345 protein-coding genes, 2 tRNA genes and 4 pseudogenes (1 of these 351 running past the window's edge) are annotated in these 402,819 nt (G+C 64.1%); 207 read left to right on the plus strand and 144 right to left on the minus strand.

Annotated elements, in window-relative coordinates; translation table 11 throughout:
• From bglX to BT115_RS14575, 9 genes are all read left to right on the plus strand, one after another.
• Positions 1-512: the 3' portion of a beta-glucosidase BglX gene (bglX, locus tag BT115_RS14535; RefSeq protein ID WP_072323345.1), read on the plus strand. The gene continues 1,669 nt to the left of window position 1, outside the view; only the last 512 of its 2,181 coding nucleotides appear in the window; its start codon lies beyond the left edge, outside the window; the stop codon is at positions 510-512.
• Positions 513-790: 278 nt separating this feature from the next.
• Entirely contained in the window at positions 791-1,813 is a 1,023-nt protein-coding gene (locus BT115_RS14540) for a LacI family DNA-binding transcriptional regulator (RefSeq protein ID WP_072323346.1), read from the plus strand.
• A 231-nt stretch (positions 1,814-2,044) separates the two neighbouring features.
• Positions 2,045-5,080: a TonB-dependent receptor gene (locus BT115_RS14545; protein ID WP_072323347.1), complete on the plus strand. Its 3,036-nt coding sequence runs from the start codon at positions 2,045-2,047 to the stop codon at positions 5,078-5,080.
• 106 nt (positions 5,081-5,186) lie between these two features.
• Entirely contained in the window at positions 5,187-6,707 is a 1,521-nt protein-coding gene (locus tag BT115_RS14550) for a tryptophan halogenase family protein (RefSeq protein WP_072323348.1), read from the plus strand.
• Positions 6,708-6,895: 188 nt separating this feature from the next.
• A complete protein-coding gene (locus BT115_RS14555) occupies positions 6,896-8,380 on the plus strand; it encodes a glucoamylase family protein (RefSeq protein WP_072323349.1) in 1,485 nt (494 codons plus the stop codon).
• A gap of 23 nt (positions 8,381-8,403) precedes the next feature.
• Positions 8,404-9,666, plus strand: coding sequence for a sugar ABC transporter substrate-binding protein (locus tag BT115_RS14560; RefSeq protein WP_072323665.1), 1,263 nt, complete (start codon positions 8,404-8,406; stop codon positions 9,664-9,666).
• Positions 9,663-10,541 carry a carbohydrate ABC transporter permease gene (locus BT115_RS14565; RefSeq protein ID WP_072323350.1) on the plus strand — a complete coding sequence of 293 codons (879 nt, stop codon included), beginning with the start codon at positions 9,663-9,665 and terminating at the stop codon, positions 10,539-10,541. Before BT115_RS14560 ends, BT115_RS14565 begins: the two co-directional genes overlap by 4 nt.
• Positions 10,538-11,359, plus strand: coding sequence for a carbohydrate ABC transporter permease (locus BT115_RS14570; protein ID WP_072323351.1), 822 nt, complete (start codon positions 10,538-10,540; stop codon positions 11,357-11,359). Before BT115_RS14565 ends, BT115_RS14570 begins: the two co-directional genes overlap by 4 nt.
• 4 nt (positions 11,360-11,363) lie before the next feature.
• Positions 11,364-14,135 (plus strand): discoidin domain-containing protein, encoded by a 2,772-nt coding sequence (locus BT115_RS14575; RefSeq protein ID WP_072323352.1) that lies wholly within the window; start codon positions 11,364-11,366, stop codon positions 14,133-14,135.
• Positions 14,136-14,153: 18 nt separating this feature from the next.
• Here the strand turns inward: BT115_RS14575 and BT115_RS14580 are convergent, their stop codons facing one another.
• From BT115_RS14580 to aroE, 16 genes are all read right to left on the minus strand, one after another.
• Positions 14,154-14,510 (minus strand): hypothetical protein, encoded by a 357-nt coding sequence (locus tag BT115_RS14580; RefSeq protein WP_072323353.1) that lies wholly within the window; start codon positions 14,508-14,510, stop codon positions 14,154-14,156.
• Positions 14,511-14,603: 93 nt separating this feature from the next.
• The gene (locus BT115_RS14585; RefSeq protein ID WP_072323354.1) at positions 14,604-15,287 is read right to left on the minus strand and encodes an HAD family hydrolase; all 684 of its coding nucleotides are present in this window, start codon (positions 15,285-15,287) and stop codon (positions 14,604-14,606) included.
• Between the two features lie 65 nt (positions 15,288-15,352).
• Positions 15,353-16,186 (minus strand): pirin family protein, encoded by an 834-nt coding sequence (locus BT115_RS14590; protein WP_072323355.1) that lies wholly within the window; start codon positions 16,184-16,186, stop codon positions 15,353-15,355.
• Between the two features lie 133 nt (positions 16,187-16,319).
• Positions 16,320-16,994 (minus strand): YecA/YgfB family protein, encoded by a 675-nt coding sequence (locus BT115_RS14595; protein ID WP_072323356.1) that lies wholly within the window; start codon positions 16,992-16,994, stop codon positions 16,320-16,322.
• A complete protein-coding gene (xth, locus tag BT115_RS14600) occupies positions 16,991-17,758 on the minus strand; it encodes an exodeoxyribonuclease III (RefSeq protein WP_072323357.1) in 768 nt (255 codons plus the stop codon). The genes BT115_RS14595 and xth overlap by 4 nt, the downstream gene beginning before the upstream one ends.
• Positions 17,759-17,823: 65 nt before the next feature.
• Positions 17,824-19,869 (minus strand): M3 family metallopeptidase, encoded by a 2,046-nt coding sequence (locus tag BT115_RS14605; protein ID WP_072323358.1) that lies wholly within the window; start codon positions 19,867-19,869, stop codon positions 17,824-17,826.
• A 79-nt stretch (positions 19,870-19,948) separates the two neighbouring features.
• Entirely contained in the window at positions 19,949-20,482 is a 534-nt protein-coding gene (locus BT115_RS14610) for a gamma carbonic anhydrase family protein (protein WP_072323359.1), read from the minus strand.
• A 12-nt stretch (positions 20,483-20,494) separates the two neighbouring features.
• Positions 20,495-20,791 (minus strand): hypothetical protein, encoded by a 297-nt coding sequence (locus BT115_RS14615; protein WP_072323360.1) that lies wholly within the window; start codon positions 20,789-20,791, stop codon positions 20,495-20,497.
• 99 nt (positions 20,792-20,890) lie between these two features.
• Entirely contained in the window at positions 20,891-21,199 is a 309-nt protein-coding gene (locus BT115_RS14620) for a hypothetical protein (protein ID WP_083527501.1), read from the minus strand.
• 52 nt (positions 21,200-21,251) lie between these two features.
• Complete coding sequence (locus tag BT115_RS14625; protein ID WP_072323362.1) at positions 21,252-21,596, minus strand: hypothetical protein; 345 nt, start codon at positions 21,594-21,596, stop codon at positions 21,252-21,254.
• Between the two features lie 71 nt (positions 21,597-21,667).
• The gene (locus BT115_RS14630; RefSeq protein WP_255369445.1) at positions 21,668-22,432 is read right to left on the minus strand and encodes a hypothetical protein; all 765 of its coding nucleotides are present in this window, start codon (positions 22,430-22,432) and stop codon (positions 21,668-21,670) included.
• Positions 22,433-22,448: 16 nt separating this feature from the next.
• Positions 22,449-24,731, minus strand: coding sequence for a TonB-dependent receptor (locus tag BT115_RS14635; protein ID WP_072323364.1), 2,283 nt, complete (start codon positions 24,729-24,731; stop codon positions 22,449-22,451).
• 220 nt (positions 24,732-24,951) lie between these two features.
• Positions 24,952-25,440, minus strand: coding sequence for a glutathione peroxidase (locus BT115_RS14640; protein ID WP_072323365.1), 489 nt, complete (start codon positions 25,438-25,440; stop codon positions 24,952-24,954).
• 138 nt (positions 25,441-25,578) lie between these two features.
• A complete protein-coding gene (locus BT115_RS14645; RefSeq protein WP_072323366.1) occupies positions 25,579-27,642 on the minus strand; it encodes a hypothetical protein in 2,064 nt (687 codons plus the stop codon).
• Positions 27,643-27,685: 43 nt separating this feature from the next.
• Positions 27,686-27,946: a YkgJ family cysteine cluster protein gene (locus tag BT115_RS14650; protein WP_072323367.1), complete on the minus strand. Its 261-nt coding sequence runs from the start codon at positions 27,944-27,946 to the stop codon at positions 27,686-27,688.
• Positions 27,943-28,776: a shikimate dehydrogenase gene (aroE, locus tag BT115_RS14655; RefSeq protein WP_072323368.1), complete on the minus strand. Its 834-nt coding sequence runs from the start codon at positions 28,774-28,776 to the stop codon at positions 27,943-27,945. Before aroE ends, BT115_RS14650 begins: the two co-directional genes overlap by 4 nt.
• 128 nt (positions 28,777-28,904) lie before the next feature.
• Between aroE and BT115_RS14660 the strand changes: the two genes are divergently transcribed.
• Positions 28,905-29,123, plus strand: a complete 219-nt coding sequence (locus BT115_RS14660; protein WP_072323369.1) for a hypothetical protein — start codon at positions 28,905-28,907, stop codon at positions 29,121-29,123.
• 9 nt (positions 29,124-29,132) lie between these two features.
• Here BT115_RS14660 and BT115_RS14665 read toward each other — a convergent pair whose 3' ends face one another.
• Complete coding sequence (locus BT115_RS14665; RefSeq protein WP_072323370.1) at positions 29,133-30,617, minus strand: RimK family protein; 1,485 nt, start codon at positions 30,615-30,617, stop codon at positions 29,133-29,135.
• A 235-nt stretch (positions 30,618-30,852) separates the two neighbouring features.
• On the opposite strand from BT115_RS14665, the gene BT115_RS14670 reads away from it, so the two are divergent.
• From BT115_RS14670 to rbsB, 14 genes are all read left to right on the plus strand, one after another.
• Positions 30,853-31,323 carry a GNAT family N-acetyltransferase gene (locus tag BT115_RS14670; RefSeq protein WP_072323371.1) on the plus strand — a complete coding sequence of 157 codons (471 nt, stop codon included), beginning with the start codon at positions 30,853-30,855 and terminating at the stop codon, positions 31,321-31,323.
• Between the two features lie 40 nt (positions 31,324-31,363).
• Positions 31,364-31,579 carry an LPS translocon maturation chaperone LptM gene (locus BT115_RS14675; RefSeq protein WP_072323372.1) on the plus strand — a complete coding sequence of 72 codons (216 nt, stop codon included), beginning with the start codon at positions 31,364-31,366 and terminating at the stop codon, positions 31,577-31,579.
• Between the two features lie 6 nt (positions 31,580-31,585).
• Positions 31,586-32,413: a diaminopimelate epimerase gene (gene dapF / locus BT115_RS14680; RefSeq protein ID WP_072323373.1), complete on the plus strand. Its 828-nt coding sequence runs from the start codon at positions 31,586-31,588 to the stop codon at positions 32,411-32,413.
• A 65-nt stretch (positions 32,414-32,478) separates the two neighbouring features.
• Complete coding sequence (locus BT115_RS14685) at positions 32,479-33,165, plus strand: DUF484 family protein (RefSeq protein ID WP_072323666.1); 687 nt, start codon at positions 32,479-32,481, stop codon at positions 33,163-33,165.
• Complete coding sequence (locus BT115_RS14690) at positions 33,162-34,073, plus strand: tyrosine recombinase XerC (protein WP_072323374.1); 912 nt, start codon at positions 33,162-33,164, stop codon at positions 34,071-34,073. Before BT115_RS14685 ends, BT115_RS14690 begins: the two co-directional genes overlap by 4 nt.
• 112 nt (positions 34,074-34,185) lie before the next feature.
• A complete protein-coding gene (hslV, locus tag BT115_RS14695) occupies positions 34,186-34,719 on the plus strand; it encodes an ATP-dependent protease subunit HslV (protein ID WP_072323375.1) in 534 nt (177 codons plus the stop codon).
• Between the two features lie 4 nt (positions 34,720-34,723).
• The gene (gene hslU, locus BT115_RS14700; protein ID WP_072323376.1) at positions 34,724-36,061 is read left to right on the plus strand and encodes an ATP-dependent protease ATPase subunit HslU; all 1,338 of its coding nucleotides are present in this window, start codon (positions 34,724-34,726) and stop codon (positions 36,059-36,061) included.
• Between the two features lie 39 nt (positions 36,062-36,100).
• Positions 36,101-36,718 carry a hypothetical protein gene (locus tag BT115_RS14705; protein WP_072323377.1) on the plus strand — a complete coding sequence of 206 codons (618 nt, stop codon included), beginning with the start codon at positions 36,101-36,103 and terminating at the stop codon, positions 36,716-36,718.
• A gap of 200 nt (positions 36,719-36,918) precedes the next feature.
• Positions 36,919-37,272 carry a gamma-butyrobetaine hydroxylase-like domain-containing protein gene (locus BT115_RS14710; RefSeq protein WP_072323378.1) on the plus strand — a complete coding sequence of 118 codons (354 nt, stop codon included), beginning with the start codon at positions 36,919-36,921 and terminating at the stop codon, positions 37,270-37,272.
• 115 nt (positions 37,273-37,387) lie between these two features.
• Positions 37,388-38,284: a ribokinase gene (gene rbsK / locus BT115_RS14715; protein ID WP_072323379.1), complete on the plus strand. Its 897-nt coding sequence runs from the start codon at positions 37,388-37,390 to the stop codon at positions 38,282-38,284.
• The gene (rbsD, locus tag BT115_RS14720) at positions 38,281-38,679 is read left to right on the plus strand and encodes a D-ribose pyranase (protein ID WP_072323380.1); all 399 of its coding nucleotides are present in this window, start codon (positions 38,281-38,283) and stop codon (positions 38,677-38,679) included. Before rbsK ends, rbsD begins: the two co-directional genes overlap by 4 nt.
• On the plus strand, positions 38,679-40,163 hold the full coding sequence (locus BT115_RS14725) for a sugar ABC transporter ATP-binding protein (protein WP_072323381.1): 1,485 nt from the start codon (positions 38,679-38,681) through the stop codon (positions 40,161-40,163). Before rbsD ends, BT115_RS14725 begins: the two co-directional genes overlap by 1 nt.
• Before the next feature lies 1 nt (position 40,164).
• Complete coding sequence (locus BT115_RS14730) at positions 40,165-41,109, plus strand: ABC transporter permease subunit (protein ID WP_218184762.1); 945 nt, start codon at positions 40,165-40,167, stop codon at positions 41,107-41,109.
• A 19-nt stretch (positions 41,110-41,128) separates the two neighbouring features.
• Positions 41,129-42,064, plus strand: coding sequence for a ribose ABC transporter substrate-binding protein RbsB (gene rbsB / locus BT115_RS14735; protein WP_072323382.1), 936 nt, complete (start codon positions 41,129-41,131; stop codon positions 42,062-42,064).
• 76 nt (positions 42,065-42,140) lie between these two features.
• On the opposite strand, the gene BT115_RS14740 is transcribed toward rbsB, so the two are convergent.
• From BT115_RS14740 to BT115_RS14760, 5 genes and pseudogenes are all read right to left on the minus strand, one after another.
• Entirely contained in the window at positions 42,141-42,569 is a 429-nt protein-coding gene (locus BT115_RS14740) for a DUF4279 domain-containing protein (protein ID WP_177257425.1), read from the minus strand.
• A 1,045-nt stretch (positions 42,570-43,614) separates the two neighbouring features.
• Positions 43,615-44,631: an RHS repeat-associated core domain-containing protein gene (locus BT115_RS14750; protein WP_072323385.1), complete on the minus strand. Its 1,017-nt coding sequence runs from the start codon at positions 44,629-44,631 to the stop codon at positions 43,615-43,617.
• 297 nt (positions 44,632-44,928) lie between these two features.
• Positions 44,929-46,419 (minus strand): annotated as a pseudogene (locus BT115_RS18980) (DNA translocase FtsK); the annotation flags it as partial.
• 567 nt (positions 46,420-46,986) lie between these two features.
• A pseudogene (locus BT115_RS18985) lies at positions 46,987-47,331 on the minus strand (DNA translocase FtsK 4TM domain-containing protein); the annotation flags it as partial.
• 101 nt (positions 47,332-47,432) lie between these two features.
• Positions 47,433-48,233, minus strand: a complete 801-nt coding sequence (locus BT115_RS14760; RefSeq protein ID WP_072323387.1) for an SDR family NAD(P)-dependent oxidoreductase — start codon at positions 48,231-48,233, stop codon at positions 47,433-47,435.
• Between the two features lie 79 nt (positions 48,234-48,312).
• Between BT115_RS14760 and BT115_RS14765 the strand changes: the two genes are divergently transcribed.
• Positions 48,313-48,765 (plus strand): winged helix-turn-helix transcriptional regulator, encoded by a 453-nt coding sequence (locus BT115_RS14765; protein WP_072323388.1) that lies wholly within the window; start codon positions 48,313-48,315, stop codon positions 48,763-48,765.
• 115 nt (positions 48,766-48,880) lie between these two features.
• Here BT115_RS14765 and BT115_RS14770 read toward each other — a convergent pair whose 3' ends face one another.
• Positions 48,881-49,933 (minus strand): NAD(P)-dependent alcohol dehydrogenase, encoded by a 1,053-nt coding sequence (locus tag BT115_RS14770; RefSeq protein ID WP_072323389.1) that lies wholly within the window; start codon positions 49,931-49,933, stop codon positions 48,881-48,883.
• Positions 49,934-50,044: 111 nt separating this feature from the next.
• Between BT115_RS14770 and BT115_RS14775 the strand changes: the two genes are divergently transcribed.
• The 3 genes and pseudogenes from BT115_RS14775 to dinD all read left to right on the plus strand — a co-directional run bounded on the left by BT115_RS14775 (position 50,045) and on the right by dinD (position 53,320).
• On the plus strand, positions 50,045-50,959 hold the full coding sequence (locus BT115_RS14775; protein WP_072323390.1) for a LysR family transcriptional regulator: 915 nt from the start codon (positions 50,045-50,047) through the stop codon (positions 50,957-50,959).
• Between the two features lie 86 nt (positions 50,960-51,045).
• Entirely contained in the window at positions 51,046-52,266 is a 1,221-nt protein-coding gene (locus BT115_RS14780; protein ID WP_072323391.1) for an MFS transporter, read from the plus strand.
• A 203-nt stretch (positions 52,267-52,469) separates the two neighbouring features.
• Positions 52,470-53,320 (plus strand): annotated as a pseudogene (gene dinD, locus BT115_RS14785) (DNA damage-inducible protein D).
• Positions 53,321-53,400: 80 nt separating this feature from the next.
• Here the strand turns inward: dinD and mnmE are convergent.
• From mnmE to rpmH, 4 genes are all read right to left on the minus strand, one after another.
• A complete protein-coding gene (gene mnmE / locus BT115_RS14790) occupies positions 53,401-54,744 on the minus strand; it encodes a tRNA uridine-5-carboxymethylaminomethyl(34) synthesis GTPase MnmE (protein ID WP_072323392.1) in 1,344 nt (447 codons plus the stop codon).
• Positions 54,745-54,796: 52 nt separating this feature from the next.
• On the minus strand, positions 54,797-56,491 hold the full coding sequence (gene yidC / locus BT115_RS14795) for a membrane protein insertase YidC (protein ID WP_072323393.1): 1,695 nt from the start codon (positions 56,489-56,491) through the stop codon (positions 54,797-54,799).
• A gap of 64 nt (positions 56,492-56,555) precedes the next feature.
• Complete coding sequence (rnpA, locus tag BT115_RS14800) at positions 56,556-56,936, minus strand: ribonuclease P protein component (protein ID WP_072323394.1); 381 nt, start codon at positions 56,934-56,936, stop codon at positions 56,556-56,558.
• A 14-nt stretch (positions 56,937-56,950) separates the two neighbouring features.
• Positions 56,951-57,085, minus strand: coding sequence for a 50S ribosomal protein L34 (gene rpmH, locus BT115_RS14805; RefSeq protein ID WP_014404614.1), 135 nt, complete (start codon positions 57,083-57,085; stop codon positions 56,951-56,953).
• 190 nt (positions 57,086-57,275) lie between these two features.
• On the opposite strand from rpmH, the gene dnaA reads away from it, so the two are divergent.
• The 9 genes from dnaA to BT115_RS14850 all read left to right on the plus strand — a co-directional run bounded on the left by dnaA (position 57,276) and on the right by BT115_RS14850 (position 67,739).
• A complete protein-coding gene (gene dnaA, locus BT115_RS14810; protein WP_072323395.1) occupies positions 57,276-58,631 on the plus strand; it encodes a chromosomal replication initiator protein DnaA in 1,356 nt (451 codons plus the stop codon).
• Between the two features lie 212 nt (positions 58,632-58,843).
• Positions 58,844-59,944, plus strand: coding sequence for a DNA polymerase III subunit beta (dnaN, locus tag BT115_RS14815; protein ID WP_072323396.1), 1,101 nt, complete (start codon positions 58,844-58,846; stop codon positions 59,942-59,944).
• A 94-nt stretch (positions 59,945-60,038) separates the two neighbouring features.
• The gene (recF, locus tag BT115_RS14820; RefSeq protein WP_072323397.1) at positions 60,039-61,124 is read left to right on the plus strand and encodes a DNA replication/repair protein RecF; all 1,086 of its coding nucleotides are present in this window, start codon (positions 60,039-60,041) and stop codon (positions 61,122-61,124) included.
• Positions 61,125-61,194: 70 nt separating this feature from the next.
• Positions 61,195-63,636, plus strand: a complete 2,442-nt coding sequence (gene gyrB / locus BT115_RS14825) for a DNA topoisomerase (ATP-hydrolyzing) subunit B (protein WP_072323398.1) — start codon at positions 61,195-61,197, stop codon at positions 63,634-63,636.
• Between the two features lie 284 nt (positions 63,637-63,920).
• Positions 63,921-65,222: a tetratricopeptide repeat protein gene (locus tag BT115_RS14830; protein WP_072323399.1), complete on the plus strand. Its 1,302-nt coding sequence runs from the start codon at positions 63,921-63,923 to the stop codon at positions 65,220-65,222.
• Between the two features lie 197 nt (positions 65,223-65,419).
• Complete coding sequence (locus BT115_RS14835) at positions 65,420-66,082, plus strand: energy transducer TonB (protein WP_072323400.1); 663 nt, start codon at positions 65,420-65,422, stop codon at positions 66,080-66,082.
• Between the two features lie 51 nt (positions 66,083-66,133).
• Positions 66,134-66,901 (plus strand): MotA/TolQ/ExbB proton channel family protein, encoded by a 768-nt coding sequence (locus BT115_RS14840; protein WP_072323401.1) that lies wholly within the window; start codon positions 66,134-66,136, stop codon positions 66,899-66,901.
• Positions 66,902-66,912: 11 nt separating this feature from the next.
• Positions 66,913-67,326, plus strand: coding sequence for an ExbD/TolR family protein (locus BT115_RS14845; protein ID WP_072323402.1), 414 nt, complete (start codon positions 66,913-66,915; stop codon positions 67,324-67,326).
• Positions 67,327-67,331: 5 nt separating this feature from the next.
• Positions 67,332-67,739 carry an ExbD/TolR family protein gene (locus tag BT115_RS14850; RefSeq protein WP_072323403.1) on the plus strand — a complete coding sequence of 136 codons (408 nt, stop codon included), beginning with the start codon at positions 67,332-67,334 and terminating at the stop codon, positions 67,737-67,739.
• Positions 67,740-67,790: 51 nt separating this feature from the next.
• Here BT115_RS14850 and BT115_RS14855 read toward each other — a convergent pair whose 3' ends face one another.
• Positions 67,791-68,534, minus strand: coding sequence for a pyridoxine 5'-phosphate synthase (locus tag BT115_RS14855; protein ID WP_072323404.1), 744 nt, complete (start codon positions 68,532-68,534; stop codon positions 67,791-67,793).
• A 138-nt stretch (positions 68,535-68,672) separates the two neighbouring features.
• On the minus strand, positions 68,673-69,305 hold the full coding sequence (locus tag BT115_RS14860) for a 4'-phosphopantetheinyl transferase family protein (protein ID WP_072323405.1): 633 nt from the start codon (positions 69,303-69,305) through the stop codon (positions 68,673-68,675).
• A gap of 165 nt (positions 69,306-69,470) precedes the next feature.
• On the opposite strand from BT115_RS14860, the gene BT115_RS14865 reads away from it, so the two are divergent.
• Entirely contained in the window at positions 69,471-72,956 is a 3,486-nt protein-coding gene (locus BT115_RS14865) for a hybrid sensor histidine kinase/response regulator (RefSeq protein ID WP_072323406.1), read from the plus strand.
• A 36-nt stretch (positions 72,957-72,992) separates the two neighbouring features.
• Here BT115_RS14865 and BT115_RS14870 read toward each other — a convergent pair whose 3' ends face one another.
• A complete protein-coding gene (locus BT115_RS14870) occupies positions 72,993-73,658 on the minus strand; it encodes a response regulator transcription factor (protein WP_072323407.1) in 666 nt (221 codons plus the stop codon).
• A gap of 105 nt (positions 73,659-73,763) precedes the next feature.
• Entirely contained in the window at positions 73,764-75,704 is a 1,941-nt protein-coding gene (gene acs, locus BT115_RS14875; protein ID WP_072323408.1) for an acetate--CoA ligase, read from the minus strand.
• 188 nt (positions 75,705-75,892) lie between these two features.
• On the opposite strand from acs, the gene BT115_RS14880 reads away from it, so the two are divergent.
• The 3 genes from BT115_RS14880 (at position 75,893) to BT115_RS14890 (ending at position 79,613) form a co-directional block, all read left to right on the plus strand.
• Positions 75,893-77,368, plus strand: a complete 1,476-nt coding sequence (locus tag BT115_RS14880; RefSeq protein WP_343124055.1) for a hypothetical protein — start codon at positions 75,893-75,895, stop codon at positions 77,366-77,368.
• A gap of 12 nt (positions 77,369-77,380) precedes the next feature.
• Entirely contained in the window at positions 77,381-79,045 is a 1,665-nt protein-coding gene (locus BT115_RS14885; protein WP_072323409.1) for an MFS transporter, read from the plus strand.
• A 193-nt stretch (positions 79,046-79,238) separates the two neighbouring features.
• A complete protein-coding gene (locus tag BT115_RS14890) occupies positions 79,239-79,613 on the plus strand; it encodes a VOC family protein (RefSeq protein ID WP_072323410.1) in 375 nt (124 codons plus the stop codon).
• A gap of 49 nt (positions 79,614-79,662) precedes the next feature.
• Here the strand turns inward: BT115_RS14890 and BT115_RS14895 are convergent, their stop codons facing one another.
• The gene (locus BT115_RS14895) at positions 79,663-80,436 is read right to left on the minus strand and encodes an alpha/beta fold hydrolase (RefSeq protein ID WP_072323411.1); all 774 of its coding nucleotides are present in this window, start codon (positions 80,434-80,436) and stop codon (positions 79,663-79,665) included.
• Between the two features lie 237 nt (positions 80,437-80,673).
• Here BT115_RS14895 and BT115_RS14900 point away from each other — a divergent pair, with 237 nt between their 5' ends.
• The gene (locus BT115_RS14900) at positions 80,674-81,756 is read left to right on the plus strand and encodes a PA0069 family radical SAM protein (RefSeq protein ID WP_072323412.1); all 1,083 of its coding nucleotides are present in this window, start codon (positions 80,674-80,676) and stop codon (positions 81,754-81,756) included.
• A gap of 112 nt (positions 81,757-81,868) precedes the next feature.
• Here the strand turns inward: BT115_RS14900 and BT115_RS18495 are convergent, their stop codons facing one another.
• Positions 81,869-83,212 carry a pYEATS domain-containing protein gene (locus BT115_RS18495; protein ID WP_143144583.1) on the minus strand — a complete coding sequence of 448 codons (1,344 nt, stop codon included), beginning with the start codon at positions 83,210-83,212 and terminating at the stop codon, positions 81,869-81,871.
• Between the two features lie 64 nt (positions 83,213-83,276).
• On the opposite strand from BT115_RS18495, the gene BT115_RS14910 reads away from it, so the two are divergent.
• Positions 83,277-84,479: a DUF2235 domain-containing protein gene (locus BT115_RS14910; RefSeq protein ID WP_072323414.1), complete on the plus strand. Its 1,203-nt coding sequence runs from the start codon at positions 83,277-83,279 to the stop codon at positions 84,477-84,479.
• Positions 84,480-84,651: 172 nt separating this feature from the next.
• Here the strand turns inward: BT115_RS14910 and BT115_RS14915 are convergent, their stop codons facing one another.
• Positions 84,652-85,404 (minus strand): DNA/RNA non-specific endonuclease, encoded by a 753-nt coding sequence (locus BT115_RS14915; RefSeq protein WP_072323415.1) that lies wholly within the window; start codon positions 85,402-85,404, stop codon positions 84,652-84,654.
• Between the two features lie 271 nt (positions 85,405-85,675).
• On the opposite strand from BT115_RS14915, the gene BT115_RS14920 reads away from it, so the two are divergent.
• The 8 genes from BT115_RS14920 to BT115_RS14955 all read left to right on the plus strand — a co-directional run bounded on the left by BT115_RS14920 (position 85,676) and on the right by BT115_RS14955 (position 96,619).
• Positions 85,676-87,319, plus strand: coding sequence for a multicopper oxidase family protein (locus tag BT115_RS14920; protein ID WP_072323416.1), 1,644 nt, complete (start codon positions 85,676-85,678; stop codon positions 87,317-87,319).
• 205 nt (positions 87,320-87,524) lie between these two features.
• A complete protein-coding gene (locus tag BT115_RS14925) occupies positions 87,525-89,561 on the plus strand; it encodes an alkaline phosphatase family protein (RefSeq protein ID WP_083527502.1) in 2,037 nt (678 codons plus the stop codon).
• A gap of 115 nt (positions 89,562-89,676) precedes the next feature.
• Positions 89,677-90,105, plus strand: a complete 429-nt coding sequence (locus BT115_RS14930) for a DUF3617 domain-containing protein (RefSeq protein WP_072323417.1) — start codon at positions 89,677-89,679, stop codon at positions 90,103-90,105.
• Positions 90,106-90,182: 77 nt separating this feature from the next.
• Positions 90,183-90,626: a hypothetical protein gene (locus BT115_RS14935; RefSeq protein WP_072323418.1), complete on the plus strand. Its 444-nt coding sequence runs from the start codon at positions 90,183-90,185 to the stop codon at positions 90,624-90,626.
• 197 nt (positions 90,627-90,823) lie between these two features.
• Positions 90,824-91,054 carry a hypothetical protein gene (locus BT115_RS14940; RefSeq protein ID WP_072323419.1) on the plus strand — a complete coding sequence of 77 codons (231 nt, stop codon included), beginning with the start codon at positions 90,824-90,826 and terminating at the stop codon, positions 91,052-91,054.
• Positions 91,055-91,229: 175 nt separating this feature from the next.
• Positions 91,230-91,535, plus strand: coding sequence for a DUF6968 family protein (locus tag BT115_RS14945; RefSeq protein WP_143144585.1), 306 nt, complete (start codon positions 91,230-91,232; stop codon positions 91,533-91,535).
• A 144-nt stretch (positions 91,536-91,679) separates the two neighbouring features.
• Entirely contained in the window at positions 91,680-96,173 is a 4,494-nt protein-coding gene (locus tag BT115_RS14950; protein WP_143144586.1) for an RHS repeat-associated core domain-containing protein, read from the plus strand.
• Positions 96,174-96,247: 74 nt separating this feature from the next.
• Entirely contained in the window at positions 96,248-96,619 is a 372-nt protein-coding gene (locus tag BT115_RS14955; protein WP_072323422.1) for a DUF6869 domain-containing protein, read from the plus strand.
• A gap of 568 nt (positions 96,620-97,187) precedes the next feature.
• Here BT115_RS14955 and BT115_RS14960 read toward each other — a convergent pair.
• The 4 genes from BT115_RS14960 to BT115_RS14975 all read right to left on the minus strand — a co-directional run bounded on the left by BT115_RS14960 (position 97,188) and on the right by BT115_RS14975 (position 99,707).
• Complete coding sequence (locus BT115_RS14960) at positions 97,188-97,952, minus strand: 3-keto-disaccharide hydrolase (protein WP_083527503.1); 765 nt, start codon at positions 97,950-97,952, stop codon at positions 97,188-97,190.
• Positions 97,953-98,011: 59 nt separating this feature from the next.
• Complete coding sequence (locus tag BT115_RS14965; protein ID WP_072323423.1) at positions 98,012-98,509, minus strand: OsmC family protein; 498 nt, start codon at positions 98,507-98,509, stop codon at positions 98,012-98,014.
• 185 nt (positions 98,510-98,694) lie between these two features.
• On the minus strand, positions 98,695-99,114 hold the full coding sequence (locus BT115_RS14970; RefSeq protein ID WP_072323424.1) for a hypothetical protein: 420 nt from the start codon (positions 99,112-99,114) through the stop codon (positions 98,695-98,697).
• Positions 99,111-99,707 carry an RNA polymerase sigma factor gene (locus BT115_RS14975; protein WP_072323425.1) on the minus strand — a complete coding sequence of 199 codons (597 nt, stop codon included), beginning with the start codon at positions 99,705-99,707 and terminating at the stop codon, positions 99,111-99,113. The genes BT115_RS14970 and BT115_RS14975 overlap by 4 nt, the downstream gene beginning before the upstream one ends.
• A gap of 101 nt (positions 99,708-99,808) precedes the next feature.
• On the opposite strand from BT115_RS14975, the gene BT115_RS14980 reads away from it, so the two are divergent.
• From BT115_RS14980 to BT115_RS15010, 8 genes are all read left to right on the plus strand, one after another.
• Positions 99,809-100,138 (plus strand): hypothetical protein, encoded by a 330-nt coding sequence (locus BT115_RS14980; protein WP_072323426.1) that lies wholly within the window; start codon positions 99,809-99,811, stop codon positions 100,136-100,138.
• A 262-nt stretch (positions 100,139-100,400) separates the two neighbouring features.
• The gene (locus tag BT115_RS14985; protein ID WP_250339243.1) at positions 100,401-101,672 is read left to right on the plus strand and encodes a TolC family outer membrane protein; all 1,272 of its coding nucleotides are present in this window, start codon (positions 100,401-100,403) and stop codon (positions 101,670-101,672) included.
• Positions 101,673-101,748: 76 nt separating this feature from the next.
• A complete protein-coding gene (gene argS / locus BT115_RS14990; RefSeq protein WP_218184764.1) occupies positions 101,749-103,257 on the plus strand; it encodes an arginine--tRNA ligase in 1,509 nt (502 codons plus the stop codon).
• A gap of 9 nt (positions 103,258-103,266) precedes the next feature.
• Positions 103,267-103,485 carry a DALR anticodon-binding domain-containing protein gene (locus tag BT115_RS18775; protein ID WP_218184765.1) on the plus strand — a complete coding sequence of 73 codons (219 nt, stop codon included), beginning with the start codon at positions 103,267-103,269 and terminating at the stop codon, positions 103,483-103,485.
• Between the two features lie 95 nt (positions 103,486-103,580).
• The gene (gene paoA / locus BT115_RS14995; RefSeq protein ID WP_072323428.1) at positions 103,581-104,222 is read left to right on the plus strand and encodes an aldehyde dehydrogenase iron-sulfur subunit PaoA; all 642 of its coding nucleotides are present in this window, start codon (positions 103,581-103,583) and stop codon (positions 104,220-104,222) included.
• The gene (locus tag BT115_RS15000) at positions 104,219-105,178 is read left to right on the plus strand and encodes an FAD binding domain-containing protein (protein ID WP_072323429.1); all 960 of its coding nucleotides are present in this window, start codon (positions 104,219-104,221) and stop codon (positions 105,176-105,178) included. Before paoA ends, BT115_RS15000 begins: the two co-directional genes overlap by 4 nt.
• Positions 105,175-107,376, plus strand: coding sequence for an aldehyde oxidoreductase molybdenum-binding subunit PaoC (gene paoC, locus BT115_RS15005; protein ID WP_072323430.1), 2,202 nt, complete (start codon positions 105,175-105,177; stop codon positions 107,374-107,376). Before BT115_RS15000 ends, paoC begins: the two co-directional genes overlap by 4 nt.
• Positions 107,377-107,452: 76 nt before the next feature.
• Entirely contained in the window at positions 107,453-108,526 is a 1,074-nt protein-coding gene (locus BT115_RS15010; protein ID WP_072323431.1) for an NAD(P)H-dependent flavin oxidoreductase, read from the plus strand.
• Between the two features lie 4 nt (positions 108,527-108,530).
• Here BT115_RS15010 and BT115_RS15015 read toward each other — a convergent pair whose 3' ends face one another.
• Positions 108,531-109,340: a glycosyltransferase family 2 protein gene (locus BT115_RS15015; protein WP_255369447.1), complete on the minus strand. Its 810-nt coding sequence runs from the start codon at positions 109,338-109,340 to the stop codon at positions 108,531-108,533.
• A 47-nt stretch (positions 109,341-109,387) separates the two neighbouring features.
• On the opposite strand from BT115_RS15015, the gene BT115_RS15020 reads away from it, so the two are divergent.
• From BT115_RS15020 to BT115_RS15060, 10 genes are all read left to right on the plus strand, one after another.
• On the plus strand, positions 109,388-110,419 hold the full coding sequence (locus BT115_RS15020; RefSeq protein WP_177257435.1) for a CDP-glycerol glycerophosphotransferase family protein: 1,032 nt from the start codon (positions 109,388-109,390) through the stop codon (positions 110,417-110,419).
• A gap of 183 nt (positions 110,420-110,602) precedes the next feature.
• Positions 110,603-110,836 carry an acyl carrier protein gene (locus BT115_RS18675; RefSeq protein ID WP_072323433.1) on the plus strand — a complete coding sequence of 78 codons (234 nt, stop codon included), beginning with the start codon at positions 110,603-110,605 and terminating at the stop codon, positions 110,834-110,836.
• A 27-nt stretch (positions 110,837-110,863) separates the two neighbouring features.
• Entirely contained in the window at positions 110,864-111,019 is a 156-nt protein-coding gene (locus tag BT115_RS18680; protein WP_177257427.1) for a hypothetical protein, read from the plus strand.
• Complete coding sequence (locus BT115_RS15030; protein ID WP_072323434.1) at positions 111,000-111,662, plus strand: M24 family metallopeptidase; 663 nt, start codon at positions 111,000-111,002, stop codon at positions 111,660-111,662. Before BT115_RS18680 ends, BT115_RS15030 begins: the two co-directional genes overlap by 20 nt.
• 113 nt (positions 111,663-111,775) lie before the next feature.
• Complete coding sequence (locus BT115_RS15035) at positions 111,776-113,872, plus strand: TonB-dependent siderophore receptor (protein WP_072323435.1); 2,097 nt, start codon at positions 111,776-111,778, stop codon at positions 113,870-113,872.
• 76 nt (positions 113,873-113,948) lie between these two features.
• On the plus strand, positions 113,949-114,938 hold the full coding sequence (locus BT115_RS15040) for a glycoside hydrolase family 43 protein (RefSeq protein WP_083527505.1): 990 nt from the start codon (positions 113,949-113,951) through the stop codon (positions 114,936-114,938).
• A gap of 158 nt (positions 114,939-115,096) precedes the next feature.
• The gene (locus BT115_RS15045) at positions 115,097-115,591 is read left to right on the plus strand and encodes a (2Fe-2S)-binding protein (protein WP_072323436.1); all 495 of its coding nucleotides are present in this window, start codon (positions 115,097-115,099) and stop codon (positions 115,589-115,591) included.
• Positions 115,588-117,861, plus strand: a complete 2,274-nt coding sequence (locus BT115_RS15050) for a xanthine dehydrogenase family protein molybdopterin-binding subunit (protein ID WP_218184766.1) — start codon at positions 115,588-115,590, stop codon at positions 117,859-117,861. The genes BT115_RS15045 and BT115_RS15050 overlap by 4 nt, the downstream gene beginning before the upstream one ends.
• On the plus strand, positions 117,858-119,162 hold the full coding sequence (locus BT115_RS15055; protein ID WP_072323438.1) for a c-type cytochrome: 1,305 nt from the start codon (positions 117,858-117,860) through the stop codon (positions 119,160-119,162). The genes BT115_RS15050 and BT115_RS15055 overlap by 4 nt, the downstream gene beginning before the upstream one ends.
• A gap of 86 nt (positions 119,163-119,248) precedes the next feature.
• Positions 119,249-119,833 carry a TetR/AcrR family transcriptional regulator gene (locus tag BT115_RS15060; protein ID WP_072323439.1) on the plus strand — a complete coding sequence of 195 codons (585 nt, stop codon included), beginning with the start codon at positions 119,249-119,251 and terminating at the stop codon, positions 119,831-119,833.
• On the opposite strand, the gene BT115_RS15065 is transcribed toward BT115_RS15060, so the two are convergent.
• Positions 119,834-120,754 (minus strand): patatin-like phospholipase family protein, encoded by a 921-nt coding sequence (locus tag BT115_RS15065; protein WP_072323440.1) that lies wholly within the window; start codon positions 120,752-120,754, stop codon positions 119,834-119,836.
• Between the two features lie 100 nt (positions 120,755-120,854).
• A complete protein-coding gene (locus tag BT115_RS15070; RefSeq protein WP_177257428.1) occupies positions 120,855-121,880 on the minus strand; it encodes a class 1 fructose-bisphosphatase in 1,026 nt (341 codons plus the stop codon).
• Between the two features lie 135 nt (positions 121,881-122,015).
• Here BT115_RS15070 and BT115_RS15075 point away from each other — a divergent pair, with 135 nt between their 5' ends.
• The 7 genes from BT115_RS15075 to BT115_RS15105 all read left to right on the plus strand — a co-directional run bounded on the left by BT115_RS15075 (position 122,016) and on the right by BT115_RS15105 (position 127,346).
• Entirely contained in the window at positions 122,016-122,225 is a 210-nt protein-coding gene (locus tag BT115_RS15075; protein ID WP_072323442.1) for a hypothetical protein, read from the plus strand.
• Entirely contained in the window at positions 122,222-122,860 is a 639-nt protein-coding gene (locus BT115_RS15080) for a glutathione S-transferase family protein (RefSeq protein ID WP_072323443.1), read from the plus strand. The genes BT115_RS15075 and BT115_RS15080 overlap by 4 nt, the downstream gene beginning before the upstream one ends.
• Before the next feature lie 69 nt (positions 122,861-122,929).
• Entirely contained in the window at positions 122,930-123,631 is a 702-nt protein-coding gene (locus tag BT115_RS15085) for a helix-turn-helix transcriptional regulator (protein WP_072323444.1), read from the plus strand.
• A 77-nt stretch (positions 123,632-123,708) separates the two neighbouring features.
• Positions 123,709-125,436, plus strand: a complete 1,728-nt coding sequence (locus BT115_RS15090; RefSeq protein WP_255369448.1) for a DUF885 domain-containing protein — start codon at positions 123,709-123,711, stop codon at positions 125,434-125,436.
• Positions 125,437-125,517: 81 nt separating this feature from the next.
• A complete protein-coding gene (locus BT115_RS15095) occupies positions 125,518-125,919 on the plus strand; it encodes an MbcA/ParS/Xre antitoxin family protein (protein WP_072323446.1) in 402 nt (133 codons plus the stop codon).
• The gene (locus tag BT115_RS15100) at positions 125,916-126,620 is read left to right on the plus strand and encodes an RES family NAD+ phosphorylase (RefSeq protein ID WP_072323447.1); all 705 of its coding nucleotides are present in this window, start codon (positions 125,916-125,918) and stop codon (positions 126,618-126,620) included. Before BT115_RS15095 ends, BT115_RS15100 begins: the two co-directional genes overlap by 4 nt.
• Positions 126,621-126,638: 18 nt before the next feature.
• On the plus strand, positions 126,639-127,346 hold the full coding sequence (locus BT115_RS15105) for an SGNH/GDSL hydrolase family protein (protein ID WP_072323448.1): 708 nt from the start codon (positions 126,639-126,641) through the stop codon (positions 127,344-127,346).
• Between the two features lie 407 nt (positions 127,347-127,753).
• Here BT115_RS15105 and BT115_RS15110 read toward each other — a convergent pair whose 3' ends face one another.
• A complete protein-coding gene (locus BT115_RS15110; RefSeq protein ID WP_072323449.1) occupies positions 127,754-128,038 on the minus strand; it encodes a hypothetical protein in 285 nt (94 codons plus the stop codon).
• A gap of 34 nt (positions 128,039-128,072) precedes the next feature.
• Entirely contained in the window at positions 128,073-128,960 is an 888-nt protein-coding gene (phhA, locus tag BT115_RS15115) for a phenylalanine 4-monooxygenase (RefSeq protein ID WP_072323450.1), read from the minus strand.
• Positions 128,961-129,090: 130 nt separating this feature from the next.
• Here phhA and BT115_RS15120 point away from each other — a divergent pair, with 130 nt between their 5' ends.
• The 10 genes from BT115_RS15120 (at position 129,091) to BT115_RS15165 (ending at position 135,982) form a co-directional block, all read left to right on the plus strand.
• Positions 129,091-129,570, plus strand: coding sequence for an Lrp/AsnC family transcriptional regulator (locus tag BT115_RS15120; protein WP_072323451.1), 480 nt, complete (start codon positions 129,091-129,093; stop codon positions 129,568-129,570).
• 93 nt (positions 129,571-129,663) lie between these two features.
• A complete protein-coding gene (locus BT115_RS15125) occupies positions 129,664-130,464 on the plus strand; it encodes a lysophospholipid acyltransferase family protein (protein WP_072323452.1) in 801 nt (266 codons plus the stop codon).
• A complete protein-coding gene (locus tag BT115_RS15130; RefSeq protein ID WP_072323453.1) occupies positions 130,461-131,462 on the plus strand; it encodes a YheT family hydrolase in 1,002 nt (333 codons plus the stop codon). The genes BT115_RS15125 and BT115_RS15130 overlap by 4 nt, the downstream gene beginning before the upstream one ends.
• A gap of 52 nt (positions 131,463-131,514) precedes the next feature.
• Positions 131,515-132,606 carry a PQQ-dependent sugar dehydrogenase gene (locus BT115_RS15135; protein WP_072323454.1) on the plus strand — a complete coding sequence of 364 codons (1,092 nt, stop codon included), beginning with the start codon at positions 131,515-131,517 and terminating at the stop codon, positions 132,604-132,606.
• Between the two features lie 16 nt (positions 132,607-132,622).
• Positions 132,623-133,261, plus strand: coding sequence for a YbhB/YbcL family Raf kinase inhibitor-like protein (locus tag BT115_RS15140; protein ID WP_072323455.1), 639 nt, complete (start codon positions 132,623-132,625; stop codon positions 133,259-133,261).
• A gap of 114 nt (positions 133,262-133,375) precedes the next feature.
• Entirely contained in the window at positions 133,376-133,534 is a 159-nt protein-coding gene (locus BT115_RS15145) for a DUF1328 domain-containing protein (RefSeq protein WP_046965775.1), read from the plus strand.
• Positions 133,535-133,602: 68 nt separating this feature from the next.
• Positions 133,603-133,992 carry a DUF883 family protein gene (locus BT115_RS15150; RefSeq protein WP_083527506.1) on the plus strand — a complete coding sequence of 130 codons (390 nt, stop codon included), beginning with the start codon at positions 133,603-133,605 and terminating at the stop codon, positions 133,990-133,992.
• 26 nt (positions 133,993-134,018) lie between these two features.
• Positions 134,019-134,501, plus strand: a complete 483-nt coding sequence (locus BT115_RS15155; RefSeq protein WP_250339214.1) for a phage holin family protein — start codon at positions 134,019-134,021, stop codon at positions 134,499-134,501.
• A gap of 3 nt (positions 134,502-134,504) precedes the next feature.
• Positions 134,505-134,822, plus strand: a complete 318-nt coding sequence (locus BT115_RS15160) for a hypothetical protein (RefSeq protein WP_072323457.1) — start codon at positions 134,505-134,507, stop codon at positions 134,820-134,822.
• A 5-nt stretch (positions 134,823-134,827) separates the two neighbouring features.
• Complete coding sequence (locus tag BT115_RS15165; protein ID WP_255369449.1) at positions 134,828-135,982, plus strand: AI-2E family transporter; 1,155 nt, start codon at positions 134,828-134,830, stop codon at positions 135,980-135,982.
• Between the two features lie 55 nt (positions 135,983-136,037).
• On the opposite strand, the gene BT115_RS15170 is transcribed toward BT115_RS15165, so the two are convergent.
• The 5 genes from BT115_RS15170 to BT115_RS15190 form a co-directional block, all read right to left on the minus strand.
• Complete coding sequence (locus tag BT115_RS15170; RefSeq protein ID WP_143144588.1) at positions 136,038-136,613, minus strand: hypothetical protein; 576 nt, start codon at positions 136,611-136,613, stop codon at positions 136,038-136,040.
• A 153-nt stretch (positions 136,614-136,766) separates the two neighbouring features.
• Positions 136,767-137,540, minus strand: coding sequence for an SDR family NAD(P)-dependent oxidoreductase (locus BT115_RS15175; protein ID WP_072323460.1), 774 nt, complete (start codon positions 137,538-137,540; stop codon positions 136,767-136,769).
• On the minus strand, positions 137,537-138,970 hold the full coding sequence (locus tag BT115_RS15180) for an efflux transporter outer membrane subunit (RefSeq protein WP_072323461.1): 1,434 nt from the start codon (positions 138,968-138,970) through the stop codon (positions 137,537-137,539). Before BT115_RS15180 ends, BT115_RS15175 begins: the two co-directional genes overlap by 4 nt.
• 1 nt (position 138,971) lies before the next feature.
• Positions 138,972-142,163: an efflux RND transporter permease subunit gene (locus tag BT115_RS15185; protein WP_072323462.1), complete on the minus strand. Its 3,192-nt coding sequence runs from the start codon at positions 142,161-142,163 to the stop codon at positions 138,972-138,974.
• A 6-nt stretch (positions 142,164-142,169) separates the two neighbouring features.
• Positions 142,170-143,375 (minus strand): efflux RND transporter periplasmic adaptor subunit, encoded by a 1,206-nt coding sequence (locus BT115_RS15190; RefSeq protein WP_072323463.1) that lies wholly within the window; start codon positions 143,373-143,375, stop codon positions 142,170-142,172.
• A gap of 193 nt (positions 143,376-143,568) precedes the next feature.
• Here BT115_RS15190 and BT115_RS15195 point away from each other — a divergent pair, with 193 nt between their 5' ends.
• A complete protein-coding gene (locus tag BT115_RS15195; RefSeq protein WP_072323464.1) occupies positions 143,569-144,555 on the plus strand; it encodes a LysR family transcriptional regulator in 987 nt (328 codons plus the stop codon).
• A gap of 118 nt (positions 144,556-144,673) precedes the next feature.
• Positions 144,674-145,813 (plus strand): serine hydrolase domain-containing protein, encoded by a 1,140-nt coding sequence (locus BT115_RS15200; RefSeq protein WP_255369450.1) that lies wholly within the window; start codon positions 144,674-144,676, stop codon positions 145,811-145,813.
• 214 nt (positions 145,814-146,027) lie between these two features.
• On the opposite strand, the gene BT115_RS15205 is transcribed toward BT115_RS15200, so the two are convergent.
• Complete coding sequence (locus BT115_RS15205) at positions 146,028-147,599, minus strand: winged helix-turn-helix transcriptional regulator (protein WP_072323465.1); 1,572 nt, start codon at positions 147,597-147,599, stop codon at positions 146,028-146,030.
• 3 nt (positions 147,600-147,602) lie between these two features.
• Entirely contained in the window at positions 147,603-148,397 is a 795-nt protein-coding gene (locus BT115_RS15210; protein ID WP_218184767.1) for an undecaprenyl-diphosphate phosphatase, read from the minus strand.
• Positions 148,398-148,546: 149 nt separating this feature from the next.
• On the opposite strand from BT115_RS15210, the gene BT115_RS15215 reads away from it, so the two are divergent.
• Genes BT115_RS15215 through BT115_RS15225 form a run of 3 tightly spaced genes read left to right on the plus strand, consistent with a single transcriptional unit; the run spans position 148,547 to position 152,946 of the window.
• Entirely contained in the window at positions 148,547-150,064 is a 1,518-nt protein-coding gene (locus tag BT115_RS15215) for an efflux transporter outer membrane subunit (protein WP_072323467.1), read from the plus strand.
• Positions 150,061-151,392, plus strand: a complete 1,332-nt coding sequence (locus tag BT115_RS15220) for an HlyD family secretion protein (protein WP_083527508.1) — start codon at positions 150,061-150,063, stop codon at positions 151,390-151,392. The genes BT115_RS15215 and BT115_RS15220 overlap by 4 nt, the downstream gene beginning before the upstream one ends.
• A gap of 3 nt (positions 151,393-151,395) precedes the next feature.
• Positions 151,396-152,946, plus strand: a complete 1,551-nt coding sequence (locus BT115_RS15225; protein WP_072323468.1) for a DHA2 family efflux MFS transporter permease subunit — start codon at positions 151,396-151,398, stop codon at positions 152,944-152,946.
• Between the two features lie 186 nt (positions 152,947-153,132).
• Here the strand turns inward: BT115_RS15225 and acpA are convergent, their stop codons facing one another.
• Entirely contained in the window at positions 153,133-154,815 is a 1,683-nt protein-coding gene (gene acpA, locus BT115_RS15230) for an acid phosphatase (RefSeq protein WP_072323469.1), read from the minus strand.
• Positions 154,816-155,022: 207 nt separating this feature from the next.
• Positions 155,023-155,943: a LysR family transcriptional regulator gene (locus BT115_RS15235; RefSeq protein WP_072323470.1), complete on the minus strand. Its 921-nt coding sequence runs from the start codon at positions 155,941-155,943 to the stop codon at positions 155,023-155,025.
• Between the two features lie 99 nt (positions 155,944-156,042).
• Between BT115_RS15235 and BT115_RS15240 the strand changes: the two genes are divergently transcribed.
• From BT115_RS15240 to BT115_RS15255, 4 genes are all read left to right on the plus strand, one after another.
• Positions 156,043-156,300, plus strand: coding sequence for a DUF1427 family protein (locus BT115_RS15240; RefSeq protein WP_255369451.1), 258 nt, complete (start codon positions 156,043-156,045; stop codon positions 156,298-156,300).
• A 100-nt stretch (positions 156,301-156,400) separates the two neighbouring features.
• Positions 156,401-156,949 carry an NADPH-dependent FMN reductase gene (locus BT115_RS15245; RefSeq protein ID WP_072323471.1) on the plus strand — a complete coding sequence of 183 codons (549 nt, stop codon included), beginning with the start codon at positions 156,401-156,403 and terminating at the stop codon, positions 156,947-156,949.
• Between the two features lie 205 nt (positions 156,950-157,154).
• Complete coding sequence (glnA, locus tag BT115_RS15250; RefSeq protein ID WP_072323472.1) at positions 157,155-158,567, plus strand: type I glutamate--ammonia ligase; 1,413 nt, start codon at positions 157,155-157,157, stop codon at positions 158,565-158,567.
• Positions 158,568-158,843: 276 nt separating this feature from the next.
• Complete coding sequence (locus tag BT115_RS15255; RefSeq protein WP_083527538.1) at positions 158,844-159,998, plus strand: OprO/OprP family phosphate-selective porin; 1,155 nt, start codon at positions 158,844-158,846, stop codon at positions 159,996-159,998.
• 1 nt (position 159,999) lies between these two features.
• Here BT115_RS15255 and BT115_RS15260 read toward each other — a convergent pair whose 3' ends face one another.
• The 3 genes from BT115_RS15260 to BT115_RS15270 all read right to left on the minus strand — a co-directional run bounded on the left by BT115_RS15260 (position 160,000) and on the right by BT115_RS15270 (position 164,482).
• Positions 160,000-160,776 (minus strand): 3-hydroxybutyrate dehydrogenase, encoded by a 777-nt coding sequence (locus BT115_RS15260; protein WP_072323474.1) that lies wholly within the window; start codon positions 160,774-160,776, stop codon positions 160,000-160,002.
• A gap of 84 nt (positions 160,777-160,860) precedes the next feature.
• Complete coding sequence (locus tag BT115_RS15265; RefSeq protein WP_072323475.1) at positions 160,861-162,336, minus strand: alpha/beta fold hydrolase; 1,476 nt, start codon at positions 162,334-162,336, stop codon at positions 160,861-160,863.
• A gap of 424 nt (positions 162,337-162,760) precedes the next feature.
• Complete coding sequence (locus BT115_RS15270; protein WP_072323476.1) at positions 162,761-164,482, minus strand: alpha/beta fold hydrolase; 1,722 nt, start codon at positions 164,480-164,482, stop codon at positions 162,761-162,763.
• A gap of 372 nt (positions 164,483-164,854) precedes the next feature.
• Here BT115_RS15270 and BT115_RS15275 point away from each other — a divergent pair, with 372 nt between their 5' ends.
• The 6 genes from BT115_RS15275 (at position 164,855) to lanKC (ending at position 173,851) form a co-directional block, all read left to right on the plus strand.
• Positions 164,855-165,619 carry an ABC transporter ATP-binding protein gene (locus tag BT115_RS15275; RefSeq protein WP_072323477.1) on the plus strand — a complete coding sequence of 255 codons (765 nt, stop codon included), beginning with the start codon at positions 164,855-164,857 and terminating at the stop codon, positions 165,617-165,619.
• A gap of 5 nt (positions 165,620-165,624) precedes the next feature.
• Complete coding sequence (locus BT115_RS15280) at positions 165,625-167,997, plus strand: ABC transporter permease (RefSeq protein WP_072323478.1); 2,373 nt, start codon at positions 165,625-165,627, stop codon at positions 167,995-167,997.
• A gap of 33 nt (positions 167,998-168,030) precedes the next feature.
• Positions 168,031-169,407 (plus strand): sigma-54-dependent transcriptional regulator, encoded by a 1,377-nt coding sequence (locus tag BT115_RS15285; protein ID WP_072323479.1) that lies wholly within the window; start codon positions 168,031-168,033, stop codon positions 169,405-169,407.
• A gap of 31 nt (positions 169,408-169,438) precedes the next feature.
• Complete coding sequence (locus BT115_RS15290) at positions 169,439-170,764, plus strand: sensor histidine kinase (protein ID WP_072323480.1); 1,326 nt, start codon at positions 169,439-169,441, stop codon at positions 170,762-170,764.
• 202 nt (positions 170,765-170,966) lie between these two features.
• Positions 170,967-171,095 (plus strand): hypothetical protein, encoded by a 129-nt coding sequence (locus tag BT115_RS18990; protein WP_255369452.1) that lies wholly within the window; start codon positions 170,967-170,969, stop codon positions 171,093-171,095.
• 92 nt (positions 171,096-171,187) lie between these two features.
• The gene (gene lanKC / locus BT115_RS15295) at positions 171,188-173,851 is read left to right on the plus strand and encodes a class III lanthionine synthetase LanKC (protein ID WP_072323481.1); all 2,664 of its coding nucleotides are present in this window, start codon (positions 171,188-171,190) and stop codon (positions 173,849-173,851) included.
• A gap of 86 nt (positions 173,852-173,937) precedes the next feature.
• On the opposite strand, the gene BT115_RS15300 is transcribed toward lanKC, so the two are convergent.
• The 5 genes from BT115_RS15300 to BT115_RS15320 all read right to left on the minus strand — a co-directional run bounded on the left by BT115_RS15300 (position 173,938) and on the right by BT115_RS15320 (position 180,778).
• Positions 173,938-176,235 carry a TonB-dependent receptor gene (locus BT115_RS15300; protein WP_083527511.1) on the minus strand — a complete coding sequence of 766 codons (2,298 nt, stop codon included), beginning with the start codon at positions 176,233-176,235 and terminating at the stop codon, positions 173,938-173,940.
• 36 nt (positions 176,236-176,271) lie between these two features.
• Positions 176,272-176,655, minus strand: a complete 384-nt coding sequence (locus BT115_RS15305; protein ID WP_177257429.1) for a DUF2946 domain-containing protein — start codon at positions 176,653-176,655, stop codon at positions 176,272-176,274.
• A gap of 111 nt (positions 176,656-176,766) precedes the next feature.
• The gene (locus tag BT115_RS15310; protein ID WP_072323483.1) at positions 176,767-178,362 is read right to left on the minus strand and encodes an MFS transporter; all 1,596 of its coding nucleotides are present in this window, start codon (positions 178,360-178,362) and stop codon (positions 176,767-176,769) included.
• Positions 178,359-179,789 carry an efflux transporter outer membrane subunit gene (locus tag BT115_RS15315; protein ID WP_072323484.1) on the minus strand — a complete coding sequence of 477 codons (1,431 nt, stop codon included), beginning with the start codon at positions 179,787-179,789 and terminating at the stop codon, positions 178,359-178,361. The genes BT115_RS15310 and BT115_RS15315 overlap by 4 nt, the downstream gene beginning before the upstream one ends.
• Complete coding sequence (locus BT115_RS15320) at positions 179,786-180,778, minus strand: HlyD family secretion protein (protein ID WP_072323485.1); 993 nt, start codon at positions 180,776-180,778, stop codon at positions 179,786-179,788. The genes BT115_RS15315 and BT115_RS15320 overlap by 4 nt, the downstream gene beginning before the upstream one ends.
• A gap of 149 nt (positions 180,779-180,927) precedes the next feature.
• On the opposite strand from BT115_RS15320, the gene modA reads away from it, so the two are divergent.
• The 6 genes from modA (at position 180,928) to BT115_RS15350 (ending at position 185,705) form a co-directional block, all read left to right on the plus strand.
• Complete coding sequence (gene modA, locus BT115_RS15325) at positions 180,928-181,674, plus strand: molybdate ABC transporter substrate-binding protein (protein ID WP_218184768.1); 747 nt, start codon at positions 180,928-180,930, stop codon at positions 181,672-181,674.
• Positions 181,675-181,679: 5 nt separating this feature from the next.
• Positions 181,680-182,354: a molybdate ABC transporter permease subunit gene (gene modB / locus BT115_RS15330; protein WP_072323678.1), complete on the plus strand. Its 675-nt coding sequence runs from the start codon at positions 181,680-181,682 to the stop codon at positions 182,352-182,354.
• Positions 182,351-183,016 (plus strand): ABC transporter ATP-binding protein, encoded by a 666-nt coding sequence (locus tag BT115_RS15335; protein WP_072323487.1) that lies wholly within the window; start codon positions 182,351-182,353, stop codon positions 183,014-183,016. The genes modB and BT115_RS15335 overlap by 4 nt, the downstream gene beginning before the upstream one ends.
• A gap of 89 nt (positions 183,017-183,105) precedes the next feature.
• Entirely contained in the window at positions 183,106-184,050 is a 945-nt protein-coding gene (locus BT115_RS15340; RefSeq protein ID WP_143144589.1) for a lysylphosphatidylglycerol synthase transmembrane domain-containing protein, read from the plus strand.
• An 11-nt stretch (positions 184,051-184,061) separates the two neighbouring features.
• Positions 184,062-185,195: a serine hydrolase domain-containing protein gene (locus BT115_RS15345; protein ID WP_072323679.1), complete on the plus strand. Its 1,134-nt coding sequence runs from the start codon at positions 184,062-184,064 to the stop codon at positions 185,193-185,195.
• A gap of 33 nt (positions 185,196-185,228) precedes the next feature.
• On the plus strand, positions 185,229-185,705 hold the full coding sequence (locus tag BT115_RS15350; protein ID WP_072323489.1) for a T6SS immunity protein Tdi1 domain-containing protein: 477 nt from the start codon (positions 185,229-185,231) through the stop codon (positions 185,703-185,705).
• A 7-nt stretch (positions 185,706-185,712) separates the two neighbouring features.
• Here the strand turns inward: BT115_RS15350 and BT115_RS15355 are convergent, their stop codons facing one another.
• The 5 genes from BT115_RS15355 to BT115_RS15375 form a co-directional block, all read right to left on the minus strand.
• Positions 185,713-186,978 carry an RNA polymerase sigma factor gene (locus BT115_RS15355; protein ID WP_072323680.1) on the minus strand — a complete coding sequence of 422 codons (1,266 nt, stop codon included), beginning with the start codon at positions 186,976-186,978 and terminating at the stop codon, positions 185,713-185,715.
• A gap of 66 nt (positions 186,979-187,044) precedes the next feature.
• Positions 187,045-187,815, minus strand: a complete 771-nt coding sequence (locus BT115_RS15360) for a YciI family protein (protein ID WP_072323490.1) — start codon at positions 187,813-187,815, stop codon at positions 187,045-187,047.
• Between the two features lie 10 nt (positions 187,816-187,825).
• Positions 187,826-188,254 (minus strand): VOC family protein, encoded by a 429-nt coding sequence (locus BT115_RS15365; protein WP_072323491.1) that lies wholly within the window; start codon positions 188,252-188,254, stop codon positions 187,826-187,828.
• Positions 188,255-188,275: 21 nt separating this feature from the next.
• The gene (locus BT115_RS15370) at positions 188,276-188,704 is read right to left on the minus strand and encodes a YciI family protein (protein WP_072323492.1); all 429 of its coding nucleotides are present in this window, start codon (positions 188,702-188,704) and stop codon (positions 188,276-188,278) included.
• A gap of 115 nt (positions 188,705-188,819) precedes the next feature.
• Positions 188,820-189,467 carry a sensor histidine kinase gene (locus BT115_RS15375; RefSeq protein ID WP_072323493.1) on the minus strand — a complete coding sequence of 216 codons (648 nt, stop codon included), beginning with the start codon at positions 189,465-189,467 and terminating at the stop codon, positions 188,820-188,822.
• A 459-nt stretch (positions 189,468-189,926) separates the two neighbouring features.
• Between BT115_RS15375 and BT115_RS15380 the strand changes: the two genes are divergently transcribed.
• The 5 genes from BT115_RS15380 to BT115_RS15400 all read left to right on the plus strand — a co-directional run bounded on the left by BT115_RS15380 (position 189,927) and on the right by BT115_RS15400 (position 201,515).
• Entirely contained in the window at positions 189,927-195,950 is a 6,024-nt protein-coding gene (locus BT115_RS15380) for an alpha-2-macroglobulin (RefSeq protein WP_072323494.1), read from the plus strand.
• A gap of 118 nt (positions 195,951-196,068) precedes the next feature.
• Complete coding sequence (gene pbpC / locus BT115_RS15385; RefSeq protein WP_072323495.1) at positions 196,069-198,435, plus strand: penicillin-binding protein 1C; 2,367 nt, start codon at positions 196,069-196,071, stop codon at positions 198,433-198,435.
• A gap of 201 nt (positions 198,436-198,636) precedes the next feature.
• The gene (locus BT115_RS15390; RefSeq protein ID WP_072323496.1) at positions 198,637-200,031 is read left to right on the plus strand and encodes a sugar porter family MFS transporter; all 1,395 of its coding nucleotides are present in this window, start codon (positions 198,637-198,639) and stop codon (positions 200,029-200,031) included.
• Between the two features lie 273 nt (positions 200,032-200,304).
• Positions 200,305-200,856, plus strand: coding sequence for a fimbrial protein (locus tag BT115_RS15395; RefSeq protein WP_072323497.1), 552 nt, complete (start codon positions 200,305-200,307; stop codon positions 200,854-200,856).
• Between the two features lie 65 nt (positions 200,857-200,921).
• Positions 200,922-201,515: a hypothetical protein gene (locus tag BT115_RS15400; protein ID WP_072323498.1), complete on the plus strand. Its 594-nt coding sequence runs from the start codon at positions 200,922-200,924 to the stop codon at positions 201,513-201,515.
• A gap of 3 nt (positions 201,516-201,518) precedes the next feature.
• Here BT115_RS15400 and BT115_RS15405 read toward each other — a convergent pair whose 3' ends face one another.
• On the minus strand, positions 201,519-204,632 hold the full coding sequence (locus BT115_RS15405; RefSeq protein WP_072323499.1) for a discoidin domain-containing protein: 3,114 nt from the start codon (positions 204,630-204,632) through the stop codon (positions 201,519-201,521).
• Positions 204,633-204,736: 104 nt separating this feature from the next.
• Between BT115_RS15405 and BT115_RS15410 the strand changes: the two genes are divergently transcribed.
• Positions 204,737-205,282, plus strand: coding sequence for a DUF2058 domain-containing protein (locus BT115_RS15410; protein ID WP_072323500.1), 546 nt, complete (start codon positions 204,737-204,739; stop codon positions 205,280-205,282).
• Positions 205,283-205,293: 11 nt separating this feature from the next.
• Positions 205,294-206,280, plus strand: coding sequence for an NAD-dependent epimerase/dehydratase family protein (locus BT115_RS15415; protein WP_072323501.1), 987 nt, complete (start codon positions 205,294-205,296; stop codon positions 206,278-206,280).
• Positions 206,281-206,294: 14 nt separating this feature from the next.
• On the opposite strand, the gene BT115_RS15420 is transcribed toward BT115_RS15415, so the two are convergent.
• Entirely contained in the window at positions 206,295-207,347 is a 1,053-nt protein-coding gene (locus tag BT115_RS15420; RefSeq protein WP_072323502.1) for a bifunctional transcriptional activator/DNA repair enzyme AdaA, read from the minus strand.
• A gap of 112 nt (positions 207,348-207,459) precedes the next feature.
• Positions 207,460-208,806, minus strand: coding sequence for an MFS transporter (locus BT115_RS15425; RefSeq protein ID WP_072323503.1), 1,347 nt, complete (start codon positions 208,804-208,806; stop codon positions 207,460-207,462).
• A 154-nt stretch (positions 208,807-208,960) separates the two neighbouring features.
• Here BT115_RS15425 and cyoA point away from each other — a divergent pair, with 154 nt between their 5' ends.
• The 6 genes from cyoA (at position 208,961) to BT115_RS15455 (ending at position 214,858) form a co-directional block, all read left to right on the plus strand.
• Positions 208,961-210,025 carry a ubiquinol oxidase subunit II gene (gene cyoA / locus BT115_RS15430; RefSeq protein WP_218184769.1) on the plus strand — a complete coding sequence of 355 codons (1,065 nt, stop codon included), beginning with the start codon at positions 208,961-208,963 and terminating at the stop codon, positions 210,023-210,025.
• Positions 210,026-210,095: 70 nt separating this feature from the next.
• A complete protein-coding gene (gene cyoB / locus BT115_RS15435) occupies positions 210,096-212,069 on the plus strand; it encodes a cytochrome o ubiquinol oxidase subunit I (protein WP_218184778.1) in 1,974 nt (657 codons plus the stop codon).
• Between the two features lie 52 nt (positions 212,070-212,121).
• On the plus strand, positions 212,122-212,697 hold the full coding sequence (gene cyoC / locus BT115_RS15440) for a cytochrome o ubiquinol oxidase subunit III (RefSeq protein WP_250340796.1): 576 nt from the start codon (positions 212,122-212,124) through the stop codon (positions 212,695-212,697).
• Positions 212,694-213,095: a cytochrome o ubiquinol oxidase subunit IV gene (gene cyoD / locus BT115_RS15445; protein ID WP_072323505.1), complete on the plus strand. Its 402-nt coding sequence runs from the start codon at positions 212,694-212,696 to the stop codon at positions 213,093-213,095. The genes cyoC and cyoD overlap by 4 nt, the downstream gene beginning before the upstream one ends.
• On the plus strand, positions 213,092-213,886 hold the full coding sequence (locus BT115_RS15450) for an SURF1 family protein (protein ID WP_218184770.1): 795 nt from the start codon (positions 213,092-213,094) through the stop codon (positions 213,884-213,886). Before cyoD ends, BT115_RS15450 begins: the two co-directional genes overlap by 4 nt.
• 45 nt (positions 213,887-213,931) lie before the next feature.
• Positions 213,932-214,858, plus strand: a complete 927-nt coding sequence (locus BT115_RS15455; RefSeq protein WP_072323506.1) for a DUF535 family protein — start codon at positions 213,932-213,934, stop codon at positions 214,856-214,858.
• Between the two features lie 3 nt (positions 214,859-214,861).
• Here BT115_RS15455 and BT115_RS15460 read toward each other — a convergent pair whose 3' ends face one another.
• From BT115_RS15460 to BT115_RS15470, 3 genes are read right to left on the minus strand one after another with little or no spacing between them, the layout of a single operon-like run.
• Positions 214,862-217,327, minus strand: a complete 2,466-nt coding sequence (locus BT115_RS15460) for a TonB-dependent siderophore receptor (RefSeq protein WP_072323507.1) — start codon at positions 217,325-217,327, stop codon at positions 214,862-214,864.
• A 33-nt stretch (positions 217,328-217,360) separates the two neighbouring features.
• Positions 217,361-218,383 carry a FecR family protein gene (locus BT115_RS15465; RefSeq protein ID WP_072323508.1) on the minus strand — a complete coding sequence of 341 codons (1,023 nt, stop codon included), beginning with the start codon at positions 218,381-218,383 and terminating at the stop codon, positions 217,361-217,363.
• Positions 218,380-218,922, minus strand: a complete 543-nt coding sequence (locus BT115_RS15470; protein ID WP_072323509.1) for an RNA polymerase sigma factor — start codon at positions 218,920-218,922, stop codon at positions 218,380-218,382. Before BT115_RS15470 ends, BT115_RS15465 begins: the two co-directional genes overlap by 4 nt.
• Positions 218,923-219,145: 223 nt before the next feature.
• Between BT115_RS15470 and BT115_RS15475 the strand changes: the two genes are divergently transcribed.
• Positions 219,146-220,837 carry an ArnT family glycosyltransferase gene (locus BT115_RS15475; protein WP_072323510.1) on the plus strand — a complete coding sequence of 564 codons (1,692 nt, stop codon included), beginning with the start codon at positions 219,146-219,148 and terminating at the stop codon, positions 220,835-220,837.
• A gap of 15 nt (positions 220,838-220,852) precedes the next feature.
• On the opposite strand, the gene BT115_RS15480 is transcribed toward BT115_RS15475, so the two are convergent.
• Positions 220,853-221,497, minus strand: coding sequence for a YrbL family protein (locus BT115_RS15480; RefSeq protein ID WP_072323511.1), 645 nt, complete (start codon positions 221,495-221,497; stop codon positions 220,853-220,855).
• 129 nt (positions 221,498-221,626) lie between these two features.
• Between BT115_RS15480 and BT115_RS15485 the strand changes: the two genes are divergently transcribed.
• Together BT115_RS15485 and BT115_RS15490 are read left to right on the plus strand one after the other, a co-directional pair.
• Positions 221,627-223,540 (plus strand): LTA synthase family protein, encoded by a 1,914-nt coding sequence (locus tag BT115_RS15485; protein WP_072323512.1) that lies wholly within the window; start codon positions 221,627-221,629, stop codon positions 223,538-223,540.
• Between the two features lie 239 nt (positions 223,541-223,779).
• The gene (locus BT115_RS15490) at positions 223,780-224,265 is read left to right on the plus strand and encodes a hypothetical protein (RefSeq protein WP_143144590.1); all 486 of its coding nucleotides are present in this window, start codon (positions 223,780-223,782) and stop codon (positions 224,263-224,265) included.
• A gap of 66 nt (positions 224,266-224,331) precedes the next feature.
• Here BT115_RS15490 and BT115_RS15495 read toward each other — a convergent pair whose 3' ends face one another.
• From BT115_RS15495 to BT115_RS15515, 5 genes are all read right to left on the minus strand, one after another.
• Positions 224,332-225,945, minus strand: a complete 1,614-nt coding sequence (locus BT115_RS15495) for an ABC-F family ATP-binding cassette domain-containing protein (protein ID WP_072323514.1) — start codon at positions 225,943-225,945, stop codon at positions 224,332-224,334.
• 163 nt (positions 225,946-226,108) lie between these two features.
• Complete coding sequence (locus tag BT115_RS15500) at positions 226,109-228,370, minus strand: response regulator (RefSeq protein ID WP_072323515.1); 2,262 nt, start codon at positions 228,368-228,370, stop codon at positions 226,109-226,111.
• An 88-nt stretch (positions 228,371-228,458) separates the two neighbouring features.
• A complete protein-coding gene (locus tag BT115_RS15505) occupies positions 228,459-229,328 on the minus strand; it encodes a cobalamin-binding protein (protein ID WP_072323516.1) in 870 nt (289 codons plus the stop codon).
• Positions 229,329-229,344: 16 nt separating this feature from the next.
• Entirely contained in the window at positions 229,345-230,127 is a 783-nt protein-coding gene (locus BT115_RS15510) for an ABC transporter ATP-binding protein (RefSeq protein WP_072323517.1), read from the minus strand.
• Positions 230,124-231,149: a FecCD family ABC transporter permease gene (locus tag BT115_RS15515; protein ID WP_218184771.1), complete on the minus strand. Its 1,026-nt coding sequence runs from the start codon at positions 231,147-231,149 to the stop codon at positions 230,124-230,126. Before BT115_RS15515 ends, BT115_RS15510 begins: the two co-directional genes overlap by 4 nt.
• Positions 231,150-231,237: 88 nt before the next feature.
• On the opposite strand from BT115_RS15515, the gene mgrA reads away from it, so the two are divergent.
• The 3 genes from mgrA (at position 231,238) to BT115_RS15535 (ending at position 233,866) form a co-directional block, all read left to right on the plus strand.
• Complete coding sequence (gene mgrA / locus BT115_RS15520; protein WP_072323518.1) at positions 231,238-232,269, plus strand: L-glyceraldehyde 3-phosphate reductase; 1,032 nt, start codon at positions 231,238-231,240, stop codon at positions 232,267-232,269.
• Positions 232,270-232,460: 191 nt separating this feature from the next.
• Positions 232,461-232,907, plus strand: coding sequence for a hypothetical protein (locus BT115_RS15530; RefSeq protein ID WP_143144591.1), 447 nt, complete (start codon positions 232,461-232,463; stop codon positions 232,905-232,907).
• A gap of 23 nt (positions 232,908-232,930) precedes the next feature.
• Positions 232,931-233,866: a hypothetical protein gene (locus tag BT115_RS15535; RefSeq protein ID WP_072323521.1), complete on the plus strand. Its 936-nt coding sequence runs from the start codon at positions 232,931-232,933 to the stop codon at positions 233,864-233,866.
• Positions 233,867-234,007: 141 nt separating this feature from the next.
• Here BT115_RS15535 and BT115_RS15540 read toward each other — a convergent pair whose 3' ends face one another.
• Positions 234,008-234,670 (minus strand): TetR family transcriptional regulator, encoded by a 663-nt coding sequence (locus BT115_RS15540; RefSeq protein ID WP_072323522.1) that lies wholly within the window; start codon positions 234,668-234,670, stop codon positions 234,008-234,010.
• A 93-nt stretch (positions 234,671-234,763) separates the two neighbouring features.
• Between BT115_RS15540 and BT115_RS15545 the strand changes: the two genes are divergently transcribed.
• From BT115_RS15545 to BT115_RS15565, 5 genes are all read left to right on the plus strand, one after another.
• Positions 234,764-235,429 (plus strand): O-methyltransferase, encoded by a 666-nt coding sequence (locus BT115_RS15545; RefSeq protein WP_072323523.1) that lies wholly within the window; start codon positions 234,764-234,766, stop codon positions 235,427-235,429.
• A 153-nt stretch (positions 235,430-235,582) separates the two neighbouring features.
• Positions 235,583-236,269, plus strand: coding sequence for a DUF3348 domain-containing protein (locus BT115_RS15550; protein ID WP_072323524.1), 687 nt, complete (start codon positions 235,583-235,585; stop codon positions 236,267-236,269).
• Positions 236,270-236,279: 10 nt separating this feature from the next.
• Positions 236,280-238,382, plus strand: coding sequence for a hypothetical protein (locus BT115_RS15555; RefSeq protein WP_072323525.1), 2,103 nt, complete (start codon positions 236,280-236,282; stop codon positions 238,380-238,382).
• Entirely contained in the window at positions 238,379-239,029 is a 651-nt protein-coding gene (locus tag BT115_RS15560; RefSeq protein WP_072323526.1) for an OmpA family protein, read from the plus strand. The genes BT115_RS15555 and BT115_RS15560 overlap by 4 nt, the downstream gene beginning before the upstream one ends.
• Positions 239,019-239,558, plus strand: a complete 540-nt coding sequence (locus BT115_RS15565) for a DUF2894 domain-containing protein (RefSeq protein WP_083527517.1) — start codon at positions 239,019-239,021, stop codon at positions 239,556-239,558. The genes BT115_RS15560 and BT115_RS15565 overlap by 11 nt, the downstream gene beginning before the upstream one ends.
• 23 nt (positions 239,559-239,581) lie before the next feature.
• Here the strand turns inward: BT115_RS15565 and BT115_RS15570 are convergent, their stop codons facing one another.
• The gene (locus tag BT115_RS15570) at positions 239,582-240,475 is read right to left on the minus strand and encodes a LysR family transcriptional regulator (protein ID WP_072323527.1); all 894 of its coding nucleotides are present in this window, start codon (positions 240,473-240,475) and stop codon (positions 239,582-239,584) included.
• A gap of 90 nt (positions 240,476-240,565) precedes the next feature.
• On the opposite strand from BT115_RS15570, the gene BT115_RS15575 reads away from it, so the two are divergent.
• On the plus strand, positions 240,566-241,591 hold the full coding sequence (locus tag BT115_RS15575; protein ID WP_072323528.1) for an SDR family oxidoreductase: 1,026 nt from the start codon (positions 240,566-240,568) through the stop codon (positions 241,589-241,591).
• A 116-nt stretch (positions 241,592-241,707) separates the two neighbouring features.
• Complete coding sequence (locus BT115_RS15580) at positions 241,708-242,553, plus strand: hypothetical protein (RefSeq protein WP_072323529.1); 846 nt, start codon at positions 241,708-241,710, stop codon at positions 242,551-242,553.
• Positions 242,554-242,600: 47 nt separating this feature from the next.
• Here BT115_RS15580 and BT115_RS15585 read toward each other — a convergent pair whose 3' ends face one another.
• From BT115_RS15585 to BT115_RS15600, 4 genes are all read right to left on the minus strand, one after another.
• A complete protein-coding gene (locus BT115_RS15585; protein ID WP_072323530.1) occupies positions 242,601-246,896 on the minus strand; it encodes an RHS repeat-associated core domain-containing protein in 4,296 nt (1,431 codons plus the stop codon).
• Between the two features lie 535 nt (positions 246,897-247,431).
• Positions 247,432-248,934, minus strand: coding sequence for a serine hydrolase (locus tag BT115_RS15590; RefSeq protein ID WP_218184772.1), 1,503 nt, complete (start codon positions 248,932-248,934; stop codon positions 247,432-247,434).
• Positions 248,935-248,980: 46 nt separating this feature from the next.
• Positions 248,981-250,147: a M56 family metallopeptidase gene (locus tag BT115_RS15595; protein WP_072323531.1), complete on the minus strand. Its 1,167-nt coding sequence runs from the start codon at positions 250,145-250,147 to the stop codon at positions 248,981-248,983.
• Positions 250,144-250,509, minus strand: coding sequence for a BlaI/MecI/CopY family transcriptional regulator (locus tag BT115_RS15600; RefSeq protein WP_072323532.1), 366 nt, complete (start codon positions 250,507-250,509; stop codon positions 250,144-250,146). The genes BT115_RS15595 and BT115_RS15600 overlap by 4 nt, the downstream gene beginning before the upstream one ends.
• A gap of 353 nt (positions 250,510-250,862) precedes the next feature.
• Between BT115_RS15600 and kdpF the strand changes: the two genes are divergently transcribed.
• The 8 genes from kdpF (at position 250,863) to BT115_RS15640 (ending at position 260,164) form a co-directional block, all read left to right on the plus strand.
• A complete protein-coding gene (gene kdpF / locus BT115_RS15605) occupies positions 250,863-250,955 on the plus strand; it encodes a K(+)-transporting ATPase subunit F (protein WP_072323533.1) in 93 nt (30 codons plus the stop codon).
• A complete protein-coding gene (gene kdpA, locus BT115_RS15610; protein WP_072323534.1) occupies positions 250,952-252,760 on the plus strand; it encodes a potassium-transporting ATPase subunit KdpA in 1,809 nt (602 codons plus the stop codon). The genes kdpF and kdpA overlap by 4 nt, the downstream gene beginning before the upstream one ends.
• Before the next feature lie 3 nt (positions 252,761-252,763).
• Positions 252,764-254,836 carry a potassium-transporting ATPase subunit KdpB gene (gene kdpB, locus BT115_RS15615; protein ID WP_072323535.1) on the plus strand — a complete coding sequence of 691 codons (2,073 nt, stop codon included), beginning with the start codon at positions 252,764-252,766 and terminating at the stop codon, positions 254,834-254,836.
• Positions 254,837-254,851: 15 nt separating this feature from the next.
• The gene (locus BT115_RS15620; protein ID WP_072323536.1) at positions 254,852-255,037 is read left to right on the plus strand and encodes a hypothetical protein; all 186 of its coding nucleotides are present in this window, start codon (positions 254,852-254,854) and stop codon (positions 255,035-255,037) included.
• Between the two features lie 26 nt (positions 255,038-255,063).
• Complete coding sequence (locus BT115_RS15625; RefSeq protein ID WP_072323537.1) at positions 255,064-255,870, plus strand: TorF family putative porin; 807 nt, start codon at positions 255,064-255,066, stop codon at positions 255,868-255,870.
• 10 nt (positions 255,871-255,880) lie between these two features.
• Entirely contained in the window at positions 255,881-256,456 is a 576-nt protein-coding gene (kdpC, locus tag BT115_RS15630) for a potassium-transporting ATPase subunit KdpC (protein WP_072323538.1), read from the plus strand.
• Between the two features lie 142 nt (positions 256,457-256,598).
• Positions 256,599-258,191 carry a hypothetical protein gene (locus BT115_RS15635; protein WP_072323539.1) on the plus strand — a complete coding sequence of 531 codons (1,593 nt, stop codon included), beginning with the start codon at positions 256,599-256,601 and terminating at the stop codon, positions 258,189-258,191.
• Positions 258,192-258,589: 398 nt separating this feature from the next.
• A complete protein-coding gene (locus BT115_RS15640; RefSeq protein ID WP_083527518.1) occupies positions 258,590-260,164 on the plus strand; it encodes a hypothetical protein in 1,575 nt (524 codons plus the stop codon).
• 81 nt (positions 260,165-260,245) lie between these two features.
• Here the strand turns inward: BT115_RS15640 and BT115_RS15645 are convergent, their stop codons facing one another.
• From BT115_RS15645 to BT115_RS15680, 7 genes are all read right to left on the minus strand, one after another.
• On the minus strand, positions 260,246-260,758 hold the full coding sequence (locus tag BT115_RS15645; RefSeq protein ID WP_072323540.1) for a hypothetical protein: 513 nt from the start codon (positions 260,756-260,758) through the stop codon (positions 260,246-260,248).
• A gap of 65 nt (positions 260,759-260,823) precedes the next feature.
• Positions 260,824-262,317, minus strand: a complete 1,494-nt coding sequence (locus tag BT115_RS15650) for an efflux transporter outer membrane subunit (RefSeq protein WP_072323541.1) — start codon at positions 262,315-262,317, stop codon at positions 260,824-260,826.
• Positions 262,301-263,488 carry an efflux RND transporter periplasmic adaptor subunit gene (locus tag BT115_RS15655; protein ID WP_072323542.1) on the minus strand — a complete coding sequence of 396 codons (1,188 nt, stop codon included), beginning with the start codon at positions 263,486-263,488 and terminating at the stop codon, positions 262,301-262,303. The genes BT115_RS15650 and BT115_RS15655 overlap by 17 nt, the downstream gene beginning before the upstream one ends.
• Entirely contained in the window at positions 263,478-266,717 is a 3,240-nt protein-coding gene (locus tag BT115_RS15660; RefSeq protein WP_072323543.1) for an efflux RND transporter permease subunit, read from the minus strand. Before BT115_RS15660 ends, BT115_RS15655 begins: the two co-directional genes overlap by 11 nt.
• Positions 266,718-266,903: 186 nt before the next feature.
• The gene (locus BT115_RS15665) at positions 266,904-268,316 is read right to left on the minus strand and encodes a sensor histidine kinase (protein WP_072323544.1); all 1,413 of its coding nucleotides are present in this window, start codon (positions 268,314-268,316) and stop codon (positions 266,904-266,906) included.
• Positions 268,313-268,978 carry a response regulator gene (locus BT115_RS15670; protein ID WP_072323545.1) on the minus strand — a complete coding sequence of 222 codons (666 nt, stop codon included), beginning with the start codon at positions 268,976-268,978 and terminating at the stop codon, positions 268,313-268,315. Before BT115_RS15670 ends, BT115_RS15665 begins: the two co-directional genes overlap by 4 nt.
• Before the next feature lie 397 nt (positions 268,979-269,375).
• Entirely contained in the window at positions 269,376-270,509 is a 1,134-nt protein-coding gene (locus BT115_RS15680) for an FAD-dependent oxidoreductase (protein WP_072323547.1), read from the minus strand.
• A gap of 76 nt (positions 270,510-270,585) precedes the next feature.
• On the opposite strand from BT115_RS15680, the gene BT115_RS15685 reads away from it, so the two are divergent.
• Together BT115_RS15685 and BT115_RS15690 are read left to right on the plus strand one after the other, a co-directional pair.
• Positions 270,586-271,263, plus strand: a complete 678-nt coding sequence (locus BT115_RS15685) for a TetR/AcrR family transcriptional regulator (protein WP_072323548.1) — start codon at positions 270,586-270,588, stop codon at positions 271,261-271,263.
• Between the two features lie 97 nt (positions 271,264-271,360).
• Positions 271,361-272,545, plus strand: coding sequence for a GGDEF domain-containing protein (locus BT115_RS15690; protein ID WP_072323549.1), 1,185 nt, complete (start codon positions 271,361-271,363; stop codon positions 272,543-272,545).
• 43 nt (positions 272,546-272,588) lie between these two features.
• On the opposite strand, the gene BT115_RS15695 is transcribed toward BT115_RS15690, so the two are convergent.
• Positions 272,589-274,103 carry an acetyl-CoA hydrolase/transferase family protein gene (locus BT115_RS15695; protein WP_072323550.1) on the minus strand — a complete coding sequence of 505 codons (1,515 nt, stop codon included), beginning with the start codon at positions 274,101-274,103 and terminating at the stop codon, positions 272,589-272,591.
• A 572-nt stretch (positions 274,104-274,675) separates the two neighbouring features.
• Here BT115_RS15695 and BT115_RS15700 point away from each other — a divergent pair.
• Positions 274,676-276,166 (plus strand): hypothetical protein, encoded by a 1,491-nt coding sequence (locus BT115_RS15700; protein WP_143144593.1) that lies wholly within the window; start codon positions 274,676-274,678, stop codon positions 276,164-276,166.
• A gap of 235 nt (positions 276,167-276,401) precedes the next feature.
• On the opposite strand, the gene BT115_RS15705 is transcribed toward BT115_RS15700, so the two are convergent.
• A complete protein-coding gene (locus tag BT115_RS15705) occupies positions 276,402-276,890 on the minus strand; it encodes a hypothetical protein (protein ID WP_072323552.1) in 489 nt (162 codons plus the stop codon).
• Between the two features lie 631 nt (positions 276,891-277,521).
• On the opposite strand from BT115_RS15705, the gene BT115_RS18505 reads away from it, so the two are divergent.
• From BT115_RS18505 to BT115_RS15730, 5 genes are all read left to right on the plus strand, one after another.
• Positions 277,522-278,658 carry a hypothetical protein gene (locus BT115_RS18505; protein ID WP_143144594.1) on the plus strand — a complete coding sequence of 379 codons (1,137 nt, stop codon included), beginning with the start codon at positions 277,522-277,524 and terminating at the stop codon, positions 278,656-278,658.
• 742 nt (positions 278,659-279,400) lie between these two features.
• A complete protein-coding gene (locus BT115_RS15715; RefSeq protein WP_255369453.1) occupies positions 279,401-280,936 on the plus strand; it encodes an HsdM family class I SAM-dependent methyltransferase in 1,536 nt (511 codons plus the stop codon).
• A 533-nt stretch (positions 280,937-281,469) separates the two neighbouring features.
• Positions 281,470-283,698 (plus strand): hypothetical protein, encoded by a 2,229-nt coding sequence (locus BT115_RS15720; protein ID WP_177257430.1) that lies wholly within the window; start codon positions 281,470-281,472, stop codon positions 283,696-283,698.
• A complete protein-coding gene (locus BT115_RS15725) occupies positions 283,685-287,887 on the plus strand; it encodes a DEAD/DEAH box helicase (RefSeq protein ID WP_072323554.1) in 4,203 nt (1,400 codons plus the stop codon). The genes BT115_RS15720 and BT115_RS15725 overlap by 14 nt, the downstream gene beginning before the upstream one ends.
• A 14-nt stretch (positions 287,888-287,901) precedes the next feature.
• A complete protein-coding gene (locus tag BT115_RS15730) occupies positions 287,902-290,118 on the plus strand; it encodes a hypothetical protein (RefSeq protein WP_072323555.1) in 2,217 nt (738 codons plus the stop codon).
• 116 nt (positions 290,119-290,234) lie between these two features.
• On the opposite strand, the pseudogene BT115_RS15735 reads toward BT115_RS15730, so the two are convergent.
• The 3 genes and pseudogenes from BT115_RS15735 to BT115_RS15750 all read right to left on the minus strand — a co-directional run bounded on the left by BT115_RS15735 (position 290,235) and on the right by BT115_RS15750 (position 292,778).
• Positions 290,235-291,334: pseudogene (locus tag BT115_RS15735) on the minus strand (IS3 family transposase).
• 140 nt (positions 291,335-291,474) lie between these two features.
• Positions 291,475-291,550: transfer RNA gene (locus BT115_RS15745), tRNA-Ile, on the minus strand.
• 331 nt (positions 291,551-291,881) lie between these two features.
• Positions 291,882-292,778: an SDR family oxidoreductase gene (locus BT115_RS15750; RefSeq protein ID WP_072323557.1), complete on the minus strand. Its 897-nt coding sequence runs from the start codon at positions 292,776-292,778 to the stop codon at positions 291,882-291,884.
• A 96-nt stretch (positions 292,779-292,874) separates the two neighbouring features.
• Here BT115_RS15750 and BT115_RS15755 point away from each other — a divergent pair, with 96 nt between their 5' ends.
• Positions 292,875-293,717 (plus strand): helix-turn-helix transcriptional regulator, encoded by an 843-nt coding sequence (locus BT115_RS15755; protein WP_072323558.1) that lies wholly within the window; start codon positions 292,875-292,877, stop codon positions 293,715-293,717.
• Positions 293,710-295,305: a glycoside hydrolase family 30 protein gene (locus BT115_RS15760; protein WP_083527520.1), complete on the plus strand. Its 1,596-nt coding sequence runs from the start codon at positions 293,710-293,712 to the stop codon at positions 295,303-295,305. Before BT115_RS15755 ends, BT115_RS15760 begins: the two co-directional genes overlap by 8 nt.
• A gap of 77 nt (positions 295,306-295,382) precedes the next feature.
• On the opposite strand, the gene rpoD is transcribed toward BT115_RS15760, so the two are convergent.
• Both rpoD and dtd read right to left on the minus strand, forming a co-directional pair.
• Positions 295,383-297,242 carry an RNA polymerase sigma factor RpoD gene (gene rpoD / locus BT115_RS15765; RefSeq protein WP_072323559.1) on the minus strand — a complete coding sequence of 620 codons (1,860 nt, stop codon included), beginning with the start codon at positions 297,240-297,242 and terminating at the stop codon, positions 295,383-295,385.
• Between the two features lie 160 nt (positions 297,243-297,402).
• Positions 297,403-297,843 (minus strand): D-aminoacyl-tRNA deacylase, encoded by a 441-nt coding sequence (gene dtd / locus BT115_RS15770; RefSeq protein ID WP_072323560.1) that lies wholly within the window; start codon positions 297,841-297,843, stop codon positions 297,403-297,405.
• Positions 297,844-297,927: 84 nt separating this feature from the next.
• Here dtd and BT115_RS15775 point away from each other — a divergent pair, with 84 nt between their 5' ends.
• Positions 297,928-298,833, plus strand: coding sequence for an LpxL/LpxP family acyltransferase (locus BT115_RS15775; RefSeq protein ID WP_072323561.1), 906 nt, complete (start codon positions 297,928-297,930; stop codon positions 298,831-298,833).
• Here the strand turns inward: BT115_RS15775 and BT115_RS15780 are convergent.
• The 4 genes from BT115_RS15780 to BT115_RS15795 form a co-directional block, all read right to left on the minus strand.
• Entirely contained in the window at positions 298,808-299,131 is a 324-nt protein-coding gene (locus tag BT115_RS15780) for a tetratricopeptide repeat protein (RefSeq protein WP_072323562.1), read from the minus strand. The two genes, BT115_RS15775 and BT115_RS15780, sit on opposite strands and share 26 nt — an antisense overlap.
• Positions 299,128-301,071 (minus strand): ArnT family glycosyltransferase, encoded by a 1,944-nt coding sequence (locus tag BT115_RS15785; protein WP_083527543.1) that lies wholly within the window; start codon positions 301,069-301,071, stop codon positions 299,128-299,130. The genes BT115_RS15780 and BT115_RS15785 overlap by 4 nt, the downstream gene beginning before the upstream one ends.
• 148 nt (positions 301,072-301,219) lie before the next feature.
• Positions 301,220-302,215: a glycosyltransferase gene (locus BT115_RS15790; protein WP_072323564.1), complete on the minus strand. Its 996-nt coding sequence runs from the start codon at positions 302,213-302,215 to the stop codon at positions 301,220-301,222.
• Positions 302,216-302,217: 2 nt separating this feature from the next.
• Positions 302,218-303,474, minus strand: a complete 1,257-nt coding sequence (locus tag BT115_RS15795) for an O-antigen ligase family protein (RefSeq protein ID WP_255369454.1) — start codon at positions 303,472-303,474, stop codon at positions 302,218-302,220.
• 219 nt (positions 303,475-303,693) lie between these two features.
• On the opposite strand from BT115_RS15795, the gene BT115_RS15800 reads away from it, so the two are divergent.
• A complete protein-coding gene (locus tag BT115_RS15800) occupies positions 303,694-304,830 on the plus strand; it encodes a glycosyltransferase family 4 protein (RefSeq protein WP_072323565.1) in 1,137 nt (378 codons plus the stop codon).
• Here the strand turns inward: BT115_RS15800 and rsmB are convergent.
• Genes rsmB through def form a run of 3 tightly spaced genes read right to left on the minus strand, consistent with a single transcriptional unit; the run spans position 304,791 to position 307,557 of the window.
• On the minus strand, positions 304,791-306,098 hold the full coding sequence (rsmB, locus tag BT115_RS15805; protein ID WP_072323566.1) for a 16S rRNA (cytosine(967)-C(5))-methyltransferase RsmB: 1,308 nt from the start codon (positions 306,096-306,098) through the stop codon (positions 304,791-304,793). The two genes, BT115_RS15800 and rsmB, sit on opposite strands and share 40 nt — an antisense overlap.
• Before the next feature lie 8 nt (positions 306,099-306,106).
• A complete protein-coding gene (gene fmt / locus BT115_RS15810) occupies positions 306,107-307,051 on the minus strand; it encodes a methionyl-tRNA formyltransferase (protein WP_083527521.1) in 945 nt (314 codons plus the stop codon).
• A gap of 2 nt (positions 307,052-307,053) precedes the next feature.
• Positions 307,054-307,557 (minus strand): peptide deformylase, encoded by a 504-nt coding sequence (gene def / locus BT115_RS15815; protein WP_072323567.1) that lies wholly within the window; start codon positions 307,555-307,557, stop codon positions 307,054-307,056.
• A gap of 203 nt (positions 307,558-307,760) precedes the next feature.
• Here def and BT115_RS15820 point away from each other — a divergent pair, with 203 nt between their 5' ends.
• The 5 genes from BT115_RS15820 to BT115_RS15840 all read left to right on the plus strand — a co-directional run bounded on the left by BT115_RS15820 (position 307,761) and on the right by BT115_RS15840 (position 314,793).
• On the plus strand, positions 307,761-308,915 hold the full coding sequence (locus BT115_RS15820) for a LysM peptidoglycan-binding domain-containing protein (protein ID WP_072323568.1): 1,155 nt from the start codon (positions 307,761-307,763) through the stop codon (positions 308,913-308,915).
• A gap of 127 nt (positions 308,916-309,042) precedes the next feature.
• Positions 309,043-310,197, plus strand: coding sequence for a DNA-processing protein DprA (gene dprA / locus BT115_RS15825; protein ID WP_072323569.1), 1,155 nt, complete (start codon positions 309,043-309,045; stop codon positions 310,195-310,197).
• 100 nt (positions 310,198-310,297) lie between these two features.
• The gene (locus tag BT115_RS15830; RefSeq protein WP_072323570.1) at positions 310,298-312,835 is read left to right on the plus strand and encodes a DNA topoisomerase I; all 2,538 of its coding nucleotides are present in this window, start codon (positions 310,298-310,300) and stop codon (positions 312,833-312,835) included.
• Positions 312,836-312,840: 5 nt separating this feature from the next.
• Positions 312,841-313,410 carry an L-threonylcarbamoyladenylate synthase gene (locus BT115_RS15835; RefSeq protein WP_072323571.1) on the plus strand — a complete coding sequence of 190 codons (570 nt, stop codon included), beginning with the start codon at positions 312,841-312,843 and terminating at the stop codon, positions 313,408-313,410.
• A gap of 15 nt (positions 313,411-313,425) precedes the next feature.
• A complete protein-coding gene (locus tag BT115_RS15840) occupies positions 313,426-314,793 on the plus strand; it encodes an AMP-binding protein (RefSeq protein ID WP_072323572.1) in 1,368 nt (455 codons plus the stop codon).
• A 47-nt stretch (positions 314,794-314,840) separates the two neighbouring features.
• On the opposite strand, the gene blaOXA is transcribed toward BT115_RS15840, so the two are convergent.
• Positions 314,841-315,686, minus strand: a complete 846-nt coding sequence (blaOXA, locus tag BT115_RS15845; RefSeq protein ID WP_072323573.1) for a class D beta-lactamase — start codon at positions 315,684-315,686, stop codon at positions 314,841-314,843.
• Positions 315,687-315,821: 135 nt separating this feature from the next.
• On the opposite strand from blaOXA, the gene purD reads away from it, so the two are divergent.
• Entirely contained in the window at positions 315,822-317,105 is a 1,284-nt protein-coding gene (gene purD / locus BT115_RS15850; protein ID WP_072323574.1) for a phosphoribosylamine--glycine ligase, read from the plus strand.
• 41 nt (positions 317,106-317,146) lie between these two features.
• On the opposite strand, the gene BT115_RS15855 is transcribed toward purD, so the two are convergent.
• Positions 317,147-318,370, minus strand: coding sequence for an RICIN domain-containing protein (locus tag BT115_RS15855; protein ID WP_072323575.1), 1,224 nt, complete (start codon positions 318,368-318,370; stop codon positions 317,147-317,149).
• Positions 318,328-319,059, minus strand: coding sequence for a hypothetical protein (locus tag BT115_RS18685; RefSeq protein ID WP_072323576.1), 732 nt, complete (start codon positions 319,057-319,059; stop codon positions 318,328-318,330). The genes BT115_RS15855 and BT115_RS18685 overlap by 43 nt, the downstream gene beginning before the upstream one ends.
• 191 nt (positions 319,060-319,250) lie before the next feature.
• Between BT115_RS18685 and BT115_RS15865 the strand changes: the two genes are divergently transcribed.
• Positions 319,251-321,125 (plus strand): MFS transporter, encoded by a 1,875-nt coding sequence (locus BT115_RS15865; protein ID WP_072323577.1) that lies wholly within the window; start codon positions 319,251-319,253, stop codon positions 321,123-321,125.
• A 3-nt stretch (positions 321,126-321,128) separates the two neighbouring features.
• On the opposite strand, the gene BT115_RS15870 is transcribed toward BT115_RS15865, so the two are convergent.
• From BT115_RS15870 to BT115_RS15905, 8 genes are all read right to left on the minus strand, one after another.
• Positions 321,129-321,995, minus strand: coding sequence for a beta-lactamase induction protein (locus tag BT115_RS15870; protein ID WP_072323578.1), 867 nt, complete (start codon positions 321,993-321,995; stop codon positions 321,129-321,131).
• A gap of 98 nt (positions 321,996-322,093) precedes the next feature.
• Positions 322,094-323,083, minus strand: coding sequence for an NAD(+) diphosphatase (gene nudC / locus BT115_RS15875; RefSeq protein WP_255369455.1), 990 nt, complete (start codon positions 323,081-323,083; stop codon positions 322,094-322,096).
• 13 nt (positions 323,084-323,096) lie between these two features.
• A complete protein-coding gene (gene erpA / locus BT115_RS15880) occupies positions 323,097-323,480 on the minus strand; it encodes an iron-sulfur cluster insertion protein ErpA (protein WP_143144596.1) in 384 nt (127 codons plus the stop codon).
• Between the two features lie 31 nt (positions 323,481-323,511).
• A complete protein-coding gene (locus tag BT115_RS15885) occupies positions 323,512-323,946 on the minus strand; it encodes a bactofilin family protein (protein WP_072323580.1) in 435 nt (144 codons plus the stop codon).
• Positions 323,933-324,676: a DUF6776 family protein gene (locus BT115_RS15890; protein ID WP_072323581.1), complete on the minus strand. Its 744-nt coding sequence runs from the start codon at positions 324,674-324,676 to the stop codon at positions 323,933-323,935. Before BT115_RS15890 ends, BT115_RS15885 begins: the two co-directional genes overlap by 14 nt.
• 110 nt (positions 324,677-324,786) lie before the next feature.
• Positions 324,787-325,266: a bacterioferritin gene (gene bfr, locus BT115_RS15895; protein WP_072323582.1), complete on the minus strand. Its 480-nt coding sequence runs from the start codon at positions 325,264-325,266 to the stop codon at positions 324,787-324,789.
• A 105-nt stretch (positions 325,267-325,371) separates the two neighbouring features.
• Complete coding sequence (locus BT115_RS15900) at positions 325,372-325,575, minus strand: (2Fe-2S)-binding protein (RefSeq protein ID WP_072323583.1); 204 nt, start codon at positions 325,573-325,575, stop codon at positions 325,372-325,374.
• A gap of 88 nt (positions 325,576-325,663) precedes the next feature.
• Positions 325,664-326,197 (minus strand): RNA pyrophosphohydrolase, encoded by a 534-nt coding sequence (locus BT115_RS15905; protein ID WP_072323584.1) that lies wholly within the window; start codon positions 326,195-326,197, stop codon positions 325,664-325,666.
• Positions 326,198-326,368: 171 nt separating this feature from the next.
• On the opposite strand from BT115_RS15905, the gene BT115_RS15910 reads away from it, so the two are divergent.
• A tRNA-Met gene (locus BT115_RS15910) sits at positions 326,369-326,445 on the plus strand.
• Positions 326,446-326,618: 173 nt separating this feature from the next.
• Here BT115_RS15910 and BT115_RS19065 read toward each other — a convergent pair.
• Positions 326,619-327,224 (minus strand): LuxR C-terminal-related transcriptional regulator, encoded by a 606-nt coding sequence (locus BT115_RS19065; protein WP_072323585.1) that lies wholly within the window; start codon positions 327,222-327,224, stop codon positions 326,619-326,621.
• Between the two features lie 209 nt (positions 327,225-327,433).
• On the opposite strand from BT115_RS19065, the gene queD reads away from it, so the two are divergent.
• The 13 genes from queD to glmU all read left to right on the plus strand — a co-directional run bounded on the left by queD (position 327,434) and on the right by glmU (position 338,434).
• Positions 327,434-327,790 (plus strand): 6-carboxytetrahydropterin synthase QueD, encoded by a 357-nt coding sequence (gene queD, locus BT115_RS15920; protein ID WP_072323586.1) that lies wholly within the window; start codon positions 327,434-327,436, stop codon positions 327,788-327,790.
• A gap of 89 nt (positions 327,791-327,879) precedes the next feature.
• Positions 327,880-328,206 (plus strand): phasin family protein, encoded by a 327-nt coding sequence (locus BT115_RS15925; protein ID WP_072323587.1) that lies wholly within the window; start codon positions 327,880-327,882, stop codon positions 328,204-328,206.
• Positions 328,207-328,375: 169 nt separating this feature from the next.
• Positions 328,376-328,741 (plus strand): ATP synthase subunit I, encoded by a 366-nt coding sequence (locus tag BT115_RS19000; protein ID WP_250339075.1) that lies wholly within the window; start codon positions 328,376-328,378, stop codon positions 328,739-328,741.
• A 2-nt stretch (positions 328,742-328,743) separates the two neighbouring features.
• A complete protein-coding gene (gene atpB, locus BT115_RS15935; RefSeq protein ID WP_072323588.1) occupies positions 328,744-329,583 on the plus strand; it encodes a F0F1 ATP synthase subunit A in 840 nt (279 codons plus the stop codon).
• Positions 329,584-329,665: 82 nt separating this feature from the next.
• Positions 329,666-329,953: a F0F1 ATP synthase subunit C gene (gene atpE / locus BT115_RS15940; protein ID WP_072323589.1), complete on the plus strand. Its 288-nt coding sequence runs from the start codon at positions 329,666-329,668 to the stop codon at positions 329,951-329,953.
• A gap of 82 nt (positions 329,954-330,035) precedes the next feature.
• Complete coding sequence (locus BT115_RS15945; RefSeq protein ID WP_072323590.1) at positions 330,036-330,506, plus strand: F0F1 ATP synthase subunit B; 471 nt, start codon at positions 330,036-330,038, stop codon at positions 330,504-330,506.
• A 2-nt stretch (positions 330,507-330,508) separates the two neighbouring features.
• A complete protein-coding gene (locus BT115_RS15950) occupies positions 330,509-331,042 on the plus strand; it encodes a F0F1 ATP synthase subunit delta (RefSeq protein WP_072323591.1) in 534 nt (177 codons plus the stop codon).
• Positions 331,043-331,099: 57 nt separating this feature from the next.
• The gene (gene atpA / locus BT115_RS15955; RefSeq protein WP_072323592.1) at positions 331,100-332,650 is read left to right on the plus strand and encodes a F0F1 ATP synthase subunit alpha; all 1,551 of its coding nucleotides are present in this window, start codon (positions 331,100-331,102) and stop codon (positions 332,648-332,650) included.
• A gap of 123 nt (positions 332,651-332,773) precedes the next feature.
• Complete coding sequence (atpG, locus tag BT115_RS15960; RefSeq protein ID WP_072323593.1) at positions 332,774-333,682, plus strand: F0F1 ATP synthase subunit gamma; 909 nt, start codon at positions 332,774-332,776, stop codon at positions 333,680-333,682.
• Positions 333,683-333,752: 70 nt separating this feature from the next.
• The gene (atpD, locus tag BT115_RS15965) at positions 333,753-335,165 is read left to right on the plus strand and encodes a F0F1 ATP synthase subunit beta (protein WP_072323594.1); all 1,413 of its coding nucleotides are present in this window, start codon (positions 333,753-333,755) and stop codon (positions 335,163-335,165) included.
• 142 nt (positions 335,166-335,307) lie between these two features.
• The gene (locus BT115_RS15970) at positions 335,308-335,733 is read left to right on the plus strand and encodes a F0F1 ATP synthase subunit epsilon (RefSeq protein ID WP_072323595.1); all 426 of its coding nucleotides are present in this window, start codon (positions 335,308-335,310) and stop codon (positions 335,731-335,733) included.
• Between the two features lie 176 nt (positions 335,734-335,909).
• A complete protein-coding gene (locus tag BT115_RS15975; RefSeq protein WP_072323596.1) occupies positions 335,910-336,986 on the plus strand; it encodes a DUF748 domain-containing protein in 1,077 nt (358 codons plus the stop codon).
• A gap of 68 nt (positions 336,987-337,054) precedes the next feature.
• Complete coding sequence (gene glmU, locus BT115_RS15980; RefSeq protein WP_072323597.1) at positions 337,055-338,434, plus strand: bifunctional UDP-N-acetylglucosamine diphosphorylase/glucosamine-1-phosphate N-acetyltransferase GlmU; 1,380 nt, start codon at positions 337,055-337,057, stop codon at positions 338,432-338,434.
• Between the two features lie 21 nt (positions 338,435-338,455).
• Here glmU and BT115_RS15985 read toward each other — a convergent pair whose 3' ends face one another.
• On the minus strand, positions 338,456-339,424 hold the full coding sequence (locus tag BT115_RS15985; protein ID WP_255369456.1) for a chorismate transformation enzyme, FkbO/Hyg5 family: 969 nt from the start codon (positions 339,422-339,424) through the stop codon (positions 338,456-338,458).
• A 195-nt stretch (positions 339,425-339,619) separates the two neighbouring features.
• On the opposite strand from BT115_RS15985, the gene BT115_RS15990 reads away from it, so the two are divergent.
• From BT115_RS15990 to BT115_RS16015, 6 genes are all read left to right on the plus strand, one after another.
• Positions 339,620-339,892 (plus strand): phosphopantetheine-binding protein, encoded by a 273-nt coding sequence (locus tag BT115_RS15990; protein ID WP_072323599.1) that lies wholly within the window; start codon positions 339,620-339,622, stop codon positions 339,890-339,892.
• Positions 339,893-339,987: 95 nt separating this feature from the next.
• Positions 339,988-340,302, plus strand: a complete 315-nt coding sequence (locus BT115_RS15995) for a hydroxymyristoyl-ACP dehydratase (RefSeq protein WP_072323694.1) — start codon at positions 339,988-339,990, stop codon at positions 340,300-340,302.
• The gene (locus BT115_RS16000) at positions 340,299-341,243 is read left to right on the plus strand and encodes an LpxL/LpxP family acyltransferase (protein ID WP_072323600.1); all 945 of its coding nucleotides are present in this window, start codon (positions 340,299-340,301) and stop codon (positions 341,241-341,243) included. Before BT115_RS15995 ends, BT115_RS16000 begins: the two co-directional genes overlap by 4 nt.
• Complete coding sequence (locus BT115_RS16005) at positions 341,236-341,811, plus strand: LolA-related protein (RefSeq protein WP_083527526.1); 576 nt, start codon at positions 341,236-341,238, stop codon at positions 341,809-341,811. Before BT115_RS16000 ends, BT115_RS16005 begins: the two co-directional genes overlap by 8 nt.
• Positions 341,808-344,123, plus strand: coding sequence for an MMPL family transporter (locus tag BT115_RS16010; protein WP_255369457.1), 2,316 nt, complete (start codon positions 341,808-341,810; stop codon positions 344,121-344,123). Before BT115_RS16005 ends, BT115_RS16010 begins: the two co-directional genes overlap by 4 nt.
• Positions 344,107-344,541 carry an ApeP family dehydratase gene (locus BT115_RS16015; RefSeq protein ID WP_072323603.1) on the plus strand — a complete coding sequence of 145 codons (435 nt, stop codon included), beginning with the start codon at positions 344,107-344,109 and terminating at the stop codon, positions 344,539-344,541. The genes BT115_RS16010 and BT115_RS16015 overlap by 17 nt, the downstream gene beginning before the upstream one ends.
• 131 nt (positions 344,542-344,672) lie before the next feature.
• Here BT115_RS16015 and BT115_RS16020 read toward each other — a convergent pair whose 3' ends face one another.
• Genes BT115_RS16020 through BT115_RS16035 form a run of 4 tightly spaced genes read right to left on the minus strand, consistent with a single transcriptional unit; the run spans position 344,673 to position 349,036 of the window.
• Positions 344,673-346,259, minus strand: a complete 1,587-nt coding sequence (locus BT115_RS16020) for an NAD(P)/FAD-dependent oxidoreductase (protein WP_072323604.1) — start codon at positions 346,257-346,259, stop codon at positions 344,673-344,675.
• A gap of 19 nt (positions 346,260-346,278) precedes the next feature.
• Positions 346,279-347,052, minus strand: coding sequence for a glycosyltransferase family 2 protein (locus tag BT115_RS16025; RefSeq protein WP_072323605.1), 774 nt, complete (start codon positions 347,050-347,052; stop codon positions 346,279-346,281).
• Entirely contained in the window at positions 347,049-347,849 is an 801-nt protein-coding gene (locus BT115_RS16030; RefSeq protein ID WP_072323606.1) for a beta-ketoacyl synthase chain length factor, read from the minus strand. Before BT115_RS16030 ends, BT115_RS16025 begins: the two co-directional genes overlap by 4 nt.
• Positions 347,846-349,036, minus strand: coding sequence for a beta-ketoacyl-[acyl-carrier-protein] synthase family protein (locus BT115_RS16035; protein ID WP_072323695.1), 1,191 nt, complete (start codon positions 349,034-349,036; stop codon positions 347,846-347,848). The genes BT115_RS16030 and BT115_RS16035 overlap by 4 nt, the downstream gene beginning before the upstream one ends.
• Positions 349,037-349,163: 127 nt before the next feature.
• On the opposite strand from BT115_RS16035, the gene BT115_RS16040 reads away from it, so the two are divergent.
• Together BT115_RS16040 and hemF are read left to right on the plus strand one after the other, a co-directional pair.
• Entirely contained in the window at positions 349,164-349,874 is a 711-nt protein-coding gene (locus BT115_RS16040) for a YdcF family protein (RefSeq protein ID WP_072323607.1), read from the plus strand.
• A gap of 99 nt (positions 349,875-349,973) precedes the next feature.
• Positions 349,974-350,876: an oxygen-dependent coproporphyrinogen oxidase gene (hemF, locus tag BT115_RS16045; RefSeq protein WP_072323608.1), complete on the plus strand. Its 903-nt coding sequence runs from the start codon at positions 349,974-349,976 to the stop codon at positions 350,874-350,876.
• Positions 350,877-350,918: 42 nt separating this feature from the next.
• Here the strand turns inward: hemF and BT115_RS16050 are convergent, their stop codons facing one another.
• On the minus strand, positions 350,919-351,566 hold the full coding sequence (locus BT115_RS16050; RefSeq protein WP_072323609.1) for a hypothetical protein: 648 nt from the start codon (positions 351,564-351,566) through the stop codon (positions 350,919-350,921).
• A 187-nt stretch (positions 351,567-351,753) separates the two neighbouring features.
• On the opposite strand from BT115_RS16050, the gene gpmA reads away from it, so the two are divergent.
• Together gpmA and BT115_RS16060 are read left to right on the plus strand one after the other, a co-directional pair.
• Positions 351,754-352,488 carry a 2,3-diphosphoglycerate-dependent phosphoglycerate mutase gene (gene gpmA, locus BT115_RS16055; protein ID WP_072323610.1) on the plus strand — a complete coding sequence of 245 codons (735 nt, stop codon included), beginning with the start codon at positions 351,754-351,756 and terminating at the stop codon, positions 352,486-352,488.
• A gap of 141 nt (positions 352,489-352,629) precedes the next feature.
• Positions 352,630-353,154 (plus strand): DUF1453 domain-containing protein, encoded by a 525-nt coding sequence (locus tag BT115_RS16060; protein ID WP_072323611.1) that lies wholly within the window; start codon positions 352,630-352,632, stop codon positions 353,152-353,154.
• Positions 353,155-353,173: 19 nt separating this feature from the next.
• On the opposite strand, the gene glnK is transcribed toward BT115_RS16060, so the two are convergent.
• On the minus strand, positions 353,174-353,512 hold the full coding sequence (glnK, locus tag BT115_RS16065; RefSeq protein ID WP_072323612.1) for a P-II family nitrogen regulator: 339 nt from the start codon (positions 353,510-353,512) through the stop codon (positions 353,174-353,176).
• Between the two features lie 181 nt (positions 353,513-353,693).
• Here glnK and BT115_RS16070 point away from each other — a divergent pair, with 181 nt between their 5' ends.
• Both BT115_RS16070 and BT115_RS16075 read left to right on the plus strand, forming a co-directional pair.
• Positions 353,694-353,948: an accessory factor UbiK family protein gene (locus BT115_RS16070; RefSeq protein WP_072323613.1), complete on the plus strand. Its 255-nt coding sequence runs from the start codon at positions 353,694-353,696 to the stop codon at positions 353,946-353,948.
• Positions 353,949-354,122: 174 nt separating this feature from the next.
• Positions 354,123-355,622 (plus strand): YifB family Mg chelatase-like AAA ATPase, encoded by a 1,500-nt coding sequence (locus BT115_RS16075; protein ID WP_072323614.1) that lies wholly within the window; start codon positions 354,123-354,125, stop codon positions 355,620-355,622.
• Between the two features lie 75 nt (positions 355,623-355,697).
• On the opposite strand, the gene BT115_RS16080 is transcribed toward BT115_RS16075, so the two are convergent.
• Positions 355,698-356,477, minus strand: coding sequence for a YkgJ family cysteine cluster protein (locus tag BT115_RS16080; protein ID WP_072323615.1), 780 nt, complete (start codon positions 356,475-356,477; stop codon positions 355,698-355,700).
• Positions 356,478-356,778: 301 nt separating this feature from the next.
• Here BT115_RS16080 and BT115_RS16085 point away from each other — a divergent pair, with 301 nt between their 5' ends.
• Positions 356,779-358,323 carry an N-acetylmuramoyl-L-alanine amidase family protein gene (locus tag BT115_RS16085; protein ID WP_083527527.1) on the plus strand — a complete coding sequence of 515 codons (1,545 nt, stop codon included), beginning with the start codon at positions 356,779-356,781 and terminating at the stop codon, positions 358,321-358,323.
• Positions 358,324-358,616: 293 nt separating this feature from the next.
• Here the strand turns inward: BT115_RS16085 and aceA are convergent, their stop codons facing one another.
• Positions 358,617-359,906: an isocitrate lyase gene (gene aceA, locus BT115_RS16090; protein ID WP_072323617.1), complete on the minus strand. Its 1,290-nt coding sequence runs from the start codon at positions 359,904-359,906 to the stop codon at positions 358,617-358,619.
• Between the two features lie 22 nt (positions 359,907-359,928).
• On the minus strand, positions 359,929-361,527 hold the full coding sequence (gene aceB, locus BT115_RS16095; RefSeq protein ID WP_072323618.1) for a malate synthase A: 1,599 nt from the start codon (positions 361,525-361,527) through the stop codon (positions 359,929-359,931).
• A 132-nt stretch (positions 361,528-361,659) separates the two neighbouring features.
• On the opposite strand from aceB, the gene BT115_RS16100 reads away from it, so the two are divergent.
• The gene (locus BT115_RS16100) at positions 361,660-362,691 is read left to right on the plus strand and encodes a LysR family transcriptional regulator (protein ID WP_083527528.1); all 1,032 of its coding nucleotides are present in this window, start codon (positions 361,660-361,662) and stop codon (positions 362,689-362,691) included.
• Here BT115_RS16100 and BT115_RS18515 read toward each other — a convergent pair whose 3' ends face one another.
• Complete coding sequence (locus BT115_RS18515; RefSeq protein ID WP_143144597.1) at positions 362,692-363,195, minus strand: hypothetical protein; 504 nt, start codon at positions 363,193-363,195, stop codon at positions 362,692-362,694.
• Between the two features lie 184 nt (positions 363,196-363,379).
• On the opposite strand from BT115_RS18515, the gene BT115_RS16110 reads away from it, so the two are divergent.
• Entirely contained in the window at positions 363,380-363,778 is a 399-nt protein-coding gene (locus BT115_RS16110) for a hypothetical protein (RefSeq protein ID WP_072323620.1), read from the plus strand.
• Positions 363,779-363,817: 39 nt separating this feature from the next.
• On the opposite strand, the gene BT115_RS16115 is transcribed toward BT115_RS16110, so the two are convergent.
• From BT115_RS16115 to BT115_RS18690, 8 genes are all read right to left on the minus strand, one after another.
• Positions 363,818-364,405: a 1-acyl-sn-glycerol-3-phosphate acyltransferase gene (locus BT115_RS16115; protein WP_072323621.1), complete on the minus strand. Its 588-nt coding sequence runs from the start codon at positions 364,403-364,405 to the stop codon at positions 363,818-363,820.
• Positions 364,402-364,824, minus strand: a complete 423-nt coding sequence (arfB, locus tag BT115_RS16120) for an alternative ribosome rescue aminoacyl-tRNA hydrolase ArfB (protein WP_072323622.1) — start codon at positions 364,822-364,824, stop codon at positions 364,402-364,404. The genes BT115_RS16115 and arfB overlap by 4 nt, the downstream gene beginning before the upstream one ends.
• A 64-nt stretch (positions 364,825-364,888) precedes the next feature.
• Positions 364,889-365,611, minus strand: a complete 723-nt coding sequence (locus BT115_RS16125) for a pseudouridine synthase (RefSeq protein ID WP_083527529.1) — start codon at positions 365,609-365,611, stop codon at positions 364,889-364,891.
• A gap of 2 nt (positions 365,612-365,613) precedes the next feature.
• Positions 365,614-367,263, minus strand: coding sequence for a ubiquinone biosynthesis regulatory protein kinase UbiB (ubiB, locus tag BT115_RS16130; protein ID WP_072323623.1), 1,650 nt, complete (start codon positions 367,261-367,263; stop codon positions 365,614-365,616).
• A complete protein-coding gene (locus tag BT115_RS16135) occupies positions 367,260-367,928 on the minus strand; it encodes a ubiquinone biosynthesis accessory factor UbiJ (protein WP_072323624.1) in 669 nt (222 codons plus the stop codon). Before BT115_RS16135 ends, ubiB begins: the two co-directional genes overlap by 4 nt.
• A 51-nt stretch (positions 367,929-367,979) precedes the next feature.
• Entirely contained in the window at positions 367,980-368,447 is a 468-nt protein-coding gene (locus BT115_RS16140) for a tRNA (cytidine(34)-2'-O)-methyltransferase (protein WP_072323625.1), read from the minus strand.
• A gap of 7 nt (positions 368,448-368,454) precedes the next feature.
• Entirely contained in the window at positions 368,455-368,649 is a 195-nt protein-coding gene (locus BT115_RS16145) for a hypothetical protein (RefSeq protein WP_072323626.1), read from the minus strand.
• A gap of 31 nt (positions 368,650-368,680) precedes the next feature.
• A complete protein-coding gene (locus tag BT115_RS18690) occupies positions 368,681-368,854 on the minus strand; it encodes a hypothetical protein (RefSeq protein ID WP_177257432.1) in 174 nt (57 codons plus the stop codon).
• A gap of 177 nt (positions 368,855-369,031) precedes the next feature.
• Between BT115_RS18690 and BT115_RS16150 the strand changes: the two genes are divergently transcribed.
• From BT115_RS16150 to BT115_RS16160, 3 genes are all read left to right on the plus strand, one after another.
• Positions 369,032-371,935: a M16 family metallopeptidase gene (locus BT115_RS16150; protein WP_072323627.1), complete on the plus strand. Its 2,904-nt coding sequence runs from the start codon at positions 369,032-369,034 to the stop codon at positions 371,933-371,935.
• 80 nt (positions 371,936-372,015) lie between these two features.
• Positions 372,016-372,423 carry a DUF4156 domain-containing protein gene (locus tag BT115_RS16155; protein ID WP_072323628.1) on the plus strand — a complete coding sequence of 136 codons (408 nt, stop codon included), beginning with the start codon at positions 372,016-372,018 and terminating at the stop codon, positions 372,421-372,423.
• Positions 372,424-372,516: 93 nt separating this feature from the next.
• Positions 372,517-375,357 (plus strand): M16 family metallopeptidase, encoded by a 2,841-nt coding sequence (locus tag BT115_RS16160; protein WP_072323629.1) that lies wholly within the window; start codon positions 372,517-372,519, stop codon positions 375,355-375,357.
• 9 nt (positions 375,358-375,366) lie between these two features.
• Here the strand turns inward: BT115_RS16160 and BT115_RS16165 are convergent, their stop codons facing one another.
• Complete coding sequence (locus BT115_RS16165) at positions 375,367-376,284, minus strand: LysR family transcriptional regulator (protein WP_072323630.1); 918 nt, start codon at positions 376,282-376,284, stop codon at positions 375,367-375,369.
• A 108-nt stretch (positions 376,285-376,392) separates the two neighbouring features.
• Here BT115_RS16165 and BT115_RS16170 point away from each other — a divergent pair, with 108 nt between their 5' ends.
• The 6 genes from BT115_RS16170 (at position 376,393) to BT115_RS16195 (ending at position 383,516) form a co-directional block, all read left to right on the plus strand.
• Positions 376,393-377,136, plus strand: a complete 744-nt coding sequence (locus tag BT115_RS16170) for an SDR family oxidoreductase (protein ID WP_072323631.1) — start codon at positions 376,393-376,395, stop codon at positions 377,134-377,136.
• A 39-nt stretch (positions 377,137-377,175) separates the two neighbouring features.
• Positions 377,176-378,069, plus strand: a complete 894-nt coding sequence (locus BT115_RS16175) for an SDR family oxidoreductase (RefSeq protein WP_072323632.1) — start codon at positions 377,176-377,178, stop codon at positions 378,067-378,069.
• Positions 378,070-378,182: 113 nt separating this feature from the next.
• Positions 378,183-378,590, plus strand: a complete 408-nt coding sequence (locus tag BT115_RS16180; protein WP_072323633.1) for a GntR family transcriptional regulator — start codon at positions 378,183-378,185, stop codon at positions 378,588-378,590.
• A 19-nt stretch (positions 378,591-378,609) separates the two neighbouring features.
• Entirely contained in the window at positions 378,610-379,530 is a 921-nt protein-coding gene (locus BT115_RS16185; protein WP_072323634.1) for an ABC transporter ATP-binding protein, read from the plus strand.
• A gap of 26 nt (positions 379,531-379,556) precedes the next feature.
• A complete protein-coding gene (locus tag BT115_RS16190; RefSeq protein WP_072323635.1) occupies positions 379,557-381,401 on the plus strand; it encodes a hypothetical protein in 1,845 nt (614 codons plus the stop codon).
• Between the two features lie 18 nt (positions 381,402-381,419).
• Positions 381,420-383,516, plus strand: coding sequence for a S9 family peptidase (locus BT115_RS16195; protein ID WP_072323636.1), 2,097 nt, complete (start codon positions 381,420-381,422; stop codon positions 383,514-383,516).
• Between the two features lie 59 nt (positions 383,517-383,575).
• Here the strand turns inward: BT115_RS16195 and BT115_RS16200 are convergent, their stop codons facing one another.
• Both BT115_RS16200 and BT115_RS16205 read right to left on the minus strand, forming a co-directional pair.
• Positions 383,576-384,232, minus strand: coding sequence for a hypothetical protein (locus tag BT115_RS16200; protein ID WP_072323637.1), 657 nt, complete (start codon positions 384,230-384,232; stop codon positions 383,576-383,578).
• A 19-nt stretch (positions 384,233-384,251) separates the two neighbouring features.
• Entirely contained in the window at positions 384,252-384,776 is a 525-nt protein-coding gene (locus BT115_RS16205; RefSeq protein WP_083527531.1) for an RNA polymerase sigma factor, read from the minus strand.
• Between the two features lie 353 nt (positions 384,777-385,129).
• Between BT115_RS16205 and BT115_RS16210 the strand changes: the two genes are divergently transcribed.
• The 5 genes from BT115_RS16210 to BT115_RS16230 all read left to right on the plus strand — a co-directional run bounded on the left by BT115_RS16210 (position 385,130) and on the right by BT115_RS16230 (position 389,859).
• The gene (locus BT115_RS16210; RefSeq protein WP_177257433.1) at positions 385,130-385,939 is read left to right on the plus strand and encodes a TraB/GumN family protein; all 810 of its coding nucleotides are present in this window, start codon (positions 385,130-385,132) and stop codon (positions 385,937-385,939) included.
• Between the two features lie 70 nt (positions 385,940-386,009).
• Positions 386,010-386,501, plus strand: a complete 492-nt coding sequence (locus BT115_RS16215) for a MarR family winged helix-turn-helix transcriptional regulator (protein WP_072323639.1) — start codon at positions 386,010-386,012, stop codon at positions 386,499-386,501.
• A gap of 13 nt (positions 386,502-386,514) precedes the next feature.
• On the plus strand, positions 386,515-388,641 hold the full coding sequence (locus tag BT115_RS16220) for an FUSC family protein (protein ID WP_072323640.1): 2,127 nt from the start codon (positions 386,515-386,517) through the stop codon (positions 388,639-388,641).
• Complete coding sequence (locus tag BT115_RS16225; protein WP_072323641.1) at positions 388,631-388,828, plus strand: DUF1656 domain-containing protein; 198 nt, start codon at positions 388,631-388,633, stop codon at positions 388,826-388,828. The genes BT115_RS16220 and BT115_RS16225 overlap by 11 nt, the downstream gene beginning before the upstream one ends.
• Positions 388,829-388,839: 11 nt before the next feature.
• Positions 388,840-389,859 carry a biotin/lipoyl-binding protein gene (locus BT115_RS16230; protein WP_072323642.1) on the plus strand — a complete coding sequence of 340 codons (1,020 nt, stop codon included), beginning with the start codon at positions 388,840-388,842 and terminating at the stop codon, positions 389,857-389,859.
• Positions 389,860-389,895: 36 nt separating this feature from the next.
• Here BT115_RS16230 and BT115_RS16235 read toward each other — a convergent pair whose 3' ends face one another.
• Both BT115_RS16235 and BT115_RS16240 read right to left on the minus strand, forming a co-directional pair.
• Positions 389,896-390,486 (minus strand): GNAT family N-acetyltransferase, encoded by a 591-nt coding sequence (locus tag BT115_RS16235; RefSeq protein WP_072323643.1) that lies wholly within the window; start codon positions 390,484-390,486, stop codon positions 389,896-389,898.
• A 6-nt stretch (positions 390,487-390,492) separates the two neighbouring features.
• A complete protein-coding gene (locus tag BT115_RS16240) occupies positions 390,493-390,699 on the minus strand; it encodes a YdcH family protein (RefSeq protein WP_072323699.1) in 207 nt (68 codons plus the stop codon).
• Positions 390,700-390,802: 103 nt separating this feature from the next.
• Here BT115_RS16240 and ttcA point away from each other — a divergent pair, with 103 nt between their 5' ends.
• The 4 genes from ttcA (at position 390,803) to BT115_RS16260 (ending at position 394,721) form a co-directional block, all read left to right on the plus strand.
• On the plus strand, positions 390,803-391,675 hold the full coding sequence (gene ttcA / locus BT115_RS16245) for a tRNA 2-thiocytidine(32) synthetase TtcA (protein WP_072323644.1): 873 nt from the start codon (positions 390,803-390,805) through the stop codon (positions 391,673-391,675).
• 34 nt (positions 391,676-391,709) lie between these two features.
• A complete protein-coding gene (locus BT115_RS16250; RefSeq protein ID WP_072323645.1) occupies positions 391,710-392,897 on the plus strand; it encodes an amino acid aminotransferase in 1,188 nt (395 codons plus the stop codon).
• Positions 392,898-392,977: 80 nt separating this feature from the next.
• The gene (locus tag BT115_RS16255) at positions 392,978-393,886 is read left to right on the plus strand and encodes a recombination-associated protein RdgC (protein WP_072323646.1); all 909 of its coding nucleotides are present in this window, start codon (positions 392,978-392,980) and stop codon (positions 393,884-393,886) included.
• Positions 393,887-393,953: 67 nt separating this feature from the next.
• Positions 393,954-394,721, plus strand: a complete 768-nt coding sequence (locus BT115_RS16260; RefSeq protein ID WP_072323647.1) for a M48 family metallopeptidase — start codon at positions 393,954-393,956, stop codon at positions 394,719-394,721.
• 19 nt (positions 394,722-394,740) lie between these two features.
• On the opposite strand, the gene BT115_RS16265 is transcribed toward BT115_RS16260, so the two are convergent.
• The 4 genes from BT115_RS16265 to BT115_RS16280 form a co-directional block, all read right to left on the minus strand.
• Positions 394,741-395,739, minus strand: coding sequence for an alpha/beta fold hydrolase (locus tag BT115_RS16265; protein WP_083527533.1), 999 nt, complete (start codon positions 395,737-395,739; stop codon positions 394,741-394,743).
• Positions 395,740-395,834: 95 nt separating this feature from the next.
• Entirely contained in the window at positions 395,835-397,685 is a 1,851-nt protein-coding gene (locus BT115_RS16270; RefSeq protein WP_072323648.1) for a M1 family metallopeptidase, read from the minus strand.
• A 75-nt stretch (positions 397,686-397,760) separates the two neighbouring features.
• On the minus strand, positions 397,761-400,613 hold the full coding sequence (locus tag BT115_RS16275) for a dermonecrotic toxin domain-containing protein (protein ID WP_143144598.1): 2,853 nt from the start codon (positions 400,611-400,613) through the stop codon (positions 397,761-397,763).
• Positions 400,614-401,180: 567 nt separating this feature from the next.
• Positions 401,181-402,819, minus strand: a 1,639-nt coding sequence (locus tag BT115_RS16280) for a hypothetical protein (RefSeq protein ID WP_218184775.1), incomplete at its 5' end; no start/stop codon positions are given.

The raw sequence follows: 402,819 nt of genomic DNA on the forward strand, positions 1-402,819 counted from the left end.
TTCCGCGCGACGCCGGGCAGCAGCCGTTCTATTACAACCACCTCGCCTCCGGGCGACCGTACCGCGCGGGCGGCCCCGAAGCGTTCCGCACGCGCTGGCGCGAAACCCCCAACGAAGCGCGCTTCCCATTCGGCCATGGCCTGGGCTACGCCCCGATCCGCTACAGCACGCCGCGGATCGACACGGCGTCCATGCCCTGGGACGGCCAGGTGGTGGTCGAGGTGGACATCACCAACGAGGGCAGCGTCGCGGGCGAGGAAGTGGTGCAGCTCTACATCCGCGATCGGGTCGGAAGCCGCGTGCGCCCGATCCGTGAACTGAAAGGCTTTCAGAAGATCCGCCTCGATGCGGGAGAGTCGGCCAGGGTTTCGTTCCGGATCGACCGGGCCATGCTGGCGTTCTGCCGCGCCGACGGCGCGTTCGACGCCGAGCCGGGCTGGTTCGACGCGTGGATCGCGCCGTCCTCGACTGCCGGAGAGCCGGTGGCCTTCGCCCTGATGCCAGCCGGTTGATCGCGTTAAACCTTCACGATTGATCTGAAGAGGCGGCCGAAAGGCCGCCTCTTTGTTATGAGCCATGCGGACTGCGACGAACGATCGTTTGCGCAGTGCAGCATGACACCGCAGAAGCTTGCGACGCTGCAACAGCGGCTTTTTCCCGCATTTTCAGGGCGCAAATAATGCGGCAGTGCAGCGACGAAAGGCCTTAAGCGACCCTTTACAGCGTTTGATGAAAACGTTTACGTTTCGCCACCAGGGCGCCCTAGACGATCCAGAGGCAAAGCACACGCATGGCCGTAACCATCAAAGATGTTGCCCGCATGGCCAATGTCTCGGTAGCGTCGGTATCGCGCGCCTTGAACGGCAATGGCGGTGTCACGCCGGAGACCCAGGCACGCATTCGCGAGGCTGCCGCACGGCTGCATTACGTGCCGCACAATGCCGCGCGTAGCCTCATCACCCGGCGTACGAACACGATCGGCGCCTTGCTGCCCGATCTGCATGGCGCCTTCTTCTCCGAATTGATCCGCGGCATCGATCTCGCCGCCCGTTCGCGTGGCCTGTACCTGCTGGTCTCCAGCTCGCACGGCGACGCCACCGAGGCGGCGGTCGCCCTGCGCGCGATGCAGGGTCGCGTGGACGGCCTGCTGGTGATGTCGCCGCACGCCGACGAGGCCTTCCTCGACGAGAACCTGCCGACCTCCCTGCCCACGGTGCTGATCAACAGCCACGTGCGCTCCGATCGCCACGCCTCGCTCGACGTCGACGACTTCGGTGGTGCTCACGCCATGACCGAGCATCTGATCGGACTGGGCCGTAAGCGCATCGTCTTCATCGCCGGTCCGGAAGTGAACCACGACGTGCAGGAGCGCATCCGCGGCTATCGCGAGGCGCTCAACGCTGCGGGCATGGGCGACCGTGCCGCCGTACTGCCGGGCGACTTCACCGAGGAATCGGGCTACCAAGCGGGCAAGCAGGCGCTGGCGATGGTGCCGCGACCGGATGCGATCTTCGCCGCCAACGACATGATGGCCATCGGCTGCCTTTCGGCCTTGTCCGAAGCGCAGGTGCGTACGCCGCAGGACATCGCTGTGGTCGGTTTCGACGACATTCCGATGGCGCGCTACGTCACGCCGTCGCTCACCACCGTACGCATCCGCATCGCCGAACTGGGCGAGGCCGCGCTGGAACGGCTGGTCCAGATGATTGAAACCCCCGAGGACGAAGCGCCGCGACCGCGCGCCGTCGTCGGTACCGAACTCGTCGTCCGCGCCTCGTGCGGCGGTAGCGACATGGCACGACGACGAGCCTGACGCTTCGTCGTAGGACACGGCTTGCCGGGCCGTGGATGGGAATCCCAGGACGGCGTCACTTCAGGACACCGCTAGAAACATCGGTCCGCACCTGCGGAACGGGCAGATACACGGGGACATAACGCTTCCAAGAGTGGCTCGACCACCCGCGAATCGACGGCAACGCCGATCACCGTGCATCACGCCCACGGGCCGGAACACACACAGAAGACATTTCGGGAGAGGGGAACAATGAAAGCCTCGATGCAGTTGAAGAAAAAGATGCTAGCCGGCGTCATCACCGCGACGGTTGCCGCCGGCGTGATGGCACCTACCGCGTACGCGCAGTCGGCCATCGCCACCTTGCGCGGCAAGGCCAAGCCCGGCGCCACCGTTACTGCGTTCAATTCGCAGACCGGCCTGAGCCGCAAGGCCGTTGCCGGCGCCGACGGTAGCTACGTGATCAACGGCCTGCCGCCGGCCACCTACCAGGTGGATGCCGGCCCGGGCACGCAGCAGAGCGTGACGCTCACCGTGGCCTCGACCGCCACGCTGAACCTCGCGGCCCCTGCAGCCGCCGCACCGGCCGATGCCAGCGCCGCCACCTCGATGGAAGGCGTGACGGTGAATGCCACCACGCTGACCGAAGTGCGCACGCCGGAAGTCGCGAAGACGATCTCGCTGCGCCAGATCCAGACGATTCCGCAGGTCTCGCGCAACTTCCTCGAATTCGCCGACACCGTGCCCGGCATGGTCTTCAGCGTCGACGCGCAGGGCCACACGTCGCTGCGCGGCGGTGCGCAGAACGACAGCTCGGTCAACGTCTTCATCGACGGCGTGGGCCAGAAGAGCTACGTGAAGGCAGGCGGTGTCTCGGGCCAGGTGAACAGCCAAGGCAACCCGTTCCCGCAGCTCGCCATCGGCGAGTACAAGGTCATCACCTCGAACTACAAGGCCGAGTACGACCAGGTGTCGTCCGCCGCGATCACGGCGGAAACCAAGTCGGGTACCAACGAGTTCCACGGCGAGACCTTCTACACCTACACCTCGGACAAGTACCGCAGCCGCACGCCTTCGGAAGAAGACGGCGACAAGACGCGTTCGTTCGAGAAGGAATACGGCTTTGCGCTCGGCGGTCCGATCATCAAGGACCAGATGCACTTCTTCGTGACCTTCGAGCAGAAGAAGTTCGACACGCCGATCACGGTCACCCCCGGTTCCGACGTGCCCGCCAGCGCGATCGGCCTGCTGCCCGCCGCTGCCCAGGCCGAGCTTGGCCCGGCGAACCTGCCGTTCGATGAAAAGTTGTACTTCGGCAAGATCGACTGGGAATTCTCCGACCGCGATCGCATCGAGATCAGCACACAGGTCCGCCGCGAGACCCAGGCCGACAACATCGGTGCGGGCCAGTCGCGTTCGCAGTCCATCACCACGGAAAACCACGACACCCGCGGCACCTTCCGTTGGCAGCACAGCGGTGACTGGTACTTCAACGAGTTCAAGGCCTCGTACGAGAACTCGTCGAACGATCCGCTGCCGCTCAACTACGGCAACGGCTATAACTACACGTGGCGTCCGCTCAACGACGCAACGATCATCGGCACCGGTGCGGCCTCGGCGCTGGCGACGCAGATCAAGGGCCAGGAAGGTCCGATGATCTCGGACGACTTCACCTTCAACGACCTCACCTGGCACGGCGATCACATCGTCAAGGTCGGCTACAAGTACAAGGACGTGACGCTGCACGCCCAGGATGCGCAGAACACCAATCCGCAGTTCTTCTACAACGTCACGCCGGACGGCGGCACGGAAGCGGTGCCTTATCGCGCGCAGTTCTCCAATCCGGTGCCGGGCCTGAATCCGATCGCGGAAACGAACAGCAAGCAGTACGGCGCGTACATTCAGGACGACTGGTCGTTGAACGACCACCTCACGCTGAACCTCGGCGTGCGCTGGGACAAGGAAAAGACCCCGTCGTATCTCGACTATGTGACGCCGCAGAACGTGATCGACGGCTTCAACTCGCTGGACGAGAACGCGCAGGCCCAGTTCCCCGGCCAGACCTATGCGCAGACGCTGGCAAAGGGCGGCATCAACTACCAGGACTACATCAGCAACGGCCACAACCGCCACGCGCAGAACCAGTGGGCCCCGCGCCTCGGTTTTTCGTATGACTTGTTCGCGGACGAAGAGCACGTGATCCATGGTGGTGCCGGTCGTTCCTACGACCGCAATCTGTATGACTACCTGCAGCTGGAGCAGACCAAGTCGGCCCTGCCTTACCAGGAAATCCTGTTCAACCTTCCCGATCGACCCTGCACGGTCGGTCCGAACACGAACTGCGTGAACTGGGATCCGGCTTACTTGAACGGCCTTCAGAATCTGCAGGGGCTCGTCGCTGGCACCAATAAGGGCCAGGAAGTCGACATGCTCAACAACAATCTGAAAGCGCCGTACTCGGACCAGTTCAGCATTGGTATGTCGAACAAGCTCGGCGACTGGAACACGGACGCGACCATTACCCGCGTGCTGTCGTATGACGGCTTTGCCTTCACGCTGGGCAATCGCTATCCGGACGGTTCGTTCTTCCAGAACGGTTCGCAGCCGTGGGGCAACGGCATCCCGGGCTTCGGCTCGATGATCGTCGGCAACAACGGCATCCGCACGCGCACCACGCAGGTGCTGCTGTCGGCCGACAAGCCGTACTCGCGTGAGTCGGGCTGGAGCGCCAACTTCGCGTACACCTATACCCGCGCGAAGCAGAACCGCGATATCGGTGAGCATTACTCATTCGACGAGCCGACCATCGGTGCCTACCCGTTCATCACCTCGAACGCTGCGTCCAAGCATCGTTTCGTGGCAACCGGCTCGCTCGACGGTCCGTGGGGCTTCACCTTCTCGGCAAAGCTGACGCTGGCGACGCCGCTGCCCTGGAACGGTGCGGTGGGCTATGGCAACGGCTACATCTTCCCGACCGGCGAGAGCGCGCGTCCGATGGCCTATACGCCGCCGGGTTCCAAGTTCCTCGTGGGCGGCAAGATCTGGGGTTATCGCGACATCGACCTACAGGCCACCAAGGATTTCCCGATCAACGACAACGATCAGACGAAGTTCTACATCCGCTTCGATATCCTGAACGTGTTCAACTGGAAGAACCTCGTGGACTACAACACGAACTTCGTGGTGAACGGCGCACCTAACACGAACAACCCGGTCGTCTTCAACAAGAAGGGCAACATCCAGTTCGTGCCGCGCACTGCGCGCTTCACGGCGGGCTTCAAGTTCTAAGCGTTCCACCGGCGTATCCGGCGACCTCGCCGGATACGCCGTCATTTTTAGCGCCCGTGCGTCTCCCCGCGGGCGCCTTTTCTCTTTGATCCATGCGTGAGTTGCCATGAGCTACGGCATCACCCCAATCGTCATCGTCGGTGGCGGAACCGCGGGCTGGATGGCGGCCGCGGCGCTGGCACGCGTGCTGGGCAAGCGGGCTACCGTTCGTCTGGTGGAATCCGAGGACATCGGAACCGTCGGCGTCGGCGAAGCCACCGTCCCGCACATCAAGGCATTCAACAACCTGTTGGGCATCAACGAAGCGGACTTCGTGATGCGCACGCAGGGCACCTTCAAGCTCGGCATTCAGTTCAACGACTGGACGCGGCCGGGCGACTCGTACGTCCATGGCTTCGGCACGATGGGCCACGATCTTGGCCTGACGCCGTTTCATCAGTTCTGGATCAAAGGGCGGCTGGCGGGTCTCGCTGCCGACCTGCACGATTATTCCGTCAACACCGTCGCGGCGACCCGGGGCAAGTTTTTGCCCGCGCCGACCGACGTGCCCGCCAGCAATCCACTGAGCGGCATGGCTTATGCCTATCATTTCGACGCCTCGCTCTACGCCCGCTACCTGCGCGAGTACAGCGAAGCGCGCGGCGTGCAGCGCACTGAAGGCAAGGTACGTAACGTCGAACTGCATCCCGAGTCCGGCCACGTCGCTGCCATCGTGATGGAAGACGGCGAGCGCATCGAAGGCGCGCTCTTCGTCGATTGCTCCGGCTTTCGTGGCCTACTCATCGAGGGCGCGTTGCAGTCCGGCTACGAGGACTGGAGCCAGTGGCTTCCCTGCGACCGCGCGCTTGCCGTGCCGTGCGCCAAAGTGGCCGAGCCGACGCCGTATACGCGCTCCACAGCGCGACCGGCGGGATGGCAATGGCGCATTCCGTTGCAGCACCGCACCGGCAACGGCTACGTGTATTGCAGCCGCTACATCAGCGACGACGAGGCCGCCGCGACGTTGCTCGCGAATCTCGACGGCCCGGCGCTGGGCGATCCGCGCCCGCTGCGTTTCGTGACGGGCATGCGCAAGAAGGCGTGGAACAAGAACGTCGTGGCGCTCGGTCTTGCCAGCGGGTTCATGGAACCGCTCGAATCGACGAGCATCCACATGATCCAGGCCGGCATTTCGAAGCTGCTGCAGCTTTTCCCCGCCGATGGCGTGATGGACCCGCTGCTCATCGACCGCTACAACGCGCAGACGCGCTTCGAGTCCGAACGCATTCGCGATTTTCTCGTGCTGCACTATCACGCCACGGAGCGCGCGGATTCGCCGTTCTGGGACTACTGCCGCACCATGGCGATTCCGGCATCGTTGCAGGAGAACATCGATCTGTTCCGCCAGAGCGGTCGCTTCTTCCGCAACGGCGACGAGATGTTCGGTGTGGTGAGCTGGGTGCAAGTGATGATCGGCCAGGGCATCCTGCCCGCGGGTTACGATCCGCTCGCCGATCAACTGCCCGACGAGGAACTGCCGAAGTTCCTCGCCAGCATTCGCGACGTCGTCTCACGCAACGTGGACCTGCTGCCGACCCACCAGCAGTTCATCGATCGCGAGTGCCGCGCGCCCACGGTGGCCGTGTGATTGCCACGGCGATTGAAAGGGCGCCGCGTGCGCCGTATGGTTCCGGTCAGGCCCTTCGGGGCCTTTCTCCGGTCACTTCACGTAAACGTTTACTGGCCTGTCAGGAGCGGCGGGCGTCCCTTTCCACAGGCACGGCGAACGCATCCCCATCGTTCCGCCCGCCTCCGCAAGCCCGAAGGATCCGCCTCATGCACGTCAATACGATCAAGCGTCTCTCGCTCGCCGTCGGTCTCCTGCTCGGTCTGGCGGCTCCCCTCGCCATGGCCCAGCAAGGTGCGGCGAAGGCGAAGCACGCACCGGCCGCCGCATCGCTGAAGGATCTGCATCCAGTACCGCCGATGATCGCCGACCTCGAGAAGCGTACGTTCCAGTGGTTCTGGGACAGCGCCAATCCCAGCAACGGGCTGATCCCGGATCATTATCCGACGCAGTCGTTCGCCTCCATTGCCTCCGTCGGCTTCGGCCTGACCGCTTACGGCGTCGGCGTGGAGCGCGGCTACATCACGCGCGACCAGGCGGTGGAACGTACGCTCGCCACGCTGCGCTTCTTCCACGATGCGCCGCAGAACGATTCCGAGGACGACGCGACCGGCTACCACGGTTTCTTCTACCACTTCCTCAACATGCAGACCGGCAAGCGCGAAGCGCGTTGGGTCGAGGTCTCCACCGTGGATACCACGCTGCTACTTGGCGGCGTGCTGTTCGCGCAGAGTTACTACGACCGCGACGATGCAAAGGAAAAGGAGATCCGCCAGCTCGCCGACGATATCTACCGTCGTGTGGAATGGACCTGGGCGCAGAACCATGCGCCGCTCATCAGCATGGGCTGGACGCCGGGCGGCAAGCAGATTCCGCACGACTGGCAGGGCTATAACGAGGGCATGCTCGTCTACATCCTCGCGCTCGGCTCGCCCACGCACCCGGTCGGTGACGACGCCTGGCAGGCCTGGACGAAGACCTACGACAAGACCTGGGGCGAGTTCCACGGCCAGACGTTCCTCAATTTCGCACCGCTGTTCGGCCATCAGTACAGCCATACGTGGGTGGACTTCCGCGGCATCCACGATGCCTGGAACAAGAAGTCGGGCATCGATTATTTCGAGAACAGCCGCCGCGCCGCATATTCCCAGCAGGCTTACGCCGTCGCCAATCCGGGTGGCTGGAAGGGTTACGGAAAGAACATGTGGGGCCTCACGGCCAGCAACGGCCCCGGTGGCCTGATCATCAAGCAGGGCGACAAGGAACGTACGTACGCCGGCTACACGGCTCGCGGTGCGGGGCTCGACTACATCTCCGACGACGGCACCATCGTGCCGACGGCGGCGGGCGGTTCCATTGCGTTCGCGCCGGAGATCGTCATTCCCGCGCTGGAAGAAATGAAGAAGAAGTACGGCCAGTACATCTACACGAAGTACGGCTTCGTCGATGCCTTCAACCTTACCTTCGACACCAAGACCGACCTGCGCACCGGCCGCCTGATTCCGGGCTTCGGCTGGGCGGATACCGTGCACCTGGGCATTGACCAAGGGCCGATCGTGTTGATGATCGAGAACTACCGCAGCGAGTTCGTCTGGAACGTGATGAAGAAGAATCCGTACATCCGCAAGGGGCTGGAGCGCGCCGGCTTCTCGGGCGGCTGGCTCGACGCCGACACGGCGGCCAACCTGTGGTGAAGTGCGTGACCCATCCGCTTCGGATGACACTGGCGCTGATCGTGGCGCTCGTCGGCGTAGCCGGTTGCGCGAAGCGCGAGGAGGGTACGCGTACCCTCCAGTTCTGGACCATCGGTCGCGAGGGCGAAGCGGTAGAGAAGCTGCTGCCGGCGTTCGAGCGCGAGCACCCCGGCCTGCACGTGGAAGTGCAGCAACTGCCCCTGACGGCCGCACATCAGAAGCTGCTCACGGCCTATGCCGGTAACTCGTCGCCGGACATCACCCAGCTGGGCAACACGTGGATACCGGAGATGGTGGCGCTCGACGCCTTGGAACCGCTCGATGCGCGTGTCGCCGCGTCGTCGGTGATCAAGCGCGACGACTATTTCCCGGCCATCTGGTCCACCAATGTGGTGGACGGCGCGCTGTATGGCGTGCCCTGGTACGTGGATACGCGCCTGCTGTTCTATCGCAAGGATCTGCTGGCAAAGGCCGGCTACGACCATCCGCCGCGCGACTGGCAGGAATGGAAAGCGATGATGGCGAAGCTCGCGCAGCCGCAGGGCAAGGCGTACGGCGTGCTGCTGCCGACCAACGAGTTCGAGCAATTGCTGTCGCTGGCGTTGCAGCAGGACGATCCACTGCTGCGTGATGGCGGGCGCTACGGCAACTTCCGCAGTCCCGGCTTCAAGAAGGCACTCGCGTTCTACGTATCCCTGTTCAAGGACCAGCAGGCGCCGATGATGACCAACGTCGGCATCGGCAATCCCTGGGCCGCGTTCGGACAGGGCTTCTATGCGTTCTATCTGTCCGGTCCGTGGAACATCGGCGAGTTCCGCAAGCGTCTGCCTCCGGAACAGCAGGCGGACTGGGGCACGACGCCGTTGCCCGGCCCGAACGGTCCCGGCGCGTCGAATGCCGGCGGTTCTAGCCTTGTGATCTATCGCAGCTCCAAGCACAAGGACGACGCCTGGGCACTGATCGAATACCTTTCGCGTCCCGATATCCAAGCACGTTTCTACGAGATCCTGGGCGACATGCCGCCGCGCCGCTCGTCGTGGGAAGCACCCGCCCTGAAGAATGACGACAAGGCCACGGCGTTCCGCGAGCAACTGGAGCGCGTGAGACCCACGCCACCGGTGGCGGAGTGGGAACGCATCGTCACCGAGATGCAACTGGTCGCGGCGCAAGCCGCGCATGGCGATCTCACCATCGACCAGGCCGCCGCCGAAATCGATCGGCGCGCGGATCGTCTTCTGGAAAAACGCCGCTGGATGCTCGACCACGGCCACAAGGGTTCCCCATGACCACATCGCGCGCCGCCTGGCTGTTCATCACGCCTGCCATGATCATTCTTGGCTTGTTCTTTCTGTTGCCGGTCGTGGCGGCGCTGGTGCTTTCGGTCACCGACTATGACCTCTACGCGCTGGCGGACATCCGCAACCTGCGTTTCGTCGCGTTGGAGAATTATTGGTCGTTGCTGCAGCGGCCGCTGTTCTGGTCGGCGCTCGGGCACACGGTGTATTTCGTGGTGGTGGGTGTGCCGCTGTCGCTGATCACGTCGTTGGGCGCCGCGATGCTGCTCAACTCGCCGCTGGCCCGCTTCAAGCCGTTCTTCCGTACCGCACTGTTCGCGCCCGTCGTGACCACGGTGGTCGCGGTCGCGGTGATCTGGCGCTATCTGTTCAACACGAAATACGGCCTCATCAACTACGCCTTCGACGCCATCGGTATCCCGACGGTGGACTGGCTGGGCGATCCGCACTGGGCGATGCCGACGATCATTCTCTTCGCTGTGTGGAAGAACTTCGGCTACAACATGATCATCTTCATGGCTGGCCTGCAGGCCATTCCGGGAGATCTATACGAAGCCGCGCGCATCGACGGTGCATCCGCGATTGCGCAGTTCCGTCACATCACGCTGCCGATGCTGAAGCCGACGATGGTGATGGTGAGCATCCTCACGGTCTCGGGGTATTTCCAATTGTTCGCCGAGCCCTATGTGATGACCGAAGGCGGTCCGCTACAAAGCACGACGTCGGTGCTGTATCTGATGTACGAAGAAGGCTTCAAGTGGTGGAACCTCGGCTCGGCGTCGGCCGTGGCGTTCATCCTCTTCGTGATCATGTTCGCCGTGACCGCGACCATGCTTCGACTCTCGAAGCAGGGAGCGCCCGCATGAGCCCGCGCATCGCCAAGGCACTCATCAACGGCCTTCTCATCGGTGGCGCGGCCATTGCGATCGCGCCGCTCCTGTACATGGTCTCGGTGTCGTTCATGCCGCAGGGCCAGGCGAGCGCGTTGCCGCCACCCGTATTGCCGACGCATCCCACGCTCGACAACTACCGCCAGTTGTTCATGAATGCGGGCATGGGCCGCTATCTGTTCAACAGCCTGCTCATCTCCACTGCGATCACGCTCATCTCGCTCGCCTTCAACCTCATGGCCGGCTACGCGTTCGCGAAGCTGGAGTTCAAGGGGCGCCAGCGCCTCTTTCAGGTACTGCTGGGCGCGCTGGTGATACCGGCGCAGGTTGCCATGCTGCCGCTGTTCCTGCTGCTGAAATACATGGGCCTGGTGAACACGTACGGCGCAGTGATCGTGCCGGCGCTTGCGACGATCTTCGGCATCTTCCTCGTGCGGCAATACGCCAGCGGGATTCCCGACGATCTGATGGAAGCGGCACGCATCGACGGCGCTGGCGAATTCCGCATCTTCGCCACCATCGTGATGCCGCTGCTGAAACCGATCATGGTCACGCTGGCGATCTTTACCTTCCTCGCCGCGTGGAACGACTTCATGTGGCCGCTGATCGCATTGACGGGCCAGGAGCATTACACGCTGCCGATCGCTCTGGCGTCGCTCGCGCGCGAGCACGTGCAGGACAGCGAGCTGATGATGGCCGGCTCGGTGGTAACGATTCTTCCCGTGCTGGTGTTGTTCCTCGCCTTGCAGCGCTACTACCTCGAAGGCCTGCTGCTCGGCAGCGTGAAGGGTTGAACCCATGAATCGATTTCCCGTCGCGCGCTTGCGCGCTGCCTGCCTCGTGCTGCTCGGCATCGCCGGCCCCGCTTGCGCTACCGTGCTCGACACCTTCGACGCCTCCGAAGGCTGGCAGGCCACGCACACCGACGACGTGGTGGCCACGCTGCACATGGCGCCCGGCACCTCGGGTCAGGCCGTCTGCCTCCGCTACGACTTCAACGGCGTGTCCGGCGCGGCGGCCCTGCGTCGTACGCTGCCCATCGATTTTCCCGACGGCTTCGCGCTCAGCTTCGACGTGCGTGGCCACATGCCGCCGAATACGTTGCAGGTGAAATTGATCGACGACACGGGCGACAACGTGTGGTGGTACCAGCAGCCGTCGTTCGTACCGACCGACGCGTGGCGCACGATCGAAGCCACCAGCCGGCAAGTGGAATTCGCCTGGGGACCGACGCACGACCGCCACTTGCGCCATACGCGCGAGGTGGAGTTCGTGATCTACAAGGAAGCGCCGGCCGGTCGCTCCGCCGTCACGACGGCCGACCAGCCGATGCCCGCGAACCAGGGCGACGTGTGCTTCGACAATCTGCGTCTTGTGTCCCGCAAACCCGAGGCAGTGCCTACGCCACCGCCGACACCCAATGCCGTGTTCGAGACCCGAGCGAAACAAGTGCGACGCGGACTCTATCCGCGGGGTTTCTCAGGTGAGCAATCCTATTGGACGATTGTCGGCGTCGATGGCGGCAGCCGCGACTCCGCGCTCATCTCAGAGGACGGCGCCGTGGAGGTGTCGCGCGGCCAGTTCTCGATCGAGCCGTTCCTCATCGATCGCGGCAAACTGGTGACCTGGGCCGACGTCCGCACGACGCAGACCCTGCGCGAGCGTTACCTGCCGATACCTTCCGTGCAGTGGCGCACCGACGGGATCTCGCTGACATCGACTGCGTTCGCCGAAGGCTATCCGGGCAAGTCGCGTCTCGTAATCCGCTACCGCGTCGATAACGATAGCGATGCATCCCGCGACGTCACGCTTGCACTCGCGGCGCGTCCGTTCCAGGTGAATCCGCCCACGCAGTTCCTCAACGCGCCCGGGGGAACAAGCCGTATCGACGATCTTGCCTGGGACGGCAAGGCGCTGACGGTCAATGGCGCGCGGCAGATCATTCCCTTGCAACGCACCAGTGCCTTCGTCGCAAGCGCTGACCGTCCGACCGCCTTGGCCGAGCGACTGGATGCAGGCGAGCGTCCAACCGCGACGACGCTGCACGATGGCGCAGGCTACGCGCAGGGCGCGTTGCTTTACGACCTCCACGTACCGGCGCACGGGCACGTAGAGCTGGGGGTCGTGGTGCCCGTGGAGCGGACCGACGAGATCGCGATGCCGCCCAAGGCGGCCGCATGGCTTTCCGCGCACGAGGACGCCGTAGCCGCGGTCTGGCGCGACAAGCTCGATCGCGTGACGGTGCGCGTGCCCACCGTGGCGCAGCCCATCGTGGACACGATGAAGAGCGGCATCGCGCACATCCTCATCTCGCGTGACGGTCCGGCCTTGCAGCCAGGTACTCGCTCGTATTCGCGCACCTGGGTGCGCGACGGCGCGATGATGCTCGAGGGCTTGCTGCGTACCGGACACGAAGACGTCGCGGGCGACTTCATCCGCTGGTACGCGCCGCACCAGTTCTCCAACGGCAAGGTACCGTGCTGCGTGGATGCGCGCGGCTCCGATCCCGTGCCCGAAAACGACAGCCAAGGCGACCTCGTCTTCAGCGTGGCAGAGCTTTGGCGTTATACGCACGACCGCGCCACGCTCGCGTCGCTCTATCCACACGTGCGCAAGGCCGTGGCGTATATGGACACGTTGCGCGCAAGCGAGCGCCAGCCTTCGCGCTTGAGTGGACCGGATAGCGCGCTCTATGGCCTGATGCCGGCATCGATCAGCCACGAAGGCTATTCCGCGAAGCCGATGCATTCGTACTGGGACGATTTCTGGGCGCTCAAGGGCTACGACGATGCCGTGCTGCTCGCGCAAGCGCTCGAAGAGACCGACGACGCCACACGCTTCGCCGCATCGCGCGACACGTTCCGGCACGATCTGCACGCGTCCATCACCGCCGCGGTGAAGAACAAGGGCATCGATTTCATTCCGGGCTCGGCCGAGCTCGGCGACTTCGATGCCACGTCCACCACGATCGCATTGTCGCCGGGCGGCGAGCAGGCACGGCTGCCCAAGGCGCTGCTCGACCGCACGTTCGAGACGTATTGGAAAGGTTTCGTCGCACGCCGCGATGGCAAGACGGCGTGGAAGGACTACACGCCCTACGAGGTGCGGACCATCGCGAGCTTCATCCGCCTGGGCTGGCGCGACCGCCTCGGTCAGCTCGTGGAGTTCTTCTTCGCGGACCGGCGACCCGCCGCCTGGAACCAGTGGGCAGAAGTGGTGGGACGCGATCCTCGCGAGCCGCGTTTCGTCGGCGACATGCCGCACGCCTGGATCGCCTCCGACTACGTGCGTTCGGCGCTCGACATGTTTGCCTACGATCGCGCGGCGGATGGCGCCATGGTGCTGGCCGCTGGCGTGCAGCCCGAGTGGCTGGACGGCGACGGTATCGCGATTCGCGATCTGCGCACGCCGTACGGTCGCCTGGGTTACACGTTGAAGGCCCGAAACGGCGTGGCCACCCTCACCATCACCCAGCCGGTGTCGCCGCCGGGTGGACTCGTCCTGTCGCTACCCTCGGGCGAGATCAAGCTGGCGAAGGACCGTACCCAGATCAACGCACCGGTTAAGTAGGCGCGCGCGTCGCGATCGTCAGTGCGTCGCGACGCGTGTACGCAGCAGGGCGTCCACCGCCTGCTGCCATTCGGCCGAGCCGGGCGCCGCTTGCGGCGCCTCCTCGCCGAGCTTCCGATTCACGGCCTGATTCCACTCATCGGTACCCGGACGCGGGCCGTGCCCGTCGTCGCTGACCGCCAGCGTCTTGTCCACCCAGGCGAACCATTCGGGCGAACCGAGGGTGGGATTGGCGGGCGCCGTCTTGCCGGGCGCGGGGGAGGCTGCCGTCGAGGCGGCCGCGGGTTCGCTGGGCGGGGCGGACGGCTCAGAGTGAGTGCAGGCCGCGATGATGAAGGCCGTGGTCAGCGGGACAACAGTGAGCAGAAAGCGCATGGCAAGTGAAATCCTGGCGAAGCTTAGGGCACCGATCCTACGGACCCCGACCCGTCCGGCAGCTAAACGCCGACGGGAACTTGTTGAATCCGTTCAGCTTCGCGCCGCGACTTCGTCGATATGGCGGAGCAGGTCGGCCGGGTCCTCGAACACGCGATAGGCGCCCGCGCGTTCCAGCTCGTTTTCCCCATAGCCGCCTGACAGCAGGCCGATCCCGAGCGCACGGGCCCGCTGGGCAGCGAGCATGTCCCAGATCGCGTCGCCGATGACCATGGCATCGCGGATATCCGTGCCCAGCCGCTCCGCGGCGGTCACGAACAGGTCGGGATCGGGCTTGGCATGGCGTACCTGGTCGCGGGTGACCACGGGCACCTTGTTCGGGTCCACGCCGAGCGCGGCGATATTGTGCGACGCCGTTTCCATCCGCCCCGACGTGGCGATGGCCCAGGGAATCCGGGCATCGGTCAGCCAGGCGAGCAGTTCGACCGCACCGGGCAAGGGCTTCACCGCACCGGCCTGGGCCAGTCGACCGTAGGCCGCGGCGTGGTTCTGGCGCAGGCGATCGATCCGGTCCGGCGTGATCTCGGTCCCCGTCTCGCGCAGCAGGATGTCCGTAAACAACCCGCCGCTCATGCCGATCTTGCGATGGATGCGCCAGACGGAGAGGTCGATGCCCTCCATGTCGAGCGATTCTTTCCAGGCAAGGACGTGCTGATAGACGCTGTCGACGAGCGTGCCGTCGAGATCGAAGAGAAACGCATGCTTTTGTCGGGACATCCGTGGAGCCTACGGCGAGCGGGGAGGCACTGACAAGGCGCACCGCTCGCCTCAGCGTTCGAACGTCAGAACTTGCCGGCGCGGAAGTCGGCGATGGCTTCGTGGATCTGCGCGGGCGTGTTCATCACGAACGGGCCGTAGCGCGCCACCGGTTCGGACAACGGCCGACCTGCGACGACGAGGACACGGGCAGGCGTGTCTGCCGAAAGGCGCAGTGTCTCGCCTTTCGACAGCACGCCCAGTTCGCTGCGCGCCAGCGTTTCTCCGCCGACCGTAGCCGCTTCGCCGTCGAACACGTAGGCGAACGCGCTGTGGCCTTCCGGCAGGTCGAGTTCGACGCTGGCGCCCGCGTCCAAGGACACATCGAGATACACCGGCGCGGTGCTGATGCCGGCGACGGGGCCGGTTGCCCCGGCCAGCTCACCGGCGATGACACGCACCATGACGCCCTCGGCAGGCTGCACGACCGGGATGTCCGTCGGCGGAATGTCCTGGTAGCGCGGCGCGACCATCTTGTCGGCGGCGGGCAGGTTCACCCACAACTGGAAGCCCCACATGAGGCCGGCTTCCTGCTGCGGCATTTCCGAATGGAGAATGCCGCGGCCAGCGGTCATCCATTGCACGCTGCCTGGGCCCAGGTCGCCGCGATTGCCGTGGTTGTCGCCATGCTGCATGCGACCGGCGAGCATGTAGGTCACGGTCTCGAAGCCGCGATGCGGATGCTCGGGAAACCCTTCGATGTAATCGCCGGGCTGGTCGGAACGGAATTCATCCAACAGGAGGAACGGGTCCAGCATGTCCAATGCCGGCTGGCCGATGACGCGCTTGAGCTTCACCCCGGCGCCGTCGGCGGTGTCCATGCCGCGAACGCGGCGGGTGATGTGGCGTTGAGTGGTCATGGTGGGCTCCTTTGATGCCCACACGATGCCGTCTTGCCAGGCGCCAGCCAAGGCCCGCGGCGAGAACGATCTGTTTCGTTCGTGCGCTGGCGCCGCTGTCGGTGCGGCGTCGCCGCGCGACGCGCTTACCGAATCAATGCACCCAGTGGCCGGAACGCTGCCGCGGCGGCCCTTCCTCGCCTTCGCTGCGCGGGCGGCGGGCGAGCGCCTTCAGCTCGTCTTCCGTGGGCGGGTTTTCACGCCAGTAGTCGCCGACCGCATTGAGCACCTCGGGCAACTGGCCCAGGCATTCGTCGTATTCCTCATCGGTGAGCTTCTCGAACTCGGCATCCGCCTGGAGCACGCCTTCGTCGACCGCCAAGGCCATGATCGGGCCGAGCAACTGCATCAGCGTCGGATCTTCGGCGAGCCGGGTTTCCCAAAGCTGCGCGCGCATGTCGATGCCGCGGCTGAAGCCTTCGCACCAGCCCGCCGCCGAAAGCAGCGGGCCTTCCTCGGTGTCCACTTCGCCGAGGATCGGCTCGTAGGCGTCCACGTCGAGTTCGGCACTGATGGAATCGTTGAGCTTGGCGAGCAGCGCAAGGACGCGATTGCCCTCGTCTTCGTCGCCGAACGCGTCGTGAAGCACCTCGTGCAACCATTCCTCCGGCTTCACTTCGAGCGGCCCGATGGCCACGGCCGAGAGCAGGCCATGCACGCCATCGAGCATGAGGTCACCCTCGCCGCTGTGTGCGCGGAGATAGGTATCGAGTTCTTCGAGTTCCTTGTCGTCGAGGGAACTCGGCCATTCGGACTTGGGTGTATTCAAAGGTTCAACTCCAGCGCGACTGGCGCGTGGTCGGACGGCTGCTCCCACTTGCGCGGCGCCTTGTCGATGATCGACGAGGTTGCGACCGATTTGAGCGCATCGCTGATCAAGATGAGGTCGATCCGCAGGCCCATGTTGCGGCGGAACGCCGCCTGGCGGTAATCCCACCAGCTGAAATGGCCTGCATCTTCGGTGAAAAGACGAAAACTGTCGTGAAGCCCGAGATCCAGCATCGACTGCAGGGCCGCACGTTCAGGCGGCGAACAGAAGATGTCCTCGCCCCATCCGACGGGATCGTAGACATCGCGATCGTCACGGCAGATGTTGAAATCGCCGAGCACCACGAGCTTCGGATGCCGCGCCATCTCGTTCGCCAGGAAGTCGCGCACCTTCGACAGCCAATGCAGCTTATAGGCGTACTTCTCGTCGCCCAGCGCCTTGCCGTTGACGACGTAGAGATTCACCACACGCACGTCGCCGACCGTGGCGGCCAGAATGCGTCGCTGCGGATCGTCGAGGCCGTCGATGTCGGTCACCGTGTCTGCCGGCTGCTCGCGAGCGAGAATGGCAACGCCATTGTAGGTCTTCTGCCCGGAGAACACGGACCGGTAACCCATGGCGGCGATTTCGTCGACGGGGAACTTGTCGTCGGTGAGCTTGGTTTCCTGCAGCGCGAGGATGTCCGGCTGCGCCTCGCCCAGCCATTGCTGGAGGTGGGGCAGACGGACCTTGAGCGAATTGACGTTCCACGACGCGATCTTCATCGCGCCATTGTAAAGGACACTAAAGGACGCCGCGCGGCGTCCGTCGCCGCGCGGCCGGTCTCGTGTCAGGCGAGGCCGTAGCTCTTCAGCAAGGCATCCGGGCGCGGCTCACGGCCGCGGAACGCCTTGAACGACTCCAGCGCCGGGCGGGTCGCGCCCACGGCCAGCACTTCGCGCCGGAAACGCTCGCCCGTGGTGCGGTCGAGTACGCCGGCTTCCTCGAATGCCTCGAACGCGTCCGCCGACAGCACCTCGGCCCAGAGGTAGCTGTAGTAGCCCGCCGAGTAGCCGCCCGCGAAGATATGAGTGAATGCGTGCGGGAAGCGCTGCCATGCTGGCGGGTGGAGCACCGCGACCTCGTGGCGAACCCGTTCCAGCACATCCAGCGCACGGGCACCCTGCGCCGGGTCGTACTCGAGATGCAGCCGGAAATCGAACAGGGCGAATTCGAGCTGGCGTACGAGGAACAGCCCGGCATGGAAATGGCGGGCGTCGAGCATGCGCTGATAGAGCTCGTCGGGCAGGGGCTCGCCGGTCTCGTGATGACGGGCAAACGAGCGCAAGGCGTCGCGGTCCCAGGCGAAGTTCTCCATGAACTGGCTGGGCAGCTCCACTGCGTCCCATTCCACGCCATCGATCCCGCCGACGGACGGAATGTCCACCTCCGTCAGCATGTGGTGCAGGCCGTGGCCGAATTCGTGGAACAGGGTCAGTACGTCGTCATGGGTGAGCAACGCCGGCACGCCATCGGTCGGCGGCGGGAAATTGCAGGTCAGGAAAGCCACCGGGCGCTGCAGGTGGTCGCCATCGCGGAAACGGTCGGCGCACACGTCCATCCACGCGCCGCCGCGCTTGCCGGAACGGGCGTACAGGTCGAGGTAGGCGCCTGCGAAGACGGTGCCGTCGGCATTTTTCAGGTCGTAATAGGTGACGTCCTTGTGCCAGGTATCGACGTCGTCGCGCGGCGAGAAATGGATGCCGTAGAGGCGCTCCACAACCATGAACAGGCCATCGATGGCGGCGGACGCGGGGAAGTACGGCTTGATCTGCTCCTCGTCGATCGCATAGCGCTGCTGGCGCAGGCGCTCCGCGGCGAAGGCCACGTCCCACGGTTCCAGATTGTCGATTTTCAGTTCTTCCGTCGCGAACCGGCGCAGCTCCTCCAGTTCCTTGCGTGCGACCGGCTTGGCCCGAGAAGCGAGATCGCGCAGGAACGCCAGCACGGTATCGGGCGACCCCGCCATCTTCGTCGCCAGCGATTCCTCGGCCGCGTTGCGGAAACCGAGCAACTGCGCCGCCTCATGGCGCAGGGCCACGATCTTTTCGATGCGCTCGGAGTTGTCGAACTTGCCCTTGTCGGGGCCCTGGTCGGAGGCGCGGGTTTGATAGGCGTAGTACACGGCTTCGCGCAGATCGCGGTTCTCCGCATACGTGAGCACGGCCTGCACGCTGGGCTGCTTCAAGGTCACGAGGTAACCGTCGAGCTTTTCCTCGCGTGCGTATTCTCGCAGCACGGCGCGCCCCGACACGGGGATACCGACGAGATCGCGCTCGTCGGTGATGTGCTTGTGCCACGCCTCGGTGGCGTCGAGCACCGCGTTGGAAAATTCGGTGGTCAATCGGGACAGCTCGACGCCGATTTCGCGGAAGCGGCTCCGCGCCGGCTCCTCCAGCGCCACGCCGGAGAGGCGGAAGTCACGCAGCGCATGCTCCACGGCGGCACGGGCAGCGGCGGGCATGGCGGCGAAGTCCGGACGGTCGGCTACGGCCTGCACGGCGGCATAGAGGTCGCGGTTCTGGCCGATCTCGATGCCGAGATCCGTGAGCTTCTCTTCCGCATTGCCGTGCGCCTTGCGCAAGGCTTCCGAGTCGGCCACCGAATGCAGGTGGCTCACGGGCGACCAGCTCCGGGAGAGCGCCTGATCCAGTCGCTCCTGGGCAAGCATGACGTGCTCGAAGTCGCGCTCCGCGCCGGGCGCGGCGATCCGCGCAATGCCTTCCCGCTGGCTGGCGATCAGCGTGTCGATAGCCGGTTCGACGTGCTCGGGCCGGATTGCCGAGAACGCCGGCAGGTCGCCCGTGTCGAGAAGGGGGTTGGTCGTGGTGTCCATCGTCGATCTCCTGTCAGGCGATCAGCGTGGTGCCCCGGCGAGGGCAAATCAAGCCGGGGTGCAGCACGGGCGCTCGCCGTCAGGCGAGGTAGTCGCCCTTGAGCCGCACGTAGTTCGCGGCGGAGTAGAAAAGCTGCTCGACCTGTCGGTCGGACAGCGTACGCACCAGGGTCGCGGGATTGCCCAGCCACAGCTCCCGTTCACCCACGATCTTGCCTGGGGGCACGAGAGCGCCCGCGCCGACGAAGCCATGCTTCCGCACCACTGCGCCGTCCAGCACGGTGGCATGCATACCGATCAAGCAGGCGTCCTCGATCGTGCAGGCGTGGATCACTGCGCCGTGGCCGATGGTGACATCGGCACCGATGAGCGTGGGAAAGCCGCCGGGCGTGTACGGGCCGTCGTGGGTGACGTGGACGATGGCCCCATCCTGCACATTGCTGCGCGCCCCGATGCGAATGTGGTGAACGTCGCCGCGCAGCACCGCGCCGGGCCACACGGACACGTCGTCGCCCAGCTCGACGTCGCCGATCACGGTGGCGGCGGGATCGACATAGACGCGCGCACCGAGGCGCGGAACGATGCCCTTGAAGGGCCGGATGGGGTTGGACATGGCGGTGACGGCCTACATGAACGAGCCGCCGACGATACGGCCTTCGGCGTCGAACTTGGGAAAGTAACGGCTGTTGTTCTGGCGCATTTCCCTCGTGGTCATCATGTCAGGCGTGACCAGCATGACGTCGGGGTAGGTGGCGCGGAACTGCTCGGGCGTCGGCCTGGTCGCGATGAAGGCATCGAACGCCTTCATGTCGGTGACGAACCCGGCCACGGGCTTCGGCGCGGCGGGTGGCGCCGTCTGGCAGGCGCTTGCGAGCGCCGCGCCGAGGACGGCGACGAAGACGAGGGGATGGAAACGATTCATGGAAGGCTCCTTGCCTGGGACTGCGAACGGCATTATCGCCTATTCGCACCCCAGGCATGGCCTTGCGGAAAGAAGCGCCCTGCCCGGCGCTTCGTCGGTTTAGTGGAACGAGCCGCCGACGATCCGGCCGTATGCGTCGAGCTCGGCGAAGTAGCGGCTGTTGTCCGAACGCATCTCCCGGGTCGACACGTCGCCGGGCAGGACGAGCGCCACACAAGGGTAGACGTGGCGGAACATCGCGACGGTCGGCTTCAAGGCGATGAACACCTGGAATGCGAACAGATTGACGACACTGCAACTGGCGGTGGTGGACTGGGCGGAAGCGAACCCGTTGCCGGTAGTGGCGCTGGCAGCGAACGGCGTGGCGACGAGCAGGGTAAGAGCGAGCGTGCAAAGCGTCTTGCGCATGATCAATATCCTTTTGATGTTGACGCCGGCCTTCGTCGGCCGGCGATGGGGCTCAGCGGAACGAGCCACCCACGATGCGGCCGACGGAATCGAGCTCGGCGAAGTAGCGACTGTTGTCGAGGCGCATTTCCATGCTTGCCTTGTCGCCCGGCAGCACGAGCTGCACGCAGCTATACAGGGCACTGAAGTGAGCGGGCGTCGGCTTCGTTGCAATCACGGCCGCAAACGCAGGCATGTCGGTGATGCCGCAGCCACCGGCGGCACCGATGACCGTTCCCGACGAATCACCTGGCGGCGTCCATCCATTGTCGCCCTGGCGTCCGGTCTGGGCGCTGGCAGCAAGCGGTGCTGCCACGAGGAGGGTGAGAAGAACCGCGCTAATCCTTTTGTCCATCATCCATTACTCCTTGGGGGTCAGGCCCCGGCTGCGCGCCGCAGTCGGATGCCTGCTCGAAGGATCTACCGCAATCACCTACCGGTACGTGAATCCGAGCTTCCGTTTCGCTGACGCATCGCGTCAGCCTTCGCCTCGTCTTCCACCGTGACCACCTGTTGCTGCGCATCCAGCTTCGCGCCGAGGATGATCAGCGTGTAGTTCGTCGGGTCATAGTCGCGCAACAGTGCAATCTCGCGCCGCGCCTCTTCCAGATCGCGGCGGTTGATCAGGCGTTCGATCTCTTGCGAAGCGAACGGCAAGGTTTCGCGCAGCGCATCCTGTGCGGTCACATTGCTCGGGTCGAGCTGCATGACGCTGAGATAGTACTCATAGGCGTTATTGCCTTGAGGCGAGACCAATCGGCCCTCACGCGTCGCGTCGCGAGCGAGCCCGAGCAGGATATCCACGCCGCTCGACGCGCCGTCGTCAGCCGTGTGTGTGACGGAAGAGGTGCCTGACGGCGATGATTGCGCGTCGGCGTGATGGACGCGCAACGAGGCATAGGCGGTGAGTGCCGACGCAACGACAACGACGGCGGCAAGGGAAACGATCACGCGACGGGAGCGCGCGGTTAGAGCGAACTTGGACATGGGGATATCCGGGGGAGCGCCCGCGACCAGGCCGGCCCCCTGTCGGCGCGGCCCCGGCGGGCGCGCCATCTTGACGTTCGATTGTTGCAAGTCCGTGGCGGCGAAAATCAGAGCACTGGTGGGAGCCAGCCTGCTGGCGAAGAGCCAACGAAGCGGTGTAGCCGCGAAGCAAGCCCCTATCGCCAGCAGGCTGGCTCCCACCAGCAAGTTCCCACCGAGTTGCTCAGAACTTGGCGTTGAGGTTCACGAAATACTGCCGCGGGGCGCCGGCCATGAGCGTCTGGTTGTAGCCCAGCGGATCGGAGGCGACGTAGCCATTGGTGCCGGTCGAGGCGAAGTAGCGCTTGTCGAACAGATTGGTCACGTTGAAGCCGATGCTCACTCCCTTGAACCCGGACATGTCGCCGAAGTCGTAGGCGAGGCCGGCATCCACGACCCAATACGATGGCACCGACGAGTCGTTGGTATAGGTGATGTAGCGACGACCCGTGTACTTGCCTTCGAGGTTGGCGCGCCAACCATCCACCTCGTAGTTGAGCGAGCTGGAGAACATCGTCTTCGGCACGCCCACCACTTCCTTGTCCGCCGTGTGCACCGTACCGGCGTTCTGGTAATCGTCCTGGTACTGCGAACGATTGTACGAGAACGAGTTGAGCCAGCTGAAACCGCGTACCGGTTTCCAGATGAAGGCAAGATCGGCACCGCGACTCTTTACGTCGCCGACGTTGTTGAGCGACGACGCGCAGGTGACCACGGCGGGGCACGGCGTCGTCACGAGCAGGCGATTCTCGAAGCGCGTGTAGAACACGCCGACCGACGCCTCGAACGTTTCACCGTGCGCGCGATAGCCAGCCTGCCAGGTCTGCGATTCCTCCGGCTTCAGGCGGCTTTTCGCAGCATCGAAGGACGCCTGCGAGGTGCTGAACGGCGTGATGCCATAAGCGGCGATGTTCTTGGCGTACGAGACGTAGACGTCCTGATTGGCGTCGATGCGGTAATCGGCACCCGCCTGCGGCAGGAATCCCTTACTCGCCTTCATGCTGCCCTGCGCGAAGGCCGTCGTCGGCACCAGCGACGTGGCATCGGTGGTGACGCGAAGCGACTTCGCGCCGAAGTTGACGGTGAGCTGATCGTCGAGGAGATGGATCGTGTCCTCCGCATACGCCATGCGCGTCTTGGTTTCGTAGTGTTGCAGGAATGCGCGCAGGAACGGCGTCTGATCGTTATAGAACGTGTACAGCGAGGTGTACTGGCCGTCCAGAGTGAAGAAGTTACGCTCCTGGCGGTTGTTCGCATTCTCGCCCCACACGCCCACTTCCAGGTCATGGTTGCCGAGCTGGAATTTCAGGGCGGAGGTCAGGCCGTCACGATCCAGGCCATAGTCGGTGGTGCGCATCGACAGCGGCACCGTCGGCGACGACGCCTGGTACGGCGTGGCCCACTGACCTTCGCCGCGGTCACCATGGTAGTAACCAGTGGCATCGAGCGTCGCACCGCCGAGGTTGAACGAACCGGACAGACCCGCCAGTCCGTCACGACGAATGCCGCCGCCGGCGTAGTAGGTCGCGTCGCCCTTGCCGTAGTCGGCCGGCAGGGCGTTCAGTACCGCGGGATACGCACCGTTGCCGTTGAGCGCATTGGCGATGCCGACCGCCGTGTTCCAGTCCGGCTGCAGGTAATCCCAGTCCCAGCCCAGCGCGCGCTGGCTGGTCAGGGAGAGATCCATATAGTCGTATTCCTTGCGCTTGCTGCCATCCGCGAAGAGGCTGATGCGATTGCCGTCGCCCCACTGGTACACGGCCTTGAGGTTGGCCTGGTTCGACTTCTGGTCGCCGTAGCCTTTCCATTTGTCCGTATCGGCGTGGGCGAAGGACACGTACATGGAAAAGCCACCGTGGTCGCCCGTATCGGCACGCACGAAGGTGCGCTGCGTGGAGTCCGAACCGATGACCTGGTTGAAGCGCACGCCGGGCTTCATGTCCGGATCGGCAGAGTAGAACTGCACCGTGCCGCCGAGATTGGTATTCGACGCCGTGCCGAGCGCACCCGCGCCCTGCGCGAGTTCCACGGTCGCAATATTTTCCGAGGTGATGGCGCGGGTCACTTGCAGACCGTTGGTCACGCCATAACCCATCGTGCCGAGCGGAATGCCGTCGAGCGTGAAGCCCAGGCGCGACTGGTCGAAGCCGTGCAGCGTGATCTGCGTGGACCATTCATAGGCGCCCCACGGGTCGGCCGCCTGGAATTGCACGCCCGGCAGCTTGTCCAGCGCCTTCAGCGCGCTGCTGCCCGGCGTCTGCTGACGCGTGATCTCATCCACGCCGATGCTCTGAACCTGGCGCGTCTCGCCCGGAGCAATAACGGAAATGGCGTCGAGCTGTTTCGCGTCGCGGCCGTCCGCAGTGGCGGCCGGCGTGGCGGCAGCGATGTCTTCATCCGCCAGCGCATGGCCGGCATACAACGAAAGGGCAAGAGCGGTGGCGAGGGCGGTGCGAGCGAACGGCATCGGGTGGACCTTGCTGGAGGATTAGCCGCGTACGTTCGTCTATTCCCGTGTAACCGCCCTTACTTCCGCATGACATGCGTCTTACCGCCATCCTTTGCGTGATACGGTTCGCTAAATCCTGAGCGCGTACCAGCACACAGTCACCTCGTATCAATACAGAGTGGCTTATTCCTGCTCTTCGCATGCACCCGCTGACGCTGCATCATCCGCCCCGGATGCCTCACGCCATCACGGCTTGACCCGCGATGTCCCGCTCAATGAAGTCGGGCGTGAATGCCGGCGCGTAACGCTTCATTACCACGCCCGAGCGGTCGACGAGGAACTTGGTGAAGTTCCACTTGATGTCCTCGGCACCGAGCATCCCTGGCGCAGCATGCTTCAGAGCGGCGTACAGCGGATGCGTTCCTTCGCCGTTGACCTCGATTTTCGAGAACAGCGGAAAGGTCACGCCATAGGTGAGGTCGCAGAACGACTTGATCTCGGCCTCGGCACCCGGCTCCTGGTTGCCGAACTGGTCGCACGGAAAGCCGAGGATCTCCAGTCCCTGCCCGCGCATGCGCTGGTACATCGCTTCGAGTCCCTGGTACTGCGGGGTGAACTGGCAGCGCGAGGCGACGTTGACGATCAGCAGGGTCTTGCCGCGATAGGCATCCATCGAAAGGACATTGCCGTCGATGGTGCGAACCTGGTGGTCGTAGATGGATGACATGATGGATTCCTGTTCGTGATGCGAGCAGTGTCCACGTCACCGGAGGGAATGACAAATCGATTGATGCACCACGAGTGATAGTTTTTATCAATCAACTGAAGGAGTCGGCCCAAGCCAAAGGGCGTCTCGCTGTCTGTTCTAGAAATCCCGGTGTTTCCAGTTTCCTTGCCGGAAATATTCGTGAAGCTGGTTATCGCTACCTAAGTAGTCGATTCGCGCCACGCCGTCCGCGCCTACGTAGCCGATGGGGTCGGAGACGATCGGCACGGCTCCATCCAAGGCGTTCATGTCCTGCTGGCTCCATCGACCATCGGACCATGCCAGCACGTGCAGATGATGATCGATACCTTCGTAGAACACGTCCATTCCGCTGCCTACACCCAGTCCCATCGGCGAGCCCAATGCGGGTACCGCTCCCACCACGCTCGTCAGGTTGGTGTCCTGCCAGCCCGTTGTTTCCGTGCGTAACTGGTGAAGCGCTCCATTGATATCGCGGTAGAGCACCCTCGCCGCACCCTGCGGGTCCGTGAAGGCGCGTGGATCCGTCGCCGCCGGAACCGCGCCCGGCGTCGTCGTCATGTTCCACGCCTGCCAACGCCCATCCCAGAAGAAGAGCTCGACGAGCTGGTTGCCGACTCCGCGATACACCACCCGATCGGCATTGCCCGCCTGATACCCCACTGCGCTACCGATGGCCGGAGGAAGATTTTCCGCGCCCGCCAGCGCGGTGAGATCGGAAGCGATCCAACCCGAAGAACCTAGTCGCACTTCATGGACGTGACCGACGACGTCGCGGAAATACATTCGCACGGACCCATCGGAAGCGGTATATGCATGCGGTGGAGTGAATGCATCGGGTAAGCTAAGGCCCGTCGTCATGTCCCATGTCTGCCAAGCACCGCCCGCGCGAAAGGTCTCGTTGATGTGGTGCCCGGCATCGAGAAAGTAGACCCTTTGCGCGCCTTGTCCCACCGTCGCCGCCGGATCGTCCACGGTACGTTGCGTCCCTATCGAACCCCGCCAAGGGCCTGATGGCCCAAGATCCGTCGAAAGCCCGAACAGATCGCCGGCAGGGTGACGGAATACGAGTAAAGGCGACGGTCCGCCCATGGCGCTGGGCGTGCCCACCGCCTCGTGCGGTACGGTCGCCGTCGCCCTCAGGTTGCCGACAGTCATCCCAAGCTGGCTGGGGGATGATCCAGTACACGTGGGCACGCCCGCTTTACATGGGTCGTAGACTTCACCATTGACGTTGATGAGGGTGATCGCGTAGTCCAGCGGGTTCGTCGACAGTTGTCGGTAAACGTCGAATGTCCCGGCGACATCGTTACGCATCATGATCAATTGATCGGGCGATATGCGGAAATGCACGTGGTCCGGCGAGAAAGTACCTACCTGGAAATGGATCGAGTCAGGCATGCGGGTTACCCAGTCGGGTGCATCCAGGCCTGCGCCCGTCAGAGGTAAATTCGTAGTCCCGGTATCGTCAGGAATGGTAAGTTGGCGCGTCGCTCCATCCTTGTCCGGTCCGAAATACCCCACGGAAATGCTGAAGGCGCAGTTCTGGCCGCATCCGCCACTCGTATCACTCACGATCAATTGGAAGTAAGCCTGTGAATGGGCACCACCGCTCGCCGTGACGTAATGCACGCCGGTATCGAACGACACGTCCAATACCTGCGAAAGATTCGCAAAGAGCCTTGCATATGGCGGCCCCTGATACCAGCAACCGAGGTTGGTCGACAATGACCCATTCGCCAGAACGGTGTCGTCATTCTGCGTGTTCATCCACCAACCCGCCTGCCGGCCGATGATCTGCTCTCCCGATTTAGCGTAAAGATCGATATGACCCCGTTGACCGCCCTCGAGATCGTCCATGGCCAGTCCCGTGTATTCGGACATGCGCCAGTGTTTTATGGGGATGACGGGAGAGCCGGAAGGCGTGCGCCAGGAGTCGTGCAGCGTAAAGCTGTTGCTGATAGGAATCGGCGTATCGGTGACAACCTCATCGATGGTGTAGCTATCGACCGAGGGTTGATAGAACGGAAGCGTAAGGAACGAACCACTGGACGGGACGGAAGGGTCGTATTGCTCTCTCAGGCAGTCGATGCCGCCTGCCATGGGCACATGATCCCGAGCATGCCCAAGCGTCGCGAAAGACAGTCCCAGCCACAGGAATATCCAGAATCGCCAGACGAACATCGTCCACTCCCCTTGTAGTTCGTGTGTTCCTGGTCCACGCAGACTACGCGACCGTGGCTCGCTCCAATGCGGTGAGCCAGGCCAGTGCATGGTCGCGATCGTCGCCGCACATGGCCACCTCGGGTTTCAATCCGGTGCAGACCTTCGGCCGGTCTGGCCGGCCGAAGATCGCGCAGCGGTTGTCGTGCGTGAGTTGCACGCAGCGCACGCCGGCCGGTTTGCCGTGCGGCATGCCCGGGATCGGTGAACTGATCGATGGGGCGATACAGCAGGCACCGCAGCCGGCGCGGCAGTCGAGGGTCATCCGAGGCGCTGGCGCAGCGTCTGGTAGACGGGATCGGTGTCGGGACGCTGACCATGCCAATGCTCGAAGGCATCGGCCGCCTGCTCCACGAGCATGCCCAGGCCGTCACGGAAGTAACGCGTACCCGCCGCCGTCGCCCAACCCTTGAAGCTGGCCGCTGCCGCGCCGTAGGACAGGTCGTAGCAGGTGGAGTGGTCCTGCAGGAGCGACATCGGCAAATCGAACGTGCCGCCGTGGATGCCGATGGACGTGGCATTGACCACGAGATCGAAGCATTCCCCCTCGAGCCCGTCCCAGTAACGCGTATGGCAGCGCGCAGGCTCGCCGATGGCATCGGCCAGCGCATCTGCACGTTCCGGCGTGCGATTGACGATGGTCAGCGTCTGCACACCGGCATCGAGCAGCGCCCAGGCGACGGCCTTCGCGGCGCCGCCGGCACCCAGCAGCAAGGCGTCGTGACCGCGCAGGTCGAGCGAGTGACGCTCGGTGATGTCACGAACGAAGCCGCTGCCGTCGGTGTTGTGCGCCTGGATCTTTCCGCCGACCAGAGCGGTGAGCGTGTTGGCCGCGCCGGCTCGCTGTGCCGCTTCACTGCGTTCGTCGGCCATGGCGAAGGCCGCTTCCTTGTGCGGCAACGTCACGTTGGCGCCCAGGCCCCCCTCGGCGAAGAACCGGCGAACCGCTTCCTCGAACTCCCCCGGGGGCACGTCGATGGTCTCGTAACGCAAGTGGATACCCAGTTGCGCGGCGAAGGCCTGGTGGATCTCCGGGGACAGCGAATGCGCGATCGGGTGCCCGAACACGGCGTAACGGTGCGCTTCAGCGCTCATGGAATCTCCTGGCACGGTCCCGGGCACGCCGCCCGGCGCGTGGATTCTAGCAACCCGCGCCCCCGTCGCGATCCGTGAGACCCGCGCCACCTAGCCTCACCTCACCGCCACCCGATGCCGGATACGCCATGCACGACTCGCTCTCGCCACGCCGCCTTCGCGCCCTCATCGCCCTCGCCTGGCTGGCCGCCGGGGCGCTGCTGCTCCTGCTTACCCCGTTGTCGGGGCATAGCGAGACCTGGGGCTGGACGCCTGCGTTCTGGCTGCTGCTGGCGCCGGCCAGCGTATTGGTCGCCATGAAGCCGAGCCTGCCGATGTCGCTGCTGGCCGCCTTGCTGCGGCGCTGAACGCCAGCGTCAGCCCGAGATGCCCAGCCGCTTCAGTTCGAGCCGGCGCAGGAACTCCTGCATGATCCGCAGGTACAGGTCTTCGCCCAGGTAGGCATCCTCGACGCCTGCGTCGATGGATGGATTGTCGTTCACTTCGATGACCACCGGGCGGTCGCCGACCTGTTTCAAGTCGACGCCGTACAGGCCGTCGCCGATGGTCTGTGTGGCCTTGAGCGCCAGCTTCACCACCTCGGCTGGCGCGTCGCGCACCGGCACCGTGCGGAACCCGCCGGATTTCGCCGTGCCCTTGGCGCCGTGGTTGTAGATCTGCCAGTGGCCGCGCGACATGAAGTACTGGCAGGCATACAGCGCCTCGTGGTTGAGCACGCCGATGCGCCAGTCGAATTCCGTATAGAGGTACTCCTGCGCGATGAGCAAGGCGCTATGCGAGAAGAGCTCGGCGGCGGCCTTCTCCAGGGCCTCAGGTGTTTCCACCTTCACAACGCCGCGCGAGAACGATCCATCGGGAATCTTCAGCACGATCGGCAAGCCCAGGCGCTCGGGCAGGTCGCGCAGGCGCCGGGTGTCGTCGCGGTAGAGGATCTCCGTCGTCGGCGTGGCGAGCTTGCGCGCCACCATCAGGTCGTTCAGGAAGATCTTGTTCGTGCAGCGAAGGATGGACGTGGGATCGTCCATCACGACCATGCCTTCCTTTTCGGCGCGGTGAGCGAAGCGATAGGTGTGGTTGTCGCTGGCGGTGGTCTCGCGGATGAACAGGCCGTCGTACTCGGCGAGACGCTGGTAATCGTTTCGGCCGATGGGATCGACCTCGATGCCGAGGTGCTTGCCCGCTTCGATGAAGTGCTTAAGCGCCTTCTTGTTCGACGGCGGCATCTTCTCGTTGGGATCGACCAGCATCGCGATGTCGTAACGGAACCGCCGACGCGCGCGCGGCTTGCGCCAGATCTTGCGCGAGAACTTGTCCAGCGCCTGGGCGAAGGCGTCCTCCTGCGCATCGTCGAGCGTGTGCAGGCCTACGGCCTTGATCGACGCCACCTGCCACACACGATCGCGCTCGAACTCGATGCGCATGAGCGGGCAAGGGAACATGTCGAACAACTGCCTCGCAAGATCCTGCAGATCCGGATAGGCGGTCTCACCGAAATACACCAGCACGCCGAAATCGGTGGTATCGCGGCCACCGGCCGGCAGGAAGTTGGCGAGCTTCTGGTTGAGGTCGTCGACATCCAGACCGTAGAGGGAACGACGGCGCAGGTCGTTCACCGTGCGCACGGAAGGGATGACCTTGTGTCCGCGCGCCTCGGCCAGCAAGGAGACGTAGTAGCCCGTGCCGAGGTATTTGTAGCTGCGGCAGAGATTGATGACGTGCGTGCGTTCGTCGTCGCCGCCCACCGGCTGACGGAGGTAATCCATGGCGGTGACGACATCGGCGGACGGGTAATACGAGCCCCAGTCCGAGGCTTTCTCCACGACGATGACGAGCCGGCTCATGTGACCTCGACAGACGGCGAAAGGCACGCAGTCGACCCCGCCCGGGGTCGTTGGTTTCGCCAAGGCCGAAGTGTGTGCTTCCGATGGCGCGACGCACAAGCCACGGTGTCGCCGAAGTGCCCGCCGGGTTCATGAAAAAGTCATTGATCCGGGCCGGCGCGAGGTCTACAGTGCCGCGCTTGCCCAAGCCCGCTCGGCTTCCTTTCCTTCCCCCGCGCCGGAGTTCCCAAAGCGCATGCGTCCACCCCCGGTTACCGCTGCGGTGCGCGTTCGTCGCGCCGAAGTGAGCGATCTCGACGATCTCGTCGCGCTCGAGGAATCGAGCTTCGCCCAGGATCGACTGAGCCGCGCCCAGTACCGCAAGCATCTGGACAGCGAGAGCGCGCTGGTGCTCGTCGCCAGCGCCAACCATCGGCGGTTTCTCGGTACCGCGGTGGTGTTCTTCCGCAAGGGTACGACCGTCGCGCGGTTGTATTCGCTCGCGACGAAACCGCAGGCACAGGGAAAGGGCGTGGGCTCCGCGCTGATCGAAGCCTCCGAGGAAGCCGCGCGTGCGCGCGGATGCCACTCGCTGCGGCTCGAAGTGCGCAAGGACAATGCCGTTGCCATCCGGCTCTACGAGCGGCTCGGCTATGAACGGATCGGCGAATACGCCAAGTACTATGCCGACGGCTCGGACGCGTTCCGGTTCGAGAAACGGCTCTGACGACGAGGCTATACTGAGCTTCGTTTCCGGGAAGAAGCCCATGCGCCGACTCATCCTGCCGATCGCCCTTGCCACCGCCGTCGCCACGCTCTCCGGTTGCGGCAACAAGGGCCCGCTGTTCATGCCGCCGCCGCCCGCTGCGACGGCCACCGCCACGCCGCAAGCTGGCGCGCATCCGGCGCCCAGCGCCAGCTCGGTGGCGCCTGCGTCGGTCAGCACGTCGCGCTCGCCGTTCAATCCACTGATCCACCAGTAAGCCGCCATGCCCTCGCGTTTCACCAAGATGCATGGGATCGGCAACGATTTCGTGATCGTGGACTGGCGCGAGGACGCACCGCGCGTGCCGAACGCCGAACGCGTCGCTGCCCTGGCCGATCGCCACACCGGCATCGGCTTCGACCAGCTCATCAGCATCGAGCCGCCGCGCGATCCGTCCTGCGCCTTCTACTACGGCATCTGGAATGCCGACGGCTCGCCATCGGGTCAGTGCGGTAACGGCGTGCGCTGCGTGGCGGCATGGCTGTATCGGGACGGCGCGATCGAACGGGATACGGACGTGCGCCTCGAGAGCCCCTCGGGCCCCGTTACCGTGCGCGTACTCGGCGAGGGTAGGGTGGTCGTCGACATGGGCGAACCGGACTTCACGCCCGCCGCCATTCCGCTGGACCGTCCGCTGCACGCGATCTACACCGCGCCGGTGGGAGGCGAAGACGTGAGTTTCGGCGCCGTTTCCATGGGGAATCCGCATGCGGTCGTCTTCGTCGACGATCTTGCCGATCCGCGCGTCGATCGGCTCGGGCCGCTGCTCACGGTCCATCCCGTCTTCCCCGAAGGCGTCAACGTGGGCTTCGCCCAGCGGCTCGGCCCCCATCACATCCGTCTGCGTGTTCACGAACGTGGCAGCGGGTGGACGCGCGCCTGCGGTACCGGCGCATGCGCCGCCGCCGCGGTGGCCCACGCGCTCGGACTTGCCGCTTCCATCGTGGACGTCGAACTGCCCGGCGGCACCCTTACCATTGAATGGCAGGGTCCGGGGCACACGCTGTGGATGACCGGCCCCGCCGCCTTCGTCTTCGAAGGCGAGGTGTGACGTACGGCCGCGAACCCGGCACACTGCGTACACACCGCACACGCACCATCCCCGAGGACGTACGCATGACCGACACCGCGATCGACGGCGATATCAAGCCAGCCACGGTGGCGTCCTACCTGCGCCGGCACCCGGACTTCCTCACCGCGTACCCCGATCTGGCGAACGAACTCGTATTGCCAAGCGCCAACGGCCCGGCCGCGTCGCTCGCCGTGCATCAGCTTCGTGGCCTGCGCGAGAAGAACGCGGAACTGGAAGGCCGGCTCAAGGAGCTGACCGCCGTCGCGGCCGACAACGAGAAGCTGATGCGGCGCGTGCATGGCCTCATGCTGGCGCTGCTCGGCGCAGGCGGCATCGAAGACACGGTGCGCCAGGTGGTCCGCCGCCTCACCGACGACTTCCAGTCCGAACGCGTGCGCCTGGTCTTCTTCGGGGATCTCTCCGGGCTTCCCGACGAGCCGTGGCTGCTGCGCGAGCCGCAAGGCACGTCCGGGCTGCCGGAGTTCTCGTCGTTCCTGGCGCATGGCGACCCTGTGGCGGGACGATTGGCGGCAGATAAGCTTCACCGCCTGTTCGGTTCGGAAGCCCCCGAGGTCCGCTCCGCCGCCTTGATGCGCATCGGCAACGACGCACTGCTTGCCATCGGCAGTGCCGACCCCGACCGCTTCCACCCCGGCATGGGCACGCTGTTCCTGGACATGATCTCCACGACCGTCGGCTCCGCCATCGAACGAGCCCGGAAGGTGGCGTGACCCCGGCGCAGGCCGTCGACGCCTTTCTCGGCCACTTTGCCGCCGAGCGCGCGCCGTCCGCGCACACCCTCGCGGCGTACCGGCGCGACCTGGACAAGCTGCTCGCGTTCATGGAGGCGGAAGGCCTCGACAGCTTCGACCGGCTGACCCCGGAGCGCATGCGCACGATGATCGCCCGCCTGCACCGGCCGCCACCGTTCGGGCCCGGCAAGGGCACGCCCGGCCTGGAGCCCAACAGCATTCAGCGTTTGCTCTCCGCCTGCCGTACGTTGTTTCGCTATCTCAGCCGCGAAGGGCGTCTCGCCCACGACCCGGTCGCTGGCGTACGCGGCCCCAAGGTAAGGCGCAAACTGCCCCAGGTGCTGGACGTCGACGAGGCCAAGGCGCTGGTCGAGACCGATCTGGGCGGCACGCTCGCGCCGCGCGACACAGCCATGATGGAACTGTTCTATTCCAGCGGCCTGCGCCTTTCGGAGCTGTGCGGCCTGCACTGGGGCGACCTCGATCTCGACGACGGCCAGGTGCGCGTGCTCGGCAAGGGCAACAAGACGCGCATCCTGCCGGTGGGGCGCCATGCCATCGCGGCCTTGCGCGCGCTGGCGGCCCTCGGCGGGGCCACACCCGAAAAGCCGGTGTTCAAGGGCCGCGGGGGCGCGCCGCTCGGCCAAAGGGCGGTGCAGCAACGCCTCGCGAAGCTGTCCAGCGGCCAGTCCAAGCGCGTACACCCACACATGCTTCGGCACACGTTCGCCAGCCACATGCTGGAATCCTCCGGCGACTTACGCTCGGTGCAGGAGCTGCTGGGCCACGCGGACATCGCCACCACCCAGATCTATACGCACCTGGATTTCCAGCACCTCGCCAAGGTGTACGACGCGGCGCATCCGCGGGCGAAACGGAAGGGCTGAGCCCCGGCAGCCGGCGCCCAGGCGGGGGACGGACCGTCGGTGCGGCACGTCCCGAGGCTTGCGACCTCCCCTGGGGGCCCCCACCTCTCCGGTCTCCCCCAAGGAACGCACTATGGAACCGATGCATGCCACGACCATCGTCTGCGTCCGCCGCGACGGCAAGGTCGTCATCGGCAGTGACGGACAGGTCACCCTCGGCAATACCGTGATGAAGGCCAACGCGCGCAAGGTGCGCCGGTTGGGCAAGGGCGACGTGCTCGCCGGCTTCGCGGGCGCCACGGCCGATGCCTTCACCCTTTTCGAGCTGTTCGAGGAAAAGCTGGTGAAGCACGGCGGCAACCTCACCCGCTCCGCCGTGGAAATGGCCAAGGAATGGCGTACCGACCGCCGCCTGGGCCGCCTCGAAGCCATGCTGGCCGTGGCCGACAAGGAGGCCTCTCTGCTGATTTCGGGTAACGGCGACGTGCTCGAACCGGAGCATGGGCTCATCGCCATCGGCTCGGGTGGCCCGTACGCGCAGTCCGCGGCCTTGGCGCTGATGGAAAATACCGAGTTGGATGCACGCGCGATCGTCGAAAAAGCGCTCAAGATCGCCGGCGATATCTGCATCTACACCAATCACAACTATTCGATCGAAGAGCTCTGAGCCGATGTCCGAACTGACTCCCCGCGAGATCGTCAACGAACTCGACCGCTACATCATCGGCCAGCACGACGCCAAGCGCGCCGTCGCCATCGCGCTGCGTAATCGCTGGCGCCGCATGCAGCTGGACCCGAGCATGCGCGACGAGGTCACGCCAAAGAACATTCTGATGATCGGCCCGACCGGCGTCGGCAAGACAGAGATCGCCCGCCGCCTGGCGACGCTGGCCAACGCGCCTTTCGTGAAGGTGGAAGCCACCAAGTTCACCGAGGTCGGCTACGTGGGCAAGGACGTGGAATCGATCATCCGCGATCTTGCCGACGTGTCCTACAAGCTGGTGCGCGACCAGGCGAAGGGCCGCGTGCGCAGCCAGGCCGAAGATGCCGCCGAGGATCGGCTGCTCGACGCCTTGCTGCCGCGGCGCCAGCCCAGTGGCTGGGACGATACCGGCAGCGCGGCGCCCGCCATCGATAGCGACACCCGGCAGAAGCTGCGCAAGCAGCTCCGCGAAGGTGCCCTGGACGACCGTGAGATCGAGCTCGATATCGCCATGAACGTCGGCGTGGAAATCATGACCCCGCCGGGCATGGAGGAAATGAGCCAGCAGCTGGGCAAGATGTTCCAGAACCTCGGCGGCCAGAAGTCGCAGAAGCGCAAGATGACCATCCGCCAGGCCCGCCCGCTGCTCGTGGAGGAAGAGGCCGGTAAGCTGCTCAACGACGAGGAACTGCGCAGCCGCGCGGTGGATATCGCCGAGCAGAACGGCATCGTCTTCATCGACGAGATCGACAAGGTCGCTCAGCGCTCCGAGTGGGGCGGTGCCGGTGTGAGTCGTGAAGGCGTGCAGCGCGACCTGCTGCCACTGGTGGAGGGCTCCACCGTCTCCACCAAGTACGGCTCGATCAAGACGGACCACATCCTGTTCATCGCCTCGGGTGCGTTCTCCCTCGCCAAGCCTTCGGACCTGATTCCCGAACTGCAGGGCCGACTGCCGATTCGCGTCGAGCTGAGCGCCCTGTCGGTGGACGACTTCAAACGCATCCTGCGGGAGCCGAACAACGCGCTCACGAAGCAATATGTTGCGCTGCTCAATACGGAAGGCGTGACGCTGGACTTCACCGAGTCGGGCATCGACCGGCTTGCCGACGTGGCATTCCAGGTCAACGAGCGCACCGAAAACATCGGGGCTCGGCGCCTGCATACGGTGATGGAACGGCTTCTGGAGCGCATCTCCTTCGAAGCCGCGGACAAGTCCGGCGAAAAATATGAGATCGACGCCGAATATGTCGATAAAAACCTTGCTTCGCTCGTCAAGGACGAGGATTTGAGCCGTTACATCCTCTGAACACCGAGGGCCACCCCCTCTGCTAAACTATTGACGTATATGGGCAAGGTAATTCAACTCAAAACCAACGGTCAGCGGGCCACGCTGCGCGAAGCGCAGGACAGTGGCCAACTGGTACGTCTGTGGCGCGATGAACTCGAGCACGGCAGTTTCTGCGGCTACGTCGGCGGCGTCGGCCGCGAGTTCTTCCTGCTGTGGGTCATCGGCGACGGTGTCAGCTATGACGGCATGTACATCATGCGGCATCGCGACATCTCGGAATTCGAAGCGCCAGACAAGCACGCCGGCTTCCTAGAGAAGGCACTCGCGCTGAAGGGCATCCGCCCGACGCCGCCCGCGGACTTCCCGCTCGACGACATCACTCAGGTCGTCCAGGCCGCCGCGCTGCATGCGCCGGTCATCGGTGTGCACGTGGACAGCGAAGACGAGTCCGAGGTCTGCTACATCGGGCGCGTCGTCAGCGTGGAAGAAGACGGCTTCAACATGCAGGAGATCACGCCCGATGCGGAATGGCTGCGCGAGCCGTCGTTCTTCGCGTGGGATGAAGTCTCGACCGTGAGCATGGAAGACGCCTACGCTACCGCCCTGCTGGCCGTGGCGGGCGATCCGCCACCGCTCGAACAAGGCACCGGCGACGGCGTAGGTCGGGCCCACTGACCGCCCCATTGGTGTGATGTGGTGTGTTGTGGGAGCCGCCATGGCGGCGAGAAGCCCACGAAGCGGTGTAGCCGAACCACTCAGGCACGCGAAGATGGAGCGGTGAGGCAGGTTCCCCTCGCCGCTATAGCGGCTCCCACACGTAGACGAGTGGCTCCTACAGTAGAGACACTGGGGCGGCTCCCACAGAAAGACCTGCCATGTCGCATCCCCGTCCCGTCGAAATTACCCTGCATCAGGCCTCTCACCTTCTCGAGGTGGCGTTCGACAACGACGAGCGGTTCCGCCTTCCCTACGAATACCTGAGAGTGAATTCGCCCAGCGCCGAGGTGCAAGGCCACGGCCCGGGCCAGAAGGTGCTCGTGCATGGCAAGCGCGACGTCGGCATCGTGGCACTCGAACCGACCGGCCACTACGGCGTGCTGATCCGCTTCGACGATGGCCACGCAAGCGGCATCTTCGGTTGGGACACGCTCTACGATCTCGGCCGCGCCTACGACACCGCGTGGCCCGCCTATCTTGCGCAACTCGAGTCCCGCGGACTGTCTCGCTAGTCGAAAGCATGCGCATGAAAGCAACTTGCGCATGCAAAGGCGTATATTGCGCCGCTAGCTTGAACCCTACCCGTGAACATCGGATGTTCCGCGCACTGTCCCCGGAGCACTCGGCATGACGCGAATCGTCGTCGTCGGCAGCATCAATATGGACCTGGTCACTCTCGCACCGCGCTTCCCCGAGCCGGGCGAAACGCTGACGGGAGATCGCTTTCTCACCGTGCCGGGCGGCAAGGGCGCCAACCAGGCCGTCGCTGCCGCGCGCCTCGGTGCCCGCGTCAGCATGGTCGGCGCCGTCGGTGACGACGCGTTCGGCCGGCAGCTCTACGACGGCCTTGTGGCAGAGGGCGTCGACGTCACTCACGTGGCACGCCTCGAAGGCATCGGCAGCGGTACCGCGTCCATCACCGTGGCGGGTGGCGAGAACAACATCGTGGTGGTGCCCGCCGCCAATGGTCGCGTCACGCCCGCTCAGGTCGAGGCGGCTCGCGCCGTCATTCGCGGCGCCGATGCGCTGCTCGTCCAGTTGGAAATTCCACTCGATGCCGTGGAAGCCACGCTGCGTGTGGCGCGGGAAGAGGGCGTTCCGGTCATTCTCAATCCGGCGCCCGCGCAACGCCTCCCCGTGGAGTGGCTCGCGCACGTGCGCTTCCTTACGCCGAACCAACACGAACTTACGACGGTGCTCGGTGCGGAATCCACTTCCGACTTCCGCGAACTGATGCGGCGCGCCCCGTGTCCGGTGGTGCTGACGCGCGGCGAAGACGGCGCGTGGTTCCGCGACGGCGACGACGAGCCTCGCCATCAGAGTGGCTTCAAGGTCGAGGCCGTGGACAGCACGGGCGCAGGCGACACCTTCAACGCGGCACTCGCGGTGTATCTCCACGATGGCCTGGACGTTGCGGTGCGTAAAGCCTGTGCCGCCGCAGCGATCGCCGTCTCCCGGCTGGGCGCGCAGGCAGGCATGCCGCGGGCCGACGAGGTGAACGCGTTTCTGGAGGCTCACTCGTGAGGCGCGCCGGCCTGCTGCATGCCGAGCTGAATCGTGTGATCGCCGCCATGGGGCACACCGATACGCTGGTGATCGCCGACGTGGGCCTGCCGGTGCCCCCTGGCGTGCCCTGCATCGATCTCGCCGTGCTTCCCGGCACGCCGTCATTCTCCGTCGTGTTCGAGGCCGTCTTCGCGGAACTGGCGGTCGAGCGCGCGACCTTCGCCAGTGAGATTCACGAACGCAACAGCGCCTTGGTGGCGCTGGCCGCACGGCTGACGAAAGAGGGCGTGGCAGTCGATGACGTCGCGCATGAGGACTTCAAACGCGCGACCGCGCGCGCCGTTGCCGTCGTACGCACGGGCGAGACCTCAGCCTATGCGAACGTGATCCTGCACGCGGGCGTGACCTTCTGATGAGTGCCGCACCGCTCATCCGGATGCGAGGCATCCATAAGTCGTTCGGCCCTGTGAAAGTGCTGGAAGGTGTGGACTTCGAACTGCTTGCTGGAGAAGTGCACGCTCTGATGGGCGAGAACGGCGCCGGCAAATCCACGCTGATGAAGATCCTCACGGGGATCTACGCGCCCGATGCCGGCACCCTCGAAGTCGATGGTCAGCCGGCGTCGATCGCCACGCCTGCCGATGCCGAGAAGCACGGCATCGCCATCATCCATCAGGAACTGAACCTCATTCCCGCGCTCAGCGTGGCGGACAATCTCTTCCTCGGCCGCGAGATCCAGCGCTTCGGCCTGCTCGATCATCGCGCCATGACCCGGCGCGCGATGGAATGGCTTGCTCGCGTGGGCATGGAGCGCCTCGATCCCGCCACACTCGTCGAACGCCTCTCCGTGGGTCAGCAGCAGATGGTGGAGATCGCACGCGCGCTCGGCCAGAACGCGCGCGTGCTCATCATGGACGAGCCCACGGCGGCTTTGACCGAGCACGAGACCAACACGCTGTTCAAGCTCATCCGCGACCTGCGCGCGCAGGGCACCGGCATCGTCTACGTGTCCCACCGCATGGAAGAAATCTTTGCGCTGTGCGATCGCATCTCGGTGCTGCGCGACGGTCATTTCGTCGGCACCCGCCCGGTGCCGGGTCTCGCTTTCGACGAAGTCGTGAAGATGATGGTGGGCCGCACGCTCGATGCACGCTTCCCCACACGAACGCCGAACATCGGCGACGTGCGCCTCAAGGTGGAACACATCAGCGGCGGCATGGTGCGCGACGTGAGCTTCGACCTGCATGCGGGCGAAGTGCTCGGTGTGGCCGGGCTGCTTGGCGCGGGCCGTACCGAGCTGGCGCGCCTGTTGTTCGGCCTCGACAAGCCCAGTGAAGGCACGATCACCCTCGACGGCAAGGTCGTGACGCCCACGTCGCCGAACGATGCGATCCAGTCCGGCTTCGGCTTCGTCACGGAGGACCGCAAGGCGCAGGGACTCGTGCTCGACCTCAGCCTGCGCGAAAACGTGAGCCTGCCGCGCGTGCCCGCGCATGCAGGCCTCGTCGATCGCGCCAGCGAAAAGAAGCAGACGCGCGGCCTCATCGAGGCGTTGAAGATCCGCGCGCGCGACATGGAACTCAACGTACGTGCGCTATCCGGCGGGAACCAGCAGAAGGTCGTGCTGGCGAAATGGCTGGCCTTGAAGCCGCGCGTACTCATTCTCGACGAGCCCACACGCGGCGTCGACGTCGGCGGCAAGGCCGAGATCTACCACATCATCAACCAACTCGCGGAGCAGGGCGTGGCCATCCTCATGATTTCCTCGGAACTGCCGGAGGTGCTCGCGATGAGCGACCGCATCCTCGTCATGCACGAGGGTCGTGCAACAGCCCTGCTGGACGGACACGGTGCCACGCAGGAAGCCGTGATGACTGCCGCGACCGGAGGCAAGTGACATGACGCTGCAAATGACCTGGAGCCGCATGGCGCCGCTCCTCCAGCGCCTCGGCTCGGTGATCGGCCTGGTGCTTCTCTTCATCGTGCTCTCGATCATGAGCCCGGACTTCCTCACCACAGGGAATCTGCTCACGGTGCTTCGCCAGGTGTCGATCAACGCACTGATCGCGTTCGGCATGACCTTCGTGATCCTGGCGGGTGGTATCGATCTTTCGGTCGGCGCGATTCTCGCGCTCACCGGTGCAGTCACCGCAGGCCTGATGGCGGCGGGTCATGGGATGGTGCTTTCCGCAGGTGCCGGTCTGCTGCTGGGTCTCGTGCTCGGCATGGTCAACGGCGCGCTGGTGTCGTGGGGCAAGGTGGCGCCGTTCATCGCTACCCTCGGCACGATGACGCTTCTGCGCGGCGTCACGCTGTCGTACACGCAGGGCAGCCCCATTCCCGTGACGAATCCGAGCTTCGCCCTGCTGGGCGGCGGTTATGTCGCCAACCTGATCCCGCTGCCGGTGATCTGGATGTTCGTCGCCTTCGCGCTGTGTGCTTTCCTGTTGCGCGGCACCGTGTTCGGTCGTCACGTCGTGGCGATCGGTGGCAACGAGGAAGCGGCGCGACTGTCCGGCGTGCGCCTGTCGCCGATGAAGCTGGCGATCTACGGCTTGTCGGGTCTGCTCTCGGCGTTCGCGGGCATCGTGCTCACGTCGCGCCTCTACTCGGCGCAGGCCACGGCGGGTGCCGGCTACGAACTCGACGCGATCGCCGCCGTGGTGCTGGGTGGCACCAGTTTGTCGGGCGGCCGCGGTTGGCTGTTCGGCACGCTCGTCGGTGCGCTGCTCATCGGTTTTCTGAACAACGGTCTCAACCTGCTCAGCGTAAGCTCGTTCTACCAGCAGGTGGTGAAGGGCATCGTCATCCTGATCGCCGTCCTGCTCGACAGGCGGCAGTAATACCAACGAGGAACACACCATGCGCAAACTCACTTTCCTTGCCGCGGCCGCGGCGACGCTTCTCTCGGCTTGTTCGCAACAGGGTCCGGGCGAATCCGCTCCTGCCACCGCCGGCACGGCGGGCGGTAGCGCTGCCTCGGGCACGCCGGTCGTCGGCCTTGCTCTTTCCACTCAGAACAATCCGTTCTTCGTCGAGCTGAAGGACGGCGCGCAGAAGGCCGCGAAAGAGGCGGGCGTGCAGCTCGTCGTCGTCGATGCGCAGGACGATCCGGCGCGGCAGATCTCGAGCGTTGAGGATCTGATCCAGAAGCGTGTCTCGGTGATCCTGCTCAACCCGACCGATTCCTCTGCGCTCGCTGGCGCCGTGCAGTCCGCGCAGCGCGCGAACATTCCCGTCGTCACGCTCGACCGCGGCGTCGATGGCGCCGAGGTTGCGTCGCACATCGCTTCCGACAACGTGGCAGGCGGCAAGATGGCTGCCGATTATCTGGCCAAGGCGCTGGGCGGCAAGGGCAACATCATCGAACTGCAGGGCGTGGCCGGCACCTCGGCCGCTCGCGAGCGCGGCAAGGGCTTCGACGACGAGGTCGCCACCACCGGCATGAAGATCGTCGCCAGCCAGCCTGCCAACTTCGATCGCGCGCAAGGCCTCTCGGTGAGCGAGAACCTGCTGCAGGGCAATCCGGACGTGCAGGCGATCTTCGCGCAGAACGACGAAATGGCCCTCGGCGCCGTGCAGGCGCTGGCAGGCAAGAACAAGAAGGTATTGGTCGTCGGCTTCGACGGCACACCGGACGGCAAGAACGCCGTGCAGAGCGGCGCCATGGCCGCCACCGTCGCACAGCAGCCGGATGAGATCGGCAAGCTCGGCGTCGAAACGGCGAAGAAGCTCATCGACAAGCAGCCGGTCGAGAAGTCGATCGCAGTGCCGTTGAAGCTGCTGACCAAGGAATAAGAGCAACAAGCAGGTTGAATGAATGGACCCTCGGAGGTTGGATATCCATCCCATTTCCGAGGGTTTTTATGTCTTCCTAGGGTTCGACGTTACACACGGAGAAGCGCACGGATAGCCCAATGCGCTGTAGCGCGACCAGGGCCTCAGCGCTCAAGGTCCACTCGATCGACGAACCAAGCTCCCCCGGTTCTACGGTCTGCGCGAGGAACACATCGATGAACGCGTCGTCCACGCCTTCCATATCCATCGGTCGCGTTGTCATGTTGATACTATCGAGCAATTCGATGAGCGTGCCGTTGACGTCCCGCGATTCGGCCTTCCGTGAGAACTTCCATGTCGTCGTCGCGTAAGTCGGTGACTCCTGGGCGCGAACCTTGGGTTCGCCGCGCCGATTCACCTTGGTTGGCGTGACGCCCAGCCGACGCGAGACGCCCTCGACATCAAGCTCTGTACCCTTTAGGTACAACGACACTTCGAGCAGCGAATTCTTCTGCGGCATTGCCATCTCGATCTCGTTCGAGGTCGTGGACATCTCCAGCCGATGACCTAGCTACATCTACGATGTCACTCTGACTCGTCCGGTCTCGCACCCCCAGCCGCGGGACTTCACCTTGGGCTTCGACTTCCAAGCGAACCGCCCCTCGCAATGACGGTGTTTTTTTGTTTATTGCGAGTCCCACCCCGGCGGTTGCTTGTTGTCTTTGCCACGCAGAACCAGCACGTGTACCTTCCAGAAACTCCACCATGAACCCCTGAATCGATACTTTTCGAAGGCCCGCATAGCCGAAAGATTAAAGGCGAAGCTTCCCGAGGATTCGGGTGTCCTGATGTTCCATGGCGATCCATCCGGACTAAGTCGAAACTCGACTCTAATACACTCCGGAGTTCCTTCCGCAGTGGGGAACTCGCCGACCGTTGGCTCCACCGGCGCGGCTTTGAGCACCTTCGCTGCGGTGTCCGAGATCTGCTGGGCGAATCTCTTTTCTCCACAGTCAGGAGCGGCAGCCAGGGCGCTCTGCCAAGCGATGCCGATCAAGCAGCAAAGACCATACCATCGCTTATTCATCGCCAACCTCACGGGATTGCTACACCGCTATACGTGGTCCGTGCGGGGGATACCATAGAATCGCTCAAGAGACCGGAACCACCGGCATGTCACCTCCGGCTCGGACTCATGTCCATGACTTCGCTGAAAACCAGTGTTCTCGTTTTCAGAAATGAGAAAACGGAACCCCTGAACTGGTATCGGCGAAGTGCGCTGGCTGCGACAAACTCCAACGATGCGTCACCACTCGATTCCGCCACGGAAATGTCGTAAGGCTTGCCCCAGGGGCTGACGAAGAACGTGAAGCGCACGCACTGTCGCGTTCCTGTTGGGGTAGTGAACTCACTGACCGGAAGAACCACCGGAGATGCTTTCTGTACGAGTCCCCTTGTTTCCTCAATGGAACGGGCACTCGCTGCTGCTCCGCAGTCGGTGGCACACGCAGAACCGAAAGCGAGAATACTCAGCATCACGCCTGCTGTACCTTTTAATCCCGTGATCCATCTCATGGCAGCGGGATTCCACTATATGAAGATCGTTGAGGTACACCATAGTACGACCGGTATGGGTTCTCTACTTTTCGGACGTCCTCAAATTCATCTTCGTAAGTATGGGGTTGAGCCCCTATACCAAATGTTGTTCGTCCCAAGGACGTGTGCCCAATTTCATGCATGAGGATAACATCGAGGGTTTGGTCCTTAATCTCGGCATATCCAGGGCTGCCTGAAAATCGAGCCTTATAGTCAGCTAGATTCGTTGTATAGGCGACCATGTCGACATCCGCCATATACTGGAAATTTGGACCAAGTGGCGACGAAGTCATGTCGAGTAGTTTAATCGGATCGCCTTCTTTAAGTGCCGCACGCACGAGTCCCTTTCCTAAAGGAGACGCGATAATGTAGATAAGAGCAGTGCGTATCTCCGCTGGCATACTGGATGCGAGCACGGCTGTTCTATTAGGCGTTAATTGATAGTTCTGAAATACTCGATCTACTATTTTCTCGTATGGTCCTGAGATGTTTCCGTTTGTGCCGTAACTGATATTCAAATCGCACGGAACCGGTCCGTTGCAGATATCCATATCTTGCCCGCCTCTTGCCTGCCTCCCATCAGGGTCAGTCAGCATAGATGGGGCCGCGTGGGCGTAGACATAAAGGTTGGTCGAGAATGGATCGCCGGCCGACGCTTTGAACACGTCGACACTTAGAAACCTGCCTATATCCGGATCGTAGTAGCGCGCCTTCATATATACCAATCCTGTATCGGGATCAGTCATGTGGCCCGTGTACCCGGGTTTAGCCGATGTTGATGCTCCGATTATCTCTTGGCCATAAGGCTTGTAATCGCTCTGTCGAGTGAGATTTCCTTGAGCATCGGCCTCCGCAAGAACCGTGCCTTGAGCGTCGGTGTAATAGTACGTTACCTGCTCTTGCGCAGATGCCTCCACCCAATGCGACGTGACCGCCAACGATAAGAATGACAAAAAGCTTAGACGCGCGAGCCCACACCTAAAGAAAGTCATTCGATTTACCCCCTTCCTTGTCACTTGAAGCAACTGGCTGATCAGAGCACCGCTAAGAAACTAGGTCAAGGAGTGAACTTAACGGCCAGCGAGAACGGCGAGGGACGAAGCTGCGCACCTAGAATGCCGCCGAGCCAGCACTCCGGTATAGCATTTGGCGCCGAGAACGCCACGTTGATTAGCTTGGATGGAAACTCTCGACTCCCTTTAACCTGTCGGCAATGTGTAAGCGTGGAGCTCAAGCGCAATGCCATACACGGAGACTTTCAGTAGCAAGGTCGCGTGGCCTCAGAGGAATCAGTCCTGCGGCCCGGGTGCAATCACCTCGCGCTGGCCGTTGATGCCCATCGACGAGACGAGGCCAGCGGCTTCCATGGCTTCGACCAGGCGCGCCGCGCGGTTGTAGCCGATGCGGAATTGGCGTTGCACGAACGAGATCGATGCGCGGCGCGAGCGAAGCACGAATGCTGCCGCTTCGTCGTAGAGCGGGTCCAGTTCGGCGTCCATACCTTCTTCGCCTGGTTCGCCTTCGGTTGCGTCACTCGCGGGACCAGCGAGGATTTCTTCCTTGTAGTCGGGCTCGCCGAACTGTTTGAGCCACGCCACGATGCGATGCACTTCCTCGTCGGCAACGAACGCGCCATGGATGCGCTGCGGATAGCCCGTACCCGGAGGAAGGAACAACATGTCGCCCTGGCCCAGCAGGCTTTCAGCACCCATCTGATCGAGGATGGTGCGCGAGTCGATTTTCGACGAAACCTGGAACGCGACGCGGGTGGGAATATTCGCCTTGATGAGGCCGGTAATCACGTCGACCGAAGGACGCTGCGTCGCGAGGATCAAGTGGATACCTGCGGCGCGTGCCTTCTGCGCCAGTCGTGCGATCAGTTCCTCGATCTTCTTGCCGGCCACCATCATCAAATCGGCCAGCTCGTCGATCACCACGACGATCATCGGCAGCGTGTCGAGATGCTCCGGTACTTCGGGATGCGCGGGGAACGGGTTGAACAACGGTTTGCCCGCGGCACGCGCCTCGCGCACCTTCTGGTTGTAACCGGCGAGATTGCGCACGCGCAGATCCGACATGACCCTGTAGCGGTTTTCCATTTCCGCCACGCACCAGTTCAGCGCGTTCGCGGCGAGCTTCATGTCGGTCACCACGGGCGCCAGCAGGTGCGGGATTCCCTCGTAGACCGAGAGTTCCAGCATCTTCGGGTCGATCATGATCATGCGGACGTCTTCAGGCGTGGCCTTGTAGAGCATCGACAGGATCATCGCGTTCACCGCGACCGACTTGCCCGAGCCCGTCGTACCAGCGACGAGCATGTGTGGTGCCTTGGCGAGGTCGGCCACCACCGGCTCGCCGGTAATGCCTTTGCCCATCGCGAGCGTTAGCAGCGAATCGGAGTTTCTGTATTCGGCGGAATCGAGGATTTCCGAGAGCGCGATCATCTGCCGCTGTTCGTTCGGCAGTTCGAGACCCATGCAGGTCTTGCCCGGAATGGTTTCGACCACGCGGATCGATGTGCGACCGAGACCACGTGCCAGATCCTTCATCAGCGCGACGATCTGGTTGCCGCGCACGCCGACGGCGGGCTCGACTTCATAGCGCGTGATGACCGGCCCGGCTGAGGCGCCGACGACTTGCACAGGTACCTTGAACTCGCGCAGGCGCTGTTCGATCAGTTCACCGGTTTCGGCGAGTTCTGCGTCCGAGACGGCCCATGCATCGTGGCGCGGGGCAGCAAGCAACGTCAGCGGCGGAAGAGAAACGCTCGACGACGTAGTCGTGCGTAACGGGCGGGTCGGTGTGAGCGTGACGGCGCGCGGCGACGCCTCGGGCAACTCGTCGTTCGCGGCAATGGCGAAACGTGACACCGGCTTGACCGGCGGCGGAACGGGAATCGCGTCGACGATCGCGTTCGGCGCTGCTTCGACGACGGGCTCCGGTTCGACGAGGGGAAGCGGCTCGGGCGGTACGGGCGGTACAGGGCGCGAAAGCAGCGGGGCGGTCGTCTCGCTCTCGGCGGCCAGGGTCTTCGGCGCCAGCCAGGGTTCCCGGATCACGGTCTCAGCACGAGCATGGCGTCGCGGCGGCACGGGTGTGGTGACCGAGGGGCGAACCGATACGGGAGCAACGGTAGGCGCTGCCGTCGTCGTACGTGCGGGTGCCGTAGGACGTTGGCGCATTGGCTCCGGTCGCGACGTCCGGCGCGCGGGCGCTCGACCGGGGCGGCGTGTGGCGCCCGCGCTGCGGCGCTCGCTACGACGCGAGGCGCCGCGCGACATGAGGTGCCGTGCCGCGGCAATCGCGCCTACGCCCATCGGCTCCAACAAGGTGGTAGTGCGCGCAAGAAACGCCGACCACGGCACGCCGAGGTACCACGGCAGTGCGATAACCAGCGCGACGAGGCAGAGAACAACACTGGGGAACGCGCCCGGCACGCTGGTGGCGCCCGATGCGAGCCAGCGGCAAACCACGCCACCGGCGCTCGGATCGTCGGTGTAATGCGCCACCACCAGCCCTTCGAGCATGGCGCTGGCGAGCAACACCAGGACGAGGCCGGTCCAGAAGCGTATCGCGCCAGGACCCGTCGTCGGCGGGCGACGACGGCGCACCATCGCGGCGACGAATCGCCAGATCAGGGGAAGCAACCAGAGGGTGGACAGCCCGAAGGCGCCGAACACGAAGGAGAGCATGCCGAACCGCGAGAACCTAGCCAGTTCGATAGTTTAGCGCGCCTTCGTGCGGCGCTATACGAGAATAGGCGATAAAGCCCTGTTCTCGCTGGAAGTGAGGGTTAGGCGTGCTGGCGGTAGCGCGGCGCGACCTCTTTGCGCGACAGGTTCGGAGCCATAGCCATGCGTGCGGCTTCGAACGCCTTGTACTGCGCCTCGTCCTGCAGCGGCGGGATGGTGATCACTTCGCCACGGTCGAAGCCGACCAGCGCGGCGTCCACGAGGTCTGCGGTATCCATCACCATGCCGGGCATCATGGCATCCACGTCCTTGCCCGACTTCTCCCAGATCTCGGAACGGGTGGCGCCTGGCAGCACGGCCTGCACGCGGACCTGCGTGCCTTGGAGCTTAGCGGCCAGTCCCTGGGTAATGCCGACCAGATGCGCCTTCGTGCCGCTGTAGATGCCGTCCATCATTTCCGGCGCGAACGCGAGCACCGAGGCAATGTTGATGATGCCGCCCTTGTCGCGGGCAACGAAGGCCTGCGCCGCGGCAGCCGCCAGGAGCGTCGGCGCCAGCACGTTCACGGTGACGATCCGCTCGATGTTCTCGCTGCCGTTTTCCAGGATGCTGCCTTCGAGCGAGATACCGGCGTTGTTTACGAGCAGGGTGATGGAGGCGTCGTCCGCCAACCGGCGTTCGACGGCAGCAATGTCCTTGCGATCGCTGAGGTCGGCACGCAGCACTTCGACCTTGCGGCCGGTACGTGCCGTGATCTTCTGGGCAAGCGCCTCCAGGCGATCCACGCGGCGGGCGGCCAGGATCAGGTCGTAGCCGCGGTCGGCCAGACGCTCGGCATAGACCTCGCCAATGCCCGAGGAAGCGCCCGTGACCAGGGCCGTACCTTTGAAATCAGTGCTCATGTCGTTACTCCGTATGGGTGGGTTGCAAAGTGATAGTTAGTGCGTTGCCATACGATAGTGACGTTGCTATCATAATGCAATGGACACCGACAAACTTTCTTCCGGCACCTGCGCGATCTCGCGGAGCCTCGCTTTCGTCGGGGACGCGTGGAGTGCCTTGATCCTGCGCGATGCCAGCAGGGGCATGACTCAGTTCGATCAGTTCCGCACCAGTCTCGGCATTGCGCCGAACATCCTGTCGCGCCGACTGAAGGCGTTGACGGAAGCCGGCGTGCTGGAGAAGCGGCGCTACAGCGAGCGCCCGCCGCGAGACGAATACATGCTGACCCAGGCGGGCCGCGATTTCGTGCCGATTCTTGCCGCCATGGCGGAATGGGGTCGTCGTTACAACGGTGGGGGCTCGCCGCTATCGGAACTCGTCGATCGCGAGACCGGGAAACCCGTGCGAGCACTCGTCGTGGATGAGAACAGCGGGCGGCCCTTGCATGAAGTGGCGCTACAGCTGGTCATGCCCGAGGCGGCGCCAGGCTAAATACGCTTCCGGCGTTACACGAGCCGTAACGCAAACGGGCGCTCCTTTGGGAGCGCCCGTTTCGTTTTCGCCGATGGCCCTTCCCGTTCGACACGGGAAAGGCCTCGCGGAGCATTTAAGCCGCGGGCATCGTCGCCATATCGATGACGAAGCGATAGCGCACGTCGTTCTTCACCAGACGCTTGTACGTCTCGTTGATCGAAGCCATGTCGACCAGTTCGATGTCGGACACGATGCCGTGCTCGGCGCAGAAATCCATCATCTCCTGCGTCTCAGCCATGCCGCCGATGGCGGAACCGGCGATCGTGCGGCGGGGAAGCATCAGCGCACCACCGATCATGCCGTCGATCGGCGTGAGCACACCCACCAGCACCATCGTGCCGTCGAGCTTCAGCAGGTTGATGTACGGGTTCAGGTCATGCGACACCGGCACCGTGTTGAGCAGGAAGTCGAAGCTGGCCGCCTGCGCCTTCATCGCTTCCGCATCGGTGGAGAGCAGCACAGCGTCGGCACCGAGACGCTTGGCGTCCTCGCCCTTCGAGGCGGATGTGGTGATCATGGTGACGTGCGCGCCCATCGCCTTGGCGAACTTCACGCCCATGTGGCCGAGGCCGCCGAGGCCGATCACGCCAACCTTCTGACCCGGTCCCACGTTCCAGTGACGCAGCGGCGAGTAGGTGGTGATGCCGGCGCACAGCAGCGGCGCGGTGGCCTTGAGGTCGAGCTTGTCGGAAATCTTCACCGCGAAGCGCTCCTGCACCACGATGTCGGTCGAGTAGCCGCCATAGGTGGGCGTCGCCTTGTCCTGCTCCGTGCCGTTGTAGGTGAAGCTGGTGTGGGTGAGGCAGTACTGTTCCAGATCGCGCTTGCACGACTCGCACTCGCGGCAGGAGTCCACCATGCAGCCGACGCCGGCATAATCGCCGACCTTGAACTTCTTCACGGCCGAACCGACGGCCTTCACACGCCCGACGATTTCATGGCCGGGGACCATCGGGTAGATGGCGTTGCCCCAGTCGTTCTGGGCCTGGTGCAGGTCGGAATGGCAGACGCCGCTGTACAGGATCTCGATATGGATATCGTGCGCGCCAACATCGCGGCGGGGCACGGTGAAGGGGACGAGGGGCGTCGTGGCGTCATGGGCGGCGAATCCGCGGACTTCGAACATGGGAGCATCCTCTTCATGGGGGGCATTCGTTGGCCGGTAACGATAAGTGCTCAACAATTCGACGCGCCAGCGCGGATTATCTGATGAATCGTTGAGTTATTCTTGATAATCATGCGCCCCGACAACCTCTCCCATCTCGCCGCCTTCGCCGCGGTTGCACGGCACGCCAGCTTCCGCAAGGCGGGGGCGGAGCTGACCCTGACGACCTCGGCCATCAGCTACGCCATCCGCAACCTGGAAGAACGCCTCGGCGTGATGCTGTTCCACCGAACGACACGCAGCGTGTCGCTCACCGAAGCGGGGCAGCGACTGCTGGAGCGACTGGAACCGGCGTTGTTCGACGTCAGTGAAGCGCTGGAGGAAATGAACAACTTCCGCGCCACGCCCGCGGGTACGTTGCGCATCAACATGCCACGCGTCACCGCGCAGTTGCTGCTGCCGGCGTTGCTGCCCCAGTTCCTCGAGCGCTATCCCGACATCCAGTTCGAGGCGGTAGACAACGATGGTCTCATCGACATCGTCGCCTCGGGCTTCGACGCGGGTATCCGCTTCCTGGAGCAGGTACCCGAGGACATGATCGCTGTGCCGATCAGCGGACAACAACGCGGTGCCTGTGTCGCGTCACCCGAGTACGTGGCAAGACACGGCGTACCACTGCATCCGAACGATCTCTTCCAGCACGACTGCATCCGCTTTCGTTTTCCCAGCGGCCGGCTTTACAAGTGGGAGTTCGAGCAAGGCGCCAAGAAACTCGAACTCGATGTGCGCGGCCGGCTTACCCTGGGCGATCTTCGCCTGGCGCTCGATGCATCGCTCGCCGGCATGGGCTTCACGCTGGTGCTGGATGACCAGGTGCGCTCGCTCGTTGCAGAAGGGCGACTGGTGAAAGTGCTTGAAGACTGGTGTCCACCGTATCCGGGCTTCATGCTGTATTACCCGCGGCAACGACGGGTGACCTCGGCGCTGCGGGCCTTCGTCGAATTCGTGCGCGAGCACCGCTGGGTTGCCCCCGACGTGACCGGGTAGCTCGATGATCTGCCTGCGTCGTATGCTACCGGTTGCTGCGACGCAGCATGCCCGCATCCCCGCATCCCCGTTACCGAGCCAATCCCATGAGCCAGCCATCCCACGCGCGCGCGCCAGGCGCGCCGCCCCCTCGTTCTCGCCATGTGGGCCTGGTGATCCTCGCCCTCGCAGTGGGCGGCTTTGCCATTGGTACAACCGAGTTCGCCTCGATGAGCATGCTGCCCCTGTTTGCGCAGGGGCTGGGCATCGACGCACCGACGGCCGGGCACGTCATCAGCGCCTATGCGCTGGGTGTGGTCGTCGGTGCGCCGATCATGACGGTGCTGGGTGCGCGCGTGCCTCGTCGTCGCCTCCTGCTCATCCTCATGGCGATGTTCACGCTGTTCAACGGATTGACCGGCTTGTCGCCGAACTATCACTGGATGCTTGTGTTCCGGTTCCTTGCCGGACTGCCGCATGGTGCTTATTTCGGTGTCGCTGCATTGGTCGCCTCGTCGCTCGTACCGGCAGATCGCCGCACGCGCGCGGTCGGCCAGATGTTCCTCGGCCTGACCGTTGCTACCGTCGTGGGCGTGCCGTTGGCGAGCTGGCTGGGTCAGGCTGTGGGTTGGCGCTGGGCCTTCGCGCTCGTCGCGATGCTGGGAATCGCGACAATCTCGGCGATCGCCGTATTCGCGCCTGAAGTGGCCCCGGATCGCGATGCGAGCCCGCTGCGCGAACTGGGTGCGCTGAAGCGCCCGCAGGTCTGGCTCACGCTCGCCATCGGCGCTATCGGCTTTGGCGGTCTGTTTGCCGTCTATACCTATCTCGCGGACATTCTCGTCCAGGTCACGCAGATGCCGCTACACACGGTGCCTTGGATCATCGGCGTCTTCGGCATCGGGCTCACCGCCGGCAACATGATCGTGCCCGCATTCGCCGATCGCGCACTGATGCGCACGGCCGGCGGTCTGCTGGTGTGGAGCATCGTCATGCTCGCGCTCTTCCCGTTCGCTGCGGGCAACGTATGGACGCTCAGCATCGACGTGTTCTTCATCGGCATCGGTGGTGCGTTGGGCACGATCTTGCAAACGCGTTTGATGGACGTCGCGGGCGACGCCCAAGGTCTCGCCGCCGCACTGAATCACTCCGCCTTCAATACGGCGAACGCACTCGGCCCGTTTCTCGGAGGGCTAGCGATCGCGCATGGCTACGGCTGGACGTCGCCGGGGTGGGTCGGGAGCTTGCTTGCTCTGGCCGGACTGGCAATCTGGGCTACGTCAGTCGCTGGCGACCGCAGCAGGGTGGCCGCTGCAGAGGCCTGCTGATAGGAAAGCATTCTGCGGTGGCCTGGGGGCTGTTCGGCTACCTTCGCCATCTAACCCGCTCAAAGTGCCCCATCGCCTGAAAGCTCCGCTAACACACGCCCTTATTGGCTCACGGAAGAAATTGTGCGAGGTTGCTAGCGGCGCTACGCAATAGGTGCCAAAGACACCGTTGGCACGAGCATTCGCCCACAAGGAGACGTGACATGAGTGGAAGAAAGATCGAAGCACAGCACCACGCCACCTTCGAAGGTATCCGTCATCTCGACGAAGCGGGCAGCGAGTACTGGCTGGCGCGCGAACTATCGCCACTACTGGAGTACCCACAGTGGCGCAACTTTCTGACGGTGCTGGAAAGAGCCCGCTCGGCCTGCCGCGCCAGCGGTCAGTTGGTGGAAGACCATTTTGCGGACATGCGCAAAATGGTGGAGATTGGATCAGGAGCCCATCGCGAAGTGGAAGACGTGCGCATATCGCGCTACGCCTGTTACCTGATCGTGCAGAATGGTGATCCATCCAAGCCTGTTATTGCCAACGGTCAGACCTACTTTGCCCTCCAGACGCGCCGGCAAGAACTGGCTGACGACCATAACTTTGCTCGGCTATCTGAAGACGAGAAACGCCTCGCCATCCGCAACGAGCTAGCCGCACATAACAAATACCTTGCCGCTGCCGCAAAGGATTCAGGTGTGGACAGCCCTCAGGACTATGCCATCTTTCAAGACCATGGCTACAAGGGCCTGTATGGTGGGCTCGGCGCCAAGGATATTCACGCTCGCAAGAAACTGAAGAAGAGCCAGAAAATTCTCGACCACATGGGCAGCACTGAGTTAGCGGCCAACCTGTTCCGCGCCACCCAGGCGGAAGAAAAATTGCGCCGTGATCAGGTGCGCGGTAAAGCGCAGGCCAACAAGACGCACTTCGATGTGGGCAGAAAAGTCCGCCAGACTATTGAAGAGCGGGTGGAAACATGCCGGAAAGACTGCCTGTGCCAGACAGCAGCATCCGGCAACTTGAGTTGGCCAAGAAGAAGCAGTTGAAGAAAACGGATCAGTAGTGCTTGTGTTGTCCACGAACATGTAGCTCGCAGGTGATCTCTCAGCATAACTGTCCATGCTCGGACGCCATGATTCCGTCTCACTTCCCGATGCAAAACGACCCGAAGATCGCGCCGAGCAGATCGTCCGAGGAATAGGTGCCCGTAATTTCGCCGAGGGCATGCTGCGCGTGACGCAGTTCTTCCGCGGCGAGTTCGCCGGCTCGGCTGTCGCGTAATGCGGCGTCTGTGCGGGTCAGGTGATCGCGCACGGCTTCCAGCGCGATGACGTGACGACGACGCGCACTGAATGCGCCGTCGCCAGCGCCGGCTGTCGCGAGTTTGCGCAGCATCTCGCGCAGCGTATTCAGCCCTTCGCCCGTTTTCGCCGAGAGCCATAGCGTGTCATTGCCGTCGCGCCGTTCGCTGCGTGCGTCGGCATGCGATAGGTCGATCTTGTTGATGACGACGAGTCGCGTGGCATGCATTGGAGCGCCTTCGAAGAAGGCGAGATCGGCGTCGGCGTGGGTTTCATCGGTGACCAGGAGAGCGACGTCGCAGCGTTCGAGCTGCGCGCGCGCACGTCGGATGCCTTCGCGTTCGACCACGTCGTCGCTATCGCGCAATCCTGCGGTGTCGGCCAGTTCCAGGGTGGCGCCGTCGATGAGGACGGACTCGCGCAATACATCGCGTGTGGTGCCCGGAATGTCCGTGACGATGGCGCGCTCCTGACCGGCGAGCGCATTCAACAGGCTCGACTTGCCGGCGTTTGGACGGCCGACAATGGCGACGGAGATCCCATCGTTGAGGCGAACACCGCGCCGTGTTTCGATGAGCAATGCGTCGAGATGGGCGCGCAACGCCGTGAGCTGTTCACCGATGACCGGATCGGCGAGGAAGTCGATTTCTTCTTCCGGAAAATCGATCGCGGCTTCGATATGCACGCGCAGTGCGATCAGTTCAGCGAGCAGATCGTCGACGCGCGCGGAGAACACACCTTCCATCGAACGCAGCGCGGCTCGCGCACCGGCTTCCGACGTGGCGGCCACGACATCGGCAACGGCTTCGGCCTGCGCGAGATCGAGTTTGCCGTTGAGGAAGGCGCGCTCGGTGAATTCGCCAGGCCGCGCGAGCCGCGCACCGAGTGCGATACAGCGACGAAGCAAGGCATCGAGCAATACCGGACTACCGTGGCCTTGCAGCTCCAGCACATGTTCGCCGGTGTACGACGCAGGCCCAGGAAAGTAGAGCAGGATGCCGCGATCGATCAGATCGCCATGCGCGTCGCGGAATGCCGTGAAGTGCGCATGCCGGGGCGTCGGTTCGCGCCCAAGAACCGCACGCGCTATCTGTGGCGCCAGTGACCCGGAGACGCGAACGGCGCCGACGCCAGCTGCGCCGGCGCCGGTGGCGATGGCCGCGATGGTGTCGTCGCCGTGGGTCATGGTGAACCTGCTATGGCGAAGCGGCGCGTCGTTCGACGCGCCGCTTGGGGGTTTAAGCCGTCTTTGCCTTGATGTCGGCGCGATCGACGCTGCGGTTGATCCACCACTGCTGCAGCAGGCTGGTCGCACCGTTCACCGTCCAGTAGAGCACGAGGCCCGACGGGAAGAAGGCGAAGAAGACACCGAAGATCAGCGGCATCACCTTCATCATCTTGGCCTGGGTCGGATCCATACCTGCCGTAGGCATCATGCGCTGCGTGAGCAGCGTCACGAGGAAGTAGAGCACCGGCAGCACATAGAACGGATCGGGCGCCGACAGATCGTGGATCCAGCCGAAGAACGGCGCATGGCGCAGTTCGATCGATTCGGAGAGCACGCGAAGTAGGCCGATGAAGATGGGGAAGGTGATGAGGATGGGCAGGCAGCCCGCCATCGGATTCACCTTCTCCTTCTTGTACAGCTCCATCATCGCCTGCTGCATCTTCATGCGGTCGTCGCCGTAACGCTCCTTGAGCGCGGCGACCCGCGGCTGCAGCTTGCGCATGCGCGCACCCGAGCGGAACTGCGCATCGGTGAGCTTGAACAGAGCGGCCTTGATGAGCAGCACGAGCAGGATGATCGCCACACCCCAGTTACCACTGATCGCGTGCAACTGTGAAAGCAGCCAGTGCAGCGGCTGGGCGATGATCGTGAGCCAGCCGTAGTTGCTGGTGAGTTCGAGGCCAGGCGCGATGACGTCCAGTGTGCCTTGCAGCTTCGGACCGACGTAGAGTCGAGCAACGCTGTCGGCAGCCTGACCCGGCGCTACCTGGATCGCGGGACCGAACGCGCGCACGAGATAGCGCGGCGTCGCGGAGTTCGGATCGACGATGGTGCTGCTGTAAGTCACGCTCTGGTCGGCCGGCGGAATCCAGGCCACAAAGAAGTAATGCTGCAGCATGCTGATCCAGCCGCCGGTGATCTGGCGGTTCAGCGGCTTCTTCGCAAAGTCGAGGAAGGGCAGCGATTCGAACTTGTTTTCCGGGCTGTACCACGCGGCGCCGAAGAAACTGTGCTGCGCGGGGTCCGTGTAGGCCTTGAACCAGTTCACCTTGGCGGCGGGCACGCGCTGCAACTGCTGGTACGCGTTACCCGTCCACGGGGTGCCCGTGCCGTTCTCCACGCGCTGATCGAGCTCGACGACGTAGTCGGTGCGCTTCAACGTATAGCGCTTGACGACCTTGAGGCCCGAAGGATCGGTCCAGGTGAGATCCACGCTGACGGTCTTCTGGCCATCGGCGAGCTTGGCTTCCGAGGTCTCGCTGTGGAACAGCGCGCGGTGGTCGGGCGCCGGGCCATTGTTGCTGACCAGGCCATCCTGCGCGGCGAAGAAGTGCTCCGGCTGATCGTCGAGCAGACGTGCCGGCGGCGGACTCGGGTTCTTCTTGGTGACCGGCTCGTCCGGATATGCAAGCAGCTCCGAACGGACGATGCTGCCGCCACGCGTGTCGATGGTAAGACGCAGCACGTCGTTCGACAGCGTAATGAGCTGGCCCTTGCCATCGGCGGGCGCCGCGGCCTCGCTTGGCACATTGGCCGGGGCAGCTGCGCCAGGAATGCTGCCATCGGCGGCCGGCTTGCCGCTATCGGTCTGAGCCGCAGGCGTGGGAGCGACCGGGTGGGGACCATAGTCCTTTTCCCATTCCGTCCACAGCAGGTACGCCACGAACATGAGCGCGAAGAAGAGAAGCGTGCGCGTTTGATTCATTGCTTAGGCCAGATCCGAATGGCGCCACGGCCGACTGGCCGGAAGGGGCGGGGTGGACGTGAGGTCAACGCGCGATTGTGCCGTCGGCACCCTCAGGCTTCAACGGCCGGATACGGCGGAAGAGCCCGTCGAGTTCCGCCAGGAGGGTGGCGCCGGTCTCTTTAAGGGCGGTATCACGCGCCATGACCAGGATGTCGACCTGGGGGAGATCCGGACGCGCGCGACGAAACGCCTCGCGAGCGAGGCGCTTGATGCGGTTGCGATCGACGGCGCGTTTCGAACAACGCTTGGAAATGGCGAGCCCGAGGCGCGCCGTACCAGCGGTGTTGTTTCCGAAGCGCAAAAGAAAACAGCGGCCGCCGAGGCGACCGCTGACAGTTCGCAACGCTGCGAAGTCGGCGGCGCTGCGTAGCCGCGCATCGCGCGGCAGGGCGGCGGCACGCACGACAGGCGAACCGCTTACGGGATCAGGCGCTTACGACCCTTGGCGCGACGGGCGTTGATGATCTTGCGGCCGTCGGCCGTGGCCATGCGGGCACGGAAGCCGTGCGTGCGGGCACGCTTGAGCTTGCTGGGCTGGTAAGTACGCTTCATGGCGCTTACATCCGGGTGAAGATGGAAAAAGGCCTGAAAGTATGCGGGACATTCCGTAAGACTGTCAACCGCTTGGATGCAGGGCGACGGTGGTGGCCCGGTGACGCACAGGCCGAGGAGCAGGCGGAACGCTGTTAGACTTCGACGTCCACCCCGCGCGCATGCGCCCCTTCTGTGGCAAGAATACCCGATGAGTGAACTGTGGAGACGCTGCCTCGAGCGTCTTGAAGGCGAATTGACGTCAGAGGACGTCCATACCTGGCTTATGCCGTTGCAGGCCAGGGAGGACGGCCACGGCCTGTTCCTCTACGCGCCGAACCCGTATTCGCTGGATACGGTACGCGAGCAGTACCTGGACAAGATCCGCACGATCGTCGAGCACATCAGCGGCCGGGCCATGCCCGTGCGGCTGGAAGTCGGTTCCTCCGGCGGCCGTCCGGCGCCGGGCCGGCCTGCGTCGGCTCCGTCCAGCGCGCCAGCCCATGCGGCGCCGCGCGCACCGGAGCCCGCGCACGAGCCGCCGCACGTGCACAACCTCGATCCGCACTACACGTTCGAGACCTTCGTGGAAGGCAAATCGAACCAACTGGGCAAGGCGGCGGCCATGCAGGTCGCCATGAATCCCGGTCGGGCCTACAACCCGCTGCTGCTGTACGGCGGCACCGGCTTGGGCAAGACCCACTTGATGCATGCGGCCGGCAACCTTCTGATGCAGAACAACCCCGGCGCGAAGGTGCTCTACCTGCGCTCGGAGCAGTTCGTCAGCGGCATGGTGAAAGCCCTGCAGCAGAAGAACATGGACGACTTCAAGCGACGCTTCCGCTCGGTGGATGCGCTGCTGATCGACGACATCCAGTTCTTCGCCGGTAAGGACACGACCCAAGAAGAGTTCTTCCACACGTTCAATGCGCTGTTCGAGGCGAAGCAGCAGATCATCCTGACCTGCGACCGCTATCCGAAGGAACTGGACAAGCTCGAGCCGCGGCTGAAGTCGCGCCTGGGCTGGGGTCTCTCCGTGGCGATCGAGCCGCCGGACTTCGAGACACGCGCAGCGATCCTGCTGTCCAAAGCGGCCGAAAAGGACATGGAGGTGTCGGAGGATGTGGCGATGTTGCTTGCCAAGCGCATCCGCTCGAACGTCCGCGATCTCGAAGGAGCGCTCAATACGCTCGCAGCGCGCGCCAACTTCTACCGCAAGCCGATCACGACGGACTTCGCCGAGGAAACGCTGCGCGACCTGCTGAACACGCATGCGCAAGCGGTGACCGTGCCGAACATCCAGAAGACCGTGGCCGACTACTACCAGGTGCGCCTGTCCGACCTGCTCTCCAAGCGCCGCGTACGCTCGCTGGCGCGCCCCCGGCAGGTCGCCATGGCCCTGTCCAAGGAACTGACCGAGCACAGCCTTCCTGAGATCGGTGAGGCGTTCGGCGGCCGTGACCACACGACGGTGCTCCACGCCTGCCGCACCATCCGCGGTTTCTGCGAGAAAGACGTACGCATGCGCCAGGACTGGGAGCAGCTCATCCGCATATTGACGGGCTGAGAACCTGTGGATAATAGGTGGATGGATGGAGGACGGTTTCGACGCCTGAAGTTATCCACAAGGCACCCACACGAATCCGCATGTTCAAGCCAGTCGATATCTAGTTATAACTCGTTGAACAAATAAAAGTTTTCGGGCTTTTCAAGATATCCACCGGCCCAACAACTACCACTATAAAATCTTAAAAACTTAAAAGCAGGAGTAGGGGACGCATGCAATTCAGCATCCAGAGGGAAGTACTGCTCAAACCCCTGCAGCAGGTGGTGGGCGTCGTGGAACGCCGCCAGACGCTGCCCGTGCTGGCCAACCTCCTGGTTCGCGCCTCCGGTAGCGAGGTTTCGTTTACCGGTACCGATCTCGAAGTAGAGATGATCGCCACGACCGCCGCCGAGGGCGTGCAGGAAGGCGAGATCACGATTCCGGCGCGCAAACTGTTCGACATCGTTCGCGCGCTTCCCGATGGCGCACGCATCGACATCAAGTTGAACGGAGAGCGCATTGCGCTGAATGCCGGTCGCAGCCGTTTCACGCTTGCCACGCTCCCATCCAGTGAATTTCCGACCATCGACGAAATCGAGCTGGTCGAACGCGTCACGCTTCCCGAGGAAGTACTGCGCGACCTGATGGACCGCACGGCATTCGCCATGGCGAACCAGGACGTGCGCTACTACCTCAACGGCATGTTGCTGGATCTGCAGGAGCACACGCTCCGTTGCGTCGCTACTGACGGCCATCGCCTCGCGCTCAAGGAAACGAAGCTGGAAAGCTCGGTTTCCGCACGGCGGCAGATCATCATCCCGCGCAAGGGCGTCAACGAACTGATTGGCCTGTTCGAATCGGGCGAGGGCTCGGTCGAACTGGAATTCGGCCGTAATCACCTGCGCGTACGCCGCGGCGGTGTCGTATTCACGTCCAAGCTGATCGATGGCCGGTTCCCGGATTACGAGGCGGTCATTCCGCTCGGGGCGGACAAGTCGGCGACGATCGAGCGCGACGTGCTGCGCAGCGCGCTGCAGCGCGCCGCCATCCTGTCCAACGAGAAGTACCGCGGCGTAAAGCTCGAACTGACCCCGGGGCGGATCAAGATCGTGGCGCACAACCCGGAGCAGGAAGAAGCTCAAGAAGAAGTGGAAGCCGAGACGGTTGTCGATGATCTGGCGGTCGGCTTCAACGTGGGCTATCTGCTCGATGCGCTAGGTGCGCTTCGTGGCGACAAGGTGCGGATCAACCTGCGCGATGCGCAGTCGAGCTGCCTCTTGCAGGAAGAGGGCAACGACGAGGCGCGGCACGTGGTGATGCCGCTTCGTCTCTGACCGTTTTTACGCCAAGTCGCGTGGCGGTCGGCCAAGGCGCCGGGGATGTCTTCGACACCCCGGCGCTTTTCGTTTTGGAAGGGGATGGCGTGGGATGAAGTTCGAATCGTTGCGGATCGCCGGACTGCGCTGTCTGGACGGCGTCGCTGTTACCCCATCGCCGGGCATCAACGTTTTCGTCGGTTCCAATGGCGCTGGGAAAACCAGCGTGCTGGAAGCGGCATATCTGCTCTCCCACGGGCGATCGTTCCGAGCCGGATCGCGCGATGTCCTCTTGAAGCGCGGCGCTACGTCGCTTTCGGTGTTTGCCGAGGTCCGAACGGCAGATGGCCGCATGCGCCGGATCGGGCTGGGCCGCGATGGTTCGCGGTGGCAGGCCCGGATCGATGGCGATCAAGCCGCATCCTTGGGTGCTTTGGTACAGGAGTGCGCCGTCGTCTGCTTTGAGCCCGGATCGCATGATCTGATCGCCGGCGCGTCTGACGAGCGGCGGCGTTTCATCGATTGGGGTCTGTTCCACGTGGAACATGAGTTCATGGGGCGATGGCGTCGCTACCAGCGGGCTCTCAAGCAGCGGAACTCGCTGCTGCGTGCCGGCGGGGCAGCGGTGGATGATGCGTCTCTAGCGCCCTGGGAGGCCGAGCTAGCCAGCGCGGGTGAAGACATAACCGCGTACCGCCGGAACTACCTGGATCGACTACTTCCTCACGTGCGCAGTTTCATGAACAACGTGCTGCCGGAGCTAGGCGTGTTTTCCCTCCGCTACCGTCCAGGCTGGGACGAGACGGAGGATTTGGCGGCCACCTTGGTATCCCGGCGGCTGCGGGATATGGCACGTGGTCATACTACGGTAGGCCCACATCGTGCCGACTTTTCCATCGCCTTCGAGCATGCTCCGTTACGTGAGCATCTCTCCCGAGGCCAGGAGAAACTATGTGCTCTCGCGTGCCTGCTGGGGCAGGCCTCCCTGCACGCTGAGATCCGCGGCGAGTGGCCTGTCGTCTGCCTCGACGACCTTGCATCCGAGCTGGATCGCACCCATCAAGAGTGGGTCGTAGCCCAACTTCTGGGGCGCGACGTCCAGGTCTTCGTTACCGGCACCGAAATCCCCTCCGCCCTCGTGGAACGTCCTGTGACGGTGTTCCACGTGGAACAGGGTGCCGTCACGGCTTTGCTATAATCGACCGACTGTCCCGACGCCTTTACGCGCCGCCTCGGGACCGCATTCTGGCGCCATCACCGGGCATCGCATGAACGAACCTCTCGATCCGACGAACTCGAATACCTACGACTCGGGCAGCATCAAGGTCCTCAAGGGCCTGGAAGCCGTCCGCAAGCGTCCGGGCATGTACATCGGCGACACTGACGATGGTACGGGCCTGCACCACATGGTCTTCGAGGTTGTCGATAACGCCATCGACGAAGCCCTTGCCGGTTACTGCGACTACGTGACGGTCACCATCCATCAGGACGGTTCGGCCAGCGTGGCCGACAACGGCCGCGGCATTCCGGTAGATATCCACCCGGAGGAGGGCCGCTCCACGGCCGAAGTCGTGATGACGGTGCTCCATGCCGGCGGTAAGTTCGACGCCAATTCATACAAGGTGTCCGGCGGCCTGCACGGCGTGGGTGTGTCCGTGGTCAACGCCCTGAGCGAGAAGCTCTGGCTGACCATCTGGCGCGAAGGCAAGGAACACCGCCAGGAATACGCCCATGGCGAGCCTGTGGCGCCCATTGCCGTGACGGGAGACACCAACCGCCGCGGCACCATGGTGCGGTTCCTGCCCAGCCCGGCCACGTTCACCAACAACATCGATTTCCATTACGACATCCTGGCGAAGCGCCTGCGTGAGCTGGCCTTCCTGAATTCGGGCGTCACCATCGAACTGGTCGACGAGCGAAATGAGCGAAAGGACATCTTCGCTTACGAGGGCGGCATCAAGTCCTTCGTGCAGCACCTGGCCGAGTTGAAGACGGCGCTGCACCCCACGGTCATCAGCTTCAGCTCGCAGTCCGAGGGCATCACTGTCGAACTGGCCATGCAGTGGACGGATGCGTACCAGGAAACGATGTTCTGCTTCACCAACAACATTCCCCAGCGTGACGGCGGCACCCATCTCACGGGTTTCCGCGCGGCGCTGACGCGTACGCTGCAGAACTACATCGAGAAGGAAGGCCTGGCCAAGAACGCCAAGGTCGGGCTGTCGGGCGACGACATGCGCGAAGGCATGATCGCGGTCCTCTCGGTAAAGGTGCCGGATCCGAAGTTCTCGTCGCAGACCAAGGACAAGCTCGTTTCCAGCGAGGTGAAAACAGCGGTGGAGCAGGTCGTCAACGACAAGCTCGCCGAATTCCTGTTGGAGCATCCGGCGGAAAGCAAGGCCATCGCTTCCAAGGCCGTGGACGCCGCCCGTGCCCGCGAGGCCGCCCGTAAGGCCCGCGAAATGACCCGCCGCAAGGGCGCGCTCGATATCGCCGGGCTGCCGGGCAAGCTGGCGGACTGCCAGGAGAAGGATCCCGCGCTTTCCGAACTGTTCCTGGTCGAGGGTGACTCCGCAGGCGGCTCCGCCAAGCAGGGCCGCAATCGCCGTACCCAGGCAGTGCTGCCGTTGAAGGGCAAGATCCTCAACGTGGAGAAGGCCCGCTTCGACAAGATGATTTCCTCTGCCGAGGTTGGCACGCTGATTACCGCGCTGGGCACGGGCATCGGCAAGGAGGAATACAACCCGGACAAGCTGCGCTACCACCGCATCATCATCATGACCGACGCGGACGTGGACGGCTCGCACATCCGTACGCTGCTGCTGACCTTCTTCTACCGCCAGATGCCCGAGCTGATCGAGCGCGGGCACGTCTACATTGGCCTGCCGCCGCTGTACAAGGTGAAGCAGGGCAAGCAGGAGATGTACATCAAGGACGACAACGTCCTGAACGAGTACCTGATCGCCAGCGCCGTGGATAACGCGTCCTTGGTGCCGGAAGAGAGCGCACCCGCCATCGACGGCGTGGCACTGGAGAAGCTGCTGCGCGATTACCAGGTTGCCCTGGACCAGATCGAGCGCCTCAGCCACCGCTTCGACACGGCGGTGCTCACTGCGCTGATCGAACACACGCCGCTCGGCGAGGATCTCTGGACCGACGAAGCACGTATGCAGGCCTGGCTGGACGGCATCGCTACGCGCCTCACCGCCAGCGGCCTGGGCAAGCCGAGCTATACGCTGCGCTTCCGCCCGGCACTGAACGAGCAGGGCGCTGCGATCGAAGTGGAGCGCAAGCAGCACGGCCTCAGCCACACCTGGATCATGCCGCAGGCGTTCTTCGGCGGTCTGGAATTCCGCGCTATCCAGTCCATTTCGCAGCAGCTGGCGGAACTGGGCCTGCAGCCTGGGGCGGTGGTTCGTCGCGGTAACGCCTCGCGTGGCGTGCTCAACTTTGCCGATGTGCGCAACTGGTTGCTCGACGAAGCCAAGAAGGGTCGTACGATCCAGCGCTTCAAGGGCTTGGGCGAAATGAACCCCGAGCAGCTCTGGGAAACCACGGTGAACCCGGAGACCCGGCGCATGCTGCAGGTGGGTATCGAGGACGCCGTGGCGGCCGACCAGATGTTCTCGATGCTGATGGGCGAAGCGGTGGAACCGCGTCGTGAATTCATCGAATCCAACGCACTGAAGGTGGCCAATCTGGACGTGTGATCCATCGCCCCGACGGTTGAACCACGAAATAGACGCCCGGCTGGCGACGGCCGGGCGTTTTCGTGTTCCACGTCACAGCCCGAAGTGACGTGGATGAAAATGGCGTTTTCAAGGCAACCTTTGGCCTACAAATCGGTAAGCGCCAACATTCTTCTAACAAGTCATTGTTTTGACTCTGCTTTTTTCTTGCACTGCGACTTGTTCTTAGGAATCGAATCGGGTTAACCTCTGTAGTCCCCCGGAGAGCCGCCTTGTGCGCCGACTCCTTCAACAGAGGTCTGTCAATGAAACAGGGTTCCTTCATCAAGTTGGCGCTCGCTACCGCGATCGCACTTTCCCTGGCCAGCGGTGCCGCCGTCGCGCGCGACACGGCTCCCAAGGACAAGAAAGAAGCGCTGTATCCGAATGCCACTCGCACGGAACCCAAGCTCGATCTCAAGAGCGAGAAGGACCAGAAGGCGCTCAACGAAGGTCTCGATGCCGCGAACAACGGCGAGAAGGACAAGGCTCTGCAGCTTCTGCAGCCGCTGGCCGACGGTTCGGCCACCAGCAGCAAGTACGCTCAGGCGCTCGCCCTCCAGGGCATCGCGAACATGAAGTACAACGATGGCGACGTGAAGGGCGCCATCACCACGCTGAAGCAGGCGCTCGATATCGGTGTAATGCCGAACGACACCTACTTCCAGCTCAAGTACATGTACACGCAGTTCCTCGTCGCGGACGAGCAGTACGACGCCGCGCTGAAGTCGCTCCAGGAATGGCGCGCCGAGGGCAAGAAGGAAACCGCCGACTCCTACGGCCTCGAAGGCAACATCGACTATCGCCTGGGCAAGTTCCCGGAAGCGATCGCTGCCATCACCAAGGCGAAGTCGCTGCCGGACGCGAAGCCGCAGGGCTCGTGGGATCAGATCCTCGCCGCCAGCTACGCCGAGACCGGCCAGGGCGACAAGGCCGCCGAGCTCGCCGCCGCCGAACTGCAGAAGAATCCCAACGATCCGACCGCGCTCAACAACGCCGCGTCCGCCCTGATCCAGGCGCAGAAGTATCCGGACGCGATCGCGCTGATGGAGAAGGGCCGCGCGGCGGGTGCCTTCAAGGACGAGAAGCAGTACATCAACCTCGCCAAGGTCTACCTGATCGACGGCCAGGACCACACGGACCGCCAGGAAGCCAACGCGGCGAAGGCTGCGGCCGTGCTCGACGACGGTCTCGCGAAGGGCGTGGTCAAGCCCAGCGCGGAGGTCTACAAGCTCCAGGGCGACGCTGCCATCACCGCCGGCAAGGAAGACGCGGCGCTGGCTGCCTATCAGAAGGCTGCGCCGCTCGCGAAAGACGGCGAGGTCATGCTGAGCGTGGCGCGTCTCCAGCTCCAGAAGAATCAGTACGCCGCGGCCGAGAAGTCCGCGACGGATGCCATCAGCAAGGGTGTGCAGCATAAAGGCCAGGCCTATATGGTGCGTGCGGAAGCCAAGCGTGGTCAGAAGAACAAGCAGGGTGCTATCGCGGACATGAAGCTCGCGGCGCAGGACCCTGAAACGTCTGCCAAGGCCAACGCCTGGTTGAAAACCGCAGGTACCGGTAAGTAAGGCTTTGTAAAGGGCCGGAAGGGGGGCTTGTGGATGGTCATAAACCTTCCCTTCAGGAGCTATACAAACGCCATATGCTGGTGTAACTTGCATACCTTTCCGCTTGCAGAAACCTGCGTTTTCGGCAATGTCAACCCGCCGAGCGCCGGAAAGCAGTGCGGGCTCACTTCCGCTTGATTAGCTCTTGATAGTGACTGATGGCCTCAAGTAACGAATCAACCGGCCAAGCGCCGTTCAGTTGGGGGCGCACAAGTGCGTTGGCAGTAGCCATCGCGCTGCACTCGTTCGCTTTCCTGCTGCTGGTCGCGCCCATGGCGCCGCCCAAGACGCAGGAAAAGCAGAAAGAGAAGGTGGTACAGGTCGATTTCATCGAACCGCCGCCGCCGCCCCCGCCTCCTCCGCCGCCGCCGCCGGAACCCCCCAAGCAGCCGCCGCCGAAGATCATTCAGCAGGTGAAGCCGCCGCCGACACCGCCGCCGCCGGCCCCGCCGCCGCCGGCTGTCGAGGAGGCAAGCACGAATGCCGTTCCGGCACCGCCGCCGGCGCCTCCCGCGCCGCCTGCACCGCCGGCCGACATCGCGCCGAGCGAGAATCTGTCGTACCGTCAGCGCAACCCGCCAAAGTATCCGCCGCAGGCGGTTCGCCAGCGGCATGAAGGTACGGTGGTACTTCTGGTCCTCGTGGGTGTCGACGGTGCGCCGAAAGACATTCAGGTCGATCAGTCCAGCGGTTTCCGCGAACTGGACAAGGCAGCGCAGGATGCGGCAAGGAACTGGCGATTCAACCCGGGCAAGCGAGGCGGTCAGGCCGTCGAAGGCTATGCACGTGTCCCCGTTACGTTCAACCTAAACCAGCTGTAATTCCTCACTTACAGCTATTAAGTTCACGCTTGACTTCCCAAGGGTAGCGTTATGTTGCAAGACACCTCCGCTCAGCCTGCTAATCCAGGTCAAAACTCCAACGCCGACGCCCTCAAGCAGATGGGCTTCGACCACCTGATCCACAACTTCGACTTCCTCGGTTGGATCGTGTTCGTGGTGCTGGTCGCGATGTCCGTGCTCTCGTGGTACTTCATCGTCGCCAACTTCATCCGTAACAGCATGGTGCGTTCGCGCGCCGACAAGGTCATCCAGGGCTTCTGGAACACCTCGTCGACGCAGGAAGCCATTCGTATGCTCGAAGAGCAGCCGAAGGGCGAACCGTTCTCGAAGATCGCGCTCGACGCCGCTTCGGCCGTCGCTCACCACCAGCAGGCTGCTGGCGGTCGCCTCGCCGAGACGCTGTCGCGTTCGGAATTCATCGATCGCGCCCTGCGCCAGGCCGTCGCTCGTGAGAGCCTGCGTCTGGAAGGCGGCCTGACCCTGCTCGCCACGGTCGGTTCGTCGGCTCCGTTCATCGGTCTTCTCGGTACGGTGTGGGGTATCTACCACGCGCTGATCGGTATCGCCGCTTCGGGTTCCGCGTCGATGGACAAGGTGGCCGGCCCCGTCGGTGAGGCGCTGATCATGACCGCGTTCGGTCTGTTCACCGCTATCCCGGCCGTGCTCGCGTACAACTTCTTCATGCGCTCGAACCGCCTGACCTACGCCCAGTTCGACGAATTCGCGCATGACCTGCACGACTTCTTCGCCACCGGCGCTCGCGTCGAAGGTACGGCGCCGGTCGTCGTCAAGAAGTAAGGAGCTGACCCATGGCTATGTCCAGCGGTGGCAACAGCGGCGGTCCGATGTCGGAAATCAACGTCACGCCGCTCGTCGACGTGATGCTGGTTCTGCTGATCATCTTCATGATCACGGCGCCCCTGATGTCCCACAAGGTCCAGATCGATCTGCCGAAGGCGAATCCGAACGTTAAGGATGACACCCCGGTCGAGCCGATGGATCTCGCGGTCAAGCCGGACGGTACGTACTTCCTCAATGACGGTGAAGTCAGCGAGGCTGAACTGAAGGCTCAGTTTGCGGTTGCGGCGGCCAAGTCGCCGCAGCCGGAACTCCAGATCCGTGCGGACCGCACCACCGAATATAAGGTGGTCAAGAAGATCCTTGGCGATGCCAAGGACGCCGGCATGGTCCACGTCGGCTTCATGTCGACTGGCAAGGAGTAACGAACATGGCATTCAGTTCAGGCAACTCCGGTGGCCCGATGTCGGACATCAACGTCACGCCGCTCGTCGACGTGATGCTGGTGCTCCTGATCATCTTCATGATCACGGCTCCGATGCTGTCGCATAAGATCAAGATCGATCTGCCGCAGCCGAATCCGAACATCGTCAACCCAGAGAATCCGCCGGATCCCGTCCGGCTGCAGATTCGCCAGGATGGCTCGCTGTACTGGAACGACACGCCTGTCGATGAACTGGGTCTTCGTGCCCAGATCGCGGTGATTGCCCAGCAGTCGAACCAGCCGGAACTGCAGATCGACGCGGATGACGCGGTTCAGTACGAGGTCGTGGCACGCGTGCTTTCCGACGCTAAGGGCCAGGGCCTGACCAAGATCGGTTTCGTCAACGCGCAGTAATCGATCGATCGTCCGGTAATACCGAAAACCCCGCCTCACGGCGGGGTTTTTTTATTTCAGGATGTCCAGGTAAGCGCGGACGGTATTCGCCAAGCCTTGATACAACGCCTCGCCGATCAACGCGTGCCCAATCGATACTTCGGCCAGGCCAGGAATCGCGGCCTTGAACGTGCCAAGGTTCGCCTGGCTCAGATCATGCCCGGCATTCACCGCCAACCCTGCCTGCTGTGCGCGTCGCGCCGTGTCGGCAAACGATTCCAGTTCGGCTCGCGCGTCGCCCTCGTGGAACGCTTCCGCGTACGGGCCGGTGTAAAGCTCGATGCGCTGCACGCCAATGGCTTTCGCTTCTTCGAAACCCGCACCGCCCGCGTCGACAAAGACACTGACTCGGCAGCCGATCTCACGAAACGCCGCCACGATCGGCTTCAACGTCTCGATGTCCTTGGTCAGGTCGAAGCCGTGGTCAGAAGTGATCTGACCGTCGCCGTCGGGAACCAACGTCACCTGCGTCGGCTTCACTTCGCGGCAGAGCGCCAACAAACCGGGATACGCACCGCGTGGACCCGCGAACGGATTGCCTTCGATGTTGTATTCCACACGACCGCGCAACAATCCGGCCAACGTGCGTACGTCGTCGGGCGTGACATGTCGCATATCGGGACGAGGGTGAACGGTGAGCCCGCCGCAGCCCGCTTCAATGCAGGTATTGGCAGCGGTAGCGATGCTTGGCTCGGTGCCGCCGCGCGAATTGCGCAAAACGGCGATCTTGTTCAGGTTAACGCTGAGTAGGGTCATCGACGGTCCATAAAAAAACGCACGCCACCATTGCGACGTGCGTAATGACTGTCATCTCAGCATAACTCGCCACGTCCCTGTGGCGCACTCCACGGCTCACACACACATCAGGTAAGACACACCTCGATGCGGAAAGGTTCAAACCGAAGATGTGAAGACGCGAACGCGGCGCTCGCCACCGCGCCACGCCAGCGCCGCGACCCGTTCGTCGCCCAGGGCGACCGGTCTTACCTGCCATTCGGACGCCGGGCCAACGTCGCCTTCGAACTGCCACGGCACGGCACCCCCGGGAGCGAGCCTGAACGACACGCGGTGCAAGCCGTACGACAGCCCACCACCGTGCGCCTTGAGTACCGCTTCCTTGGCCGTCCATAGGGCCAGAAATCCGCCCAAGTGGTCGGCCTCGGGGAGCGTGTTCAGCTCGGCAGCCTCGTCCGGTGCAAAGAACCGCCGTGCCAGCTCCAGCGCCCTCGGCCGGGGCCGAACCACCTCCACGTCAACGCCGATAGCGAATCCTGACGGCCCCTTGCCGACAGCAAGAAGCGCGACGTCTCCGCTGTGCGACCAGTTGAAGCCGAGGGTGTCCAGTGGTGGCGGGAACGTAGGTTTTCCGTGCTCCCCACGGACGATGGCCGGTGACTCGGTCGCACCGGTATAAGCGCCCAACAAGCGCGCGAAGACGTCCTCGCCAGCACCGCCCGACCAGGCGGTTTGCCAGAGATGAATTTCGTCGTCGGCGAGGGGTGATACGTGGATGGCATCAAGGTCCATGCCGCGATGCTACCGTCTTGACCCGCACCATGGAGCCTGCATTCTCAGTGATGTGAGAACCTCTACGCTCAGCGCGGCGCCGGCAGGCGTCATCCGCTTGGGCCAACGGGTGTCGAGCGACCGCGCACGCCCTAGAATGGGGACGTTCGCAAGGGGAGCCCAATCGTGATGGCAGGCTGGCTGCTGCTTCTGGTGTCGTTGCTCTACGTAGGCTTGCTCTTTGGCATCGCCTACGTGGGCGATCGCCGGCCGCTTTATCCTCGTCAGCCCAAGCTGCGCCCGCTCGTGTACAGCCTTGCGCTGGCCGTGTACTGCTCGTCATGGACCTTCTATGGGGCGGTGGGCACAGCGGCCGTGTCCGGCCTCGCGTATCTGCCGATCTACCTCGGCCCCCTGCTGCTGTTCGTGCTCGGGTTCGGTCTGTTCGAGCGACTCGTGCTCGTGGCGCGCGAACGCAACATCACGTCCATCGCCGACTTCATCGCGGCGCGCTTCGGCAAATCGCACGGCCTCGCTGCGCTCGTTGCTGTTATTGCCGTCGTCGCTGTCATTCCGTACATCGCGCTGCAGTTCAAGGCCGTGGCTATGTCGTTCGCTGTACTCGGCGCCGACAACTCCGCCTGGTGGTTCGGTGATACGGCCTTGTGGTGCGCTGCCCTTCTTGCCGTGTTCGCCATCCTGTTCGGCACCCGTAATATCGACGCGACCGAACATCATCACGGCATGATGCTCGCTGTCGCCGTCGAGTCACTGGTGAAGCTACTCGCCTTCGTTGGCATCGGCGTCTATGCCTATATGCATGGCCCCGGCATCGCCGAGACGCTGCGTACGCCGCTGACGCAGGTCGAGAAAGGCAGCATGCCACCCGGCTTCGTTGCGCAGACGCTGCTCGCGTTCTGCGCCATGTTCTGCCTGCCGCGACAGTTCCAGATCGGCGTCGTGGAATGCGAAGACCCGCGCGATCTGCGCCGCGCGCGCTGGTTCTTTCCCGCGTACATGGTGCTCATATCCTTGGCCGTGCTGCCGATCGTCAGTGCGGGACTGCGTTTGCCCCAGGTCACGCAAGGACACGTTGACGCGTGGGTGCTGAATCTACCGCTCGCCCTTGGCGACAGCGGCGTTGCGTTGGTTGGCTTCGTCGGAGGATTCTCGGCGGCGACCGGTATGGTGATCGTCGCCGCCGTGGCGCTTGCCACGATGATAAGCAACGACTTGGTGATGCCGGCACTGCTGCGTGTGAAACGATTCGACCTGGAACGACGTGGCGATCTCTCGCACGTCGTCCTGCTCGTGCGTCGTGTGGCGATCGTGGTGCTCGCAGCGCTTGCGTATATCTATTACCGGATCATCGCCAACGCCGAAAACCTCGCAGCCACGGGTCTGCTCTCCTTCGCTGCCGTCGCGCAATTCGCCCCGGCCATCGTCTCCGCGCTGTACTGGCGAGGCGCCAGTCGCATCGGTGTGCAAGTGGGCTTGCTGGCAGGTTTTGTCGTCTGGGGATACACGCTGCTGTTGCCGGCGATGACCCGCGCGGGATGGCTGCAGAGCCAATGGGTCGAAGACGGTCCGTTCGGCATCGGCTGGTTGAAGCCGACTGAACTGTTTCACGTCACGGGGTGGGAGTCGGTCACGCACGGCACGTTCTGGTCGTTGCTGTTCAACGTCGGCTGCCTGGTCTTCATCTCCCTTCGCTTTAGACCCAGCGTCGCAGAGCGACTGCACGCGGCATTGTTCGTCGATCCGTTCGTGCGCAGTGCGACGGGTGCGGGCGACTGGCGCGGACGCGTGACGGTTCGCGATCTCGGTACCATTGCCGGACGCATCGTCGGTGACCGTGTGACCGCGCGCGCGTTCAACGAGTATGGCCAACGGCATGGCGTGACACTGGCACCGAGCGATGCCGCCGATCGCCCTCTCATCCAGTTCACCGAGCGGTTGCTTGCGAGCGCCGTCGGCGCCGCGAGCGCACGGCGCATTCTCATGGGCGCGCTGTCGGGAACCGGTCTGGACATCGCCGAGGCGATGGCGCTGATGGACGAAGCGTCGCAGGAGCTGCGCTTCAATCGTGAGCTGTTGTCCACGACACTGGAAAACGTATCGCAAGGCATCAGCGTGGTGGATGGTGAGATGCGACTGGTCGCGTGGAATCGCCGTTACCTCGAGTTGTTCGATTACCCCGACGGTATGGTCTATGTCGGCCTGCCCGTTGCCGACCTGATTCGCTGGAACGCGGAGCATGGCGAATGCGGGCCCGGTGAAGTCGATGAACACGTTGCGAAGCGCATTCGCTACATGCGCGCCGGCTCACCACACGTCTTCCAGCGCGTGCGTCCCGACGGCACGGTGATCGAAATGCGCGGACGCGCTCTGCCTGGCGGCGGCTTCGTTACTACATTCACGGATGTCACGGCCTACAAGCACGTGGAACAGGCGCTCATCGATGCCAACGAAACGCTGGAACAGCGTGTCGAAGATCGTACGGCCGAACTGTCCGAAGCATTGAACGCGACGGCGATTGCACGACGCGAAGCCGAAGCGGCAAATGCGTCAAAGACACGTTTCCTCGCGGCGGCCAGCCACGATCTGCTTCAACCGCTGAACGCAGCGAGACTCTTCACGTCCGCGCTGCGGCAGCATCCCGGTCTCGATGGCGAGGTGGCGCAACTGGCCGAGCGGATCGACGCGTCGTTCCGTGCCGCGGAAGACTTGCTTGACGCCTTGCTCGACGTATCCCGTCTTGACGCAGGCAGCTATCGGCCGGAGATCGCGCCGTTTGCATTGGCCGACCTGTTCGATTCGTTGAAGCAGCAATTCGCCGTGATCGCGGAGCAGCGCGGACTGACCTTGCACGTCGTACCGAGTTCGCTATCCGTGCGCTCGGATGCGCAGCTTCTTCGCCGCATCGTCGCCAACTTTCTTTCCAATGCCTTGCGCTACACCCGTGCCGGAGGCGTCGTACTTGGCGTGCGCCGCAAGGGCGATCAAGTACGCATCGAAGTATGGGATACCGGCCCCGGTATTGCCGACGAGCAACAGGCGCGCATCTTCGGCGAATTCCAACGTCTCGAACGTCCTTCGCCGTGGGGTGAGAAAGGCCTTGGGCTCGGACTATCCATCTGTGATCGACTGGCCGGCATTCTCTGCCACCCGCTGTCGTTGCGTTCGCGTATCGGCCGCGGCAGTTGTTTCAGCATCACGGTTCCACGAGCAGCCGCGGTGTCGCGCAAACGTCCGCCCGCCGTCGTGCGCCCCGGCGGCGGCGAACAGCTACCGCTGACGGTGCTGTGCCTCGACAACGACGAGACCATCCTCGATGGCATGCGCGCGCTCCTGGGTCGCTGGGGCGTGGACTGCCGAGTGGCTATCGATATCGACGCGGCTTGCGCTGTGCTGGCAGAAACGCATGTCGACCTGATCCTCGCGGACTATCACCTCGGTGAGGGCATGGACGGCCTCGAGGCCTTGCACCTCCTGGGCACGAAGATCGCGCCGATGCCTCCGGCGGCGATGGTCACGGCGGACGGCAGCACGGAGTTGAAGCAACGCGCGCGCGCACTGGGCTATCCGGTGTTGCACAAACCGGTACGGCCTGCTGCCTTGCGTGCTTTGCTCGTCGCGCTGGCGAAGCGGACCGGGACGAACGCCGCCTGACGTGTCACGACCGGCGACGCGAGCCGCCGGAAGGCCTCATCCCTCTTCGGGAACGCTCGGCAGGGCTTCCTGCTCCACATCGAGATGGCTCGCAGCGAGCGCCACCTGCGTTCGATTGGAAACGCCGAGCTTGCGCATGATCGCCGTCATATGCGCTTTCACCGTGGCCTCCGAGACACCGAGATCATAGGCAATCTGCTTGTTGAGCAGACCTTCCGCAATCATGGTCAACACGCGGAACTGCTGCGGCGTCAACGTCGCAACACGTGCTGCGACGTCGGCCTCGTCGGCTTTCAATTCGACGCTGCCGCCCACCAGTTGGTGTGGGAGCCACACGTCGCCATCGAGTACCGCGCGTACTGCTTCCACGATCTGTTCCACGGCCGCCGACTTGGGTATGTACGCCGATGCGCCATGTGCAAGCGCACGACGGGCTACCTGCGCCTCCTCGTGGCCGGAGACGACGATGGTCGGAAGGCCTGGATACTGGCCGCGGATATGCGCAAGCGCGGAATAGCCACGCGCACCAGGCATGTGCAGGTCCATCAACAGCAGGTCGGCGTCCGGCAACGATTCGATCAAGGCGAACAGCGCAGGCACGCTGTCCGCCGTGTGCACGGTGGCATCCGGCACGGCCGCCAACACCGCGCGCTGCAAGGCATCGCGGAACAGCGGATGGTCATCGGCGATCAAAACGTACATGGGGTAGACCGAGAGAGAGTGTTAACGGTGAACAGTGGACGGTGAAGCGTGAGTAGCGAGCAGTCTGGGGAAACCTACGGTTTACGCTTCACGGTTCACTCTTCACTACTTTATCAACCGCTCTTCAACGAGGTTCTTCACGACGCCGGGATCCGCCAGCGTGGACACGTCGCCGAGCTGATCGGGCTGGTTTTCCGCGATCTTGCGCAGGATGCGGCGCATGATCTTGCCCGAACGCGTCTTCGGCAGGCCGGGTGCCCACTGCAGATGATCGGGTGCCGCGATGGGACCGATCTCCTTGCGCACGCCCGCGATCAATTCCTTGCCTAGCGCATCGCTGCCGGATTCGCCGGCCACGAGGGTGACGAAGGCATAGATGCCCTGGCCCTTGATGTCGTGGGGACAGCCCACCACGGCCGCCTCGGCCACCTTCGGATGCGCGACCAGGGCGCTCTCCACTTCCGCGGTACCGATGCGGTGACCGGAGACGTTGATGACGTCGTCCACGCGACCGGTGATCCAGTAATAACCGTCTTCGTCGCGTCGCGCGCCGTCGCCGGTGAAGTAGTTGCCGGGGTAGGTCTTGAAATACGTGTCGACGAAGCGCTGGTGATCGCCATACACCGTGCGCATCTGGCCCGGCCACGAGTCGGTAATGATGAGGTTGCCGCTGCACGTGCCTTCCTGCTGCGCGCCGTTGGCGTCCACGATCGCCGGCTGGATGCCGAAGAACGGCAGCGTCGCCGATCCGGGCTTGAGATCCGTTGCACCAGGCAGCGGCGTGATCATGAAGCCACCCGTTTCGGTCTGCCACCAGGTGTCCACCACAGGGCAGCGCTCGTCGCCGACCACGCGCCAATACCAGTTCCATGCTTCCGGATTGATCGGCTCGCCGACGGTACCGAGCACGCGCAGGCTCTTGCGCGAGGTCTTCTTCACCGGACCCTCGCCTTCGCGCATGAGCGCACGGATGGCCGTGGGCGCCGTATAGAACAGCGTGACCTTGTGCTTGTCCACTACCTGCCAGAACCGGCTGAAGTCCGGGTAATTGGGCACGCCGTCGAACATGACCACCGTGGCCCCGTTTGCCAGCGGACCGTAGACGACGTAGCTATGACCGGTGATCCAGCCCACGTCGGCCGTGCACCAGTAGATGTCGTCTTCGCGCAGGTCGAAGGTCAGCTCGTGCGTGAGGCTGGTATAGACTAGGTAACCGCCGCTCGTGTGCAGCACGCCCTTGGGCTGGCCGGTCGAACCCGAGGTGTACAGCGTGAACAACGGGTCTTCCGCGCCCATCGGTTCGGGCTCGCAGGTGGTCGACTGCCCTTCCATCAACGTGTGATACCAGCGATCGCGCGGCGACTGGAACTGGATGGCGCCACCCGTGCGGCGAACCACGATCACCGTCTCCACACTGTTGGTGCGGGGACGGGTCAGCGACTCGTCCACGTTGGCCTTCAACGGAATCTTCTTACCGCCGCGGCAGCCTTCGTCGGCGGTGACGATCAGCTTCGCGCCCGAATCGGCGATGCGGCTGGCGAGCGAATCCGGCGAGAAACCGCCGAAGACCACGGAATGCACGGCGCCGATGCGCGCACACGCAAGCATCGCTACGGCGGCTTCCGGAATCATGGGCAGGTAGATCACCACGCGGTCGCCCTTGACCACACCGAGGTTCTTCAGCGTGTTGGCGAACTTGCACACTTCCGTGTGCAGTTCGCGATAGGTAAGGCTCCGCGTTTCGTTCGGGTCGTCGCCCTCGAAGATGATGGCGGTCTTGTCGCCGCGCGTTTCGAGATGCCGATCCAGGCAATTGGCCGAGACGTTGAGCTGCCCATCTTCGTACCAACGGATGTAGAGGTCGCTCGGGTCGAACGACACGTTCTTGATCTTCGTCGGCGGCACGATCCAGTCGATCCGTTCGGCCATCTCCTTCCAGAAGCCGTCGGGATCCTGGATGGAGCGCGCGTACATGCGCTGGTAGTCGTCCTTGCGGACGCGCGCCCTGGCGGCAAAGGCGGGATCGACCGGGTGTAGATCGGACATGCTGGCTCCTGCGATACGTGGGCTTCGGCGCTGCCGAAAGAGTGCGTGGGGCTTTGCGAGGAAGTTTATCTCTGCGGCGCAGCATAAAGCTGCGACCTCGCTACGACTTTGGTCGAGGTTCGACCTTTGGCGAATGGCACGGCTACGGGCCGTGTCACATGCTCGGCCTGCCAATGGTTGGGGAGACCATGATGAAGACGATCCGTTCCGGTGGCCGCAAGGCCATCGCCCTGAGTGTCGCCTGTGCGCTGATGTTGCCGATGGCCGTAGTGCCTGACTTGGCTCACGCCCAGTCGAAGTCGAAGAAGACGTCCAGCCGCGAGGCGGAACTGGAGTCCCGCGTCAATCAGCTTGAGCAACAGCTTGCCGAGCTGAAAGCGATGATCCAGGAGCAAAAGGCCGAGACCAGCCAGGCGACCGCCACGGCGCAGGCCGCCCAGACGCAGGCGCAGCAGACCGACGACAAGGTCGCCAAGGTGGAGAAGGTCGTGGCCTCCGCGCCCGCCAAGCCCACCTTCAGCTCGGCACCGGGCGTCTCGGTGGCGCTGCACGGTTTCATCAACGCCAACGCGTTCTCGCAAAGCAAGGGTTACACCTTCGGTAACGGTGCCAACGCCGAGTATCCGATCCCGGGCCAGGGCGGCCGGGTGAACGATTCGCTGAGCGGCGTGGATATTCGCAATACGCGTTTCTGGCTCGATTTCACCGGCGCGAAGTTCACCGAGAGCTGGGCCGGCAGCGGTCGCATCGAGATGGACTTCTTCGGCGGCTTCAATGGCACGGGCCCGTACAGCCAGCAGCAGCCCACGCCGCGCCTGCGTCAGGCCTATATGGACCTGACCAACGCCTCCACGGGCACCACGTTCCGCATCGGCCAGATGTGGGATCTCATGTTCCCGCTCGAATACATTCCTCAGTCGCTCTCGCACATCGCGTTCCCGCTGGGCTACGGCACCGGCGTGATCGGCTGGCGCTACCCGGGTGTGATGTGGATGCAGGAGCTCAACCACGGCTCCGAAGGCACCAAGTGGCGCTTCGACCTGGCCGCATTCGAGGGTAGCTGGAACGGCCCGGGTCAGACGACCAACTACCTCACCGCAGGCAATGCGGGCTTCAAGCCGCAGGTGGAAGCCAGGCTGACGGCAAAGGGCGGCAACTGGCAGGCTTTCGCTGCCGCGCACTACAGCAAGATGGACCTCCATGGCGTCGACGGCACGGTGATCACGCCGATCAAGAGCAACATCAAGAGCACGGCCGTGGAAGTGGGCGGCATGTGGACGCCCGGCAACTTCATCCTCAAGAGCGCCGTGTATACCGGCACGGCGATCGGGCAGCTCTTCGGCGACCTCTCGCAGTTCGGCGACATCAAGGACAAGGGCGGCTACCTGCAGGTGGGCTACAAGTTCACGCCGAACTGGAGCGTGTACGGCACCTACGCGGCAAGCAACCCGGATGACCGCGACGTGCTCCGCTGGCGCGCCGCCAATACCGCGGGTCTATTGAAGAACCGGCAGAACGCGCTGAGCCTGCAGTACACCGCGGGTGCCTACGACTTCAGCGTGGAATGGATCCACAGCAACCTCGACTCGAGCACCACCAACGGTCTCGGGCGCCAGAAAACCTCTGCCAACGAGTTCACGCTCAACGGCAACTACCGTTTCTGATCGGAGACCGACATGGCGACAACTGCAGGCGGCCTCCGTGCCGATGGCACCATCGGAACCAGCCACAAGCGCGTGATCTTCGCATCCAGCCTGGGCACCGTTTTCGAGTGGTACGACTTCTACCTTTATGGCTCGCTCGCCGCGATCATCGGCAAGCAGTTTTTCACCGGACTCAACGAGACCAGTCAGTTCATCTTCGCACTGCTCGCGTTTGCTGCCGGCTTCGCGGTGCGTCCGTTCGGCGCGATCGTGTTCGGTCGCATCGGTGACTTGATCGGCCGCAAGTACACGTTCCTGGTCACCATCGTCATCATGGGTACGTCCACGTTCCTCGTGGGTGTGCTGCCGGGGTATTCGACACTTGGTGTGGCAGCACCGGCCCTGCTGATTCTGCTTCGCCTGCTGCAAGGCCTTGCGCTCGGTGGCGAGTACGGTGGCGCGGCAACCTACGTGGCCGAGCATGCGCCGCAGGGCAAGCGTGGTTTGTACACCAGCTTCATCCAGATCACGGCGACGTTCGGACTGTTCCTCTCGCTGCTGGTGATTCTCGGCACGCGCCTCGGCCTCGGCACCGAAACCTTCGAGGCATGGGGCTGGCGCATTCCGTTCCTGATCTCGGCCGTGCTGGTCGGTGTGTCGGTCTATATCCGCATGCAGCTGCAGGAGTCGCCGGTGTTCCGCCAGATGAAGGCGGAAGGCAAGCACTCGAAGGCGCCGCTCACCGAAGCCTTCGGCCAATGGAAGAACCTGAAGCTGGTGATCCTCGCGTTGCTCGGCGCTACGGCGGGCCAAGCGGTGGTCTGGTACACCGGGCAGTTCTACGCGCTCTACTTCCTTACCCAGAGCCTCAAGATCGATGGCACCACGGCAAACCTGCTGATCGCTGCCGCATTGCTCATCGGCACGCCGTTCTTCGTCTTCTTCGGCTGGCTCTCGGATCGTATCGGTCGCAAGACGGTTGTCCTTGCCGGTTGCCTGATCGCCGCGCTGACGATGTTCCCGATCTTCAAGGGCCTCACGCATTTCGGCAATCCTGCCGTCGAAGCCGCGGCCGCTTCGGCACCGGTGGTCGTCACGGCGGACCCGAAGGCTTGTACGTTCCAGTTCGATCCGGTAGGCAAGAAGACCTTCACCAGTTCGTGCGACGTGGCGAAGAGCGTGTTGGCGAAGAAAGGCATTCCATACAGCAATGCCGCGGCACCCGCAGGCACCGTCGCCACGGTGAAGATCGGCGACGAGGTCATCGAGTCTTTCGAGGGCACTACACTCGACAAGGCCACGTTTACCGAGCAGAACAAGGCGTTCGTGGCAAAGGTCGGTGCGCAGGTGAAGGCAGCGGGCTATCCCGAGAAAGCCGACCCGTCACAATCGAACTACCCGATGCTTATCGTGCTGCTGGCGATCCTCGTGCTCTACGTAACGATGGTCTATGGCCCGATCGCAGCCTGGCTGGTGGAAATGTTCCCCACCCGCATCCGCTACACGTCGATGAGCCTGCCGTACCACATCGGCAACGGCTGGTTCGGTGGCTTCGTTCCGACCATTGGCTTCATGCTCGTGGCCTGGAAGGGCGACATCTACTACGGACTCTGGTATCCGGTGGCTGTGGCACTGATGACCTTCGTCATCGGCCTGTTCTTCGTGAAGGAGACGAAGGATCTGCCGCTGGAGCATTGATCCGAAGGAACATTGAAACCTCGGAAGCCGGCGACTCGAACGAGCGCCGGCTTTCGTGTTGTCAGTCGATGCGCATCACGCGATAGGCGCGCCATGCTCCCCGTCCTTGCACGACGTTGGCGTGGCGACTACGCTCCGTGCGCGAAGTGCGTCGCGTCGCGGCTGCACGGTCGCCTTACGGGGGCATGCACGCGTGACGCTAGAAACGGTGGAAATAAAGGCGTTTGTTCCGTCCCGGGACTTCGAGCTTTCGAAGGCCTTCTACGTCGATCTGGGCTTCGAAGTCGCATTCTCCGACGACAGCCTGGCGTACCTCAAGGCAGGCGAGTGCGCCTTTTTGCTCCAGCGCTTCTACGTCAAGGAGCACGCTGAAAACTTCATGATGCACATGCTCGTGGCAGACGTCGACGCCTGGTGGCGTCGTGTCGAAGAGGTTGGCCTTCCTGCGAAATACGCAGTCAAGGCGTCAGCCCCGGAAGACCGTCCCTGGGCCATTCGCGATTTCGTAATCACCGATCCCACCGGTGTGCTCTGGCGCATCGGCACGAACATCGAACGCAAAGGTTAGCCGCCGCGTCTCCCTACCGCGCGGGTAGGGAGACGGGCTGGACGGTACGTCAGTCGCCCTTCGCGGCGACCTCGATCAGGCTCGCCACTTCCTTTGGGTGCGAGATCATCACGAGGTGCGAAGCGCCCTTGATCACGACGGTCTTCTTTGACTTGGCGCGATCAGCCATGAACTTCAATGACTCAGGCGGAATGCCCTGGTCGGCGGTGCCGTAGATGTGCCACGAGGGAATGTGCTTCCAGGCCGCGGCCGTTTCGGCTTCGTCGAACGCAGCGGCGGCGATCGGGCGCTGCTCTGCCGCCATCACCGTGGCCCGCTTGAGCGGCACGTCAGGGAACAGAGCGGGGTACTTGTCCTGCTGTACGTAAAGATCCTTGTCGCCGTTCGATAACGTCACGGGCGGTGCGAGCGCGGGACCGAGCGTGCTGCCGGGAAACTTGCCTACCAACTGACCCGCCGTCTCACCCACATCAGGCGAGAGCGCAGAGACGTAGACGAGTGCCTTCACGTTGTCCCTGCCTTCGGCCGCTTCGGTGATCACCGAGCCGCCGTAAGAGTGACCGACAAGCACGACCGGCGCCTTGATGCTGGCCAAAAGGTCCGCGATATAGGCGGCATCGGTTTTCACGCTGCGCAAGGGATTGGCTGGGGCGACGACGGTGAAGCCGTCCTTGTGCAGTTGCTCGATCACGCCATTCCAGCTGGAGGCATCCGCAAAGGCGCCATGCACAAGAACGACCGTGGGTTTGTCCGCAGCGAAGGCCGCGGCTGTGCTTAGTGCAGCGGTGGCGAACAGGGCGGCGCGAAGTAGCGAACGACGCATGAGCAAGTCTCCCGATGGGCAGGTAAGGGCAGGGGTCTAACGAATGGGTCGGGCGCGAGGCAGCGGGGCCCCTGGGGCATCGCGCTCCTCGGGCGTCGCCAAGGTGGATCCGATTGGAGCACTCGATCACCTACGCTTCTTGTCGTTTGCTGCTTATTGGCTCAGCGCGGGGACAAGTCCGACAAGGACCGACGTAGGATCGCGGCGGCTGAGACTGCGACATCGTACATTTGTACGATGTCGCATCCCATCTCCCCCATCCGCCCGCACAAGGGCCGCGGCGCCCTTTCCAACCCGGAAGGGCGCTTCGAAACCACGCGCGCTACGGCCGAGGACGATGGCTGGTACCGGGAGGACGAGGTCATACGACCGCGTACGGAGATCCGGGAGGAGCTGGCCCGCTCGGTCATCAGCAAAAACGATTCCCCCGACGTCGGCTTCGACCGGGCGCTGAACCCCTTCCGCGGATGCGAGCACGGCTGCATCTACTGTTACGCACGTCCATCGCATGCATACCTCAACCTCTCCCCCGGCCTCGACTTCGAGACGAAGCTGTTCGCAAAGAGTAACCTCGAAGAAATTCTCCGCAGCGAGATCTCCAAGCGTAGCTACGTGTGCAAGCCGATCAACATCGGCAGCAACACCGATCCGTATCAACCGATCGAAAAGGAATGGCGTCTCACCCGCGCTGCGCTGGGGTTGCTCAACGCATGCAATCACCCCTGCACGATCGTCACCAAGAACGCGCTGATCGAGCGCGATCTCGATATCCTCGCACCGATGGCAGAGCGCAACCTGGTGCAGGTGTTCGTGTCCATCAACTCGCTGGACAACAAGCTCGCCGCGAAGCTCGAACCACGCGCGTCAGCACCGCATCGCCGCATGCAGGCCGTGCGCAATCTGCACGACGCAGGGGTACCCGTCGGCGTGCTCGTCGCGCCCATCATCCCAGCGCTCAACGAGAAAGACCTCGAAGGAATCATCGAACAGGCCGGTGTCAACGGCGCGAACGCGATTGGCTACACCTGCATACGCCTCCCGCATGAACTAAAGCAACTCTTCCGCGAATGGCTTGACCAACATTATCCCGACCGTGCCGCCCACATCATGAGCCTCATCCAGCAAATGAATGGCGGCAAAGACTACGACAGCAACTTCGCCACGCGCATGCGCGGGCAGGGTGTCTTCGCGGACATCATCCGCAAGCGGGTGCATGTGGCCGCTCGCAAAGCGGGGCTGCATCGCGCCTGGGATACGGTGTTGGATACGTCGCAGTTCGTGCCGCCACGGGTGCATTCGCCGCAGGGGCAGTTGTTTTGAATACCTTGACGCCGCCGCGCGGATTTAGCGCAAGAAGCATACAACCCGAACCCAGGTCGAAAGAGAAAGTGAGCGCCGCTGTTCCATCCGTGCTTTCCGAACATTTGGATGGCTAAGCAAGCTCGGACGGAAAGCCATCGATAACGGAGAGGTCCAGCTCCAGAACGGTGCGGCCGTCATCGCACTCGACGCCGACGACGAAGGCGTCGGCCGTGCGGATTTCTGTTTGCGCTTTTGAATTGACTGCTTCGACCTTGATAACTGGCTCAAAAAACGTTGGATGAAGGTAGAAAGTAACTTTCCCCTTCAAGGGGTCATTGAGTGGATCTGTGCTTCGTACGGCGAGGACCACATCAACGTATCGTTTCGATATTCTTTTAACGACGGCGGACAAGACTCTCGTTGCAGTGGTGCTGGCACCACCAAACTTCCCCTTATTGAAGTCTGTATCCCACACCTGGGCGGCAGTCATTCCTGCCATTTCGGTCAGCCAAGGCGCCTGACCAATCGGGCGGAATGTGGCGATATCAGCTAATCCTCTAGAGTTGAGTGGACGGTCCTGTGCCGGAACCTTTTGCGTGGGCGTGCCGTCGACTGGGGCATCGGTCCGAGGCCCATTAATTTGCTCTTTCGAATCGTCTGTGCCACCACCATTTTCAGCGTCGTTCAGAAGCTTCGGAAGCTCGGCGCGCGCCCAGAGGTACATAGATATGAAGCCTCCAACCAGCCCGGTGGCAGCTGCTCCAACGACTAAGCTCGCTCCGGCAGCTTGGTTGGTCTGACCAAAAGGAAGAAGGCTCTTTGCTAGATGCCACACTGCCCTGAGCGCGCCTTGCAAACCGACCAGCGTGGCACCGACGATGACCTTGGTGAGCCAATCGGAAATTTCCTCGAAGTTCGAGTTGCCGGCATAGGCCAACGAAGCACGGCCGGCTTCATTGGATCGCTGGGGATTTGGGCTGGGCTTTAGTTCTGCAACTACAACGCCCTTGCCTTCGCGATTCCTCTTAGGTACACCAAAGAGAAGACCAAGAAAGGCACCGCAGGCAACGCCGGACACTAGCCAGACAATTACCAAGCCGATGAAACGTGCGGGGTCTGTCACGAGCGCAAGCAGACCCCCTACAAACGCAACTCCAAGTGCGATCATGGAGATTCGATAAATAGGCTTGAGCTCTTTACGAATTTTTTCGACTTTTGCTTCGCCTGCCATAAAGACACCGAATCGTTTGGTGGACGATGCTGCCGCTAATACGATCTGGCATATACATCCATTTTGATCACGTGCATATCGGTGAAAATTCTTATGTAATGCATTTGTTACATAGACGAACAACCGGCGCAAAAGAGGCGTCCAACCTGACGAAACAAATGCCTCCGAGGTAAAGATGTGCGATTCCGGCAAGTCGTCAGAGGAGCGCCAGGCGAGAGCGCTTGCCCCCGTTTGAAGAAGCATCGAAGCGTTGACCGTCGACAGCTACCTCGCTATAAGTCGCTCACCTCCGCACGGAGTGACGCACATGACAGACCTTGGTCGGCCTCGCATCGCCCTATTTCTGGACGGCACTTGGAACACGCTTAACGACAATACGAATGTCTGGCGGTTGAAATCGCTTTGCGTTCAAGACAGTCATCAGCAGGTTTACTACAGTGCTGGCGTCGGAACTGCCAAGGGCGAGAAGATCACGGGCGGCGCATTCGGCATCGGCATCAACGAAGAAGTTGAAGCCGCGTATGAATGGCTAGTCGAGCACTACGTCGAAAACGCGCAAATTTTTATCTTCGGTTTCAGTCGCGGTGCATTCACGGCACGCAGCCTGGCTGGCTTCATCTCGAAGTGCGGCCTCTTAAAGCCAGGATCCCCTCTGTCTCTGAAGCAGCTTTATGAAAGGTATCGCAAAGGAACGGCCACATCCATTCTTTCGCTGCAGCACACTGATCAAGCACTCTCCAACGAAGATCGGTGGTTGAAGAAATATAGTCGTCCCGTGCCCATCTGGTTTCAGGGGGTTTGGGACACGGTCGGGAGTTTAGGCGTACCGCTTCCTTGCGTGCCACATGTAAGCAGGCATGACTTCGACTTCCTGGAAACCGACCTTCGAATCAACGATACCCACGCTTATCACGCATTGGCGATCGATGAGCATCGTGAGGCATTCACGCCAACCCTGTGGACCAAAACTGTGCCAAGCACGGGGAGCGCGCCAGGAGAGCGAGACTTCCCGCACGTGGAGCAGCGCTGGTTTGTAGGTGCGCACGCCAATGTTGGCGGTGGCTACGAGAATGACCTCTTGGCTCAAGCACCGCTAAAGTGGATGAAGCAAAAGGCCGAAGAGCACAACCTCTTATTTAAAGATACCGTCGATCTTGATGACGGAGCCAATAGTTGCCCCATTCATGATTCTCTTGCAGAAATGGCGCACGGAATTTATGAGATTCTGACGTTAGGCAAGCACTACTATCGGCCTATCGGCGCGGATCCTGTCGATGGCGATAATGGGCGAACGCATACAATCAACGAGTCGATTGATGCGACCGTGTTTGACCGCTGGCGCGCTGATGCAACGTATCGTCCCAAGAATCTCGTTGACTGGGCAAGTCGCAAGGGCGTAACTGATCCGGCGTCGATCGACACTTCGGTCAAGGCAAGTGACGCGACCGTTGTGAACGATTGCCCAGCACAGACTTCTCCTGACGCTGGCACGCCAGCAAAAAGCGACTGAACCGCCCTGCCGCAATGCCCAGGAGATTGCGGCCAGCCGTCAGCTCACCCGTGCTGAAGTTGGTCCATCGGCAGCGAGCGAGCTTCGAATGGCGGAATGACGGGTGGGAGCCAGCCTGCTGGCGATAAGCCAACGAAGTGGTGTAGCCGTGAGGCTGGCTCCCATCGACGGCTTACGGCAGCGGCAGGCTGATCGAATGCGACTTCATCGTGGCCGACAGGCTGGGGAATGGATCCACGCCCGACATGGTGGTGATGTCGCTCACCGACACCACCGTGCAGGTGTACTGCTGGAGGTTGGTGCAGAGGTAGGCGCCCGTGCCGACGCCCGGCTCGTAGATGGCCTTCCACGTATAGTCGGGCACCTTGACGTTATCGGCCCCGATGGTGGTGCTCGAACCCGGTTCGAACGCCGGACCGGTCACCACGTAGACTTCGCCCTGGTCCGTCGCCACCGAGCGCACGTAGTTTTCGATGCGCTCCCACTGGCCCGCATTGAGCGAATGGAACTGCGGCACCACGTTGGCCATCGAGAAGGTTTCCTTCTCGTTCGACAGCGTTGAGGCATCGCCGGCCGGAGACATGTGGCCGCGATCGTAGCCGCTGTTGGTGTAGTCGGACGACTGCGAGCGATCAGCGACCGGGATGCCGGTTTCCGCGTGCCACGTGCCGGTACGGCCGATGGATTCCGAGCCGGCGATCTGGCTGGCGGTGAGATGTTCGGCCGAGTACAGCGGGCCCTTGGTGACGCCCGAGGCCAGCAGCGCGTATTCGGTATGACACACCTCGGTGGTGCGCGCGGTCAACGACGTATCGATGGCCGGCTCTACGCCGCCGGTGAACAGATCCGGACACGCGGTACCCGCATAGCACGAGCCGGACACGACGAAGAACGCGACGAAAAGCCAACCGCTCAGACGATTCATGTGTTGTTTCCCCAGTGATGTTGTGCCGCGAGTCTAGGCGCGTCATGTTTCTGTCTTGCGCAAATCGATCGCATGAACCTGCGAAATTTTCGGTTTTGTGATCGCCAGCACGTCGATCGTGCTTCGTCCGAAATGGGGTATGGCGAAACGATGTTTTGTGTTTCGCGTGGTCGGTTGCCTCTCGTGCAACACGGCTGATACGCGTGAAACGTCTCTGTCATTCAGGCGACCTACGGTGATTTGCTCGACAGCCAATCGACGATGGTTTCCCATGGATACTTCCCGACGTCATTTCCTGAGCGTCGCTGGTGGCTTGGTCGGCGCGTCAGCGTTCATCGATGCATGGCGCGTGGCGCAGGCGATGGATTCGTCAATGCCCATGCCGATGACGCAGCGCATGGTCATGCCGGGGCTGGCCGCGCCGAATGTTCCATTGGTGAATCCGTTGACCATGGCGAGATTCGTCGATGCGCTACCGGTGCCGCCGATTGCCTCACCGATCGGCAAGCGCACACATCCCGCGTACGGCGGCCAGCAGCTGCCGCTCTATCGCATGCCGATGCGGGCGTTCCGTGCAAAGGTGCACCGGGATCTGCCTCCCACGCCGCAATGGGGTTATGCAGGCTCCACGCCAGGTCCCACGATCGTGACGCGCCGAGGCGAGCCGGTGCTGGTGGAATGGGTCAACGAGCTTCCTACCCGACACTTCCTTCCCATCGATCACGGCATTCACGGTGCGGAGAAATCCAAACCCGACGTCCGCACCGTCACTCACGTGCACGGTGCGCGTGTTTCCGCGCCGAACGATGGTTGGCCCGAAGACTGGTACGTGCCGGGCAAATCGTCGACCGCTCTTTATCCAGGGAACCAGGATGCCACCACCCTGTGGTACCACGATCACGCCATGGGCATTACGCGACTGAACATCTACGCGGGACTGTTCGGAAGCTTCCTTGTACACGACGACGACGAGCAAGCGCTGGGTTTGCCGTCGGGTGAATTCGACATACCGCTGATGCTCTACGATCGTCTACTCGCGAAGAGCGGCGAGCTCTACTACCCGGTGTCGGACGATCCCAACGCACCCTGGGTGTCCGAGTGCCACGGCGATGCCTTGCTATGCAACGGCAAGCTGTATCCCTATCTGGAAGTGGAGCCGCGCCGCTACCGCTTCCGGCTGATCAACGTTGCCAACACCAGCTTCTTCAATCTCTCGCTGTCGCATGGCAAACCGTTTCAACAGATCGGCAGCGATCAGGGTCTGCTGGCAGCGCCCGTTGATCGCCAGGCCATCGAACTCTATCCCGCCGAGCGTGCCGAGGTGATCGTCGACTTCAGTGCCTATGCGGGCCAGGCGGTGCAGCTACGCCACCAGGCCGATGGCATCGTCGAGTTCCGCGTTCGCGCCAAGGGACGCCGCGATACCTCGGTGGTGCCATCCACCTTGCGGCCGGTGCAGCGCATCGATCCGGCCACGGCGGTGCAGGATCGCGTGCTCGGCTTGGGCGAGCAGGACGACGCGGGCGGCAATCCGATGACGATGCTGCTCGATGGAAAGATGTGGAGCGATCCCATCAGCGAAAAGCCCAAGAAGGGCACGGTCGAAACCTGGACGTTCGTCAACGTGACGGGCGATGCGCATCCCATCCATTTGCATCTCGTGCGGTTCCAGGTACTGGAGCGCCGTCCCTTCGACCTCTACGCGTGGAACGCCCGCAGGGAACTGAAATTCACCGGACCAGCGGTAGCTCCACCCGCGCACGAGGCCGGATGGAAGGACACCGTGCGCTGCGATCCCGGCATGATCACCCGCATCATCGCGAGCTTCGACGGCGAACCAGGCAAGTACGTCTGGCATTGCCATTACCTAGAGCACGAGGACAACGAGATGATGCGTCCTTACGAAGTGGTGTGAAGCGCTGCCAAGTTCTTGCCGCAATAACAGCAATTGTTCGCAACATCTTGCGTTGACACGTGATTGCCATCACGACCTCACTCATTGTCGCGCGCATGCCAACGATCGGTCATATCCGAAGCCGATGCTCACCGCCGTCGACAGGTCACCCACCACCGCGCTCGACACCAATCAGGGGGAAGACTTCACGTAGGGAGAGTTCACCATGGTTACATGGCTGCGCCACACGCGGCTTCTGCCGCTGTTGATGGGCACGCTTTCCGCCGGCCTCGCCGGCGTCGTCAGTGCCCAGGACACCACGCCACCCGATCACGATGCGCCGTTTCGCCAGAATGTACCCGTGGCACCGTTCAAGAACCCGGGTGGCCTTCCCGGCGGTGTCGTGACGCTGCACAAGCCGCCCCGCAGCGAGGACAACAGCGATCGCACCGTCACCCCGATCAAGCACGTGATTCTGCTGATTGGCGAGAACCGAACCTTCGATCACGTGTATGGCACTTACACGCCGCCGAAGGGACAGTCGGTGGACAACCTGCTGTCGAAGGGCATCGTCAATGCCGATGGCACACCGGGTCCGAACGTGGAACGCGCTGCGCAGTACGTGGCCACGAGCACCGGCCCGTTCGACATGTCGCCGCGGAAAGTCGGCAAGTACAAGACGCTCCCGCAGATGAACACCGGTGGTGCGCCCACCGCGGCACCTTTTGCTTCTGCAACGCAGGCACAGGCGATCGAACCGGCATTGCCCGATGGCACCTACGACATGCTCGCGAGCGGCGGCACGGGCTTGCCAAAGCACGTGGTCGATACGCGGTTCCCGGCCAAGCTTCCCAACGCGCCGGTCGACATGCACGCATCCATCAGCTACGACGCTTACGCCAACAGCCCTGTACACCGCTTCTTCCAGATGTGGCAGCAGCTCGACTGCGACGCGAAGGCGTCCACGCCGGCCAACCCCAGCGGTTGTCGCAACGACCTGTTTCCCTGGGTGGAAACCACGATCGGCGCGGGCACCAACGGCAATCCGCTCCCGGCGAACTTCACCGACCAGAGCACCGGTGAAGGTGCCACCGCCATGCAGTTCCTCAATATGGCTCAAGGCGATGCGCCTTACTTCAAGGAGCTGGCGCAGACGTACGCGCTGAGTGACAACTTCCACCAGTCGGTGATGGGCGGAACGGGTGCCAACCACATCATGCTGGGCTACGGCAACTTGATCTACTACGCCGACGCCAACGGCCAGCCGGCTACCCCCCCGGAAAACCAGATCGAGAATCCGGATACGCAGTTCGGTACGGACAACTGGTGGAAGCAGGACGGATACTCCGGCGGTTCGTACGTCAATTGCTCCGACGAAAGCCAGCCCGGCGTGAAAGAGATCAGGAACTATCTGCACTCGCTTCCGTATGAGACGTTCAAGGGCTCGGATTGCAAACCGCACGCCTACTACCTCGTGAACAACTACAACCCGGGCTATCTGGGCGACGGCACGCCAGCGCCGTTGGGCGCCGATCAGTTCACGATCCCGCCAACCATGCAGGACAACCTGGCACTGCTGCTGGAGAAGCACCATGTGTCGTGGAAGTACTACGGCGAGGGTTTCGATGACGGCAAGGAAGACGGCGAGGGCGGTACGTTCTGCAATATCTGCAACCCGTTCCTGTACTCCACGCAGATCATGACCAACCCGGAACTGCGTGCGAAGAACCAGGATCTCAACGACCTGTACAACGACATCCAGAACGACACGCTGCCGGCTGTCTCCATCGCCAAGCCCGACGGCATCCTCGATGGCCACCCGGCCTCCTCGAAGCTGGATCTGTTCGAAGGCTACGTGCGCAAGATTGTAGAAATGGCAAAGGCCAACCCGAAGGTGTGGGACGACACCGTGATCATGGTGACCTTCGATGAAGGTGGCGGCTATTACGACTCGGGCTACATCCAACCGATCGACTTCTTCGGCGACGGCACGCGCATCCCGCTGCTGGTGGTGTCGAAGTTCTCCACGGGTGGCAAGGTCGTGCATACCTACTACGACCATGTCTCGTTCGACAAATTCGTGGAGGCCAATTGGATGCTCAAGGACCGCATCTCACCCCGCAGTCGCGACAACCTGCCGAATCCGGTGTCGTTCAGAGGGAACCCGTACGTACCGGTGAATGCGCCGGCCATCGGCAACCTCATGGACATGTTCAACTTCAACCGGAACGATGTCAGCGAGACCACTGCGATCGATGACTGATCGCCAAAGTTAAGCCTCGATACCGGCCCTGCCCGCGAAAGCGGGCAGGGTTCTCGTGTTTGCAAGGAGTCGGATGATGATGAAGTTCTTAGCGGCCACATGGCGGGCCAGGGCCATGAGCCCTAGCTCGCTGGTCGCGACCGCCCTATGTGCCGCCACCTTGACGGTTGCGCTGCCTGTTCACGCCGATGCCGGTGACTTCGGCGCCATGCCCGGACTGTGGAAGATTCAGGTGCGGCGCGTGATCCACGGCAAGGCAGGCGCACAGGAAGTGCAATGGCATTGCGTGGACGAAGGCGCCGATCCCTGGACCACCTTCGCCGCATGGACACCGGCAGACGGCGAATGCACCGCCACAGACCAGCAACGCCGCACCACCTCTCTGGCCTGGAAACTCACCTGCAAGGCGGCGCCGGCAGCTTCGGCGCACGTAGACTTCGACAACGCAAAGCACTACACCGGTAGCGTTACGGTCGAAGGCCGCGGCGAGATCACGAAGGCAGAAGGGGATCGCTACGCGGCTTGCACCAGTCCGGAGGATTGATACGGGAACGGGCATCGCGCGTGGTCGCCCCACCAACGCTGGTACCATGCCGTGCGATTCGCACAGGGAAGACATGCATGACCACGCCCATTCGCAACCCGTCGCCGCCAAAGCCGAGGCGCTGGCTTGTCCACGTCGGCTGGGCGCTGCTGGCGATGACCCTGTTCATGGCAGGGATACTGCTCGGCATGCGCTGGTCCGGTGGAACCTTGGGAACCGTGTCGATGACGAACCAACGGCAGGAAAACCTGGGCCGCATTCGCATCGCGCTGCGCGCCCTCGATAGCAACGACCCCGCCGAACTCCGCAAGGGAACGACGAAGCTGCTGTACAACGCTGTGCTCGGCTTGGCGGGTGTAGCGCGATATAGCGAGTGCACCCCTGAGGAAAGTGACCTGATCGCGCGTGCCAAGCTTCGCCTGAACGCAGATATGCCCCCGCGGTCCGACGGGGAGATGAAGCTGCGTGATATGGCGTACGCGTATTGCCAGAAGCGGCCTGGCAAGGCGGGAGCTCCGTGATGGCGGCTTCTGCAGAAGACGAGTCTTAAAGGCCGATCGAGCCGCTCGCCAACCTTGACGGGAATCCACGGGGAACGATGATGCTTCGCATGCTTCTCAGAACGGTACTCGGTGTAGCGGTAGGTGCCTTCTTCTCGCCCGTTGCGAGCGATGTGCGCTCGGGTCCGTCTGAATAGAGAATTTCCCGGTTTACATCGATGAGATACCCCGACGGTCAAATCAGCCAACTGGGCGACATCGTTTCGCTGGGTGGACAGCTCGGCACCGTAGTTAGCGACATCGATGGTGGCCACTACGGAACCGCGCCGGAGCATTCGGCGGAACAGTGGGCATACCTCGGCGAAGGCGTCATGATCGAATTTGAAAGCTACGGACTGATTCATTACATCGAACCCGAGCATGATCTGGTGTTGGTTAGGCGCGGGTAAGAACGCCAACGATCGGATAAAATCATTCGCTTGGCAGTACGCGAACGGTATCGTTGCCATCCTGACGACACGTGGCTTGTGCAGCAAATCGCCGCACCATGTAGCGCACGTATTGCAAGCATGCTTACGCGCCCGTCCGAATGAGAGCCATTCTCGCCATGCCGTGGACGTCAGCATGACCAATACCTTCAACAAAACGAGCATCGCATTCGAGTTCGATCATAAGTATGGAAAGAGCGCATGTCTTCTGATCGGGACGCCGATCCGCTTATGTGAAGACGAATGGCAATGCCCATATCAGTTTGTCGGCCTATCGAATACCAAGACTCGATGGATATCTGGCGCCGATGCATACCAATCGCTGGTGCTGGCCATCCGTGTAGCAGCAGCGGTTTTCTCGCAGCTTGAGGAAGTACAGGACGGAACGGTCACGTGGCTTGGGTCGAGCAACCTCGCCCTGTTCAAGACCTCGGAACCCTAGGTCAAGGCGCAGATGAGCACTGGTTGGCAATCCGTCGCTGTTAACCGGGGAAATCCGACTTGAGCGCACGGTATTCCAGCGACGTAACCGGCGCTCTTCAGAGCCAATGACGACTGATCGACAAAACATGACTCAATTCGCGCTTTGTCGGTTTTCCCCTACAGACTTAGCCGCCACCTTGGTTTAGGTTCCGGCAAGCAGCCGACTGAAGTCGGCAACAGGGGAAGTACGATGAAGTGGTTCTATGTCGGCGTCGTCAGCCTGGCGGTGTTTCTCTGCGCCGCTATTTTTCCGCCACTCGTAAAAGCTTACGTTTCGACGACACGGTCAGAGGCTCTCGCCTACTGTGAGTCAGGCATTGCTTGGGAAGAGGAAAATAAGAATGCCGACTGGGTGTTCTATGGGTCGTGCAAGGATGGACCGTATACGCAGCCATACCCCGATTACCTTGGTTGCTACACGTTATGGGGACACTACGACATACCCGATGAGGGGGTCTACGGAACGGACGCGGCAATCACCACCGCTTGCTACGGCATCGACGACGACCCCGCAGGAAAAAACCTGGGTTCCGCAGGCGGTTGCGATGGAGGCGAAGGCGGGTGCACCGCAGGTGGCGCCAGTTCCGGCGCGCCAACGGCGGGCGACCCCATCAACACGGCGACCGGAAACAAATATGTCGAGGAGACCGACTTCGGCGACATCGATTGGCTCACGTTTCGTCGTTTCTACAACAGCGATCCCAGCGCGTCATCGAGCAGCATGGGCCTGCGATGGAGCCATTCATTCAATCGGCGATTGGATCGGGCAACGCTGTGGAACGGCTCGTTTACCGTAACCGTGTACCGCCCCAACGGCTTACGCGAGCTGTTTCACAAAACAGGAAGTTCGGCCTGGACCACCTCGCCCGACAACCCGGATACGCTGACTGAAATCGACGATGCAGCCGGGAATGTCACGGGCTACTCACTGTGGCTTGCCGCTTTACGGCACACAGAAACCTATACCGTCGATGGACGCCTCCTCACCATCCAAGATGACACGGGCCAGACGGCTACCTTGTCTTACAGCGACAGCACGACGCCCTATGCGATCGCACCGCAGCCCAACCTATTGCTGTCGGTAACCGCGCCAAATGGCAGGTCGCTCACGTTTACGTACGACAACAGTTCCAAAGTTCACCAGATGACGGTGCCCGACGGTCACGTATTTACGTATGCCTACGACTCAACAGGTAACCTGATCTCAGTCACGTATCCCGACCAAAACAAGCGCCAATATCTTTATGGCGAGCAGGCCTTCACCGGCGGAGCGAATCTTCTCCATGCGATGACCGGCCTTGTCGACGAAAATGGCAGCCGTCTCGAGACGACGTATTACGACAGCTCCGCTCGATCCACGTCTACCGAGTCCGCCGGTGGTGCCGATAAGGTCTCCGTAGCGTACAACGCAGACGGAACGTCGGATGTAACGTTTTCTTTGGGCGCGGTATCCCACCAGAGTTATGCCAAGGTCCAGGGATTGGTGCGCATAGCTGCGCTCGATAAGCCCTGTGGTAGCTGTGGCCAATCCTTTGCATCGCGCACTTACGACGCCAACGCGCGACCGTCCGGTTACACCGATTTCAACGGAAACATTAGCCAAGTCACTTACGACGCCAACGGCCTATTGACCCAACAGGTCGAGGCATCGGGTACCACGGACCAGCGTCTCACGAAAACAACCTGGAACGTGCCTCTTAGAAAGCCACTCGTTCGGACCGTGAAGGACAGCAGCGGGAAGGTTGTAAGCCAGAAAGGGTGGGCATACAACGCGAATGGCCAAACGACGGCTTCATGCCTTATCGATCCTGGCCAAGCGTCCTCGTACGTCTGCTCGGCTACCGGAACGCCGCCCCCAGGAGTGCGCCGCACGGTAAACACCTATTGCTCATCGGTCGACGCCGTTGCTTGCCCATTGGTCGGGCTCTTGCTGGCGTCTGACGGCCCGCGTAGCGACGTGTCCGACATCGTGAATTACGCGTGGTACATGACGACGGATGAATCAGGATGCGCTTCGATAGGAGGCGTCTGCCATCGCCAAGGTGACCTCAAATCAGTCACGGATGCCAATGGCTTGGTGACCACCTATGTGAGCTACGACAAGGCAGGGCGGGTAACTCGTGTTCGCGCCCCGGACGGAACGCTCACTGATCTGTCCTACACCGGTCGTGGTTGGCTTAATCGCCGCACGACCCACAGCGAAACCGATGCCATCACCACGTTGAATTACAACGCGGACGGCACGGTCCACGAAGTGATTGACCCGGACGGTGTGACGACGACGTACACCTATGACGCGGCCCACAGATTGACCGACATCACGGACGGCGACGGCAATCGCCAACATTACACACTGGATGCTTCCGGCAACCAGACGAAACGGGAGATATACACAAGCGCCGGCACGCTTGTGACATCTGTGTCCAAGTTCTTCAATAACTTGGGACAGCTCACGTCGCTTACGGATGGTCTGGGTCGCACGGTGTTCTCTGCGGCGAGTACCGACAGCTATGACGGAAACGGCAATCTCGTATTCAGCCGCGATGGTCTCGGATACCAGAACAAACGGGTATTTGACGGACTCGATCGGCTGGTAAGCACCATTCAGAACTACCAGGGAACGGACCCCGGCACAAAAAATTCCCAATCGGTTACGTCACTCGACGCCTTGGATCGCGTTACAGGATTCAGCGATCCGGATGGCCTCAACACCTCATACGACATCGATGGCCTCGGAAACGGAAAAGCAACCGATAGCCCTGATACCGGGCTTACAGCACGAACGTTCGATGTCGCCGGCAATGTGTTGACCAGTACGGACGCGTTGAACAATACGCGCACGATGACTTATGACGCCAGCGACCGTTTGCTGACGGTGTCGTTTGCCAATCCCTCTTCTAACATCCAGTACAAGTACGACGAAGCGGACGCGGTGACGGGCTGCACAGGTAACCACGGAGCAGGGCATCGCACGCGGGTCGTGGAAGCCAGCGGAGGGATTACCTGGTGCTACGACGGACGCGGCAACGTACTGAGCAAGCGGCAGACCATCGGTGCCGATACCCGCACGACAATCTACAGCTGGACACCGGGGAATCGGCTCGCCTCAGTGACGACACCCAATGGCACGCATGTTGCCTACAGCCGTGACAATCGCGGCCATACCGCCAAGGTGACGGCCACGCCAGCCGGTGGCGTGGCAACGACGATGGCCAGCAACGTGAGCTATACGGCTTTCGGCCCTATAGCGTCGTTGACGCTCGGAGACGGCCAGACCGTAGCGTATACGTATGATTTAACCGGAGCGCTCACCGATATCGTGAGTGCAGCCTTTACGCTGCATATGAAGCGCGACGCGATGGGTAATCTCATAGCGATCGGCGACTCGGCGGGCGTACCCACAGCCAAGGAGTCGTACGCGTACGACCCGCTTTATCGCTTGGCGGCGGTCAATGACCCATCGGGCACTGCCGTCGAGGCCTACACCTATAACAAGACGGGCGACCGATTGAGTAAGACGGGCGCAGGAGTGCTTACAGGCACCTACGGCTACGCGTCAGGAACACATCATCTAACGACCGTTGGCACAACGTCTAGAACCATTGATGCCCGCGGTAGCACCACCAGCAGCGTTCTGGCGTCCGGAGCATGGACATACGTTTATGACCAGCGGAACCGGATGACGTCGGTACAAAAGGATGGAGCCACCGTTGCAAGCTATCTATTGAATGCGCTGGGTCAGCGAGTTCAGAAGGCTATCGGCGCATCTGCAACCCGCTTTGACTACGACGAAGCTAATACCTTGCTCAGTGAGGCCACAGGATCGACAACGCGCGATTACATATGGATGGACAATCTGCCGATAGGCGTGGTGGATCGAGCCGGCACAGCGTCGTCGATCGCATTTGTACATTCCGACTCACTTGGATCGCCACGGGCGGTAACTAACGCTGCGGGAAACCTGCTGTGGCAGTGGCCCTACCCGGGGAACCCGTTCGGAGAAGTGACACCAGTCTCGGCTGCGGGCTACGTGTTGAACATGCGGTTCCCTGGGCAGTACTTCGATGCCGAGATTGGGCTTAGCTACAACGTCAACCGGGACTATGAGCCGGCGACGGGGCGATACATGCAGAGTGACCCCATGGGTCTAGCTGCTGGTGTATCGACTTACGCGTACGTAAGCAATACTCCATTGATATATTCAGATTCTTTGGGCTTGTGCGACGAGGATCGGTGCGATCAACTGCGAGAAAAAATTACCCGGCTAAGAAACGAGCTAGCGAAGAGATACGGGGATCTGCAGGCCGATACCTTGGGCCTACCCCTTACCGGACCGATGTCTATCGGGGGGCATGAGCAGCAGTTTGCGAACAAACAAACACAGTTGCGCCGCCTCCTAAGCGAATTTGAGGCACTTGGCTGCAAGGGTGGAATACCGTCTGACTCTTGGGACTGGGCCACAAAGGATGCGCCTTCGCCATCGCGGGGACGCGGTCCCGCCCCTAAGTCTGACAACATTGCTCCGCTGACTGCAGCAGGTGTCGTGGCCGCGAGAGTCATATTTGTTATCGTAAACACGGCGTCAGAGCTACTTTGAATCCGGCCGTGCTTCGCAGAGTAAGTAAAGGTCTCCAAAAAAATAGGTGGCCAGAAAAATTAGAGAGAAGACCGATGAATGACTTCAAAGACGCTGATATCGCCAGAGGTTGGATTGAGATGCATCGCGCAGCCGAAGGCTCTGACGCCCAACACGCCAACTTCTGGGCGTACATGGCCCTCGACGAAGTTCGCGATCGTGACTTGGAAAGATATTGGGAAATTATCAATGCGATAAGGCGTATGGACGATTCGAACTATATGCTGTCAAATCTGGCGGCGGGTCCGCTTGAGGATCTGCTGTCCAGCTCGGGATCCGCATTCATCGATAGGTGCGAGTCGCTCGCTAAAACCGATGAGCGCTTCAAGTACATGCTAGGAATGGTGTGGAAGAACAACATTCCAGATGACATATGGGAACGAGTTAGGCTCGCATCTTCGCAGTGATGTTAAGCGCTGGACTCCACGCGGATGCGCGCGCATCTGGCGGTCAACAGGTTCAATGAGATGCACACGGGTGAACACACGGCGTTCAGACTGGAGCGCCTGCCTCCTCTGCAAGGACTGCTGTCCTGATGAACAGGGCTGGCAGCCGCCGAGTGCGAAACCAAGGCCGTGTGAAGCCTTCAGAACGATTTTTGCCAGGATACGCCGACCGCTCGTATGCGCGATGCTCGCCAAGGCGCACTGTATAGGCGCCAGGTGCCAATTTATATGATCAAGAAAGAGTTCCTCGCAAAGGCACGTTAGCGATTCGATGCTCGGAAAGAGACGTCTCGCTGTCACACTGATGCGCTGCGCCCCGCTGATCTAGAGCTGTTGTTTCTGTCTCGTTGGCTTCGCAGGTTGCCTGATGGTGCAATCATCTATGTCACCCTTTCGATGAATGGATCGCCGGTGATCGACGCGACCATCAGCTCGCTGTCCGTAAGGGTCCACATTAGTTCGCCACGCAGTTGTCATTGCAGGCAGCGCCAACGTCTACTTACGGACCAAGGGCTTTTATGCGGTCCCTTCAATCCAACCGCCTCACCCAGATATTGCGAAAGCTGATCGGCGCCGATCGATCGCCGTGGGCCTGTAGCTTGATGGGTGCGTCCGTGTACGGCGCATAAGAAGGTTTGCCGACGTGGAGTGTCTCACCGACGAGTTGCGTGTGGTTCTGCACCACGATGCCGTTGTGCAGGAGCGTCACGTAGGCGGGTGAGATGAGCTTGCCGTCGGTCGAGAAAACGGGTGCGGTCCAGAGGATGTCGTAGGTCTGCCATTCGCCGGGCGGACGCATGGCGTTCACCAAGGGGGCGGCCTGTTTGTACACGCTGGCCGCTTGCCCGTTGACGTAGGTGTCGTTCTTCCATGAATCCATGATCTGGATCTCGTAACCTTCGTCCCCAGGGCCCGTAGAGGCGAGGAACACGCCGCTGTTGCCGCGTTCCTGGCCTTCGCCTGTAATGTTCCTCGGCACGCGCCACTCCAGATGGAGCTGGTAGTTCCGGAAGTGTTCCTTCGTCTGGATGTTGCCCGCGGTCTTGTCCACGGTCACAACGCCGTCATGCACGTTCCATCGCGCGGGCGAGTGATCCTTAGACGATTCCCATGGGTCGAGATTGCGGCCGTCAAATAGGACGGTCGCGTCCGACGGCGGTGCATCGTTGGTGTGTCCCGGCGTGACGACCTTCGGCACCGGCTGCCATTGCTCAGTGGCTTTGGGGTCGCTCTGCGCCTGTGTCGTCGTTGACGCAGCCGCAGCCAACGCGGCGGCCATCAGGACATATCGCATTCGTGGTTCCACGCGTGGTCTCCCGCTTGGATGTTCGGCTGTCGGTAGCGATGTAACGATCAGCCTGTCTGGTCGAACTCGTCGCACACCTTCGCCATGGCAGGTTCATGGATGCGATCCCGCGGTGGTTCGTGTGCATGCCCCGGTATCGATGCCACGCGTTGCGTAGTGATCTCGGCGCCCGCGGCGAGCGTCTTGCCCACGGGGCAGCGATCGGCGATGGCCATCAAGCGCGCCCATTGGTCCGCATCGAGTGTGCCGTCCACATAGACCTGTCGATCGAAGCGATCTCGCCCCGTGCTTGCATCCCGGCTATGTGAAACGGCGACGTGGATTCCCGACACGGGCAACTTCTTTCTGCGTGCATACATCTGCATGGTCATCGCAGTGCATGCACCCAGGGCGCCACTCAGCAATTCATACGGCGTGGGTCCGCTTGCCGATCCACCGAGGTCGATCGGTTCATCGGCGAAGAAGCTCGGTCCCTGCGCGGCAATGCGCACCTGGTAGCCCTCGGTGCCGGTGGTTTCGACAAGGACAGGTTTGGAATCGGTCATGGCAGGGCCTCGTGTCGCGTACGTCGGTGACGTGCTTCATAGTCTCATAGCCGGCGCTGCTGACGGCAGCACGGCAGATGAGACATACCACCGATGCCTGGTCTAGTCGTCTTGTCGAAATTGGCTACCTTCTTTCGATGACGGAAATAGAGGGCCATCCTCTGCGACGCCACCGAGGTGCACCATCAACCGGGACGAGTGCGCTCCCACAGGCGTGCCATGGTCCAGGTAAGCGCGAGGCAGCTCAGGCCGGCCATGACCAGACCGGTCGCACCGCTACCCCACCGACCTGCCAGCAGATCGAGGCATTCCTCGCCGTAGATCGAGGCGACCACGACGAGTGCGCTGATGAATAGGCCTGCGAGCAAGCGCGATAGGCCCCGTTCGAAGCGCGCATCGTCATGAGCGATGCGCGCCGCCACGCTGGCAGCAAAGCCTGCGGGCGGCTCGGCGATGGGTGCAGACGCCAGGGCATCGGCAAGCGCGCGATAGCTCTCGCTGCTGGGATCCATGGCGTGATGCGTGCCGGTACGTGCGGCACGCAGGCCACGTTCCTGCGCGGCCCATTCGGTCTCGTCGATCGGTGGCTCGCGGCGGTGGTTCATGCCGGCACTCCCATGCGCGTTTCGAGGATGGCACGCAAACGCTTGCGGCTGCGGAAAAGATGGCTCTTGATAGTGCCTTCGGCAAGGCCCGTCACGTGGGCCATATCGCCGATCGGCATCTCTTCGAGATGATACAGCGTGAGCAACGTGCGCTGCAGCGGTGGCAACGCCGCCATGGCTGCGTGGAGATGGCGGACGGACTCGTCGTTCGCCATCGTGGCCTCCAGGTCGAATCCGTCCGCCACGCGCTCGGCCATTGGGCCCGCATCGTCGTCGCCCACCTCTTCCATGATCGGGATGCGTTTCCGCTCCAGATGACGCAGCGCCACCGAGTACGCCACCTGTGCGATCCATGATTTCAACGCACTCTCGCCACGGTACTGGTGGACGGAGCGATGGATGCGAAGAAACACGTCCTGGCACAGTTCCCGGGTGTCGTCCGGGTGGCGCACCATGCGATCCACCACGTGCCAGACCAGTCCCTGGTACTGGCGCACGAGCTGGTTGAACGCCCATGGCTCGCGGGCGAGCACGGCGGAGACGAGTGCCCGGTCCGCTTCAAGCGCATCGAGGGAGTCGAGCGGAGTGGCCATGTCTCCTGAAGATACGGGCGGGCGAGAAACGGTTGCAACGACGTCCTGCAACCGGTTCGCCCGGCAGCGTATCTCCATGCTCAAACCACCGGAGTTCCGTCATGCATCCCGAAGTCCTCGTTCCTATCAGTCTTTTCATCTGCATTGCCTATAGCCTGAAAGTCGTCGTCGACGCCTATGCGCGCCGAAAGATCGTTGAATCGCGCGGCTCGGAGGACATGGTGCGGTCGCTGCTCGAAGGCGAGACCATGCGCCGACGTAACGCTTCGTTGCACTGGGGCTGCGTGCTGGCGATCCTCGGCGGTGGCTTCGGGATCATCCAATGGATGGGAGTGGACAACGTAACGCCGGGGGTGATCGCCATCCTGCTCGCCGCCACGGGGCTGGGAAATCTCCTCTACTACGCGATCGATCGCCTTCCCAAGGCGTGACCGCGGGTGTCCGGCCCGACCGTCCGCGGACACGCCATGGCCTCCGTCCGCGAACATCGGATCACCGCGCCGCTGAGCCCAGGCCCCGCAAAACAGGCGGCTCCATGGAGCCGCTGACACGGCATGCTTCTTGCTGATCCGCCCTGCATCATCATCACCGTACGCAGGGGCGGACATGCAAAAGGGGAAGTTGGCGGGTCGTCTGGCATGGTGTTTTGCGGCAGTCGTATGCGTCCCGGGCATCGCCACCGCAGAAGACCTCATGGACATCTATCGCCTCGCGGTAGCGAACGATCCGGTGCTCGCCACCGCCGATGCGCAGCGCCTGGTGGTGGCCGAAGGCGTGCCGCAGGCGCGTGCATCGCTGCTTCCGCAGTTGTCGGCCGGGCTGAGCCTGCAGCAGTTCCATCCGGGCAACACGGGTGTGGTCAACGACGGCACGTCGTCATCGACGACGAACGGTCCGGGGCACAGTCGCCAGCGCGATCTCACCCTGACCCTCGACCAGACGGTGCTCGACCTGTCCAAGTTCGCGCGCGAACGGCAGGCCAAACTCACGGCCGAGGCGCAGGACGCCACGTACGAAGGCGAATTGCAGAACCTCTATGTCCGTACCACCAGCGCGTACTTCAACGTGCTCGTCGCTCAGGACCAGGTCGAAGTGTTCCGGTCTTATGAAGACGCGTACAAGCAGCAGTACGACCAGGCGACCACCTTGTTTCAGCAGGGTCTGGCACCCGAGGCCGATCTGACCCAGTCGCAGGCGTACTACCTGTACATCAAGTCGTCCCGTGTGGATGCGGAAAACGCATTGAAGGACGCGCGCCGCGCGCTGCAACAACTGACGGGAAAGGAACCGGGCACGCTCAAGGTGCTGCGCGAAGACCTCCCGATGGAGCTGCCGTCGCCGGGGGACGCCAACGCGTGGGTGGATCAGGCGATGCATCAGAACCCTTCCGTGCTGGCCGCGAGCCGTCTGGTCAGCGCGGACGAGCATTCGCTCACCGCCGCACGGGCCGGCCACCTGCCCACCCTCAATCTCGCCGTGGGTTACGACAAGGCAGGCGCATGGTCGAACCGGGTGCCGGGTAGCGCGAGCTACGGACCCGGGAGCACGACCGTCGGCCTCGTGCTGGCCGTGCCCTTGTTCAGTGGCGGCCTGACGCAATCGCAGGTTCGCCAGGCTATCCATCAACGTGACGCGGACCAGGGCGAACTGGAAACGGTTCGCCGGCAGACGGCGCGCGATGCCTTCAACTATTTCAACCTCGTGGTAGCCGGCATCGAACAGGTCAACGATGCGCGCAAGGCGGTGGATGCCGCGAGGAAGGCGCTGGCATCGATGCGCGCGGGCTACGACATCGGTACGCAGAGCCTCACCAACGTGGTCGTTGCGATCCGCACGCTGGCGGAGATCCGCAGCCAGTACACCGCGCTGCGCCACCAGTTCATCCTCAACAAGCTGCTGCTCAAACGCACGGTGGGCGCCGCGTCGCTGCAGGACGTGCAGGAGATCAATCGCCTGCTCGAATAGGCGCGCCAATTGCCTTGTCTCGTGCCAACCCGTAACGTGCATCGATGCGCACCGACGGTGCGAATGAAGGACATGGATGACGATGCCCAACGGGCCCACCACGCTGATATCCCAGGTCGAGCAATGGCTCGTAAGCGCCTTCGCCGACGCCGGGCTGGATACCCATGGCGTGCGCGCCGTGCCCGCCCAGCGACCGGACCTGGCCGACCTGCAATGCAACGCGATCATGCCGTTGGCGGCCTCACTGAAGCGCCCGCCGCGCGAGCTGGCGGAAGAGGTTGCAGCACGACTGCGGCGTCAACCGGCCTTCGCCAGCGTGGACATCGCCGGACCAGGATTCATCAACCTCCGGCTTTCGGCGCGCCTGCTTGCCGAAGCCGCGCAGCGACAACTTGCGGATGCCGGTGCGGGACTCGTCGCCCAACCACGCGAACGCATCGTCATCGACTTCGGTGGTCCGAACGTCGCCAAGCCGCTGCATGTCGGCCATCTGCGTTCGCTCGTGATCGGCGAGAGCCTTCGGCGCATCCTGGTAGCGCTCGGTCACGACGTGATCTCCGACGTGCACCTCGGCGATTGGGGCTTGCAGATGGGCATGCTGATTTCCGAGCTGCCGCTGCTCTGGCCTGAGCTTGCGGTACCCAGCGCGTGGCGCGATGCGCCACCGTTCGACATGGACCAGTTGCAATCGATCTATCCGCGGGTGGCCGCTGCCTGCAAGGCCGATGCGGAGCGCATGGCGCTGGCACGGGCGGCTACGGCGCGGTTGCAGGCGGGCGATACCGCATCGGTGGCGTTGTGGGAAGTCATCCGGCGGGTGTCGTTGGATGCCCAGCGTCGCGATTTCGCCTTGCTCGATGCGCATTTCGACGAACTCCATGGCGAAAGCCTCGTGCAGCCGTTGATTCCGCCGATGATCGACGACTTGCTGGCGCGCGGGATCGCCAAGCCCAGCGAGGGGGCGCTTGTGGTGGAGGTTGCCGAGCCGGGCGACGACGCAGCCGTGCCGCCTCTGCTGCTCGCGAAGTCGGATGGCGCGGCGCTGTATGCGACGACCGATCTCGCCACGATCCTCGATCGGCAAAGGCGCCTTGCGCCGCAGCGCATTGTCTACGTCGTGGACCAACGTCAGTCGCTGCACTTCGAGCAGGTCTTCCGTGCTGCCAGGAAGGCAGGTTATGCGGACGGCATGGCGCTGGTGCATGTCGGCTTCGGTACCGTCAATGGTCCTGACGGCAAACCGTATAAGACACGCGATGGCGGCGTGGCCCGTCTCGGCGAGCTGCTGGCCGATGCAGTCGAACGTGCCCGGGAACGGCGCGGTGACGATACTGGTGAGGACGCCGCCGAAGCCATCGGCGTCGGTGCGGTGAAGTTTGCCGATCTTTCGACCTACCGCACTTCGGGCTACGTGTTCGATCCGGAGCGGATGGTTTCGTTCGAGGGGCGCACCGGTCCGTATGTGCAATATGCCTGCGTCCGGATCGGTTCGATTCTGGAGAAGGCCGACGCGCAGGGGATATCGCCCGGACCCGTGTTTGTCGTCGAACCCGCCGAGCGCTCGTTGGTACTGCTTTGCGCATGACTGCCCGAGGTGGCTGGGTCGGCGGCCTCGAATTACGCACCGAACGAACTCGCCGAAATGGCCTTCGCGCTGGCCCAGGCCTTCAGCCGCTTCTACGGCGAATGCCCTGTCCTGGGGAGCGATGACGCGAAGGTACGAGCCTCGCGGCTGACGCTGTGCATGCTCGCGCGACACGTGCTGTCGCGAGCGCTGTACCTCCTTGGCATAGCGATACCCAAGCGCATGTAGGCGCGGGCATCCGCTCGCCCCAACGGGTGATTCGCAAGGTCTTCGCTGGCGCTTCACGGGGCTCCCGCGATGGTTGGCCGCTCCGGAGGCCGATCATGAATTCATCCAACGAATGGAAATTCACCCGACGCGACGTCCTCAAGATGGGCGCCATGTCGATGACGGCCATGGCGGTGCCGCGGCTCGTCGCCGCGCAGGCCGCTGGCGAGACGCCGCGACAGCCGGTGAAAGCCAAGGTGGCGCTCGAGGTCAACGGCAAGGCGCAGGAACTGTCGCTCGATACGCGTACCACGCTCCTCGATGCGCTGCGTGAGCACCTGCACCTGACCGGCACCAAGAAAGGCTGTGATCACGGTCAGTGCGGAGCATGCACGGTGCTCGTGGATGGGCGTCGCATCAACAGCTGCCTGACGCTCGCCGTCATGCACCAGGATGCCAAGGTAACCACCATCGAAGGCCTCGGCACACCGGACAAGCTGCATCCCATGCAGGCGGCCTTCGTAAAGCATGATGGCTACCAGTGTGGCTACTGCACGCCGGGGCAGATCTGCTCAGCGGTGGCGGTGCTCGACGAAATCCAACGCGATATTCCCAGCCATGTAACGGAAGACCTGTCCGCGAAGGCACAGGTAAGCCGGATGGAAGTGCGCGAGCGCATGAGCGGCAATATCTGCCGCTGCGGCGCGTATTCCAACATCCACGATGCCATCGCCGACGTCGCAGGGGGTGTCGCATGAAGCCTTTCAGCTACGAGCGCGCTGATTCGCCGAAGGCCGCGGCGGCTGCAGCGGCGCGTACGCCGGGCGCTCGCTTCATTGCGGGTGGTACCAACTTGCTCGACCTCATGAAGATAGGGGTCGAGGAGCCGGCGCACCTCATCGACGTCAATGGCCTCGATCTCGACAGGATCGAGCCGACAGAGGATGGCGGCCTGCGCGTGGGGGCACTGGTCCGCAACACCGATCTGGCCGCGGATGCGCGCGTGCGTCGCGACTACCCGTTGTTGTCCCGCGCCTTGCTGTCTGGCGCATCGGGTCAGCTGCGCAACAAGGCGACCACGGCCGGCAACCTGCTCCAACGCACGCGTTGCCCGTATTTCTACGACACCAACCAGCCTTGCAACAAGCGCTTGCCGGGTAGCGGTTGCGGTGCCATCGGTGGCTACAGCCGGCAACACGCCGTCGTCGGTGCAAGCGAGGCCTGCATCGCGACGCATCCGAGTGACATGGCCGTCGCCATGCGCGCACTCGATGCGACCGTGGAAACCGTAAAGCCCGATGGTGCAACGCGCCGCATCCCGATAGCGCAATTCCATACCTTGCCGGGAAGCACGCCGCACATCGAGCACGTTTTGGTACCGGGCGAATTGATCACCGCGGTCACGTTGCCTCGCCCCGTGGGCGGCGCGCAGCTTTATCACAAGGTGCGCGATCGCGCGTCCTATGCCTTCGCACTCGTATCGGTGGCGTTGATCGTGCAGAAGGACGGCAAAGGCTGCGTGGCACTGGGTGGCGTGGCACACAAGCCATGGCGGACGGAGGCGGCTGACGCGGCATTGCCGGAGGGCGCCGCGGCTGTGGCGAAGCGTCTTTTCGACGCTGCCCAGCCTACGGAACAGAACGCATACAAGATCACGCTCGCAGAGCGCACGCTTGCGGCGGCATTGGTCGAGGCAAAGGGGCGCGCCGCATGAAATTCGACACGCCCGCCACGACCAATCCCATCGACCGCCTCAAGGTCGTGGGCCAGCCCACGGACCGCATCGAAGGCCCGTTGAAGACCACGGGTACGGCCCACTACGCCTACGAACGGCACGATGCGGTACCCGATCACGCGTACGGTTACGTTGTCGGATCGGCCATCGCCAAGGGGCGCATTACCTCGATCGACACCTCACGCGCCAAGCGTGCACCTGGGGTGCTCGCCGTGGTAACGGCTCAGAATGCCGGCAAGCTCGGCAAGGGCAAATTCAACACCGCGCGTCTTCTCGGCGGTCCGGACGTCGAGCACTACCATCAGGCCGTGGCCGTCGTGGTCGCTGAAACCTTTGAACAGGCGCGCGCCGCGGCACAGCTCGTACGTGTGGATTACATGCGCAGCAAGGGCCAGTTCGATCTTGCCGCGGCAAAAGCCACGGCAAAGAAGCCAGATGGCGGCAAGCCCGATACCGCCGTGGGCAATTTCGACGCAGCCTTTGCCGCATCGGCGGTGACGCTGGACCAGACCTATACGACGCCCGATCACTCGCACGCGATGATGGAACCTCACGCCACCATCGCGGCATGGGATGGCGACGAGGTCACGCTGTGGACCTCCAATCAAATGATCGACTGGAGTCGCGGCGACGTGGCGAAGACGCTGGGCATTCCGAAGGAAAACGTCCGCCTGGTGTCCCCTTACATCGGTGGCGGTTTTGGCGGAAAGCTTTTCCTGCGTGCCGATGCCCTGCTTGCAGCGCTCGGCGCGCGCGCCGCAGGGCGGCCGGTGGCGGTGGCCCTGCAACGACCACTCATTGCCAACAACACCACGCATCGACCGGCCACGATCCAGCGTCTTCGCATCGGCGCATCGAAGGACGGAAAGATCGAGGCGATCGCGCACGAGAGCTGGTCGGGCAACCTGCCTGAGGGCGATCCCGAAACGGCGGTGGAGCAGACACGGCTACTGTATGCAGGCGCCCATCGCATGACGGCGATGCGACTCGCCACGCTGGACCTGCCGGAAGGCAATGCGATGCGTGCGCCCGGCGAAGCGTCGGGCATGATGGCGCTGGAAATCGCCATCGACGAGATGGCCGAAAAGCTCGGCATGGACCCGGTCGAGTTTCGCATTCGTAACGACACCCAGGTAGACCCCGAAAAACCGACGCGGCCGTTCTCGCAACGCCAGCTGGTGGAGTGCCTGCGCACCGGAGCGAGCCGGTTCGGCTGGGATCGCCGACCGCAGCGTCCGGGCGGCACGCGCGATGGCCGCTGGTTGGTGGGCATGGGCATGGCTGCTGCGTTCCGCAACAACCTCGTGACCAAGTCGGGTGCGCGCGTACGTCTCGCGCGCAGCGGACGCCTGATCGTCGAGACCGATATGACCGATATCGGCACCGGCAGCTACACGATCATCGGACAGACCGCCGCGGAAATGCTCGGCTTGCCGCTGAGCGGCGTGGATGTGCGTCTGGGCGATTCCTCGTTTCCGGTCTCGGCCGGGTCCGGCGGGCAGTGGGGTGGCAACAGTTCGACCGCAGGTGTCTATGCCGCCTGCATGAAACTTCGCGAGGCCATCGCGACGAAGTTGGGCCTTGATCCGACGAAGGCGAGTTTCGAAGACGGGCAGGTCGTCGTGGATGGACGGCGCGTGCCACTCGCCCAAGCCGCGGCAAACGGCGACGTCGTCGCCGAGGACGCGATGGAATACGGCGATCTCGACAAGCGTTATCAGCAGTCCACGTTCGGTGCGCACTTCGTCGAGGTTCGCGTCGACACGGCCACGGCGGAAATCCGTATCCAGCGCATGCTGGCCGTATGCGCGGCGGGTCGCATCCTGAATCCGAAGTCGGCACGCAGCCAGGTCATCGGCGCGATGACGATGGGAGCTGGCGCTGCCTTGATGGAAGAACTGGTGGTGGACAAGCGCCTCGGCTTCTTCGTCAACCACGACCTGGCGGGCTACGAGGTGCCGGTGCATGCCGACATTCCACACCAGGAGGTGGTGTTCCTCGACGAGACCGATCCCATCTCCTCGCCGATGAAGGCCAAGGGCGTGGGCGAGCTGGGCATCTGCGGCGTCGCGGCTGCGGTAGCGAACGCGGTCTACAACGCGACGGGCGTGCGCGTGCGGGATTACCCGATCACGTTGGACAAGATCATCGGGCGTTTGCCACCCGTCGCCGGCTAGCGGTCGCGCTGGCGCAACGCCCGGGCAACACGTCCGGCATTATCCTTGCGCCGTACCGGCTGCTTCCGATGACCTCATGCCCGCCTGGACCGACCGCCGCCTGCTGGATCTTCTTTCGATCGAACATCCTGTGCTGCTCGCCCCAATGGCCGGGTCGGGACTTTCCGCGCTGGCGATGGCCGTTGCGCGATCCGGCGGACTCGGTGCCATTCCGTGTTCGTCGATCACCGTGGAGAAAGCAACCGCGGAGGTGGAGGCCTTCCGTGCAGCCGTGGACGGTCCGCTCAACCTCAATTTCTTCGCGCACCGTCCCCAGCTTGCGACGCCGGAGGCCGAGGCGCGCTGGCTGACGCGACTGGCGCCGTACTTCGAGGAGTTCGGTGTCGATCCGCGTGGCTTACCACCGGCCGGGGGCAGGGCGCCGTTCGGCGCCACCCAGTGCGCTATGGTCGAAGCGCTTCGCCCCGAAGTCGTGAGCTTCCACTTCGGCTTGCCCGACGAGGACTTGCTCGCCCGGGTGAAGGCGACCGGCGCGGTCATATTGTCGTCGGCCACCACCGTGGCGGAGGGCCGCTGGCTCGCCGAGCGGGGTTGCGACGCGGTCATCGCGCAGGGGTACGAAGCGGGCGGGCACCGTGGCAATTTCCTGACCGACGACATGTCGACGCAACCGGGCACGCTCGCGTTGGTGCCGCAATTGGTCGATGCCCTGCACGTGCCGATCGTTGCAGCGGGCGGCATCGCCGACGGTCGGAGTATGGCGGCGGCCCTGTGTCTCGGAGCCTCGGCCGTACAGATCGGCAGTGCGTTCCTGCTGGCCGACGAAGCCACCAGCGTGCCGGTCCACCGGCAGGCCGTGCGCATGGCGCACGACGACAACACGGCAATCACCAATGTGCTGACCGGGCGTCCGGCGCGCGGTGTAGTGAATCGGATCATGCGTGAACTGGGCCCGTTGTCCGCCGATGTGCTGCCATTCCCGCTGGCAGGAGGGCCGCTTGCGCCGCTGCGTACGTCGGCCGAAGCGCGCGGCATCGGCGATTTTCAGCCGCTATGGGCGGGGCAGGCGGCAGCGCTCGCACGCGAGAGCGCGGCGGACGCTATCGTGCGAGACATCGTGGAACACGCAGCAAGGCTGCTGCGGCTGTAAGGCGCTATGGCTTCTGGCCGTGCTGCAGCAGCCAGAGCTTCACGTACTTGCGGCGTACGTACTCCACGCGCAGCAAGGCATACACGATGCCGCGCCAGCCATCGAGAAAGCCCGCGCGCAGCACATAGCCGCGGAAGAACCGCCATGCCGGGCTCACGACGATCTGCGTCATGGTGGCTCGCTTGCCCGCAGCGAATTCTTCCGTCGCCATCATGTGCGCGTAGCGTTCCTGCTTGGCCATCAGCTCCGACAGCGATCGATAGGGATAGTGGTCGAGAAAGCCAGGCAGCATGCGCACCTCGCCATCCACCGTCACGGACTCGTGGATCTCGCGGGGCCCGCGCCAACCGCCGCGGCGGCGGTCGAACAGGCGCAGCACCTTGTCCGCTCCCGCGTTGCCGTGGCGCATGAAATGGCCGAAGAAATCGTTGCGGCGATAGAACCGGTAGCCCGCAGCATCGAACCCGCTGTCGCAGGCCTTCTCGATGGCGGCGCGAAGTTCCGGGCCGATGCGTTCGTCGGCGTCCAGGCAGAGCACCCAGTCGTTCTTTGCCTGCGCCACCGCGAAGGCCTTCTGACTGCGGAAGCCGTCGAAGGGGCGCTCGATCACGCGTGCCCCCGCCGCGCGTGCGATGGCCACAGTGTCGTCGGTGGACCTGCCGTCCACCACGACCATGTCGTCGCAGAACGGTGCGGCTGAGGCCAGGCAGTCCCGAATGCGATCGGCCTCGTTCTGGGTGATCACACAAAGGGAAAGGGGCCGTGCGGTCATCGGGAACGTCACCAGGTGCGGGGTCGGGTAGGCAGCCGTCATAATGCCATGTCGTCCAGCGCGGAGTGCCGGCCTTGAGCGCGTGCCTGATGTTTGCCACCGAGTCGTATGCGTTGCCTATCCTGCGTCCGCTGGCCGCAGCGGCGCGCGCGCGGGGCATCGACGTGGCCTGGGTCGTGCCGGCAGCGATGGCCGCGCAGCTCACGCCCGACGAGCGTCGCGTACGCAGCCTGCGCGAGGCGCGAGCCATGCGACCGGACGCCGTGTACTGCGCCGCCAACTGGGTCTCTCCGGCGCTTCCGGGTACCAAGGTGCAGGTGTTCCACGGCTTCAATGCGCAGAAGCGGGAGCCGGATCGGGGTCACTTCGCCATTCGCGGTTTCTTCGACCTTTACGTAACGCAGGGGCCGTCCACGACGCTGCCCTTCGAGGCGCTGGCGCGCGAGCATGGCTACTTCGCCGTGCGCGAGACGGGTTGGCCCAAACTGGATCCGCTGTTCGCGCCATCGGCGGCATCGACGATCGACCTGCCGCGCGATGGGCGGCCCGTCGTCATGTACGCCTCCACGTTCAGCCATCGACTGAGCAGCGCGCCGGCCATGGTGGAGCCGCTGCGCTCGATGATCGCGCGCGGCGATCGGCAATGGCTGCTCACACTCCATCCCAAGTGCTCCGACGACCTGTTCGCCGCCTACCGCGGACTCGAAGGACCGAATGCGTGCTTTCTTACCTCCGAACACCTGATCGAGATGGAGCGTGCGGCGGACGTGCTGGTCTGTGATACGTCCTCCGTGGTGCATGAGTTCGCAGTGATGGGCAAACCGGTGGTCACGGTCGCCAATCGCGTGCCGCAGCCTTTCATGCTCGACGTGGCATCACCTGCAGACGTGGACGCTGCCATCGACCGCGCGCTGTCTCATCCCCCCGAACTGATGGCGGCAATCCGCGCTCACGGCGACGACATTCATCCGTATCGCGATGGGCGTTCGAGTGAACGCGTGCTCGACGCGGTGGACGCGTTTCATCGCGGCGACTTCGGCACGCTCAAGCGCAAGCCGTTGAATCTCGTGCGGCGGTTCAAGGCATTGCGCGACATCGGGGCCTTGCTCGACCTGCGCTGATTTCTGCGGCTCGGCTCCGCCATCGCGTTAGTTAACAGCGCGTGGCGCCACAACATGCCGATACAACACAGCGAAAATCCCATTAGATGGCGGTTCTCAACGCTGTGGCTGAGGCATTCTTTGTACGTCGCAACCAGTGCTCAAGGGTGTGCTCGGTCGAGACGACAATGGAGGGAAGACGACATGGATGTTCGCACCAAAATATACGAAATAGTGAGGACTCAAGGGGATCTGAGTGAAGGAGATATCAAGGCGGAAAGCACACCAGATACTTTGGGGCTCGATGAGCTCGATATAGTAGAGATCAATATGGCCATCGAGGAGGCATTCGACATCATCCAAGATGAGGAGGATTTCCCAGAATGGAAGACGGTCGACGGCCTTGTCTCTTACGTCGAAACTAAAATCAAAAAATAGCGGACAGATGGGCAGAGGGTGTGGCCTATGCTTATCGGCTCCGTCATTGCGTGTGTGAAAACCGTGCTGGAAAGCGGCATGCAAGCTGCGCAGGCGATGATCGACATCGACGCTGCGTATTGGCAGGCACATAATGTCCTGCCACTACGCAGGACCCTGATCGATGCCCGTCGCTACCGCTGAACACGTCGGCGCTGCTTATTCCCCGGAACGTATGCTCGCCGCCCGCGAGCGGTCGTGGGCCGCGCTGCGCGACATCGCATCGCGTATCGAGGTGGGGATGGACGAACCGGCGGCGCTCGACCTGGCTAAGCAACGCCTCAAGGCTGCGGGCATGCAACGTATCTGGCATCCCAGCATCGTCCGTTTCGGCGCCAATACATTGAAGACCTTCCGCCAGCGTTCCGAACCCGGGACCGTCCTCCGCGAGGCGGACCTCTTCTTCATCGACCTGGGCCCGGTGTTCGACGGCCACGAAGGCGATGTCGGCGACACCTTTGTGGTGGGCGACGACCCCACCATGCATGCGTGCGCGAACGCCGCTCGCGAATTGTTCGAACGCACGGCGGCGCATTGGCGCGACGGCGTCATGGGTACAGATCTCTATGCCTTCGCGGATGCGGAGGCCCGGGCCATGGGCTGGCGCCTGAACCACGAAACGAAGGGCCATCGTGTCGGCGACTACCCGCACGCCGTGCACAAGGCGGGCACGCTCGGGAAGTTCGATGCGGTGCCTGTGCCCGGTCTCTGGATCCTGGAAATCCAGATCGCGCATCCCGACCAGCCTATCGGCGCGTTCTTCGAGGATCTGCTGATTGCGGCCTGAAAACGGCAGCGCGTTCTTGCGACAACCAGCGGATTCCGTCAATATGAATGAGAGTCATTCGCATTGATTTGACGGGCGTGGCCTGCTTTCACGCCCCTCCGCTGGGGAACCACATGATTTTGCTGAAGAAGTCGCTGCCCTTGATGATCGCGGGCGCATTCCTTCCGCTGGCGGCATCCGCCCAGGACAGCACGCCATCGAACGACAAGGCCGTGCAACTCGCGCCGGTGTCCGTGACCGGCACCACACCGGTCACCGGCTATGTGAGCACCGAAGGTTCGGCCGCGACCAAGACCGACACGCCGATCATCGAGACGCCGCAGGCGATCTCCGTGGTTTCCAGCGCGCAGATGCGCGACCAGGGCGTGCTCACGGTGCAGGACGCATTGCGCTATTCGGCCGGCGTGCGCGCCGATGCGTACGGCGTGGACAGCCGCGGCGACGACGCGTTTCTCCGCGGCACCTCGTTCACGCAGTACCTCGATGGCTTGCGCCAGTACTTCGGGAACTCGTATGCGCGCACCGAGCCGTATTTCCTTGACCGCCTCGAAATCGTTCGTGGTCCGTCGTCGGTGCTGTATGGCCAGGGAACCACGGGCGGATTGATCGCGCTGTCGTCGAAACTGCCGCAGTTCACCGCAGCGCACGAGGTAGAAGCGCAATGGGGCAACAACGCGCGCAAGCAGGTCGCTTTCGATTTCACGGGCCCGCTCGATAAGGCAGGGCATTGGGCCTACCGGCTGATCGGCGTGTATCGCGACGCGAACTCGCAGATCGATCATGTGCCGGACGACCGCAAGGCCATCGCACCGTCGATCACCTGGATGCCGGACAGCGACACGCGCTGGACGTTGTTGGCGAACCTGCAGTTCGATCACAACGGCACGTCCCTGAACTTCCTGCCGCATGCGGGCACGCTGCTGTCGAACCCCAACGGCCGCATCGATACGCGGCGCTTCGTGAGCGAGCCCGACTTCGATCGGTACGACACGAACCAGCGTGCGGTGACCTCGCTGTTCGAGCATCGTTTCAACGATACGTGGAAATTCGTCCAGAACATGCGCTACTCGCATGACAACGTCGATTACCGCACGCTGTATCCGAACGTCTATTCGGACCCTTCCTACCCGTTCCTCGATCCCGAGCAGCGGACCGTCGCGCGTTACAGCTACGTCTCGATCAACCGGCACAAGCGTTTCGTCACCGATACGCACGCCGAAGCCGATGTCGACGTTGCCGGCATGCAGCACCGCGTGCTGATCGGCCTCGATGTGGGTTACTCGCACACCGACAGCCGGCAGGGGAACGGTTATGACGCCATACCGTTCGATCTCTATGCGCCGGTCTATGGCAACGGCTTTGTCGCGCCCGACGTTTTTCCGGTGGCTTCGAGCCGCAGTCGTCAGACCGGCGTCTATCTCCAGGATCAGATTCACTGGGGCGAGCACTGGATCGCGACGCTCGGCCTGCGTCACGACCGCGCCACGCTGACCACGGGCGACACGCGCTCCGTGGACAACGCGACCACCTCGCGCTTCGGCGTGATGTATCGCTTCGACAACGGTCTGGTGCCCTACGTCAGCTATACCGAATCGTTCCAACCGCTGGATAGCCTGGACTTCTACAACCGCCCCTACGAGCCGCTGCGAGGCAAGCAATACGAAGCCGGTGTGAAGTATCAGCCGGTGGGATCGCCCACGCTGATCACGGCCACGTACTACGACCTGCGCGAGGAAAATCGCCTGGCACCCGATCCCGCAAATCCTTTGAACCAGATCCAGTCGGGCAGGGCGAAGACGCACGGCGTGGAGTTGGAAGCATCCACACGCATCGCTTCGCACGTGGATCTGATCGGTACGTACACCTGGACCCAGGCGCGTCCTGACGATGGGAGCATCGTGGCTGGATTGCCGAAGAACCAGGGCTCGGTATGGGGCGTGTATCACGTCAACGATGCGGACAGCGACGGTTTCAGCTTCGGCCTCGGTGCGCGCTACATCGGCAAGAACACCGACGAAACCGGTCGCCTGCATGTGCCGGAAAAGACTCTGTTCGACGCAATGGTGGCGTATACGAGCGGTCCATGGCGTTTCTCGGTGAATGCGGCGAACCTCACCGATCAGGTGTACGCAGCGAGCTGCCTCGCGCGTGGCGATTGTTTCTATGGACCACGCCGCAGCATCGTCGGTACCGCAAGCTATCGGTTCTGAGTCGTCACCACGCGATTGGCATCCGGACGTCCGAACCCGCTAGGATCGGACGTTCGAATACCACGAGGGGTGCGCGATGGGCTTTCGCAAGGTACTGGCTGCCACGTTGCTGGTGGCGCTGACGTCGATGGGAGCCGCCGCCGCACCGCCGCCGGGCTACTCGGGCAATCCGGTGTTCCCCGGCTGGTATGCCGACCCGGAAGCCGCGATCTTCAACGATACGTACTGGATCTATCCCACCACCTCGCTCGAATATGCCGCTCAGCGCCAATTCGATGCGTTCTCGTCGCCCGATCTCGTGCACTGGACGAAGCACGCAGATGTGCTCGACATCAAGGACATACCTTGGGCAAAGAAAGCGCTCTGGGCTCCGGCCGTGATCGAGAAGGACGGCAAGTACTACTTCTTCTTCGCCGCCAACGACATCCAGAACGATCACGAGCTGGGCGGGATCGGCGTGGCCGTGGCAGACAAACCCGACGGCCCGTTCCGCGACCTGCTCGGCAAGCCGCTTATCGGCGCATTCCATAACGGCGCCCAGCCCATCGATCAGTTCGTGTTCCGCGACGACGACGGCACGTACTACATGATCTACGGCGGCTGGAAGCACGCGAACATCGTCAAGCTCAAGCCCGACTTCACCGGCTTGGAGCCACTCGCCGACGGCACCGTGTTCAAGGAAATCACGCCCGCGCCGGAATATGTCGAAGGGCCGCTGATGTTCAAGCGCAACGGCAAGTACTACTTCATGTGGTCGGAAGGCGGTTGGGGTGGCCCGAACTACTCGGTGGCCTATGCGATCGGCGATTCGCCGACAGGCCCGTTCAAGCGCATCGGCAAGGTGCTCCAGCAGGATCCGAAGATCGCGACGGGCGCCGGTCACCATTCGGTTTTCCACGTCGCCAAGGACGATACCTGGTACATCGTCTATCACCGCCGCCCGCTGGGCGACACGAAGGCGAACGACCGCCAGACCGCCATCGATCGGATGGTCTTCGACAAGGACGGTCGAATTCTCCCGGTGAAGATCACCAACGAGGGTGTGCAGGCGCATCCCCTGCGCTGAGTGAATCCGTGGATGGGATGATGGACGCCTTATGACCATGCGGCGGTGGTTTTATCCAAAAGCACGAATTTCCGTAAACCGTCCTCCGACGAATTCATCGTAAGCTTCACGGCAGCCAGCGGGCCATCCGGTTCCGCGCAGCCAAGAAGGAGTTCGCCATGGTCACGTTGCGCGTCAACGGCGAAGACCGCCAAGCCGATGTGCCACCGGACATGCCCTTGTTGTGGGTTCTCCGCGACGTGGTGGGCCTCACCGGTACGAAGTTCGGCTGCGGCATCGCCCAGTGCGGCGCATGCACCGTGCACCTGGACGGTCAGCCGGTGCGCTCCTGCCAGTTGCCGGTTTCGGCGGTAGGCGATCGCGCCATCACGACCATCGAAGGCATCGGCAGCACGGCGGAAGGCGCCAAGGTGCAACAGGCCTGGTTGGCGCTGGACGTCGTGCAGTGCGGCTACTGCCAATCCGGGCAGATCATGTCGGCGACCGCGCTGCTGGCACGCACCCCGAATCCTTCCGATCACGACATCGACGCCGCCATGGCCGGCAACATCTGTCGTTGCGGCACGTACGTGCGCATTCGCGAAGCCATCAAGCAGGCCGCCACGGGCGAGGTCCATGGCCTGCAGGTCGTTGTCGACGGGAGCACGACATGAGCGCCCGCCACCCGATGGATGAAAGCATCGACGCCGGCCGTCGCCAGGCCCTGCGGCTGGCGGGCGGCGGTCTTGCCGTCGCGTTTCTTTGGAGCGCAGGCGCTGGTCCGGCTCTCGCGCAGATGAGCGCGCGGCGCCAGCCCGACGATGCGGCCGCAGCGGCGGCGGACGGAAATCCACCGTTTGCCCCCAACGCCTTCGTTCGCGTCGGAGCGGACGGCAGCGTTCGCCTCGTGATGCCTTCGGCCGAGATGGGCCAGGCGATCTACACCGGCATCGCGATGATGCTGGCAGAAGAACTCGGAGTCGGGCTCGATCAGGTCAAGGTGGAACACTCCCCGCCGAACGACGCGCTCTATGGCCTTCCGCTGTTGGGTGGCGGCCAGATCACGGGCGGTTCCACCAGCACGCGCGGCCAATGGCAGGTGCTGCGCGAAGCAGGTGCGGTCGCGCGCGAGATGCTCGTGGCGGCTGCCGCGGCGCAATGGCATGTCGATCCCGCCAGTTGCTCCGTGGCGCGTGGCGTCATCACGCACGTGCCCTCGGGCCGTACCCTGGGCTTCGGTGCCGTGGCGGATGCGGCAGGCAAGTTGCCCCAGCCGGCCAACGTGACCTTGAAACAGCGCAAGGACTTCACGCTCATCGGCAAGCCGCTGCGTCGCGTCGATTCCGCGGACAAGGTCAACGGCGGTACGCAGTTCGGCATCGACGTGAAGGTGCCCGGCATGAAGATCGCGGCGGTGAAGACCAGCCCCGAACTCGCCGGCACGCTCGGTCGTGTGGACGAGACGCAGGCACGCGCCATTCCAGGTGTGATCGACGTCTTGAAGCTGGGCGACGCGGTCGCGGTGGTGGGTGAGCACTACTGGGCGGCGCAGCGCGGCCTCGAATCGCTCGTCATCGAGTGGACGCCGGGCGTCAACGCGCACCTGGACACGGAGACCCTCGTGGCCGGCCTGCGGGAAAGCTCGGAGAAGGGCCCTGCGATCGTCGGCCGCAAGCCCAAGGGCGAAGCGGCGGCAGGCGGCAAGCTCGTGGAAGCTTCGTTCGTCTCGCCCATGCTCGCCCACGCGACGATGGAACCGTTGAACGCCACGGTGCACGTCACAGCGGGCCACTGCGAGATCTGGACCGGCACCCAGGTGCCGACCCGCGTGGTGAAGGAAGCCGCACGCATCTGCGGCATTCCGGCGGAGGCGGTGACGGTCAACAACCAGTATCTCGGCGGCGGCTTCGGTCGCCGGCTGGAAACCGACCAGGTCGAACAGGCCGTCGCCTTCGCCAAGCAGGTGACCTATCCGTTGAAGGTGATCTGGAGCCGCGAAGAAGACATTCGCCACGATCGCGTGCGCCCGCTCTATTTCGATCGCATCTCGGCCACGCTCGGGGCCGACGGCAAGCCCACGTCGTGGAAGCACCGCATCACCAGCGGCACGGTCCTCGGCCGCTGGATGCCCGGTGCCATGGGCAAGGACGGCATGGACAGTGACGCGATCGAGTCCGCCGCCGATCTGCCCTACGACATGGACAACGTGCTCGTGGAGTGGGTCCGCCACGAAATGCCGCCCGGTCTCGTCGTGGGCTGGTGGCGTGGCGTCGGCCCCACGCACAACCTGTTCATCGTCGAAAGCTTTATCGACGAGCTGGCCCACGTTGCCGGCAAGGATCCGCTCGCCTATCGCCGCTCGCTGATGAAGCCCGGTTCGCGTGCGCTTGGCGTGCTCGATCTCGCAGCGGAGAAAATCGGTTGGGGCAGCCAGCCGTTGCCGGCACGCGTGGGTCGCGGCATCGCCGTCGGTTCGCCGTTCGGCAGCCATGTCTGCGCGATCGTGGAAGCGGAAGTCACGCCGCAAGGCACGGTGCGCCTGCGCAAGGCCGTGGTCGCCGTGGATAACGGCATCACCGTCAATCCCAGTTCGGTGCAGGCACAGATGCAGGGCGGGCTGCTGTTCGGTCTGAGTGCAGCGATGTACAGCGGCATCACCCTGAAGAACGGCGTCATCGAGCAGAGCAACTTCCACGACTACCGGAACCTGCGTATCAACGAGGTGCCCGAGATCGAGGTGTACTCGGTCGAGAACGACGAAGCGCCCGGCGGTATCGGTGAAGTCGGCACGGCCATCGCGGCACCTGCGCTCGCTAACGCCATCTTTGCGGCTACCGGCGTGCGTCTGCGTGAGCTGCCGATCTCGCGCACGCAGCTTGCGGCGTCGCCGGATGCATTGAAGCGCGTCGCATCCACGGGCGAGCACAAGGAGGACGTGGCATGAAGCGCTTTCTCATCATCGTTGTCGTGCTGCTCGCGGTGGGCGTGGCGGCGTACTTCTTCCTCAATCGCACCGACCACGCGGACGGTAGCGCCCCCGTGCTTGCCGGCGCACCGGCCAACGCCGATCCGGTGGCACGCGGTGAATACCTCACCCGCGCGGCGGATTGCATCGCCTGTCATACGGTGCCCGAGACGGGCAAACCGTTTGCCGGCGGCGTCGCCTTCAAGCTGCCGTTCGGCACGATCTATTCGTCGAACATCACGGCCGACGACGAGACCGGCATCGGTCGCTGGACCGACGACGACTTCGTGCGCGCCGTGCGCGAAGGCGTGCGGAAGGACGGCCAGCACCTTTATCCCGCGTTCCCGTATACCGCCTACACCCAGCTGAGCCGCGCCGACGTCCTCGCGATCAAGGCCTATCTCTTCAGCCTGCCCAAGGTGCGTCAGCCCGAAACGCCGAACCAGCTCGGTTTCCCGTTCAACCAGCGCTGGGCCATGGGTTTCTGGAATGCGGCCTTCTTTCGCAGCCAGCGTTTCCAAGCGGACGCTTCGCGGTCGCCCGAGTGGAATGTCGGTGCGTACATCGCCGGGCCGCTCGGCCACTGCGCGGAATGCCATACGCCGCGTAACCTCGGGTTCGGCCTGAAGCACGGCGAATCCCTGGCGGGTGCGGAACTGCAAGGCTGGCGCGCCTACAACATCACATCCGACCCGAATCACGGCATCGGCAAGTGGACTGACGAGGCGCTGATCCAGTACCTGCGTACCGGCCACGCGGACGGTCATGCCTCGGCGTCCGGTCCCATGGGCGAAGCGGTAGCGCACAGCCTGCAGTTCCTGAAGCCCGAGGACACGGCGGCCCTGGTGACCTGGCTGCGCACGGTGCCAGCGCGCGAAGGCAAGGATCCGATCACCGTCGATCCGTCGCCTAAGGCGATGCTGGCCTCGAACGCCATGGCGCCCGGCGGCGACGATGCCACGCGCGATGCCGATGGCCTGCGCCTGTTCGAAGGTGCGTGTGCCAGTTGCCACCAGTGGAATGGCGCGGGCCAACAGACGCCGTACGCCGGGCTGGCCGGCACGCGCGGCGTCAACGACCCCTCCGGGGCGAACGTCACCCAGGCGATTCTGCAAGGCGTGAAGATGCGCATCGGCGACACCGACGTGTACATGCCGGCCTTCGGCCATGCGTACAGCGATCCCGAGGTCGCCGCGCTGGCGAACTACGTGATTGGCCACTTCGGTGGCAAACAGGGCGCGGTCACCGCGGAGGACGTGGCGAAACGGCGTCAGTTATGACGCCATGACGCTCGACATTTCAATCTGCAAGGATTGGCTACAATCGCTCCGGGCAGGGCCTCGCAGTTCCCTGCGGAGCGAGCAGCATGCGCTACGAAAAAGGCCATAAGGAACAGACCCGCCAGAAGATCGTGGAGGCGGCCTCGCAACGTTTCCGTGCCGACGGTATCGACGCCGTCGGCGTGGTCAGCCTCATGGGCGAGGTCGGCCTCACCCAGGGCGGGTTCTACAACCACTTCGGCTCCAAGGAAGATCTCGTCCGCGAGAGCGTGCTTACGGCGGCTTCCGCCGCAAGGGAGCGCCTGGCGGCCAGGGTGGCCGCCTCGCGCAGCGAAGGCCATCGCGCGCTGATCAACGCCTATCTGTCGCCCGAACATCGCGATCACCCCGAGGCTGGCTGTGTGGCCGCCGCGCTCGCCGCGGAAGTGGCGCGCCGACCGGCCGAAACGCGGCAGGTCTTTACCGATGGCTACGAGAGCATGGTCGAACTGATCGCCTCTACCCTGCCTGTCGACGTGCGGGGCAAGCGTCGTCGCAGCTTGGCGATGACGCTCTTCGCGTCGCTGGTGGGCTCGCTCTCGCTATCGCGCGCCGTGGCCGACCGGACGCTCTCGGACGAGATCCTGACGCTGGGCAAGCAGGCTGCGCTGGCGCTGGTGGACGCCAGCTGATCAGTGCGCGGCGACGGGCGGGGCGCCCATCGCTGCCGTTTTCGCGGCGATCTTCGCCTTGATCGCAGGGATCGCTGCCAGCGCGGCGCGTTCGCCTTCGAGAATCGCCACGTTCTTCTGATCGAAATCGGTGGGGCCGATCTGCCCGACCTTCGGTCGGATCACCACGTCCGCTCGCGCCAGTTCCTGCTCGGCAAGCTTGCGGCCCATGATCGTGATCGACTGGCCGACGATGCCGACCATGCTGGCCGGGTTGCTGCCGTCGGGGCGTGCGGAGATGTCCACGGCAATGACGATATCGGCGCCGAGCTGGCGCGCGGCGTCCACGGGTACGGGGCTCACGACGCCGCCGTCGACGAAATGCTTGCCGCTGATCTCCACCGGCTCGAACACGCCCGGGATGCTGCTCGACGCGCGTACGGCCTGGCCCGTGTTCCCGCGGACGAAGACGGCGCGCTCGCCGGTTTCCAGTTCGGTGGCGACGGCGGCGAACGGAATGTGCATCTTCTCGATCGGCGTCTGCCGGACGAGTTCGTTGACGTAGTCCTGCAAGCGGCGACCTTCGACCAGCCCACCGGAGAAGAAGCGCACGTCGCGGATGCTGCTCTCGTCCAGTGCGAACGCCTGTTCCTGCAAGCGGAACGCGTCCATGCCGCTCGCATACAGCGCGCCGACGACGCTGCCCGCGCTGGTGCCGGAGACGACGTCCGGATGGATACCGCTGGCTTCCAGCATCTTGATGACGCCGATATGCGCGAAGCCCTTGGCCGCGCCCCCGCCCAGCGCCAGCCCAATACGCGGCTTGGCGGCGAGAACGGGCAGGGCGGTATCCGGTCGGACGTCCGGCTTGCTGCCAAAACAACCGGCGAGCAGGAGCGCACAGAGCGAAGGTAGCCAGGGACGGACGCGGCGAGGAAGCATGGAGGGGGACCGGGTGGAGGCAGGCGGATCATCGGGCACGGCCGCGGCGCTGGCGTGACCGGCAGGTGGCGGAAACCGGGCGGCGAACCGCCCGATGACGTCAGTAGCGGGTCTCGTCGGCTTCGCGGTGGTAGCGCGTGACGATCTCGACCTCGTTCTTCGAGCCAAGGAATACCGGCACGCGCTGGTGCAGCGCTGTGGGTTGGAGCGTCATGATCCGTTCGCGGCCCGTGGTGGCCGCACCGCCGGCCTGTTCCACGATGAAGGCCATGGGGTTGGCCTCGTACATGAGGCGCAGCTTGCCGGTCGCGCCCTTGGCGGTGATCTTCGCGTCCAGCGGATAGATGAAGATGCCGCCGCGCGTGATGATGCGATGCACGTCGGCGACCATCGATGCCACCCAGCGCATGTTGAAGTCGCGCCCGCGCGGACCGTCGGTGCCCGCGAGCAGCTCGCCGATGTAGCGCTGCATCGGTGCTTCCCAATGGCGCTGGTTGGACATGTTGATGGCGAACTCGCCGGTGTCCGCAGGGATGACGATGTTGCGGCGGGTAAGGACGAAGCTGCCGTGCTCGCGGTCCAGCGTGAACTCGTGCACGCCGTGGCCAAAGGTCAGCACGAGCAGGGTGCTCGGTCCGTAGACGACGTAGCCCGCGGCGACCTGCTCGGTGCCGGGCTGGAGGAAGTCGGTGACCTTTGGCTCGGTGACGCCGTCGGGGCAACGCAGCACCGAGAAGATGGTGCCTACCGACACGTTCACGTCGATGTTCGAGGAGCCGTCGAGCGGATCGAACAGCAGCAGGTGGTTGCCCTTCGGGTAGGCATCGGGAATCGGCTGCGGGTCTTCCATTTCCTCGGAGGCACAGGCTGCGAGGTGGCCGCCCCAGGCGTTGGCTTCCAGCAGGATCTCGTTGGAGATGACGTCCAGTTTCTTCTGCGCTTCGCCCTGCACGTTGTCCGAGCCGGCATTGCCGAGGACCCCGCCGAGTGCGCCCTTACCGGTGGCGACGGAGATGCGCTTGCAGGCGCGGGCCACCACCTCGATCAGGAGGCTGAGCTGGGCATTGATGTGCCCCGCGCGCTTCTCTTCGATCAGGAACTGGATCAGGGAAATCGGTTTCGTCATCGCTACGGGCCCTGGCGCGAAAGCACGCATTGTCCGGGTGATGCGTGAACGGCGCCAGAGGGACTGCTGACAGCACGTTGTCAGTAGCCCCGGCGCAGACTTCTTTTCACCGCAGCGCATGGGGAGGGCAATGCCATGAATCGTTTTCTGGACCGGCTCGCCGATCTCTATGCGCCGCTGGGTCGGCGCGGCCTGCTCATGGACGGCCAATACCGCTTCGCACCCGACGTAACGCCGCGCAGCGGCGGTCGCAGGGCGCGCAGCGGGGATGGCCGCAAGGCTGGCGCGGCGACGACGGGAACACCCACCGGCTTGATCTCCACCTTCAGAAGGACCACCGCATGAACCCGAATCGGATCACCTTCCACCACGCACCCAATAGCCGTTCCGGCGCCGCTCTGATGCTGCTGGAAGAACTGGGCGCGCAGTACGACATGCACGTGATGGACCTGACCCAGGGCGAGCAGCGCCGGCCGGCGTACCTGAAGATCAACCCGCTGGGGAAGGTCCCCGCGATCGAACATCTTGGTGGGCTGGTGACCGAGCGGCCGGCCATCTTTACCTATCTCGCCGACCTGTATCCGTCCGCCGGCCTGGCACCTGGACTAGACGATCCGCTGCGTGGTCCCTACCTGCGCTGGCTCGCGTTCTACGGGTCATGTTTCGAACCGGCGGTGATGGATCGACGCATGAAGCACGAGCCGGCGCCGGCCTCGACCTGCCCCTATGGCGACTTCGACACGGTGATGGACACCCTCGAAGCGCAGCTGTCGCCCGGTCCCTGGCTGCTGGGCGAGCGATTCACCGCCGCCGACATTCTCTGGGCCAGCGCGCTGGACTGGACCATGAAGTTCGGGGTGGTGCCGCGTCGGGATGCCTTCGAGGCCTACGTGGCACGACTGATGGTGCGCCCTGCCATCGTTCGTGCCGTGGTGCAGGACGCGGCGCTCGCTCGGGCGCAGACCCTGGCGGCCGCCTGAGTCGGCCGACATGCGTGTCCGTGACCTTCATCGCTTCCCGCGCACCGCGCGGAAAGCGATGATGCATCGATGCGCCGCGCCGACCGTCTCTTCCTCATCATCAACGCTCTGCGCGGGCGGCGAACGGCGCTGCCCGCGCGACAGCTCGCCGGCACGCTCGAGGTGTCGCTGCGTACCGTTTACCGAGACATCGCCGATCTCCAGCTTTCCGGCGTGCCCATCGAAGGCGAGGCCGGCGTGGGCTATCTCCTGCGCAAGGGCTCGGACATCCCGCCGCTGATGTTTTCCGCCGACGAACTCGAAGCTCTGGTCGCCGGCACGCGCTTCGTCCGCGCGTTTGCCGGCGAGCGGCTGGCGCGCGAGGCGCAGGCGGCGCTGATCAAGATCGAGGCGGTGTTGCCCCCCGATCTGCGCGAGAAGTCGGCGCAGTCGCGGATCTTCGCGCCGATCTGGCGCGATCCGTTCCAGAACCACGTCGCGATGATGCTCGACCGGCTGCACGAGGCCGTACTGGCGCGCCGCGTGCTGTGCCTCGACTACCGCGATGCGGAAGGGCGCAGCACCACGCGCGAGGTAGAGCCGTTGTGTCTTTCCTTCTGGGGCGGCGCTTGGACGCTTGGCACCTGGTGTCGCCATCGCCACGCCTTCCGTAATTTTCGCCCCGACCGTATCGCCGACTGCCGTGACGCCGGCGAAACCTTCGCCGATCTGCCCGGCCGCAACCTGGACGCGTACCTGGACACGATGCGCCGTCACTACGACGGCATGTAACGCCGCGCAAAGCCTGCAGACCCTCCGCCGAGGATGCGATGATCGGGGTTTCCCCGACCCGACCCGACGGAATGCGCATGTCCCCCTGGATCCGAGTTCTTGCCCTCGCTGGCCTTCTCGCCGGCACCGCCCAGGCGGCCACCACGGCCGACGATGCCTTCAAGGCCATCTATTCAAAGGAATGGCAGTGGCGTAACGGCCAGTCGGGGATACTCACCTCGGGCGAGGCGCAGCCTGGCGACGGACGACTCGACACCGTGGATGCAGCGAGTCAGGCGAAGCGCCTGGCCTACTGGAACGACGTGCTGGCCCAGCTCGACCGCATCGACACGGCGTCGCTCAGCCCGGAGGCGAAGGTCGATTACGCGGTGTACCGCGAGCAGATCGGCAATCTCGCCGCGTCGCAACGCTTCGCGCAGTGGCAGATGCCGTTCAACAGCGACTCGGCGTTCTGGTCCGACATCGGCTACGTATTGCACGGCGACGATCTGCGCACGCGTGACGACTATCGGCATTACATCGAGCGTCTGCGCCAGATCCCGACCTACATGGACCAGGAGATCGCGAACATGCGCCTGGGCCTCGCGCGCGGCTTCACCGTGCCGCGCGCCGTGTTGGACGGTCGCGACGCCTCGATCGCCGCCGTCGCGGAGCTGAAGAACCCCGAAGACAGTGCGCTGTACAAGCCTTTCAAGGCCATGCCGAAGACGCTGCCGGCGGCGGACGCCGATGCGCTGCGGAAGGAGGCCCGTGACGCCATCGCCAAGGGCGTCATTCCCGCCTACGGCAAATTGCTGACGTTCTTCCGCAACGAATACCTGCCGAAGGCGCGAAAGACGCTGGCCGCCGAGTCGCTTCCCGACGGCAAGGCGTACTACCGGCAGCAGATTCGCGAATACACCACGCTCGACCTGACGCCGGACGAGATCCACGCCATTGGCCTCCGCGAGGTGGACCGCATCCACCGCGCGATGCTCGAGACCATGAAGCAAACGGACTTCAAGGGTGACTTCCCGGCGTTCCTCACCTTTTTGCGCACCGATCCGCAGTTCTATGCGAAGACGCCCGACGAGCTGCTGATGCGTACCGCCTGGGTCGCCAAGCAGGTCGATGCGAAGCTCGGCCAGTACTTCGGCCTGCTGCCGCGGCAACGGTTTGCCATCGAACCCGTGCCGGCCGATATCGCGCCGTACTACACCTCCGGTCGCGGCGGTGCGGACGTCTATCTGGTCAACACCTACGATCTGCCGTCCCGGCCGCTGTTCAACATGCCGGCGCTGACCCTGCACGAATCGATGCCCGGCCACGCCTTGCAACTGGCCCTCTCCGCCGAGCAGCAGGGCCTGCCGCCGTTCCGCCGCGACGGCTACATCTCCGCCTATGGCGAAGGCTGGGCGCTGTACTCGGAATACCTGGGCGAGGAGATGGGCATCTACCACACGCCCTACGAGCACTTCGGGTACCTGACCTATCAGATGTGGCGTGCGTGTCGCCTGGTGGTGGATACCGGCATTCATCATCTCGGCTGGACCCGCCAGCAGGCGATCGACTACCTCACCCAGAACACGGCGCTGAGCGATCGCGAGATCGCGAACGAGGTGGACCGCTACATCAGCTGGCCGGGGCAGGCGCTGTCCTACGAGCTGGGTTATCTGAAGATTCGCGAGTTGCGCGAGCGTGCCGAGAAGCAACTGGGCGAGAAGTTCGATCTGCGCGCGTTCCACGATACGGTGCTGGCGCTGGGCTCCGTGCCCCTGCCGGTGCTGGAGCAGCATGTGGACGCCTGGATCGCGTCCCGGAAATAAGCCGGGCGGCGAGGGTGGTGTCTACAGCATTTCCTCCACAAGTGGAGTACACTGCGTCACAACTCCACAGGTGAAGCCACGATGCACCATGTCATCCAAGCCGCACCGACGACGGCCACCGACCTGGGCGGCCCCGCGCTCCGTGCCTTTTTCTCGCTGGCGGACCGCTGGAAGCTCCGCGCCGCCGAGCAACGTACGCTGCTCGGCGAGCCGCCCGAATCCACCTACTTCAAGTGGAAGAAACAGCAGGACGGCACGCCCTCGCGCGATGTGATCGAACGCATCAGCTACCTGCTCGGCATCTGGAAAGACTTGCAGATCCTCTTTCCCGATCCCGGCCAGGCAGACGCCTGGGTGCGCCGGCCCAACGACGCGCCGCTGTTTGGCGGGCGCTCGGCGCTGGATCGGATGCTTTCGGGCAACGTGGCTGATCTGTACGTCGTCCGGCAATACCTGGACGCCCAGCGCGGCTGGAACGGATGAGCGCGACGCCGCCGCTTCGCCGCATCCGCTGGAGCCACGCCTATCGAATCGTGCCGAGCCGGTTCCCGCCTGTGGGCCTGTTCGATCGCATCGCGAACCCCGGTGACATCGATGCGGTGATGGAGATCGAGTCGCTGACCAACCCCCGATTGCGCGAAGAAATGGGCGCCTTGCGCCTCGTGCCGCCCGAGCGGCGCGTGTCCGGGCACGGCACCACGCCGATCATGGCCGCCTTTACCCATATCCCGCCGGAAGGCAGCCGGTTCAGCGATGGACATTGGGGCGTGTTCTATGCGGCGCACAGCATTCCCACGGCGATCGAGGAAACGGTGTTCCATCGCGAAGCCTTTCTCGCCGCGACCCACGAGCCGCCGATGGACGTACAGGTCCGTTGCTACAAGACCGCGATCACCGGGCGCTTCCACGACATCCGCGGAGGATGGGTCGACGAGCACGACCCCGATTCCTATGTCGCCAGCGTGAAACTGGCGCGGAGTCTGCGCGAGCAAGGCTCCAACGGCATCGTCTACGACAGTGCACGTCATGCCGGTGGCGAGTGCATCGCAGCGTTCTATCCGGACGTGGTGGCGCCGTGCCTTCAAGCCGAACATTTCATCTATCGCTGGAACGGCAAGCGCATCGAAGCGGTGCTCAAGGTCACGCCCGTGGAGCGACAGGGCGGTTTGCCCCCGCCGACGTAAGCGGTTACGGTGCGCCGGATGAAGAAGCTGACGATCCTCCTCACCCTGCTCGTTATTTCTTTCGCCACGCACGCGAAAGGCCCCGACCACAGCCAGTGGGAACACGATATCCAGGCCTTCGAGGCCTCGGACCGCAGCAATCCTCCCCCTGCCAACGCGGTGCTGTTCATCGGCAGCTCGTCGATTCGCATGTGGTCGACGCTTGCCCAGGATTTTCCCGGCTATCGCGTGATCAACCGCGGTTTCGGCGGTTCGGACCTGGACGATAGCACCGCGTTCGCCGATCGCATCGTGACGCCGTACCATCCCGTGGCGATCGTGATGTATGCCGGCGACAACGACCTGCAGAACGGCGACACGCCGGAACAGGTCCGCGACGACTTCGCGGCCTTCGTCGCCAAGGTTCGCCAGGACCAGCCCCAGGTGCCGATCGCCTTCATCTCGATCAAGCCGAGCATTGCCCGGCTCGCCCTGCTACCGAACATCCGCAAGGCCAACCAGCTCATCCGCACCTGGTCGATGACACAGAAGAACGTGGCCTTCCTCGACGTTGCCCCGGCGATGCTCGATGCGCAGGGCCAGCCCAAGCCCGGCCTGTTCCGCGAGGACGGCCTGCACATGAATGCGTCCGGCTATGCGTTGTGGGTGGCGCAGGTGGGTCCGTGGCTTGCCGAGCACGCCGCGGCGGCCGAAGTTAAACGGGAACCAAATGCTCCCCTGAAGTGATACGGGAACTTCACGGCTCCGCCCTTATCTAAGTATTCGATCGCCGAGAGGCGACCTGTTGGCAACCGACGCGATGTATTGATCGGTTGTCCCGGGTCCCGCTATTTCCCCTGATAGCCTGGACCCGACGCGACCCCGGCAGCTCCTCCCCTGGCTGCCGGGGTTTTATTTTGTCCGACATTTGCCCATGGCATGGCCCTCCGGCCTCATCGCCGCAGCGGTTCGCGGTGAGTGTGTGGCTGTGCCCGGAAGTGGGTAGCGGCGCGCTCCCTGAAGCGGCCAGCGTGGCGTAAGGCGGTGGCCTTGCCGCCCTCTGCGACCGGGTGCGACGAGCCTGGACCCTACTAACGAAAACGGGCGGGCCGGTTTCCCGACCCGCCCGCTGGGGGCAACACTGTGTTTGCGACTCAGGCGTGCTGGACGCGCGATGCGTACGGCTTGATCGACGTGTCGAAAGCGCGCCAGACGCCGTCGTTGCCTTCGATGTTCAGCACGATGTCGGATGCCGCGTTGGCGGCCTCGATACGGCGTGCCTCGTTGATGGCGCACTCAAGGGCGTCGTCGCGCGAGCAGAACTCGCCGACCTCGAACTCGTTCTTCTGAAGAAGCCACAGCCCCGGACCGACGGACTCGAACGGAATATCGAAGACGACCACGATGGACCCACCCTGTTTGAACGGAAGTGGTGACATCGTAGGCATCCGTTCGTTAGGCCGCCGTTGAGATTCAGTTGTCTCCGCCGGAAACGAAGCCTTCCCGAGTGCCTCGCTGGTAGATCGTATCGGTCGGGAGCACATCACCCGCGGCGAACGCCTGGCCCTGGGCGAGCTTGGCGTAGATCGGCGTGAAGTCCGGCCCGGTGGCGTCGAACAGTTGCTCGAAGTTGTCGATCACGAAGTAGGTCTGCTGGAACGTATCGATCCGGTACCGGGTGTTCATCACCCGCTCCAGGTCGAAACCCAGACGGTTGGGGGCGGCGGAATCGATGGAGTAGATGGACTCGCCCTTGGAACTCACGATGCCGGCGCCGTAGATACGCAGGCCCCGTTCCGTGCGGATCAGGCCGAATTCCACCGTGTACCAGTACAGGCGCGTGAGGTTCATCAGCGCCTCGGGCCCGATCGCATGGGCCTTCATGCCACCCTTGCCGTACGCCTGCATGTAATCGGCAAAGACCGGGTTGAGCAGGAGCGGCACGTGGCCGAACAGGTCGTGGAACAGGTCGGGCTCGGCCAGGTAGTCGAGCTGATCTGGCTTTCGGATCCACCAGCTGACCGGAAAGCGGCGGTTGGCGAGGTGATCGAAAAAGACCTCGTCGGGAAGCAGCCCTTCCACGGCCACCAGCTCCCAACCGGTGGCCTTGCCCAGCACCTTGTTGAGGTCGTCGAAACGCGGGATCCCGCCGTCACCGAGGCCGAAGCGCTCCACGCCATCGAGGAATTCCTGACAGGCGTACGAGGGCAGCAGTTCCCGCTGGCGCCGGTACAGGGTGTCCCATACCTCGTGGTCCGTCTTCGAATAGCTGGCCCACGGCTGTTCCACAGTGCCGGTCGCATAGACGGGCACGTAACCGCGGTCGGTTTGTTGGTGTTCGACGCGACGGGGAGTGTCCATGCGAGGCTCCTGGTGGGGTGACGAGAACGACAGATTAGCCGTGATCCGGCGCAATAGGCTTGCAAAGTTGCAAGGCTCACCGCCATAAGCGCAATAATGCGGCGCCTCGCTCACAAATAGAGAAACAAACGTGCAAGCCGCCCTCGACCGCACAGACCTGCGCATTCTCGCTGCGCTCCAGACAAACGGCCGCGCCAGCAATGCCGAGCTGGCGGCGGAGGTAAACCTCTCACCGTCCGCTTGCCTGCGCCGCGTGCAGAAGCTTGAAGCCGATGGCGTGATCGCCGGCTATGGAGCCCGACTGGAACCACGGTCGATCGGGCTGGGCCTGCAGGCCTTCGTTCGCGTGCAGCTCTCCCGGCACGAGGCCGAGGCCATCGAGACGTTCACCGAGCGGGTGGCGGCCTGGGAAGAAGTGGTGGCCTGCCATGCCCTGACCGGCGACATGGATTATCTGCTGCAGGTGTATGTCGCGGACCTCGACGGGTTCTCCCGTTTCCTGCTCGATCGCCTGCTCAATGCCTCCGGTGTGGCGGACGTCAACACCAGCTTCGTGCTGCGCACGGTCAAGGCATCGACAGCCTTGCCGCTGGGAAATGTCCGTCCATGAGCCTCGGCACGACGGCCCAAGCCCACGTGACATAAGAATAAAGCCAGGTTCCCCTAGCGGCAGGACACGCCCATCGTTAATCTTGTGCGCTCGATGGAAGCCGCCACCACCAACCCGACCCCACGCGACCGCCTGCGTCCGCTGCGCTATGTGTGGCGGATACCCCTGCTTTTGCTCCACGTGCTGTTCGGCATTCTGGTCTGCGCGTTCATCCTGAGCTGGGCCGGTGGCGTGATGAAGAACGGCCGCGAGCCGCTCGCCCACCGCACCATTCGCATGTGGTCGACCCTGCTGTTGCGGGTCTTTGGCTTCCGTAGCCGCCGCTTCGGGAAGGCACTGCCCGACCCGGTGCTGTTCGTGGCGAACCACACCTCCTGGCTGGACATCGAACTCCTCCATTCGCAGCGTGCCGCGTGCTTCGTCGCCAAGGCGGAGATCGCACGCTGGCCGCTGGTGGGTTGGATGGCGGCGCGCGGCGGCACGATCTTTCACCGTCGCGGCAACAACCATTCGCTGGCCTCGGTAATGGCCGCCATGGTCGAGCGCCTGCGCGAGGGTCGCTCCGTGGCGGTGTTCCCCGAGGGGGGCACGGGTCACGACGGTGTTCTGCGCGTATTCCACGCCCGCATCTTCCAGGCGGCGCTCGATGCCGATGTGCCGGTGCAGCCCGTGGCGCTGCGTTTTGCACGCAACGGCAAGCGCGTGATCGACGCCGGGTTCCGCCAGGGTGAGAGCTTCATGGGCAATTTCTTGCGCCTGCTCGGTGAGGCGCCGCTCGACGTCGAAGTGCATTTCCTCGAACCCGTGCCGGTCTCCCCGGACGGACGTCGCCGCATGGCGGAGGCTTCGCGTGAACGCATCGCGCAGGCCCTGGATACCGACTCCCCGGCATGAGCCTGCCGACGGGGGCCGATTTTCGTCCGCCATGGCCGCTGCGCAGCGGTCATATCCAGACCATGCTTTCGTCCAGCGGCATTCGCCGCCAGCTGCTGCCGCGCCGTGCGCGTCGGGTGCAGGAACATGCGCAGGAAGTGCTGGTGGATGTCGGGCGAGGCGATCGCCTCAGCGGCCGCTTCACGGCGCAGCGCACCCGCAGCGAGTCGCGTGGTCTCGCCATCCTGTTCCACGGCTGGGAAGGCAGCGTCGATTCCACCTATGTCCTGCAGACCGGCAGCCGCCTGCTCGAGGACGGCTGGGACGTCTTTCGTCTTAACTTTCGCGATCACGGCGACAGCCACGGGCTGAACGAGGCGTTGTTCCATTCCTGCCGTATCGACGAGGTGGTGGCAGCGCTCGGCGAGATTGCACGGATGTTTCCCGCCAAGGCGATCGGCGTGGCGGGCTTCTCGCTCGGCGGCAACTTCGCCTTGCGTGCGGCGATGCTGGCGCCAAAGCTCGGCGTCCCCATCGACTACGTGCTGGCGGTGTGCCCGATCATCGATCCGGCCGAAGGTCTGTTTTCGCTGGAGAGCGATGCGCCCTGGTTCTACCAGGCGTACTTCATGCAGAAGTGGCGCCGTTCCTTGCGCCTGAAGCAGCAGGCCTTTCCGCAGCAGACCTACTTCGAACTCGACGAGTTGCGTCAGAACATGCGTGACCTGACCCGCTCGCTGGTGCTGCGGCATACCGATTTCGATTCGCTGGAAGCCTATCTGGACGGCTATTCCGTCGCGGGCGACCGGCTGATGGACCTGCACCTGCCCGCCACCATCCTGACCTCGCGGGACGACCCCGTGATCCCCGTGACGGCCTTCGATCAGTTGCGCCTGCCACCGAACGTGGAACTGGACATCGCCATGTACGGCGGGCATTGCGGCTTCATCCGCGACTTCAGCATGACCAGCTTCACCGACGATTACATCGCTGCTCGTTTCGACGCTATCGTCCGCTGAGTCATTCGTTGTCCTGACGGAACGGCGGATCATTCCAGCACCGGGAGTCATCATGCGCAGCGCCCTTGTTTTCAGTCTCGCCTTGTCAGCGGCCCCCGTATTCGCCACCCCGCCGCCCATGGCATCGCTGACCTTGCCAGCGGGATTCCACATAGCGGTGTGGACGGACCAGGTGCCCGACGCACGCGAGATGGCGCTCGGCACCAAGAACACGGTGTTCGTCGGCTCGCGCGACGCGGGCAAGGTCTATGCGGTGAGCTATGCCGCCGATGGCCGCGTGGAAAAGGTCCGCACCGTCGCCAGCGGGCTTAAACTGCCGGTCGGCGTGGCGTTCCACAACGGTGACCTCTACGTGTCGGCGGTCAGTCGCATCTATGTGCTGCGCGATCTGGAAAACCACCTGGATACGCCGCCGAAACCCGAACTGGTGACCGACAAGCTGCATACCGAGACCGCCCACGGCTGGAAGTTCATCGCGTTTGGCCCGGACGACAAGCTGTACGTTCCCGTCGGTGCGCCGTGCAACATCTGCGATCGCGGGGACGAGGGCTTTGCGCAGTTATTGAGCATGAATCCCGACGGCACAGGCTTGGAAACCGTCGCCAAGGGCATCCGCAATACCGTGGGCTTCGACTGGCGCCCGAGCGACAAGTCGCTCTGGTTCACGGACAACGGCCGCGACATGCTTGGCGACGACCTCCCCAGCGATGAACTGAACCACGTCACGAAGACGGGCGAACACTTCGGTTATCCGTATTGCCATCAAGGCGACACGCCCGATCCCGAATTCGGCAAGGGCAAGGATTGCAAAAGCTTTACACCGCCCGTGTTGAAGTTGGGAGCGCACGTGGCCGCGCTCGGCATGCGCTTCTACGATGGGAAGCAGTTTCCTGCGGCCTATCGAGGTGCCGCCATCATCGCCGAGCACGGCTCCTGGAACCGTACGGCGAAGTCGGGTTACCGGGTGATGAGCGTGCGTTTCAACGGCAACAAGGTGGCCAGTTATGAACCGCTCGTCGAGGGTTTCCTCAAGGGCGAGAAGGTCTCGGGTCGTCCGGCCGACGTGCAGCCCCTGCCGGATGGCAGCCTGCTCATCAGTGACGACGACAACGGTGCCATCTATCGCGTGACCTACAAGAACTGAGAACGGAGAAAGCCCCATGCGACTCAAGAGCGACAGCATCGAACACGGTAAGCCGATCCCCGCGGCTTACGCTTTCATGGAAGTGGCCGAGCCGGCCAGCGGCGACCGCATCCGGCCCGCCGGCAACATCACGCCCCACCTCGCGTGGACGGAAGTGCCCGCCACGGCCAAGTCGTTCGCGATCGCCGTGATCGATACCGACGTGCCCTCGAAGCCCGACGATGTGAACGTGGAAGGCCGTGAGGTTCGCCGCGACCTGCCGCGCGTGGAGTTCGTCCACTGGCTGATGGCGAACATTCCGCTGGAATGCCGTGAGCTGGCCGAAGGCGCCTGTGGCGAAGGCATCGTGCCGCGCGGCAAGAAGGAGCCGGTGGGTCCGCCCGGATCGGTGCAGGGTCTCAACGACTACACCGGCTGGTTCAAGGGCGACCGCGACATGGAAGGCCATTACCACGGGTACGACGGCCCGTGCCCGCCGTGGAACGACACCATTCCGCATCACTACCACCTCCACGTGTACGCGTTGGACGTGGACCACGTTCCACTGGAAAACGGGTTCTCACTGCAAGAGCTGCGCGACGTGATCGAAGGTCACGTGGTCGCTGAGGCGAAGATCACCGGCACCTATTCGTTGAACCCGAAGGTGAAAGCGTGACGACCGAGTGAAGGCGCGAGGCTGAACGCCCATTGAGCGGGAGCGCCGGGCTTCACGCGGCATGCGCGGGGCGCGGGACTAAATGGTGCCGCGCCACTCCACGGAGATACTCACATGCTGCACTATGCCCTCGTGTTTCTTGTCATTGCGATCATTGCCGCCGTGTTCGGTTTCGGTGGCATCGCGGGTACGGCAGCCGGCATCGCGAAGATCCTGTTCGTCATCTTCCTGATCCTGGCGATCATCTCGTTCTTCCGCGGCCGCAGCGTATAGTTCCGCCGTAACCCCGGCGTCACCTCTTCTGACCTATGTTGCTCGACCACAGCACCGGAGACTGCCCCATGAACAAGCCCGTCGATCATGTCGCCAACGCTGCGACCGCCGCCGCCAACACCGTATCGGCCGCCGAGCGCATTGACGCACGCGCCGAGCGAGTGAAGGAAGCTACCTCCGACGCCGTCGGTCGCACCAAGGATGCCGTTGAGCGCGCTGCCGACAAGGTGGAGCACACCCTTCACAACGCTACGGACAAAGCGGCACACGGCGCCACGCGTGCTGCCGAAAAAGCCGAAGAGGCGAAGCTGCGCGGTAAAGAGGCGTACGGCGAAGCGGTAGAGAAGGTCGACGACTGGCTCGACACCGCCCGCGATTACGTGCGTGAGAAGCCGGTCCAGTCCATTGCACTGGCGATCGCCGCGGGCTGGCTCGCCGGCCGCATTTTCCGCAACTGATTCCATCTTCCCCAGGGGCGTGACGAATGCTGGACGACGGTCCCTCGGGGCGAGACGGTATGGATGGGGCGACGCCAAACGACGAGGCGTCGCCCCGTTCCGCTAAGCCGGTCATGCCTTCATGGGTTGACGATCTTCGGAGCCTCGGCGCCGGACTGAAAGACCTCTTTGCGGCGCAGTGGAGCCTCTTCACCGCCGAGATGGGCTTGGCGCGTAGCGGCATCGTCATGATGCTGTTCATGGGCCTGGCCGCCATCGTTTTCGCCGTGGCGCTGGGCTTTACCCTGCTTGCTCTGGCGGGCTGGGGTCTGGCGCAATGGTTTGGTTCGTGGGCCTGGGCGCTGACCGCGCTCGCCGGCCTGCAACTTGTTCTGTTGATCGTCGCGATCCTCACGTTCCGCCGCGCGATGCATTGGCTTACGCTGCCTGCCACGCGCTCCGAACTTGCGACGCTGGCACGTGAAGCGGCCACGCGCGGCAAAGCGGAAAGTGAACAGGCGGGGGACTAAGGAATGGGCATTTTCAGCAGCATGGCAAAGGTCAGGGCGGCACAGCTGCGTGTAGCCGTCGCGCGCGAGGAAACCGTACGCCCCGCGGCCGCACTGATCGCGCGAGGCTACGAACATCCCCTTACCGTACTGGGCGTAGCCGCCGGGTCCGGATTTCTCCTCAGCAACATCAAGCTGAACCCCATGGCTGTGCCTGGCGTGAGTGGCCTCGTTGCAGGCGGTGTCGCCGACCTGGTCGCGCGCGCTGCGTCCATTGCCGCTGGCACGTTCTTCGGTGACCTGGCGGGCAACGCGGCCGATGCGGCCGACAGCGTGTCATGAGCGACATGACAAGCTCGCTCCCCACGCCGCTGCCCTCTGCGGCGGCACCCGGTGTGGCGGTATCCACACTTCCGAAGCGATTGCGCCGCAAGCCGGGCAGCAGCCGCAGTACGCGCCGCATCTCGCGCCATCTTCGATCGATCCGTATCTCCCTGACCGGCATCATACTGCTGGCCCTCGTCTATACCGTCGCCATCGGCAAATCGCTTCTGGTGCCGCTGGTGCTCGCCGGGTTCATTGGCTTGGCGCTCAATCCCATCGTCGCAGCGGCCGCGCGCGTACGTATTCCGCGCTGGCTGGCGGCAGTCACCGTGATGGTGTTGCTCGGGGTCGGGCTGGTGTCTGCCATCGTCACGCTGTCGACCCCCGCCCTCAACTGGTTTCACGACGCGCCCGCAGCGATGCGTACGTTCGCGCCGAAGATCAAGCCGATGACGCAACAGATCGAAGCCGCGAGTCGGGCGACGCAGAACCTGGTCGGCGGTGCGGCACCGCGTAACGCACCGCAAACGGCCAGCACGCTCGCCTTTACGGTGTGGGACATCGTGGCGGGTGCGCCCAAGGTGCTAGCCAGCGTGCTTACCGTGGCACTGCTGGTGTTCTTCTTTCTCGTCTACGGCGACGAGATCTTGCGGCGAGCCGTCGAAATATCCCCCACGTTCTCGTACAAGCGACACACGGTAAGCATCGTTCGCAGTATTCAGACGGAAGTGTCGAGCTATCTGCTGCTTACCGCAGCCATCAACGTCACGTTGGGCCTTATCACCGCAGGCATGCTCTACCTGTACGACGTACCGGACCCGTTGCTATGGGGCACGGTCGCCACCGTCGCCAATTTCATCCCGTACGTTGGCGCCATCACCACAACGACCGTGTTGGCCGTCGTGGGTGTGCTGCATTTCCAGGAACTCGGCACTGCCCTGCTTCCCGCTGCGACATTCGCAGGTATCACGGCCGTGGAAGGCAATCTGATCACGCCGATGTTGCAAGGTCGGCGCTCACGCCTCAGCCCCGTGGCGATCCTGCTGTGGCTGTTGATCTGGGGTTGGCTGTGGGGGATTCCCGGCGCCTTGCTTGCTGTCCCGATGCTCACCTGCGCGAAGCTGATTACCTTGAAGTTGCGCGGTTGGCAGTGGTTCGCGCACATCGTGTCGCGTTGAGACTATTCGAGCACAAGCCACCGGCAAACCCTACGGTTCGCCGGCGGCTTCGATGTCACATGTGGGGAACGTGCATCGGTGTCGGCATCGGCATGGTCAAGTCGGACCCTCGTCCTTCCACGTGAATGTTGTCGACATATGCTCCGCGCATGAGGTGGAGGAGTACCCTTTGGAACGGTTCGCCGTCCGATAGGCGGACCATCTCGACGCGCACGCGGCGGCGTTCGGGACCATGCCAGAACAGCGTGACGTTCGTGGCGGGACTTGCCGGGTCAGCGCCGTAGAGCATCACAAGGGTACGGATGCGCTCTTCCTGGTTCGGTGGCAGAACGAGCGTAAAGGTCACACGCTCCCATGGCTTATTGAAGGTCAACTCGAAGGTGGCCAGATTCCATTCGGCGGGTGCCGACAACACCATGCCCGACTCCAGGTCATCGTCTACATCGGTCTTTCGGATGACACCCAAACCGCCGAACGGCAGGCTCACGCTGAAGTGATCGAGCACCAGCGGTGTGTCCCGGTGGATCTCCTGTGCCGGTAAGTGGTCGAAGCCTTCGAAGGCATCCTCAGCCATGACAGGCGTGCACAAAAACGTTGCCAGTGCGGCAGCGCATATAAGGATGGATTTCATGGGCGGTCCTCGCGGTGTGGAAAGGGGGCGAGAACTTACGCCTCCCGCCGCCGCGCCATACATAGGACTCGTCCTAAACGATCCCCGTAGGACTACGGGTTGCGACCGCGGTCACACTCCGGCAACGACGCGCCGTCGTATCGAGCGATGTCCCTACCAGGCGATCTTCATGCGGTCGCGAAAGAACCCCCCCGTCGATGCTTCGCGCTCCGCGAGTAATGCAGCCCATACGATGCCCTCCGCACTTTCCGCTGCCGGCCTGCCACCACTTCCGCCGAGTGCCGTCGCCGTCCAGCCGGGGCAGACCGCATTGACCAGAATGCCGCTGCCATTGAGTTCGCGCGCGAGCACTTGGGTGTACGCGTTCAAAGCAGCCTTCGATACGCGATAGGCAGGGCTGTTCTCTCCGCACATCGCGCGCACGGCGCACTCGCTGGAGACGTTCACCACGCGGCCGTACCCATGCCGCTTCATCAATGGGAGGGCGGCAGAACTGAGGCTCCACGCACCGATCAGGTTTACTTCCATGGCGGCGCGAATGGCATCGAGATCGAGTACCGAGGGACGTCCCTCGGCGTCGAAGTACCCGCCGGCATTGTTCACGAGGATGTCGAGGCGACCGGAATGCTCAGCGATATGTGCGATGGCGCGATCGATGTCGTCTTGCTTCGTGACGTCGAGCCGCAGCGCGTGCGCGTCCCCGCCGGCTTGGCGAACGGAACGCGCCGCCTTTTCGCCCTTGCCAGGCTCACGCATGCCCATGAATACCGTGATGCCGAGAGAGGCGAGCTGGCGCGACACCTCGAGACCGATACCGCGATTGGCGCCGCTCACCAGCGCCACGCGCTGGGTGAGCGGCGGTTCCAACGCGACCGTACGGCTTCGCTTCGCCTGCACCGGCAGGCGGTGAACCTTCGCCGTGCTCATGGCACCTTTGCCACCTCGTTGCAGGCTTCGTCGCCGCAAGCCTGCCAGCCGCCACCGAGCGCCTTGTACAACTGCACGGCACGCAGGTTGATGCCGGCTTCCGCTTCGGCAAGCTGGTCTTCAGCCGCGAGCTGGGTGCGTTCGGCATCGAGCAATTCGAGGTAATCCGTGCGGCCTGCGTCGTAGCGAAGCTTGGCAAGCGCCGCCGCGCGGCGACTCTCCGTTGCTTGGACGAGCAGCTTCTCCACGCGATCGCGCTGACGATTGAACGCCACGAGCGAATTGTCGACATCTTCCAGCGCGGTGAGCACCGTGCGGTCGTAGTTTGCACGGGCTTCGTCGGCGCGTGCTTCCGCACCCTTCACACCCGAGCGTACGCGCTGTACGTTCAGCCCGGACCACGAAATGCTGGGTGCGATCGACCACGCGCGCGAATCGGGACCCCCAAAGTTATTACTGCGTCCGGCAAGAAAGCCGATGAAGCCGCCGAGCGAGATGTGCGGGAAGTAATCCGCCTTCGCCACGCCGATGCGCGCGTTGGCAGCGGCCAGCTCGCGTTCGGCGATGCGGATGTCAGGACGGCGCTGCAGCACGTCGTCCGCACCGCCGATGGCGAGCGTCGCATCGATCGGCTTGAACGATGCAGGGGACAGGTCGATGTCCAATTCACCGGGGCGCTGGCCGAGCAGCACTGCGAGGCGGAACTGATCGGCGCTGGCCTGGGTTTCCAGCACGGGCAACTGGGCTTCTACCGCGGCGAGGCGGGCCTTGGCGCTCGCGAGATCCTGCTCTGCGCCCGTACCGACGTCGACGCGTGCCGCGATCACCTTCAGCGAATCCTGCTGGTTGGCGATGTCACGTTTCGCCACGTCGATGCGCAGTTGCGTGCCGCGCAGGTCGAAATAGTTGCGTGCCACTTCGGCGAACAACGTGACCTGCGCGTCGCGCAGCGAGGCCTCACCCGCGGCGGCGTCGGCACGTGCGGCTTCCACCGAGCGTCGAATGCCGCCGAAAAGGTCCAGCTCCCACGACGCATCGAAACCGGCCTGGTAGGCGGTCACCGTCTGCCGTTGATCGCTGAAGCCGGGCTGCTGCTGACGGCTGCGCTGGTAGGACACGCCGGTTTCGATGTCGGGAATCTGCTGCGACTTCGCCGTACCCAGCACGGCACGCGCCTGCGCCAGGCGCGCCACCGCAATCTTCAGATCGGGCGCGTTCTTTGCCGCGCGAACGATCAACGCATCGAGCGTGGGATCGCCGAACTGCTTCCACCACTGTGCCTGGAAGCTCGCGCTGTCCTGGTGCGCAGCGTCGACGCCGATCAGCGTCACCGGCGTTTCCTTCGGTGCCTGATAGTCGGGCCCCACGCTCGCGCAACCCGCGAGCACGAGTGCCGTGAACAAGGCAGTGGAACGAAGAATGGTTTTCATGTCACGACTCCCGGGCTGCATGGGCAAGGAGACGACGCTCGCGGCGTGCCTGGCGGCGCGCCTCCGAGCGCTCGTTCCAGGCGCGGATCAGCACGTAGAACAGCGGGGTGAAGATGAGGCCGAAGAAGGTCACACCAAGCATGCCGGAGAACACGGCGACACCCATGGCATGACGCATCTCTGCGCCGGCACCGTGCGAGGTCACCAGCGGGACCACGCCCATGATGAACGCGAACGACGTCATCAGGATGGGGCGCAGTCGCAGGCGAGCCGCTTCGAGCACGGCGTCCACGCGGTTCATGCCACCGATCTCGGCTTCGCGGGCGAACTCCACGATCAGGATGGCGTTCTTGCAGGCCAGGCCCACCAGCACGATCAAGCCGATCTGGGTAAAGATGTTGTTGTCGCCTCCGGTAATGAACACACCGAAGATCGCGGACAGCAGCACCATCGGCACGATCAGGATCACCGCCAGCGGCAGGCTCAGGCTCTCGTACAGCGACGCCAGTACCAGGAACACCAGCAGCACCGACAGCGGGAACACCAGCACGGCCGTGTTACCGGCGAGGATCTGCTGATAGGTCAGCTCGGTCCACTCGAAGCTCATGCCGTTCGGCAGATTGGCCTTCACCAGCGCTTCCATGGCGTCCTGCGCCTGGCCCGTGCTGAAGCCCGGGGCCGGGCCGCCGTTGATCTCGGCGGTGGGGTAGCCGTTGTAGTGCTGCACACGGTCCGGACCGTTGGTCTGGCGCACCGTCAGGAATGAACCCAGCGGCACGAGATCGCCCGCGGCATTACGCGTCTTCAGGCCGACGATGTCGCTCGGCTCATGACGGAACGACGGCTCCGCCGACACGTTCACCTGATAGGTGCGGCCGAAGCGGTTGAAGTCGTTGACGTAGAGCGAACCGAGGAACGCCTGCATGGTCTGGAACACGTCACCGAGGTCGATGCCTTCCGACTTCGCTTTCTCGCGATCCACGTCGGCATCGAACTGCGGCACGCTTACCTGGTAGCTGGTGAACAGATGCGCGAGTTCCGGCGTCTTCTGGCTGGCAGCGATGATGCCCTGCGTCTGCTTGAACAGTTCCTCGAAGCCGAGACCGCCACGATCCTCGATCTGCATGCGGAAGCCGCCGATCGTGCCGAGACCGTTCACCGGCGGGGGCGGGAAGATCGCGATGTACGCATCCTGGATCGAAGCGAACTTCGCATTCAGCGCTGCCGCGATGGCATCCGCCGAAACATCCGCGCTGCGGCGCTCCTCGAACGGCTTGAGCGTTACGAAGACGATGCCGGCGTTGGTGCTGTTGGTGAAGCCGTTGATCGACAGGCCCGGGAACTGCACAGCGCTTTCCACGCCGGGCTGTGCCAGCGCGATGTCACCCATGCGGCGGATGACGCTCTCGGTGCGATCGAGCGACGCCGCGTCCGGCAACTGCGCGAACGAGACGAGGTACTGCTTGTCCTGCGACGGCACGAAGCCGGTCGGCACCTTGGCAAAGCCGAGGAAGGCCAGGCCCACCAGACCCGCGTACAGCACCAGCACCACCGCCGAGAAGCGCAGAATCTTCTTCACGCCACCGACATAGCTATCGGCGCTGCGCTCGAACGCGCGGTTGAACGGACGGAACAGCCAGCCGAGGCCGCGATCCATCCACACGGTAAGCCTGTCCTTCGGCTCGTCGCGACCCTTCAGCAGAATGGCCGAGAGCGCCGGGCTCAGGGTGAGCGAGTTGAACGCGGAAATCACCGTGGAGATGGCGATGGTGAGCGCGAACTGACGATAGAACTGGCCGGTAAGGCCGCTGATGAAGGCCGCGGGCACGAACACGGCGCAGAGCACGAGCGCAGTCGCGACGATCGGGCCGGTGACCTCGGTCATCGCCTGGCGCGTGGCCATCTTCGGATCGAGACCATGCTCGATGTGTCGCTCCACGTTCTCCACGACCACGATCGCGTCGTCCACCACGATGCCGATCGCCAGCACCAGACCGAACAACGACAGCGCGTTGAGCGAGAAACCCGCGAGGTACATCACTGCGAACGTACCGATGAGCGATACCGGCACGGCCACCAGCGGAATGATCGAGGCGCGCCAGGTCTGCAGGAACAGGATCACCACCAGAACGACAAGCACGATGGCTTCGAACAGCGTGTGCACCACTGCGTCGATCGAGCCACGCACGAACACCGTGGGATCGTAGACGATGGAATAATCCACGCCCTGCGGGAAGTCCTTCTTGAGTTCCGCCATTTCCTTGCGCACTTCATCCGAGATGGCGATGGCGTTGGAGCCCGGGCGCTGGAAGATGGGGATCGCCACCGCTTCGCGGTTGTTGAGCAGGCTGCGCAGCGCGTAGTTGTTCGAGCCCAGCTCCACGCGTGCCACGTCACGCAGATGCGTCACCGAGCCGGTGGGATCGCTACGCACGATGATGTTGAGGAAGTCGTCCTCGCTGACGAGACGACCGCGCGTGTTGATGTTCACCTGGAAGGCGCTGGTGTTCGGACCGGGAGGCGCATTGAGCGAACCGGCCGCCACTTCGATGTTCTGCTCGCGAATCGCCTTGATCACATCGCCCGTGGTGAGGTTGCGGATCGCCAGCTTCTCCGGGTTCATCCAGATGCGCATGCTGTACTCGCCTGCGCCGAACAACTGCACGTCACCCACGCCATCGAGTCGGGCCAGCTGGTCCTTGATGCGCGTGCGTGCGTAGTTCGACAGGTAGAGCATGTCGTAGCGGTGATCGGGCGACGTGAGATGCACGACCATGGTCAGGTCGGGTGAACTCTTGTTCGTCGTCACACCCAGGCGCTGCACTTCTTCCGGCAGGCGCGGCAAGGCCTGCGAAACGCGGTTCTGCACCTGCACCTGCGCGTTGTCCAGATCGGTGCCGAGCGCGAACGTGACGGTCAGCGTCATGGCGCCGTCGCTGGTCGCTTGCGAGGAGGTGTAGAGCATGCCTTCCACGCCGTTGATCTGCTCTTCGAGCGGCGTAGCGACGGTTTCGGCGATTACCTTGGGGTTGGCGCCCGGATAGGAGGCGCGTACGACCACGGTGGGCGGAACGACCTCGGGGTACTCGCTGATCGGCAGCTTGAACACGGCAATACCGCCCGCGATCAGAAACAGCACCGACAGCACGCCCGCCAGGATCGGGCGGTCGACGAAGAATTGAGCGATTTTCATGGTGGATCAGTCCTGGTTCTGCGCCACGCTGTCGACGCCGGCCGGACGCGACGCGACGTTGCGCGCGCTATCCGGTGCCAACGACGCCATCGCCACGCGCTTGGCGTTCACTTCCACACCGGGGCGCACGTGCTGCAAGCCGTTCACCACGACCACGTCGTCGGCGCTCAGGCCCGAATCCACCACGCGCAATCCGTCCACCAGCGGGCCGGTAGACACGCGGCGGTACTCCACCTTCTTGTCCTTGCCGAGCACGTAGACGAACTTGTTGCCGAGATCGGTGCCCACGGCCTTGTCGTCGATCAGCGCACGCGGTTGGCTGTTGCCGCTGCGGAGTTCCACACGGGCGAACAGGCCGGGCGTATAGGCGCCGTCGCCGTTCGGGAACACGGCGCGGAGGCGGATCGTGCCGGCGCCGGCACGCACCTGGTTGTCGATGAAGTCGATCTTGCCCACGTGCGGGTAGCCGTCTTCGTCGGCCAGGCCCATTTCCACTTCCGGCGCGCGGCCGTTCTGGCGGCGCAGGCGGTCGAGCTTCAGGAAGGTCTGCTCGTCGACGTCGAAGTACACGTACATCGGATCGACCGTCACGACGCTGGTCAGCGTGTCGCTCGGCGTCACGAGGTTGCCCGCCGTGATCTGAGCGTTGCTCACCTTGCCGTCTACCGGCGCGCGCACTTCGGTGAACGAGAGATTGAGCCGGGCGTTGTCGAGAGCGGCCTGCACCGAAGCGACCTGGGCCTTCGCGCTGGCGGCGGCCGTGTCCAGGCGATCGGCTTCCTCACGCGAGACGGCGTGCTGCTCGACGAGCTTGGTACCGCGGGCGGCATTGGCTTCGGCATTCTTCGCTTCGGCGCGGGCCTGGGCGAGGTTGGCGGCCAGACGATCGGTTTCCGCCTTGTACGGACGGGGGTCGATGGTGAAGAGCAGGTCGCCCTTCTTCACGGCGGCGCCTTCGCGGAAATGCACCGAGTCGATGTATCCGCTGACCCGAGGGCGGATCTGGATCGTGTCCACCGCCTGGATGCGGCCGGTGAACGTGCTGGCGTCCGAGACCGGGCGCAGCAGCACCTGGGCGACGGTCACTTCCGGCGCGGGCGCCGCCGCGGCGGGCTCGGCCGCGTGGCTGGGCGAACTACCGGCGCTGAGCCAGATCGCCGAGGCGATGGCGCCCGCCAGGGCGGTCGAACCGAACAGAAGTTTCTTCTTCATGGGACGTCCTGAGCTTGCGATGAGGATGAGAAAGGGGGTGGATGGCCGCTCAGCGTGTCGCCTCAACATAGGTTGAGGTCAACTCGGTCCATCGCAGGTGGCGAAATCTAGGTCTTGCTCGTCAAGCGAAAAATGGGTCTACAATCACCCCGCCTGTGACCCCCAGTCACGAATGCGATGCTCGGAGCCAGCGATGGAAGACTTTTCCGCGATCAGCGTTTTCGTACGCGTGGTGGAAGCCAAGAGCTTCTCTTCCGCCGCGCAACACCTTCAGATGACCCCCTCGGGTGTCAGCCGCGCCATCTCGCGGCTTGAAGAAAGCCTCGGTGCGAGACTGTTCTTCCGATCGACGCGTTCTCTGCGTTTGACCGACGATGGCTCCGCGTTCTATGCGCGTTGCAAGGAGATCCTTGCGGATCTCACCGAGGCGACGGAGGCTCTGGGCTATGCCAAGACCAAGCCCGCCGGCAAGCTTCGGGTGGCAGCCTCGTCGGCGGTCGGGCGAGCGGCGATCATTCCCAATCTGGCGGAATTCGAGCGCAAGTACCCGGACATCCGTCTTGAACTGACCATGTGCGACTTCCCGTTCGACTTGAACGAGGAAGGTTTCGATTGCGCTATCCGCATGGGCGAACTGGCCGATTCCAGCCTCATCGCGCGCAAGATCGGGCACTTCAGCAACGTGCTGTGCGCCGCGCCGTCGTACCTCGCCCGGAACGGCATGCCGAAATCGATCGAAGACCTGAAAAGCCATCGCACGGTGAACTTCGTCCACCCGAGCACTGGCAAGCCGTACCAGTGGCAGTTCGATTCGCCCAGCGGCCGCGTGTCGGTCGACGTGGACGCGCACATGCTGATCAACGACGGTGAGTCGGTGATTCAGGCGGCCATTGCCGGCCTGGGCATCATCCAGGCCCCGCACTGCCTGGCGGCCACGGCGCTGGAGAAAGGCCTGCTGGAGATCATCATGACCGACACGATTTCCACGGGCTCCAACCTGTGGATCGTCTACCCGCAGAAGCGTCACCTCTCGGCGCGTGTGCAGGCCTTCATCGAGTGGACCAGCGAACTGTTCCAGCGCACCAGCGAGCCCAAGTGCAAGCTGATGGAACAGCAGCAGGCCGAGCTTGCCCGCCTGCGCAAGACGCGGCAGATCGAAGACATCGCCGCGGTCGCCTGAAACGCGTGCCGGCCTGCGTGGCCGGCTATGGCGCGCCTTCATGAAACTTCATCCGTTCTTCAGGCGTTTCATCTGACGAAGCGCTGCACTCGGGGCTCCCACGACTGGAGCCCCTGCCATGCCTTTCAGCGCCTTTCCCGTTCGTCGGCGTCTCGCCGTCCTTTGCCTTGCCGCAGCCATGACATGGCCTGCGATGGCCGCCTCGTACCAGCCACCCCGGCAGGCGAGTGATGGTTGGCCGGTAGCCGATGCCGCGACCCTCGGCTGGGACGCGTCCACGCTGGCCGGTCTAGAGGACCGGATTGCCGATGGTACCTACAAGAAGATCACCAGCGTGGTGGTCGTCGATCACGGTCGGCTCGTCTACGAGCATTACTTCAACGGTGGCACGCCGGATCTGCTGAACGACGTCCGCTCCGCCAGCAAGAGCCTCACGGCCATGCTCGTCGGTGCCGCCATCGAGCGCGGCGCGATCCGTGACGTGAAGGCGCCCGTGTACGCCTTCTTTCCCGACATCCGCATCGCCCACCCGGATGCCCGGCTCGCCACGATCACGCTCGAAGACCTGCTGACCATGAGTTCGATCTGGGAATGCGACGACGATAATGCGTTCTCCAGCGGGAACGAGGAACGCATGTACGTCACGGAGCGCTGGCTGGAATTTGCGCTCAACCTGCCCATTCGCGGTTACGCGCCATGGGTCACCCGCCCGAAGGATGCGCCCTATGGCCGCACGTTCGCCTACTGCACGGCGGGGGCTTTCGTTGCGGGAGCTGTCGTGGAGCGTGCCACGAAACAACCGTTGGCCGCCTTTGCGCACGAGGCACTCGAGGTGCCCTTGGGCATTACCCAGGTGAAATGGAACGTGTCGAGCGAAGGCATCGGCATGGGCGGTGGCGGCACGCGCTACCGGTCGCGCGATCTCGCGAAGCTCGGTCAACTGGCGGTCGACGGCGGACGATGGCATGGCCGGCAGGTGCTTCCCGGCGCCTGGGTCAAGGCGATGCTGACGCCGCACGCGCAGGCAAGGGACGATGCCGACTACGGCTACCTGTGGTGGCAGTTCCGCTTTCCCGTCCACGGTGTGGCGACAAAGGTGTGGGCCATGAGCGGCAACGGTGGCAACTACGTCTTCGTCTTGCCCGAACGCGGCCTCGTCGCGGTGATCACGAGCCAGGCGTACAACCAGAGCTTTGCCCATCCGCAATCGCAGGCAATCTTCCGCGACGTGGTGCTCAAGGCATTGCCGCTGCCGTAGGCCAAACGGTGGGAGCTTGCCGGTGGGAGCCAGCCTGCTGGCGAAAAGCCAACGAAGCGGTGCAGCCGTGAGGCAAGCACCCATCGCCAGCAGGCTGGCTCCCACCGGCAAGCTGGCTCCCACCGGCAAGTTCGAGGGAATTCATTGTGGGAGCCGCCATGGCGGCGAGAAGCCGACGAAGCGGTGAAGCGGTGAGGCATATGCCCTCGCCGCTTTAGCGGCTTCTACAAGGCAAGGGCTCCGATCGAGAAACCGTGGGGCACCACGGTGCCGCCTCGACGCGCTCGCGTTCCGCAGTGACCCGCCGCGCGATGGTCGCCAACACGGAGGCGAACGTGGGCTCCTCGGCGAGCGGCGCGAACAACGGTGAGGCCCGGAGATAGGCGGCATCGCGCCAGCCCTTGTCCACGGCATCGGCGATCGCGGCGATGGCACCCGCGCGATCGCCACTGGCCTGCAGCAGTAGCGCGAGTTCCAGGCGACTGGCTGGCCAGGGATCGGTCGCCAATGCAGCTCGCGTGGCCGCGATGCGCTCGCGTAGCCAGGCGGGATCCACGGTGTCGCCACCGTAAAGCACGGTCAGCGTCGCGGGCAGCGTGGCCGAGGGTTGCAGCGATCGTGCTTCGGCAAATGCCTTCGTTGCGGCTATGCGATCGCCACGCTGCAGCGCCAGCTCGCCTTCGAGTTGCGCCAGTTCGGCGCGAGTCGTGCCGCGCTTGCGCGCCTCCGCGAGTGCGTTGCGTGCTTCGTCGAAGCGGCCGTGCGCAAACAGGAACGCTGGCCAGCCGACGTTGCCGAACACATTGTCGGGCGCGAGATCGAACACGTGGCGATAGGCGGCCTCCGCGGCGTTCGTAAATCCGAGCAGGTCGTACTCGCGCGCGATCTGGACCTCGCGGAAGCGCACCTTCGAGGGGTCGCCATGCATGTCCAGGTTGGCGTGTAGCGCATCCGCCAGGCGACCTTGCTCTTGATACAGATACGCCGCCGATGCCCGGCTGTTGTCGTCGGCGGGATCGAGACGCACCGCGCGTTCGTATCCCGCGAGGGCACCCTGGATGTCGCCGAGGCAATCGCGCGCGTAGCCCAACGCCGACCATGCGGCGGCATGGTCCGGCCGCGCAGAAACCGCACGCGTCGCCAGGCGTAACGCCTCGCGCGCCTCGTCCGGCCCGGCGTTGTAGAGGCAGGTACGTGCGGCCCGCGTGCGGCTTGCGCCGGACAACGCCTCGACGTCGGCGGGCGCGTCCTGCAAGGCGCGGTCGTACAGGGCGAGCGCTCGCTCGTTGTTCTCGCGCTGACCCATGGCGCCATACCAGTGGGCACGATCGAGAACCTCGCGCTGTGCGCTCACGGCAGGCGCTTGTTCGCGCGCGAGAAAGCCAACCCCGACGGCGGTGGCGGCGAGCACGCCCACAGCCGCCAAGGCGGGCCAGAAGGCGCGACGTGCTGGCGCCGTATCGCCTACCGGCACGGGCATCGCGCCGAGCTGATAGCCGCGACTGCGCACCGTACGGACGTAGCGCGGCTGTCGCGCGTCGTCATCCAACGCCTGGCGCAGCAAGCGCACGCGCTGGGTCACCGTTTCCTCGTTCACGACGGCCGGTGCCCACACCTCGGCGATCAGTTCGTCGAACCCGACCACGCGATCGCCATGTGCCAGCAGGCAGGCAAGCAAGCGGAAACTCAGTCCCGTTACCTCGAGCCGCGTGCCCTCGCGTTCGACCTGCTGGCGCGCCAGGTCGATGGTGAGGTCGAGCAATCGGTAACGGGAGGCGCCCGTCATGCGTTAGCCGCCCGCCGGCAGGAGCAGGAGGAGGGCGATACCGAGCACGATCCGGTAGATGGCGAACGCGGTGAAACGGTGCGAGCGGATGTAACCCAGCAGCCACTTCACGGCGGCGAAGGCCACAACGGTGGATACCGCAAAAGCCACGCCGAGACCGGTCCAGTCCTCGCCCGCGGCGCCGCCATGCTGGAAGGTCTTGAGCAATTCGTAGCCCGTGGCGGCGTACATCGTGGGAATACCGACGAGGAAGGCGAACTCCGTCGCGGCGGCGCGATTGTTGGTGCCGGCAAGCATCGCAATGAAGATGGTGGCCGCCGAGCGAGACGTGCCCGGAAACACACCGGCCACGATCTGCGCCAGGCCGACCAGGATCGCGACCCTCCAGGTGATGGCTGCGCGTTCCGGGCGCTTCTCCGCCACCTTCTCTGCCAGGATCATCCAGATACCGCCGGCAATCAGCGCCCACGCGATCGGCGTCACCGTTTCAGGCAGCTTGAAGCCCATCTTGGTCACGACGAGGCCGAGTGCCGCGGTGATGAGGAAGGCCACGAACAGCTTCGCCACGTAGTCGCGCGTCTCCGGCCGGCGCCAGTTGATCACGAGGCTCCACAGCGTGCGCCAGTAGATGAAGGTGACGGCAAGAATCGCACCGGCCTGGATCGCCACGTTGAAGAGGTCGGACCGCCCCCCTAGCCAGCGTTCGGCAATAAGGAGATGGCCGGTACTGGAGACGGGCAGGAACTCGGTGATTCCCTCGACAATGCCGAGAAGAATGGCGCTGAGCAGATCGTTCACGGGGTGGGGACTTCCATGGAGGGACGACGGCATAGCTTGCCATGCACCATCACATCCCGCCCACGCAGGGCGCTGATATGTTCGCCGACGCAATCGCGGGCGGCACCGTGTAGCCGTCCGATCGCAAGAACTTTCCCTACGGACTTGCCATGGCGTTCCTTCCCCACCCGCCGGGCCGACACTTTCGTGGCCCGCGTGTCGCTGTTGTCGCGGCGCTGCTTGTGCTGTGCGGCTGCGCACCCCCGGTACGTCCACCGGCCTTCGTGCCGCGCGACGAGGTACCGCTCGCCGGCCTGCCGACGGGCAAGGCGGGCTGGCCGGCACCCGAGTGGTGGCGCCGCTTCCACGACGAGCAGCTCGACGGCATCGTGGCGCGCGCCATGCGCGGTTCGCCGAACATGGAACAGGCAGAGGCACGCTATCGCGCGGCCTTGCGCGCCGTGGACACTGCGAAAGCGGAGTTGAACCCGCAAGTGCGTGGCCTCGTCAACGGCGGGCACGGTTACAGCGATGTGGACGTGCGCGGCGAAGTGCCCGGCGCGCCGGGCAATGCGCAGGGCTTTCAGTTGAACCCGGGGCATAGCTGGAGCAACAGCGGTGTCGCTGGCGCATTGGCGACCTGGGATCTGGACTTGTGGGGCAAGCAGAAGGATGCCGTTGCCGCCGCGGTCGGCCAGGCACGTGCCGCCGAAGCCGAACGGGCGTCTGCCGCCGCCTCGCTGCAATACAACGTCGTCAATACCTATTTCGACTGGCAGGCGCAGCAGGCCCGCCTCGATGTGGCACGCCACGCCGCGCGTAACGCGGAGGAATACCGTGAGCTGGTGGCGCTGCGCGTGCACAGCGGTCTGGACGATCCGACGGCGCTCGATCAAGCGGACGCGCGGCTGGCGCAACTCCGCCGTTCGGTGGCGCAACTCGAGGGTGCGGCGCGTCTCGACCTGGCCCAGCTCGCGGCACTGGCGGGCGTGTCGCCTGACGACCTCGGCACATTGAAACCATCGCCGCTGCCCGCGGCGGACACCCACCTGCCGTCCGACGCGCGCCTGGGATTGTTGGCAAGGCGCCCGGACATTGCCGCGGCGCGCTGGCAGATCGAAGCCTCGGCGAAGAACATCGACCAGGCACGCAAGGCGTATTACCCCGACGTGAGCCTCACGGCGCTTGGCGCGTTCCTGCGCACGTATCCGGACCTCGGTTCGGGTACGCGCACCGACCTCACGCTCGGCAATGTCGGTGCATCCGTGCAGTTGCCCATCTTCAGCGGCGGTCGCCTGCGTGCGCAGTACGAGGGCGCTCAAGCCCAGCTCGATTCGGCGGTAGCGCAATACGACGCGGCGGTCGTACAGGCGGCGGGCGAGATCGCGCAAGGCGTCGCCACCTTGCAGACGCTCGACGATCAACGTGTGCAGGTGGATCGCCAATACGACGCCACGGCGGCCCAGAAGGCCAAGGCCGCCGACCGCCGCTCCAAGGGCCTCATCGACGACCGCACCTGGCTCGATGCCGACATGCAGCTCGACCAGCAACGCGACGCGCGCCTGCAACTCGCCAGCCAGATGCTTTCCGCGAACCTTTCCCTCATCCATGCGCTCGGCGGCGGTTACCACGCCGACGACCTGCCCGATCTACCGGCCGCCAAGGCCGGCGAGGATGCCACCCGATGACCGCCGACAACGAAAAGGACGAAACGAAGGAACGATCGCAGCGCGCCGACGAGCACGGCGACGAGACGAAGCGGAAGGATGCCGACAGCAGCAGCAAGCACGACCAGGACGGAAAGAACGATCAAGAAGACAAGGACGACAAGAAAAAGAAGGACGATCCCAAGGCGAAGCGCCGAAAGATCATCGTCCTCTCCATCATCGGTGCCGTCTTTGTGCTGGCCGGCTTGGTCTGGCTGCTGCTGTACATCTTCGTGTTCTCCCAGCGCGAGACCACCGACGACGCCTATGTGAAGGGCGACATGGTGACGATCTCATCGCGCGTCGCCGGCACGGTCGTGGAAGTGGCGGTGGAGGAAACCGAACGCGTGCATCAGGGTCAGGTGCTCATCCGGCTCGATCCGGTAGATGCGCGCGTGGCGCTGATGAATGCCGAAGGTCAGTTGGCGCAGGCGGTGCGCGAGGCGCAGGCACGCATGCAGCAGGCGAGCCAGGCGGACGCCGCCATACCCCAGCGCCGTGCGCAGTATGAGCAGGCACGGGACGAGTACAACCGCCGCCACCCCTTGCTGGAACGACGCGCCGTCTCTGCGGAAGAGGTGGATACCGGTCGACGCCAAATGCAGCAGGCGCTCGCCGGCTTGCAGGCGGCTGAGCGCGAGGCCGCGGCAGCCCACGCCCAAGTGGATGGCACCACCGTGGCCGACTTCCCCGCTGTGATCCAGGCGCGCGCGCAGTTCCGCAACGCTTGGGTGAACAACGGCCGTAACGCCATCGTCTCGCCGATCGAAGGGTATGCAGCGCGCCGGCAGGTGCAGGTCGGTCAGCGGATCCAGCCGGGACAGGACCTGCTGACGGTGGTGCCGTTGTCCGATCTCTGGGTGGATGCGAACTTCAAGGAAACCCAGTTGGAGCACATTCGCATCGGCCAGCCGGTGAAGATCACCACCGACATGTATTCGGATGTGGAGTACCACGGCAAGGTCGTCGGCTTGAACGCCGGTACCGGCAGCGCGTTCTCGCTGTTGCCAGCCGAGAACGCCACCGGCAACTGGATCAAGGTCGTGCAACGTTTGCCGGTGCGCATCGCGCTCGACCCGGAAGAGCTGCGCAAGCATCCCCTGCGCGTCGGCCTTTCGACTGACGTGAACGTCGATACCCATGACCGCGATGGACGCGTGCTCGCCGAGACGCCCCGCAACAAGCCGCTCGCTACCACGAACGTCTACGAGCAGGAGATGGATCGCGCCGACGCGCGCGCGGAGGAGATCATCCGGGCCAACACGGTGGACGTCACGCCACCGCCGCTCGCTTCACGTCGCGGCGGCTGAGCGATGGCGGAGGGAAACGCGCCGGCGCAGGGCAAACCGCCGCTGAAAGGTGGCGCGCTGGCGCTGCTTACCGCCGGTGTAGCGCTGGCCACCTTCATGGAGGTGCTGGACATCTCCATCGTCAACGTGTCGGTGCGCACCATCGCCGGCAACCTCGGCGTGAGCAGCAACGAAGGCACCATGGCGATCAGTGCCTATTCCATGGCGAGCGCCGTGATGCAGCCACTGACGGGATGGATCGCGCGACGCTTCGGCGAGGTGCGCACGTTCTCCGTCTCGGTGATGTTGTTCGTGATCTTCTCGGCACTGTGCGGACTGTCGCAGAGCATGACGATGCTCATCGTCTTCCGCCTCTGCCAGGGTGCGGTGTCCGGTCCGATGGTGCCGCTGTCGCAGACGCTGCTGCTCAATAACTACCCTGTAGCGAAGCGGCCCATTGCGCTCGCGCTATGGGCGATGACCGTTGTGGTGGCACCCGTGTTCGGTCCCATCCTCGGCGGCTGGATCACCGACAACTATCACTGGTCGTGGATCTTCTTCATCAACATTCCCGTCGGCGCCTTCGCGCTGATCATCACGTACGTCTTGCTGCGTGACCGTGAATCGAAGACGGCAAAGATGCCGATCGACGCGGTGGGCCTGGGGCTACTCGCCATCGGCGTGGGGTGCCTGCAGTTCATGCTCGACAACGGCAACGACATGGATTGGTTCACGTCCAACACCATCGTGGTGCTGGCGATCGTCGCGGTGGTCTGCCTCACTTTCCTGGTTGCATGGGAGCTGATGCACAAGAACCCCGTGGTGGAATTGCGCCTGTTGGGTCGGCGCAACTTCTTCATCGGTGTGCTCTGCCTGTCGCTGGGCATGTTTGCGTTCTTCGGCGGCACGGTGGTGATGCCGATGTGGGTGCAGGAAGTGCTCGGCTATACGGCGACCTGGGCGGGCTTTGTCGTCGCGCCGATCGGCTTGCTTGCCATTGTGCTGTCGCCGCTCGTCGGTGCATTCCAGAGCAAGTTCGATCTGCGTCTGTTGAATACGATCGGCTTCGCCATCTTTGCAGGCGCGTCGTTCTACATGTCCACCTTGAGCACGCTGGCGCCCTACGGTGAACTCGCTCTGCCGCGGTTATGCATGGGCGCGGGCGTCGCGCTGTTCTTCGTTCCGGTGAACCAGATCATCTTGTCCGGCCTGCCCGACGACCAGGTCGCGAGTGCGTCGGGTTTGTCGAACTTCTTCCGCACACTGGCGGGAAGTATTGCCACGGCGGTCAGTACGACGCTGTATTCGCATCGCACCACCTATCACCACGCCGTGCTGGCGGAGAATGTGAGCCAAGGCAGCCGCGCGACGAGCGAATATGTGGAGCGCTTCCAGTCGTTCGGCGTGCAAGGACCGACCGTAAACGCCGCGCTCAATCGCATCGTGGACCTGCAGGCCGCGACGCTCGCCGTGAACGATGTCTTCTGGATCTTCGGTTTGATGTTCGGCCTGGCGATGGTTGCCGTCTGGTTCGCGAAGCCGCCCTTTGCCTCGGGCGGCACGCCAGCGCACTGAGGCAACCCTCTATCGCCAGCGGGCTGGCTCCCACCCGGCAAGCGAATGCAGGTGTAGCGGGCCACCGTCGTCGGCAGCCATCCGTCCAGGCGGAACCCTGATCTCGGTTGGGATGCCTGTCTAGGATGGGAGCCGGCCTGCTGGCGATCCCGCGGCAGCGGGCAGGGTGCCGGCGTAGCAGCAGCGTCACGCCCTGCCCGAGAAGTCGAGCGTTTCGGTCAGATCGCCGGGCGCCGGTCCGCCCGCCGCCACCATGGCGTCCTCGCGGACTTTCAGACCCGGCAGTTTGTCCAGCTTGAATCGTCGCGTTATGAAGCGCGCGATGGAGCCCGTGTCGTAGATCGTGTGCTCCACGTGACCCTTCTTTGCAAACGGTGAGATCACCAGAGCGGGAATGCGCGTGCCCGGGCCCCAGCGATCGCCCTTCGGCGGTGCCACGTGATCCCACCAGCCACCATTCTCATCGAAAGTGACGATCACCAGCATGTTCTTCCACAGCGGGCTCGTGCGCAGCGCATGCACCACGTTCGCGATGTGGCGATCGCCCGCCTCCACGTCGGAGTAGCCGGCGTGCATGTTGAGATCGCCCTGCGGCTTGTAGAACGTGACCGGCGGCAGTTTCCCGGCCGCGACGTCGGCGAGGAAATGATTGGTCGCCGCGGTCTCACCCACGCCACCGTCGCGCAGATGACGCTTGCGTGCTTCGCTACCGGGCGCCAGCGAAACGAAATAGTTGAGCGGCTGGTGGTGTGGCTGGAAGTTGGGTGTCTGCGGGAAGCTGCCGTCGTCGTCATCACCCTTGCCATCGAGCGCAGCCTGGAAACCGCCGCCGTACCATGCCCAATCGACCTGCTTCGTGGAAAGCATGTCGCCGATGTGCTTGTGCGCCTGCGGCGGCAGGGTGTTCGGGCTGCTCGCATCGGCCAGCAGCGGGTTCTTCCTGTCGACATTGAAGCCGGGCGAGTAGGGCGGCCCGATCGTGTTGACCGCCCAGAAATCCGGCGTGAGCGTGTTGTGGTGCGCGAACTTCGGCTTGCCGTCCATCGCACTCTTCGGGGACTCGTCCGCCATCTTCAGGCGATGGTCCGTGGGCTCGCCGCTCTCGGTCACCGCGATATTGAACTGCGCGGGGCTCTTGTCTGCATTCGGATAGAACGGCGGTTGTGCCGCCACGAGGTACTGGTGATTGAGAAAGGAGCCGCCAAAGGCGCCCATGAAGAAGTTGTCGCAAAGCGTGAACTGTTCGGCGAGGCGCCATAGACGCAGGTGCACCGGCGCGCTCGCGTAGTAGCCCATGGTAAGCGCGCCATTGTCGCCCCAGGCGACGAAGCCGTCGTTCTTGCCGCCGTTGATCTGCAGTTGGTTGTTGTAGAACGCATGCACGAGGTCGCGCGTGACGACACCGTGCGGCAGCGGCGTGCCGTCACCCGTATGCAGTGCCCAAGGCGCGTTCGGAAGACCTGCGATGTCCTTCTCGCCGATCTTGTAGGTCTTGTGATCCACCACTTGCTCGTGCGGCACCATGCCGCCCCAGATCGGCGGCAGCGTCTTGAACGGCGTGCCGTCGCGATCGCGCTGGATCAAGCGCTCCGCGGGTACCGCGCTCAATGGCTGCTGCAGGCCGGGGAATTCGCCGAACAGGTTGTTGAAGCTGCGGTTCTCGGCATACACCACGACGACATGCTGGATATGTTTTTCGAGAAGTGCATCCAGCGCTTCGCCCTTGGGTGCGGGTAGGGGTGGATGTTCCGTGCCCGTTGCGCCTTCGGATAGGCCGCCCAGTGCCAGTACCGCACCGGTGGTCGCCATGCCGCCGAGCAGGCGTCGCCTGCCGGCATCGAAGGTGTCGTCGTCGTGCTTGTTCGTCATGCCACCGATCCGAGGAAAAGCGAGGGTCGCGGGCTAGGGGACGATTTCCACGACCGAGGACAAGGGCGAGCCGCCATGCTCGTCGAACGCTTTCATAGCCACGACATGGCTTACGCCCTTGTTGAGACTGCGCAGGGTAAACGAAGTGGGCTGATCTGCGAAACGTCGATACGCGTCGGACGCCATCCCACCGCCAGCGCAGCACACCTACTTGCGCAAGAACTTGGGGACTTCCGCGAGGAAGATATCCTTTGCCATCCGCAATCCGGTCTCACTGCCTGGGGATGTTTCGCGGGTCAGGATCACGACGCGCCATTTGGGAAGCGTCTTCCCCGCCGCCACAAGGCGCAGCGATCTGAGGGCATTCCGATGCGTCGAATAGGACGCCAGCTTCGAAGGCACGACGGCCACACCCAGACCGCTCGAAACGAACTGAAGCATGGTTTCCACGTCGTTGACCTCGTAGACGACCTCGTTCACCAGCCCATGCTCGTCCAGTATCCGATCGGTGACCTTGCGTAAGGTCCGCTCGGGAGACAGATGGACAAGGCGCTGCTCAGACAGCCGGTCGACGCGTAGATCTCTTCGTCCGGCAAGCGCATGCGACTTGGCACACACGACGACCAGCGCGTCCTCGATGAATGGTGTCACCTCGACGCCTCGCGTTTTCTCGTCGGGACAGGCGGGGTGAAAACTCAGATCGATATCGCCGGAAGCGACCAGCGCCGGGCCCTGCTTGCTGGTCAGGGAGCGCACGGTGAATTCGATACCCGGATAGCGCGAACGCATGCTCTCCAGGAGTTCCGGCAGGCGTATATAGGGCGCCAGGCTTTGCAGAATGCCGATGCGCAGTCTCCCCTGGACCACCCCTTTGAACGCACGCACAGCCTGGACGGCGTCGTCCAAATGCAAAAGCGTGGAACGTGCCTTCGCCACGAACATCTCGCCCGCGGGCGTCAGTGATGTCCTCCGCGTTGTGCGTTCGACGAGTTGAACACCCAGTTCGCTTTCCAGCTCCCTGACGGAGACGGATAAAGCCGACTGAACGATATGAACGCGTGCCGCCGCGGCGGTGAACGTGCCCTCGTCGGCGAGCGCGACGATGTGCTTCAGATGCCTGATGTCCATGCGCGTATCCGCCTCTCGTCGAACAGGTCGAGCCGTTGGCAGATGATAGCGAAATGAGAATGCACAGGCCGATATTTATCGCCTACGCAGATAAATCACATGCCGACAATGCGTTGGACGCTGGCCGGCGCGGTGACTAACGTCGTCAGCCATCAGCAGATGCCATGGATCGTCGCCATGAAGTCCTATCTCGTTTCGTTCGTCGTTGGCGCCCTCGTCGGTGTCCTGTACGCCGCGTTGAAGGTGCGTTCGCCAGCGCCACCCTTGGTCGCTCTCACCGGCCTGCTGGGCATGGTGCTCGGGGAAAGCGGTTGGGCGTCGGTCGTCGCGATCGTCAGGACGGCTTTGAAAGCCTGATGCCACACAATGCGGAGATGCACGTCGTGCTCGGCTTCATCGCTCCCGTCGAACGCGTGAGCTGACCGTGGTTCGTCATGATTTACCAGGAGATCGTCACATGAAAATCGTAGGTATGGCCGGAAGCCTTCGCGAGGGTTCCTACGCGAAGATGATTCTTGCGACGCTTTTCTCATTGGCTCCCGACGGAGCCACATGCGAAGCGTTGGACGTGGGGCAGCTGCCTCACTACAACCAGGACCTGGAGGACGGTGTTCTCCCCGATGCGGTCGTGCTGGCCCGGCAAACGGTCGAAAGCGCCGACGTGGTTCTTATCGTCACGCCCGAGTTCAACCACAGTGTTCCCGGGGTGCTGAAGAATGCCCTGGACTGGCTGTCACGACCGGCGTTCAAGAGTTGCATGGTTGGCAAATCCGTCTACTTCTGCACGTTCTCCCCAGGAGCCCTGGGCGGCGTCCGGGCACAGGCGCATCTCCGCGAGATCCTGGCGTCGATGCTCTGCAAGCTGCCGCCGCTCCGCGAGGTGGCGATAACGTTCGTACAGACCAAGGTGGACGGAAAGCGCCTGACCGACGAGGCGACCGTTCGTCACCTCCAACAGGCGCTCTCGCACTTCTACCAAAGCGAGGTCGAACCCGAGCGTGCCTGATCGTGGTCGGGCGCCGCAGGGTCAGGGCATTGCATGCCTCGATTGGTGCATGCGGTCGATAGTTGCACTCCTATGGTGCAAAATCGTGCATGTCATCCTGCGGGTCTATGATGCGCGAGCCCGGCCCGGCGCGCCCTTCATAGGGTGCCGCCGCTGGCACAGCGATTGCTAAAAGCATCCCGCCCCATACCCATTCGAGGTTTGTATGTCTGCCGCTTCCAAAGTGCTGAACCTGATCCAGGACGAGGAAATCGAGTTCGTCGACCTGCGCTTCGCCGACATTCTCGGTAAGCACCACCATGTCACGTTCCCCGCGCACGCCATCGACGAAGGCACCTTCGAAGACGGCAAGATGTTCGACGGCTCGTCGATCGCGGGCTGGAAGGGCATCAACGAGTCCGACATGGTCCTCATGCCCGACCCGGAGACGGCGCACCTCGATCCGTTCAGCGCGCACAAGCAGCTGATCCTGCACTGCGACGTGCTCGAGCCCAGCACCATGCAGGCCTATGGCCGCGATCCGCGTTCCATCGCGAAGCGCGCCGAGGCTTATCTGAAGTCCACGGGCATCGCCGATACGGCGTTCTTCGGCCCCGAGCCGGAGTTCTTCATCTTCGATTCGGTCCGCTGGCAGAACGACATGGGCCGCGTGTTCTACGAGATCGGTTCGGAAGAAGCAGCCTGGTCCTCGCGCTACAAGTACGACGGCACCAATACCGGCCATCGCCCGGGCGTAAAGGGCGGCTACTTCCCGGTCAGCCCGGTCGATAGCCTGGGCGACCTGCGCGCCGACATGTGCAAGGTGCTGGAGTCGCTCGGCCAGGTGGTCGAAGTGCATCACCACGAAGTGGCGAACGCGGGCCAGTGCGAGATCGGCACCCGCTTCAACACGCTGGTAAAGAAGGCCGACGAGCTGATGACGATGAAGTACGTCATCAAGAACGTGGCACACCAGGCCGGCAAGACCGTGACCTTCATGCCGAAGCCGATCGTCGGCGACAACGGCTCGGGCATGCACGTGCACCAGTCGCTGTCGAAGAACGGCGAGAACCTCTTCGCGGGCGACCTGTACGGCGGCCTGTCGCAGACGGCGCTGTGGTACATCGGCGGCATCTTCAAGCACGCCAAGGCCATCAACGCCTTTGCCAACTCCACCACCAACAGCTACAAGCGTCTGGTGCCGGGCTTCGAAGCACCGGTGATGCTCGCCTACTCGGCGCGCAACCGCTCGGCGTCCTGCCGCATTCCGTACGTGTCCAGCCCGAAGGGCCGTCGTATCGAGATCCGTTTCCCGGACCCGATGCAGTCCGGCTATCTCACCTTCACCGTGCTGATGATGGCGGGCCTCGACGGCATCCTGAACAAGATCGACCCGGGTGCTCCGGCCGACAAGGATCTCTACGACCTGCCGCCGGAAGAGGAGAAGAACATCCCGCAGGTTTGCGCGAGCCTCGACGAAGCCCTCGTTGCGCTCGACAAGGACCGCGAATTCCTCAAGGCGGGCGGTGTGTTCACCGACGACTTCATCGATGGCTACATCGCGCTGAAGATGCAGGAAGTGACCCGTTACCGTGCCAGCACGCATCCGCTCGAGTTCCAGATGTACTACGCGATCTGATCGATGACCCGACGGGGCGCCATGGCGCCCCCGCCGATCCGCTGGACCACGAAGACGCCCCCCGTTCGGGGGCGTCTTTTTTTGGCATGTCGCAGTGGCCGGCATCTATGTGAAGACAGCCACTTAAAGGCTCGCAAGAACCTGCCGATGACACTACCGTGACATGAGCGGATTCTCAGGCACGCACATTCTCGGGTTTCACAGCGCGGTGCCGACGAAGGCTCGCCAGTCAGGGGTTGCATCGTGAAGAAAACCATCCTCGGCGCCCTGGCGCTGATGGCGCCGGCTATCGCCACCGCGGCCGATGCGCCGCGCAACGATTACGACTGGCGCACCAACTGGCCAACGCACTACGTCTTCGCCGACGGCACCGATGTCGGCCTCTCGTTAAAGTACCAGTACGACCTGGATCGCTTTTCCGACGACCAGGGCGTGTACGAGAACGCGCAGACGAACCGCCGCAAAGAATTCGGCATGTTCATCCGCAAGAAGGGCGTCTACGACGGTACCGTTGTGTTCGACTTCCAGACCAAGACCTGGCTCGACGTGTTCTTCCGCGTGCAGAGCAAGGCGCTGCTTGGCGCTGACTACGGTGCGCTGCGCGTCGGTTTCATGAAGACGCCCGTGGGTTTCGAGGGCAATACCAGCACGGGCAGTACGTCGTTCATGGAGACATCGCTGCCGATGCAGGCGATCTATGCGAACCGCCGCCTCGGTATGGACTGGGCGCTGACCCGCAAGAACTACCTCGTCCAACTCGGCTATTACAAGGGCGGCAACCTCCAAGGCGATCTCGACGGCCGCATGGTGGCCGGGCGCGCCGCCTGGACGCCGTTCAATTCACCGGGCAACGTGTTGCATCTTGGCGGCTCCCTGTCGCGCGAGTCGCCGCAGGGAACGACCGACGGGCGCGGCCACTACAACCCGCCCAGCGTACGCTTGCGCGCGCTGCCCGAAGCCGGCCTGATCACGCAGCGCCTGGTGGATTCCGGTGCGTTGCGCATCGCCGAGCATGTCGATCGTCGCGGTCTGGAAGCCCTATGGATCGGCGGCCCCTGGTCCGTGCAGAGCGAGTACCTGGATGCCAAGGTCAAACTCCGCGAGCGGCCGGCGTACGACGCCCGCGGCTGGTACGCCTACGGCAGCTGGGTCATGACGGGCGAGTCGCGTGGCTATTCCGCAGGCAACGTGTCCGATGTGGTGCCCAAGAGCCCCTGGGGTGCGTTGGAATTCGTGCTTCGCTATAGCACGCTCGACCTCGACGACGGCACCACGCATGGCGGCACCGAGAGCGACTGGACGCTGGGCGCGAACTGGTACCTCACCAAGTTCCTCAAGCTGCAGGCGAACTACGTGCGCGCGACCAGCGATCGTCGTGACCTGCGCATCGATCCACATATCTTCGAGATGCGCGCGCAGATCATGTTCTGAGTCACTGCATGTGCCATCCATGACTGACCAGCAGCGACTGGCCCGTCAGCGCCTGTGAACCGAAGCCGGCGAAGAACAGCGCGGCATTGGCGATGTCTTCCAGGGTGGTGAACTCACCATCGACGGTATCGCGCAGCATCACCTGCTTCACGACCTCGTCGTTGCTGATGCCGAGTTCGTTCGCCTGTTCGGGAATCTGTTTCTCCACCAATGGCGTACGCACGAAGCCCGGGCAGATCACGTTGGCACGTATGCCGTGCGCTGCACCTTCCTTGGCGATGACGCGCGCAAGCCCGAGCAGGCCGTGTTTCGCCGCGACGTAGGGTGCCTTGAACTTCGAGGCGACATGCGAATGCACCGAGCCCATCAGGATCACCGAACCGCCGCGGCCGCTATCGATCATCTGCCGCATGGCGGCGCGGCTGGTGAGAAAGGCGCCGTCCATGTGTACGGCCAGCATGCGCTTCCAGTCGGCGAACGACAGGTCAACCAATGGCGAGATGATCTGCACGCCCGCGTTGCTGACGAGGATGTCGACGGGTCCGAGGTCACGAAGCGTGCGCGCGAAGGCGGCTTCGACCTGCGCCTCGTCGGTAACGTCCATGGCGATGCCGATGGCCCCCTGGCCGATCTCGGCAGCGGCGTCCTCCGCGCGATCCGCAGCGATATCGGCGATCACCACGCGCGCGCCCGCTGCCGCGTAGGCTTCCGCGATGGCGCGGCCGATGCCGCTGGCCGCGCCGGTAACGAGGGCTACTTTGCCCATGAGGTCGTTCATGCTGATGGTCCGTCGGATACCCACACCGATTATGCGTGGCGTGGGCCGCCGTCGGCCATGGTACGAAGGTACGGGGCCGCTCCGTCAGCTGTGACGAAGACGCTGGAGGAGCACCTTACGCCTCTCGTCGAGGTCGGGCTCGTCCGCTCGACCGCTGTGTTGTTGTGGCTTGCGTGGTTCGTAGGCGCAGTGGGTCTCGCGCTCCGCAGGCAACTCGCCCGTGAGCAGGAAATGGCCCACCGAATGCTCGACGCATGGCGTGGCGGAGGCGCCGAAGATGCCGTGACCGGCCATGCCGTCGGCAACCACCATGGATGCTCTCGGCGAGGCGACGAACGCCTTACGTGCAAGCGCCAACGGTGTTGCTGAGTCGAATGCGGCGTGGACCATGAGGAAGGACGGGGCGTCTTCCCGGCCTGGCAGCCGTGGCTGGCGGCGCGAGGAGGGTTCCCAGTGATGGCAGACGAGACCGGCATCGATGCTCTCCCCGGTGCTGGTGGGAAACGACGTAGCCCAGCCACGGGCGCGCTCGCGAAGCGCAGGGAGCGTGCGATGCCATGGCGTATCGCCGCAGATCACGGCGTAATACACGGGTCGACGGATGATCTCGGCCGGTGCGTCGGCTTCGAGGGCGTCGATCAGCGATACGGCAGCGGTCCGGATATACCGGTTGACGGCCGTGTGGATGCTGAACGGGCGGCTATCGATGTGCTGCCTCATGAAGTCGACGGTTACCTCGTCGTCGGAAACGGCCCGCGATGCCATGACCAACGCGGCGGACAATGTAGCCGGCTTCGAAATCAGAGGACCCCAGGCTTGTCGCGCCTTGCCGGGCATGCGCATGAAATGCCGCAGCACAGCGTCGGGGTCTGTGCCGAGTCCGTAGCGCACGTCGGAGACCGCTGGAATCAGAGCTCTGAGCATGAATTGTTCGTGGCGTTCTCGAGGCGTCTCGTCGAACTGCTCTTCGAACGTGGCGGTAAAGTTCATCGATGAATCCAGGACCATGCGTCCGGTACGCATCGGATAAGCCGCCGCATATAGCGCTCCGACGCGAGCACCGTAAGAGACGCCGAAGAAGTTCATTCGGGTTTCCCCCAGCGCCATGCGTGCGCGTTCCATGTCATGGACGTGGTCCAGCGTTCCCAGATAAGGCATCAGTCGATCCGCGCAAGCGCTCGCACGGGCCGCGGCATCGTCCACGAAGATCCGCCAGGCGGCGTTGTTTCGGTAGATCGATAGATCGTTTCCGTCTATCCCTGTGGGCGCGACGGGCTGGCATCCATACCAGGTTCCCCCGGCTAGCCCCCGGGGTATCACCGCGACCAGATCGTAGCGATCGGCGAGGCGTCGCTTGTCACCGTCCAGCGGATCGTCCTTCGATGCGGATGACCACAGGTAGGCGGTGTCCGGAAGGAAGTTCACTGGCGAGGCGCCCGGCCCACCAAAGTTGAAGAACAGCGCGCCCTGTCGCTCCGATGGTTCGCCAGCCTTGATGCGGATCAACGCCACGGCGATGTCGCCTTCGGCGGAATCATCGTAGGCAAGGGGCGCGGTCATGATCCCGCATTCCAAGCGTTGGCCCCACACGGGTTGCCATACCGGGTCGACGAATCCGGCGGGGCAGGGGGACCATGCGATGCGGGGTACCGTGTCGGCTACGGTTGCCGTCGCCACTCCTGCATGGCTGCCGGCAACGCACAGGATCGCCATGGGAAGAAATCCGCGCAGGCGGGACGAATGACGTTTCATCGTGGTGCTCCGTGGTTGGGAGCAGCCACGCTAGGCACTGTGTCCGCACCACACGAGCGGCTACCGGTGCCGCATCGTGTAGGGAAAGCGCATGAGGTGGCAGTGCGCCTGGAGTAACGCCTTACTCCAGGCGCGCTTCGCTATCGTTTCGCGTGGCGGGTCGAATGCTCACGCCGATTACGTGTGGCGTGGGCCCAGACGAAACATCGTACGAAGGTCCGGGGCCGGTGCCTCAGCTGTGCCGAAGACGCTTGAAGAGGATCTCCCGCCGCTCTTCGGGATCCAGTCCGTCGGTACGACCGCTGCGTGCCTTGGGCGTGCGGGGTACGAAGGTACAGTGAGTCTCGCGTTCCTCAGGCAGCTCACCCGTGAGCAGGAAATGACCCACCGATTGCTCGACGCACGGCGTGGCGGAGGCGCCGAAGACGCCATGGGCGACCATGCCATCGGCGATTACCATATGGGCGCTTGGAGACGCAGCGAACGCCCTGCGGGCGAGGGCCAATGGCGTCGCCGGATCGAACTCGGCATTCACGATCAGGAAGGGTGGGGCATCGGCCAGTCCAGCCAGTGGCGGATGGAAGCGCGGCGCTGTCCCCCAGTGATGGCATACGAGGCCGAACCTTACGCTGACCAGGCTCGCGGCAGGATAGTCCTTGAGCATGGACTCGGCCTTGGCGCGAAACTCCGGCAGCGTCTTGCGCCACGGAGTGTCGCCGCAGATGGTAGCGAAATACACCGACTGGCTGTTGGCGAATTCGTCGGCAGAGGCACCGTACGTCGACTGGCTGAGGAGATTCCGGCCGGAACGCGCCAGATGGGCCGCCGTTCGGGCCAGCTGCGTCGCAGCATTCCTGATGGCATCGCTGATGCTCGGATCGGCGCTGAAATGGCGTCCTTGCAGCCGATACATCAGGTACTCGGGGGTTACGTCGGGGTTGGCGTAGAACCATGGGGCCATGATCAGCGCTGCTGTCAGATCCGCGGGGGTTCTGAGCATCGGAACCCACAATTCGAGGACGTGCGGGGGCATACGCATGACCTTTTGCAGGATGGCCTGCGAATCGGTTCCGAGTCCGTAGCGTGGATCGGCCGCTGCAGGCAGGACGGCGCGCTGCATGAACAGGTCTTGGCTTTCGCGCGCCGAATCGTCGAGCTGGTTCTCGAAGGTTCCTGCGTAATTCATCGAGGAATCCAAAACGATCCGTCCAACATGTTGCGGATAGGTCGCCGCATACAGCGCGCCGACCCACGTTCCGTATGAGATGCCCAAGAAGTTCATGACCGGCTCGCCCAAGCTGAGTCGCGCCCGCTCCATGTCATGCACGTGATCGAGCGATCCGATGTAGGGCTTGAGCTCATTGGGGCATGCCCTGGCCTCGGCTGCCTTTATGCTCACGAACCACTCCCAAATGGCGTCGTCCGGATTGATGGTGGGGTCGTGTGACCGCGCGGCGGTATCGGATACATCGGATACGGGCGCGCAATCATACCGGTCACCGAGACGTAAGCCGCGAGGCACGACGCCGATCAGGTCGAAGTGATCGGCAAGGCGCCGCTTGTCACCATCCAATGGATCGTCTTTCGACGCGGACGACCACAGATAGGCGACGTCGGGGAGAAAGTCGAGGGGCGAAGCGCCAGGACCGCCAAAGTTGAAGAACAGCGCACCTTGGCGTTCCGACGGTATGCCTGCCTTGATGCGTATGAGTGCCGTGGCAAATTGGCCGGTCGCGGAGCCGTCGTAGGCAAGCGGGACCGCCATGATCCCGCACTCCATGCGCTCGCCCCATATGGGCTGCCAACCGGGAGCGACGAAGCCAGCGGGGCACGGAGACCATATGATGCCGGGCGGCGCATCGGTATTGGCTGCTTTCGCCGCGCCGGGGTGTATGCCGGCGAGGCTCATGAGCGCCAGGGCGAAAAAGGCGCGTGGATGCGGTGGATGCTTCATCGTAGTGCTCCGTTAGAGGGGCCACTACGCTAAGCAGTGCGTCGGGGCGGGACGATCGGTCGCAGGCGCAGCGTGGCGTAGGGCGTTGGCGCGCCGGACGGTGCCTCGACCTGGTGGTTCACATCCCGCAGACCTTTCTTATTTGATGCTTAGCTCCGGGGCAGGCCTGGCGAGGTCACGGTCACCTGTAGGGCTCTGTCGCGAGCCGTTCCCAGAACGCGAAAGCGGGTCGCTCGTCTGGGCCAACGGGGAATATCGCTATGCCTTTCCGGCAGTTTGCGGCGCTTTGCGAATCGGGATGAGTTCGCTGCTGCCGACGGAACGGTCCCCTGCGCTAGGCTCGGTCCATATCCTTTCGCGTGGAGTCGCGCGATGCAGGCAGTAACCAGGCCCGTGCTCATTGAGCTGCGTGGCGTTGGCAAGTCGTATGCCGTGGGGGCGATCGAGTGTCAGGTACTCACCGACGTTCATCTGAGCGTGCGTGAGGGCGAGTTCGTTACCATCGCCGGGCCATCCGGCTGTGGCAAGACGACCTTGCTGTCGCTGATGGGATTGCTCGACGTACCCACGCATGGCGAACTTCGCTTCGCTGGCGAAGCGGTGGCGATGCTTGGACGCGCACAACGTGCGCTGCTGCGCAATCGCTATGTCGGCTTCGTGTTCCAGGGTTTCAACCTAATTGAAGATCTCAACGTGGCGGACAACGTGGCATTGCCGCTGTCCTTTCGTCGCGACATGTCGGCGCGTGAGCGACGCCTGCGCGTGATGGAGGCACTGGCGAGCGTGGGAATGACGCACCGCATGCGGCACTATCCCAGCGGTCTGTCGGGAGGGCAGAAACAACGCGTCGCCGTGGCGCGGGCGGTCGTGGGCGATCCGTCGGTCATTCTCGCTGACGAACCGACGGGCAATCTGGACACGCAGAATGGCGACATCGTCATGGCTCTGCTGAGTCAGTTGCACGCTTCGGGGCGCACCATCTGCATGGTCACCCACGAGGACCGTTTCAGCGCCAGGGCCGATCGCATGGTTCGCCTCCTCGACGGTCGCGTCGTCGACGAAAGCACCTACCAGCAGCGCCGCAGCGAGGCGGATTCGGGTCTGGACGAACGTCGCTTCAGTGAATCGATACTGTGAACCGGATGGCTGACGCAGCTCATGCGCTGCGGGAGCTGCTCAGGCACCCGGGTTTCCTCGTGCTTGCGTCGAGCACTCTGGCCATCGGCACGGCCGCGTTGCTCGGTGCGCTCACGTTGCTTGATGCACTGCTTCTGCAGGCACCGCCGTGGCCGAACCATGCGGCCGTTGCGATCTACGGAGGGCGCACAGGCGGCGACCCCATGCGTGCCGCGTCACCCAAGCTCTACGGCACCGTAGGTCAGCCACCCGGCGTGTTGTCGCGGGGCATGGCAAACATGCCGGAGACCGTGAACGTTCGTCTGGGGGGCCACGAGGGACTTCTGCGCGCGCAGCGCGTGACGCCGGGCTTCCTGCCCACCCTCGGCGTGATACCAACTTTGGGAGGCATGCAGAGCGCCTCGATCGGCAACGGTGACGTTCTGGTGTCCGATGCGTTGTGGCGTGCGTGGATGGCCGGCACAAAGGACGTCGTGGGACGTCTCGTTACCGTCGATGGCCAACGGATGCGTGTTCGCGGCGTGCTGCCAGCCGACTATCGTTTCTTTGCCCATGTCGACCTCCTGCTACCGCTGTCATCTGGAAACAATGCCGACACGGATGAAAACCTGACAGCTGTAGCTCGCCTCGCGCCGGGGTACGACGCGGAGACATTTTCCGTGCAGGTCGCGCGGACGGTGGAAGACGCTGCGGACGACCTCAAGCTGCAGCGCGTGGACTTGCCATGGTATGGCGCGACGGCGATCGACGATCTCGTGGCACGCGCGGCGCGCACGCGACTATGGGCGTTCACGATCTGCGGTCTGCTGGTTCTGGTGGTTGCAGCCGTGACCCTCGCGCAGTTGATGCTCACACGCGCGCTCGACCGTTCGCACGCGACTGCATTGAAGATGGTGTTCGGCGCAGGGCGTTGGCAGGGTTGGTCGACTAACCTTGCCGAAGCGTCGATCATCGGACTGGTCGCGGGCATGATCGGCTTGCCACTGGGCATGGCGTTGGTCGGTCTCTACAGGCCGTTCATTCCGAGCGAATGGCTGAACTCGGCGCTGCCGCTGAGTCCGCGTTGGTGCGTGCTGTTGCTGACTTTGGCGGTGACCCTGGTGGCGGCATGGGTGGCGAATCTCGCGGGCGCACTGAATGTATACAGGGCGATTCTGCTCCGCGAGCGCACCGCCATGATTGGCTTCGGAGGCACGGGACGCTGGCGGCGTATTCGCGCCATGATGCTCTTGACGCAAGTCGCACTTGCGACCTGTCTGCTGGCGCTGGGCGTAGCGGCAACGGAGCGGTCCTGGCGCCTGACCCACGCATCGATGGGCTTCGACAGCGACAACGCGATGGTCGTCGAGCTACTCCCGCCCGTCGCCGATTATCCGGCGCGCACCGAACTGGTGAATCTGCTGTACGACCTGCGCGCCAGTGTCTCGGCATCGCAGGGTGTCGACCACGTCGGCTGGTCCACGCAGCTGCCCGTGGGTCAGGGGCTTGCCATGCCGTTCCGGCGACCGGATGGTCAGTACGCCTACGTACGCTACGTGCTGCTCACAGCGGGTGCGGCGCAGGCGTTGGGCATGCACAAGGTTGCAGGGCGCTGGCTCGATGAAGACGATCGCCCCGATACCTTGCGCGTGGCTCTCGTGAACGAGGCCTACCTTCATCGGATCGACGCCGTCGGAATCGGCGGCGCGGTTCGGCAGGGCGGGTCATCGGCACCACCGGCGCGAATTGTCGGTGTGGTCGAGGACACTTACGCCGTAGCCGGGCACGCCGCAGAGCCGACAGTATTTCTCACATTTTCCCAGGTAGATGCACCGTCGCTTGCGCGCGTGCGTGCGCTGGCGCCGCTGTACGCGATCGTCCGCGGCTCGGAGGCGAGCGCGGCAGTCCACGACGTATTGCCCCGTTGGGCGCATGTCATCGCACCTTCGCTTGCCGTCGCTCCGGCGCGCTCGCTGGATGGGGCCGCCCGACAGGCCACAGTCGCCTCCCGGCGTGACGCCTTGCTGTTCGCCACGTTGTCCTTGTTGGCTGTCGGCCTCGCGGCGGTCGGTCACTATTCGGTGCAGTCGGTGGAAGTCGCCACGGGACGCTCGGCGATCGCCTTGCAGGGGGCCCTCGGAGCCACGCCAAGGCAACTCCTCTTTCAGGTCGTTCGGCGAGGCGGATGGATCGGGCTTATGGGCACCCTGCTTGGGTTGTCCGCCGTGCTCGTGGTTCAGCAGTCGTGGTACGCAGAGTTCCACGGATCGGATGCGGTGGGACCGGCGGCGATCATGGCGGTCGTGGTCGTCATGCTTGCCGTCACGCTTTCCTCAGTCCTTGTGCCGGCGCGGCGCGCGGCGGCGGTGGAGCCCTGGTGGGTCTTGCGTAGCAGTTGAACCCGTCTGCTGCGACATCAAATAGGTGGCGTTATGTTGAGAAACAACGAAGATGCCTGGCCGGTCCTGGTGGTCGACGATCACCCGGACGTCCGCCTGGCATTGCGCGTTCTCCTGCGTTCGGAGGGGCTGTCCTCCGTCGAGGTAGGCACCGCGGAGGCGGCGATCGATGCCGTATCGCGTCAGGACTTCTCCTGTGCAGTACTCGACCTCAACTATGGCGCGGATACCACATCGGGTAACGAAGGGCTCGATCTGGTAGCGCGGATACGGATGGAAACGCCGGATCTGCCGATCATTGCGATGACGGCGTGGGGAAGTATCGGCCTCGCGGTCCGGGCCATGCGGATCGGCGCGGCCGATTTCATCGAGAAACCCTGGAACAACGCGCACATGATCCACACCGTGCGTGCCCAGATCGCGTTGCGCAGCATGTTCGACGAGAATCGCCGTCTCCGTGCCGAAGCGCTTCTGTCCCGGCAGCCGGGAGATATGCTGCGGGTCTGTGAATCTTCCGCCATGCGCCATGTTGTCGATCTGATTCGGCGCATCGCCAGCGGCGATGCCAATGTGCTGATCCTCGGCGAGAACGGCACCGGGAAGTCGCTCTTCGCACGGGAAATCCACTTACTGTCACCGCGTACGGACTTTCCGGTGATCCGTGTCGACATGAGCACGCTTCCCGATTCGCGCTTTGCCGAAGAGATGTTCGGTGAAGAGAAACCGCAACCGTATCCGGGGAAGTTCGAACTGGCGCATCGTGGCAGCCTGATCATGGAGGAGATCGGAGCCATCCACCCCGCACAACAAGCGAAACTGCTGCGTGTGGTGGAAGAGGGCGAACTGGAACGAGGCGGCACCATGCGGACGCGTCGCGTGGACGTCCGGGTGATCTCTACCACGAACATCGACCTCGATACGGCCGTTCGTACGGACCGCTTTCGTCGCGATCTGCTCTACCGCCTCAATGCCATGCAGGTTCGCTTGCCGCCACTCCGCGAGCGGCCGGAAGACATCGTGCCCTTGGCGAGGCATTTCTTGTTGCGCGAATGCAAGCGAATGGCGCGTGGTGCCATGACACTCGCCCCATCGGCCGAACGAGCGCTGCGCAGCTACGACTGGCCGGGCAACGTACGCGAACTGGAGCACGCGATAGAGCGTGCGATCCTGCTCGCGGGTCACGATCAGATCGACGCCGAGTCGCTTTCGCTGCATCGACGCACCGACCTTGCGGTGGTCCTCGACTCCCTGACGTTACCCGAAGCCGAGGAGTTGTTGATTCGACACGCTCTCGAACGAAACGACCACAACCTGCAACGCGCGGCCGATGCGCTCGGCATTTCCAGGCAAGCGTTGTACCGGCGCCTGGAGAAACACCGTGCGCGCGCCGGCTTCGAGCATATCGGTTGAGGCGCCGACGCCACAGACATCGGTAGCCAGTGTGTCCAAGACGATATTTTCCACGGGATTGTCGCTGGAGGTTGTGATCGGGAGCGCGCTCGTGTTGCTGCCGACGCTCCTTGCGAGTGCCATTCTCATCACCGTCCCCCGGTTGCACTGGTTGCCGCGACTAAGCATCTTTCTGGTTGGGCTCATCGTCACCTTGATGGTTGCCTGGTGGATCGGGCGGCGCGTACTCGATACGTTGTCGACCGTGTCGGATCTGCTGGGTGCGTTGCGCGAGGGAGACTTCGGCATGCGAGGTCGCGTTGAACTGGGGTACCGTCCGCTCCAGGCGCTGGTGGCCGATGTGAATCTGCTTTCGGACACGCTGCGCGACGGGCGTCGCAAGCGTACGGAAGCTCTGCGTTTTCTGGGCAAGACCCTCACGGCGCTCAGCGATCCGGTATTCGTGGTCGATACCGAAGAACGTCTCACGCTCATCAATCCTGCGGCTCGGCAATTGATCGGCGCCGAGCGACAGGCGGTGTTGGGTCAGGGCCTCGCATCGCTCGGCCTCACGGAGGTGCTTGCCACACCCGACCATGCGGTCTTTCAGGGGCGGTTTCCGGGTGGTGAAGGGCGCTGGCTGCTTCGTCACGTGACGTGGCACAGCAATGGGCGCGAGCACCGCCTCATCATGCTGCGCGACCTGAGCGCCATGCTCGGTGACGAGGAGCGTCGTGCATGGCAGAGGCTGATCCGCGTGCTGAGCCACGAACTCAACAACTCCCTCACCCCGATCGCCTCGCTGGCCGGCAGCCTTGCGGTCGTGCTGAACGGCGATGGCGCGGACACGCTCGACGAGTTACGCATCGGTCTCGACGTCATCGAACGCCGTGCTCACGCCCTTGCCCGGTTCATTGCAGGCTATGGAACGTTGGCTCGCCTGCCGCCGCCTCGCCCCGCGCCCTTCCGGCTCGACCTGCTGCTTGTGAAGCTGGTTCTGCTGGAGCGCCGCGTGCCTGTCGAGGTCGTCGATGGTGGACCGCTGGTCATCTACGCTGACGAGGACCAGCTTGCACAGGCCTTCATCAACCTGCTTCGCAACGCGGCGGAAGCGGCGCTCCCCATCGGTGGAAGCGTGCGCCTTCGCTGGTATCGGGATGGGCGCCGCGTCTGCGTGCTCATCGAGGACGAAGGCATCGGGCTGCCTGAGCCGGATGCGCTGTTCGTGCCGTTGTTCACCACCAAGCCGCAGGGCTCGGGTATCGGCCTCAGCCTCACCCGGATGATCGTCCAGGCGCATGCAGGCAGCGTCGATCTGGCGCCGCGGGCCGACAGGCATGGCGCTGTCGCTACCGTGAGACTTCCTTTGTCTTCTTGAGCATAGACGCATGTCCGATATCGGACGGCACTGTCCGATATCGGACGTTCGCGTGCCCGATTTTGATGGTGCGAACGAAAATATCCGCGCACCGCGGCGCTTTATCCCAGCAGCGGCCAGTCACGGCGTTGCGCCACTCACATCACATGCATATCGTGCGCCTACCGCGCGCATCACGTCACAACGCCCAAGAGGAAACGCCATGGATCGCATCCTGAGTCTTCAATTGCTGGAACCGGAAACGGAATCGAGTGACGAGACAAACACGAACTACAGCAGCTGCAGTCATCGCGCCTGTTCCATGGCCAACGCGGATGCGTTCGAGGATTGAAGCCGGCAGGGAACACCGGACAGGTCGGCGGCACGGGGGCGCCGACCTGGATCTTCGCCAGTCGATGCCACGCCGCCGGATGAATACACGCGATGAAGCGACACACGGACCTGTTGCATTACACCGCGGTGGACCGCGAATTCTTCGAGCCTTATGGTCACCGGTCCATCGATGAGGCCGACTTTGTCATACCCGTGCGCCGCATTCTGCCCAAGCAATGGACGATGCGACGAGCGGGCATCTGGATGCACTGCACGCCTCCGGCCGCTGACCTGCCGTCGCAAGGCTGGAAGATTCACGTGTCCAGTGTGGCGTCTACGGCACGCATCGTCCTGTCCATCGCCGCCGCGACCCTTGTCGTCTCGGGCACGGCGTTCAAGTTTGCCGCCGACGGACGCATGTTGGACGGCCTCAACGGCAAGCGCTGGCCGCGAGGCGGTTCGGGCAAGTTCATCACCGTCTATCCGCGCGGGATCGATGACTTTCGACGCGTGATCGACGACCTGTACGTGGCCTTGTCGGGCTACGCCGGGCCTTACGTGCTGAGCGACCGCCGGTATCGCGATTCGCGCGTGCTGCATTATCGCTATGGCGGTATCGCAGGGGAGCATCGTGTGGCCGCCGACGGGCGGCGCGAGTGGCTGCTGCGCGCGCCGGACGGTCACATGGAAGCGGATCGTCGCGGTCCGATCTTCCACCTGCCCGACTGGTTGCGCGACCCCTTCCCCAAGGACACCACCGAACTTGCACCGGCCACCCTGGGGGGCGGGCGCTACCGGATCCGGCGCGCTTTGTCGTTTTCCGCTGCCGGCGGCGTCTACTTCGGAGAGGATCTGGACGAAGGCCGGCCCGTCGTCATCAAGGAGGCACGACCGTTCATCGGTGGCGGCGACTCGGCGGCGTCGACGCTGCGCAAGGAATTCCGGCTCCTGCGGCGGCTTGCTCCCCTGCGTGTTGCACCTGCGCCCATCGCGCACTTCAAGGACTGGGAACACAGTTATCTGGTCGAGGAATACATCGAAGGCGAGACGCTGCGCGGATGGCTGGCGCGTCGTTATCCATGGCTGAAGATCCGACCCACACGCGACGACGTCGTGCGCTATCTGGACGAGGTGACCACGGTCTTCACCCGCTTTGCCGAGGTGCTGGCCCAGGTGCACAAGGAGGGCGTGTCGCTCGGCGACCTGTCGTTTCACAACTGCATGGTCACCCCACGCGGCGAGATACGTTTGATCGATCTGGAGACGGCGATCGAGGATGGCCTGGATCTTCCCGTCGATCTGCGCACGCCTGGCTTCACCTCAGCGCGGCCGCGGCGCGACGATCCCGCCAGTGCCCGTGCCGAGGATGCCTATGCGTTCGGTGCGAACCTGTTGGCGGCCGTCACTCCCGTCAACGCCATGTTGCCGCTCGATCGCGGTGCAGCGTCCCGCTTTGCCCAAAGCATTGGCGACGAGATGGGTTATCCGCCCGCGCTGGCTGCGACGATCACGGCGCTGCTGGATGACGTGGCGGCGCAGCGGCCATCGCCGGTAGATGCCATGGCGACATTGCGCGAAACGCTTGCCACTACGAGCGTCGGTATCCCATCGGTCACGCAGGAGCCCACGCCTGACCACGCCGACGCCATGTTCGCCTACCTCGATGCGTGCGCGGCGCAAGCCCGGCCAGATCGCTATGTACCCGCTGGACCGGAGGTTTTCGAAACGCATCCGTGGGGCGTCGCGCATGGGGCGGCCGGTGTGCTGCACGCGTATCTGCGCGGAGGGCGCACGCCGCCGCAGGGTCTGGTCGCCTATGTGCTGGAAGGCAGCCGATCGCCGAAGCCACGCGGTGCGAGCCTGATGTACGGCGACGCAGGGATGGCCTGGGTGTTGGTCGATGCCGGCGAGGGCGAGCAGGCATTGGCGCTGTTGCGCGATGGTTCGCCAGATGACGCAATCCGCGTGCGGCCCGGCGTGTACGACGGGCTCGCGGGTTGGGGGCTGTCTCGTCTCAAGGCGTGGCACGAGACTGGCGCGTCGGCGTTTCTTGCGTCGGCGCGCGAGGCGGGCGACCTGTTACTCGAGCGGGCCATCGAAAGTGACGGCACGCTGCGTTGGGCGCATGACGATGCACAACCCGTCGGGTTGGCGCATGGGGCCGCAGGTGTGGCGTTGTTCCTGCTTCATCTGTGGCTCGCCACCGGCGACGAACGCTTTCGTATTGCCGCGGATGCGGGCCTTGCGTTCGACCTCGCACAGCGTGGTTTGAATCCAGACGGCAAGGCAAGCTGGCCTGGCGAGGTCGGTGGCGCCACACGCTTCCCGTACTTGCGTCGGGGGACAGCGGGCGTTGTCGCGGTGACCGCTCGGTTCTTCGCCGCCACGGGCGAAACGCGTTATCGCGACATCGTGTTCGATGCGGAATCGGACCTCATGCGTCGCTATGCCATCGCTCCAGGCCTGTTCGATGGCCTGGCGGGTATCGGCGAAACCTTGCTCGACCTGGCGGAGATCTTTCCGGAGCGTGCGCTGCGGTATGCGACGGCGGCGGGCCGCATTGCTGGCGGCATCAGTCCCTTCCTGATACCGCGCGAAGGTGGTCTGGCCGTTCCTGGCGCCGAACTGCTTCGCATCAGTTGTGACTTTGCCACCGGCAATGCAGGTGTCGGTGCATTTTTTGACCGCCTGCATCGCGGTGCTGCGGCGTCTTTCATGCTCGACGAACGCCTGCCACGCGCCATGCATGCGCGCGACGTCGAGGCCGTCGCCTGATCCCGGCACACGTTCCCTAGCGGTGCCGGGGTGTGGGGGCTCCCACCGGAGAAGCGGCCGGTGGGAGCCCGGGCTGTGCAGGAGCGTTAAAGGTGGAACTTGGCCTCGACCAGCCAGGTGCGCGACGGATACGGGTAATAAACGTAGTAGCGACGATTGGTCAGGTTGTCCACGCCCACACCCAGATCGACGTGGTCGCTGGCTTTCCACGACACCTTCGTATCGAAGGTCAGGAAGTCGCTGGCACCGCCGAAGGTGTCCGGATTTATGTCGCTGTGGTCGAGCGTGTTGTATTGCCTGCCCGAGTAGCGTCCGGCGAGCGTCAGCGCCAGCCGCTCCGTCGCCCGCCACGTGGCGACCACGTTCGCTCGCCAACGAGGTATGCGGTAGAACTGCTTGCCCTCCGACGCGGGGTTGCGCACATTGTGTACCGTCGTTGCCTGGGTATAGGCCACGTTCGCAGTGAGGTCGATGCCTTCCACGATCACGTCGCGACCGTCGTAGCTGGCCTCCGCGCCGCGTGTGCGCACCAGCCCTACGTTCTGCACGTTGGTGACGTTGGGAAACACCGTGGTGTCGGTCTGGCTGAACAAGGTATTGCGCGTATCGCTGCGGAACAGCGTGAAACGCGCAACGCCATTGGGGCGGTACCACTCGGCGGAAAGCTCGCGAGACAGATCGTTCTCGGGTTTAAGCGACGGATCGTTGTTCACCAGGGAAATGCCGTTGAACGTGCCCTGGAAGAGTTCGTTCACCGTAGGAAAGCGATAGGCCCGTGCGCCCGACAAGCGCAGCAGCACGGTATCGCTGACGCTCCACGCAAGCGACGCCTTGGGCGACGTATGCGATTCCTTGCGCTCGGGATAGGCCACGGTCGCGTTCGCCGTCGAGCGTGAGCCACCGAAGGCACGCCATTGCTCGTAGCGCGCCCCGACGGTCAGGCGCCAGTGCTCAGCCAGCTGCCACGCGTCCTGCAGATACAGCGCCTGCGTCTGCGTGCTGCCGCCATTTGCTGCCGTCAGAGCGCCTGCACTACCGTTACGCCAGCGATCCAGCGCATAGCTCGCGTTGTCGAGACGGTATCCGTCGAAGTGGTAGCCGAGGCTGATCGTATGGGTGTTCGGCAACACACTGTCCGGCGTGTGCGTGGCGCGGAGGTCGAACGTACGCCAGCGGCTGCCGTCGCCTGCGGTCAGAAGTCCGGCACCGTCGTCGCTCACGATCGCCGCCGTGCGATCGCGGTTGCGGTCCATGTCGAAGTACGACGCGTCCGCCGTCACGTTCCATCCGCTCTCGCGATGGGTGCCCAACGAGACGCCGTAGAGATAATTGCGGCTCTGTCGGGTGCTCGGCGCGAAGAAGTTGGCAGGCAACGTGTATTGGCGACCGTCGATGGATACCGGGCCCGACCACACCGGCTGGCCGGCGGCATCGCGCAGGAAGGTGTCGGTGCGATGGGACAGGTTCTGCTTCCAGTATCCCGCCGTCACCGCGCCGGTCAGTTCGGGCGTGAAGTCGTAGGTGAGGCGGAGGTGGGCCTCGTCCTGCCGGGTCGCTTCCTGTCCTTCGCTGTTGATGCCGATGACTTGTCGAGGCAGGCCGTTGGCCCCGGTATCGGCGACCGCGCCCGTCGCCGGATTCACCGAGCCGACACGTGGCGCGATGCTCTGCGTCGCATAGACCAGCGGCTGGCCGTTGGCTTGCAGATGGCTTACACCGAGAAGAAAGGCGAAGCGTCCCGAGCGATCGCCGATCGTTGCGCTTTGCCGGCTACCGCCGAAGTTGCGATCCACGCCGTAGGTGTCCACGTGCTGCGTGAACGCCTGCGCGGTGGCATTGAACTCCAGCGTGTCGGGCATGCGCGTGGTCATCAGCACGGTGGCTCCGATGGCGTTGCCCGGATAGAGCGCGGAGTAGGCACCGTAGATCACCTCGACCCGCGCCAGGTTTTCGGGAAACGCCATCGACCAACGGGGCGGGTTCGACCAGTTGTTGCCGAGCAGGTTGGAAAGCAGCAGCCCATCGAGGTAGACGAGGCCACGGGCGCTCTGCTGATTGCTGGTGCCGCGCACGGAGAAGGTGGCGTTTTCGTCGCCGATGAAGCGCTTGCGGATGCCGAAGGCCGGCAGGTACTTCAAGGCATCCTCGGTGTTGACCACATTGAGGTGTTGCAACTGGGTGGCGCTGACGGTTTCCACCGCCGCCGGCAGGTCGGGATCGAGCTGGCTGGCCTGGCGCGCGGCTGTCACCTTCACTTCGCGCAATGTCGTGGCGCGCTGCGTGTCGCCACCGCTGTCGCTGGCGTGCACGGAAAGACAGGACGCGCCCAGGGCGCAGGCGATGGCGCGCGCGAGAACGCGCCCACGGGAATCGAGTAGGAGCATGACGGAGGTTCCATTGTCGTGTGCGGATCGGAGCGATCAGGCGTACGCGACGGACGGTGGACCTCGGGCGGGAGCGTGGGTGATGGGCCGGGCAGGGCGGGCATCGATGGCGAGCCGTGCAACGGGAACCGGCGCCGCCATGGGTAGCACGCTGCCCATGAAGAACGTGCCGCCCACGGCGGGCTGCTGCGCGAACAGCGTGCAGTAGCCGCACGCCTCATCGTCATGGGTGAGGTGCGCCGCGTTGTCCTGATGCCCCTCGTGGTGGTGGCCTTCGGCCATCGCTTCGCAGCCGGGCGGATGGTCCGGTACCGCCAGGGCGGCGAGCGTCCGCGAGGTGGTCGGCGCGAGCACGGTGAGCCAGACGGCGACCAGCGCCATCCATGCCCACCATCGCTTGTTCGCTGCCCCTCGGCGCACGCTGATCCCTCTCCGCTTAACCCTGGACGTGGGTCCAGGGATCATCGCACGGTGCGCGGGTGGGCGTGAAACCCATGCGACACGGTGTCGCGACGATCAAGGGTGGCCCCGTCATTTCGCCGCTGGGAGCGGCGGCACGGCGGCCGGCGTCGCGATGACCGGCGGTTCGCGAAGCAGCAGCACCAGACCGACGCCGAGCACGCCGACGCAGGAGGCGAGCAAAAAGCCATCGAGGATCGACAAGGTATACGCCTGGGCGCGTATCGCCGCCGCGAGCAAGCTTGCCCCACGCGCCTCGGCGTCGCCGCTGCCCTGGGCGGTGCTGCCCACGGCGCGCGCGTACGCGGCAATGCGCTCCATCGTCGCCGGATCGCCGGTGAAGACGTGCTGTCCGATCAGGTTCGAATGCCACTGCTCGGCCTTGCGTGTGAACATGATGAGGACGGAGGTACCGAGTTCGCCGCCGAACAGCCGCGCGGTCTGGATGATCGCGCCGAAGGTGATGCCGTCGGCCGGTCCCACGTGGTGACCGAAGAAATAGATCACGGCGGTGAGTTCCAGGGTTTCTCCCACCGCTTGCAGCAACAGGGCCACGCTGAAGTTGCCTTCCGCCCATTGCGACGTGATACCGGTGCCCAGAAGGAAGCCGGCGGTGGCGATCGTGAGCCCGGTACCGATGGCGAAGCGTGCGTCGATGCGGTTCAACAGCCAGGCGACCGTCGGTGCGATCACCAGTTGCGGCAAGGCTACCCAGAGCAACGCAGTACCTACTTCAAGCGGGCGCAAGCCGCGCACCTGGATCAGGTAGTTCGCCACGAGCGTGTTGCTCGACGTCACCAGGAAGCGCGTCGCCAGCACCAGCACGATCAACACGAACACGTTGCGGCGCACGAGCAGTCCGAAATCGACGCTGGGCGTTTCCAGGGTCGATTCGTGCAACAGGAACAGGCCCAGTGCGATCAGGCCGAGGGCGAGCAGCGTCACCACGAGCGTGGAGGAAAACCAATCCAGCCGGTCCCCTTGATCGAGTGCGATGAAGACCAGGGTGAAGCCCGACGCGCCGACGAACATGCCGCGAAAGTCGCCGCCGCGCAGGTACTCGCGATCGATGGGGAGGCGGCGCAGGCCAAACCAGTACAGCACGAACAACGGCGCAGCCACGAGCGTGTTCTGCCAGAAGATCCAGTGCCAGGTCACGTGCTCCACGTACCAGCCTTCGAGCGACGACGCGACGTTGAGCCCGAGAATGATGTTCATGGCGTAGGCCGCGAGCCCCCACGGCCACAGCGCGCGCGGCAGGCTGAGCAGGATGAACGAGGCGGTGAGCGGGATGAAGGTGCCCGAGCCCAGTCCCGCGAGCACCTGCAAGGCGATCATGATGTGCAGGTCCGGCGCGAACGGAATGAGGAACTCGGCGAGGCCGTAGACCACGCAACCGGCCAGCAGCACACGCCGCGGCGAGAACGCGCGGCCCAGGAAGATCGCGAGCGGACCGATCATCATCTGCGCGGCGGAAAACGCGGTGGGAATCCAGGCCCCCTCGTCGAACCCGGCGCCGATGGCGCCGCGCACGTCGGCGAGACCGATGGACGTCAATCGCGAGGTCAGCGTCGTCGCGACCGCGCCGATCAACACGGCCACGATGCCCAGCCACGGCAGCGAAGCCGGCGGCGCAGGGGCGGCCACGGCCGTGGCGGTCGCGTTCAAGGGCGAGCCTCGGCCGCTGCCAGTGGCTGCCGCGGCACCGATGCCGATGGCGACCAGCCGCCGCCGAGCGCCTTGATCAAGGCGACCGCGGCGAGCAGGCGTTGTTGGTCGTTCTGGATCGCCGCGCGGCGACTGGCGAGAGCCTGGCGTTCCGAATCGACGACCTCGAAATACCCGGCCAGCCCGCGGTCGTAACGCGAGCGCGACACGCGCGCCGCGGCGGTGGCGGCGTCGACAGTCGCATCGAGCGCCTCACCGCGTTCGCGCAGCCAGCGTGTGTCGGCCAGCGCATCCTGCACTTCGCGGAAGGCGACGATGCCCCCTTGCCGCCAGTTCGCCAGCGCGCCCTCGAAGTCGGCTTGTGCAGCCTGCAGGCGCGCGCGGTTGCGTCCGCCTTCGAAGATCGGCACGTGAACGGACGGGCCGATCGACCACGCACGGCTGTCGGTGGCTGTCAGTTCGCCGAGGCCATCGCTCGCGACGCCCGCCGACGCGGTAAGCCGCACCTGCGGAAAGAAAGCGGCTCGCGCGACGCCGATCCGCGCGCTCGCTGCGGCCAGCGCGCGTTCGTCAGCGGCAAGGTCGGGGCGCCGCTCGAGCAGCGTCGACGGCAGGCCGGCCGGTACGACGGGCACCGTGGGCGTCCACGCGCGCGGTGCGATGGTGAACTCAGGGGCGTTGCGTGCCTCCAGCACCGCGAGCGCGTGTTCGAGGTTGTCGCGACGGCGGTGCGCGTCGGCAAGATCGGCCTCGGTCTGGGTGAGGTCGGCGCGGGCGCGCAGCACATCAAGGTCGCCCACCACGCCTGCATGCGCGCGCCTTTCGGCCAGCCGCAGCGCGTCTTCACGCAGGCTCACCGTGCTGGCGAGCACATCGATGTCGCGGTCGGTGCTGCGCAGGGAGAGATAGTTCGAGACCGTTGCGGCGGCAAGGCTCAAGCGCATCGCGGCGACCGTATCGACACCGCCCTGGACGTCGGCACCGGCGGCTTCGACGCTGCGTCGCACGCGTCCCCACAGGTCCACTTCGTACGCTACGTCCACCGGCACGCGCCCCAACGTCGTTTCGAGCTGGGGCAGGCGATTGGCCACGGTGCCGGAGGTGCGCGCACGCGCATAGGCGGGGTCGAGCGATACGTCTGGAAACTCGTCCGCGCGCGCTACGCCGAGCAAAGCGCGGCTGCGGTCGTAGCGCGCCAGGGCGGCTGCGAGATCCTGGTTCGCTGCCAGCGTCGCCTGCACGTGGCGATCGAGTTCATCGTCGCCGAACAGCGTCCACCATCGATCGGGAAGTGTGGTCGCATCGGTCGTTGGCGCGTCGCGCCACGCCCCGGGGGCTTCCGACGCGGGCCGCTGGTAATCCGGGCCGACCACGCAACCGCCGAGACAGGCCAACAGCGTGGCCAGCACGAGAGGACGTGCGCTCATGGCGCGTCCGCCGTGTCGGCATGAATCTTCACGATCGTGGAGAGCCCCGGCGTCAGCCGCTCGCGGTAACGATGCAGATCGTCGGCCGAAAACAGGATCTTCACCGGCACGCGCTGCACCACCTTCGTGAAGTTGCCGGTGGCGTTGTCGGGTGGCAGCAAGGCGAACTGCGAGCCGGACGCTGGCGAGAAGCTGTCCACGCGACCGACGAAACGCGCGCCGGGAATCGCGTCGACGGTCATCCGGGCCGGCGTGCCGCGGCGGATGCCCGGCAACTGCGTTTCCTTGAAGTTCGCCACGACCCAGACCTCGTCGGACACGATGGAAAGGAGGGTCTGCCCGGCGTTTACGCGCGCGCCCACTTCCACGGTGCGTCGTCCGACGTAGCCGCTGACAGGAGCGACCACGCGGGTGTAGCCATACGCCAGCAGCGCATCGTGCAGTGCCGCTTCGCCGGTGGCGACCTGCGCGCGTGCCGACTCCCGCGCCGCCTCGGCGGCGACTTTGCGGGCGCCCGCGCTGGCGCGGTTTGCGACCGCTGAATCCGCTGCCGCCTTCGCGGCGTCGTACTCCTGCTGCGAGATGCCGCGCGGCGTTTCGCCGACCAGCTCGCCAGCCCGACGCAGATCGAGTGCCGTCTTCCGAACCGTGGCCTCTGCCGCGACGATGGCCGCGGACGCTTCTGCGATCTGCGCCTCCGCGCTCGCGATCTGCGCGTTGGCTCGGGCGATCTCGGCCCGTGCCTGTTCCACGCGGACGTCGAAGTCGCGCGTATCCAGTTCGAGCAGCACGTCGCCCGCCTTCACGTGCTGGTTGTCGTTCACGTGCAGCGCCAGCACCGTCCCGGTGACGCGTGGCGCCACGGGATGAATGCGACCGGTCACGTACGCGTCGGTGGTCGTCTCGGTGCGATCGAGCCAGAAAACCAGCAGCACGGCCAGTGTGCCGAGCACCAGCAGCCCCCCGATGATGCACAAGGCGTGTTTCATGCGTTTCCATTTCCCTCCGTGTGCCCGCCACGCTGCCACCGGACGAGGCGGCTGGATTGGCGATTCCTGCGTGCGTTCGCGCCCGTCCCGTCATTGACCGCCCCGCGCGGCGCTTCCTATATTGCGGAATGCCATCTCGGGAATTTTCCATGCGCCTCCGTGCGTTCGTCGCGCTGCTTCTTCTCGCCGGCCCGGGCGCCGCCGGTGCCGCCGATCTGGTCGTCTCGGCGGCCGCAAGTCTCACCGATGCCTTCCAGGCCGTGGGCAAGGCCTATGAGGCAAAGCACCCCGAGACGCACGTGGTGCTGAATTTCGCCGCCTCCGACGTGTTGCTCCGCCAGATCGCCAACGGCGCGCCGGCCGATGTGTTCGCCTCCGCCGACCAGACCGCCATGGACAAGGCGGTGGCCGCCCAAGCGGTCGATCCCTCGACGCGTCGCGATTTCGCCCGTAACCGGTTGGTGCTGGTGGTGCCGAAAGACTCGCGCTTGCGCATCGCTGCGCCGGCCGATCTCGCGAAACCCGATGTCACCCGTGTGGCCTATGGTGACCCGGCGTCCGTTCCCGCTGGCCGCTACACCAAGGCCGCGCTCGAAAAGGCGGGACTGTGGGACGCCGTTTCCGCCAAGGGCGTGCTGGCGCAGAACGTGCGCCAGGCGCTGGATTACGTCTCCCGTGGCGAAGTGGACGCCGGCTTCGTCTTCGCGACGGATGCGACGATCCTCGGCGATCGCGTGCACGTGGCCGCTGTGGTGCCGACGCCCATGCCTTTGACCTATCCCATCGCCGTCGTCGCCAGCTCGGCGCATGCGCGCGACGCAGCCGGTTTCACCGCCTACGTGCAGTCGGAGGAAGGCCGGGCGATCCTCGCCCGGTTCGGCTTCCAGGCGCCGTGACCGACGTGGGAGCGATCTGGGTACCGCTCGCGTTGTCGCTGAAGGTCGCTCTGTGGGCTACGGTCATCAACCTCGTGCTCGGTGTGGCCGTCGCATTCGGCCTGTCGCGTTGGCGCTCGCCCGCCCGCGAGATGGTGGACTCGGCGCTTACCTTGCCGCTGGTATTGCCGCCGACCGTGCTCGGCTACTACCTGCTCGTGCTGTTGGGCCGGCACGGCATGCTCGGACGCTGGCTCGACGGGATGGGGATCCATCTGGTCTTTACATGGCAGGGCGCGGTCATCGCGGCCACGCTCGTTGCGTTTCCGCTCGTGCAGAAGGCGGCGCGTGCGGCATTCGAGGCGGTGGACCCACAGTTCGAAGACGCCGCCCGCGTGCTCGGACTACGCGAGGCGGCGGTGTTCTTTCGTGTGTCGCTGCCCTTGGCCGCGCGCGGCATCACGGCCGGCGCCTTGCTGGCCTTCGCGCGTGCGCTGGGTGAATTCGGCGCCACGCTGATGATCGCGGGCAACCTGCCGGGCCGCACGCAAACCTTGTCGGTGGCGATCTACGCGGCCGTGCAAGCCGGCGACGATCGCACGGCCGGCATCATGGTCGCGGTCACCTCGGTCACCTGCGTGCTTGCGCTGTTGCTCGCCGGTTGGCTGGCGCCCAATCCATTGCGACGGACGCGGTCATGAGCGTCGATATCGCCATCCGCAAGACGCTTCGCGGCGACGCGCGGCAGTTCGAACTCGACGTGCGTTTCGCGTCGGAGCATCGGCGCATCGTGCTGTTCGGTCCGTCGGGAGCCGGCAAGAGTCTCACGCTGCGTGCCATCGCCGGCCTGCTGTCGCCGGACGCAGGTCACGTACGGGTCGATGGCCGCACGCTGTTCGACAGCGCGGCAGGCGTGGACCGCCCGGCCCGCGAGCGCGGCGTCGCTTACGTCTTTCAGGACTACGCCCTGTTCCCGCACCTTACGGTGGCGCAGAACATAGGCTTCGGGCTGGTGCGCGGCTGGTTCAATCCCTCACGTCGCGAGCACGACGACCGCGTTCGCCATTGGCTCGACGTCTTCGACCTGGCCGGGGTGGCGAACAGCTACCCGTCGCGGATCTCGGGCGGCCAGCGCCAGCGGGTGGCCGTGGCGCGTGCGCTCGTGGCCGAGCCTCGTCTGGTACTGCTCGACGAACCCTTCGCCGCGCTGGACCCCGCGCTGCGCGGCCGCATGCGCTCCGAGCTGCTGGCCTTGCAGCAGCGCCTCGACCTTCTCATGCTGGTCATCACCCATGACCCTGCCGACGTCGAGGCGCTGGAGGGCCACACCATCGCGTTGCGCGACGGCAAGGTGTGTCCCTAGATGCGCCCGATCGAACCCCCGAAGCCGCGTCGTCGTGGGATGATGCCCGCCGTTCGCGGGCAACGGCCCGCACGATTCAGAGCCGAGCGGTGACGGAAGTACAGAACACGACGGGCGCCAGAACGATGGCGGCGAGGGCAGCGAAGTATCTGCTGACGGCGGCGATCGTCGCTGGCGCGGCGTTCCTGCTGCACCGTTACATCGCACGCATGTCGTGGCACGACGTGCGCGACGCCATCGAGCGCATCCCACGCTGGCACGTGGTGGGTTCGATCGCGACCACCCTGGTGAGCTGGGCCTGTCTTACGGCTTACGACGTCTTCGCGGTGGACACGGTAGCGCCGGGCAAGGTGTCGCTGCGCATGCGGATCTTCTCCGGCTTCACGACCCATGCGATCTGCAACGCCCTCGGTTTTCATGCCATCACCGGCACGGCGTTGCGTTACCGCGTGCTCTCCACGCAAGGCATCAGCGCAGCAGATGTTGCGCGCGTGGTCGGCCTCGTCGGCTTCGCGGTGGGCATGGGTTTCGCGGCCGTCACCTGCATCGCGCTGCTTTGGGAGCCGTCGATCGCGCAGGGGTGGGGGCGTTGGCCCGGCATCGTGCTCATCGTTCTGTTTGTGCTCCTGCTGCGCTGGCTGGCGGGCAAGCACGACGAACTGAAAGTGTGGAAATTCAGCACGCCCGTGCCATCGGCGCGCTCGGCTGGCGCGCAGATCGTCATCGGCGTCGTGGAGATGATCGGCGCGACCGGCGCCATGTACCTGCTGCTGCCGCCGGACGTGGCGGGCAGCTTCATCGACTTCGCGCCCATCTACGTCGGCGCGATCCTCGCCGGCATCGTGAGCAACACGCCGGGCGGCATCGGTGCCTTCGAAGCGCTGACGCTGGCCGCGTTTCCTCAGGAGCAACGCGCGCAGGTTCTGGCCGCGCTGTTGGCCTATCGCGTGATCTATGGTCTCGGGCCCCTCGCGGTCGCCTCGTTGGCGCTTGGCGTCTTCGAGATGCGCCGTCGCGTCGGGGCATCATCATGATGGCGCGCCTCATGCGGGCCAGCACGGCGCTGGCTGTGCTGCTGCTCGTCGCCTGCGCGACGCCGCATGCACGCCGCACCGATGTGCTGTTCTGGAATCAGGCGCAGCGCGAGGCCGCGTTCCGTGCGATGCAGACGCACTACGCGAGCAACGTCGTTCACCACGGCCAGCCGCACTCATTGCCGGCGGGCGAGCCATTGTTACCGCGTTTCGCGGACGGAAAAACGCTCGATGTCTACATGACCGAGCATCACGTGGCCGGTGTGATGGTGCTGCAGGACGGACGCGTCCGGCTGGAGCGCTATGGTCTGGATGCAGACCCCTCCACGCGATGGACCTCGTTCTCGGTCGCCAAGTCGTTTACCTCCACGCTCGTCGGCGCTGCGTTGCGCGATGGCGCGATTCACGGGCTCGACGATCCGGTGACGCGTTACATCCCCGAACTCGCGGCGGGTGCCTACCGCGATGTGACCGTTCGTCAGCTCCTGGAAATGCGTTCGGGTGTGCGCTGGAACGAGGATTACAGCGACCCGCACTCGGACGTGGCGATGATGTACGAGGGTGCGCGCCAACCCGGCGTGCCCTTGCTGGTTTCGTACATGGCCCGCCTGCCAAGCGACACCGCGCCGGGCACGCGCTGGGTCTACAAGACCGGCGAGACCGATCTCATCGGCATCCTCGTCACACGCGCTACCGGCAAGTCGCTCGCGCGATACCTGTCCGAAAAGATCTGGCAGCCCTATGGCATGGGCGCGGATGCGCTCTGGTTGAAGGACGAGGTGGACGGTACGGAAGCCGGTGGTTCCGGCGTCTCCGCCACCCTTGCGGATTACGCGCGCTTCGGTCAGTTCCTGCTTGGCGGTGGCATCGCGGCAGGCAAGCCGGTACTGGCCGAGGGCTGGCTGACCGATGCGACCCGCACGCATTCGGCTATCGGCGTGCCCGGTCGTGGCTACGGCTACCAATGGTGGACCTACGACGACGGCAGCTTCGAGGGCATCGGCATCTTCGGCCAGTTGCTCCACGTCGATCCGCGGCGGCACCTCGTGATCGTGCAGCTCGCGGCGTGGCCGGTCGCCACGGACGAGGCGCAGGCCAGGGCGCGCGCGGCGTTCGTGCAGGCAGTGAACAGCGCGGTCGACTAAACTGCATCATCCCCCGCACGACAGGCCCCTCTCATGGCCCTTTCCTGGAACGACCTCACCTGTACGCCCGATGCGGAAGCCATCGAGGCGCTTGCCGAATCGTGGCGCTGGCGCGTCGGCGACGCCTTCACGCCGCTGGTGTTCACCGCCTTCGGCGATATGTTCTACGAGGCGGACGAAGGCGGCATTTTCTGGCTGAACACCGGCACCGCGGAACTCGAGCGCGTGGCCGAAAGCGTGGAGGGCTTCAACAACCTCCTCCGCGAGGAAGTGGCCGAGGACTGGCTGCTGCCGGGCCTGGTGGAAGCCCTGATCGAGGCCGGCAAGACGCGTGCGCCCGGCGAGTGCTACACCTACGTGACCCTGCCGGTGTTTGCCGAAGGCGAATACACCGTCGAAAATCTCAACCCGGTTCCGGCGAAGGAGCACTTCGAACTGACCGGTTCGGTGTTGCAGCAGCTCCAGGACGTGCCCGACGGCACCAACGTGAATATCGACATCACCCACTGATGGTTGGCTAGCGGGCGCCGCAAGCCTCGGCGCGCGCTTTCAGCAGGTTGCGTTCGCGCTCGTTGCGCGTCATGCCCGCGGCACGGGTGAAGGCGAGGCGTGCATCGGCGGCGCGACCCAACCGAAAGAGCAGGTCGCCATGCACGCTCGGAAGCAGGTGATAGTCCTTCAGCGAGGGCTCGTCGAGCAGCGCCTCCACGATGGGCAGTGCGGCATCGGGGCCTTCCGCCATCGACACCGCCACCGCGCGATTGAGTTCGACGACCGGCGAAGGCAGCACCTCCACCAGCGCGGCGTACAAGTCGGCGATGCGCGGCCAGTCGGTGTCGTCCGGCCGTGCCGCCCGCGCATGACACGCGGCGATGGCGGCCTGCAATGTGTAAGGTCCGAGTGCACCGCCCAGGCGCTCGGCCCGCTCGAGCGCCTTGATGCCGCGGCCGATCAGCAGGCGGTCCCAACGTGCCCGGTCCTGGTCGAGCAGAAGGATCGGTTCGCCGTCCGCGGCCGTGCGCGCGCCCAGACGCGATGCCTGGATTTCCATCAGCGCGACCAGGCCGTGGACCTCCGCTTCGCCAGGCATCAGCTCCGCAAGTACGCGGCCCAGCCGTTGCGCTTCCTCGCACAATGCCGGGCGCATCCAGTCACTGCCTGCTGTCGCCGCATAGCCTTCGTTGAAGATGAGATAGAGCACGCGCAACACGGACGCCAAGCGCATTTTCAAGGCGTCGCCGCGCGGTACGTCGTAGGTCACGGCTTCATCGGCGAGACTGCGTTTCGCACGTACGATCCGCTGCGCCACGGTGGCTTCGGAAACCAGGAAGGCGCGCGCAATCTCGTCGGTGGTGAGGCCACCCAGCAGCCGCAAGGTCAATGCCACGCGCGCTTCCACCGAGAGCATGGGATGACACGCCGTGAAGATCAGCCGGAGCATGTCGTCGCCGATGTCGTCGTCGAGCGCATCGATCAAGCGATCGTCGTCCGCTTCGAGCAGCCCTTCCATGTCCTTGCCCAAGGCTTCGAGCTTGCGCCCCGCCATGCGTTCACGGCGGATGCGATCGACCGCACGATGCTTTGCCGTCTGCGTGAGCCAGGCGCCGGGGTTGCGCGGTACGCCGTCGCGCGGCCATTGCTCGAGCGCCGTGACCAACGCGTCCTGCGCCAGCTCCTCGGCGAGGTCCAGGTCGCGCACCATGCGTGCGACGGTCGCGATAAGGCGCGGCGACTCGATCTTCCAGATCGCGTCGATGGCGCGATGAGTGTCATGCGTGGTCATCGCCATGCATGACACCACCCACCCCTTGGGCATGGCAAGCCGCGTTGCGGCATGCGCTGCCGAGGGCTACGACGAGACGGGCAGCAGCTCTTCCATACGGTACAGTTCGCGGATCTCGAGCCGCGCGTCGTCGCCATCCGGAAACGGATAGCGCTCCGTCCAGGCGATCACTTCGTCCAGGTCCTTCGCGCGCAGCACCCAGAAGCCAGCGACCATCTCCTTGATCTCGGCGAACGGGCCGTCCATCACGGCCGGCTTGCCGTGGCCGAAGCGCACGCGTTTCGCGTGGCGGCTGGACGACAGCCCGTGCCCCGCGATGAGCAGGCCCGCCGCCTCGCCCTGGCGGTTGGCTTCGATCATCCGGCCCAGTATCTCCTCCCCGGGGTTCCAGTCGGTTTCGCTGCGCTCGTTCAATTTCAACATCACGATGTAACGCGGCGAGGGCGAGTCGCCCTCGCTCGGATCGCCGAAGCCGGACAGCCCACCCGGGCAGCCGATCGGGCGGAGTTCGATGTCCGCGTGGCCCTGGGCGTCTTGGCTGGGCCAGTCTTTCACCCAGGCCACCGCATCCTCCATCGAGTCGGCCTCGATAATGCTGAAGCCGGCAATCAGTTCGCCGCGCTCGGGAAAGGGGCCGTGCTCGACCATCGCCTTGCGACCCGGGCCAAACGTTACCCGCACGCCCTGGCTGCTCGGCTTGAGTCCTTCGCCGGCAAGAAGCCGGCCCTCCGCGGCGAGCGTGTCCATGTACTCACCCATCGCTTCGATCAGTTCAGGGGAGGGCTTCGCGCCCGCCTCGCTGTCGCTGCACGCCTTGCGCAGAATCAGAAATCGCATCGCTCGCTCCTCAAGGGCTGGGCTTGTCGCCAGCGTTGACCATCCAGGGCACGCCGAACTTGTCGGTGAGCATGCCGAAACCGGCGGCCCAGAACGTCTCGCCGTAGGGCATCTTCACGTTGCCGCCGGCCGCCAGGGCGTCGAATACCTTGCGACCCTGTGCCACGTCGTCGACGCCGAGGCTGATGGTGATGTTGCGAACACCCGGCTCGTCGGCGCCATCGGAGCCCATCAACGTCTGGTCGCCTACCGCGAGATTCACGTGCATGATTTTTTCGGCCATGGCAGCCATGGCCTCCGGCGGCATACCGCCTTCGCCCCCCGGTGGCATGTCCTTGAATCGATGCAGCTCGCGAATCGTTCCGCCGAGTGCCGTCTCGTAGAAGCGGAAGGCTTCCTCGCAATTGCCTTGAAAGAAAAGATAGGGCTGGATCTTCATGACGACTCCGTCGGTCGTGGGTCAGGTGCGGGAAGCGATCTCGGCGCGCAGGCGTTCTTCCTGGGCGCGGGCTTCCGGGGTGAATTCGGTACCAAAGTCCTCGGCCTCGAACACGCGGCGGATCTCGACCTCGGATTCGATGCCTTCGAAGGGATTGGGGGCGCGCTTCATCCATTCGATCGCCTCGTCCAGCGACCGTACCTGGATCAGCCAGAAACCCGCGATGAGTTCACGGGTTTCCGCAAAGGGGCCGTCGATCACCTCGCGACGTTCGCCCGAGAAGCGCACGCGCGCGCCGTCCCGGCTGGGGTGAAGACCCTCGGCCGCCAGCAGGACGCCCGCGCGGACCAGGGATTCGTTGTAATGGCCCATTGCCGTGAGCAACGCCTCGCTCGGCATCTCGCCGGCTTCGGAGGTCTTGTTCGCTCGCACCATCACCATGAAACGCATTGGATGTCTCCTTGCCTTAGCCAGGCGATCCCCGGCTTTCATGGAGACGTCGATTGTGACCTGCCCGGATCGACAAGGGCGATCGACATTTTTTCAATGCAGCGGGCGGCCGGCGTCAGTCAGGTTGCGTCGGCGCCTCGAACACGGCGCGCACGCCATCCGGCTCGAAACGGATGGCCGCCTCACCGGCGGCCTGGCAAGCCAGCGTGCGCTCGATGAAACGGGTGCCAAAGCCCCGGTGGACTGGCACCGTCACGGGCGGGCCACCGCGCTCCTTCCATTCGATCCACACCTTGTCGGTCGCCTCGCTCGGCACCTGCCATGTAATGGCGATGCGGCCGGACGGCGTGGACAACGCACCGTACTTTGCGGCATTGGTAAGCAGTTCGTGCAACGCCATCGCCACGGCCAGCGCGGTTTCGCGCTCCAGGGTCAGCCGCGGGCCGCTGAAGCACACCCGCCCGTTCCCCGGGTCGTGAGGGGCGAGCGTCGCCGCCACGACGTCGCGCAACGGCACGGCCTGGGTGGTCCGCTTCAACAGCAGATCGTGCGCCGCGGCCAGAGCGCGCAGGCGGCATTCGAAGGCGGTCATGGAGCAATCCAGCGGGCGGTCGCCGCGGAAGCTCTGTCGCGCCATGGCCTGCACGACCATGAGCACGTTCTTCAGTCGGTGGTTGAGGTCGTCGATCACCACGCGCTGGGATCGCGCGGTGTCACGCAGGACCGTCACGTCCTCCTGGCGGCTCGTCAGTTCGTCAATCATCGTGCTCCCCATCAGGTTCGCGCTTCGCCGCCGTCACTTCCGGCGTGCATGCGGCCGCGCCCTCATCCTGTCGGCGCACCGGTTACCCGAATGGCAGACCGGGAGGCGAAGATAGAGCAACATACTTGCGCGTTACATGCCGTTACACGCAGCGCGTGAGCCGCGTCACGCCCAGCTCTCGTCCGCAGCATTTTCAGAATTCTTCTATTGCTAATCGTCGCGACTCTCGTCCCCGCGTAGGGCGGTCGTGTTTGCCGAAAACCCGCTCCCGGGGCGCTCCATTTCCGTGAAATGGCTCCGCTATGCCAGAATCTCGCCGCTGCGCCGGCAGAAACCGCGCGCACGATGTCGTGGGGATACATAGCACGCTGCCCGTTCGCCGTTCTTGCGGCGCACGGCCGTCGTCGTATCCATGGCACGGGCAATGGCGCCGTCATTCGAGAAGGATCGGAAGGGAATATGGACCTGCTTCGCTTTATCGTTTCGTTGCCTCTGCGCTTCGTGCGCGCGCTATTTCGGCTGCTGGGAAGAGTGACGAGGCCGATCTTTGGCGACATGGCCTGGTCCGCGCCCGCCTGGGTGCCCGCCACCGGCCGCGCCGCGCGCAGCCATCCCTTGAAGTTCGTCGGTGGCATCGCCGCCGTGCTGCTCCTCGCTGCTGCCGGTTGGTTCGGCTGGCACTGGTGGCAGAACCGGCCGCGGGCGGCGGAGCCCAACCGGATCACCTTCGAGGCCCCGGCGCCCGACATCACCGATTACACGCAGGTGCCGGTCACGATCCATCCGTTGACCGTGACCTTCTCCGGCTCGGCCGCTCGGCTGGAGTCGCTGGGCAAGCCGGTCACCGACGGCATTGCCATGGACCCGAAACTGCCCGGGCAATGGACGTGGGAAAACGATCGCGTGCTCCGTTTCGTGCCCGCCAACGACTGGCCGGTCGGTCGACGTATCGAGGTGCGCTTCGACAAGGCGAAGGTGTTCGCGCCGCAGGCGTTGCTGGCTGACGACCACTTCACCGTCGAGACGGCGCCGTTCACCGCGCGCGTGGTCAATGGCGAGTTCTACCAGGATCCGCAGGACCCCACCCGCAAGAAGACGATCGTCCAGTTGGGCTTCAACTACCCGGTGGATGCGGCTGAACTGGAAAAACGCCTGGCGCTCGACCTGCGCAACGGCAACGAGAAGCGCGGCAGCACGCTGAAGTACACCGTTACCTATGACGAGCGTCGCCTGAACGCCTTCGTTCACTCGCAACCGCTGCAACTGCCGCGCGACGACGGCTCGGTCGGCCTGCGCCTCGACGACGGCGTGCGCAGCAGCCGTGGCGGCGATGGCACGGACAAGCCGCTGGAAACGAGCGTGCGCGTACCCGGCCTCTACAGCCTGAAGCTGGAGGAAATGACGCCGACCCTCGTGGACAACGAGCGCTTCGAACCGGAACAGGTCGTGGCGCTGAACTTCGGCGGTCCTGTCAGCGACGCCGAACTGGCGAAGAAGCTGCACGTATGGGCCTTGCCCATGGACGACGACAAGCACCCCTCGGTCGACACCATCGGCGAGGACGACCTGCGCAGCTTTACGGCGCTCAAGCCCGAAGTCGTGCCGACCGAGAACGACTGGTCCGAGACGCAGAGCTTCCGCTTCCACGCCCAGCCGGGCCAGCGCATCTATGTTCGCGTGGACAAGGGCATGACCTCGTTCGGTGGGTACGTGATGCCCAAGTCGCGCGCCGAACTGCTCGTGGTGCCGGACTACCCGCGCCTGCTGCGCTTCATGGCCGACGGCTCCCTGCTGTCGCTGAGCGGCGACCGGCGTATCTCGGTGGTTTCGCGCAACATGCCGGGCATGCGCGTGGAAGTGGGCCGTGTGCTGCCCGATCAGTTGCAGCACCTCGTCTCGTTGAATTCCGGCACGTACACCAAGCCGGAGATGTATGGATTCTCGCCCGAGAACATCGTCGACCGCTTCGTGAAGAAGGTGTCCTTCCCGGCCGAGGGTCCGGGCAAGGCGCATTACGAAGGCTTCGATCTCGGCCAGTACCTCGCCGCGGGCAAGCGCGGCGTCTTCCTGCTCAAACTTTCCGGTTACGACGCCAAGGCCGAACAGGAGCGCCGCGAGAATCGCGAGAAGGCGGCGCGCGAAGCGGCGCAGCGCGAGGCGGGCGGCGATCCGGATGCTGCCGCGGCAGAAGCCGCCGCACGTGACGACGACACCGACACCGCGCCGTACGACTGGCCGCGCGACGAACGCCTCGTGGTCATCACCGACCTCGGTGTCATTGCCAAGAAGTCGCTCGACGGCAGCCAGGACATCTTCGTGCAGTCGATCCACACGGGATCGCCCGTGGGTGGTGCTTCGGTGGCGGTGATCGCGAAGAACGGCAGCACCCTCGCCACCCAGGCCACCGGTGCCGATGGCCGCGCGCACTTCGCCAACCTCAAGGGGTTCACGCAGGAAAAGACCCCGGCCATGTTCGTGGTGCGCCAGGGCGAGGATCTCTCGTTCCTCCCGGTGACCGCGTACGACCGCTCCCTGGACTTCTCGCGCTTCGACATCGGCGGCGAGCCCAACGCGCACAGCCAGGGCCAGCTTTCGGGATATCTGTTCTCCGATCGCGGCATCTACCGTCCCGGCGATCTGTTCCACATCGGCATGATCGTGCGCGCGAACAGCTGGACGCGCAGCGTGGCCGGCATGCCGTTGATTGCCGAAGTGGTCGATCCGCGCGGCACCACGGTACGCCAGCAGACGGTGTCGATGGATGCGGCCGGCTTTGCCGAACTGGAACACACCACGGCGGAAACCTCGCCCACCGGCAACTGGACGGTGAACCTGTACATCGCGAAGGACGGCAAGCCGTATTCGCAGATCGGCAACACGACGGTGCAGGTGAAGGAGTTCCAGCCCGATCGCATGAAGGTATCGGCGACGCTTTCCACCGCGGTGCCCGAGGGCTGGGTGAAACCCGCGCAGTTGAAGGCGCTGGTGGACGTACGCAACCTCTTCGGCACGCCAGCCGCGGATCGCCGCGTGGAAGGCACGCTGACCCTGCGCCCCGCCTTCCCCGCGTTCCCGAGCTACAAGGACTATCACTTCTACGACATCCGTCGCGCGAAGGAAGGCTTTGAAGAGAAGCTCGCTGATGTGAAGACCGACGACAAGGGCCATGCGGAGTTCGCGCTGGACTTGTCCCGCTATGCCGATGCGACCTACCAGTTGTATTTCCTCGCCAAGGCCTACGAGGCCGAAGGTGGTCGCAGCGTGGCTGCGGCCACGCAAGGCATGGTCTCGTCCAACGACTGGCTGGTCGGCTACAAGTCGGTCGACAACCTCGATTACGTCAGCCGCGGATCCGCGCGTAGCGTGAACCTCGTGGCGATCGACCCGAGCGCCAAGCGCATGGCCTTGAGCGGCCTGAAGCAGGCGATCGTGGAAACCCGCTACGTCTCGGTGCTGACCAAGCAGGATTCCGGCGTCTTCAAGTACGAATCCAAGGCGCGCGAATCCACGATCTCCGAAACGCCGCTGTCCATCCCGGCCAGCGGCCTCGACGTGACGCTGCCCACCGACAAGCCGGGCAACTTCGCGCTGGTGGTGAAGAACGCCGACGGCAAGGAAGTGAACCGCGTGGCCTGGTCGGTGGCGGGCGACGGTAACGTGTCCCGTTCGCTGGAGCGCAACGCCGAACTGCAGCTCACCCTGTCGAAGAAAGACTACGCCCCGGGCGAAGCCGTGGATGTGGCGATTCGCGCGCCCTATGCGGGTAGCGGTCTCATCACCATCGAGCGCGACAAGGTCTATGCGCACGCGTGGTTCCACGCCGATACGACCAGTTCGGTGCAGCACATCACCGTGCCCGCCGACTTCGAGGGCAACGGTTACATCAACGTGCAGTACGTGCGCGATCCGTCTTCGGACGAGATCTTCATGAGCCCGCTCTCGTTCGGCGTCGTGCCGTTCTCGGTGAACATGGACGCACGCCGCAACACGCTGACGGTCGATGCACCGGCGCTGGTGAAGCCGGGTGACACCGTCACCTTCCACGTCACCTCCACCACGCCGACGCGTGCCGTGGTGTTCGCTGTGGACGAAGGCATCCTGCAGGTGGCGCGTTACAAGCTCGGCGATCCGCTGCAGTACTTCTTCCGCAAGCGCATGCTCGAAGTCTCCACGTCGCAGATCCTCGACCTCATCATTCCGGACTTCCAGAAGCTGATGTCGATGGCGGCCCCCGGCGGCGACGCCGATGGCGGCATCGGGCGCCAGCTCAATCCGTTCCGGCGCAAGCGCGACAAGCCGGTGGCCTACTGGTCGGGCATCGTCGACATCGACGGCTCGCGCGATCTCACCTACAAGGTGCCGGACTACTTCAACGGCAAGCTCCGCGTCATGGCGGTAAGCGTGTCGCCCGAACGCATGGGCACCTTCGAAGGTGCGACCACGGTACGCGGTGACTTCGTGCTCTCGCCGAACGTGCCGACCACGCTGGCGCCGGGTGACGAGGCCGAAGTGAGCGTCGGCGTGGCGAACAACCTCACCGGCCTTGGCGGCAAGGACGTCCCGATCGCCGTGAACCTGAAGACCGGTCCGCAGTTGCAGGTGGTGGGTGAGGCCGCGAAGACGTTGAGCCTCGGCGAAATGCGCGAAGGCGTGGCGATCTTCCGCGTGCGTGCTACCGACAAGCTTGGCTCCGGCAATCTCACCTTCACCGCGGGCTACGGTGGCAAGGGCGCCAAGCAATCCGTTGACCTTTCCGTGCGGCCGGCGTCCCCGATGCGTACGGATCTCGCCTTTGGTCACGTCGATGCACACTCGCGCGGGGACGTGACCGACCTGCGAGACATGCACGACGAATACGCGAAGCGCGACGCGTCCTTCTCCACTGTGCCGGTGGTGCTGGCGCGCGGACTCGCGGCGTACCTCGTCGATTTCCCGCACTACTGCACGGAGCAGGTCATCAGCGCCGCCATGCCGGCACTGATCCTCGGCCAGCGTCCGGAGTTCGGAGACGTGAAGCCGGCACGCATGAGCGATGATGCCGCGCCTCCGGCCGATCCGGTGGCGGCACTGTTCGACACGCTGCGCGCGCGGCAGAACGGGCAGGGCGGATTTGGCTTGTGGACCGCTACGCCGGACACGAACGTATTTGCCACCGACTACGCCGTGCATTACCTGATCGAAGCCGGCGATCGCGGCGTGGCCGTGCCGCGCGACATGCTCACCGCTGCGGACGGCGCGCTGCGCCAGATTGCGGCCGACGATAGCGGCGACAGCCTGGCGCAGATGCGTCAGCGTGCCTACGCGATCTACCTGCTGACCCGCCAGGGCAACGTCACCACGAACGATCTCGCGTCGTTGCAGCGTCGTCTGCAGGAGACCTATCCGAAGGAGTGGAAGAACGATCTGGCGGCGGCATGGCTCGCGTCGTCGTATCAGTTGTTGCGTCAGGATCGCCTGGCGAACGATCTGATAGCCGGTCCGCGCAAGCTGCTCGGCCGCAAACCGGCAGACGAGGCGTACAGCTACGCGGAGTACTACGACACGCCGATCCGCGATGCGACGGTGCTGTACCTCTTGGCGAAGCACTTCCCCGAACAGGCCAAGGCACTGCCGCCCGAGACCATCGAAAATCTCGTCCGGCCGCTCGGCAAGGGTCACTACAACACGCTCTCGTCGGGCATGGTGATCCTCGCGCTCGACGCCTGGGCGAAGGATGCCGGCGGCGACACCAGCAAGCTGACGATCGGTGCCGTGGCAGCGAACGGTACGGTGACGCCGATCGGATCGCCGAAGGGCAGTCTCGTGGATGCGCATTGGACGGCTGGCACGCAGCGCTTGCGGCTGATCAACGATGCGGACATCACGGCCTGGTATGGCGTGGCGCAGACTGGTTTCGACCGCAAGCCGTCCACCGACACGCGCAAGGATGGTCTCGAGATTACCCGCACGTACACCGACCTGAAGGGCAAGGCCATCGATACGGTGAGTACGGGCGACGAGGTCGACGTGCATGTGCGCATCCGCGCCACCAACGCCGACGGTGTGCCCAATGTCGCCATCGTGGACTTGCTCCCCGGCGGTTTCGAACCGGTGCTCGACACGGCACCGCCCGCGGCCGACGACGCCTCCACGGCCTCGGCGAGCGATTCTGCCGACGCGAGCGAGGAAGGCGACGCCAGCGATAACAGCGGCGAGGACGAAGGCACGGCGCCGGAAGACGGTGGGGACGAAACGCCCGCATGGCGGTCGCCCATCGGCACCGCCGAGTCCACCTGGAAGCCCGAATACGCCGACGTACGCGAGGATCGTGTGGTCGTGTACGGCTACGCGGGCAGCGACGTGCAGGAGTTCGTGTACCGGATCAAGGCGACCAACGCAGGCACCTTCGTCGTGCCGCCTGTGTTCGCCGAGTCGCTGTACGACCGCAGCGTGCAGGCCCGCGCACCCGGCGGCAGCAAGCTCACCGTGGAAGACAAGCGCTAGGCGCGGGATGGCAGCGCGAGCGTCCTGACGCTCGCGCTGGAACCCGGGGATCGATGTGCGGCGAGGCCTGACGGCCTCGCCCCCAGACCGAGTCCCGCCGAGCCTCTACGTGTCGCCGATGAAATCATTCCCTCGCCTTCGTCTGCCCCGCTGGCACAACGTACTGGTTGCGTTGCTGCTTCTGGCGGCCATACCGGTCACGTGCCGCCTCTGGCCGCACGATCCGCTGCGCGCGTGGTTTCCGTCTTCCACGGCGGTCTACGATGCGGACGGACATCTGCTGCGCCTGACGCTCGCGAGCGACGATCGCTATCGCCTGTGGGTGCCGTTGGAAGACATCTCGCCTGCGATGGTCGAGGGCGTGCTGCTGCACGAGGACCGCTGGTTCCGCTGGCATCCCGGCGTCAGCGTATGGGGGCTGTTTCGCGGTGCATGGATGACCTACGTGCGCGCCGGGAATCGGCAGGGTGGCTCCACCGTCACGATGCAGCTCGCGCGCTTGATCTGGCACCTCGATACACGGCATCCGCGGGGCAAGCTCGTGCAGATGGCGCGGGCGGTGCAATTGGAACTGTTCTATTCCAAGCACGACATCCTCGAGGCTTATCTCAACGCCGCGCCTTATGGCCGTAACGTGGAAGGCGTGGGAGCCGCCAGCCTTGCGTACTTCGGCAAGTCGCCTGCGCGACTGAGCTTGCCGGAAGCACTGACTCTTGCAGTGATTCCACAGGACCCGGCGCGGGGCCTGCCCGGTAACGTCAACGGCAGCGCCGTGATCGATACGGCGTTGAAGACCTCGCGAGACCGGTTGTTCGCGCGCTGGATCTCCAAACACCCCGATGACGCTGCGGCTCGCCCGTTGTTCGATCTGCCGTTGCGTTTGCGTCCACTTTCTCGTCTGCCGTTCGAGGCACCGCATTTCGTCGAACAGGTACTCGCCGAGCGCCGGCTCGACGGTGACGACGAGATGCGCGTCGTCACCACGCTCGATCTCGGTTTGCAGCACAGCCTGGAACGGCAGGTGCGCCAGTACGTAGAGCGGGGTGCCGAGCGCGGCATTCGCAACGCGGCGGCGATCCTCGTGGACACGCGTGACATGGGCATCAAGGCCATGGTCGGCTCGGCCGGCTATTCCGACGCGTCCATCCAGGGTCAGGTGAACGGTACGCTGGCGAAGCGTTCGCCTGGCTCCACCTTGAAGCCCTTCATCTACGCGCTGGGTTTCGACCAGGGCGTGCTGCACCCGGAGACCGTGTTGCGTGACGTGCCGTCGGCCTTCGGCCCGTATACGCCGGAGAATTTCGACGGGCACTTCCTTGGGCCGGTGACGGCCACGCAGGCGCTGGTGCGTAGTCGCAATATTCCCGCGGTGCAGGTCGCAGCGAAGCTGGCCAGCCCCAACCTCTATCAGTTCCTGCGCGATGCAGGCATCTCGCGCATGGCGAGCGAACGGCACTATGGCCTCTCACTCGTGCTCGGTGGCGGCGAGGTGACGATGCAGGAACTGGCGAGTCTCTACGCCATGCTCGCCAATCGCGGCGAACTGCGTCCGTTGCGCCTCCTCGCGAGTACGCCCAAGACGCGCGGCACCCGGCTGCTGAGTGAAGAAGCGAGCTTCATGGTCATGGACATGCTCCGGCAGAATCCGCGCCCGGACGATGCCGTCGCCGGGCAGCCGTCTCGCTTGCCCATGTACTGGAAGACCGGCACGTCATGGAGCTTCCGCGATGCATGGACGGCGGGCAGCTTCGGCCCGTACGTGCTCGTGGTGTGGATCGGCAACTTCGACGGCTCGGGCAACCCGGCCTTCGTCGGTGTGGATGCCGCGGCGCCGCTGTTCTTTCGCATCGCTGACGCGCTGCGCGCCGAGCGGCCGGGCCTGGCCGAACCGATACGCCGCAACCCGCCCAATCTTCGCCGTGTACCGATCTGCCTCGCCAGCGGCGATCTGCCTAACGCCTGGTGTCCCCAGGTCGGCAGTACCTGGTTCATTCCGGGCAAGTCGCCGATCCGTGTGAGCAACGTGCATCGTCCCGTGGTCATCGACACGACGACGGGCAAACCCGCCTGCCCGCCGTACGAGCCGGGCCGCACGCGCGTGGAAGTGTACGAATACTGGCCGTCCGATCTCGCGCGCGTGTTTGCGCAGGCCGGCATGCCGCGTCGCTTGCCGCCGCCGCTGCCGGATTGCCAGGGTGGTGGGCAGCCGGCTGGCGATCCGCCACAGATCACGTCGCCGCTGAAAGGCAGCAGCTACCGCATTCGCATGTCGCGGCTCGGCGACGAACGCATCGCATTCACCGCGACGGCCGACGCCAGCTCACGCACGCTTTACTGGTTCGTCGACGATGCGTATCTAGGCAGCGCGGCGAACGGCCAGCCGCTGATGTGGGCACCCGAACGAACAGGCCGCTTCCTCGTACGCGTGGTGGACGATCAGGGCCGTACCGATTCGCGTGCGTTGGACGTCGGCGCCATCGAGTAGGCCGAACGATCGCACCCTGGCGGATGCTTCGCCGCGTCAGTTCGGTGGGCGACGCGAAAGAGCGCACTGGCGGTACATTCGCAAGGACATGCGATCGTGCGCGACGCTACGCTCACTTCGGCGCGACGCGATCGACACAGGCCGAATACATGCCGTGGCATCCAATCCGGGCTACCTATGCCAAGCAAGGACCCGGCCACCATGGATGCCGTCGTTAAGAAAGAAATACAAACTGCCCATCCCCGGGCGGCGATCGTTACCACCTGCATTCTCGCCGCACTGGCCGGTCTCATGTTCGGCCTCGACATCGGTGTGATCTCGGGCGCCACACAGTTCATCCAGGCCGACTTCAAAGTGTCGGACCGCACCATCGAGTGGATCGTCAGCTCCATGATGGCCGGTGCCGCCATGGGCGCACTGGCAGCGGGTTGGATGTCTGCGGCGCTGGGCCGCAAGCGCTCGCTGATTCTTGCGGGTGTGTTGTTCATTGCCGGCTCGCTGTTCTGTGCGGTCGCGGGATCGGCGACGATTCTTATCGTCGCGCGCTTCGTGCTCGGTCTTGCGATCGGTGTGGCGACGTTCACTGCACCGCTTTATCTGGCAGAGGTCGCGCCGGAGAAGATCCGCGGCGCGATGATCTCGACCTACCAGTTGATGATCACTACCGGCATTCTGCTGGCATTTCTGTCCGACACGGCGTTCAGCAGCTCTGGAAACTGGCGCTGGATGCTCGGGGTCATCGCGGTGCCCGGTGTACTCTTTCTCGCCGGCCTGTTTTTCCTTCCCGACAGCCCGCGTTGGCTGTTGCTGCGCGGACGTCGGCAGGATGCAGAAGTCGTGCTCGCGCGCCTGCGCGGTGACGAAGGCGCGGTCCGCAAGGAGATCGACGATATCGAGGAGCAACTCAAGACGCGCCAGCATGGCTGGAGCATGTTCCGCGAGAATCGCAACTTCCGCCGCTCGGTAGGCCTGGGCGTACTGCTCCAGGCCATGCAGCAATTCACTGGCATGAACGTGGTGATGTATTACGCACCGCGCATCTTCAAGGACATGGGCTACGACACGCATGCGCAGATGTGGTTTACCGCGGCGGTCGGTCTCACCAACGTACTCGCTACCTTGATTGCCTTCGCCTTCGTCGACCGCCTTGGACGCAAGCCCATTCTTTATGCAGGCTTCGCGATCATGGCGGTCGGCCTCGGCATCGTCGGCACGATGATGGGTCTGGGCATCGACTCGCGCGGTGAACAGTTTTTCACCGTGGGCATGCTGCTGCTCTTCATCGTGGGCTTCGCGATGTCGGCAGGACCGCTGATCTGGACTCTGTGTTCGGAGGTGCAACCGCTTCAGGGGCGCGACTTCGGCATCGCCTGTTCCACCTTCACCAACTGGGTGACGAACATGATCGTGGGTGCAACCTTCCTCACGTTGTTGAGTGGCATCGGCAACGCGCAGACCTTCTGGTTGTACGCGGCGCTCAATGCGATCTTCATTGGCATCACGCTCTGGCTGGTGCCGGAGACGAAGAACGTGACACTCGAGCAGATCGAGCGCAATCTCATGAGCGGCAAGCCACTGCGCAAAATCGGCCAGTGATGTAGGCGCGCATGACGACATAGCAGTTTTTTCCGATCCAGTCATGAGAATCAGAGGCCGTTTCCATGAAGTGGGAGCGGTCTCTGAGTTTCAGAAAAAAGTCGAAATTTTGAGCAAACTTCCATATGGAATGTAGGGGCATTCCGACAGAATTTGCTGAGCGCTCGCGTAGTCGAGCTCGGCTGCGTGATGCGCGGGGAAGCACCCGTGCCTCCCCCAGGCCGACGGTCCATGAGGACTGTTGCTCAATCAAATGACATTAAGGTTAACTGGATGAACCTCAAGGCACTTACCTCCGCCCTGCTGATCGCAGGGCTGGCCGCTCCTTCCGCATTCGCCGCCGACACGGGCACGATCAACTTCACGGGTTCGATCGTCAACGTCACCTGCTCGATCAGCGGCGGTACCCCGAATACGGACGATCCCAACTTCACGGTCAACATCGGTCCGGTCAACGCGGCGGACTTCTCCGGTATTGGCGACTACGCCGGCACCACGGGCTTCCGTATCTACGTGGGTAAGAGCGGCGAAACCACCTGCACCGACGGCACCAAGGTGTGGGCGCAGTTCGTACCGGGCCCGACGGTCGATCCGTCGACCGGTGGCCTGATCACGACGGGTGGCGCGACCGGCGTGCAACTGCGTCTCTTCAACCGTGATGGCGTGGCGATCGACGCTTGGAGCGACGATCAGAACGTGGTCAAGGAAACCGTCGCGAACAACCAGGCGGTCCTTGCGCACGCCGTGGCGTACCAGCAGACCGGCAACGTCGCGGCAGGCGCGGCGAACAGCTCGGTGGTGTACTCGGTGCGCTTCGAGCCCTAACCCGTAAAGGGATTCGACCGTCGGCGTCGCCGGCGGTCGTTCGCTCCACGAAGGAACGCTTCGACATGCCAGGAATTTCCCTTACGGCTCGCCGCCTCGGCTGCGCCGCGGCCGTGGTCGCCTACGCCACCGGCGGCACCACGCAGGCCAGCGTAGTCATGAACTCGACCCGCTATGTCTATTCGTTTATCCCCCTGCACACCATGGGTTCGGAGCGTCTCTACCGCGATGCCCAGCGCTTCGACGGGGCGCTGGTGCGGCGTCTGAACGACGCCAAGGTCTCTGCGGTTGCGGTGGACGTCGAAGCCCTCGTGCGCCGTGATGGCCTGGCGGTGGACGTGAGCGTTTCCGACCGGGAAGGGCGGAAACGCAGCTTCATACTCCCCGAGCGCGAGGTGCTGGCCGCCGATCAGCCCGACGCGGACGCGGCCGTTTCAGCGGCGACGCATCGCCTCGTGATACTGCCTTCGCGCGTCATCGTGGATCGGTCCACGGGTGTCACCCACGGCGTCCTGCACTGGCGGTTGGAGCCTACCGACACGGATGCGTCGCCGGTGGCGGTGGGCTTGATTCGCTACACCGCCGATGCGCGCGGCTTTCCCGCGCCGCGCATGGCGCGCGAACTGGTGCTGAAGCTGCATGCGCTCGGCATGCGCTGACACTCAGTAGTCCGCTTCCAGCGTGCGGAACGGTTTCGCAAGCCTGACGCCGTCTGCGTCCCAATCATGCAGCGCCCTGCCGTCTACCGTTACCCGCGACGGGCGCGCGCGGTCGGGCCAGTACACGCGCACTGGCGTCCCGGGACGAATGCCGTCGCCGAGCGTAACGGTGAAACGCTTGCCGTCCCGTCGCGCCGTCATGCTCAGGGAACCGTAGGCCACCGGAAGGCGGGTGACCGACAACCCTTCGCCAGCGACCCAGGATGCGGGCGCGCCGGGAAGTAGATACAGCCCGTCGTCGGCCTCGCGCATCAGCATGCCGAAGATCGTTCGCGCGTATTCCGAACCGATCCACGTATGCGGCATGTCGCCCAAATAGCCGGGATGCCGCAGGCGCGAATGAACCACTTCCGCCCACATGTTCCATTCGGGTGGCCGACGATCGCGAACGACATCCGCGAGAAGCTCGGCCGCATCGTTCGGTCGGTTCAGATAGACGTAGGTCAATACGTTGCGCAGCTCGTACGGCGTATACGCGTACAGGGCGTCCGGTGCATCGCGCTTGCGCACGTCCGCAAGATAGCGGTCGAAGGTCCGCACGAGCGCATCGTGCGGAAGGATGTCCATCTGGCCGGCGGGATCGAGGGCGATGGAAACGCTGGTGGGGTCTCCGTCGCCCAGATCGGCGGCCGCGGGAATGGTGTCGGTGCCCTTCCAGGCCATGGTGGTGACGATCGACTGGCGCATCGATTCGCGCAGCGCCGCGTATTGCTCGCGCGCATACGTCGCAAGCGCCTCGTCGCCCCATTGCTCCGCGAGCCATGCACCGTCGTGCCACCCCTTCAACGCCCAGTAATCGTCCCAGTAGCTGTGCGTAGGGCTGGAATAGCCTTCGTGGCTGATCGAGGGTGCGATGATGCCGTGGAAGCGCTCGGGGACGGGCAGGTGCGAGAGGTAACCCGGCACCATCGTGCGCTCGCGCAGCTCCTGCATGAAATGCATCGCGGCACGGACCTTGGGGAGGTAATCCTTCACGCTGGCGGGGCCGCCACCGAAGCGCGCCACATCGGCCACGAGGTTGATGAATTCGCCTTGGCTGTCGTACTCGATGTCGGAGCCGAAACCGCGGTTGACGCTGCCATCGGCGTTGAGGATCGGCGACACCAGTCCGTTCTCGTGCACGGCGTGGGACGCGTACCAGTCGAGGTAATCGCGCGCGGTTTTTACTTCGCCCATGCGCAGCAGAATCGACGCGGTCGCTGCACCGTCGCGAATGAACGAGCGGTTGTAGTTGCGCGGACCCGCCTGCATCGCATGGCCCGTCTGGTTCACCAGCATGTACGCCGCCTGCGAACGCAGGATGTCCACGAGCGTGTGATCCGGCAGGGAGATGCCGACGCCGCCCAGTCGCTTTTGCCAAGCCGCCGACACGCGATCGGCCAGTGCGTCATAGCCGTCGGCGGTGAAGGCGGCCCGGTCGATCGGTGGCGGTTCCGGCAGACGACCCTGTGCATCCGCGGGCGCGTTGCCCAAGGGGAATGCCACGACGACGTCGCGTTGTTCGCCGGGTGCGAGGCGTACCCGATAGCCCAATGCGCCGGCGGCGAGACCATCGTCGTCGTGTGCGTCGCGCGCGGCTGGCAACTGCGCTGCAGCCACATTGCCGGTGATTTCGGTCTCCCCATGCGCGCCGAATGGCGCAGCGCCCGCGGCGTCGACGGGGGTCAGCGACGACAGCAGCGTGCGCCCGTTCACCCGCACATCGGTATCCGTCCGATCACCGCCAATGGCGATGTCGTGAATAGGCGAGGCGCCACCGTTCTGCCACGGCGGATTGACCTGGATGGGACGAACGACCAGCGTCAGCGTGCCTTGGATGGTCGTGCTGCCGGTGTTGCGCAGGCGATGTCGCAAGAGCACCACCGGCTGGCCTTCGCCTTGAACTGCCACGGCCTCGCTGCGTATCGACAGACCGGGTTGGGCGGTCCAGCTCACCGAGGGCATGGGTTTCCAGCCGTCGCGCAGGGCGTGAGTGCGTTGCGCGCCGTCCGATACGGTGGCGTGGCCGGACGCGTCGCGCCAGATGGCCTGCACCTGCGGTCCGCCCTTGAACGGTTCGAGGTTGCCGTATTCGTCGAAGATCGCTTTCTGCAAGCCGGCCGGTACGCCCACGGCGGTCCAGTACACCTGCTGCATGTGCAGCGACGACGGAAACAGTTCGGCGTGCGCGCGGGAAGCGGCGACCTGATAGCGCTTCATCGGCGTCATGACCCGCGATGGCCCGAGGAAACGCAACCGTGCGATCCGCGGGGGCGCGCCATCCTTCGTGCCGACGACGAGGCGCAGCGCGGACACGTCGCTCGCCTCGCGTGCGGCGAGGTAGGAACTGTCGCCAAGGCTGCCAGGATCGCTGGCGAGGGTGCGCCAGTGGCCCTTCGCGTCACGTGCTTCCAGGGTCGCGCCGTCGCGTGGACCGTCCCAGCGCACTTCGAGCCCGGCGATCGACAGCGGGCGGGGCAGGGCGATGTCGAGCTGTCGCGCGTCATGTGGCCCTTTACCGACGACGTCGCGCGCTGCGCCGTCCGCCCACAACGAGGCGCCATCGTCCTTGCCGTCCAGGCCGGCGATCCGCGGCGCCTGTGTCGCGGCGAACGGCTCGAACTCGAAAACCGAGACGCCCCAGTCGGCCGTGCGGTCCGGCGCCGCAAGACGCACATAGCGTGCGTCGGTGGCCGGAAAGACGAGGTACTCCGTCCCGCCCGGCGAATCGGTCACGCGATAGACCGGGTGAAAATCCTTGCCATCCACCGAGACCTGGATCGTATAGGCGGCGGCGAACCCGCTGTCCCAGTGGACGCGCGCGCCGCCGATCCGGGTGACCTTGCCGAGGTCGACCTGCAACCAGTGCCCGGGGCTGAAAGCGCCGCCCCAACGCGTGGTCTCGTCGCCGTCGATGGCATGCTCCGGTGCCAGCGCAGGCACCTGTTGCGACGAACTGCTGGCCTTCCAGGCGCTGCGCGGTGGGAGGCCGTCCGCGGCAGATGCCGAGGTAGCCATGGCGGCAAGGGAGAAAACGAGGGTCAGGCGTGCGCAGCGCGCAGGAGCAGGCATGGACATGGAGCGACCTCCTGGGGAGGTCGTCTAGCCTAGGCACGTAACGCGATGTAACCAACCCTTCGGCGGTAGAATTCGCCCTTCCGCGGGCAATGAAGTACCTCACCATGCGCAATCCACTGCAGGAACAGCTTCTGAAGGCGGGGCTGGTCAAGAAGGACAAGGCGGCCAAGATCGTGCGCGACCAGGCGAAGCAGCGCCAGGGCAAGGCGCCCGCGGCGCCCGCCGAGGACCAGGTGGACGCCCGTCGCCTGCAGGCCGAGCGCGCCGAACGCGATCGTGCCCTTGCCGCCGAACGCAACGCCGAGGCGCGGGCGAGGGAAATCCGCGCGCAGGTACGGCAGATCGTGGAGACCACGCGCGTGAAGCGCGAGGGCGATCTTCCCTACCGTTTTCCGGACGGCGACAAGATCGCCAGCGTGTTCGTCAACGAAAGCCTGCGTGCGCAGCTTGCGTCGGGGGCGCTGGTGGTCGCGCGCCTCGGCGACGGTTACGAGCTGATTCCGCGTGGTCCCGCGGACAAGATTCACGCCCGGTCGCCGGAAACGATCGTGCTGGATCACGGTCGCAAGGAAGGCGCCGCCGCGCCGTCCGAGGAAGAAGTGGACGACTACTACAAGCAGTTTGTCGTGCCCGACGACCTCATCTGGTAAGAGCGCAGCCCATGACCGTTCTCGTCACCGGCAGTGCGGGACACCTCGGCGAGGCGCTGGTTCGGCGGCTGCGCGCGCAGGGGCGCACGGTGCGCGGCATGGACATCAAGGCTTCCGCTTATACCGACGTCGTGGGCTCGATCGCCGACGAAGGTTTCGTGCGTGACGCGATGTCCGGTGTCACGGAGGTGATCCACAGCGCCACGCTGCACAAGCCGCACATCGCCACGCATGCCAAGCGGGCCTTCGTGGATACCAATGTCGGTGGCACGACGACATTGCTCGAAGCGGCCGTGGCGCACGGTGTACGTGCGTTCGTGTTCACCAGCACCACGAGCGCCTTCGGTGCGGCGCTGTCGCCGGCACCGGGCGAACCGGCCGCGTGGATCGACGAAGACGTGATGCCCGTGCCGAAGAACATCTACGGCGCGACCAAGATAGCCGCCGAAGGTCTGTGCGAGTGCGTGGCGCGCCAGGACCGGTTGCCCGTGCTCGTGCTGCGCACGTCGCGGTTCTTTCCGGAAGACGACGACAATGCACGTGTCCGCGCCGAATACGACAGCGTGAACATGCAGGCCAACGAGCTGCTGTATCGCCGTGCCGACCTCGACGACGTCGTGGAGGCTCACGTGCTCGCGCTGGAGCGCGCGCCGGCCCTGGGCTTCGGGCGATACATCGTTTCCGCCACCACGCCGTTCTCACGCGATGACGTCATCGCGTTGCGCGAGGATGCAACGTCCGTCGTACGCCGGCTGTTTCCGGACGTGGATGCGCTGTACGCCGAGCGCGGTTGGAAGCTGCTGCCGTCGCTGGACCGCGTCTACGACAGCCGTCGTGCCACGCGCGATCTCGGCTGGCGACCGAAGCGCGATTTCGCCTTCGTGCTCGACTGTCTGCGCCGCGGTGAGGATTTCCGCAGCGACATGGCGCGTGCCATCGGGGTGAAGGGCTACCACGACGCGGTCTTCGAGCACGGTCCCTATCCCGTCCTGCCGTAACGCGACGTGCGTCGTCAGGCGAGCTGCTTTCGCTCGTGACGCAACAACCAGTCCTTGCGCCACAGGCCGCCACCGTAGCCGGTCAGCGAGCCGTCCGACCCGATCACCCGATGGCAGGGAATGACGATGGCGATCTGGTTCGCGCCGTTGGCCCGGGCGACGGCGCGCGTGGCCGTGGGGCGACCTGCCGCCACGGCGATCTCCGCGTAGCTGCGTGTCGTCCCCGGCGGTATCGCCATCAATGCGTCCCAGACGGTGCGGGTGAACGGTGAACCGTGCGTGGCCAGGGGCGTGTCGAACGTCGCGCGTTCGCCCGAGAAATAGGCGTGCAACTCCGCTTCGATGCGCTCGATGATCGGCGTGCGACCGAACGTGATGGCCGATCGCGTGGCCTGGCGCAAGCGCTTGAGTTCGGTGGGCAGGGCCGTGCGGTCGAAGAATTCCAGCAGGTGCAGTGCGTGATCGTCGGCCACCGCGAGCATGCTGCCGATGGGCGTTTCGATCCATTCCGCTTTCAGCCACTCGCGGCCGCGCAGTTCCATGGGGCAGTCGCCGAGTAGCCGCCCGATCGCGTCGCGAAAGCCGCTGCCGGAGTCGTAGCCGGCCGCCTGCTGGGCATCGATCACGCTGGCGCCTGCCGCCAGGCGGTCCATGCCGCGGGCGGTGCGGCGCAGTCGCGCCATGTCCAGAAAGGTCAGGCCGAGGTCGCGTTTGAACGCGCGGCGGACCGTGGAAGGATCGTAGCCCAGCCGGACCAGATCGTCCTCCGACCAGGCGCGCCCGGGCTCGTCCTCCAGCAGACGAAGCAACGCCGAGACCATGGGTTCGCGCTGCCCGATGGGATCGAGCGGCCGGCAGCGCACGCAGGGGCGAAATCCCGCCTCGAAGCAGCCAGCCACCGAATCGAAGAAACGCGTGTTCTCGAACTTCGGCTTGCGGGCGGGGCAGGTCAGCCGGCAGAACACGCCGGTGCTGGTCACCCCGACGAAGGCATGGCCGTCGTAGGCAGGATCGCGGTCCAGCAGCGCCCGATAGAGGGTCTCGTGGTCGGGGAGGTCGAAGAGCATGGGCGCGACGATACGCCGGATGGGGCGCCTTCACCGCCGACGATCGGGCGGCTATTTCGAGGGCGTCGATTCCGAGGGAACCGTCACGGCGGTTCCCTCGGAAGACCGGGCGTCAGACCTTGGCGCGGTCCGTCTCGAGCGCCTTGTTGATGCGCAGCGCGATCAGCGTGCAGGCCACGCCGGAGAGCAGATAGGCGCTGACTGCGACCAGGCCGAAGCGCGTGGACAGGCCCAGCGCCACCAGCGGCGCGAACGCGGCGCCGAACAGCCAGGCGAAGTCGGAGGTCAGAGCCGCGCCGGTGTAGCGGAAGCGCTTGGCGAAATTCGCCGTGACCGTGCCCGCCGCCTGCCCGTAGGAGAGACCGAGCAGGGCGAAGCCGATGATCAGGAAGGCATCCTGCGCGATCTTGCCGCCGCCCAGCAGCCACGGCGAGGCGATGGCGAACAGGCCGATCAGCACGGCCATGGTGCCCAGCGTATTGCGGCGACCGATCTTGTCGGCGATGACGCCCGAGGCCACGGTGGCGAGGATCGCCACGAACGCGCCCACGATCTGCACGATCAGGACGTTGTTGATGTCCTGCGAACGGCTGAGCGAGATCCACGACAGCGGGAAGATCGTCACGATGTGGAACAGCGCATAGCTGGCCAGCGCGGCGAAGGCGCCGATGAACAGGTTGTAGCCCTGGGCGCGCACCATTTCGATGATGCCGATGGGCTCCAACTGGCGCTCTTCCAGCAACTGCGTGTATTCCTCGGTCACGACCAGGCGCAGGCGGGCGAACAGGGCCACGACGTTGATCGCGAAGGCCACGAAGAACGGATAGCGCCAGCCCCAGCCCAGGAAATCCTCGCGCGAGAGCTGGGTGTTCAGGAACAGGAACAGCGATGCCGCAATGAGGAACCCGGTCGGCGCACCGAGCTGACCGAGCATGGCGTACCAGCCACGACGGCCCTTCGGCGCGTTCAGCGACAGCAGGGAGGGCAGGCCATCCCACGAGCCGCCAAGCGCAATGCCCTGCAAGAACCGCAGCACGCCCAGGATCACGATCACGGTGTAGCCGTTGGACGTATTGGCCGGCAGGAACGCGATGCAGACCGTGGACGTACCGAGCAGGAACAGGGCCGCCGTGAGCTTGGTGCTGCGGCTCCAGGTGCGCTGGATGCCCATGAACAGCGTCGTGCCGATCGGCCGGGCGATGAAGGCGAGCGAGAAGATCGCAAACGCCAGCAGGATGCCGTCGAGCTGGCTCAGGAACGGGAAGAACACCGCCGGGAACACCAGAACGGAGGCGATGCCGTAGGTGAAGAAGTCGAAATACTCCGAAGCGCGGCCAATGACCACGCCGACGGCGATTTCGCCCGGGGCGACCGGCGCATGGCTAGTCTGGTGCTGGCGGCGGACATCGTGTTCCGCGCCTTCGGCAGCATTGTGATGGGCGTGTGAAATGCTCGACATCGTATTCGGCCCGCTCGGGGAGGTGGATGGCAGGATAGCGAAGGATCGCACTAACCCGCTTGGAGGACCATGGGACAAAGTGTCCTATGGCCCGCGCACGCGGATCGGCGTATTTTTTCGTGTCCCCACGGTTAAACCCATCATGCGAATGTCCATGAAGATGTTGCGCGGATTGCTGATCCCCGCCCTGGCCCTGATCCTTTCGGGCTGCGACGCCGTGCTGCTTTCGCCCTCGGGCGATATCGCCCGGCAGCAGCGCGACCTGATCATCATTTCCGTGGTCCTGATGCTGATCATCATCGTCCCGGTGATCGTGATGATCCTGACCTTCGCCTGGAAGTACCGGGAGTCGAACAAGGCCGCCCATGCCGAGTACGCCCCGGACTGGAACCATTCCACGGTGCTGGAACTGCTGATCTGGTCGGCCCCGTTGCTGATCATCATTGCGCTCGGCGCGGTGACCTGGACCAGCACCCACAAGCTGGACCCGTACCGCCCTGTGGAGCAGATCGACCAGGCCCGCGCGCTCAAGCCCGGCACCAAGCCCCTGGTGGTGGAAGTCGTGGCGCTCGACTGGAAATGGCTGTTCCTCTATCCCGAACAGGGCATCGCGACGGTGAACGAAATGGCCGCGCCGGTGGACCGCCCGATCGAATTCCACATCACGGCGTCAACGGTCATGAACGCGTTCTTCGTTCCCTCCCTGGCGGGCATGATCTATGCCATGCCGGGCATGGAGACGCAGCTCAACGCGGTCATGAACAAGACCGGCGATTTCGAGGGCCTTTCCGCGAACTACAGCGGCGCCGGCTTCTCGGACATGCGCTTCCGCTTCCATAGCCTGTCCGACGCCGATTTCGACGCCTGGGTGGCGAAGGCCAAAGCCAGCCCCGAGCCGCTCAGCCGCGAGGACTACCTGAAGCTCGAACAGCCGAGCGAGAAGGAGCCCGTGCACTACTACGGCAGCGTGGCGCCGGGTCTGTACAACGCGATCCTCAACCGCTGTGTCGAAGCCAACCGCATGTGCACCAGCGACATGATGGCGCTCGACGCGCAGGGCGGGCAGGGCATCGTGGGTACCTACAACGTGACCTCGCTTGACGCCGCGACCCGAGCCCGCATTGGCCTGGCCGACAACGGCCAGCGCTACGTCGGCGCGCTTTGCGTCGGCAACAGCGCCGCCGGTCAGCCCATGACGCCTGCCGGACGCCCGCTGTGAGCGCGGCTGCCTTTCAAGAATTCACGCCTTGCCGAGCCCGGTAATGAACATGCCCGATCTACAGACACTGATCTTCGGACGCCTCTCGCTCGAGGCGATTCCGTACCACGAGCCGATCCTCGTCGGCACCTTCATCGCGGTCGCGCTCGGGGGCGTCGCGCTGCTGGCGCTCATCACGAAGCACAAGCTTTGGGGTTACCTCTGGCACGAGTGGTTCACCAGCATCGATCACAAGAAGATCGGCATCATGTACATGGTGCTCGGCATCGTGATGCTGCTGCGCGGTTTCTCCGACGCGCTGATGATGCGTGCGCAGCAGGCCATCGCGTTCAACGGCAATCCGGGCTTCCTGCCACCGCACCACTACGACCAGGTCTTCACCGCCCACGGCGTGATCATGATCTTCTTCGTGGCGATGCCGCTGGTCACCGGCCTCATGAACTACGTGGTGCCGCTGCAGATCGGCGCGCGCGACGTGGCGTTCCCGTTCCTCAACAACTTCAGCTTCTGGATGACCGTGGCGGGCGCGATGCTGGTCATGGCGTCGCTGTTCGTCGGTGAGTTCGCTCGCACCGGCTGGCTCGCCTATCCGCCGCTGTCGGGGCTGGCGCAGAGTCCGGACGTCGGTGTCGACTACTACTTATGGTCGCTACAGATAGCGGGCGTAGGAACCACGCTGTCCGGCATCAACCTGATCGCGACCATCGTCAAGATGCGCGCGCCGGGCATGTCGATGATGAAGATGCCCATCTTCACCTGGACCTCGCTGTGCACGAACGTGCTCATCGTCGCGGCGTTCCCTGTGCTGGCGGCCACGCTGGTGCTCCTCTCGCTCGACCGTTACGCCGGCACCAACTTCTTCACGAACGACTTCGGCGGCAACGCCATGATGTACGTGAACCTGATCTGGATCTGGGGCCACCCCGAGGTCTACATCCTGGTGCTGCCGGTGTTCGGCGTGTTCTCCGAGGTGACCTCCACCTTCAGCCGCAAGCGCCTGTTCGGCTATGCGTCGATGGTGTACGCCACGGTGGTCATCACCGTGCTGTCGTACCTCGTGTGGCTGCATCACTTCTTCACCATGGGTTCGGGAGCGAGCGTCAATTCGTTCTTCGGCATCACCACGATGATCATCTCGATCCCGACGGGCGCGAAGATCTTCAACTGGCTGTTCACCATGTACCGCGGACGCATCAAGTTCGAGGTGCCGATGCTGTGGACGGTCGGCTTCATGGTCACCTTCGTCATCGGCGGCATGACCGGCGTGATGCTCGCGGTGCCGCCTGCCGACTTCCTGCTGCACAACAGTCTGTTCCTGATCGCGCACTTCCATAATGTGATCATCGGCGGCGTGATCTTCGGCCTGTTCGCCGGCATCAACTACTGGTTCCCCAAGGCCTTCGGTTACAAGCTCGATCCGTTCTGGGGCAAGTGCTCGTTCTGGTTCTGGCTGGTGGGCTTCTGGGTCGCCTTCATGCCGCTGTACGTGCTCGGCTTCATGGGCGTTACCCGCCGCATGAACCACTTCGAGGATCCGTCGCTGCAGATCTGGTTCCAGATCGCCGCGTTCGGTGCCGTCCTCATCGCCCTCGGCATCGGCTCGTTCCTCATGCAGCTGTGGGTGAGCTACAAGCGCCGCGACGAACTGCGCGACGTGACCGGCGATCCGTGGCACGGCCGCACGCTGGAATGGTCCACGTCGTCGCCGCCGCCGGAATACAACTTCGCATTCACCCCGGTCATCCATGACATGGATGCCTGGTGGGACATGAAGGAGCGCAACGCCGGCCGTCGTCTCGAAGGCTACCTGCCGATCCACATGCCGAAGAACACCAGTGCAGGCGTCATCATCGCGGGCATCGCCTTCGTGTTCGGCTTCGCGATGATCTGGCACATGTTCCTGATTGCCGGTGTCTCGTTCGTGGCAATGATCGCCGCAGCGATCGTCCACACCTTCAACTACAAGCGCGACTACCACATCCCCGCCGACGTCGTGGCCCGGACCGAGGCCGCCCGCACGGAAGAGCTTGCCGCCCATGTCTGATATGCACGCCACGCCTTCCGCGGCCATTGCGGAACAGGACGCTCAGTTCTGGATGAAGGAAGAGCACCATCCCGCGAACGGGACGTTGCTCGGGTTCTGGATCTACCTGATGAGCGACTGCCTCATCTTCGCCTGCCTGTTCGCCACCTATGGCGTGCTGGGGCGGAGCTACGCAGGCGGCCCGTCGGGTGCCGATCTGTTCGAGCTGCCCTTGGTGGCGGTCAACACCGCGATGCTGCTGCTGTCCTCGATCACGTATGGCTTCGCCATGATCGAGATGCAGAAGAACCGCCGCGGCACGATGATGGCCTGGCTCATCGTCACCGGCCTGTTCGGTGCCGCGTTCCTCGGCATCGAGATGTACGAGTTCGCGCATCTCATCCATGAGGGTGCGGGTCCGCAGCGCAGCGCGTTCCTCTCGTCGTTCTTCACGCTGGTCGGCACGCACGGCCTGCACGTGACCTTCGGCATCATCTGGCTCATCACCCTGCTGTTCCAGGTCGGGCGCTTTGGCCTTACGCCCGCGAACAAGCGTCGCATCATGTGCCTGTCCATGTTCTGGCACTTCCTCGACGTGGTCTGGATCGGCGTCTTCACCTTCGTTTACCTGATGGGAGTGCTGCCGTGAGCGCGCACATCGAATCGCACGATCACCACGACGACCACCACGACGACGGCATCCCTCACATCAGCCTCAAGGGCTACATGACGGGGTTCTTCCTCGCGGTGGTGCTCACCGCGATCCCGTTCTGGCTGGTGATGGGCAAGGTCATCCCGAACTCGCAGACGCTGGCGGTGGTGATCCTCACCTTCGCCGCGATCCAGATCGTGGTGCACATGATCTACTTCCTGCACATGGACACGAAGTCCGAGGGTGGCTGGAACATGCTGGCGCTGATCTTCACGCTGGTGCTGGTGGTCATTACCTTGTCCGGTTCCATCTGGGTCATGTTCCACCTCAACTCGAACATGATGCCCGGCATGTCCCACAGCATGTCCGAGCAACAGGCGAAGAGCCTGCCTTGAGCCCGGACCGCGACCACGCCGAGACGAAGACGCCGCGCCCGCGCGGCGTCTTCGTTCTTGGGTTGCTCGCCTTGCTTGGCGTGGGCCTGTTCGCGCTGTTCGTGGCGCTCGGTACCTGGCAGGTACATCGGCGTGCGTGGAAGCACGACCTGATAGCGCGAGTGGATGCACGCGTCCATGCGCAACCGGTGGATGCGCCGAGCCGCGGTCAATGGCCCCAGGTCAGCGCTGCCGGCGATGAGTACCGACGTGTCCGTCTGGTCGGCACGTTCCTTACGGAAAAAAGCGTGCGGGTCCGCGCCAGCACCGAGCTTGGCATGGGCTCGTGGCTGCTCACACCGCTGCGTCTTCGTAATGGCGACATCGTGCTGGTGAACCGCGGCTTCGTCTCGACGACCTGGTGCGAGGGCAAGGCCACCTGCATCCCCGGGCCGTCGGGTGAGGCGTCGGTCAGCGGCCTGCTGCGTATCAGCGAGCCCAAGGGTGCCTTCCTGCAGGACAACCAACCGGGGCAGGATCGCTGGTACTCGCGCGACGTCGCGGCCATCGCGGCAGCGAAGGGCCTGGCGCCGGAGCGCGTCGCACCGTACTTCGTCGATGCCGACGCCGCGTCGTCGCCCGGCCGTGGCGAGGGCAACGATGGCCCCGTGGGCGGCCTTACGGTGATCGCCTTCCCGGACAATCATCTGATGTACGCCATCACCTGGTACGGCTTGGCGTTGTTGACGCTGATCGGCGCCGGGATCGTCTGGCGGGACGAGCGGCGCCGGCACGCCTCCCCGAATCGCTAGTCCCACGCCATTTCAATTTCGGCGGGCTCGAACGTCTTCTAGGGCATGCAGCCCCGCTATCCCCAGCATTCGACCTTCGACGATCTGCCGCTCGGATGGGCTTCGTCCCCTCGCACACGCGGCCCCCTGGCCCTCGTGCTCGACCACGCTCGACGGCGTGCCGCCCTGCGCCGCCAGCGGCCGATGCCCGAGCGACGGCTGACCTATCTGTTTCGTACGCTGGCGGCGTTTCGGCGTCAGGCGCGTTGGCTTGGTCTGGTGGGCGCGTCACGCGCCATGCGCGCCGCGGCGGAAACCAATCCGCGGGTCTACGAGCGCTGGCAGTCGCATTACATCTCCCGTTCGTTCGATCTCGTTGCCCGCGCGCGGCTCATCGAGGCGCACTATCGCTTCGTGGCCCGCGAGTTTCCCGAGCGCTTGAGCCGCCGTCTGCTCAAGGGGCACGACGTCCGTCTCGCAACGCTGCCGCTCGGCGACGGCGACATGGCCTACCTGCACGCCCGTGCACCCGAGCACGAATGCACGGGCGAAATGGGCCTGTATCTGCTGAACGGCGAGAAGGAAGTGATCTCGTCCTGCACGGTCACGTTCGGCGGCAGCGACGGGTTGCTGATCGGCGACATGCGCGGCTCCTGGGCCTACCTGGGGCGCGCGGCCATCACGCGTTTCAGCCGCGCGGCGGGTGGGCTGCGTCCGCGCGAGCTGTTGCTTGCGGTGGTGCGCGCCCTGGCAGCTTCGTATGGCATCGAGCGCGTGCGTGGCGTGGGACAGGCAGCGCATCCGCAGGATCGCCGCGCGGGGGTCACCGCTTCGTCGTACGACCGGTTCTGGCGTCGTCACGGCGGCGTGCTGGGCACAGACGGATGCTATGACCTGCCGAGAAAGGCGACGCCCAGCGATGGCTCCGCGCGCGATGCGTTCCGGCGCGACGCCTGCGAGGCGGTGCTGAAAGCGTTCGCCCGGACCGCCTGACGATCAGAAGTTGTAGGTACCCGTAAGCAGCACCACGCGGCCCTGGCGAATCGGTACGAAGGTCTCGTCGAAGTTGACGGCGTACAGCGTGCGCGCAAACAGGTTCTTGACCCCGAGCGTCACTCGCCAGTTGTTGCCGTAGCGGGAGACGTTCGTTTCCACGCTGGCCTGGCCGGGAATGCCGAAGTAGACGCCGTCCGCACTCGTGCGGCCGAGGCTGCGGCTGCGCGCCAGCACGCCCGCGGCGACACCCCACGGTTTCATCGAGCCGTCGCCGAATCGGTAGCTCGCCCAGACGGCTGCCTGATGCTTCGGCGAACCGGTGGCGCGGGTATCGTCATTGTTGTGGGTGCGCGCTTCGGTCAGGCTCGCCAGTACATCCAGCCCCGGTGCCACCTGCCCGGCGAACTCCACCTCGAGGCCGCGATTGGTCTGCCCCGGGCCCGGCGTGGCAAAGAAGGGTGGCTCGGGCGACACCAGATCGACGCTGTGATCGACGCGGATGCGATAGAGCGCTGCCGTGAGCCGTGCGCGCTGGTCGAACAGATCGAACTTGCCGCCCACTTCGATCTGCCGCGAGGTCGCGACGGGCAACGGCTGGCCATCCTTGCCCAGCAGGGGATCGGGTTGGAAGCCAGTCGACGAGTCCGCGTAGAGCGAGATCTCCGGCGACACCTTGTAGACCACGCCAAGCTTCGGAATCCAGCGCGCTTCGCGCACGCGTCGCGGCGAGCCGTCTTCCCAGCGCGTGTCCAGCTGGTAACGCGTTCGGCGCACTGCGGCCAACACGTTCCAACGGTCGCCGATGGCGATCTGGTCCTGCAGATACAGACCGGCGTTGGTCTGCCACGAGCCACCCAGGTTCTGCACCGTGGTGCTCGCGGGTACTGCCAGCAGGGACACCTTGGGTTCACTGTCGTCACCCCTGCGCAGACCGAAGGCCAACGGCCGCGTGACGATGACGGCGTCGCGATCGAGGTCGGCGGTCTGGGAACTGGCCTCCACGATGCTGCCACTGCCGCCGTCGCCCGCATGGGTGCGCGCAAGGTCCAGACCCACCAACACGGCATGCGTGACGTTGCCATGGTGAAAGCTGGTGCTGAGATCGTTCTGCCAGGTCCAGTAGTTGCCCGAGTAGCGGAAGGTGCGGGCCACGGCATCCAGCGCGCCCGGAAAAGCACCCGCGATGAAGGACTGGCTGCGTCCGTCACTGCGCTGGCGCACGTACTGGCCCTGACTATGGAAGGTCCAGTCGTTGACGAAATCGTGGTCCAGCTCGAACACCGCGCGTGTCGTGCGGAACGTGGAAATGTCCGATCCGCCGCCCAGCGACGTGCCCGGGCGCAAGGCGGTAGATACGCCGGGACCAAGCAGCACGCTGTGCTCCGGTCCCGGCACGCGGTTGTCCACGTACTCCAGGCCGCCCATCACGTGAGTCCGATCGCCTTGCCACGCCAACGATGGAGCGAGATAGGCACCGCGACCGCCGCCGTCGCCTTGCGGGGTCTTCTCGCCACGTTGCCCGGCGGCCACCATGCGATAGGTCACGGCGCCATCTTTCGACGCGGTACCGGCAAGATCCACGCCGAGTCGTGCGCCGTCGTACTCGCCCAGCGAATAGGTGAGCGTACGCACGGTGTCCGCCTGCGGACGCTTCATCACCACATTGATCGATCCGCCAAAATTGTTGTTCTGCGACGCGTCGCCGAGGATCGCTTCCGGCCCGCGCAGCACTTCGACACGTTCGATGCCGATCAGCGGCGGCAGGTCTTCCGTGCGCGCGATGCCGTTGGGCATGCCGTCCGTCATGCCGTGTCCGGCGTCGAAGCCGCGGATCAGGAACAACGGCGAGCCGCCGTAGCCGTCCACGTATTGCACGCCCGCGACATAGCGAGCGACGTCACCGATATCCACCGCCTGCTGCGACTCGATCACCTCACGCGTGAGCACGGTGACCGACTGCGGGACATCGCTGAGGTGTGCCTCGCCGCGCGTCACGGTGCGTGTGGTGTCGGCCTTGAACGCGGTTTCCGATACGAGGCCCTGCACGTCTACCGTAGCGAGCGGGACGATGGTGGTGGGATCGAAGGCTTCGGCAGGGTCTGCGGGGGCGGGGGTAGCGTTGCCGGGCTTCTGCCGCTGGCGAACGACCACGGTTCGGGTGTCGTAGGACTCCCGCTCCAGGTCGGTGCCCTGCAGGAGTTCGTCGAGCGCCGCGTTCGGCGTCAGCAGGCCGCTGGCGCCACCCGAGCGCCAGTTCGCGATGGCGCCGGACGCCGTGAGTACCTGCACGTTGGTCTGCTTGCCCCAGGCCAGCAGCGCAGTGGCCAACGGCTGGGGAGCGATCGAAAACGGGATGGGTAGCGACGTGCCGCCGTCAGGGCTTTCGGGCTCCGCTGCTTCAGCGCTGCCGAGAGCGAGCACCAGCGCGAGTGCGCCGGTGAGTACGCGCCGGCGCCCGCGAAACATGTACGGCAAGACCTGCGGCCCCAAGTCGTTCTTTCAGTGTGGCCGGGCTCCCCGCGCCATCGTCGTCTGGCGTGCGAGTTCCAGCCGGTCGGGATAGGCGTGGACGCGAAGCGGAAATACCCGCGGCAACGCGGATACCCAGCTGTCGATGGTATCGACCTCCACCGTGCCCGTAAACGTCAGTTTGCCGAGGCCGGGGTCGGCCAGGCGGATCGGCCGTGCGCTGTAGCGGTTCACGTTGTCGATCACCGAGGACAGCGGCTCATTGACGAATTCGAGGCGATGGCCGCGCCACGCCGTAGCGGTCGCTGGATCGATGTCGAGGATGTGCATGGCCTGCGTCTCGGGATCGAACGAGACTTCGCGACCGGCACCCAACTCTATCGTGCCGGCATCCCCCTGTGCAGCGAGGGGCGACACGCGCACGCGGCCTTCCGTCACGGCCACGATCACGCGATCGCCCGTGCGCCGCACGTTGAACGCGGTGCCCAGGTCGCGGATACGCAGCGGCCCGGCATTGACGACGAACGGCCGCTCGGCGTGCGCCACGCGGAAGAACGCCTCGCCCGCTTCGAGGTCCACGGCGCGCTCGTCGCGGCCGTAGCGCGCCACCACCGACGTGGCCCCACCGAGTTCGATGCTGGAGCCGTCGGGCAGTTCGATGTCGCGGTGTGCGGCACGTTGACTGGCGTACTGGCGCGGTGCTTCCGTGGTGCTAGGCCGCAGCGTCAGGAACAGGCCCGCGCCAAGCGCCATGAGGGTCACCGCCGCGGCGGCACTCCACGCAAACCATGTGCGCCGCGGCCGGGCACTACGCGCCGGGCCGGCGGGAGCGAAGCGAGCGACGAAGGCGCGCCGGCTCGCGGCATCCATGGACGCTGCGGCCTCGGCCAGCGCGGACGCGCGCTCGAAGGCTTCGGCGTGGCGGACGTCGGCTTCCAGCCAGTCGCTCCATTCCAGCAGGGCGTGTTCCGGCAGGGCGGGATCGCGAAGGCGGACCCACCAGTCGGCGGCGGTGTGTTCGATCTGCCGGTCGAAAGGCAACGTCGTGGTCATTCAGGGCTCTCCGCGCGATCGCGGCGGTCACGGCAATGCGCCAGGGCATTGCCGACGTGGTAGCGCACCATGCGCTCGCTGAGGTTCATCTCAGCCGCAATGGCGCTGAAGTCGCGGCCGTCGATCACGTGCATGACGAAAGCGCGGCTGGTCTTGGGGGGCAGTTCGTCAAGCGCAAGGTGCAGATCCCGCCATTGTTCGAGCGCCGAGGCGTGTTGCTCCGGCATCGAGGTCGCGTGCCATGCATCGTCGTCCGGATCGGGTGGCGCCGCGGCACGCACGTTGCGCATGCGCAGGCGATCTACGGCCAGATTGGACGCGGCCCGAAACAGGAAGGCGCGGGGCGAGTCGATCACCGTGCTCTCTTTCAGCGAGAGCAGCTTGAGATAAACCTCCTGCGCCACCTCCTGCGCATCGGCATGCGAATTGAGCCGCGCTCGCAGGAAGGCGACGAGCGCCGCGTTGTGCTCGCGGAAGAGGGCGACCACCTGTGCGGCACGGGTGCCGTCGGGCGAAGCGCCTGCTTCGGTGGGATCCATGGGTTGCCTGACCGCGTTCATGGTGTCTGTAGCTGATGGTCGCACGGTGGGAAATCGACGCCCGTACGGGCAGGGACGAACGCCGATTTCCGCACCGGCGAACCCCTTAGACGTCTCAGCGACGGAAAATTGAAATGGCCGCCGACGATTTCCTAAGGCCACGGTAGGGCAGAGGGACGACCCTTCCGCTACGATCGCCCGCATCCCTGGCCTCGACGTCCTCATGCTAGCTCCCGACGACCGTTCCCTGCGCCGCGAATTCGGCTGGTTCATGCTCATCGCCCTGGCCGTGCTTGCGGCGGGTATCGGCCTGCGCGACCCCTGGCCGCCCGACGAACCGCGCTTCGCCCTGGTCGCGCGCCAGATGCTCGAATCCGGCCAATGGCTGTTCCCTCACCGGGGCATGGAGCTGTATTCGGACAAGCCGCCGGTGCTGATGTGGACCGAAGCCTTCTGGATGTGGCTGACCGGTGGCTGGCGCGGCGCGTTCCTGCTGACCTCGCTGCTGTCCGGCCTGGGCACGCTGGCGCTCGTCTGGCATCTCGGTCGTCGCCTCTGGAATGCGCGCACGGGCATGGTGGCCGCCACCCTCGTGCTGGCGACCATGCAGTTCGTGGACGTGGTCAAGCACGCGCAGATCGACCCGCTGAACCTGTTCTGGATCACCCTGGCCAACACCGGCATCCTGCTGCATTGCCTGCGTGGGCCAAACTGGCGCATGTACTGGTTGGGCTGTTTCGCGGCCGGCCTCGGCGTCATTACCAAGGGCGTGGGCGTGATCGCCCTGCTGATGCTGCTGCCCTACGTGCTGCTGCGGGTACGCCAGTGGCCGGGCGTGACGGTCACGCGGGGCGACGGCTGGCGCTGGGCCGGCGGTGCGCTGGCTTTCCTGATCGCCATCGCGCTGTGGCTGGTGCCGATGCTGAGCGCCGCCTACGGGCTGCGGACGCCGGAATACCTGGCCTATGTGCATGACATCCTGTTCCGCCAGACCGCCGAGCGCTACGCGAACTCGTGGCAGCACGAGGAAAAACCATGGTTCTTCCTGCTGGTGATCCTGCGCCAGTGGATTCCCACCTGGCTGCTGATCCCCTTCCTGGTGCCGCGCTGGCGCGAAGCGTTGCGCCTGCGCGATCCGCGGGTATGGATGCCGCTGATCTGGTTCGTGCTGGTGCTCGTGTTCTTCTCCATTCCGCGCGGCAAGCGCGAGATCTACATCCTGCCCGCGCTGCCCATGCTGGCCCTGGCGATGGCGCCGTACGTGGTGGACTTGCTCAAGACACGCTGGCTGCCGCGTGCCAGCTTCTGGATCGGTGTGGCCTGTGCCGCGGTTTTCGCGGGCGCCGGCACCTGGGCCCTGACCAAGGCGCCTGCAGCGGCGCAGCGCATTGCCCAAGGCTACGAGCTGCCCGGCCACGGGGAGGCCCTGTGGTGGTGTGTGATCGCCGTGGGTGCGGGGTTCCTGCTGTCGGCGCTGGTGTTCCGGCCGCGCCGTGGTGTCGCCGCGCTGCTCGGCGGTATGGCGCTCGCGTGGATCATCTGGCCCCTGGGTACCTATCCGTTACTGGATGCGAACCAGTCCACGCGGCAACTGATGCAGGAGGCGGATGCCGCGGTCGGTCCGTCGGGGCAACTGGGTCTCGTGGCGTGGCGCGAAGAGCTGCTCTACCAGGCACGCCGCCCCGTGGCGGAATTCGGCTTTGCGCGCGATTCCGCCTTGCAGCTGCGCGCAGCCCGCGCCTGGCAGCACGACGATCCCGCCCATCGCTGGCTGCTCGTCAACGAGGAAGCCTTCGACGACTGCATCGTCAAGGACAACGTCGTGCCGCTGGGCATCGCCAATCGCACGCGCTTCGCACTGCTGCCGGCTGACGCTTCGAAACCGGACTGCGTGCCTTCCGCCACACCGCGGTAGGCTCGAGGCGTCGCGTCAGGAACCCTGGCGCGACGCCTGACTCCCGGCAGGCGCATCGGCCTTCGTTCGGCGCAGCATGCGCTCGTATTTCTTCTTCGTGCGCGACGCATTGTGCGAACGGCTCATGGAGCAATGGGGAATGATGTTCTTCTCGCCGAAGCCGTCGATCATGATCAGGCGCGGCCCGCCACGCGAGTCCTCGCCGTAGACGACGTTCCACGCGTGCAGGTCGGCCGCGATGGTGTTGTGCGAGAGGAGCCGTGCGTAGAACGCGTCCAGCTCCGCCTGGGTGTGCGCCGTAAAACCTTCCGCCTTGACCCAGTCGTGCAGCGTCGGCGCCAGCCGGCCATCCGGCGTGCGCACCTTCTCCACGATCTGCCCCAGGCCGATGTCGGTCATCTCGAGGCCTACCACGCGCGCGATCGGTGAGGTGGCGTAGCCGCCCACGTAGATGCCGGTGACGTATTCACGAAACTCGCGCACGAAGTCCTTGTACGGTCCGCTGCGCGCCATGCGGCGGTACCAGGGCGCCTTGTTCCAGCGTTCTTCGATGGATGCGCTGGCTATCACCTTGATCAGCAGGTTTTCGTCCTCCGGGTGCTGATACACCTCGCGGACGTGCCCGGTGGCGATCGGCGTGGCCTCGGCCAGTCTGAACATCGTGGTTCCTCGTGCGGCACCCGAAAGGTTGCCGCAAGTTGCCTAAAGGGCGACCAGTGTAAAGTCTTAGGGCTGTAACATGACGCCTTCCACGCGTGGCGGCCGCCGCGCCCCAGCCGGACCCGCATCGTGCGCAAGCTTACCTGGCGCTTCATTGTCGCCACCCTCGTGTTCCTGACGCTGTCGCGCGTCGGTCTCTCGCTCTGGCAGTGGACCCGTGTCCACGATGCCGGCGGCCTCTGGCCCATCCTTCTCGGCGGCTGGCGCATCGATCTTTCGCTGGTGGCGATGGTCGTGGCTTGGCCGGCCTTGCTCTCGCCCTGGCTGGGGCACCGCGCATGGCCCACGCGCATCGCGGCCTGGTGGTTGCGCTTCTGGTGGCTGGCGTTCGTCCTGCTGGAAGTGTCGACGCCGCAGTTCATCATCGAGTACGACACCCGACCCAATCGTCTCTGGTTCGAATACCTCACGAGCCCGAACGAAGTGTTGGCCATGCTCTGGCACGGCTACAAGCTCTCCGTCGGTGCCGGCCTGGTTGCAGTCGCCTTGCTCGGGTGGCTGGGCTTCCGCCTGTTGCCGACACGGCGCCCCGACGCGCGACCGATGCGCGGCTGGATGCGCCCGGTGGCGACGGTGCTGGCCTTCGTCGCGCTGTTCCTTGCCGGTCGCGGCACCTTGCAGCATCGTCCCTTGAATGCGTCGCAGGTCGCGTTCACCAACGACGCGATGGTCAACTCGCTGCCGTTGAACTCGCTCTACAACGTACTCAATGCGGCCATCGCACTCGGCAACGAGCGTTCGGCGTCGGCCGTGTACGGCAAGATGCCGGAAGACGAGATGCAGTCGATCGTCCGAGCGTCCGCCGGATTCGACGGCGCGCCGCTGGATCCGCAATACCCGAGCCTCCATCGCCAGCAGGCGACGCGGCAGGGCGACAAGCCGCTTAACCTCGTGATCATTCTGGAAGAAAGCCTCGGCGCGCAGTTCGTCGGCAGCCTCGGCGGGGCGGGTTACACGCCGGAACTCGACAAGCTGTCGAACGAAGGCTGGTGGCTGACGCGCACCTACGCCACCGGCACGCGCAGCGCGCGCGGCCTCGAAGCCGTCACGACCGGCTTCTTGCCGACGCCGGCCGAAGCGGTGCTGAAACTGCCGCGCAGCCAGCGCGATTTCTTCACCCTGGGCGCGCTGCTCGATATGTTCGGTTATCACACCCGCTTCCTCTACGGCGGCGAGGCGCATTTCGACAACATGCGCTCGTTCTTCTTCGGCAACGGCTTCAACGAAGTCGTCGATCGCGCCACGTTCAAGACCAAGCCGGCATTCGTCGGTTCGTGGGGCGCGTCGGACGAAGACATGTTCAACGAACTGCACCAGCGGCTGCTCGACGACGGCGACAAGCCGACCCTCACCGTGGCGTTCTCCGTTTCGAATCACACACCGTGGGAATACCCGGCGGGCCGCATCCAGCCGGAAGGCGATCCGGCCAGCAATGCCAACGCCGTGCGCTATGCCGACTGGTCCATCGGGCGCTTCTTCGAAAGGGCGAAGCAGTCGCCGTACTGGAACCACACGGTGTTCCTCATCGTGGCCGATCACGACGCGCGCGTGTTCGGTGCGAGTCTCGTGCCCGTGCGTCACTTCCATATCCCGGCGCTGATTCTCGGGGCTGGCGTGCCGGTGAAGAAGGACGACCACATCGTCAGCCAGGTCGACCTCGCGCCCACGCTGCTCTCGCTGATCGGCATCAGCAGCGAGCATCCGATGCTCGGTGCCGATCTTACGCAACGCTATCCCGACCGCGCGATCATGCAGTACGGCGACAACTACGGTTATCTGAAGGACGACACACTCATCGTGCTGCGTCCCAACCAGCCTGCCGCGCAGTATCACTACGCGGTAGAAGGCGAGAAGCTCGATTCGCAGCCGGTCGATCCGCAGTTGGAAAAGGTGGCGCTGGCGCACGCGCTGTGGCCGAGTTGGGCGTACGGCAAACAGCGCTACCGGCTGCCCCAGGCAGCGGACAAGTCGCCGAAGGACTGAAACGACGGCTTCGTGGGGGTCTCGCTAGCGACGCGGCGAGACCCACTTCCATCGACGTGCTCGACGACCCCTCGGTCGGACATCATCGCTACGCGACTCCGGCAAGCGTGGCCGCACCGCTTGTTTGCTCTAGGATTTCCGTTTTTTATCCGCATTGACTGGCGGTTGGGTGCGTGGCTACAAGGGATTGCGGTGCATCGACGACCGCACGAATCGACACGTAGCCAGGAGAACACGGAATGTCTCATCAAGCGGATGACAGCAACGCAAGCTGGAAAGAAGGTTGGCGGCAAGGTTGGAAAGACGGCTGGGCGGAAGGAAGGCAGGAAGGATTGGGGCAGGGGCGACACGTCGAATTGAAGGCGCCGATCATTACCGGTGCCGTCGACGGCTTCATTCCGTACGAGGAACTGCTCAATGGCCTCACCGTCAGCATGGACGTCGAAGGGTTCCTGGAAAACGAACTCGTCCGCATCTTCCTCCCGACGTATCCGCTACAGCCGGGCGAACTCGTCCTGAGTGCGCGGTTGATCGTGACGCGCGGAGCCATCGACTCGGGGTTCCTGGTCCACGGCTTCAACGAAGACGACGTGCGCCAATTCGCGGGCAGATCCATCGAAGTCTATTTCACGCGAATGACCTTGTTTCCCGTGCCCGAGTCACCCCGTTCGCGTTATCTGGTGGCCGCCCCGCCGGCGAGAATCGCCGGTCACGCAGGTCGCTAGTCCTACCGACGATATCTTCCGCACGGGCTTTCCCGTGCGGAAGATGCGCGCGAAAGGCTGGCGGCGTCACCACGGTTGCATTCGCCAGCCTTCGGCCGTCGGCGACAGCCGATCGGTGAGGTCGAGGCGGTCGAGGAATACCTCGTCGTGCGAGACCACGACCAGCGTGCCTTCATAGTGCTGCAGCATGGTCTCGAGCGCATCGAGCGACGCGATGTCGAGATGGTTCCCGGGCTCATCGAGCAGCAACAAGGGGGCCGGCGGTTCGGCGATCAGCGCGTGCAACAGGGCGCCCTTCAATCGCTCTCCGCCACTCAGCAAGCCCGTGGGCACCCATATCTTGTCGGCTTCCAGGCCGATCAGTGCGAGGCGCAGGCGCAAGCTGTCCTCGCTCGCTGATGTTGCGACGTCGCGCATCTGATCGATCAGCGGCAGCATGGGGTCGAGTGTCGACAGTCTCTGATCGAGCCACGCGGAACGCACGGATACATGGACTTCGCCGGACAGCGGTGCCAGCCGCCCCGCCAGCACCTGCATCAGCACCGACTTGCCGCTGCCGTTCGGCCCGGTGACGCCTAGTCGCTGACCGCCAGCGAGGACGAGGTCGATCTCGCGCGTGGCGCCGCGCACGAACGGCAGCACAACGTGTTCCAAAGTCGCCACTTTTTTTCGCGTCACGCGCTCGGCGGATGGCACGAGCAATGCGGGCGCTACGTTGTGCTCCACGCCGAGCGCCGCTTGTGAAACCTTGGCCGAGAGCGCTTCGCGTGAAGCGTCCTGCCGTTGACGCAACCGTCCGGCACTCGATTCGCTGCGGTTTTTCTGCCCACCGAGCAGGATGGGCGCCTGGTTGGCGTCGCTGGCCTCGTGTCGGCCCCGTGCCTGTCGCTTCGCCTGCCGTTCCATCTGCTCACGCAGCGCTCTTTCGCCGCGCCTGCGCTCGACCCGGCTCGCATCCAGCGTGCGCTGCGCGGCGTCCCGTTCGTTACGGCGCGTCTCGGCATAGAAGGCGAAGTTGCCACCGTAGCTGCGCAGTCCAGAGGGTGACAGCTCGACGATGCGCTGCATGTCGCCCAGCAGTTCGCGGTCGTGACTCACGACGAGCAGCCCACCGTGCCACGTCCGTAACCAGTGCCTAAGCGTGGCGCGCGACACGCCGTCGAGATGATTGCTGGGCTCGTCGAGGATCAGGTAATCCGCGTCGTTGAGGCGCGCGCCGAGCAATGCGACACGCATGGCCTCGCCACCACTCAATGCGCTCAGCCTTGCATGGATGTCGACGTGTTCGAGTGCTACCGAATTGAGGGCATCGCGCAAGCGATCGTGCATGTCCCAGCGATCGCCCACGGTATCGAAGTCGTTTGGATCGCTATTGCCCGATGCGATGCGATCCAACGCGGCGAGCACATGGCTCACTCCGGCCAGGGCCGCGACGGATTCGTCGGCGTCTTCGGTCACGCGCTGCGCAAGGTAGTGGATGCGCCCCTTACGGACGCAGCGGCCGAGGGAGGGTTCACGCTGCCCGGCCAGGATCTGTGCAAGCACACTTTTGCCGGTGCCGTTACGCCCTACGAGTCCGGTAGCGCGCTCGTCGAACGTCTCGTGGAGGTCAGCGAAGAGAGGGCGGCCGTCCGGCAGGATGCAGCTGACGCCGTCGAGCGTCAGAAAGGTCTTCGTCATGGGATGTTCCATTCATGCCAAGCGCTTCCCCAAGGAGGGGAAGATCGAGCTTGCCCCGAGGGGCAACGGCATTACTGGCGCATCGGACGAGGTTCCCGGCGAAGGATGGAGCGGCGATGGTATCGCGACGGCGACCGGTTGTGGGCGTGGTGCGCCCCGTCGTTCAGTCGGGGCGCACCACGCGGGCCACGGCTTCCGCCAACGCGGCCTGCGAATAGGGCTTCGCCAGACGCGGGAGCTCGATGTGCGGACCCGGCGGAAGATCGACGTAACCGGTGGCGAGGATCACGGGCAGGTCGGGATAGCGTTCACGCAATTGCGCCGCGAGTTGCATGCCGGTCATCTGAGGCATGGCGTGATCGGTAATGACGAGATCCACGCTTGCGCCTTCCAGCACCGACAAGGCTTCCCGTCCCGAACGCGCGGCGATCACGGTGTAGCCCAGGTCTTCTAGCATTTCGATCGTCGTGGCGCGAACGAGATCGTCATCGTCCACCGAAAGGATGCGCAACGTACGCGACGACGAGCGGCGTTCGAAGACCTGTTCCTCTGCCTCCACGACGTGCGCCGGTGCCTCCATCGCCTCCGGCGCTGCGGCGGGTAGCCAGATCTCGGCGGTGGTGCCTATGTCCTTCCGGCTGCGCAGCAGCAGTGCGCCGCCGAGCTGTTCGGCGAGGCCGAGCACCATCGACAGCCCAAGGCCGGTGCCCTTGCCGACGCCCTTGGTGGTGAAGAAGGGCTCCGCGGCGCGTTTGAGGGTGGTCTCGTCCATGCCCGAACCCGTGTCCGACAGCATGAGCCTGACGTAGTGACCGGGGCGCACCGGTCCATCGGCGTCCTGCACGCGGACCTCATCGGTAGCGATGGTGAGGGTGCCGACGCCGTCCATTGCGTCGCGTGCGTTTACTGCAAGGTTGAGCAGGGCGGTCTCGAGCTGGTTCGCATCCGCCTCCACGGCAGGCAAACCGGTAGCGAAGCGGGTTTCGATGACGATGGTGCCGCCGAGCGAACGTTGCATGAGATCCTTCATGCCTTCCACCAGCAGGCGGAGATCGACACGTTCGGTCTTCAGTTCCTGTCGGCGGGCGAAGGCCAGCATGCGCCGCGTCAGCGTCGCACCGCGCTCCGCGCCGGCCTGTGCATTGTCGAGCAAGCGCAGGAGCACCGGCTCGGCCGGCATGCGTTCGCGCAACAGTTCAAGGCTGCCATGGATGGCCATGAGCAGATTGTTGAAATCGTGCGCGACGCCGCCGGTAAGGTTGCCCAGCGCTTCCATCTTCTGGACCTGCATCAGCTTCTGCTCTGCCTGGCGGATCGCCTCCTCGCTGCGCTCCAGTGCCGCCGTGCGTTCGACGACCTTCGCTTCGAGTTCCTCCATGAACCGCCGCTCGCTCTCGCGCACGTCGGCTTCGGCACGGACACGGCGCATGTGCGCCCAGGATCGCTCCGACACTTCGCGCAGCAGTGCCAGTTCGCGCTCCTGCCATTGACGCGGCTCCCTGGCGTGAATCGCCATCAGCGCGGTGAGCTTTCCTTCCTCCCGCAGCGGCATGCACACGGTGGCGCCGACGCCAATGTCGAGAAAGGCCTTTGCTTCGTCGGGGGAAAGTTCGGCGCGACTGTCGTTGACCACCAGCGGCTCGCCGGCATGCAGGTTGCGCACGGCCAGCTGCCCGAAGTCGTTGAGGCTGTAGCGGCCGACGATGCTCTGCGAGTCTTCATCCGCCCAGTCGCCACGGATGGTAAAGCCGTCCTCGTCGGCGTCCATGTCGGCATAGGCGCAGATAGACACCCCGAGGTGTTCGCCGAGCATGCGCGTGGTCACCTTGAGGATCGTGTCGGCGTCCGCGTGCCGTGACGTTTCCTCGCGCAACGTATCGAGAAAGCGCAGGCGGGCTTCGTTCTCGCGCACGCGCTCCTCGGCCAGCACGCGCTCCGTGGTCTCGACGACGATGGCAATCACGCCACCGGGCTTGCCGCTATCGTCCAGCACGGGTGAATAATCGAGATCCATCCATACCGGCTCGGGCTTGCCGTGGCGCTCCAGGGTGAGGCGCTGATCCTTGTAGGCCAGGGTGCCGCCGGCCAGGCCGACGCGCATGACGTTGTCGTTGAAGTCGGCGACTTCCGCCCAACCCTTGCGAACTTCGGAGCCCAGGATGCCCGGATGGCGGCTGCCCGCGAACACCGAATAGGCGTCGTTGTAGATCATGAAGCCTTTCTCGCCCCACAGCAGCACGATGGGCACGGGCGAGAGCAACAGGAGACTGGTCACCGTCCGTAGCGCCGCGGGCCATTGCTCCAGCGGACCCACGTCGGTCGACGCCCAGTCGAAGGCGCGGATGAGCGCACCCATTTCGCCACCGCCCTTGAGCCAGGGCAGATCGGTCGGGTCGCCGGGCGGGGCAGGGGAGTTGGCGGTCATCGTGCTCCGGTCCAGGACATCACTTGCAGGATGCGCGAAGTGTAGCCAGGGCGAACGTGATGGCGACCGCAAGACCCGACGGTATCGTTCAGGGACCGGCCCGGCCCCGGGCATCGTCGAGTACGCGGCACAGCGTCTGGACACCGGGCAGGATCGAGGGCGAGGGCAGAGCCAGGGTCGGGGCGTCCACAGCCAGCACATTGCCGTGCCGTGCCGCGGCGAGAAACGCGATGTGGCGCCAGCCGTCCAGCGAGCCGCCGTCGCCGCCGCCGAGAATGGCGTCGGGGTTGCGCGCCAGCACGGCCTCCCGGGTGACGGTCGGTGCCGCCTGCGCCAGATCGGCGAACACGTTGTCGCCGCCGCAGAGGCTCAGCGCGTCGTCGGTGATCTGCGCATGGCCGACCGTCATGAGCGGGCGGTCCCATACCTGGTAGAAGACCTTGAGACGGCGCTTGCCCGCATAGGCATCGCGCAGGCGACCGAGTGCGGTATCGAACGTGCGCGCCGCCTGGTCCGCCGCCGCCGAGGTGCCCGCCAGCGTGCCGAAGCGGCGCACGGCGGGCGCAATATCGGCCAGGCGTACCGTTTCTGCGTAGAACACGGGGATGCCGAGCTGCTTGAGTTTGTCCACCTGGGCCGCGGGCGTACCGCTCTTCCAGATGACGATGATGTCGGGCTTCAAGCCCACGATCCGTTCGAGATCGAGCGTCGTCGCATCGCCGACCACGGGCACCTTGCGCGCTTCCGGCGGGTATTCGGTGAACCGCGAGGTGCCCACGACATAGGCGCCGGCACCCGCGGCGAACAAGGTATCGGTGATGTTCGGCGCGAGGCTGACGATGCGCCGCGCCGGTGCGGCGAGCGTTACCGTGCGGCCGGCATCGTCGACCACCGTCACCGACGCTGCGGCGGCGGTCCCGGCAACGACGAAGGCGAGACACGCGAGAAAACGGATCATGGCGATGGCGGGGCCCTCAGGGTTCGGCCAGGCGCTCGGCGCGGAAGAACAGTTCGCCGCCGAGCGTCACGCCGTGGATGGGGTGGTGGAAGGCAGCGCTCAGGTGATCGCTGGTAATGACGGCATCCTTCGGGCCTGCCAGCGCGCCGCCTCTGCCATCGAGCAATACCGCATGCGTGGCGTGCTGGAAGGCGAGGTTGATGTCGTGGACCGTATAGACCACGGATTTACCTTCCTGCGACGCCGCGCGCATCAGTTCGTGCAGCGCCTTCATCTGGTGATGCAGGTCGAGCGAGGCCAGCGGTTCGTCGAGCAGCATCACCTCCACATCCTGTGTGAACAACGTGGCGATGTTCACGCGCTGGCGTTCGCCGCCGGAGAGCGTCGTGACATCGCGCTCGGCCAGCGTTTCCAGTTCGAACGTGCGCAGCGCGCGCTGCGCGGGTGCCGGCTGGTCCTCGCCCCACGCCCAGAACGGCAGGCTCGGGTGACGTGCGGACATCACCGCATCCAGCACGCTGAGGCTGAAGGCGTCCACGATCGTCTGCGGAAGAAAGCCGCGCCGCCGTGCCAGCTCGATCGGTCGGTACGACGCGATGTCGCGATCCCCCAGCGTCACGCGGCCACCATCGGCAGGCCGTAACCCGGCAAGCGTGCGCAACAGCGTGGATTTGCCGGCGCCGTTGGGGCCGAGCACGCACCAGACGTCACCCGGCGCTACGCGCATGTCCAACGCATCGACGAGGCGCCGGCCACGCATCGACAAGGCGAGCGATTCGGCGGCGAGTTCCAGGCTCATCGGCGCCGCACCAGCAGGACCATGAAGGCGGGAACGCCAATGATCGCCATCACCGCACCCACGGGTAGCTGGATCGGGTCGACCACGATGCGCGAGATCGTGTCCGCGATGGTCACCACGATGCCGCCGCCGATCGCGCAAGCCGGCAGCAGCACGCGCTGGTCGTTGCCGACCACGCGGCGCAAGGCATGCGGCACCACCAGCCCGACGAAGCCGACCGTGCCGGCGGTGGTCACCGCCACCGCGGTGGCGACCGAGGCCAGGGCGAAGATCGCCGACTTGACCACATTCGGGCGCACGCCGAGCGCGCTGGCCGATTCCTCGCCGCGCATCAGCAGGTTGAGTTGCCGCCCCAGCGGTGCGGCCAGGACGACGCAGACGAGCAGGGTGATAACCGGCCAAGCGCCGTGCGCCACGCCGCTCAGGTCACCCATCATCCAGAACAACATGCCGCGCAGGTTACGGTCGGGCGCGAGCACCAGCATCATGCTGACGATGGCGCCGAGGCCGGCTGCCAGCATGACGCCGATCAGGATGAGGTCGGTGGAATCTTCGCGCTGCGCCGCACGTGCGCGCGCCAGGAGATCGCGATGCGCCAGCACGAACACGGCGATACAGGCGAGCAGCGCACCGGAGGCGGCACCGGCCGCGGTGGCAAGCGCGCCGGCTCCCGCAAGCATGGCGCCCAGCGCGCCGACCGCCGCACCACCCGACAACCCCAGCGTGTACGGATCGGCCAGCGGATTGCGCACCAGGATCTGCATCAGGCATCCGGAGATCGCGAGCAGGCCGCCCACGCCGAATGCGGCGATCGAACGCGGCAGGCGCAGCTCCCAGACAATGGTGTGCATGGGCGTGGGGTCGGCGGAGCGCAATGCCTGCCAGGAGGCGGCAACGCTGGAATCGGCACCGCCCAGCAGCAGGGAGCCGAGTACGACGATCGCAGCGATGAACAACATGACCAGCCACAGGCGAAGGGCCGACGCGAACGTGGTCATGCGTGGCAGCGTGGATTCACGCATCTAGAAGCCAAGCGATGGCGGTCGCGCATTGTACCATCCGAGGCTTCGCCTGGCCTTCTGCGCCCCCACCGTCCCCCCGGAGCCCTGCATGCCTTACCAAGCTGCGCCCAACCGTTACGACAACCTCATGCCTTATCGCCGCTGTGGCCGCAGCGGCATCGACCTGCCCGCTATCTCGCTGGGCCTGTGGCAGAACTTCGGCGGTGCCGACGTGTTCGAGACCGGCCGCGCGATCCTGCGCCGCGCGTTCGATCGCGGCGTGACGCACTTCGATCTCGCGAACAACTACGGTCCGCCGTACGGGTCTGCCGAGGAGAACTTCGGCCGCGTGATGGCAAGCGACCTCGCGCCTTACCGCGACGAGCTCATCATCTCGACCAAGGCCGGCTGGGATATGTGGCCGGGTCCCTATGGCGGCATCGGCGGCAGCCGCAAATACCTCATTGCGAGCCTCGACCAGTCGCTCAAGCGCATGGGTCTCGACTACGTCGACATTTTCTATTCGCATCGCGTGGACCCGACCACACCACTCGAAGAGACGATGGGCGCGCTGGCGCATCTGCATCGTCAGGGCAAGGCGTTGTACGTCGGTATCTCCAGCTATTCGCCGGAACTGACGCGCAAGGCCGCCGCCATCCTCGCCGAGGAACGCGTGCCGCTGTTCATCCACCAGCCCAATTACTCCATGTTCAACCGCTGGATCGAGGACGGTTTGCTCGACACGTTGGAACAACTCGGTACCGGCTGCATCGCCTTCTCGCCGTTGGCGCAGGGCCTGCTCACGTCGAAGTACCTGAAGGGCATCCCGAGCGACACGCGCGCCACGCGCGCCGGCTCGCTCAGCAAGGAACAACTGAGCGAGGCCAACCTGGAGCGCATCCGCGCACTGAACGCCATCGCCGAGCGTCGCGGCCAGTCGCTGGCGCAGATGGCGATCGCCTGGGTCCTGCGCGATCCGCGCGTGACCTCGGCACTGATCGGCGCACGCACCGTGGAGCAGCTCGACGATTCGCTCGGCGCCCTCGCCGGCCTCGCCTTCACCAGCGAAGAGCTGGCCGAGATCGATCGCTACGCGAACGACGGCGGCGTCGACCTCTGGAAGTCGTCGGCGCAGTTGTAAGCGTCGGCGTTACATCGATCGTTTTACAAGGCTGCCGAGGATAGGGCTCATCCCCGGCAGCGATATCAGCGCCCGCTTCCAACAGCCCGTCCATGCCGGGCCGAAACCTTTCCTACGGCACATCACTCAGCCGCGAACGCACAATGCCGTCGCATCTGTTGCGGTGCGTTCGCCAGGGAAGGAGAAGCATCATGATCTTTGTCACCAAGAGGCCGTGCGTCAGATCTGGCGCGAGCAGGCGCTGGAGCAGAGCTTTTGTCGCGACCGCACTGTCGGCATTCGCGGTGTCCGTCGCGTCGATGGACGTAAAGGTAACCATCACGAACAACACGGCGAAGCCGGTGACCAACGTTGCTTCGTCTTTCGGTTTCCCCCAGTCGATTCCTGCATGGGGAGTACGTACGTTTACGATTTATGCGGGCCGGTACAGCAGCCGTATCAGTGCCGATTACGCCAGCGGCCAGACGCAGGGCGGATGCCGATTCGAAGTCGGCCACACGATGAATTCGATAGGGCCGCTCTATACGAGCACAGGAAGGGGATACGGCAACGTACTCGACCCATTTTGCTTCGTGTACGTGGTGCCGAAGTGGTCGGCGCCTTACCGCTATGACGTCAAGATGATGATCTCGCAGTGAGGCACGCCATGGATGCCACAAGGATGGAATCGACGCGCGCGGATCATCTGATGCGAAGTCGTCCGCTGCAGGTCGGGTCTCCGGAAAAGGTTACATGGGGGCCGCTCTACGACAGGCTCACCGCGGAACGGGAGCGCATAACAAGCGGGGATCCGATGGGTGGCGGCCTTTCGGTATCGCAGATCGGGACGGCTATCGTTTCGTTGATGAAGCTTGGTCACACCGATGATGCAAGTACGGCATCAACGTTCTCCGGGTTCATAGAAGGCGTGCACCAAGCGGTTCTGACGGAGGGAAGGAGCGCTAAGGTGTTCGAGGAAGTGCCCAAGGACGGCGTGGCCGACCGGATAACGCTGGCCAAGCAGGCCAGCAATTGTCTTTCGGTGTCGTATTACGGCGGTGAAAAGATCCATGACGACGTATCGGCGAGGAATCCCTTTGCTGCCCTGGATCGGTTGTCTCTGTCGCGTATCGCGTTCGATGGCTCCGGAACGTTCACTTCCGTCGAGCGGCAAGTAGCCTATCTGGAGATGAACGAGCGGGACGTCAATTTCAGGAGCCACGCTTTCGACCTTGCATCGTCGCAGTCGGACCAGCACGGTGTGCCATGGCATCGCATCATGACCGGTCTGGCCGACGCCGAGATCGCCTCCGGCATGAGCGATGCGGAGAGGGCTTGGTCGGGTTGGGGGACCGCGCAAGGCTTACTGGCGTCGGCCGAAACCATGCTCCGTCAACACGACGTCCGTCCGCCGCCGCTGCCCGGCTATGCCAAGCTGAAAGGAACGGGGGATGCTGTCCTGGCGGTCACCTCCGCCGCGAACGGCGAGGTCACGTGGCTGAACATCCCGATCAAGCAATTGGCCGCGGACGAGTCGCATGGGAACCGGCTGAGCTTGATCAAACTCATGGGCGCTGTACCGGATAGCGGGGCAAATCCAACTACGTCGAAGCGCTAGCGACCTCGATGGCCGGGAACGGCCGCTTCGCGTGTACGGCGTACTTACTTCTTCCGGTACGACACCATGCGAAACGGCCTTCCTTTTCCTGCTTCCCCTTGCTGGCGATCGACGTCGCCGGGCCGTCTTCGACGAAGGCGATCACCTCGAGACGCTCACTCGCTTGGATGTCGGGGTCGTCGCGAGGCCGTCCAGATAAGCGCAGAACATGTCGGCCATGGCTTCTGAATAGGCGTGAATTTGCGCTGCCGACCGCGGGCTTTCCGAGAACTGCTTGCCGACCGCGCTGAGTGTCGTGGTCATGAGTTCAGCCGCGAGCGCTCGCGTGGCCTTCGGCGCTTTCGGCACCGCTTCCTGCACGAAGCGCTCGGCCGTGCGTCGGCCTGCCGCCTTGATTTCCTGTGCCTCGGGCGCATCGCGATAGAACGGAGCGGCGTCGTCGAGCGCCACGCGCATGGCGGCTTCCTCGCACTCGGAACGAATGAATGCATGGACGAGGATGCGCACGCGTTCGAAAGGCGGCTTGCTCGTGTCTTCAAGAATGCCGCGCAGCAAGTCCGACGTCTGCTTCCACTCGTCGCTTTGCAGGCGAAACAGGATCGCCGCCTTGTTCGGGAAATACTGGTAGAGCGAGCCCACGCTGACGCCGGCCTTCTCCGCGACCCGCGCGGTGGTGAACCGGTGCGCGCCTTCCTTCGCCAAAACCTGAGCAGCGGCCTCCAGCACCGCCGCCACCAGTTCGTTCGAGCGTGCCTGTTTTGGCTGTTTTCGCGAGTGAATACGGGGTTTCGAGCGTTCGGTCATGGGCTGGCCGCCAATGCGAATAGGAAAAGTGACGAATCAGTCGCATTCTAATCCGGCGCGCAAAACCATGCCTCTCACTTCGCTGGAATACTTATGACTACGTTGACTGCCACGCCTGTGGCTCCCCTGCTTGACCGCCTCTTTGTCGAAGCGGACATGGCGTCGCCCGAGATGACGGCCGAGTTTGCCGCGATGGATCGGAATGACGTCGACCGCCTTATGCGCAGCAAGACCACCTATCGCGCGTTCTACGAACGCCTCAAGGATTTCCCGCTTCCGGTTTCCCGAGAAGGCGGCCGCCTGCTCTACATGCTGGCACGAGGCTGCGGAGCGAAAACCATCGTCGAGTTCGGTACCTCGTTCGGCATTTCGACGGTGCATCTTGCCGCCGCCCTGCGCGACAACGGCGGTGGCCACCTCATCACCAGCGAGTTCGAACCGTCCAAGGTGGTCCGCGCGACGGCCAATCTCATGGCGGCCGGCCTCGCCGACCTCGTGGAAATTCGCGAAGGCGATGCCTTGCAGACCCTGGCGATCGACATGCCGGAACGCATCGACCTGCTCCTGCTCGACGGAGCCAAGGCGCTGTATGCCGACATCCTCGATCTCGTGGAGCACGCCCTGCGTCCGGGCGCATTCGTCATTGCCGACAACGCCGACTACAGCCCGGACTACCTCGCTCGGGTACGCGATCCCGCCAACGGCTACCTGTCCGTATCGTTCGGGGAAGACATCGAAGTGTCGATGCGGATAGCGTGATGGCGCGGCATCGCGCCTCCGGCCGGCGTCCCCGCGAAGGGCGCGTTCGGGCAGGGCGCAGCCGAGGGTGGCCGGCGTGATCCGGCCACCCGTCGACCGGGGCGACGGTTTGCCGTCATCCGCGTGTAAAATGGGCGTTTTTTCGCCAGTAGAATCGTGCATTCAGTCCCACGGGCGGCCCTGCGCGGCCCGACGTTCATTCGCCTGTTGGCCCGACTCACGGCCGTCGAGACCGACGCGCCGGGCGCCTCCCTGCCGGATCGTCTGAGTCGCTGGCTCGATTGGACGCACGCCATTGCCCTGTCCACGGCGCTCGATGGGCAGACCCAGGTACCCGATGCGGAGGCCCCCGCCTTCGACGCCGACGTGGAAGCGGAGTGCGCGCAGGTCCGCGCCAGCCTGGTCCGGTCGATCGAGGGAGCCCGTGAACTCGCCACACCGGGTCCGGCAACGATGACCGCCTCCACGCCGGATTACGCGCCTTTCCGCCAGCGCCACCTCGCCATCCAGCGTTCGATTCAGGCGCACACCGGCCAGTTGCGCGGCCGGCTGCGCGACATGCTGGCGCAGTGTTCCCCCGAGATGGCGCGGCTGGCCGAGGTGGATGCCGTGATGGAAATGGCGCTGAGCCCACGGGAACACCGCTTGCTGGGCCATGTCCCGGCGGTGATGGCCGACCATTTCGACCACCTGCGTCGCGGTGCCGACGCCGATGGCGAGAACGCACCGGGCGCGTGGCTGGACCGTTTTCGCCAGGACATGCGCCACGTGCTGCTCGCCGAGCTGGACGTTCGCCTTCAACCGGTGGAGGCGCTGCTTGCCGCGCTTCGCACCCGCTAATCGAGACATCATGTTCAGACAGTCGCTCTATTTCATCGTGTTCCTCGTAGGCCTGGCCGTCGTCGGCTGGGTCGGCGCGGGCTATCTCGCTTCCAATCCGCTGGGTGCTGCCGTCGCCGCTGCGATCGGTGCGTGCTACCTCGTCGGCGCGGTGGAACTGCATCGCTACCGTCAGGCAACCGCGAGCCTGGGCAGGGCCGTTGCCGGGCTCGACAGCGCACCCTCCGATCTCGGTATATGGCTGGCAAACCTTCATCCGAGCCTGCGCAACGCCGTGCGGCTGCGCATCGAGGGTGCGCGCGCGGCGCTACCCACGCCGGCGCTGACGCCGTATCTCGTCGGCTTGCTCGTGCTGCTCGGCATGCTCGGTACGCTGCTCGGCATGATGGCGACCTTGCGCGGTACCGGCATGGCGCTGGAAAGCGCGACGGATCTGCAGGCCATCCGCGGATCGTTGGCCGAGCCGGTGAAGGGCCTCGGCTTTGCCTTCGGCACCTCTATTGCCGGTGTAGCGACCTCGGCCATGCTCGGTCTGCTGTCGGCACTGTGCCGGCGCGAACGCCTGCTGGCGGTGCAGCGCCTGGACGTGGCGATCGCGACCTTGCTGCGCTCCTATTCGCAGGCGCATCAGCGGGAAGAAGCCTTCCGGTTGTTGCAGCAGCAGTCCGCGGTGATGCCTACGCTGGTCGAACGACTGGAAGCGACCATGGCGGCGATCGAGCGGCAAAGCATCGCCGCTGCCGAGCGGCAGCTCGCCAGCCAGGAAGCATTCCATGCCCGCACCGAAGCGCTTTACCAGCAGTTGGCGTCGTCGGTGGAGCGCTCGTTGAAGCAAAGCATTGCCGAAGGCGTGACCGCCTCGGCCAACGCCACGCAGCCGATCGTGGAAGCGACGATGGCCGCGCTCTCGCGCGAGACGGCGGCGTTGCATGACAGTGTGACGCACGCCGTTCAGCGGCAGATCGATGGTCTTTCGGGTGCATTCCAGGCGGCGTCGTCGACGGTGGAAACGACGATGGCGTCGCTCTCGCGTGAGACCGCAGCGCTGCACGATAGTGTGACGCAAGCTGCTCAGCGGCAGATGGATGGTCTTTCAGGTGCATTCCAGGCGGCATCGACGACGGTGGAAGCGACGATGGCGTCGCTCGCTCGCGAGACGACATCGCTGCACGAAAGCATGACGCAGGCCGTGCAGCGGCAAGTCGATGGGCTGGCCGGCGCGTTCCAGACCGCTTCGGCGGCGGCAGCCAGCCAGTGGAAGGACGCGCTCGCCGATGCGGGGCTTGTGTTGCAGAACGGTACGACGTCGATGCTGGACGCCGTGCGGCAGTCGCAGAACGACGTCCAGGCGACGCTGGAGTCGCACGATCGCGAACGTCTCGCGGCATGGACCGAGGCGCTTTCTTCGATGGCCGACGCCTTGAGCGCGCGCTGGACGCAGACGAGCGACCAGTTCGCGCAGCGTCAGAACGAACTCGGCGATGCGCTGGCAAGCACCACGCGCGAGCTGTCGGAGCGCACGCAGGCGCAGGCCAGCCACACCATCACCGAGGTCTCGCGGCTAGTAGAGGCGGCTACGGAAGCGCCGCGTATTGCCGCGGAAGTGGTGGCCGAACTGCGCGAGAAATTGTCGGACAGCATGCTTCGTGATACGGCGATGCTCGAAGAGCGCAGCCGCCTGCTCGCCACGCTGGAGACGCTGCTGGATGCGGTCAATCACGCATCGACCGAACAGCGCACGGCAGTGGATGCGCTCGTGGCGACGTCCGCGGATCTTCTCGACCGCGTGGGCAATCGTTTCACCGACCACGTGGAAGCGGAGACGGGCAAGCTCGAAGCCGTCGCGGCCCAGCTCACCGGCAGCGCGGTGGAAGTGGCGAGTCTCGGTGAGGCCTTCGGCACGGCGGTGACGGCGTTCGGGCAGTCCAACGAGGCCTTGATGGAGCGCCTCGACCGCATCGCGGGTGCGCTCGACGCCTCGCTCGTTCGCAGTGACGAGCAGTTGGCGTATTACGTGGCACAGGCGCGCGAAGTGGTCGATCTCAGCGTGTTGTCGCAGAAGCAGATCATCGAAGACATGCAGCGCCTGGCTGGCGGAGCGACGTCGGCATGAGCGACGAGCTGGAAATCGAAGGCGAAGCCGGCGTACCGATCTGGGCGGCGTTCGGCGATCTGATGTCGGTGCTGCTCGGCGCTTTCGTGCTCATTCTCGTGGGCGTGATCGGCGTGCAGTTGCAGCTATCGCACCGGCTCGACGAAGAAGTGCGCCAACGTCAGGCCGAACAGAAGCGTCGTACCACGCTGGAACAGGCACTCGCGGCGCCGCTTGCTGCGGGGCGGGTGACGTTGGTGGATGGCCGCATCGGCATACGCGGCAGTGTGCTTTTTGCGCTCAACTCCGATCAGCTGCAGCCGGAAGGACAAGAGGTCCTGAAAAGCATCGCTGGCCCGCTGTCCGAGTACCTGAAGTCGCGCGACGAGATCCTGATGGTCAGCGGCTTCACCGACGACCGCCAAGTGCATGACGGCAATCGTCATTTCACGGATAACTGGGAACTATCGGCCGAGCGCGCCCTGACGGTGACGCGCGCGCTGGTAGCGGAAGGCGTGCCGGCGTCGTCGGTTTTTGCAGCCGCTTTCGGTGCGGAGCAACCCGTCGGTTCCAACGCGAGCGAGGAAGGTCGCGCGATGAATCGTCGCGTGGAGATTGCGCCGATTCCGCGACCGCCCAAGTCGACCAAACCGCCGCATGGATCGTAAGGCCGCACCCCTGCTGCACCTGCATCTCATCGAGGCGCTGGAACGGCGCGCCGCGATGCATGACGGTGAAGTGCGGCGCGTGCTCGACGAGCGCTTGCGTGCGCTCAAGCAATTGCACGTCGCAGATGCGCGTGTGGACGTTGCAGCGGAAACGGGTCAATCGCCGCGCAGTGCGCTTGGCGATCTACTTGCCGTGTTGCCAGGCAATACGGCATATCCCATGTTGCCCGCACTCGATGAATTCCAGGCGCGATGGTCGCAGTTGCGCGCCGAGAGCCAATGGCGTCATTCGCTCGAACACACCGCGGAGAACGCGGGGCCGCTTAATTCCAGTGCGCTCGTTCACCGCTCGATTGCGCTGATGCGCGACACGTCGCCCGGCTACCTGCGCCATTTCCTTTCCTATCTCGATGACCTGTCGTGGTTGGATGGCCTGGCAGACCGTAAGGCAGCATCCATCGACACCGGCGCTCCCACGACCGCCAGCATCGGCAAGCGCCGGAAGAGCAAGCCGCGAACACGCGGATGACATCGCGCGAGGTTTGACCCCACTCATTCGCTATCGACATGCGCCTGCATGCAGGCGGCGAGCGCATCGAACACCACCATGCAGCGACGGCTGCCACGCAGGTCGCCGTGCATCGTCACCCAGGTGTCGAGCGGGAAGGAGAACGCGTCAGGCAGCACGCGTTGCAGCCGTGCATCACGAGCCGCGATCGCCGACTGGCAGGCGCCGATGCCGAAGCCGGCACGGATCATCGCAAGATGCGCGACGTCGCTGTCGCAGCGCAGGGCGAATGCATCGCGATGCCAGAACGGAAGCCGCACCTGAGCGGAACGCACAAACGGTGTCTCGGTATCGAAGCCGATGAGCGTGTGATGCGGCAGTTCATCGAGCGTCGCCGGCGCGCCGTACGCCGCCAGGTAGTCGTCTCGCGCGAACAGGCCTACCTCGATCGTGCCGATGCGGCGCGCGACCAGTGCGTCCTGCTGCGGCGGCGTCATGCGGATGGCAATGTCCGCTTCGCGTTGCAGCAAGTCCTGTACGCGATTGGTCGGCACCAGTTCGATGGCGAGCAAAGGATGCTCACGGCGCAGGCGCGCCAGCGCCGCTGGCAGGACCTCGACGGCAATCACTTCGCTCGCCGAAATACGCACGCTGCCGCGTATGCCTTCGCCTTGGCTCAGCGCCTCGCGTTCGAGTGCCGCCGCCATGTGTTGCATGGACTCGGCGTACCCGCGCAGCGCTTGGGCGGTCTCAGTCGGCACGAGCCCCGCCTGGGTCCGGGTGAACAAGGCTTGCCCGAACGCCGCTTCCAGCGCGGAGACGTGGCGGCCCACGGTGGGCTGAGCGATGCCAAGGCGGCGCGCCGCGCCCGACAGCGACCCCTCGGTCAGTACGGCGAGGAACGTGCGGTAGTGCTCCCACTCGATACCCTTGGTCATACGAAAATGTATAGCAGCTAGGACAAGTTAGGCAATTCCATGGGGGCATGCCGGGGTGGAAGCTGGACACACCTCTCGTGGAGAACGTCGATGTCAGCCATTCCCTCACCACCCTCCCGCGCGCTGGTCCTCGGTGCAAGCGGCGGCATCGGCGGCGAAGTCGCCCGCCAATTACGCGATACCGGCTGGGACGTGCTTGCCCTCAAGCGCGGCCTTTCCGCGGAGACGGAACAGCGCGACGGCCTCACTTGGCTGCGGGGCGACGCGATGGAGCGTCAGGACGTGCTGGATGCGGCGAAGGGATGCGCCGTGATCGTCCACGCCGTGAACCCTCCGGGTTACCGACATTGGGCGGAACAAGTCGTGCCAATGGTCGATAACACCGTCGCCGCTGCCATCGCCGAACGCGCGACGGTGGTCCTGCCGGGGACCGTCTACAACTACGGACCGGACGCCTATCGGCACATCGACGAGGACGCGCCGCAGCGTCCTTTGACCCGCAAGGGGCGCATCCGCGTGCAGCTCGAAGAACGACTGCGCGATGCGACCCGGCACGGTGCGCGCACCATCGTGCTCCGTGCAGGCGATTTCTTCGGACCGCGGGCCGGCAACAGTTGGTTCGCGCAAGGATTGATCCAGCCCGGAAAGCCGTTGCGCACGATCAAGCAACCCGGCAAGCCCGGCGTAGGCCATCAATGGGCGTATCTGCCCGACGTGGCGCAGACCATGCTCGCGTTGATCGAGCGGCGCGATGCATTGGAACCCTTCGCCCGTTTTCACATGGAAGGGCACTGGGATGCCGACGGTACAGCGATGATCGAGGCCATCCGTCGTGTGGCAACGCGCTACGGAATGGACCCCAAGGTCTCTCCGTTCCCCTGGTGGCTGACCAAGCTCGCCGCCCCCTTCGTGCCGACGCTACGCGAGATGCAGGAGATGCATTACCTGTGGCAACAGCCGGTGCACATGGACGGCTCGCGCCTGGAAGCCTTGCTCGACGGCGCGCCGCATACACCGCTGGAGGTGGCGGTCGAAGCGACGCTGCGCGGTCTGGGCTGCTTGCCCGTCAGCGACGGCGCGCGCCTGCGATCGTCTGCCTCGCAGAACCTGACATGATCCTGGTCTCACTGGGTCGATCAGCTGGGCTCCGCCAATCGATATACGTGCATTCTCCTAGTTGACCGCAGGCCCGCGCGGGGGGAGCTTAGACGGATCAAAAAGGGGTGGCGCGCATGGCTAGCGATCTCGGACATCGTCGATGGGGAGCGCCGGTCCTCCTCGTCATGCTGCTTGTCGCCATCGGCGTTTTCGGCGTGCCATCGCGCTATTCCCCCGTGATCTCGGCAACGCTGACCCTCGTGCAACCCGTGGTGATCGGCGCAGCCGCACTCTCGCTGTTCTTACCCGCGTGGCGCTCCGGCGACGAGGACAGGCGCGGTATTGCCTTGGCCGGCTTGCTTCTTATCGTCCCCTGGGCACTGCTGACGCTGATGCCCGGATTCGGGCCACCGTTCGCCGCAACGCTTGCGATGAACCACGAACGGTTCGTGATCCTCTTCATCTCGACGATGTTTCTTGGCTTGGGCTTGTGGTCGCTGAAAGATCCGCTTGCGCGCGGTGAAGCCGGCGACCGGCTCGCGGCACCGATGGGCCAAGCGACTGCACTATTCGCGGTGTGCATCCAGCTGGTATGGGCCGCCATCCTCGTCGGCTGGACCATGACCGAGGCCCATAAGCCGAAAACCTATCTGCCCTTCGATGGTACGCCCATGGCAAACGCCTCCGACGTGCTGTTGTTCTTCGCGGGACTGCTCACCTATGCAAGCACCGCCTTCTACGCCCTGTCGTTCGCCCGCCGAGGTTGGCTCGGTAAACGCACAGCAACCGTCATGGTCGCGATTGCCGCCGTCGCCATCGTCGGCCTGATCACGCGCGGCCTGCAGTACCCCGACCTCCCCGACAACTGGTACACGATGCCCGGCATGATTGTGGGCATCCCTGCCATTCCTTGGGTCATGCCTTATGTGTTGGGGGTGGTGGCGTTGGTGCGGGCCGCGGGTGGCGGTAGGACGGTTTGAGTGGCGCGAGCGGTTGGCTTACGAAGCCCGAACAGGGCGGAATGGACTCACTTGTCTTTGCCGCTCTTTGCTTGACACTTCATTGAATCTAAGAGGCACTTTGCCACGTCGGGGTTTTCTGAGGGATCTTCTGTATCGAGGCTTCCGAGACACAATCTCCTCTCCGTGTCACAGGCATTTATTGTGCCGGTGGGGCGCGAAGGTGATGACATTTTGTCGCCGGTAGTAATCCCCATGTCTACTACGCCTTTGCAGAAGCGGAATTTCACATAGTTCCATGGCGTAAAGCCGTTCGGAGTTTGGTTGGAACTGCACACAGTGTATCGGCCCACACATTTTTCCAAGTAGTCAGCTAGCCCAAAGGGATGGCTTCGCAACAGTGGATTGCCGCTAACATATGCGTACACGCTGGGCCCGGCGTAGAGCCCCAAAGGATCACTCTGCGTATACCGCCCCGTCGCCGACTCATAGTCCCGATTTACGTTGTAATTCAGTCCACTCTCCGCATCGAAATACTGACCAGGAAAGCGAAGATTCAGCGTGTACCAGTTCGTCGAAATAGGCCCCTTCTCGCCGAATGGATTGCTCTCATAGTCCCACTTCCACAGCGTCGCGCCCGATGCGTCGGTCACTGCGCGGGGCGTCTGCAGGACGTCCGCGACGACGAACGCAATCGATGTCCCAGTGTCATGCGTATCAACAATGCCGAGCGGTAGGTCGTCGAGCCACACGTAGTCGCGCGCTGTGTCAGTGGTCGACTCGGAGAGCAGCTGGCTGGCCTCGGTGTAATCGAAGCGATCAGTGTTTCCCCCTGCGGTCTTCATGACGCGTTGGCCTAAGCCGTTCAGGACATAGCTTCCCACCGTGACGCCATCTCGCTGCACGACGGTCAGACGGTTCCGCTGGTTGTAGCCGAATCCGAGTGTGCTGCCGGCCATGACGTTGGCCGTGGTGTTGCCTCGAGCGTCCACCTCGCGCGTCGTGGTCCCAATGCCTATAAGTTGATGCGTACCGCTCTTGTAGCTATAGCTTCCTGTGAGAAGCCCGGGCGCTACCTTCGATAGACGGTCGCCAGTCTTGTTGTAGGTGTAGGTTTCAATTGGGCCGCCGGTACCATCCTTGACGTTCATCAGACGGTACAGCGGGTCGTAATCGTAGGTCTCGGTGGGCTGCGCCACGCCAGCCGCGTTACCAATGGCTACGATGTTCCCCGCTGCATCGCGCCGGACGTGCAATGAGAACGCGGGGCTGCTGATGTCGCTTATCTGACCGTTGGCGTCGAATGTCCGTGTCACCGCCGTGCCATTACCGAGGACGTAAGAGGCGACGGGACCAAACGGGCGATAGGTGATGTGGTCGGCAATGGTTGCATTGGTACCGCCGCTGGGCGTGGCAGTGACGGCAGTGACCTGCCCGTTGCTGTTCCGAGCGTAGGCTATGATGGTCCCGTTAGACGTCGTGACGGAAGACAAGCGGTCGCCGCGAGTCCATACATACTGTGTTGTGGTTGTCGCCGAGCCGACAGTCTGGCGTTTCGTGACGACATTGCCTCGTTGGTCGTAGCAATACGTGAGTGACGCATTGCTCTCGATAATGCGAGTCAGCCGCCCGACGCCATAGCTGCCTGTGCAAGCTGTAACGGCATCGCTTTCGTCGTACTTGTACTGAATGTCGAACGACGAATTTGGATACGAAGTGCTCAGGATGCGGCCAATGGCATCGTAAGTTGAGGACGTGGTGATATTGGCGGCATCTTTTGAACTGGTCGGATTGCCCTCTAAATCGAAGCCGAGCGTCGTCGTGCCCGTATCAGGGCTGTGCAAGCCGGTCGGATTGCCAAGGCCGTCGAAGTCGTAGGTCGTCAGCAGGCCATCGGGATCGGTGACGCCCCTCACCCGATCGAGCACATCGAACCCAAGCACCGTCGAGGTATTGGCGGTTGCGACGTTGGTTCCGTTGTAATCGCGAAGCGCGCTCACCAAACGGTTGAGGCCGTCGTACGCCTGCTTGTGCTGAACGGACATTGCATCCTGACTGTGTGCAAGATTGCCTTGACCGTCGTAGCTATCGGCAAACGTTGCCGAGAATCGCGTATGCCCGAGGCCGTCCGTCAATGTGGCGATCTTGCCCAAGGCGTTGAACGTGCGGCTCAGCCCGGTCGCCACAGTACCTGCGCTGTCAGTGACCTTCTCGCCGATGCGGTTTCCCGCGGAATCCAGGGTGTAGTGGATTCGGGCGCCAGCCGTATCCACTACGTCTGTCAGGCGGTGGGCGTCGTCGTAGCTGAAGATCGTCGTTACGCCGTCAGGGTCCGTTATCTTGTGGACGGTACCGGTGGGGTCGTATTCGACAGTGGTGACCGCATCGTTTGCATTGGCTTGACCACTCGTTGCAGTGCGCACCGAGACGCTTGCGAGTTGGCCACGTGCATTGTATCCGTAGTCCTTGATGACACCCGATGGTTCTCTCAGTCGAGTTAGTCTCCCCGCCTTGTCGTAAGAAAGATAATGGGTCGTGAGCAGACCGCCATGTGTTTCCGAAGCGAGGTCGCCTATGCGATGGCATGACCCTCCACTTGTCGTGCAGCCCGACTCATCAGTGTCCATGTAATAAATGTACGAAGTCGTGTCTGCAACGTCGGATCGCGGACCGTCGATCGCGAGTAGAAGGCCAACCCTGGGGCACGTAGTCTGGTCGGCAGCAGTGCAGTACGTATAGGTTGTTCGCGCTACGCCGGCCGGCGTTGCGCCCGTGGCGGTGCAAACGTAGTTGGGCGCTACCGAGGGATCGAGCTTGCAGCTGGCGGTGACCCTGCCGCCGTCGTCATATTCCCAGCCGTGCTTTTCGAGGATGTTGCCCTGATGGTCACTTGTCGTGCGAGTCAGAGGCACCCGGTGGGTGGTGTCCCACGATATCCGGATGGTGCGTTCTTCTGGCAAACCGAATGCTTCAATCTGCTGACTGAGAAGTCCATCTGATCCATAGGTGGTCTTCTTGATGGTTCCCTTGAAATCCGTGATGGCGCTTGGATAGCCATTCGCATCATAAGACACGTTCGATCCGAGACACTCCTCGCACCACGGACCATCAATGCTGGATAAGAGACGAAGGCCATTAACCCTCGTGAATCGATAGGTACGCATCGCTCCAAACCGATCGGTTACGGCCGAACTGTCGGCATCGGGGTAGGTGATCGACGTCGCGTTTGCATTACCGGCGAGAAAGTCGCCCGCTGCGCGGTTTTGTGCGTCGTAGTGAATCGTCAAGTAGGACTTACCGAGTTCGTCCGTGATGGACGTGAGCAGGCCAGCGGTAATACCTGCGTCGTACCCATAGGTAACGGTTGTTCCATCCGATCGGGTTACAGACTGAAGTTCGTAGCGGTTCGTATAGGTGTAATGGGCAGACGAGCCATCTGGGAAGGCGGCATCCGAGACGAGGTCATTGTTATAGGTGAACGCAATAGACCGGCCAGACGAATCGGTCACATTGACCATGTGCTCGCCGTCCCATGTAACGGTCCGCGTATATCCATCACGATCGACGATGCTGATCAGGTGACCGGCGTTGTCGTAGTTCTCGAAGGTGCCGTTCCCGAGGTCTAGCCGATAGGCGGTCGCGAGCAGAATTAGTTTCAATGCCGCGTTGCTTTCGCCTTCACAGACAGCATCCTGGCAAGTGAACCGATAGAGCCGGCCATCGGGGCGGCGTGCAGTCATTAAGGCGACCGTGGCGGCGCCGTAACCGCCGATAAAGTTCGGTACTTTGCTGGCAAGCGCAACATAGTCAGCACTGTTACCTGTAAAGGCGAGTGGGAGCTGTCGGCCGGACGAAAGCATGCACGCGGTGGTATCGCTATGATAGGTCGCCGTCGCGCCGTCGGTGTCGGGCCAGACAACCTTTGCCGCCGCGGCAATCGTCAGCCAGCCTTCCTCGCAAGCCTGCTGGGGAGCGTCATAGACGGTGGAGGCGTATGCGGCCGAGTCGCTACTGTTCCAAGTGGTCTCTATTCGGGCGTCATATTCGGTCTGCCATCGAATGCCTATGCTCGTGGTCTGGTTTGAGCCGTTGTTGTAGCTGCGCTCGAATGTGAAGCGGCCGTCGCCAGAGACGAAGTCTGTACTTGCTTGATATTCGTTTCCGGAAAGTGCATCTGCTGGATCGCCGACCGATGCCGAAGCCCCTTTCTCCGCTTGGCAGCGATCGCAAGGGTTGCCGGGTTTTGGGTTAGGGTCGGCTGCCGGGACGGCGACGTAGTAGCCGCGCTTGCACTGAGGCAATACTCCTGCGCCGTCAAGGACATCGGCGCGATAACCCATGGGATGGTCAAACGAGAGCTCCATGGCAAAGCCATTCGGTCCTAGACCGCAGCCCCCCACTTCGGGATCAGAGCAAGGGCGGACGGCTCCTCATGCGAGGTTTGCCGCGCCCCCTGATGCAAGACAGGTGGAACGCACTGTCGTCTCCCAAACGCCCATCGAGGGATAAACGAAGACTCCTCCACCGGGGCAGCTCGGACTTGCTGCCGCCCATAGCGCGCCACCCCAGCCGTAAATCTTAATCTGGTTCCCCGGGCACACAACGTGATCCTGTGCCGCCGCGGCGAAGGACGTCAGCAGTGCCCAGAAAAGAATGATGAAGGTGTAGACCGGTCGCCACGAGACGCGCGAACGGCCGTCCACGCCCAGCGTGGCGCGATTGAGCACGGAAGACATTGGGATTCCCCTTTCAGTTCTGACGAGAACCTAACAAGGGGGCGCCTCGTTGTATGTAGGGTTATTCCTACATCCTAAACCCGGCGTGTGACCTGCTTCGCAGGATCGGAGGGAGCCTGATAGCCCCATCGTCCGCGTACGCCGGGCCTCCTTATCCCCGCTATTACTTCGCTGCCTTTCGCGTCATCTCCTCGACATGCCGCCGCGCGCTTTCGACGGAAGGGTCGATCTCAAGCTCGCGCCGGTAATGTCGAATCGCTTCTTTGATATTGCCAAGCAGGTGATGGACCTGCGCGAGGCTGTCCTCGGCGTCGGCGCTGTGTGGAAACTTAGTCACGATGAGCTGGAAGATGGGCAGCGATTCCCGTGCGCGCCCTGAACTGAGCAAGCGATAGGCCCAGTCGCTGAGTTCCATTTCCGACCAGCGAAGGTGTGGGTTCTTGGCCTCGATGGCAGCGACGACCTCAGGCGTGTGCTGGTAGCCCTGGTCTTCCAGTGCGATGCGCAGTGCCGGTACCCCAGCAAGGGGCAGGGTCGGTGCGTAGAGTGAGGCAATCTTGTCCACCATGTCCTCGGGAAACGCGCCGGCCAGGTTCGTGAGGATGACGACGCCCACGCCATCGTCCGGATAGAAGAACACCGCGGCGCGTCCGCCGCCGGTCATGCCTACCGCGCGATGCGTGCCGCGTGCCAGAACTTCCCAACCCAGCCCCCATTGGCCGGGCCTGCCATCGGTAAAGCTCGCGGGTTGCCATAGCAGGTCGCGGGACGTGGCATCGAGCAGGCGTCCGTCCGCCATGGCAACCAACCAACGTGCCAAGTCGGTCGCGGTGCTGTTCAAACCGGAGGATGCGCGGCGGAAGGGGAGAAATCGTTCGGATGCGGCTTTCAGCACACGGGGCGCTTCCGGCGGCGCGCCGCTGTAACCATTGACGAAGGGGCCGGGCAGAATCCAGCGATAGGTTGGAGCCTTGCCGATGATGACGTCGTACGCATCGCCATACGATGTTTGCGTCATGCCGGCCAGGCGAATCTGTTCTTCGGCGAGCGGCGCATCCAGCGCGCGGCCTTCGATCGTGTTGAGTACACGCTGGATGAGCGTGTAATTGGTCTGGCAATAATTGAAGCGCTTGCCGGGCGGGAACACGACCGGTTGCTGTTTGATCCACGACCATGCAGCGGTGGCATCGGTCTCTACCGTGGGAGCGCGCATGATGTCCGGCAAGCCAGACGAGTGCGTCAAAAGCTGGCGGATGGTCACGGCGCGCCACGCTTCGGGGAGATCGCCGAGATAGCGGCTGACGGGTGCCGACAGGTCGAGCTTGCCGCTCTGCACGAGACGCATGGCTGCTACGCCGGTAAAGGCCTTGGTAATCGAGTTGATGGCGAAGACGGTGTCGTCGCGCACGGGCTGGTCGAACTCGACGCTTGCGACACCGTAATGTCGCGTCAGGACGATATGCCCATTCTTCACCACGGCAATCGCCATGCCAGGGATGCGCAGCTTCCGCATCTGCTGTTGCATATACACGTCGACCTGCGCTTCGGGTGTCGGGGAAACTTGTTCGGCGAGCACCGTCATCGGGGCGAGGCAGAGCCAGGCGAGTAGAACGCGGGCAAGGCGATGCCGTGCCCAGCGGTAGCCGGGGGTTGGGATCGTAATCATGCGGGAAACTCCGTGGGCGGGAGGTGGTCAGCCAGCGGCTGAGGTGTTATCCGAAGGGCGGAGAGCCGGGCAGGGGGCGGCCGCGCGCGGCGGCGGCTTCAGCGGGAGATGCATACCTGGCGCGGCCGCGTGCCAGACCGAGTTCGCGTCGTTGTTGCACGTAGGAAGACGGGAGCCGTTCGCTTGCGGAGAGATCCGGTTCGGCGCGGGGCGCCCGCTGCACGGGCTGTTCGCGCGCAGCCACAGGCATGCGCAATGACTCCGCCCGAATCGATACCTTGTCCGACGTTGTCGCCGTTGTCGTCGCACTTGTGCGAGCCACCGGAGTCGGATTTGCGGGAGGTTCTTCGACACCCGCATGCTTCGGAGCGCTTGGCATGCGATGTGTGGCTGCGCTCGCGATGGCGACGAAACCCATGCCGACGAAGAGACCCGCCAGCACTCGCGCCGAGCGCGTCGACGGCATGGCGAGGCCGCGCAGGCGCGCCTTCAACAAAGCATATTCACTGAATGCGCAGAGTTCACCGGGCACATCGACGCTGGCCTTGAGCAAGGCGCGGCCATACGCAAAGCGATGACGGTGTCCCTTGGAGGCCATCACCTGCGCATCGCAGGCCAGTTCCTGATCGGTGCGAAACAAGCGGTGTGCGACATGGGCGATCGGATTGAACCAGTGCAGCGACAACACGAGCATGGCAAACAGGTTCACCGGTACGTCGTGGCGCCGGTGATGCATGAGTTCGTGCGCCAATGCCAGGCGTCGTTCCTCACGGTCGAAGCGGTGACGAAAATCGGCGGGAAGGAAGATCACGCGCCGCCACACGCCGCCTGCCACCGGACCGTCCACGGCCGTGCTGTACCTGACGAGCCGTGCTCGATGGTTCCGCCCGTTGATGGCATGAGCCCGCGCATGCCGCATGAAGCGCGTGTATCGCGCGATGTGGAACATGAAATGCAGTGCCGCACCGGCAAGCCAGATCGCGATGAGCAGATCGCCGTCGATGATGTCGGGAGAGCCAGCCATGTAAGGCCCTGCGACCACCTCATCGGCTTGCAACATCGGCAGCGGTGGAAGGAACAGCCGAAGTGCCGGCAACGACCAAAGCGCATAGACCCAAGGCGATCCGATATGCCGACGCAACGGACGGACGGCTATCACGACGAGCATCAATACCGTCGACGCCAGCAAGGTCTGTGCGATCCAGGACATCATGGCTTGAGATCCTTCAGCAGCTTCTTGAGCTCGGCGATGTCATCTGCACCCAATGCATCGTTCCGCGCCAGATGCGCGACCAGCGGTGCAGCGCGACCCCCGAACAGACTGTCGAGCAAGCGTCGGGACTGATTCACCACGTACGCATCGCGTTCCACGGCGGCGCGATAAAGAAATCGGCGCCCGTCCTGCTCGGAAAGGATCGCCTCTTTGGCGACCAGCCGAGCCAGCAGCGTCTTTACCGTACTGATGCTCCAACCCCGTTCCGCTTCGAACTTCTCCGCCAACTCGGCCGCGGTGCGGGGCTCCCGCTCCCACAGCGCTTCCAGAATGGCCTGCTCGCTTTCGGTCACGCGCTCCATGTCCCATCCTCATCGTCTACAGTTGTAGTTGTAGCGTCTACATTTGTAGATGTCAACGCGGCAAGCAAAGGGCACGCGGGCGAAGTGACGGGCGCGAGGCAACGACCAGTGGGCTCGGGCAAGCGCCAGCCGCGCGGCTCAACCGCCATCGCAAAAAAATTTACTCGGAATTTACGCCCCCCGCGAAACGACTTACGCGGCCGATATTTCCCGACTCCGATAATTCCGCAGTGCTCCTCTTTAGGGTGAACCCGTGGAAATCCTGTACGTCCTTCTGATCCTCGTCCTCACTGCGGCGACGATCGGCTTCCTCATGATCTGCGACCGTCTCGGACGGCGGTGAGGGTGTCGATATGACGATCTCCTATCTCATCGCCGGGCTGATTGCCGTGGCGCTTGTCTGCTACCTCGTCGTGGCGCTTCTCAAGCCGGAGTGGTTCGAATGAGCGGCAACGATTGGCTCCAGATCATTGTCTACCTCGTCGTGCTCCTGCTGCTCGTCAAGCCGATGGGCGCTTACATGGCGATGGTGTTCGCCGAGCAGCCAAACGGCGTCACGTGCTTCGGTGCGCGTTTCGAGCGATTGATCTATCGCGTCTCGGGCGTCGAGCCGGGCGAGGACATGTCGTGGAAGAAGTACGCCTTCGCCATGCTGTTGTTCAACGTGGTCGGCATGCTCGCTGTCTATGTACTGCAACGCATCCAGCAATGGCTGCCGCTGAACCCCGAGCACTTTGCGGCCATCACGCCGGATTCGGCGATGAACACGGCGGTGAGCTTTGCCAGCAACACCAACTGGCAGGGCTACGGCGGCGAGTCGACCATGAGCTACCTCACCCAGGCGGTCGGCCTTGCGGTGCAGAACTTCCTTTCTGCCGCCACCGGCATTGCGGTGCTGATTGCCGTCATCCGCGGCTTCGCTCGCCGCGGCGCCAAGGCGATCGGCAACTTCTGGGTCGATCTGACGCGCACGACGCTGTACATCCTGCTGCCGCTCTCGTTCGTGATGACCCTGGTGCTGGTTTCGCAGGGTGTCGTCCAGAACGTGCGTCCGTACGAGCACGCGACGACGGTCCAGGCGACGACATACGACGAACCGATCAAGGATTCCGACGGCAACCCCGTGCTGGATGCGGCCGGCAAGCCGGTCACGCACCCGGCCACCACGCAGGAGCAGGTGCTCCCCATGGGTCCGGCAGCGTCGCAGATCGCGATCAAGATGCTGGGTACCAACGGTGGCGGCTTCTTCAATGCCAACTCCGCGCATCCGTATGAAAACCCGACCCCGTTCTCGAACTTCATCGAGATGCTGGCGATCTTCCTGATTCCGGGCGGCCTCTGCTACATGTTCGGCAAGATGGTCGGTGACCGGCGGCAGGGCTGGGCGATCCTGGCGACGATGCTGGTGATCTTCATTCCTCTGACCATCGGTCTCGTCGCTGCCGAGCAGGCGGGCAACCCGGCACTGCATGGGCTCGCGATCGACGCTCACGCCAGTGCGCTGCAAAGCGGCGGCAACATGGAGGGTAAGGAGACCCGCTTCGGTATCGCGTCGTCGGGCCTGTTCGCGGCGATCACCACGGCGGCGTCGTGCGGTGCAGTCAACGCCATGCACGATTCGCTGACCCCGCTGGGCGGCCTGGTACCGATGTGGCTCATGCAGTTGGGCGAGGTGATTTTCGGCGGTGTGGGCTCGGGTCTGTACGGCATGCTCGCGTTCGCCGTGGTCGCGGTCTTCATCGCGGGCCTGATGGTCGGTCGTACGCCGGAATACCTCGGCAAGAAGATCGAGGCTCACGAAATGAAGATGGCGAGCCTCGCCGTGCTGCTGCCGTGCGCCCTGGTGGTCATCTGCACCGCCATTGCGGTCATGACTCCCGCTGGCGTCGCAGGTGTCGCCAACCCGGGCATCCACGGTTTCAGCGAGATTCTCTATGCCGTGAGTTCGGCGTCCAACAACAACGGCAGTGCGTTCGGCGGTCTTTCGGCAAACACGCCCTTCTGGAACGTGCTTCTGGCGGTCTGCATGTACTTCGCCCGCTATCCGCTCGCTATCGCCATGCTCGCCATGGCGGGATCGCTGGCCGCGAAGCGTCACGTACCGGAGAGCGCCGGCACGCTGCCCACGCACACGCCGCTCTTCGTCGTCCTGCTGACCAGCGTGGTCATCGTGGTTGGCGCGCTTACCTTCCTCCCGGCACTGGCCCTTGGGCCGATCGCCGAGTACCTGATGTCCGCTACGGGGCACTGATCCATGAATAACTCGACTACGGCACGGCGCGGTTTCGACCGGGCCCTGGTAACGCGCGCCCTGGGCGATGCCTTCATCAAGCTCTCGCCGCGCATGCAGTTCCGCAATCCGGTGATGTTTGTCGTCTTCGTGTGCAGCGTGCTGACCACCCTCCTGTGGGTGCAGGCGCTGGCCGGACACGGCGAAGCGCCAACCGGTTTCATCTTCTGGGTCAGCCTCTGGCTCTGGTTCACGCTGTTGTTTGCCAACTTTGCCGAAGCGCTGGCGGAAGGTCGCGGCAAGGCTCAGGCCGATGCCCTGCGTGGTTCCCGCCGCGACGTCGCGGCCAAGAAGCTCGCGTCGGCCGATCGCAATGCGGCGGTGGTGTTCACCCCGTCGAGCGAGCTTCGCACCGGTCACTTCGTGCTGGTCGAAGCCGGGGAGATCATCCCGGGCGACGGCGAGATCGTCGAAGGTGCGGCGAGCGTGGACGAGAGCGCGATCACGGGCGAGTCGGCGCCGGTGATTCGCGAGTCCGGCGGTGACCGCAGCGCCGTCACCGGCGGTACGCGGGTGCTCTCGGACTGGATCGTGATGCGGATCACCAGCAACCCGGGTGAGAGCTTCCTCGATCGCATGATCTCGATGGTGGAAGGCGCATCGCGTCGCAAGACGCCGAACGAGATCGCGCTGACGATTCTGCTCGCCAAGTTCACGCTGATCTTCCTGCTGGCCTGCGCCACGCTGCTTCCGTACTCGATCTACAGCGTGCAAGCCGCGGGTGCCGGCAATCCGATCACGCTCACGGTGCTGATCGCCCTGCTGGTCTGTCTGATCCCTACCACCATCGGCGCGTTGCTCTCGGCCATCGGCATCGCCGGCATGGATCGGATGATCCGCGCCAACGTCATCGCCACCTCGGGCCGCGCCGTCGAAGCCGCGGGTGACGTCGACGTGCTGTTGCTCGACAAGACCGGCACGATCACGCTCGGTAACCGCCAAGCCGTCGCTTTCCACCCGGCGCCGGGCATCGAAGAGCGCGAGCTGGCCGAAGCCGCCGAGCTGGCGTCCCGTGCCGACGAAACGCCGGAAGGCCGCAGCATCGTCACGCTGGCGTCGAAGCAGGGGAGCCGGCCGGAAAACCACCGGATGGACCGCGAGGCGACGTTCGTTCCGTTCACGGCGCAGACCCGCATGAGCGGCGTGGACGTCGGTACGCGCCACATCCGCAAGGGCGCGATCGACGCGGTCGAGCGTTACCTGGCATCGCAGGACAGCCATCTCCCGCCGCTGGTCAAGCGCATGGCCGAGGACGTCGCCCGGCGTGGTGCTACCCCGCTGATCGTGGTCGACGGGTCGCTCACGCTCGGCGTGGTCGAGTTGAAGGACATCGTGAAGGAGGGCATCAAGGAGCGCTTCGCCGAGATGCGCAAGATGGGCATCCGCACGGTGATGATCACGGGTGACAACCCCCTCACCGCTGCCGCGATCGCTGCCGAAGCGGGCGTCGATGACTTCCTCGCGGAAGCCACCCCGGAAGCCAAGTTGAAGTACATCCGCGACATGCAGGCCGAGAACCGCCTGGTGGCGATGTGCGGCGACGGCACCAACGACGCACCGGCTCTTGCGCAGGCCGACGTGGCGGTGGCGATGAACAGCGGTACGCAGGCGGCGAAGGAAGCCGGCAACATGGTCGATCTGGATTCGAATCCGACCAAATTGATCGAGATCGTTGCCATCGGCAAGCAGATGCTCATCACCCGTGGTTCGCTGACGACGTTCTCCATCGCCAACGACATCGCGAAGTACTTCGCGATCATCCCGGCCGCATTTGCCACGACCTATCCCGCGCTCAATGCGCTCAACGTGATGCATCTGGCGACGCCGCAGAGCGCCATTCTCTCGGCGGTCATCTTCAACGCGCTGATCATCATTTTCCTGATCCCGCTCGCGCTCAAGGGCGTGGCCTATCGCGCCTTGGGCGCAGGCGCGCTGCTTCGCCGCAACCTGCTCGTCTACGGGCTCGGCGGCATCGTGGTTCCTTTTATCGGCATCAAGTTGATCGACATGTTGCTGGTCCTGTTCGGACTGGCCTGAACCGAGGTCGTACCCATGCATTCCATGAAGCTCACCGTTCTCATCGACGACACCGACGACCTGGACATGGAAGTCCGGGTGGTGGCGTCCCACGCCGAGCACGCTGTGGCCAACGTCACACCCATCAAGCCGCACGTTGTCGTAGCGGCCCCCGAACGTCTCGATGACGAATACACGCTTGGCGGCTACGCCGGCATCTGAACTGCACCGCACTCAAGAGCACTTCCATGAAGATCGTTTCGCTGGCCGCCACCGCGGTCGTTTCCTTCCTCGCATTCGGTGCCGTCGCGCAGGCGCAGGACGCCGCGCCGGTCACCGCCAATGTGGCGATGGTCTCGGACTATATGTTCCGCGGCTTGACCCAGACCTGGGGACACCCCGCCATCCAGGGCGGCGCCGACTACACGAACCCGAACGGCTTCGCCGCGGGCACCTGGGCATCGAGCATCAGTGACAAGAGCTATCCGGGCGGCTCCATGGAACTGGACCTGTACGCCAGCTTCGGCCGTTCCATCAACACCGACTGGTCGTGGCGCGTGGGCCTCTACGGGTACGTGTATCCGGGTGCGAATCTCGACGAAGCGGGTCTCGCGTCGCGCTCATTCAACACGCTCGAAGCGAACGCGGCGCTGACGTGGCGCCAGTTCACGTTGAAGTACAACCACTCGCTGACCGATTACTTCGCTGCCGACAAGGAGCAAGGCTATGACGGCAACACGCACGGTACCGGTTACCTGCAGTTGGACGCGGCGTTCCCGCTGTCGGATGCGTGGTCGCTTGCCCTGCATGCAGGACATACCCATTACACCGCCAAGCTGGCGACACCGCTCAGCAATGGCGCACGCGATGCGAGCTACAGCGACTACTCCGCCAGCATCAAGTACCAGTTCGCTGCGCACTGGTCGGTCAGCGGCAGCCTCACGCACGCGACGGACGATGCGTTCTATCACCGCGTATCCAGCTTCGTCAGCGCTGCGGACACCCGCAACGTCGGCGGGACGCGCGGCTCCGTTATGTTCCAGGCCACCTTCTGAAGGCATGATCATGAGCAGACTCATCAGGCAATGCGTGGTGCTGTTCCTCGCTATGACGGTACTGACCGGCATCCTCTATCCCCTGGCAGCCACGGGCGTGTCCCAGGTGCTGTTCCCGGCGAAGGCGAACGGCAGCCTGATTGCGAAGGATGGCAAGACGGTCGGCTCGACATTGATCGGCCAGGCCTTCTCCGAACCGAAGTACTTCTGGGGTCGCCCGTCGGCGACGTCGCCGAACCCGAACAACGGTGCGAGTTCGTCGGGCTCCAACCTGGGCCCGACCAATCCCGCTCTTACCGACGCGGTGAAGCAGCGGATCGACGCGTTGAAGCAGGCCGATCCGTCGAACACCGCGCCGGTGCCGGTGGATCTGGTGACCGCGTCGGGTAGCGGACTGGATCCGGAGATCAGCCCTGCTGCGGCGGAGTATCAGGTGAGTCGTGTGGCGCACGTGCGTGGCATCGAGCCCGCGAAGGTACGTGAACTCATCGCGGCACATACCGCGGGTCGCCAGTTCGGCATTCTCGGCGAACCGCGCGTCAACGTGCTGGAGTTGAACCTCGCTCTCGACGCGTCGCCGCGTTGATCGATCGGGCACCGGGGCGAACAAGCGGCCCCGGTGCCGCAGGACGATCGGCACATTCGGCGCCGGCTTGCCCCATGGAAGACTGATTGACGGGGGATGTGTCGTGGCCCCCTGGATGGTCATTCTTCCCCGGGGTAACGCCATGAACCGTTCTTGCCGCGTCGTACTGTCTCTATGCCTCGGCCTGTTGTCCGGCGCCGCTGTGTCCGTCAAGGGCGCGCCATCGCCGGAACTCTGGGGAACGCTCGCGCAAGGCAGTCAGCCGGTGGGCTTCCGTCAGGTCTTCGCCTTCGACAAGAGCCGCACGTGGCTACCCACGAGAAACGTCGAAGGCGAATTCACGCCCGACGTCGACGGGCGCCCTGTCCAGGTGAACGTCTGGTATCCCGCCGCTTCGACATCCGCACCGCGAATGAAGCTCGGCGATTACATCGAGCAGACCGCACCGGCCGGATTCGACCGGATCAATGCCGAGATGCTGCGCCGTAACCGGGACAGTATCCAAGGCAGCTTCGATGAAACGGCCTCCGCGAAACTGCTCGCGATGCCGATGGACGCTGTACGCGATGCGGCACCTGCGCAAGGCAGCTATCCGCTGGTGATTCTGATCGGCGGTCTCGGGGCAGACATCAATACCAACGTGGTGATGGCGGAGTTCCTTGCCAGCCACGGTTACGTGGTCGCAAGCGTGTCCCTGCTTGGTCGATCCGGCGATCAGCTCGCGCCATCGCGTAGTGCCGCCGACATCGAAGCCGGCACGCGCGACATGGAATATGCCTCATCGTTGCTCTGCGCATCGAAGGACGTGGACTGCCGCCGCACGGCCGTGATCGGTCACAGCATCGGTGCCGTGCAGGCCGTACTGCTCGGCCAGCGAAACGGCAACGTGATCGCCGTGGTCGGTCTGGATGGCACGTATGCATTCAAGGGCAACGCATCGACGCTGACCGGCGCGGAAGGGTTCTATCCCGACCAGGCTCGTTACGCGTTGCTCGATCTGCGCCGCCAGCAGGGCATGCAATCTGCCGATCTGGACTTCTCGGCCATCGACCAGCTGCAATATGTCGATCGGGACAGCGTTCAACTGAAGAACATGCACCACAGCGACTTCACGTCGTTCGCGGTGACGGGTGAGGCGATGCACGTGCCGATCAAACCGGTCTACAAGGGCACCGGCTGGGATCGGGCAACCGCACGTCGTGGCTATGAGTTGGCGGCCAACGTCGTGCTGTCGTTCCTCGACATGCAGATCAAGCAGGACGCGCAGGCCAAGCGCCAGTTTGCTGCTCTGACGAAGGATGCGCAGGTGGCATCGACGGCACGGCGCCCCGCGCTACCTTTCCCGCCGTCGCCAGTCGATGCCATCGCGTGGGCCAAGGCGGGCAAGGCGGCGGAACTCAAGCCACGCTTCGAGGCTTCGTGCGGCAAGCGCCCTCTGTCAGAGTGCGTCGATCAGGATGCCTTCAACAACAGCGGCTACGGACTTCTTAAGGCCAAGCAGACCGATACCGCCCTGGTGCTGTTCGAGCTCGTGGCCTGGGCACACCCGAAGTCCGCCAATGCCCAGGACAGCCTGGCTGATGGCTACCAGGCGGCGGGAAAGAAAGCGCAGGCCATCGAGGCATCGAAGCGCGTCCTGGTGCTCGTCGGCGAAGACGCCGCGATCGACGAGGGCACCCGGGCGCAGTTGGTCGCGGCGGCCAAGCAGCGTCTTTCTTCGCTGGGAGGCGAGTAAGGGTTGAGCGCACCGTAGGGCGCGCTCGCATCGGCATCTGTGCGGCGTCGGGCTTCACCGCTTCGTTGGCTTATCGCCAGCAGGCTGGCTCCCACCGGAGTTGGCGGTGGGAGCCAGCCTGCTGGCGATGGGAACTTGCCTCACCGGTTACCGCTTTGTTGGCTTTTCGCCACTAGCTCCCACCGGTGCCATGGCCTCGTCGCCATGGCTGCTCCCACAGGTGCTCCCCCTGTCACGAAATTGCGGGTGTGTCACAGGACTGTCACGAATCAGCCATCGGAGCGCAAAGCTCTTCACCCATTCTTCGCGGCGTTGGCCCGGTTTGAGTATTTTCGGATAGAAAAACCTCAAGCCCGGACACAGGGGACACCACACACTAAACCCAGCGGAGAAATCCCATGCGTTCCAAGTTGCTCACGGTGGCCATTGCCGCCGGTCTGGGCCTGACGAGCATCTCGGCGATGGCAGCGACCAAGTCGCAGCAGCCGGCCAAGGTCATGATCGATGCTGCCACCCTTCAGCAGCTGCAAGCCCAGCTGGCTGCCCTGCAGGCCCAGGTCTCCGACCTCCAGGCCAAGCAGGAAGCCCAGGCCGACGCTCAGGTGGAAACCGCAAAGGCGGTCAACGACGTTCAGGTGCAGGCTTCGGATGCCGTTGCTGCCACCAAGAAGTCGAGCGACAAGCTGTCGTACAAGGGCGTGAACCTCACGCTCGGTGGCTTCCTCGCCGCTGAAACGATCTACCGCACCCACCAGGAAGGCGCCGACATCGCGTCGAACTGGAACGCGATCCCGTACAAGAATTCGTCCGTCGGCCGCATGTCCGAGAGCCGCTTCAGCGCGCGCCAGAGCCGCGTCTCGCTGCTCGCCCAGGGCGACGTGAGCCCGGACACGCACGTGGCCGGCTACATCGAGGCCGACTTCCTGGGTGGCGCGCAGACCGCCAACCAGAATGAGTCCAACTCGTTCAACCCGCGCGAGCGCAACGTCTACATGACGGTCGACTGGGACACGCCGGGCCTGCACCTGCTGGCCGGTCAGAACTGGTCGCTGCTGACGCTGAACGCCAAGGGCATCACGCCGCGCACGGAAGCCGCGCCGCCGCAGATCGACGCCCAGTACCTCCCGGGCTTTGCGTGGGCTCGCCAGACCCAGATTCGCCTGGTCAAGGACTTCGACCACAAGTACTGGCTGGGTATCTCGCTCGAGAACCCGCAGACGACCTTCTACGTGAGCCCGAACCAGTCGAAGGCGCCGGTCACGTCGATCTACAACACGCAGGCCGGCTCGGGTTACGACTCCGCCAATACCCTGTCGTTGAATCACATCCCCGATGTGGTCGTGAAGTTCGCCGCGGATCCGGGCTTCGGCCATTACGAAGTGTTCGGCCTGGGCCGCGCCTTCTACAACCGCTACAACTCGGGCGCCGGCAACAGCAATCACAATGTCTACGGCGGCGGCGTCGGCGTCGGCATGCTGCTTCCGCTGGTCGAGAAGGTGCTGGACTTCCAGTTCACCGGCATGCAGGGTCGCGGCATCGGTCGTTACGGTTCGGCGCAGCTGCCTGACGTGACGTTCAAGCCGAACGGCGAGATCTCGCCGATCAAGGAAAACATGCTGCTGGCCGGCCTGACCTTCCACGCGAATCCGGATGTCGACATCTACGCCTTCGGTGGCCGCGAGCGCGAGGAAAAGCAGGACTACACCTATAACGGCGTGGCTCTCGGTTACGGCAACAAGTCGTACAACAACGCCGGTTGCGATATCGAAGGTGGCGCTTGCGTGGGTAACACCAAGCAGATCTGGAACGGCACGCTCGGCTTCTGGTGGAAGTTCTACCAGGGCAAGTTCGGCAAGGCCCAGTTCGGCGCCCAGTACTCGCACACGGTGCGCGAGGCGTTCGAGGGTGTGGGTGGTTCGCCGAAGGCGAAGGACGACATGGTCTTCACCAGCTTCCGTTACTACCCGTTCTAACCGTTCACGGACGAGTTCCGTTCACGGAAGAAAAGAGGCGGCGGGCATTGCCCGCCGCCTTTCCTTTTTTCGAATGCCGGATCAGGTATGCAGCGGCTCGGGTTCCTGAGCGACGCTCTCCCAGATGCCTTCGAGAAGCAGGTGCCTGACGCGCGATACGTACTCTGTCTTGCTCCCGATCACGCGGGGACGAATCTTGTCGCTGAAGGACACCACGGTCCGGCCCCGATCGCAGATGGCGGCCACGACATTGTCGTTGCTCGCGCCGTTACCGCCCCGGGGCGGCGCCATGGGTGCCTTGCACATCGTTGCCGGCGGCGCGGCGAATGCGCCCTCGTACACCTCGACGCGTTGCGCCGTGCCGTCCTGCAGGCCGTCGGTCGAACCGTGCCACGGATCGCCATGCACATCGACCAGCGCGACCTGCCCATCCTGCTGGTGAATCACGAAGGGCATGCTCTGCATACGCGACGCCCACAGGTCATAGGTGTCGGAGGTCTGCACGGTCTTGGTCTGCAAGTGAGCCGCGCAACCTGCCGAGAGCGCAGTGATGAGGATCATCGGGCCGAGGCGGCACAGGTTTCGGCGTGACATGGATCAATCTCCTGGTGAAGGTGAAGCGCTGACCAGCGCTGGCGTTGAAGGGTGGGCGAGTGCGGTCAAGGCACCTTGCGCGACGCGAGGTTTCGATTGGCGTCGTTGTCGGCGCGGGAAAGCGACATGTCGCCGTCCCAGCCGCCGCCCAGCGCACGGATGAGATCGACGCTGGCCTGCAATTGGCGGGTGCGGACGAGTTGCTCCGTTCGCTCGGCCTGCAGGGCGGCGGTCTGAGCCGTCACGACTTCCAGATAACTGACGACACCTTCGTTGTAGCGATTGGTTGCCAAGGTCTGGGATTGCTTGGCTGCGTCCGCGGCAGCGCCTTCCTGGTCGCCTTCACGTCCCAGGTCCTGCAGCAAGGTGAGGTTGTCTTCGACCTGCTGGAATGCATGCAGCACCACTTGCCGGTACTGCGCCGATGCGGCGGCAAACTCGGCCTTGGCTTCCGCTTCGCGACCGCGACGCAAACCACCATCGAACAGGTTGAGCGATGCCAGCGGGCCCAGGCTCCAGAACTGGTTCGCTGCAGTCAGCAGCGAACCGTGGCCGACATCCTGAAAGCCGAGCGCAGCACTCAGACTGATGTCCGGATAGAAGGCCGCGCGCGCGACGCCGATGCCGGCATTCGCGGCGAACGTGCGACGTTCGGCGGCTGCGATATCCGGGCGACGTTCCAGCAGCTCGGACGGCACGCCCAATGGGATCTTGGGCAACGACAAGGCCGTTTCCTGCGTCGGCAGCGAGAATGTCGAGGGCGATTCGCCGACCAACACGGCAATGGCATGTTCGGTCAGCGTTCTTTGCACGTGCAGTTGCGTGGCCTGAGCCTGGGCATCGGCCAACTGCGCGTTGGCCCGTGCCACGTCCAGGCCAGAGGACACGCCGCCGTCCATACGGTTCTGCGTAATCTGCTGACCCGCGCCAAAGGCCTTGAGGGAGTCCTGCACGATCTTGGCCTGCACGTCGTAGCCGCGAAGCTCGATGTACAGGTCGGCCAGTTTGGCTTGCAGGCTGAGTCGTGCGGACGCGAGGTCGGCCTCCGCGGCCTGCGTCTGCGCCTTGCCGGCGGCGACTTCATTACGGATGCGCCCCCACAGATCGAGTTCGTAGCCGGCGGAAAAGCCCAGCGTTCGCGTGTCGTACTCGTTCGGCTGGTTCGAACCGCGGAGAGGACGATGATCCGACTGGCGGTTGTTGGTCGGGCTGGCGCTGATGCCGACCTGCGGTTCCTGCGCTGCGCCCAGCTGTTCCAGGAAAGCGCGCGACGCATCGAGTCGGGCCAGGGCGACGGCCAGATCCGGATTGTTGGCGTTGAGTTCGTCTTCCAGGTGATTGAGCGTCGGGTCGCTGTAGACCGACCACCACGGTCCTCGCGAGGCGTCATCCTTGGGGGTGGCTACGGTCCAACCCTTGGGCGCTTCCGCACCCTTGAAGGCATCGGGCATCGGGCCTGCCGTCGGCTTCACGTAGTCAGGCGCCAACGAGCAACCGGCGAGTGCCAGCAACGTGCCGACGCACAGCGATCGGCGAGCGAGATCACGCATTCTTGGCATGGCTCGGCTCGTCGTGGGTGGGTTGAGCGATCTGCACCAGGTCACCCTGGGCGAGGGAGTCGGTCGGGTGATCGATGATGCGATCGTCCGGATGCAGTCCCTGATCGATGATCAGCTTGTCGCCCAGATCCATGGCGATGTGGACGTCGCGCAGCACGACGCGATTGTCCTTGCCGAGAACGGCGATCTGCGGACCGGCCGCCCGAAACAGCAACGTGGTGGCAGGCACGGTGACCGAGTCGCCCGGTGCGTGGGTCGCCAACTGCACCTCGGCAAAGTCGCCGGGCAGAAGATCCTGGCGCGGGTTCTCTACCTTGAACTGAGCGAGCAACGTGCCGGACGTGCGACTGATCGCGCGCGACGTGCCGATCAGCGTGCCGTTGACGGTTTCGCCACCGTGTCCCAGCACCAGGAGTTTGACCGTCATGCCAGGGACGATGCTCGATGCGTAGCTCTGCGGTACCTGCGTGTACAGGCGCATCTTGCTGGTATCGGCAATGGAGAAGAGCGGCTGACCGCCGTCGTTGTTCGCGGTGATGAGGTCGCCGATATCGGTGTTGCGTGCAGTGACCGTGCCATCGAACGGCGCCACGATCTGCTTGAAGGATTCCAGCGCCGCGAGTCGATCCACGTCCGCTTTCGCCGCCAGCACATTCGCGCGCGCCGTCTCGGCTTCGCTCGCCTTTTCGTCGGCTTCCTGCTTCGACACCGAGTGCGATTGCAGCAGGTTCTGCCAGCGCTTGGCGGTGGTGTCGGCGAGACGGACATTCGCCTGTGCGCGGACGAGTTCGGCCTTCGCCTGTTCGAACTGCTGGTCGAGTTCGGGCGTATCGATCGATGCGAGCACCTGGCCGGCCTTCACCTTCTCACCGATATCCACGTTCCACGACTTGAGGTAGCCGCCCACGCGCGCATGGATCGGCGTAGCGATCCACGCGTCCAGATGGCCTGGCAGCGTCAGCCCCTGCGTCGAGCTCAATGCCGACGCGGAAATGACCTGAACGGATGGCGTGAGCTGCGCCTGGGTCCATTGGCTCAGTTCGTGTGACTCGGCCGCGCGCAGTGACAGTCCGGCAATGACGCCCACGGCGGCGAGCGCCATGCCGATAGCTAAAGCGAGACGGACGCGGGGAGGGCGTCCCGTGGTGGGGACGGTAGCTTCATGCGACATGGGAGGGATTTCCGAGTAGTCGGTTGTCAGACGGAGCAGGGGCGGTGCGGCCATGCACGATGGAGAAGATGACCGGCACGAAGAGGAGCGTGGCGAACGTCGCGAAGATCAGGCCGCCGATGACGGCGCGTCCGAGCGGCGAGTTCTGTTCCTGGGTCAGCGCCATGGGCAGCATGCCGATGATCATGGCGAGCGCCGTCATGCACACCGGACGGAAGCGAGTGAACCCTGCTTCGAGAGCTGCCTTGACGGCGTCGCCATGCTCGGCCAGACGTTCGCGGCAGAAGCTCACGACAAGGATCGAGTTGGCCGTCGCGACGCCCATGCACATGATGGCGCCGGTCAACGCCGGTACCGACAGGCTGGTATGGGTCAGGAACAGCATCCACACGATGCCGGCCAGCGCGGCAGGCAACGCGGTGATGATCACAAACGGGTCGAGCCACGACTGGAAGTTCACGACAATCAGCAGGTAGATCAGCACGACCGCGCCGACCAGGCCGAAGATCAGGCCGCTGAAGGCCTCGTTCATCGTGCCCACCTGCCCATGCAGGCTGACCAGCGTGCCGGGCGGCCGCTTCGACGCGAACTGATCGAGCACCTTCTGCACGTCGGCAGAGACGCCGCCGAGATCGCGCCCCTGAATCGACGCGTAGATGTCGTACGAGGGCATGATGTTGTAGTGCGAGACGACCGCGTCGCTCGGACCGCGCGTAAAGCTCGCCAGGCCGCCAAGGATCTGCGTGGAACCATTGCCTGCCGAGGTCACCGGCAAGGCCTTCAGGTCCGCCATGGAGTCCATGAGGTACTGCGGAGTGGCCGCGACGATGGCGTAGGACACGCCATTCTTCGGATTGAGCCAGAACGCCGGTGCCACCTGCGAGCTACCCGCGAGCGAGGCCACCATGCTGTTGGTGACGTCGCGCTCGGTGATGCCCAGGCCATCGGCGCGCACGCGATCGACCTTGACGTTGAGCTGCGGGTAGCTGGAGCTTTGTTGCAGGCGGACGTCCACGATGCCGTCGATCTTGCGCAGCTCCTTGAGGATGTCTTCCGCGTAGGCCTCGTTGGCCTTGCGGTCGCGTCCGGCGATGGACACGTCGAGCGGCGACGGTGCACCGAAGTTCAGGATCTGACTGGACATGTCGGAAGGCAGGAAGGCGAACTCCGTGCCCGGAAACTGCTTGGGTAGCACTTCACGCAGCTTCTTCATGAACTCCGCCGCGGGGCGATGGCCTTCCTTGAGCACGATCTGGATGTCGCCATCCTGCGAACCGATCGTGCCGCTGCTGCTGTAGACCAGGTTCACACCCGAGAGCGGCAGGCCGATGTTGTCGATGATGGTGTCCAGTTCGTCCGGCGGAATGACGGAGCGGATGGCGCGCTCGATGTGATCGAACTCGGCGGCCGTTTCTTCCACGCGGGTGCCCATCGGTGCGCGAACGTGCAGCGAGAGCGAATCGGCGTCCACCTCGGGGAAGAAGTCGCGACCCAACGCGGGCAATAGGGCGAAGGACACGAGCACGAAGCCGAGGAAGAAGATGACGAAGCGCTTGCGATTCTTCAGCGCCATGCCGAGCACGGCGTAATAGGCGTCGCGGATACGCGTGAAGCGCTTCTCGAAGCCGAGCTGGAAGGCAATCAAGCCGCGAACCAGCGCGTTGTGGCGCTTCTTCGTGTGGCGATCGCCTTCGTGATGATTGATGACCTGATCTTCGGGATGGTTACCCGGGCCGGCTTCCACCGTGTGCGGCTTCAGCAGGTACATCGCCAGCGTCGGAACCAGCGTTCGCGAAAGGATGAACGACGACACCATCGCGAAGATCACCGCCAGCGCCATCGGCCGGAACAGGAAGCCGGCGATGCCATTCAGCATGAACATCGGCACGAACACGATGCAGATGCAGAGCAGCGAGACGAAGGCGGGCGTCACGATCTGCTGCGCGCCGTCCATGATGGCGGCGACGACGCCCTTGCCCTGTTCGAGATGCCAGTTGATATTTTCGATGGTGACCGTCGCATCGTCCACGAGGATACCCACGGCCAGCGCGAGGCCGCCCAGGGTCATGACGTTGAGCGTCTGACCGAAGACAGCCAGCAGCGCGATGGCCGACAGGATCGCCAGCGGAATCGACAAGGCGATGATGACCGTGGATCGCCAGCTGCCCAGGAACAGGAGAATCATCACCGAGGTCAGCGCGGCGGCGATCACGCCTTCGCGTGCCACCGACGTCACCGCGGCCTTCACGAAGATCGACTGGTCACCCAGCAGATGCATCTTGAGCGACTTGGGCTGCGTCTCGGCAATCAGCGGCAGCAGCTTCTTGATGCCGGCCACCACGTCGAGCGTCGAGGCGTTGCCGTTCTTCAAGGCCGGCATCAGTACCGCGCGCTTGCCGTCCACGCGGACGATGTTGTTCTGCGGAGGCGCACCATCGCGAACGTGCGCGACGTCGCCGATGGTGATCGTGGCGCCGTTCACGGTCTTGATCGGCAGATTGTTGAGCTCGTCGATCGCCGTGGGGCTGTTGTTCAATTGCACGTGATACTCGTAGGTGCCGATCTTGGCGGTACCTACGGGGATGATCTGGTTCTGCGCGGCGAGTGCGTTGCCGACGTCTTGTGCCGACAGCCCTTTGGCCGCCAGCGCGCGCGGATTCAGATCGAGCGTGACCTGCTTCTGCTTGCCGCCGTAGGGTGTCGGAATGGCGACGCCGGGTACGGAGATCAGCGTGGGGCGCATGAAGTTCTGCGCAATATCGCGGATCGTCGCCTCCGAGAGGATCGGACTGGACAGCGCCATCTGCAGTACCGGCACGGTCGAGGCGTTGTAATTCAGAATCAGCGGTGGCGTGATGCCTGGCGGCATCTGCTTCACCACGGTCTGCGAGATCGACGTGACCTGCGCCGTTGCCGTGCGGATGTCCACACCCGGCTGGAAGAAGATCTTGACGATGCCCACGCCCGGCAACGACTGCGACTCGATGTGTTCGATGTCGTTGACCGAGGTGGTCAACTGGCGCTCGTAGTAATAGATCACGCGTCCGGACATCTGATCCGGCGGCAAGCCGTTATAGGTCCAGACGACGCTGATGACGGGAATGCCGATGTTCGGAAAGATGTCCGTCGGCGTCCTCATCGCGGCCAACGGGCCCACGATGAGAATGAGCAAGGCCAGCACGATGAAGGTATAAGGGCGCGAGAGCGCGATGCGAACGAGCCCTAGCATGTCGCCGCGCCTTCAGTGGGCGACTGTGACAGTCGGATGACGCACTCTCGAACAAAGGCGCATCGGCAGGACGCGTTGGGATTCATGGGTGGAGCCACTCGACAGGCCTCGGGCAGAATCGCCCAGTGCCATTGTTCGACCCGAACCTTGTGGAAATCTTTTGTCCCGCGTCACCGCGGAACGAGGTCAGCCGATGCGGCCGCCAGAGGGATCGACGGCGATGCGGATGCGGACCAGCAGGCCCTGGCCGGACTGGTTGTCGAGCAGCTCGATCGAACCCTCGTGCAGCTCCACGGCGCGCTGCACGATGCTGAGACCCAGGCCGTAGCCTGATGCCTTCGTATCGTTGCCCCGCTCGAACCGCTGGAAGGCCCGCTCGCGGAGCTCCGCGGGGATACCCGGCCCGTCGTCGCAGATGTCGATGACCACGGTGTCGCCATGGCGATGGACCGAGATATCCACCCGGCTGCGCTCGGGTGTGTGGCGGAGCGCGTTCTCGACGAGGTTGCGGAACATGGCCGTCATCGCCACCTCGTGCCCTGAGATACGTACCTCGGGCTCGTCGTGGGTCAGGCTCAGCGAAATGTCCTTCTCGGCGATGAGCGGCGCCAATTCCTCGACCACTTCCGTCGCCAGGGTGATGAGGTCCAGCGATGTGCGCTGCTCGGCCGCCGCACCGGCTTCCAGGCGTGCGATGGCGAGAATCTGCTCGATGCGACGCCCCAGGCGACCAAGATTGCGCCTGGCGTTGTGCAGCGTGTACTCCAGCTCGCCGGCATCCTTGGCAATGAGCGCGCCTTCGAGGTGGATGGTCGCTGCCGCCAATGGCGTGCGCAGCTCGTGGGCCACGTCGCCAGCGAAGCGATGCTCGCGCTCGATGACGTCCTCCAGTCGTTCCAACTGCTGGTTCAAGGTGACGATGAGCGGCTTGATCTCATCGGGCGTGCGTTCGATTGCGATAGGCGTGCGGCTGCGCGGCGCGCGTTCGGCGAGCACCTTGGTCAGCTTGTCCAGCGGCCGCAGTCCCTGCTTGACGGCAAGGCCCGCGAGGAGGGCCAGCAAGGGCAGCCCGATGACCAGGGGCAGCGAGTGTTCGAGGATGAGGCCTTGCGTGATGTCGGCGCGGTTCTCGGCGCGTTCACCGATGCGGATCGTGAGGTTGAAGCGGTTGGTGAGCGTGAAGAGTCGCCAGTTCGAACCGTTGTGCTCGATATCGCGGAAGCCATGCTCGCCCTTCACGGGTGGCGGCAAGTCCGCCAGATTCGCGGTGGCAGCGATGAGCGTGCCGTGCGGATCGTAGGCCTGGAATCCGACTTCGGGCTCGTAGTTCTTGGCATGCACGGCCACGACCACGGCGCCGCGCTGCGCCTCCGTGGCAAGCGTGACCGCCCGCTCGGCATCGGCGTCGCTGTAGTCACGCTTGTTGTAGGCAATCAAGGTGCCGAGGGTGCGCCCCGCTTGAGCGAGTCGCCCGTCCAGCAGCTTGACCATCTCGTGCTGCTCGCGCTGGTAGCTGATGGCGCCCAGCGGAATCAGCACCATCACCTGCACGGCGATGATGAGCCAGGTGAGTCGCGCGCGGAGGCTGTGCGAGCTCACTTGGGTTCCCGCGGCATCATGTAGCCGATGCCACGTACCGTGTGGATGAGTTCCGGGCTGAGCTTGCGGCGCAGCCAATGCACGTGGACTTCGATGGCGTTGCGATCGACCACGGTGTCGAAGCCGTAGACGGAGCTTTCGAGGCTTTCACGTCGGACGATGCGCCCGGCCCGCTCCATGAGAATGCGCAGTACCGCGAACTCGCGGCGCGTGAGCGTGATCCGCTCGCCGCGAAACACGACGTCCGTCGTCGCCAGATCCAGCACCAGGCCGCCGACCTCGATACGATTGTCGACCAGGCCCTGCGCCCGGCGGGTCAGGGAACGGATGCGGGCCGCCAGTTCGCCCAGGTGGAATGGCTTGACAAGGTAATCGTCCGCGCCCAAGTCCAGTCCCTTGATTCGCGCCTCAGGGGTATCCCGGGCGGTCATGATGAGGATGGGGGTCCGGACGCCGTTGCGGCGCGCTTCAAGCAGCAGATCGATCCCATCCCGACCCGGTAGCCCGAGATCCAGCAGGATCAGGTCGAACAAGGCATCGGGCAGGGCGGCCGCGCCGCTGCGCCCGTCGGTCAGCCACGTAACCGCATACGACTGCTGCTCCAGCGCATGCTTGATCGCCCCGCCCAGCTCGATGTCGTCTTCTAGCAGGAGGATGTGCATGGGGCCGACAGTCAGGGGATGGCGGAGGGGGAGGCTAGGATCGCCGGGAAATCTTTTGGCAAGCTTTTGTGGCTCAGCTCAATCTGCCCGCCATCATGATCAGCAGTGCGATGCCGAGGGCGATTGCCACCGCGACCCAAAGCTTAGTCCCTCGTGGAAGCAAGGCCAATGAGAGCACGGCGCCCGCACTTGAGTAGGCGTCATAGACCAGCGACTGGTCGACCTGACGCCATGGTCCGAGGAGGCATAGATAGCCCAGCGCCAAGGCAACAATCACCAACCTTGTTCGCCACTTCACGTTCCATAGGCGAGCCAATTCATTCCCCCGGTCCCATCGCGTCTCCGATCTTATCCAAGGTCCGTCGTGGGCCACAGGGGATGGCAGACACGCGCTTCACTATGACGCCGCTTCGTCCTGCTCAAACAGGGCGATAAAACCGCCGGCAGGATTGTCACTGGCAAGCATCTCGTAGAAGCCGACACCGTCGGCAGCGGACGCTGCACCGCGCGCGAACATCGCACGTTCGAACTCCGCCAGCGCGTGTTCGGGGTTGGCCGGGTTGCGCGCAAGGGCAAGACCCAGTTCCGCGCCATCGAGCATGGCGAGGTTGGCGCCTTCGCCGTTGGGCGCCGTGACGTGGGCGGCGTCGCCGATCAAGGTCACGCCGGGAACGCGCGTCCACTGATGACCGACGGGCAGGGCGTGGAAGAGCCGCACTACCGGCGTGGTGTCGCTGTCGGTAATGAGCGCGGTGATCGACGGAGCCCAATCGCGGAACTCGTCTTTGATGCGGGCCGCAGCGGCCTGGGCATCCGAGACGTCAATGTCTGCGAACCATGCCTGGGCCCGATTGAGCATCACATAGGCATGCAACGTATCGCCGCGTTCGCGGTGCGCCATGATGGCCCGGCCGGGTGCCGGCGCACTCATCGCTCCGTTGCCGACGGCTTGCGCGGTGGCGGGATGCCGCGTGTCGGACTCGAACAAGTAGGTCTCGATGCACCCGGTTCCCGTGTATGTCGGCACAGCTTCCGTCACGAGTGGGCGGACCTTGGACCATGCGCCATCCGCACCGACCAGCAGATCCGTCTGGACGGAGCCGCCGTCGGTGAAGTGAACCTCGTGACGTCCTTCGCCAAGGCTGACCACATGACTCACCTTGCGGTTCCAGCGAACGGTATCGGGTGGCAGCGAATCAAGCAGTACCTGCCGCAACTCCCCTCGCTGCACCTCGGGCCGCGTGCCGGTGCCATCGTCGGGATGGTCGAGCAGCACCTTTCCGTCCGGGCTCAGCAGGCGAAAGGCCTGTCGGCCCTCGAGGATCAGTGCGCGGAAAGCTTCGGTGAGCCCCGCCGCTTCCAGGGCGACCTGACCGTCGTGGGCGTGGATGTCGAGCATGCCGCCTTGCGTCCGTGACGCGGGGGACGCGTCGGCTTCGTACACGGTGGCACGAATGCCGTGCAAATGAAGCACCCTCGCCAAGACGAGGCCGCCCAGGCCGGCGCCAATAATCGTGACCGATCTAAACATGGGAAACCCTCAAGGTGTGGAACGGCGTTCCATATACCGATATTGGATCGACGTTCCATTCCTGTCAAGCTAGGTCATGTCCAAGAAAACTGCTCGTGCCGGGCGTCGCACCGAAGCGCTCACCAAGGCGCAAATCGTCGAAGCCGCCATCGCCATTCTCGATAGCGAAGGCGTGGCTGCGCTTACGTTTCGAACGCTATCCACCCGCCTCGCGACGGGCAGCGGCGCGATCTACTGGCATATCGCCAACAAGGAAGAACTGCTCGCTGCCGCCACCGACCACATCGTGGCCGCGGCGATGGACGCCGCCAAAGTCCCCACCCGAAAGCCACGCGAGGCCATCCGTGCGATCGCGACGGCCGTGTTCGATGCGTTCGACGCGCATCCGTGGATCGGCGGGCAGCTCTCGCTCGCGCCAGGCCGCACGGGGATGTTGCAGGTCTTCGAAGCCATCGGCGGGCGACTTGTCGCGCTCGGCGTGGCCGACAAGGACCGCTTCGACGTCTGGTCGGCGCTCGTCAATTACATCTTCGGCGTGGCCGCGCAAAACGCCGATAATGCGCGACGAGCGGAGGAGGGGAGAACCCGGGAAGACATGCTCGGCACGATCGCCGAAGCGTGGGGCCAGCTGGACGCCGGCCAATTTCCCTTTCTACATGAAGTCGCGGTGCAGCTTCCCGGTCATGATGATCGGGAACAGTTTTTGGCAGGGATCGATCTGATTCTGGATGGGGCGCTGGAGCGGCGTCGATAGGGGCGGCTAAGCCGAAGGCGGCCGGGTAACCACGGTTTCAAACCGACTGGCTGCAAAGAGCAGCAGAACGTCGGCACCATCGTCATTCGGAGTGAGCATGGAGTGGATCGCTGGCTTGGTGCATGCGGGCACGCTGCTGCTGGTGAATGCGTTGTTGGCGGCTCTGGCGTCGGCACTCTTCTTTGCCTTGTACCTCGGCCACCCAAGGGTCAAACGTCAGCCCGGCGTGCTGTGGTGGGGGATGAGTTACGGGGCGTTTGCGACCGGCTTCGGATTGCTCTTCCTGCCCGCGTTCCACGTCATCTTTCCAGGCCTGCAATTGATCGCGAACCTCTCGATCGATGCGGGTGCCGTGCTGGCGCTGCTAGCGGCCAACTTGTATCTGGAACGGTCCCGACGCCGACTGTGGGTGCTGGTGCCGGTGGTCATGATCGCGCTGACCGAAGCCGGCCTGGTGCTGGTCGAGGGAGAGAACCTTCGCCACATGGTCATCCTGGGCGGCGCGCTGACCGCCCTGCTCACCGTCGCCACCGGCGCCGCGTTCTGGCAATGCAAGGACGAGGCGCAACGTCCCGTCGCGCGACTGGCGGCGATATTCCATTTCCTCTGGGCCGCGATGCTGCTGGTGCGGATCGGATGGTGGATCGCCCAGCCGGCCGAATTCGCGGGGAAGGACCCCACGTCGACTTTCGGGCTGCTCTTGCGCATCGTTCTCACCTGGGTGATTACGCCGGCCCTGCTGTGGATGCTGACGCGCAAGCTGGACGCGGAACTGATCCGGCACGCCAGCCAGGACCCGTTGACCGGCGTCGCCAATCGCCGCGTGATGTGGGAGGAAGGGCAGGGCCGAATCGCGGCATCCCATGCGCGCGGCGCCCCCGTGGCAGCGCTCATGATCGACGTGGACCGATTCAAGGCAATCAATGACCGATGGGGCCACGAAGGCGGCGATCATGTGCTGATCGCTATCGCCGGTACGTTGAAGCGACATATCCGCGAGAAGGACATCCTGGCGCGTGTGGGCGGCGAGGAGTTCATGGTGTTGTTGCATTACGCAGAAGCGTCGGCGGCAAACGACGCGGCGGAGCGATTACGGCAGGCCGTGGAAAAGACAACGATCACCCTGCCATCCGGCGAGACGCTGCATTGCACGGTCAGTATTGGCTACTGTCTATCCGCGGGGAAAGAACAGAGCTGGCGCGACGTCGTGGTCGCGGCCGACCAGGCGCTGTACGCGGCCAAGCAGGCGGGACGCAATCGTGTTGTTGGCGCCGGGGATTGAATGCATCCGGCGCGTTTGTGTTGAGTCAGCGGATGGCTCGCCTTCAGGCGCGCATCGATCCCGTATCCAGCCACCGCTGGTGCCACGACAGCGCTTCCGGTAGCAGATGAGGCGTGTGCTTGCCGAAGCTCGCCCGCGACGCCCGCTCGAAGTAATCCTCGAGCTGCGGCCGATACGACGGGTCTACGCAGTGATCCAGGATCTGACGAGCACGATGCCGCGGCGGCAGGGCGCGGAGGTCGGCCAGGCCGTGCTCGGTCACGATGATCGACACGTCGTGTTCCGTGTGGTCGACGTGGCTGACCATCGGTACCAGCGCGGAGATGCTGCCGTTCTTCGCCGTGCTCGGGCTCAGGAAGATCGACAGGAAGCTGTTGCGCGCGAAGTCGCCCGAGCCGCCGATGCCATTCATGATCTTGCTGCCCATCACGTGCGTGGAGTTCACGTTGCCGTACAGATCGGCCTCGATCATGCCATTCATCGCAATGCAGCCAAGTCGGCGCACCAGTTCCGGGTGATTCGAAATCTCTTGCGTGCGCATGATGATTCGCTCGCGATAGAAATCGATATTCCGCTTGAATTCCTCATTCGCAGCCGGGCTAAGGGCGAAGCCCGTGCACGAGGCCACGCGCAACACGCCATCGCGCAGCATGTCGAGCATGCCGTCCTGGATGACTTCGGTGAACGCGGCCATGTCACGGAAGCCGCTTTCCGAAAGCCCCGCCAGCACGGCATTGGGGATGTTGCCCACGCCCGACTGCAACGGCAGCAGGTTCGCCGGCAAGCGGCCCTTCTTCACTTCGTGCTGCAGAAACTCGATCAGGTGCGCGGCGATACGCTTGCTCGTGTCATCCGCAGGCGAGAAGGGGCTGTTGCGATCGGGGCCGTTCGTACGTACGACAGCTACGACCTTGTCGGGGTCCACGCGCAACGACGTCTCGCCGATGCGGTCATCCGCATGCAGCAGCGGAATCGGCTTGCGATGCGGGGGCAGGGCCGTGCCGTAGTACACGTCGTGCATGCCATCGATGCCTTCCGGCTGCCAGTCGTTGACCTCGATGATGACCTTCTTCGCCAAGTCCAACCACGTCTTGTTGTTGCCGATGGACGTGGACGGAATCAGCGAGCCATCCTCACGAATACCGGCCACCTCGACCACGGCGGTATCTATATCGCCATAGAAGCCGAACCACACGTGCTGCGCCACGTGACTCAGGTGGATGTCGATGTAGTCGAGCGTGCCCGCGTTGATTCGCTGGCGGGCATCCGGATCGGTCTGGAACGGCATGCGCAATGCGATGCCGTCAGCCTTCGCCAGGGCACCGTCGAGTTCCGGCGCCGTTGAGGCGCCGGTCATGAGCCGGATGCGGAAGGCCTGCCCGGCCACATGCGCATCCTCGATCCGGCGAGCCAACGCCAGCGGCACGGCCTTCGGGTAACCCGAGCCCGTGAATCCGCTCATGGCGACGGTCTCGCCGGGCTGGATAAAGGCGGCGGCAGCCTCCGCGCTGGCCACGCGGTCGCGCAGGAGGGAGGAGCGGATGCGATCGGAAGACATGGTCGGCGTCGAGGCTACGGAGGATGACCGGCCATTTTCTCACCGGCCCGGGAGCATGGCACATGCGACCTTGGTGGTATGGCAACGTGCCGCAGGGGGAATGGGCCGGAAGACCGAGATTTCGTGCCGGAATTGCGCTAGGCGCTTTGCTACCCGACACGCAAAGCCGCGCCTGCCGGTAGCTGGTCCGGAAGCATCGACGCAAGAAGCGTGAAGCCTACAGGGAGCGGGATAATCATGGGCCGCGTCACCCGCTACATGTTGGCGCTGGTGCTCGTGGGACGTAAGCATGAGGCATGCCACCTCATAGGTTACGGGGTCCGCCATTCGCGCTATTGAAACGTAGGAGACCCAAGCGTTCCATGGCGGTTCCGCATCAGGGGAATGACGTCATGGAGGAGGCGACGCGCATGTCCACGGCCATTTCGCGAGCCGGTATGGTCGATAGTCTTCGAGCTCTCGTCACAGTGGCTTGCCTTGGCGTTCTACTGCTAGTAGCAGGGTGCGCCAGGATCGTCCCCTATCGCACGCAAGCCACGTCTGTATCCCCCATCGATTGCACCCCGCAGGTCGTGGACGAATCCAGCGACGAATTGGGCGCGGTCGATAGCCGATGCGATCGACTTATCGTTGAGCACGCGGCGGGTCGGAATGACGTCGGGTTAGGACCATACGACCTTAACTTCGTCGAATTCGACGACCAGGGCCTTCCATTTCCGGCGATCCCACAGTTTGGCGACGCTTCCCGGCAGATTGATCTTTCCCTGGACTCACTCAGGCGATCGCCGGTCGAGCAATCCACGAGCGTCGTCGTATTCGTTCATGGATGGAAGCACACAGCGCAAAGCTCGGACGCCAACGTCCGCTGGTTTCGCATGGTCCTTGGGCAACTCAGCGCGATGGAAGCCCAATCCGCTTGCAAGATGAAGGTCGTTGGCGCGTATGTGGGGTGGCGCGGCGCTGGAACTCGTTTTGAGTCGACAAACTTCATTGGCGATGGCATCGAGTCCGCCACCACTTTCTGGAGCAGGAAGAATGCCGCCGATCGCGTCGCGAAAGGAAGTGTCCGTGAGCTGTTCGGACGCCTTCGATCGTTCCAAGACGCGCGCAATGTCGCGTGGAATCAAGAGGTCGAGAAATCGATAGACGACCCCGATTACATATCAGGCATAGGTGAGGATCAATGCACGAAGAAAGTTCGCCTCACCATCGTGGGGCATAGTTTCGGTGGCTTGATCGTCTACTCCGCACTGTCGCCATCCTTGGTGCGCGACATGACCGACCTGAAGGAGAACATTCGGCGGCGGAAGGACCAGGGTCTACAGCATGACCCTCCCTTCAGCAGAGAAGGCGATGTCGTCATCGCCATCAATCCGGCCGTCGAGGCGGCGGTATTCGCCCCTCTTCATCGCGTGGCATTCGATGAAAAGGGTGGCAGCGAAAGGATTGGCAGCTACCACTCCCCGGTCTTCGTTTCGATAACGAGCGTTAATGATCAAGCGACTGGAGCGGCGTTTCCCTTTGCCCGCATTTTCTCGACGCTGTTCTATCGCTATCCGCAGGGGGCGCGGATGGAGCGAGTCGCGGCCAAGCAGACCATCGGACACGACACATACTATATCGACTACGACCTTACCTATGACCATCGAAAGCCGACGGCCAGCAGTTACCTGACACTTCCTCCGACGGAAAGTGGTGACTGGAAAACGCGAAACATGGTGAAAGAAGAAGATGGGGGAAAAGGGCTGGACTGGACGGAACTCGACGAATTTGCGCGAAAAGTGAGGGAGGCAGCCGGCGATGCCAACGAGGCGGGGGTATATCCGCGGGTGATGTCCGCTTGGGAGGCGGAGGACAGCGGAAACGAATATCGCAATGCCCTGATTCTGACCCCGCGAAATGAGGCGCTTAACGTCAACGTGCCAGTCTGGAACGTCTCGACGGGTAAGCCGATAGTTAACAGCCATTCGGATCTGCGGAACCCACTTTTGATGAGGTTCTTGCGGCAGTTATACGGAGAGGGACTGAGGCCCGATCTTGCCCGTAAGAAGATCACTCCGTAGGGGCGGCGTAATGAGATGCACTGAATGCGGGGTGTCTCGATCACTTCGCCTGTTTTCAGATTTGTGGTGGAAGAATCGATTCGTCAGAGGCGACGCGACGGTTGCGCCTCAATGGCAACCCGCCACTCTTCATCGTGAGCGGCTGTCCTCGCTCATGCTCAACTCGTAAGCCTCGTCACTCCTAATGATTCGAATCGACCTGGGTATTGTCTTCCGCCTCGGTGGGAAGCGAACCTTACTGAGATTTCGACAAATGCCGCACCTCCTTGATCAAAGACCGTGCATCTTCTTCGACCGCAGAGTTTCCGCAGATGTCTATAAAGTTCGTAGGAAGACGTTCTTTCCCGGCCATCTCGATCATTGAAGATTGGCTTATGAAGAGAAGATATGTCTTCCCGGTATCCATGGGGAACCTGGCAGTCGTGTTTTCCGACAACAGCTGGATCGTCCGCTGCGGCGTACCTTTGAAGGTCTCTAATACCTGGACCGAATAAATTGTCCACGCGTAGCCCTCCGGATCGTCCGGTTCGGAAATATTACGCGCGGCTGTGACTCGCCCCGTGATAACCGCCGCCGCATCCTTGAACTCGGCGGCAACCGTCGGCTTTCGATAGATGGCGGTCGGGCCTGCGCCATATTCCCAGCACGTGCCGTAAGAAGCAGGCGATATCGCGCCTATCGCCATCATGAAGGCAGGCAAGGCAAGTCGCTTGAATGAGCCCATTAATTCCCCTGAGCAGTTTTGCGAACTGCGGCGATCTCACGAAATGGGGCAAGGAGCGACGAAAAGCTGTCTGGACAACGGTCATTCGGTAGAAGAGCGAGGGGTGAAACCTTGACTAGTAACGTGAACGCATCGAAGTGGTCGCAGCCGGCCCACTTGCCACCCCAACATTTTTTAGTTTCTTACCACTACTAGGAGGGCTCCTCCGAAAGGCGCTTATCAAAGGCGTCGCTTGTAACCTACATTAGCTCTCCCGTGCATGAAGGCAGTTCGGCTGCTACTTGTCGATCGGCCCGGCGATGTTCGCTTGAGGTCCAAAGCGGACGCTGGCCGCGTCGCTATTCGGCCCGACGGACTAGAACCAGTTCTTCGTCGTACTCTGGGTAGTGCACCAGCCCGGCAAAATCGGTATCGATCATTGCTCCGGTGCCCAGGTACTCTCAATCCTCGCCACCCGGCAAATAGCTCTTGTCCTCAATGGCAGCGATCACTAGTCCGTGATATCGACCATCGATCTCAACCACGTCACCAGCGAGCACTCGTTGTCCATCCGCGTACTTCATCGCCTGTCTCCGTACGGTCCATTGCCAATATAATGAATCTTCTGCACCTTAGTTGAATAAATATGAGCATGTACCGGATCTCCGCCTTCCAGCCCATTTCCTTATCGCTGACGAACAGGAGCACGTTCAAGATCAAGATCAGGAATGTCGATTGCTCACTCAGCCTCCAACCGGTGCATGGTGACGTCGGTGAGCGCTTCAAAATGGGCGGGTCCAATGTTGTTTTGGAGTTTTCGAAAGACATCCCAAAAGGTGATCTTGTCGTGGCAGCGCGAGAAGGTCTGCATTTGATAGAGGACTTCCAGTCCGCACTCTCAGTTGTTAGCGGCGTTACATTACGTAATGTGCGCCTTCTGCAAGTTGCAAGAATCGATACGTCGACGCATGAGTGCGAATTTCTGCAATTTTTTGACATTGATCCGCTGCATTGGCCTCGTGATATCACGTCAGAAGATTTGAACAACGCTAGGCACCTTTTGAAGCATTGGGATGGATTGCCTACCGGCGCGCGCCTGAGGCGGGGAGCAAGGCGATATCGAGATGCCATTGGCAATGTCGACGATGACGTATCAGCCTTTCAGGACACCTATGCCGGGCTCGAAGCTCTTGAACCTGCCCTTGCCCCGCTCTATGGCCTTGACCCTGGCACAGAGACGCTGGACGGGCAATGTGCTCATTGCAAGACCGCCTACCAATACAAGAAGACTTCGCTGGTAGGAGTGCGCGCATTTATCTTGGATACCACTGATGCCAGTCAAGCAGAAGAGGGCCGTAAGCACGACTGGAAAAGAATGAATGCTCTTCGTCACGACATAGTCCACAGTCTCAAAGAAGACGAGGCCATTGATAAGAGCGCACGCTCTGCACTTATGGCTGGAATGCACTATTTGCATGACGCTATATGCGTTGGGTCACATGCTAATGGCCTCACCTCGCTCGGGTATAAGGTAGCCCGAGGACCAATTAAGTATGCTGCGCATGGTTTCTATGAACTGCAGTCTTTGCCTGAGCTCTCAGAATGGAAGAGCGTGCTACTTCTTCAAGACGTGGAGTGGGTATCTCATCCCACCCACAAGTTCGTCCCGCAAACGCGCCTTCGAAATCCCGGATTGGAAAACCTTCGGTTGAGGTTAGTCTACGTTGATGGCGACTTTTCCGAAGCTACGATGAACTCGCTGCACACAGCTGCCATCGAACGAGATTAGCTATTCTAACTTGCAGCACATTTCATTCTCAGAATGAAGCAGCTTGGCAAAACTTGGAAAAGGATATTCCGTGGAGGTCGCATTCCGAACCGTTGATTAAAGAAAGGATTCCTAAAGCTCTACGTAGCAGGGGTTCGACCTGCTCGCTCAGGAGCAGCCCGGCGTGAGGGGGTGGCAGTACCGTAGAACCGGGGTTATTCTATCGACGCTGCCCGCTACTTAAGTGCCTGGGGGAAGGAATCTAAATGGCCAAACTAACCGTTTCCGAGATCAGGGAGGCTGCAGCCCGGTGCGCGCCCCTGGATACGGTCACTGCGGGGAACGTCCTCCAATGCGCTGCGCAGCACAGAATCAAGTACCGAGCTCAACAGCCTGTCACCACTAGTACCCGAATCATCCGTCCGAATCAGTACGCCCCAACATCCAGGGCACTTGGCGACCTTGAGAGCCTCCCTCTTCTCCAGGGCCTAGCATCGACGGTTTGGGCATCGTGTTCGGGCAGGAGAAACCGGTGCCCGACAAACCGCTAGCTCCCTTCTCTAAGGTTTCAATCACACGACGCATCCGCTCGCTCGGCCAAGTAGCCGAGCGACATCACTGTGACGCTACGACTATTGTAGGGACACTATCGCACCTTTGGTGCAGAGCTTCGTTTCCCGCACTCCGAAAGCCAGCCCTTCGCTACTCCAAAGAACTCGCAGCCGAGGCAGAGGTTGCAGAATTTGTAGCGATCTTACGCGGCATGACTTTTCTTGACGCCACATACTGGCTTAGCTCCTCGTACGCTCTGTTAACTACCCAGGGCTATCAGAAGGAGTTAGCGATGTTCTTTACACCCACATCGCTAACGGACGGTCTTCTCAACGACCTGACTGAGCAAGGAGTGGATTTTGGTCGCCAGTCGTTCATGGACCCAGCGTGTGGGGGGGCTGCGTTCCTAGCCCCCATTGCCCTGAGGATGCGTGCCGCCCTAAAGAAGCGCGGACGAACGCCGTTACAATCACTCAGACATATAGAAAGACACCTTTCGGGAACCGATCTTGATGCCACGCTTTGCGAGCTTTCCAAGCTCTTTCTATGTATGGCACTTCATGACGATATCCAGAAGACGGGCTACTCTCCGGCATTTCGAGTTCGCCAGACTGATTCGCTGCACGGACTTCGTACATGCTTTGGGAAAATTGACGTCGTTGTCTGCAACCCTCCCTATCGAAAGATGAAGGCCGCGGAGCTGGATCCTTTACGAGAAACGTATGCTGACGTCATTGAAGGTCAACCGAATCTCTATTGCCTGTTTATCGCACTTTGTCTGCGCCTTCTCCGTGCCGAAGGCCATGCGGCGCTAGTTACGCCGACAAGCTTTCTATCCGGCCAGTACTTCACGAGCCTACGAAAATTTCTCATTAGCAATTCAGTAATCGAGCACATAGGCGTTGTTAGTGACAGGCAAGGCATCTTTATTGATGTTGAGCAAGAAACAGCCATGACAGTTCTGCGCCGGCGATCAGAGAAAGGTCGGTCACAGACTAGCGTTTCAGTGGTGTCAAGTTCCGGCCAATACAGGAACGTAGGGAAGTGCTCATTGCCAAGCGACGGAGCGGTTTGGCCAGTTCCGCGTGCAACTACTGACGTGCCCTTACTTAAGGCCGCATCAGCAACAGCTTTTCGACTATCTGACTATGGATACAAAGTCCGGATTGGCGCTTACGTCTGGAATCGAGACAAACGCCCGAAGTTTGAGACGCAACAGGATGTAAGAAAAGCCAGGGCCCATACTGCCATGCCACTGCTTTGGTCGAGAGATATCGTTCCAGGAAGGGCCGTCCAACTCGATTCCGTATCAGCCCGTGATGGAGAGCACCGATTTGTAGACATGGGCGACAAAATGCACTCCTCCGTGGTGTCGTCTCCGTGTGTCGTAATACAGCGTGTCACGTCGAACGATCAGCCTCGACGCCTAGTCGCTGCCGCTGTGTCGCCCGATGTCTACAGAAAGCATGGAGGGTTTATCGGCGAGAACCACGTCGTCATAGTCGAGGTCACAGGCGATAAGCCTCATCTATCGCCCACCAAACTGGCGAGCCTGCTCAGCACATACGTGGTGGACCGAAACTTTCGATGTATCTCGGGCGCAACCAATGTCTCAGCATTTGAATTGAATCAGCTTGCGCTGCCAGATCCACAGGCTGTTAAAGACGCCCTCGCTGAGAAGGTGACTATGGAAGAAGCGGTGAAGCGTGCCTTCAACCTATCTGACGTGGCAGGCCCCGCCAACTAAGCTGAGTGCTTGCAATGGCCAAATTCAGATCTCTAGCGGAACGCCAATCAGATCGAGCCAAGGCCCGAAATAAGACTAGTGAGCGTGTGCAAGAGATATCCTTGCGCTCGACGGGGACAAAAGAACGAGCGCCGAAATGTAAGCCACCTGCGATATCTCCGTCTGATGTGCCGGATCAGCCAGCTCGACCTGATCGGCCGTGGGCACATGTTCGATCAGGTGATGCTTCAATACAGTACAAAGTGCGTACCTCGAGTGAGCCTGTAGGTCTACAGCCATGGGCAAGGGAGCTGGTCGACACGCTACTCACCGCTGCGGATCATGGTGGTATCACCCTTTGCCTCGCCTGGCCCGCCAAGCTTGCGGGATTGCCACTCCTTCATGCGCTAGCAAATATAGAGCGTGTATTTGCTAAGGATTTGCGGGGCCTGAGAGCCCTACTCTATCCAGGTAACTACGCCTGCCGCACGCCCCTTCAGAGTGTTCTCGCTGATCGAAAGGATCTCAACGAGCTCTTCTGCAGCCTTTGGGTCATGAGTGACAACGGCTCGCACGAACCAGAAACGCACACTTCATCCTCAGCATTTCTCGCGGTCCTGTCCGCACTCAACGATCTAGATCAGCACAACCAAAAATTATCTGATCCATCGTTGGCAGAACTGATTCCCACCTTTGTCTTTAGCCCGAGTAATCAGTCCTGGGAAGCGGCCGCAGCCAATCCTCTCGAACGAACGCTATCGAAAGTCAAGAACTTGGCAATTCGACGTCGCCTTCGAGAAAAGGTGAACATGGAATGGGGCGTGCCAGCGAAGGCTCCAGGAGCGCTACTCGTTATGCATCATGCGGCGAAGCGAGCAACATGGCGCACTTCGCTCAATGCGCTAGGTGCTCACGGGCGCCCTGAAGTACTTCTTCTAGATGCCACCGACGCATCAGTCCGCTCCGATTACAACGCTTCCATGCACATCCCCGATTTCCTCCTTGCCGCGAGGAAGTTTGGCATGGACGAAGCCGGTGCCGTCATCGTTACCGATGACCCGAAGACATTCTTCATCCTTCGCGGCAGGATGGTCGACTCAAAACTGGACTTCTCAACGAAGGTCTGGTCCGCGGAAGCACAAGAGGCACTGCTTTCAGCCCAACCAGTTCCGCCTGACTGGAAGCCCGCTCAACGAAGCAACTCGAACTTCAACGTATACATTGTTGATCGCGATGCGTCCCAAGTTGCGCTCGCATTTCAGCGACTCACGGCTTTCGCCGGAAGCGAAGATGATCCTGCTCATAGAGCGCTATTGCAGGCCTGTATGTACATACTTCGCCTATCCAACATGCCTGCCGGATATATGGATCTAAGCGCCGCAGAGACCGAGGAAGGATTCGGCAGACTCAGCAACCATGATTCTTGGACGGCAGTGAAATTGGCGCTTCAAACGGCGCTAGCGTCCGGATCGCTCAACAGCGTCCGCCTTAAGGTGGAAGACGTCGTCAAACGTGCCGAAAAGCTAATTGATGACTGGCGTGATGCAACCCCGTTAGCGTCGCGCTTGCTAGTCGAGGTTAAAAAGCATTCGACGAGCTACCGTCAAACATTCGCGATTATTCTTCCAAGCAATAAGTATGTGCTGCTATCCCGGCGCTTCCTCCAGCGCAAGTTAGCGAATGATTGGGATGCAGCTGAGCCACATATGGAGTTGCATACGCTAGCAACAATCAAAAGGATGCCCGCTGATCAACGGAATGGAAAAGACTTTGCCTTCGTCGGCATAAATGCCGACGTTCTTCGCATCCTAATTACAGATTCAAATGTTCCACACGGAACGACTATTTTGGTTGCTTATCAGCAGGCCGAATCTTCCCTCAAGACGCTGAAGTCAATGAAGGAGATCGAAGCGTTCAAAGCTTATAGAGGGCGCATCGGATTGCTTGCTCAGCAGCTTGAGCAACGGCTGTCTGAGGTGCCCAATCCAATTGATATCGGCAAGCTTCGAGAAATGTCGATGACTTTTAAGCTTGATGGAGTTCAGAGCAGTGGACAGAGCGACCAGCAAGCGGATTACAAGTTTGACTTGGAAGGTCGCGGAAGAACGTACGTCTCTTCATGGGTCTATCGCTACCTAGCCGACGAAGATCCGCCCTTCAGGCGTTCGTTGGCGAGCGCCATTCAACCTGGTGATTTCGTCTTCGAGATGAGTGACGAGCTTCGTGCCAAGGTGGAATCGTCTCTCCAGCTGGATAGTGCCGGAGTGAACTCTATCGTCGATCCGGTTCGCATGTTGCTCAAGTTGTATCACGACGATGTGCAAAGGCGTTGCGCGCTATTGTTTGGCACCAAGAAGCGGTCCGCGCTCGCGCGCGACGTTCACGCCAAGATGATCGAACTCGACGCAAGAGCTGAAAGCTGCCGACTTGGCCGTGTGTACTACTGGCTCGCCTTGCAGGCTAAGGATGATACGCGACCCCACGCGGCGAAAGACTCAAGCTACTTCAAGGTCTTTTGTCGGGCGTTGGGTATCGGTGACGAGGAAGCTGAGCAGCATTGGATCTTTGTACGCAGCGCGCGACGCCTAAATCAGTACCTCGGCCGCGAGCTAGTAGCTCGATACGCCGAAATCCTTTTTCAGCCAGAGAGCGCTGTCGCCTATCGCAAGGTGCCAAAGGACGTCATTCATGAGCTCCAGCAGGAAGCGCTGCGTTGCGTCTATAGAGTGGAACGCGTGGAACCACCTTCGCATCCAAAGGGAAAGACCAGTGTCCATCCTTAGTGAGAACTCGCATGGCATTCACCCCGCCTACAAAGAGGCGGTGGTTGATAGCTTGCTTAATAATCTGTCCGCACGACTCGCCGGCCGCGGCAGCTTCTACGAAGTAATTTATGGGGCAAAACCCAGCGCCACGCTGATGTCAGAATTCATCGTACCGATGCCCGCAGAAGAGCGTGGCGGCGACGAGGAGGCGGATCCAATTCGCATAAGCGCGCATGGCATGGATTTCCAGATTCGGGCGGCTGCCAAGGATGCTTCGCTTGGGGTATCGCTAACCGGCGCGGTATATGTCCGCATTCTACCTACTGAGGAAGAGGTTGGACCTGGAGGCCGTCTAGAGGCGACTTTTCCGTTGACCAGAGAGGCACGCGCCACTGTCCGCAGCAAGGTGAGAGACGCACTGACCGAGCTCATTGCAGCGCTACCTGGCGGCAAATCCCATCCGGACTGGGCAATGAGGAGTTATGAGGCTCGCCGGGCCGCCTACGAGTCAATGGGACTGCCGTTCGACAACCGGCTCGATCGTGCGTCGGAGCGCGAAGACACCGAGGCAGAAGGTATAGAAGAAGCCAGTGTGGAAGAGACGGTCGAGAGCGAAGCAAGTCCAATTCAGGAGATCACCGCGGAGCTAAGCACACCGGACAGGTTGGCGGAAGACATCCCGCCTCCACCGAAATGGTTACGCCTCGGGCTCGCCCTCCCTTCGTTCACCTTTACGCCGATGACGGCAGAAGGCGACGCCAAAAGAGCAACCGATGCCTTAAATGAAGCCATCAATAAACAGCTTGCAGATTGGGCAGTGAGTACAGATCCCAGTATGGGTGGAAAGACTTGGGGATACCGTCGGACCCGAGTGCTGCCGTCTGACGTGCGTGACTGGAAGAACTACCTGGATAGGGTACGCACCTCCAACCTTCCAGTGGTCATACCGAAGATTGAGCTGCGCTGGGTTGTCCAGACTGCGCAAGATCCAATCGACAAAGGCCGCACGACGATTCATGTTGCATTAGAGAACTGGACGACACCGCTCACCAAGACCAATTTTAAGGAACTTGAGCCTTCGCTTTTTCAGGTTTCTGTTGTCGTCGATGTGCCATCTACCGATCACAAATTCCTGCATCTTGATCGCGTGAAACCGTCCTATCGCTATAACGAATATTTGAAGTATCCGGCATTAGGGTTTAACGGTGGTGTCACCCTCACTACTGAGGGCTCACTACACAGACTGAAGACTAATTGGGCACCCCGCTATGTGCTGCCAAGAATCCGGCCGACCGACGGCGCGGTCCAGTGCAATATCGAAAAGTTATCGCAGCCTGACTGCTTGAATGGTCTGTTGCCACTCATTGCGGCTTACGAAGCATGGCTTACGGAAGTTGAGCAGCACCCGGTGGATCATGGGGTAGAGGGTCCCAATGCCGTCGAACAAATCGCAGCAGAACGCGAGAAGCTCCATCTTGATCTCGCGGCGTGGCGTCGGGAGTTAGCAGCCATTCGCTGCGGCTTGGAAATCCTCGAGAAATCTCGCGGAAGTTGGAGTGGCCCTGGCCCACAGAAGTCTTCGCTTGGAATCCCGTTCGAGGCGTGGATATCGATGAATACCGCTATGGCCAAAGTGGCCAGGGCGAAGGGCTATAAAGACTGGCGGCTGTTCCAGCTCGCATTTATCCTCGCGTCCATTCCTGCATTCGCCACGCGCATTCCGGAGTTCCACGACTTTTACACGCCTGAGGTTGCTAAGAACGCCAATGCAGTCACACTGCTGTATTTCTCGACCGGCGGCGGCAAGTCTGAGGCATTCCTTGGTCTTCTTGTATACGTACTCTTCCTTGACCGCCTTAGGGGTAAGGACAGAGGCGTGACGGCATTGATGCGCTACCCGCTGCGCTTGCTAACGCTTCAACAGGCGCGCCGGACGTTCACCACAATGGGTGCTGCTGAGGAGGTTAGGCACTCGCGGAGGCACCCCGGTAACCCGTTTTCATTGGGATTCTGGGTGGGTGGAAGCAATACGCCCAATTGGCACTCGGATGAAGGATACGGCGAGGTCCCTAGCGATAGCGAAGTCCCTCCAAGCGAGGAATCCAAGCAATTAGAAATCCAGCCCTACAAAAGTGCTCGAGAGCGCTGGCTGAAATTATCGTCCTGCCCTTTCTGTGGAAGTAAGAATGGCAACCTGCTCGCTCTACGGCGGCATTCCGGTAGTGGATCCAATGCAATGGGTCACTATTGTTCTTCATCCAAGGAAATTTGCTCGTGGAACGCTCGGTTCACCAAGCCGACCCCATTGCCCTTCTACATCGTTGACGAGGACATTTATGAACTAGCTCCGTCAGTTCTTCTTGGTACGGTCGATAAGCTCGCAGCCATCGGCCAGTCGCAGGGTACTATCCGAAGATTCTTCGCGATGTTCGGTTTCGCCCCGCTAGTTAAGACAGCGAGCGATCGCCTATATGTGCCGATGAAATTTAAGGACTGGGATGGCCATCCTGGCAATGGCACTGCCCCCTTATTTCCGTCTTATTCTTCGGGGGACATTCGATTCTTCGATCCTTTCCCAGCCTTACTTATTCAGGACGAAGCACACCTCCTTGATGAGTCGCTTGGCACGTTCTCCGGGCTGTTCGAATCCGCTCTTGAAGCAGGTTTCGATCAACTTGCCCCCCTGCTAAAGGGCAAACTGGCATTTGAGCCAAACTCAACGGCGCGCAGAAAGATCAAGGTTATTGCGGCATCAGCCACTGTTAGCGAACCACAGAGGCAAATGCGCAACCTTTATCAGCGCGACAACACAGTGCAGTTTCCGTACCCAGGGCCTACTCTTTACGATTCGTTCTATGCAACTCCTCTTCAGCCGAACGATGCGCCTGAAGACGCAGAGCGGGTCCCCATTGCGGTCGACGATGTGGAAATGCGGAGTCACTGGGCACGCGTTTACGCGTCCATTCTAACCAATGGACACCGCCACACAGTAGCGATGGCCTCGGTCCTTGGGCACTACCATCTCATGCTCACGGCTCTCTATGAGTCCCTTCGTAGCGGAGATGCAACCAAGGAAGAAGCTGCGCGTGAAGAATTGGTCCGCTGGGTATCACATGGACCTTTGGAGAATCAATTCGCTCGGCTCCTGGCCGGTTCCAATGCTGCAACGCTTCTTACGTTGGTGAACCTGCACCGTATCGCCCTGACTTACGTCACCAACAAAAAGGGTGGCGACCAGGTTATTGACACCGAAAGAGTCCAATTCGAGAAGCTTCACCGTGACCAGGGATACCCGGATCATGTACTGAACTCTGAGCTTATTTCAGGAGCCGTTTCAGCTGCAGACATTCAGGACATAGTCCGACGCGCCGAAACCCGCGTTGGAACCAAAGAGCCATTTCCCGAGCTAAACGACACCCTACGGTCGGTTATTGCCACGTCCGCCATATCTCATGGTGTTGACGTTGAAGAGTTCAATGCGATGTTTTTCGCCGGCATCCCGTCCGACATCGCTGAGTACGTCCAAGCTTCATCACGTGTCGGTCGCACCCATGTTGGCTTTTCATTGCTGGTCCCAGTACCGCAACGATATCGAGATCGATTTGTTCTCGAGATTCATGACATTTTCCATCGATTCCTCGAGCGAATGATTCTGCCAGCGGCAGTTGATCGTTGGGCGGAGAATGCCCTCATTCGCGTAATGCCAAGCTTTTTCCAAGAGTTTGTTTGCGGCATAAACGCCATCGAGCTCTTGTGTGCAGCCGATGACGACAAGAAGAGAAATTGCTGCACGTATTCCATGGCAGCCGAAGTACGGGACTTCTTAGCCTTACCGGCCAACATGAAAGCTACTGAGGCATTTATGGAGAAGGCGCTTGGCCTATCATTCTCGCCATCTCCTGAGGGCAAGAATTACTATCGATCAATGCTCAAGGGGCAACTAACTCACTACCAGCAGGATCTTGATGTCGAGCGGCTGGTCAATTCAACCCCACTGGTTAGGTTCTTCGGTGCCCGTAACAGCCTCCTCCGTCCGATGACATCGCTACGCGACGTAGATCAGCCTGGACTGATCCACGAGTCGCGCTTGGATGTCTCTTACAAGCTCGTGAAAGATGGGGTGACTGCTCGAGTAATGACCTTCATCCGGCGTGGCTCAGGGGCAGACATCGACTCGACGGACAATGCCACTGAGGCCCGTAGCTGACGGAGATAATTAGAGTGGCCAAGGCAAAATCGATGAACCGGTCCCGCAACCAGCTGGCGACCGCGTATGCACCGGAAAGTTTTTTTACCTTCGAGGGAGGAATGGGTGCTTGCATTGCCCGATCAGCTGCCGGCGAAACCATACAGCTCTCAGAGCCGACTATAGACTTGATCTTTGAACGGATAAACGAACTCGGCCGAGCCTGGTTCAACGCCGCCTTATCAGCGAGAGATGGCGACCCGACCAAGCCGCGCATTCTCCCTGGACAGTGTGTCGACCAAGCACTCCTTAATCCCTCCAGGACAGAATTTCAGCTTCCCGGCCTAGATCGCTTCTACCTATGCCGGCCATCCCACATGGAGTACACACCGGCACCACTAACGTTCGTGTGCAGGACTTGTGGATTGTTTCAAGACTATGAGTCGTTAGGTAGGCTTGACGATGACCTGAAGTACTTGACGCCAGAAAACTGCCGCAATCCAAAAAAGAAAGGCGTTTGTGACTGGGAGCAACTGGATGTCATCTTTGTGCATTGGTCAGGCCACTGGGAAGCGGCATTTCCCGGGCAATGGTACTGGAGTGACCGCGATTCCAAGGTCATAAAGCGATATGACAGCTGCGTTTGCGGAAGCTCTCAGTTCCGGCTAAATCGTCGCTCAGCGGGGATTGGTGACTGGTTCTTCGAATGTGCCGCCTGCGACAAGCCGCTGTCGCCAAAGTGGCTACAGAACGACCGAGACACACTGCGCATCATCGGACCTGCGATGAAATCTGACCGACTGACCGAGGTTCGTATGCAGGCGACACCCTATCGGGCATCGAGCGCGTACTACGTAAAGTCAGACCTCTTTATCGACTTTAAAGACGGAAGCCAGCAACTTCTAACACGACTTCGTCCAGGCCGCGATACTGAGCTGAAGGACGTTATAGCTAGGCTATACGGTTTTGCATCTCAGCCAATTACCGAAGATGACGTAAAGAGGGCGTGCGACGGAAAATCTGAATGCACGAAGGATCTCTTGGATTACTTGGCTGCCGGCAATGCAATTCAGACGATCGAGCTGCAGATCGACGCCATGACCGAGTCTCTACGCGCTGCAATGAGAGACCTTCTTGATACTGCATACAATAATCGGCAGCGCATCGTCGATGACCTTCGCCAAAGGCAGATTCTTTTGCCAAAGACTGACCTCCCCATAGCCGTCGTATCAAACATTCGGGACAGACAATCCAAGTTTGCGTCTAAGTTCGACCCTTTTCGCCTTGCCATCGAGCACGCCGCACTTAAAAGCACACGTCTCGATGTAGAAAAAAGGACGAATGGCAAGAAGCCCTATGTATCTTTTACAAGACTCGATGAAGACCTAGCACCCGAAGATAAGGACAAGACCGGCGAGGTGCAGAACGCCACTCGCTCCCTTTTGGATAAGCTCGGCTTGGAGGATATGGGCCTTATTCGAGAGTTCGATCTATGCCGCTTTAGTTTTGGCTACTCTCGAATGGAGCCGGCTCCTATTCTTCGAGACAAACGCGGCATGGACATGCCGGTCCGTCTAAACTTGTTTCCTCCAGTTAGGCAGAATGACGGCACGCGGTTTCCCGTGTATGTCGTTCAACAGGGCAACGAGGCCATTTATGTTCGCCTTAAGGAAGAACTTGTTCTCGAATGGCTGCGAGATCTAGATTGCCCCGACATGTTCGACCTGAACGCTGGCGAGAGAATTGGGGCCGGACTACTTAGTGCTGCGCAGCCGATGAGTTCATTCCTAGACAACTTGTCCGAGTCTGTGACCCCGCCTGTTTACCTGTATCTTTACACGCTGCTTCATAGCTATTCGCACCTGCTGATGAAGCATATGTCGGAGTACTCCGGCTTGGACTTAGGCTCGTTAGGCGAGTACATCTTCCCGGCCGATCTGGCATTTGTCGTCTACCGGAATGGAACAACCATGGACCTTGGTAATCTTTCCGCGCTCTGGCGCAACGCCGGCTCTTCAATGCTAACGGCTATGCTGAGTTCTAAGGCGACTCTTTGCGGCACGGGATCCCTATGTACGGAACGAGGCGGTGCATGCCCAGACTGCTTGATGATGCCCGAAACTTCATGCATCGCTGGCAACAAGCTTCTCTCGCGATCCGTTCTAAGATCTGTCGGTGGCAAGCCGCGCCTCGACAAACGCAGTTCGCCGATTCGTGGCTTTCTGGATACCATCAAGACCTCGACTGCTTGAATGTCGACGCAGAAGCTGACTGCCTTTGAGCAATCCATCGTCGCCGGCCTGGCTGACCAGGCTGGACTTGCCGCCTCGATTCTAGATACCTCGTCCGAACTGTCGCCCCCCGTTAGTTAGTGCCACCCATAACCCAAGGTCGCCGGATTGTGTTGTTGCCTGAACTCGACGGGCGTGAGTCCGCCCAGGCTGTCGTGGGGTACTTCCCGTTTGTAGTCGACCAGCCACCGCTCGGCTTGGTCGCGCACGTCGCTCAGGTTGCGGAAGACATGCATGTCCAGCACGCCGCGACGGAAGCTACCGTTGAAGCGTTCGATGAAACCGTTCTGCATGGGGCGCCCCGGCTCGATAAAGTCGAGCTTGATGCCCTTTCGTTCGGCCCACTCGGCAAGGACCAGGGCAACAAACTCAGGGCCGTTGTCCAGGCGAAGCTTCGCAGGGTAACCGCGCCAGGCCGCTACCCGCTCCAGCGTGCGGATAACGCGCGACGCGGGTAGGTTCAAATCGATTTCAACGCCCAAGGCCTCCCGGGTGAAGTCGTCGATGACGTTGAAGGTGCGGAAGCGGGGGCCGTCTCACAGGGCATCGGACATGAAGTCGATGGACCAACTCCCGTTTATTGCCTCGCCGGCCACCAGCGGCATGGGATGCCGTGTCGGTACGCGCGTCTTGCCACGACGACGGCGGTTGAGCTGCATCAGGCAATACACACGCCAAACCCTCTTGTGATTCCACGGCAAGCCGCGGCGACGAATGACCTGGAACAGCTTGTCGACCCCGCGCTCGGGAAACCGCTCCGCCAGTACGGCGATCACCGGCTCGTCGCGATCCGGGTGCGCCTTGTAGCGCAGCGCCGATCGCGACACACCCAATGCCTGACATGCCCGACGCTCACTCCAGCCTTGTTCTCCCACCAACCAGGCCACGAGCGGGCGTTTATGCGCCGGGTCTACAGCTTTTTTGCGATCAGTTCCTTCAAGCCGTGGTTTTCCATGGCCATGTCGGCGTACATCCGCTTGAGCTTGTTGTGCTCGATTTCCAGATCACGCAGTCGATGCACGTCCGATGCCTCCATGCCGCCGTACTTTGATTTCCTGGCGTAGTAGGTCGCCTCGGAAATGCCCAGATCACGGCACACGTCTTTGACCTGCCGCCCGCCTTCGACTTGCTTGAGGGTGGCGACAATCTGGTTCTCGGTGAATTTGCTCTTGCGCATCGTGGGTCTCCTTGGGCTTAGTTTGCCCGGAGACCTCGGTTATGTCTGGACCAAGTTTACGGGGAGGCGACACTCAAGCGTAGTTCTGCGCTAGGCGCAAAACTAACGTTGAAAGAATATGCGGAACGTATCGCAATCATTGGTGGGCCCACCAGGATTCGAACCTGGAACCAAGGGATTATGAGTCCCCTGCTCTAACCGTTGAGCTATAGGCCCTGCGCGGGCGAGAAGTCTAGCCGATAGGGCGGTGGGTTGGCATGTCGGCGGAGGCTTGCTTGCGCACGGTCTATCTCAATTCCTTCGCCGCCATACGCCCGGCGATGCCGAAAACGCGGCCATGTACGTGCCGGCTCCTTTACGCCGCCGATACGGCGTAATCTGCACCCGAGCGACGGCGTCTGGCTGAAGCACTTACCGAGGTGTCGTATGAGCAAGGGAATGGATTCGAAGAAGAACGAAAAGAAGAAGCCTGCCAAGACCATGAAGGAAAAGAAGGCCGCCAAGGACGAGAAGAAGCGCAATCAGCGCTGAGGCGCTTGCGACGCGCTCAGGCGCGTCGCGAGTAGTCCATGTTGCGCAGATCCTCGAGCATGGACGGGCCGGTCGGGTGCCAGTCGAGTGCCTGGCGGGTCCACGCGCTGGAGGTGGGTAGATCCATGCCGACGAAGCCGCCCATCCAGCCGTAGAACCCGGGGGCCTCGTCGGGCGCGATGGAGGTCACGGGGATGCCCAGTCCTTCGCCGAGCACTTCGACGATGGCGCGGGTGGTGATGCCTTCCTCGTCCACGGCGTTGTAGCGCGAGCCCGGTGTGCATTTCTCGATGGCGAGCCGGTAGAGCCGCGCCACGTCCGACACGTGCGCCGCGGGCCAGCGGTTCTGGCCGTCGCCGACGTATGTCGCCACACCCTTGCTGCGGAAGATCTCGACCAGCGGGGTGACCAGGCCTTGCCGTTTGGTGTCGTGTACCTGCGGAAGGCGCATGACCGACACGGCGATGCCTTGCTCCAGCAGTTCTGCGCCGGTCAGTTCGGTCGCGATGCGCGGGTTCGCATGGGCGGTGTTGAACACGTCCTCGGTCGCGAGTTGCCCCGGGCCCTTCGAGCCCATGCCGGTGCCCGAGGTAATCAGCAGGGGGCGGTCGCTGCCTTTCAGTGCTTCGCCCATCGCCCGGATGACGCGGGCGTCCTTTTCGCAGTTGGCGGCGAAGTTCGAGAAGTCGTGGTCGAAGGCGGTGTGGATCACGGCATCGGCCTGGGCGGCACCGGCCTGGACGCTCGCCGGATCTTCCAGCTCCCCGCGATGCACCTCGGCGCCCGCCGCACGCAAAGCCTCCGCGCCGACGTCCGAGCGAGTCATGCCGAGCACCTGATGCCCCGCCTGAAGCAGCTCCGGAATGACGCGTGAGCCGATGAAGCCGGTGGCGCCTGTCAGAAAGATACGCATCGGGGTGTCTCCAAAGTCGGGAAGGCGTACGATGGGCCGCACACCGATACCGGTAAAGTAGTGACGTTATCCGGGTATAAGGACCAACAGGCTGCGATGTCCGCGTCTCCCCACAACCCGCTCGGCACCTTTCTTCGCGATCGCCGTACTCGGCTTGATCCCGCCGCCTTTGGCGTCATCGGCGGCCGGCGGCGCACGCCAGGGTTGCGCCGTGAAGAAGTGGCGCAGCGGGCGAACATCAGCCCCACCTGGTACACGTGGCTGGAGCAGGGCAGGGGCGGCGCACCGTCGGCTGACGTACTCAACCGCATCGCCGCGGGATTGATGCTGACCGAGCCGGAGCGCGAGCATCTCTTCATGCTGGCGCTCGGTCGGCCGCCCGAGGTGCGTTATCGATCACCAGAGGGCGTATCGCCGCGTTTGCAGCGCGTGCTCGACGCCTTCGAGGCCAGCCCCGCCATCATCCGCACCGCGTTGTGGGACGTGGTGGCGTGGAACGAGGCGGCGGCAACCGTCTTTACGGACTACTCGCAGCTGCCGCCCGCGGAACGCAACATCATCCGCATGATGTTCTCGAACGAGCGCGTGCGTTCGCATCAGGAAGATTGGATGAGCGTCGCTCGCTTCGTCGTCGGAGCGTTTCGCGCCGACGCGGCGCGTGCCGGTGCTACCGCGGAGATCGGGCAGTTCGTCGAGGACATGTCGCGCATCAGCCCCGAGTTCAAGGCGATGTGGCAGGACAACGACGTGCGCGGCCACGGTGAAGGGCTCAAGCGCCTGCATCTTCCCGACCACGGCTTGCTCGAACTCGAATACTCCGCGTTTGCCGTGGACGGCCGGCCCGACTTGGGCATGCTGGTCTACAACGCGGTAGACCCCGCGGATGCCGCGCGCATTCGCGGGTGGATCGAGGCACGTCGACAGCAACGCCATGCATGAGCACCACGAACATCATGAGCACCACGAACACGGCCCGATAGCGAGGCGCTTCATCGCGGCCCTTCTGGCCCTGATCCCGCTGCTCACGCTCGCCGCGTTGTCGGTGCCGCATTTCGAGGAGCCCGTGCCGCTCACGCAGGCAGCGGCATCCGCCAGTATGTATCGGCCGGCTGTCGCACTCTGGCTCAGTACGGCGGACCACCGCTACAAACTCGCATCGCAACCGGACATCCCCATGGGCGCGGCGGATGCATCGCCCGCCGATATCGTGATCGAAGCGGATCAGACCTATCAAACCATCACCGGTTTTGGCGCGGCGATGACGGACGCATCGGCGTGGCTCATACAGAACAAGCTATCCGCGTCGAAACGCAGCGCACTGTTGCGCGAGCTATACGGCCCGCCGCCGGGACTCAACTTCAACATGATGCGGCTGACGATCGGCGCATCGGATTTTTCGGCGCAGTTCTACACCCTCGACGATCTCTCGTTCGGGCAGACCGATACCGACCTTCACCACTTCAACGTCGCCGCGAACCTGCCAGACCTTATTCCCACGGTGCGCACGACGCTGGCGATTAACCCAGGTCTTCTCATCGTGGCGTCGCCGTGGAGCGCGCCGGCATGGATGAAGACCAACGAGAACCTCATCGGCGGCGAACTGCTCGAACAGTACGAGGAGGTGTATGCGGATTACCTCGTGCGCTACCTCGATCTCTATCGTCGGTACGGCATCCCGATCTACGCGCTGACCTTGCAGAACGAGCCGCATTTCTCGCCGATCACCTATCCGGGCATGCCGATGAACGCGGAAACGCGTGCGCGCATCATCGGGAACTACCTGGGGCCGAAGCTGGCGAACCGCACACCGAAGACGCGCATCCTCGACTGGGATCACAACTGGAGTCACCCGGAAGAACCCCTCGCGGTGCTGTCGAATCCGGCGGCAGCACGCTACGTCGATGGCGTGGCATGGCATTGCTATGAAGGCAGCCAACACGAACAAGGGCGCGTGCATCGCGAGCACCCGGACAAGGACACCTTCATTACCGAGTGCTCGGGCGGCGACTGGGCGCTGAGCATGAATGGCGAACTGTTGTGGTTCACGCGCAATCTTCTCGTCACCGGCACGCGGCAATGGGCGCGGGGGGTGATTTACTGGAACCTCGCCCTCGATGAGAACCATGGTCCGCATCTCGGCGGATGCAGCGTGTGCAATGGCGTGATCGAGATCGACTCGCGTACCGGCGAGGTCACGCGCAACGACGAGTATTACGCACTGGCGCATTTCAGCCGCTTCGTTCTGCCAGGTGCCGTGCGGATCAAATCCAACGACACCGATGCCGAGAAAGGCATCGCCAACGTGGCGTTCCGTAACGAGGACGGATCGATCGTGCTCGTGATGGTCAACATCCGCACCCATGCTCGCCGTGTATCGGTAACGCAGGGGAAGAATCGCTTCGAATACGAGATGCCACCCGAAAGCGTGGCGACCTTCGTATGGAATCCCGAGCCTGTCGTGGCCTGGGTGCGTCGCGGGCTCGAGTGGCTGGGGCCTGGCCGTCTGGCGCAACCGACCGTGCAGTAAGTCGCGTGGCGCGTTGAACCCATAAAAGAAAACGCCCGCTTGCGCGGGCGTTTTCTCGTCTGCCTCTCGAACCGCGATCAGTCGATGTCGAGGAACGAGCGCAGCGTTTCCGAGCGGCTCGGATGACGCAGCTTGCGCAGTGCCTTGGCTTCGATCTGACGGATGCGCTCACGGGTCACGTCGAACTGCTTGCCGACTTCTTCCAGCGTGTGATCCGTGTTCATGTCGATACCGAAGCGCATGCGCAGCACCTTGGCTTCCCTCGGGGTGAGGCCGGCCAGCACGTCGCGCACCGTTTCCATGAGACCCGTTTCCGTCGCCGACTCGATGGGCGAGCTGGCATTGGTGTCTTCGATGAAGTCGCCAAGATGCGAATCTTCGTCGTCGCCGATCGGGGTTTCCATGGAGATCGGTTCCTTCGCGATCTTCAGGACCTTGCGGATCTTGTCTTCCGGCATCTCCATTTCCTTCGCCAGTTCTTCCGGCGTCGGCTCGCGGCCGAACTGCTGGAGCATCTGGCGGGAGATGCGGTTCAACTTATTGATCGTTTCGATCATGTGCACCGGGATACGGATGGTGCGCGCCTGATCGGCGATCGAACGGGTGATGGCCTGACGGATCCACCACGTGGCGTAGGTCGAGAACTTGTACCCGCGACGGTATTCGAACTTGTCCACCGCCTTCATCAGGCCGATGTTGCCTTCCTGGATGAGGTCGAGGAACTGCAGGCCGCGGTTGGTGTACTTCTTGGCGATGGAGATCACGAGGCGCAGGTTGGCCTCGACCATTTCCTTCTTGGCGCGGCGAGCTTTCGCCTCACCGACGGACATGGCGCGGTTGATTTCCTTGATGTCGGTCAGCGGCAGGTACAGGGTGCGCTCGATCTGGGCGAGCTTTTCCTGCTCCGCGTCGATGGCCTCGCGGAAGTTCTTGATGTTCGGCGACCACTTCTGGCGCTTGCGCGACAGCTCGGCGGCCCACTCGAGGTTGCCCTCGTTGGACGGGAAGCTCTTCAGGAACTCGGCGCGCGGCATCTTCACCTGCTTGACGAAGATGTCCATGAGCACGCGCTCGTGGTGACGGATGTCGTTCACCACTTCGCGCAGCTTGCGCACGAAGCTGTCGATGAGCGCCGACGGAAGCTTGAGGTTGAGGAAGGCTTCCGACATCTGCTCGCGGATCTTCGCGACCTTCTTGTCGTTGATCTCGGCCTTGGGCGCAGCCTTCTGGAACTTGGCGTGCAGCGAGCGCAGTTCTTCCATGCGGCGCTTCACTTCTTCCGGGTCGGGACCGGTCGGGCCGGTGTCCTCGTCCTCGGTAGCGGCCTCGACTTCTTCCTCTTCGTCGGCGGCGTCGCCATCCACTTCCACGGCGGCATCGGCTTCGGCCTGGGCCGCGTCGGCAGCTTCCTCGAGATCGGCGAAGCCGGCGAGGATCTCGCTCAGGCGGCGCTTGCCTTCCACGTGCTGGTCGTATTCCTCGAGCAGCAACTGGATGGTGAGCGGGAAGCTGGCCAGCGCGGTCTGGACCTGGCTCAGGCCTTCCTCGATGCGCTTGGCGATGGCGATTTCGCCCTCGCGGGTCAGCAGCTCGACCGTGCCCATCTCGCGCATGTACATGCGGACGGGGTCGGTGGTGCGGCCCACCTCCGCGTCCACAGCCGAGAGCAGGGCCACGGCTTCTTCGGCCGCGGACTCGTCGTCGGTGCTGGTGCCGGGGGCGGCGCCGTCGGAGATGGTGTCGGTGTCCGGTGCGGAATCGTGGACTTCGATGCCGACGCCCTTGAGCACCGCCATGATGTCTTCGATCTGCTCCGGATCGACGATGTCGTCGGGCAGGTGGTCGTTGATTTCGGCGTAGGTCAGGTAGCCCTGCTCCAGACCCTTGGAGATGAGCTGTTTGATTTCAGACTGTTGCTCGTGAGCTTTATTAGTCATGCCGACCGCCGCGGGTTACAGGAACCGATCAGTATAGTCATTTGATGATTTTTTGACCAGTTTTCAAGTGGATCGGACTCGTCGGGGCAACGCAAGAATCGCGCCAGTGGGCCGATTCGGCCTGGCATTCGCGCGTGTCGACGAGGGGAAGGGGAACGCCTCAGCGCACCTCCAAGCGGAAGGTCACCGGGCCGTCATTGATCAGATGAACCTTCATATGGGCACCGAACCGTCCGGTTTCCACCCCTGGCTGCGCGGCCTTCGCCAGCGCCACGAGGCGGTCGAACCAGCGCCGGCCTTCCTCGGGCGGCGCGGCGGTCGTGAAGCTGGGGCGCATGCCCTTGCGGGTGTCCGCCGCCAGGGTGAACTGGCTGACCAGCAGCAGGCCACCGCCGGTCTCGGACAGGGCGAGATTCATCTTTCCCTCGGCGTCCGAGAAGACCCGGTAACCCCGCAGGCGTTCGAGCATGCGCACGCACTGGGCTTCGCCATCGCCCGGCTCGACGGCCACGAGCGCCAACAGCCCGGCGCCGATTGCGCCCACGGTTTCGCCGTCGACCTCGACACGTGCGGATTCGACGCGCTGGATCAGTGCAATCATGGGCAGGCTAGCGGCAGATGGGCGCCAAGCTTAAGTGGCTTTGATGGGGACGTGAACGCTTTGTAGGCGGTTACACTCCCAAGGATGCGCCCGGACATCTATCTCCTTTACCTCCTGCTCAGGCTCGTCAGCCTGCTGCCCCTGCGTACCGTGCATGCGATCGGCGCATGGATCGGCCGTCGTTCGCTGCGTTCGCGTTCCCGCAGTGCGCGCTACAGCGCCGTGAACCTGCGGCTCACCCGGCCGTCGCTGTCCGAGGCCGAGCGTGGGGACCTGCTGCGTCGGACCATGGAAGAGTCGGGCAAATCGGTTACCGAGGTGGCCGCGATCTGGGGTGGCGGTGCCGACAAGGCGCTGGGCCTGGTGCGCGAGGTGGTAGGCGGCGAGCTGTTCGCCGATGCCCTGGCCTCGGGCAAGGGCGTGATTATCGCGGCGCCGCATCTCGGCTGCTGGGAGCTGCTCAATTACTGGCTGTGCAGCAAGACGCCGATGGCGATTCTCTACCGCCCGCCGCGCATCCAGGCCATCGAGGCGCTGCTGCGCAAGGTGCGCGGCAAGCTGGCGCCCGAGCAGGTCCGTGCAGAGGGCGCTGGCGTCCGCACGCTGTTCAAGCGACTGGGCGCGGGTGGCACGGTCGGCATCCTGCCGGACCAGAAGCCGCGCGAGGGTGAGGGCGAGTTCGCACCGTTCTTCGGCGTGGATGCGCTGACCATGGTCCTGCTGCCGAGGCTGGCGGCGCGCACGGGAGCGACCGTGCTTTTCAGTTTTGCGGAGCGCCTGCCGGACGGCGCCGGTTATCGCATCCACGTGCTGCCGGCGCCGGAAGGCATCGACAGTACCGACCTCAAAGTCGCCTGCACCGCGCTCAATCGCGGCGTGGAGCAATGCGTGGAGCGGGCGTTCCCGCAGTACCAGTGGCACTACAAGCGCTACACCGCGCACGATCGGCCCGACCCCTACAAGGTCAACGAGGGCGCGCAAGCCGGTTGAGGAAGACGGTCATTTCCTTCGCGGCCTGCATGTCGCCGCGACCCGTCGCGACCTCGATGCCCGAACGCCACGCGCTGGCCGCGCCGTCCTCGTCGTCCATGGCGAGCAGGCTCTTGCCCAGCAGCTTCCACGCGGCGGAGTAGTCCGGATCGAAGCCCAGCGCATCGCGAAACGCCTGCGCGGCTTCGCCGTAGACACCCTCGCCGAGCAGGGCGTTGCCGAGCGAAAACCGCAGCAGCGCGCCATCGCGGACGCCGCCGATCTGTGCACGCAGCCGATCGACGAGGGGATCGGTCATCGCATCGCGGTCCGCGTGCGCCAGTAGTCCTGCGGATAGAGCAGCGTCGGCTGGCGCGGCTCCGGCGGTTGCCGACCGTTCTGCAGGGCGTTCAACGTCGAGGCATCCCAGATCATCAACCAGCCGGTGCGCGACGGCTGGATCAGCCGCGCATAGCGGAACGCATTGGCAGGCGGATGCTTGGCGTACGACACGATCACGCCGTTCGGATGGTGCCGGGCGAAATCGTCCAGCGTGTCGCCGTCGTGGACCACGTCATCGTCGTCCTCGTCCACCTGGGTAGGCATGCCCGGCGCGACTTGGATGCGGGCAATCGGATGCATGAGGCGCCCGGCGAAATGGTACTGGCCGTTGTACGAGACGCCGAGGTTGCCGATCGGCCTTCCCGCCGCATCGGCTTGCGCGAGGAAGAGCGAGGCTGGCGTCAGGTCGTAGCGATACCACAGGCCGAGGGTGAACAAGGCATTGAGCGCCACGGTGCCGATCAGGCCAGCAAAGGCCAGGCGGCGCATTTCGCCGCGCCCGCGCAGCAGAAGCAGTGCGCCGAGCACGATGAAGATGACGCCGAAGAACCGCGCATACGGCGCCATGCCGACGAGCCAGATGTTGTCCGGAAAGCGCGAGGGCACCACCGAGGGCATCGCGAACAGCACGATGGCGAGGAGGAATGCACCGAGCGACAGCGGCCACGTGCCCAACGCGTAATGCGAGGCCAGCCCCTTGTGCCGTTCGCGCAGGTCCGCCACCGATGCGGCGACCAGCATGGTCGCGCCCGCGAGTTCGGGCAACACGTAGTAGAGCTGCTTGCCGGTAATCAGCGAGAAAACGAGCAAGGTCGGCAGCAGCCACGCCACGAGGAAACGCAGGCCGGGTTCGAGCGGCTGACGCATGAGCACCGCGAACAGCGGCAGCACGAACACCAGCACCAGCAGCTTGTCGACCCAGCCAGGGAACGCACCGCTCGCGGCGGAAGCCAGCAGCAGCACCAATGCGACGCCCGCGGCCCACAGCGCTGCCGCAGTGCCGGGCTTCCAGGGGCGGCGGAACAGCGTGGTGGGAACGGCAACGATGCCGCGCAACCAGCCGCTCAGCGGGAACAGGATCACCGGCAGGAACACCAGGTAGTACCACGCCGGGCGGGCGTGGTTCTGCAGATCCTGCGCCTTGCTGGCCACCACGCGGCCGGCGGTCTGGGTGAAGAACAGGCGCTGGCGATACGCCTCGCCGCCTGCCTCGCCCGCGGGAATGGCCCAGGCCAGCAGCAGCGCGAAACCGATCAACAGGCCGAGCAGGCCAAAGCCGTACCAGCGCGCCTTGTTCTGCCGCGCCCAGTCGTTCCACAGCGGGCCGAACAGCAGCGGGAACACGACGTGCAGCGCCATCACCGGTCCCTTGGTGAGCAGGCCCGCACCGACGATGAGACCGAACAGCCACCAGCGCGGCGCGGCGCGCGTGGCCGTGGGGGTGAGACACAGCAGCGCGGCCAGCACCCAGACGACCAGCAGCACCTCGTACATGATCTGCAGGCCGAACAGGAACGAGTAAGCCAGCGCCATCAGCAGCCACGGGGTTGCCTTGGCGACCCACGGCCGGGCCGGAAACAGGCGGCTGGCGAGCAGCGAAGCAAGCACCAATTGCACGCCGCCGAAGATCACCTCGAGCACGCGCGGCCACACGTCATTGACGCCGAACACCGCCCAGCCCGCGTGGATCATCCAGAACAGCAGCGGCACTTTCTCGCTGTACGGCTCGCCGTTGATGTGCGGGACGAGCCAGTGGCCATGCGCCCACATTTCCCAGGCGACCGCGAGGGTGCGCGTGGAGAACATGGGCATCGGTCCGTGCGCGAAGATCGCAAGCAAGGCCATGGCCGCCCAGAGAGGCAGCCACGGCCAGAGGGCGCGGAGGTGTTCCGTTCGGGTATAGGCGCTGTTGGACAAGGGCGTCGTCACCGTTAAATGATCATGAATTCTAAACGCACGCGGGCGCCTGTGGATGACTGGCGTCCCGAAGCCCCAGTCCTACCGGCATGGCTGTCGCCGGGACGTGGACACGCGACCGCGCCCTCAGGGCACGGAACGCAGGTGTTCAGCAGAGCGCATCGATGGCGGCGCGAAGCTTGCCGGCGAAGGCCGCCTGGTTCGCTTCGTACCAGGTGCGGGCTGCGGTGCTCATCCGTGCGAGTTCCTCGTCGCTCATGGCCATGGCCCGCGCGACGCTGGCTTCCAGCGCTGTTTCATCGAAGTGCCAGAGGGCCGAAGCATTGAGCGCGCCACTTTCGTGGGCCGCCACGAGCAACCCGCGTTCGGCCGTCACCAGCTCGTTCATCGGCGGGGCATCGGTCGCCAGTACCACGGCGCCGCAGCTCATCGCTTCCACGATGTAATGCCCCCAACCTTCCGCTTCCGACAGGCACAGGTGGAATGCGTGGGCGTTCTGCAGTTGGCGGATGTCCTCGATGTCGTCGACATAAGTCACCCGATGATCGAGGTTGGGCGCGGCGGCGGGACGCTCGCTACGTGCCGTGGATGGCGACTGCAGCACGTGCAGCGTCGGCCATTCGGGATGCCGGCGCCAGACATCGAGCAGGCGTTCGGTGCCCTTCATGCGGCTGGCGCCCGCCAGATGGAGGAAGGCACGGTCGCGCGTCACGCCGTCGCGGCGGCAGTCGATGCTTTGAAACCCGATGACATGCACCGGCAGGCCTTGTGCCGCGAAGGTGTCGCGGGCGATGGCGGTCTTGCACAGGATGGCGTCGAAGCGGTGCAACTGCCGGCGATCGCGACGCGACAGCCATTCGGGGTTCGGTATCAGTGCGTTCCGCCGCGCCAGCGGCAGGTAGGCGGTATGCACGTGTTCCAGCGTGATGCCCAGGTCGTAGCGACGCGGCCCGCGACCCGCCAGCCAGCGCGCATGCATGCGCAGGGTTTCCCACCACGCCCGCCAAGGTAGCCCGCGGCTGCGTCGAGGCACCGAGGTGATCGTGACCGCATGACCCAGTTCGCGCAGCGCAGCGTCGAGCAATCGAATGTCGTGGCTGAGGCCCCGCCCGTTGTTCCAGGCGATCAGGTGGATCGAGGCCACGATCAGCGCGCTCCCGCCGGGCGGGCAGCACGATTCAGCATCAGGCCGACATAGACGGCCAGCCCGAGAGTGAGAAAGAAGTACAGCGAGTGCGGCATGGCGCGATAGAACACGTTATCCGTGAACCCGCACAGCGCATACATGCACACGGTACTGAGACCGGCGATGGCCGGTATGGCGATCGCGTTTTCCCGGTGGAACGCATGGCGCCCGAAGAAGGCGATGGCGCCGCCGAACAGCAGCAGAAGTACCGCAAGACCGGGCAGGCCGCCGGTCACCGCCCATTCGAGGTATTCGCTGTGCGGGTGGTCGTAGCGCTCTACCGTCGCGTTCACCTTGCCCTCGGCGATGCGCGCGCGCGCGTAGCTGCCGAACTGGTTGAGCCCCACGCCGCCCAGCGGATGGTCGCGAACGGCCATGCTGGCGGTGCGCCACATCTCCAGCCGTTCACGCACCGCACCCGTGGCGTCCTGTTCGCTGTACGTGGACACCTCTTCCTGCACGGCCGCGAAGCGGTTGAATACCTCGCCGTGCAAGGTCGTCGCGGCGGCAATCGCGCCGACCACGCCCACGGCGAGGAAGAGCAGGCCCTCGCGCCAGCGGCCCGTCCGCTTCGACTGGATGAGCACCACGAGGATGAATACGGGCACGAAGGCCAGCAACGGCCCCCGGCTCTGGGTCAGCAGCGCGCCGTACAGGCCCAACAGGGCGAACACGCCATGGAGGATGCGCTCACCGCGGCGCAGATCGCTGCGCAAGGCTTGTGCAACGGCCACGAGCGACAGCACGAGGATGTACATCCCGAACTCTATCGCACCCCACAGGCCGTTGTTGATGCCGTAGACGCGGTCGATGCCTTCGACGTAGTGCTGCTCGAGGCAGATGCCGCCCAGTACGGCCGCGGTGGCGCTGAACCCGATGCGGAGCACGGGCGTCCGCAACGGCGCGGTGAAACTGGCCGCGATCACCAGGTACGCAAGAATGTGCGACGTGACGTCGAACTCGCGCATGTCTACGCCATGCGAGAGCACGTTCACCAACCAGAAGGCGAAGGCGAGGGCGGCGGGGCCGACCACCCAGGCGGCACGGCGAAAGGCCCGACGGGTTTCCGCGCGGCGGATCAGCAGCCACACGCCGGTGGCGAATAGCACGAGGGCGACGACGGCCTTGGCGTTGATCGGCACCGCGAAAGCCAGCGGCATGAGCGCGATCAGCAGCGATACGATCCACGTGCGCCAGGAGTTGGAGTTTTCGAGCACTAGGCACCTTGCTTGGATCGGGACGGCGCATGAGCCGCGCGTCCCAGGGCCACGCGGCCGGGGAAAGCGCGTGGGGCATGGTACTTTAACGGACGGCCGCTGCCCTCCCGCGGAGTCACGCGAGAGGGCCAGAATTCAGCTTCGGCCGCATCCGAACAGACAGACTCGGTGGCGCTGGCGATAATTGGTCGGAGTGTCCCTAAGGATCGACCGGCCCCGATGAAGCTTCTGTTCACCAATTTCCACGACGGCGACGGCGGCGGGCACACCACCTATATCCTCGGTCTTGCACGCGGCCTGGCGGCGCGTCACGAGGTGCACGTCGCTGCACCGCCCACCAGTCGCCTGAATCGCGAAGCCCGTGCCATCCCTGGCGTACGGGTGCTCGACCAGCCCTTTCCCAACGGGCTCGGCAAGCTGCCGGCGCGCCGCCGCGCCCGCCGCCACTTAGCCGAATATCTGCATCGCGAGCGCTTCGACGTCATTCACGTGAACGGCTCCGCCGACCATCGACTGGTGATGGCGGCTCGGCGCGGGCTGGCCCCGCGGCCGCCCATCGTGCTGACCAAGCACAATTCCAAGCCGATGACAGGGCTCGGCCATGTCTTGCGCTCGCGCTTCGGTACCGATCAGGTCATCGCCGTGTGCGAGTTCGTAAGGCGGCAGGTGCTGGCGTCGCCCTATGCACGCTGTCGCGTCGCCACGGTATTCAACGGCGTAGACGTCGAGCGCTTCACGCCCAGCGAGGCGAACCCAGTGCATCGCGCGATCTGGCTGGCGCCCGCTTCGGCGACTCCGCCGCTGCTGATCGGCAGCAATGCCGGCACGGCTCGCTACAAGGGCTGGATGGACCTGCTCGAGGCGCTGGCATCCCTGGCTCCCGAGCAGCGCGCGCACTTCCGCGTCGTGCTGGCGGGCGGCCTGCCGGGCGCCGAGGATCTGGCGCGAATCGATGCGTTGGGCATCGCCGAGCAGGTGCATTTCACCGGTCGATTGGCCGACGTTCGGCCCATGGTCGCCGCGCTGGATGCGGGATTCGTGCTGTCCTGGGACGTCGAGACGATCTCTTTTGCCTGCCGCGAAATGATGGCCATGGGCAAGCCCGTGCTGGTCAGCGACTACGCGGGGTTGCCCGAAAACATCCGGCAAGGCGAAGACGGTTGGATCGTGTCGGCACGCGATCGCACCGCCATCGCGGGTGCCTTGCGTCGCCTGCTGGCGGAACGGGACGCCCTGCCGGCGATGGGTGTTGCCGCACGCCGCCATGCCGAGGCCGACTTCGGCATGCCGCGCTTCGTGGATGCGACGGAAGCGGTTTACGCGGCGCTGTTGGCGGACTTTTCCAGCAACGCGTAGTACATGCCGTCGAGGTCGCCGTCGCCCGGCAGGATCTGCCAGCCGACGCGTGCCGCGCGTCCGACGGGAAGGGCGATCGGGCGTGCCGACGCGTCGTCATGGTTGGCGAGGAAGTTGCCGACGACGCCTTCGTTCTCGCGGCGAAGCAGGGAGCAGGTGACGTAGAGCAACGTTCCGCCAGGAGCCAGCGTTTTCCAGCAGGCCTCGAGAATGCGTGCCTGCTGCGTCACCAATGCGTCGATGTCGGCAGCACGGCGATGCAGGCGCACGTCCGGGCGACGACGTATGACGCCCGTGGCCGAGCAGGGGGCGTCGATCATCACGCGATCGAACGGACGTCCATCCCACCATGCCGACGGATCGCCGGCATCGCCGACGACCACCTCCGCGTGCAGGCCGAGACGCTCCAGGTTCTGGCGAATGCGCGGTGCACGCTTTGCCTCCGACTCCACGGCAAGCAAGCTCACGTCGGCACGTTCGAGGGCATGACATGCCTTGCCGCCGGGCGCAGCGCAGGCGTCGAGCACGCGCTGTCCGTTGGCGAGGTCGAGCAAATCGGCAGGCACCTGCGCGGCACCGTCCTGCACGGCGAAGAACCCTTCCGCGAAGCCGGGCAGGCGGGTGACGTCCGTGCTGTGCGGCAAGACCAGCCCATCGCTCAACCAGGGATGCAGTGCGACCGTCTGACCGGCTGCGCGCAACGCGTCCGCCAGCGACTCGCGCTGCGCGCGACGCCGGTTGCAGCGGAGCATGAGCGGCGGCTCGGTGTTCGCCGCGGCGAGCACCGCATCGGCCGCGTCGGGCCAGTCCTGCGCGATGGCATCCGCGAGCCAAGCCGGATGGGCGTGTCGTGTGGCGGGCGTGGCGTCGAGTGCGGCGTTCAATGTGTCGCGCTCCCGCAGCCAGCGACGGAGCACCGCGTTCACCAGGCCGGCAAGACGCGGCCGACGGAGTTCACGTGCCGCTTCCACCGTTGCCGCGACGGCGGCGTAGCTGGGCAGTTCCAGAATCTCCAACTGCACCAGTCCGACCACCAGCAACGCGTGGATGACGGGCTCGTTGCGCCGAATCGGTTTCTCCAGCAGGCGATCCAGCGCCGCATCGAAACGCGGCCACCAGCGCGCGCCGTCGTGCAGCAGTGCGGTGAGCAGCGCGCGGTCGCGCGCGTCGGGCAGCCGTGGCAAGGCGCGATCCGCGACATCGCGCAGCGAATGACCGGCGATGGCGATGTCGCAAAGCGCCTCGGCAGCCAGCGCGCGCACGGACATCGCGCGGCTCACGAGGCGGCCTGCTTCAGCTCCGGACGGGCGTTGAGGTAGTCGGCGGCGCTGATCCGGCGCCCACCGGCACGCTGCACGGCGATGAGCCGCAGCGCGCCTTCGGCGCAGGCGATGTCGATGCCGTCGCGGGAGGCCGCGATCACCTGTCCCGGCTCGGCGCCCGGCACGCCGTCGATGGCGCGGGCGGCCCAGATACGCAGGTGTTCGCCGGTCACGTCGGCCTCGGCCACCGGCCAGGGATCGAAGGCGCGCACCTTGCGCTCGAGCGCGATCGCCGGCTGTGCGAAATCGAGCTTCGCCTCGGCCTTGTCGAGCTTGTGCGCGTACTCGACGCCATCGTCGGATTGCGGCCGCGGCACGAGGGTTTCGCCGGCCAGCGTGCGCCGCAGGCCTTCGGCGAGCGCGTCGGCGCCCAGGGCAGACAGGCGGTCGTGCAGGCTGCCGCCCGTTTCGTCATGGGCGATAGGGGTGCGTCGCTCGATCAACACCGGGCCGGTGTCGAGTCCGGCCTCCATCTGCATCAGGTCGACGCCGGACTCGGCGTCACCCGCCAGAATGGCGCGCTGGATCGGAGCCGCGCCGCGCCAGCGCGGCAGCAGCGAGGCGTGCACGTTCCAGCAGCCGAGGCGGGGAATGGCAAGCACCTTGCGCGGAAGGATGAGCCCGTAGGCCACCACGACCATCAGATCCGGGGCGTAGCTGGCGAGGCGCGCGCGGTCCGCTTCGGCCTTGAAGGATTCCGGCTGTTCGACGGGAAGACCCGCGGCGAGCGCGGCGGCCTTCACCGGGCTGGCGGCGAGCTTGCGGCCGCGCCCGGCGGGGCGGTCGGGCTGCGTGTATACCGCAACGACCTCCGCACCGGAGGCGCGGCAGGCTTCGAGGCAGGGAACGGCAAAATCAGGCGTTCCGGCGAACACCACCCGCAGGGGACGGCCCACCATGCTCAGGCACTGGCCTTGCGCTGTTTTTCCATCCGCTTGAGCAGCATCCCGCGCTTGAGCGGCGAGAGGTAATCCACGAAGACCTTGCCGGCCAGGTGATCCATCTCGTGCTGGATGCAGACCGCCAACGGGCCTTCGGCCTCCACGACGATCTCCTTGCCGTCCACGTCGTTCGCGCGGACCTTCACGTGCAGTGCGCGGGTCACGTCGGCGTAGATGCCGGGGAACGAGAGGCAGCCTTCCTGGTAGACCTGCTGTCCGTCCTTTTCGAGGATCTCGGGGTTGATCAGCACCATGGGCTCGTTGCGGTCGTCGCTCATGTCGGCCACCAGCACGCGCTTATGCACGTTGACCTGGGTAGCAGCGAGGCCGACGCCATTGGCCGCGTACATGGTCTCGTACATGTCGGCCACGAACTGCTTGAGTTCGGCGTCGAACTCGGTGACGGGCGCCGCGACGGTGCGCAGGCGCGGATCGGGGAATTCGAGAATGGTGAGGGTGGACACGGTGTCACCTTGAACGTTCGCGGGCCGCTGCGGCGCCTTGTCCGCGGATTTGCGGGCAAATCGGCGAAATCCAAGCAGCGGCGGCGTTAGGATGGCTCATTATTCTACGCGCGCGCCGGGGGCCGGGCGAGCGCCGTTGCGTATTGTGCCCGTTAACGTTTCGGTTACACTCGCGCCAGCACCGGGGAAGGGGGAAAACCCGCATGATCAAGAAGTTCGCCATGCTGCTTGGCGGCATGTTTTTTACCGTGGCCGTCTATGCGGCAGCGTCCCAGCTTCGCCCGAACCACCCTGACACCTACACCGTGCGCCGCGGCGACACCCTGTGGGACATCTCGGCGCGCTTCCTGAGCAAGCCGTGGCTGTGGCCGGAGATCTGGCAGGCGAACCCGCAGGTGCGCAACCCGCACCTCATCTATCCGGGCGATGTGCTCAACCTTTCGATGACCGGTGGCGGCCCGCGTATCGGCCTCGAGCCGCGCGTCCGCGAGGAAGGCGAGCCGGTAACCGCCATCCCGCTCAGCGAACTGCGCATGTTCCTCAAGGAAATGCGCGTGATGAACGCCGACGAGGTCGAGCAGTCGCCGTACCTGGTGGGCTTCGAGGAAAGCCACCTGCGTGCCACGCCGGGCAACAAGATCTACGCCCGCGATCTGGATTCGGCGCAGCCGGGCCAGCGCTGGGCGATCGTGCGGCCGACCCATCGCTTCCGCGACCACGGCGGTTCCGAGGGCGGTACCGACCTGGTCGGCAACCCGTCCCACGGCTCCTTTGTGGCCGACGAGCTGGACAGCGACGTCTCCATGGCCCCGAGCCCCTGGCGCGAGGACACCCGCCACGACACCCACGTGGGCAAGGGCGACGATCGCGGCGTGGAAGTGTCGGTCATCGGCACCGGTGAGGTGATCGCCACCAACGGCGATGTGACCACCCTGGTGCTCGTGGATTCCACCCTCGAAGTGCGCAAGGGCGACCGCCTGATGCAGGTGGACGACAGCCCGTACGATCCGTACTTCTACCCGCATGCGCCGAAAGCGATGCCGGCCGACCCTCGCGTGCTCGGCTTTGCCGACGCCATGATCGGCGTGGGCAGCCGCCAGGTGGTGTCCATTTCCGCCGGCACGGCCGACGGTATCGACAACGGCACGACCTTCACGGTCATGAACCAGGGCGAGACCATCGCCGACGAGGTCAGTGGCAACTACAACCGCCGCGACACGTCGCGCAAGGTGAAGCTGCCGGACGAATACGCGGGCCACATCATGGTCTTCCGCACGTTCGACCACGTGAGCTACGCGCTGGTGATGGACGCCCTGCGTCCGTTGCGCAAGGGCGACAAGCTGGTACTGCCGGAATAAGACCGCCCGTGCGGGGCGCGCCCGAGCGGCGTGCCCCTTCGCACCACCTAGTCACCGCCGGCCATGCGGACCCGATGCGGTGGTGCGCTCTGACAGGCATGCCGCGCCGCGCCCGTAGACTGGGCGAATGACCGACCCCCTGAACGACGACCGTGACTGGCTGATCCTCCTGCGCACGCCTGGGCTGACCGCGCGCCGCCTGCGCGAGGGTCTGGTCGCACGCGGCAACGCCGCGTCGCTGCTGCACTGGCTGGCGCGGCACCCCGAGCCCCTCGACGCGGAGGGTCGGGCCTGGATCGAGCAACCCGACGAACCCACCCTGGCCGGCGATCTCGCCTGGCTGGCAGGCGACGGGCATCGCCTGCTCCGTTGCACGGACGAGGATTTCCCGCCGCAGTTGGAGGCGATTGCCGATGCGCCGGCCGCGTTGTTCGTGAAGGGTGACGCGGCCCTGCTGCTGCGGCCGCAGGTCGCCATCGTCGGCGCCCGGCAGGCTCGGGAGCCGGGGCTCGCCAACGCTCGCCGCTTCGCTGCGGAGCTGGCGACCGGAGGCCTGCTCGTGACCAGCGGCATGGCGGACGGCGTGGATGGCGCGGCCCATGAGGCTGCGCTGGACGCCGGGGAGCCGACGATTGCCGTCATCGGCACCGGGCCGGACCGGGTCTACCCGCGCAAGCACCATGCGCTGGCCCAGCGGATCGCCGCCCACGGGGCCATCGTCAGCGAGTATCCGCCCGGTATCAAAGCCCGCGCCCATCATTTCCCGCAGCGCAACCGGATCATCGCCGGCCTCAGCCTGGGTGTCGTGGTCGTGGAGGCCGGGCAGCGTTCAGGTTCGCTGATCACCGCCCGCCTGGCCGGCGAGCAGGGTCGCGACGTATTCGCCCTCCCGGGGTCGATCCACAACCCCCTGGCCGAGGGCTGTCACAGCCTCATCGAAGACGGCGCGCGGCTGGTCCAGCGGCCGGGCGACGTCCTTGCTGCCCTGGGCCCGGCGGCCATGGAACTGGGTGCCGAGCTGCGGGCCCGGCTCGAAGGTGGCGGCCCTGCCAGCACGGCCACGGCCGGGGCCAGCAGACGCAAGACGGGCTCGTTCGACTGGCGCCAGGATGAGGAATATCGCCGCCTCCTCGACGTCATGGGGTACGATCCCGCCTCTCTGGACGCCCTGGTGGGCACGACGGGCCTTTCCCCCGGGGCGCTGTCGTCGATGCTGCTGATACTGGAACTGGAAGGCGAGATCGCGGTCTTGCCGGGCAACCGCTTTCAGCGCGTGGTCTGATCGCCGCGGCTTGACAGCCGTCACGGCGATATGTTTCCAACTAAATATATACATACGCTGGGGTCCACTCGTCCCCGCGCTCCCCTGGAATCGCTAACGCATGGCAAAGAACCTCCTCATCGTCGAATCGCCGGCCAAGGCCAAGACGATCAACAAGTACCTGGGAGCCGACTTCCAGGTGCTGGCATCGTATGGCCACGTCCGCGACCTTCGACCGAAGGAGGGCGCGGTCGATCCGGAGCACGGCTTCCGCATGGCTTACGAGGTCATCGACCGCAACGAAAAGCACGTCGATGCCATCGCGAAGGCGGCCAAGGCGGCCAGCAGCATCTACCTCGCGACCGACTTGGATCGCGAAGGCGAAGCCATCTCCTGGCACATCAGCGAGATCCTGCGCGAGCGCGGCCTGCTTGAGGGCAAGGACGTGCAGCGCGTGGTCTTCAGCGAGATCACGCCGCGCGCCATCAAGGAAGCGGTCGCCAATCCGCGCAAGCTGTCGCATGACCTCGTCGACGCCCAGCAGGCGCGCCGCGCACTCGATTACCTGGTGGGCTTCAATCTTTCCCCGGTGCTCTGGCGCAAGGTGCAGCGCGGTCTTTCGGCCGGCCGCGTGCAGTCGCCCGCACTGCGCATGATCGTCGAGCGCGAGCTCGAGATCGAAGCCTTCAAGGCACGCGAATACTGGACCATCCAGGCCAACCTGACTCACCCCGACGGCGCCTTCGACGCCCGTCTGGTCAAGCTGCACGGCAAGAAGTTCGAGCAGTTCGACCTGACCAATGAGCAGGACGCCATGGCGGCGCGCGCTGCGCTGGAAAAGGCGGCAGGCGGTCGGTTCACCGTCGGCGAAGTCACCAGCCGTGAGCGCAAGCGCCGCCCGGCCCCGCCGTTCACCACCTCCACGCTGCAGCAGGAAGCCGCGCGCAAGCTCGGATTTTCCACGAGCCGCACCATGCGCGTGGCGCAGGGGCTGTACGAAGGCGTGGCACTCGGCAGCGAGGGCAATGTCGGTCTCATCACCTACATGCGTACCGACTCGGTGGCGCTTTCGGACGATGCCGTGGCTGAGCTGCGCGACCTGATCGGGCGCGAATACGGCAAATCGGCGCTGCCCGATGGCGTCCAGGTCTACAAGTCCAAGTCGAAGAACGCCCAGGAAGCGCACGAAGCCGTGCGTCCCACCTCGGCCATGCGCACGCCGCGCAGTGTGGCGTCGTTCCTGAACGACGATCAGCGCAAGCTCTACGAGTTGATCTGGAAGCGCACCGTCGCTTGCCAGATGATCCACGCCACGCTCAACACGGTGTCCGTGGAATTCCCGGTGGCCGATTCCGCCTTCCGCGCCAGCGGCACGACGGTCATCGACCCGGGCTTTCTCGCGGTGTACGAGGAAGGGCGCGACCAGAAGACGGACGACGACGAGGATCAGCGCCGCCTGCCGCGTCTCGCCCAGGGCGACGTGGTGCCGGTCTCGCAGATCGCCGCCGACCAGCACTTCACCGAGCCGCCGCCGCGCTATTCGGAAGCGAGCCTGGTCAAGACGCTCGAGGAATACGGCATCGGCCGTCCCTCGACCTACGCCAGCATCATCCAGGTGCTGCTGAGCCGCGAGTACGTCCTGCTGGAAAACCGCCGCTTCAAGCCGACCGACGTCGGTCGTGCCGTGAGCCAGTTCCTCTCGGGGCACTTTACCCAGTACGTCGACTACGACTTCACCGCGCGTCTCGAAGACGAACTCGATGCGGTCAGCCGCGGCGAGGAAGCGTGGGTGCCGCTGCTGGAGCGTTTCTGGCAGCCGTTCAAGACGCTGGTGGACGACAAGACCGAATCCGTCGACCGCAGCGAGGCAACCGGTGCGCGCGAACTGGGCACCGATCCCAAGACCGGCAAGCCAGTGTCCGTGCGCCTCGGTCGCTACGGCGCCTATGCGCAGATCGGCAGCAAGGACGACGAAGCCAAGCCGACGTACGCTAGCCTGCGTCCGGGCCAGAGCATGCACACCATCACGCTGGACGAGGCGATGGAGCTGTTCAAGCTGCCGCGCATGCTCGGCCAGTCGGAAGCCGGCGAAGACGTCACGGTCGGCATCGGTCGCTTCGGCCCCTTCGTGAAGCAGGGCGCGACCTATGCGTCGCTGAAGCCCGAAGACGATCCCTACACCATCGAACTGCCGCGCGCATTGCAACTGGTGCAGGAGAAACTGGAAGCGATCGCCAATCGCACCATTCTCGATTTCGGCAACGGCGTACAGGTGTTGAACGGCCGCTATGGTCCGTACATCACCGATGGCGAGAAGAACGCGCGCATTCCGAAGGATCGCGATCCGAAGACGCTGACCGAGGCGGAGTGCGCCGAACTGCTCGCCGCGGCGCCGGTGAAAAAGCCGCGCGGTGGTCGTGCGGCCAAGAAGACGGCAACGAAGAAGGTTGCTGCGAAGAAGGCCGCGACCAAGGACGCCGTGGCGAAGAAGCCGGCGGTGAAGAAGGCCGCTGCAAAGAAAGCGACCGCCAAGAAGTCCACGGCGAAGAAGGCTGCTGCCAAGAAAGCCACCGCCAAGACGACGAAGACGGCCGCCGCCAAGAAAGCGCCGGCCGCCAAGAAGGCCGCGGCGAAGACGGTGTCGCCCCAGGCCGATTGATCGATATGCGTCGCTTCGTTCCGGCCAACGTCGATGCCGCTGCGGAGGTCATGCGCCGCGGCGGCGTCATCGCTTATCCCACCGAGGCCGTGTTCGGGCTCGGCTGCGATCCGCATAACCGCGATGCCTTCGAGCGCCTGTTCGCGCTGAAGGAGCGCCCGGCCACCCAAGGCGTGCTACTGATCGCGGCATCGTTCGAGCAGGTCGAGCAATACATCGACCGGGACGCCGTGCCCCCGGCGGTGCTCGACCAGGTGCTGGCGTCATGGCCTGGTCCGAATACCTGGGTGTTTCCGCGCAGTGCCGCCGTGCCCTACTGGGTTGCGGGCGCACATGCCGGCATCGCCCTGCGGGTGACTGCGCATGAACCGGCGGCAGCGCTGTGCCACGCCTTCGGAGCCCCGCTTGTGTCCACCAGCGCCAACCCGCACGGGCAGCCTCCCGCGCGCGATCTGGCGACCCTGGAACGCTATTTCGGTGAGCGGCTGGACGGCGCGCTGGACGCCCCGCTGGGCGGATTGGACCGCCCGACCATCATCCGGGACGCCCTCAGCGGCGCTATGATCCGCGCCTGATAGGGGGAGAATCCGTTGTCGTCCAACCTTCATGAGTTCACCGGGCGCCGCGCAGGCGTGCCCTTGCCGCTGCTTGTCGGCGACCTCTCGCGGCCGATTGCCTGGCGTGACGGCCGCCCCGTCAGCGCCGCCACCTTCCTTGGCCACGTCAGCACGGTCGCCGCCTTGCTGCCCGAGGCCGTCGGTGCGGTCAATCTGTGCGAGGACCGCTACGCGTTCCTGGTGGCGTTTGCTGCGTTGATCGTGCGTGGGCAGACCAATCTGCTCCCCCCGTCGCGCGCGCCGCATGCGATCGACGAGGTGATGGCGGGTCATCCTGGGTCGTATGCCATCGGCGAGCTTCCGCTGTCGCCCGCACCGGTGGGCTACCTTCAGATGCCCGCGCTCGACGACGACGATGCGGCGCCGGTTGAGGTCCCGCATATTCCCGCCGACACAGTGGCCGCGATTGGCTACACCTCAGGCTCCACGGGCCGGCCGAAGCCCAACGTGAAGACGTGGGGCAGTTTCGTTGCCAGCAATGCAGGCAATGCCAACTTGCTGCGGACCGCGATCGGTACGTCGTTCGATGTGGTCGCGACGGTACCCCCGCAGCACATGTACGGCATCGAGATGTCGGTGCTGATGCCCTTGCTGTCCGAGGTGAGCGTGCATGCGGGCCGGCCGTTCTTTCCGGCCGACGTTGCCACGGCGCTCGGCACGATGCCCGAGCCGCGCGTGCTGGTGACGACGCCCGTGCATCTGCGTGCGCTGGTGGAATCCGGGGTGGTCTTGCCGACGTTGGCCGCCTTCGTCTCAGCGACCGCACCGATGCCGGTCGATCTCGCTGCGGAAGCCGAGCGTCGCTTTGGCGCACCGCTGCATGAGGTGTTCGGCTCGACGGAAACCTGCGTCTTCGCCAGCCGACGCACGTCCGCCGCCGACGACTGGACTCTGTACCCGGGCGTGACGCTGCACCCGCAGCCCGACGGCACGCTGGTCGATGCGCCTCAACTCGACGAGCCCATCGCGCTCGCCGACATCGTCACCTTGCATGACGAGGGGCGGCGGTTCCAGTTGCGCGGACGCAACACCGACCTGCTCGAAATCGCCGGTAAGCGCGCATCGCTGGGCGATCTGAATCGCCGGTTGCTTGCCGTCGAAGGTGTGCGCGACGGTGTGCTGTTCCAGTTGGATGAACCCGATGCGTCGGGCGTGCGTCGCATCGCCGGGCTGGTCGTGGCACCGATGATGAGCGAACAGGCGGTGATGGCCGCATTGCGCCATGCCATGGACCCGGTTTTCCTGCCGCGTCCGCTGCGTCTGGTCGATGCGCTGCCGCGCAACGAGACCGGCAAGTTGCCGCGCGGCAGCCTGCTGGAACTCATCCGTCCGGCACTCTGATCGGGAGCGAGCCTGGGCGTCGACGGGCGACACCCAGGCCGTGAGTTTCAAGGCTGGCTGAAGGCGCCCAGCGTCGTCAGCAGTTTCTTTGCCAGCGTCACGCGCTGCACGCCGTCTTCCGGCTTCGCGATGTCGATGTTCATGGCGAAGAACCAGCGCTTGCCAGCGTGTTCCACCCAGCCCACGTACCAGCCGATGTCGTCCGACTTGGCCGGATCGGTGCGGTTCTCCGCGGCGTGCGTTCCCCAACCCGTCTTGGCGTGCAGGATGAAATCGGTACCGGCTTCGTAGATGGTGATGCGGCGGACGATTTCCTGCGCGCGCGCCGAGAACGGAAGCGTGCCGTCGGCGAGCCGGCGCAGGAACGCCACCTGCTGCTCGGCGGAAATGCGCAGACCGCCGGTCAACCAGAACTGGTCGATGCCGCCGCTGATGTCGCGGTTGCCGTAACCTGCCTTGTCGATCCAGGATTGCATGCGCTGCTGACCGGCTCGTCGCGCCACTTCCTGATAAAGCCACACGGTGGAATAACGCATGCCGCTGGCGAGGCTGTTGGCGCGGTTCCATTGCGCATTCGGCGTGCCGCCCATGCTGCGGACCTTGCCGTCCCAGGGAATCGGATCGAACTCGTCCGCCACTGCGCCGGTGTCGATCGCCACGAGTGCGTTGAAGACCTTGAACGTGGACGCGGGAAGGTAAGGGCGACGCGCACGCTCTGCGTCGTAGACGTGCATCGTCTGGGTGCCCTCCTCGTAGACGAGCAACGTGCCCTTGACGTGTGCGTCGGCAAAGGCCTTGCCCCACTCGGGGTGTTCCTTCCAGTCGGCGGCGTGCGAGGCGGTGGCCGCCACGAGGGCAAACAGCGCGGGAAGCAGTGTGAACAGACGTTTCATGAGGGCGATCTCCATGGGCAGTGCTCACGGAGGCTGACAAGCCGAGCGGCGTCGCAAAGGGCGCGGTCAGGGCGTTTCGCGGGCAAGGTGAGGATGTGCCGGGTAGAATGCCCGCCTCAACGTCTGGAGATCCTCATGAAAGTCCTCGTCATCGGCGGCGGCGGGCGCGAGCACGCGCTGGCCTGGAAGCTCAGCCAGTCCCCGCGCGTGGATGAGGTGATCGTGGCGCCGGGTAATGCAGGCACGGCGCGCGAACCGCGCATGCGCAACGTCGCCATCCCGGTCACCGATATCGATGGGCTGCTGGCGCTGGCACGCAAGGAGAACGTCGAGCTGACCGTCGTCGGGCCCGAAGTGCCGCTGGTCGCTGGCGTGGTCGATCGCTTCACCCAAGAAGGCCTGCGCTGCTTCGGACCGACTGCCGCGGCGGCTCAACTCGAAGGCAGCAAGGCCTTCGCGAAGGATTTTCTCGCCCGGCATGCCATCCCGACGGCGCACTATGCGGTGTTTACCGAACTCGCGCCTGCGCTGGCGCACGTTCGCACGCACGGTGCGCCGATCGTCATCAAGGCCGACGGCCTGGCCGCCGGCAAGGGCGTGGTGGTCGCGATGACGCTCGCCGAGGCGGAGGCCGCGCTGGACGACATGCTCGGACAGCAGGCATTCGGCGACGCGTCGTCGCGCGTCGTCATCGAAGAATTTCTGGATGGTGAGGAAGCCAGCTTCATCGTCATGGCCGACGGCAAGCACGCGCTGCCGATGGCGACCAGTCAGGACCACAAGCGTCGCGACGACGGCGACAAGGGACCGAATACGGGTGGCATGGGCGCGTATTCGCCTGCGCCCGTGGTGACGGACGAAGTGTCGGCGCGTGTGATGCGCGAGGTTATCGAGCCCACGCTCGCCGGTATGGCCGCCGATGGCATGCCCTTCACGGGCTTCCTCTACGCCGGACTCATGATCGACGGCAACGGTGCGCCCAAGGTGATCGAGTTCAACGTGCGTTTCGGCGATCCCGAGACGCAGCCGATCATGCTTCGCCTTCGCTCGGATCTCGTGGACCTCGTCGACGCAGCGCTCGACGGCCGCATGGCTGCGGTCGAAGCGCAATGGGATCCGCGACCCGCGATCGGCGTCGTCATCGCGGCTGGCGGCTACCCCGGCAAGGTGCGTGCAGGCGACCCGATCGACGGGGCCGATATCGACTTCGGTGCCGACGTGAAAGTCTTCCATGCGGGCACGGCCGAAGGCTCCGAAGGCCGCCCCGTGACGGCGGGCGGTCGAGTGCTGGCAGTGTGCGCGTTGGGTGACGACATCGCTTCCGCGCGTGAGCGAGCCTATGCCGCAGTGGATCGCATTCATTTCGACGGTGCGTTTCACCGGCGAGACATCGCCTATCGCGCGTTGTCCCGCCGGTGATGCAAGCACCAGGGGCGATCCGTCGCCCCTGGTTTTGAACGCTACAAGCCAAAGCGAATGGGCAACGGCTGCCAGCGTTCTTCGGTACCGACCGCGTCGTAGCCGAGATAGCTGTCGGGGATCGGTGGCGAAATGCTGCTCAGGTTCGGTACCACGTCGCCCTTGCTCGGGCGGTTGGGATACGACGACCACGGACGTAGCAGCGGGTGGTACTGATTCGAAACCATCGTCTGGTGTCGCTGCGGATCGAACATCGCGTTGACGATGCCGTCGCGCAGGTGCAAGCGCCAGGTGTTGCCACCCATGTACAGCGAATGGATACGGTCGGCCGACCACTGCCACTGCTGGGTGAGCGACGCGCCCGCGCAATCCGCGGCATGGATACGCCCGCTATGGGGATCGGTCGTCAGGCATTGGCCGCTGCCGCGATTGCGGTAGGTATTGTCGACTTCGAGATACCACTGCTGCGCCTTGCCGCCCTCACCCTTTTCGCAGCTCTCCAGTACGACGTCCGGAGCGTTGGACACCGGCTGCGCCAGGCACTGGCCCTGTCCATGCAGCGATTGCAGACGGACCGTCGGCTGCCGGGTGAGGTGCGCGGAACCCAGGTTGATGCGTGTCGTGAATGCCATGTCCGACTCGGCGTCGTCGGGACCCGAGTCGATGCTTTTCTCCAGCGAGTCGTACACACGCAACTCGACGGTCGCACGCGTGATTACGTCAAGCGACCCCTCGTAGCCGCCAGGCACTCGCCACACCGAACCGACCTGCAACGTCGCCTGGCGCATCATCGGGGTCATCCGGCGCGTGGAATTAACCGCCCCGTAAAAGTTCTCGCCGTCCGCGAAATAATCGACGGAGTGCGCGATGTCGGACGCCAGCGGAAATGTCCAGTCCATGGCGCGTGTTCCCTTGCCCGAACGCGGCGAGGCCTGCACGAAATAGTCCTTGAGCGACATGGTGACCGACCTCTGCTCAAGGTGTTCCTTGGCATAGTTGAAGCCGAGCGCGACCTTGCCCAGATGGGGGGCGTTGTTGTGAGCCAGTCCGTTCAATACGTCGAACGTAGCGCTTGCGCCCGAGGTCGTCTTGATCGAGACGGTGTCATTGATGAGCCGTTCGGTCGCGCCGTCCGACTTCGGTGCGTAATCCTGAAGGGTCAACGGAACAGGTTTATCCACGCCTGCGAGTTGCGTCGTCACGATGTAACGGCCGGGAACGATCAGGTGGTAGCCCTTGCCTTCCGCAAGGCCGCGCCGTTCCACATGGCACCGACCAATGAGGGCACCTGGTCCACTTCGGTCGTCACCATCACCACTTTTTCGTCGCGTTGCGCATCGATGTCGCGCAGCACGACGATGTGATGGCGCACGGCGCGACGGCCGGCAAAGATGCGGTCCTGGTGAATCTCGATGCGTGGTGTGTATTCGCCATCGTCCACCGTGCCGTTCTGCACGAGCGACCTCATCCTGGGGTGGTCTACTTCGGACAGGGGCTTCTGGCGACCAAGCCATTCGGTGAAGGCGTCCGCCGCTTCGTGTGCAGGCAGATCGGCATCGGCGGTGATGACGTCGATGGCGCCGTTGCCGGAGCGCCGATAGATCGATGCCACGCCTGGTGCGCGAAAGCCGAAGGTTTCCATTTCGCCTTGGTCGTCCTCGCCGGATCCGGTCAACAGCACGGCCCGGTTGCGGGCCAATGCGTCCACGACCCGCTGGCGAACGGATGCCGTAGCGAGGTCGGCGCGCTCGACCCAGACCAGCGCCTGCGCGGACGATGCGTCGGGGGTCGAACGCATCGTCTGTGGCGCTGTCAGCGCACTCGACAGATCCTGTGGGGCTAACAGGCGCGGGGAAGGCGCCTCGCCCGGCACGTGCGGAGCGACCTGCGCAAACGCGGACGTTCCGGCCATGGCGGCCGCGAGCGCGAGGGCGAGGTATCGGGGTTTCATCATTGCCATCTCCTTGGCATGGGGGAGGTCAGAGCGTGGGGGGAGCGTCCACGACGTGCTGTAAGCGAATGCCTCATTTCCCGTGGGTATGTTCGGATCTCTTGAACCATGCGAACGCGTCGGTGGATTCGTCGGGCCGGACGTGCTGGTGACGCTCGGTTACACTGCGGCGAACAATCAGGATCGGCCACGGAATGTCGCAGTTCTCTCTTCTCGCCAAGCGCCGCTTCGCCCCGTTTTTCTGGACCCAGGCGCTCGGTGCCTTCAATGACAATGCGTTTCGCAACGCCATGGTCATGCTGGTCGCCTTCCAGATGGCGCTGCCGGACGCGCAGGTATCGCTCTATACGAACCTTGCACCTGCGCTGTTCATCCTTCCGTACTTCCTGTTTTCCGCCACGGCGGGGCAGCTGGCGGAGAAGTTCGAGAAGACGCGGATCATTCGCTTCGTGAAGTTGTTCGAGATCGCCGCGATGTCGATCGCGGCGATCGGTTTCTTCACGCATCACGTGGCGCTTCTGCTCGTGGTGCTGTTCCTGATGGGCATGCATTCCACGGTGTTCGGCCCGATCAAGTACTCCATCCTTCCGCAGGCGTTGGAGCGGAGCGAGCTGGTGGGTGGCAACGCGCTCGTGGAAACCGGTACCCAGCTCGCGATGCTGATCGGCATGATCGTCGGCAATTCGCTCATGCTGATTGCCGGCTACGGCACGCTGGCCGCGTCGCTCACGACCATCGGTATCGCCTGCATCGGTTACCTCGCGAGTCGTGCCATTCCGCCTGCGCCGGCGACGGCGCCGGACCTGCGCTTCAACTGGAACCCGTTCAGCGAAACCTGGCGTGTGCTGAAGATCACTCATGACGATCGTGCCGTGTTCAACGCGGTGCTGGGCATCTCGTGGTTCTGGTTCTTCGGCACCGTGATGATCGCGCAGCTGCCGACGTACACGCGTCACGTTCTCGGCGGCGACGGGTCGGTGAATACGCTGGTGCTGACCCTGTTCTCGCTGGGCACGGGCATCGGCTCCCTGCTGTGCGAGCGGTTGTCGAATCGCCGCGTGGAAATCGGGCTGGTGCCCATGGGGGCATTCGGTCTTACCGTGTTCTCGGTCGATCTTTTCTTTGCCCATCCGGCAGTGACGCCGGGTGCGGCGCTCGACTGGATGTCGTTCATCGCGATTCCGGGCGCGTGGCGGGTGATGCTCGATCTCACCATGATCGGGGCCTTCGCCGGCTTCTACGTCGTGCCTCTGTTTGCCTTCGTGCAGAGCCGCGCGCCGCGCGAGCGTCTGTCGCGCATCATTGCCGGCAATAACATTGTCAATGCGTTGCTGATCTGTGCGGCGTCCGGCTTCGGCATCGGCTTGACGGCACTCGGGCTCGATGTGCCGACGATCTTCCTCATCACCGGCATCGTCAACGTTGCCGTCGCCGTTTACATCTTCACCCTCGTGCCCGAATTCATGATGCGGTTCATCACCTGGGTGCTGGTGAATTCGCTTTACCGGGTGCGTGTGGATGGCTTGAAGAACGTGCCCGATGAAGGTGCGGCGCTCGTCGTTTGCAACCACGTGAGCTTCATGGATCCGCTGATCCTCATGGCGAGCGTGCGCCGGCCGATGCGCTTCGTCATGTACTACCGCATCTACAACCTGCCTATCCTGCGCTTCGTGTTCCGCACGGCCAAGGCCATCCCGATTGCGGGGAGCAAGGAAGATCCGGAACTCATGGAACGCGCGTTCGAACTCGTGGACGAGGCGCTGGCGAAGGGCGAAGTGGTGTGCATCTTCCCCGAGGGCGGCATCACGCGCGACGGCAGCATCCAGCCATTTCGCCCCGGGGTGGATCGCATCCTGGCGCGGCGTCCGGTGCCGGTCGTGCCGCTGGCGTTGCGCGGCATGTGGGGCAGCATCTTCAGTCGTCGCGACAGCGCTTTGCACCGCGCGCGGTTGCCGCGGCGGTTCTGGTCGCGGATTGAACTCGTGGGCGGTTCGATCGTGCCGGCCAGTGAAGCCAGCGCAGCGGCACTGGAAAGCCGCGTGGCCGCCTTGCGCGGCGACGCGGCGTAACGGTCAGGCGAACCAGGCGGCCAGCACGATCGTGGCCACCACGGCGAGCCACACCACCAGTACGCGGCGGATCACGCGACGCGCATCCTCCAGTTCGGCGATGGGATCGCTCACGTCCTGCACGTAGCCGTCGCCGGCTTCCACGTCGGCGTCGACGCCAGCGCGGGCCACGGCGCCGAGGAACTCGGGGTCCAGGCGCGAGCGCGGGCTTCCCGATGTGCGATGCCACAGCTTCCACGCGCCCATGACCGCGTCGAAGTCGGAGACGAGCGCCATCGCGAACACCATCAGGTGCGCCGGGATCCAGTCGAGCGCGTCGGCCACGCGCCGTGCGGCGGCACGGGTGGCGCCATCCAGCGCCAGCGCGGCGTCGCGTCCAAGGACTTGTGCGAGGCGGTAACCGAGCGCGCCCGTGGGGCCCAGCAAGAAGAACCAGAAGAGGACGCCGAAGCGGCGGCGCAAGGCGCCGTAGAAGGCGGCTTCCACCAGCACGGGTGCGAACCAGCCCAGCGGTGCATCGTCGTGGCGAAGCGCCGCCACGGCTTCCTCGCGACGCAGCGTGTCGGGTGCGCGCACGATCGCGTCGATGTCGCTCTCGATTTCACGAGGCCCCAAGGCGTAGACCAGCACGAGAATCGCGAAGGCCAGCCAGGCGAGGTCGAAGAAGGGCAGGGTGCGAAGAATGCCGGCCAGAATGGCGCAGCCCACCACCGGCACCAGCAGCACGACCGCAACCCGAGCGGGACCGGCGATGTCGCCGAGTCGATTCACCCAGAGGCGGAACCACCGATCGTCGCGCCAGCGCGCGAGCTGAGGAAGGCTCCAGGCGATGACGAGGGCAACGAGGACGGCAAGAAGACGTAAGGCCATGGCAGGCACGATCCGCAGGACGATGCCTGATTGTAGGCGATGGATCGCGTCACGCGCTTTCGCGCTGGATCACGATTCAGGCGTTTTCTGGCGTGTCCCTAGCGCTTCGGCAAGGATGTAGTCACCAGGTCGTCGAGCGACACGCCACGCAACGCGAGCCAGTGCTCGATCAGTCGGTAGGAAACCGAGAGCGGCGGTGGCACACCGAGGCTGCCTGAGCGCATGCCCTGGATGATGTCGTCGGCGGTGAACCAGCGGGCGTCTTCGAGTTCATCGTCGCGCAGGTGGATGTCGCGGTTGCGGGCGGTGGCAGTGAAACCCACCATCAAGGAGGCGGGCAGCGGCCACGGCTGCGACGAATGGTACGTGGCGTGTACGACCTCGACGCCCGATTCCTCGCGTACTTCGCGGCGCACCGCGTCTTCCAGCGATTCCCCGGGCTCGATGAAGCCCGCGAGCGTGGAGTAGCGCCCGGCCGGCCAGCCGCGCTGTCGGCCCAGCAGGCAGGCGTCGCCCTGTTCGACGATGACGATGATCGCTGCGTCCGTGCGCGGGAAATGCATGTGCGGCCCGTCCGGATTCGTGCACTGGGCACGATGGCCGGACGCCACGACGAGCACCGGCGCGCCGCACTGGCTGCAGAACCGCGTCTGCCGTTGCCAATGGGTAATGCCCTTCGCATACGCGAACAAGCCGGCCTCGAAGGCAGGCAGGATCAGGCCCGCTTCGCGTAGCGACATGCGGCGGTGCGCCGCGAACGAGGCATACAGGTCAGCCTGCGGGTGATCGAGCACCAGGGCGAACCAGGCGCGGCCATCTGCCAGGCCAAGGAGAGTGGAAGCGACATCGCCGAAGCGCTCCGCGCGCATTTCCGGCGACATCCACAGCAGGCATTCGGTATCTTCCCTGGCGAAGGCATGGCCTTCGCTGTCGAGCACGAGGAAGCGCGTATCGAGATGGCGCTCCATCTCCTCGACCCAGAGCCGGTCGTCGCGCCGTTCGGACATCCGATCAATGTCGATGCCCGCGAACACGTTCTCGCGGGCTCGCGTGGCGGCTTCCTTGTCTCGCTCCTGCTCGACGCTCACGCCTCGCGACCAGTCATGCGCTGAACGAGGAACCGCACCCGCAGGTGGTCTTCGCATTCGGGTTGCGAATGACGAACTGCGAGCCGCTGAACGATTCGGCGTAGTCGATCTCGGCACCGGTGAGGTATTGCAACGAGAGCGGATCGACAAGCAACGTGACGCCCTCACGGGCGACGGCAAGGTCGTCCTCGGCCTGCGCCTCGTCGAAGGTGAAGCCGTACTGGAAGCCGGAGCAACCGCCGCCGCTGATGTATACGCGGAGCTTCAGCTCGGGGTTGCCTTCTTCCTCGATCAGCTCATGCACCTTGCGGGCAGCGGCCTCCGTGAAGACGAGCGGCGCGCATCCCGAGCGGTAGTCTGGCGCCTGGCCCGGAGCCATGGGGAATGGGTTGTTCATGCCGCTCATAATGGCGCCGTTCCCCGTCAGGTCAAGCCTCGCCGAGGACCGGTGCGGCGTCGATCGCGGCCTGGGCCAGTTGGCGGATGGTCTGCGGGGCGCGGTGGACCATCTTTCCATTCACCTGCGCGCCTGCCGCAATTTCCAGGATCTGGTAATGCACGTCGCCGTCGATACGGGCCAGTTGGGCGAGTTCGAGGCGTTCCGATACTTCTACGTCGCCATTTACGCAGCCGTTGATGACGGCATGGGGCACGTCAATTCGACCCACGACACGGCCGGTCTCACTGATGGTGAGTACGCTGCTTCCGGCGGGATCGGCCTGTACCGAGCCCTCGATCGTGCCGTCCAGGTGCAGCGTGCCGGTGAATTGGACGTCGCCGTTCACGGTGACCCCGCGGGCGATCAGGCTGGTGGTGGCCGCGTTGACGGCGGGCCCCTGGTTCTTCCGGTTACTGTTGAACATCGCTGGCCTCGTTGTTGCGCAGAGCATCGGCCCACGCCACCGCCCCGGTGACGGCCTGGTCGCCGCTGACGTCGGCGACCACGCGCAGGCGGGTCGGTTTGAACCCTGCGGGCAAGGTGAAATTGCCTTGGATCTGCTGAAAGTACTTGAAAGAGAAGGGGAGTTCGCTGGATTGCCCGGCTTGCCCGAGCGCGCCGCCTTCCAGGGTCACCACTTTGTTGCCCTGGATTCCCTCGACCGCCACCTTCAGCGAACCCTTCACCACATCGCCGCGGCGGGCGTTCTGGGTCAGGGTGACGACAAGGTTCCAGCCGTTGGCGGTGCCCTTGACCGGGCTGGCGCGGACGCCCTGGATCTTCAGGCCGTCACGCTGGCCACCGTTGCCCACCAGGCGTGAGTAAAAGCCCAGGTCGGTACGCAGGCCGCTGATTTCCTCGTCGCGCTCGGCAAGGTTGCGTTTGAGTTCCTTCGCAGCCACGTCGCTGACCTGCGCGGCACGTTCCAGGTTGGTGACCTGTTGACGCAGGTCCTCGTTCTCGGCGCGGAGGCGGCGCAGGGCGCCCTTATCGGTGACGGTCGCCGGGCCGCCCGAAGCGGCAAACCACGTGCCCGCGGCCACCAAGACGAGGCTCAGCACCCAGCCCGCCGCTACGACGAGTCGCTTGCGGCGAAGGCTGGCCGCATCGTCGAGCGTACGCACGACAAAGCGGGGAGGGTGGCGAGGAGCCATGAACGATTCCGTGGAGAAGGCGTGAAGGCGGGATGGTATAGCCCCCGCTTCCACCCAAGGTCAAGGAACCCGCCCCCTGAATGGGAAAGCCGCCTTGCGGCGGCTTTCGGTCAATCGTGCAGCGAGCCCACCTTGCTGAGCATGTAGCGCTCGGGTCCGATGTCGGAGATCAGGCTGAACTGCGTCTCCAGCCAGTCGATGTGTTCTTCTTCCTGGCCGAGAATGAACTTGAAGAGGTCGCGGCTGACGAAGTCGTGGATGCCTTCGCTGTAGGCGATGGCCTCGCGCAGATCCTTCGTGGCGAGCATTTCGAGGTCCAGATCGCCCTGCAGGGCTTCGACCACGTTCTCGCCGATGCGCAGCTTGCCCAGGTGCTGGAGATTCGGGAGGCCGTCGAGGAACAGGATCCGCTCGATGAGCTTGTCCGCGTGCTTCATCTCCTCGATCGATTCCTCGTACTCGTGCTTGGCCAGCTCGTTGTAGCCCCAGTCCTTGAACATCCGGTAATGGAGGAAGTACTGGTTGATCGCGGCCAGCTCGTTGTAGAGGACCTTATTGAGATATTCGATGACCTTCGCGTCGCCCTTCATGGGGATCTCCTTGCGTATACGAGGCGCGACTATACGTCGCTCTGAAAGACAGCAGCGTAACGAGAATGAAGGCGGTTCGCGTCCGCAGCTAAGGACGCGGAGAGGTCAGGCTGGCTGCGGCAGGAAGGTCAGCACCGAGCGGGTCTCCGCGACGGCGTCGCGCAGGCACTGGCGGGCTTCCGACTCGCACGCGCCGCAGCAGTCCGAGCAGCCGGTGCGGGCCTGGAGTTCGGCGAAGGACTCGACGCCCTCGGCCGCGGCGCGGCGGATGGCGTGGTCGGTAACGGCGTTGCACATGCAGATGTACATGGGTGCGCATTCGAACGCGAATGCGAACGATTGTCAACTACATAAATGTGAAGGCGTGGGCGACCGTTAATCCACGCGGCGCGCAGGCTTACGGCGCCCGGCGAAGTGCTTCGGCTTGCTGGGGGCAACGGCCGACTTCGACGCGGCACACGGTCTCCACGGTAGGTGCGAACTGGCGCAGGGCGCGCTCGTAGACCTCCCGCTTGAAATTGACCACGTGATGGGCGGGATACCAGAAATCCACCCAGCGCCAGAGATCGAACTCGGGCTTCTCGCAGGCGTCGAGCCGGAACGCATCCTCGCTGCAGGTGAGGCGCAGCAGGAACCAGACCTGCTTCTGGCCGATACATGTCGGCCGCTGGTGATGGCGGACGAACCGGCTCGGCAGACGGTAGCGCAGCCAGCCACGAGTCTCCGCCAGCACTTCCACGTGCTCGGCGCGCAAGCCGGTTTCTTCCTCCAACTCGCGGTACATGGCTTCCAGGGGTGTCTCGTCGCTACGCATGCCCCCCTGGGGGAACTGCCAGCCGTCCCGATTGACGCGGCGCGCCCAGAACAGGCGGCCGTCTCCGTTCAGGAGCACGATCCCCACGTTCGGTCGATAGCCATCAGCGTCGATCATCCGCCCTCCGCAGACCCGGTCCGGCGTTTTCCGGCGGTACGCCGGCACGCTCGATGCGCCCGATTCAACCACAGCGCGAGAAGCGCGGGCAAGGCGCTACTTGAACGGAAGGCCAGCGCCGATTAAACTGCCCGGCCTTCGCGGGTCCGCCCGTGAACGACCAGGTTTCACGGCTAGGTAGCTCAGCTGGTCAGAGCGCGGCACTCATAATGCTGAGGTCGGCGGTTCGAGCCCGCCTCTAGCCACCAAGACGACAAAGGCCGCGCCTCTCAGGCGCGGCCTTTTTCTTTGGTGCTGCTTTGTGTTGTGGGAGCCGCCATGGCGGCGAGGGGAACATGCCTCGCCGTCTCATCGCTCCGTGGGCTTCTCGCCGCCATGGCGGCTCCCACAACAGTAGGTCCGCTCGCCGCCATGGCGGCTCTTACAACGGACTAACAGCCTCCTGGCGGGGCGACAGGTCCATATCCAGCACGACGCGAGCCAGCTCCACCACGTTGTTCACGCGCAGCTTGGCCATCAGATTCGCGCGGTGCAGCTCGACGGTCTTCGGACTGATGTTGAGTTCGCCCGCGATGACCTTGTTGAGCTTGCCGCACATGATGCCGTCGAGAACCTGGGATTCGCGCGGGGTGAGCGATACGTCGGGCCGCAGCGTGGTGAAGTGGCTCGTGGCCGGTTCTTCGATGCCTTGCTCGTCGTCTGCCAGCGCCATCAAAAAAACGGCATGAAAGGCGGCAGGGGGCACGTCGATGAGCTGGCGGGTCATGTGGTAACGCCGCGTTCGTGCATGCCGGTCCCGGAAGACGAACTCGTCGGCAGCGGCGGTCGGTTGGAAATGCTCCTCCAGCCACGCCGGTCCTGCGCGTCCGCAGGCGATGCCGAATTCGCGCTTGAACGCCGCGTTGACCATCACCGCGCGCTGTCCCTCTTGGCGCCAGACCACGCATGGCCAGGGCAGGGCAGCAAACACTTCCTCAGCGAGTCCGCAGGTATGCGGACCGTCGAGCGAACCACGACCAAGGCACATCGATGCCTCCTCAGTGCACGCATGGAAACCGAAGGAACGCCCCTCCGCGTCCTTCAGTAGTTACCACTGCAACCGTTGAGCGATGAAAAGTCCATGAATGACTACTACGAATTTTCGGATTTGCGAACCGTGTCGTGAATCCGGCGATCCAAGGCGCGCGGGACGGCCTCCGCTACAATGCGGGGTCATCTGAGCAAGGCTGTCGCCCCATGCGTATCTTCAAGACCTTTCATATCGAAGCGGCGCATCGCTTGCCGAATGTGCCCGAAGGGCACAAGTGTTCACGCTTGCACGGGCACTCGTTCCGAGTCGATCTGCACGTGGAAGGGCCGATCGATCCCGTACTGGGATGGGTGATGGATTTCGGCGATCTCAAGGCTCGATTCCAGCCGCTCTACGACCGTCTCGACCATCACTATCTCAACGACATCGACGGCTTGGACAACCCTACCAGCGAGAATCTGGCGCGCTGGATCTTCGAACGGTTGCGCCCGGACGTGCCGGGTCTGGCGAAGGTCGTGGTGCATGAAACCTGCACGTCCGGGGCCGAGTACACGGGCGACTGACCGCGGTTCGTCGCAAGTAATCGCGGTTGCTGCATCGCCGCACCCAGGTCTACACTCCGGCACCTCCCGTTCCCCGACGGTGCACCTCGATGGCTGCAGTAAACGATTACGCCGACTTCGCTCGCCTTGTCGAGCAAGCCGCTGCTGCCCAGGCGCTCGCCTGGCGGGGCATGGAGCGCGTGGTCGATCTGCAGTTGCAGGCACTGGAAGGTCATGCGCGCGCCGCGACGGGTCTCATGGCCGACGCCATGGTGGCCTCCAATGCCGATGCCCTCCGCGCCGTATTTGCGCGTGGCGGGGATCTTCAGCGCCAGAGTGTGGAGCGCACGGCCTCTGCCGCAGGCGACATCCTCGATGTGGCGGTGCAGACGGCGACATCGCTCGGCGCTTTGGTGGGCCCGCCCGCCAGGGCCTGACTCACCGCGCCTCCTCGCCAACGACGCGCCGGCCGGTCGCGCCGGCGGGTGTTTGTGGACTTTCGCAGCTTGTCCCGTCGTTTACGGCACTGGTATACTTTTCCAGATTAAACCGTGGCCCGTTGAACCATCTGGTGCCGCCTTCGAGCGAAACCACGGGAGCCTCGCGTTGCTCAACAGTCTTGCTGCCGGTCGTCACCTCGCCTTGCGCATTGTCATTGCGCAGCTGGTGGTGGCCGTTGTCGCGGGGCTCGCTTTTTCCCTGCAAGGTCGTCCAGCCGCGCTGGCCGCCTTCGGGGGCGCCCTGATCGTCGCTATCGCTACCGCGCTGCTTGCCGCGCGAGCGTTCAGCGCGCTGGGTGGGGCGGGAGCAACGTTTGCGCGGTTTCTTGTGGGCATGATCCTTCGCTGGATCGTGCTCATAGGGGGCCTGGCTCTCTTGCTGGTTCAGTGGAAGCTGCCACCCTTGCCCGCACTGACGGGGCTGGTGGCAGGCTACGCGGTCAACGTATTTGCATTCAGATTCAAGGGTTGAGCATGGCGAGCGAACCGCAGGGCGGTCTGACCGAATACATCCAGCACCACCTGAATCACCTCACGGTGAATTTCAGCGCCGACCATTTCTGGTTCTGGAATCTCCGTGCCGACTCGATCGTCATCTCGTTCGTGCTCGGTGCTGCGTTCTGCCTGTGGTTCTGGCTGTTCGCGCGCAAGGCGACCTCGGGCGTGCCGTCCAAGGGTCAGGCTCTGGTCGAGCTGGCGATCGAATTCGTCGATACCCAGGTGAAGGACACCTTCCACGGCGACCGTCGCACGGTGACGCCGCTGGCGCTGTCGATCTTCATGTGGGTGTTCCTCATGAATGCGATGGACCTGCTGCCGGTCGATCTCGCCGGCTGGCTGGTGCAGACCTTCGCGGGTCACGACGTCGCGCATCACACCTACTTCCGCATGGTCCCCACCGCCGACATCAACACCACCGTCGGCCTGTCGGTCGCTGTGCTGTTCATCGTTATCGGCCACGGCATCAAGGCGAAGGGCGGCTTCGGCTTCGGCAAGGAGCTGCTCACCGCGCCGTTCCATGCACATAACCCGATCGCCAAGCTGGTGCTGGTGATCCCGAACTTCCTTCTCAACGTCGTCGAAACCCTGTCGAAGCCCGTGTCGCTCGCGATGCGACTGTTCGGCAACATGTACGGCGGCGAACTGGTGTTCATGCTGATTGCCGGTCTGATGGTGAGCTGGATCAGCTTCGTGCCTGGCGTCGTGTTCAACACGGCGTGGGCGATCTTCCACATCCTGATCATCGCCCTGCAGGCGTTCATCTTCATGATGCTCACGATCGTCTACATCGCCACCGCGCGGGAACACCACTGACTCACCGCTCCGACGTTAGAACCTTCGGCTCCACTTTTTTTCGCTTCCACCTTTCGCTATTCGTACATCCCAGGAGAACACCATGGAACTCGCCTCGCTTCTCGCCCACGTCCAGGGCATGACCGCCATCGCCATCGGCGTGATCATCGGCCTCGGCGCGCTCGGCGCCTGTCTCGGTATCGCCATCATGGGCTCGAAGTTCCTCGAGTCGGCTGCCCGTCAGCCTGAGCTGGTTCCGCTGCTCCAGGGCCGCATGTTCCTGCTCGCCGGCCTGATCGACGCGGCGTTCATCATCGGCCTCGCCGTCGCCCTGCTGTTCGCGTTCTCGAACCCGCTGGTCGGCGTCGTCCGCGCTGCCACCGGCGGCTGATCAGCCGTTCGTCTTGTCGCCGTGACCGTTCCGGTCACGGCGATCGTCAGTACCCAAGCGTTCGGAGTCTTTCGGAGAGATCATGGAAATCAACATGACCTTCCTGGGCCAGATGATCTCTTTTGCGATCCTGGTCTGGTTCACCACCAAGTTCATCTGGCCCCAGCTCAACGGTGCCATCGAAGAGCGCCAGAAGAAGGTGGCCGAGGGTCTCGCCGCCGCGGAGCGCGCGCGCGCCGAGCTCAAGGATGCCGACGCCAAGGTCGCCACCGAGATCAAGCAGGCCCGCCTGCAGGCGACCGAGATCATCGACAAGGCGCAGCAGCAGGCCAACCAGCTGCTCGACAAGGCTCGCGCCGAAGCCACCAACGAGATCAACCGTCTGAAGGCCCAGGCCCAGGACGAGATCGCGTCGATGGCGCAGCGTGCGCGCGAACAGCTGCGTGAGCAGGTCGGCGTGCTTGCCGTCCGCGGTGCCGAGAAGATCGTCCAGCGCGAGATCGATCCGGCGGCCCACAAGGCCCTGATCGACCAACTCGCCGCCGAGATCTGACCATGGCCCAGGCGCTCACCCTCGCCCGTCCCTACGCGCGCGCCGCCTTCGAGGTGGCGCACGCGGCGGGTGCGCTCGCCGACTGGTCGGCGGCGCTCACTTTCGCCGCCGCGGTCGCGGTCGACCCTCAGGTCGCCGGCCTCGGCAACGATCCGCGTGTGCTGCCTGCGCAGCTCGTCGCGATCCATCTTCCGCAAGGCATGGCTGCCGATGCGCCGTTCGCCCGCTTCCTCGAGGAGCTGGCCGAGAACCGTCGCATGCACCTGCTGCCGGAAATCGCCGCGCTCTACGACCAGTACAAGCTGGAGTCGGAGTCGACCTTGAAGGTGAAGGTCACGAGCGCGCTGGATCTCGATGCGACGCAGACCGAACAGCTGCGCGCCTCGCTGAAGCGTCGCTTCAAGCGTGAGATCGAACTGGATACGCACGTCGATCCGGCGTTGCTCGGCGGTGTCGTCATCGACACGGGCGAGCAGGTCATCGACGGTTCGGCGCGCGGCCGCCTGCAGCGGCTGGCCAGCGCGCTGGCGCACTGATACGAGCTTCTCATACCACCGGGTGCCGTGAGAGCGGCGCAACCCAAGGAACCGACCATGTCCAGCACCACACTGAATCCGTCCGAGATCAGCGAGCTGATCAAGACCCGCATCGAGCAGTTCAAGCTCGGCGCCGAGGCACGCAACGAAGGCACGATCATCAGCGTGTCCGACGGCATCGTGCGCATCCACGGCCTGGCCGACGTGATGCAGGGCGAAATGATCGAACTGCCGAACGACACCTTCGCTCTGGCTTTGAACCTGGAGCGCGACTCGGTCGGCGCCGTGGTGCTCGGTGAGTACGCTCACCTGCGCGAAGGCGATGCCGCCAAGACCACCGGCCGCATCCTCGAAGTGCCGGTTGGCCCGGGCCTGCTCGGCCGCGTGGTCGACGCACTCGGCAACCCGATCGACGGCAAGGGCCCCATCGAAGCCGCAGGCACCAGCCCGGTCGAGAAGGTGGCTCCGGGCGTGATCTGGCGTCAGTCGGTCGACCAGCCGATGCAGACCGGCTACAAGTCCATCGACTCGATGATCCCGATCGGCCGCGGCCAGCGCGAGCTGATCATCGGCGACCGTCAGACCGGCAAGACCGCCGTGGCGATCGACGCGATCATCAACCAGAAGCACTCCGGCATTAAGTGCATCTATGTCGCCATCGGCCAGAAGCGCAGCTCGATTGCCAACGTCGTGCGCAAGCTCGAAGAAAACGGCGCGCTGGCCAACACCATCGTCGTGGTGGCCTCGGCGTCCGAAGCGGCCGCGCTGCAGTACGTCGCACCGTACTCCGGCTGCGCCATGGGCGAGTACTTCCGCGACCGCGGCGAAGACGCGCTGATCGTCTATGACGACCTCTCCAAGCAGGCCGTGGCGTATCGCCAGATCTCGCTGCTGCTGAAGCGCCCGCCGGGCCGCGAAGCGTACCCGGGTGACGTCTTCTATCTGCACTCGCGCCTGCTGGAACGCGCTTCGCGCGTCAGCGCCGAGTACGTCGAAAAGATGACCAACGGCGAAGTGAAGGGTAAGACGGGTTCGCTCACTGCACTGCCGATCATCGAGACGCAGGCGGGCGACGTCTCGGCCTTCGTTCCGACCAACGTGATCTCGATCACCGACGGCCAGATCTTCCTTGAGACCGACCTGTTCAACGCGGGCATCCGTCCGCCGGTGAATGCCGGTATCTCGGTGTCCCGCGTCGGCGGTGCCGCGCAGACCAAGATCATCAAGAAGCTTTCCGGCGGCGTGAAGCTCGCGCTCGCGCAGTACCGCGAGCTGGCAGCGTTCGCGCAGTTCGCCTCGGACCTGGATGCCGCCACGCGCGCGCAGCTGGACCGCGGTCAGCGCGTGACCGAGCTGATGAAGCAGTCGCAGTACTCGCCGCTGTCGCTGGCCGAACTCGGCCTGTCGATCTTCGCGGCCGAGAAGGGCTACCTCGACGACCTGCCGGTCAACAAGGTGCTTGCCTTCGAGAAGGGTCTGCATGCGTTCTTCCGTCAGAACCACGGCGAGCTGATGACCAAGATCGATCAGACCGGCGACTGGGACAAGGACATCGAGGCCACCTTCAAGGCGGGCGCCGACGAGTTCAAGAAGACCGGTAGCTGGTGAGGCGCGCGAAGGCGCGCCGGTAAAGCGTGAAGGGTGAACCGTAAGTGACATCGTGCAACTTACGGTTCACGGTTTACGGTTCACTTTCCTCAGTAAACAAGCAACACGACCACGGCGACTCATATGGCTAGCGGCCGCGAAATCAAAACCAAGATCAAGAGCACGCAGAACATGCGCAAGGTGACGCGCGCGCTCGAAATGGTCTCGGCGTCGAAGATCCGCAAGGCGCAGGACCTCATGAAGGCGTCGCGTCCGTACGCGCGCCTGATGCGCAAGGTCATCGCGCACGTCGCCCAGGCCAGCACCGACTTCACCCATCCGTTCCTGAGCGAGCGTGAGAACGTCGCCCGCGTGGCGTTCATCGTGGTCTCGACCGACCGCGGCCTCGCCGGTGGTCTCAACTCCAATCTGTTCCGCCGCATGCTCGTCAACATCCGCGAGTGGCAGGGCAAGGGCGTCGAGGTCGACATCGTGGCGGTGGGTCAGAAGGCCGTGCAGTTCTTCCGCCGCATCAAGGGCGTGAACCTGATCGGCAGTGCGACGCACCTCGGCGAAAAGCCGAAGCTCGAAGACCTGATCGGCGTGATCAAGGTGGTGCTGGACGCCTACGGCGAGAACCGGCTCGATCGCGTGTTCCTCGCTTTCAACGACTTCGTGAACACGATCGTGCAGAAGCCGCGTATCGATGCGCTGCTGCCGCTGTCGCTGGTCGCGAACGAACTGGAACACGCCGAGGGCACGGTGTCCGAGGGCGTCAAGGTCGAGCAGACGCACGACTGGGACTACATCTACGAGCCGGATGCGCGCACGGTGCTCGAGCACCTGATGACGCGTTACATCGAGTCGGTGGTGTATCAGGCCGCGCTGGAAAACCTCGCCAGCGAACATGCCGCGCGCATGGTCGCCATGAAGGCGGCGTCGGACAACGCGACCAAGGTCATTGGCGAACTGACGCTCAGCTACAACAAGGCCCGCCAGGCTGCGATCACCCAGGAAATCTCGGAGATCGTCGGCGGCGCCGCGGCGGTCTGACGAAACAAGCGATGGCGACGCAACAGCGGCGCCGCACAGAACCTAAAGAAGATTCATCCGGAGCACATCCATGAGCCAGGGTAAAGTTGTTCAGATCATCGGCGCGGTCGTCGACGTCGAATTCCCGCGCGACCAGGTACCGCAGGTCTACGACGCACTGAAGGTCGACGGCACCGAGATCACCCTCGAAGTGCAGCAGCAGCTCGGTGACGGCATCGTGCGCGCCATCGCGCTCGGTTCCACCGACGGTCTGCGCCGCAACCTGATCGCCCGCAACACCGGCGAAGGCATCAAGGTGCCGGTCGGCAAGGCCACGCTCGGCCGCATCATGGACGTGCTCGGCAACCCGATCGACGAAGCCGGCGAGATCGGCGAGCAGGAGCGCTGGGTCATCCATCGCGAAGCTCCGTCGTACGACGACCAGGCTGCCGCGAGCGAGCTGCTGGAAACCGGCATCAAGGTCATCGACCTCATGTGCCCGTTCGCCAAGGGCGGCAAGGTCGGCCTGTTCGGCGGCGCTGGCGTCGGCAAGACCGTGAACATGATGGAACTCATCAACAACATCGCGAAGGCGCACTCGGGTCTGTCCGTGTTTGCCGGCGTGGGCGAGCGTACCCGCGAGGGCAACGACTTCTACCACGAGATGAAGGACTCCAACGTTCTCGACAAGGTCGCGATGGTGTACGGCCAGATGAACGAGCCGCCGGGCAACCGTCTGCGCGTGGCACTGACCGGCCTGACCATGGCCGAGTACTTCCGCGACGAGAAGGACGAGAGCGGCAAGGGTAAGGACGTGCTGCTCTTCGTCGACAACATCTACCGCTACACGCTGGCCGGTACGGAAGTGTCCGCACTGCTGGGCCGCATGCCGTCGGCCGTGGGTTACCAGCCCACGCTCGCCGAGGAAATGGGCGTGCTGCAGGAGCGCATCACCTCGACCAAGACCGGTTCGATCACCTCGATCCAGGCCGTGTACGTGCCCGCGGACGATCTGACCGATCCGTCGCCGGCCACCACGTTCGCCCACTTGGACGCGACCGTCACCCTGAGCCGCAGCATCGCCTCGCTGGGTATCTACCCGGCCGTGGATCCGCTGGATTCCACCAGCCGCCAGCTCGACCCGGGCGTGATCGGCCAGGAGCATTACGACGTGGCCCGTCGCGTGCAGGGCACGCTGCAGCGCTACAAGGAGCTCAAGGACATCATCGCGATCCTGGGCATGGACGAGCTGTCGCAGGAAGACAAGGAAGCCGTGTCGCGTGCGCGCAAGATCGAGCGCTTCTTCTCGCAGCCGTTCCACGTGGCCGAAGTGTTCACGGGTTCGCCGGGCAAGTACGTGCCGCTCAAGGAAACCATCCGCGGCTTCAAGATGATCGTCGACGGCGACGTGGACTACCTGCCGGAACAGGCCTTCTACATGGTCGGCGGCATCGACGAAGCCATCAAGAAGGGCGAGGAGATGGGTGCGAAGAAGGCCGCCTAAGCGGCCTTCTCGTGAAGCGTGAGCGGCGGCTGGCGCCGCCTTGTGAACCGTAAGCTGCACGATTCAACTTACGGTTCACTGTTCACTCTTCACCAAGCCGTACCTCATCGCATCCTATAGAACGAAGAAGCCGGAGCCTCTCATGCCCCACACCATCCGCGTCGACATCGTCAGCGCCGAAGCCGAGATCTACTCCGGCGAAGCCACGCTCGTGGTCGCCACCGGTGAGCTTGGCGAGCTGGGCATCGCACCGCGTCACGCCCCGCTGATTACCCGGCTCAAGCCCGGCCACGTCGACGTGGTCGCGGCAAGCGGCGAGCGCCAGCAGTTCTACGTCTCCGGCGGCATTCTCGAGGTGCAGCCGCAGGTTGTGACCATCCTTGCCGATACGGCGGCCCGTGCGGCTGACCTCGACGAGGCGGCCGCCCTGAAGGCGAAGGAAGAAGCCGAGGCCGCCCTGGCGAACCGCGGCGAGCAGCTGGACGTGGCCGAGGCCCAGGCCAAGCTGGCCGAAGCGCTCGCCCAGCTCCAGGCGTTGGAACGATTGCGCAAGACGCTCAAGCACTGATCCACGAAAACCCCTCTTCGGAGGGGTTTTTTTTGGTGTGTGGGAGCCGCCATGGCGGCGAGGAGCCAACGAAGCGGTGTAGCCACGAGGCAAGTTCCCATCGCCCGCACGCGTTCATGTAACCATGACCGCGGTGCGTCCACACTGACGCGTATCCGCCTTACGGGACACGCCCCATGCGAACCCGCTACCGCCGCAGCCTCTGGATCATCGGTGTGGCCGCCGTCGTGCTCATCGCGGCGCGTATCGCTTTGCCCTATGTCGTGCTCGACTACCTCAATGGTCGGTTGTCGCACATGGGATCGTACGCAGGGCATATCGCCGATATCGACATCCATCTCTGGCGCGGTGCGTATTCGATCGATCGACTGACCATCAAGAAGGTGGACGGCAAGGTTCCCGTGCCGCTGTTCGATACCGACCGTGCGGACATCTCGCTGAGCTGGGTCGCGCTTTCTCGGGGACACCTGCGCGGAAAAATCGACTTCTACAAACCGGTGGTGAACTTCGTCGACGGACGTGGCGAGGGCGATACGCAGACGGGTAAGGGCGTCGATTGGCGCGCCCAGCTGAAGGCTCTCGTGCCGACGCAATTGGACGAGGTCAATGTCATGGATGGCACCATCACCTTCCACAACTTCGTGTCCAGCCCGAAGGTCGATCTCAAGATGACCGACGTGAACGGCACCGCCACCAACCTCACGAACGTGCAGCGCGAAGGTGGCTCGCGGGTCGCACACATGCATGCCACGGCAAAGGTGCTGGGCGATGCGCCGCTGGAAGCGCGCGCCGAGTTCGATCCGCTGGAGCAGCTGGGCGATTTCCGCTACGAGCTGACTGTGCGCAACATCAAGCTGGTGAAGGCCAACGATCTGGCACGCGCCTATAGCGGCCTCGATTTCGCGGGCGGCGAGGGCGACTTCTTCATGGAACTGCAGGCACACAATCGCCGGCTGGAAGGCTACGCCAAGCCGCTGTTCCACGATCTGCGCATCTTCAGTTGGAAACAGGACGTCGAGCAGGACAAGAAGGGTCCGGTCAAGCTCGCCTATGAAGCGTTGGCAGAAGGCGTCACCAAGCTGTTCAAGAACCAGTCCAAGGATCAGTTCGCGACCCGAGTGCCGATCTCGGGAAGCATCGGCGACAAGAACATGTCCGCGCTCGAAGCCATCCTGGGTGTGCTGCGCAATGCGTTCATCCAGGCGTACAAGCCAAATCTGGAACACCTGACCGAGCGGCCGAAAGACGACTAGCCGACTTGGCACGGGGCCGCAAACGCGCGAAAGTGCGGCCCTCGATTCTCAGGCAGGCAACGAAGCCCATGACCGCGACGCCCCTTCACGTCCTTATCCTTGCCGCTGGCGAAGGCAAGCGGATGAAGTCCGCCTCGGCGAAGGTGCTCATGCCACTCGCCGGAAGACCATTGCTTGCGCATGTCATCGAGGCTGCCCGGTCCCTGGACCCGGCTGGCATCCACGTGGTTTACGGTCATAACGGCGCGCAGGTGCGTGAGGCCTTCGCCGCGGACGCCAGCCTGGGCTGGATCGAGCAGCGCGAACGGCTCGGCACGGGTCACGCGGTACGCACCGCGCTTGAATCACTGCAGGCATCCAGACAGCTCGAAGGGCGCGTGCTGGTTCTCTACGGCGACGTGCCGCTGATTCGGCCGGAGACGCTGGCGATGCTCGCGAAGTCGGGCGATGCCCTGTCGATGCTTGCGACCCGTCTCCCCGATCCGAGTGGCTACGGACGCGTGGTGCTCGATGCGGCCGGTCGCGTTCGCCATGTTGTGGAAGAAAAGGACGCCAGTGCAGCCGAGCGCGCCATCGATCTCGTCAACACCGGCATCGTCGCCGCCGACGCGGCCAAACTCCTGACGTGGACGCAGCGCCTCGGCAACGACAACGCACAAGGCGAGTATTACCTTACCGACGTCTTCGAAATGGCGGCGGCCGAAGGTGTTCCCGCCGCATGCGTGGACTGCGACGCCGTGGAGGCATCAGGCGCGAACGATCCCTGGCAATTGGCGACGCTGGAAGCGCTGTTCCGCGAGCGCTGCGCGCGTGCACTAGCACTTGCCGGTGTGCGTCTGGCCGATCCGCGGCGACTCGATGTGCGCGGCACCGTCTCCGCGGGCCGTGACGTCGAGGTGGATGTAGACGTCATCTTCGAAGGCAACGTCGTGCTTGGCGACGACGTACGCATCGGTCCGTTTACCCGCGTGCGTCATGCCAACCTTGCCTCCGGCACGGTGGTGCTCGCGCATTGCGATCTCGACGGCGTGGTGACGCACGGGCCATGCACCATCGGACCGTTCGCACGGTTGCGTCCCGGCACCGAGCTGGCGGCGGGCGTGCACATCGGCAACTTCGTGGAGACCAAGAACGCGGTGATCGCGGAAGGCTCCAAGGCCAACCATCTGTCCTACCTGGGCGATACGGTGATCGGCAGCAAGGTGAACATCGGCGCCGGCACCATTACCTGCAACTACGATGGCGTGAACAAGAGCCGCACCACGATCGAAGATGGTGTGTTCGTAGGCTCGAACAGCTCGCTCGTGGCGCCGGTCACGTTGCATGCCGGCGCGACGATCGGCGCGGGCTCGGTCATTACCAAGAACGCACCGGCCGATACCTTGACGATTGCGCGCGGGCGACAGACCGCGGTCGAAGGCTGGCATCGTCCCACGAAGAAAACGTGAGCCGCCGTTGATCGCACCTGCTTAGCCGCGGAACCGCCAGCCGTCGATCTCCACAAGCAGTTCCTCGCGGCAGATGTCGCCGTGCAGCAGGAGCAGAGGCGCTTGCGGGAAGTGCGCGGCGGCAAAGCCAGCTACCGCGGCGGCATGTTCCGGCCGGCGTACGTAAGCCTTGAGCGGAGCAGAACGATCGAAACCGGGCGGCAGACCGCCGGCGGCCAACAGTGCGTCGAGGTTGCGCAAGGTCTCGGCCAGTTGCGCATCGATGTCGCCGGCATGGGCCGAGGCATGGCCTACCACGGCCGCTGTGCCGGAGATCGCCAGGACGTCGCCCGCGGGCAGGAGCGTGGCCCGCGCGAAGCTGGGCGGCGTGCGGCCGTATTGGCGCGGATAGCGCCACGCGCTCACCTGGCGCGGGTTCTCGACGCGGGTGCCGGGACGGTCCGTGGCGAGCAGATAGACCTGCAGCAACGCCTCGTCAGCATGGTGGCCGATGGCGGTCGCCGCGGGAAAACCGTGGGCAAAGACCTCGCCCATGCCCTCGATACGGCCGGTGCAGAAATGCTTGTAGCGTTCGTCGTCGCCGCTGCCTGCGTTGATGGCACCCAGGTAGTTCCAGATACGCTGGACGTGACGCTCCTCGGCCGCAGCCACGAATCGCGACAACTGCTCGTAGGCATGCCTCGCCGCGCCCTCGGTGCCACCGTGCTGATCCTCCCGACAGGTCACGGCGGCGAACAGCCAGCCACCGCCGCGCGACCAGTGAAGATCGCCCGCGCGGCCGCTTTCGATCTCGCCGTCGACCTCCCAGATCTCGCTCTGTCGGCCGCCCATGGGCTCCAGCACCACGCGTAACCAGCGGGGATCGTCTTGTTCGGGCGCTGCCGTGCCGAAATCGAATGCCGCTAACGTGCGGGGCGAGAGCGTCGCGTACCCTGCCCGATAATCCACGCGTGGCGAGGCTGGGGTGGCGAGCGGCGCGTGCTCGCGCATATCACTTCCTGGGAGCATCAAGTGGTCCGTCCAACGTGTCCCGGCCATCATATCGTTCCCTCGCCAGCCCGTAGCGTGAATGCCGCGGATTCACGAGCCTGAACGCTCCGGGCATGGCCGAGATACCCCTGTGTTAAACTCCGCGGCCGCTGCCATCCGGGGGGAGGCAGGCACATCCAGGACCTGGAAAGATCAATGGCAACGCAAACCGCAGAACAGCAAGAACTGGCCGAACTCATCGTCAAGAGCCTCAACCTCGAATCGACGAAGCCGGCCGACATCGACCCGGATGCTCCGCTGTTCGGCGGAGACCTGGGGCTCGATTCCATCGACGCCCTCGAAATCGCGCTGGCCGTGTCCAAGCACTACGGCTTCCAGCTCAAGTCCGACAACGAGAACAACCGCGCGATCTTCACGAGCCTGCGCACGCTGTCCGAGCATATCGAGCAGCACCGCGCCGCGGCCTGACGCCGTTCAGGCCGCACTTGCCCAGGGCGTGCTTTGCTTTCGCCTTGGCGCAATGTGCCTGCCCTGCTGGCGCCGACCGAGGTCCGGAGATGTCGATGAGCGAATCCGCCGATACCGCCGCGTTCGTGCATGCCCTGCGTTTCGACGCGGGGCATCCGAGTTTCGCCGGGCATTTCCCCGGGCGTCCGATCGTCGCGGGCGTGCTTCTTCTTGAAGCCGCCGCGCAGGCGTTGCATGCATGGCGCGGGCTTTCGGTGCGACAGGTGGTGGACGCGAAATTTCTCGCGCCGTTACTGCCTGACGAAGACGCCGAGCTGACGCTGATGGCCGTCGATGAACGTCGCTTCCGCTTCACCGTGCGCCGTGGCGATGCGACCTTGCTCCGCGGCACGCTCGAGGCGAGTGCATGAGTCACTGGCAGCAGCGCGAAGGTGGCGGCTGGTTCGCGATCTGGCTGATCCGTACGATCGCCCTGCGGCTCGGTCGCACCGTCGCGCGTCTGCTGCTTTATCCCATCGCGCTGTACTTTTTCCTGCGTCGCGCCGATGAGCGCGCCGCATCGCGCGCGTACCTGTCGCGCGTGTTGCATCGGCCGGTCACCCAGCGCGATGTGTTCCATCACATCCACATGTTCGCGGCGACCCTGCTGGATCGCTTGTTCTTCCTGGCGCGTGGCGAGCGCGACTTCGACGTGGACGTGGAAGGTCTGGCCGAGCTGGATCGTTGCATCGATGCCGGTCGTGGCGTGTTGCTGATCGGATCGCATCAGGGAAGCTTCGAGGCCCTGCGCGCGCTCGGCGCACGGCGACCGGAGGTGCCGCTGCGTGTGGTGCTCGACAAGCAAAAGACGCCCGCCTTGACGGCGGTGCTGGAGGCGCTGGCGCCGGACGTCGGCGCTGCGGTCATCGACGCCTCGCGGGGTGGCGCCTCGGTGGCGCTCGCCATGGCGGAAGGCGCGGCAGAGGGCGCCATGGTGGCCTTGCTTGCCGACCGCGGGCATCGCAACGAGGCGGTCCGGCGCGTGCCGTTCCTCGGCACGCCTGCGCCGTTTCCTGTCGGCCCGTGGTTGCTGGCGTCGGCACTCAAGGTGCCGGTCATCCTGTGCATGGGAATCTACCTGGGCGGTAACCGCTACCGCCTGATCTTCGAAGCCTTCTCCGAAGGCATCGACATTCCACGCGCCCAGCGAGCTGCCGTGCTGGACGACGTCATTGCCCGTTACGCTTCGCGGTTGGAGCATTACGCCCGCGTCCACCCCTTCAACTGGTTCAATTTCTATGATTTCTGGCAAGAAACTGGTCCTGCTGACGAGCCTGCTGCCGTTCACGTGCCTCGCCACTCCGATGCCTGATGCGGACGACGCCAACGCGCTGATCTCCAGCCTGCATCGTCCCGCGCCGGCACGCACGTCGTTTTCCGAGGCACGCTTCATGCGCGTGCTCGACAAGCCGCTGGTCGTGTCCGGCGAACTGGCGTGGCTCGGCGGGGACCGCCTTGAACGCAAGGTGGAAAAGCCGACCAAGGAAACCGCCACCATCGCCGACGGCGAGGTGACCCAGCAGCGCGAAGGCAAGTCGCCGCGCAGCTTCTCGTTGAAGCGCGCTCCGCAGTTGCAGGTGTTGCTGGACAGCTTCGTGGCCTTGTTGGCGGGCGATCCGTCGCGCCTGGCGGATTCCTTCGACGTGTCGCTCGGCCGTGACGCCGACCGCTGGCAGTTGACGCTCACGCCGCGCGATACGCGCGTGGCGAAGCAGATCGCCAGCATCCACGTGTACGGTGCCGGCGCCCTGGCGCGCTGCATGCGCATGGAAGAAAGCGACGGCGACACCTCCATCGACCTGCTCGGTGATCTCGCCACGCAGATGCCGGCGGATCCCACCCGCGAAGGTCTCATCGCGCAGTGCGGCGGGGCGATGTGAAGGGCGCTCGTCTCGGGCTCCTCATCGCCTGGATCGCCACGCTCGCGCTGCTCGGCGCCGTGGTTGCCACCCATCTGAAGGTCGGTACCGATCTGCGCAGCTTCATGCCGGCACCGACCACGCCGGACCAGAAGCTGCTCATGGAGCAAGTGGGCGAGGGCCCGGGTTCGCGCTTGCTGCTGGTCGCCATCGATGGCGGAGACGACACGACCAAGGCGGCGCTGAGCCGCGGTCTGGCCGCGGCGCTGCGCAAGGATGCTGCCTTCACTCAGGTGGTCAACGGCGATTTCGACCTCGGCATGCTCGACAGCTCGTTGCTGCCGTATCGCTTCCTACTGTCGCCGACGCTCGATACCCAGCGCCTGGATGAGGCCTATCTGGCCGACCAACTGCAGCAACGTCTCGATGACCTGAGTTCGCCCGCGGCCACCCTGTTGAAGGGGCTGTTGCCGCGTGATCCCACGCTCGAAACGCTCAAGGTGGCCGAACGCTGGACACCGGCGCACTCGCCGGAGGTGCGCGAGGGCGTGTGGTTCTCCTCCCGCGGCGAAGCGTTGCTGCTCGCGCAGACACGCGGTGCCGGTTTCGATCCCGGCGCTCAGGACGATGCCATTGGCCGCTTGCGCGCGGCATTCGCTGCACTGCCCGGAAGCGGGCAGTCGCATCTGACCATCAGCGGCCCGGGTTATTTCACGGTCGTGGTGAATGCGCAGACCCGCGATCAGGCGGATTGGATCGGCCGGATTTCCACGATCGGGTTCATCGTGCTGATGCTCGCGGCGTATCGCAGCATCGGTGCCCTGCTGCTCGGGGCACTGCCGGTCGCGACCGGTGCGCTCGCCGGCATCGTGGCATTGAGCCTCTGGTTCCCCGAGGTGCACGGCATCACGCTCGCCTTCGGCTTTACGCTGCTGGGCGTGGCGCAGGAGTACCCGATCCGCCTGCTCAGCCATCGACGTGCCGGGGAATCCGCGCTGGCGAGTGTGCGCGGCCTCTGGCCGTTGCTGCTGACCGCGATCGGCTCCGCATGCATCGCCTACCTCGCGTTCTATGCGTCGGGCGTGGGTGGCTTGAAGCAGCTGGCGGTGTTCACCATCGTCGGTCTGCTCGCCGCGGGCTTCTCCACTCGCTACGCGTTGCCCTATCTGCTGCCGGAAAAGGCGCGTGACGTCGCCGACATGCCGGGCCTCGCCGCCTTCCGCACCTGGCTCGACAACCTGCCACGTCCGCGGTGGCTGCCGTTGCCCATCGTGGCGGCGGTGGTGGCGATGCTCGCCTTCGCTCCGGGATCGTTCTGGCAGAACGATCTCTCCGCGCTCACGCCGCTGCCGCGCGACATGCTGATGACCGACGCACGCCTGCGCGGCGAGCTTGGTGCGCCCGACGTGCGCTATCTGCTCGTGATACAGGCACCGACGGCCAACGGCGTGCTCACCGCGTCTGCGAAACTCGAGCCGGCCTTGCGCGCGCAGGTCACGGCAAAAAACCTGGACGGCTTCGAGCTGCCCTCGATCTACCTGCCGGACCTGGCGACCCAGCGCGCCCGCCAGGCGAAGCTGCCCGATCGCCCTGCGCTCGACGCGGCTCTCGACGGTGCGCTGGAAGGGCTGCCGTTCCGCAAGGATCTCTTTGCCCCGTTCGAAGCGGACGTAGAGGCCGCACGTACGGCACCTCTGCTGACGCCCGAGACGTTCTCGCGCTCGGCGCTCGGGCAGCGGCTCGCGGCAATGCTGGTGCAGCGCGGCGATCACTGGGTGGGGCTGTCCACGCTCAGCGGTGTTCGCGATGCGTCGGCGCTCGCGGCGGCGGTATCGTCAGCGGCGCCGAATGCCCGATTGCTCGACTTGAAGGACGCCTCGGAATCGCTCGTTGCGGCCTACCGCACGCGCATCCTGCACGCCGTGCTGGCGGCGGGCGCGTTGCTGTTCATCACCATCACGCTCGCCCTGCGCAGCCTGCGTCGCGCGTGGCACGTACTGGCGCCGATGACGCTCGCGACCTTCCTGGTGCTGGCGGTCGAACGCATGCTGGGCATTCCGGTGTCGCTGTTCCATCTGGTGGCGCTGATTCTCGCGGCGGGGCTGGGTCTGCACTACGCGCTGTTCTTCGAACGCGATACCGGCGATCCGGCGGAGCAGCGGCGCACGCTGCACGCCACGGTGGTCTGCGTGCTCGCGGCATTGCTGGTGTTCGGCATGCTGGCGTGGTCGTCGATTCCGGTGCTTCGTGCGATCGGTCTTACCGTGGCGCTGGGTGTCGCGTTCCACTTCTGCCTTTCGATCCTGATGGCTCCGCATGCTCGCCAAGACTGATTTCATCGACCTCGTGCCGCATGCGGGCGATATGTGCCTGCTGGACGGCGTGCTCGCGTGGGAAGCGTCATCCATCCATGCGGTAAGCACCAGCCACGTGCTGATCACGCACCCGCTGCGCGGGGCGAACGGATTGCATGCGGTGCATCTTGCGGAATATGGCGCTCAAGCCATGGCGGTGCATGGTGCGTTGCGCGCGCAGACGGAAGGCCGTGCCGAACCTCGCCCTGGCATGCTGGTGAGCCTGCGTGGCGTGACCTTGGCCGTGGATCGCGTGGATACGCTGGAAGGCACGCTGCACGTGCACGCCGACTGCCTGCTGGCCGACGATAGCGGTGCGCAGTACGCCTTCCGCGTCGTCCATGACGGCACCGAGATCGCCTCGGGCCGCGCGGCGGTGATTCACCCGCCGGTGTAATCGCCGGGATTGATCGTCGACCCGGAGAGGCTTGAAAGGGGACTGATGAGGAGCCTGACCGCCACCCTCCGGGTCGACCAGATTAGTGTGCTCGCCGTCTGTCTCACCGTTCGCGACGCGGCGACAGCGCGCTACGCGAACAGCTTCATCCGCGCCGTGCCGCCGTTCGCGAGTTCGTCGTAGTCCTCACGCACGGTCGGATGGTCCTCGGCGGCGCGTTCCACGATAGTGGCGGCGAGAGAACGCATCATTCCGACGTTGTTGCGCAGGCGCGCTGCCAGGGCTTCATCGTCGAGCTTGTCGTGCAGCGTCGCGTTCATGTCTGCGAACCAGGTGAGTTCGCGCTGGTCCATCATCGTCTTGCGATTGCGCCGCTCCGACATCGCATGCCAGCGCTGGAAGAATCCTTGCATGGCCGTATTCAGATCCGCAGCGGCCACCAGTTCCGAGCCCATGCGCGTGATGAATGCGGCATCGCCGAGGCGGTCCTGAAAGACGAGTTGGCAGAGCACGCCCCAGTAATAGGCGTAGTCCCAGATCACCTTGATCGGCAGGACCTCGGGATCGCCGAACAGGTTGTACTGGTCGCGGTACATCCGCAGCGTGCCTTCGTAGAACGAGAAGAACAGCCGCTCGTAGTGCCGCGCGTGCGACGCGAGGTTCTCGCCGCGGCGATCGATGCCGACCAGCAGGGTGATGTAGGTATTGGCGATCGCGATGAAGTCGCTGCCGGGCGAATAGAACGGATCGAGAAAAGCTCCCGCCTCGCCGGTCAACGCCCAGCGGTCGGACGAGAACATCCGCGCGCATCCATAGGAGAAGTGACGAAAGAAGGCGAAGTCCATCAACTTGTCGCGCCGGCTGGCGACGTGGCGGGCCACCATGGGCTGATGTTCTTCCAGCCAGGCGAGCGCCAGATCGAACGTCTTCATGCGTTCGAGCGGGTGCATCGCGGCATCAGCCACGATGCCGACGGAATGCGCACCCGACGACAACGGGATCAGCCACACCCAGTAGCCGGGGCCACACAGATGGTTGGTCGATCGCCAGCGCTCGGCCGGGTGGCAGCGGTCTTTCCACTCCGGATCGTCGCACCAGTCGTCGATAGCGATGCGATCGTCGATGCGGAACCACACGGCATTGGCGTGATGGCCGTTGTCGCGGGTGAGATCGAGCTTGCGCCGCATGAGCCCTGCACGCCCGGACGCATCGAGCAACCACCGCGCCTGCAGCTCGCCATCGCCATCGCGGGTGGCGAAACGTACGCTGTGCGGCGCCTCGCCCGAGCCGATATCGAAGCCGCGCACGGTGACGCCCTCGCGGAAGTCGATGCCGCGTCGCCGGGCCTCCTCGCCGAGGAAGTTCTCGAGGATGCCGCGATCGATCTGATAGCTCGGGGTCGGCAGCACAGCGCTGACGCCCAGTTCAGCGACGTCGGCGAGATCGTCCTTCCCTTCGGAAAAGAAGAAACGGAAACCGAATTTGCGGATGTGCGCCTCATCGAGATGCGCGCGCAGTCCGAGGGTGTCGGCGAAGTAGTGCGCGGCGATCTCGACGGTGGACTCGCCGACCTTGTGCGCCGCTTCCGGCAGCGGATGGACCTGCCGTTCGAGCACGACGATGTCCATGTCCGGGTAGCTGCCCTTGAGTTGCATGGCGAGCGTCAGCCCGGCCAGGCCCCCCCCGAGGATGACAGCGTCGTGTGGCGTGCGGTCCATCGATCTCTTCCTCGTGGTGTCAGTGCGACTCTTTGGCGGCGCCGATATCGGGGGTGACTATGGTCGGTCGCGCCTTGGCTTGGCGATAGCAGGCCAGGAAGTTTCCATAGTGGAACACCCGGCCGATCGTATAGGTCGTGATCCGCGTCACGTCGCGCACGGGGCTGAAGTGACTGAGACGGAACTCGCCCTGATAGCGCGACGCGATCGGCACCGATACGACGCGCACGCCGCGCTCGCGACAGGCGGTGATGAGCATGGCCGCTTCGAACACGAAGTGTTCCGCAGGCAGGTCGACCAGATCGAGCACCGAGCGCGGGTAGAGACGCTGACCGCTTTGCGTATCGGCGATGGGCCAGCCGCATGCCAGCGAGATGCCCCAGTCGGCCACGGCGTTGGCACGGCGTCGGCCGGGGGGTTGCTGTTCGCGCTCGAGCAGGCGGGCGCCTATCACGATGCTGCCGGGGTAGCGCTCGCCGGCCGCGATGATCGCGGGCACGTCGGCGGCGAGGTGCTGGCCGTCGCCGTCCATGGTGACCACACCGTCATAGTCGTGGCGCAGCACTTCGCGAAAGCCGGTGCGCAGCGCCTCGCCCTTGCCGCGGCGGGTCGGATGCCGCAACAGAGTGACCGGCATGGTGCCAACGATGTCCGGCGTGCGGTCGTCCGAGCCGTCGTCCACGACGATCACCGGCAGGCCGAGCGCCAGCGCCTCGCTGACGACGCGGCCGATGGCCTTTTCCTCATTGAGGCAGGGAATCAGGATGCAGTAGCGCCCTGCGGCGGTATTCATGCGACCACCCCGATGTCGATGTGCAGGTCGAGACCGCGCGCGGCAGGCACACGCAGCGCCGTGGGACGCATCAATGCCAGGGCATGCATCAACGGCACCGAATGGGCCGCCGGGTTGCTCGCCACAAGGCCGTCGAGCCACGGATCGCCGATCGGCTCGGCGCCGACGTTGCCGCGCTCGGGCGTGATGTCGAGTCGCGTGGCGGCGCCATCGGCGCGCGGCGACAGGACCATGGCCACGGCAAACGGGCCGGTGGTGCTGGTCATGGCGCCGAGCGGGCCCGCACCCGCGATGTCGTAGCTCGCCAGGAGTACGTCGCGGTCGTCGGCGACAGCGAGGCTCGCTGCTTCCAGCAGCCCGGCACCGAAGGCCTGCTCGCCGCCCGATACGGCGCTGGAACTCGCGTGGCAGTGCGTGGCGATCGTCCAGTAACCAGCGGGCGCGTTATGCACGGAGTTATGGAACTTCGTCGGCGAGAGTTCGAGGGGCGCGGTGGCGAGGGTCTGGCACATGTAGTCGGTGATGACCTGGTCGCCGTGCGCCGAGGCGAAGACGCAGGGCAGGGTGGCGGCATCGCGACCACTCATCCGCACCGCCTGGCCCGCAGCGGCCGCCGCGAGCAGAACGCTCTCCGGCGCGCGACGACGCTCGTTGGGCGGTAGCACGTCGGCCACCGGCCGCTCGCTGGCGCCGGCTGGCGCGCCGCCACTCACGACGTCACGGAAGGCATCCCAGGTCGACGCCCCCGGCGCCCACAGACCGATACCGCTTACCCAGACCGAAAGCGCTGCGCTCATGCTGCGTGCTCCGCGTGAGCGAAGGCAAGGCATGCGTTGTTGCCACCGAAGCCGAACGAATTGCTGAGCGCGATGCGGATCGGCTTGGATTCCTCGTGCCATGCCATCTGCGGTCCGCACAGCGGGTCGGGCTGCGTCGCGCCGAGGTTGGCGGGTACGCGGCCGTCGCGCATGGCAAGCAGGGTGATCGCGGCTTCCAATATGCCGGCCGCACCGAGCGTGTGACCGGTGAAGCCCTTGGTCGAGCTGGCACGCGTAGAAGACGGGAAGGTCCGCGCGACCAGCGCGGCCTCGACTTCGTCGTTCTTCTGGCTCGCGGTGCCGTGCAGGTTGATGTAGTCGACGTCGGCGGGTTCGATGCCGGCGCGCTCGAGCGCGTCGCGCAAGGCGAGTTCCGCGCCGAGGCCTTCGGGATGCGGCGTCGACATATGGTGCGCGTCACTCGCCTCGCCATAGCCAATGAGCAGCGGCGCATCGGCCACGCCAGCGACACGCTCCACGATGGCAAAGCCGGCGGCCTCACCGATGGAGATCCCGTTGCGCCGTGCGTCGAACGGCCGGCACGGTTCCGGCGACACCAGCTCCAGCGAGTTGAAACCGAACAGAACGCTGTCGCACAGCGTGTCGGTACCGCCGACCACGGCCGCGTCGATCAGCCCGAGGCGGATCATCCGCTCGGCATTTGCAAAGACCTTGGCGCTGGACGAGCACGCCGTGGCCACGGTGAGGCAGGGGCCTTCCAGTTCGAACGCCGCGGCGACAAAACCGGCGAGCGAGTGGGGCGTGTGCAGCACCGGGCGATGGAGGTCGGCCGGCATGTTGCCGTTATCGAGGCGCCGGTAGCCTTCTTCGGTGGCGCCGATGCTTGCCGTCGACGTACCCAGGAGCACGGCAACGCGATGGGCGCCGTAACGCTCGCGTGTCGCACGTACGGCGTCGGAGAAGCCGTCCTGTTGCAACGCCATCCATGCGAGTCGGTTGTTGCGGCAGTCCCATTCCGCGAGTTCTGGCGGTAGCGGTGCGTCCTCCACGCCGGCAACGCGGCCGATCCAGCACGCCAGTGGCGCGAAGCTGAAATCGTTGGGAGCAAGACCGCCGCGCGAGGCGGCGAGAGCGTCGGCGTGAGCCTGAAGACCACGGCCGAGAGCGGAGGTGGCGGTGTACGCGCGGATGGCGAGCGGAGGCATGGGATGCGGCATGCGGGGAGCCTATCCTTTTTGCTCTCTTGCGTCGCGTGAACGCTCGGAGGCGTTCAGCCGATTGCATGGCACGTGCCGAATCCGCAAGACTTTGCTTCTCCCCCGGGACGGTCGCATGTCCGGCATCCACGCTCCGAAAATCCTCCGCCGCGGCGTCTGGCGCTATCTTAGCGACCGGGACATTCTCGTCGCGGCGCTGATGACCGCCTTGGCGTTCACGGCAACGCTGGGCCTGCTCTACGTCGCCCATCTCGCCCGCGTCTGCTGGCATGCGGGACGAAGTACCACGCGACCGTCGGAGCGTCGCACGATGCTGATCTTCGGTCGCCGATTGGTCGATGACCGCCCCGAAGCGGATTTCGTCGCGCGCCTTGCCCGGGGGCGGCAAGGCGCATGGGCAGGCCGCACCGACCGCGTCCTCGTGCTGGGCGGACAGAGCGGCGGCGAGGTCAGCGAGGCCGAGGCGGGGCGCCGCTGGCTGGTGGAGCAGGGCTGGCCGGCCACCGTACGCATGGAGTTGGAACAGGCATCCATCGACTCGCTGGAAAACCTGCGCCACGCTCGCGAGTTGTTGCGTGAAGCGGCCGACGCGTCGCTGCCGCCGGTCTGGCTCGTCACCAGTCGCTACCATCTGGCGCGCTGTCTCTATCTTGCACGCCGACTGGGTTTCGATGCCGCGCCGGTTGCAGCGGAAGAGCGCCTTCCGCTGGGGCGACGCTACATCGTCCGCCTGATGATGGAGGCGGGTTACCTCATGTGGATCGACACCGGCATGCGCTGGGCCGCGGTGAGCGGGAACCGTCGCATGGCGGCGCGCATTTCCTGAGTACCTATGCCAGGGGCGTCGTGCGCGGCGGCATGTCACAGCGATGTCATGCGGCACCTTGCTAAGCTCTGGGGCTAGCCGTCGTCAGGATCGATCGTCATGTCCGAGCAAGCCGATATCGCCGAAGCCTTCCTGCGCGGTCTGCAAGACCGTATCTGCACCGCGGTCGCGGCACTCGATGGCGAGGCGGACTTCGAGGAAGACGCGTGGACGCGTCCCGCCGGAGGCGGTGGACGCACTCGCGTGCTGCGCGACGGTCGCATCTTCGAGCAGGCGGGGGTCAACTTTTCCCGTGTGTCGGGGTCGCCGCTACCGCCGAGTGCCACGGCGCATCGTCCCGATCTCGTCGGCGGCAGCTTCGTCGCCACGGGTGTGTCGCTCGTCTTGCATCCGCGCAATCCGTACGTTCCGACCACGCACGCGAACGTGCGTTATTTCGAGGCCAGCAAGGAAGGTGCCGAGTCGGTGTGGTGGTTCGGTGGCGGGTTCGATCTCACGCCGTTCTATCCGTTCGACGAGGATGTCCGTCACTGGCACACGGTGGCGAAGGACCTGTGCGAACCCTATGGCGACGATGTCTACGCGCGTTACAAGCGCTGGTGCGACGACTACTTCTATCTCAAGCATCGTGGCGAGACGCGCGGTGTCGGTGGCCTGTTCTACGACGATCTCAACGAAGGCGGCTTCGAGCGGTGCATGAACTTCATGCGCGACGTGGGGCAGGGTTTCCTCGATGCCTATGTACCGATCGTGGAGCGGCGCCGCGATATGCCCTACGGTGAACGCGAACGCGAGTTCCAACTGTATCGCCGCGGGCGCTACGTGGAATTCAATCTCGTGTATGACCGCGGCACGTTGTTTGGACTCCAGTCCGGCGGTCGCACCGAGTCGATTCTGATGAGCCTGCCGCCACGCGTGCGCTTCGAGTACGGCTACACGCCCGAACCCGGCAGCGCGGAAGCACGGCTGCAGGATTACCTCGTCCCTCGCGACTGGCTCTGATCGACGCGGCGCCGTGCGCGCCGCGTCGCATGACGCACGACCTCAGGGCGAGGCGCCGGCGAACTTCTTCGCCGTGGCGCCTTCGATCTTGCCGACGGCGGCCGAATCGCTGACGTAGAGTTCGACCGGGCGCTCGAAGGTCAGCGATCCCTGCACGACGGCGTGCGGGCCGATGACGATCTTGGGCACCCGGTTGTTGTCGTGGAACCAGCTCGTGGAAGGCTTCTTCACCAGGATGCCGCCTTCGATTCGGGAGCCATCTCCCACCGTGATGTCGGCATTCACCGTTTCGATGCCACCGCCGACATGGGCGCCGTCGAGATTGATGTCGCCGTTGACGTTCGAAAGGTGCCCGGTCACCTCGGCGCCGCGCGCGAGTTCGACCCGTCCATTCACCGTCTCGACCTCATTGGCTCGCGACTTCTCGTGCAGTCGCACGGCACCGTTCACGGTCTTGACCGTGGACGCCGTTGCCGCGTCGCCCAGTTCGACGGAACCGTTCACCGTGGTGGCTCGTTGCACCACGGCGCGAGCGCCGATTCGCACGGAGCCGTTGACCGTGTGGACGTCCCCGGCGTGCTGCCCGTCCTCTACCGAGGCAGTGCCATTGACCTTGCTGACGTCGTCGCCGGCCAAGACGGCGCCTGAGGCGGACAGCGCGATGAGAAGCGAAAGAAGGGTGCGGCGCATGGCGGAACTCCGGTGGCGTGGACCTCTAGGATGCACCGGGGGCGCCCAGGGTTTAGCGTGACTCTCGGCAGGGGCGGCCCCATGCGGCCCGGCGCTCGCTGGCTCGGCGAAGGGAAGGGCGCCCCGAAGTTGACGGCCTCCGGCGCAGGTTCCACCATCGGATTTTTCCTCCCCATCGTTGGATGCCATGTACAAGCTCGTCATGATTCGCCACGGCCAGTCGGCCTGGAACCTCGAGAACCGTTTCAGCGGCTGGGCCGACGTCGACCTCAGCGAACAGGGCGTGGCGGAGGCGCGTGAAGCCGGTCGCCTGCTGAAGGAGGCCGGTTTCACCTTCGACGTAGCCCATACCTCGTACCTCAAGCGCGCTGTCCGGACCCTCTGGCACGTGCAGGACGAAATGGACCTGATGTGGGTGCCGGTCGTGACCGACTGGCGCCTCAACGAGCGGCACTACGGCGCGCTGACCGGGCTCAACAAGGCCGAAACGGCGGCCAAGTATGGCAACGAGCAGGTCCACGTCTGGCGGCGCAGCTACGACACCCCGCCGCCGGCCCTGGAGCCGGGCGCCACCTCGTTCGCGGACGATGACCGGTACAAAGGCATCGACGTGCCGCTGACCGAGTGCCTGAAAGATACGGTGGCCCGCGTGCTGCCCTATTGGCACGAAGTGCTCGCCCCGGCCATCCGCGCGGGGCATAACGTGCTGATGGCGGCCCACGGCAATTCCATGCGTGCGCTGGTGAAGTTCTTCGACAACATTTCCGATGACGACATCGCCGAGCTGAACATCCCCAACGGCATCCCGCTCGTCTACGAATTCGACGCCGACCTCAAGCCCGTGAAGCACTATTACCTGGGCGATCAGGCGGAGATCGAGGCCAAGATGGCCGCCGTGGCGAATCAGGGTAAGGCCAAGTAGGCCTGGGGGCCCTAGCTGTCATCACCGGCCGCGGTCGCTGCCGGGATGACAGCCGTCACCTGCGACGGGTCACAATCGCCCCTCGAACGAAAACCGTGGCTCGCTAAGCTGGCCTCACACGATCCCACCGAGGTTTCCGCCATGCTGGCTCCGTCCGTCCTCCCGCTGTTCGTCGCTCCCGTGATGGTGTTTGCCGTGTACCGCCGCGTGCGCGGCAGCTTCGGCCGACAGCTCATCCGCACCCGACGGATGACCGTACGCGTCGTGATGTTCGCCGTGATCGTGTGCCTGATGATGACGTCGGGGCTGCAGGACGTGCGCCTCGCCCAAGGTGCCCTGGGCGGTGCGGTCGGTGGTGCCGCGCTGGCGCTTCTGCTCGGCCTGCGCCTGACCCGCTTCGAGTCGGGCGCCGATGGCGCGGACTACTACGTGCCCAATCCGTGGATGGGTGGCGCACTCACGGCGCTGTTGGTGGGCCGCCTCGCATGGCGCTTTCTCGCCATGATGCCCGCGCTGACGGGAGACGGTGTCGTCCAGGGGCCGGCGCCGGGCAACAGCCCGCTGACCATGGCGATCGTCGGACTGACCGTGGGTTACTACCTGACCTACTACGCCGGCATCCTCGTACACCACCGTCGGCACAAGCGCGCCCTGCAGGTCGCCTGACCGGTAGCGACGTCCAGAATCAAAGGGCGTCGTTATCCAACTCGCCAGTTCGGATACGGATCACCTGATCCAGCGCGCTGACGAAGATCTTGCCGTCGCCGATCTTGCCGGTACGCGCAGCCTGCTGAATCGCCTCGACCACGCGCTCAACCTGTTCGTCGGCCACGGCCACCTCGAGTTTGATCTTGGGCAGGAAGTCGACCACGTATTCGGCACCGCGATACAGCTCGGTATGGCCCTTCTGCCGCCCGAAACCCTTCACCTCGGTCACCGTGACCCCCTGCACGCCTACGTCGGCGAGGGCCTCGCGGACGTCGTCCAGCTTGAAGGGCTTGATGATGGCGACCACGAGCTTCATGTTGGAACTCCTAGGGGCACGGCCGGTCTCCGGCGGGCGGAACGCCATTGTGCCACCGGGTCCCGGACCCGTCTCCATACGGTAGCTTGTAGGAAAACCCCTACACTAACTGTAGGCGTAGGCCTATAGCGCCTACAAACCCATCACTTAAACTTCATTCCACGACATCGAGGTGCGCAAGATGGATGTGCAGGGTATCGATCAACTCGCACAGCGGTTGGCATCGTTGGTTCCGCCAGGGTTGGCGCAAGCGCGTGAGGACATGCAGGCCAACTTCAAAGACATTCTGGCGCAAGGACTACGCCGCCTCGATCTCGTAACTCGCGAAGAATTCGATGTTCAGAGTCAGGTTCTGGCGCGTACGCGCGAGCGACTCGAGCTTTTGGAAAAGCGCCTTGCCGACCTAGAAGTCAGCGCGGCAAACCGCGGCCAGTAAGGACGGCCGCACGTCCCGGGACCGCCCCCGATCCGTCACCCTCACCCCGAGAGCGGTCGGGGGCGGTTATTTTCCCTGTGATCGCAAAGGAGTGCGCATGCGAACCCGGTCCCACTTGGATCACGAAGGTTCGCTGCTCGTGACGGTCCGTTACCGTTTACGATATTCGTCGCCATGAGCCTCGCCGTCACCCTTTCGCGCGCGCAGGAAGGTGTCGCGGCGCCGCAAGTCGTCGTCGAAGTTCATCTTTCCGGCGGTCTGCCATCCACGTCCATCGTCGGGCTTCCCGAGGTGGCGGTCCGCGAAGCCCGTGACCGGGTGCGCGTCGCCATCCAAAATACGGCCTTCGAGTACCCCAATCGGCGGGTGACGGTAAACCTCGCACCTGCGGAGTTGCCGAAGGATGGCGGCCGGTTCGACCTTGCCATTGCGCTGGGCATCCTGGCTGCGGGTTCGCAGGTGCCGCGCGAGCGACTCGACGATTGCGAGTTCCTCGGCGAGCTGGCGCTGTCCGGCGAGTTGCGGGCGGTGACCGGGATACTCCCTGCGCTGATCCGTGCCCGGCGCAGCGGCCGGCGTATCGTGGTGCCACGCGCGAACGCTGCCGAAGCCGCGCTGATCGGCGAAGGCGATGTCCTGCTTGCCGATAGCCTTGCCGAGGTCTGTGCCTGGCTTCGCGGCCAAGCGGAACTGACGGCTCCCGAGGCAGCCGACTTTTACGACATGCCGACCTGCGGCCCGGACATGCGTGACATCCGCGGCCAGCATCAGGCGCGCCGCGCATTGGAGATCGCTGCGGCCGGTGGTCACCACCTGCTGCTGATCGGTCCGCCCGGTACCGGCAAAACCATGCTGGCGGAGCGGCTTCCCGGCATCCTTCCGCCCATGACCGAGTCCGAAGCGCTGGAGAGCTGCGCCATTCGTTCGCTGTCGGGTGAGGACATCGATCCGAGTTGCTGGCGCCGCCGCCCCTTCCGCGCACCTCATCACACAGCGTCAGGTGTCGCGCTCGTCGGCGGCGGATCGTCGCCGCGACCGGGCGAGATTTCCTTGGCCCATAACGGCGTGCTGTTCCTCGACGAATTACCCGAGTTCAGTCGCCACGTACTGGAAGTGCTTCGGGAACCGCTGGAATCCGGGCAGATCGTGATCTCGCGCGCCGCACGGCAATCGACGTTCCCTGCCGAGTTCCAACTCGTCGCCGCGATGAATCCTTGCCCCTGTGGGTACGCGGGTGACTCCTTTCATGAATGTCGCTGCACGCCCGATCAGGTGCAGCGCTATCGCAGCCGGATCTCCGGGCCGCTACTCGACCGCATCGACCTCTGTGTGGAGGTGCCGCGCGTACCGCTTGCGGAAGTCGCATCCGTGCGTGGTCCGCGCGACGATGACAGCGCCACCGTGCGTGCGCGCGTGATCGCCGCGCGTGAGAAGGCGCTGCTGCGGGCCGGCCAGGCCAACGCCGAACTCAGTGTCGTGAACCTCGAACGCGACTGTGCCTTGCAGAGCTCCGACCGCGAATGGCTGGAGACGGCCCTGGACAAGCTCGGCGCCTCTGCGCGCGCATACCATCGCATTCTCCGCGTGGCGCGCACGATCGCCGATCTCGAAGGCGGAACGGGTTGCGTGGAGAAGGTGCACCTGGCGGAAGCGATGCACTACCGCCGGTTCTGATTCGGGCGCAGTTCCAACGAAAGCCGCGCGGTCACATGGCGGGTACATACGGCCTGTCCATCACGCAACAGAATGTCACGCGGGATCGCCCGGAACGAATCCAAGGAAGCTGACGTCCTGCCCCACGAGCGCCGAGGCGGGCAGCGACGCGCACCCGGCCGAGTGAAGCAAATCGAGTGTGGCCTGCCGGTGGGAGACGATCTCCCAGGGGGCAGCGGGCTGCCTCGCCGGATCGCCGCCAGCGGTCGCCTGCTCCAGGGCCGCAAGCAAGCGTTGACCATCGGGCGCGTGGATCACGACACCCTCGTTCGACAGTCCGCTGCGCGCGACGCCGAGGATGGCGCACAGGCGTGCCTTGACGTCGGCGTCCCGTGCGTCGGCTTCCTGCATGCCGACCACCGACGCAGCCACCTCCGGATCGGCCCACGTTCCATCGTCGTTCTTCAATACCTGCGCGGATTCCCAAGCCTCAGGCGGACATAGCTTGGCATCCCGTTCCAGCACGACGAAGGGGTTTACCTCGGCGGGATACACCCGACAGGCACGAGGCCGCCGCTCATAGATGCCGCAGCGGAAGTCCGGCAGGAGGTTCGGGCAGGCATCCGTAAACGCCGCCATCAGCGAGACGATGACCCGCAAGGGAAGCTGCCCGCTGGTCGCCGCGAATGCCCGGCGACGTTTGTACCAGGCCAGCAGGTTGTCGGCCGGCGGCTCCGCTGGCCAGGGAATCGCTTCGCAGAAGAGCTGCACCTGACCGCCGTCTCGCAGCCATGCCACCGCCTCGTCCACGCCGATCGGCAAGCGCAATCCGTGGCAACAGCGGCCGCACATGGTGCAAGAGAAGTTGATGGTCATGAGCCCCTCGATCCCTGGCGCCGATCCGACATCGGCGAAGGGTTGTTCGCGCGGCGGCGGAATTCGGTTACGGCAGATGTGCCGATTCTAGGCGATGCGACGAGGTGGCGAATGCCGAGGGCATCGCGGGTCGGAGATGCAGGCTAGTACGAGGGATGCGCAAGGTGTCGTCCGTCATTCGTCGAGGCAACGACTTGCGCTGCAATGCAGGCACGAGCCGCTACGTTGGGTGCGATGAAGCGACGAGTCTAGGGGTGCAACGAACGTCTCACTTGCATCGCTGCCGTCTACGGAGCCCTCTATGAGAAATTTAAGACTGTCAATCACGCGGTACCTCGCGCTTGTTGCCATCGTGGCGACTACATGCGTCTCGTCCGATGGTGTGTCCGCAGCGGAGCAGGTAGGACCTTCAAGGCAATCGAATGATTTGCCAAAGGCGCCTATCGCAGAACGTATCGAGTTCGAGCAGATACTTACTGCGCTTGTTCAGCAGTATTTGACCCAAAAGGAACCCCTTGAGGGTCAGCAAGCGATGATCGTCCCCAAAGTTTGGTACAGCGACGAAGGCGACACGATCAACATTGACCTTGGTAAGGGATTTCTTCCGCCGCATTACTCGATATCCCTGGAGGAGCGTGTCAACGAGATCGCCGACATTCTCTACTACACCGAGAAGCCGACTGAAATCTATCGGGTGAGCATCTGGTTCGATGGCAAGGACATCTTCGATTACTTTCCGGAGGAGCGCGGTCCGACCGAGCGTCGTGTACTTGAAGTCAATCCGCAGGCGAGAAGCCGATCCAAGCGTGACATTGGAGAAAGCAAGGTTCTCGTGGCGGCTGGTCACGGCATCTACTACAACTCGAAATATAAGGACTGGCGCGCGCAAAGAGATCGCACGAACGGGATTGTCGAGGATTTCATAACGCCGGCATTTGCCCGTCGTCTGCAGGACTATTTACGGGACCGCAGCAATTCCACCGTACATCGCGCACGCTCAACCGATATATCTGCGCATCCCGATAGTGCCCAACCTTGGTCTCTCATGGCTGCCCGCTACCACATCAAAAACGTACTGCCCGAACATGCAGAGATTTGGAATAGTGCGGGAAGCGCCCGAGCGACGAGCACGGGCGAGCGCGAGCAAGACATCAGAAGTCGCCCTTTATATGCAAACCATCTCGGTGTGGATGCGCTTATCCACCTGCATACGAATGCAGCCAGCGCAAGTCGACGCGGAGTCGAAGTTTTCCATCAACCCAATAGCTCCGATAGCAAACGTTTAGGCGACCTGGCGTTGTGCTACATGCGGGAGAGCCTAAGAACGAACAGCGCTTATGCAGACTTCCCGGTGGCACTGGTGAGCAGTCCGAAGAATCACGGTGAGAACCGCTTGGCAGAGATGCCAAGCATTATTGCTGAGATGGGATTTCATACGAATCCCAAGGATGCGGTGGCCATTCAGAGTTATGTCTTTCAAGACCTCGCAATGCGCGGTCTCGAAAAAGCCTACCGCATGTTCAAGGAAGGCAATGGGTGCGAGACATTCAGTGCCACTTATTCAGAAGTGACCGTGGTCTCCGACTCGACCCGTGATGCGGAGATCGTCTTCGGAGGGTTCCCGCGATTCCCGGTCAAGTACACGTCGACGGTGGCCGAGTGCCCGTCCGGGATTTTGTGCGTGTCGTTGGGAGGTCGCTTCGCCACCGCGGAAACGCCGCGGACCATCACGCATAGCTGTTCCTCTTCGCAGCCGATGACGATGAAATGGAACGTCACCTTCACCGATGCGGACGGGGTGAAGGCCGAGGCGCTTTCAACCGTTCACTGCCAGCCCAAGGCCTGACCCCTCGTAACGCCGTCCGCCCTCCAGAGTTAATACTTATTTCATGTACCGATGGGTTGACAAATAGGGGGTGCGCGGGGAGAATTCTGTACCAGGCGGTTCTCTTAATGGCTGCCCGCCCTGTCCCGGTGTTGGATACCCCTCCCTCCCCCCGCTCCAGCACCGGGACCCGGCCTTTTCTTCGCGGGACCACCCTTTTGTCCGCACATCGGCCCGCCTTCCAGGCGCAGGCCGATGTTCTTATGCGCGCCGGCCTCGCCGGATCATCGACCCGGCAAGGCCATGGGGATCTCTCAAGCAGCAGATGCCGGATGGAACTGCTCTTCCTCCGTGGAGCCGCTGAGCGCCGAGAGCGAGCTGAGCGAGCCGGCGATGACTTGGTTCACGGTGTCAAAGTAGCCCGTGCCCACTTCACGCTGGTGCTTGGCGGCGGTGTAGCCATCTTTTTCGGCGGCGAATTCCGCTTCCTGCAACTCCACATACGCGGCCATCTGGCGATCGCGATAACCACGCGCCAACTGGAACATCGAGTAGTTCAGCGCGTGGAAACCCGCCAGCGTAATGAACTGGAACGCGTAGCCCATCTCGCCCAGGCGCTTCTGGAAGTCCGCGATGGTCTTCTCGTCGAGATTCTTCTTCCAGTTGAAGCTGGGCGAGCAGTTGTACGCGAGCTTCTTCCCTGGGAACTTCGCGTGGATCGCTTCCGCGAACTGCTGCGCCTGAGCCATGTCCGGCGTGGACGTCTCGCACCAGATCAGGTCGGCATACGGGGCATAGGCAAGGCCGCGGCTGATGGCCTGTTCGATGCCCTGGCGGCTCTCATGGAATCCCTCGACCGTGCGCTTGCCGGTAAGGAAAGGCTTGTCGTAATCGTCGACGTCCGACGTGACCAGCGCGGCGCCCATGGCATCGGTACGCGCAACGATGAGCGTCGGCACGCCTGCCACGTCGGCGGCGAGACGTGCGGCGACGAGCTTCTGCACCGCTTCCTGCGTCGGCACCAGCACCTTGCCGCCCATGTGTCCGCACTTCTTGGCGCTGGCAAGCTGATCTTCAAAATGCACGCCTGCCGCGCCAGCCTCGATCATGTGCGACATGAGTTCATACGCATTGAGGACGCCGCCGAAACCGGCTTCCGCATCGGCGACGATCGGCACCAGCCAGTCGATGCCGTTCTTGCCTTCGGCGTGATGAATCTGATCGGCGCGCAGCAGCGTCTTGTTGATGCGACGAACCACGTTCGGCACCGAGTCCACCGGATACAGTGACTGGTCGGGGTACATCGTGCCTGCAGTGTTGGCATCGGCTGCGACCTGCCAGCCCGACAGATAGATGGCTTGCAGCCCGGCCTTGACCTGCTGCATGGCCTGGTTACCCGTGAGCGCACCCAGGGCGTTCACGTAAGGCTGCTCGTTGAGCGAACGCCACAGGCGTTCGGCGCCACGTCGCGCCAGGGTGTATTCGACCTGGATGCTGCCACGTAGGCGCAGCACGTCCTCGGCGGTATAAGGCCGTTCGATGCCCTGCCAACGGTCGTTGTTCTTCCAATCGAGCGTGATCTGTTCAGCGGTATGCGTCTTCATGGTCGGGCTCCTAGGCGCGTGATCAATGCAAGTGTTCGTAAGCGGGCAGGGTCAGGAAATCGCGGAGTTCTTCGGCGTGGGTCAGCGCGGCGATCAATGCCGCAGCCTCTTCGGCGCGACGTGCGCCAGGGTGCTGGCTCTCTTTCAAGCGATGGCAATGCGTCGCGAGTGCGTGATCGAACAGCGCGCCGGTGATGGGTGCGTGGTCGCTGAATTCGAGCGGTCCGTGGTGCAACCACTGCCAGAGCTGTGACCGTGCGATCTCCGCCGTGGCCGCGTCCTCCATCAGGTGGTGGATCGGTACACAGCCCATGCCGTCCAGCCATGCGGCGGTGTAACGCAGGCAGACCTCCACGTTGTTATCGAAGCCCTGCCGCGTGATCGTGCCGATCGCGGGGGCAATCAGTGCATCGCGAGTCACGTGTACGTCGTCGCGCATCACGTGCAACTGATTCGGTGATGGCATGTGTTCGTCGAACACCGCCTGCGCGACGGGTACGAGGGCGGGGTGGGCGACCCAGGTACCGTCGTGGCCGGCCGTCACTTCGCGCAACTTATCCGCGCGAACTTTCGCCATGGCCGCTTCGTTGGCCGCCTCGTCACCGCGGATGGGGATCTGCGCTGCCATACCACCCATGGCGAACGCGCCTCGGCGGTGGCAGGTCTGGATGAGCAGTTCCGAATACGCCTTCAGGAACGGCACCGTCATGGCGACTTGGCCGCGCTCGGGCAGCAGGCGATCGGCGTGCGCGCGGAAGGTTTTCAGATACGAAAAGATGTAATCCCAGCGACCACAGTTGAGACCCACTACGCGCTCGCGCAGCGCATGAAGGATCTCGTGCATCTGGAACACGGCCGGTAAGGTCTCGATCAGCACCGTCGCCTTCATGCTGGCCCGGGGCAGACCGAGCGCGTCTTCGGCGTGGGTCATCACATCGTTCCACAGCGCCGCTTCTTCCATGCTCTGAAGCTTCGGCAGGTAGAAATACGGACCGCGGTCGCGCTCCTGCAGCCGCTTGGCGTTGTGAAATGCGAACAGCCCGAAGTCCACGAATGCGCCCGCCACCACATCGCCGTCCACCTCAGCGTGCCGCTCGGGCAGGTGCCATCCCCTCGGACGCACAACCAGCACGGCAGGGTTGTCACCGACCTGGTAATGCTTTCCCTCGGGGCTGGTGAATTCGATGCTGCCATCCACGGCGTCGCGCAGATTGCGCTGGCCGTCCATCTGGTTTGCCCAGGTGGGCGCGCTCGAATCCTCGAAGTCGGCCATGAACACCTTCGCTCCGGAATTGAGGGCGTTAATGATCATCTTTCGTTCGACCGGGCCGGTGATCTCCACGCGGCGGTCGCGCAGGGCGGCCGGAATGGGCCCCACCGTCCAATTCCCTTCGCGTAGTGCGACGGTGTCGGCGCGGAAGTCGGGGAGGTCGCCCGCGTCGTAGCGCTGCTGGCGCGCCGTCCGCTCGGCGAGCAACTGGAGACGGCGCGCATCGAAACGACGGTGCAGGTCGGCAACGAACGCGATGGCAGCCGGGGTGAGGATGTCGTCGTAGGGGGAGCGGCCGTCGCCAAACTTGACGTCGGGATGCCGGTCGATCGCGCTCTGGGGTACTGCCATGAAACCGTCCTCCGCTGCGGTGTTGATTCACGCTAGGTCCGGAGGCATGCTTTTGACAAAGCATATGTTTCAAAGATTAGTATTAATAAAGCTAATAAGGTTTATAAATAACTGAAAGTGAAGGGATAAAAGGTGCCGAAGAAGCTGAATGCCCGCGTTGTTGGCGCAAAATCGACCCGTCGCGTCGGGACTCCCAAGCCGGCCGAGGCCGACGCAGCCGCTCGCTTCTACTACAAGGGCAACCGGCTCAAGCAGCTCCGGGCCTTCGTTTACATCACCCGTATGGGAACGCTGAGCCGGGCCGCAGAGGCCTTGTTCCTGTCTCAACCTTCCGTGAGCCTCCAGCTCAAGGCGCTTGAGCGGGAGATGGGCGCGCCACTGGTCGAGCGCACGCGCCGCCGCATCACCCTGACCGATGCCGGCGAGGCGCTCTACGAGATAGCGCGGCCACTGGTCGAAGGGTTCGAGAACCTCGATCGCGAATTTCATCTCAAGACGCGAGGCAGGCCGGGCGGCAAGCTCACCGTCGCGGCCGGGTCTTCCACGATCCAGTACCTGCTGCCGGAACTCGTGAAGGCGTATCGCGAGCGCCATCCGGACGTCCATCTGCAACTGGCGAACGTGACCGGGAAGGACGGCCTCGCACTGCTGCGTGCCGACGAGGCGGATATCGCCATCGGCTCGATGCTCGACGTGCCACAGGACATCGCGTGGGCGCCTGTGTACCACTACGACCCCATGCTCATCATGCCTCCCGACCATCCGTTGGCCACCAAGGAGGACATCACCCTCGAGGACCTGTCGCCCTATGGCCTGATCCTGCCGCCTCAACGGCTGACGACGTTCCGCCTGGTCGACATGGTGTTCCAGCAGCGCCACGTGCCGTACACCGTCGCGATCGAAGTCGGTGGCTGGGACGTCATCAAGCAATACGTCGCGATGGGTCTGGGCATTTCGATCGTCACCGGTATTTGCATCACCGAAGCGGACAAACAACGTCTCGTCGTGCGCAACCTACGTCGGTACTTCCCGCAGCGCAGCTACGGCGTGGTGATGCGCAAGGGCAAGTTCCTCAGCCCGGAAGCCCGAGCCTTCATCGATCTCATTCGCCCCGGCCTGCTGACGCATCGCGACTACGACGAGTCGGGGCACTCCGAGCGATGACTAGGCGTGGACATCCACGAGGCGGCCATTCAAGTAATCCACCAGCTTGAGGATGCCTTCGGCTGCATCGATGCCGGCTTCCTGACCTTGTAGCGCCACGGGATAACCGTGGAACGTGCCTTTCTTGATGTCCGCTCGCGCGGCGTCGATCCACTGGGTGAGGTCGAGCTTGCCGGGGTGGTCGAGGTGATAAAGGGAGAACTTCGTGGCTGCTCTTTGCGAGACGTAGCCCTCCAGCATGAGTTCGCCAACGAGATCGCGGAGATCTTCCGAATCGATTGAACGAAGATTCAAGCGTGAAAGCCGCTCTTGAATCTCTTTCGGCATATCCTCCGCGACACGGGATGGGTCGCCTTTCTCCACAGGGCGGTCTCGATAACCGCATGGATTAGGACGTTCTCGCGCCAGTTGCTCGCCTGCCGTGAAGCTGCGTGGCGCCCTCATGCCAATCGTGTAGTCCATGCGTATCCCCTCATCGTTGCGAGCATCAAGCATCGCGCTCATGGCGGGGCGTGGTAGTCGGTGAAAGGCGCCGTGGCGACGTCCTCCGATCTCGCAAGATGTAGGGCTGATTCAGTGTTCGTGCATGCGCAAACCTACGCGTGGCAAGTCCGACGGCCGATGGGCGCGGCGGGGATCTGTTTCATAAAGTCACCAAGCGCAATCGTGCGCATTCAAGGGGCCTTTCATGAAGGTTTTGATCCGCATGCTTGCGATGACTGCGCTCATCGCTGGCGCAATACCGGCGCAAGCGCAGTTCTCTCGGCAGGTCATCAACCAGGGGCGCGGCGATTGGGGTCGTTGCTTCGCCTATTTCCCGCAGTTGACCTCGGAGGGAAGGCTAAGGTCCTACGAGTCGGAAGTGGTATTTACGTGGAATACGACATGCCACAGTTCGTTCTCCGCATCGGGTTCCGGTGCGACAATCATTCTTCAGAGACTTGGCGGGACTGGCTGGGTCGATATGACCAGTGGTATTTCGTCTTACGTTCCAGACCTGGGTCCCGGCACGTATCGAATCGTGGCAAGGAATGATTGGGCGAGGGCTGTGGAATACAAGGTCCGCCATCGCCGCGGCATGGGCTGATCGATAGGGCGTCGTGGTTCTTCCGCGGCGCCTTTTCTCTCAAGCGTCTCGACGCTTCCCGTGGTACCCGACGAACAGTGCGCGGACGCGCGCCATGTCGCCATCGAGGTCATCGGTGGGGTGGACCAGCGGACCGATGGTGAAGGTCTTCGTCGGATAGTCGATGAAGATCGGTTGGATCGGCACGCCGGAGGCGCGGGCGATACGCAGGAAGCCGGACTTCCATTGCTTGACGGGTTTGCGCGTGCCTTCCGGTGTGATGCCCAGCCACATCGTCTCGTGACTGGCGAAGCGCGCGACCATCTGATCGACGACGTTCGTGGCAGCCGAGCGATCGATGGGAATCATGCCGAGGCGGCGCACGACCGGTCCAAACGGGCCGTTCAACACTTCGCGCTTGATCATGACGCTGAGGTCGAGCCCGATCGCCGACTTCATCAATAGCCCCCAGACGCCATCCCAGTAGGACGAATGCGGCGCGCCGATAAGAATCAGTTTGGGCAGGTTCGGCAGTTCGCCCACAATGCGCCAGCCGCTGCGCAGGATGGCCCAGCGACAGAAGCGCTTCCAGCGCGAATCCGGCAGCGATGGCGCCTGCACGGGAAGATGCGCGGGCACACCCTTCACTCGCGGCTCCAGTCGCGCGAGCGTGTGCGCTTGGTCTGGCCGCGTTGTGCCTTGCCGGCGAGACGACGCTCCTTCGACGCTCGCGTAGGCCTGGTCGCGAGACGCTTCTTTTCCACGCGCGTGCCTTCGAGGATGATCGCAACGAGTCGATCGCGTGCGTCGTCGCGATTGCGTGCCTGATCGCGGAATCGACGCGCCTGGATCACAAGCACGCCGGCATCCGTCATGCGGCGATCGCGGCGTGCGAGAAGCCGCTGCCGCACGTCGTCGGGCAGCGAGGGTGAGCCGGCTACGTCGAAGCGCAGTTCCACCGCGCTCTCCGTGCGATTGACGTGCTGACCTCCCGGCCCATCTGCACGCATGAAGCGTTCGACGAGTTCGGCGTCGGGAATGGCGATGGTTCCGGTCACGGTGAGCATGGCGGACGGATTCTAGGGCCTGTTTACCTATTCGCGTAGCCCCGGAGCCGCCGCCAACGCATGCTCAACCCGCTGCGTCACGCCATGCTGCGAACGCAGCACGCCAGTCGAACCGGTCGAGCATACGGTTCCAGGTGTCGTCGAGGCTCGCCTGCAGCGTCAACGGTTGTCCGCTCACCGGATGCGAAAACGACAGGGCATCTGCGTGAAGAAGCAGGCGGTGCGAGCCGAAGTGCTGCTTGAACAGGCGATTGTGGTCGCCTCGGCCGTGCTGGCTGTCGCCCACGATGGGATGGTGGATATGCGCGAAGTGCTTGCGAATCTGGCGGAAGCGTCCGGTCTGCGGTTCGGCAGCCACCAAGGCGTACCGTTGCTTCTCGTAGCGGCCGAGCGCGATGTCCACTTCGACGGTGGCTAGGCGCCGGTAGTCGGTGCGGGCGTCCTTCCGCGGACCGGTCTCGCGTGAACCGGGCAGGGGATAGTCCACCGTGCCTTCCTCGGGCTCGGGCCAGCCCCGCACGACGGCGAGGTAACGCTTGCGAACGCTGCGCCCCATGAACTGTTCACCCAACCGTGCCGCCACGTCCGCCGCGCGAGCCACGAGCAGTACGCCCGAGGTGGCGCGATCGAGTCGGTGGGCGAGGTGCAGGCGCCCTTCCACCTGTTCGCGCAGCAGGTCGATCAGGAAGGCATCGTCCGGTCCGACGAAGGTCGAGCGATGCACCGCGAGGTTGGCCGGCTTGTTGACGGCGACGATGTCGTCGTCCTGATACAGGATCTCCAGCACGATCAGGGCGCGCGACGCGGCCAGCCGGCAGCGAACGCAACCAATCCGGCCAATGCCATGCCGACCGCGGGCCAGAGGCCGTGAGACGCCAGTGTGCCGACCAGTGCGGCGCACAGCAGCAGCGACGCACCGAGCAACCCGCACGCGACCAGGCGACGCATCCGGCGTGCGTCATCGCGAGCCAACGCTAGCGCCAGGGGATCGGCGACTTCGCGGCGTTCGCCGCTGGCGACCTGGCGCAGGGCATCGCGCACCAGTTCGGGCATACGCGGTGCACTGTGAATCCATTCCGGCAGACGGCGGCGCACATCACGCAGCGTCGCACGCATGCTGTAGCGCTCGCGGAGGATGCGCTTCAGCACCGGGTGCGCCACGGCCCATATGTCGATGTCGGGATCGAGCGTGCGTCCGACACCTTCGATGTTGAGCAGCGTCTTCTGCAGCAGGATCAGCTGCGGCTGCAAGGTCAGTTCGAAACGACGCGCGGTCTGGAACAGCTTCACCACCAGCTCGGCGATGGAAATCTGCGCGAGCGGGCGGGTGAAGTACGGCTCGCACACCGTGCGTACGGCCGCTTCCAGTTCGTCCAGGCGAATGGTGGTGGGCATCCAGCCTGCCGCGACATGCAGTTGCGCGATGCGTGCGTAGTCGCGTTCGAACAGGGCGATGAAATTCTCGGCGAGCCAGTACTGGTCGGCTTCGGGCAAGGAACCCATGATGCCGAAGTCCAGCGCGATGAAACGCGGCTCGTCCACGCGCGAGGTGTCGACCCAGATGTTCCCCGGGTGTGCATCGGCGTGGAAGAAGTTGTCGCGGAAGACCTGCTCGTAGAAGAGTCGTACGCCCTTCGCGGCGAGGCGCTTGCGATCGAGTCCTGCAGCGTCGATCGCCGCCACGTCGTCGGCGCTCACGCCGCGCACGCGCTCCAGGGTAAGCACGCGTTCGGTGCTGAAGTCCCAATGCACTTCCGGCACGTACAGATCGATGCCGCTGGCAAAATTGCGGCGCAGGAGGCTTGCGCTGGCGCCTTCGCGCTGCAGGTCGAGTTCGTTGGAAAGCATCTTCTCGACTTCGGCCACCACTTCCAGCGGCCGGATCTTGTCGGCATTGGGATGCCAGCGCTGGGCGAGCTGACCCAGCGTGTGCAGCAGGTCGACGTCGGCGGCGATGCGGGTATCGATGCCCGGCCGCAGCACCTTGACCACCACCTCGCGGCCGTCGTGCAGGGTCGCTGCGTGAACCTGCGCGATGGACGCGGAGGCCAGCGCGGTTTCCTGGAACGATGCGAAGAGCACGCCGACGGGCGCTTTCAGTTCCCGTTCGACGATCGCACGGGCTTCGGCGCCGGGGAACGGCGGCACCTGATCCTGTAGCAAGGCGAGTTCGTCGGCGACATCCGCCGGAACGAGGTCGCGGCGCGTCGAAAGCACCTGACCGGCTTTGACGAAGATGGGCCCCAGCTCGGTGAGGGCGAGACGCAGACGCGCACCGCGCGGCAGCGCGCGCACCTCGGCGGTCGCCTTCGGGAAAAACGGCCGCACGATATTCAGTGGACGGACCAGGTGCGCGCCATCCACGAGATCGTCGAGCTGGTACTTGAGGAGGACGGCGGCCACACGCAGCAGGCGGGGCAGTAGACGCAGCGGCGTCATGCGCCGGTCCCCTTGATCATCCGTTCCAGCCGGGCGAACCGCGCCTCGGCGCGTTCGGCGCGTTCGCGCACGGCATCGACGCCGTCGAGGAACCCGTCCATTTCGCTCGGCGAGACCGCTACGCGCGCCTCGTCACGCAGCCAGTCCGCCGTGTCCTCGGTCAGATGCGCAGCGCTTTCGCGGGCGTGACCCAAGGCGTCGCGCAATGCTTTGGCCAGCGGCACGCCGATGACGTCGCCAAAGGTCTTTGCGAAGGCTTCCTCGATGTCGGGCGCATACTGCCGCGCAAGCCGTTCCAGCCGGCGAGCGAGTTCGGCATCGCCGGCGATGTCCACCTTTCCGGGTGCCACGCCGTCGTCATCGCGACGCAGCGCCATGGCGAGCAGGCTGCCTGGGGTCGCCTTGACGCGGAGTGTGCCGTTGTCTTCCGGCGGGCCCACGCGAAGCCGCCCCTTCGCCACGGAAACACGCAGGGCCAGGTCCGGACCATCCAGATGCACCTGGATGCTGCGGCCGTCGAGTGCGTCGAAGCGTGCGCGTGTATCGGGGTCGAGGTCCACGACGCGGTTGAGCGCCGCCTCCATGGCGCGGCCAGCGAGGGCGCGCAAGGGGCGGGGCAGGAAGCGGTTGGGGCCGGCGTCGGCCGCGGGGCGATCGGGAGTCATGCGGCCGATTGTAGCTTGGCGGGTCCGCAGCCACGCGTGAGCGCCACGTGTCTAAGGTGCCGCACCCTCGAACCCGGCCTGCCTCCACACTTCGAACACGGCGACCGCCACGGCGTTGGACAGGTTGAGGCTTCGGTTCCCGGGTCGCATGGGCAGGCGGATGCGCTGTGGCTCGGGCAGCGCGTCGATCACGTCGTCGGGCAGGCCTGCCGTTTCGCAGCCGAACAGCAGGGCGTCGCCGTTGGCGAAGGGCACGTCGGTATGCAGCCGGCGGCCGCGGGTCGAGAAGGCGAACACGCGTGGATGGCCGATGGCGTCGAGGCAGGCATCGAGATCGTCATGGACCGCGACGCGGGCGAACTCGTGGTAATCCAGCCCCGCGCGGCGGAGGCGGGCGTCGTCCAGCTCGAAACCGAGCGGTCGTACGAGGTGCAGGTCCGCGCCGGTATTGGCGCAGAGGCGAATCACGTTGCCCGTATTGGGCGGTATCTCGGGTCGGAAAAGGATGACGTGGGGCATGCCCCCATTATGAGGCCGCGCGCGGGCAGACGACGCCATCCGGGGGCAGGGCGCAGCTTGCCGCCGTGAGGCTTGTCGAAGCGCTCAGCGTCGCCAGTTGGATGGGCTCGCCGGCGTAGGTGAGCATGTTGCCCAGGATCAGGCCGCAAACCAGCAGCGACGCCACCAGCAGGCTGCGCAACATCAGGAGTTCGTGTTTCATGGTGTCGGTTCCTCAGGTTCGATAGGAGGGGTCAGAACATCTGGCCGAGGGTCAGGCCGCAGATCAGCATCGAGGTCACGAGCAGGCTGCGCAGCATCAACATTTCGTATTTCATGGCGTTCTCCTCAGGGCGTACCGGGGGAATGCCCTCCGGCTTGGCAGGACTAGTAACGCAAACGCCGTGCCAGCTTTCGATTGTCAGCAATGAGCTGATTCGTATGAGGTTTGTCAGGTCCGCTCAGAGGGCGACCGTGTCCGCGGACACTGCCCGCGCCGCACCGGACACCGTCCGAGGCTTTAAGTGGCGCCTGATTGCGCCTGACAGACGACGCGGGCTAGCCTGCGTGACCAGAGGCCACGAAGGCCCACTGAGGAGTCGTACATGAACCCATTCCGCGCCCTGCTGGTTGCCGGGCTGTCGTTTTTTATCGGTGCCGCGTCGGCTGCCCCCGTGTCGTCGGACGCCATTCCCGATATTCCCTACCAACGCTTCCAGTTGCCCAATGGGCTGACCGTCGTCGTGCACGAGGACCACAAGGCGCCTGTCGTCGCGGTCAGCATCTGGTACCACGTCGGCTCGGCAGACGAGCCTGCAGGCAAGACGGGCTTCGCCCATCTCTTCGAGCACCTCATGTTCTCCGGTTCGGAGAACCACAAGGGCACCTACTTCCAGCCGTTCGAGATGGCCGGTGCCACCGACATGAACGGCACGACCTGGTTCGACCGCACGAACTATTTCGAGACCGTGCCGACCACCGCGCTCGACATGGCGCTGTGGATGGAGTCCGACCGCATGGGTCATCTGCTGGGCGCCATCGGGCAGAAGGAACTGGATACGCAGCGCGGCGTGGTGCAGAACGAGAAGCGTCAGGACGAGAACCGCCCTTACGGGCGCGTCGATGAGAACGTGCTGGTCAACACCTATCCCGCCAATCATCCGTATCACCACGACACGATCGGCTCCATGGCCGACCTGGACGCCGCCTCGCTCGCCGACGTCAAGAAGTGGTTCCACGACTATTACGGCGCGGCCAACACCACGCTCGTGCTGGCTGGCGACATCACGGTCGCACAGGCCAAGGCGAAGGCCGAGAAGTACTTCGGCGATATCCCCGCCGGCCCGCCGGTGCCGCGTCAGCAGCCGTGGATCACGCCCGTGGAAAAGGCCACTCGCGGCGTGCAGCATGATCAGGTCGCGCAGGTTCGCATCATCCGCACATGGGTCGTGCCTCAGCTCGGCACCGACGATGCGATCCTGCTGGACCTCGCCACCACGGTGCTCGGCGGCGGCAAGACCTCGCGGCTGTATCAGCGGCTGGTCTACCAGGACAAGCTGGCCGACGACGTGAGTCTCGGCATCTCGCCGTTCGCCCTGGCCGGTCAGGTGCAGTTGACCGTCGCCGTGACGAACGGTGTGGATCCTGCCAAGGTCGAGGCGGCGATCGCGGACGTGTGGAAGACCTTCCTTGCCAACGGTCCGACCGAGGACGAGCTTGCTCGTGCGAAAGTGCTCAACCGCGCTGGGTTCATCCGCGGTCTCGAAAAGGTCGGTGGCTCGGGCGGCAAGGCCGCGATCCTCGCCGAGGGTCAGGTCTACCGGAACGATCCGGAGGCCTACAAGAAAGACCTCGCCCGTTCGGATGCGGCGACCGCCGCGTCGGTGCTGGCAGCCTCGAAGACGTGGCTGGGCAAGGGCAACTACACCTTGACCGTGCTGCCGGCAAAGCCAGGCCTCGATCCGGCGGCGGAAGACAAGGCGGTGGTGGGGCTCGGGCCGTCGAGCCAGCGTCCCGCAGTGGTCGAACCCCCGGCCAAGGCCTACACGGTCGCCGCCCCGGCGGTGGATCGCGCCAAGGGCGTGCCATCGGTCGACGCCTTCCCTGACCTGGTCTTTCCGGCCCTGCAGCGTGGACGCCTGAAGAACGGCATCGAGGTCGTGCTGGCGGAACGCCACACGGTGCCCGTGACCCAGATTCAGTTGCTGTTCGATGCGGGCTACGCGGCCGACCAAGGGCGCAAGCTCGGCACTGCCAGCTTCACCTCCGCCTTGCTGGAGGAAAGCACCACGTCGCTCGATTCTGTCGAGGTCGCGCGGCGCAAGGAGCGCCTCGGTGCCGCCGTGAACGCGGATTGCTCGCTCGACACGTGTGCGGTGGGCCTCAATGCGCTCAACGCCGAGCTGCCTCCGTCGCTGGCGTTGTTCGCGGACATCGTGCGTCATCCGGCCTTCAAGACCGAGGATGTCGAGCGCATCCGTGGGCAGTGGCTTGCGGGCATCGCGCAGGAGAAGACCGAGCCCACCGGTCTTGCCATGCGCACCTTGCCGCCGTTGCTCTACGGTCCGGACCACGCCTATGGCATACCGTTCACGGGCAGTGGCACCGCCGACGCGATCTCGTCGCTGACCGTGGACGACTTCAAGGGCTTCCAGCGGGACTTCCTGCGCCCCGACAACGTACGCATTCTGGTGGCGGGCGATACCACGCTGGCGGCGATCCTTCCGCAGCTCGATGCGGTGTTCGGCGACTGGACCCCGCCCACCACGCCCGTGCCGAAGAAGCGCATCGGCGAGGTCGCCGTGCAGACGAAGCCGCGCGTGTTCCTCATCAATCGCACGGACGCACCGCAATCGCTGATCCTCGCGGGCTTGCTCGCGCCGTCCACGAAAGCGAAGAACGCCATCGATCTTGGCATCGCCAACGGCGCGTTCGGCGGCACGTTCACGTCGCGTCTCAACATGAACCTGCGCGAGGAAAAACGCTGGGCCTACGGTGCCAGCAGCTTGCTCGCCGAAGCTCAGGGGCAGCGCCCCATGTTGATCTACGCGCCGGTGCAGACCGACAAGACGGCGGAATCGGCGGCGGAAATTCTCAAGGAAGCCAAGGCGGTCGTCGGTGCCAAGCCGCTGACCGACGATGAGATTGCGAAGATCCGCGCGCAGCGCATCCGTGCCCTGCCGGGCAGCTTCGAAACCACCGGCTCGGTACTGGGCGCCATGAGCGGCATCGTCGTCTACGACCGTCCCGACGACTACGTGCAGACGCTCAAGCCGCGTATCGAAGCCGTAGATCGCAAGGCTGCGGAAGCGGCACTCAGTGCCGTCGTACGTCCGGATGCGATCACCTGGGTGATCGTGGGCGACCTGCGCAAGATCGAGGCCCCGGTGCGCGCCTTGCACCTCGGCGAAGTGCAGGTGATCGACGCCGATGGGCATCCGGTCAAGCAAGCGGCCGCGTCCGGTGGTGCACATACGAAGGCGCCGGTAGCGGAACCTTCGAAGCCCTGAGGACGATGGGGCGCGATCGATCGTCGCGCCCCATCGCTCGTCCGGCTAGCATAGCCATCCACGTTCCACCGGAGTTCCCCATGCGCAAGATCCTGATACTCGCCATTCCCCTCGCTCTCTCGGCATGTACCTGGGGGATCAAGCTGGACGATGCCGCCCGCAACGTGCGCACCGCCTGGAACGGCGACGTGGGCAGTTGCCATGAGCAAGGCAAGGTCACCGTGTCGGTCATGAACCGCGTCGGCCCCGTCGATCGCAACGACCTCAAGGTTCGCGACGAACTCGAAGTGCTGGCACGCAACGAGGCCGCCAAGATGGGCGCGGACACCATCAAGCCGTTGGGCGAGCCGAATGAAGGCTCGCAGGACTGGGGCGCCTACAGTTGCGGTAGCCGGTCGGTCGCGCCGGCACGCAATGCCGACACGCCGCCTCCACCGGCCGCCACCACGCCGCAAGGCGGTTTCGAGACGGTGCCGCTCAAGAACTGACGCGTCACACGCACGATGAGGCGGGCGATGTGCCGATAGCCCGCCTTGTCCCAGGCTTCTACCTTCGTGGCTCCTCCCATGAAGGACGTTTCCATGGAACGGATAGCCATCGGCGCACGACTCAGGCGACTTGCGCTGTCCTTACCGGTCGTGTTCTCGGCCATGATTGGGCCCGCATGGTCGACGCCCGCGGCGGAACTGCCGTTCAAGCAGCTCCGCTTGCCCAACGGTCTTACCGTCCTGGTTCATGAGGACCACGCCGTGCCGCTCGTTTCGATCGGCGTCTGGTACCGCGTCGGTTCGGCAGACGAACCCACAGGGCGTTCCGGATTCGCACACCTGTTCGAACACCTCATGTTCTACGGGTCCGAGCACTACGAGGGTTCGTTCATCGACGCCATGCATGCCCTGGGCGGCAGCGGCGTCAACGGCACCACCTCGTTGGATCACACGGTGTATTACGAGACGGTCCCCACCGAGGCGGTCGATCGTGCGCTGTGGCTGGAATCGGATCGCATGGGCCACCTGCTCGGCGCGTTGACCCAGCAGCGTCTGGATACCCAGCGTGGCGTCGTGGAGAACGAGCGGCGACAGCGTTACGACACGCCGCTCGGCAGAGCCTGGCCGAGGCTTCTCCGTCACGTCTTTCCGGCGAATCATCCCTACCACCGCGATCCCATCGGGCTGCCGGCAGACTTGGCTAAAGCATCGCTGGACGACGTCAAGGCCTGGTTCCGAGACCACTATGGCGCCGCCAACGTGGTGCTCGTGCTGGCGGGCGACATCACGCCCGACGAGGCGCGCAACAAGGCGATGACCTACTTCGCGGATGTGGCGCCGGGCCCGGAGCAGGATCGCCAACAACCGTGGTTCGCGCCGTTGGATGCGCCATCGCGCAGTGTGATGCACGACCACGTGGCGCAGCGCCGTGTTGTCAGGGCGTGGCCGGTACCGGAGGCCGGATCGCCATCCGATGCGGCCCTCGGGCTCGTTGCGGACGTCCTCGGCGGCGACAGGCGCTCTTTGCTGCATCGGCGTCTCGTCGAGACCGAACACCTCGCCAGCGAGGTGAGCGCAGAGGTGACCCCAATGGGCCTGGCCAGCATATTCGTCATTTCGGTCGCGATCAGCGACCACGCGGATGTGGCTGCCGTGGAGCGCGTGCTGGACGACGAACTGCGCCGCTTCATCGACAACGGGCCTTCCGCTGACGATCTGCATCGCACGCTCGCGCATGCAGAAACCGATATGGCATTGCTTACCGAGTCGCTGAGTGCGCGCGGCGAAGTGCTTGCTCGTGGCTTGCTGCAACACGACAACCCGTGGGCCAGTCTTCGACAACGCCAACTCGCCGTACAATTGACGCCGGCTCATGTGGCGCGCGAAGCCGTCTGGTTGCTTCGACCCGCGCATACGTTGCACGTGCTTCCGGCGCACGACGGCTTCGATGGCGAAGCCGAGGATCTCGCCGACGAAGGTCGCGCGGCATCCGCCGCCAAGCCCGCGCCTGTGCGCGTTTCCACCGCAGGGCTGCATCCGGTTGCGGGTTGGTCGGCAGATCGCCGGCAACTGCCGGCCGTTGGCGAGGCGTTTCCCGAGCCGCGGCTTCCCGCTCTGGAACGGGCACGACTGCCGAACGGCGCCGAAGTGATTCTGGCCCCGCGACCCGGCACCGATCTCGTCCATGTACGCTTTCTCTTCGACGGTGGCACCGCCGCCGAGCAGCGGTATCCACCGGGCACGGCACCTTTCACCATGAGCATGCTGCGCGAGGGTGCGACCACGACGGACAGCCGCGAGGTCCAAGAAAGGGAGGGCTGGCTGGGCGTCAAGGTCAGCGACGGTTGCGACACCGACACATGCTTCCTCGATCTTGCCGTGCCCCGTCGACGCTTCGCCGACGCAGTCACTCTTGCGGTCGATACGCTGCGCCACCCCACGTTCCTTTCGGCCGACATCGCGCGGCGGCATGCGGCCTGGTTGTCGGAGTCGACTTCGCAAGAAGCCGACGCGTATCAGTTCGCGGCAGACGTCATGTCGCGCCTGTTGTACGGCGAAGGTCATCCGTATGCCGCGTTGGCTCCGTCGATCGACGCTCACCCGTCCATGGCGCCATTCGACAGTGCCGTGCTGCACGCCTACCACGGCGCCTTCATTCGCCCGGACAACGTCCGCGTGGTGGTGGTCGGCGACGTATCGCTGGCCTCGTGCATAGACACGCTGGCGGCCGTGCTTGGCGACTGGACGGCACCGCCGGGTCCTGTGCCGTTGCCAAGCACAGCGGTAGCCGTTCCCGAGCCAGGCGAGGTGGCCTATCTGATCGACAGGCCGCGTGCGGGGCAATCGCATATCGCCATCGGCATGTTCGCGTTGCCAGCGGGCGACGACGTGGCTCTGGGTGTCGCGAACATGGTCTTCTGGGGCGCTTCGGGATCGCGTCTGGACAACCTTCTGCGCGATACGAAGGGCTGGAGCTACGGTGTCGAGAGCACGCTGGCGCAGCAACGTGGACCGCGGCCGCTGTTGTTTCAGGTGCCTGTGCAGACCGATCGAACGGGCGACGCCATCGATGCGGTTCGGAGCGAGGTTGCCGCTCTCGTCAATAATCACACTCCGCTCGCCGAAGAAGCCGTCGATGCGACGCGCATGGGCGTCGCCCGCTCGATCGTGGGGATGCTCGAATCGGGAGACGCCATGCTGGCCAACGTGTCCGCGCAACGGGTTCTCGGTCGGTCCGACGATTTCTGGCAACGCCTCCCGACTCTGCTTCGCCAGACCAATGCGGCAGCGGCGAATTCAGCCATTCAATCGGTTCTCAGCAATGCACGCATGACCTGGTTGATCATGGGGGATCGTAGCGTGGTGGAAGGCCCGCTCAGACAGCGCTTTCCCAGCCTTCGCCTGCTCGACGCCGATGGCCGGGCCATCGACTGATCGCGTAGGTCAGAGCATGTTCACGCCTTCGCTCGCACGCGCGGCGAAGGCGCCTGTCAGCCAGTCGATGAACACCCGCACGCGCGGCGACAACTGACGGTTGTGCGGATACAGCAGCGAGACGGGCGAGGGCGTGGGCGGGTGCTCGGGCAATACCTCCACCAGCGTGCCGGCTGCGAGATCCTCGGCCACGTGGTATCGCGGTACCTGGATGAGGCCGAGCCCGAGCCGCGCGATCACGAGGTTGGTTTCCGCACCCGTCACGGTCACTACCGACGGTAGCGACACGTGGCGGATGTCATGGCCGTCAACGAATTCCAGCGGCAGCGTGCTGCCCGTGGCGGTCGAGAGAAATCCAATCGCGACGTGACCTTCCAGATCGCCGAGCGATGTCGGCGTCCCGTGGCGTTCGAGATACGCGGGACTGGCGCAGGTCACTTCGTCGAGCAGGGCAATGCGCCGGCCTACCATCGTGCTGTCGCTCAGTTCGCCGACGCGAAGCACGCAGTCCACGCCTTCGCGAACCAGGTCCACCCAGCGATCGCCTTCGCCGATGTGGATGCGCAATGCGGGATACCGCGTGAGGAAATCCGGCAGCAGCGGCAGGACGAATGCGCGCGCCAAGGTGCCGTGCACGTCCACGCGAAGCAGCCCGCTCGGACGAGCCTCGCCGAAGGCAGCCTCGGCATCCTCGATATCCGCGAGGATCGCCACGCAGCGGCGGTAGTACGCCTCGCCGTCGAGCGTCGGACTCACCTGCCGCGTGGTCCGTTGCAGCAGCCGAACGCCCAGCCGGGTCTCCAGCCGCTTGATCGCTTGGGTGGCCGTCGAACGCGGCAGGTCGAGGTCGGTGGCCGCCAGGGTGAAGCTGCGTCGCTCCACGATGCGGACGAAGAGCCGCATCGTTTCGAACCGGTCGAGAGCCATGATTATTCCATTGAATGGAATGTTGATGGCACATATTGGGCGATTATCCGCGGCGCATCAACGCTCATGCTTTCCCTACCCGGCAATTCCGCCGGAAGGAGAACCGACATGAACGTGAAGTCGAACGAGAAGGTCGCCATCGTGACCGGGGCCTCGCGCGGTATCGGTGCCGCCGTGGCGAAGCGTCTGGCACGTGACGGTTACACGGTGGTCGTGAACTACGCCGGCAACGCCCAGGCGGCCGAAAGCGTGGTGCACGAGATCGAAGTGGCAGGTGGCCGCGCGATAAGCGCGCAGGCGGACGTGTCCAAGGTGGCTGACGCGCGCCGTCTGTTCGACAAGGCCGGGGAAGTCTTTGGCGGCGTGGACGTGCTGGTGAACAACGCGGGGGTGATGATCCTCTCCAGCGTCGCCGAGCTGAAGGACGACGATTTCGACCGGCTCTTCGAGGTCAATGTAAAGGGCAGCTACAACACCATGCGTGAAGCGGCCCGCCGTCTCCGCGCAAGCGGTCGGATCGTCAACTTCTCGTCCAGTGTGGTCAGCCTGCTGCAACCGACGTACGCCGCTTATGCCGCAACGAAGGCGGCCATCGATGCCACCACCATGGTCCTTGCGCGCGAACTGCGCGGTCGCGGCATCACGGTGAACGCCATCGCGCCAGGTCCGACCGGTACGGACCTGTTCCTCGACGGCAAATCCCCGGAGTTGGTGGACCGCCTCGCAAAGCTTTCCCCGTTGGAGCGTCTCGGCACGCCCGAAGACATCGCTTCCGCTGTCGCCTTCCTTGTCGGCCCCGATGGCGGCTGGATCAACGGTCAGGTGCTGCGCGCCAACGGCGGCGTCGTCTGAGCCCACTTTTCTCACGCCTTCTCCCGCGGAGCGACTTTCATGAAGCAGATCATCCTCATCACTGGCGCATCGAGTGGCTTCGGCTTGCTGACTGCCCGTGCCCTCGCCGATGCCGGACACACCGTCTACGCCAGCATGCGCGACATCGCCGGACGCAACGCTGCGCAGGCCGAAGCCGTGCGCAAGGAAGCGTCGGAGCGCAACGTCGACCTGCGTGTAGTCGAGCTGGACGTGACGTCCGACGACTCGGCCCGGAGCGCCATCGACACCATCCTGCGCAACGACGGTCGCTTGGACGTGCTCGTCCACAATGCCGGGCATATGGTTTTCGGACCGGCCGAGGCCTTCACTGCGGAACAGTACGCGCAGCTTTACGACGTGAACGTGCTCGGCACGCAGCGGGTCAATCGCGCGGCCTTGCCGGCCATGCGGCGCCAGCGCAACGGGCTGGTGCTTTGGGTTTCGTCGAGCAGCACGCGCGGTGGCACACCGCCGTTCCTCGCACCGTATTTCGCAGCAAAGGCGGCCATGGATTCACTGGCGGTGAGCTACGCGGGCGAGCTGACCCGGTGGGGCATCGAGACGTCCATCATGGTGCCTGGCGCGTTCACCAAGGGCACCAACCATTTCGCGCATGCCGGCAAGCCGGTAGACGGAGCGCGCGAAGCGGAATACATGCAGGGTCCGTATGCCGGCATGCCGGAGAAGATCCTGAAGGGCCTGGCGAGCCTCGAACCGGCCGACGCGGATGCCGCCGAAGTGGCGCGCAAGATCGTGGACGTGGTGAACCTGCCCTCCGGCAAGCGCCCGTTCCGCGTGCACGTGGACCCCTCGCAGGACGGCGCGGAAATCGTCAACGGCGTCGCGGATCGCGTCCGCCGCGAGTTGTTCTGGCGCGCGGGCATCGAGGACCTGCTGACGCCGAACGTCTGAGCGTGCGACCGAAACCCATCGTTCGCCGCGGGCCGGTGACCTGCGGCGACCCTGTTGACGGGGCGCAGTGAATCCTGCTGTACTATTTGCACTAGTACACATGGTTCACCGTGATGACCCGTATCCAGGCTTTGCCCATCCAGATCGCGACCGGCGATCCCCGTCCCATCGGCAAGCAGATCGTCGATGCCGTGCGCATGCGCATCGCCACGGGCGAGCTCGAGCCCGGGGCACGGCTTCCGAGCGTGCGCGGCCTCGCGCAGCAATTGACGATCAATCCCAACACCGTCGCCAAGGCGTACGCGGAGCTGACCGCGGAGGGATGGTTGGAATCTCGCCAGGGGCTCGGCCTGTACGTCGCGCCCCCTCGCCAGCGGTTGAGTGCGGCGGAACGCGACCGCCGCATGGACGAGGCGATTCAGGCGTTCGTCCATGAGGTGGCTGCGCTCGACTACCCGCCCGACCGCGCCATCGCCCGCCTCGACAAGGCGTTGAGCGTACTCGCGAAGAAGTCCGCCTGAGTCCCGCCAAGGAACGCCCATGAACGAGACGACGCACACCGGGTATGTGATCGAAACGCGCGGCCTGACCAAGCGCTACGGGAAGAAGATCGCCATCGACCAATTGGACCTCGCGATCGAGAGCGGCTGCGTGCATGCGATCGTCGGTGCGAATGGTGCCGGCAAATCGACGTTGTTTCGCATCCTGCTCGGCTTTCTTCCCGCCACCTCGGGGGAGGCGCGCATCCTCGGGCGCGACAGTCGCCGGCTGACCCCGTCCGACCGCGAACGGATCGGCTTCGTCAACGAAGAGCACACGCTACAGGGCTGGATGACCGTTGCTGCCGTTACCGCCATGCAGCGGCGCCAGTACCCCCGCTGGAGCCAGGCCGCTTTCGACGAAGTGATAGGGCACTACAACGTGCAGACGACGCAGAAGGTGAGCCAGCTTTCGCGCGGCGAGCGCGCGGGCTTCAATCTCGCGCTCAGTCTCGCGCAACGCCCCGAACTGCTCGTGCTCGACGAGCCGACGCTCGGCCTCGACGTCGTCGCCAAGCGCGCCTTTCTCGAGACCTTGCTTCACTCCAATGCCGTGGAAGGTTGCACGGTCATCTACTGCTCGCACCAGATGGAAGAAGTGGAACGCGTGGCGGACAACCTCATCATCATGGAGCGCGGCATGCTGCGGAACGTCTCGCCGCCCGATGATTTCCGCGCGCGTGTATCGCACTGGGTGGTCGACATTCCGTTTCGTGGGCCGGACCCGCGCACGATACCGGGCCTGCTCGATGCGCAGCGTATCGATGGCATCCATCACTACCTGGTGCTCGATCAAGGCGAAGACTTCGCGGACTTTCTTCGCGCGTGCGGCGCCCGCGATATCCATTGCCTGCCGGTGAGTCTCGACCGTGCGGTCAACGGCTTTCTTTCCAAGCAGCACGCAGCCCCCGTGGCCGCCTGATCGCTCATTCGTCCAGGGGATTCCTCATGCGCGACATCGTCAAGGCCGAATGGCTGCGTTACCAGCTCTGGATCCTCGCCTTCGCGGCGGTTCACTTGCTGGTGCTGGTGTTCTTCAATCGGCTGACGGATCTCGGCCAGCAGCCGATCAACGTACGCCGTCTGTTCGGCGCGGTGTATGCGCTTACCGGCATCCTGCTCGGGTTGCATCAGATGGGCAGCTGGCGCCGACCGAACCAGTGGATCAACCTTCTGCACAGACCGGTGGCGCCGTGGCGTATCGGTGCTGGCCTGCTCGGCGCAGGCACGATGGCGATGCTGGTGGCGGTCGCGCTTCCGATCGCGATCGTCGTGGCCTGGCAGGTGTGGGGTACGGCGCGCATCGTTGAAATGCGCCAAGCGATCCTGCCGGTTGCGGCAATGCTTGTCGCCATGGGCGGCTATCTGGCGGGAGCCTACGGCGTGCTCGCCGATCGCCGCTGTGCCATCGCAGGTTTGGTGCCGCTCGCCTGGGTGGCGGTATCGGATGCCACGGGACTCGCGGCACTGGTGGTTCAGGCACTCGCCTGCGTGATGCTGCTGGCGATGGTGTGGATCGCCTTCCGTCCCGATCTTGGTGAACCACCGCGTACGGCGGCCGGCATGGTGGTGACCGCCGTGCCGGTGCAACTCGCGGTCTACGCCGGGCTGCTTCTCCTGGGCTTCGTTGGCGAACTGTCGTGGATCATGCTGGGCACGCATCCGAACAACATGGGTACGCCACCCCGCGGTGGCGTGGTGGAAGCCGAACGCATGTCGGGGCGCGAGCGCATGATCGCGGGCCTGGTGAAGGCGACATCGCCGGATGCGGCGCTGTGGCGTGAGCAGGTCGTTCTGTCTGACGTACATGCGCTGGAACGGCAGATGCGTGGCGTTCCCACGCGTGGCGAAGTGAACAACACCGTGCCTCTCGCCTTCGACGATGCGGAAACGCGAACGCAGTGGACGTTCAGTCATGCGCGAATGCGTTTCGAGGGAACCGGTATCGTAGATGGACGGCGTAGTGGCGAGCTGGGCGTGGGTACCGAAAACGCAGCCTTCGGCGCCATTGCGTCGCCTGCCGGTGTGCTTCCCGGCATGGCTAAAGGCGACGTGGCGATCGTGGCGGGAAACACGCTTTACCAATACCTCTCGGCCACGCGCATCATCGTGCCGCGGACGAGCGTGCCCGCAGGCGAATGGCTGCTGGGCACGACACCGGTCGGTGGCAGTCTCGCCGCACTGACCGATCGAGCCGTCTATCTGTTCGACGGGCGACATCTTCTCGATGGCGATACGCCGTCATCTCCGCGCTATCGCGTCGACATCCCAGGGAAGCCCGGCGACCTCCATGCGGCAGACCTGGTGGAGCTGGTAGACGGCTATCTCCTATCGTTCACCTTTACCGAGCGCGCGCACACCTTGCTCGGCGCACCGCCGTACCAGACGATTCTGTGGGTGAGTGACAACGGCCGCGTCACGCCGGTAGCCACGCGGCTTATTCACCAGGATTTCCCGGCCCTCTTCCGCTACAAAGCATGGTGGTCGTCACCTGCGCTGTACGCCGTGCGCCAAGCGGCGACCCGATGGCTCGCACCGCAAGATCCGTTGAGCGAGACCGCGGTGCCGCCCATTCCCGACGCCGTACGAATGCTGGCCGCTGCGCTCGCGCTGCTTTCGCTGGCGATTGGCGGATGGTTCGCCGTGCATCGGTTGTCGTCCCTCTCGTCCCGCATCGTCTGGACGCTCGCGTGCGGATGCATCGGTATACCCGCATTGATCAGCCTCCTGCTCGTCGTTCCGCGGCGCGAACGTCTGGTCGACGCGTCGTTTCGTTCCGTCCCCGCCAGCTAACGCGCCAAGGAGAAGAAGATGACACCGTTCCGGGTATGGCTCGGGGCGCTCGGCGCGCTCGTCTTCGCGTCGTCGTGTTTCGCGGCGGACGATGCCTTCGAGCGTGCGCTTGCGATCGAACGTGGACGGCCGCAAGCGGTTCGATTCGCGCGTGATGCGTTTCTGGTCCGGCCTTCGATTGCCGATGTGACCTTGTCGCCGGACGGCGAGCGATACGCCTTCATTCGCGGCGTGGACGATGCGCGAGGGCTCTGGTTGGCGTCGTCCGTCGATGGTTCCGAACGACAGGTGCTTGCGTCCACGGATGCCAAGGCGTTGGCATGGACACGCGATGGCCGCTGGTTGCTGGTGGTGTCCTCGCGGCGTCTGTTCGCCGTCGCTGCTGTGGGGCAGGGCGGTTCGCGTCTGCTTGCCGAACTCGGTGGCGCGGAGGAGCGAAGCTTCATGGATGCCGATCCCCTCAGGGACGCCGCGGCGATCGTGCGCGAGCGGACCCTGGCGCCTACCGGGTCGACGAAGTCATGGCGGCTCGTGCGCGTTTACGTCGATGGTCGCCGTCAGGTACTGACGGAAACGCGGGATCGCGTCACCGGCTATGCGCTCGACGCGAATGGGCGACTAGCCTATCTGCAGGTGATGCAGGACGACCGTCTGCTCACATGGCGGATGGCTGCCGACGGCACAAGGCAGGACGTGCTCCATTGCGAGCGCATGCATCGCTGCGGGTTGTGGCCGCGCACCGACGACGCGGGGAGGATGCTGTTCGCTGGCGACCTCGGAGGCAGCCTGCGCCGCCTGCAGCGGCTCGAACCCGATGGTTCGGTGACCGACGTGCTTGCCGATCCGCGCGGTGAGGCCGATCTGGACGACTTCATCGCGGACCCGGCATCGGGTGCGCCCGGTCTCGTGACCTTTCGCGGAACGCTAGTCACTGTTCGAGGCGTGGACCGCGCAATGCAGGCGCATATCGACGCGATCGAACGGCGGTACCAAGGGCGTGCCTTGACGCTGCAACCCGGACGTTCCCGCTGGCTGGTGGTAGAGCGAGGCGGTGCGCTGCAGGGCGCCCGCTATCACCTCTATGACCCGACGAACGGACAGGTCAGCGACATTCTCGACGATCCGCCGCGTCGCGCACGCGACGACGGCGCCGCATCGTGGCTGCCGGAGTCCGCCATGGCGCGGCAATTGCCGTTCTCGTGGACGGCGTCCGATGGCATGCGTCTGCACGGCTTCGTGCGCGTGCCGCCAGGGCGCGATCCTGCCCACGTGCCGCTCGTTGCCATGATCCACGGGGGGCCGTGGGGTCAGGTGGCCGCAGAAGAATTCGGTACGGGTTATGCGCAGTTCCTGGTCAACCGAGGCTATGCCGTATTCGAACCGAACTTCCGCGGGTCCACAGGCTTCGGGCGCGACTACATGCTCGCTGCGAACGGCGACTTCGGTAACGGTCGGGTGCAGCGCGACATCGTAGAAGGCACGCAAGCGCTGCTTGCGGCGGGGATCGGCGATCGGGGCCGCGTCGGCATCGTCGGTGCGTCGTTCGGCGGCTACGCCACGTTGCTCGGACTCACCTGGCAGCCTGAGCTGTTCCGCGTCGGCGTGGCCTTCGTGCCACCTGCGGATTTCGCCTGGGATCTCACCTGGATCACGCGGACGCGAGAAGCGCAGGTGCTGTCCGCCGTCTTGCCCTTCGAACGTTGGATGTCGCTTGTCGCACTCGATCTGAACGACCCCGCACGCATGGCTCCGCTGCATGCGCAATCGCCCCTCGCGAACGCGGAGCGCATGAGCCGCCCGCTGACGATTCTTGCCGGCGGCGACGACCAACGCGTGGCCTTGCGCGGCGTGCTCGGCTACGTGGCGCGGCTGACGCTGCTGGATAAGAACGTGACGCTGCTGGTGGACCCCGCCGCGGGACACCACAACGACCGCGTCGTCGCCAAGGAAGCCGGCCTGTACCTGACGGCCGAAACCCTGCGTACCGCCCTCGGCGGCCCCGCCGAAATTCCGCCCGATCCCGCATTGAGCCAGTATCTGAGGACAAACCTGCGGGTGAGTGGCGGAGCGCTCGCAGCGGGTAGGACGGATGGGGCCCTTCTCGGGCATCGTTAACCCGCCAGTGGCGCAACCTCATGAAGTGAACGATGGAGACGTCGCACTAAAGTGTGCGCTTAGCCACGCTCGAAGCGCTGCAGTTCGTCCAGTTGCGCGCGCGCGTTGCGCAGGCTGCGACCGCTTAACGAATCGTCCATTTTTCGGCCGAACTCGGCGCGTTGCGGGCGGCGCGCCCAGCGATGGAACCACCCCGTCGCCAGCAGGCCGGCGATGCCGATGCCGTATCCGCTCCACACGAACGCGGGCGCCGTGACCAGCAGATCGACATCGCGCAGGCCCGCCAAGGTCTGCACGACCGCGACCCACAGGAACCACCACGGCAGACCGGCGATCATTCCGCTGCGGACGTACAGTGTGCGTGCGTGAAGCAGCTGCTTCTGGATGACGAGCACCGGCTGTGAGTAGTCGATGTTGCCGACCTGCCCCAGTACGATGCCCGCGGTGACGATCGTCAGCACGCCGTACGCCTGCACCATCACGCCCGCGACGATGGAAGAGGCATGCGCCGGCTTGCTCATCCACAGCAGCGATGCGAGCAGGATGAAGAGAATGCCGAACAGGATCTGCAACACCTGACCCCAGAAAAGCGGGCGCAGGCTGCCGCGAGCCTTGTCCAGCTTGCGCTCGCGCAGTTCGAGAAGTTTCAGCGAGTTGTCCAGCTGCAGCCGTTGGTCGAGCGATTGCCAGGCGGACTTGAAGTCATCGAGTTCCATGGGGCTATTCCTGTCGGCGTTATCGGAATTCGTCGCGGATGCGCTGTTTTAGGCGTCCGATCTTGGTGGATACGTTGTTTTCGGTGATGCCGAGGATCTCGGCGATCTCGCGTTGCGAGCGTTCTTCGAGATAGAGCAGCAGCAGCGCGCAGTCCAACGGCGGCTGGCGGGCGATGAAGTCCTGAAGCAGGCGAAGCCCCTGTTCGTTCTCCGGGTCGACAGCGTTTCCGTCGGCGACGTCGTGCAGGGTTTCGTCCAGCGGCAATGCATCGTGCCGCTGCCGCAGTTGGCGATGGCGCATGTGGCTGATCGCCACGTTCAGCGCGATCCGGTACATCCAGGTGGTGACGCTGCGCGCCGGGTCGTACTTCGGCCAGGCGTGCCAGAGCTGTGCTGCGATTTCCTGTGCCAGATCGGCACGGTCCTCGGCGCCGTGCGCATAGCTGCCGGCGATCTTGAACACGATGCCGGAATGGCGCTGAAGCAGCGTGCTGAAGACATCTCGGGCGTCGTTCGCGGTCATGGCGGCTGCGATGGTATCCATTGGTTCACCGACGCGATCTTCGCGCCCCTTTCGACCATGATTCGCGCGAGCGCAGGAAATCTCACACTTCGCCCGCAAGAATTTCCAAGATGATGCCCGCCCCCGAGTCCCTCGGTGTCGCCATAAGCCGGCGTGTCTCAGGCTGCGCACATCTCAAGACGACTGTGCGAATAGTCAGGGTGTCGATCGGCACTACGGGTCGTCATGGCTCATCCCGTACGGTGAGTCAGCGAGACAATAAAGGGGGCCTTTAAATGACACAGGATACAATCCACCGCGGTCGACGGGCTGCGGTCGGCATGTTGGCTGGGGCAGCTATGGGCGCTGCACTGTGCGTGCGTTCCCGCGGTGCCGTGGAAGAAATCCGCGATCGCCCGCAGTGGCCGATTTGGTCGCTGACCCTGAACAGTCGGCGGCTCTATCTGATGGGCGAGACTCCGCCTCGCCCCAACGATTGGCACGACGCGCGAATTGAAAAGCTGCTCACCGGATGCGGCGCGTTGTGGACCGAAACAAACAACACGTATCGCACGCCACAAAAGGCGCTGATAGAGCGGTTCGCGATGAGTCCCTCGCGGCCCATGAGCGAATGGCTAAGCCGGGATGATCGAGAGCGACTGCGCGCCGCCGCCATGTACTGCCAGATCAAGACGGTCGACCTGGAGCCGTATCGGCCCTGGTGCGCTGCATCCATCCTGCAAGACGCCTACTACACGGTATCGGGGGCGCGCGGTCGGTCTGCCGATCGGGTACTGGGAGCTATCGCTGTGGAGCGGCGTATCACGCAGTCCAGCGAGTTCGCCGCCAAAGACGACGTGATCGCATGGTTCGCGAGCCTGACTCCTGTAGAGGAAGTGCAATTCATGCGGTACACGCTCGATGAGATCTTGGCTGGATCTGCGACTAACGCACGGGTCTACGACGAGTGGGCGATGGGGTGTCCTGAGCGCGCAACGGCTGAAGTCGCACGCTACACACAGGCCTACCCCGAGCTCGCCGCGCGCCTTACGACTGAACGGAACCGTCGCTGGATCCCGCGGTTCAAGGGCATGCTCACCGACCATGCGCCGCCCATGATCATTGTGGGCCTGTACCACATGGTCGGCGACGACGGGCTCCTCGCTCTAGCAAAGCGCGATGGCTTCGACGTGAAGGTCGTTTAAGTAGTACCCCTATTGAATATACAGAAATGAACTATATACTTGTGAGGTAACCACTCGCTGGACCCTCACGATGAGCGATTTCGCCCCCACCGAAGCCCGTTTGGACGTTACCCGGGCCAAATACCCCGACTTTCCGCGGTCGCCGGCGGTGCTGGTGCGGCTGGTGAAGCACCTGTTCAAGGAGATCCACGACGAGGCCAACGTCGTGATGCGGCCCTATGGGCTGAACCACGCCGAGTACAACATCCTGATGATGTTGTACGGCTCGCCCGACAATCAGATGCATCCCTCGGCACTGGCCGAGGCGGCCGGCGAGAAGTCCGCCAACGTCACTCGCCTCACGACGAGCCTGTGCGAGAAGGGGTACGTCGCGCGCGCCGGTAGCGAAGAGGATCGTCGCAAGGTCACCTTGACCCTGACTTCCAAGGGCGTCGCGCTGATCGAGGGCTTTCTTCCCGACATCGTCACGCTGCTTCACCGGCAGACGCGTAACCTCACGCCTGGTGAACAGGGCCAACTGGAAACCCTGCTGAAGAAGATGTTGGCCGGGTTCGGGGAATAAGAGCGCGCGCGTCATGTCCGCTACCCGACTTTCCACTCCGACGCCGGCCGCCTCATCGGTCATTGCCGACACGTTGCGCGAGCAGGCGTCGACCTGGCTGTTTGTGGCAAAGACGCTGTTGGCGTTCTTCGTGACCGGCTGGATCGCCATGCGGCTGGCGCTGCCGGCGCCGTCCACCGCGATGCTGACGACCATCATCGTTGCCAACCGCCAGGCGGGCATGGTGTTGGCCAAGAGTTTCTATCGCGCGCTCGGCACGTTGGCCGGTGCCGTGGCGGGCGTGACCATCGTTGCCATGTTCCCGCAGCAGCGGGACCTGTTCCTGGTCTCGCTTTCGTTGTGGATCGGTCTTTGTGCGGGTGGCGCCACGCTCTACCGCAACTTCAAGTCCTATGCCTTCGTGCTCGGTGGCTATACCGCCGCGATCATTGCCATTCCCGTGATCGACGATCCGCCAGCCGTATTCGATTCGGCGACAGCACGCATCAGCGAAGTGCTGTTGGGCCTGCTGGTGAGCGGCGTGGTGAGCGACGTGGTGTTCCCCAGCCGTATGCGCGACGTGTTGCGCCGTACGGCGCGCGAGCAGTTCGCTCACTTTGTCGGCTTCGTCCGCGACAGCGTCGGCGGAGCGATTCCGCGCGATTCCATGGAACGCGCGCATCTGCGCTTCGTGCGTGCCGCCGTCGCGCTCGAAGACCTGCGCAGCTCGGTGATCTTCGAGGATGCGGAAGCGCGCTCGCGGAGTAACCATCTGCGCTTGTTCAACCAACGCTTCATGGCCGCCTCCACGAGCTTCCAGTCGCTGCATCACCTCATCAATCGCCTCGAGCGCGCTCGGCGTGGCGCGGCCGCGCAGGCCCTGATTCGGCTATACGCGCCGCTGGGCAAGGCATTGGACGCGCCCATCGAAGCCGGTGCGGCGGCACGCGTGTTGTTACCGCGCCTGGCGATGGCACGTGACGCCATGCACGCCAGCGCGACGCGCCTTCGCGCCGGCCTCAACGGGGAGCAGGACCTGCGCGACTTCGATACCGGTGCATCCCTGCTACACCGTTTCGCGGCAGAGCTGCACGACTACGTGGACGCCGCAGCGATGCTGCAGACACCGCGCGTGGTCGCCGGATCCGCCGAACGGGTGCGCTTCGACCGAAGCAATGACTTCCTCGGCGCGGGCATTGCCACGATCCGCACGACGTTGACCATGTTGGTGCTCGGCGCGTACTGGATCGAGAGTGCGTGGCCCTCGGGCGCCAGCGCCATGTTGCTCGCTACCGTCTTCGCCGGTCTGTTCGCGACGACGCCCAATCCGACGCGGGTGACCTGGTACGTCACGCTCGGTTACATCGGCGGCATGCTGGCGGGCTTCGTCTGCGAGTTCTTCGTGCTGACGCAACTGGACGGCTACGGCTTGCTCGTGATCGGCGTGGCTCCGTTTCTGGCCGTGGGCCTGGTCATGATGATGAGCCCGCGCTACGCCTCGCATGGGCTCGGCTGGGCCATGGGCTTCGCATACATCCTTGCGTTGAAGAACGGGCAGACCTACGACCCTGCGCACTTCATCAACGATGCCGTGGCGCAGGCAGTGGGTCTGGGTGCCGCGGCGATGTCTTTCGTGGTGATTCCGCCCGCCATCGGGAGCGTGTGGCTACGCCGTCGCCAGTTGGCCCGCCTACGCGCACAGGTAGCGTTGGCCGCCGAGGCACCCTTGCCGGGTCTTCGTCATCGCTTCGAGAGCGTGAACCACGACCTCTTCAGCCAGGTCGTCGCGCAGACCGAGCCGGGCAGCGCGGACTCACGCAGCCTCATCGCCTGGGCGCTCGCCGTGCACGAGACCGGCAGGGCGCTGATCGAGCTGCGTCACGACATGGCGCAGAGCGATATCCCGGCGACATTGCGTCCTCATCTCGAAGCGTCGCTGCGCACGCTGGCGCGCTTCTATGAACGTCCGGATGCGCAAGGCTATCTGCTGGCCCGCGATGCCGTTGCCACGGCCATCGCAGGCGTCGGCGAGCACGCCGGTATGACGTCGCTGCTCGAACATCTTCATCTCATCCGCATGGCGCTGCTCGACGGCGAGTCCGTTCTCGCGGCGTACATGCCCGATACCCCGCTCAGCGAGGAGATCGCCCATGCCCCGTGAAATCGCACTCGGCGACGCCCTGGTCCCGGGCCTGCTCGTTCTGTTCGTGCTTGCGCTGCTGTTGCTCTGGTTGCTCGACGGACTGGCCGGGCGCTTCGGATTCTATCGGCTCGTCTGGCATCCACCGCTGTTCCGGTTCGCCGTGTTCATTTGTGTCTTCGGCGCTTTAGCGTTGTTACTGCATTGAGTGATGTCGTCATGAAACTTGCCTCCCTCATCCGCTTCACCATTACCGCCGCCATCGTGGTGGTGGCTGCCTTCGTCGGCCACGCCTTGTGGAAGCACTACATGTATTCGCCGTGGACCCGCGATGGTCGTGTCCGCGCGGAAATCGTGCGCGTCGCTCCCGACGTCGCGGGACTGGTGACCGACGTACGCGTGGTGGACAACCAGACGGTGAAGAAGGGCGATCTGCTCTTCGTCGTGGACAAGGCGCGATACCAGAATGCCGTGGCCCAGGCGGAGGCGAATCTCCACGCCGCCGAAGCGGCCGCGCGGGCTGCCGGTGCGAGCATCAATGCGGCATCGGCCGGTGCGCAGCAGAGTCGCGCGAACTTCGAGATGTACGCAGCCCAATCGGAGCGGCGGCAGCGACTCATCAACAACGTGATTTCGGCTGAAGACAAGGCGAATGCCGCGGCTGCGGCGAATGCAGCGCGTGCCGGTTGGCAGCAGGCGCAAGCCAGCACCAAGCAGGCCAGCGCCGCGCAGCAGCAGGCACTCGCTGCGGTGGCGCAGGCCCAGGTGGAACTGGCGTCCGCGCAATTGAATCTGGATCGCACGGAAGTGCGCGCCCCGGTGGATGGCTACATCACCAATCTCGACGTGCGCGTGGGCGACTACGCCAACGCGGGTGCGGCGCGTCTCGCGCTGATCGACAGCCACTCGTACTGGGTCAACGGCTACTTCGAGGAGACCAAGCTGCCGGGTCTGCGCGTGGGCGATTCGGTCGATATCCGCCTGATGAGCGGCGGCGTGCACCTCAAGGGCACGGTGGAAAGCGTCGCACACGGTATCACCGATGCCGAGAATCCCACCGGAAGCGACCTGCTCGCGGACGTGAACCCCACCTTCAACTGGGTGCGCCTGGCGCAGCGTGTGCCGGTCCGGGTGAAGATCGATACCGCCCACATGCCGCCGGGTACGGTGCTGGCCGCAGGCATGACGGCGACGCTGGTGGTGCAGCCCTCTCACCCTGACGCGGTCGCCATGCGTTGAGCCATGGGGCCTATCGCTGGGGCGCCGCGTGATCCGTCAGCGCGGCGCCAGGCGCCGCAGGCGCGACTGGAGCCACTTATCTACATCCGGCCATTCGGTGGCGAGGATGCTGTAGCAGACGGTGTCGCGCAGCGAGCCATCGTTGCGGCGTTTGTGTGCGCGGAGCACGCCCTCGCGCTTGGCGCCCAGTCGCTCGATGGCGCGCTGGGAATCTTGGTTATAGGCGTCGGTGTGGAACTCGACCGCCACCGCACCCACCTGCTGAAAGGCATTCGCCAGCAGCAGATGCTTGCAGGCGGTATTCACGTGGCTGCGCTGCCAGCGGCGCGCGTACCACGTGTAGCCGATGGCGACACGGGACGGGTCGCTGACTATGTCGTAGTAGCGCGTCGATCCGACGATCTCGCCGCTGCCGTTCTCGCGTACGACCCACGGGCACATCCGTCCTTCCTCCTGGCCGCGCAGAGCCGCTTCCACGTACGCCGTCATCAGGCCGGGGCGGGGCACCGAGGTGAACCAGAGATCCCACAGCTCGCCGTCCGCCGCGGCCTGCTCCAGCGCCCCGACGTGGTCCAGCGACAGCGGTTCCAGCGTGACGTACGTGCTTTCCAGGCGATCGGGGGTCATGGCGGGTCAGGCGTCCAGGTCCGGGATGAGGCTGCTCTCGATACGGGCGATGGTGTCCTTCAGCAGCAGCTTGCGCTTCTTCAGGCGGGTGAGCTGCAGTTCATCGCGGCTGATCGAGGTGGCCAGGTGTTCGATGGCGGAATCGAGGTCGCGATGCTCCACCTTCAGTTCGGCGAGGCGCTGGGTTAGCTGAGCGGGATCCTGGACCTGCATGGCGTTCGGCCGGGCGGCGGGGGGTTCCGCCATTGTAACGCCAGCGAACGCGGCCGCAGCGGCTACAATGGGTCCTTCCCCAGGCCGGTGCCCCGATCGCCACATGTCCGCCACCCCCGAAGCCCTCCGCAAGCAGACCTACGAAGCTGGCAAGCTCGCCAAGCGCCTGCGCCATCAGGTCGGGCAGGCCATTGCCGACTTCGGCATGATCGAGGACGGCGACAAGGTGATGGTGTGCCTGTCCGGTGGCAAGGACTCGTACACGCTGCTGGACATGCTGCTGTCGTTGCAGGCCAAGGCGCCGGTGCGTTTCGATCTTGTCGCGGTCAACCTCGACCAGAAGCAGCCTGATTTTCCGGCCCACGTGCTGCCCGAATACCTCACGGCGCGCGGGGTGCCGTTCCATATCATCGAGCAGGACACGTACAGCGTCGTCACCCGGGTCATTCCCCAGGGCAAGACGATGTGCAGCCTATGTTCGCGCATGCGCCGCGGCGCGCTGTACGACTGGGCGGCCGCCAATGGCATCACCAAGATCGCGCTGGGCCACCACCGCGACGACATACTCGGCACGTTCTTCCTGAACATGTTCTACCAGGGCAGCCTCAAGGCGATGCCGCCGAAGCTGCGCTCCGACGATGGCCGCCACGTGGTCATCCGTCCGCTGGCCTATTGCCGCGAGGACGACATCGCCGCCTATGCGGAAGCGCGTGCTTTCCCCATCATTCCCTGCAATCTTTGCGGTTCGCAGGAGAACATGCAGCGCAAGGTCGTGAAGCGCATGCTGCAGGATTGGGAAAAATCCCATCCCGGCCGTAGCGAGACGATCTTCCGCGCGATGGGCAATGTCGCGCCGTCACAGTTGACCGATCGTAACCTGTTCGATTTCGCGAGCCTCGGCGCGCGGGAAGGTGCGAAGCGTGCCGATGCCCATGCATGGCTTGCTGGTGGCCCGACCGACGATGCCAACGAATGATTCTTCTGCCCACCCGTTTCAAGGCTTTCCGACCATGACCCTGTTCTCTTCCGTCGAACTCGCTCCGCGCGACCCGATTCTCGGCCTCAACGAAGCGTTTGGTGCCGACACGCGTGCCGACAAGGTCAACCTCGGCGTTGGCGTGTACTACGACGAAAACGGTCACGTGCCCCTGCTGCGCGCGGTGCGCGAAGCCGAAAAGGCGCGCCTGGAAGCGCAACTGCCGCGCGGCTATCTGCCGATCGACGGCATTGCGCTTTATGACAGCGCGGTGCAGAAGCTGCTCTTTGGCGCCTCGTCGCCGCTGCTGGCCGACCGCCGCGTCGTCACGGCGCAGGCGCTCGGCGGCACCGGTGCGCTCAAGGTCGGTGCGGATTTCCTGAAGCGCCTCAATCCTTCGGTGCCGGTCGCCATCAGCAACCCGAGCTGGGAGAACCACCGCGCGCTGTTCGAGGGGGCCGGCTTCTCCGTCGTGGAATACCCGTACTACGACGCTGCCACGCACGATGTCGACGTCGACGCGATGCTGGCCGGACTCGCGAAGCTCCCTCAGGGTGCCGTCGTGGTGTTGCACGCGTGCTGTCACAACCCGACGGGCGTCGATCTCGGCGTCGACGACTGGAAGCGCGTGATCGACACCGTGCGCGAACGCAGCCTCGTACCGTTCCTCGATATCGCCTACCAAGGCTTCGGTGACGGCATTGAAGAAGACGCGGTCGCGGTCCGCCTGTTCGCCGACGCGCAATTGTCCTTCTTCGTCGCCAGCTCGTTCTCCAAGTCGTTCTCGTTGTACGGCGAGCGTGTCGGCGCGCTGTCGATCGTCACCGCCTCGCACGATGAGGCGCTGCGCGTGCAATCGCAGATCAAGCGCGTGATCCGCACGAACTACTCCAATCCGCCGACGCACGGTGCCGCCGTGGTTTCGGCGGTGCTCAACCACGACGACTTGCGTGCGACCTGGGAAACCGAACTGGGCCAGATGCGTGAGCGCATTCGCGCGATGCGCCGCGGGCTGGTCGAGCGCCTCGCCGATGCGGGCGACTTCGCCTTCATCGAGCGGCAGCGCGGCATGTTTTCATATTCCGGCCTGTCGGCCCCGCAGGTCGAACGCCTGCGCACGGAATACGGCATCTATGCCGTGGGCACGGGCCGTATCTGCGTCGCCGCCCTCAACCAGGGCAACCTCGACCGCGTGGCGAAAGCCATCGCCAGCGTCGTCTAGCTTCCGCTCTACCGCATTCTTCGCCGACGGGCGCCACGGCGCCCGTCATGGCCTCTCCTTCGCACGAGATTTGTCGATCCATGTTCTTTCGCAACCTGACGCTGTTCCGTTTTTCCGAGCCTGTCGCCGCCGACCTGGAACGCCTCGACGAGGCGCTGCCCGAGCACCGGCTGCGGCCGGTCGGTCCGATGGAGATGTCCACACGCGGCTTCGTCTCGCCGCTCGGCCGCAACGAGGAAGCGCTCACGCACAGCGTGGGTCGCCATACGATGGTCACGGTGGGCAGCGAAGATAAGCTCCTGCCGTCTGCCGTGGTGAACGACGAGCTGGCCAACCGCGTGCAGAAGATCGCCGAGGACGAAGGACGCAAGGTCAGCGGGCGCGAGCGCAAGAAGATCAAGGATGACGTCATGAACGAGCTGCTGCCGCGCGCCTTCGTGCGCAGCTCGCGCATGAAAGCCTATGCGGACAAGAAAGCGGGCTGGCTCGTGCTGGATACGTCCAGCCGCAAGTCGGCCGAAAACACCCTGAGCCAGATTCGCGAGGCCCTGGGCAGCTTCCCCGCGGTGCCGCTGGCGCCGGAGGAGTCGCCTCGGGTGCTGATGACGCACTGGGTGGCGACGGGCGAGCTGCCGGCCGGCCTGGCCTTGGGTGACGAATGCGAACTGCGCGACCCCGCCACGGCCACCGGCGCCATTGCCCGGTGCCGCCGGCAGGATCTCGATACGGATGAGATTCGCGAGCACCTGCGTACGGGTAAACAGGTATTTCAGTTGGGTCTGGTCTTCGACGACCGCATTTCCTTTGTACTTGGCGAAGACCTGATCCTGCGTAAAATCAAGTTCACGGACGTTGTGCTCGATGAACAGGCGGACAGCCCCGAATCGGCCGCGGCCGAGATGGACGCCAATTTCGCCTTGATGGCCCTGGAATACGGTCGCCTGCTGGGCAAGCTCGAAGAGTGGTTCAAGCTGCCCCGGCCGGAGTGACTCGGCAGTCGCAGGGCGTGACACGCGTTCGTGGGATGTTCGTCGGGATCAGCAAGAGAATCGCGACATGGCATCGGAAGACGGTGAGTGGCTTGAACTGACTGCCCCAGGGGGCAGCACTATCCGTGTGCTGAAAGCGGCGCATCCACGCGCGCGTCGTTTGCGCCTCACGGTCACGCCCAAGGGCGCCCGGCTCACCTATCCCAACGGTACGCACGTGGCGCAGATGACGGCCTTCCTCCGTCATCACGTCGATTGGCTCGAGCAGAAGCTCGGCGAATTCAACCTCGATGCCGAACCGCTGCCGCCGTTGCGCGTCGGCGTGCCGACCACGTTTCCGTTCCGCGGCGAGGACGTCGTGCTCGACTGGGCGGAAGGACCGTATCCCCGCGTCGAACACGAGCCGGGCCAGATCGTGCTGCAGATTCCCCGGCCGCATACCCGTGCCCTGCTCGTCGCGCGTGGTCTGCTCGCCACGCATTTCGAGATGCAGATTCGCCGTGACGTATCGCGCTGGTTGCCGGCCTATATTCCGCAGATCAGCGCCGCGCCCACCGCGTTACGCATTCGCCCCTTGAAGAGCCTGTGGGGAAGCCTCGACACGCGCGACAGGATCAATCTCGACCTTGCGCTCGCGCTGGCGCCGCCCGCGGCGCTTCGCTATGTGCTGGTGCACGAGTTGTGTCACCTCAAGGTGCGCAATCACTCGCCGAAGTTCTGGCACTGGGTGGAAACGATCTCGCCTGACTACAAGGAACAGCGTGCCTGGCTGCGGACAAACGGCAGCGCGTTGAAGCGGCAACTGGACCGCCTGATTGCCGACGTCGCCGACTGACCGCGCTAGCGCGGCAGCCTCAGTGTGCCAATGCAAAGCTGGTGATGATCCGCGCCGTTTCGTCCGGCTTTTCCAGCATCGGCATGTGGTTGCAGCCGTTGAGCACCGTGGCGCCGATGGAGGGCGAGCTCTTGAGGCCGTTACGCAGGGTGTCGAGCGCGGACTCGTCGATGATCTTGTCCTCGCGGCACCATAGGCCCAGCACGGGCATGGCGAGCTTGCCGATCACCGGATCGAGCGCATAGGCCTGCGCGGGCTGCGTTAGCTCCGCGAACGTGCGCTCGATGAATGCATGGTCCTTCTCGTTGCGCTCGACGAGTGCATCTTTCAGGCGGCCCGGGATGGACGGCGGCGTGAGGTAGATGCGCGATAGCAGTGCATCGAGATCGGCCCTGTCGTGGAGAAGAAACGGATCGCGACCGGCCTTCACGTCACGCACGAAGTCGTTTTCCTTGAAGCTGAGTCCCGCTGAGCTGACCAGCATCAGGCTGGCGACGCGCTCCGGATGTTGCTCGGCGTAGACGCCGGCAATCGCGCCCCCCATCGAATGACCGACCAGCATGAAACGCTGGGCCCCGACGGCAGCAACGAAGGCCTCCAGGCGCGTCGCCTGGGCGGGGATGCCGTAGTCGCCGTTGTCGTTGCGCGATGACTCGCCCCAGCCAGCGAGGTCCGGGATCACCACATGGAAATGATCGGTCAGGCCCTTGGCTGTCTCCAGCCAGACTTCCTTGTTCGCCGCGAAGCCGTGCAACAGCACGATGGTCGGGCCGTCGCCGCCCTCGTAATACGACCACGTGGTATCCCCGGCGATCATCGTTTTCTTCTGCACGTGCGCCGACATCGCGAGTCGCGCGGCATCCGCCTTGAGCAGCAGGGAGGGTGTGAAGAGATAGACCAGGCCCGCGCCGACTCCCAGCACGAGCGCCACCACGACGAGGAACTTCAATCGACGCAACAGCAGCCGCTGCCAGAGTGGCCGAGTGGTCGAGGTGACGGGGGAAGGGGTGTTGGCCATGGGGACGGAGCCTGGGCGGAAGGACGCCCCGCAAGATGCGGGGCGTCGCGGTGGGATGCAAGCGTTCTTTCGCGGCGGCGTTGCCGCAGACTGCGTTATTTCTTCTTGGGCGTGCCGGCGAGGATGCGTTCCACGGCCTGTTGAGTCATGGGGTGGTAACCGCTCTTCGCCTTGGCGTAGGTCGCCTTGGCGAAGGCCAGGCCTTCAGGTGTGCGGGCGAACGCGCGATAGACGGGGGTCGTCAGATACAGGCGACCAATCCGCGTCATGTGTTCGGCAGCAGCCGTCCATACATCCTTGTCACCCGCCGCGATCGCATGGGCATACCAACGCATGCCGATCTCCGCATTCGGGGTACCTGTGAGGTGCCAAGCCGCATCGATCTCCTTGATCTTCGCCAGCGGCGTGACATCCGGCAGGCGATCGAGGAAGTACATCCATTCCTGGGTGTTCCAGGTCTTGGCATCCAGCTTGTCGGCGGAAAGCTTGCCGGCAAGGAAGTCGTCGCGCTGGTGATCGATGCTATCGAAGCGTGGCGAAGACGGCAGCGGCGCGTCCTTCGGGATGCCGGGCTGCCAGATCCACGCGCGCGCCTCGGCCTCGCTCATCTTGCCCGGATACTTGTCGAGCAGATTGGTCTTGAGGTACGCGAACATCGTGTCGGTGTCGATGCTCTGAAAGGCGAAGTGCGCGAAGTAGCCTTTCAGATAGGCGTCGAAGTTCTCGCGACCGAAGCGCTGCTCGAGCGTACGCAGAAACCAGGAGCCCTTGTCGTATGCCACGGCGGACAACGCATCGTCCGCGCTGACACCACGCGGATCGGGCGTGAGTTTTTGCGAATTGGCGGGCATCTCGCCGATGGTCTTCTGCAGTTCGCGCGCCGAAAGCAGCGCTTCCTCGTCGGCGAGCGGCTTGCCGTAGACCGCTTCCGTGATGCGGCCCTGCACGTAGGTGGTAAAGCCCTCGTTCAACCAGATATCGCGCCATGCCGCGCTGGTCACGAGATTACCCGACCAGGAATGCGCCAACTCGTGCGACACGAGCGACACAAGACTCTTGTCGCCCACCAGCACGGTCGGTGTTGCAAAAGTCATGTTCGGGTTTTCCATGCCGCCGAACGGGAACGAGGGCGGCAACACCAGGATGTCGTAGCGGCCCCAGGCGTACGGGCCATACAGCTGCTCGGTCGTGGCGATCAGCTTCTCGGTGTCCTCGAACTCGTGGGCCGCCTTGCCGACGACGCTGGGTTCGGCATACACCGCGCTGCGCGGGCCGGTTTCCTTCACCGCCAGATCGCCGGCAGCGATCGCCAGCAGGTAGGACGGAATCGGATGAGGTTGGTCGAAGGTGAAGTCGCCATTGAGCGGATGCTTCGCATCGTTGATGGCGCTCATCACGACGCGTACGTCCTTCGGCGCACTCACGTGCGCATCGTAGGTGAAGCGAATGGCGGGGGAATCCTGCAGCGGCACCCACGAGCGCGCATGGATCGATTCGGACTGCGAGAACATGAAGGGCTGCTTCTTGTCCGCCGTCTGTTCTGGCGTGAGCCATTGCAGTCCGGAGGCTTCCGGCACGGTGGCGTAGGTAATGCGTACGCTGGCCGGATGCGCAGGGGCTTCAATGGTCAGTTTGGAACCCAGTTCCTTGTCGCGCGGCGCCAGTGCGAACTTCAGCGGAGACGCCGTGCCCGAGGTGTCGAGCGACTCCACGCGCGCGATCTTCAGATCGCGCGTGTCGAGCACAAGATCTTTTGCGTGCGAATCCTTCCAGTCGAGCTTGAGGGTGGCGTTGCCCGCCAGTTCGCGCTTGCCAAAGTCCAGCTTGAGGTCGAGGTCCAGGTGAGTGACGCGGACCACCGCCGGCTGAGCATAGGAGTGGGGATCGGCGGCGAAGGCCACGACGGGGAACGCCATGGTGAGGGCAAACACGGGGAACAGACGCATCGCAGGGGATCATCCGGGTTGAGAAAGGCCCCAGTATGCCATCGCCGTGCCGCCCTCCAAGCTCCCTCACGAGCCCTAATCGAGTGCCGGCCTGCTGCTCCACTGTCTTGTGGAGGTAATCGCACCGCGGATATTAAGGGCGGGTAGCACGGGTCCGCCGGTCTTCGCAGCGTGCGCACCCGATGTCAACGTCGGCGGCCGAACCACATAAGTACCCTCGGCTGTGTTGGAGACTCTGTAGATCGTGGTTCCTGGGGGTAATTTGCTGGTGTCGAGTTCCAGCCAGGTGTCCATTTTCTTCTGAAAATTGCCGCCTCTCCGCCATCGGTTGTGGCCCGATATGGCGCGGGCAATCTGCTCTCGGGTGGCGGTCGCGGGATCCATGGTGGTCACGTAGACGCCGGCAGGATAGTTGCGACGCCTGAGCGATTGATTCAGGAAATAGTCCGTCCGGATGCTGGCGAGGGAATCCGCTCGTGTGAAGTGGCGCACCGTCGCGGGCCAAAGGGAGCGATCGACCGGGATGAGGTCGTGGGTGCGGCCAGGGAGGCGTCCAGGCAGAGCCGCTTGCATCGAACGCGATGCGGCCGGTCGGGCCGTTGTTTTGGTTCGGGCAGCGTCGCTGGCGGCTTTCCAGTATCCGCTTTCGCTTTCGCGCATCGGGAGCAGCTGCGAGCGACGCAGGGCCAGCGCCTGCGCCCCCTCGTAACTGCCTGTCTTCTCGATCAGTTGTCGCTCCATGGTCGCGAGTTGCTGGCCCGTCATGCCGCGCGTGGTGGGATCGTGCCGCGTGGTCTTGCGCAGGATCGCGGATAGGTCCGGCGGGCGGGCGGATGGGCTACCGCCGAGCAAACCCACGTTGCGGTTGAAGCGCCAGATACCGCTCGAATCCCTGACTACAGGGATGGCATACGCGGTGATCGGGGCACCAGGCCGCATAATTCGCCACGTTCCGTTGGCGCTATCGAAGCGCGCAGCGTACATCTCGCGATTCTGTTGGATATAGGGCTTGCCATCGATGTAATGGATGCCGTGTTCCACTGAGTGCGCCTTCGATGCATCGGCCCTCGATCGATAGGCGGCGGGGAATACCGTATCCGCATCGTGAAGCCGCTTGCCCGTTGCGCTCACGTGCCGTGACTGGCTCGCAGTGCGCACCATGATCGCGGGGCCCTTCAATGTCTTGAGCGCGGGAGGCGACTTGAGTGCGGACAATGACTTGAGTGCGGGAATAGGAATGTAGTCGAGCGCGGCGACGTAGGCTTCGGTGAATTCGACGAAGCCTTCTGAGTAGTCGCCCTCTTTGATCCTGTCATAGCTTCGCCAGGCGGCATTGAACGGTCTTCCTATAAATGCGGAGAACCGTCTTTGAACGCGTTCCACGTCAATGTCGGGAAACTCGTCGGCGAGCGCCGCGGAACTCGTGCGCGCAAAAGGTTGGATATTCCGCGTCATGACCGACAGCGCGGCATCGTACTGCGCCTCGAACACATTTCCTTGGATTGCCCTTTCGCTGAACAGATACGCCCTGCGAGGCCGTGACGGCGAGTCCGACGGCTGTGCAAATACCCAGCGGAACCGTTCGCTAGCGGCGCTTCGCGCGAACTTGCGGCCTCGCCGGCCCGCCTCCACGACCGCGACGTCGTTAGGCAGTCGGTCCAGAAGATATTCGTCGAAGGCCGAGGAGTTGGAGAACGCGGCATTGGCCTCCGCGCGCGAGCGAAACTCGCGAAACGCAAGGCCGTCGGGGGCGTCAGGCGTGTAGAACACCACGTTGGGCACGGCAAGCTCCTGCTCCGCGCTTATCATCAGCACGTCCTTCACCACGGCGCCGTTGTAGGTGATTTGACTGGCAACGATCGTGTGTCGCTCCACCTGCGCACGCAGTTGCGGCGAAGGCGAATCGACGATGGCCTTCACCCAGTTATAGCCCCGTTCCAGACGATCGGGCAGGAGTTGATCGGGCTCGTCCGGCAGATGCTGAGATACGTGGGCCTCGGCAAGGTCGAGACGCATGCGTGCGCGCTGCAGTTCGACGGAGCGTGCGCGGATGAGCTGACCTCGGGACGAGGTTTTTAGGGTTGTGAGCAGGTAATCGTGGTACTTAAGCGCTATGTCGAGATCGCGAACCAGGTGCATGATTGCGCCATGCGTGAGCGGTCGCGACAGGTTCTGCCCGTTCGGGCCGGTCGCCACCAGAAATCGACTGTCCAGAATGCTGACGTTCTTGAGGGCCAGATCAGTCAGAGAGACGGTTTCCAAAGGCGTCGCTTTCGTCAGGTCCTGCTCGACGGAGAACTCGTCTTTCGGCCGTTTGTATGCAGATATGGTCACCTCGTCTGGGTCGAGGGACAGCCCCATCATGGCAATGCTCGCTTTCACCGCCCGATGCGCGAAATCGCGCAGTGTCACGAGATTGGACGTCCCATCCTCATCGAACCCCTGGCTGTTCTCCAACTCGGCCTGATGCTTCTCCACGGCGTCCAGCCATTCGTTCTGCACATGCACGGGTACGGACGCCATCCGCTCTTCGAGAAGGGTCGCGGCAAGTCGCGCATTGCGTGTCCGCAGCAAAGACGCGGTATCGAGCCATTCGCTCAGTTGGGGGATGGTCAGTGCGTGTTGGCCGTCGCCGTCGGCATCGACAATGCCCTCTTCGACATCGGCCACGACGTTGCGCAGGCGTTCCTGTTGCACTTCGAGGAGGCGAGCCGCCATGGCGTCGAACGGATCGCCAACGATTTCGCGTGAATCCACTCGCACGATGTCGTCGAACACGTTGCGGTCTTCGAGCGGGACGACCGGGGGAGGCGTACCCTGTGCGATGTCGAGATTGACCCGATACTCGGTTTCCTCGTGGAGCTCGGCGAGCGAGCCGAAGGCATCCCACCCGCGCGCCGGCGTGAACAGCAGTGCGAGGTCCTGCATGCGTTCGTCAGTGACGACGACCGCACCAATATCCGGAGCGCCGTCGAGCAGCAGCTCCGCGGCGTGCAGACCGGGAGGCAGTGAGCCGCCACGCGAACGCGCAAAACGCAGGGCAAGTTCGCCGGCCTCGGGTGTCAGCGTGCCATCGGCGACGCGCAGTATGGCCTCGTCCCGCATGAGCGAAGCCAATCGTGAAGCCAGGGCAGCCGACCGCGGCACGTTGGGACCGCCGTCCGCGTTCGCTACCGATGCCGCCCAGAAAGCGTCCAAGGTGGTTAAGTAAGTCGCCAGCGCGTCAGCGCTGCGCAATTCCGGAGCGACGGGAACAGCGGACTGCTGATCGAGCAGCCATGCATGTGTATCGACCAGCCGGGATACGGCGTCGATCGACTCCTGGTTTGTTCCTTGCGTGATAGCAGGGGGCGCCTGCGGGGGGATCATGTCCATATGAGCTACCGTTGGGAATACGATGCGGGCCGGCAGTGGTTGGACCAGCCGCTCGTGGGGTAAAGTCGGAGAGGGTCGGAGCGAGTCGTTGCGCCGGAGCGCAACGACCGCGGGTCAGTCCTATCGGGGCAGTGATACGCCACTGGTCGGTGGGGTAGGCGTCGGGTTGATGTACCCCCATGTGAACTCGCCAGGCAGGAACGTCATGTCCGCAGCGCTGGCGGTGTGCGACACCAGGCCATCGTTCGAATGTTGGCGCAGGAGGAAGGTGTTGTTGTTCGATCTCGGCACCCAGAGAAGCTGTAGTGGCGATCCGCCACTCTGCTTGATTCGGGTCGTGGCCTGAGCGACATTGATCCGTACCCAGGCCTCGGTATTGATGCCCAGCTGCGCTACCGAAGGCTGTCTGCTGACATGGGCCGGCGTCGAGCTGGGCGACCTCCTTGGAACCCTGAACGCTGGGACACCCAAGGTTTGGCCGTTCACGTGGGCTTGCGGGATGGCGAGGCCCGACGACTTGATCGCTGCGTCGAGTTCGCGCCGCGACATATAGACATAGACGGTCTTTGGCCAAGAAAAGCGTAATCCACCAGAGCTAGGGCCAGGTCCGTAACGAACCTGTGTCAGTACGTCCCTCCACAGCTGCATTGGCGCGCTGGCGCTGGGTGGGGGCACTGGGCGCGATGGGCCCGCGACCTGGCTTGCGCTACTGGTGCTTGCACTCGATGACCCGGGGGAGGGTTGCAGCGTGACTGGGCGCGGATTCTGCAAGGGTGCCTGTCGGCCGGCAGCGACAGCGACGTCCCAGGCATGAAGATGCGATGCATGCACAGCAGCCGGTTGCACATTCATCGCGCGCGAGACCTGCAGCGCGTCATCGAAGCCCAATTGATCGAGCAGTTTGCCCAGCACCACGCTTCGCTGGTATTGCGATAGCGGCTGCAATTCAGGGGCGAGCGTCGCGGTATTGCGGACGGTCGTGCTCAATGTGGTGAGCTGATCGATCGAGACATTGTCCATGCCGCCGAGCAATCCGACGCGTCGGTAGTACCATTGCCCGCCGGGGAGGCGTTCGATGGCCGGGCCGGTGAAGGTGGAATCCGGCGTGCCTTTGTAGGTCAATCGCCAGCCATTGATGTTGGAATCGAAGCGCACCTGATAGAACTTGCCGGCCTGATGGATGAAGCGATCGCCGCCGATGGTGTAGACGCCCGAGGCGGGCGCGGGGCCGGCAGGGGCGCTCACGCCCTTGGCGATGAAGCGCTTCTCGAACACGGCATCGGGGGCCGTCAGGGTTCGACCGCTATTGACGAAACCCTTGGCTTGGAAGGCATTGCGCACGTAAGAGCCGCCGATGGAGCGCGGTGAGCGGAAGGGGTGCGCGAGGAGCACGGCGGAGCCATAGGCCGTGGCGAAGGCCGAGAAGCCTTCGATGGATTCACCGGCCTTGACGTGGTCGTAGAAGCGCCAGGCGGCATTGGCGGTGTTGGGAATGCTCTGGATCGTGCCGACGATCACCTCGCGGGCGACGTTCAAAGGCAGGTTCCAGCCGATAAAGACGTCGAACCAGCCGTCGACCTGGGCCCGCAGACTGGTCCGAGAAATGTCATGGGCGTTGCGCTTGGCCAGGGCAATGGTGGTGTCGTAGGCGGCGTCGAGAAAGGAGCCAGTCACTTCGCGCTCCTGGAAATGTTCGGTCATCGGGGTGCACTCGCGGCAGCCCTCGATGCCCAGGACCCAGTTGGTGGAGCGGCCGTCG

Source organism: Luteibacter sp. UNCMF366Tsu5.1 (assembly GCF_900119235.1).
GTDB lineage: Bacteria > Pseudomonadota > Gammaproteobacteria > Xanthomonadales > Rhodanobacteraceae > Luteibacter > Luteibacter flocculans.

What these genes read in the sequence shown, in the direction of transcription:
- BT115_RS14910 (WP_072323414.1), top strand. Translation starts at nt 83,277, where the DNA reads ATGACAGACCTTGGTCGGCCTCGCATCGCCCTATTTCTGGACGGCACT.
- BT115_RS15285 (WP_072323479.1), top strand. Translation starts at nt 168,031, where the DNA reads ATGTTGAGAAACAACGAAGATGCCTGGCCGGTCCTGGTGGTCGACGAT.
- hslV (WP_072323375.1), top strand. Translation starts at nt 34,186, where the DNA reads ATGGAACCGATGCATGCCACGACCATCGTCTGCGTCCGCCGCGACGGC.
- BT115_RS15975 (WP_072323596.1), top strand. Translation starts at nt 335,910, where the DNA reads ATGCGAACCCGCTACCGCCGCAGCCTCTGGATCATCGGTGTGGCCGCC.
- blaOXA (WP_072323573.1), bottom strand. Translation starts at nt 315,686, where the DNA reads ATGAAACGTCTGTTCACACTGCTTCCCGCGCTGTTTGCCCTCGTGGCG.
- BT115_RS14985 (WP_250339243.1), top strand. Translation starts at nt 100,401, where the DNA reads ATGGACATCTATCGCCTCGCGGTAGCGAACGATCCGGTGCTCGCCACC.
- kdpA (WP_072323534.1), top strand. Translation starts at nt 250,952, where the DNA reads ATGAGCGGCAACGATTGGCTCCAGATCATTGTCTACCTCGTCGTGCTC.
- BT115_RS15680 (WP_072323547.1), bottom strand. Translation starts at nt 270,509, where the DNA reads ATGTTTAGATCGGTCACGATTATTGGCGCCGGCCTGGGCGGCCTCGTC.
- BT115_RS15195 (WP_072323464.1), top strand. Translation starts at nt 143,569, where the DNA reads ATGGAAGACTTTTCCGCGATCAGCGTTTTCGTACGCGTGGTGGAAGCC.
- BT115_RS15045 (WP_072323436.1), top strand. Translation starts at nt 115,097, where the DNA reads ATGGTCACGTTGCGCGTCAACGGCGAAGACCGCCAAGCCGATGTGCCA.
- erpA (WP_143144596.1), bottom strand. Translation starts at nt 323,480, where the DNA reads ATGAACAACCCATTCCCCATGGCTCCGGGCCAGGCGCCAGACTACCGC.
- aroE (WP_072323368.1), bottom strand. Translation starts at nt 28,776, where the DNA reads ATGAGCGCTGAAGCGCACCGTTACGCCGTGTTCGGGCACCCGATCGCG.
- BT115_RS14760 (WP_072323387.1), bottom strand. Translation starts at nt 48,233, where the DNA reads ATGAGCACTGATTTCAAAGGTACGGCCCTGGTCACGGGCGCTTCCTCG.
- BT115_RS14635 (WP_072323364.1), bottom strand. Translation starts at nt 24,731, where the DNA reads ATGCCGTTCGCTCGCACCGCCCTCGCCACCGCTCTTGCCCTTTCGTTG.
- BT115_RS15750 (WP_072323557.1), bottom strand. Translation starts at nt 292,778, where the DNA reads ATGCGTATCTTTCTGACAGGCGCCACCGGCTTCATCGGCTCACGCGTC.
- BT115_RS14650 (WP_072323367.1), bottom strand. Translation starts at nt 27,946, where the DNA reads ATGACCCTCGACTGCCGCGCCGGCTGCGGTGCCTGCTGTATCGCCCCA.
- BT115_RS15460 (WP_072323507.1), bottom strand. Translation starts at nt 217,327, where the DNA reads ATGTTTCGCGGGCGCCGGCGCGTACTCACCGGCGCACTCGCGCTGGTG.
- BT115_RS15235 (WP_072323470.1), bottom strand. Translation starts at nt 155,943, where the DNA reads ATGGACATCAGGCATCTGAAGCACATCGTCGCGCTCGCCGACGAGGGC.
- BT115_RS15800 (WP_072323565.1), top strand. Translation starts at nt 303,694, where the DNA reads ATGAAGCTTCTGTTCACCAATTTCCACGACGGCGACGGCGGCGGGCAC.
- BT115_RS14620 (WP_083527501.1), bottom strand. Translation starts at nt 21,199, where the DNA reads ATGCGCAAGACGCTTTGCACGCTCGCTCTTACCCTGCTCGTCGCCACG.
- BT115_RS15055 (WP_072323438.1), top strand. Translation starts at nt 117,858, where the DNA reads ATGAAGCGCTTTCTCATCATCGTTGTCGTGCTGCTCGCGGTGGGCGTG.
- BT115_RS15495 (WP_072323514.1), bottom strand. Translation starts at nt 225,945, where the DNA reads ATGACGAAGACCTTTCTGACGCTCGACGGCGTCAGCTGCATCCTGCCG.
- BT115_RS15360 (WP_072323490.1), bottom strand. Translation starts at nt 187,815, where the DNA reads ATGCGATTTCTGATTCTGCGCAAGGCGTGCAGCGACAGCGAGGCGGGC.
- BT115_RS14845 (WP_072323402.1), top strand. Translation starts at nt 66,913, where the DNA reads ATGGCTATGTCCAGCGGTGGCAACAGCGGCGGTCCGATGTCGGAAATC.
- BT115_RS14675 (WP_072323372.1), top strand. Translation starts at nt 31,364, where the DNA reads ATGCGCCGACTCATCCTGCCGATCGCCCTTGCCACCGCCGTCGCCACG.
- BT115_RS14765 (WP_072323388.1), top strand. Translation starts at nt 48,313, where the DNA reads ATGGACACCGACAAACTTTCTTCCGGCACCTGCGCGATCTCGCGGAGC.
- BT115_RS15205 (WP_072323465.1), bottom strand. Translation starts at nt 147,599, where the DNA reads ATGACGGGCGCCTCCCGTTACCGATTGCTCGACCTCACCATCGACCTG.
- BT115_RS15270 (WP_072323476.1), bottom strand. Translation starts at nt 164,482, where the DNA reads ATGAAGCATCCACCGCATCCACGCGCCTTTTTCGCCCTGGCGCTCATG.
- BT115_RS15375 (WP_072323493.1), bottom strand. Translation starts at nt 189,467, where the DNA reads ATGATTGACGAACTGACGAGCCGCCAGGAGGACGTGACGGTCCTGCGT.
- BT115_RS14555 (WP_072323349.1), top strand. Translation starts at nt 6,896, where the DNA reads ATGCACGTCAATACGATCAAGCGTCTCTCGCTCGCCGTCGGTCTCCTG.
- BT115_RS15540 (WP_072323522.1), bottom strand. Translation starts at nt 234,670, where the DNA reads ATGACCGAACGCTCGAAACCCCGTATTCACTCGCGAAAACAGCCAAAA.
- BT115_RS18495 (WP_143144583.1), bottom strand. Translation starts at nt 83,212, where the DNA reads ATGCTTCTTCAAACGGGGGCAAGCGCTCTCGCCTGGCGCTCCTCTGAC.
- BT115_RS14575 (WP_072323352.1), top strand. Translation starts at nt 11,364, where the DNA reads ATGAATCGATTTCCCGTCGCGCGCTTGCGCGCTGCCTGCCTCGTGCTG.
- mnmE (WP_072323392.1), bottom strand. Translation starts at nt 54,744, where the DNA reads ATGACCCACGGCGACGACACCATCGCGGCCATCGCCACCGGCGCCGGC.
- BT115_RS16070 (WP_072323613.1), top strand. Translation starts at nt 353,694, where the DNA reads ATGGATGTGCAGGGTATCGATCAACTCGCACAGCGGTTGGCATCGTTG.
- BT115_RS15065 (WP_072323440.1), bottom strand. Translation starts at nt 120,754, where the DNA reads ATGCTTCCTCGCCGCGTCCGTCCCTGGCTACCTTCGCTCTGTGCGCTC.
- BT115_RS15280 (WP_072323478.1), top strand. Translation starts at nt 165,625, where the DNA reads ATGGCTGACGCAGCTCATGCGCTGCGGGAGCTGCTCAGGCACCCGGGT.
- BT115_RS16155 (WP_072323628.1), top strand. Translation starts at nt 372,016, where the DNA reads ATGCGCAAGATCCTGATACTCGCCATTCCCCTCGCTCTCTCGGCATGT.
- BT115_RS15640 (WP_083527518.1), top strand. Translation starts at nt 258,590, where the DNA reads ATGCGTTCCAAGTTGCTCACGGTGGCCATTGCCGCCGGTCTGGGCCTG.
- BT115_RS15600 (WP_072323532.1), bottom strand. Translation starts at nt 250,509, where the DNA reads ATGGAGCGCGTGACCGAAAGCGAGCAGGCCATTCTGGAAGCGCTGTGG.
- rbsK (WP_072323379.1), top strand. Translation starts at nt 37,388, where the DNA reads ATGACGCGAATCGTCGTCGTCGGCAGCATCAATATGGACCTGGTCACT.
- BT115_RS16175 (WP_072323632.1), top strand. Translation starts at nt 377,176, where the DNA reads ATGAAGCAGATCATCCTCATCACTGGCGCATCGAGTGGCTTCGGCTTG.
- BT115_RS14970 (WP_072323424.1), bottom strand. Translation starts at nt 99,114, where the DNA reads ATGAACCACCGCCGCGAGCCACCGATCGACGAGACCGAATGGGCCGCG.
- BT115_RS15060 (WP_072323439.1), top strand. Translation starts at nt 119,249, where the DNA reads ATGCGCTACGAAAAAGGCCATAAGGAACAGACCCGCCAGAAGATCGTG.
- BT115_RS15200 (WP_255369450.1), top strand. Translation starts at nt 144,674, where the DNA reads ATGCCTTTCAGCGCCTTTCCCGTTCGTCGGCGTCTCGCCGTCCTTTGC.
- BT115_RS15255 (WP_083527538.1), top strand. Translation starts at nt 158,844, where the DNA reads ATGGCGCCGGCTATCGCCACCGCGGCCGATGCGCCGCGCAACGATTAC.
- BT115_RS15155 (WP_250339214.1), top strand. Translation starts at nt 134,019, where the DNA reads ATGCTGGACGACGGTCCCTCGGGGCGAGACGGTATGGATGGGGCGACG.
- BT115_RS14835 (WP_072323400.1), top strand. Translation starts at nt 65,420, where the DNA reads ATGGCCTCAAGTAACGAATCAACCGGCCAAGCGCCGTTCAGTTGGGGG.
- acpA (WP_072323469.1), bottom strand. Translation starts at nt 154,815, where the DNA reads ATGACGAACAAGCACGACGACGACACCTTCGATGCCGGCAGGCGACGC.
- BT115_RS14960 (WP_083527503.1), bottom strand. Translation starts at nt 97,952, where the DNA reads ATGCGATATGTCCTGATGGCCGCCGCGTTGGCTGCGGCTGCGTCAACG.
- BT115_RS14850 (WP_072323403.1), top strand. Translation starts at nt 67,332, where the DNA reads ATGGCATTCAGTTCAGGCAACTCCGGTGGCCCGATGTCGGACATCAAC.
- fmt (WP_083527521.1), bottom strand. Translation starts at nt 307,051, where the DNA reads ATGGTGGGCCGTCCCCTGCGGGTGGTGTTCGCCGGAACGCCTGATTTT.
- BT115_RS16110 (WP_072323620.1), top strand. Translation starts at nt 363,380, where the DNA reads ATGAAGGTTTTGATCCGCATGCTTGCGATGACTGCGCTCATCGCTGGC.
- dtd (WP_072323560.1), bottom strand. Translation starts at nt 297,843, where the DNA reads ATGATTGCACTGATCCAGCGCGTCGAATCCGCACGTGTCGAGGTCGAC.
- BT115_RS15925 (WP_072323587.1), top strand. Translation starts at nt 327,880, where the DNA reads ATGGCTGCAGTAAACGATTACGCCGACTTCGCTCGCCTTGTCGAGCAA.
- BT115_RS15350 (WP_072323489.1), top strand. Translation starts at nt 185,229, where the DNA reads ATGGCCCTTTCCTGGAACGACCTCACCTGTACGCCCGATGCGGAAGCC.
- BT115_RS16275 (WP_143144598.1), bottom strand. Translation starts at nt 400,613, where the DNA reads ATGCAGGACCTCGCACTGCTGTTCACGCCGGCGCGCGGGTGGGATGCC.
- BT115_RS15135 (WP_072323454.1), top strand. Translation starts at nt 131,515, where the DNA reads ATGCGCAGCGCCCTTGTTTTCAGTCTCGCCTTGTCAGCGGCCCCCGTA.
- BT115_RS14750 (WP_072323385.1), bottom strand. Translation starts at nt 44,631, where the DNA reads ATGACTTTCTTTAGGTGTGGGCTCGCGCGTCTAAGCTTTTTGTCATTC.
- BT115_RS15095 (WP_072323446.1), top strand. Translation starts at nt 125,518, where the DNA reads ATGCACCATGTCATCCAAGCCGCACCGACGACGGCCACCGACCTGGGC.
- glnK (WP_072323612.1), bottom strand. Translation starts at nt 353,512, where the DNA reads ATGAAGCTCGTGGTCGCCATCATCAAGCCCTTCAAGCTGGACGACGTC.
- BT115_RS15190 (WP_072323463.1), bottom strand. Translation starts at nt 143,375, where the DNA reads ATGAAGAAGAAACTTCTGTTCGGTTCGACCGCCCTGGCGGGCGCCATC.
- BT115_RS15985 (WP_255369456.1), bottom strand. Translation starts at nt 339,424, where the DNA reads ATGCGCGAGCACGCGCCGCTCGCCACCCCAGCCTCGCCACGCGTGGAT.
- BT115_RS15475 (WP_072323510.1), top strand. Translation starts at nt 219,146, where the DNA reads ATGCTAGCTCCCGACGACCGTTCCCTGCGCCGCGAATTCGGCTGGTTC.
- BT115_RS15275 (WP_072323477.1), top strand. Translation starts at nt 164,855, where the DNA reads ATGCAGGCAGTAACCAGGCCCGTGCTCATTGAGCTGCGTGGCGTTGGC.
- BT115_RS15900 (WP_072323583.1), bottom strand. Translation starts at nt 325,575, where the DNA reads ATGTACATCTGCATGTGCAACGCCGTTACCGACCACGCCATCCGCCGC.
- BT115_RS14855 (WP_072323404.1), bottom strand. Translation starts at nt 68,534, where the DNA reads ATGACCCTACTCAGCGTTAACCTGAACAAGATCGCCGTTTTGCGCAAT.
- kdpF (WP_072323533.1), top strand. Translation starts at nt 250,863, where the DNA reads ATGACGATCTCCTATCTCATCGCCGGGCTGATTGCCGTGGCGCTTGTC.
- cyoC (WP_250340796.1), top strand. Translation starts at nt 212,122, where the DNA reads ATGAAGGAAGAGCACCATCCCGCGAACGGGACGTTGCTCGGGTTCTGG.
- BT115_RS14935 (WP_072323418.1), top strand. Translation starts at nt 90,183, where the DNA reads ATGACCACGCCCATTCGCAACCCGTCGCCGCCAAAGCCGAGGCGCTGG.
- BT115_RS15760 (WP_083527520.1), top strand. Translation starts at nt 293,710, where the DNA reads ATGCATGAGCACCACGAACATCATGAGCACCACGAACACGGCCCGATA.
- BT115_RS14980 (WP_072323426.1), top strand. Translation starts at nt 99,809, where the DNA reads ATGCATCCCGAAGTCCTCGTTCCTATCAGTCTTTTCATCTGCATTGCC.
- BT115_RS15070 (WP_177257428.1), bottom strand. Translation starts at nt 121,880, where the DNA reads ATGACGAAACCGATTTCCCTGATCCAGTTCCTGATCGAAGAGAAGCGC.
- BT115_RS15490 (WP_143144590.1), top strand. Translation starts at nt 223,780, where the DNA reads ATGTCTCATCAAGCGGATGACAGCAACGCAAGCTGGAAAGAAGGTTGG.
- BT115_RS16015 (WP_072323603.1), top strand. Translation starts at nt 344,107, where the DNA reads ATGCTCGCCAAGACTGATTTCATCGACCTCGTGCCGCATGCGGGCGAT.
- BT115_RS15040 (WP_083527505.1), top strand. Translation starts at nt 113,949, where the DNA reads ATGGGCTTTCGCAAGGTACTGGCTGCCACGTTGCTGGTGGCGCTGACG.
- BT115_RS16050 (WP_072323609.1), bottom strand. Translation starts at nt 351,566, where the DNA reads ATGCGCCGCACCCTTCTTTCGCTTCTCATCGCGCTGTCCGCCTCAGGC.
- BT115_RS16270 (WP_072323648.1), bottom strand. Translation starts at nt 397,685, where the DNA reads ATGCGTCTGTTCCCCGTGTTTGCCCTCACCATGGCGTTCCCCGTCGTG.
- rsmB (WP_072323566.1), bottom strand. Translation starts at nt 306,098, where the DNA reads ATGTCCGTGCGCGCGCTGGCTGCCGAGGCGCTTTGCGACATCGCCATC.
- BT115_RS14580 (WP_072323353.1), bottom strand. Translation starts at nt 14,510, where the DNA reads ATGCGCTTTCTGCTCACTGTTGTCCCGCTGACCACGGCCTTCATCATC.
- BT115_RS16165 (WP_072323630.1), bottom strand. Translation starts at nt 376,284, where the DNA reads ATGGCTCTCGACCGGTTCGAAACGATGCGGCTCTTCGTCCGCATCGTG.
- gyrB (WP_072323398.1), top strand. Translation starts at nt 61,195, where the DNA reads ATGAACGAACCTCTCGATCCGACGAACTCGAATACCTACGACTCGGGC.
- BT115_RS16260 (WP_072323647.1), top strand. Translation starts at nt 393,954, where the DNA reads ATGGCATCGGAAGACGGTGAGTGGCTTGAACTGACTGCCCCAGGGGGC.
- BT115_RS16230 (WP_072323642.1), top strand. Translation starts at nt 388,840, where the DNA reads ATGAAACTTGCCTCCCTCATCCGCTTCACCATTACCGCCGCCATCGTG.
- BT115_RS15000 (WP_072323429.1), top strand. Translation starts at nt 104,219, where the DNA reads ATGAAGCCTTTCAGCTACGAGCGCGCTGATTCGCCGAAGGCCGCGGCG.
- BT115_RS15010 (WP_072323431.1), top strand. Translation starts at nt 107,453, where the DNA reads ATGCCCGCCTGGACCGACCGCCGCCTGCTGGATCTTCTTTCGATCGAA.
- BT115_RS16255 (WP_072323646.1), top strand. Translation starts at nt 392,978, where the DNA reads ATGTTCTTTCGCAACCTGACGCTGTTCCGTTTTTCCGAGCCTGTCGCC.
- BT115_RS15050 (WP_218184766.1), top strand. Translation starts at nt 115,588, where the DNA reads ATGAGCGCCCGCCACCCGATGGATGAAAGCATCGACGCCGGCCGTCGC.
- BT115_RS15465 (WP_072323508.1), bottom strand. Translation starts at nt 218,383, where the DNA reads ATGACCACGACGTTGCCTTTCGACCGGCAGATCGAACACACCGCCGCC.
- aceA (WP_072323617.1), bottom strand. Translation starts at nt 359,906, where the DNA reads ATGAAGACGCATACCGCTGAACAGATCACGCTCGATTGGAAGAACAAC.
- BT115_RS15220 (WP_083527508.1), top strand. Translation starts at nt 150,061, where the DNA reads ATGACCGCCGACAACGAAAAGGACGAAACGAAGGAACGATCGCAGCGC.
- BT115_RS15950 (WP_072323591.1), top strand. Translation starts at nt 330,509, where the DNA reads ATGGCCCAGGCGCTCACCCTCGCCCGTCCCTACGCGCGCGCCGCCTTC.
- BT115_RS16195 (WP_072323636.1), top strand. Translation starts at nt 381,420, where the DNA reads ATGACACCGTTCCGGGTATGGCTCGGGGCGCTCGGCGCGCTCGTCTTC.
- ttcA (WP_072323644.1), top strand. Translation starts at nt 390,803, where the DNA reads ATGTCCGCCACCCCCGAAGCCCTCCGCAAGCAGACCTACGAAGCTGGC.
- queD (WP_072323586.1), top strand. Translation starts at nt 327,434, where the DNA reads ATGCGTATCTTCAAGACCTTTCATATCGAAGCGGCGCATCGCTTGCCG.
- phhA (WP_072323450.1), bottom strand. Translation starts at nt 128,960, where the DNA reads ATGGACACTCCCCGTCGCGTCGAACACCAACAAACCGACCGCGGTTAC.
- BT115_RS15215 (WP_072323467.1), top strand. Translation starts at nt 148,547, where the DNA reads ATGGCGTTCCTTCCCCACCCGCCGGGCCGACACTTTCGTGGCCCGCGT.
- BT115_RS14665 (WP_072323370.1), bottom strand. Translation starts at nt 30,617, where the DNA reads ATGAGCCGGCTCGTCATCGTCGTGGAGAAAGCCTCGGACTGGGGCTCG.
- BT115_RS15015 (WP_255369447.1), bottom strand. Translation starts at nt 109,340, where the DNA reads ATGACGGCTGCCTACCCGACCCCGCACCTGGTGACGTTCCCGATGACC.
- rpmH (WP_014404614.1), bottom strand. Translation starts at nt 57,085, where the DNA reads ATGAAGCGTACTTACCAGCCCAGCAAGCTCAAGCGTGCCCGCACGCAC.
- BT115_RS18680 (WP_177257427.1), top strand. Translation starts at nt 110,864, where the DNA reads ATGCTTATCGGCTCCGTCATTGCGTGTGTGAAAACCGTGCTGGAAAGC.
- BT115_RS15100 (WP_072323447.1), top strand. Translation starts at nt 125,916, where the DNA reads ATGAGCGCGACGCCGCCGCTTCGCCGCATCCGCTGGAGCCACGCCTAT.
- BT115_RS16005 (WP_083527526.1), top strand. Translation starts at nt 341,236, where the DNA reads ATGCCTGATGCGGACGACGCCAACGCGCTGATCTCCAGCCTGCATCGT.
- BT115_RS15180 (WP_072323461.1), bottom strand. Translation starts at nt 138,970, where the DNA reads ATGAAAACCATTCTTCGTTCCACTGCCTTGTTCACGGCACTCGTGCTC.
- BT115_RS16180 (WP_072323633.1), top strand. Translation starts at nt 378,183, where the DNA reads ATGACCCGTATCCAGGCTTTGCCCATCCAGATCGCGACCGGCGATCCC.
- BT115_RS15690 (WP_072323549.1), top strand. Translation starts at nt 271,361, where the DNA reads ATGGAGTGGATCGCTGGCTTGGTGCATGCGGGCACGCTGCTGCTGGTG.
- atpA (WP_072323592.1), top strand. Translation starts at nt 331,100, where the DNA reads ATGTCCAGCACCACACTGAATCCGTCCGAGATCAGCGAGCTGATCAAG.
- BT115_RS15355 (WP_072323680.1), bottom strand. Translation starts at nt 186,978, where the DNA reads ATGACCACGCATGACACTCATCGCGCCATCGACGCGATCTGGAAGATC.
- BT115_RS15780 (WP_072323562.1), bottom strand. Translation starts at nt 299,131, where the DNA reads ATGACCGATCCCCTCGTCGATCGGCTGCGTGCACAGATCGGCGGCGTC.
- BT115_RS15625 (WP_072323537.1), top strand. Translation starts at nt 255,064, where the DNA reads ATGAAGATCGTTTCGCTGGCCGCCACCGCGGTCGTTTCCTTCCTCGCA.
- BT115_RS14940 (WP_072323419.1), top strand. Translation starts at nt 90,824, where the DNA reads ATGAGATACCCCGACGGTCAAATCAGCCAACTGGGCGACATCGTTTCG.
- BT115_RS16030 (WP_072323606.1), bottom strand. Translation starts at nt 347,849, where the DNA reads ATGAGCGCAGCGCTTTCGGTCTGGGTAAGCGGTATCGGTCTGTGGGCG.
- pbpC (WP_072323495.1), top strand. Translation starts at nt 196,069, where the DNA reads ATGAAATCATTCCCTCGCCTTCGTCTGCCCCGCTGGCACAACGTACTG.
- BT115_RS15145 (WP_046965775.1), top strand. Translation starts at nt 133,376, where the DNA reads ATGCTGCACTATGCCCTCGTGTTTCTTGTCATTGCGATCATTGCCGCC.
- BT115_RS15655 (WP_072323542.1), bottom strand. Translation starts at nt 263,488, where the DNA reads ATGTCGCATGAAGCTACCGTCCCCACCACGGGACGCCCTCCCCGCGTC.
- dnaA (WP_072323395.1), top strand. Translation starts at nt 57,276, where the DNA reads ATGAGTGAACTGTGGAGACGCTGCCTCGAGCGTCTTGAAGGCGAATTG.
- BT115_RS15820 (WP_072323568.1), top strand. Translation starts at nt 307,761, where the DNA reads ATGATCAAGAAGTTCGCCATGCTGCTTGGCGGCATGTTTTTTACCGTG.
- BT115_RS16000 (WP_072323600.1), top strand. Translation starts at nt 340,299, where the DNA reads ATGAGTCACTGGCAGCAGCGCGAAGGTGGCGGCTGGTTCGCGATCTGG.
- BT115_RS15830 (WP_072323570.1), top strand. Translation starts at nt 310,298, where the DNA reads ATGGCAAAGAACCTCCTCATCGTCGAATCGCCGGCCAAGGCCAAGACG.
- BT115_RS14965 (WP_072323423.1), bottom strand. Translation starts at nt 98,509, where the DNA reads ATGACCGATTCCAAACCTGTCCTTGTCGAAACCACCGGCACCGAGGGC.
- mgrA (WP_072323518.1), top strand. Translation starts at nt 231,238, where the DNA reads ATGCCTTACCAAGCTGCGCCCAACCGTTACGACAACCTCATGCCTTAT.
- BT115_RS16240 (WP_072323699.1), bottom strand. Translation starts at nt 390,699, where the DNA reads ATGCAGGTCCAGGATCCCGCTCAGCTAACCCAGCGCCTCGCCGAACTG.
- BT115_RS14605 (WP_072323358.1), bottom strand. Translation starts at nt 19,869, where the DNA reads ATGGACACCACGACCAACCCCCTTCTCGACACGGGCGACCTGCCGGCG.
- BT115_RS15560 (WP_072323526.1), top strand. Translation starts at nt 238,379, where the DNA reads ATGAGCGACGAGCTGGAAATCGAAGGCGAAGCCGGCGTACCGATCTGG.
- aceB (WP_072323618.1), bottom strand. Translation starts at nt 361,527, where the DNA reads ATGGCAGTACCCCAGAGCGCGATCGACCGGCATCCCGACGTCAAGTTT.
- BT115_RS15020 (WP_177257435.1), top strand. Translation starts at nt 109,388, where the DNA reads ATGTTTGCCACCGAGTCGTATGCGTTGCCTATCCTGCGTCCGCTGGCC.
- BT115_RS15425 (WP_072323503.1), bottom strand. Translation starts at nt 208,806, where the DNA reads ATGTCGAGCATTTCACACGCCCATCACAATGCTGCCGAAGGCGCGGAA.
- paoA (WP_072323428.1), top strand. Translation starts at nt 103,581, where the DNA reads ATGAATTCATCCAACGAATGGAAATTCACCCGACGCGACGTCCTCAAG.
- BT115_RS15240 (WP_255369451.1), top strand. Translation starts at nt 156,043, where the DNA reads ATGCCGACAATGCGTTGGACGCTGGCCGGCGCGGTGACTAACGTCGTC.
- BT115_RS15660 (WP_072323543.1), bottom strand. Translation starts at nt 266,717, where the DNA reads ATGCTAGGGCTCGTTCGCATCGCGCTCTCGCGCCCTTATACCTTCATC.
- BT115_RS14775 (WP_072323390.1), top strand. Translation starts at nt 50,045, where the DNA reads ATGCGCCCCGACAACCTCTCCCATCTCGCCGCCTTCGCCGCGGTTGCA.
- BT115_RS15635 (WP_072323539.1), top strand. Translation starts at nt 256,599, where the DNA reads ATGAACCGTTCTTGCCGCGTCGTACTGTCTCTATGCCTCGGCCTGTTG.
- BT115_RS14710 (WP_072323378.1), top strand. Translation starts at nt 36,919, where the DNA reads ATGTCGCATCCCCGTCCCGTCGAAATTACCCTGCATCAGGCCTCTCAC.
- BT115_RS16225 (WP_072323641.1), top strand. Translation starts at nt 388,631, where the DNA reads ATGCCCCGTGAAATCGCACTCGGCGACGCCCTGGTCCCGGGCCTGCTC.
- BT115_RS15530 (WP_143144591.1), top strand. Translation starts at nt 232,461, where the DNA reads ATGATCTTTGTCACCAAGAGGCCGTGCGTCAGATCTGGCGCGAGCAGG.
- BT115_RS14685 (WP_072323666.1), top strand. Translation starts at nt 32,479, where the DNA reads ATGACCGACACCGCGATCGACGGCGATATCAAGCCAGCCACGGTGGCG.
- BT115_RS16145 (WP_072323626.1), bottom strand. Translation starts at nt 368,649, where the DNA reads ATGAAACACGAACTCCTGATGTTGCGCAGCCTGCTGGTGGCGTCGCTG.
- BT115_RS18515 (WP_143144597.1), bottom strand. Translation starts at nt 363,195, where the DNA reads ATGAGCGCGATGCTTGATGCTCGCAACGATGAGGGGATACGCATGGAC.
- BT115_RS15755 (WP_072323558.1), top strand. Translation starts at nt 292,875, where the DNA reads ATGTCCGCGTCTCCCCACAACCCGCTCGGCACCTTTCTTCGCGATCGC.
- BT115_RS15505 (WP_072323516.1), bottom strand. Translation starts at nt 229,328, where the DNA reads ATGATCCGTTTTCTCGCGTGTCTCGCCTTCGTCGTTGCCGGGACCGCC.
- paoC (WP_072323430.1), top strand. Translation starts at nt 105,175, where the DNA reads ATGAAATTCGACACGCCCGCCACGACCAATCCCATCGACCGCCTCAAG.
- yidC (WP_072323393.1), bottom strand. Translation starts at nt 56,491, where the DNA reads ATGAATCAAACGCGCACGCTTCTCTTCTTCGCGCTCATGTTCGTGGCG.
- BT115_RS14640 (WP_072323365.1), bottom strand. Translation starts at nt 25,440, where the DNA reads ATGTCATCCATCTACGACCACCAGGTTCGCACCATCGACGGCAATGTC.
- BT115_RS14840 (WP_072323401.1), top strand. Translation starts at nt 66,134, where the DNA reads ATGTTGCAAGACACCTCCGCTCAGCCTGCTAATCCAGGTCAAAACTCC.
- BT115_RS15650 (WP_072323541.1), bottom strand. Translation starts at nt 262,317, where the DNA reads ATGCCAAGAATGCGTGATCTCGCTCGCCGATCGCTGTGCGTCGGCACG.
- BT115_RS16080 (WP_072323615.1), bottom strand. Translation starts at nt 356,477, where the DNA reads ATGACCATCAACTTCTCTTGCACCATGTGCGGCCGCTGTTGCCACGGA.
- BT115_RS16215 (WP_072323639.1), top strand. Translation starts at nt 386,010, where the DNA reads ATGAGCGATTTCGCCCCCACCGAAGCCCGTTTGGACGTTACCCGGGCC.
- BT115_RS16040 (WP_072323607.1), top strand. Translation starts at nt 349,164, where the DNA reads ATGTCCGGCATCCACGCTCCGAAAATCCTCCGCCGCGGCGTCTGGCGC.
- BT115_RS18685 (WP_072323576.1), bottom strand. Translation starts at nt 319,059, where the DNA reads ATGATGAAACCCCGATACCTCGCCCTCGCGCTCGCGGCCGCCATGGCC.
- kdpC (WP_072323538.1), top strand. Translation starts at nt 255,881, where the DNA reads ATGAGCAGACTCATCAGGCAATGCGTGGTGCTGTTCCTCGCTATGACG.
- BT115_RS14955 (WP_072323422.1), top strand. Translation starts at nt 96,248, where the DNA reads ATGAATGACTTCAAAGACGCTGATATCGCCAGAGGTTGGATTGAGATG.
- BT115_RS15695 (WP_072323550.1), bottom strand. Translation starts at nt 274,103, where the DNA reads ATGTCTTCCGATCGCATCCGCTCCTCCCTCCTGCGCGACCGCGTGGCC.
- BT115_RS15110 (WP_072323449.1), bottom strand. Translation starts at nt 128,038, where the DNA reads ATGTCACCACTTCCGTTCAAACAGGGTGGGTCCATCGTGGTCGTCTTC.
- BT115_RS15970 (WP_072323595.1), top strand. Translation starts at nt 335,308, where the DNA reads ATGCCCCACACCATCCGCGTCGACATCGTCAGCGCCGAAGCCGAGATC.
- BT115_RS15705 (WP_072323552.1), bottom strand. Translation starts at nt 276,890, where the DNA reads ATGGGCTCATTCAAGCGACTTGCCTTGCCTGCCTTCATGATGGCGATA.
- hslU (WP_072323376.1), top strand. Translation starts at nt 34,724, where the DNA reads ATGTCCGAACTGACTCCCCGCGAGATCGTCAACGAACTCGACCGCTAC.
- BT115_RS15455 (WP_072323506.1), top strand. Translation starts at nt 213,932, where the DNA reads ATGCAGCCCCGCTATCCCCAGCATTCGACCTTCGACGATCTGCCGCTC.
- BT115_RS15685 (WP_072323548.1), top strand. Translation starts at nt 270,586, where the DNA reads ATGTCCAAGAAAACTGCTCGTGCCGGGCGTCGCACCGAAGCGCTCACC.
- argS (WP_218184764.1), top strand. Translation starts at nt 101,749, where the DNA reads ATGACGATGCCCAACGGGCCCACCACGCTGATATCCCAGGTCGAGCAA.
- hemF (WP_072323608.1), top strand. Translation starts at nt 349,974, where the DNA reads ATGTCCGAGCAAGCCGATATCGCCGAAGCCTTCCTGCGCGGTCTGCAA.
- glmU (WP_072323597.1), top strand. Translation starts at nt 337,055, where the DNA reads ATGACCGCGACGCCCCTTCACGTCCTTATCCTTGCCGCTGGCGAAGGC.
- atpB (WP_072323588.1), top strand. Translation starts at nt 328,744, where the DNA reads ATGGCGAGCGAACCGCAGGGCGGTCTGACCGAATACATCCAGCACCAC.
- BT115_RS16265 (WP_083527533.1), bottom strand. Translation starts at nt 395,739, where the DNA reads ATGGCCAACACCCCTTCCCCCGTCACCTCGACCACTCGGCCACTCTGG.
- BT115_RS15865 (WP_072323577.1), top strand. Translation starts at nt 319,251, where the DNA reads ATGTCGCAGTTCTCTCTTCTCGCCAAGCGCCGCTTCGCCCCGTTTTTC.
- BT115_RS15890 (WP_072323581.1), bottom strand. Translation starts at nt 324,676, where the DNA reads ATGGCTCCTCGCCACCCTCCCCGCTTTGTCGTGCGTACGCTCGACGAT.
- BT115_RS14705 (WP_072323377.1), top strand. Translation starts at nt 36,101, where the DNA reads ATGGGCAAGGTAATTCAACTCAAAACCAACGGTCAGCGGGCCACGCTG.
- BT115_RS15420 (WP_072323502.1), bottom strand. Translation starts at nt 207,347, where the DNA reads ATGCTCTTCGACCTCCCCGACCACGAGACCCTCTATCGGGCGCTGCTG.
- BT115_RS15555 (WP_072323525.1), top strand. Translation starts at nt 236,280, where the DNA reads ATGTTCAGACAGTCGCTCTATTTCATCGTGTTCCTCGTAGGCCTGGCC.
- BT115_RS15265 (WP_072323475.1), bottom strand. Translation starts at nt 162,336, where the DNA reads ATGACCGCGCCCCTTGCCTACGATGATTCCGCCGAAGGCGACATCGCC.
- BT115_RS15165 (WP_255369449.1), top strand. Translation starts at nt 134,828, where the DNA reads ATGACAAGCTCGCTCCCCACGCCGCTGCCCTCTGCGGCGGCACCCGGT.
- BT115_RS15370 (WP_072323492.1), bottom strand. Translation starts at nt 188,704, where the DNA reads ATGCGTTTCATGGTGATGGTGCGAGCGAACAAGACCTCCGAAGCCGGC.
- gpmA (WP_072323610.1), top strand. Translation starts at nt 351,754, where the DNA reads ATGTACAAGCTCGTCATGATTCGCCACGGCCAGTCGGCCTGGAACCTC.
- bfr (WP_072323582.1), bottom strand. Translation starts at nt 325,266, where the DNA reads ATGAAGGGCGACGCGAAGGTCATCGAATATCTCAATAAGGTCCTCTAC.
- BT115_RS15990 (WP_072323599.1), top strand. Translation starts at nt 339,620, where the DNA reads ATGGCAACGCAAACCGCAGAACAGCAAGAACTGGCCGAACTCATCGTC.
- BT115_RS15945 (WP_072323590.1), top strand. Translation starts at nt 330,036, where the DNA reads ATGGAAATCAACATGACCTTCCTGGGCCAGATGATCTCTTTTGCGATC.
- BT115_RS15570 (WP_072323527.1), bottom strand. Translation starts at nt 240,475, where the DNA reads ATGACCAAGGGTATCGAGTGGGAGCACTACCGCACGTTCCTCGCCGTA.
- BT115_RS15515 (WP_218184771.1), bottom strand. Translation starts at nt 231,149, where the DNA reads ATGCGTGAATCCACGCTGCCACGCATGACCACGTTCGCGTCGGCCCTT.
- BT115_RS14740 (WP_177257425.1), bottom strand. Translation starts at nt 42,569, where the DNA reads ATGGCAATGCCGCAGAAGAATTCGCTGCTCGAAGTGTCGTTGTACCTA.
- BT115_RS15075 (WP_072323442.1), top strand. Translation starts at nt 122,016, where the DNA reads ATGAATCGTTTTCTGGACCGGCTCGCCGATCTCTATGCGCCGCTGGGT.
- BT115_RS14975 (WP_072323425.1), bottom strand. Translation starts at nt 99,707, where the DNA reads ATGGCCACTCCGCTCGACTCCCTCGATGCGCTTGAAGCGGACCGGGCA.
- BT115_RS16235 (WP_072323643.1), bottom strand. Translation starts at nt 390,486, where the DNA reads ATGACCCCCGATCGCCTGGAAAGCACGTACGTCACGCTGGAACCGCTG.
- BT115_RS16190 (WP_072323635.1), top strand. Translation starts at nt 379,557, where the DNA reads ATGCGCGACATCGTCAAGGCCGAATGGCTGCGTTACCAGCTCTGGATC.
- BT115_RS15885 (WP_072323580.1), bottom strand. Translation starts at nt 323,946, where the DNA reads ATGTTCAACAGTAACCGGAAGAACCAGGGGCCCGCCGTCAACGCGGCC.
- purD (WP_072323574.1), top strand. Translation starts at nt 315,822, where the DNA reads ATGAAAGTCCTCGTCATCGGCGGCGGCGGGCGCGAGCACGCGCTGGCC.
- BT115_RS15500 (WP_072323515.1), bottom strand. Translation starts at nt 228,370, where the DNA reads ATGACCGCCAACTCCCCTGCCCCGCCCGGCGACCCGACCGATCTGCCC.
- BT115_RS18505 (WP_143144594.1), top strand. Translation starts at nt 277,522, where the DNA reads ATGTACCGGATCTCCGCCTTCCAGCCCATTTCCTTATCGCTGACGAAC.
- BT115_RS15870 (WP_072323578.1), bottom strand. Translation starts at nt 321,995, where the DNA reads ATGGCCTTACGTCTTCTTGCCGTCCTCGTTGCCCTCGTCATCGCCTGG.
- BT115_RS15125 (WP_072323452.1), top strand. Translation starts at nt 129,664, where the DNA reads ATGGAAGCCGCCACCACCAACCCGACCCCACGCGACCGCCTGCGTCCG.
- BT115_RS15380 (WP_072323494.1), top strand. Translation starts at nt 189,927, where the DNA reads ATGGACCTGCTTCGCTTTATCGTTTCGTTGCCTCTGCGCTTCGTGCGC.
- BT115_RS14610 (WP_072323359.1), bottom strand. Translation starts at nt 20,482, where the DNA reads ATGTCCAACCCCATCCGGCCCTTCAAGGGCATCGTTCCGCGCCTCGGT.
- BT115_RS15565 (WP_083527517.1), top strand. Translation starts at nt 239,019, where the DNA reads ATGGATCGTAAGGCCGCACCCCTGCTGCACCTGCATCTCATCGAGGCG.
- dprA (WP_072323569.1), top strand. Translation starts at nt 309,043, where the DNA reads ATGACCGACCCCCTGAACGACGACCGTGACTGGCTGATCCTCCTGCGC.
- BT115_RS16025 (WP_072323605.1), bottom strand. Translation starts at nt 347,052, where the DNA reads ATGAATACCGCCGCAGGGCGCTACTGCATCCTGATTCCCTGCCTCAAT.
- BT115_RS15415 (WP_072323501.1), top strand. Translation starts at nt 205,294, where the DNA reads ATGACCGTTCTCGTCACCGGCAGTGCGGGACACCTCGGCGAGGCGCTG.
- BT115_RS15575 (WP_072323528.1), top strand. Translation starts at nt 240,566, where the DNA reads ATGTCAGCCATTCCCTCACCACCCTCCCGCGCGCTGGTCCTCGGTGCA.
- BT115_RS15620 (WP_072323536.1), top strand. Translation starts at nt 254,852, where the DNA reads ATGCATTCCATGAAGCTCACCGTTCTCATCGACGACACCGACGACCTG.
- BT115_RS14895 (WP_072323411.1), bottom strand. Translation starts at nt 80,436, where the DNA reads ATGCGTCGTTCGCTACTTCGCGCCGCCCTGTTCGCCACCGCTGCACTA.
- BT115_RS14550 (WP_072323348.1), top strand. Translation starts at nt 5,187, where the DNA reads ATGAGCTACGGCATCACCCCAATCGTCATCGTCGGTGGCGGAACCGCG.
- BT115_RS14770 (WP_072323389.1), bottom strand. Translation starts at nt 49,933, where the DNA reads ATGTTCGAAGTCCGCGGATTCGCCGCCCATGACGCCACGACGCCCCTC.
- BT115_RS16160 (WP_072323629.1), top strand. Translation starts at nt 372,517, where the DNA reads ATGGAACGGATAGCCATCGGCGCACGACTCAGGCGACTTGCGCTGTCC.
- BT115_RS16020 (WP_072323604.1), bottom strand. Translation starts at nt 346,259, where the DNA reads ATGGACCGCACGCCACACGACGCTGTCATCCTCGGGGGGGGCCTGGCC.
- rbsB (WP_072323382.1), top strand. Translation starts at nt 41,129, where the DNA reads ATGCGCAAACTCACTTTCCTTGCCGCGGCCGCGGCGACGCTTCTCTCG.
- BT115_RS14625 (WP_072323362.1), bottom strand. Translation starts at nt 21,596, where the DNA reads ATGATGGACAAAAGGATTAGCGCGGTTCTTCTCACCCTCCTCGTGGCA.
- BT115_RS16185 (WP_072323634.1), top strand. Translation starts at nt 378,610, where the DNA reads ATGAACGAGACGACGCACACCGGGTATGTGATCGAAACGCGCGGCCTG.
- BT115_RS18675 (WP_072323433.1), top strand. Translation starts at nt 110,603, where the DNA reads ATGGATGTTCGCACCAAAATATACGAAATAGTGAGGACTCAAGGGGAT.
- BT115_RS15835 (WP_072323571.1), top strand. Translation starts at nt 312,841, where the DNA reads ATGCGTCGCTTCGTTCCGGCCAACGTCGATGCCGCTGCGGAGGTCATG.
- BT115_RS14885 (WP_072323409.1), top strand. Translation starts at nt 77,381, where the DNA reads ATGGCGACAACTGCAGGCGGCCTCCGTGCCGATGGCACCATCGGAACC.
- BT115_RS15645 (WP_072323540.1), bottom strand. Translation starts at nt 260,758, where the DNA reads ATGTCACGCCGAAACCTGTGCCGCCTCGGCCCGATGATCCTCATCACT.
- ubiB (WP_072323623.1), bottom strand. Translation starts at nt 367,263, where the DNA reads ATGACGCCGCTGCGTCTACTGCCCCGCCTGCTGCGTGTGGCCGCCGTC.
- BT115_RS16135 (WP_072323624.1), bottom strand. Translation starts at nt 367,928, where the DNA reads ATGACTCCCGATCGCCCCGCGGCCGACGCCGGCCCCAACCGCTTCCTG.
- atpG (WP_072323593.1), top strand. Translation starts at nt 332,774, where the DNA reads ATGGCTAGCGGCCGCGAAATCAAAACCAAGATCAAGAGCACGCAGAAC.
- BT115_RS14830 (WP_072323399.1), top strand. Translation starts at nt 63,921, where the DNA reads ATGAAACAGGGTTCCTTCATCAAGTTGGCGCTCGCTACCGCGATCGCA.
- BT115_RS15260 (WP_072323474.1), bottom strand. Translation starts at nt 160,776, where the DNA reads ATGAACGACCTCATGGGCAAAGTAGCCCTCGTTACCGGCGCGGCCAGC.
- BT115_RS15470 (WP_072323509.1), bottom strand. Translation starts at nt 218,922, where the DNA reads ATGGATCCCACCGAAGCAGGCGCTTCGCCCGACGGCACCCGTGCCGCA.
- BT115_RS14585 (WP_072323354.1), bottom strand. Translation starts at nt 15,287, where the DNA reads ATGTCCCGACAAAAGCATGCGTTTCTCTTCGATCTCGACGGCACGCTC.
- glnA (WP_072323472.1), top strand. Translation starts at nt 157,155, where the DNA reads ATGTCTGCCGCTTCCAAAGTGCTGAACCTGATCCAGGACGAGGAAATC.
- BT115_RS15995 (WP_072323694.1), top strand. Translation starts at nt 339,988, where the DNA reads ATGAGCGAATCCGCCGATACCGCCGCGTTCGTGCATGCCCTGCGTTTC.
- BT115_RS15245 (WP_072323471.1), top strand. Translation starts at nt 156,401, where the DNA reads ATGAAAATCGTAGGTATGGCCGGAAGCCTTCGCGAGGGTTCCTACGCG.
- rpoD (WP_072323559.1), bottom strand. Translation starts at nt 297,242, where the DNA reads ATGACTAATAAAGCTCACGAGCAACAGTCTGAAATCAAACAGCTCATC.
- cyoA (WP_218184769.1), top strand. Translation starts at nt 208,961, where the DNA reads ATGAAGATGTTGCGCGGATTGCTGATCCCCGCCCTGGCCCTGATCCTT.
- BT115_RS15905 (WP_072323584.1), bottom strand. Translation starts at nt 326,197, where the DNA reads ATGATCGACGCTGATGGCTATCGACCGAACGTGGGGATCGTGCTCCTG.
- BT115_RS15400 (WP_072323498.1), top strand. Translation starts at nt 200,922, where the DNA reads ATGCCAGGAATTTCCCTTACGGCTCGCCGCCTCGGCTGCGCCGCGGCC.
- BT115_RS14880 (WP_343124055.1), top strand. Translation starts at nt 75,893, where the DNA reads ATGATGAAGACGATCCGTTCCGGTGGCCGCAAGGCCATCGCCCTGAGT.
- BT115_RS16150 (WP_072323627.1), top strand. Translation starts at nt 369,032, where the DNA reads ATGAACCCATTCCGCGCCCTGCTGGTTGCCGGGCTGTCGTTTTTTATC.
- BT115_RS15390 (WP_072323496.1), top strand. Translation starts at nt 198,637, where the DNA reads ATGGATGCCGTCGTTAAGAAAGAAATACAAACTGCCCATCCCCGGGCG.
- BT115_RS15225 (WP_072323468.1), top strand. Translation starts at nt 151,396, where the DNA reads ATGGCGGAGGGAAACGCGCCGGCGCAGGGCAAACCGCCGCTGAAAGGT.
- BT115_RS16140 (WP_072323625.1), bottom strand. Translation starts at nt 368,447, where the DNA reads ATGCCCCACGTCATCCTTTTCCGACCCGAGATACCGCCCAATACGGGC.
- BT115_RS16250 (WP_072323645.1), top strand. Translation starts at nt 391,710, where the DNA reads ATGACCCTGTTCTCTTCCGTCGAACTCGCTCCGCGCGACCCGATTCTC.
- BT115_RS15085 (WP_072323444.1), top strand. Translation starts at nt 122,930, where the DNA reads ATGCGCCGCGCCGACCGTCTCTTCCTCATCATCAACGCTCTGCGCGGG.
- BT115_RS15130 (WP_072323453.1), top strand. Translation starts at nt 130,461, where the DNA reads ATGAGCCTGCCGACGGGGGCCGATTTTCGTCCGCCATGGCCGCTGCGC.
- BT115_RS15175 (WP_072323460.1), bottom strand. Translation starts at nt 137,540, where the DNA reads ATGAGCACGGCGAAGGTTCACCGCCTGCCGGTGCAGGCGAAGCGAAGC.
- BT115_RS15480 (WP_072323511.1), bottom strand. Translation starts at nt 221,497, where the DNA reads ATGTTCAGACTGGCCGAGGCCACGCCGATCGCCACCGGGCACGTCCGC.
- BT115_RS15105 (WP_072323448.1), top strand. Translation starts at nt 126,639, where the DNA reads ATGAAGAAGCTGACGATCCTCCTCACCCTGCTCGTTATTTCTTTCGCC.
- BT115_RS14730 (WP_218184762.1), top strand. Translation starts at nt 40,165, where the DNA reads ATGACGCTGCAAATGACCTGGAGCCGCATGGCGCCGCTCCTCCAGCGC.
- BT115_RS14920 (WP_072323416.1), top strand. Translation starts at nt 85,676, where the DNA reads ATGGATACTTCCCGACGTCATTTCCTGAGCGTCGCTGGTGGCTTGGTC.
- BT115_RS16170 (WP_072323631.1), top strand. Translation starts at nt 376,393, where the DNA reads ATGAACGTGAAGTCGAACGAGAAGGTCGCCATCGTGACCGGGGCCTCG.
- BT115_RS16205 (WP_083527531.1), bottom strand. Translation starts at nt 384,776, where the DNA reads ATGGATACCATCGCAGCCGCCATGACCGCGAACGACGCCCGAGATGTC.
- BT115_RS15405 (WP_072323499.1), bottom strand. Translation starts at nt 204,632, where the DNA reads ATGTCCATGCCTGCTCCTGCGCGCTGCGCACGCCTGACCCTCGTTTTC.
- BT115_RS16035 (WP_072323695.1), bottom strand. Translation starts at nt 349,036, where the DNA reads ATGCCTCCGCTCGCCATCCGCGCGTACACCGCCACCTCCGCTCTCGGC.
- BT115_RS15535 (WP_072323521.1), top strand. Translation starts at nt 232,931, where the DNA reads ATGGAATCGACGCGCGCGGATCATCTGATGCGAAGTCGTCCGCTGCAG.
- atpE (WP_072323589.1), top strand. Translation starts at nt 329,666, where the DNA reads ATGGAACTCGCCTCGCTTCTCGCCCACGTCCAGGGCATGACCGCCATC.
- BT115_RS14915 (WP_072323415.1), bottom strand. Translation starts at nt 85,404, where the DNA reads ATGAATCGTCTGAGCGGTTGGCTTTTCGTCGCGTTCTTCGTCGTGTCC.
- BT115_RS14545 (WP_072323347.1), top strand. Translation starts at nt 2,045, where the DNA reads ATGAAAGCCTCGATGCAGTTGAAGAAAAAGATGCTAGCCGGCGTCATC.
- BT115_RS15345 (WP_072323679.1), top strand. Translation starts at nt 184,062, where the DNA reads ATGCGGGCCAGCACGGCGCTGGCTGTGCTGCTGCTCGTCGCCTGCGCG.
- BT115_RS14860 (WP_072323405.1), bottom strand. Translation starts at nt 69,305, where the DNA reads ATGGACCTTGATGCCATCCACGTATCACCCCTCGCCGACGACGAAATT.
- BT115_RS15585 (WP_072323530.1), bottom strand. Translation starts at nt 246,896, where the DNA reads ATGGAGCTCTCGTTTGACCATCCCATGGGTTATCGCGCCGATGTCCTT.
- BT115_RS15510 (WP_072323517.1), bottom strand. Translation starts at nt 230,127, where the DNA reads ATGAGCCTGGAACTCGCCGCCGAATCGCTCGCCTTGTCGATGCGTGGC.
- BT115_RS14560 (WP_072323665.1), top strand. Translation starts at nt 8,404, where the DNA reads ATGACACTGGCGCTGATCGTGGCGCTCGTCGGCGTAGCCGGTTGCGCG.
- BT115_RS15670 (WP_072323545.1), bottom strand. Translation starts at nt 268,978, where the DNA reads ATGCACATCCTCCTGCTAGAAGACGACATCGAGCTGGGCGGGGCGATC.
- xth (WP_072323357.1), bottom strand. Translation starts at nt 17,758, where the DNA reads ATGAAGATCGCGTCGTGGAACGTCAATTCGCTCAAGGTCCGTCTGCCC.
- arfB (WP_072323622.1), bottom strand. Translation starts at nt 364,824, where the DNA reads ATGCTCACCGTGACCGGAACCATCGCCATTCCCGACGCCGAACTCGTC.
- dnaN (WP_072323396.1), top strand. Translation starts at nt 58,844, where the DNA reads ATGCAATTCAGCATCCAGAGGGAAGTACTGCTCAAACCCCTGCAGCAG.
- BT115_RS14645 (WP_072323366.1), bottom strand. Translation starts at nt 27,642, where the DNA reads ATGTTCGTCTGGCGATTCTGGATATTCCTGTGGCTGGGACTGTCTTTC.
- BT115_RS15395 (WP_072323497.1), top strand. Translation starts at nt 200,305, where the DNA reads ATGAACCTCAAGGCACTTACCTCCGCCCTGCTGATCGCAGGGCTGGCC.
- BT115_RS16220 (WP_072323640.1), top strand. Translation starts at nt 386,515, where the DNA reads ATGTCCGCTACCCGACTTTCCACTCCGACGCCGGCCGCCTCATCGGTC.
- BT115_RS14565 (WP_072323350.1), top strand. Translation starts at nt 9,663, where the DNA reads ATGACCACATCGCGCGCCGCCTGGCTGTTCATCACGCCTGCCATGATC.
- atpD (WP_072323594.1), top strand. Translation starts at nt 333,753, where the DNA reads ATGAGCCAGGGTAAAGTTGTTCAGATCATCGGCGCGGTCGTCGACGTC.
- BT115_RS15410 (WP_072323500.1), top strand. Translation starts at nt 204,737, where the DNA reads ATGCGCAATCCACTGCAGGAACAGCTTCTGAAGGCGGGGCTGGTCAAG.
- lanKC (WP_072323481.1), top strand. Translation starts at nt 171,188, where the DNA reads ATGAAGCGACACACGGACCTGTTGCATTACACCGCGGTGGACCGCGAA.
- BT115_RS15775 (WP_072323561.1), top strand. Translation starts at nt 297,928, where the DNA reads ATGCGCCCGGACATCTATCTCCTTTACCTCCTGCTCAGGCTCGTCAGC.
- BT115_RS14670 (WP_072323371.1), top strand. Translation starts at nt 30,853, where the DNA reads ATGCGTCCACCCCCGGTTACCGCTGCGGTGCGCGTTCGTCGCGCCGAA.
- BT115_RS15160 (WP_072323457.1), top strand. Translation starts at nt 134,505, where the DNA reads ATGGGCATTTTCAGCAGCATGGCAAAGGTCAGGGCGGCACAGCTGCGT.
- BT115_RS15090 (WP_255369448.1), top strand. Translation starts at nt 123,709, where the DNA reads ATGTCCCCCTGGATCCGAGTTCTTGCCCTCGCTGGCCTTCTCGCCGGC.
- BT115_RS15185 (WP_072323462.1), bottom strand. Translation starts at nt 142,163, where the DNA reads ATGAAAATCGCTCAATTCTTCGTCGACCGCCCGATCCTGGCGGGCGTG.
- BT115_RS15580 (WP_072323529.1), top strand. Translation starts at nt 241,708, where the DNA reads ATGGCTAGCGATCTCGGACATCGTCGATGGGGAGCGCCGGTCCTCCTC.
- BT115_RS15300 (WP_083527511.1), bottom strand. Translation starts at nt 176,235, where the DNA reads ATGCTCCTACTCGATTCCCGTGGGCGCGTTCTCGCGCGCGCCATCGCC.
- modA (WP_218184768.1), top strand. Translation starts at nt 180,928, where the DNA reads ATGCGCCTCCGTGCGTTCGTCGCGCTGCTTCTTCTCGCCGGCCCGGGC.
- BT115_RS15365 (WP_072323491.1), bottom strand. Translation starts at nt 188,254, where the DNA reads ATGAAGATCCAGCCCTATCTTTTCTTTCAAGGCAATTGCGAGGAAGCC.
- acs (WP_072323408.1), bottom strand. Translation starts at nt 75,704, where the DNA reads ATGTCCGATCTACACCCGGTCGATCCCGCCTTTGCCGCCAGGGCGCGC.
- BT115_RS14780 (WP_072323391.1), top strand. Translation starts at nt 51,046, where the DNA reads ATGAGCCAGCCATCCCACGCGCGCGCGCCAGGCGCGCCGCCCCCTCGT.
- BT115_RS15315 (WP_072323484.1), bottom strand. Translation starts at nt 179,789, where the DNA reads ATGAGCGCACGTCCTCTCGTGCTGGCCACGCTGTTGGCCTGTCTCGGC.
- dapF (WP_072323373.1), top strand. Translation starts at nt 31,586, where the DNA reads ATGCCCTCGCGTTTCACCAAGATGCATGGGATCGGCAACGATTTCGTG.
- BT115_RS14900 (WP_072323412.1), top strand. Translation starts at nt 80,674, where the DNA reads ATGTCGCATCCCATCTCCCCCATCCGCCCGCACAAGGGCCGCGGCGCC.
- BT115_RS16060 (WP_072323611.1), top strand. Translation starts at nt 352,630, where the DNA reads ATGCTGGCTCCGTCCGTCCTCCCGCTGTTCGTCGCTCCCGTGATGGTG.
- BT115_RS16085 (WP_083527527.1), top strand. Translation starts at nt 356,779, where the DNA reads ATGAGAAATTTAAGACTGTCAATCACGCGGTACCTCGCGCTTGTTGCC.
- BT115_RS14945 (WP_143144585.1), top strand. Translation starts at nt 91,230, where the DNA reads ATGACCAATACCTTCAACAAAACGAGCATCGCATTCGAGTTCGATCAT.
- BT115_RS14725 (WP_072323381.1), top strand. Translation starts at nt 38,679, where the DNA reads ATGAGTGCCGCACCGCTCATCCGGATGCGAGGCATCCATAAGTCGTTC.
- BT115_RS15080 (WP_072323443.1), top strand. Translation starts at nt 122,222, where the DNA reads ATGAACCCGAATCGGATCACCTTCCACCACGCACCCAATAGCCGTTCC.
- BT115_RS15030 (WP_072323434.1), top strand. Translation starts at nt 111,000, where the DNA reads ATGCCCGTCGCTACCGCTGAACACGTCGGCGCTGCTTATTCCCCGGAA.
- BT115_RS15150 (WP_083527506.1), top strand. Translation starts at nt 133,603, where the DNA reads ATGAACAAGCCCGTCGATCATGTCGCCAACGCTGCGACCGCCGCCGCC.
- BT115_RS15715 (WP_255369453.1), top strand. Translation starts at nt 279,401, where the DNA reads ATGACTTTTCTTGACGCCACATACTGGCTTAGCTCCTCGTACGCTCTG.
- BT115_RS14930 (WP_072323417.1), top strand. Translation starts at nt 89,677, where the DNA reads ATGAGCCCTAGCTCGCTGGTCGCGACCGCCCTATGTGCCGCCACCTTG.
- BT115_RS18990 (WP_255369452.1), top strand. Translation starts at nt 170,967, where the DNA reads ATGGATCGCATCCTGAGTCTTCAATTGCTGGAACCGGAAACGGAATCG.
- BT115_RS15720 (WP_177257430.1), top strand. Translation starts at nt 281,470, where the DNA reads ATGAGTGACAACGGCTCGCACGAACCAGAAACGCACACTTCATCCTCA.
- BT115_RS15590 (WP_218184772.1), bottom strand. Translation starts at nt 248,934, where the DNA reads ATGATTACGATCCCAACCCCCGGCTACCGCTGGGCACGGCATCGCCTT.
- BT115_RS15320 (WP_072323485.1), bottom strand. Translation starts at nt 180,778, where the DNA reads ATGAAACACGCCTTGTGCATCATCGGGGGGCTGCTGGTGCTCGGCACA.
- BT115_RS14615 (WP_072323360.1), bottom strand. Translation starts at nt 20,791, where the DNA reads ATGAATCGTTTCCATCCCCTCGTCTTCGTCGCCGTCCTCGGCGCGGCG.
- kdpB (WP_072323535.1), top strand. Translation starts at nt 252,764, where the DNA reads ATGAATAACTCGACTACGGCACGGCGCGGTTTCGACCGGGCCCTGGTA.
- BT115_RS15170 (WP_143144588.1), bottom strand. Translation starts at nt 136,613, where the DNA reads ATGAAATCCATCCTTATATGCGCTGCCGCACTGGCAACGTTTTTGTGC.
- BT115_RS14590 (WP_072323355.1), bottom strand. Translation starts at nt 16,186, where the DNA reads ATGACCACTCAACGCCACATCACCCGCCGCGTTCGCGGCATGGACACC.
- BT115_RS15595 (WP_072323531.1), bottom strand. Translation starts at nt 250,147, where the DNA reads ATGATGTCCTGGATCGCACAGACCTTGCTGGCGTCGACGGTATTGATG.
- BT115_RS16075 (WP_072323614.1), top strand. Translation starts at nt 354,123, where the DNA reads ATGAGCCTCGCCGTCACCCTTTCGCGCGCGCAGGAAGGTGTCGCGGCG.
- recF (WP_072323397.1), top strand. Translation starts at nt 60,039, where the DNA reads ATGAAGTTCGAATCGTTGCGGATCGCCGGACTGCGCTGTCTGGACGGC.
- BT115_RS14660 (WP_072323369.1), top strand. Translation starts at nt 28,905, where the DNA reads ATGCACGACTCGCTCTCGCCACGCCGCCTTCGCGCCCTCATCGCCCTC.
- BT115_RS16200 (WP_072323637.1), bottom strand. Translation starts at nt 384,232, where the DNA reads ATGGAACTCGATGACTTCAAGTCCGCCTGGCAATCGCTCGACCAACGG.
- BT115_RS14570 (WP_072323351.1), top strand. Translation starts at nt 10,538, where the DNA reads ATGAGCCCGCGCATCGCCAAGGCACTCATCAACGGCCTTCTCATCGGT.
- BT115_RS15035 (WP_072323435.1), top strand. Translation starts at nt 111,776, where the DNA reads ATGATTTTGCTGAAGAAGTCGCTGCCCTTGATGATCGCGGGCGCATTC.
- BT115_RS15545 (WP_072323523.1), top strand. Translation starts at nt 234,764, where the DNA reads ATGACTACGTTGACTGCCACGCCTGTGGCTCCCCTGCTTGACCGCCTC.
- BT115_RS14870 (WP_072323407.1), bottom strand. Translation starts at nt 73,658, where the DNA reads ATGTACGTTTTGATCGCCGATGACCATCCGCTGTTCCGCGATGCCTTG.
- BT115_RS15140 (WP_072323455.1), top strand. Translation starts at nt 132,623, where the DNA reads ATGCGACTCAAGAGCGACAGCATCGAACACGGTAAGCCGATCCCCGCG.
- BT115_RS14925 (WP_083527502.1), top strand. Translation starts at nt 87,525, where the DNA reads ATGGTTACATGGCTGCGCCACACGCGGCTTCTGCCGCTGTTGATGGGC.
- BT115_RS19065 (WP_072323585.1), bottom strand. Translation starts at nt 327,224, where the DNA reads ATGTGCCTTGGTCGTGGTTCGCTCGACGGTCCGCATACCTGCGGACTC.
- BT115_RS15335 (WP_072323487.1), top strand. Translation starts at nt 182,351, where the DNA reads ATGAGCGTCGATATCGCCATCCGCAAGACGCTTCGCGGCGACGCGCGG.
- BT115_RS14540 (WP_072323346.1), top strand. Translation starts at nt 791, where the DNA reads ATGGCCGTAACCATCAAAGATGTTGCCCGCATGGCCAATGTCTCGGTA.